440 protein-coding genes, 6 tRNA genes and 11 pseudogenes (2 of these 457 only partly in view) are annotated in these 446,560 nt (G+C 63.5%); 236 read left to right on the forward strand and 221 right to left on the reverse strand.

Annotation, left to right across the window (positions count from 1 at the left end):
* From IVB19_RS15660 to IVB19_RS15680, 5 genes are all read right to left on the reverse strand, one after another.
* Positions 1-246: the start of an SDR family NAD(P)-dependent oxidoreductase gene (locus IVB19_RS15660; RefSeq protein ID WP_018459136.1), read on the reverse strand. The gene continues 495 nt to the left of window position 1, outside the view; the window shows 246 of its 741 coding nt (coding positions 1-246); the start codon lies at positions 244-246; the stop codon falls past the left edge of the window.
* Between the two features lie 144 nt (positions 247-390).
* Positions 391-1,896, reverse strand: coding sequence for an amidophosphoribosyltransferase (gene purF / locus IVB19_RS15665; RefSeq protein ID WP_018459135.1), 1,506 nt, complete (start codon positions 1,894-1,896; stop codon positions 391-393).
* A 28-nt stretch (positions 1,897-1,924) separates the two neighbouring features.
* Positions 1,925-2,554: a CvpA family protein gene (locus IVB19_RS15670; RefSeq protein WP_007592055.1), complete on the reverse strand. Its 630-nt coding sequence runs from the start codon at positions 2,552-2,554 to the stop codon at positions 1,925-1,927.
* A 165-nt stretch (positions 2,555-2,719) separates the two neighbouring features.
* Positions 2,720-4,165 (reverse strand): DNA repair protein RadA, encoded by a 1,446-nt coding sequence (radA, locus tag IVB19_RS15675; protein ID WP_018459134.1) that lies wholly within the window; start codon positions 4,163-4,165, stop codon positions 2,720-2,722.
* Between the two features lie 102 nt (positions 4,166-4,267).
* Positions 4,268-4,993, reverse strand: coding sequence for a sulfite exporter TauE/SafE family protein (locus tag IVB19_RS15680; RefSeq protein WP_247821568.1), 726 nt, complete (start codon positions 4,991-4,993; stop codon positions 4,268-4,270).
* A gap of 194 nt (positions 4,994-5,187) precedes the next feature.
* Between IVB19_RS15680 and IVB19_RS15685 the strand changes: the two genes are divergently transcribed.
* From IVB19_RS15685 to IVB19_RS15695, 3 genes are all read left to right on the forward strand, one after another.
* The gene (locus IVB19_RS15685) at positions 5,188-6,054 is read left to right on the forward strand and encodes a L,D-transpeptidase (RefSeq protein ID WP_247821686.1); all 867 of its coding nucleotides are present in this window, start codon (positions 5,188-5,190) and stop codon (positions 6,052-6,054) included.
* Positions 6,055-6,683: 629 nt separating this feature from the next.
* Positions 6,684-7,094, forward strand: coding sequence for a GFA family protein (locus IVB19_RS15690; protein ID WP_247821569.1), 411 nt, complete (start codon positions 6,684-6,686; stop codon positions 7,092-7,094).
* Between the two features lie 56 nt (positions 7,095-7,150).
* Positions 7,151-7,966, forward strand: coding sequence for an SGNH/GDSL hydrolase family protein (locus IVB19_RS15695; RefSeq protein ID WP_018459130.1), 816 nt, complete (start codon positions 7,151-7,153; stop codon positions 7,964-7,966).
* Position 7,967: 1 nt separating this feature from the next.
* Here the strand turns inward: IVB19_RS15695 and IVB19_RS15700 are convergent, their stop codons facing one another.
* Positions 7,968-8,738, reverse strand: coding sequence for an exodeoxyribonuclease III (locus tag IVB19_RS15700; RefSeq protein ID WP_018459129.1), 771 nt, complete (start codon positions 8,736-8,738; stop codon positions 7,968-7,970).
* 40 nt (positions 8,739-8,778) lie between these two features.
* Between IVB19_RS15700 and IVB19_RS15705 the strand changes: the two genes are divergently transcribed.
* Positions 8,779-8,997 carry a hypothetical protein gene (locus tag IVB19_RS15705; protein ID WP_018459128.1) on the forward strand — a complete coding sequence of 73 codons (219 nt, stop codon included), beginning with the start codon at positions 8,779-8,781 and terminating at the stop codon, positions 8,995-8,997.
* A gap of 12 nt (positions 8,998-9,009) precedes the next feature.
* On the opposite strand, the gene alr is transcribed toward IVB19_RS15705, so the two are convergent.
* The 3 genes from alr to IVB19_RS15720 form a co-directional block, all read right to left on the reverse strand.
* Entirely contained in the window at positions 9,010-10,290 is a 1,281-nt protein-coding gene (gene alr, locus IVB19_RS15710) for an alanine racemase (protein ID WP_018459127.1), read from the reverse strand.
* Between the two features lie 51 nt (positions 10,291-10,341).
* Entirely contained in the window at positions 10,342-11,850 is a 1,509-nt protein-coding gene (locus IVB19_RS15715) for a replicative DNA helicase (protein ID WP_018459126.1), read from the reverse strand.
* A 755-nt stretch (positions 11,851-12,605) separates the two neighbouring features.
* Positions 12,606-13,856, reverse strand: a complete 1,251-nt coding sequence (locus IVB19_RS15720; RefSeq protein ID WP_247821570.1) for a cyclopropane fatty acid synthase — start codon at positions 13,854-13,856, stop codon at positions 12,606-12,608.
* A gap of 281 nt (positions 13,857-14,137) precedes the next feature.
* Here IVB19_RS15720 and IVB19_RS15725 point away from each other — a divergent pair, with 281 nt between their 5' ends.
* Both IVB19_RS15725 and IVB19_RS15730 read left to right on the forward strand, forming a co-directional pair.
* A complete protein-coding gene (locus IVB19_RS15725) occupies positions 14,138-15,181 on the forward strand; it encodes a hypothetical protein (RefSeq protein WP_026233740.1) in 1,044 nt (347 codons plus the stop codon).
* 51 nt (positions 15,182-15,232) lie between these two features.
* Positions 15,233-15,438: pseudogene (locus IVB19_RS15730) on the forward strand (PaaI family thioesterase); the annotation flags it as partial.
* Positions 15,439-15,475: 37 nt separating this feature from the next.
* Here IVB19_RS15730 and rplI read toward each other — a convergent pair.
* The 4 genes from rplI to rpsF all read right to left on the reverse strand — a co-directional run bounded on the left by rplI (position 15,476) and on the right by rpsF (position 18,006).
* Positions 15,476-16,081 carry a 50S ribosomal protein L9 gene (gene rplI, locus IVB19_RS15735; protein WP_007609316.1) on the reverse strand — a complete coding sequence of 202 codons (606 nt, stop codon included), beginning with the start codon at positions 16,079-16,081 and terminating at the stop codon, positions 15,476-15,478.
* Between the two features lie 63 nt (positions 16,082-16,144).
* The gene (locus tag IVB19_RS15740) at positions 16,145-17,122 is read right to left on the reverse strand and encodes a hypothetical protein (protein ID WP_204510986.1); all 978 of its coding nucleotides are present in this window, start codon (positions 17,120-17,122) and stop codon (positions 16,145-16,147) included.
* A 129-nt stretch (positions 17,123-17,251) separates the two neighbouring features.
* The gene (rpsR, locus tag IVB19_RS15745) at positions 17,252-17,491 is read right to left on the reverse strand and encodes a 30S ribosomal protein S18 (protein ID WP_007592020.1); all 240 of its coding nucleotides are present in this window, start codon (positions 17,489-17,491) and stop codon (positions 17,252-17,254) included.
* A gap of 5 nt (positions 17,492-17,496) precedes the next feature.
* On the reverse strand, positions 17,497-18,006 hold the full coding sequence (rpsF, locus tag IVB19_RS15750) for a 30S ribosomal protein S6 (RefSeq protein WP_247821571.1): 510 nt from the start codon (positions 18,004-18,006) through the stop codon (positions 17,497-17,499).
* 343 nt (positions 18,007-18,349) lie between these two features.
* Between rpsF and IVB19_RS15755 the strand changes: the two genes are divergently transcribed.
* The 9 genes from IVB19_RS15755 (at position 18,350) to gmk (ending at position 27,060) form a co-directional block, all read left to right on the forward strand.
* Complete coding sequence (locus IVB19_RS15755; RefSeq protein ID WP_018459120.1) at positions 18,350-19,054, forward strand: TetR/AcrR family transcriptional regulator C-terminal domain-containing protein; 705 nt, start codon at positions 18,350-18,352, stop codon at positions 19,052-19,054.
* 3 nt (positions 19,055-19,057) lie between these two features.
* The gene (locus tag IVB19_RS15760) at positions 19,058-20,083 is read left to right on the forward strand and encodes a fatty acid desaturase family protein (RefSeq protein ID WP_018459119.1); all 1,026 of its coding nucleotides are present in this window, start codon (positions 19,058-19,060) and stop codon (positions 20,081-20,083) included.
* A 187-nt stretch (positions 20,084-20,270) separates the two neighbouring features.
* A complete protein-coding gene (fabD, locus tag IVB19_RS15765) occupies positions 20,271-21,230 on the forward strand; it encodes an ACP S-malonyltransferase (RefSeq protein ID WP_026233738.1) in 960 nt (319 codons plus the stop codon).
* A 102-nt stretch (positions 21,231-21,332) separates the two neighbouring features.
* Complete coding sequence (gene fabG, locus IVB19_RS15770) at positions 21,333-22,070, forward strand: 3-oxoacyl-[acyl-carrier-protein] reductase (RefSeq protein WP_026233737.1); 738 nt, start codon at positions 21,333-21,335, stop codon at positions 22,068-22,070.
* 307 nt (positions 22,071-22,377) lie between these two features.
* A complete protein-coding gene (locus IVB19_RS15775; RefSeq protein WP_006020277.1) occupies positions 22,378-22,617 on the forward strand; it encodes an acyl carrier protein in 240 nt (79 codons plus the stop codon).
* A gap of 108 nt (positions 22,618-22,725) precedes the next feature.
* Positions 22,726-23,991, forward strand: coding sequence for a beta-ketoacyl-ACP synthase II (fabF, locus tag IVB19_RS15780; protein ID WP_026233736.1), 1,266 nt, complete (start codon positions 22,726-22,728; stop codon positions 23,989-23,991).
* A 125-nt stretch (positions 23,992-24,116) separates the two neighbouring features.
* Complete coding sequence (mltG, locus tag IVB19_RS15785; protein ID WP_018459115.1) at positions 24,117-25,391, forward strand: endolytic transglycosylase MltG; 1,275 nt, start codon at positions 24,117-24,119, stop codon at positions 25,389-25,391.
* A 118-nt stretch (positions 25,392-25,509) separates the two neighbouring features.
* Entirely contained in the window at positions 25,510-26,397 is an 888-nt protein-coding gene (locus IVB19_RS15790) for a YicC/YloC family endoribonuclease (protein ID WP_018459114.1), read from the forward strand.
* Between the two features lie 3 nt (positions 26,398-26,400).
* Positions 26,401-27,060: a guanylate kinase gene (gmk, locus tag IVB19_RS15795; RefSeq protein ID WP_018459113.1), complete on the forward strand. Its 660-nt coding sequence runs from the start codon at positions 26,401-26,403 to the stop codon at positions 27,058-27,060.
* On the opposite strand, the gene IVB19_RS15800 is transcribed toward gmk, so the two are convergent.
* From IVB19_RS15800 to IVB19_RS15820, 5 genes are all read right to left on the reverse strand, one after another.
* Positions 26,993-28,204 (reverse strand): hypothetical protein, encoded by a 1,212-nt coding sequence (locus tag IVB19_RS15800; RefSeq protein ID WP_247821572.1) that lies wholly within the window; start codon positions 28,202-28,204, stop codon positions 26,993-26,995. The genes gmk and IVB19_RS15800 overlap by 68 nt on opposite strands.
* A 150-nt stretch (positions 28,205-28,354) precedes the next feature.
* Entirely contained in the window at positions 28,355-28,843 is a 489-nt protein-coding gene (locus tag IVB19_RS15805) for a hypothetical protein (protein WP_018459111.1), read from the reverse strand.
* Between the two features lie 28 nt (positions 28,844-28,871).
* Positions 28,872-30,218 (reverse strand): caspase family protein, encoded by a 1,347-nt coding sequence (locus IVB19_RS15810; RefSeq protein ID WP_247297476.1) that lies wholly within the window; start codon positions 30,216-30,218, stop codon positions 28,872-28,874.
* Between the two features lie 791 nt (positions 30,219-31,009).
* Positions 31,010-31,621 carry a dioxygenase family protein gene (locus IVB19_RS15815; protein WP_026233735.1) on the reverse strand — a complete coding sequence of 204 codons (612 nt, stop codon included), beginning with the start codon at positions 31,619-31,621 and terminating at the stop codon, positions 31,010-31,012.
* Positions 31,621-32,601 (reverse strand): Bug family tripartite tricarboxylate transporter substrate binding protein, encoded by a 981-nt coding sequence (locus IVB19_RS15820; protein ID WP_018459108.1) that lies wholly within the window; start codon positions 32,599-32,601, stop codon positions 31,621-31,623. The genes IVB19_RS15815 and IVB19_RS15820 overlap by 1 nt, the downstream gene beginning before the upstream one ends.
* A gap of 113 nt (positions 32,602-32,714) precedes the next feature.
* On the opposite strand from IVB19_RS15820, the gene IVB19_RS15825 reads away from it, so the two are divergent.
* Together IVB19_RS15825 and IVB19_RS15830 are read left to right on the forward strand one after the other, a co-directional pair.
* A complete protein-coding gene (locus IVB19_RS15825; protein WP_018459107.1) occupies positions 32,715-33,707 on the forward strand; it encodes a LysR family transcriptional regulator in 993 nt (330 codons plus the stop codon).
* Between the two features lie 166 nt (positions 33,708-33,873).
* Entirely contained in the window at positions 33,874-34,488 is a 615-nt protein-coding gene (locus IVB19_RS15830) for a hypothetical protein (RefSeq protein WP_018459106.1), read from the forward strand.
* A 63-nt stretch (positions 34,489-34,551) separates the two neighbouring features.
* Here the strand turns inward: IVB19_RS15830 and IVB19_RS15835 are convergent, their stop codons facing one another.
* Positions 34,552-35,253 carry a Crp/Fnr family transcriptional regulator gene (locus IVB19_RS15835; RefSeq protein WP_018459105.1) on the reverse strand — a complete coding sequence of 234 codons (702 nt, stop codon included), beginning with the start codon at positions 35,251-35,253 and terminating at the stop codon, positions 34,552-34,554.
* A 17-nt stretch (positions 35,254-35,270) separates the two neighbouring features.
* Positions 35,271-35,510, reverse strand: coding sequence for a hypothetical protein (locus IVB19_RS15840; protein WP_018459104.1), 240 nt, complete (start codon positions 35,508-35,510; stop codon positions 35,271-35,273).
* A gap of 158 nt (positions 35,511-35,668) precedes the next feature.
* On the opposite strand from IVB19_RS15840, the gene IVB19_RS15845 reads away from it, so the two are divergent.
* Positions 35,669-36,406: a Crp/Fnr family transcriptional regulator gene (locus IVB19_RS15845; protein WP_018459103.1), complete on the forward strand. Its 738-nt coding sequence runs from the start codon at positions 35,669-35,671 to the stop codon at positions 36,404-36,406.
* Positions 36,407-36,415: 9 nt separating this feature from the next.
* Here IVB19_RS15845 and IVB19_RS15850 read toward each other — a convergent pair whose 3' ends face one another.
* The 10 genes from IVB19_RS15850 to lptF all read right to left on the reverse strand — a co-directional run bounded on the left by IVB19_RS15850 (position 36,416) and on the right by lptF (position 46,750).
* Positions 36,416-37,132: a Crp/Fnr family transcriptional regulator gene (locus IVB19_RS15850; protein ID WP_018459102.1), complete on the reverse strand. Its 717-nt coding sequence runs from the start codon at positions 37,130-37,132 to the stop codon at positions 36,416-36,418.
* Between the two features lie 361 nt (positions 37,133-37,493).
* The gene (locus IVB19_RS15855; RefSeq protein ID WP_018459101.1) at positions 37,494-37,730 is read right to left on the reverse strand and encodes a hypothetical protein; all 237 of its coding nucleotides are present in this window, start codon (positions 37,728-37,730) and stop codon (positions 37,494-37,496) included.
* 71 nt (positions 37,731-37,801) lie between these two features.
* Positions 37,802-37,963, reverse strand: a complete 162-nt coding sequence (locus IVB19_RS15860; protein WP_018459100.1) for a Flp family type IVb pilin — start codon at positions 37,961-37,963, stop codon at positions 37,802-37,804.
* 90 nt (positions 37,964-38,053) lie between these two features.
* Entirely contained in the window at positions 38,054-39,112 is a 1,059-nt protein-coding gene (locus IVB19_RS15865; RefSeq protein WP_018459099.1) for an alcohol dehydrogenase, read from the reverse strand.
* A 16-nt stretch (positions 39,113-39,128) separates the two neighbouring features.
* Entirely contained in the window at positions 39,129-39,989 is an 861-nt protein-coding gene (gene rsmA, locus IVB19_RS15870; protein WP_018459098.1) for a 16S rRNA (adenine(1518)-N(6)/adenine(1519)-N(6))-dimethyltransferase RsmA, read from the reverse strand.
* Positions 39,986-41,002 carry a 4-hydroxythreonine-4-phosphate dehydrogenase PdxA gene (gene pdxA, locus IVB19_RS15875; RefSeq protein WP_247821573.1) on the reverse strand — a complete coding sequence of 339 codons (1,017 nt, stop codon included), beginning with the start codon at positions 41,000-41,002 and terminating at the stop codon, positions 39,986-39,988. Before pdxA ends, rsmA begins: the two co-directional genes overlap by 4 nt.
* Positions 41,002-41,928, reverse strand: coding sequence for a peptidylprolyl isomerase family protein (locus IVB19_RS15880; protein WP_026233734.1), 927 nt, complete (start codon positions 41,926-41,928; stop codon positions 41,002-41,004). The genes pdxA and IVB19_RS15880 overlap by 1 nt, the downstream gene beginning before the upstream one ends.
* Positions 41,929-41,997: 69 nt before the next feature.
* Positions 41,998-44,487, reverse strand: coding sequence for an LPS-assembly protein LptD (gene lptD / locus IVB19_RS15885; RefSeq protein ID WP_247821574.1), 2,490 nt, complete (start codon positions 44,485-44,487; stop codon positions 41,998-42,000).
* Positions 44,487-45,584 (reverse strand): LPS export ABC transporter permease LptG, encoded by a 1,098-nt coding sequence (lptG, locus tag IVB19_RS15890; protein WP_018459094.1) that lies wholly within the window; start codon positions 45,582-45,584, stop codon positions 44,487-44,489. Before lptG ends, lptD begins: the two co-directional genes overlap by 1 nt.
* On the reverse strand, positions 45,581-46,750 hold the full coding sequence (lptF, locus tag IVB19_RS15895; protein WP_018459093.1) for an LPS export ABC transporter permease LptF: 1,170 nt from the start codon (positions 46,748-46,750) through the stop codon (positions 45,581-45,583). The genes lptG and lptF overlap by 4 nt, the downstream gene beginning before the upstream one ends.
* A 339-nt stretch (positions 46,751-47,089) precedes the next feature.
* Between lptF and IVB19_RS15900 the strand changes: the two genes are divergently transcribed.
* The 7 genes from IVB19_RS15900 (at position 47,090) to IVB19_RS15930 (ending at position 57,980) form a co-directional block, all read left to right on the forward strand.
* Positions 47,090-48,589 carry a leucyl aminopeptidase gene (locus IVB19_RS15900; RefSeq protein ID WP_018459092.1) on the forward strand — a complete coding sequence of 500 codons (1,500 nt, stop codon included), beginning with the start codon at positions 47,090-47,092 and terminating at the stop codon, positions 48,587-48,589.
* 6 nt (positions 48,590-48,595) lie between these two features.
* Entirely contained in the window at positions 48,596-49,048 is a 453-nt protein-coding gene (locus IVB19_RS15905; protein ID WP_018459091.1) for a DNA polymerase III subunit chi, read from the forward strand.
* A 166-nt stretch (positions 49,049-49,214) separates the two neighbouring features.
* Positions 49,215-49,706 carry a hypothetical protein gene (locus IVB19_RS15910; protein ID WP_247821575.1) on the forward strand — a complete coding sequence of 164 codons (492 nt, stop codon included), beginning with the start codon at positions 49,215-49,217 and terminating at the stop codon, positions 49,704-49,706.
* 440 nt (positions 49,707-50,146) lie between these two features.
* Complete coding sequence (locus tag IVB19_RS15915; protein ID WP_247297469.1) at positions 50,147-52,993, forward strand: beta strand repeat-containing protein; 2,847 nt, start codon at positions 50,147-50,149, stop codon at positions 52,991-52,993.
* A 281-nt stretch (positions 52,994-53,274) separates the two neighbouring features.
* On the forward strand, positions 53,275-55,407 hold the full coding sequence (locus IVB19_RS15920; protein ID WP_018459087.1) for a type I secretion system permease/ATPase: 2,133 nt from the start codon (positions 53,275-53,277) through the stop codon (positions 55,405-55,407).
* A complete protein-coding gene (locus tag IVB19_RS15925; protein WP_026233732.1) occupies positions 55,394-56,848 on the forward strand; it encodes an HlyD family type I secretion periplasmic adaptor subunit in 1,455 nt (484 codons plus the stop codon). Before IVB19_RS15920 ends, IVB19_RS15925 begins: the two co-directional genes overlap by 14 nt.
* 166 nt (positions 56,849-57,014) lie before the next feature.
* Positions 57,015-57,980, forward strand: a complete 966-nt coding sequence (locus tag IVB19_RS15930; protein WP_018459085.1) for a tripartite tricarboxylate transporter substrate-binding protein — start codon at positions 57,015-57,017, stop codon at positions 57,978-57,980.
* A gap of 159 nt (positions 57,981-58,139) precedes the next feature.
* Here IVB19_RS15930 and IVB19_RS15935 read toward each other — a convergent pair whose 3' ends face one another.
* From IVB19_RS15935 to IVB19_RS15945, 3 genes are all read right to left on the reverse strand, one after another.
* Positions 58,140-60,002, reverse strand: coding sequence for an ABC-F family ATP-binding cassette domain-containing protein (locus IVB19_RS15935; protein WP_018459084.1), 1,863 nt, complete (start codon positions 60,000-60,002; stop codon positions 58,140-58,142).
* A 71-nt stretch (positions 60,003-60,073) separates the two neighbouring features.
* Positions 60,074-60,247: a hypothetical protein gene (locus IVB19_RS15940; protein WP_007609361.1), complete on the reverse strand. Its 174-nt coding sequence runs from the start codon at positions 60,245-60,247 to the stop codon at positions 60,074-60,076.
* A gap of 217 nt (positions 60,248-60,464) precedes the next feature.
* Complete coding sequence (locus IVB19_RS15945; RefSeq protein WP_018459083.1) at positions 60,465-60,719, reverse strand: hypothetical protein; 255 nt, start codon at positions 60,717-60,719, stop codon at positions 60,465-60,467.
* 335 nt (positions 60,720-61,054) lie between these two features.
* Between IVB19_RS15945 and IVB19_RS15950 the strand changes: the two genes are divergently transcribed.
* The 3 genes from IVB19_RS15950 to IVB19_RS15960 all read left to right on the forward strand — a co-directional run bounded on the left by IVB19_RS15950 (position 61,055) and on the right by IVB19_RS15960 (position 63,264).
* A complete protein-coding gene (locus tag IVB19_RS15950; protein ID WP_018459082.1) occupies positions 61,055-61,681 on the forward strand; it encodes a glutathione S-transferase family protein in 627 nt (208 codons plus the stop codon).
* A gap of 255 nt (positions 61,682-61,936) precedes the next feature.
* Complete coding sequence (ndk, locus tag IVB19_RS15955; protein WP_018456271.1) at positions 61,937-62,359, forward strand: nucleoside-diphosphate kinase; 423 nt, start codon at positions 61,937-61,939, stop codon at positions 62,357-62,359.
* Positions 62,360-62,403: 44 nt separating this feature from the next.
* Positions 62,404-63,264 carry a TerC family protein gene (locus IVB19_RS15960; protein ID WP_018456272.1) on the forward strand — a complete coding sequence of 287 codons (861 nt, stop codon included), beginning with the start codon at positions 62,404-62,406 and terminating at the stop codon, positions 63,262-63,264.
* Positions 63,265-63,299: 35 nt separating this feature from the next.
* Here IVB19_RS15960 and ppx read toward each other — a convergent pair whose 3' ends face one another.
* The 4 genes from ppx to IVB19_RS15980 form a co-directional block, all read right to left on the reverse strand.
* Positions 63,300-64,802 (reverse strand): exopolyphosphatase, encoded by a 1,503-nt coding sequence (ppx, locus tag IVB19_RS15965; RefSeq protein WP_018456273.1) that lies wholly within the window; start codon positions 64,800-64,802, stop codon positions 63,300-63,302.
* A gap of 15 nt (positions 64,803-64,817) precedes the next feature.
* Entirely contained in the window at positions 64,818-67,010 is a 2,193-nt protein-coding gene (locus IVB19_RS15970) for an RNA degradosome polyphosphate kinase (protein ID WP_026233127.1), read from the reverse strand.
* Between the two features lie 128 nt (positions 67,011-67,138).
* A complete protein-coding gene (locus tag IVB19_RS15975; RefSeq protein WP_026233128.1) occupies positions 67,139-67,816 on the reverse strand; it encodes a P-loop NTPase family protein in 678 nt (225 codons plus the stop codon).
* Positions 67,817-67,908: 92 nt separating this feature from the next.
* Positions 67,909-68,451, reverse strand: a complete 543-nt coding sequence (locus IVB19_RS15980) for a CDP-alcohol phosphatidyltransferase family protein (RefSeq protein ID WP_026233129.1) — start codon at positions 68,449-68,451, stop codon at positions 67,909-67,911.
* A gap of 155 nt (positions 68,452-68,606) precedes the next feature.
* Here IVB19_RS15980 and purM point away from each other — a divergent pair, with 155 nt between their 5' ends.
* Both purM and purN read left to right on the forward strand, forming a co-directional pair.
* Positions 68,607-69,680: a phosphoribosylformylglycinamidine cyclo-ligase gene (purM, locus tag IVB19_RS15985; RefSeq protein ID WP_018456277.1), complete on the forward strand. Its 1,074-nt coding sequence runs from the start codon at positions 68,607-68,609 to the stop codon at positions 69,678-69,680.
* 14 nt (positions 69,681-69,694) lie between these two features.
* On the forward strand, positions 69,695-70,348 hold the full coding sequence (purN, locus tag IVB19_RS15990) for a phosphoribosylglycinamide formyltransferase (protein ID WP_204511004.1): 654 nt from the start codon (positions 69,695-69,697) through the stop codon (positions 70,346-70,348).
* Positions 70,349-70,444: 96 nt separating this feature from the next.
* On the opposite strand, the gene IVB19_RS15995 is transcribed toward purN, so the two are convergent.
* Entirely contained in the window at positions 70,445-70,651 is a 207-nt protein-coding gene (locus IVB19_RS15995) for a cold-shock protein (protein WP_007591938.1), read from the reverse strand.
* Between the two features lie 378 nt (positions 70,652-71,029).
* Here IVB19_RS15995 and IVB19_RS16000 point away from each other — a divergent pair, with 378 nt between their 5' ends.
* The gene (locus IVB19_RS16000) at positions 71,030-72,190 is read left to right on the forward strand and encodes an autotransporter outer membrane beta-barrel domain-containing protein (RefSeq protein ID WP_026233131.1); all 1,161 of its coding nucleotides are present in this window, start codon (positions 71,030-71,032) and stop codon (positions 72,188-72,190) included.
* 78 nt (positions 72,191-72,268) lie between these two features.
* Here IVB19_RS16000 and IVB19_RS16005 read toward each other — a convergent pair whose 3' ends face one another.
* A complete protein-coding gene (locus IVB19_RS16005) occupies positions 72,269-73,309 on the reverse strand; it encodes a LysR family transcriptional regulator (protein WP_018456281.1) in 1,041 nt (346 codons plus the stop codon).
* A 71-nt stretch (positions 73,310-73,380) separates the two neighbouring features.
* Here IVB19_RS16005 and IVB19_RS16010 point away from each other — a divergent pair, with 71 nt between their 5' ends.
* The 5 genes from IVB19_RS16010 to IVB19_RS16030 all read left to right on the forward strand — a co-directional run bounded on the left by IVB19_RS16010 (position 73,381) and on the right by IVB19_RS16030 (position 76,936).
* Positions 73,381-73,998 (forward strand): hypothetical protein, encoded by a 618-nt coding sequence (locus tag IVB19_RS16010; RefSeq protein WP_026233132.1) that lies wholly within the window; start codon positions 73,381-73,383, stop codon positions 73,996-73,998.
* The gene (locus IVB19_RS16015) at positions 73,985-74,605 is read left to right on the forward strand and encodes a GNAT family N-acetyltransferase (protein WP_018456283.1); all 621 of its coding nucleotides are present in this window, start codon (positions 73,985-73,987) and stop codon (positions 74,603-74,605) included. Before IVB19_RS16010 ends, IVB19_RS16015 begins: the two co-directional genes overlap by 14 nt.
* A gap of 25 nt (positions 74,606-74,630) precedes the next feature.
* A complete protein-coding gene (locus IVB19_RS16020; protein ID WP_018456284.1) occupies positions 74,631-75,194 on the forward strand; it encodes an isochorismatase family protein in 564 nt (187 codons plus the stop codon).
* A gap of 30 nt (positions 75,195-75,224) precedes the next feature.
* Complete coding sequence (locus IVB19_RS16025) at positions 75,225-75,395, forward strand: hypothetical protein (RefSeq protein WP_007609402.1); 171 nt, start codon at positions 75,225-75,227, stop codon at positions 75,393-75,395.
* A gap of 158 nt (positions 75,396-75,553) precedes the next feature.
* Positions 75,554-76,936: an aspartate aminotransferase family protein gene (locus IVB19_RS16030; protein ID WP_018456285.1), complete on the forward strand. Its 1,383-nt coding sequence runs from the start codon at positions 75,554-75,556 to the stop codon at positions 76,934-76,936.
* 107 nt (positions 76,937-77,043) lie between these two features.
* Here the strand turns inward: IVB19_RS16030 and rnd are convergent, their stop codons facing one another.
* Positions 77,044-78,195: a ribonuclease D gene (gene rnd, locus IVB19_RS16035; RefSeq protein WP_018456286.1), complete on the reverse strand. Its 1,152-nt coding sequence runs from the start codon at positions 78,193-78,195 to the stop codon at positions 77,044-77,046.
* Positions 78,196-78,569: 374 nt separating this feature from the next.
* Positions 78,570-79,469 (reverse strand): LysR family transcriptional regulator, encoded by a 900-nt coding sequence (locus IVB19_RS16040; RefSeq protein ID WP_247821576.1) that lies wholly within the window; start codon positions 79,467-79,469, stop codon positions 78,570-78,572.
* A gap of 103 nt (positions 79,470-79,572) precedes the next feature.
* On the opposite strand from IVB19_RS16040, the gene IVB19_RS16045 reads away from it, so the two are divergent.
* Positions 79,573-80,562, forward strand: coding sequence for a zinc-dependent alcohol dehydrogenase family protein (locus tag IVB19_RS16045; protein WP_018456289.1), 990 nt, complete (start codon positions 79,573-79,575; stop codon positions 80,560-80,562).
* An 87-nt stretch (positions 80,563-80,649) separates the two neighbouring features.
* On the opposite strand, the gene IVB19_RS16050 is transcribed toward IVB19_RS16045, so the two are convergent.
* Entirely contained in the window at positions 80,650-82,125 is a 1,476-nt protein-coding gene (locus IVB19_RS16050) for a protein adenylyltransferase SelO (RefSeq protein WP_026233133.1), read from the reverse strand.
* 194 nt (positions 82,126-82,319) lie between these two features.
* Here IVB19_RS16050 and aspS point away from each other — a divergent pair, with 194 nt between their 5' ends.
* The gene (gene aspS, locus IVB19_RS16055) at positions 82,320-84,092 is read left to right on the forward strand and encodes an aspartate--tRNA ligase (RefSeq protein ID WP_018456291.1); all 1,773 of its coding nucleotides are present in this window, start codon (positions 82,320-82,322) and stop codon (positions 84,090-84,092) included.
* 145 nt (positions 84,093-84,237) lie between these two features.
* On the opposite strand, the gene IVB19_RS40430 is transcribed toward aspS, so the two are convergent.
* Both IVB19_RS40430 and IVB19_RS16060 read right to left on the reverse strand, forming a co-directional pair.
* On the reverse strand, positions 84,238-84,648 hold the full coding sequence (locus tag IVB19_RS40430) for an aq_1923 C-terminal domain (RefSeq protein WP_345946456.1): 411 nt from the start codon (positions 84,646-84,648) through the stop codon (positions 84,238-84,240).
* A gap of 128 nt (positions 84,649-84,776) precedes the next feature.
* The gene (locus tag IVB19_RS16060) at positions 84,777-86,171 is read right to left on the reverse strand and encodes a hypothetical protein (protein WP_345946455.1); all 1,395 of its coding nucleotides are present in this window, start codon (positions 86,169-86,171) and stop codon (positions 84,777-84,779) included.
* Positions 86,172-86,446: 275 nt separating this feature from the next.
* On the opposite strand from IVB19_RS16060, the gene IVB19_RS16065 reads away from it, so the two are divergent.
* A complete protein-coding gene (locus IVB19_RS16065) occupies positions 86,447-88,756 on the forward strand; it encodes an NADP-dependent malic enzyme (protein ID WP_018456292.1) in 2,310 nt (769 codons plus the stop codon).
* A 291-nt stretch (positions 88,757-89,047) separates the two neighbouring features.
* Positions 89,048-89,500: a DoxX family protein gene (locus IVB19_RS16070; RefSeq protein WP_018456294.1), complete on the forward strand. Its 453-nt coding sequence runs from the start codon at positions 89,048-89,050 to the stop codon at positions 89,498-89,500.
* Between the two features lie 11 nt (positions 89,501-89,511).
* On the opposite strand, the gene IVB19_RS16075 is transcribed toward IVB19_RS16070, so the two are convergent.
* The 4 genes from IVB19_RS16075 to IVB19_RS16090 all read right to left on the reverse strand — a co-directional run bounded on the left by IVB19_RS16075 (position 89,512) and on the right by IVB19_RS16090 (position 93,508).
* Positions 89,512-90,063 (reverse strand): dihydrofolate reductase family protein, encoded by a 552-nt coding sequence (locus IVB19_RS16075; protein ID WP_018456295.1) that lies wholly within the window; start codon positions 90,061-90,063, stop codon positions 89,512-89,514.
* Between the two features lie 8 nt (positions 90,064-90,071).
* Positions 90,072-91,097: a polysaccharide deacetylase family protein gene (locus tag IVB19_RS16080; RefSeq protein ID WP_018456296.1), complete on the reverse strand. Its 1,026-nt coding sequence runs from the start codon at positions 91,095-91,097 to the stop codon at positions 90,072-90,074.
* Between the two features lie 165 nt (positions 91,098-91,262).
* Complete coding sequence (locus IVB19_RS16085) at positions 91,263-91,832, reverse strand: glutathione peroxidase (protein ID WP_085352959.1); 570 nt, start codon at positions 91,830-91,832, stop codon at positions 91,263-91,265.
* Between the two features lie 92 nt (positions 91,833-91,924).
* Positions 91,925-93,508 carry a L,D-transpeptidase family protein gene (locus IVB19_RS16090; RefSeq protein ID WP_247821577.1) on the reverse strand — a complete coding sequence of 528 codons (1,584 nt, stop codon included), beginning with the start codon at positions 93,506-93,508 and terminating at the stop codon, positions 91,925-91,927.
* A 208-nt stretch (positions 93,509-93,716) separates the two neighbouring features.
* Here IVB19_RS16090 and IVB19_RS16095 point away from each other — a divergent pair, with 208 nt between their 5' ends.
* Positions 93,717-94,265 (forward strand): CreA family protein, encoded by a 549-nt coding sequence (locus IVB19_RS16095; RefSeq protein ID WP_026233134.1) that lies wholly within the window; start codon positions 93,717-93,719, stop codon positions 94,263-94,265.
* A gap of 55 nt (positions 94,266-94,320) precedes the next feature.
* Here the strand turns inward: IVB19_RS16095 and IVB19_RS16100 are convergent, their stop codons facing one another.
* On the reverse strand, positions 94,321-94,524 hold the full coding sequence (locus IVB19_RS16100) for a hypothetical protein (protein ID WP_026233135.1): 204 nt from the start codon (positions 94,522-94,524) through the stop codon (positions 94,321-94,323).
* Positions 94,525-94,941: 417 nt separating this feature from the next.
* Here IVB19_RS16100 and IVB19_RS16105 point away from each other — a divergent pair, with 417 nt between their 5' ends.
* Together IVB19_RS16105 and IVB19_RS16110 are read left to right on the forward strand one after the other, a co-directional pair.
* Positions 94,942-95,106 (forward strand): hypothetical protein, encoded by a 165-nt coding sequence (locus IVB19_RS16105; protein WP_018456302.1) that lies wholly within the window; start codon positions 94,942-94,944, stop codon positions 95,104-95,106.
* Between the two features lie 35 nt (positions 95,107-95,141).
* Positions 95,142-95,504: a hypothetical protein gene (locus IVB19_RS16110; RefSeq protein WP_026233136.1), complete on the forward strand. Its 363-nt coding sequence runs from the start codon at positions 95,142-95,144 to the stop codon at positions 95,502-95,504.
* 3 nt (positions 95,505-95,507) lie between these two features.
* Here IVB19_RS16110 and IVB19_RS16115 read toward each other — a convergent pair whose 3' ends face one another.
* Both IVB19_RS16115 and pdxR read right to left on the reverse strand, forming a co-directional pair.
* The gene (locus tag IVB19_RS16115) at positions 95,508-95,756 is read right to left on the reverse strand and encodes a DUF6719 family protein (RefSeq protein WP_018456304.1); all 249 of its coding nucleotides are present in this window, start codon (positions 95,754-95,756) and stop codon (positions 95,508-95,510) included.
* Between the two features lie 67 nt (positions 95,757-95,823).
* Positions 95,824-97,296, reverse strand: a complete 1,473-nt coding sequence (gene pdxR / locus IVB19_RS16120; protein WP_247297464.1) for a MocR-like pyridoxine biosynthesis transcription factor PdxR — start codon at positions 97,294-97,296, stop codon at positions 95,824-95,826.
* Positions 97,297-97,370: 74 nt separating this feature from the next.
* Between pdxR and IVB19_RS16125 the strand changes: the two genes are divergently transcribed.
* The 7 genes from IVB19_RS16125 to IVB19_RS16155 all read left to right on the forward strand — a co-directional run bounded on the left by IVB19_RS16125 (position 97,371) and on the right by IVB19_RS16155 (position 103,903).
* A complete protein-coding gene (locus IVB19_RS16125; RefSeq protein WP_247297463.1) occupies positions 97,371-98,096 on the forward strand; it encodes a pyridoxamine 5'-phosphate oxidase family protein in 726 nt (241 codons plus the stop codon).
* Between the two features lie 53 nt (positions 98,097-98,149).
* Positions 98,150-99,427, forward strand: a complete 1,278-nt coding sequence (locus tag IVB19_RS16130; RefSeq protein WP_018456309.1) for an ArgE/DapE family deacylase — start codon at positions 98,150-98,152, stop codon at positions 99,425-99,427.
* 228 nt (positions 99,428-99,655) lie between these two features.
* On the forward strand, positions 99,656-100,465 hold the full coding sequence (locus IVB19_RS16135; protein ID WP_018456310.1) for a hormone-sensitive lipase: 810 nt from the start codon (positions 99,656-99,658) through the stop codon (positions 100,463-100,465).
* A gap of 33 nt (positions 100,466-100,498) precedes the next feature.
* The gene (kynA, locus tag IVB19_RS16140) at positions 100,499-101,338 is read left to right on the forward strand and encodes a tryptophan 2,3-dioxygenase (RefSeq protein WP_247403097.1); all 840 of its coding nucleotides are present in this window, start codon (positions 100,499-100,501) and stop codon (positions 101,336-101,338) included.
* A gap of 8 nt (positions 101,339-101,346) precedes the next feature.
* Positions 101,347-102,549 (forward strand): kynureninase, encoded by a 1,203-nt coding sequence (gene kynU, locus IVB19_RS16145; protein WP_018456312.1) that lies wholly within the window; start codon positions 101,347-101,349, stop codon positions 102,547-102,549.
* A gap of 171 nt (positions 102,550-102,720) precedes the next feature.
* The gene (locus IVB19_RS16150; protein WP_026233137.1) at positions 102,721-103,122 is read left to right on the forward strand and encodes a PaaI family thioesterase; all 402 of its coding nucleotides are present in this window, start codon (positions 102,721-102,723) and stop codon (positions 103,120-103,122) included.
* A gap of 151 nt (positions 103,123-103,273) precedes the next feature.
* A complete protein-coding gene (locus IVB19_RS16155) occupies positions 103,274-103,903 on the forward strand; it encodes a GNAT family N-acetyltransferase (RefSeq protein ID WP_026233138.1) in 630 nt (209 codons plus the stop codon).
* Positions 103,904-103,982: 79 nt separating this feature from the next.
* Here the strand turns inward: IVB19_RS16155 and IVB19_RS16160 are convergent, their stop codons facing one another.
* A complete protein-coding gene (locus IVB19_RS16160; RefSeq protein WP_018456315.1) occupies positions 103,983-104,288 on the reverse strand; it encodes a hypothetical protein in 306 nt (101 codons plus the stop codon).
* A 95-nt stretch (positions 104,289-104,383) separates the two neighbouring features.
* Positions 104,384-105,070 (reverse strand): DUF2161 domain-containing phosphodiesterase, encoded by a 687-nt coding sequence (locus IVB19_RS16165; RefSeq protein WP_018456316.1) that lies wholly within the window; start codon positions 105,068-105,070, stop codon positions 104,384-104,386.
* A gap of 143 nt (positions 105,071-105,213) precedes the next feature.
* Here IVB19_RS16165 and IVB19_RS16170 point away from each other — a divergent pair, with 143 nt between their 5' ends.
* Positions 105,214-105,561, forward strand: coding sequence for a GrlR family regulatory protein (locus IVB19_RS16170; protein WP_018456317.1), 348 nt, complete (start codon positions 105,214-105,216; stop codon positions 105,559-105,561).
* Here the strand turns inward: IVB19_RS16170 and IVB19_RS16175 are convergent, their stop codons facing one another.
* From IVB19_RS16175 to IVB19_RS16185, 3 genes are all read right to left on the reverse strand, one after another.
* Entirely contained in the window at positions 105,562-106,242 is a 681-nt protein-coding gene (locus IVB19_RS16175) for an SDR family oxidoreductase (protein ID WP_247821578.1), read from the reverse strand.
* Positions 106,243-106,282: 40 nt separating this feature from the next.
* The gene (locus tag IVB19_RS16180) at positions 106,283-107,026 is read right to left on the reverse strand and encodes a tyrosine-protein phosphatase (RefSeq protein WP_247297460.1); all 744 of its coding nucleotides are present in this window, start codon (positions 107,024-107,026) and stop codon (positions 106,283-106,285) included.
* A 168-nt stretch (positions 107,027-107,194) separates the two neighbouring features.
* Positions 107,195-107,476: a DUF2735 domain-containing protein gene (locus IVB19_RS16185; protein ID WP_371258539.1), complete on the reverse strand. Its 282-nt coding sequence runs from the start codon at positions 107,474-107,476 to the stop codon at positions 107,195-107,197.
* A 460-nt stretch (positions 107,477-107,936) separates the two neighbouring features.
* Here IVB19_RS16185 and IVB19_RS16190 point away from each other — a divergent pair, with 460 nt between their 5' ends.
* The 5 genes from IVB19_RS16190 to IVB19_RS16210 all read left to right on the forward strand — a co-directional run bounded on the left by IVB19_RS16190 (position 107,937) and on the right by IVB19_RS16210 (position 112,526).
* On the forward strand, positions 107,937-108,971 hold the full coding sequence (locus IVB19_RS16190) for a glutamine synthetase beta-grasp domain-containing protein (RefSeq protein WP_018456321.1): 1,035 nt from the start codon (positions 107,937-107,939) through the stop codon (positions 108,969-108,971).
* Positions 108,972-109,165: 194 nt separating this feature from the next.
* Complete coding sequence (locus IVB19_RS16195) at positions 109,166-109,867, forward strand: GrlR family regulatory protein (RefSeq protein WP_018456322.1); 702 nt, start codon at positions 109,166-109,168, stop codon at positions 109,865-109,867.
* An 18-nt stretch (positions 109,868-109,885) separates the two neighbouring features.
* A complete protein-coding gene (locus IVB19_RS16200) occupies positions 109,886-110,569 on the forward strand; it encodes a substrate-binding domain-containing protein (RefSeq protein ID WP_026233140.1) in 684 nt (227 codons plus the stop codon).
* 32 nt (positions 110,570-110,601) lie between these two features.
* A complete protein-coding gene (locus IVB19_RS16205; RefSeq protein ID WP_018456324.1) occupies positions 110,602-111,423 on the forward strand; it encodes a tetratricopeptide repeat protein in 822 nt (273 codons plus the stop codon).
* Between the two features lie 398 nt (positions 111,424-111,821).
* Positions 111,822-112,526 (forward strand): GrlR family regulatory protein, encoded by a 705-nt coding sequence (locus tag IVB19_RS16210; protein ID WP_018456325.1) that lies wholly within the window; start codon positions 111,822-111,824, stop codon positions 112,524-112,526.
* 149 nt (positions 112,527-112,675) lie between these two features.
* On the opposite strand, the gene IVB19_RS16215 is transcribed toward IVB19_RS16210, so the two are convergent.
* Positions 112,676-113,896, reverse strand: coding sequence for a hypothetical protein (locus IVB19_RS16215; protein WP_247821579.1), 1,221 nt, complete (start codon positions 113,894-113,896; stop codon positions 112,676-112,678).
* A 738-nt stretch (positions 113,897-114,634) separates the two neighbouring features.
* Between IVB19_RS16215 and IVB19_RS16220 the strand changes: the two genes are divergently transcribed.
* The gene (locus tag IVB19_RS16220) at positions 114,635-115,291 is read left to right on the forward strand and encodes a methyltransferase domain-containing protein (RefSeq protein ID WP_247821580.1); all 657 of its coding nucleotides are present in this window, start codon (positions 114,635-114,637) and stop codon (positions 115,289-115,291) included.
* A gap of 369 nt (positions 115,292-115,660) precedes the next feature.
* Here the strand turns inward: IVB19_RS16220 and IVB19_RS16225 are convergent, their stop codons facing one another.
* Positions 115,661-116,698, reverse strand: coding sequence for a DUF418 domain-containing protein (locus IVB19_RS16225; protein WP_247821687.1), 1,038 nt, complete (start codon positions 116,696-116,698; stop codon positions 115,661-115,663).
* A 315-nt stretch (positions 116,699-117,013) separates the two neighbouring features.
* Between IVB19_RS16225 and IVB19_RS16230 the strand changes: the two genes are divergently transcribed.
* The 5 genes from IVB19_RS16230 (at position 117,014) to IVB19_RS16250 (ending at position 120,260) form a co-directional block, all read left to right on the forward strand.
* Positions 117,014-117,352 (forward strand): DUF8220 family protein, encoded by a 339-nt coding sequence (locus IVB19_RS16230; protein ID WP_085352988.1) that lies wholly within the window; start codon positions 117,014-117,016, stop codon positions 117,350-117,352.
* Between the two features lie 550 nt (positions 117,353-117,902).
* Positions 117,903-118,658, forward strand: coding sequence for an alpha/beta hydrolase family protein (locus IVB19_RS16235; RefSeq protein WP_247821688.1), 756 nt, complete (start codon positions 117,903-117,905; stop codon positions 118,656-118,658).
* A gap of 343 nt (positions 118,659-119,001) precedes the next feature.
* Positions 119,002-119,319, forward strand: coding sequence for an ArsR/SmtB family transcription factor (locus tag IVB19_RS16240; protein ID WP_018456332.1), 318 nt, complete (start codon positions 119,002-119,004; stop codon positions 119,317-119,319).
* Entirely contained in the window at positions 119,316-119,801 is a 486-nt protein-coding gene (locus IVB19_RS16245) for an SRPBCC family protein (protein ID WP_247821581.1), read from the forward strand. Before IVB19_RS16240 ends, IVB19_RS16245 begins: the two co-directional genes overlap by 4 nt.
* Before the next feature lie 45 nt (positions 119,802-119,846).
* Positions 119,847-120,260: an MAPEG family protein gene (locus IVB19_RS16250; protein ID WP_247368676.1), complete on the forward strand. Its 414-nt coding sequence runs from the start codon at positions 119,847-119,849 to the stop codon at positions 120,258-120,260.
* A gap of 104 nt (positions 120,261-120,364) precedes the next feature.
* Here IVB19_RS16250 and IVB19_RS16255 read toward each other — a convergent pair whose 3' ends face one another.
* The gene (locus IVB19_RS16255; protein WP_018456335.1) at positions 120,365-120,988 is read right to left on the reverse strand and encodes a class I SAM-dependent methyltransferase; all 624 of its coding nucleotides are present in this window, start codon (positions 120,986-120,988) and stop codon (positions 120,365-120,367) included.
* A 1,225-nt stretch (positions 120,989-122,213) separates the two neighbouring features.
* Positions 122,214-123,011 carry a helix-turn-helix transcriptional regulator gene (locus IVB19_RS16265; protein WP_247368673.1) on the reverse strand — a complete coding sequence of 266 codons (798 nt, stop codon included), beginning with the start codon at positions 123,009-123,011 and terminating at the stop codon, positions 122,214-122,216.
* Between the two features lie 424 nt (positions 123,012-123,435).
* Between IVB19_RS16265 and IVB19_RS16270 the strand changes: the two genes are divergently transcribed.
* Complete coding sequence (locus tag IVB19_RS16270) at positions 123,436-123,618, forward strand: hypothetical protein (protein ID WP_247368670.1); 183 nt, start codon at positions 123,436-123,438, stop codon at positions 123,616-123,618.
* 946 nt (positions 123,619-124,564) lie between these two features.
* Here IVB19_RS16270 and IVB19_RS16275 read toward each other — a convergent pair.
* Positions 124,565-125,179 carry a hypothetical protein gene (locus IVB19_RS16275; RefSeq protein ID WP_247821582.1) on the reverse strand — a complete coding sequence of 205 codons (615 nt, stop codon included), beginning with the start codon at positions 125,177-125,179 and terminating at the stop codon, positions 124,565-124,567.
* On the opposite strand from IVB19_RS16275, the gene IVB19_RS16280 reads away from it, so the two are divergent.
* Complete coding sequence (locus tag IVB19_RS16280; RefSeq protein WP_524536755.1) at positions 125,109-127,313, forward strand: autotransporter outer membrane beta-barrel domain-containing protein; 2,205 nt, start codon at positions 125,109-125,111, stop codon at positions 127,311-127,313. The genes IVB19_RS16275 and IVB19_RS16280 overlap by 71 nt on opposite strands.
* 119 nt (positions 127,314-127,432) lie before the next feature.
* Here the strand turns inward: IVB19_RS16280 and IVB19_RS16285 are convergent, their stop codons facing one another.
* Genes IVB19_RS16285 through IVB19_RS16295 form a run of 3 tightly spaced genes read right to left on the reverse strand, consistent with a single transcriptional unit; the run spans position 127,433 to position 131,351 of the window.
* The gene (locus IVB19_RS16285; protein WP_247338114.1) at positions 127,433-128,050 is read right to left on the reverse strand and encodes an Isoquinoline 1-oxidoreductase subunit; all 618 of its coding nucleotides are present in this window, start codon (positions 128,048-128,050) and stop codon (positions 127,433-127,435) included.
* An 8-nt stretch (positions 128,051-128,058) separates the two neighbouring features.
* The gene (locus tag IVB19_RS16290) at positions 128,059-128,583 is read right to left on the reverse strand and encodes a (2Fe-2S)-binding protein (protein ID WP_247368667.1); all 525 of its coding nucleotides are present in this window, start codon (positions 128,581-128,583) and stop codon (positions 128,059-128,061) included.
* The gene (locus tag IVB19_RS16295; protein WP_247394936.1) at positions 128,580-131,351 is read right to left on the reverse strand and encodes a xanthine dehydrogenase family protein molybdopterin-binding subunit; all 2,772 of its coding nucleotides are present in this window, start codon (positions 131,349-131,351) and stop codon (positions 128,580-128,582) included. The genes IVB19_RS16290 and IVB19_RS16295 overlap by 4 nt, the downstream gene beginning before the upstream one ends.
* A gap of 232 nt (positions 131,352-131,583) precedes the next feature.
* Here IVB19_RS16295 and IVB19_RS16300 point away from each other — a divergent pair, with 232 nt between their 5' ends.
* Positions 131,584-133,191, forward strand: a complete 1,608-nt coding sequence (locus IVB19_RS16300; protein ID WP_247395260.1) for a multicopper oxidase family protein — start codon at positions 131,584-131,586, stop codon at positions 133,189-133,191.
* A gap of 19 nt (positions 133,192-133,210) precedes the next feature.
* Here the strand turns inward: IVB19_RS16300 and IVB19_RS16305 are convergent, their stop codons facing one another.
* Together IVB19_RS16305 and IVB19_RS16310 are read right to left on the reverse strand one after the other, a co-directional pair.
* On the reverse strand, positions 133,211-135,481 hold the full coding sequence (locus IVB19_RS16305; protein WP_247821584.1) for an autotransporter family protein: 2,271 nt from the start codon (positions 135,479-135,481) through the stop codon (positions 133,211-133,213).
* Positions 135,478-136,071, reverse strand: a complete 594-nt coding sequence (locus IVB19_RS16310) for a hypothetical protein (protein WP_247821585.1) — start codon at positions 136,069-136,071, stop codon at positions 135,478-135,480. The genes IVB19_RS16305 and IVB19_RS16310 overlap by 4 nt, the downstream gene beginning before the upstream one ends.
* A gap of 317 nt (positions 136,072-136,388) precedes the next feature.
* Here IVB19_RS16310 and IVB19_RS16315 point away from each other — a divergent pair, with 317 nt between their 5' ends.
* On the forward strand, positions 136,389-138,011 hold the full coding sequence (locus tag IVB19_RS16315) for an ABC-F family ATP-binding cassette domain-containing protein (protein ID WP_204511036.1): 1,623 nt from the start codon (positions 136,389-136,391) through the stop codon (positions 138,009-138,011).
* A gap of 41 nt (positions 138,012-138,052) precedes the next feature.
* On the opposite strand, the gene IVB19_RS16320 is transcribed toward IVB19_RS16315, so the two are convergent.
* Positions 138,053-138,586: an REP-associated tyrosine transposase gene (locus IVB19_RS16320; RefSeq protein WP_026233149.1), complete on the reverse strand. Its 534-nt coding sequence runs from the start codon at positions 138,584-138,586 to the stop codon at positions 138,053-138,055.
* Positions 138,587-138,719: 133 nt separating this feature from the next.
* Here IVB19_RS16320 and IVB19_RS16325 point away from each other — a divergent pair, with 133 nt between their 5' ends.
* Positions 138,720-139,595, forward strand: a complete 876-nt coding sequence (locus IVB19_RS16325; RefSeq protein ID WP_247368659.1) for an MBL fold metallo-hydrolase — start codon at positions 138,720-138,722, stop codon at positions 139,593-139,595.
* A gap of 129 nt (positions 139,596-139,724) precedes the next feature.
* Here the strand turns inward: IVB19_RS16325 and IVB19_RS16330 are convergent, their stop codons facing one another.
* Positions 139,725-140,816, reverse strand: a complete 1,092-nt coding sequence (locus IVB19_RS16330; RefSeq protein ID WP_275974687.1) for a type II asparaginase — start codon at positions 140,814-140,816, stop codon at positions 139,725-139,727.
* A 223-nt stretch (positions 140,817-141,039) separates the two neighbouring features.
* Entirely contained in the window at positions 141,040-141,288 is a 249-nt protein-coding gene (locus tag IVB19_RS16335) for a hypothetical protein (protein WP_007591786.1), read from the reverse strand.
* Between the two features lie 204 nt (positions 141,289-141,492).
* Here IVB19_RS16335 and IVB19_RS16340 point away from each other — a divergent pair, with 204 nt between their 5' ends.
* On the forward strand, positions 141,493-141,963 hold the full coding sequence (locus IVB19_RS16340; RefSeq protein ID WP_247370909.1) for a cupin domain-containing protein: 471 nt from the start codon (positions 141,493-141,495) through the stop codon (positions 141,961-141,963).
* A gap of 15 nt (positions 141,964-141,978) precedes the next feature.
* Here IVB19_RS16340 and IVB19_RS16345 read toward each other — a convergent pair whose 3' ends face one another.
* Positions 141,979-142,542 (reverse strand): TetR/AcrR family transcriptional regulator, encoded by a 564-nt coding sequence (locus IVB19_RS16345; protein ID WP_247368655.1) that lies wholly within the window; start codon positions 142,540-142,542, stop codon positions 141,979-141,981.
* A 103-nt stretch (positions 142,543-142,645) separates the two neighbouring features.
* Here IVB19_RS16345 and IVB19_RS16350 point away from each other — a divergent pair, with 103 nt between their 5' ends.
* Entirely contained in the window at positions 142,646-143,017 is a 372-nt protein-coding gene (locus IVB19_RS16350) for a nuclear transport factor 2 family protein (RefSeq protein WP_018456353.1), read from the forward strand.
* Between the two features lie 46 nt (positions 143,018-143,063).
* Here the strand turns inward: IVB19_RS16350 and IVB19_RS16355 are convergent, their stop codons facing one another.
* Positions 143,064-144,026 (reverse strand): alpha/beta hydrolase, encoded by a 963-nt coding sequence (locus IVB19_RS16355; RefSeq protein WP_247371178.1) that lies wholly within the window; start codon positions 144,024-144,026, stop codon positions 143,064-143,066.
* Between the two features lie 128 nt (positions 144,027-144,154).
* Between IVB19_RS16355 and IVB19_RS16360 the strand changes: the two genes are divergently transcribed.
* The gene (locus IVB19_RS16360) at positions 144,155-144,832 is read left to right on the forward strand and encodes a nitroreductase (RefSeq protein ID WP_247370913.1); all 678 of its coding nucleotides are present in this window, start codon (positions 144,155-144,157) and stop codon (positions 144,830-144,832) included.
* 131 nt (positions 144,833-144,963) lie between these two features.
* Positions 144,964-145,167 carry a hypothetical protein gene (locus IVB19_RS16365; RefSeq protein ID WP_018456356.1) on the forward strand — a complete coding sequence of 68 codons (204 nt, stop codon included), beginning with the start codon at positions 144,964-144,966 and terminating at the stop codon, positions 145,165-145,167.
* A gap of 26 nt (positions 145,168-145,193) precedes the next feature.
* Here IVB19_RS16365 and IVB19_RS16370 read toward each other — a convergent pair whose 3' ends face one another.
* From IVB19_RS16370 to IVB19_RS16380, 3 genes are read right to left on the reverse strand one after another with little or no spacing between them, the layout of a single operon-like run.
* A complete protein-coding gene (locus IVB19_RS16370) occupies positions 145,194-146,315 on the reverse strand; it encodes an HD-GYP domain-containing protein (protein ID WP_085353014.1) in 1,122 nt (373 codons plus the stop codon).
* Positions 146,316-146,365: 50 nt separating this feature from the next.
* Positions 146,366-146,686 carry a PilZ domain-containing protein gene (locus IVB19_RS16375; protein ID WP_085353016.1) on the reverse strand — a complete coding sequence of 107 codons (321 nt, stop codon included), beginning with the start codon at positions 146,684-146,686 and terminating at the stop codon, positions 146,366-146,368.
* The gene (locus IVB19_RS16380; protein ID WP_085353018.1) at positions 146,683-147,780 is read right to left on the reverse strand and encodes a DUF2336 domain-containing protein; all 1,098 of its coding nucleotides are present in this window, start codon (positions 147,778-147,780) and stop codon (positions 146,683-146,685) included. Before IVB19_RS16380 ends, IVB19_RS16375 begins: the two co-directional genes overlap by 4 nt.
* Before the next feature lie 546 nt (positions 147,781-148,326).
* On the opposite strand from IVB19_RS16380, the gene IVB19_RS16385 reads away from it, so the two are divergent.
* Positions 148,327-149,022 carry an AraC family transcriptional regulator gene (locus IVB19_RS16385; RefSeq protein WP_247821586.1) on the forward strand — a complete coding sequence of 232 codons (696 nt, stop codon included), beginning with the start codon at positions 148,327-148,329 and terminating at the stop codon, positions 149,020-149,022.
* A 51-nt stretch (positions 149,023-149,073) separates the two neighbouring features.
* A complete protein-coding gene (locus IVB19_RS16390; RefSeq protein ID WP_085353019.1) occupies positions 149,074-149,664 on the forward strand; it encodes an NADPH-dependent FMN reductase in 591 nt (196 codons plus the stop codon).
* Between the two features lie 4 nt (positions 149,665-149,668).
* On the opposite strand, the gene IVB19_RS16395 is transcribed toward IVB19_RS16390, so the two are convergent.
* Entirely contained in the window at positions 149,669-151,750 is a 2,082-nt protein-coding gene (locus IVB19_RS16395; protein ID WP_247821587.1) for a methyl-accepting chemotaxis protein, read from the reverse strand.
* Positions 151,751-151,837: 87 nt separating this feature from the next.
* The gene (locus IVB19_RS16400; protein WP_247821588.1) at positions 151,838-152,278 is read right to left on the reverse strand and encodes a DUF1810 domain-containing protein; all 441 of its coding nucleotides are present in this window, start codon (positions 152,276-152,278) and stop codon (positions 151,838-151,840) included.
* A gap of 212 nt (positions 152,279-152,490) precedes the next feature.
* Between IVB19_RS16400 and IVB19_RS16405 the strand changes: the two genes are divergently transcribed.
* The 3 genes from IVB19_RS16405 (at position 152,491) to IVB19_RS16415 (ending at position 155,024) form a co-directional block, all read left to right on the forward strand.
* Positions 152,491-153,441: a DUF2778 domain-containing protein gene (locus tag IVB19_RS16405; protein ID WP_085354381.1), complete on the forward strand. Its 951-nt coding sequence runs from the start codon at positions 152,491-152,493 to the stop codon at positions 153,439-153,441.
* Between the two features lie 79 nt (positions 153,442-153,520).
* On the forward strand, positions 153,521-153,778 hold the full coding sequence (locus IVB19_RS16410) for a hypothetical protein (RefSeq protein ID WP_007609546.1): 258 nt from the start codon (positions 153,521-153,523) through the stop codon (positions 153,776-153,778).
* A gap of 154 nt (positions 153,779-153,932) precedes the next feature.
* The gene (locus IVB19_RS16415; protein WP_247370926.1) at positions 153,933-155,024 is read left to right on the forward strand and encodes a TRAP transporter substrate-binding protein; all 1,092 of its coding nucleotides are present in this window, start codon (positions 153,933-153,935) and stop codon (positions 155,022-155,024) included.
* A 155-nt stretch (positions 155,025-155,179) separates the two neighbouring features.
* Here the strand turns inward: IVB19_RS16415 and IVB19_RS16420 are convergent, their stop codons facing one another.
* From IVB19_RS16420 to IVB19_RS16445, 6 genes are all read right to left on the reverse strand, one after another.
* Positions 155,180-155,962, reverse strand: coding sequence for an ABC transporter ATP-binding protein (locus IVB19_RS16420; RefSeq protein WP_027517626.1), 783 nt, complete (start codon positions 155,960-155,962; stop codon positions 155,180-155,182).
* Positions 155,950-157,005: a dihydrodipicolinate synthase family protein gene (locus IVB19_RS16425; protein ID WP_247370929.1), complete on the reverse strand. Its 1,056-nt coding sequence runs from the start codon at positions 157,003-157,005 to the stop codon at positions 155,950-155,952. The genes IVB19_RS16420 and IVB19_RS16425 overlap by 13 nt, the downstream gene beginning before the upstream one ends.
* A 6-nt stretch (positions 157,006-157,011) precedes the next feature.
* Positions 157,012-157,833, reverse strand: coding sequence for a GNAT family N-acetyltransferase (locus IVB19_RS16430; RefSeq protein WP_085353566.1), 822 nt, complete (start codon positions 157,831-157,833; stop codon positions 157,012-157,014).
* Positions 157,820-158,857 carry an NAD-dependent epimerase/dehydratase family protein gene (locus tag IVB19_RS16435; RefSeq protein ID WP_247370932.1) on the reverse strand — a complete coding sequence of 346 codons (1,038 nt, stop codon included), beginning with the start codon at positions 158,855-158,857 and terminating at the stop codon, positions 157,820-157,822. Before IVB19_RS16435 ends, IVB19_RS16430 begins: the two co-directional genes overlap by 14 nt.
* 18 nt (positions 158,858-158,875) lie before the next feature.
* A complete protein-coding gene (locus IVB19_RS16440) occupies positions 158,876-159,646 on the reverse strand; it encodes an ABC transporter permease (RefSeq protein WP_026232760.1) in 771 nt (256 codons plus the stop codon).
* Positions 159,647-159,731: 85 nt separating this feature from the next.
* Entirely contained in the window at positions 159,732-160,379 is a 648-nt protein-coding gene (locus IVB19_RS16445) for a TetR/AcrR family transcriptional regulator (RefSeq protein WP_018454547.1), read from the reverse strand.
* Between the two features lie 100 nt (positions 160,380-160,479).
* Between IVB19_RS16445 and IVB19_RS16450 the strand changes: the two genes are divergently transcribed.
* From IVB19_RS16450 to IVB19_RS16470, 5 genes are all read left to right on the forward strand, one after another.
* Complete coding sequence (locus tag IVB19_RS16450) at positions 160,480-161,496, forward strand: ABC transporter substrate-binding protein (RefSeq protein WP_247368631.1); 1,017 nt, start codon at positions 160,480-160,482, stop codon at positions 161,494-161,496.
* 272 nt (positions 161,497-161,768) lie between these two features.
* On the forward strand, positions 161,769-162,467 hold the full coding sequence (gene minC / locus IVB19_RS16455; protein ID WP_247395243.1) for a septum site-determining protein MinC: 699 nt from the start codon (positions 161,769-161,771) through the stop codon (positions 162,465-162,467).
* Between the two features lie 19 nt (positions 162,468-162,486).
* Positions 162,487-163,302: a septum site-determining protein MinD gene (minD, locus tag IVB19_RS16460; protein ID WP_007591740.1), complete on the forward strand. Its 816-nt coding sequence runs from the start codon at positions 162,487-162,489 to the stop codon at positions 163,300-163,302.
* Positions 163,299-163,580 carry a cell division topological specificity factor MinE gene (gene minE, locus IVB19_RS16465; protein WP_007591739.1) on the forward strand — a complete coding sequence of 94 codons (282 nt, stop codon included), beginning with the start codon at positions 163,299-163,301 and terminating at the stop codon, positions 163,578-163,580. Before minD ends, minE begins: the two co-directional genes overlap by 4 nt.
* Before the next feature lie 176 nt (positions 163,581-163,756).
* Positions 163,757-163,942: a hypothetical protein gene (locus IVB19_RS16470; RefSeq protein WP_018454544.1), complete on the forward strand. Its 186-nt coding sequence runs from the start codon at positions 163,757-163,759 to the stop codon at positions 163,940-163,942.
* A 13-nt stretch (positions 163,943-163,955) separates the two neighbouring features.
* Here the strand turns inward: IVB19_RS16470 and IVB19_RS16475 are convergent.
* From IVB19_RS16475 to IVB19_RS16490, 4 genes and pseudogenes are all read right to left on the reverse strand, one after another.
* Positions 163,956-164,206, reverse strand: a pseudogene (locus IVB19_RS16475) (hypothetical protein).
* Between the two features lie 109 nt (positions 164,207-164,315).
* Positions 164,316-164,705, reverse strand: coding sequence for a hypothetical protein (locus IVB19_RS16480; protein ID WP_247370936.1), 390 nt, complete (start codon positions 164,703-164,705; stop codon positions 164,316-164,318).
* Positions 164,706-164,798: 93 nt separating this feature from the next.
* The gene (locus IVB19_RS16485; RefSeq protein ID WP_007591727.1) at positions 164,799-165,029 is read right to left on the reverse strand and encodes a DUF6894 family protein; all 231 of its coding nucleotides are present in this window, start codon (positions 165,027-165,029) and stop codon (positions 164,799-164,801) included.
* 372 nt (positions 165,030-165,401) lie between these two features.
* The gene (locus tag IVB19_RS16490) at positions 165,402-166,424 is read right to left on the reverse strand and encodes a hypothetical protein (protein ID WP_247370939.1); all 1,023 of its coding nucleotides are present in this window, start codon (positions 166,422-166,424) and stop codon (positions 165,402-165,404) included.
* Between the two features lie 366 nt (positions 166,425-166,790).
* Between IVB19_RS16490 and IVB19_RS16495 the strand changes: the two genes are divergently transcribed.
* Entirely contained in the window at positions 166,791-167,408 is a 618-nt protein-coding gene (locus IVB19_RS16495; RefSeq protein ID WP_018454540.1) for a L,D-transpeptidase, read from the forward strand.
* Positions 167,409-167,455: 47 nt separating this feature from the next.
* On the opposite strand, the gene IVB19_RS16500 is transcribed toward IVB19_RS16495, so the two are convergent.
* The 4 genes and pseudogenes from IVB19_RS16500 to IVB19_RS16520 form a co-directional block, all read right to left on the reverse strand.
* Entirely contained in the window at positions 167,456-168,805 is a 1,350-nt protein-coding gene (locus tag IVB19_RS16500; protein WP_247363696.1) for an IS701 family transposase, read from the reverse strand.
* Positions 168,806-168,879: 74 nt separating this feature from the next.
* Positions 168,880-169,640, reverse strand: a pseudogene (locus IVB19_RS16505) (IS5 family transposase).
* Between the two features lie 65 nt (positions 169,641-169,705).
* The gene (locus IVB19_RS16515; protein WP_018454539.1) at positions 169,706-170,134 is read right to left on the reverse strand and encodes a COG4315 family predicted lipoprotein; all 429 of its coding nucleotides are present in this window, start codon (positions 170,132-170,134) and stop codon (positions 169,706-169,708) included.
* A 179-nt stretch (positions 170,135-170,313) separates the two neighbouring features.
* Complete coding sequence (locus IVB19_RS16520) at positions 170,314-170,778, reverse strand: MarR family winged helix-turn-helix transcriptional regulator (RefSeq protein WP_247370942.1); 465 nt, start codon at positions 170,776-170,778, stop codon at positions 170,314-170,316.
* A 103-nt stretch (positions 170,779-170,881) separates the two neighbouring features.
* Between IVB19_RS16520 and IVB19_RS16525 the strand changes: the two genes are divergently transcribed.
* The 3 genes from IVB19_RS16525 (at position 170,882) to IVB19_RS16535 (ending at position 174,412) form a co-directional block, all read left to right on the forward strand.
* On the forward strand, positions 170,882-172,804 hold the full coding sequence (locus IVB19_RS16525; RefSeq protein ID WP_247821589.1) for an FAD-binding monooxygenase: 1,923 nt from the start codon (positions 170,882-170,884) through the stop codon (positions 172,802-172,804).
* Positions 172,805-172,972: 168 nt separating this feature from the next.
* Entirely contained in the window at positions 172,973-173,959 is a 987-nt protein-coding gene (locus IVB19_RS16530) for an SH3 domain-containing protein (RefSeq protein WP_247821590.1), read from the forward strand.
* A gap of 174 nt (positions 173,960-174,133) precedes the next feature.
* On the forward strand, positions 174,134-174,412 hold the full coding sequence (locus tag IVB19_RS16535) for a hypothetical protein (protein ID WP_247370951.1): 279 nt from the start codon (positions 174,134-174,136) through the stop codon (positions 174,410-174,412).
* Between the two features lie 54 nt (positions 174,413-174,466).
* Here the strand turns inward: IVB19_RS16535 and IVB19_RS16540 are convergent, their stop codons facing one another.
* Positions 174,467-174,709, reverse strand: coding sequence for a DUF3551 domain-containing protein (locus IVB19_RS16540; RefSeq protein ID WP_247370954.1), 243 nt, complete (start codon positions 174,707-174,709; stop codon positions 174,467-174,469).
* Between the two features lie 111 nt (positions 174,710-174,820).
* Here IVB19_RS16540 and IVB19_RS16545 point away from each other — a divergent pair, with 111 nt between their 5' ends.
* Positions 174,821-175,027 carry a hypothetical protein gene (locus tag IVB19_RS16545; RefSeq protein WP_346283655.1) on the forward strand — a complete coding sequence of 69 codons (207 nt, stop codon included), beginning with the start codon at positions 174,821-174,823 and terminating at the stop codon, positions 175,025-175,027.
* Positions 175,028-175,110: 83 nt separating this feature from the next.
* Complete coding sequence (locus IVB19_RS16550) at positions 175,111-175,425, forward strand: hypothetical protein (RefSeq protein ID WP_085353560.1); 315 nt, start codon at positions 175,111-175,113, stop codon at positions 175,423-175,425.
* 254 nt (positions 175,426-175,679) lie between these two features.
* Here IVB19_RS16550 and IVB19_RS16555 read toward each other — a convergent pair whose 3' ends face one another.
* Positions 175,680-176,345 (reverse strand): O-methyltransferase, encoded by a 666-nt coding sequence (locus tag IVB19_RS16555; RefSeq protein ID WP_247370957.1) that lies wholly within the window; start codon positions 176,343-176,345, stop codon positions 175,680-175,682.
* A 97-nt stretch (positions 176,346-176,442) separates the two neighbouring features.
* Between IVB19_RS16555 and IVB19_RS16560 the strand changes: the two genes are divergently transcribed.
* From IVB19_RS16560 to pdxY, 3 genes are all read left to right on the forward strand, one after another.
* A complete protein-coding gene (locus IVB19_RS16560) occupies positions 176,443-177,087 on the forward strand; it encodes a TetR/AcrR family transcriptional regulator (RefSeq protein ID WP_026232754.1) in 645 nt (214 codons plus the stop codon).
* Positions 177,088-177,179: 92 nt separating this feature from the next.
* Positions 177,180-177,821, forward strand: a complete 642-nt coding sequence (locus IVB19_RS16565; RefSeq protein WP_247370960.1) for an FMN-binding negative transcriptional regulator — start codon at positions 177,180-177,182, stop codon at positions 177,819-177,821.
* 49 nt (positions 177,822-177,870) lie between these two features.
* Positions 177,871-178,683: a pyridoxal kinase gene (gene pdxY / locus IVB19_RS16570; RefSeq protein ID WP_247370962.1), complete on the forward strand. Its 813-nt coding sequence runs from the start codon at positions 177,871-177,873 to the stop codon at positions 178,681-178,683.
* A gap of 10 nt (positions 178,684-178,693) precedes the next feature.
* Here pdxY and IVB19_RS16575 read toward each other — a convergent pair whose 3' ends face one another.
* Positions 178,694-180,004, reverse strand: a complete 1,311-nt coding sequence (locus IVB19_RS16575) for a M15 family metallopeptidase domain-containing protein (protein WP_204511047.1) — start codon at positions 180,002-180,004, stop codon at positions 178,694-178,696.
* A gap of 329 nt (positions 180,005-180,333) precedes the next feature.
* On the opposite strand from IVB19_RS16575, the gene IVB19_RS16580 reads away from it, so the two are divergent.
* The 4 genes from IVB19_RS16580 (at position 180,334) to IVB19_RS16595 (ending at position 182,372) form a co-directional block, all read left to right on the forward strand.
* Positions 180,334-180,537 (forward strand): hypothetical protein, encoded by a 204-nt coding sequence (locus tag IVB19_RS16580; RefSeq protein WP_247297420.1) that lies wholly within the window; start codon positions 180,334-180,336, stop codon positions 180,535-180,537.
* A 174-nt stretch (positions 180,538-180,711) separates the two neighbouring features.
* Positions 180,712-180,966, forward strand: a complete 255-nt coding sequence (locus IVB19_RS16585; RefSeq protein ID WP_018454524.1) for a hypothetical protein — start codon at positions 180,712-180,714, stop codon at positions 180,964-180,966.
* Positions 180,967-181,214: 248 nt separating this feature from the next.
* Positions 181,215-181,361, forward strand: a complete 147-nt coding sequence (locus IVB19_RS16590) for a hypothetical protein (protein WP_247370967.1) — start codon at positions 181,215-181,217, stop codon at positions 181,359-181,361.
* Between the two features lie 90 nt (positions 181,362-181,451).
* The gene (locus IVB19_RS16595; protein ID WP_346283656.1) at positions 181,452-182,372 is read left to right on the forward strand and encodes a DMT family transporter; all 921 of its coding nucleotides are present in this window, start codon (positions 181,452-181,454) and stop codon (positions 182,370-182,372) included.
* Positions 182,373-182,495: 123 nt separating this feature from the next.
* On the opposite strand, the gene IVB19_RS16600 is transcribed toward IVB19_RS16595, so the two are convergent.
* Positions 182,496-182,846: a zinc ribbon domain-containing protein YjdM gene (locus IVB19_RS16600; protein WP_018454521.1), complete on the reverse strand. Its 351-nt coding sequence runs from the start codon at positions 182,844-182,846 to the stop codon at positions 182,496-182,498.
* Positions 182,847-183,037: 191 nt separating this feature from the next.
* On the opposite strand from IVB19_RS16600, the gene IVB19_RS16605 reads away from it, so the two are divergent.
* The 3 genes from IVB19_RS16605 to IVB19_RS16615 all read left to right on the forward strand — a co-directional run bounded on the left by IVB19_RS16605 (position 183,038) and on the right by IVB19_RS16615 (position 184,877).
* A complete protein-coding gene (locus tag IVB19_RS16605; protein ID WP_085353553.1) occupies positions 183,038-183,574 on the forward strand; it encodes a helix-turn-helix domain-containing protein in 537 nt (178 codons plus the stop codon).
* A 221-nt stretch (positions 183,575-183,795) separates the two neighbouring features.
* On the forward strand, positions 183,796-184,455 hold the full coding sequence (locus tag IVB19_RS16610; RefSeq protein ID WP_247370972.1) for a cell envelope biogenesis protein TolA: 660 nt from the start codon (positions 183,796-183,798) through the stop codon (positions 184,453-184,455).
* Between the two features lie 146 nt (positions 184,456-184,601).
* Entirely contained in the window at positions 184,602-184,877 is a 276-nt protein-coding gene (locus IVB19_RS16615; protein ID WP_027517656.1) for a hypothetical protein, read from the forward strand.
* Positions 184,878-184,996: 119 nt separating this feature from the next.
* Here the strand turns inward: IVB19_RS16615 and IVB19_RS16620 are convergent, their stop codons facing one another.
* Positions 184,997-185,794, reverse strand: coding sequence for a transglycosylase SLT domain-containing protein (locus IVB19_RS16620; RefSeq protein ID WP_247370978.1), 798 nt, complete (start codon positions 185,792-185,794; stop codon positions 184,997-184,999).
* A gap of 205 nt (positions 185,795-185,999) precedes the next feature.
* Between IVB19_RS16620 and IVB19_RS16625 the strand changes: the two genes are divergently transcribed.
* Together IVB19_RS16625 and IVB19_RS16630 are read left to right on the forward strand one after the other, a co-directional pair.
* Positions 186,000-187,007, forward strand: a complete 1,008-nt coding sequence (locus IVB19_RS16625) for an acyl-CoA desaturase (protein ID WP_018454517.1) — start codon at positions 186,000-186,002, stop codon at positions 187,005-187,007.
* Positions 187,008-187,130: 123 nt separating this feature from the next.
* Positions 187,131-187,601: an SMI1/KNR4 family protein gene (locus IVB19_RS16630; RefSeq protein ID WP_018454516.1), complete on the forward strand. Its 471-nt coding sequence runs from the start codon at positions 187,131-187,133 to the stop codon at positions 187,599-187,601.
* Positions 187,602-187,726: 125 nt separating this feature from the next.
* Here the strand turns inward: IVB19_RS16630 and IVB19_RS16635 are convergent, their stop codons facing one another.
* On the reverse strand, positions 187,727-188,461 hold the full coding sequence (locus tag IVB19_RS16635) for a DUF1236 domain-containing protein (RefSeq protein ID WP_247368612.1): 735 nt from the start codon (positions 188,459-188,461) through the stop codon (positions 187,727-187,729).
* 373 nt (positions 188,462-188,834) lie between these two features.
* Between IVB19_RS16635 and IVB19_RS16640 the strand changes: the two genes are divergently transcribed.
* The 3 genes from IVB19_RS16640 to IVB19_RS16650 all read left to right on the forward strand — a co-directional run bounded on the left by IVB19_RS16640 (position 188,835) and on the right by IVB19_RS16650 (position 189,635).
* Positions 188,835-189,032 carry a hypothetical protein gene (locus tag IVB19_RS16640; protein WP_085353549.1) on the forward strand — a complete coding sequence of 66 codons (198 nt, stop codon included), beginning with the start codon at positions 188,835-188,837 and terminating at the stop codon, positions 189,030-189,032.
* Positions 189,029-189,334 (forward strand): GlsB/YeaQ/YmgE family stress response membrane protein, encoded by a 306-nt coding sequence (locus IVB19_RS16645; protein WP_085353548.1) that lies wholly within the window; start codon positions 189,029-189,031, stop codon positions 189,332-189,334. The genes IVB19_RS16640 and IVB19_RS16645 overlap by 4 nt, the downstream gene beginning before the upstream one ends.
* Positions 189,335-189,416: 82 nt before the next feature.
* On the forward strand, positions 189,417-189,635 hold the full coding sequence (locus IVB19_RS16650; RefSeq protein ID WP_007609614.1) for a hypothetical protein: 219 nt from the start codon (positions 189,417-189,419) through the stop codon (positions 189,633-189,635).
* 432 nt (positions 189,636-190,067) lie between these two features.
* Here IVB19_RS16650 and IVB19_RS16655 read toward each other — a convergent pair whose 3' ends face one another.
* Positions 190,068-191,111, reverse strand: a complete 1,044-nt coding sequence (locus tag IVB19_RS16655; protein ID WP_085384035.1) for a hypothetical protein — start codon at positions 191,109-191,111, stop codon at positions 190,068-190,070.
* A gap of 219 nt (positions 191,112-191,330) precedes the next feature.
* Between IVB19_RS16655 and IVB19_RS16660 the strand changes: the two genes are divergently transcribed.
* From IVB19_RS16660 to IVB19_RS16670, 3 genes are all read left to right on the forward strand, one after another.
* Complete coding sequence (locus tag IVB19_RS16660) at positions 191,331-191,627, forward strand: HdeA/HdeB family chaperone (RefSeq protein ID WP_240543383.1); 297 nt, start codon at positions 191,331-191,333, stop codon at positions 191,625-191,627.
* 335 nt (positions 191,628-191,962) lie between these two features.
* The gene (locus IVB19_RS16665) at positions 191,963-192,253 is read left to right on the forward strand and encodes a hypothetical protein (RefSeq protein WP_247821592.1); all 291 of its coding nucleotides are present in this window, start codon (positions 191,963-191,965) and stop codon (positions 192,251-192,253) included.
* Positions 192,254-192,618: 365 nt separating this feature from the next.
* Positions 192,619-193,125 carry a hypothetical protein gene (locus tag IVB19_RS16670; RefSeq protein ID WP_026232748.1) on the forward strand — a complete coding sequence of 169 codons (507 nt, stop codon included), beginning with the start codon at positions 192,619-192,621 and terminating at the stop codon, positions 193,123-193,125.
* Positions 193,126-193,267: 142 nt separating this feature from the next.
* Here IVB19_RS16670 and IVB19_RS16675 read toward each other — a convergent pair whose 3' ends face one another.
* From IVB19_RS16675 to IVB19_RS16690, 4 genes are all read right to left on the reverse strand, one after another.
* Positions 193,268-193,783, reverse strand: coding sequence for a ParB N-terminal domain-containing protein (locus IVB19_RS16675; RefSeq protein ID WP_247821593.1), 516 nt, complete (start codon positions 193,781-193,783; stop codon positions 193,268-193,270).
* 228 nt (positions 193,784-194,011) lie between these two features.
* Positions 194,012-194,794 carry an NYN domain-containing protein gene (locus tag IVB19_RS16680; protein ID WP_247370994.1) on the reverse strand — a complete coding sequence of 261 codons (783 nt, stop codon included), beginning with the start codon at positions 194,792-194,794 and terminating at the stop codon, positions 194,012-194,014.
* Between the two features lie 194 nt (positions 194,795-194,988).
* Complete coding sequence (locus tag IVB19_RS16685; RefSeq protein ID WP_247370997.1) at positions 194,989-198,753, reverse strand: vitamin B12-dependent ribonucleotide reductase; 3,765 nt, start codon at positions 198,751-198,753, stop codon at positions 194,989-194,991.
* A gap of 61 nt (positions 198,754-198,814) precedes the next feature.
* Positions 198,815-199,003 carry a hypothetical protein gene (locus IVB19_RS16690; protein WP_247413139.1) on the reverse strand — a complete coding sequence of 63 codons (189 nt, stop codon included), beginning with the start codon at positions 199,001-199,003 and terminating at the stop codon, positions 198,815-198,817.
* Between the two features lie 510 nt (positions 199,004-199,513).
* Between IVB19_RS16690 and IVB19_RS16695 the strand changes: the two genes are divergently transcribed.
* A complete protein-coding gene (locus IVB19_RS16695) occupies positions 199,514-200,410 on the forward strand; it encodes a DMT family transporter (protein WP_247371003.1) in 897 nt (298 codons plus the stop codon).
* Between the two features lie 1,321 nt (positions 200,411-201,731).
* Here IVB19_RS16695 and IVB19_RS16700 read toward each other — a convergent pair.
* The gene (locus IVB19_RS16700) at positions 201,732-202,301 is read right to left on the reverse strand and encodes a bifunctional transcriptional activator/DNA repair enzyme AdaA (protein WP_085353539.1); all 570 of its coding nucleotides are present in this window, start codon (positions 202,299-202,301) and stop codon (positions 201,732-201,734) included.
* 130 nt (positions 202,302-202,431) lie between these two features.
* On the opposite strand from IVB19_RS16700, the gene IVB19_RS16705 reads away from it, so the two are divergent.
* Complete coding sequence (locus tag IVB19_RS16705; RefSeq protein ID WP_085353538.1) at positions 202,432-202,851, forward strand: nuclear transport factor 2 family protein; 420 nt, start codon at positions 202,432-202,434, stop codon at positions 202,849-202,851.
* A 172-nt stretch (positions 202,852-203,023) separates the two neighbouring features.
* Here the strand turns inward: IVB19_RS16705 and IVB19_RS16710 are convergent, their stop codons facing one another.
* The gene (locus IVB19_RS16710; RefSeq protein ID WP_247371011.1) at positions 203,024-204,487 is read right to left on the reverse strand and encodes an adenylate/guanylate cyclase domain-containing protein; all 1,464 of its coding nucleotides are present in this window, start codon (positions 204,485-204,487) and stop codon (positions 203,024-203,026) included.
* A gap of 358 nt (positions 204,488-204,845) precedes the next feature.
* Here IVB19_RS16710 and IVB19_RS16715 point away from each other — a divergent pair, with 358 nt between their 5' ends.
* Positions 204,846-205,397 carry a GrpB family protein gene (locus IVB19_RS16715; protein ID WP_247371014.1) on the forward strand — a complete coding sequence of 184 codons (552 nt, stop codon included), beginning with the start codon at positions 204,846-204,848 and terminating at the stop codon, positions 205,395-205,397.
* A gap of 91 nt (positions 205,398-205,488) precedes the next feature.
* Here IVB19_RS16715 and IVB19_RS16720 read toward each other — a convergent pair whose 3' ends face one another.
* Both IVB19_RS16720 and IVB19_RS16725 read right to left on the reverse strand, forming a co-directional pair.
* A complete protein-coding gene (locus IVB19_RS16720; protein WP_240543135.1) occupies positions 205,489-205,806 on the reverse strand; it encodes a hypothetical protein in 318 nt (105 codons plus the stop codon).
* 314 nt (positions 205,807-206,120) lie between these two features.
* A complete protein-coding gene (locus IVB19_RS16725; protein WP_085353535.1) occupies positions 206,121-206,348 on the reverse strand; it encodes a hypothetical protein in 228 nt (75 codons plus the stop codon).
* A gap of 333 nt (positions 206,349-206,681) precedes the next feature.
* Between IVB19_RS16725 and IVB19_RS16730 the strand changes: the two genes are divergently transcribed.
* Positions 206,682-207,605 carry an arginase family protein gene (locus IVB19_RS16730; protein WP_247368601.1) on the forward strand — a complete coding sequence of 308 codons (924 nt, stop codon included), beginning with the start codon at positions 206,682-206,684 and terminating at the stop codon, positions 207,603-207,605.
* On the opposite strand, the gene IVB19_RS16735 is transcribed toward IVB19_RS16730, so the two are convergent.
* The 3 genes and pseudogenes from IVB19_RS16735 to IVB19_RS16745 all read right to left on the reverse strand — a co-directional run bounded on the left by IVB19_RS16735 (position 207,602) and on the right by IVB19_RS16745 (position 211,193).
* Positions 207,602-209,854, reverse strand: a complete 2,253-nt coding sequence (locus IVB19_RS16735; RefSeq protein WP_247371018.1) for a CHASE3 domain-containing protein — start codon at positions 209,852-209,854, stop codon at positions 207,602-207,604. The genes IVB19_RS16730 and IVB19_RS16735 overlap by 4 nt on opposite strands.
* Positions 209,851-210,269 (reverse strand): annotated as a pseudogene (locus IVB19_RS16740) (response regulator). The gene IVB19_RS16735 and the pseudogene IVB19_RS16740 overlap by 4 nt, the downstream one beginning before the upstream one ends.
* 240 nt (positions 210,270-210,509) lie before the next feature.
* Positions 210,510-211,193, reverse strand: coding sequence for a BA14K family protein (locus IVB19_RS16745; RefSeq protein WP_247371021.1), 684 nt, complete (start codon positions 211,191-211,193; stop codon positions 210,510-210,512).
* Positions 211,194-211,439: 246 nt separating this feature from the next.
* Here IVB19_RS16745 and IVB19_RS16750 point away from each other — a divergent pair, with 246 nt between their 5' ends.
* The gene (locus IVB19_RS16750) at positions 211,440-211,847 is read left to right on the forward strand and encodes an NADH:ubiquinone oxidoreductase subunit NDUFA12 (RefSeq protein ID WP_026232746.1); all 408 of its coding nucleotides are present in this window, start codon (positions 211,440-211,442) and stop codon (positions 211,845-211,847) included.
* A gap of 421 nt (positions 211,848-212,268) precedes the next feature.
* Here the strand turns inward: IVB19_RS16750 and IVB19_RS16755 are convergent, their stop codons facing one another.
* Entirely contained in the window at positions 212,269-212,955 is a 687-nt protein-coding gene (locus IVB19_RS16755; protein WP_085353530.1) for a DJ-1/PfpI family protein, read from the reverse strand.
* 91 nt (positions 212,956-213,046) lie between these two features.
* On the opposite strand from IVB19_RS16755, the gene IVB19_RS16760 reads away from it, so the two are divergent.
* Together IVB19_RS16760 and IVB19_RS16765 are read left to right on the forward strand one after the other, a co-directional pair.
* Complete coding sequence (locus tag IVB19_RS16760; protein ID WP_026232745.1) at positions 213,047-213,988, forward strand: GlxA family transcriptional regulator; 942 nt, start codon at positions 213,047-213,049, stop codon at positions 213,986-213,988.
* Between the two features lie 182 nt (positions 213,989-214,170).
* Positions 214,171-214,347, forward strand: a complete 177-nt coding sequence (locus IVB19_RS16765) for a hypothetical protein (protein ID WP_018454491.1) — start codon at positions 214,171-214,173, stop codon at positions 214,345-214,347.
* 79 nt (positions 214,348-214,426) lie between these two features.
* On the opposite strand, the gene IVB19_RS16770 is transcribed toward IVB19_RS16765, so the two are convergent.
* Both IVB19_RS16770 and lipP1 read right to left on the reverse strand, forming a co-directional pair.
* Entirely contained in the window at positions 214,427-215,443 is a 1,017-nt protein-coding gene (locus IVB19_RS16770) for a bile acid:sodium symporter family protein (RefSeq protein WP_247371024.1), read from the reverse strand.
* A gap of 12 nt (positions 215,444-215,455) precedes the next feature.
* Positions 215,456-216,403: a LipP1 family hormone-sensitive lipase gene (gene lipP1, locus IVB19_RS16775; protein WP_247371027.1), complete on the reverse strand. Its 948-nt coding sequence runs from the start codon at positions 216,401-216,403 to the stop codon at positions 215,456-215,458.
* Between the two features lie 204 nt (positions 216,404-216,607).
* Between lipP1 and IVB19_RS16780 the strand changes: the two are divergent.
* Positions 216,608-217,647, forward strand: a pseudogene (locus tag IVB19_RS16780) (DUF2155 domain-containing protein).
* 7 nt (positions 217,648-217,654) lie between these two features.
* Here the strand turns inward: IVB19_RS16780 and aat are convergent.
* The 10 genes from aat to IVB19_RS16830 all read right to left on the reverse strand — a co-directional run bounded on the left by aat (position 217,655) and on the right by IVB19_RS16830 (position 227,616).
* Positions 217,655-218,335 carry a leucyl/phenylalanyl-tRNA--protein transferase gene (gene aat, locus IVB19_RS16785; protein ID WP_026232743.1) on the reverse strand — a complete coding sequence of 227 codons (681 nt, stop codon included), beginning with the start codon at positions 218,333-218,335 and terminating at the stop codon, positions 217,655-217,657.
* A gap of 50 nt (positions 218,336-218,385) precedes the next feature.
* On the reverse strand, positions 218,386-219,489 hold the full coding sequence (locus IVB19_RS16790) for a sensor histidine kinase (RefSeq protein WP_018454486.1): 1,104 nt from the start codon (positions 219,487-219,489) through the stop codon (positions 218,386-218,388).
* Complete coding sequence (locus IVB19_RS16795; protein ID WP_018454485.1) at positions 219,486-219,926, reverse strand: response regulator; 441 nt, start codon at positions 219,924-219,926, stop codon at positions 219,486-219,488. The genes IVB19_RS16790 and IVB19_RS16795 overlap by 4 nt, the downstream gene beginning before the upstream one ends.
* A complete protein-coding gene (locus IVB19_RS16800; protein ID WP_085353526.1) occupies positions 219,923-221,440 on the reverse strand; it encodes a sensor histidine kinase in 1,518 nt (505 codons plus the stop codon). The genes IVB19_RS16795 and IVB19_RS16800 overlap by 4 nt, the downstream gene beginning before the upstream one ends.
* A gap of 106 nt (positions 221,441-221,546) precedes the next feature.
* Positions 221,547-222,905, reverse strand: a complete 1,359-nt coding sequence (accC, locus tag IVB19_RS16805) for an acetyl-CoA carboxylase biotin carboxylase subunit (RefSeq protein WP_018454483.1) — start codon at positions 222,903-222,905, stop codon at positions 221,547-221,549.
* Between the two features lie 60 nt (positions 222,906-222,965).
* Positions 222,966-223,454 carry an acetyl-CoA carboxylase biotin carboxyl carrier protein gene (gene accB, locus IVB19_RS16810; protein WP_247371037.1) on the reverse strand — a complete coding sequence of 163 codons (489 nt, stop codon included), beginning with the start codon at positions 223,452-223,454 and terminating at the stop codon, positions 222,966-222,968.
* A gap of 36 nt (positions 223,455-223,490) precedes the next feature.
* Positions 223,491-223,958, reverse strand: coding sequence for a type II 3-dehydroquinate dehydratase (gene aroQ / locus IVB19_RS16815; RefSeq protein ID WP_247297418.1), 468 nt, complete (start codon positions 223,956-223,958; stop codon positions 223,491-223,493).
* A 228-nt stretch (positions 223,959-224,186) separates the two neighbouring features.
* Positions 224,187-225,086, reverse strand: coding sequence for a DUF1236 domain-containing protein (locus tag IVB19_RS16820; RefSeq protein ID WP_085353522.1), 900 nt, complete (start codon positions 225,084-225,086; stop codon positions 224,187-224,189).
* A 232-nt stretch (positions 225,087-225,318) separates the two neighbouring features.
* On the reverse strand, positions 225,319-226,086 hold the full coding sequence (locus IVB19_RS16825; protein WP_018454480.1) for a DsbA family protein: 768 nt from the start codon (positions 226,084-226,086) through the stop codon (positions 225,319-225,321).
* 126 nt (positions 226,087-226,212) lie between these two features.
* Positions 226,213-227,616 (reverse strand): M48 family metalloprotease, encoded by a 1,404-nt coding sequence (locus IVB19_RS16830; RefSeq protein ID WP_018454479.1) that lies wholly within the window; start codon positions 227,614-227,616, stop codon positions 226,213-226,215.
* A 234-nt stretch (positions 227,617-227,850) separates the two neighbouring features.
* Between IVB19_RS16830 and IVB19_RS16835 the strand changes: the two genes are divergently transcribed.
* The 3 genes from IVB19_RS16835 to IVB19_RS16845 all read left to right on the forward strand — a co-directional run bounded on the left by IVB19_RS16835 (position 227,851) and on the right by IVB19_RS16845 (position 231,099).
* The gene (locus IVB19_RS16835) at positions 227,851-229,038 is read left to right on the forward strand and encodes a pyridoxal phosphate-dependent aminotransferase (protein WP_018454478.1); all 1,188 of its coding nucleotides are present in this window, start codon (positions 227,851-227,853) and stop codon (positions 229,036-229,038) included.
* An 87-nt stretch (positions 229,039-229,125) separates the two neighbouring features.
* Positions 229,126-229,680, forward strand: coding sequence for a biotin transporter BioY (locus IVB19_RS16840; protein ID WP_247821689.1), 555 nt, complete (start codon positions 229,126-229,128; stop codon positions 229,678-229,680).
* An 84-nt stretch (positions 229,681-229,764) separates the two neighbouring features.
* Entirely contained in the window at positions 229,765-231,099 is a 1,335-nt protein-coding gene (locus IVB19_RS16845) for a dicarboxylate/amino acid:cation symporter (protein WP_018454476.1), read from the forward strand.
* Between the two features lie 92 nt (positions 231,100-231,191).
* Here the strand turns inward: IVB19_RS16845 and IVB19_RS16850 are convergent, their stop codons facing one another.
* Entirely contained in the window at positions 231,192-232,424 is a 1,233-nt protein-coding gene (locus tag IVB19_RS16850; protein WP_247297415.1) for an NAD(P)/FAD-dependent oxidoreductase, read from the reverse strand.
* Between the two features lie 64 nt (positions 232,425-232,488).
* Positions 232,489-234,966, reverse strand: a complete 2,478-nt coding sequence (locus IVB19_RS16855) for an Rne/Rng family ribonuclease (RefSeq protein ID WP_346283657.1) — start codon at positions 234,964-234,966, stop codon at positions 232,489-232,491.
* Here IVB19_RS16855 and IVB19_RS40440 point away from each other — a divergent pair.
* From IVB19_RS40440 to IVB19_RS16890, 8 genes are all read left to right on the forward strand, one after another.
* A complete protein-coding gene (locus IVB19_RS40440; protein ID WP_346283658.1) occupies positions 234,907-235,650 on the forward strand; it encodes a hypothetical protein in 744 nt (247 codons plus the stop codon). The two genes, IVB19_RS16855 and IVB19_RS40440, sit on opposite strands and share 60 nt — an antisense overlap.
* Before the next feature lie 616 nt (positions 235,651-236,266).
* The gene (locus IVB19_RS16860) at positions 236,267-237,559 is read left to right on the forward strand and encodes an N-acetylmuramoyl-L-alanine amidase (RefSeq protein WP_247297412.1); all 1,293 of its coding nucleotides are present in this window, start codon (positions 236,267-236,269) and stop codon (positions 237,557-237,559) included.
* A 272-nt stretch (positions 237,560-237,831) separates the two neighbouring features.
* Positions 237,832-240,339, forward strand: coding sequence for a penicillin-binding protein 1A (locus tag IVB19_RS16865; RefSeq protein ID WP_085353514.1), 2,508 nt, complete (start codon positions 237,832-237,834; stop codon positions 240,337-240,339).
* A gap of 111 nt (positions 240,340-240,450) precedes the next feature.
* A protein-coding gene (gene prfB / locus IVB19_RS16870; protein ID WP_143273426.1) for a peptide chain release factor 2 occupies positions 240,451-241,582 on the forward strand; the annotation gives its coding sequence in 2 pieces (ribosomal slippage) (positions 240,451-240,519 and positions 240,521-241,582; 1,131 coding nt in all).
* The gene (locus IVB19_RS16875; protein WP_085353511.1) at positions 241,582-242,463 is read left to right on the forward strand and encodes an NAD(P)-dependent oxidoreductase; all 882 of its coding nucleotides are present in this window, start codon (positions 241,582-241,584) and stop codon (positions 242,461-242,463) included. The genes prfB and IVB19_RS16875 overlap by 1 nt, the downstream gene beginning before the upstream one ends.
* 13 nt (positions 242,464-242,476) lie before the next feature.
* Positions 242,477-243,352, forward strand: a complete 876-nt coding sequence (locus IVB19_RS16880) for a DMT family transporter (protein WP_085353510.1) — start codon at positions 242,477-242,479, stop codon at positions 243,350-243,352.
* A gap of 79 nt (positions 243,353-243,431) precedes the next feature.
* Entirely contained in the window at positions 243,432-244,343 is a 912-nt protein-coding gene (locus tag IVB19_RS16885; protein WP_247821594.1) for a DMT family transporter, read from the forward strand.
* A gap of 106 nt (positions 244,344-244,449) precedes the next feature.
* Positions 244,450-245,685: an ABC transporter substrate-binding protein gene (locus IVB19_RS16890; protein ID WP_247821595.1), complete on the forward strand. Its 1,236-nt coding sequence runs from the start codon at positions 244,450-244,452 to the stop codon at positions 245,683-245,685.
* 117 nt (positions 245,686-245,802) lie between these two features.
* Here IVB19_RS16890 and IVB19_RS16895 read toward each other — a convergent pair whose 3' ends face one another.
* The 3 genes from IVB19_RS16895 to IVB19_RS16905 all read right to left on the reverse strand — a co-directional run bounded on the left by IVB19_RS16895 (position 245,803) and on the right by IVB19_RS16905 (position 248,549).
* The gene (locus IVB19_RS16895; RefSeq protein WP_026232740.1) at positions 245,803-246,288 is read right to left on the reverse strand and encodes a low affinity iron permease family protein; all 486 of its coding nucleotides are present in this window, start codon (positions 246,286-246,288) and stop codon (positions 245,803-245,805) included.
* A gap of 99 nt (positions 246,289-246,387) precedes the next feature.
* Positions 246,388-247,746: a M23 family metallopeptidase gene (locus tag IVB19_RS16900; RefSeq protein WP_198957644.1), complete on the reverse strand. Its 1,359-nt coding sequence runs from the start codon at positions 247,744-247,746 to the stop codon at positions 246,388-246,390.
* A 110-nt stretch (positions 247,747-247,856) separates the two neighbouring features.
* The gene (locus IVB19_RS16905; protein WP_083926366.1) at positions 247,857-248,549 is read right to left on the reverse strand and encodes a peroxiredoxin; all 693 of its coding nucleotides are present in this window, start codon (positions 248,547-248,549) and stop codon (positions 247,857-247,859) included.
* A gap of 204 nt (positions 248,550-248,753) precedes the next feature.
* Here IVB19_RS16905 and IVB19_RS16910 point away from each other — a divergent pair, with 204 nt between their 5' ends.
* Positions 248,754-252,551 carry a YhdP family protein gene (locus IVB19_RS16910; protein WP_051112968.1) on the forward strand — a complete coding sequence of 1,266 codons (3,798 nt, stop codon included), beginning with the start codon at positions 248,754-248,756 and terminating at the stop codon, positions 252,549-252,551.
* A gap of 32 nt (positions 252,552-252,583) precedes the next feature.
* Here IVB19_RS16910 and IVB19_RS16915 read toward each other — a convergent pair whose 3' ends face one another.
* From IVB19_RS16915 to tyrS, 4 genes are all read right to left on the reverse strand, one after another.
* The gene (locus tag IVB19_RS16915; protein WP_018454462.1) at positions 252,584-254,278 is read right to left on the reverse strand and encodes a methyl-accepting chemotaxis protein; all 1,695 of its coding nucleotides are present in this window, start codon (positions 254,276-254,278) and stop codon (positions 252,584-252,586) included.
* A gap of 383 nt (positions 254,279-254,661) precedes the next feature.
* A complete protein-coding gene (locus IVB19_RS16920; RefSeq protein WP_018454461.1) occupies positions 254,662-255,066 on the reverse strand; it encodes a DoxX family protein in 405 nt (134 codons plus the stop codon).
* 219 nt (positions 255,067-255,285) lie between these two features.
* Entirely contained in the window at positions 255,286-256,557 is a 1,272-nt protein-coding gene (locus IVB19_RS16925) for an MFS transporter (protein ID WP_085353503.1), read from the reverse strand.
* 57 nt (positions 256,558-256,614) lie between these two features.
* On the reverse strand, positions 256,615-257,868 hold the full coding sequence (tyrS, locus tag IVB19_RS16930) for a tyrosine--tRNA ligase (RefSeq protein ID WP_018454459.1): 1,254 nt from the start codon (positions 257,866-257,868) through the stop codon (positions 256,615-256,617).
* A 164-nt stretch (positions 257,869-258,032) separates the two neighbouring features.
* On the opposite strand from tyrS, the gene IVB19_RS16935 reads away from it, so the two are divergent.
* From IVB19_RS16935 to IVB19_RS16945, 3 genes are all read left to right on the forward strand, one after another.
* On the forward strand, positions 258,033-259,136 hold the full coding sequence (locus IVB19_RS16935) for an anhydro-N-acetylmuramic acid kinase (RefSeq protein ID WP_018454458.1): 1,104 nt from the start codon (positions 258,033-258,035) through the stop codon (positions 259,134-259,136).
* Positions 259,137-259,234: 98 nt separating this feature from the next.
* Positions 259,235-259,912, forward strand: a complete 678-nt coding sequence (locus tag IVB19_RS16940; RefSeq protein ID WP_018454457.1) for a glutathione S-transferase family protein — start codon at positions 259,235-259,237, stop codon at positions 259,910-259,912.
* Between the two features lie 10 nt (positions 259,913-259,922).
* On the forward strand, positions 259,923-260,246 hold the full coding sequence (locus IVB19_RS16945; RefSeq protein WP_039799056.1) for a DMT family transporter: 324 nt from the start codon (positions 259,923-259,925) through the stop codon (positions 260,244-260,246).
* On the opposite strand, the pseudogene IVB19_RS16950 reads toward IVB19_RS16945, so the two are convergent.
* Positions 260,243-260,753: pseudogene (locus tag IVB19_RS16950) on the reverse strand (DUF1697 domain-containing protein). The gene IVB19_RS16945 and the pseudogene IVB19_RS16950 overlap by 4 nt on opposite strands.
* A gap of 7 nt (positions 260,754-260,760) precedes the next feature.
* The gene (locus tag IVB19_RS16955) at positions 260,761-261,408 is read right to left on the reverse strand and encodes an alpha/beta hydrolase (RefSeq protein ID WP_007591562.1); all 648 of its coding nucleotides are present in this window, start codon (positions 261,406-261,408) and stop codon (positions 260,761-260,763) included.
* Positions 261,409-261,752: 344 nt separating this feature from the next.
* Between IVB19_RS16955 and IVB19_RS16960 the strand changes: the two genes are divergently transcribed.
* From IVB19_RS16960 to IVB19_RS16995, 8 genes are all read left to right on the forward strand, one after another.
* On the forward strand, positions 261,753-262,892 hold the full coding sequence (locus IVB19_RS16960; RefSeq protein WP_018454455.1) for a cysteine desulfurase family protein: 1,140 nt from the start codon (positions 261,753-261,755) through the stop codon (positions 262,890-262,892).
* A gap of 116 nt (positions 262,893-263,008) precedes the next feature.
* Positions 263,009-264,505 (forward strand): Fe-S cluster assembly protein SufB, encoded by a 1,497-nt coding sequence (gene sufB / locus IVB19_RS16965; protein WP_007609805.1) that lies wholly within the window; start codon positions 263,009-263,011, stop codon positions 264,503-264,505.
* A 62-nt stretch (positions 264,506-264,567) separates the two neighbouring features.
* Positions 264,568-265,320: a Fe-S cluster assembly ATPase SufC gene (sufC, locus tag IVB19_RS16970; RefSeq protein WP_007609807.1), complete on the forward strand. Its 753-nt coding sequence runs from the start codon at positions 264,568-264,570 to the stop codon at positions 265,318-265,320.
* 11 nt (positions 265,321-265,331) lie between these two features.
* On the forward strand, positions 265,332-266,636 hold the full coding sequence (gene sufD, locus IVB19_RS16975) for a Fe-S cluster assembly protein SufD (protein ID WP_018454452.1): 1,305 nt from the start codon (positions 265,332-265,334) through the stop codon (positions 266,634-266,636).
* Complete coding sequence (locus IVB19_RS16980; RefSeq protein ID WP_018454451.1) at positions 266,633-267,880, forward strand: cysteine desulfurase; 1,248 nt, start codon at positions 266,633-266,635, stop codon at positions 267,878-267,880. Before sufD ends, IVB19_RS16980 begins: the two co-directional genes overlap by 4 nt.
* Positions 267,877-268,248, forward strand: coding sequence for an SUF system Fe-S cluster assembly protein (locus IVB19_RS16985; protein WP_007591551.1), 372 nt, complete (start codon positions 267,877-267,879; stop codon positions 268,246-268,248). The genes IVB19_RS16980 and IVB19_RS16985 overlap by 4 nt, the downstream gene beginning before the upstream one ends.
* Before the next feature lie 74 nt (positions 268,249-268,322).
* Positions 268,323-268,733: a HesB/IscA family protein gene (locus IVB19_RS16990; protein ID WP_083926365.1), complete on the forward strand. Its 411-nt coding sequence runs from the start codon at positions 268,323-268,325 to the stop codon at positions 268,731-268,733.
* Positions 268,734-268,914: 181 nt separating this feature from the next.
* On the forward strand, positions 268,915-269,355 hold the full coding sequence (locus IVB19_RS16995; protein WP_018454449.1) for a TfoX/Sxy family protein: 441 nt from the start codon (positions 268,915-268,917) through the stop codon (positions 269,353-269,355).
* 60 nt (positions 269,356-269,415) lie between these two features.
* Here IVB19_RS16995 and fabA read toward each other — a convergent pair whose 3' ends face one another.
* The 4 genes from fabA to IVB19_RS17015 form a co-directional block, all read right to left on the reverse strand.
* Complete coding sequence (gene fabA, locus IVB19_RS17000; RefSeq protein ID WP_018454448.1) at positions 269,416-269,946, reverse strand: bifunctional 3-hydroxydecanoyl-ACP dehydratase/trans-2-decenoyl-ACP isomerase; 531 nt, start codon at positions 269,944-269,946, stop codon at positions 269,416-269,418.
* Between the two features lie 108 nt (positions 269,947-270,054).
* Positions 270,055-271,122 carry a GGDEF domain-containing protein gene (locus tag IVB19_RS17005; protein ID WP_247338032.1) on the reverse strand — a complete coding sequence of 356 codons (1,068 nt, stop codon included), beginning with the start codon at positions 271,120-271,122 and terminating at the stop codon, positions 270,055-270,057.
* A gap of 166 nt (positions 271,123-271,288) precedes the next feature.
* On the reverse strand, positions 271,289-272,839 hold the full coding sequence (locus IVB19_RS17010) for a DEAD/DEAH box helicase (RefSeq protein ID WP_247338031.1): 1,551 nt from the start codon (positions 272,837-272,839) through the stop codon (positions 271,289-271,291).
* Between the two features lie 272 nt (positions 272,840-273,111).
* Positions 273,112-273,864, reverse strand: a complete 753-nt coding sequence (locus IVB19_RS17015; RefSeq protein WP_247821596.1) for a helix-turn-helix transcriptional regulator — start codon at positions 273,862-273,864, stop codon at positions 273,112-273,114.
* A 210-nt stretch (positions 273,865-274,074) separates the two neighbouring features.
* Here IVB19_RS17015 and IVB19_RS17020 point away from each other — a divergent pair, with 210 nt between their 5' ends.
* Positions 274,075-275,589 (forward strand): caspase family protein, encoded by a 1,515-nt coding sequence (locus IVB19_RS17020; RefSeq protein WP_247821597.1) that lies wholly within the window; start codon positions 274,075-274,077, stop codon positions 275,587-275,589.
* A gap of 135 nt (positions 275,590-275,724) precedes the next feature.
* Here the strand turns inward: IVB19_RS17020 and IVB19_RS40230 are convergent, their stop codons facing one another.
* Positions 275,725-275,859 carry a hypothetical protein gene (locus tag IVB19_RS40230; protein WP_007591544.1) on the reverse strand — a complete coding sequence of 45 codons (135 nt, stop codon included), beginning with the start codon at positions 275,857-275,859 and terminating at the stop codon, positions 275,725-275,727.
* 119 nt (positions 275,860-275,978) lie between these two features.
* On the opposite strand from IVB19_RS40230, the gene IVB19_RS17025 reads away from it, so the two are divergent.
* Together IVB19_RS17025 and IVB19_RS17030 are read left to right on the forward strand one after the other, a co-directional pair.
* Positions 275,979-277,235 carry an FAD-dependent oxidoreductase gene (locus tag IVB19_RS17025; protein ID WP_247338029.1) on the forward strand — a complete coding sequence of 419 codons (1,257 nt, stop codon included), beginning with the start codon at positions 275,979-275,981 and terminating at the stop codon, positions 277,233-277,235.
* Positions 277,236-277,414: 179 nt separating this feature from the next.
* Positions 277,415-278,185, forward strand: coding sequence for an outer membrane protein (locus tag IVB19_RS17030; protein WP_204511099.1), 771 nt, complete (start codon positions 277,415-277,417; stop codon positions 278,183-278,185).
* A 107-nt stretch (positions 278,186-278,292) separates the two neighbouring features.
* On the opposite strand, the gene IVB19_RS17035 is transcribed toward IVB19_RS17030, so the two are convergent.
* The 4 genes from IVB19_RS17035 to parE form a co-directional block, all read right to left on the reverse strand.
* On the reverse strand, positions 278,293-279,063 hold the full coding sequence (locus IVB19_RS17035; RefSeq protein ID WP_018454440.1) for an SDR family NAD(P)-dependent oxidoreductase: 771 nt from the start codon (positions 279,061-279,063) through the stop codon (positions 278,293-278,295).
* A gap of 20 nt (positions 279,064-279,083) precedes the next feature.
* Positions 279,084-279,269, reverse strand: a complete 186-nt coding sequence (locus IVB19_RS17040; RefSeq protein WP_018454439.1) for a hypothetical protein — start codon at positions 279,267-279,269, stop codon at positions 279,084-279,086.
* Positions 279,270-279,490: 221 nt separating this feature from the next.
* On the reverse strand, positions 279,491-280,273 hold the full coding sequence (locus IVB19_RS17045) for an outer membrane protein (protein WP_018454438.1): 783 nt from the start codon (positions 280,271-280,273) through the stop codon (positions 279,491-279,493).
* A 456-nt stretch (positions 280,274-280,729) separates the two neighbouring features.
* Positions 280,730-282,772, reverse strand: coding sequence for a DNA topoisomerase IV subunit B (gene parE / locus IVB19_RS17050; RefSeq protein WP_018454437.1), 2,043 nt, complete (start codon positions 282,770-282,772; stop codon positions 280,730-280,732).
* A gap of 273 nt (positions 282,773-283,045) precedes the next feature.
* Between parE and IVB19_RS17055 the strand changes: the two genes are divergently transcribed.
* The 3 genes from IVB19_RS17055 to argC all read left to right on the forward strand — a co-directional run bounded on the left by IVB19_RS17055 (position 283,046) and on the right by argC (position 285,448).
* A complete protein-coding gene (locus IVB19_RS17055) occupies positions 283,046-283,576 on the forward strand; it encodes a DedA family protein (protein ID WP_018454436.1) in 531 nt (176 codons plus the stop codon).
* Between the two features lie 223 nt (positions 283,577-283,799).
* On the forward strand, positions 283,800-284,468 hold the full coding sequence (locus tag IVB19_RS17060; RefSeq protein ID WP_085353489.1) for an FMN-binding negative transcriptional regulator: 669 nt from the start codon (positions 283,800-283,802) through the stop codon (positions 284,466-284,468).
* Positions 284,465-285,448, forward strand: coding sequence for an N-acetyl-gamma-glutamyl-phosphate reductase (argC, locus tag IVB19_RS17065; protein ID WP_204511101.1), 984 nt, complete (start codon positions 284,465-284,467; stop codon positions 285,446-285,448). Before IVB19_RS17060 ends, argC begins: the two co-directional genes overlap by 4 nt.
* 65 nt (positions 285,449-285,513) lie before the next feature.
* On the opposite strand, the gene IVB19_RS17070 is transcribed toward argC, so the two are convergent.
* From IVB19_RS17070 to IVB19_RS17080, 3 genes are all read right to left on the reverse strand, one after another.
* On the reverse strand, positions 285,514-286,281 hold the full coding sequence (locus IVB19_RS17070; protein ID WP_247297400.1) for an outer membrane protein: 768 nt from the start codon (positions 286,279-286,281) through the stop codon (positions 285,514-285,516).
* A 182-nt stretch (positions 286,282-286,463) separates the two neighbouring features.
* On the reverse strand, positions 286,464-286,862 hold the full coding sequence (locus IVB19_RS17075) for an MAPEG family protein (RefSeq protein WP_018454432.1): 399 nt from the start codon (positions 286,860-286,862) through the stop codon (positions 286,464-286,466).
* A 65-nt stretch (positions 286,863-286,927) separates the two neighbouring features.
* A complete protein-coding gene (locus IVB19_RS17080) occupies positions 286,928-288,736 on the reverse strand; it encodes a PHA/PHB synthase family protein (RefSeq protein WP_247368529.1) in 1,809 nt (602 codons plus the stop codon).
* Positions 288,737-288,990: 254 nt separating this feature from the next.
* On the opposite strand from IVB19_RS17080, the gene IVB19_RS17085 reads away from it, so the two are divergent.
* The 5 genes from IVB19_RS17085 (at position 288,991) to IVB19_RS17105 (ending at position 293,973) form a co-directional block, all read left to right on the forward strand.
* Positions 288,991-289,266, forward strand: coding sequence for a hypothetical protein (locus IVB19_RS17085; protein ID WP_026232732.1), 276 nt, complete (start codon positions 288,991-288,993; stop codon positions 289,264-289,266).
* Positions 289,267-289,479: 213 nt separating this feature from the next.
* Positions 289,480-290,700, forward strand: a complete 1,221-nt coding sequence (locus tag IVB19_RS17090) for an LL-diaminopimelate aminotransferase (protein WP_018454429.1) — start codon at positions 289,480-289,482, stop codon at positions 290,698-290,700.
* Positions 290,701-290,729: 29 nt separating this feature from the next.
* Positions 290,730-292,046, forward strand: a complete 1,317-nt coding sequence (locus IVB19_RS17095) for a homoserine dehydrogenase (RefSeq protein ID WP_018454428.1) — start codon at positions 290,730-290,732, stop codon at positions 292,044-292,046.
* An 80-nt stretch (positions 292,047-292,126) separates the two neighbouring features.
* Positions 292,127-293,128, forward strand: coding sequence for a class II fructose-bisphosphatase (gene glpX, locus IVB19_RS17100; protein ID WP_018454427.1), 1,002 nt, complete (start codon positions 292,127-292,129; stop codon positions 293,126-293,128).
* Between the two features lie 125 nt (positions 293,129-293,253).
* On the forward strand, positions 293,254-293,973 hold the full coding sequence (locus IVB19_RS17105) for a haloacid dehalogenase type II (protein ID WP_018454426.1): 720 nt from the start codon (positions 293,254-293,256) through the stop codon (positions 293,971-293,973).
* Between the two features lie 60 nt (positions 293,974-294,033).
* Here IVB19_RS17105 and IVB19_RS17110 read toward each other — a convergent pair whose 3' ends face one another.
* The 3 genes from IVB19_RS17110 to IVB19_RS17120 form a co-directional block, all read right to left on the reverse strand.
* Positions 294,034-295,854: a peroxidase family protein gene (locus tag IVB19_RS17110; RefSeq protein ID WP_018454425.1), complete on the reverse strand. Its 1,821-nt coding sequence runs from the start codon at positions 295,852-295,854 to the stop codon at positions 294,034-294,036.
* A 174-nt stretch (positions 295,855-296,028) separates the two neighbouring features.
* Positions 296,029-297,000: an MBL fold metallo-hydrolase gene (locus IVB19_RS17115; RefSeq protein ID WP_026232731.1), complete on the reverse strand. Its 972-nt coding sequence runs from the start codon at positions 296,998-297,000 to the stop codon at positions 296,029-296,031.
* Positions 297,001-297,309: 309 nt separating this feature from the next.
* A complete protein-coding gene (locus IVB19_RS17120; RefSeq protein WP_018454423.1) occupies positions 297,310-297,975 on the reverse strand; it encodes a GntR family transcriptional regulator in 666 nt (221 codons plus the stop codon).
* Positions 297,976-298,093: 118 nt separating this feature from the next.
* On the opposite strand from IVB19_RS17120, the gene IVB19_RS17125 reads away from it, so the two are divergent.
* The 9 genes from IVB19_RS17125 (at position 298,094) to IVB19_RS17165 (ending at position 306,932) form a co-directional block, all read left to right on the forward strand.
* The gene (locus tag IVB19_RS17125; RefSeq protein WP_018454422.1) at positions 298,094-298,888 is read left to right on the forward strand and encodes an enoyl-CoA hydratase/isomerase family protein; all 795 of its coding nucleotides are present in this window, start codon (positions 298,094-298,096) and stop codon (positions 298,886-298,888) included.
* Between the two features lie 9 nt (positions 298,889-298,897).
* Positions 298,898-300,157 carry a CaiB/BaiF CoA transferase family protein gene (locus IVB19_RS17130; RefSeq protein WP_204511108.1) on the forward strand — a complete coding sequence of 420 codons (1,260 nt, stop codon included), beginning with the start codon at positions 298,898-298,900 and terminating at the stop codon, positions 300,155-300,157.
* A 52-nt stretch (positions 300,158-300,209) separates the two neighbouring features.
* On the forward strand, positions 300,210-301,202 hold the full coding sequence (locus tag IVB19_RS17135) for a Bug family tripartite tricarboxylate transporter substrate binding protein (RefSeq protein WP_026232729.1): 993 nt from the start codon (positions 300,210-300,212) through the stop codon (positions 301,200-301,202).
* Between the two features lie 101 nt (positions 301,203-301,303).
* Complete coding sequence (locus IVB19_RS17140; protein WP_018454419.1) at positions 301,304-301,786, forward strand: tripartite tricarboxylate transporter TctB family protein; 483 nt, start codon at positions 301,304-301,306, stop codon at positions 301,784-301,786.
* Between the two features lie 11 nt (positions 301,787-301,797).
* Positions 301,798-303,384: a tripartite tricarboxylate transporter permease gene (locus IVB19_RS17145; RefSeq protein ID WP_247821598.1), complete on the forward strand. Its 1,587-nt coding sequence runs from the start codon at positions 301,798-301,800 to the stop codon at positions 303,382-303,384.
* Positions 303,381-304,385, forward strand: coding sequence for a 4-hydroxythreonine-4-phosphate dehydrogenase PdxA (locus IVB19_RS17150; RefSeq protein ID WP_018454417.1), 1,005 nt, complete (start codon positions 303,381-303,383; stop codon positions 304,383-304,385). Before IVB19_RS17145 ends, IVB19_RS17150 begins: the two co-directional genes overlap by 4 nt.
* A 130-nt stretch (positions 304,386-304,515) precedes the next feature.
* Positions 304,516-304,725 (forward strand): hypothetical protein, encoded by a 210-nt coding sequence (locus IVB19_RS17155; protein WP_083926364.1) that lies wholly within the window; start codon positions 304,516-304,518, stop codon positions 304,723-304,725.
* 134 nt (positions 304,726-304,859) lie between these two features.
* Positions 304,860-305,921 carry a glycosyltransferase family 4 protein gene (locus tag IVB19_RS17160; protein ID WP_018454415.1) on the forward strand — a complete coding sequence of 354 codons (1,062 nt, stop codon included), beginning with the start codon at positions 304,860-304,862 and terminating at the stop codon, positions 305,919-305,921.
* 12 nt (positions 305,922-305,933) lie between these two features.
* Complete coding sequence (locus IVB19_RS17165) at positions 305,934-306,932, forward strand: L,D-transpeptidase family protein (RefSeq protein ID WP_018454414.1); 999 nt, start codon at positions 305,934-305,936, stop codon at positions 306,930-306,932.
* Between the two features lie 41 nt (positions 306,933-306,973).
* Here the strand turns inward: IVB19_RS17165 and IVB19_RS17170 are convergent, their stop codons facing one another.
* From IVB19_RS17170 to IVB19_RS17180, 3 genes and pseudogenes are all read right to left on the reverse strand, one after another.
* A complete protein-coding gene (locus IVB19_RS17170) occupies positions 306,974-307,390 on the reverse strand; it encodes a cupin domain-containing protein (RefSeq protein WP_018454413.1) in 417 nt (138 codons plus the stop codon).
* A 10-nt stretch (positions 307,391-307,400) separates the two neighbouring features.
* A complete protein-coding gene (locus tag IVB19_RS17175; protein ID WP_247821599.1) occupies positions 307,401-308,144 on the reverse strand; it encodes an SDR family oxidoreductase in 744 nt (247 codons plus the stop codon).
* A 234-nt stretch (positions 308,145-308,378) separates the two neighbouring features.
* Positions 308,379-309,391, reverse strand: a pseudogene (locus IVB19_RS17180) (formylglycine-generating enzyme family protein).
* A gap of 359 nt (positions 309,392-309,750) precedes the next feature.
* On the opposite strand from IVB19_RS17180, the gene IVB19_RS17185 reads away from it, so the two are divergent.
* Positions 309,751-310,770: a helix-turn-helix domain-containing protein gene (locus tag IVB19_RS17185; RefSeq protein ID WP_018454411.1), complete on the forward strand. Its 1,020-nt coding sequence runs from the start codon at positions 309,751-309,753 to the stop codon at positions 310,768-310,770.
* A gap of 126 nt (positions 310,771-310,896) precedes the next feature.
* Here IVB19_RS17185 and IVB19_RS17190 read toward each other — a convergent pair whose 3' ends face one another.
* Entirely contained in the window at positions 310,897-311,973 is a 1,077-nt protein-coding gene (locus IVB19_RS17190; protein ID WP_018454410.1) for a methyl-accepting chemotaxis protein, read from the reverse strand.
* A 277-nt stretch (positions 311,974-312,250) separates the two neighbouring features.
* Here IVB19_RS17190 and recJ point away from each other — a divergent pair, with 277 nt between their 5' ends.
* From recJ to IVB19_RS17205, 3 genes are all read left to right on the forward strand, one after another.
* Entirely contained in the window at positions 312,251-314,092 is a 1,842-nt protein-coding gene (gene recJ, locus IVB19_RS17195; protein WP_247821600.1) for a single-stranded-DNA-specific exonuclease RecJ, read from the forward strand.
* 45 nt (positions 314,093-314,137) lie between these two features.
* Positions 314,138-314,947, forward strand: coding sequence for an SDR family NAD(P)-dependent oxidoreductase (locus tag IVB19_RS17200; RefSeq protein WP_026232728.1), 810 nt, complete (start codon positions 314,138-314,140; stop codon positions 314,945-314,947).
* A 109-nt stretch (positions 314,948-315,056) separates the two neighbouring features.
* A complete protein-coding gene (locus tag IVB19_RS17205) occupies positions 315,057-315,854 on the forward strand; it encodes an aldolase (protein WP_018454407.1) in 798 nt (265 codons plus the stop codon).
* A gap of 6 nt (positions 315,855-315,860) precedes the next feature.
* Here the strand turns inward: IVB19_RS17205 and IVB19_RS17210 are convergent, their stop codons facing one another.
* Entirely contained in the window at positions 315,861-317,081 is a 1,221-nt protein-coding gene (locus IVB19_RS17210; protein WP_018454406.1) for a lytic murein transglycosylase, read from the reverse strand.
* Between the two features lie 135 nt (positions 317,082-317,216).
* Here IVB19_RS17210 and IVB19_RS17215 point away from each other — a divergent pair, with 135 nt between their 5' ends.
* The 3 genes from IVB19_RS17215 (at position 317,217) to IVB19_RS17225 (ending at position 318,043) form a co-directional block, all read left to right on the forward strand.
* Positions 317,217-317,477, forward strand: a complete 261-nt coding sequence (locus IVB19_RS17215; protein WP_007591459.1) for a hypothetical protein — start codon at positions 317,217-317,219, stop codon at positions 317,475-317,477.
* Between the two features lie 58 nt (positions 317,478-317,535).
* Positions 317,536-317,787 carry a hypothetical protein gene (locus IVB19_RS17220; protein ID WP_018454404.1) on the forward strand — a complete coding sequence of 84 codons (252 nt, stop codon included), beginning with the start codon at positions 317,536-317,538 and terminating at the stop codon, positions 317,785-317,787.
* Between the two features lie 85 nt (positions 317,788-317,872).
* Positions 317,873-318,043, forward strand: coding sequence for a hypothetical protein (locus IVB19_RS17225; protein WP_018454403.1), 171 nt, complete (start codon positions 317,873-317,875; stop codon positions 318,041-318,043).
* Positions 318,044-318,070: 27 nt separating this feature from the next.
* Here IVB19_RS17225 and IVB19_RS17230 read toward each other — a convergent pair whose 3' ends face one another.
* Positions 318,071-318,592 carry a MarR family winged helix-turn-helix transcriptional regulator gene (locus tag IVB19_RS17230; RefSeq protein WP_018454402.1) on the reverse strand — a complete coding sequence of 174 codons (522 nt, stop codon included), beginning with the start codon at positions 318,590-318,592 and terminating at the stop codon, positions 318,071-318,073.
* Between the two features lie 54 nt (positions 318,593-318,646).
* Between IVB19_RS17230 and IVB19_RS17235 the strand changes: the two genes are divergently transcribed.
* The gene (locus tag IVB19_RS17235; RefSeq protein ID WP_018454401.1) at positions 318,647-319,126 is read left to right on the forward strand and encodes a carboxymuconolactone decarboxylase family protein; all 480 of its coding nucleotides are present in this window, start codon (positions 318,647-318,649) and stop codon (positions 319,124-319,126) included.
* 65 nt (positions 319,127-319,191) lie between these two features.
* The gene (locus IVB19_RS17240; protein ID WP_018454400.1) at positions 319,192-319,644 is read left to right on the forward strand and encodes a cupin domain-containing protein; all 453 of its coding nucleotides are present in this window, start codon (positions 319,192-319,194) and stop codon (positions 319,642-319,644) included.
* Between the two features lie 30 nt (positions 319,645-319,674).
* Here the strand turns inward: IVB19_RS17240 and IVB19_RS17245 are convergent, their stop codons facing one another.
* From IVB19_RS17245 to efp, 3 genes are all read right to left on the reverse strand, one after another.
* Positions 319,675-320,661: a DUF808 domain-containing protein gene (locus tag IVB19_RS17245; RefSeq protein ID WP_018454399.1), complete on the reverse strand. Its 987-nt coding sequence runs from the start codon at positions 320,659-320,661 to the stop codon at positions 319,675-319,677.
* Between the two features lie 83 nt (positions 320,662-320,744).
* Entirely contained in the window at positions 320,745-322,367 is a 1,623-nt protein-coding gene (locus IVB19_RS17250) for a M23 family metallopeptidase (protein ID WP_085353465.1), read from the reverse strand.
* Between the two features lie 23 nt (positions 322,368-322,390).
* Positions 322,391-322,957, reverse strand: a complete 567-nt coding sequence (efp, locus tag IVB19_RS17255) for an elongation factor P (RefSeq protein ID WP_026232726.1) — start codon at positions 322,955-322,957, stop codon at positions 322,391-322,393.
* Positions 322,958-323,119: 162 nt separating this feature from the next.
* On the opposite strand from efp, the gene epmA reads away from it, so the two are divergent.
* From epmA to IVB19_RS17270, 3 genes are read left to right on the forward strand one after another with little or no spacing between them, the layout of a single operon-like run.
* Positions 323,120-324,184, forward strand: a complete 1,065-nt coding sequence (gene epmA, locus IVB19_RS17260; protein WP_018454396.1) for an EF-P lysine aminoacylase EpmA — start codon at positions 323,120-323,122, stop codon at positions 324,182-324,184.
* On the forward strand, positions 324,181-325,275 hold the full coding sequence (locus tag IVB19_RS17265) for a lysine-2,3-aminomutase-like protein (RefSeq protein ID WP_026232725.1): 1,095 nt from the start codon (positions 324,181-324,183) through the stop codon (positions 325,273-325,275). The genes epmA and IVB19_RS17265 overlap by 4 nt, the downstream gene beginning before the upstream one ends.
* 43 nt (positions 325,276-325,318) lie before the next feature.
* On the forward strand, positions 325,319-325,570 hold the full coding sequence (locus IVB19_RS17270) for a hypothetical protein (RefSeq protein WP_018454394.1): 252 nt from the start codon (positions 325,319-325,321) through the stop codon (positions 325,568-325,570).
* Between the two features lie 54 nt (positions 325,571-325,624).
* Here the strand turns inward: IVB19_RS17270 and IVB19_RS17275 are convergent, their stop codons facing one another.
* The 7 genes from IVB19_RS17275 to IVB19_RS17305 all read right to left on the reverse strand — a co-directional run bounded on the left by IVB19_RS17275 (position 325,625) and on the right by IVB19_RS17305 (position 331,200).
* Positions 325,625-326,710, reverse strand: a complete 1,086-nt coding sequence (locus IVB19_RS17275; RefSeq protein WP_018454393.1) for a 3-deoxy-7-phosphoheptulonate synthase — start codon at positions 326,708-326,710, stop codon at positions 325,625-325,627.
* Positions 326,711-326,945: 235 nt separating this feature from the next.
* A complete protein-coding gene (locus IVB19_RS17280) occupies positions 326,946-327,524 on the reverse strand; it encodes an HdeD family acid-resistance protein (protein WP_026232724.1) in 579 nt (192 codons plus the stop codon).
* Positions 327,525-327,598: 74 nt separating this feature from the next.
* Entirely contained in the window at positions 327,599-328,639 is a 1,041-nt protein-coding gene (locus IVB19_RS17285; protein WP_018454391.1) for a PrsW family glutamic-type intramembrane protease, read from the reverse strand.
* 570 nt (positions 328,640-329,209) lie between these two features.
* On the reverse strand, positions 329,210-329,482 hold the full coding sequence (locus IVB19_RS17290; protein WP_018454389.1) for a hypothetical protein: 273 nt from the start codon (positions 329,480-329,482) through the stop codon (positions 329,210-329,212).
* 104 nt (positions 329,483-329,586) lie between these two features.
* The gene (locus tag IVB19_RS17295; RefSeq protein ID WP_018454388.1) at positions 329,587-330,213 is read right to left on the reverse strand and encodes a pilus assembly protein PilZ; all 627 of its coding nucleotides are present in this window, start codon (positions 330,211-330,213) and stop codon (positions 329,587-329,589) included.
* Between the two features lie 165 nt (positions 330,214-330,378).
* A complete protein-coding gene (locus tag IVB19_RS17300; RefSeq protein WP_018454387.1) occupies positions 330,379-331,026 on the reverse strand; it encodes a hypothetical protein in 648 nt (215 codons plus the stop codon).
* A 99-nt stretch (positions 331,027-331,125) separates the two neighbouring features.
* Positions 331,126-331,200, reverse strand: a tRNA-Glu gene (locus IVB19_RS17305).
* 224 nt (positions 331,201-331,424) lie between these two features.
* On the opposite strand from IVB19_RS17305, the gene IVB19_RS17310 reads away from it, so the two are divergent.
* From IVB19_RS17310 to IVB19_RS17320, 3 genes are read left to right on the forward strand one after another with little or no spacing between them, the layout of a single operon-like run.
* A complete protein-coding gene (locus IVB19_RS17310; protein WP_007591415.1) occupies positions 331,425-331,679 on the forward strand; it encodes a PilZ domain-containing protein in 255 nt (84 codons plus the stop codon).
* Between the two features lie 58 nt (positions 331,680-331,737).
* A complete protein-coding gene (locus IVB19_RS17315) occupies positions 331,738-331,983 on the forward strand; it encodes a hypothetical protein (RefSeq protein ID WP_018454386.1) in 246 nt (81 codons plus the stop codon).
* 6 nt (positions 331,984-331,989) lie between these two features.
* On the forward strand, positions 331,990-332,157 hold the full coding sequence (locus IVB19_RS17320; RefSeq protein ID WP_018454385.1) for a hypothetical protein: 168 nt from the start codon (positions 331,990-331,992) through the stop codon (positions 332,155-332,157).
* Positions 332,158-332,266: 109 nt separating this feature from the next.
* Here IVB19_RS17320 and IVB19_RS17325 read toward each other — a convergent pair whose 3' ends face one another.
* From IVB19_RS17325 to IVB19_RS17335, 3 genes are all read right to left on the reverse strand, one after another.
* The gene (locus IVB19_RS17325) at positions 332,267-332,905 is read right to left on the reverse strand and encodes a glutathione S-transferase family protein (protein WP_247338025.1); all 639 of its coding nucleotides are present in this window, start codon (positions 332,903-332,905) and stop codon (positions 332,267-332,269) included.
* Between the two features lie 293 nt (positions 332,906-333,198).
* A complete protein-coding gene (locus tag IVB19_RS17330) occupies positions 333,199-333,651 on the reverse strand; it encodes a VOC family protein (protein ID WP_247338024.1) in 453 nt (150 codons plus the stop codon).
* A 228-nt stretch (positions 333,652-333,879) separates the two neighbouring features.
* Positions 333,880-334,278: a VOC family protein gene (locus IVB19_RS17335; protein WP_018454382.1), complete on the reverse strand. Its 399-nt coding sequence runs from the start codon at positions 334,276-334,278 to the stop codon at positions 333,880-333,882.
* Between the two features lie 246 nt (positions 334,279-334,524).
* Here IVB19_RS17335 and IVB19_RS17340 point away from each other — a divergent pair, with 246 nt between their 5' ends.
* Both IVB19_RS17340 and IVB19_RS17345 read left to right on the forward strand, forming a co-directional pair.
* On the forward strand, positions 334,525-334,767 hold the full coding sequence (locus tag IVB19_RS17340; RefSeq protein WP_247821601.1) for a hypothetical protein: 243 nt from the start codon (positions 334,525-334,527) through the stop codon (positions 334,765-334,767).
* Between the two features lie 5 nt (positions 334,768-334,772).
* Positions 334,773-335,042, forward strand: coding sequence for a hypothetical protein (locus IVB19_RS17345; protein ID WP_018454380.1), 270 nt, complete (start codon positions 334,773-334,775; stop codon positions 335,040-335,042).
* 628 nt (positions 335,043-335,670) lie between these two features.
* Here the strand turns inward: IVB19_RS17345 and IVB19_RS17350 are convergent.
* The gene (locus tag IVB19_RS17350) at positions 335,671-335,886 is read right to left on the reverse strand and encodes a DUF3072 domain-containing protein (RefSeq protein ID WP_026232720.1); all 216 of its coding nucleotides are present in this window, start codon (positions 335,884-335,886) and stop codon (positions 335,671-335,673) included.
* Positions 335,887-336,046: 160 nt separating this feature from the next.
* Here IVB19_RS17350 and IVB19_RS17355 point away from each other — a divergent pair, with 160 nt between their 5' ends.
* Positions 336,047-336,262: a hypothetical protein gene (locus IVB19_RS17355; RefSeq protein WP_018454377.1), complete on the forward strand. Its 216-nt coding sequence runs from the start codon at positions 336,047-336,049 to the stop codon at positions 336,260-336,262.
* Between the two features lie 168 nt (positions 336,263-336,430).
* Positions 336,431-336,811 carry a hypothetical protein gene (locus IVB19_RS17360; RefSeq protein WP_018454376.1) on the forward strand — a complete coding sequence of 127 codons (381 nt, stop codon included), beginning with the start codon at positions 336,431-336,433 and terminating at the stop codon, positions 336,809-336,811.
* A gap of 22 nt (positions 336,812-336,833) precedes the next feature.
* Here IVB19_RS17360 and IVB19_RS17365 read toward each other — a convergent pair whose 3' ends face one another.
* From IVB19_RS17365 to IVB19_RS17385, 5 genes are all read right to left on the reverse strand, one after another.
* Positions 336,834-337,343 carry a hypothetical protein gene (locus tag IVB19_RS17365; protein WP_018454375.1) on the reverse strand — a complete coding sequence of 170 codons (510 nt, stop codon included), beginning with the start codon at positions 337,341-337,343 and terminating at the stop codon, positions 336,834-336,836.
* Between the two features lie 220 nt (positions 337,344-337,563).
* Complete coding sequence (locus IVB19_RS17370) at positions 337,564-337,740, reverse strand: hypothetical protein (RefSeq protein WP_007610124.1); 177 nt, start codon at positions 337,738-337,740, stop codon at positions 337,564-337,566.
* Positions 337,741-337,909: 169 nt separating this feature from the next.
* On the reverse strand, positions 337,910-338,182 hold the full coding sequence (locus tag IVB19_RS17375) for a hypothetical protein (protein ID WP_247338023.1): 273 nt from the start codon (positions 338,180-338,182) through the stop codon (positions 337,910-337,912).
* Between the two features lie 175 nt (positions 338,183-338,357).
* Complete coding sequence (locus IVB19_RS17380; RefSeq protein ID WP_018454373.1) at positions 338,358-338,660, reverse strand: hypothetical protein; 303 nt, start codon at positions 338,658-338,660, stop codon at positions 338,358-338,360.
* A gap of 245 nt (positions 338,661-338,905) precedes the next feature.
* Positions 338,906-339,091: a hypothetical protein gene (locus IVB19_RS17385; protein WP_007591378.1), complete on the reverse strand. Its 186-nt coding sequence runs from the start codon at positions 339,089-339,091 to the stop codon at positions 338,906-338,908.
* A 408-nt stretch (positions 339,092-339,499) separates the two neighbouring features.
* On the opposite strand from IVB19_RS17385, the gene IVB19_RS17390 reads away from it, so the two are divergent.
* A complete protein-coding gene (locus IVB19_RS17390; RefSeq protein ID WP_007591377.1) occupies positions 339,500-339,796 on the forward strand; it encodes an HU family DNA-binding protein in 297 nt (98 codons plus the stop codon).
* 136 nt (positions 339,797-339,932) lie between these two features.
* Entirely contained in the window at positions 339,933-340,109 is a 177-nt protein-coding gene (locus IVB19_RS17395; protein ID WP_247821602.1) for a DUF2934 domain-containing protein, read from the forward strand.
* A gap of 252 nt (positions 340,110-340,361) precedes the next feature.
* On the opposite strand, the gene IVB19_RS17400 is transcribed toward IVB19_RS17395, so the two are convergent.
* Positions 340,362-340,589, reverse strand: coding sequence for a hypothetical protein (locus IVB19_RS17400; protein ID WP_018454371.1), 228 nt, complete (start codon positions 340,587-340,589; stop codon positions 340,362-340,364).
* A gap of 287 nt (positions 340,590-340,876) precedes the next feature.
* On the opposite strand from IVB19_RS17400, the gene IVB19_RS17405 reads away from it, so the two are divergent.
* From IVB19_RS17405 to IVB19_RS17415, 4 genes are all read left to right on the forward strand, one after another.
* On the forward strand, positions 340,877-341,026 hold the full coding sequence (locus IVB19_RS17405) for a hypothetical protein (RefSeq protein ID WP_018454370.1): 150 nt from the start codon (positions 340,877-340,879) through the stop codon (positions 341,024-341,026).
* Between the two features lie 250 nt (positions 341,027-341,276).
* Positions 341,277-341,405 (forward strand): hypothetical protein, encoded by a 129-nt coding sequence (locus IVB19_RS40235; RefSeq protein ID WP_018454369.1) that lies wholly within the window; start codon positions 341,277-341,279, stop codon positions 341,403-341,405.
* A 211-nt stretch (positions 341,406-341,616) separates the two neighbouring features.
* Positions 341,617-341,997 (forward strand): hypothetical protein, encoded by a 381-nt coding sequence (locus tag IVB19_RS17410; RefSeq protein WP_018454367.1) that lies wholly within the window; start codon positions 341,617-341,619, stop codon positions 341,995-341,997.
* 195 nt (positions 341,998-342,192) lie between these two features.
* On the forward strand, positions 342,193-342,390 hold the full coding sequence (locus IVB19_RS17415; RefSeq protein WP_247405207.1) for a hypothetical protein: 198 nt from the start codon (positions 342,193-342,195) through the stop codon (positions 342,388-342,390).
* Here IVB19_RS17415 and IVB19_RS40240 read toward each other — a convergent pair.
* On the reverse strand, positions 342,387-342,512 hold the full coding sequence (locus IVB19_RS40240; RefSeq protein WP_256464728.1) for a hypothetical protein: 126 nt from the start codon (positions 342,510-342,512) through the stop codon (positions 342,387-342,389). The genes IVB19_RS17415 and IVB19_RS40240 overlap by 4 nt on opposite strands.
* A 78-nt stretch (positions 342,513-342,590) precedes the next feature.
* Positions 342,591-342,821, reverse strand: coding sequence for a hypothetical protein (locus IVB19_RS17420; protein ID WP_026233438.1), 231 nt, complete (start codon positions 342,819-342,821; stop codon positions 342,591-342,593).
* 278 nt (positions 342,822-343,099) lie between these two features.
* Between IVB19_RS17420 and IVB19_RS17425 the strand changes: the two genes are divergently transcribed.
* A complete protein-coding gene (locus IVB19_RS17425) occupies positions 343,100-343,393 on the forward strand; it encodes a hypothetical protein (RefSeq protein ID WP_026233439.1) in 294 nt (97 codons plus the stop codon).
* Positions 343,394-343,460: 67 nt separating this feature from the next.
* Here IVB19_RS17425 and IVB19_RS17430 read toward each other — a convergent pair whose 3' ends face one another.
* Positions 343,461-343,625 (reverse strand): hypothetical protein, encoded by a 165-nt coding sequence (locus tag IVB19_RS17430; protein ID WP_018457755.1) that lies wholly within the window; start codon positions 343,623-343,625, stop codon positions 343,461-343,463.
* Between the two features lie 274 nt (positions 343,626-343,899).
* Here IVB19_RS17430 and IVB19_RS17435 point away from each other — a divergent pair, with 274 nt between their 5' ends.
* The 4 genes from IVB19_RS17435 to IVB19_RS17450 all read left to right on the forward strand — a co-directional run bounded on the left by IVB19_RS17435 (position 343,900) and on the right by IVB19_RS17450 (position 346,277).
* Complete coding sequence (locus IVB19_RS17435) at positions 343,900-344,661, forward strand: SIR2 family NAD-dependent protein deacylase (protein WP_018457756.1); 762 nt, start codon at positions 343,900-343,902, stop codon at positions 344,659-344,661.
* 198 nt (positions 344,662-344,859) lie between these two features.
* On the forward strand, positions 344,860-345,492 hold the full coding sequence (locus IVB19_RS17440; protein ID WP_018457757.1) for a cold-shock protein: 633 nt from the start codon (positions 344,860-344,862) through the stop codon (positions 345,490-345,492).
* A 111-nt stretch (positions 345,493-345,603) separates the two neighbouring features.
* Complete coding sequence (locus IVB19_RS17445; RefSeq protein WP_018457758.1) at positions 345,604-346,089, forward strand: DUF192 domain-containing protein; 486 nt, start codon at positions 345,604-345,606, stop codon at positions 346,087-346,089.
* A gap of 111 nt (positions 346,090-346,200) precedes the next feature.
* Positions 346,201-346,277 (forward strand) — tRNA-Pro (locus tag IVB19_RS17450).
* Between the two features lie 142 nt (positions 346,278-346,419).
* On the opposite strand, the gene IVB19_RS17455 is transcribed toward IVB19_RS17450, so the two are convergent.
* The 3 genes and pseudogenes from IVB19_RS17455 to IVB19_RS17465 form a co-directional block, all read right to left on the reverse strand.
* Positions 346,420-346,716, reverse strand: coding sequence for a hypothetical protein (locus tag IVB19_RS17455; protein WP_247821603.1), 297 nt, complete (start codon positions 346,714-346,716; stop codon positions 346,420-346,422).
* A 1,639-nt stretch (positions 346,717-348,355) separates the two neighbouring features.
* Entirely contained in the window at positions 348,356-349,327 is a 972-nt protein-coding gene (locus IVB19_RS17460) for a hypothetical protein (protein WP_247821604.1), read from the reverse strand.
* Positions 349,328-349,483: 156 nt separating this feature from the next.
* A pseudogene (locus tag IVB19_RS17465) lies at positions 349,484-350,849 on the reverse strand (IS1182 family transposase).
* A gap of 1,045 nt (positions 350,850-351,894) precedes the next feature.
* On the opposite strand from IVB19_RS17465, the gene IVB19_RS17470 reads away from it, so the two are divergent.
* The 3 genes and pseudogenes from IVB19_RS17470 (at position 351,895) to IVB19_RS40675 (ending at position 353,246) form a co-directional block, all read left to right on the forward strand.
* A complete protein-coding gene (locus IVB19_RS17470) occupies positions 351,895-352,443 on the forward strand; it encodes a hypothetical protein (protein WP_247821605.1) in 549 nt (182 codons plus the stop codon).
* A gap of 115 nt (positions 352,444-352,558) precedes the next feature.
* A pseudogene (locus tag IVB19_RS40670) lies at positions 352,559-352,774 on the forward strand (DUF1236 domain-containing protein); the annotation flags it as partial.
* Complete coding sequence (locus IVB19_RS40675; protein WP_524536756.1) at positions 352,701-353,246, forward strand: hypothetical protein; 546 nt, start codon at positions 352,701-352,703, stop codon at positions 353,244-353,246. The pseudogene IVB19_RS40670 and the gene IVB19_RS40675, both read left to right, overlap by 74 nt.
* A 2,186-nt stretch (positions 353,247-355,432) precedes the next feature.
* Here IVB19_RS40675 and istB read toward each other — a convergent pair.
* Together istB and istA are read right to left on the reverse strand one after the other, a co-directional pair.
* A complete protein-coding gene (gene istB, locus IVB19_RS17480; RefSeq protein WP_166107168.1) occupies positions 355,433-356,296 on the reverse strand; it encodes an IS21-like element helper ATPase IstB in 864 nt (287 codons plus the stop codon).
* Positions 356,297-356,304: 8 nt separating this feature from the next.
* Positions 356,305-357,795, reverse strand: a pseudogene (gene istA / locus IVB19_RS17485) (IS21 family transposase); the annotation flags it as partial.
* Positions 357,796-357,856: 61 nt separating this feature from the next.
* Here istA and IVB19_RS17490 point away from each other — a divergent pair.
* The 3 genes from IVB19_RS17490 (at position 357,857) to IVB19_RS40680 (ending at position 359,406) form a co-directional block, all read left to right on the forward strand.
* A complete protein-coding gene (locus IVB19_RS17490; protein ID WP_247821607.1) occupies positions 357,857-358,735 on the forward strand; it encodes a hypothetical protein in 879 nt (292 codons plus the stop codon).
* Between the two features lie 9 nt (positions 358,736-358,744).
* Positions 358,745-359,206, forward strand: a complete 462-nt coding sequence (locus tag IVB19_RS17495) for a hypothetical protein (protein WP_247821608.1) — start codon at positions 358,745-358,747, stop codon at positions 359,204-359,206.
* Between the two features lie 104 nt (positions 359,207-359,310).
* Positions 359,311-359,406 (forward strand): DUF2934 domain-containing protein, encoded by a 96-nt coding sequence (locus IVB19_RS40680; protein WP_456649726.1) that lies wholly within the window; start codon positions 359,311-359,313, stop codon positions 359,404-359,406.
* A 290-nt stretch (positions 359,407-359,696) separates the two neighbouring features.
* Here the strand turns inward: IVB19_RS40680 and IVB19_RS17500 are convergent, their stop codons facing one another.
* The 4 genes from IVB19_RS17500 to ligD are packed head-to-tail and all read right to left on the reverse strand — an operon-like array spanning position 359,697 to position 362,633.
* Entirely contained in the window at positions 359,697-359,906 is a 210-nt protein-coding gene (locus IVB19_RS17500) for a hypothetical protein (RefSeq protein ID WP_247821609.1), read from the reverse strand.
* Positions 359,903-360,307, reverse strand: coding sequence for a type II toxin-antitoxin system VapC family toxin (locus IVB19_RS17505; protein WP_247821610.1), 405 nt, complete (start codon positions 360,305-360,307; stop codon positions 359,903-359,905). Before IVB19_RS17505 ends, IVB19_RS17500 begins: the two co-directional genes overlap by 4 nt.
* Positions 360,308-360,312: 5 nt before the next feature.
* The gene (locus IVB19_RS17510) at positions 360,313-360,786 is read right to left on the reverse strand and encodes a hypothetical protein (RefSeq protein WP_247821611.1); all 474 of its coding nucleotides are present in this window, start codon (positions 360,784-360,786) and stop codon (positions 360,313-360,315) included.
* Between the two features lie 29 nt (positions 360,787-360,815).
* Complete coding sequence (ligD, locus tag IVB19_RS17515) at positions 360,816-362,633, reverse strand: DNA ligase D (RefSeq protein ID WP_247821612.1); 1,818 nt, start codon at positions 362,631-362,633, stop codon at positions 360,816-360,818.
* Between the two features lie 489 nt (positions 362,634-363,122).
* On the opposite strand from ligD, the gene IVB19_RS17520 reads away from it, so the two are divergent.
* Positions 363,123-363,587 (forward strand): hypothetical protein, encoded by a 465-nt coding sequence (locus tag IVB19_RS17520; protein ID WP_247821613.1) that lies wholly within the window; start codon positions 363,123-363,125, stop codon positions 363,585-363,587.
* Positions 363,588-363,629: 42 nt separating this feature from the next.
* Here IVB19_RS17520 and IVB19_RS17525 read toward each other — a convergent pair.
* Positions 363,630-363,879: pseudogene (locus IVB19_RS17525) on the reverse strand (hypothetical protein).
* Positions 363,880-364,121: 242 nt separating this feature from the next.
* Here IVB19_RS17525 and IVB19_RS17530 point away from each other — a divergent pair.
* Positions 364,122-364,475, forward strand: coding sequence for a nuclear transport factor 2-like protein (locus IVB19_RS17530; RefSeq protein WP_247821614.1), 354 nt, complete (start codon positions 364,122-364,124; stop codon positions 364,473-364,475).
* A gap of 21 nt (positions 364,476-364,496) precedes the next feature.
* Here the strand turns inward: IVB19_RS17530 and IVB19_RS17535 are convergent, their stop codons facing one another.
* The 3 genes from IVB19_RS17535 to IVB19_RS17545 all read right to left on the reverse strand — a co-directional run bounded on the left by IVB19_RS17535 (position 364,497) and on the right by IVB19_RS17545 (position 367,209).
* A complete protein-coding gene (locus IVB19_RS17535; RefSeq protein WP_247821615.1) occupies positions 364,497-365,135 on the reverse strand; it encodes a hypothetical protein in 639 nt (212 codons plus the stop codon).
* Positions 365,136-365,610: 475 nt separating this feature from the next.
* Complete coding sequence (locus IVB19_RS17540) at positions 365,611-366,546, reverse strand: DUF5996 family protein (protein ID WP_247821616.1); 936 nt, start codon at positions 366,544-366,546, stop codon at positions 365,611-365,613.
* A gap of 93 nt (positions 366,547-366,639) precedes the next feature.
* Complete coding sequence (locus IVB19_RS17545; RefSeq protein WP_247821617.1) at positions 366,640-367,209, reverse strand: NADPH-dependent FMN reductase; 570 nt, start codon at positions 367,207-367,209, stop codon at positions 366,640-366,642.
* A gap of 80 nt (positions 367,210-367,289) precedes the next feature.
* Between IVB19_RS17545 and IVB19_RS17550 the strand changes: the two genes are divergently transcribed.
* Entirely contained in the window at positions 367,290-368,609 is a 1,320-nt protein-coding gene (locus IVB19_RS17550; RefSeq protein ID WP_247821618.1) for an IS110 family RNA-guided transposase, read from the forward strand.
* Positions 368,610-369,287: 678 nt separating this feature from the next.
* Positions 369,288-369,797, forward strand: coding sequence for a lipocalin-like domain-containing protein (locus tag IVB19_RS17555; RefSeq protein WP_247821619.1), 510 nt, complete (start codon positions 369,288-369,290; stop codon positions 369,795-369,797).
* Positions 369,798-370,028: 231 nt separating this feature from the next.
* On the opposite strand, the gene IVB19_RS17560 is transcribed toward IVB19_RS17555, so the two are convergent.
* The 3 genes from IVB19_RS17560 to IVB19_RS17570 all read right to left on the reverse strand — a co-directional run bounded on the left by IVB19_RS17560 (position 370,029) and on the right by IVB19_RS17570 (position 374,768).
* Positions 370,029-372,152, reverse strand: a complete 2,124-nt coding sequence (locus IVB19_RS17560) for a hybrid sensor histidine kinase/response regulator (RefSeq protein ID WP_247821620.1) — start codon at positions 372,150-372,152, stop codon at positions 370,029-370,031.
* 148 nt (positions 372,153-372,300) lie between these two features.
* Positions 372,301-373,626 carry an adenylate/guanylate cyclase domain-containing protein gene (locus IVB19_RS17565; protein WP_247821621.1) on the reverse strand — a complete coding sequence of 442 codons (1,326 nt, stop codon included), beginning with the start codon at positions 373,624-373,626 and terminating at the stop codon, positions 372,301-372,303.
* A gap of 170 nt (positions 373,627-373,796) precedes the next feature.
* Positions 373,797-374,768 (reverse strand): AraC-like ligand-binding domain-containing protein, encoded by a 972-nt coding sequence (locus IVB19_RS17570; protein ID WP_247821622.1) that lies wholly within the window; start codon positions 374,766-374,768, stop codon positions 373,797-373,799.
* A gap of 108 nt (positions 374,769-374,876) precedes the next feature.
* Between IVB19_RS17570 and IVB19_RS40685 the strand changes: the two genes are divergently transcribed.
* The 3 genes from IVB19_RS40685 to IVB19_RS40695 all read left to right on the forward strand — a co-directional run bounded on the left by IVB19_RS40685 (position 374,877) and on the right by IVB19_RS40695 (position 375,670).
* Positions 374,877-375,089, forward strand: coding sequence for a DUF6894 family protein (locus IVB19_RS40685; protein ID WP_524536757.1), 213 nt, complete (start codon positions 374,877-374,879; stop codon positions 375,087-375,089).
* A 116-nt stretch (positions 375,090-375,205) separates the two neighbouring features.
* The gene (locus IVB19_RS40690) at positions 375,206-375,385 is read left to right on the forward strand and encodes a hypothetical protein (RefSeq protein WP_524536758.1); all 180 of its coding nucleotides are present in this window, start codon (positions 375,206-375,208) and stop codon (positions 375,383-375,385) included.
* A gap of 18 nt (positions 375,386-375,403) precedes the next feature.
* Positions 375,404-375,670 (forward strand): NYN domain-containing protein, encoded by a 267-nt coding sequence (locus IVB19_RS40695; RefSeq protein WP_524536759.1) that lies wholly within the window; start codon positions 375,404-375,406, stop codon positions 375,668-375,670.
* Here the strand turns inward: IVB19_RS40695 and IVB19_RS17580 are convergent.
* Positions 375,643-376,068: a cupin domain-containing protein gene (locus IVB19_RS17580; RefSeq protein WP_247821623.1), complete on the reverse strand. Its 426-nt coding sequence runs from the start codon at positions 376,066-376,068 to the stop codon at positions 375,643-375,645. The two genes, IVB19_RS40695 and IVB19_RS17580, sit on opposite strands and share 28 nt — an antisense overlap.
* A gap of 268 nt (positions 376,069-376,336) precedes the next feature.
* Between IVB19_RS17580 and IVB19_RS17585 the strand changes: the two genes are divergently transcribed.
* A complete protein-coding gene (locus tag IVB19_RS17585) occupies positions 376,337-376,639 on the forward strand; it encodes a hypothetical protein (protein ID WP_247821624.1) in 303 nt (100 codons plus the stop codon).
* A gap of 666 nt (positions 376,640-377,305) precedes the next feature.
* Here the strand turns inward: IVB19_RS17585 and IVB19_RS17590 are convergent.
* Entirely contained in the window at positions 377,306-378,085 is a 780-nt protein-coding gene (locus tag IVB19_RS17590) for a Crp/Fnr family transcriptional regulator (protein WP_247821625.1), read from the reverse strand.
* A gap of 932 nt (positions 378,086-379,017) precedes the next feature.
* On the opposite strand from IVB19_RS17590, the gene IVB19_RS17595 reads away from it, so the two are divergent.
* The 3 genes from IVB19_RS17595 (at position 379,018) to IVB19_RS17605 (ending at position 379,499) form a co-directional block, all read left to right on the forward strand.
* Positions 379,018-379,091 (forward strand) — tRNA-Asn (locus IVB19_RS17595).
* 52 nt (positions 379,092-379,143) lie between these two features.
* Positions 379,144-379,215, forward strand: a tRNA-Glu gene (locus IVB19_RS17600).
* Positions 379,216-379,422: 207 nt separating this feature from the next.
* A tRNA-Arg gene (locus IVB19_RS17605) sits at positions 379,423-379,499 on the forward strand.
* Positions 379,500-379,595: 96 nt separating this feature from the next.
* On the opposite strand, the gene IVB19_RS17610 is transcribed toward IVB19_RS17605, so the two are convergent.
* The gene (locus IVB19_RS17610) at positions 379,596-379,856 is read right to left on the reverse strand and encodes a hypothetical protein (protein ID WP_247821626.1); all 261 of its coding nucleotides are present in this window, start codon (positions 379,854-379,856) and stop codon (positions 379,596-379,598) included.
* Between the two features lie 192 nt (positions 379,857-380,048).
* Here IVB19_RS17610 and IVB19_RS17615 point away from each other — a divergent pair, with 192 nt between their 5' ends.
* Positions 380,049-380,483 carry a hypothetical protein gene (locus tag IVB19_RS17615; protein WP_247821627.1) on the forward strand — a complete coding sequence of 145 codons (435 nt, stop codon included), beginning with the start codon at positions 380,049-380,051 and terminating at the stop codon, positions 380,481-380,483.
* Between the two features lie 171 nt (positions 380,484-380,654).
* On the opposite strand, the gene IVB19_RS17620 is transcribed toward IVB19_RS17615, so the two are convergent.
* Positions 380,655-380,852 carry a DUF3606 domain-containing protein gene (locus IVB19_RS17620; RefSeq protein ID WP_247821628.1) on the reverse strand — a complete coding sequence of 66 codons (198 nt, stop codon included), beginning with the start codon at positions 380,850-380,852 and terminating at the stop codon, positions 380,655-380,657.
* Between the two features lie 81 nt (positions 380,853-380,933).
* Here IVB19_RS17620 and IVB19_RS17625 point away from each other — a divergent pair, with 81 nt between their 5' ends.
* Entirely contained in the window at positions 380,934-381,164 is a 231-nt protein-coding gene (locus IVB19_RS17625; protein WP_247821629.1) for a hypothetical protein, read from the forward strand.
* Between the two features lie 583 nt (positions 381,165-381,747).
* Here the strand turns inward: IVB19_RS17625 and IVB19_RS17630 are convergent.
* The 12 genes from IVB19_RS17630 to IVB19_RS40245 all read right to left on the reverse strand — a co-directional run bounded on the left by IVB19_RS17630 (position 381,748) and on the right by IVB19_RS40245 (position 393,132).
* Positions 381,748-381,963 (reverse strand): hypothetical protein, encoded by a 216-nt coding sequence (locus tag IVB19_RS17630; RefSeq protein ID WP_247821630.1) that lies wholly within the window; start codon positions 381,961-381,963, stop codon positions 381,748-381,750.
* A 523-nt stretch (positions 381,964-382,486) separates the two neighbouring features.
* A complete protein-coding gene (locus IVB19_RS17635; RefSeq protein WP_247821631.1) occupies positions 382,487-383,662 on the reverse strand; it encodes a hypothetical protein in 1,176 nt (391 codons plus the stop codon).
* Positions 383,659-383,937, reverse strand: coding sequence for a hypothetical protein (locus IVB19_RS17640; protein ID WP_247821632.1), 279 nt, complete (start codon positions 383,935-383,937; stop codon positions 383,659-383,661). The genes IVB19_RS17635 and IVB19_RS17640 overlap by 4 nt, the downstream gene beginning before the upstream one ends.
* A 620-nt stretch (positions 383,938-384,557) precedes the next feature.
* Positions 384,558-385,565, reverse strand: coding sequence for a COG3904 family protein (locus tag IVB19_RS17645; RefSeq protein WP_247821633.1), 1,008 nt, complete (start codon positions 385,563-385,565; stop codon positions 384,558-384,560).
* A gap of 83 nt (positions 385,566-385,648) precedes the next feature.
* Positions 385,649-385,894 (reverse strand): hypothetical protein, encoded by a 246-nt coding sequence (locus tag IVB19_RS17650; RefSeq protein WP_247452942.1) that lies wholly within the window; start codon positions 385,892-385,894, stop codon positions 385,649-385,651.
* A gap of 156 nt (positions 385,895-386,050) precedes the next feature.
* Positions 386,051-386,521 carry a hypothetical protein gene (locus tag IVB19_RS17655; protein WP_247821634.1) on the reverse strand — a complete coding sequence of 157 codons (471 nt, stop codon included), beginning with the start codon at positions 386,519-386,521 and terminating at the stop codon, positions 386,051-386,053.
* A gap of 410 nt (positions 386,522-386,931) precedes the next feature.
* The gene (locus IVB19_RS17660; protein WP_247821635.1) at positions 386,932-387,387 is read right to left on the reverse strand and encodes a hypothetical protein; all 456 of its coding nucleotides are present in this window, start codon (positions 387,385-387,387) and stop codon (positions 386,932-386,934) included.
* 60 nt (positions 387,388-387,447) lie between these two features.
* Positions 387,448-387,831, reverse strand: coding sequence for a hypothetical protein (locus tag IVB19_RS17665; protein ID WP_247821636.1), 384 nt, complete (start codon positions 387,829-387,831; stop codon positions 387,448-387,450).
* A 367-nt stretch (positions 387,832-388,198) separates the two neighbouring features.
* Positions 388,199-390,601 carry a DUF3987 domain-containing protein gene (locus IVB19_RS17670; RefSeq protein WP_247821637.1) on the reverse strand — a complete coding sequence of 801 codons (2,403 nt, stop codon included), beginning with the start codon at positions 390,599-390,601 and terminating at the stop codon, positions 388,199-388,201.
* A 148-nt stretch (positions 390,602-390,749) separates the two neighbouring features.
* Complete coding sequence (locus tag IVB19_RS17675; RefSeq protein ID WP_247821638.1) at positions 390,750-390,950, reverse strand: helix-turn-helix domain-containing protein; 201 nt, start codon at positions 390,948-390,950, stop codon at positions 390,750-390,752.
* A gap of 137 nt (positions 390,951-391,087) precedes the next feature.
* A complete protein-coding gene (locus IVB19_RS17680) occupies positions 391,088-392,473 on the reverse strand; it encodes a tyrosine-type recombinase/integrase (RefSeq protein ID WP_247821639.1) in 1,386 nt (461 codons plus the stop codon).
* 527 nt (positions 392,474-393,000) lie between these two features.
* On the reverse strand, positions 393,001-393,132 hold the full coding sequence (locus IVB19_RS40245) for a hypothetical protein (protein WP_256374433.1): 132 nt from the start codon (positions 393,130-393,132) through the stop codon (positions 393,001-393,003).
* Between the two features lie 335 nt (positions 393,133-393,467).
* Here IVB19_RS40245 and IVB19_RS17685 point away from each other — a divergent pair, with 335 nt between their 5' ends.
* Complete coding sequence (locus IVB19_RS17685) at positions 393,468-393,662, forward strand: hypothetical protein (RefSeq protein WP_018457760.1); 195 nt, start codon at positions 393,468-393,470, stop codon at positions 393,660-393,662.
* A gap of 40 nt (positions 393,663-393,702) precedes the next feature.
* On the opposite strand, the gene IVB19_RS17690 is transcribed toward IVB19_RS17685, so the two are convergent.
* Positions 393,703-394,872: an OpgC domain-containing protein gene (locus IVB19_RS17690; RefSeq protein WP_018457761.1), complete on the reverse strand. Its 1,170-nt coding sequence runs from the start codon at positions 394,870-394,872 to the stop codon at positions 393,703-393,705.
* A 260-nt stretch (positions 394,873-395,132) separates the two neighbouring features.
* Here IVB19_RS17690 and IVB19_RS17695 point away from each other — a divergent pair, with 260 nt between their 5' ends.
* The 3 genes from IVB19_RS17695 to IVB19_RS17705 all read left to right on the forward strand — a co-directional run bounded on the left by IVB19_RS17695 (position 395,133) and on the right by IVB19_RS17705 (position 396,690).
* Entirely contained in the window at positions 395,133-395,438 is a 306-nt protein-coding gene (locus IVB19_RS17695; protein ID WP_007591346.1) for an ETC complex I subunit, read from the forward strand.
* A gap of 193 nt (positions 395,439-395,631) precedes the next feature.
* Entirely contained in the window at positions 395,632-396,117 is a 486-nt protein-coding gene (locus tag IVB19_RS17700; RefSeq protein ID WP_007591345.1) for an Lrp/AsnC family transcriptional regulator, read from the forward strand.
* Between the two features lie 273 nt (positions 396,118-396,390).
* Complete coding sequence (locus IVB19_RS17705; RefSeq protein WP_018457763.1) at positions 396,391-396,690, forward strand: DUF3551 domain-containing protein; 300 nt, start codon at positions 396,391-396,393, stop codon at positions 396,688-396,690.
* A gap of 72 nt (positions 396,691-396,762) precedes the next feature.
* Here the strand turns inward: IVB19_RS17705 and IVB19_RS17710 are convergent, their stop codons facing one another.
* Positions 396,763-397,791, reverse strand: a complete 1,029-nt coding sequence (locus IVB19_RS17710; RefSeq protein WP_018457764.1) for an AraC family transcriptional regulator — start codon at positions 397,789-397,791, stop codon at positions 396,763-396,765.
* A 158-nt stretch (positions 397,792-397,949) separates the two neighbouring features.
* Between IVB19_RS17710 and IVB19_RS17715 the strand changes: the two genes are divergently transcribed.
* Genes IVB19_RS17715 through IVB19_RS17730 form a run of 4 tightly spaced genes read left to right on the forward strand, consistent with a single transcriptional unit; the run spans position 397,950 to position 403,672 of the window.
* The gene (locus IVB19_RS17715) at positions 397,950-399,077 is read left to right on the forward strand and encodes an isovaleryl-CoA dehydrogenase (protein WP_276017736.1); all 1,128 of its coding nucleotides are present in this window, start codon (positions 397,950-397,952) and stop codon (positions 399,075-399,077) included.
* Between the two features lie 24 nt (positions 399,078-399,101).
* Positions 399,102-400,706 (forward strand): carboxyl transferase domain-containing protein, encoded by a 1,605-nt coding sequence (locus tag IVB19_RS17720; RefSeq protein WP_247821641.1) that lies wholly within the window; start codon positions 399,102-399,104, stop codon positions 400,704-400,706.
* A 4-nt stretch (positions 400,707-400,710) separates the two neighbouring features.
* Positions 400,711-402,726, forward strand: a complete 2,016-nt coding sequence (locus tag IVB19_RS17725; RefSeq protein WP_247821642.1) for an acetyl/propionyl/methylcrotonyl-CoA carboxylase subunit alpha — start codon at positions 400,711-400,713, stop codon at positions 402,724-402,726.
* Position 402,727: 1 nt separating this feature from the next.
* Positions 402,728-403,672, forward strand: a complete 945-nt coding sequence (locus tag IVB19_RS17730) for a hydroxymethylglutaryl-CoA lyase (RefSeq protein WP_247821643.1) — start codon at positions 402,728-402,730, stop codon at positions 403,670-403,672.
* A 12-nt stretch (positions 403,673-403,684) separates the two neighbouring features.
* On the opposite strand, the gene IVB19_RS17735 is transcribed toward IVB19_RS17730, so the two are convergent.
* Genes IVB19_RS17735 through IVB19_RS17745 form a run of 3 tightly spaced genes read right to left on the reverse strand, consistent with a single transcriptional unit; the run spans position 403,685 to position 406,613 of the window.
* Positions 403,685-405,043, reverse strand: coding sequence for a TRAP transporter large permease (locus IVB19_RS17735; RefSeq protein ID WP_007591317.1), 1,359 nt, complete (start codon positions 405,041-405,043; stop codon positions 403,685-403,687).
* Positions 405,040-405,594 (reverse strand): TRAP transporter small permease, encoded by a 555-nt coding sequence (locus IVB19_RS17740; RefSeq protein WP_247296812.1) that lies wholly within the window; start codon positions 405,592-405,594, stop codon positions 405,040-405,042. Before IVB19_RS17740 ends, IVB19_RS17735 begins: the two co-directional genes overlap by 4 nt.
* Positions 405,591-406,613, reverse strand: coding sequence for a TRAP transporter substrate-binding protein (locus IVB19_RS17745; RefSeq protein ID WP_247338018.1), 1,023 nt, complete (start codon positions 406,611-406,613; stop codon positions 405,591-405,593). Before IVB19_RS17745 ends, IVB19_RS17740 begins: the two co-directional genes overlap by 4 nt.
* Positions 406,614-406,932: 319 nt before the next feature.
* Between IVB19_RS17745 and IVB19_RS17750 the strand changes: the two genes are divergently transcribed.
* Complete coding sequence (locus IVB19_RS17750; protein WP_007591301.1) at positions 406,933-407,175, forward strand: pentapeptide MXKDX repeat protein; 243 nt, start codon at positions 406,933-406,935, stop codon at positions 407,173-407,175.
* 139 nt (positions 407,176-407,314) lie between these two features.
* Here the strand turns inward: IVB19_RS17750 and IVB19_RS17755 are convergent, their stop codons facing one another.
* Positions 407,315-407,662, reverse strand: coding sequence for a DUF6481 family protein (locus IVB19_RS17755; protein ID WP_018457771.1), 348 nt, complete (start codon positions 407,660-407,662; stop codon positions 407,315-407,317).
* A 267-nt stretch (positions 407,663-407,929) separates the two neighbouring features.
* On the opposite strand from IVB19_RS17755, the gene IVB19_RS17760 reads away from it, so the two are divergent.
* The 3 genes from IVB19_RS17760 to IVB19_RS17770 all read left to right on the forward strand — a co-directional run bounded on the left by IVB19_RS17760 (position 407,930) and on the right by IVB19_RS17770 (position 409,482).
* Positions 407,930-408,166 carry a hypothetical protein gene (locus IVB19_RS17760; RefSeq protein WP_018457772.1) on the forward strand — a complete coding sequence of 79 codons (237 nt, stop codon included), beginning with the start codon at positions 407,930-407,932 and terminating at the stop codon, positions 408,164-408,166.
* A gap of 76 nt (positions 408,167-408,242) precedes the next feature.
* A complete protein-coding gene (locus IVB19_RS17765; protein WP_247821644.1) occupies positions 408,243-408,491 on the forward strand; it encodes a hypothetical protein in 249 nt (82 codons plus the stop codon).
* A gap of 184 nt (positions 408,492-408,675) precedes the next feature.
* Entirely contained in the window at positions 408,676-409,482 is an 807-nt protein-coding gene (locus tag IVB19_RS17770) for a hypothetical protein (RefSeq protein WP_247338017.1), read from the forward strand.
* 109 nt (positions 409,483-409,591) lie between these two features.
* Here IVB19_RS17770 and IVB19_RS17775 read toward each other — a convergent pair whose 3' ends face one another.
* Positions 409,592-409,753 (reverse strand): hypothetical protein, encoded by a 162-nt coding sequence (locus IVB19_RS17775; RefSeq protein ID WP_018457775.1) that lies wholly within the window; start codon positions 409,751-409,753, stop codon positions 409,592-409,594.
* Positions 409,754-410,482: 729 nt separating this feature from the next.
* Positions 410,483-410,710, reverse strand: coding sequence for a DUF2171 domain-containing protein (locus tag IVB19_RS17780; RefSeq protein ID WP_247296806.1), 228 nt, complete (start codon positions 410,708-410,710; stop codon positions 410,483-410,485).
* 148 nt (positions 410,711-410,858) lie between these two features.
* On the opposite strand from IVB19_RS17780, the gene IVB19_RS17785 reads away from it, so the two are divergent.
* Positions 410,859-412,142 (forward strand): hypothetical protein, encoded by a 1,284-nt coding sequence (locus IVB19_RS17785; protein ID WP_026233440.1) that lies wholly within the window; start codon positions 410,859-410,861, stop codon positions 412,140-412,142.
* Between the two features lie 15 nt (positions 412,143-412,157).
* A complete protein-coding gene (locus IVB19_RS17790; RefSeq protein WP_247338016.1) occupies positions 412,158-412,523 on the forward strand; it encodes a hypothetical protein in 366 nt (121 codons plus the stop codon).
* A 63-nt stretch (positions 412,524-412,586) separates the two neighbouring features.
* Here IVB19_RS17790 and IVB19_RS17795 read toward each other — a convergent pair whose 3' ends face one another.
* Entirely contained in the window at positions 412,587-412,829 is a 243-nt protein-coding gene (locus tag IVB19_RS17795) for a hypothetical protein (RefSeq protein WP_026233441.1), read from the reverse strand.
* Positions 412,830-412,984: 155 nt separating this feature from the next.
* Positions 412,985-413,061 (reverse strand) — tRNA-Arg (locus tag IVB19_RS17800).
* Positions 413,062-413,463: 402 nt separating this feature from the next.
* Between IVB19_RS17800 and IVB19_RS17805 the strand changes: the two genes are divergently transcribed.
* The 6 genes from IVB19_RS17805 (at position 413,464) to IVB19_RS17830 (ending at position 424,657) form a co-directional block, all read left to right on the forward strand.
* Positions 413,464-418,668, forward strand: coding sequence for an alpha-2-macroglobulin family protein (locus IVB19_RS17805; RefSeq protein ID WP_247405220.1), 5,205 nt, complete (start codon positions 413,464-413,466; stop codon positions 418,666-418,668).
* Positions 418,669-418,763: 95 nt separating this feature from the next.
* Positions 418,764-420,872, forward strand: coding sequence for a penicillin-binding protein 1C (gene pbpC / locus IVB19_RS17810; RefSeq protein WP_018457782.1), 2,109 nt, complete (start codon positions 418,764-418,766; stop codon positions 420,870-420,872).
* Between the two features lie 50 nt (positions 420,873-420,922).
* On the forward strand, positions 420,923-422,665 hold the full coding sequence (locus tag IVB19_RS17815; protein WP_026233442.1) for an ArnT family glycosyltransferase: 1,743 nt from the start codon (positions 420,923-420,925) through the stop codon (positions 422,663-422,665).
* Position 422,666: 1 nt separating this feature from the next.
* On the forward strand, positions 422,667-423,512 hold the full coding sequence (locus IVB19_RS17820) for a phosphatase PAP2 family protein (protein WP_085385250.1): 846 nt from the start codon (positions 422,667-422,669) through the stop codon (positions 423,510-423,512).
* Between the two features lie 63 nt (positions 423,513-423,575).
* Positions 423,576-424,322 (forward strand): glycosyltransferase family 2 protein, encoded by a 747-nt coding sequence (locus IVB19_RS17825; RefSeq protein ID WP_018457785.1) that lies wholly within the window; start codon positions 423,576-423,578, stop codon positions 424,320-424,322.
* Positions 424,319-424,657, forward strand: a complete 339-nt coding sequence (locus IVB19_RS17830) for a lipid-A-disaccharide synthase N-terminal domain-containing protein (RefSeq protein ID WP_007591223.1) — start codon at positions 424,319-424,321, stop codon at positions 424,655-424,657. Before IVB19_RS17825 ends, IVB19_RS17830 begins: the two co-directional genes overlap by 4 nt.
* Positions 424,658-424,663: 6 nt before the next feature.
* On the opposite strand, the gene IVB19_RS17835 is transcribed toward IVB19_RS17830, so the two are convergent.
* Both IVB19_RS17835 and metC read right to left on the reverse strand, forming a co-directional pair.
* Positions 424,664-426,355, reverse strand: a complete 1,692-nt coding sequence (locus tag IVB19_RS17835; RefSeq protein WP_018457786.1) for a Na/Pi cotransporter family protein — start codon at positions 426,353-426,355, stop codon at positions 424,664-424,666.
* Between the two features lie 133 nt (positions 426,356-426,488).
* Entirely contained in the window at positions 426,489-427,673 is a 1,185-nt protein-coding gene (metC, locus tag IVB19_RS17840; protein ID WP_018457787.1) for a cystathionine beta-lyase, read from the reverse strand.
* A gap of 395 nt (positions 427,674-428,068) precedes the next feature.
* On the opposite strand from metC, the gene IVB19_RS17845 reads away from it, so the two are divergent.
* The 8 genes from IVB19_RS17845 (at position 428,069) to IVB19_RS17880 (ending at position 440,306) form a co-directional block, all read left to right on the forward strand.
* Positions 428,069-429,079, forward strand: a complete 1,011-nt coding sequence (locus tag IVB19_RS17845) for an amino acid ABC transporter substrate-binding protein (protein WP_247821645.1) — start codon at positions 428,069-428,071, stop codon at positions 429,077-429,079.
* A 25-nt stretch (positions 429,080-429,104) separates the two neighbouring features.
* Positions 429,105-430,310, forward strand: coding sequence for an amino acid ABC transporter permease (locus tag IVB19_RS17850; RefSeq protein ID WP_018457789.1), 1,206 nt, complete (start codon positions 429,105-429,107; stop codon positions 430,308-430,310).
* Positions 430,307-431,827, forward strand: coding sequence for an amino acid ABC transporter permease (locus tag IVB19_RS17855; protein ID WP_018457790.1), 1,521 nt, complete (start codon positions 430,307-430,309; stop codon positions 431,825-431,827). The genes IVB19_RS17850 and IVB19_RS17855 overlap by 4 nt, the downstream gene beginning before the upstream one ends.
* 11 nt (positions 431,828-431,838) lie before the next feature.
* The gene (locus tag IVB19_RS17860; protein ID WP_018457791.1) at positions 431,839-432,576 is read left to right on the forward strand and encodes an amino acid ABC transporter ATP-binding protein; all 738 of its coding nucleotides are present in this window, start codon (positions 431,839-431,841) and stop codon (positions 432,574-432,576) included.
* A gap of 100 nt (positions 432,577-432,676) precedes the next feature.
* Positions 432,677-434,917, forward strand: a complete 2,241-nt coding sequence (locus IVB19_RS17865) for a tetratricopeptide repeat protein (protein WP_018457792.1) — start codon at positions 432,677-432,679, stop codon at positions 434,915-434,917.
* Positions 434,918-435,042: 125 nt separating this feature from the next.
* A complete protein-coding gene (locus tag IVB19_RS17870) occupies positions 435,043-437,283 on the forward strand; it encodes an O-linked N-acetylglucosamine transferase, SPINDLY family protein (protein WP_247338013.1) in 2,241 nt (746 codons plus the stop codon).
* A 113-nt stretch (positions 437,284-437,396) separates the two neighbouring features.
* The gene (locus tag IVB19_RS17875) at positions 437,397-439,637 is read left to right on the forward strand and encodes an O-linked N-acetylglucosamine transferase, SPINDLY family protein (protein ID WP_018457794.1); all 2,241 of its coding nucleotides are present in this window, start codon (positions 437,397-437,399) and stop codon (positions 439,635-439,637) included.
* 135 nt (positions 439,638-439,772) lie between these two features.
* Positions 439,773-440,306, forward strand: a complete 534-nt coding sequence (locus IVB19_RS17880) for a DUF805 domain-containing protein (RefSeq protein WP_018457795.1) — start codon at positions 439,773-439,775, stop codon at positions 440,304-440,306.
* Between the two features lie 21 nt (positions 440,307-440,327).
* Here IVB19_RS17880 and IVB19_RS17885 read toward each other — a convergent pair whose 3' ends face one another.
* Complete coding sequence (locus IVB19_RS17885; RefSeq protein ID WP_204511168.1) at positions 440,328-441,362, reverse strand: cysteine synthase A; 1,035 nt, start codon at positions 441,360-441,362, stop codon at positions 440,328-440,330.
* A 724-nt stretch (positions 441,363-442,086) separates the two neighbouring features.
* On the opposite strand from IVB19_RS17885, the gene IVB19_RS17890 reads away from it, so the two are divergent.
* The 3 genes in view from IVB19_RS17890 to IVB19_RS17900 are tightly spaced (at most 36 nt apart) and all read left to right on the forward strand, a layout consistent with a single transcriptional unit that may run on beyond the window.
* Entirely contained in the window at positions 442,087-443,571 is a 1,485-nt protein-coding gene (locus IVB19_RS17890) for an efflux transporter outer membrane subunit (protein ID WP_026233443.1), read from the forward strand.
* Positions 443,561-444,970, forward strand: coding sequence for an efflux RND transporter periplasmic adaptor subunit (locus tag IVB19_RS17895; protein ID WP_247338011.1), 1,410 nt, complete (start codon positions 443,561-443,563; stop codon positions 444,968-444,970). The genes IVB19_RS17890 and IVB19_RS17895 overlap by 11 nt, the downstream gene beginning before the upstream one ends.
* A 36-nt stretch (positions 444,971-445,006) precedes the next feature.
* On the forward strand, positions 445,007-446,560 hold the 5' end (the start) of the coding sequence (locus tag IVB19_RS17900) for an efflux RND transporter permease subunit (protein WP_018457799.1). 1,596 nt of this gene lie beyond the right edge of the window; the window shows 1,554 of its 3,150 coding nt (coding positions 1-1,554); the start codon lies at positions 445,007-445,009; the stop codon falls past the right edge of the window.

Below are 446,560 nucleotides of genomic sequence, written 5' to 3' on the forward strand. Positions count from 1 at the left end.
GTAGCGTTCGTGCAGGCCGGCGCCGAGCCGCGCGATGCCGTCGGAATCGGTGAGGTTGAGCGGCACCAGCGTGGCGCTGCCGCCGTCCTTGCGGATCTCGTCGTCGAGCTCTTCCAGCCCGCCCTGCGTGCGCGCGACCGCAACGATATGCGCGCCGGCCCTGGCCAGCGCTTTTGCCGTGGCGAAGCCGATGCCGCGCGAGGCGCCGGTGACGAGAGCGATGCGGTTGGCGAGGGGATTTGTCATTGAAAGGTTCTATCCAGCGTCGTCCTGGCGAAAGCCAGGACCCATACGCCGTGACGTTTATGGCTAGGGAAGATGATTGTCACACCTTCTTCGAACCAGAAAGGCCTGTGGTAATGGGTCCTGGCTTTCGCCACGACGACGAGCCTAGCTCGCCTCCGCCAGCAACGACAATTGCCGCGGCTGCTGCTCGGTCTGGGTCTGGTCGGTGAGGTGGGTCGGATAAGCCCCGGTGAAGCAATGATCCGAGAATTTCGGATTGGCGGGGTCACGGCCGGGCTCGCCCATGGCGCGGTACATGCCGTCGATCGACAGGAAGGCGAGCGAGTCGGCGCCGATGATCTCGCGCATCTCTTCCAGCGAATGTGTCGCCGCAAGAAGACCACCACGGTCCGGCAGATCGATACCGTAATAGTCGGGATAGAGGATCGGCGGCGAGGCGAGGCGGAAATGCACTTCCTTGGCGCCGGCATCGCGCATCATGCGGACGATCTTCTTCGAGGTGGTGCCGCGTACCAGCGAATCGTCGATCAGGATGATGCGCTTGCCTTCGATCGCGGCGCGGTTGGCCGAATGCTTCATGCGCACACCGGATTCGCGGATCGCCTGCGTCGGCTGGATGAAGGTGCGGCCGACATAGTGGTTGCGGATGATGCCGAGTTCGAACGGGATGCCGGAATGCTGGCTGTAGCCAACCGCCGCGGGCACGCCGGAATCCGGCACCGGCACCACGACGTCGACCGGCACGTGGCTCTCGCGCGCAAGCTGGGCACCAAAGGCCTTGCGCACCTCGTAGACCGAGCGGCCGTGGACGATGGAATCCGGACGGGAGAAGTAGATGTACTCGAAGATGCAGGGACGCGGCGCGATCGGCGGGAACGGCTTGTGGATGTCCTGCCCGTTCTCGTCGAACACGATGACCTCGCCGGGCTCGATGTCGCGGACGAAGCGTGCGCCGATGATGTCGAGTGCGCAGGTCTCGGAGGTCAGGATCGGACAACCATCGAGTTCGCCGAGCACCAGCGGACGGATGCCGCGCGGATCGCGCGCGCCGACCAGCTTCTTGTTGGTCAGCGACACCAGCGCATAGGCGCCCTCGATCTCGCGCAGCGCGTCGATATAGCGTTCGATGAAGCGGCTGCGCCTGGAGCGCGCGACCAGGTGCAGGATCACCTCGGTGTCGGTGGTCGACTGCATCATCGCGCCGTTCCTCACGAGCTCGCGGCGCAGCGTCAGGCCGTTGGTGAGATTGCCGTTGTGGGCGACCGCAAGGCCGCCGGCATTCAGTTCGGCGAACAGCGGTTGCACGTTGCGCAGGATCGTCGCGCCGGTGGTGGAATAGCGGACATGGCCGACTGCCATTGTGCCGGGCAGGCGATCGATCACCTCGCGGCGGGAGAAGGTGTCGCCGACGAGGCCGAGGCGGCGTTCGGAATGAAAGCGGCCGCCGTCATAGGAGACGATGCCGGCGGCTTCCTGGCCGCGGTGCTGAAGGGCATGCAGGCCGAGCGCCGTGATGGCGGCGGCATCGGGGTGGCCGTAGATGCCGAAGACGCCGCATTCCTCGCGCAGCGTATCCCCCTCCAGATCGTCTTGAAGTTCCAGCGCGGCCGGGCCGAGATCAAGTAGGGCGTCCTGGTCAGGATTTCGCATCTCGTCCGAGCCTCTCGTTAGGGCTTAATCAACGCGCCGCGGGTTTCTCGATCAGCTTTTTAAGGCTGTCACGAGCCGGTTTGCTGTATCCGTCGCCACTGCCCGAAGGCTGCTGCTCGGAATCAGTTTGCTCTTCATCTGGTTTGTTTTTCTTGAATCTCTTCAAGATGGTGTTCTCGGGGTCGTCAGGCAAGAGGGCCATCAGCCAATCCCCGGTTCCCTGCAGCACCACGCGGGATTTGGCCCCCGTGACCCAATCCGGGCGCTGCTTGTCCGGCACGAGCCAGGTGAAGAACAGGAAGGCGACCACGACGATCAAAAGTCCGCGCGCCAGCCCGAACAGAAAGCCGAGGGTGCGGTCCAGTGCGCCGATGCGCGAATCCAGGATCATGTCGGAGATCCGGACCGTGATCACGGAGACCACGACCAAAGTGCCCACGAACACGCCGGCAACCACGACCACGCTCGCGACGGTATCGTTGTTGAAATAGGTCTTTGCGGTCGGCAGCAGCTTCGAGAATGAATAAAGCGTGACAATCGCCGCCGTGCCCCAGGCCGCGATCGACAGGATCTCGCGCATGAAGCCGCGAACCATGGCGAGCAGGCCCGAAATCAGCATCACACCGAGCAGGATCAGGTCGAGGATGGTTACTGGCATCGGCTGGTCTGGTCCGCTCGTACTTCAAGGTGCTCAGCGAATCGGTGCTTGGCCGCCGCCCTAAGTGAGGGCCAGACGACGTTCCCGGCAAGGCCGCAACCACGCAATCCCATGCTGCTTTTGTGACGGCTGTATAGCGGCGAGGGCGGGGGACGTCACCACCGGCTAACCCTCTCCACGGCGGAATCTTGCTGGTGTGGCATTTTTCTCTGCCGGTGCGCTCGAGTCGCCCCGCCGGGAGCCGCGTGCGGCGATCTCGGCGACCAATGTCGTCAGGCTGTTGATCGCGTTCAGCGACAAGCCGGCATCGCCGCCGGCTTCGCCCCGGGCCGATTCGGGCAGAACGGCACGCTGGAAGCCGAGTTTTGCCGCTTCTTTCAGCCGGGCCGGGGTCTGCGCTACCGGGCGCACCACGCCGGACAGCGAGATCTCGCCGAAATAGACCGCATCGGAGGGCAACTGCGCATTAACCAGCGAGGACACCAGCGCCGCCGCGGCGGCCAGATCAGCCGCGGGCTCGTGGATGCGCAGGCCGCCCGCGACGTTCAGATAGACGTCGTGGCCGGACAGCTTCACCCCGCAATGGGCTTCCAGCACCGCCAGCACCATCGATAGCCGGCTCGGATCCCAGCCCACCACGGCCCGGCGCGGGGTGCCGAGCGAGGTCGGCGCCACCAGTGCCTGCAATTCGACCAGAACGGGTCTTGTACCCTCGATACCCGCGAAGACTGCGGTGCCGGGCGTGCCGAGATCGCGCTCCGACAAAAACAGCTCGGAAGGATTGGTGACTTCGCGCAGGCCAAGCCCGGTCATCTCGAACACGCCGATCTCGTCGGTCGGCCCGAAACGATTCTTCACGGCGCGCAGGATGCGGAATTGCTGCGAGCCTTCGCCCTCGAACGACAGCACCGCATCGACCATGTGCTCGACCACGCGAGGGCCGGCGATCTGTCCGTCCTTGGTTACATGGCCGACCAGGATGATGGCCGCGCCGGTCCTTTTGGCAAAACGGATCAGGGCCTGCGCCGAGGCGCGCACCTGCGTCACCGTGCCGGGTGCCGATTCCACCGTGTCGGTCCACATGGTCTGGATCGAATCGATCACGATCAGCCGCGGCACCGCGCCCTCAGACAGCGTCGAGACAATGTCCTCGACCGACGTTTCGGCGGCGAGCTGCACCGGCGCATCCGACAGCCCGAGCCGTTCGGCGCGCAACCGCACCTGCGCGACCGCCTCTTCGCCGGAGATGTAGACGACGCGGTGTCCGGCGCGCGCGAGCAGGCTTGTGGCCTGCGTCAGCAGCGTCGACTTGCCGATGCCGGGATCGCCGCCGACCAGCAGCACCGAGCCGCGGACAAAGCCGCCGCCGGTCACGCGATCGAGCTCCGTCATGCCGGAGGACAGGCGCGGGGCGTCCTGGGTTTTTCCGGACAGGCTCTCGAGCGCGAAGGTCCGCCCCTTGCGCTTGGAGCGGATCGACACCGGCACGCTGCCGGTCGTGTCCTCCTCCGCGAGCGTATTCCACTCGCCACAGGACTCGCACTTGCCCTGCCAGCGGTTATAGGCCGCGCCGCAGTTCTGGCAGACGAAGGAAAGTGTGTTCTTGGCCATGGGGACAGCGAGTCCGGGGACAGCGAGTCGGGGGTTTCAGGTTTGCTGATAGCACGGAATGACGGGTCGAGAGAGTGAGTCCGGGCGCTCCCCGAAGCCCGGCTACGGCTGCGCCGCGTTCCAGAGCATGGAGAGGCAGGCCGCGATCATGATTGCGTCCATCACCAAGCGGAACATCTCCGGCTTCAAGCGCAGCACGAAGCGTTTGGCGATGAAGGCGCCGGCCATCAACGACGATCCTGCGACCAGGCCTTTGACGAACACATCGCCAGTCAGCGCGCCGAAACGTTCGAAAGTCACGGATTTCGCAACATAGAGCCCGAGCGAAGATGCCGCTTCGGTGGCGAGGAAAGCGCCGCGGGACAAGCCGTAGAACAGGAATAGCGGCACGCTGAGCGGGCCGGTGGAGACGACGATGCCGGTGAGATAGCCGATGACGGCCCCGCCGATCGCCAGATGCCAGAGATTGGCCTTGAGATCGTGCCGCGCCAACCAGTGCCGAACCGGCACCATCGCGATCAGGAAGACGCCGATGGCGAGATCGACGGCGTGCGAGGGCAGGGCCAGCAGCGTCCGCGCGCCGAGCACGGCGGCTGGAATGCCTGTCACCGAATAAGCCGTGCAGGCCCGCCAGTCGACCTCGCGCCACCAGGCCAGGATTCGTGACAAGTTGGCCATGACGGCGGCCAATGCCATGATCGGCACCGCCTCCTTTGGCCCATAGGCATAGACCAGCACCGGCATCAGCATGATCGACGAGCCCGTGCCGACGATGCCGGAAATGGTGCCTGCGACGAGGCCGACGATCAGGACGAACAAGAAAGCCAAACCAGTCTCCACGAATCGGGAGAGTTTAGCCGCGGCCAGCGGCGCGGGCGATCCGCGAGGCGAGAGAACCTTATCTTGCCGAGAGCCCGGCGTTAACCATCGCCGACGGTTCCAGTCTGAGCGAAATCGCTTCGAAGTTTCTTAAATCTTACTGGGTACCTCTCTTGGGCATAGTGACCTGGGGGAAGAAGAGTATGGGTAAGCGAGCCAAACGCGGAAAGGCGCAGACGTTCGCAATCCCGATGGCCGCGAGAGTTGCAGTTGGCGCCGTCGCCGTCGCAGCGTTGGGGTACGGCTTGCTGTCCCGATCGGCGAACGTGCAACCGGCACGAAAGCCGTCCGCGCACGAAGCCCAAGCGTCATCAACTCCGGTTTACGTCTCAACGCCTGTTCATGCATCAGCTCCGACGCCGGCTTCGGCTCCGCTTACGGCCCCGGCGCCTCTGGTCGAACCGCCCAAAGCGGCTGACGTTCCCGGAGCATTCGTGCGGCAGGTGGTTGACTACGCCAGCCGCCAGACGCCGGGCACCGTGATCATCGATACCAAGAACACATTCCTCTATCTCGTTCTGAACGACGCGCAGGCACTGCGCTATGGCATCGGTGTTGGCCGCGAAGGTTTCACATGGTCCGGTGAGCAGACTGTGGCTCGTAAGGCAGAATGGCCGGATTGGCATCCGCCTGCGGAGATGGTCTCGCGTCAGCCTTATCTGCCGCGGTTCATGGCCGGAGGTCCTGGCAACCCGCTCGGCGCTCGGGCGATGTATCTGGGCGAGACCGAATATCGAATTCACGGCACCAACAAGCCCGATACGATCGGGAAGCGGGTCTCGTCCGGCTGTATCCGACTGACCAATGAGGACGTCGTTGACCTCTATGATCGCGTGAAAGTCGGCGCGAAAGTGATCGTGCTTCCGACGACCGTTGCCCGCCGAGCACCCCAGGGAGCGCCAGCCGACGCCGCTTTCCGATTACCGGACCCGGCATCACCGCCGAACCGGCCCTCGGCAACTCACGCGCAGATGCCGTCATCTGGAGCGAAGATCGCCGAGGCGCAGTAATTCGTCCTCCGTCCTCATCCTGCAACGGAGGACAAGGAGGCAATTCAAGTCGCCTACGAGGTCATCCGGTCGGAAGCTTGTGACAGGCACAAACAATTTATGGCTTGTAGGGCGGAGGACAGACCACCACCTCGCCCGAAGAACTTCTCCGGCACGGCTCAGTCACCCCGATTGCGGTATGAGTATAAGCGTAGCTCAGAGCTGCGCCGGTTAGAGCAGCACCAAGGATTGCAATTTGCCATCGCAATTTCATGCCGTCGACGTCCCCGAAGAGGGGCGTCGACGGGCTGCCCCTTCATATCGAAGCCCGAGCTGTCTCCCGTAGGCCCTTCGCATCGCATGACGCGCTGCTGCGATGAAGTCCACGCTCCACCGTGTCGACGACCGCTTCTGAAAACATCCCGCCAGTGTTTGCCCGACGCGTCAAATCAGTGTTTCGGAGCATGCGTAACCCATTGATTTGCCAGCCATCGGCTACTGTGCATGGGGTTGTTTTTCATGTTTTTGTTGAGTTGGCGCGGCAAGTCGGTGCTCGCAGCACATGGGGCAAGTCCGGCTGCGCGCTGCTGACAGCATGTTGGCAGCAGGGTCCGGCTACGACCATCTCCTGACAAAACAAAGAGTGGGTCATGCGGGTCGAGGGAAGCTGTCATTGCGGTGAGACGGTGTTCGAGGTGACGGAGGCGCCCGCGAGCGTCACCCGTTGCACCTGTTCGCTCTGCGCCAAGCGCGGCGCGTTGTGGGCCTATTACACGCCGGCGCAGTTTCGGCTGCTGTCGCCCGCGGAGAACCTCGCGACCTATCTCTGGGGCAGCCGAACGGTCAAACACCATTTCTGCGCAAGCTGCGGCTGCGGTACCTATTCGGAGTCGCCGGACTGGTCGACCGGCAAGCCCGATTTCGACAATCCGAGGGTCGCCGTCAACGCGCGCCTGTTCGACGAGTTCGATCTCGAGACCGTGCCGGTGACCATGATCGATGGCAAGAATTATGGTGAGCATGCGCTCTCGCGCATGTCTGCTGCTCGTCCGTGCTCTTGAGGCCCTCTTGAAAAGCTGATCTGTTTCCGGCCCGACAGAAAAAGGGGAGGAAGCCGATGATGCGTCTTTTCGCGCGAGTGATGCTCGCGATGTGTCTGGCCGTTGTAGCCGGCTTCAATGCGCAGGCGCAGACCAGGCCCAAGGTCACGACATCAGGACCGGATTTCCCCAAGGCCGCGCTGTTCGTCGGCAACAGCTTCTTCTATTACAACAACGGCATGCCCGGGCATCTCTCCTTCATGGAGCGGGCTGCGGACCCTGAAAACAAGACGGCCTATCGCAACACCATGGCGACGATCGGCGGTTCCGGCCTCGATTGGCATGACATGGACAACCTGCTGCGGCCGGGTGGCCTCGGCGCCTATTCGTTCGACGAGCAGAACAACGTCGTCTTCAACAAGCCGGGCAGGCAGTACGACGCCGTCGTGATGATGGATTGCAGCCAGTGCCCCATCCATCCGCAATTGAAGGACGCGTTCACGACCTTCGTAAAGAAGGACAGCGAGATCGTCCGCGCCAACGGCATGCGGCCGGTCTTGTTCATGTCCTGGGCTTACGCCGACAAGCCTGAGATGACGGAAGCGTTGGCCGAGGCCTACACAATCGCAGGCAATGCCAATGATGCGCTGGTGATCCCCGCAGGTTTTGCCTTCGCGCGCGTGCGCAAGCTGCAGCCCGAGCTCAATCTGTATGCGCCGGACAAGCGGCACCCGAGCCCCGCAGGCACATATCTGGCGACCTGCGTGACGTTCGCCGCGCTGACCGGCCGCTCGCCGGTCGGCAATTCCTACACGATGGGACTGGACGGCCCGACGGTGGAGCTGCTGCAGAAAGCAGCGTGGGACACGGTGCAGGAGTATTACGGGCGTTGACCTAGCGCAGCACGACCCACGCCGGTGCGTGGTCGCTCGCGCCTTCTTCGCCGCGAACCTTCTTGTCCACGCCGGCTTTTGCCAGGCGTGAGACGAGGGCAGGGCTGAGCAGGACATGGTCGAGCCGCAGGCCCGCATCTCGCGGCCAGCGGTTTCGCTTGTAATCCCAGAAGGTGTAGATGCGCTGCTCGGGGTGCAGTTCGCGGATCGCGTCACACCAGCCTTGTGCCAGCAGCGAGGCAAAGGCCGCACGGCTCTTCGGTTGGATCAAGGCATCCTTGTCCCACGAGCGCGTCGGATAGATGTCGAGCTCATCAGGTGCAACGTTGTAGTCGCCGGCGAGCACCACGGGCAGCTCCTGCTTGAGCAAGGTTCTGGCATGGCGCTTGAGCCGCGCGAACCAGTCGAGCTTGTAGTCGAATTTCGGTCCCGGCTGCGGATTGCCGTTCGGCAGGTAGATGCTGGTGACGATGACACCGCGTACCGCGGCCTCGATGTAGCGGGCTTCGTGATCGGCAGGTTTTCCCGGCAAGCGATCGCGGGTGAGAATGGGCTCGGCATTGCGGGCCAGGATGGCGACGCCGTTCCAGGTCTTCTGTCCACACCACACTGCGCCGTAACCGGCCTTTTCGATCGCGGTCGCCGGAAATTCGCCATCACTTGCCTTCAACTCCTGAAGTGCGACGACATCTGGCTTCGCCGTTCGCATCCATGCCAACAGATTGGGCAGGCGGCGATTGATGTTGTTGATGTTGAATGTCGCGATCTTCATGTAGAGCTACCGGCTCCTGCCTTCCGTTACCGGAGAAACAATGTCCAAGTTGAGCTTTGCCGTCATCGCCGTCGCCGTTGCGTTCTCCGGGGTTGCCTCGGCACAATCATCCGATCCGCGCGGCGCGTGCAAGGCCGACTACGACAAATTCTGCGCCGGCATTGCGCCGGGCGGCGGCATCGTCGCCTGCCTCAACGCCAAGCGCGACAAGCTCAGCGCAACCTGCAAGACGGCGCTGGACAGCAGGAAAAAGAAGTAGGCGGCAAGTCGCTCAGCCCGGCAGCGGCGGCGCGCTTGCGGGCTGTTCGATCGATGGCGGAGCGGGCGTCTGCTGCTCGACCGCCTGCGCGGAAGCCGGCTTGGCCAGCGGCTCCACCACATTTCCGCCCTTGTAGATGCGGGCGTAGCGGCGGCCGAGGCTGGTCAGCACCTCGTAGCCGATCGTTCCGAAATGATGCGCGAGCTCGTCGACGGTGATGCCCTCGCCGAGCAGCGTGACCATGTGGCCGCGCCGCGCCGCATTCGGCGGCAGATCGGTGATATCGATCGCGATCAGGTCCATCGAAACGCGGCCGGCGACCGGACAGCGCTTGCCGGCGACGATGACCTCGGCGCCGCGGGTGCCGTCATTGGAGCTTGCGGCGCGGAAATAGCCGTCGGCATAACCGACCGCGATGATCGCGAGTTTCGTCGGTCGCCGTGCCGTCCAGGTGCCGCCATAGCCGACGCTCTCGCCGCGCTCGACATTGCGGATCTGCACAATGCGGGCCTTGAGATCGACCACCGGCTGCATCGGATTGTCAGCCTCCGGCGTCGGGTTGACGCCGTAAAGCGCGGCGCCCGGCCGCACCATGTCGAACTGGAAGGGCGCGCCGAGGAAGACGCCGGACGAATTGGCGAGCGCCGCCGGCACGCCGGAGAATTCGCTGGCGATGCCGCGGAAGGCCGCGAGTTGCTTGGCATTCACCGGGTTGTTGAGCTGCTCGGCCGAAACCAGATGGCTCATCACCAGCGTAATGCCGTGATCGCCGGCGTTGATGCGGGGGATAATGGCCTGCGCTTCCGCGAGCGTCAGGCCGAGCCGATTCATGCCGGTGTCGATGTGGATGGCGGCGCCACCGGTCCAGCCGGTGCGGCGGCAGAACACGTCCCATTCGGCGAGCTCGTTGAGATCGCCGATCACGGGGCGGCAGTTGATCTGGGCGTAGTGCTCGCCGGTGTTCTGGAAATAGCCGCCGAGCACGTAGATCGCAGGCTCCGGCACCGCCGCGCGCACCTTGCGCGCTTCCCCGATGGTGGCGACGAAGAAGGTCTTGCAGCCGGCCTTGTTCAGGGCACGCGCGACTTGCTCGGCGCCGCAGCCATAGGCGTCTGCCTTGATCACCGCCGAGCATTCGGCCGGCACCGCCGTCTTCTCGAGCTTGCGCCAATTGGCGATGATGGCATCGAGATCGACGGTGAGCACGCCGCCGAAGGTCGCGAGCGCGGCAGCCTGATTGGCCTCCGCGGAGAGAAGGCCGGATTGCGGGATCATTTTCGGGTCGGACGCCATTGTCATGGCGCCGTTTTACGCAAGAGGCCGGTCAGGTTCAACCCAGGGAACTCAGTAGTCGCCGCCGCCGCGGTCCGGCACCTGGCTGTCCGGCGCAAGGTCGCCGAACCGGGTGACCGACGCTTCGAAGGCCAGATCGACGGTGCCGGTCGGGCCGTGGCGCTGCTTGCCGATGATGACTTCGGCCTTGCCGTGCGCAAGATCCATGTCCAGGCGCCATTTTTCGTGCTCGGGTGTGCCCGGGCGCGGCTCCTTGTTTCCGAGGTAATATTCCTCGCGATAGACGAACAGCACGACGTCGGCGTCCTGCTCGATCGAGCCGGATTCGCGCAAATCCGAGAGCTGTGGCCGCTTGTCGTCGCGCGATTCGACCTGGCGCGAGAGCTGCGAAAGCGCAATCACGGGCACGCTGAGTTCCTTGGCGAGCGCCTTCAGACTGGTCGTGATCTCGGTGATTTCCTGCACGCGGTTTTCGCTGCGCTTGCCCGAACCCGACAAGAGCTGGATGTAGTCGATGACGATGAGGTCGAGGCCCTTCTGCCGCTTCAGCCGGCGGGCGCGCGCCATGAGCTGCGCAATCGAGAGACCGCCGGTCTCGTCGACATAGAAGGGCAGCGACTGCAGCTCGATCGAGACCTCGCGGATCTTCTCGAAATCGGCCTCCGAGATGCCGCCGCGGCGGATCGAGGAGGAAGGGATGCCGGTGCGCTCGGCCACAATACGCGTGGCGAGCTGGTCGGCCGACATTTCGCAGGAGAAGAAGCCGATGACGCCGCCATGGGCAGCCTTCATGGTGCCGTCGGCCTGGAGTTCTGGAACATAGGCCCGGGCGACGTTGTAGGCGATGTTGGTCGCTAGCGACGTCTTGCCCATGCCGGGGCGGCCGGCGACGATGATGAGGTCGGAGTGCTGCAACCCGCCCATTTTGGTGTCGAGGTCGCGCAGGCCCGTCGAGATGCCCGACAGCTTTCCGTCGCGCTGGAACGCTTTCGCGGCCAGATCGACCGCAAGCGTCAGCGCCTGCGAGAATTTCTGGAAGCCTCCGTCATAGCGGCCGGATTCGGCGAGTTCGTAGAGGCGGCGCTCGGCGTCCTCGATCTGCGCCCGCGGCGCGAAGTCGACCGGGGCGTCATAGGCGACATTGACCATGTCCTCGCCGATGCCGATCAGGTCGCGTCGCAATGCCAGATCGTAGATGGTGCGCCCATAATCCTGCGCATTGATGATGGTCGTCGCTTCGGCGGCGAGGCGCGCCAGATATTGCCCGATGGTCATGCCGCCGATGTCGGTGTCGGCGGGCAGGAAGGTCTTCAGGGTGACGGGCGTCGCGATCTTGCCCATCCGGATCAGGCTGCTGGCGGTCTCGAAGATGGTCTGGTGCAGCGGCTCGAAATAATGCTTCGGCTCCAGAAAATCGGAGACGCGGTAAAACGCGTCGTTGTTGACCAGGATCGCGCCCAGAAGGCTCTGTTCCGCCTCGATGTTATGCGGCGCGCTCCGATAGGCCGGGGTTCCGGCTTCGGGCGCGAGTTTGAGAACGTTCGAATCAGTCAGGGCCATGGTCGAGCGATAGCAATTTTCTGGGGCGGATGCGGGGCCGGGATAAAGCGCCGCCTCAGCCCAAAGCGGAAGCAAAAGCTCGCCGCTATCAACCGATCATTAAAATGGTGGATGATTGACCGCCGCAGCACGCGCCGCGCTTGACGGATTTCGTGGAACCAGGTCGCGGCCTAGATGCGGTCGTTACGCACCCCGGAAAACGCCGGATGAAGTGAACCTGATGGGGTGCCGGGCAGACACATCGAGACGCGCGGGAATGACCCACGGCCAGGCGCTTTTGGCTCGGTTCAGACCAGCAGGAGGTAGACCAGTGCAACCAGGGCCGCCCCGACGCCGGTAGCGATCAGGGCGTAATCGGTGCGGAGGTCGTCCTGCACGTCGAATGAGGTTTTGGTCTCGTTGCTCATGGCGACGGTCTAAGCCAGGGCTGACGAGACTTATGTGAAGCAGATCACATCTCCCCGGATTCTTTCGGGGGTACAGCCGGAACAGGTTAGCGGGCGGGGGGTTGTCTCCTGATCTGCCACCAGGGAACGAGGCAAGCGATGCGGCCAGAACGGCAGCCCCGGAATTGGCGAAGCGAAGCAGGCAGCCGACTTTGGCTGTCGGGGCTGATCGCGGCCATGGAGCACGCTGAGCGGCCGGAAGTGCGTCGGGAACCGGTCGCCCCTGAAATCCTGAAAGCGCTGCGGATGCAATTGGCCTTAACGGCCTCTTCCCCGTCCGCTCCGGTTTCGACCCTGCGCCACTAGGACTCATTCACCAGCCAGCTTCAGCCTCGGCGTGGCGCCGGCTTCGACGGCCCGCAGTCGGGCTTCTTCACGCGCGATGTAGTTGCGCGTCATCGGCACGACGCCCTGACGGCGGGTGAGTTGAATCTGGAAGTTCATCATATGCTGCTTGCGGAACGTCATCTCGCTGGCTGCTAGATAAAATTCCCACATCAGCGCGAAGCGCTCGTCATACAGCTGCACGGCTTCTTCGCGTCGCGCCATGAAGCGCTCGCGCCATGCCTTCAGGGTTTCGGCGTAATGAAGGCGCAAAATCTCGATGTCGCAGACCAGCAAGCCCGCCCGCTCGATCGCCGGCAGCACCTCCGAGAGGGCGGGGATGTAGCCGCCGGGAAAGATGTATTTGGCGATCCAGGGATTGGTGGAGTCCGGGCCCTGCGAACGGCCGATCGAGTGCAGCAACATGACGCCGTCCTTATCCAGCAGCTCGGCGCAGCGCCGGAAGTAGGTGTTGTAGAAGCGGGCGCCGACATGCTCCAGCATGCCGACTGAGACGATGCGGTCGAACGGACCGGCGATGTCGCGATAGTCCTGAAGCAGGAATTTGGCCGATCCGGTCAGGCCCTTTTCGGCTGCGCGCGCATTGGCGATCTGCAACTGCTCGGTCGACAACGTTATGCCGGTGACGTCAGCACCTGCGATCTCGGCGAGATAGAGCCCAAGTCCGCCCCAGCCCGAACCGATGTCGAGGACGCGCTGGCCGCTCTTGACGAGCAGCTTTGCGGCGACGTGCCGTTTCTTGGCAAGCTGTGCATCGTCGAGCGTGCTCTCCGGCGTCTCGAAATAGGCGCAGCTATATTGCTTGTCGGCGTCGAGGAAGAGCGAATAGAGCCTCGCATCGAGATCGTAATGATGTGCGACGTTGCGGCGGGATCGCGGGCGCGGATTGAACTGCTTCAGGTGCCGCACCAGATAGCGCAGGTGCCACCAGGGTTTTGCCCAGTGCGGCAACAGGTCGGGTTGACCGAGCAGGATCGCGAGAGCATCAGCTATGGTGCCATGCTCGACAATGAACTCGCCGTCCATATAGGCCTCGCCAAGCCCGAGCTCGGGATTGACGAGGATCTTCCGCTCTGCGTCCGCGGTGACGAAGCGGACTGCGACCGGTTCGCCCGAGCCGTCGCCGACGGTGAACTTCGAGCCCTTCGCCGTGGTCACCGTCATCGACCCGCGGCGGATGAATTGAGACAGGAATTGACGCAACAATCGGTCCATCGGCACCCATCCTCTCGAGCGAACCCGAAGAGATGCGACTAACCCGGCCTTTCACACCCTACGCCCGGGCATCTCAGCGGTTCCTATGCGCTTGCATCTAGATCTAGGGAGGTGTCCCGGGCCCGCTATTGCGCTGTGCTCAAAGCGGATATTCCAAAACCGCTTAATCACATCCTTGCGCGCGGTGCCTGCTTCCATTCGCGGCTCAATCGGATAAAAGGTGACCCGCCGCGGCGCCGCCTGCCGGCTGCACCTCTCGGAATTCAATGGAGATGATGGGAATGTCGAGCCGAGCGCTCAGCCTCGCGACGATCTTGCTTCTGATCGGCTTCGGCGCGACCGATACCGTTTTCGCGCAGGCGACGAACCTCGAGGCCGGCAAGGCCCCATCCCAGCTTTTCGCGCAGACCTGTAATGCATGTCACAAGAGCCCGCGCGGCCTTTTGAAAACAGTGGCGCCGGGCTCCTTGCCGGGCTTCCTGCGCCAGCATTACACGACCAGCCCCGACATGGCCGGCGTGCTTGCCTCCTACCTCGTCTCCAACGGGGCCACCGACACCCGCTTCCAGGCGAAGGACGGCCATAAGGACGGCAAGGACAAGAAGGACGGCGCCAAGGATAAGGACAAGGAAGCCAATACCAATCCCGCGCAGTCTCCTGAACATCAGGGCCGCCGGCAACGTTCCCAGGAGTCCGCCAAGCCGGAAGGCGAGGGTGCCGCTCCCGCGGCCGAGGGCGCGCGTCAGAAGCGCGCCGCGCGGCCGGCCGAAGAAGGAACGAAGGAAGGTGCGAAGCCCGAGGGCCAGGCTGTCCCCGAAGGGCGCAAGGCCAAGCGTCTCGGCAAGCGCGGCAAGCCGGGAAGTGATGAGGCGCCGAAGGTCGATGCCGCGGCGCCGACGGCAGACGACAAGAAGAGCGAGCCGAAGGTCGAGTCCAAGCCTGAGACAAAGCCCGAGACTGCGAAGGTGGATTCCGGCGAAGCTAAATCCGAAGGCAGCAAACCCGAAGGCAGCAAACCCGAAGGCAGCAAGCCGTCCGACAAGCCCGCCGAGGCCAAGCCGGAAAGCGCCAAGGTGGAGCCGCGCGGCAGCGAAGCTCCGGCGTTGCGGCCCGATCCGGTGCCGCAGGTGACGCCGGCCGCACCGTCCGCCGCGAAGCCCCCCGAGCCAGCTGCGCCCAAGGCGGCGGAAGAGGCTGCTCCCAAGCCCGCCGCGAGCGCCGAACCGCCAGCGAAGTCGCAGGAACCGGCGCCGCCCGCGACCGCTGCGACTCCACCGGCGCCAGCCGAATCGTCCGGTCCGCCGACGCCGCCGATTTCGCGATAGGCGACCACATTTTTAGACATGCGAAGGCCGCGCTCTCGCGCGGCCTTCGGCTACAAGCTCAATCTGCTGTCGCCCGCGGTCGGCGAGAAGCGGATCTGCCGGGCGAGGGTGATCAAGTCGGGCCGTCAGGTCTCCGTCGCCGCAGCCGGCGTTTTCTGCGTCAGCGCCGGGGTCGAGACCATACGGCGACGGCGCTCGCGTCGATCGCGATGCTGAGCGAGGATTGTGCCGCCACAACGAAAAACCCGGCCGCCTGAGGCGACCGGGCTTCGAAAGCCTGCGCGAACGCGAGGCTTACTTCTCGGTCTCTTCCGCGGCCGGCGCCGGCTCGGCGTCGTCCTGCAGGGCTTCCGGGTCGAAGAACTCGCCGGCGGCTGCGATCGCTTCGGCCGCAGCATCCCGGTCTTCGTTCCGGCTCGAGATGTCCTCGCCGCGGTTGATGCGCTCGGCCTCGTCCTGGCTGCGCGCCACGGTGACACTGATCTCGACCTCGACCTCGGGGTGGATGGCGACCGTGATGGTGTGCTTGCCGATGGTCTTGATCGGCGCATCGAGCTGAACCTGCGGGCGGGACAGCGAAACGCCGTCGGCTTCGAACGCCACGACGATGTCGCGCACGTTGACCGAGCCGAACAGTTGACCGGCTTCCGAAGCTTGACGGATCACGATGATGTTCTTGCCCTGGATCTTCTCGGCGACCTTGGACGCCTCGCCCTTGGACTCAAGGTTGCGAGCCTCGAGCTCGGCCTTCATGCCGTCGTACTTGGCACGGTTGTCGGCGGTGGCGCGCAGCGCCTTGCCGCGCTTGAGCAGGAAATTGCGGGCATAGCCGTCGCGAACCTTCACGACTTCGCCCATGTGACCGAGCTTGTTGACGCGTTCCAGCAAAATGACTTCCATATTCGTTCTCCTTTGATGTGTTGAGTGAGGTGGAATTTCGAACTTGAACTTTCGGACTTGAACTCAAGAGGTCGGCAGCGGCGGTGGCTGGCGCGTGCGAAGGAAGCGTTCGCGGAGGCCGAACACGGCATCGGCGAGGCCGAGGATCACCATCGCGATGACGGGCCATCCGAACACGACGACGACGGCGTAGGTCGAGCCGAGCCAGAAGGTGCGGCTCTTCAGCGCCAGCGTCAGCGTATGCAGCACGGCAAAGCCGGTCAGCGCGTACCCCATCATCAGCGCAGCCGTCGCGATTTGCGCCGCGATCGCAAGCAGTCCGCCGGTGAAGCAGAAGGCGAGCGCGACGCAGAGCGCCACGAGCGTCATCGGCGGCAGCTCCGCGGTCATCAGGTCCGGCCAGGGGCGCCGCAACCGGCCCGACGTCGCCGTCACCTTGGTGCTGAGCCAGAGGTTGAGGGTCAGCGTCATCATCGCAACGATGGTGGCACCCGCCGGCAAGATACGCACCAGTGCGCCGACGAATTGGTCGGTCTCGCCGGAGCTCTGCGGGTCGGCGGCGCGGAGGAGGCGCATCAAGCCGCGGCGCAGCGTGCCGGTGATGGTCTCCGCGTCGGTGCCGATCGTGAGCAGCGCGGCGATCGTGGTCAGTGTGGCGAAGCCCGCGATCCACAGCAGGATACGGCCGACCGGATACCACTCCAGCGCAGGCTCGGTGGGCGGCTCGGCGGCGGGCTCCGGCGCGGCGGCTCCGACCGGCCGGCTGAGCAGGACGAGATGGCCGAGCCACCAGGCCGGCAATGCGACGGTGAGGGCGAAGGCGATGCAATAGGGCAGGCCGAACAGGGCGCCGAGGCCAAGCGCGGCGGCGATGCCGCCCAGGCTCGCGCAAAGCGGTCCCCAGCCGATCGAAGCGACCATCAGCGGCAGCGGTGCGAGATAGAACAGGACGAGAGAGATCAGCGCGCCCGAAATGATCGAGGCGAACATCAGGGCCGACGCAGCGCCGGCGATCAGGGCTATCAGTCCAAAGGCCATCATCAGCTGTCCCGCTCCCTTCGAGCGGTTAGAGGCATCTCGCCCCAACCATCGGCGACCGGACGACCCGGAAGCCTTATGAGAAACTAGGTCGTACGGCCGGCGGCGATGTCGCCGCCGGCCGAATTCGTCTTAGCGAATGACGTAGGGCAACAGGCCCAGGAACCGCGCGCGCTTGATGGCGCGGGCAAGCTCACGCTGCTTCTTCGCGGAAACCGCGGTGATGCGGCTCGGCACGATCTTGCCGCGCTCGGAGACGTAACGCATCAGCAGTTTGGAGTCCTTGTAGTCGATCTTCGGAGCATTCGCGCCCGTGAACGGGCAGCTCTTGCGGCGACGGAAAAACGGGCGGCGTGCACCAGCTTCAGCCATTGTTCTTACTCCCCATCCGTCGTGGTGGTGGTTTCAGCGTCTTCACGCGGACGGCGCGGACCGCGGTCACCGCGGAAGCCGCCGCCTTCACGATCGCCACCACGGAAACCACCCTCGCGGTCGCCACGGAAGCCACCGCCTTCGCGATCGCCACGGAAGCCGCCGCCACGGTCGTCACGCTCGCGGTCACGGTCGGCCTTGCGCATCATCGCGGACGGGCCTTCCTCGAGCTCCTCGACGCGGACGCTGAGATAGCGGATCACGTCTTCGCTGATGCCCTCCTGGCGCTCGATCTCGGCGATCGCCGCGGACGGCGCGTCGATGTTGAGCAGCACGAAATGCGCCTTGCGGTTCTTGTTCATGCGGTAGGTGAGGGAGCGTACGCCCCAATTCTCGGTCTTGGTGACCTTGCCGCCGAGACCTTCGACGATGCCGGTCATCTGCGCAGTCAGCTCTTCGACCTGCTGCGTGCTCGCGTCTTGGCGCGCGAGAAAAACATGCTCATAGAGAGCCATGGAAGTCCTTTCCTCATGTTGGCGCATCGCCCGGCGTCAAGCCCTTAAGAGGCCTTCGGAAAGGACTCTGGGATTAAGCTCAGAAGGCGGAAACACGGGACGACGGGCCGACTGGCCCTGCCACACCAAAATCACAAATGATTTGCTGAGACCGTCCGTTCAGCTCCCGGCCGGGGTCTGCGGATGGGCGCCTTATACGGATTTCGGCTGACTTGGCAAGGTTGCAGGCGCCGTTTCGGCGCGGGGATCGCAATGCGGGCGGCCGGATCCGCCGCCGACCATCATACCGGCTTGATTTGTTTGTTTGTATATTATACAAATAAATCAACCGGAGCGAACTCCAATGGCAGAAAAGCCGGCCCACGAGCCCCTCAAGGAGGCAGGCGATCCCAAACACGCCGCCCGCGCCACGCGGTCGGCCGGCCGCAAAATGCGCTCGCTGCTGCTTGATGCCGCGAGCCCGCTGTTTCGGGAGCGGGGGCTGTCGGGTACGGCGATCACCGACATCGCGGCCGCTGCGAACGCGTTCCCGAGCCAGATCACCTATTATTTCCGTACCAAGGAGGCGCTGTTCGTCGAATGCGCCTGCCGCGAGCTGCTGTATCTGGCGCGGGCGACCGAGCAGGCGGCGCTGAAGGCGCGCGCGCCGCGGGATTATACCCACGCGCTGGCCGAGACCGTGACGACGTGCGATTCGGTGGCCTTCTTCGCCGAGGCGCTGACGCTGACGCGGCGGCGCCAGGATCTCGCGCCGCTGGTCGAGCGCACCATCGAGCGCCTGCACAGTGAAGGTGCGCGGGCCTATGCGAGCCAGGTCGCGCGGCACGGCTGGCGCTCCCTGCGCGCGCCCGACGAGAGTTCGCGGCGGTTCTGGGCCGTCGCCATCGGCGTCATCCTTGAGGGCTACGCCATGGGCCGTTCGCCCGAGGCGCTGTGCGCCGAGATGCTGCGCGTGCTGGGCGAACAGGCGAAATCCTCTGATGACACTGCGCGGCTGCGCCTCGTCGACGCGCGCGACGCATCGAGCAATTCGAATGAGGAGGATTAGGCCATGACTGCGCTTCGCATGCGTGCCCGCGATTTCCTGACCGACGAGCAACTTGCCGACGTGCGCCGGCGCGTGACCTGGAAAGGCGTCGCGCTGATCGCGCACGCCTGGGCGCTCATCATCGCGGCAATCGCCTTGGTCGCGTGGTGGCCCAATCCGATCACTTATGTGCTCGCCGTTGCCATCATCGGCTCGCGCCAGCTCGGGCTCGCGATCCTCATGCATGACGGCGCGCATGGCTGCCTGTCCCCCGACGAGAAGACCAATCTGACCCTAAGCCAGTGGTTCTGCGCCTATCCTCTGTTTGCGGAGACGCGCAGCTATCGGCGCTATCACCTTCAGCACCATGCGCGCACCCAGCAGGAGGACGATCCCGATCTCGTGCTATCGGCGCCGTTTCCGATCACGAAGCTGAGCTATCGCCGCAAGTTCATTCGCGACCTCACCGGGCAGACCGGCTACCAGCAGCGCAAGGCGCAATTGCTCAACGCGCTCGGGCCGAAGGACTGGCCATCGCGGCAGCGCGCGGCGCATTTGTGGGAGAAGCTTGGCCCGCAATGTCTGGTCAATGGCGCGATGTTCGCAGCGCTCACGGCGGCCGGCGTGTGGTGGGCCTATCCGCTGCTATGGCTGGTGCCGCTCCTGACCTGGATGATGGTCATCACCCGCATCCGCAACATCGCAGAGCACGCGGTCGTACCTGACAGCAGCGATCCCCTGCGCAATACCCGCACCACCTATGCCAATTTCCTCGAGCGCTTGTTCATCGCGCCGTACTACGTGAACTACCACCTCGAACATCATCTCTTGTTCTACGTGCCCTGCTACAATCTGCCGAAGGTGCACCGCTTGCTGAGTGAGAGCCGGCATGCGGGCCGGATGGAGGTGCAACCGAGTTACGCCGCCGTGCTGCGGCTTGCGACCGCGAAGCCGAACCGCGATGACCGGCCGGGGCAATTGGTCAACAGCGCGCGCCGCGCGCAGGCGGGGTCCGAGGTCGATGCCAACCAGACGGCTGGCGGATTCTAGGAACCCGTCACTCCGGTTGAAGGCTGCCAGTCGAAGGCTGATCGAAGTTCCCATCTTGGCTTGACATTCCGGCCCCGGACAGTGTCTACGGCCCCCTTTGGAGCTTGATCCGGAACCATGGCCTAAGGCCGCGCGTCATCGGCTGCCGGTTCTCGCAGAGATCACGCCCGACAAGCAGGGAGCGCCGATGACGGCAGCATTCACATTTCCGGGGCAGGGTTCCCAGGCGGTCGGCATGGGCAAGGCCCTGGCCGATGCCTTTCCGGTGGCGCGCGCCGTGTTCGACGAGGTCGATGCCGCGCTGGGGGAGAAGCTGACGGCGACCATCTGGGATGGTCCGGCTGAAACCCTCCAGCTCACCCAAAACGCCCAGCCGGCCCTGATGGCGGTGTCTATCGCCACCCTGCGGGTGCTGGAGGCCGAAGCCGGGTTTTCCGTGCGGCGGGATGCGGCCTTCGTCGCCGGCCACTCGCTCGGCGAATATTCGGCGCTGGCCGCGGCCGACAGCCTGACGATTTCCGACACGGCGCGGCTGCTTCGCATCCGCGGTCTCGCAATGCAAAAAGCTGTGCCGGTCGGCGTCGGTGCGATGGCCGCTCTGCTCGGCCTCGACTACGAGGCCGCCGTGGCGGTGGCGGAGGAGGCCGCTCAGGGAGAGGTCTGCCAAGCCGCCAACGACAATGGCGGCGGGCAAGTGGTCGTCTCCGGCGACAAGGCTGCGGTCGATCGCGCCGTCGAGATCGCCAAAACCAAGGGCGCTAAGCGAGCAATGCTGCTGCCGGTGTCCGCACCGTTCCATTGCAAACTGATGCAGCCGGCTGCCGACGCAATGGCGGAGGCGCTGGCCGGGGTCACGATCAAGGCGCCGGCCGCCCCGCTGGTGTCGAATGTGCTGGCGAGCGCGATCACCGATCCCGACGAGATCCGCCGGCGCCTGGTCGAGCAGGTCACCGGCACTGTGCGGTGGCGCGAGTCGGTTGCCTATATGGCGGGGCAGGGCGTCACCCGTTTCTTTGAGATCGGTGCCGGCAAGGTGCTGACGGGCCTGGTCAAGCGTATCGCAGACGGTGCCGTCGGCGTTGCGGTCGGCGGTCCCAACGACATTGCTGCTGCCAAAGATGCATTGGCTGCTGCCAAGCAGGCCTGAAGCGCGATAATTCGTCGTCGCGCGCGAGTTCTACAGTTGACGCACGACCCTTTCGGAAAACCGCTGCGCGCGTTTCCGGATCGTGCCTTGGAGGAGTTATCGATGTTCGATCTGACTGGCAAAAAGGCGCTCGTCACCGGCGCAACCGGCGGCATCGGCGGCGCGATCGCGCAGGCGCTGCACGCGCAGGGCGCCACCGTCGCGATATCGGGGACGCGCAAGGAAGTGCTGGATGAGCTTGCAGGCAAGCTCGGCGAGCGCACCCATGTGCTGCCCTGCAATCTCTCCAAAGTCGAGGAGGTCGAAGCGCTGGTGCCCGGTGCGGAGGCGGCGATGGGACAGGTCGACATCCTCGTCGCCAATGCCGGCATCACGCGCGACAATCTCTTCGTGCAGCTCCGTGACGAAGACTGGGAGGAGGTCATCAACATCAATTTGACCTCGACCTTCCGGCTTGCCCGCGCCGCAACCAAATTGATGATGCGCAAGCGCTTCGGCCGCATCATCGCCATCACTTCGGTGGTCGGCGTCACCGGCAACCCGGGGCAGGGCAATTATACTGCGTCGAAGGCAGGCCTGATCGGGATGATCAAGACGCTGGGTGCCGAATACGCCAAGCGCGGCGTCACCGCGAACTGCATCGCTCCCGGCTTCATCAAGACCCCGATGACCGATGCGCTCAACGACAAGCAGCGCGAAACGATTCTGACCAAGGTTCCGGCCAATCGCCTGGGGACGCCAGAGGACATCGCGGCGGCCGCCGTCTACCTGAGTTCGAACGAAGCGGCCTATGTCACCGGCCAAACCATCCACGTCAACGGCGGCATGGCCATGATCTGACGCCTCATGCCGCACCGCCCCTTGGGCAGCCGAATGCGGCAAACGGCCGTTTCCGGAGCGAAATGAGGCTTGTAGTCAACGCAATTGAAGTATGATAACCGGACCTTCAACGGATGGGCAAAGAACGCCATTGCAGGTTTTTGAAACCCTGTATATTGGCGATGCGGAGCCTTGGCCGTCATTCGCCGGGCCTGCATCGGTTAGGATGGGGCCAGATCAAAGTTCGTAAGCGAAGGCAGTCAACGACCACGACGGCTCGTATCGTCCCGGGGGGTCGGGTCTACAGGGAACAACACGAGGTTATGCAATGAGTGAGATTGGCGAGCGGGTTAAGAAGATCGTGGTCGAACACCTTGGTGTTGAACCCGAGAAGGTTGTCGACGCTGCGAGCTTCATCGACGACCTCGGCGCCGACAGTCTGGACACCGTCGAGCTGGTGATGGCGTTCGAAGAGGAATTCGGTTGCGAGATTCCGGACGATGCCGCGGAAACGATTCTCACCGTCGGCGACGCCACCAAGTTTCTCGAGAAGAACGCGAAGAGCTAACGCTCTTCATTTTCGCGGGGACAACATTGAAACCGGACGGACCGCCCAACAGCGGTCAGCCGGTTTCTTGTTATTGGCCGTGAATCTTTCGATGCGGAGTTTTCGGACATGAGGCGGGTTGTCGTTACGGGTCTTGGCATGGTTTCGCCACTCGGCTGCGGAGTCGAGCCGACCTGGAAGCGCATCCTCGACGGCGAAAGCGGCGCACGCAAAATCGAGAGCTTCGATGTCTCCGATCTTCAGACCAAGATCGGCTGCACGGTCGTGCGCGGCGACGGCACCAACGACACTTTCAATCCCGACATCTGGATGGAGCCGAAGGACCAGCGCAAGGTCGACGACTTCATCATCTTCGGCATGGCCGCAGCCGGCCAGGCGCTCGACGATGCCAACTGGCATCCCGAGACCGAAGAGGATAAATGCGCCACCGGCACCATGATTGGATCCGGCATCGGCGGCCTCAACGGTATCGCCGAGACTGCGGTCCTGCTGAAGGAACGCGGGCCGCGCCGGGTCTCGCCGTTCTTCATTCCGGGCCGCCTGATCAATCTCGCCTCCGGTTATGTCTCGATCAAGCATGGGCTGAAGGGGCCGAACCATTCGGTGGTCACGGCCTGCTCGACCGGCGCTCACGCGGTCGGCGATGCCGCCCGCCTGATCGCGCTCGGCGATGCCGACGTCATGGTTGCGGGCGGCGCGGAATCGCCGATCGGCCGCATCGGCATTGCCGGCTTCAACGCCGCGCGTGCGCTCTCGACAGCCTTCAACGAAACGCCTGAGAAGGCCTCGCGTCCCTACGACAAGGACCGGGACGGCTTCGTGATGGGCGAGGGCGCCGGCGTTCTGGTCCTGGAAGAGCTCGAACACGCCGAGCGCCGCGGCGCGAAGATCTATGCCGAGGTGATCGGCTACGGTCTCTCGGGCGATGCCTACCACATCACCTCGCCGTCACCCGACGGCGACGGTGGCTTCCGCAGCATGGCGGCAGCGCTCAAGCGCGCCGGCCTCACCGCGTCCGATCTCGACTACATCAATGCGCACGGCACCTCGACACCGCTCGGTGACGAGATCGAGCTCGGTGCGGTCGAGCGTCTGCTCGGCAATGCCGCTTCCAAGGTCGCGATGTCCTCGACCAAATCGTCGACCGGTCACCTTCTGGGTGCGGCTGGCGCGATCGAGGCGATCTTCGCCATTCTCGCGATTCGCGATAATGTCGTGCCACCGACCATCAACTTGGACAATCCATCGGTCGAGACTGCGATCGATCTCGTGCCGCACAAGGCGAAGAAGCGCGAGGTCAACGTCGCGTTGTCGAATTCTTTCGGTTTTGGCGGTACCAACGCATCGGTGATCTTCCGGCGTCCGGTCCAATAGTTTGTGTTTGCGACGAATCCACCATTTTGCCGTATTCGGCGATAGTCATACAAGTGGGCGCGTGTACTTGGCCAGACAAGCGATTGTCGGGTCGCATTTGAACCGGCAGGATTCAGGTTGCTTCGATGAGTGAAAGGCCGCCCATTTCGCCCCGGAGCCCGCGGGCAGCGCTCGAGCCCGAGCAGGTCCCGCCGCCGCCGAAGCGATCGGACCGCGCGCGCAATCCGTTCGTGATCGTCGGCAACGCCATCATCACCCTGCTGCTGATTGCAATGATCGGTGCGGGCGGCGTGTACTATTACGGCCGGCAGGTGCTCGAGGCGCCGGGACCGCTGAAGGAAGACAAGATCGTCAACATCCCGCAGCGCGCCGGCAAGCGCGACATCGCCGAGACGCTGAACCGGGAAGGCGTGACCGACGTCAATCCGTGGGCGTTCATTGCCAGCGTCGCTGCGTTGAAGGCGAGCTCGGACCTCAAGCCCGGTGAATACTCGTTCCAGAAGAACGCGTCCTTGCGCGACGTCATTGCCACAATCGTCGAGGGCAAGGTGGTGCAGCATGCCGTGACGATTCCGGAGGGCCTCACCTCCGAGCAGATCGTGGCGCGCCTGTCCGACAACGACATCTTCACCGGCAGCGTGCGTGAGCTGCCGCGCGAAGGCACGCTGCTGCCCGAGACCTACAAGTTCCCGCGCGGCACCCCGCGCGATCAGGTGATCCAGCGCATGCAGCAGGCGCACAAGCGCGTGCTGACCGAGATCTGGGAGCGCCGCAATCAGGACATTCCGGTCAAGAGTCCGGAGCAACTGGTGACGCTGGCCTCGATCGTCGAGAAAGAGACCGGCAAGCCTGACGAGCGCAGCCGTGTCGCCGCGGTGTTCGTCAATCGCCTGAAGCAGAGGATCAAGCTGCAGTCCGATCCCACGATCATCTATGGCCTCGTCGGGGGCAAGGGCACGCTCGGCCGTCCGATCAAGCGCAGCGAGATCACGCAGCCTTCGCCCTACAACACCTATGTCATCGAGGGCCTGCCGCCGGGCCCGATCTCCAACCCCGGCCGCGCCTCGCTCGAGGCTGCCGCCAACCCGGCCCGTACCCGCGACCTCTATTTCGTCGCGGATGGTACCGGCGGGCATTCCTTTACCGAGACCTACGACGCGCACCAGAAGAACGTCGCCAAGCTGCGCGCCATGGAAAAGCAGATCCAGAACGACACGGTCGAGCCGGCCGAGGACGCGCAGCCGCCGGCCGCCGCCGCGCCCGGCGCCGCCGATACGCCGACGGCGACGACGCCGGCACGCCCCAACCAGCAGAAGAAGCCGCCGGCCGCTCGCCCCCCGGGTCCGCCGCCGGCCCGACAAGGCGCGGTGCAGGCCTCGCCCCCGGTGGTGCAGCGCTAGGCCTGCGCGTAGACCTGCCCCGCGGGACTTTGCGGATTACATTTTCCTGCAAAATAGTCTTAAGATTCGCGTGGCTTGATGGCCGCGCGAATCCCGTGCTTCTGGAGAAATTGACCTGATGGCGTTGTCGTCCATGACCGGCTTTGCCCGAAGCCACGGCGCGAGTGGGCCGTATACGTTCGAATGGGAATTGAAGTCGGTCAATGCCAAGGGCTTTGACTTGCGGGTGCGGCTGCCGCAGGGGTTCGACGAGCTGGAGGCTCATGCCAAGAAGCGCGCCGCCGAGCTGCTCTCACGAGGCACCGTCTACGCCAATCTGACCGTCAAGCGGGCCAATGCAGCCACCAGCGTCCGCGTCAACGAGGACGTGCTCAACGCCGTCCTCAAGGCCGCCGCCGTGATCGCCGGCAAGGTCGATGCGGTCGCGCCGAGCGTCGACGGGCTTTTGGCCATCAAGGGGGTCATTGAGGTCGCCGAGCCCGAGGGCGACGAGGAGGAGGACAAGGCCGCGCGCGCCGCCGCCGCGGATGCCTTCGACAAGGCGCTCGCCGAACTCGTCGAGATGCGCAAGCGTGAGGGGACCTCGCTCGGGCAGATCCTGATCCAGCGCGTCGACGAGGTCGAGCAGCTGGCGAAGAAGGCGGAGGCCGCGCCCGGTCGCAAGCCCGAGGCGGTCAAGGCCAGGCTCGCCGAGCAGATCGCGAGCCTCCTCGACACCTCCGACCGTTTTGATTCCGACCGCCTGATGCAGGAAGCGATCCTGATTGCGACCAGGGCCGACATCCGCGAGGAGCTCGATCGGATCGCCTCGCACATCGCGCAGGCGCGCGAGCTGATCGGCAAGGGCGGCCCGGTCGGGCGCAAGCTCGACTTCCTGGCGCAGGAGTTTCACCGCGAAGTCAACACCTGCTGCTCGAAGTCGAACGACATCGAGCTGACCAATACGGGGCTCGCCATGAAGAACGTGGTCGAGCAGTTCCGCGAGCAGGTCCAGAATCTGGAGTGATCGATGACGATTGGCGGTCACGGAACTGATGGTGTCGAGCGGCGCGGATTGATGTTCGTGCTGTCCTCGCCGTCGGGCGCGGGCAAGACGACGCTGTCGCGCATGTTGATCGACCGTATGCCCGGCCTTCGAATGTCGGTGTCGGCGACCACGCGGGCGATGCGGCCGGGCGAGGTCGACGGCAGGGATTATTCGTTCGTCGACAAGGCTACCTTCGGCGCGATGGTGAAAGCCGACCAGCTGCTGGAATGGGCGACCGTGTTCGACAACAGTTACGGCACGCCGCGTGCGCCGGTCGAGGCGGCGCTGTCAGCCGGGCAGGACGTGCTGTTCGACATCGACTGGCAGGGCACGCAGCAGCTCCGAGAGAAGGCGCGCGCCGACGTCGTCAGCGTGTTCATCCTGCCGCCCTCGGCTGCCGATCTCGAGAAGCGGCTGCATTCGCGCGCGCAGGATTCCGACGAGGTGATCCGCAAGCGCATGAGCCGCGCCAGCCACGAGATGAGCCACTGGGCCGAGTACGACTACATCGTCATCAACCACGACGTTGACGAGGCCTTCGCCGAGGTGCAGTCGATCCTGAAGGCCGAACGCCTCAAGCGCGAGCGGCAGACCGGCCTCGTGGGCTTCGTGCGAGGTCTGCAAGGTCAACTTCAAGGCTAGTAGGCTGCGTCAGCCGCGGCCCGTCCTTCGCCAACCGTTCCAGCATCGTCGTGATCACGTCGATGTCGATGGCGTTCTCGACTCCCGCGTCGTCATGGCCGGCCGGCTCTCCGTCATTCACGTCGTTGGCCGCGAGCTGCGGTGCGGCCTCGATCTGGAATTCTCCGTTGAAGATATCGGCCTCGTCGAGCTCTGCGGCCTCGACGTGGACTTGGTCTTGCGCTTGCGGGGCGAGCTCGTCGATCACATCGATCTCGCGATCGATCGCGGCGAGCTGCGCGGTCTTGAGCTGGGTTGACTGCGGACGCAGGGCATCGAAATCCACCGGGCGGGGCTGCCGAGCGTGCGGCGCGCCGGCGGGCGCAGCGTTGAGCCAGGGTGCACGGCCATCGTCGTGATCGTGCGGCTCAAAATTGTCCCAGTTGACGCGGCGCTGGTCGGCGGCCTGGACGCGCATGCGTCCACCGGCGAAGCGGTAGATGACGCTGGCGAGGATGCCGGCAAGCGCCAGCGCGCCGCCGATCACGAGCAGCAGCATCTGGAGCGAGCCGGTCTGCTTGTCGGCGGTGCTGTCTGCCGCGGCCAGAGCCATCGGAGCAGGGGACTTCGCCGGCTTCGCGGTCGGCTGCGCGGCGGCCGCGACAGGTGCAGGCGACGGCTGCTCTGTGGGCGCGGCGGACGCCGTGGAGGCGTCGGGCCAGCGCCCGGCGACGGCGGGCTGCTGTGCGTTGGCGTCAGCGGAGGGGTTCGCAGCTTGCTGCGTCGGCGCCGGTCCCGCCTGTGCAGGCGTCTTCACGGCGGCGATGCTCTGCGGCGTCAGATATTCGGCGCGCGCGTCCTCGACCGAGTGCTGCTGCGGCACGGCTGAATCCGCTGCAGGCGTATCGGGCGCAGTCTGTGCGGTTTGGGTGGCCTTGCCGCCTTCGGCGCGCAGATACCAGCACTGCCGCTTGGTCGCGCGCTCGAGGCGATAATGCCAATGCTGGCCCTGCGGCGCGGCGCCCTTTGGCGAGCCAAGGCAGTCGCTCGCGGCATTTGCCGTGCTCGGTGGCGTCGATGCATTCTGCGACACGGCGGCAAGTGGCGCGCCGGCAATGATGCTGCCTACGAGGGCAGATAAGAATTTTGCGGTGCGGTTGCCCATCCTGGTCTCCCGATTACGCATGACGCAACTCGTTACCTTCCCTTTGTCGTCAAAGACTTGGGTGGCAATGAGCCGCAAATCCGGAGAGGATGTGGCCTGAATCGGGCTTGCGCGGCGTTCGTTCCCCCGCGAAACCAGACTTTTTCGCTGCTATTGCTTGGTCGAAGTCCAGGTTCCGCCGCAGCCGTCCGAGCGGCGGAAGGAACCGGAGCCGCTGCGGGCAGCGAGGCGGCCCGAGCCGGTAAAGGTCACGCCATCGCCTTGACCGAACGTGCTGACCGCGCCGCTCGCGCTGACGGTACCCGTGACGCCTTGGCCTATGACCTTGCCCGAGGAGACCACGACCGCGCCGGACGTGGTGCCGCCGCAGCCGACGCTGACGACCATCCAGGCGCCGTCGAAACTCACGCCACCGCCTCCACCACCGCGTCGCGAGGAGCTGCGCGGCTCCTCGGCGGGCTTGCTGCGGCGCGCCGAGGGCGCCGGCTCGGCGGAACGATCCGACCGCGAGCCGGACAGCGATTTCTCGTCATTGCCGATCGAGCCGCCGGCGCTGCCGGACTGCGCAACGGCGGACGGTGGAGCGCCGACGGCGGACAGGAAGACGGTCAGGGCAATCGCAGGGATGATGGCGCGCATGAGTAAAAATCCAGAATGAAAAATCGTATCAGCGGCCGGAGCCGTCGGCACAGACGGAACCGATAATGCGGCAAGCTTTGCCAGCCTTGCCGCATTCGTCAAGCGCGGCATCTTTCGCGCGCTGCACGCTGTCGCGCTGGACCAGCGACCAGGATTTGTCGGAGATCGCGAACGCGCCGCAGCGGTTGCCATAGAAAGACAGCTCGATCGGACATTTGGCGCCGGCGCAATTGCCGCGCGCATCCGCCACCGCCGCGCGCCGCGAGGCGTGGTTCCAGGAGATGCCCCATTTGCTGCCGTCGGGGCCGTAGACGATCGAGCCCCATGGCTTCAGGTCCTCCATCTTGCGCATCCGCAACAGCAGGCCTTCGGTGGCTTCGCCCGTCGGCGCCATGGAAATCCGCTGCTGGAGTTTCGTGATCGCGCGGGTCAGTCCATCAGGGCTGTCAGGATCGAAATTGAGCTCGTAGAGCCGCTCGCTGAGTTCGCTCAGCAGGGCGGCATCGCGCAAGGGGACGCGGTCCGGATCGGCGCGCAGCCGATCCGCCGGCGGCGGATCGGGCTGCATCGCTGCGACCTGCGGCGGCGCGGTTTGCGTGGGGGCGACGAAATAGAAGGTGCCGTCGAGCGGCGAGGACGACACCCAGGGCTGCTGCGCGCCGGACGTGGCGCGCTTCACCGCGAGGCCGACCTGGTTGAAGGTCTGGAACACGTCGAGGCCCGCGGTCCGGACCGTCGCGGCCAAGGCCTTGGTGTAGGGGCTGTGGCCGTCGCTGCCGTCCTGGGCGACGTTGCCGGGTTGGGTTGCGTAGGAGATCAGCGTGCCCTCGGGCGCGCGCATCTGCGCGAGGCCGCCATCGGAGGCGCGCAGGCCGCGTGAGCCGAAGGGGTTGTTGCGGCAGGCGTCCAGGATCACGAGGTTGAGGCGCGTGCCCGATCCCTGCATCTGGCGCAGCACGAGGTTGACATCGGTCATCTGGAAGTCGACGTCGGCCTCGCGGGTCGGATTGGCGCCGACCGGCACGAGATAGTTGGCGCCCGAGACCTGCACGCCGTGGCCGGCATAATAGAACAGCGCGACGTCGGCGCCCTGCACCTGCCGGCCAAAGCTCTGCACCGCCAGATCCATCGCGCCCTTGTCAAGATCGAGCTGGGCGCGGCCTCCGACCAGCGTAAAGCCGAGCAGGCCAAGCGTGTCCGCCATCAGGCTCGCGTCCTTGGATGGATTGTCGAGCGGCGTGATGTTCTTGTAGGCGGAGTTGCCGACCACGAGCGCGATGCGCTTCTCGGCCGATGCCGGGTGCGTTGCGACGACGAGCAGGGCTGCGACCAGCATCGCCAGCCCCGGGACGCGATTGAAAATCCTCGCGCGCATCAAAATTCCCCAAACAATATCGCCATTCTACCAGCTCGAGGCGCGGGCGAAAAGCGGTGCGACAGTGTGTACAGCGTTGGCCGGTCGCGCCGGGGAGGGCGCACGCTTGCGCGTTCCCGCGGCAGATTCTGCCCGAACCTTGCTGCCGTTCATCGCCCAACTGGAGGCCAAAGGGCGCAGGGAAGGCCGGGCGCCGGCGGCACCCGTTGGTCCGTGCGCTACAGGAATGCACACGGGGTGGACCGATAGGGTGGCCGATCGCCCGGCCTTCCCTGCGCGGATGGTTTTAACGGTGTCCTTCGTGCTCTCCCCGGGGAGCGATGCACTATTGCCCCCGTCGCCTGGCCGATCGATGATGCGCGCGCCCGGTCGGGCCGCCACATCACCGCGAGGCTTGACGCACAGACCCCGGGCGTCAGGACCACACGACTTCTCCATCCGCGGACGGTCCGGCCGAAATCATCGAGGGCTTGCGTGTGCTCACCCCCGATGACCGACAAGCCCGCTCTCCAGCGCCGTGTCGTACGCGTCGCGCGAGGACTCACGGTTGCCCGCCCTGTCGTCACGCCGCCCGCGCCGTCGCTGCCGCGTCCACCGCCACCCGGCCCGCATGTCGTGACGGTCGCGAACGCCCCTTTGGCAGGGCCAGGATGACGGGCGTATGCCACAAATCCGAAATTCGGAAAAGCGAAATATTTTTGCGCGGAGGCCTTGACGGGGGTGTTTTGCCCGACGCGTCAGCGCCGGTGGCGAACGACCCAAATCGGGCTTGGAGCCACCTGAAACGCTTGTCATCCGCTGGCAAGAACAATGTCGAAATGCGCGATCAACGCATGCCTCTCAAGGCGTGATGGCGAATTTTGCAGAGTAACGATTAACCTTTCCGGATGCGGGGCCGCATTGAGCCAGCGGTCGGTCACGTTTTCTTCTTCGCCAGCGAAATACAACTGGGTCACCAGGCAATCGAACCGCCCCTCAACGGTGAGATGAATGTGCGGCGGCCTGACCTCGCCCTCTGCTGTCGGATAGCGGCCCGGTTTGACGGTACGAAAGCTGTAGTGCCCGGCCGCATCCGTTGTGAGACGCGCGAAGCCTTTGAAATTGGGATCGAGCGGCGCCGGATTGATATCACTCGGATGACGATATTTCCCCGCCGCGTTGGCTTGCCAGATGTCAATGCGTGCATGCGGCACCGGCGCTCCCGAACGCGTGAGCACGCGTCCGCTGAGATGGATGAGCTGGCCCAGCGCCTCAGCGGTGCTGCCGCTTGGACGCGCCAGATCGGTTGCCAGATCGGGGTGCTCCGAGACCGGGTAGAACGGGCCGACAATCTGCGGCGGCGTGATCGCCAATGCTGCTGCATCGCGGCCACTCGTCTGGGCTTTGGATGGGGTCTGGCTCATCAAGGCAGCTTGATATCCGCATCCTTGACGACCTTGGCCCAGTGGGCGATGTCACTCCGGATTCCCTCACCAAATTCTGCGGCGGTGCCACCCACGGCTACGGCTCCTATCTTGTCGAGGGAAGCACGGATCTTCGGCTCGAGAAGTACCTTGTTAATTGCCTTGTTGAGCTGCGACGTTACTTCCGCAGCCGTTCCACGCTTCGCTGCAAAGCCGATCCAATCGGCTGTCACCAGATCGGGAAAGCCTGCCTCGATCACAGTGGGAATGTCTCCCAGGGCAGCAATCCTGGTGGGGGCGGTGACGGCAAGCGCTCGCAACTTGCCGGTCGCAATGAGGTCAATAACCGGAAGCGTGGTGACAAACATGTATTGGACGTTGCCGCTGATCAGATCGGTGATTGCTTGGGAAAACTGCTGGTAGGGCACGTGGGTGGCGCGCACGCCCGCCTGCAATGCAAACATTTCGCCGATCAGGTGCGAGGGGGTGCCGAAGCCCGCGGAAGAGAAGTTGAGCTTCCCTGGCTTGCTCTTGAGCAACGCCACCAGACCGGCTAACGAGTCGACCGGCAAGGAAGGCGTTGTAACGAGCACGGTGTAGGATTTCGATATCTTGATCACCGGATCGAAATCCACATCCGCCCGTGTCTCCGCCTTCGGAAGCAGGGCCGGGGTGACCGTCATCGGAAGGCTCATGGTCAGCAGTGTATAGCCGTCCGCCGGACGACCGCTCACGTCGTTCATGGCAATGGTCTGCAGCGCACCGGGGCGATCTTCCACCACAAGTCGCCAGCCTTCATTGGCGGCGAGCTCGTCGGCGATCATGCGGCTGATGATGTCGGGCGGTGTCCCCGCGCCGGCAGGGACTACAACACGTATGAGATTGGACGGATAAGGTTGCGCGGCGACCTGGCCGGGCAGCAACAATCCCGCGAGGCTTCCGAACAGGAAGGTGCGACGGGGTACATGAATGTTCGACATGGCTGCTCCAAACCTTGGCGGTGGAGGGTAACGCGAATTGCAGCTTGTCCCGCGGATCTATATAAGAAAAGTTCTATTTCTCGATAGTTCTATTCCATTTCGGAAAGGGTCGCATGCTCGATGCATCCCAGATCAGCCGTCGGATCAAGCTGCGGCAACTGAACGTGTTTATCGCCGTCGTGGAATACGGGAGCATGGCGAAGGCGGCCGAGCACCTAGCCATTTCTCAGCCTGTCATATCCAAGATGATCGCAAGCCTGGAGCAAACGATCGGCCTTCCGCTTCTGGAGCGCAGCCGGCTCGGCGTTGAGCCCACGCTTTACGGCAAGGCCTTGCTCAAGCGCAGCATTGCTTTGTGCAACGATTTGCGGAGTGGCGTCGACGAGCTGCAATCGCTCGCTGATCCCGCGGTGGGTGAATTGCGCATTGGCAGCACCGAGCCCGTGATGGCCGGACTACTGCCGGCCATCATTGACCGGCTATCCCGGCAATATCCGAGGCTCGCGCTTCACATCATCGAGGGCGAACCGCCGGAGCTTCAGGATCGTCATCTGCGCAATCACGACATCGACCTCATGATAGGGCGCCTGCCGAGCCCGACACCCGCTGCCGATACCGACGTCGAAGTGCTGTTGCACGAAAGCGGTGTCGTTGTCGCAGGCTTGCACAGTCCGTGGGTGGGGCGGCGCAAGATCCGCCTCGACGAGCTGGTCAACGAGCGTTGGTGCCTGCCGCCGCGCGAAAGCTTTCCGGGCGGCTGGATTGCCAACGCATTTCACGCCTCCGGGCTGGAGGTGCCACGTGCCAGCGTAACCGTGTATTCGATCCTTATGCAGTCGGCGTTGCTCTCGTCGGAACGATTCCTGAGTTTCCTTCCGGCATCGATGTTGCACTTCAGCGCGAAGCGGCTGTCGATGAAGGTTTTACCGGTGGAAATGCCTATTCAGATGTGGCCGATCGGGATCATTGCGATGAAGGGCAGAACGCCAAACCCTGCTCAGCGGCTGCTCGTCGAGTGCGCCCGGGAGGTCGCAAAGCCGCTCGCAGGTAAGCGAAACGCGCGTCGTTCCGCTCCTGCGCGGCCATCGTCGGCTACCCCGGGGTAAGGCGGTGGCCGGGCGAGCGCAGCGAGCATTCCGGAGTGCTGCCGCGGAACGATTTCTGGAATGCTTGTCTTCGCCGGAAATGACGCCGAGGAGATGGCGGTCCAACCGGATCACCTCGGGAAACTTATGCTTCCGGCCGTCGTTTAATTGCGGCTGAGGAGACGCCATGCCGATCAAGGACCAGATCAAAAATCTCGCCAAGAAGTTCGTTGAGGATCACCCCGACGCGGCAACGCTGCGGGCGCTCGTGCGGGCTCGGAAGCCGACAGCCATCCGTTTCCAGGACGATGGCATCGTGCCGAATAACCCGCATTTTCCCGTCTTGCTCTATCGCGGCGCGGTGAACCTGAAGACCCGGCGTTTTGCTCCAGAGGTCATCATCGACACGCTGTTCGATCGTCACGGCTGGGGCCGCTCTTGGCGCGATACGGTTTATGACTTTGTCCACTATCATTCGCAGATCCACGAAGTGATGGGCGTGGCACGCGGCACGGCCAGGATCGAGTGCGGCGGGATCAAGGGGCGAATCCTGAGCGTGAAGGCCGGAGATGTTCTGGTCCTTCCCGCAGGGACCGGACACCGACTGATCGAGTCCAGCCGGGACTTCCTGGTCGTCGGAGCGTATCCGCAGGAGGGGACGTATGACGAGTGCACCGACACGCGAGAGCGTCCTGACGCCAGCAAACGCGTCGCCAAGGTCCGCAAGCCGAAGACCGATCCCGTGCTGGGTGCCGGCGGCCCGTTGCTCAAATCATGGCGGATAAAGCCATCGCGATCGTGAGGCGGGGGATCGCTTTTGCTGTGCCGGTTCGAATGTCGTTCGTTGGGACGCCGCCCGTCTTTGTCAGGTCAGATAATCCGGCGTGAAATCCGCGAGCGCGCGGAGCTCGTCGGGTTGCAACAGCTCGATCTCGCTTCCCTCCCAGGCAATCAATCGGCGCCCTCTCAGCTCCTGGATGGTGCGATTGACGTGGACGATCGACAGTCCGCAGGCATCGGCGACGTGCCGCTGCGTCATCGGCATCTGGAAGCGGCCGTTCTTGACGAGGCCCACGACCTCCAGCCTTGCGGCGAGCTCGCAGATCAGATGGGCCACCTTCGGCAGTGCCGCCTGTGCGCCGAGGCGCGCGATCCATTGTCGCGAGATCGCCGCATCGATCAGCGTCTCGCGCCAGAACGCGCGGGTCAGGTGAATGGAGCCGTCGAGCAGCTGCTTGAGTTGGCTGTGTGCGACGTAGCCGACGAGGGAAGGGCCAAGACCGACGAGGTCCGCATCCATCGGCGAGACCAGCAGCGTGTGGAGGCACGGCATGTCGCCGGGAACGTGGAAGGCGAGGATCTGGCTGCGATCGCCGACGATGCGCGCCTGATAGAGGAAGCCGCTGACGACGAAAACGCAGCGAGAGGTATCTTCACCCTGGCGCAGCAGGGTCTCGCCGTCGGAGACCTGGCGCAGCGTGGACGGCAGAGCCGCGATCTGGCGGCGTTCGTCGTCGGAGAGGCCTTCAATCGCCTGGAGATGTGCGATGAACTTGGGGTGCGGCATGGAGAGGAGGAGGTGTTTCAGTCGTCACCCGGCATCGCCGGCTCGAGCAGGCATCGTGAGAGTTTCGCGATGGTCCAATCGGACACGGGAACCGCCTGGAACTCGCGGATGGCGCGCGCAAGCTCCTGATCCGACATCGGCCGCGCCGGCTCCTTCAGCGTGCCTCGCTGGAAGGCAGCGCTGATACTGTCCAGGTGCTCGCCCGACTCCGATGCGAACAGGTGGCGAATGCGCTTCAGGATCGTCGTAGAGCTCATGCGAATGGCGAGCGCAGTCAGCGATCGAGGGACGGTGGGCTGCGACCAAGTAATGTCGCAGACCGGTAGCAACCTGTGCTTCCGACCCGCGTTCTAGTCCGCTGGATACGGGCCAGATGTATCATTTGATCGAACCGGCAGGATTTTTGGCGGGACCTATGGAAAAAGCGCATGACGTGCTGATCCGGAACTTGGGCGAGCACACCGCACTCGCCCAGGAGGATGTCGCCGAAATTCGCGGGCTGACCTTTGTGCAGCGCGAGTTCGCGCCGAACGAGGATTTCATCCGTCAGGGCGACGAACCCGAGCATTCGGCGCTGGTCGTCTCCGGCATGATCGCGCGCTACCATTTGCTCGACAGCGGCCGGCGGCAATACCTCGCGTTCCATCTGTCCGGCGACCTGCCGGACTCCCAGGGCTTGTTCATCGACCAGATGGACCATGGCCTCTGCGCCCTCGGGCCTGCCTCGGTGGCCTTCATCCCGCATCGCGAATTGTTCATTGCCTTCCGGCGACGGCCGACCTTCGCACTGTCGGTTTGGCGCGAGACCCTGCTCGATGCCGCGATCTTTCGCGAGGCCATCACCAACAACAGCGCCCGGCCGATGCACGCGCGCATGGCACACCTGTTCTGCGAGCTGTTCTACCGCGCCCGCGCAGCGCAGCTCGTCCGCGGCAATCGCTGCCGCCTGCCGCTCAGCCTGGCGCAGCTCGGCGAGACCTTGGGTATGGCGATCGCGACGGTGAACCGGACGCTCGCCGACCTCAGGCGGAGCGGGACCATGGACATGCACGACGGCGAGCTCATCGTCATGAAATGGCGCGAATTGCAGCGGCTCGGAGGCTTCAGTCCGACCTATCTGCACTTGAAGCGCCAATCGCCGCCGCATGCGTGAGACCTAAAGCTAACCGTCCGCGGCCGTGCGTCCCATCACCTCGTCAAAGTGCTTCTTCACCCAGTCGTTGCAGGAGCAGGCTCTGGCTTCGAGCGCCGGCGCATCTAGGATCAGGATGGCGCCGCGGCGTGTCGCGAGGATCCGCCTGGCCTTGAACATCTGGATGACGCGGCTGGCATAGCTGCGGGACACGCCGAGCATGCCGGCCAGCTGCTCATGGGTGAGGGGGATCTCGGGGCCGCCGACGTGCTCCTGCGCGGAGATGATCCACTTGGCGGCGCGCTGCTCGATCGAATGCGCGGCATTGCAGGCCGCGGTCTGGAGCAGCTGCGCGAACTGGCAGTCGGCGTAGCGAGAGAAGATTTGCAGAAGCGTGGCCGACCTCTGCTGGGCCTGCTCGAGCACGCGCGGCGGCAGCCGCAGCAGGGTGCCGCCCAGCTTCACGACGATGCGCGAATAGGCCAGCGAGGCGCTGCGGCCGGCGGCAATGCCCACCGCGCCCTCGCGCCCGACCAGCAGGCTTTCGACCTCGCGATCGTCCTCGACCGGCACGGCGAACGACACGAGCGTGGAGCGGCAGGGAAAATGGACCGCCGCCACCTCGTCGCCGGCATGATAAAGGATGTGGCCCGCCTCGAGTTCGACCGGCTGGAGGTGCGGCGCGAGCAGTTCGAAATCCGGGCGGCTGAGCTGCTGGAGAAGATCGTTCTGGGGCCGACCGGTCACATGTCTTGCTCTGGCCGGGAATCGGCACCGGCCAGAACCCTACGTTTCCGTGACGGAGCCGACGGTTCCAAAGTGCACACAAGGCGTTTTTCAGCCGTTGAAAAATGGCCTCCGGCTTGCGGAATTCCAGAAAGTTTTGGCGAGGCATGGGACGAGGCAATGGCGCAGCCGAACCCAGCGGCCTTCAACATTGCGAGCTCTGTGCAGGAGTGCACACAGCAGGGGCGCGGCTCCAGCGTAGCGCGCTCGTCGCGGAGCGCCGCAGCCCGTGCGCTCTGCCCGACGGACCGCCGGCCTATACCTCAACGCCGCCGGGCCGGCGGGCCCGAGGGCGGCCGGGATGTTCATCACCCGAAGTTCGTCACCCGAAGCGTGCTTCGCAATCGTGCGCGGGCCGGCCTTTTTCCGCGTGGGCGCGATAGGCATCGATCGCCCTGTTGGCGAGCATCAGTTGCCGGCGCTCGCCGGTCCTGAGCTGGGCCTCAATGGCGTCGAGCAGGACGTTCGCCGTCTCGTCCGGGGAGCCGAGCTCTCCGCTCTGCTCCAGGAAACTCCAGGCGATGAAGAATGCGTTCTCGACGGTGCAGCGAATGGACATGGCTGCCAACGCGGCGCGGCCGTTGCCGTTCCGCGGGACAGACGAATGCTTTGAATTGGCGCGCGTGCCCGCTACTTCAGCGAGCTGCCGATCGAGGTGAACTTCTTGTTCAGCGTCGCGCCGAGATTGTTGACGACGGCGATGATCGCAAGCGCAATGCCAGCGGCGATCAGGCCGTACTCGATCGCTGTGGCGCCGGACTCGTCGGCGAGGAAGCGGCGGATCGTCTGCATGGTTGCCAGAAATCCAAAAAGAGAGCTGGCGAGGACCGTATTCTGCAGAGAGCGGGTTCCCCAATTTGGAACACGGGTCTGCGTCAGTTTCTAGTTCTTGAGCACGATGCGGCCGACGACCTTGCCGGCGCGAAGCTCGTCGATCCATGTTTGGACGTCGGCCATCGGCTCCTCGCGCATCGGCGTCGGCTTGATCTTGCCGGCGCGGGCGAGCGCCATCAGCTCGTGAGCCTCGGTGAGTGTGCCGACCATGAAGCCCTCGATGGTCATGCGCTTGTAGACCCATTGCACCATCGGCAACGTGAACTGGCCCCCCATCAGGCCGGAGACCACGATCTTGCCGCCGCGCGCGGCGACGGCGACCGCGAAAGCCATGGACTTCTCGTTGCCCGCGAAGTCGACGATCTCGTCGAAGCCGCCATCGGTTTCCTTGAGGATGCGCTTGACCACGTCGGGCTCGGCCGGATCGTAGGCCACCGCCGCGCCGTTCTTCAGCGCGGTTTCGCGCGCGGCACCGCTGAGGTCGGCGACCGTGATCGGCTGCTTGAACATGGCCGCCGCGAAGGAAAGGCCCATCATGCCGACACCGCCGAGGCCGATCAGCAGGAGGTTGCGCTGGCGCGGCCGGTCGACCAGGCGCTTGAGCGCGCCGTAGGCGGTGACGCCGGAGCACATCAGCGTCGCGGCCTGGTTGACGGGCAGGGGATCGTAGTCGAGCAGATATTTCGCGTCGGGCACCAGCACGTGGGTGGCGAAGCCGCCGTCGATGGAGACGCCGAGAAAGCGCTGTCTGGCGCAGAGATTCTCGTCGCCATTGGCGCAGTCGCGACACTGGCCGCAACCGATCCACGGAAACACCGCCTTCTTGCTGCCGACGAGACCGGCGAATACCTCGGGGCCGACTTCGTCGACCACGCCCGCGATCTCGTGGCCGAGCGTGAAGGGCAGCGTCATGCCGCGCGTGGTGTCGAGCTTCTTGCCGCCGCCGAGATCGGCGTAGCCGTCCTGGATGTGCAGATCGGAGTGGCAGAGGCCGCAACGCTCGATCCGCACCAGCACCTCTCGACCTTGCGGCTTCGGCGTCTCGACGATGGTCTCGCACAGCGGCGCATCGAACTTGACGAGGGACTGCCGACGCATCAACGCCATATTTCTTCCTCCGAAATTATCTCTCTGTTTCGCTGCGTATATTGGCCAATTCACGGGCCATGGCAACAAAGCCGGAAATCGGAACGGTCTCCGCGCGCCGCGTCGCATCGACGCCGGCAGCTGCGGCGAGCCGCGCGGGATCGGCGCCGAGCGCCTTCAGGCTTTGCCGCAGCATCTTGCGGCGCTGGCCGAAGGCGGCGGCCGCGACCTGTTCGAGCAGCTTGCGATCGCAGGCGAGAGGCGTTTCGCGCGGGATCAGTCGCACAACGGAAGACGTAACCTTCGGCGGCGGCACGAAGGCGGACGGCGCGATGTCGAACAGGATCTTGGTCTCGCAGCGCCAATTGGCGAGCACGCCGAGTCGGCCGAAGGCCTCTTCGTCCTCGCGCGCCACGATGCGCTCGCCGACCTCGCGCTGGAACATCAGGACCATCATTTCGTACCAGGGCGGCCAGGGTTCGGTGGTGAGCCAGCCGACGAGGAGGTGGGTCGCGATGTTGTAGGGCAGGTTGGCGACGATTTTTGCTCTTTCGCCTGATAGCAGCGGGCGCGGGTCGAAGGTCATGGCGTCGCCATGGACGATCTCGAGTCGGCCGGGATAGCGCGCAGCAATATCCTGCAAGGCAGGGATCGCGCGCTCGTCATGCTCGATGGCGATGACGCGTCTGGCGCCGAGCGCGAGCAGGGCGCGCGTCAGCCCGCCCGGGCCGGGGCCGATCTCGATGATGGTGGAATCCTCGAGTGGAGCCGCCGCACGCGCGATGCGCGCGGTGAGATTGAGGTCGAGGAGGAAGTTCTGGCCGAGCGATTTGCGCGCCGACAAGGCGTGCTGGCGAATGACCTCGCGAAGCGGCGGGAGGTCATCGATCGTGCTCATCGGGTTTTCGCAGCCGCCATCCGGCTCGCAAGCCTCAACGCAGCGATCAGGCTTGCCGGATTGGCCTTGCCGGTGCCGGCGATGTCGAAGGCGGTGCCGTGGTCGGGCGAGGTGCGGATGAAGGGCAGTCCGAGCGTGACGTTGACCGCGTCATCGAAGGCCACAGTCTTGATCGGGATCAGCGCCTGGTCGTGGTACATGCAGACGGCGCAGTCATAGCTGTTTCGCGCGGCTTCGTGGAACATGGTGTCGGCGGGGAGCGGTCCCTTCGCCTCGATACCGTCGCCCCGCAACGTCTTGATCGCCGGCGCGATCACGGTCTGCTCCTCGTGGCCGAGCGAGCCGTCCTCGCCCGCGTGCGGATTGAGGCCGGAAATCGCGATGCGCGGATTCGCGATGCCGAAGCGGGATTTGAGTTCGGTCGCGACGATGCGCACGGTCGAGACGATCAGCTCGCTGGTGAGCTGGGCCAGTGCATCGCGCAAGGAGACGTGGATGGTCACGGGCACTACGGCGAGCCGCGGCGACCACAGCATCATCACCGGCTGCGGCGTGGGGCCGTCTTCCGCGGCGAGTTCTGCGAGGAATTCGGTATGGCCGAGATGGCGGAAGCCGGCACGATAGAGCACGCTCTTGGCAATCGGATTGGTGACAACGGCGCCGGCGCGGCCCTCGCGGACATCCGTGACCGCCTGGCGGATCGAGGCGAGCGCGGCCGGCGCGCTCGATGCGTCGGGCTTGCCGGGCGCGGCGCTCGCGGGCTCGCCGGACGCAACCACGGGCAGGGCCTGGGGGAAGGCGGCCTCGGCCTCGCCGGTGGTCACCGAAGCGATCCTGACGGCAGCGCCGAGCGCCTTGGCGCGGCGGGCGATCAGCGCCTCGTCGCCGAGCAGATAGAAGGCGGGCAGGTCCAGTTCGCGGCGCTTGAGCCAGGCTGCGATGGTGATGTCGGGGCCGATGCCGGCAGGCTCTCCCAGCGTCAGGGCGAGGGGCTTGGCAGGCTGCTTGGCCATCAGCGGTTGCGATACTCGATCATCGCCGCCTTGCGGAGCTCCTCGAGATAGGTCTTCTGGGTCTTCTCGTACTTCTCCTGATACATCTTCTCGCGGACCTCGCGCTTCTTCGGCGTGTCGATCATGGTCGGCTTGCGCGAGCACAGCACCACCATCTCGATGCCTGCCTTGGTCGTCTCGGGCGCGGTCAGGTGGCCGATCGGCGTGTCGTCGAGCACCTTACGCAGCGCCTCGGGTAATTCAGCGGTGGTCTTGGTGACGACGTCGCGGATGGTGGCGTTCGGCGTGGAGCGGAACAGCGAATTGGCTTCTTCGCAGCTTCCGACGCGCGAGCGATACTGCTCGGCTTCCTTATGCCGTGTCTCCAGGAACGCCGGCGACGAGCCCCGTGGCACGATCAGCACGATCGGCTGCATCTTGTATTCGGTGCCCTCGATCTGCAGCTTGTCGCCGGTCTGGGCCTGCACGGCCTGCGCGACGTCCTTCTCGCCGACCAGCAGCTTCTCCTTGAAGCGGCCGCGCACGAGGCTGGTCCAGACCATCTCGGCCTTCATGCGGCTCTTCAGGGTTTCGGGGCGGACGCCCTTGACCTCGAGCGACTTGGTGAGCTGGTCCGGCGAGATGCGCATGCGCTGCGCCATGCCCTCGTAGGACTGGTTGATGTCGGAGACGCCGGGGTCGACACCATATTTCTTGCCTTCCTTCATCTTCACCCGGTCGTCGATCAGCTCGTTGATGACGTCCTGGCGGGCCGGTGTCTTCTGCGTCGTCAGCTGGTCGAGCTTGGAGCGCTGCTCGATGTCGAAGTCGGTGATGGGATCGCCGTTGACCATCAAGACGATGTTCTGCGCACGCAACGGCGCGCCGGCCAGCAGCAGGGCGGCGAGGATGAGGAAGAGGCGGAAGACAGGCAATGGGATCGTCATATTTGTCGCTCGCATGTCAGCCGAGGTGAACCTGCGATCGGGAACACGCGGCCGGCACCTTCAAACCGTTCACTGGAGTCCGCCGCCGGAACTGCTGGTGGTCGCTGTGTTCGCCAGCGTGCGCAGGCCGATCTGGAACATGATCGCGTGGTTCAGCACGGGCGGGGTCGAGCCTGCGGAATAGCTATACGCAGTTACATAGTTCAAGCCGAGCACAAAACAATCGTCGACGTAGCCGGCACCGAGCACATACTGGTTGATCTTGTTGGCCTCAAGGTCCCAGCGCGCCGAGCCCGTGACCACCCAATTGGCCGCGAGCTTGATCGAGCCTGACGTCAGGATGCCCTCGCGGCGGGTTAGATAGCCGAGTTCCGGCTGCGCCGCGTAATTGCCGTACAGCATGCTGACTGACCAGCGGTTGAAGTTGGCGCGGCCTTCCGCCTCGAAGCGCTGCACGTTCCAGGTCTGCTCGTCCATGCGCGAGCGAACGCTGAACGTATAGGTGCTGTTGGGCGAATAGGCGGCGCTCGCCACATAGTCGGAGCGCGGCCTTTGCAGGCCGGAATCCACGCCGGTATTGATGGAGTCCTGGACCGCGAAGGAGTTTATGCCGAACAGCTGGTAGGACTGGCCGAACAGCGTCTTGATGGCTCCGCCCCTGTCGAACTGCGTGGTGGACTGCACGCCGACATTGGCGCGGCCGCCGCCCTCGACACGGTCGTAGCCGGAGAACTTGTCGACGCTGAACAGGTTCGAGGCGTCGAACACCATGCTCTGCGCGTCCTCGTTGGGGAGCTTGCCGGCATAGGTCTCGTTCGGCCGGATGATGATCTGCGCGATCGGCTCGATGGTGGTCGAACCCCAGGGCTGAACGTTGATGAAGGGGTAGCGGTATTCGAGGCCCACGGTCGGCATCAGGCGGAGCGCCTGGGTATCGCCGACGGGCAAATAGTTCGACACGCCCGGCTGGTTGGAGACCGAGGAGTTGATCGCGTCGGCGCGGAGAATGGCGAACGGCGTCCAGATTTCACCGAACGGATCGGTGAAGGACTTGCGCCACTGCGCTTCCGCCGTCAGGCGGGTGTAGGTACCCGGGAAGCCGCGCAGCAGGCACTGCGACGGCGTACGCGCGAGCGGATCGGCCGACACCGTCGTGCACAGGCTGTTGGTGTTGGCGAGCGTCGTGATCGGATCGAACACCGCGGTGTCACGCGACAGGTTCACGAAATTGGTCTTGTAGCTGAACTCGCCGCCGAAGACTGGATAGTTCAGCACGTTCGAGTAGTCGATCACGGGGTAGACGACCGGCACCTGGTTCTGGTTGCCCGAGTAACTCAGCCAGTACATCGTGCGCGCGTCGAAGAAGCTGCGATTGCCGACACCGGTCAGGTAAAGCTGCGAGAGTGCATCCGTCGGCAGATACAGGAACGAGCCCAGCGGATCGCGATATTGCGACAACCGATAGTCCGAGAAGAAATAATAGTCGGACATCAGGACACCGTCCCAACCCCAGACCCATTTGTCGTTCAGCGCGAACTGACCCTTGGTGTCGACGGCGCCGCGGAACTGCTTGTCGCCGGGCTGGCCAGCGAGCGCGCTCCGATCGAGCTGGTCGATGCCGTAGACGCGGATCTGATAGGCGCCGTCCATCAGGCGCTGGCGAAATTCGGCCTGGAACAGCACGCCCTGCCTGGACGTGATGCGCGGGTTGAAGGTGGCGTCCATGTCGGGCGCGATCGCCCAGTAGAACGGAACCTCGACGCCGTAGCCGAACGGCGTATTCGACGTGAAGCCCGGCATCAGGAAGCCGGTCTTGCGCTTCACGGTCGGGTCGGGCGTCGAGAAATAGGGCATATAGGCGATCGGCACGCCGAAGAATTCGAGCTGCGCCGTCTCGAAATACAGCATCTTCTCCTGCTGGTCGTGGATGATGCGCGCACCCTTGACCTGCCAGAGCGGCGGCTTCTTCGGATCGTCCTTGCACGGCGCGCAGGCCGTGTAGACGCCGTTCTCGAACACCGTGTAGTTGCCGCTGGAGCGATCGGAGCGGCTCGCCGCCATGCGGGTCTGGTCGGCCGTATCAACGCGCAGCGAATCGACGAAGCCGTCACGGTAGTCGTCGGACAGGTCCAGGATCTCGGCATAGGTGATCTTGCCGTCGGCATCCGTCATACGGATGTTGCCTTCGGCATGGAGCCGCTTGGTCTTCTGGTCGTAGATGACCTTGTCGGCCTCGACGCTGGTGCCGTTGTAGAACAGCTGGACGTTACCGACCGCGGAGACGCGCGAATTGTTGTAGTCGTAATCGACCTCGGTCGCCTGAACCAGCATCTGGTTGTCGTTGACGGCCTTCGGCGGCTTCGCACGCGGCGGCAGCGGATTGTAGGTGAAGCTCTGGGCGGATGCCGGCGTCACGGCGGCAACGTCCATCACGCCACCGAGCGATGCCACGGCGGCGACAGCAAGCAGGAATCTGCGAATGGACAAGCCACACCCGTTCGCGCGCACCAATGTGCGCCGCGTCAAACGAGACACGGGCCCTCGGTGGACGGCCGTCACTATCCGTCCTCCTGATACAGCAAGGCCAAAAAGCCGGTGAGGCCGCCCACCACCACGGGCAACCACGCCGCAGCGATCGGATGCATCAACTCAGCCTTGCTCAAATCTTCAGTCACTTTCGACAGAACGTAGAGCAGAAAGCCTGCGCCCACGCCACTCAAAACCATCTTCTGCACGCCGCCCATCCGGAAGAAGCGCAACGACACGGAGGCCGCGAGCATCACCATGGCTGCAAGCAAAAACGGCTGTGCCAGAAGCTTCTGATACTGGAGTCGGTATCCGGCTGTCGCGAAGCCCGAGCTTTCGGATGAGCGGATGTAGCTCGGTAGTTGCCAAAAGGACACAGTCTCGGGTGTGGAAAAGCTGTTGCGGACCTGGGCCTCGGTCAGCGTGGTCGGAATCTCCAGGCTGGCCTGATCGACCGGCGGCGAATCCAGCGAGAAGCGGCGGACGCCCTTGAACAGCCAACGGCCGGCCTCGAGCGTCGCCTCGCGCGCCTCGACCCGTTCCTTGAAGTGCTGCTCTGTGTCAAACCGGAACAGCGTGAGTCCGGTGAGCCGGATACCCTGCTGCTCGCTGCGCGCCGCATTGATGATCGTCTCGCCGTCGCTGGTCTTCTGGTTGAGCCAGAAGCCGGAGGCGTCCTGAATGCCGCCGCCGGGCGCCGAGCCGAACAGCTCGGCTTCCATGCGCTTGGACAGCTCGCGCAGATTGGCCGACATCGGATTGTAGGCGACGGTGGCGATCACGCCGATCAGGAGCGCGCTGCCGAGCGCCGGCGAGATGAATTGCCATGCGGAGACGCCGGCGGCGCGCGCGACGACGAGCTCGAGCCGGCGGGAGAGGGCGAGATAGCAGGTCATGGCGCCGATCAGCATGCAGAACGGCGTCAGCTTCTCCAAAAGCTGCGGCACGCGGAACAGCGAGGTCTCGGCCACCATGACTGCGGAGGCGGATGCGAGCCCTGAGGTCTTGCGCACCATCTCGATGTAATCGACCAGCACCAGCAGCAGGAAAATGCCGGCGAACACGCCGAGCGCCGCGACCACGAAACGGCCGGCGAAATAGCGCCCGAGTGTGTTGGTGAGCATGCTCATGCGGTGGCCGGCCGTCCGAACAGCCGCGCAATGCGCGCGTTCGACCTGTTGATGGCCTCCATGAGGCGCGGCGGCGGTTCGACCACAAGGCCGCCAATGATGATCGCCAGCCCGACGCCGATGGCACCAATGACCATGGCATATTGGACCAGCACCGCGCCCGGCGATTTCACCGCCATCACCGAGCAGGCGAAGCCGGCCATGCGCAGGCCGAACACGGCGAGGATCGAGGAGCCGATCGAGAAATTGCGGCTCTGGCGCGTGGTGCGAGGCGCACCCAGAAACGCGAAGGTCAGCACGGCAAAGGCGAAGGGATAGATCGGCGCCAGCAGGCTGTCATGCAGGGCCGAGCGGAACTGGCCGGGAATCTGCTTGTAGACGGGATCGTCCTCGGACGGCGAGAGCAACTCCCAGAGATAACGCTCGCGGATGCCGAGGGTGACGTCGCGGCCCTGGCCCGAGAACTTGGACATGTCGAAGCCGTAGCGGCCGAACGCCACCAGCGCGGGATCGCGCTTGCCGGCCTCGAAGCGTTGGAGATTGCCGGTCTCCAGCACCAGGAACGATCCGGTCTCGTTCTTCACGACTTCGCCGTGCTCGGCGACGATCGAGACCCGCTCGTTCGGATCGCGGCGGTCGTCGATGAAGATGCCGGCGAGGATGCCGCCGGGCTGGCGTTCGCGAATCCGGATCGTCAGGTTCTTGTCGAGCTGGGCGAAGCGGCCGGGCTGCAGGATGTTGGTGAGCACGTCTGCGGTGATCTCGGCGTCCCACTGCTTGATCCGCCGCATGCCGTCGGGAGCGAGATAGGCCGCGATGAAGGCGACCAGCAGCGCCACCACGCAGGTGGCGTAGAAGAACGGATAGAACAGCCGGAATGGCGAGAAGCCGGCGGCATTCATCACGATGATCTCGGAATCGGTCGCGAGCTTGTTCAGCGTATGCGAGATCGCGATCATCAGCGCGATCGGCGAGATGATCAGGACCAGCGCGGGCACGACGAGGCTGGTGATCCCGAGGAAGGTCAGGATGGTCTGACCCTGGCTCGTCATCAGGTCGATGCCGCGCAACGCTTGCGTAATCCAGATCACGCCCGTGAGGCTGACCAGGACCAGCGCAAACGACGCGAGCGTCGTGCGGAAGATATACCTATCGATTGACCCCATGCGCTACCGCACGAATCCCACCAAGTCCCCAATGCCGGCCGGAATTCCGCCTGTCCAACCAATCCCCGCAAGAGGATCCCCAAGGTCGGCCAACCATCTCATCCGCCGGCTTACTCTCTCAGTACCATCCCTTTGATCCGTCAACAAAATGGCTGCCCCGTGGCACCCTCAATATATGGTTAATATTTCCCTCGTTGTGGCCCCTCGGCCACGGGGGGTGCTTGGCATCTGCCGGGCCGGTGGCCCATAGTGCGGCACGCTCAGTGAATCGCCGTTCAGCTCCGGCCCGTGGCCGGGACCGCCGATCGGTAAAAAGCGCAATGTTTTAAGGAGTTACTCATGTCCGATGCCATCAAGGTCGGCTTCGTTCCATTGTCTGCCGCCGCCCGTGGCATCATGGTCGTGTTCTGCGACGACAGCCTGAAGCTCGGCCCGGCGACCGCCAAGGCGCTCGGCGGGGCCACCGAACTCGTGAAGCGGGCGGCCACCGCCGCCGCCTTCAAGGGCAAAAGCGGCGCTGCGCTCGACATCCTTGCGCCCGAAGGCGTGAAGGCCACCCGCCTGATCGTGATCGGTGCCGGCAAGGCGGCCGGCCTGAAGGCGAACGACTTCCTCAAATTCGGCGGCGTGGCGGCGAGCAAGCTTCCGGCCGGGGCGGCGGCCATGACCATCATGGCGGAACTTCCAGGCGGCGCCATGACCAGCGAGCAGGCGGTCGCGATCGCCTCGGGCCTGCGGCTGCGCACCTACAAGTTCGACCGCTACAAGACCAGGAAGAAGGATGGCGAGGAGGGCGGCACGCGCGCCGACGTCTCGTTTGCGGTCGGCGACGTGGTCGCCGCGAAGAAGGCGTTTACATCGGCGGCTGCGATCGTGGACGGCGTGATCATTGCGCGCGACCTCGTCAACGAGCCGCCGAACGTGCTTTTTCCCGAGGAGTTCGCGCGCCGCGCAGGCCTGCTCCGCAAGCTCGGCGTCAAGATCGAGGTCCTCGACGTCAAGGCCATGGACAAGCTCGGCATGGGCGCTCTGCTCGGCGTCGGCCAGGGCTCGGCGCGGCCGAGCCGCACCGTGATCATGCGTTGGGACGGCGGCAAGAAAGGTGAGGCGCCGGTTGCCTTCGTCGGCAAGGGCGTCTGCTTCGACACCGGCGGCATTTCGATCAAGCCGGCCGGCAGCATGGAGGACATGAAGGGCGACATGGGAGGGGCTGCCTGCGTCGTCGGCCTGATGCATGCGCTCGCGGCACGCAAGGCCAAGGTCAACGTCGTCGGCGCCATCGGCCTCGTCGAGAACATGCCGGACGGCAACGCGCAGCGCCCAGGCGACATCGTCACCTCGATGTCGGGCCAGACCATCGAGATCATCAACACCGACGCGGAAGGCCGCCTGGTGCTTGCCGATGTGCTCTGGTACGTCGCCAAGAAAACCAAGCCGAAATTCATGGTGGATCTCGCGACGTTGACCGGCGCCATCGTGGTCGCGCTCGGCACCGAGCATGCCGGCATGTTCTCCAACAATGACGAGCTTGCCGAGCGGCTGCTGGCGGCCGGCATCGAGAGCGGCGAGAAGGTCTGGCGCCTGCCGCTTGGCCCCGAATACGACAAGCTGATCGATTCCCAGTTCGCCGACATGAAGAACACCGGCGGCCGCCATGGCGGCTCGATCACCGCGGCACAGTTCCTCCAGCGCTTCGTGGACGGCACGCCCTGGGCGCATCTAGACATCGCTGGGACCGCCATGGGCGCGCCGAAGACCGACATCAATCAGAGCTGGGGAAGCGGTTACGGAGTTCGCTTGCTCGACCGTCTGGTCGCCGACCATTACGAGCGCAAATGACCCGAGATGACTGAAGTCCTTTTCTACCATCTGCAAAACATGACGGTGGAGAACGTGTTGCCGCCGCTTCTCGAGAAATCGCTCGAGCGCGGCTGGCGCGTCGTGGTGCAGTCGAATTCGCCGGAGCGCGCCGATGCGCTCGACGCTCATTTGTGGACCTATCGCGACGATTCCTTCCTGCCGCACGCGACATGGCGGGTGAGCGACGCCGCCGATCAGCCGATCGTGCTGGCGGTCGAGGAGGACAATCCGAACGGTGCCAATGTCCGCTTCCTCGTCGACAACGCCGCGGTGCCGCAGGACGCGCAGGCCTATGAGCGCATGGTGCTGCTGTTCGACGGCGACGATCCGGACGCGCTTGCGTTCGCCCGCAGCGCCTGGACGGATTGCAAGGCGCGGGGATTTGATGTCACTTATTGGCAGGCTGACGAGCGGGGCCGGTGGCAGAAGCGGAATTAGCGGTCGCTCGCAATTAATGATAATTTGCACTTTTCGGGTGATGATGGCTTTTGTCACCTTCGTGCCGCAAAGTGATGTTGCTACAATTGCTTAGGGCCGATCCTTCACTCGGGGATTTTAGTTTATCGTGCGACATCAAAAGCTTCCCAGCTCGCTCATAATTGCGTTGGCGGCCGTAGCCCCGCTGGTTGCGGGCTGTTCGGGCGGGACCGATCTGTTGTCCAGGGATGCCCAGTGGTTCAACACGCCCAGCCGCCTGTTCATCAAAAGCATCTCGATTGAGTCGCCGCCGCTGACCCCCGACAAGCCGGTTGGGGCCGAGGATCTGGTCAGCGCCGACGGGGCTTGTGCCGGCATGGCGCCGCCGCCCGGGCCGGCTGATGCGAATGCGTCGACGACCGCGCCGGCTCCCATGGGCGGCACCGTCGCGCTCGGCCACACCGAATGCGATGTGGTGCGCGGCATCGGCGCGCCCTCGAGCGTCAGCCTCTCCGGTGATGCCGCCGGCAGGCGCGTTGCGGTCGTGACCTGGACGACCGGTCCGCGCGCTGGCATCTATACCTTCACGGCCGGTCGCCTGTCCTCGATCGAGGGCACGCCGGAGGCGCCGGTCATGCCGAAGGCGACCAAGCCGAAGCCGAAGAAGAAGTCGGCGTAACACGGGTCGACCTTTTGGCCTGAAGCTGGTTGCGGCTGTCGATGCGATCAGCCGCGCACTCCTATCCCCATCATCAAGCGGCTTTGCATTCCTTGATCGCGGTGGCCGAGGCGTGAACCGTGATCTCTCCCGTTCGCGCTCGCCGGCGATCTTGTTCGCGAGTTTCGACATCGCGGATGCCGACCTTCGCCCAAAGTGCCTTCATTGCCTCGAGCTGCGTTCTTCCGCGCGCGTTGAAAATCACGGGGGCGTTACGCGTGATCCGTGATCAGGCGGTTCGTGATGAGCAAGCCTTCGCATCCGCTGTCGGAAACTGCCCCGAAGCAAAACTGGAGGAAATCTCCAGAATAATCACGCGCGTCTCAAGCAACGGTTCAAGAATGTCATGTGCGCGAATGCTACGCGTCGAAGGGAGGGGCTAGGTCGGAAGGATCATTTGGATGTCCATTACCTCTGTGTTTTCCCCGGTTACGGGGCAACTCATCATTTTCGGCGACAGCGCGAATAACGGCCTCGTGATAAGTCGCGACAAGTCCGGCCGCATCCTGGTTGATAACGGGCACGTGAAAACGGTTGGTGGCGAACCCACGGTCGACAACACCACCGCGATCGACATCTTCGGTCAAGGCGGTGACGACACGATCACCGTCGACGAATGCCACGGACCGATGCCGGCGGTGCACATCTTCGGCGGCGACGGCAATGACAGGATCACGGGCGGCTCGGGAGCCGACCTCCTGTTTGGTCAGGCCGGCAACGATTTGATCAAGGGCGGCGGCGGCAACGATCTGCTGTTCGGCGGAGCGGGTAACGACGTCCTGGACGGCGGCAGCGGCGACAACCAGCTGTTCGGCGAGGCCGGCGACGACGTCATGATCTGGAATCCCGGCGGCGGCACCAACCTGTTCGAAGGTGGTGAGGGCAACGATACGGCTCAGGTCAACGGAAACAACGCCGCCGAGACGTTCACGATCACGGCGAACGGCACCCGCGTGCGGCTCGACGGGACGGGCGCGGCGCCGTTTTCGCTCGACATCGGCACGACTGAAAATCTCGTCTTGCACAGCGGCGGCGGCGACGATGTCATCACCGCGGGCAATGGGCTCGGCAGCCTGATCTCGCTGACGCTCGATGGCGGCGCCGGCAACGACCGGATCATCGGCGGCGACGGCAACGACCTCATCATCGGCGGCAGCGGCGACGACATCGTCAATGGCGGACGCGGCAACGACGTCGCCCAGCTCGGGAGTGGCGACGACACTTTCATCTGGAATCCCGGTGACGGCAGCGACACGGTCGAGGGCGGCTCGGGCAGCGACAAGCTGCTTTTCAATGGCGCCAACATCAACGAGACCATCAACATCTCGGCCAATGGCGGCCGGGTGCGCTTCACCCGCGATGTCGCCAACATCACGATGGATCTCAACAGCGTCGAGCAGATCGAATTCGATGCGCGTGGCGGCGCCGACAACATCACCGTCGGCGACCTCACCCGGACCGGCGTCAAGCAGGTGCTGGTTGATCTCGGAGCCGTTCCGGGAGGGACGCAAGGCGACGGCGCTGCTGATACGGTGACCGTCAACGGCAGCAACGGCAATCAGCACATCGAGGTCACAGCCGCGGGCACAACGGTCACGGTCACGGGGCTGCCGGAGGTCGTGACGATCGCAAATGCAGAGGCCGGCAACGACCGGCTGGTCGTGCAGGCGCTCGGCGGCAACGACGTGATCGATGCATCCACGCTCGGCGCGGCGATCGGGCTGACCATCGACGGCGGTGCGGGCAACGACACCATCACCGGCAGCCAGGGAGCCGACACCCTGATCGGCGGCGACGGCAACGACAAGGTCATCGGCGGCCGCGGCAATGACGTCGCGCTTCTCGGCGCAGGCGACGACATCTTCACGTGGAATCCCGGTGACGGCAGCGACACTGTCGAAGGCGGCACGGGAACCGATACGCTGGTGTTCAACGGCGCCAATGTGGCCGAGACCATGTCGATCTCGGCGAACGGAAGCCGTGCGCTACTCACCCGTGACGTCGGTGCTATCGTCATGGACCTCGTTGGCGTCGAGCACGTGCAGATCGCGGCGGCAGGCGGCGCCGACAACATCACCGTCAACGATCTGACCGGGACAGGAATCACGCAGGTTGCCATCGACCTCAGTGCCGGCCCCGGCGGCCAGAGCGGCGATGGCGCTGCGGACCGCGTGACCGTGAACGGCACGATCGGTGACGACAACATATCGGTCGTGACCTCCGGCGGATCGATCGTGGTCAACGGCCTCGCTGCGCAGGTGATGGTTGCGCACGCGGACACCGGTGACGTGCTCGGCATCAACGGCGGACAAGGCAATGACGTCATCAACGCCTCTACCATCAAGGCGGGACAGTCGTTCAGCCTCAACATCAACGGCGGCGACGGCAATGACACCATCACCGGCAGCGCCGGCAATGACATCGTGAACGGCGGACGCGGCAACGATTTCGCCAATCTCGGCGCGGGCGACGACACCTTCGTCTGGAATCCCGGCGACGGCAGCGACACCGTCGAAGGCGGGAAGGGCTCCGACACGCTGGCATTCAACGGCGCCAATATCAGCGAGACCATCAACATCTCGGCCAATGGCGGTCGGGTGCTGTTCACGCGGGATGTCGCCGCCATTGCGATGGACCTGAACGGGGTCGAACATGTCGACTTCAATGCTCTCGGCGGTGCCGACAACATTACCGTCGGTGACCTCTCCGGCACCGGCGTCAGCCAGGTCGACCTCGATCTCGGCGCCAATGACGGCGCCGCTGATACCGTGACCATCAACGCAACCGGCGGCAACGACGTCATCACGGTGACCGAGCACGACGGCATCATCACGGTGTCGGGGCTTGGCCAGGACATCAACATCACCGATGCCGGCGCGGGCGACAGGATCGTCATCAACGGTCTCGATGGCGACGACGTCATCACGGCTTCCGGCTTGCACGGCGGCATCCAGCTCGTTGCCAATGGCGGCAACGGCGACGACGTGCTGATCGGCAGCCCCGCCAACGACACGCTGGCAGGTGGTGCCGGTGATGACGTGCTGATCGGCGGCGGGGGCCTCGACATTCTGGACGGCGGCACCGGCAACAACGTCGTCATCCAGGGCGGAGCGTTCGCGGCCGCGATGCTGCTCAACCAGGCCATGGCGGCCAGCTTCGTCCCGGCAGGTGAGGGGAACGGCGAGATGCCGCTGCCCGATCCGCACGCGACGCAGAGCCAGGTGCTCGCACCGCCGCAGCACGCCTGACAGTAAGGCCTGATGGGAAGAGCCTCACTAGCGCTCCGACGGAGGTGCGTTCCCTCCCCCCCTTGCGGGGGAGGGTTAGGGAGAGGGGTAGCCCAGGAAAAGGTGCCGATGGTTGAAGATGCAGTGTTAGCGGCCGAACGTCGGAAAGAATCCCCGTGGGGCACCGCCCTCCCGGTCCCTCCTCCACAAGGGGGGAGGGACCGGATAGAGCGCGGCTGCTGGCCAAGCTCGATTCGACTTCACGCCATTGCGTTCTCGCTGAATCGGCCCGGAGAACGCGCATGATGACGAATGCGGTCTCCACCGACACGGGGCTCGATGCGTTGCTCACGCTGCTGCATCTGCAGGGTGTTGCGGCCGATCGCGAGCAGCTCAGGCACCGGCTGGGCGCGGCAAGCTTCGGCGTAGCGGATATCGTCCGCTGCGCCAGGTCTCTCGGACTTAAAGCGCGAACCTATCGAACGCAGTGGAGCCGGCTGTCGGACACCCCGCTGCCTGCGATCGCAATGCTGCGGGACGGCGGCTTCATGGTCATCGCAAAGGCCTCCGCCGACAAGGTGCTGGTGCAGTCCCCGGAGGCACAGCGCCCGGTGCTGATGGATCGCGACGAGCTGAGCGCGATCTGGGACGGCGGCTTGATCCTGATGGTCCGGCGCGCCGGCCTGTCCGACCTCGGGCGGCACTTCGATATCACCTGGTTCATCGGCGCGATCGGCAAATACCGGCGGCTGCTGGGCGAGGTGCTGGCGGCTTCGTTCTTCCTCCAGCTTTTTGCGCTGGTCTCGCCGCTGTTCTTCCAGGTCGTCATCGACAAGGTGCTGGTGCACCGCTCACTGTCCACGCTCGACGTTCTCGTCATCGGCCTCGTCGTCGTCTCCCTGTTCGACACCGTGCTTGGGATCCTACGCAATTACTTGTTTGCGCACACGACCAACCGCATCGATGTCGAGCTCGGGGCACGGCTGTTCCATCATCTGCTGGCGCTGCCGATGGCCTGGTTTCAGGCCAGGCGCGTCGGAGATTCCGTGGCCCGGGTCCGCGAGCTCGAGAACATCCGCAATTTCATCACCAGCTCGTCACTGACGCTTCTCATCGACCTGGTCTTCACCTCGGTGTTCCTGGCCGTGATGTTCGCCTATTCGGCGCAGATGAGCTTCATCGTGCTGGCATCGTTCCCGTTCTACATCGCGATCTCGGCCGTGGCGACGCCGCTGTTTCGCCGCAGGCTGGACGAGAAATTCCGCCGCGGCGCGGAGAACCAGGCCTTCCTGGTCGAGAGCGTCAGCGGCATCGAAACGCTGAAGGCGATGGCGGTCGAGCCGCAGATGCAGCGCCGCTGGGAAGAGCAGCTCGCCGGCTATGTCTCCGCGAGCTTCGGTGTCACCAGCCTCGGCAACACGGCAAGCCAGCTCGTGCAGCTCGTCAGCAAGGTCGTCACTGCCGCCATTCTCTATGTCGGCGCCAGGCTGGTGATCGGTGACGCATTGACGGTCGGCGAGCTCGTGGCCTTCAACATCTTCGCGGGGCGGGTGTCGGCCCCGGTGCTGCGGCTCGCGCAAGTCTGGCAGGATTTTCATCAGGCGCGGCTGTCGATCGCGCGGCTCGGCGACATCCTCAACAGCGCGGCGGAGCCGGCTTACTCCGCCGCCCGCGCGGGGCTGCCGCCGATCCGGGGCAACATCCGCTTCGAGCACGTGTCTTTCCGCTACCGGCCCGATGGGCCGGAGATCCTGCACGATGTCTCGTTCGATATTCCAGCCGGACAAACCGTCGGCATCGTCGGATCGTCCGGCTCGGGCAAAAGCACCTTCGCCAAGCTGGTGCAGCGGCTCTACGTTCCGCAAGGCGGCCGCGTGCTGGTCGACGGAATGGATCTGATGACGACCGACCCGGCCGGGCTCCGTCGGCAGATCGGAATCGTGCTCCAGGACAACATGCTGTTCAATCGGTCGGTGCGCGACAACGTCGCCCTGGCCGATCCGAGCCTGCCGGTGGACCGCATCATCGATGCGGCGAAGCTGGCGGGCGCGCATGACTTCATTCTGGAGCTCCCCGAGGGCTACGATACGGTGGTCGGCGAGCGCGGCTCGACGCTCTCGGGCGGGCAGCGCCAGCGCATTGCGATTGCCCGCGCACTGGTGGGCAATCCCCGGATCCTGATCTTCGACGAAGCCACCAGCGCGCTCGACTATGAAAGCGAGCGGATCATCCATGACAACATGAAGGAGATCGCGAAAGGCCGTACCGTCCTGATCATCGCGCACCGTCTGTCCACCGTCCGCGGCGCCGATCGCATCTTCACCCTGGAACGCGGCCGTCTGGTCGAGGACGGCACGCATGATGCGCTGATCAAGACCGGCGGCCGCTACGCCGCCCTGCATCGTCTCCAGGGAGGCATTTATGAGGTCGGCTAGCACTGTGCCGGCGGCTCGGCCGGAGCAGACCGTGATCCCGTTCCGGAATGGAAAGGGCCGGCGCGCCGAGGAAGTCGCCTTCCTGCCGGCGGCGCTGGAAATCACGGAGACACCGCCATCGCCGATCGGCCGCGCCATCGCCCTGGCCCTGATGCTGCTTGTCTGCGCGGCGCTGGCCTGGTCGGCCTGGGGCACGATCGACATCGTGGCCTCCGCAACCGGCAAGGTCGTGTCGAGCGGGCGAAGCAAGGTTGTCCAGCCGTTCGAGACCGGCGTAGTGCGCGCCATTCACGTGCAGGACGGGCAATCGGTCAAATCGGGCGACCTGCTGATCGAGCTCGATCCGACGGTGAACGCCGCAGAGCGCGATCGTCTGCACGACGATCTCATGGCCGAACGGCTCAACGTCGCGCGCCTCCGCGCCGCATTGGCGGGCGGCGAAGGGGTATCCGCTGATCTCGTCGTACCAGAGGATGCCGATCCCATGCTGGTTGCGACGCAACGGCAGCTCCTCGCCAATCAGGTCAGCGAGAACAGGGCCAAGCTCGCGGCGCTGGCACGTCAGGAAGCGCAGAAGGAGGCCGAACATCAGACGATTGCGGCGACGATTCACAAGCTTGATGCGTTGCTGCCGATCACCCAGCAGCGTGTCGAGATCCGCAAGACGCTGATGGAGAAGGAGATCGGCTCGAAGCTGACCTACTATGAGACCCTCCAGCTCCAGATCGAGCAGCAGGAGGAGCTTCGCGTCCAGAGCAGCCGCTTGAAGGAGGCCGAGGCGGCCGTCGCCGCGATCCGGGAGACCCGCATCCAAGCCCTGGCCGAGTACAGGAAGAGTCTCTCCGACGAGCTGGCTAAGAGCGAACAGAAAGCCAATGGCGTCGCACGCGATCTGATCAAGGCGCAGCAGAGGACGAGGCTTCAGCAACTGACGTCGCCGGTCGACGGCGTCGTGCAGCAGCTTGCGGTCCACACCGTGGGCGGCGTGGTCACGCCCGCGCAGTCGCTGCTGGTAATCGTGCCGACCGATACGCGGCTCGAGATCGAGGCGATGATCTCCAATCGCGATATCGGATTTGTCGAGGCCGGGCAGGGTGCTGCCATCAAAATCGACACTTTCAATTTCACCCGCTACGGGCTTCTCGCAGGCCAGGTCGTGAGCGTCTCGCAGGACGCCATCATCCGCGACCGGCCGCAGGAGCGCGGGAGCGACCGTCCGCTCGCGACACAACGCGACAGCAGCGAGCCCAGCGGGCAGGAGTTGAGCTACAGCGCCCGCATCTCGCTCGATCGCACCCAGATGCAGGTGGACGACCGCCTCGTCAGCCTGTCGCCGGGAATGGCGGTGACCGTCGAGATCAGGACCGGTTCGCGCACCATCCTGAGCTACCTGCTATCGCCGCTGCAGCGCTACCGGCACGAGATCATGCGCGAGCGCTAGTTCCCGCATGATGCCGACGAAGCTTCGCGAGACGCGCTGAGAACCAATCGGGCTTTTCGGCAGCTACACCATGCCGCGGGCGCGCCACTCCTGATGAAGTCATTTTGGTGTGGCCCCGCAGCCCGGAATGCGTACATAGGAGCAAGCAAAAAATTTGGAGGAAAGCATGCGGCTCATTGCCCTCGTATCGGCTCTGGTCCTGCCGTTTGGCGCGGCGCTCGCCCAGGACTATCCGATCAGGCCCGTCACCATGCTGGTGCCGTTCGCCGCCGGCGGACCTACGGACACGATTGCTCGCCTGACCGCGGCCGGCATGGCGAAATCGCTTGGCCAACAGATCGTCGTCGAGAACGCGCCTGGCGCCGGTGGTACCATCGCCACGACCCGCGCATCGCGAGCCCAGCCCGACGGATACACGCTGCTGATCCATCATGTCGGCCTCTCGACGGCCGCCACACTGTACCGCAACCTCAGCTATGACACGAAGACGGCCTTTGCGCCGATCGGGCTTGTGACCAATGCGCCGATGACCATCATCGCGCGTCCGGATTTTCCGGCCGACACGCTGAAGGAATTGGTCGCCTACGCCCAACAGCAGGGCGACAAGTTGACCTATGCCAATGCCGGACTCGGCGCGGCGTCGCATCTCTGCGGCATGCTGTTCATGACAGCGATCCAGAAGCAGCTCACCGCGGTGCCCTACAAGGGCAACGGCCCCATCATGAACGACCTTCTCGGCCGGCAGATCGATCTTACCTGCGACCAGGCGACGAATACCACCGGCCCGATCATGTCGAAGCAGGTCAAGGCCTATGCGATCACCACCAAGGAGCGGCTGAAGAGCCTGCCCGATCTGCCGACGGCCGACGAGGCCGGTCTCAAAGGGTTCGAACTTGGCGTCTGGCACGGCATCTATGCCCCCAAGGGCACACCGCCGGCGGTCGTTCAGAAGCTGACCGCGGCGCTCCAGTCCGCCCTTAGGGATTCCACGCTGATCGCCCGGTTCAACGACATCAATACCGAGCCGGTCCCGCAGGAGAAGGCGACGCCGGAGGCGCTGGCCGCGATGCTAGCGAGCGAAGTCGACCGATGGGCTCCGATGATCAAGGCAGCCGGCCAATTCGCGGACTGAGCCATTCCTGCTCAATTCGTCCCGACATCGCTGCGTGAGCGGGCTAAGTCACCACGGTAAAGAACAGTCCATTCAATAGCCAATCACCGGGTAGCAAAATACCGGTACTGTGCATGGGGTTGTTTTTGCGATTTTGATGTCGGGCCGGTCGCGGAGGCGTCAGCCCGCCGCCTCGTCGAACTGCGTGCTCGCCTCTAGCCACTGCTCCTCGGCGCGCGCCAGCGCGTCGGCCGCATTGGCACGTGCCTTCGACAGTTGCGCGGCTTGCTTGGGGTCGCGGGTGAAGATGTCGGGCAGGGCCAGCGCAGTGTCGATCTTGCTGATGATCGCGCTGACGCGGGCGATCTCGGTCTCAGCTTCCGCGATACGTTTCTTCAGCGAGCCGCGATTGTCCGATCTCGGACGCTGCGGCTTCTCGCTCGGCGCGTTGCGCTCTCGCGGGGCGGGCTCGCCATTGCGCGCGGACAGCACCAGGCGGCGATATTCGTCGAGGTCTCCGTCGTAATTAGTCACGGTGCGGTCGGCGACGATCCAGAGTTGATCGGCGCAGGACTCGATCAGATAGCGATCATGCGAAACCATGATGACGGCGCCGGGGAATTCGTTGATGGCTTCCGCAAGCGCGGCGCGGCTGTCGATGTCGAGATGGTTGGTCGGCTCGTCCAGGATGATCATGTTGGGGCCGAAGAAGGTCGCCAGTCCCAGCAGGAGCCGCGCCTTCTCGCCGCCCGACAATTTTCCGACCTTGGTATCGGCCGCCTTGCCGGAAAAGCCGATCGCACCAGCGCGGGCGCGTACTTTGGCTTCCGGCGCCTCGCCCATCAGCTTGCGGACGTGGTCGTAGGTCGAGGCATCCTCGTTCAATTCGTCGAGCTGGTGCTGGGCGAAATAGGCAATCGAGAGCTTGTCGGCGCGGGTCACCTTGCCCGAGAACGGCGCGAGGCGGCCGGCGAGCAGCTTCACGAGAGTCGACTTGCCGTTGCCATTTGAGCCGAGCAGCGCGATGCGGTCGTCATTATCGACGCGCAAGGTGACGCGGTTCAGCACGGGCGTGGTCGGATCGTAGCCGACCACGACGTTGTCGGCGGCGATGATCGGCGGCGACAGGATTTTCTCGGGCGCGGGAAAGCTGATCTCGCGTACGTCCTGGGTGACCAGCGCCGTGATCGGCTTCAGCCGCTCCAGCATTTTCACACGGGACTGCGCCTGGCGGGCTTTCGAGGCCTTGGCCTTGAAACGGTCGACGAAGGCTTGCAGGCGGGCGCGTTCGGCTTCCTGGCGCTTGACCGCTTTGGCATCGAGCATCTCGCGCATGGCGCGCTGCTCCTCGAAGGAGGAGTAGGTGCCCTTGTAAAGGGTGAGCTTGCTGCGATCCAGATGCAGGATCTGGTCGACCGAGCTTTCCAGCAGATCGCGATCATGGCTGATCACGATAACGGTGCGCGGATAATGCGCGAGGTGATCCTCGAGCCACAGCGTGCCTTCGAGGTCGAGATAGTTGGTGGGCTCGTCGAGCAGCAACAGGTCGGGAGCCGCAAACAGCGTTGCGGCGAGCGCAACGCGCATGCGCCAGCCGCCGGAGAATTCGGCGCAGGGGCGGAGCTGGTCGGCGGCGGAGAAGCCGAGACCGGAAAGGATGGCTGCGGCGCGGCTCGGCGCCGAATGCGCGTCGATGTCGACCAGCCGGGTCTGGATCTCGGCGATCTGGTGCGGGTCGGTCGCGCTCTCGGCCTCGGTGAGCAGTGCGTCGCGTTCCAGGTCGGCCTTGAGCACGACCGAGATCAGGCTCTCGGGGCCGTTCGGCGCTTCCTGCGCCAGGCTGCCGACGCGCCAGCGGGGCGGCAGGCTCACCGTGCCGTGCTCGGCGGCGAGCTCGCCGCGGATCACCTTGAACAGGGTCGATTTGCCGGTGCCGTTGCGACCGACCATGCCCACGCGGGATCCGGGCGTGATCTGCACGGAACTCTGGTCAATCAGAAGGCGTCCGGCGAGGCGGATGGAGAGGTCGGTGATGGAGAGCATGCGGCCTTGTCACCGCACCCGCGATCAAACGCAACCCGTTTTTCTGTGTTTGCAAGCCGGTGCTTGTCAACTCAGTGCGAATCGCGCTCGCGCTGCTTCAGCTCATTGAGGAGTTGCTCGAGGTGCGTCGGCAGCCTGGCTTCGGGCCGCAGGCTCTGCTGGAGCCGTTCGCCCACCGCATCGCGGATCGAGCGGCTGGTGCGCCGGTCGATTTGCTCGCTATCGTCGGCGAAAAGGCTAACCATCGCAGAGTTCCGTGTTCTCAAAGAAGCGACACAGTACCAAGTCCTTGGCCCCCAAATGGTTTCGCCACTCGCGGCGATTGCGCGGCATTCTAGCAAAAATTGTGTGAAGCCGCGCAATATCCTCTCCGAATACAAAGCCCCGGCGCCGGGGGACGCCGGGGCTTCGCCTGGAAGGTACCTTGGGGGCTCAGGTATCTTTGGAAAGGTGCTGTCGGGCTCAGAAGCAGCGGTTGATCATCCGCCAGCGGGGTCCCCAGGGGGTCGGGACCAGCCGGCGCACATAGCAGCCGCCATAGCCGTAGGAGACGGGAGCATAGAAGCGCGGTCCACCCCAGCCGTGGCCGTTGTGCCAGCCACCGCCGCCGTGCCAGCCGCCGCCGCCACCATGCCAGTGCGCGGAGGCGGAGGTCGGCGCCAGCGCGGCACCAAGCGCAACCGCGGCGACGGCGGCGAGGGAAAGTTTCCTCAACATGGTGATCTCCTCAAATCTGTTGGCGCGGGGCTATCGCGTCGATGGAAAGGCCGCCGAAACGGTCTGCCTCTGAAAGAGGCTTTGGTTTCGATGGACCCGAGGTTATCCGAGCGAGGCTGAACCAAACCCTGACGTGGCCTTCAGAATGGGTTCATCTGGGTGAAATCATTGTAATCCACGTTGGACTTCCAACCCTGAAAGGGGGACCCACCACGCGTCCGCAATGGATGGGAAGGAGACCACGCTGAAGCTAAGCTTCGCGTCTGCCTTGAGTGCTACGGTCATATAGAGTCTGCCATGGTCGATCCTCAGTCACACCAGGAAGGGGCCTTCGCGTGATCACCGTTTGGGGCGGACAGACCTCGCGATCGATCCGGGTCGTATGGGTGCTGGAGGAGATGGGCCTTCCCTACCGCGTGCGGCAGGTGGACATGCTGGCCGCCAAGCAGGACCCCGAGTTCCTGGCGGTCAACCCCGCTGACTACATCCCCGCGATCCAGGACGGCGACGTCGTCATGGTCGAGTCGATCGCGATCATGGAGTACCTGATGGCCCGCTACGGGCCGACGCCGCTGGCGCCCGCGCCGCAGGATCCCACGTTCCCCGCCTACCAGCAATTTCTGCATCTGGGCGAAGCCGGTCTCGCGACCCTGATGATGCCCGTCGTCGTCAGCCGCTTCATCGCGCCCGACGCCGAACGGGAGAACTGGGGCGCGACCTGGTGCCTGCAGTCGTTCCAGAAGCGGCTAAAGCTTGTCAGCCAACGGCTTGCCGACTCGTCCTACCTTGCCGGCGAGGCTTTCACAGCAGCCGACATCTCGGTGACCTACGCCCTGAACCTGGGCCAACGGAACTGCGGGATCACCCTCGGCGACGCCGAACAGGCCTATTTCGCCCGCACCACCGGCCGCGACGCCTACAAGCGTGCCATGGAGCGTTCGCACGAAGGGGTGAACACCTGATTCCCGTTTCGTCCGCGAATCGAGACACGAGAGGTCAGCACTCAACGTCATGGGGTCGAAAGCGGCCCTAAGCCCGACGCCGACCTTCGGACGCCCAGATCGCCGCCATCTACAAGTATCGGTTCAGGTGAACACTCGCCCTCGGCCTGCGGCGAAGCCCCCGCGAGCCCGTTTGGGCGGTCGCTTGCCGTATCGCGAAGGCGCCGATATAAGCCCGGCAACTCCGAACCACTGTTTCTCTTCAAGGACAACATCATGGCCATCGAACGCACCTTCTCGATCATCAAGCCCGACGCCACCGCGCGCAATCTCACCGGTGCGGTTAACGCCGTGATCGAGAAGGCGGGCCTGCGCATCGTCGCGCAGAAGCGTATCCGCATGACCAAGGAACAGGCCGAGACCTTCTATGCGGTCCACAAGGCGCGCCCCTTCTTCGGTGAGCTCGTGGAGTTCATGACGTCGGGCCCCGTGGTCGTCCAGGTGCTGGAAGGCGAGGGTGCCGTCGCCAAGTATCGCGACGTGATGGGCGCGACCGATCCGTCCAAGGCGGCTGACGGCACCATCCGCAAGCTCTACGCAAAGTCGATCGGCGAGAACTCCGCGCACGGCTCGGATGCGCCGGAGACCGCCGCGATCGAGATCGCGCAGTTCTTCTCGGGCAACGAGATCGTCGGCTGATCCGTCAGCCGATAAGGTAACGAGACGCGGCGAAAGGACGTAGTGTGAACTGGCTCTGGCAGATCTTCGATCCCGCTACGATCGGGGCATTCTTCACCCAGTTCCGCGTTGAGATGGCCGAACCGACCTTTTGGGTCGCGGTCGGCAAGATCATCTGGATCAACATCCTCTTGTCCGGCGACAATGCGCTGGTGATCGCGCTTGCCTGTCGCGGCCTCAAGCCGCGGCATCGGCTGTGGGGCATGATCCTCGGTGCGGGCGCCGCGGTGCTGCTGCGGATCATCTTCACGGGCATCGTCGCGAGCCTGATGGAGTTGCCGTACCTCAAGCTGGTGGGCGGCCTCGCGCTGATCGTGATTGCGGCCAAGCTGCTGGTGCCGGAGCAAGAGGACGAGGACGGCGTCGAGTCGGCGTCGCATCTGTGGCAGGCCGTGCAGATCGTCGTCGTTGCCGACATCGTCATGAGCCTGGACAACGTCATTGCGGTGGCCGCGGCCGCCAATGGCAGCGTGCCCTTGCTGGTGCTCGGTCTTGCCATCAGCGTGCCCTTGATCGTCGCCGGCGCGGCGCTGATCATGGCGCTGCTCGCAAAGCTGCCGGTTCTGGTGTGGGCCGGCGCGGCGCTGCTCGGCTGGATCGCGGGCGAAGTGATCGCGACCGATCCCGGCATCGCGCCGAGGCTGCATGCGCTGTTCGACGGTCCGTTCGGCGCTTCGCTCGACAACATGCTCGGCGCCTTGCGCATCCCGCCGCAATTCGCCCATGGCGGCGGAGGCGGCGACTATCTCTGCGCAGCTCTCGGCGTCGTTGTCGTGCTGGTCGTCGGCTCCATCTGGCGCCGCCGCAGCATGAGCGCGGCCGCGCTCGAGTCCTCCGAACGCCACGTCAAGGCCTCGGCGGAGTAGATCTATCTTTTGAGCATGATCTCTTGGGAAAAGCGCTAGCGTCGGACGATCGAGCCGGCGCGGTTGATCAGGCGGGCGAGCGCGCGGAAGCGGCTGCCGACTCGATCCGCGACGAGATCGCCGAGGCGGTGCTCGAACACCAGCAACAGCTTGCGGCCCATGCTGCGGAAATGCGTCGCGGGCAAGACGCCCGGACGCGCCGCCGAGATCAGATGTGCGACGCGGAAGGCCGCGCCCAGCAGGCGGGCGCGTTCGAGCTGCGCCGGCGTCAGCAGCTCCTGCATGGCGACCGGCGGCTGGTTCTCCTCGCTGAGGCCCGCATAGCGATAGAACACGGACAACCCGACGAAGGCGCGCTCGGTGTGGGTGATCGCGCCGAAATTACCGTTGACGACGAGGCTCAGCGTCTGCTCGCCGCGATGGTCGGGATGCACGCGCCACCCGATGTCGGACAGCAGGCACGCGGCGTGGCGCAGGCGGCGGTCTTCTTCGGTCTCGCGCAGCTTCACCACGCGCGCGAGGCGGTCGGTCCAGGCGATCAGCTCGCGGGCGTGCTTTGCCGAACGCGACAGCAGCTGGTTCAGCTCCTCGGCCGCGCAGATCAGTCCGTCCTTGTTGCGCTCGGACTCCGGCAGCTTCTCGTGCAGCAGGCCCTCGCGCACGCCGAAGGTCGAGAACACGATGGTCTTCGGCTTCGCCACCCGGATGATGTGCTCGAGCACCAGCGCCGCATAGGTGAGGAGCGGACGCCGGGCATCGGCGACGATCTCGATGTCGGCGAGCATGCCGGCGGCCGCAAGCCGGCGGAGACGACGCGAGAAATCGAGCGCCTCGGCCGCCGAAATCGAATAGCCGTGCATCACCTGCAGCGGATAGCCGCTCTGGATGATGTGGATGCGCGCAAGCGCGCGCCAGGTGCCGCCGACCGCGTAGAAGCTGCGGCTGCTCCCCGCCTTGAGCTGCGGCACCCCATCGAGCGCTTCGCGCACGATGCGGTCGGCGCGTTTCAGGGATTTATGCGCGAGGTCCTGCAGCGCGAGGCCGCCGAGCGGCAGCGTCACGCCGCTGCGCACGGTGTTTTTGCGCACGTCGATCAGTTCGAGCGAGCCGCCGCCGAGGTCGCCGACGATGCCGTCAGGATGATGGATGCCGGAGATCACGCCAAGCGCCGACAGCCGCGCCTCGCGCGGGCCCGACAGGATCTCGATCTTCACCGCGCAGATGCGCTCGGCTTTCGCGATGAAGTCGGCGCCGTTGGAGGCATCACGGCAGGCGGCGGTCGCAATCGCAAACACCCGCCCGACCTGCATGACCCGGCACAGCGCATGGAAGCGCTTGAGCGAGGTCAGCGCCTTGTCGACGGCGTCGGGCGCAAGCAGTCCCGTGCTCTGCACTTCGCGCCCGAGGCCGCACAGCGTCTTCTCGTTGAAGATGGGAATGAGGCTCCGCGTCAGTCCCTCGTAGACGACGAGACGGACCGAGTTGGAGCCGATGTCGATGACCGCGACGCTCGAGCCGCGCTTGCGCGGCCGCTTCACGTCGACGATCCCGGATCAGGATTGATGACGTTCATTACGGCGCGTGAGGCGGCGCGGCGAGGATTCCTTGAGCGACTTACCACGGCCAGACAGACTCGGATTTGTCATGAAGTAGTTGTGGACGTTGAAAGGCTCCTCGCCCTTCGCGGTCTTCATACGCGTTGAGGACCCGTCCGGCAACAATTGCCAGCTCTGTTCATTGTCCTTGAGATTCGCGACCATGATCTGTTCGAGAACCTGCTGATGCACCGTGGGATTCTGCAGCGGACACAGCACCTCGACGCGGCGGTCGAGGTTGCGCGGCATCATGTCGGCTGAGGAGATATACACAGCCGCTTTCGCGCTCGGCAGGCCCTGGCCCATGCCGAAGCAGTAAATTCGGCCGTGTTCGAGGAATCGTCCGATGATCGACTTGACGCGGATGTTCTCCGACAAGCCGGGAATGCCGGGACGCAGGCAGCAGATACCGCGCACCACGAGTTCGACCTGCACGCCGGCCTGTGAGGCCTCGTAGAGCGCGTCGATGATGTCGGGGTCGACCAGCGCGTTCATTTTCATCCAGATCGCAGCAGGCCGGCCGTGCCGCGCATGCGCGGTCTCGCCCTGGATGTGCTCGATGATGCGCTTGCGCAAGGTCAGCGGAGACACCGCCATCTTTTCCAGATCGCTCGGCGCAGCGTAGCCGGTGATGAAGTTGAACACGCGCGCGGCGTCGCGGCCGATGGTCGGCTCCGAGGTGAAGTAGGAGAGGTCGGTGTAGATGCGCGCGGTCACCGGGTGGTAATTGCCGGTGCCGGTGTGGACGTAGGTCGTGAGGCTGCCGCCCTCGCGCCGCACCACCATCGAGAGTTTCGCGTGGGTCTTCAGTTCGAGGAAGCCGTAGACGACCTGCACGCCGGCGCGTTCGAGGTCGCGCGCCCAGCGGATGTTGGCCTCCTCGTCGAAGCGGGCCTTCAGCTCGATCAGCGCGGTGACGGATTTGCCGGCTTCGGCGGCTTCCACGAGCGCGCGCACGATCGGCGAGTTGCTGGAGGTGCGGTAGAGCGTCTGCTTGATGGCGACGACGTCGGGGTCGCGCGTCGCCTGCTGGAGAAACTGCACCACGACGTCGAAGGATTCGTAGGGGTGATGGACGACGAGGTCCTTCTGCCGGATCGCAGCGAAGATGTCGCCGCCTTGCTCGCGCACGCGCTCGGGATGGCGCGGCACGTAAGGGGTGAATTCGAGATCGGGCCGGTCAAGGCGGGTGAGCTGCGAGAGCTCGTTCATGGCGAGCACGCCATCGACCAGGAACACCTCGTCGTCGGCGGTCGACAGCGCGTGCTGCACGAAACTGCGCAGCTGCTCCGGCATCTTGGCGTCGATCTCGAGTCGGATCACCGAACCGCGGCGGCGGCGCTTCAGCGCGGTCTCGAACAGGCGGACGAGATCCTCGGCCTCTTCCTCGATTTCGAGTTCGGAGTCGCGGAGGACGCGGAAGGCGCCCTGGCCGTGAAGATTGTAGCCGGGGAACAGGCGGTTGATGAACAGCGCGGTGGCCTGCTCCAGCGAGATCAGCCGGACGACCTTGCCGTCAGCCGGCAGACGGATGAAGCGGTCGATCTTGCCGGGCATGCGGATCAGCGCGTTCATCTGCTTGCCGTCGGCGGCGCGCGTGAGCTGGAGCGCGATGGTGAAGCCGAGGCTCGGAATGAACGGGAAGGGGTGGGCCGGGTCGATCGCGAGCGGCGTCAGCAGCGGGAACACGTTGCTGAGGAAGTAGTCCTCGACCCAGGTTCGTTCCGCCTTGGTGACCTCCTTGCCCTCGACCAGCACGATACCCTCGTCGGCGAGCGTGCCGCGCAGGTCGCGCCAGATTGCCTGCTGGTCGGAGGCAAGCTGCGAGACGGTCCGGTTGATGAGCGCGAGCTGCTCGGACGGGGTCAGACCGTCGGGGCTGCGCTCAGCAATACCCTCGCGCACCTGGGCCTTGATGCCGGCGACGCGGACCATGAAGAACTCGTCGAGGTTATTCGCTGAAATCGACAGGAATCGCACCCTCTCCAGCATGGGGTGGCTGGGATTGACCGATTCCTCCAGGACGCGGCGGTTGAAGTGCAGCCAGGAAAGCTCGCGATTGATGAACCGCTCGGGGCTCGATGCGATCGCCGGCGGGCCTTCGGCTTCCGGGGCTTTTTCTTTAACTTCAACAGCTTGCGCAGAATCCATCAGAAGTCGGTCCATCCAGTTCGCCCCAATTTGCGACTTACGCGCAAAACCCGCGGGAGCATGTGTTAGAGCGATGACGTTTCGATGACATTGATGTTCCGCCGCCCGGCCGCGTCAACCCGCCTTGGTCAGACATCCCGGAGCAGCTCGGCCGCCAGGGCCCGGGTGACGGGGCGGCCGAGGCGCAAGGCCTCGCTGTCCAGCAGGTCCACAGCCCGTCGGGCGGCGGCCGAGGACCGCTCCAGGCGAGTGGCGAGGTAGCTGACCACGCTCTCGTCCACCGCGAGCTGGCGGTCGGCGCAGAACTTGACGATCAGGCCGCGGAAGAGCTGGTCGTCGGGCGGCAGCAGCGAGACAACGGGGACGGCGCGGAGCCGCGAGCGCAGGTCGGCGAGCTCGATCTCGAGAGACGCGGGCACCTCGCGTCCGGTGAAGAGGACGTAGGCGCCGTCCTCGCGGGCCAGATTCATCAGATGGAACAGGGCGCGCTCGTCGAATTCCCTGGCTTTGGGATCCTCGACCACCAGCGCGCCGGTGGCGAGCGCAGCCGGGACGGCCTCGGCGGTCAGCCCATTGGCCGTGGTCGAGCGGGCGCCTGAAGCCTCGGCCCAGATCGCGGCGAGATGGCTCTTGCCGCTTCCTTCCGGGCCGGCCAGCCACATGATTCGGTTCGGCCATTCCGGCCAGGCGTCGATGAGGGCAAGACCGGCGGCGTTGACGGGGCCTTCGAGGAAATTGTCCCGGCTCAGGCTCTCCGCATGCGGAAGCGAAAACGCCAACTGTCGGGGATGAACGCGGCTTGGCACGCTTGCTTTGCTCCGTGCCGGCGTGCCGGCTTCGTTTGACGAGATGCGACCTAATCGAGCGGGAGTTGGCCTTTTACGGGGCCGCTCCCAACTCACTTGGCCTCGATCGTGCTCATGTGCCGCAACCATTCGACAAGATAGAGCGACACGGAGGAGAGCGTGAAGACCGTGACGAGGCCCATCAGGATTATATCATAAGGACCGGGTTTGAAGCCGAAGGCGAGGGCGGCCAGCACCAGCGCCGCGAACGCCACTTGGGCCACAGTGTTGAGCTTGGATACCTTTGAGGGCTTCATCTCCACAGGTCGGTCGAACAGCCACGATATGATCACGGCGGCGACGATCATGATGTCGCGCGAGACCACCAGGATGACGATCCAGCGCGGAATCGCGCCCCAGATGCCGAGCGCCATGTAGATCGAGACCAGCAGCGCCTTGTCGGCGAGCGGGTCGAGCAAGGCGCCGAGCTCGCTCGTCATGTTGAAGCGCTTGGCAAGGAAGCCGTCGACCGCGTCGCTGATACCGGCGATCAGGAATACGGCGAACGCCACCTCCATTTGGCTCGACACGATGGCCCAGACGATGATCGGGACCAGCATGATGCGGCCCAAAGTAATGATGTTCGGTATACTCACACGGCGCTTCCCGGCACCCGGCCTGACCTCGAATTCGGCCCTTTGGAGGCTGAACCGGTTGATATCTCTACATAGTATACGGCGGCGCGCCATGCGAGCCATTGCGCGTCCCCGGAATTCGACGTAACCAGCCGCAAACCCACTGGAAATCGGGCATGACCGACCGCAAAAACGGCCTCACTTACGCCGATTCAGGCGTCGATATCGATGCGGGCAACCGCTTGGTCGACCTGATCAAGCCGATGGTGCGCGCCACCGCACGGCCCGGCGCCGACGCCGAAATCGGCGGATTCGGCGGCCTGTTCGATCTCAAGGCGGCCGGTTTCAAGGATCCCATCCTGGTGGCCGCGACCGATGGCGTCGGCACCAAGGTCAAGATCGCGATCGAGACCGGCCTGCATGGCGGGATCGGCATCGACCTCGTCGCCATGAGTGTCAACGACCTCGTGGTGCAGGGCGCCGAGCCGCTGTTCTTCCTCGACTATTTTGCCTGCGGGAAGCTCGATCCGGAGGCGACCGCGTCGATCGTCGCCGGTGTCGCCGAAGGCTGCCGCGAATCCGGCTGCGCCCTGATCGGTGGCGAGACGGCCGAGATGCCCGGCCTCTACAAAGACGGCGACTACGACCTCGGCGGCTTTGCCGTCGGCGCCGCGGAGCGGGGCACGCTCTTGCCGCGCAAGGACATCGCCGCCGGCGATGCCGTGATCGGGCTCGCTTCGTCGGGCGTGCACTCCAACGGTTTCTCGCTGGTGCGCAAGATCGTGGAACAATCCGGCCTCGGCTTCGGGGCGCAGGCGCCGTTTGCGCCCGTCATGACGCTGGGCGGCGCGTTGCTGACGCCGACGCGTCTCTACGTCAAATCCTGCCTGCGCGCGATCCGCGAGACCGGCGCGGTGAAGGGGCTTGCCCACATCACCGGCGGCGGCTTTACCGACAACATTCCGCGCGTGCTGCCGAAGCATCTCGGCGTCGGTATCGATCTGGCGCGCCTGCCAGTGCTGCCGGTGTTCAAATGGCTGGCCGCGCAGGCCGGCATCGCCGAGCTCGAAATGCTGCGGACCTTCAATTGTGGGATCGGCATGATCGCGATTGTCGAGCCGGACAAGGTCGAAGAGGTCGTGGAGATCTTCACTGACGCCGGTGAGACCGTGGCACAGCTCGGTAGCGTGATCCTGGCCGAGGGCGAGCACCGCGTCGTCTATAACGGCCATCTCGACCTGGCGCTGTAATGACCGGCGCTGTAATGAAACGCCGCGTCGCCATCCTGATTTCCGGCCGTGGCTCCAACATGGCTGCGCTGATCAAGGGCGCGGCCGCGCCGGATTTTCCGGCGGAGATTTCGCTCGTCATCTCGAACAAGGCCGATGCGCTGGGGCTGGAAAGGGCCAAAGCGAGCGGCGTGAAGACGCTGGTGATCGAAAGCAAGCCGTTCGGCAAGGACCGCGCCGGCTTCGAGAAGGTGCTGCAAGCAGCACTCGATCAGCACGGCATCGAGCTGATTTGCCTCGGCGGCTTCATGCGCCTGTTCACGGCCGAATTCACCAAGGCGTGGTACGGGCGGATGCTCAACATTCATCCCTCGCTGCTGCCGTCCTTCCCCGGTCTCGACCCGCACGGCCAGGCCTTGCGCGCCGGCGTCAAGCTGTCCGGCGCGACGGTGCACTTCGTGATCCCCGAGACCGACGCCGGCCCAATCGTGATGCAGGGCGCGGTTCCCGTCAGCGACCACGACACGGCGGACACGCTGTCGGAGCGTATCCTTGAAGTCGAGCACCGCATCTATCCCGCAGCACTGAGCCTGCTCGCGACCGGCAAGGTCCAGATCGAGGGCGATGTGTGCAAGACCGCGGGCAGCGGGCCGTCGGAGAATTTTCTGGTTTCGCCGTTGGTGCGGTGAAGCGCCGTCGCACTCGGAATACTTCTCATTCCAAACAAAAACCCCCGGCAGAGCCGGGGGCAACGTCATGATCTCTTGCGCAGACCGCGAGAGAAATCAGGAAACCTTGAGGTTCTCCGCGGATGCCTTGCCGCGGTTCTCCACGAGATCGTATTCAACCACCTGATTTTCATTGAGGGTCGAGAGTCCGGCGCGCTCGACGGCGGAGATGTGGACGAAGACGTCCTTGTCACTGCCGTTCGGCTTGATGAACCCATAGCCCTTGGTCGGGTTGAACCATTTGACGGTGCCCTTTTGCGGCATCCTCAGTCTCCTCCGCTAGATACAAAAACGACGCGGCCGCTTTTCGCGTGCCACGCCACAAACGGGCTTCCGGTAGTCTGTTCGAGTCTTGAGTCTCAATGTCGCGAAACGCACAGTCGAGCGGCCAATTCCGATTGTGTCCGATATTGCAACATGAAAATCGCCCGTTAGCAAGCCGCGCGCGAATTTCAAGACTTCGACCCGAGTGCCCGTCCGCAATTTGCGACCTGTGGCCGCGGAACCACAATCGGAAGCAATGCCTTTGCCGGGACGCGCCAGCCGGTTGACCCTCAGTAACAGTTCGGAACAAATCGCGGCACGCGTGCGCCGCTCCTGTTGCTTTTTTGCGCGCCGCCCTTTGCTTCAGGACTTGTCGCCATGTGCTGCATTTCGCAGCCCTCAGAGACACGGCAGGCGATCAGGCTGAACCGCGTCCGCTGGATCGCGGCTGCCGTGGCGTTTGCTCTCATCATGGTACTGTCGACGACATCAGGCTTTGCGCAGAGTCCCACGCCCACGCCGACCCCGACACCCACGCCGTCACCGACGCCGATTCCGATGCCAATTCCGATGCCGACCGCGACCAATTACGACCAGTCGGCCGGCAACAGCTCGCTCAATCTCGGCTCGAATTTCCTGGAGCGGCTCGGAAACCAGGCATCTGGCGGCGTCAACCGGGCGTTTCGGACCAATCCCGGCGGCGGCGGCGCGTCGGCGAGCACGGAAGACCCGCGCTACCGCACCTGGTTCGAGGGTTATGGCATCTCGGTCCGGACGGATGCGCAAGGAGACTTTGTCGGCGACAAGCGCAAGACGTTTGGCGGTGTCGCAGGCTTTGGCGCGCGGCTCGCGCCGGGTGTCAATCTCGGCTTCTCCGTCGACCAGAGCCACACCGATATCGACGTGCCGCTCGCACTTCAGTCCGCCACGCTGGATCTGACGCAACTCGGCTTCAGCGGCTCGGTCGACAAGGGCCCCTGGACCTGGGCCTTCGCGGTGGTGCACGGCTTTGGCAAGGTCCGCTCCAGCCGGGATACTGGCCTGGGACTTGCGACCGCGGGTTATCGCGCCGCAATCGACGGCGCGCTGACCGAGATCAGCTATTACTGGACCAAGGACCAGATGCGCATCGTGCCCAAGGGCGCACTGGAATATGTCCGCGCCACCAGCGTCGCGTTCCAGGAGGTTGGCGGCCTCGATCCACTCAATGTCGGCTCGACGGCGCTCTCGCGCGCGCGCGTCATGATCGGAGCCGAGATCGGGCGCTACTTCATCTTCGACCAGAAGATCCTGGACCTGTCCGCCTACGGCAAGTTCGTCGACAATTTCTATCAGAACCTGGGATCGGTGCAGGTCAGCCTCGGGACCCAGAGCATCGTCGTGCCCGGCATCGGCGAGAGCCGCTACGGTACGGATGCAGGCGCCTCGGCCTCGCTCAGCCTGACCAACACGGCGCGGCTCTACGTCAACTACGACGGCAAGTTCCGCAACGAGCTGACGTCGCACCAGGGCACGGTCGGCTTCGAATATCGGTGGTGAAGCGAAGCCTGCCCGCGTCGGCCAGAGGAGGATCCGGAAAACTGCGAAGCGGTTTTACGAAAGCATCATGCTCGAGCTTTAAGTCGGCATTGCCGCGACATAACCCGTCAATCCAAAGGCCGCGCGCGCGGCCGTCATCATCGGCGCCAGCGCGTTCGGGTGGATGAACTCGTCGCGGAAACAGGGATGGATCTTGGGATCGAAGATTTTCTTCAGCCAATCGACCACGATCTTGTGGCGCTCGGAGGCGCGGAACTCCTTATGATAGGTGAGCCAGAGATCGGCGTGGTGGCTGACGCCGAGATCGACGGCAACCAGCGGGGCGCCGAGCGCGATCGAAACCGTCGGCAGGAATCCGATGCCGGCGCCGCGCTCCACCGCATAGAGCACGCCGACCGAGGAGTTGGTCTTGATCCCGACGATGCCCTCGAGCGACTTCAGTCCGAGCACGCGGGCGTAGGCGCCGTCGTCGACCTGCGGAGCGCTCTGCTTGATGATGCGGTGGTTCTTCAGCTCGGCCAGGGTCGCGGGCACGCCGTAGAGGTTTTCGTACTCCTTGGAGACGAAGGGATAGATGTGCAGGCGGCCGAGCTTGGCGACGATCAGATCGGGATTGGTCGGCGGCTCGAGCTGGATCGCGATATCGGATTCGAGCCGCGCGACGTCGGCCTGTTCCATCGCGCAGCGCAGGTCGACGGTGATCTTGCGATAGGTTTTCTGGAAATCGATCAGTCGCGGCAGAATCCAGAAATTTCCGGGGCCTTCCGTCACCGCGACGCGCACGGTGCCTGACATATCGTTCGACGATCGCGAAGCACGCCGGAACACATTGAAGGCATGACGCTCCATGTGCGCGACGTCGGCGATCATCGCGCTGCCTTCGTCGCTGAGCGTGAGCCCGCTCTGGTCGCGCAGGAACAGCTTGCAGTCGATGCTCTCTTCGAGCCGGTCGATCCTGCGCATCAGGGTGGTGGAGGTGAGCCCGAGCTCCTCGGCGGCGTTGCGGAAGCTTTTATATTTTGCGCAAGCTAAAAACAGTTTCAAATCGTCCCAGGACATGTCCAGGGTTTCTTCACGGTGCTGCATCACCGCAGCACCCCGGTGCAATAACTGCTGCATACGCCTGATCCCCAGCCGCTAAGCTCATCGCCATAGCGGGGCACGAAAGCCGCGAACGATAGAGGGGCGACATGAGTATGGAAAGGGGCTCGTTTGCCGCAAGGCATGATTTCGACGCGCTGCCGCTCAGTCCGGATGTCGACGTCCGTCGCGCCAAATTTTCCGAAATCGCCGCGCTTTCGCAGTTGGCGCACCGGCTGGTGCCGGGCGTTCGGATCGGGGCGACTGAGCTTGCAAAATATTTCGCCTTCGATCCCGAGAGCATCCTGACTTTCAGCCGGAAGGGCAACCTTGTCGGCGGCATGGCCTTCCTGTTTCTCAACGATCGCGGGCATGATGCGTTGCTGCTCGACGAGATCTGCCTCACCGCGCCGGAGACGCGCTATCTCGCGTCCGCGAAGGAAGACGTTTCCGCTATCTACATCTGGGCGATCGCGGCGACGGGGCGCGGCGTCGCCGGTCTCGGCAAGGCCGCGGCTCATCTTAGACAGCTAAGGTTTCGCAACGCGGATTGCTATGCGCAGCCGTCAACCGTGGCCGGCCGCGACATCATGAAAGCGACAGGCTTCGAGCCTGTTCCAAGCTTCCAACCCGACCTCTGGTGCTACGAGCGGCCCTGGCATCGGCAGCCGATGCGCATGCCGAGCGCGATCATCCAAGCAAGGAGTTTTGCAGATGCACGGTACTAGGATTCCTCTCGCCAAGCCCGATTCCCGCGCCATCACCATTCGCCTCGCGCGCGATCTCACCGATCTCATGCTGGTCACCTCGATCCGCTCAGCCGTCTATCTCGCCGAGCAGGATTGCCCGTTCGATGAAGAGTTCGACGGCAACGACATGGTTGCCGCGCATTTCATCGGCTATGTCGGCAACGAGCCTGCGGGCTGTCTGCGGGTGCGGTTCTTCGGCGATTTCGCCAAGGTGGAACGGCTTGCGGTGCGGCACCAATACCGGCGGTCGCGCGTCTCGTTCAAGCTGGTACAAGCGAGCGTCGACTATGTGAAGCGCAAGGGCTTTCGCAAGATCTACGGCCAGGCGCAGGACCGGCTGGTCGATTTCTGGGCCCATTTCGGCGCCAAGCCGCTTGGTCACAATCGCAAGATCACATTTTCCGACTTCTCCTACACAGAAATGCTGCTGGAGATCGAACCGGGTCCGGATGCCATTACGCTGGACAGCGATCCTTACGTGATCATCCGCCCCGAGGGCGATTGGGACCGGCCGGGCGTGCTCGACGCCTCGGCAGGACGGGCTGTGACGTCGCCGCTGCGGGACGTCGCGCTCGCTGGCCGTTGAAACTGGTGCAGCTGCGCGCAAAACCATGCTGGTTTCCATCACAGACGATCCGCCGATCCTGGTCTGCGCGGATCTCCAGGTCGAATATCTGACCCCCGGACGTCGCCACGTCATCCTCGACGGCGATGCCGCAACGGCGCGCTGCGTGGAACTGCTGACGTTCTGGCGCGACAATCTCTGGCCGGTGATGCATCTGAAGCGCATCGCGCAGGCGGCCTGGTTCAATCCGGCATCCAAGCTGACCGATTGGATCGCGAAGGCGAAGCCGCGGCCGGGAGAAATGACCTTCGAGCACCCGCTGCCGTCGGCCTACAGTTCGGCGCGGTTTGTGGACTACATGTCCAATATCCGCAATGTCCGTTGCGTGCTCGCGGGCTTTTCCCTGGACGAAACCGTCCTGGCCACCGCTATTGACGGGTTTCACCGCAGTCATCGCTTCCAGGTGGTGGCCGACGCGGTGGCCTGCCGGCAGCCGGGGACTGGCGATGCTGCCGCCTACAAGCATGCGGTAGTGAATGTGATCGGGAATTTTGCTACAATCCAGTCCAGCGCCGAACTGATCAGAACCAGCGGCGCCGTTGCGGTGTAGGCGGCCGCGATCGACGGATGGAGTGGGACATTGTCACGGGGAGATCAGCTCGAGGAGCTGGCAAGCGACCTGTCGCGTGCCGCCGAGGCGGCACGCCGTCTTGGTCTGCCAACGACGGTGTATCTGCTCTCGATGGCGCTGGTGGAGGTGCGGGAGGCCGCTGCCGCCGATAGCGATGGGAATGACGACGGTGCGGCGTGACAGCTGCCCGATGTGCGGCTTTGTGCAACGCAGCTGAGCGCTTCCTGCCGACGAATTGACGTTGCAAGTTTTGCGCGGTGGCAATAGCCAAGGAGCTGGATCATCGAGTGATGACGCTGGCCGCGCCGGCGACGTGACGCTTTCAAGGATTCCTGCAAATGTCCATGCTGCCCAATTCGCAAGAGGCCCGGGATGTGGCCTACCAGCTCCATCCCTACACCAACGCGCGCGCCCATCAGCAGGCCGGTCCCCTGGTGATCGAACGCGGCGAGGGGCCTTACGTGTTCGATGCGTCAGGCAAGCGCTATTTCGAGGCGATGGCAGGCCTGTGGAGCGTCGGACTCGGCTTCAACGAGAAGCGGCTGGTCGACGCCGCGCACAAGCAGATGCTGGCGCTGCCGTTCTATCACACGTTCTCCGCCAAATCGCACGGGCCCTCGATCGATCTCGCCGAGAAGCTGGTCGCGCTCGCGCCTGTTACGATGAGCAAGGTGTTCTTCACCAATTCCGGCTCGGAGGCCAACGACACTGTTCTGAAGTTGATTGCCTATCGTTCCAATGCGCTCGGCCAGCCACAGCGCAAGAAGGTGATCAGCCGGATGCGCGCCTATCACGGCGTCACCATCGCGTCCGCCAGCCTCACCGGGCTGCCGAACAACCACCGCTCTTTCGACTTGCCGCTCCCGAACATCCTGCACACGGGCTCGCCGCATTTCTACAAGGATGGCGCGCCCGGGGAGAGCGAGGAAGCGTTCGCGACGCGGCGGGCCGAGGAACTCGATGCGCTGATCCAGAAGGAAGGCCCGGACACGATCGCTGCGTTCTTCGGCGAGCCGGTGATGGGCGCGGGCGGCGTCATCGTGCCGCCGGCGACCTATTGGGACAAGATCCAGAAGGTGCTGAACAAGTACGACATCCTGTTGGTCGCCGACGAGGTCATCTGCGGCTTCGGCCGCACCGGCAAGATGTTCGGCTGCGAAACCTACGGCATCAAGCCCGACGCCATCGTGGTCTCCAAGCAGATCACCTCGAGCTATTTCCCGCTGTCGGCCATCATGATGAACGATCGCATGTTCGAACCGATCGCCGACGAGAGCAACAAGATCGGCGTGCTCGGCCACGGCTTCACCGCGGGCGGCCATCCGGTCGGCTCGGCGATTGCGCTCGAGAATTTGAAGATCATCGAGGAGCGGGGCCTGGTTGCGCACGCCGCCGAGCTCGGTGGCTACATGCAAGGCAAGCTGCGTGAACTCACCAGCCATCCACTGGTGGGCGAGGTCCGCGGTGTCGGCATGATCGCTGCGATCGAACTGGTGCTGGACAAGGCGCGCAAGACCGCAGCGGCAACGCCGGGCGCCGTCGGCGGCATGGCCAGCCGCATGCTGCAGGAGCGCGGCGTTATCTCGCGCAACATGCTCGATGCCATTGCCATCTGCCCGCCGCTGATCGTCACCAAGACTCAGATCGACGAGCTGGTCGCGGCGATTTCAGGTGTGCTGGACGACATGAAGCCGGAAGTGGCGAAGCTGACGCCGGCGTAGGGACGGCGCTTCACGCGTGAGCGTAGCGCTCTATCACACCCCCGGTGTCGTCCTGGCCTAGTGCGCAATTGCGCACTAGGCCAGGACGACATCGGGAGGCATCGGGGCTATTCCGCTCGCTGAACCCCGATCACGCGGCCTTTCTCGACCGCCAGCGCCAGCTCGCCGCGCTTCAGTTTCAGGGCGGCCTCGCCGAACAGCTCGCGGCGCCAGCCGCGTAGCGCCGGCACGTCGGCCTCGTCGTCGGCCGCAATCTCCTCGAGATCGTCGACGGTCGCAATCACCTTGCTGGCGACCGCATGGCGCTCCGCGGTCATGCGCAGCAACACCTTCAACAGTTCGACGATCGCGGCGCCATTGTTATTGTTGCGCGGCTTTTCCAGCTTCGGCAGCGTGGCGTGATCGCGCGCCAGCCCGCGCTCGACAGCGGCGACGATGTCGGCGCCCCATTTGGATTTCTCAAAACCCTTCGGCACGGAGCGCAGGTTTGCGAGCTTCTCGATCGTGTTCGGCGCATGGGTCGCGATGTCGCTGACGGCCTCGTCGCGCAGCACGCGGCCTCGCGGCACGTCGCGGCTCTGCGCCTCCTGCTCGCGCCAGGCGGCGACCTCCATTAGGACCGCAAGGTCCTTGGGCTTGCGCACCCGCGTCTTGAGCCGTTCCCAGGCGCGCTCGGGATGGAAGTCGTAGGTCTTGGGCGAGGTCAGGACTTCCATCTCGATCGAGACCCATTCGCTGCGCCGGCGCTTTTTAAGGTCGGCATCGAGCGCTGCGAACACGTCGCGCAGATGCGTGACGTCGGACACGGCGTAGTGCATCTGCTCCTTGGTCAGCGGCCGGCGCGACCAGTCGGTGAAGCGGTGGGTCTTGTCCGGGCGGTGTCCGGTGACCTTCTCGACCAGGGCGTCGTAGGCGATGCTGTCGCCGTAGCCGAGCACCATGGCCGCGACCTGGGTATCGAACACCGGGTGCGGGATGATACCCGCCTGGTGCCAGATGATCTCGATGTCCTGGCGGGCGGCGTGGAACACCTTCAACACGCCCTCGTTGCCCATCAGCTCGAAGAACGGCTTGAGGTCGATGCCCTCGGCCAGGGTGTCGATGACGATTGCTTCCTCGGCGCTGGCCATCTGCACCACGCACAGCAGCGGGTAATAGGTGGTCTCGCGCAGGAACTCGGTATCGACGGTAATGACGGGGTGCTTGGCCAGCCGGCTGCAGGCAGCCGCAAGGTCAGCGGTGGTGGTAATCAAATCCATGAACGGCCCATGACAAGTCCATCAGCCGTTCTGCCGAAAGCGCTGTGATGTCAAGGGGCTCGAAGCGAATTCGAGCCTTGCATTTGGACCGGAATCGCATTTTCCGACGAAAATTCTATTCGTAGCGGACCCGCCGGGAGGGTTTGCGCGCGCAGGGCAGTGCCACCACGACCACGCACATGGCGACCAGCGCCAGCCCCAGGAACTCGAAAACCAACAGATCCACGGCAAAATCCCCCAGCAACATTGCTAAACTTGTCGGGGGCGAATTGAGGGTCTGTTAATTCTCGTGGTTACCGGCGGCGGGTCGGGCCGGATGGTGGACGGGGGGTTAACGGCCGCGGCATGCTATGCAGGCGTCACGGCATCCGGCGTCAGGTCATGAGCTTCGGCAGGGCGGTCGCCAAGGCGTCCACGGCGGCGCGAACTTTCGGCGGCATCCGGGACGAGCGTGGCCAGAGCGCGTGACAGTCGTAGAGAAATCCCGGCTGACCGCTCAACAGAGTGACGAGTCTACCGGCGCGCAGGCGTTCGCGGACTAGCCAGTATGGCAGCCAGGCCAGTCCCATCCCCTGTGACGCGGCGTCCGCGATCGCGTCGAGATCGTCGAGCCTGAGCCTTCCCGCCGGCACGATTTCGCTCGGAGGCTGGCCCTCGCGGGGAAACAGCCACGGCCGGACGCGTCCGGAGCGGCGATAGATGATCGCCTGATGCTGGGCAAGATCGTCGAGCGATTTCGGCTTGCCGTTGGCGCGCAAGTACGAGCGCGTGCCGCACACCACCATGCGCTGGCTTGCGATGCGCCGCGTCATCAGGCCGGATTGATCGTGTAGATCGCCGGTCCGGATCGCAAGATCATAGCGGCCCTCGATGATGTCAGCGATCGGGTCGCCGAACGAGAGATCGAGCTCCAGATGGGGATATCGTCGCGCGAGCTTCATCAGCAAGGAGGCGATGCAGTGCCGGCCCAGCAGGGCGGGCATGGTCACGCGGAGCCGGCCACGCGGCTCGGACAATTCATCGGAAGCGACGGCGTCGGCGGCCACGGCTTCAGCGAGCACAGTGCGGCAGCGCTCGTAGTAGGCTTGGCCAGTCTCGGTCAGGCTCTGGCGCCGTGTGGTGCGGTTGAGGAGGCGGACGCCCAGGCGCTCCTCGAGGAAACGAACGTGCTTGCCGACCATTGGCCCCGACATTTCGAGCGCATCGGCGGCAGCGGCGAACGAGCCCACATCCACCGCCTTGACGAAGACGGCCATGCTGGTCAGGCGGTCCATGATTGCAAACTCCTGGTTTCGACTGTTCACCTCTCCGCACGCTTTATCCGGCGCCGCCCGGTTGGCATAGGTCCATTGAATTCAATTATTTTGGAGTGTGTTCATGGCGCGCGTCGTTCGCTTCCGCAGACATGGTGGCCCCGAGGTGCTGCGCATCGAGACCGTCGACGTCGCGCCGCCAGGGAGGCGCGAGGTGCAGATCAGGGTCAAGGCCCTCGGGCTCAATCGCGCGGAAGCGCTCTTGCGGAAGGGGACCTATATCGAGACCGCGACCTTTCCGTCCGGCCTCGGTCTCGAGGCCGCCGGCATCGTCGAGGCGATCGGCGAAGGCGTGAGCGGCTTCTCGCCGGGCGAGGTCGTCAGCATCGTGCCGCCCGTGTCGATGGTGCGATGGCCGGCTTATGGCGAGCTCGTCACGTTTCCGGCGGAGTTCGTCGTTAAGCACCCGCCCGAGCTCGGCTTCGACGCCGCGGCCGCGGTATGGATGCAATATCTGACGGCGTTCGGCGCTCTGGTCGATATTGCTGGGCTGGAGCGAGGGGAGTCCGTAGTCATCACCGCGGCGTCGAGTAGCGTCGGGCTTGCAGCGATTCAGATCGCGAACCGGATCGGTGCGATCCCGATTGCAGTGACGCGAACCTCGATCAAGCGGCAGGCCCTGCGCGATGCTGGCGCCGCCGACGTTATCGCCTCCGTGGAAGAGGACATCCGGTCACGGCTGCAGGACATTGTCGGCTCAAACGGCGTTCGCGTGGTGTTCGACGCGGTCGGCGGTCCCATATTTGGGCCGCTCACCGCCGCGATGTCGCCGGGTGGCGTTCTCATCGAATATGGCGGCCTGAGCCCAGAGCCAACGCCGTTTCCGCTGGTCAACGTCCTGACCAAGAGCCTGACGCTGCGCGGCTATCTCGTGCACGAGATCATCCGCGACCCCGCGCGGCTTGCTAACGCGAAGACCTTCATCCTCGACGGGCTGCGGGACGGTGCATTGCAACCGATCATCGCCAAAACGTTTCAGTTTGAGGAGATCGTCGAAGCGCATCGCTTTCTGGAGTCAAACGAGCAGTTCGGCAAGATCGTGGTAACGATCTGAGCGAATGATCGTCTTGAACAAACGGTTTCGGCACCCCGGCATCTGGATTATGCCTTCGGCTCGTCCACCGTGCGCACCGAGCTTGCCTCACGTCCCGCAGAACGTCTGCAGCACCCGCTGCTCCGGCAGCGGCGGATCGGCGTAGGCTGCATAGCCCGGCTGGCCCTCGAACGGTTTAGCCAGCACCTTCACGAATTCCTCGAACGGCGTGTAGTCGTCATCGTTGACCGCGGCCTGGATCACGGCCTCGACGCGGTGGTTGCGCGGGATGAACATCGGGTTGACGGCGTGCATGGCGGCTTGCCGTTCGGCTGCGGTTTGCGGCTCCAGCGCCGTGCGCTCGTGCCAGCGCCTGGCCCACTCGTCGAACGCCGCGGGGTCCATGAATTGCGCGCGTGCATCGTCAGCAGCCGGATCGCCAGCGGCGTCGCCGAGTTTGCGGAAGGTGAGGGTGAAGTCGGCCTGGTTCTTGGCCATGGCGTCCAGCAGGTCCTGGATCAGCGCGTCGTCGCCGTCGCGCTCCGTGAACAGGCCGATTTTCTTGCGCAGGCCCGCCTGATAGGCGTCGCTGAACGTGTCGGAGAAGGCGCCAAGAATGTCCTGGGCCTCGGCGACCGCCTTTTCCTGATCGTCGGAAAACAGCGGCAGCAGGCATTCGGCAAGCCGGGTCAGATTCCACAGCGCGATGCGCGGCTGGTTGGCATAGGCGTAGCGGCCCATCTCGTCGATCGAGGAAAACACTTGCGACGGATTGTAGGCGTCCATGAAGGCGCACGGACCGTAATCGATGGTCTCGCCTGATATCGATGAGTTGTCGGTGTTCATCACGCCGTGGATGAAGCCGACTAGCAGCCAGCGTGCGACCAGATCGGCCTGGCGTGCGACGACGCCACCGAGCAGCGCGTGATAGGGCCGCTCGGCGCCGAGCACCTCCGGATAGTGCCTGGCGATGACGTGGTCGGCGAGCCGGCGAATGGCATCGGTGTCGCGGCGGACGGCGAAGAACTGGAAGGTGCCGACGCGGATATGGCTCGAGGCGACGCGGGTCAGCACCGCGCCGGGCAGCGCGGTCTCGCGGATGACGTGCTCGCCGGTGACGACGGCAGCGAGTGAGCGCGTGGTGGGGATGCCCAATGCGAACATCGCCTCGCTGACGATGTATTCGCGCAGCACCGGCCCGAGCGCGGCACGGCCGTCGCCGCGGCGGGAGAATGGGGTGGGACCGGAGCCCTTGAGCTGGATGTCGCGGCGGATGCCGTCCTTGTCGATGACCTCGCCGAGCAGGACCGCCCGTCCGTCGCCCAGCTGCGGAACGAATTGCCCGAACTGGTGGCCGGCATAGGCCATGGCGATCGGATCGGCGCCGGCGGGAACCGTCTTGCCGGCCAGGATTTCGGCGCCCTCAGGGGTTTCCAGCACATCAGGATCCAGCCCGAGCTGGACCGCCAGCGGCCGGTTCAGCTTGATCAGCCGGGGCGCTGCCACCGGCGTCGGTGCGACCCGGGCGAAAAAGCTGTCCGGCAGCGCCGAATAGGAGTTCTGGAACGGGAAATGGACTGTCATGGCCTCAAGATAGGCGTGGAACGCCTGATGGCAAAGGCTTGAGCCGAGATTGGGCAAAAATGGCCACTTCCAGCCGAAAACGGGCCGTTCCCTTGGTTGCCGCCCCCGTCCTGCCGAGGTAAACCCTGCCGCAACTTTGAACCTGCCGTTTCGGCGGTTCGATTCGATCCTCCGACATTGAATTTGGGACGACCATGCATCGCTACCGGTCACATACATGCGGCGCGCTCCGCGAGAGCAACATCGGCGAGACGGTCCGCCTTTCAGGCTGGGTCCATCGCGTTCGCGACCATGGCGGCGTGCTGTTCATCGACCTGCGCGACCATTACGGCCTGACCCAGTGCGTGGTCGATCCGGACTCGCCGGCGTTCTCGCAGGCCGAAAAGCTGCGTTCGGAATTCGTGGTGCGGATGGACGGTAAGGCCCGTCGCCGCCCCGAAGGCACCGACAATGACGATCTGCCGACTGGCAAGATCGAGATCTATGTCAGCGAGATCGAGGTGCTGGGCCCGGCCGGCGACCTGCCGCTGCCGGTGTTCGGCGACCAGGAATATCCTGAAGACGTCCGTCTGAAGTACCGCTTCCTCGATCTGCGTCGCGAGAAGCTGCACCAGAACATCATGACGCGCGTCGAAATCATCAAGTCGATGCGTCGGCGCATGGAGGGGCAGGGCTTCTTCGAGTTCAACACGCCGATCCTGACCGCGTCCTCGCCGGAGGGCGCGCGCGACTTCCTGGTGCCGTCGCGCATTCATCCCGGCAAGTTCTATGCCCTGCCGCAGGCGCCGCAGCAGTACAAGCAGCTCTTGATGATGTCGGGCTTCGATCGCTACTTCCAGATCGCGCCCTGCTTCCGCGACGAGGATCCACGCGCGGATCGTCTGCCGGGCGAGTTCTACCAGCTCGACGTCGAGATGAGCTTTGTCACGCAGGACGATGTCTTCGCCGCGATGGAGCCTGTCATCACGGGTGTGTTCGAGGAGTTTGCCAAGGGCAAGCCGGTGACCAAGGGCTGGCGCCGGATTCCGTTCGCGGAAGCCTTGCGCAAATACGGCAGCGACAAGCCGGACCTGCGCAACCCGATCGAGATGCAGGACGTCTCCGAACACTTCCGCGGCTCCGGCTTCAAGGTGTTCGCGCGCATGTTGGAGGACCCCAAGAACCAGGTCTGGGCGATCCCGGCGCCGGGTGGCGGCTCGCGCGCCTTCTGCGACCGCATGAACTCCTGGGCGCAGGGCGAAGGTCAGCCCGGCCTCGGCTACATCATGTGGCGCGAGGGCGGCGAAGGTGCCGGTCCGCTTGCCAACAACATCGGTGCTGAGCGCACCGCCGCGATCCGCGCGCAGATCGGCGTGAAGGAAGGCGACGCCGCCTTCTTCGTCGCCGGCGATCCCGACAAGTTCTGGAAATTTTCAGGGTTGGCCCGCAACAAGGTCGGCGAGGAGTTGAACCTCACCGACAAGGAGCGGTTCGAGCTGGCCTGGATCGTCGACTTCCCGATGTACGAGTACAACGACGAGGACAAGAAGGTCGACTTCTCGCACAACCCGTTCTCGATGCCGCAGGGCGGTCTCGATACCTTGAAGGGCCAGGACCCGCTGACCATCAAGGCGTTCCAGTACGACATCACCTGCAACGGCTACGAGATCGCCTCGGGTGGCATCCGCAACCACGTGCCGGAAGCGATGGTGAAGGCGTTCGAGATCGCGGGCTATGGCGAGCAGGAAGTCGTCGATCGCTTCGGCGGCATGTACCGCGCCTTTCAGTACGGCGCCCCGCCGCATGGCGGCATGGCCGCCGGTGTCGACCGCATCGTCATGCTCTTGTGCGGCACCAACAATCTGCGCGAGGTCTCGCTGTTCCCGATGAACCAGCAGGCCATGGACCTCCTGATGGGCGCACCGTCGGAGCCCAGCCCCAAGCAGCTCCGCGAGCTGCACGTGAAGGTGAGCCTGCCGCAGAAGTGAGGCTGTCTCCACAGCGTCATTGCGAGCGAAGCGAAGCAATCCAGAATCTTTCCGCGGAGTGACTCTGGATTGCTTCGCTTCGCTCGCAATGACGGGGAGGGATTTTCGCCGGTCCAACTGCCATCCCCGCGCGCAGCGTCGTTCCCTACAGCCCCGTCGACGCCTCGATCCTGAACTGCGCAAGCGCGCTCTGTGGGTCGGTTTGCAAGAGCTGCATCAATTGCATCAGCGGTGCCTTGGCGCGCGGGGACAGCTTGATGGAAAGCGTCTGGCCCGGCGTCTCGACGAAGCGGGCGATCGCGTCCACGGCCGCGTTCGCATCCGGATTGGCGGAAGCAACTTGCTCGCGTTTAGCCTTGATGCTCTCGACGAGCGCCTGGCGTGCGGTATCACGGCTGACATTCTGCATGCGCGCGAACTGCGCCGCGACGAGATCGATGACGCCGCTGTCGCGCAATGAGAATTCGAGCGTGCCCGCCTCGATCCGGGCCGCCTGGCCCATGAGCTGGGCCGGATCGGCCGAAAACACCTCGCGTGGTACGTTGCCGAGCGCCATACGCAGTTGCGCTCTTGCGATGCCTCCGATGTCGAGGGTCGCGGGCGTCAGAGCGAAGCTGTTGGACTGTTCGGTCCAGGCAGCGCCGAGATCGAGGTCGATAGCGAGCTTGTCGATCCCGCTGGCAATCAATGGAAGCTGTTTTGGACCGGATGGATCGGCTGGCGTGACAAATTTGGCAACCACATGCGCCTTGCTCGGGATCGAGCCGACCAGCTGCCCCAGTCCAGGCTCAGTGTGTCGATCATGACCAGCTTATTGGTGGTCTTGAACGGCGCCGTCACGCCCTTGATCTCCGCGCCTGCGAGCACGCCGAACAGCCCGAGCATCTGATCCGGCGAGGGCGCCCGCCCGGCAGTGGTGAGGCTTGCTGCCCAGCGCATCAAACTCGCCGTGCTGAAGGACTTCAGCGCAAAGCGCTCCATCTTGAACTGTCCCTGCGGAGACGGCGCGTCGACGCCTTCGACCGCGAACTCGCCGTCGCGAAATCGGATGGCACCAACCGTGGCCGTTCCTTGCGGCGTGCCGACCGACATCTTGCCGATTTCGGCCTTACCGATGCGAAGACCCTCATAAACTCCGGCGAGCTTCTCCAGCAGCTCGCGTGCCTGCGCCGGAGTCGGCGGGGCCGATTGATCCCGTGGCAGCGCGGCAAATATCTCGGCCAGCCGGAATTTCGACGGCTGGACGGCGATGTCTTCCATGGTGAACCCGTCGACATCCACTCGCATCCCCTGTGCCGATTTGAGCGCATAGGGGCCCGTCGAGACCTGCCGATAGACCCGGCGATAGCTGTCGTCGCTGGCCGTCTGCGGATCGAGCGCGGCGATGATCGCGGTCGCGTCGAAATCGTTGACGATGATGTTCGACGATTCACCCGTCAGCTTGTCCGTCTTGCCGGGTTGCTTCACGTCGACCGAGATCACGGCGCGGTCCGACTTCATCCCGTCGATCTTGCCGTGCTTTAGGTTCTGGATCGCCAGTTCGGAATAGGTGACCTCGCCGCTGCCGGCGGCGCGGGAATCGAAGCTGATCGTGAGGGTCGGAGCCGTGAGCGACGATGCAGCGACACTCGCATATTGGCCGAGCACGTAGCGGTACATATCGACCAGCGAGCTGTCCGCCGGCACCTGACCCGCCTGAACAGGACCGGCATAGTCGCGCATGACCAGGTGCGGGATCTTGTACGCGACCTTCAGCTTGGCAGCGCCGATCTGGTCCAGCGTAACCTCGAGCCCGGTGATGTCGACGGCGTCGGCCGAGATCCTTGTTTCGTCGATCTGGCGAACGCCCGTGCCCTTGATGGCGGCGATCCTGATCTGCGCCTGCGGTGCCTTGCCCGGCGTAACCGCGATGTCCTCGATCGTGAGGGTGCGCGTGGGCAGATCGAAGGCGATCTTGCCGTAGCTAGCCTTGCCGCCTTGCTTGCGGATTTGCTCGAACGCGGTCTCCACCTCGGCGGTGACGCGATGTTTTGCGTAGAAGCTGAAGCCCAACCATCCGCCCGCGCCCACCACGGCCACGACGATGAAGCCGATCAGGATTCACTTCATTCCCAGCTCCAGTTGCTCGCGTTGCAGCACGCAACCTGCCATATTCGCAAAGCAACGCGCGGTCCAGGGAAAGCGAGCGCTATCAGATATTTGACCGCGCGCCCTGTTGATGGGGCCGCAATCGGATGTTGCCACCGGGCCGCCCGACGTGCTTCATCCCGTTTCCATGACCCGGAAATACCACCCGAAGGCGGGCCGGTCAGGACAACGTAGTTTGAGGCCGGTAACGCGAGGCAAGACACCGCATGTCGTCCTATTCTGATGATCTCCACCAGGCGGCGCTGGCCTATCATCGGCTGCCGCGCCCCGGAAAGCTCGAGATCCAGGCGAGCAAGCCGCTCGCCAACCAGCGCGACCTCGCGCTGGCCTATTCCCCCGGCGTCGCCGCCGCCTGCATGGAGATCGCCAAGAACCCCGCGGAAGCGGCGACGCTGACGATACGCTCCAACCTGGTTGCCGTGGTTTCGAACGGCACCGCCGTGCTCGGCCTCGGCAATATCGGCCCGCTGGCCTCGAAGCCGGTGATGGAGGGCAAGGCGGTCCTGTTCAAGAAATTCGCCGGCATTGACGTGTTCGACATCGAGATCGCGGCCGACACCATCGAACGCGTGGTCGAGACCGTGGCCGCGCTCGAGCCGACCTTCGGCGGCATCAATCTCGAGGACATCCGCGGACCGGAATGCTTCGAGATCGAGGCGCAGCTCAAGGAGCGCATGAAGATCCCGGTCTTTCACGACGACCAGCACGGCACCGCGATCATCGTCGCCGCCGCGATCACCAACGGTCTGCGCCTGAACGGCAAGAACCTGTCGGACGTCAAGATCGTGGCATCGGGGGCAGGGGCCGCAGCGCTTGCGACACTGAACCTGCTGGTGTCGATGGGGGCGCAGCGCAAGAACATCTGGGTCTGCGACATCGACGGCCTTGTTCACGAAGGCCGCAACACCACGATGGACCGCTGGAAGGCGGTCTATGCGCAGAAGACCGACAAGCGCACGCTCGCCGACGTCATCGGCGGCGCCGACATCTTTATCGGCCTCTCCGCACCGGGCGTGCTCAAGCCCGAGATGGCCAAGGCGATGGGCGACAAGCCGCTCATCATGGCGCTCGCGAATCCGACGCCGGAGATCATGCCGGAGGAGGCGCGCAAAGCCCGTCCCGACGCCATGATCTGCACTGGCCGCTCCGACTATCCGAACCAGGTCAACAACGTCCTGTGCTTTCCCTTCATCTTCCGTGGCGCGCTCGATGTCGGCGCCACCGCGATCAACGAGGAGATGAAGCACGCCGCCGTCGAGGCCATCGCGCAGCTCGCGCGCGAGGCGCCGTCCGATGCGGTCGCGCAAGGCTTCGATACCGGCGAGACGCAAGGGTTTGGCCCGGGCTCGCTGATCCCGAGTCCCTTTGATCCGAGATTGATCCTGCGCATCGCGCCGGCGGTGGCGAAGGCCGCGATGGAATCGGGCGTTGCGACCCGGCCCATCACCAATTTCGACGAGTACACCGCGTTGCTCGAGCGCTTCGCCTTCCGCTCCGGCCTCGTCATGAAGCCGATGTTCGCCAAGGCCAAGACCCAACCGGTGCGCGTGATCTACGCCGAAGGCGAGGATGAGCGCGTGCTGCGCGCCACCCAGGTGGTGCTGGAAGAGAAGCTGGCGATGCCGATCCTGGTCGGACGTCCGTCGGTGGTCGAGGCCCGCATCGAGCGCTTCGGCCTGTCTATCAAGGCCGGCAGGGACTTCGACCTGGTCAATCCCGAGGACGATCCGCGCTACCGCTCCTACGTGCAGTCCTATGGCGAGGTCGCCGGCCGCCGCGGCGTGACGCCGGATGCGGCGCGCACGGTGGTGCGCACCAACAACACCGTCATCGCGGCGCTCGCGGTGGTGCGCGGAGAGGCGGACGCCATGCTCTGCGGCGTCGAGGGCCGCTACATGAGCCATCTGCGCCATGTTCGCGAGATCGTCGGGTTCACCCCGGGAATCAGCGACTATGCGGCGCTGGCGCTGCTGATCACGAGCAAGGGCGCCTTCTTCATCGCCGACACCCAGGTGCGGCCCAATCCGAGCGCCGAAGAGCTCGCCGAGATCGCCTCGCTCGCGGCGGTCCACGTCCAACGCTTCAACATCAAGCCGAAGATCGCCTTCGTCTCGCATTCGGATTTCGGCAGCTACGACACGGAATCCTCGCGCAAGATGCGCCGGGCAACCCAGCTCCTGAAGGAGAAGCATCCGGAACTCGAGGCCGACGGCGAGATGCAAGGCGACACCGCGCTCTCGGCCGCCGCGCGCAAGATGGTGCTGCCGCACTCCAAGCTCGAGGGCGAAGCCAACATCATGATCATGCCAAGCCTCGACACCGCCAACGTCGCCTATCAGATGATCAAGTCGCTGGCGGACGCGCTCCCCGTCGGGCCGATCCTGATCGGCCCGGCGCGCCCGGCTCACATCCTCACCCCGTCGGTAACGGCGCGCGGCATCCTCAACATGACCGCAGTGGCTGTGGTGGAAGCGCAGGAGCGCGCGTCGCGGCAGCAGCCGACGTTGTTTACGTAGGGCGTGCGTGGCCTTCCCCTCTCCCCTTGTGAGAGAGGGTGGCTCGCCGCGGAGCGGCGAGACGGGTGAGGGGTTGCTTCCGCGCGCACATTTCTCACGGTTGAATTTGCAGAGCGAGACCCCTCATCCGGCACTGCACCTTCTCCCACAAGGTAAGAAGGTGCAGTGCCGGGCCACCAACTTTGAATTGCTCGCAGTTAGCCATTTCCCCGTTTGTAAACCGGCGAATGTATCTTCATAATCGCGAAGTGCTTTCGCGAGAATTCAAAAGCCTGAGCAAAGAGGCCGATCATGCCAGCGTTCGTAACTTTCGGGCGGATCCTGTTCGCCGTGCTGTTCATCTACACGGGTGCGGCAAGACTGTTTGCCATGCAGGCGACCGTTGATTTCATCGCCGCCAAGGTCGTGATGCCCGACATGATCGCGCCTTACGCCAAGCAGATCGAGACGGCGACGGCCATGACCACGCCGCAACTGCTGGCGATCGCAGTCGGCGTGCTCGAGATCATCGCAGGCGTGATGATCGCGCTGAATTTCGGCGCGCGCTTCTTCGCGATGCTGATGATTATCTATGTCGCGGTCGCGACCTTCCTGTTCTACGACTTCTGGAACCAGGTGCCGCCTGACAACGGCAAGATGCTGGTCGACGCGCTCAAGAACCTGTCGATCATCGGCGCCCTGTTCATGATCATGGGCTACGGGCGCGCCACGCGTCCGGCCGAAGCGGCCTACGGGGACGTATAAAGGTTAAGCCACTACGTCCTGCGCCATGGCGTCACCGTCACGTCATGCGCGGCGTCGAGCAGATACGGCGCGCCCGGCTTCATCCCGTGTGAGGCCAGCACCTCCTGAGGCGTGCGCCCCGGTACTTCGACAAAACAGCCCTCGCCGCGGGGCAGCCGAAGGTGCGGGGCTTCCGACAGCCAGAACGTATCGTAGCGATCCATGAACATGTCGAACACGACGGGGCCGCCGATGATTGCGACGGTGCCGGAAGCGACATCGGCGAACGCACAGGCGTCCTCAAAGCTGGTGTGAGCCGGATTCCACAAGGTCGCGTTCGGCATCTCGGGATCGACGGTCAGAGTCTGGATCTTGCGGGTCAGGATCAGGCGCTTGCGCTTGGGTGAATTCGGCTGCTGCTCATGCGAGTGACGGCCGTGCACGATCAGCGCGGCGCGATCGAGCGCCTGCTCGAAGAACAGCTTGTCGCCTTCGAACTTCAGGCTGTCGGGCATGACATGGTCGGCGTCCGCGAGCATGCCGTCCGCGGAGACGATGACGTAGCCTTCGATCCGAAAGGACAAGGGCGCGGCTATTCGGAAACCGTTGTCACGACGCTGTTGACCGGCCGGGTGCTCACCGTCGGCAGCTTGACGTCCTTGAGCAGTTCCTGGTCGTATTCCGGCAGCGTCGAGGCCGGGAACTTGGCGCGCATCGCCACCACCTTGTAACCGCCGGCCTTCAGGCGCTTGAGCAATTCGGGCAGGGCTTCCGCAGTGTGCTTCTGGAAGTCGTGCATCAGGATGATGCCCTTGCCCTTGCTGTCGAGCTTCTTCATGACGGTCTCGATCACCTTCTCGGGCTTCGAGGCCTTGAAGTCGAAGGAGTCGATGTCGCAGGAGAAGATCGCTGTGTTGCGGTTGCCGAGATAGGTGACCATCTCCGGCGGATGCTGGAGCGCCGGGAAGCGGAAGAAAGGCGAGGGCGAAATGCCGCCGAGCGCCCATTTCACCGCGGAAAGACCCTTCTCGATCTCTTCCTTGCGCTGCGCTTCCGTGAGCTTCTTGTTGTTGAGGTTGGCGTGCGACCAGGTGTGGGTGCCCACGGTATGGCCGGCCGCGTAGACCTGCTTCAGGATCTCCGGCTCGTAGGTCGCGTGCTTGCCGATCGAGAAGAAGATGCCGGTGGTGCACTCGTCGGCGAGCGCCTTCAGCACCGCGGGCGTGTTCTTGGGCCAGGGGCCGTCGTCGAAGGTCAGCACCACTTCGTGGTCGCGCAGGAAATCGAGCTCCTTGAAATGCTCGAAGCCGAAGCCAGGACCGCCCGTGGTGTCGATCTCGACGGTGCGGGCGACCCCAAGCGCGCCCGGCGTGTTGCAGGCTGCGCGGGCGGGCTGGGGCGCCTGCTTAGGCGGCGGAGGATTGACGAAGCCCGCCGGCGCGGCGGCTGCTGCAGGAGCGGGTGCGGGAGCTGCAGCGGGCGCAGCCGCAGCCGGTGTTGCCGCCGGTGCGGCCTGCGTCGCGGCGGCGGGCTTTGCAGCCGGGGTCTGCGACCATGCCGCGCCCGTCATCGCCAGAGACATCGCGCTTGCCAATATCAGTCCTGCCGCCACACGCATGGTGTTGTCCTCGAGATTGATCCCGTTGTTCCGCCGCGGCTTTTCGCCTTCGGCAAAACCATCCTGCCCATAACAATCCTAGCCTAGATGGTGGGCCCTCGCCATTGCAACGGCTGTTTGGCGCGCCAGCCCAATTGTGCCCAACCGGGTTGGGGACGCGTGGCGTCAAGTGTCGGCCAGCGCCTTGGCGATCGCCGTCTTGATCCGCGTGTCTGTCGGTTCGACCGCGGATGCAAAGACATCGGCGATATAGCCGTCCCGGCCGATCAGATATTTGTGGAAGTTCCAGCGCGGAACTTCTCGCGGGCGCGCCTCTGCCGCCCATTTGTAGAATGGATGCGCCTTTGCACCGACCACGATGGCCTTGGCCGCGATGGGGAAGGTAACGCCGTATTGGTGGTGGGCGGTTTCCGAGATCTCACTGGTGCCGCCGGGCTCCTGTCCGCCGAAATCGTTGGAGGGCACGCCAATGACGGTGAGGCCGCGTTCGCGAAACTCGCTCCAGATGTCTTGCAGGCCGGCATATTGCGGCGTGTAACCGCAGAGCGAAGCGGTGTTCACCACCAGCAGCGGCCTGCCAGTGAAGGCCGCAAGGCGGATGTCGTCGCCTGACAATGCCGGGAAAGAGAAGGCGTAGGCGGAAATTCGGCTCATGCCGCCATCCGCCAGTGCACGCGTCGCCGGCGCCAGCGTGCCTGCAAAGGCGGCGATGAGTATGGTCCTGCGGTTCATCATAACGGCGTCCCCCGAAATGATCCGGGGCGCATGTTACCCCGTCGGTGCGAGCGGCGTCGTCAACACGGCGTTATCTGCCGCGATGAGGCGCGTTAGTACAGGCGGACGATGAAATCGGTGCCTTCGCCAGTCTCGCCCTGGTTGATGCCCTGGTCGGAGACGATGATCGAGCCGCCCGATGTCAGCATTTCGTTGATCCTCGCGATCGTGTCGGCCGGGATCGAGACGCGGTCCAGGGCCTCGGCTGGACTGTCCGGCGGGACCACAGGCTTTACGGCGACGGGAATCACCGCCGCGCCACGTTGGCGGCCTGTCACGCGGCCGTCATCTTCGCGCGCGGCAGAACGGACCGACACTGGCAAGGACACCACCGACCATTGCAGCGCATTGGAATCGGCCTTGTCGATTTCGGCGGTAAAGACATGCGTGCCGAGCGGCCGATCACTCGCGGCGATTGTGACAGGCACCTCGAACAGCGGCGCAAAGTTCTGCCGCACGTAGAGCTTGGAATCCTTGCGGCTGATGAAGACCGCGATCTGGCCCGCTCGCTTGGGCGCTTCAGGTTTTGCCACGGGCGCCGGATCGGCAACGCGGGTTTCGTCCTTCTTGACGTCGGTCGTGGCCGCCTGCGCTGGCGCCGCGGCCGGTGCATCGGATGTCTTCGCGAGTTCGGACTTCGGCGTCTCCGCGGCGTCGACAGGCTTCGCTTCAGTGTTCGCGGGCTGCGCGGCATCTCCGGCCTCTGGCTTGGCCGCGTCCGCCGCCTCAGCGGGCTTGGTCTCGGGCTTTGCCGTTGTCTCGGTGTTGTCGGCCGATGCCGGGGCCTCCTCGCGGGCTGGGGCATATCCGGTGGTCACGTCCGACATCACGGTGTGGCCGACCGACGAGCGCAGCTCGGGCACGCCGTCGGCGCTGGCGGTTTTCGTTTCAACCGGCTTTGCTTCGGTGGCCGCGGTATTGGCTGTGCCCTTGTCGGCCTTGTCGCCGGCATTGGTCTGCGGCTCGAGGCTGGCCGCGGGTTGCGGTGGCACGCGCAGCGAGGCAAGCAGCGGATGTGAGAACTTCTGCGGCGACATCTGACCGGGCGAAACGATCACGCGCGCGCCCATCCTGGTCCAGTTCCACATCTTCACCGCGAACGCCATCGGCATGCGGATGCAGCCGTGCGAGGCTGGATAGCCCGGCAGCACGCCGGCATGCATGGCAACGCCCGACCAGGTGATCCGCTGCATGTACGGCATCGGCGCGCCGCTATAGATGTTGGAGTGGTGGAATTTGTGCTTCTGGATGACGCTGAACACACCCATCGGCGTCGAATGGCCCTTCATGCCCGTCGAAACCGGGGATTCCGCGAACACGCCTTTGCTGTCGTAGACCGTGACCTTCTGCCGGTCGATCGAGACGACGATGACGAGAGGACCTTGCGGTTTGGTGCCGGCTTCTTTTTCGGCAACAAGGTCTTTTTTGCCGACCGCACCGCGCTTCTGCGGTTTCTGGCGCGGGACGTCGAGATGGCGCTCCTGGCGCCCGTAGGACCCGTCGGAATAGTCCGTCCAGTAATAAAACGCTGCGTCCGCCTGGCTTGCCGTGCCGATCGCACCCGCCGCCGCCAAAATGGCGACCTGCCAAAGCCGCGTCGGCTTGGCAGAAAAACCGGCCCCGTTCACGCTGTTCATCCTCGAATCCATAATCCAAATCAGATGTTAGTCTCTCAGAGGGGATACGCGTTCACCAGCATGGCGGTTCTGCCATCAGCTACATTTGTCCAAAGCGTAGCAAAAAAGCCTCACGGAGCGGTAAACGGCGGCCGTGTCGGCTTGCCGGTCGTCTTCCTGATCGGTCGCCTCATCCCTACATTGCTGGAAGTTGTTACCGGAGAGGTTCATGTCATCTCGTTTCCGCAGTCTTTCCAGCATCCGCTTGAAAGGCCTCGCTTTATTCCTCATGGCGTTGACCGTGCCGGCAGCGTCCGCCTTCGCCGCCGACGAGCCGGATCTGATCTTTCGCCGCTCGACCGTGTTCAAATGGATGAGCCCGAACGACAAGCTTGCGACCTACGGCCTCGACGATCCTGAAGTCGAGGGCGTGGCCTGTCATTTTACGGTGCCGGAGAAGGGCGGCTTCAAGGGCTGGCTGGGCCTTGCCGAGGAAGTCTCGGACATTTCGCTCGCCTGCCGTCAGGTCGGCCCGATCAAGTTCAAGAACAAGATGGAGCAGGGCGACGACATGTTCCGCCAGCGCCGCTCGCTGTTCTTCAAGAAGATGCAGATCGTGCGCGGCTGTGACGCGAAGCGCAACGTGCTGGTCTACATGGTCTATTCGGACAGGCTGATCGAGGGTTCGCCGAAGAACTCGACCTCGACCGTGCCGGTCATGCCGTGGGGACCGGCGGACGCCAACGTCCAGAAGTGCGGAGAGTTCTTCACTCAGTGACGCTCTTGCGTTCACTCAGTGACGCTCTCGCGTGCACTCAGTGAGGGGTTTGCGTTCACTCGATGATGTCAGCGCGGATGGCGCGCGGTTTTGCAAGATGCGAGCCGGTCAGCCGCACGAATGACTGCGGCGTGGCCTCAAAGCCCCGGCTCGATTGTAGCGCCATTTCGCCAGGCGAATGGCTGTGAACAGGTCGTTGCTCCCGGCGGTCCGTTCGTTGGTCCGCATCGCGCGTCGTTGCGCGATTCTGCGCGGTCATGATGGCTGTTCCTCACATGAACACGCTCGGCGATGCTCGGGCGTCCTCGGTCTCGATAGCTTGGGTCGCAGTCGAAGCGCCCCCGGTTCGACAGGACCCAGCCTTCGTTCGGCTTCTCTTCAGCAGAAAAACGTAAAACGCATGTGAAGGGTGTGAGGCGGGATCATGACGGCGCCGGCGTTCCGCGGCGCATCCGAGCTCGCCGGAACCTGCCAAGCTACATTGGGTGACCGCACGACCCCTCTGAAAAGATTGAGATTTTCCATGGAATATGTCGTCGCCTCGAGCGGGACGAAACAATTCTCACGGAGACGAAACCATTTTCCGGCTTTGGCGCATCACGCGCGAAACCGCCCATGGTTATCAACCTCACGACGACGACGGCGCACGCCGGCCACCGAATTCGGAGAGAACTTCATGCGCACGCTCAGCCTCATCCTTGCTTTCGGTTTCGTGCTCGCCGGCTCCTCGTTCGCAGGCTCGCCGGACGGCAATGTCCCGGGTATCGGTACTTTCCAGTACAGCGGCTCGCCGATCATGATCCCGGCACCGCAGCCGATCGTGGTTGCCGCGCGCTTCTGATCGCCAACAAGAAAAATCAGCCAATAAAGGCCATCATGCTTGTTCGTTCCTGCGCTGCGGCGTTCATATCCCTTCTGACGATCAGTGCCGTTCAGGCGCAGGTGCGCTCTCCATCCAGATTACCCGATCCCCGTACCGAGTTCGTGAGGCAATGCGCGCCGCGCATGCTCGGACGGTGGGAGCATCCGGAAGAGGTCTGCGGCTGCCTGCATGATCATGCTGCCGCCGTCGTCGAGGATCGCGATCTTCGCGAGGCCCTGCTGCGCGGCATCAGCGAGACCGGGGTGCCGACGATCGAGACCGACTGGGTGCCGGCCGCAAAGCAGACCGAAATCGGCCCGACCTTCACCAAGATCGCCAAGCCGACCCTGCAATGCATGTTCGATCCGGCGAAGTAGCGCTCATCGCTTTGATTTTGGACCAAACCGCGACACACAGATGCTCGTCCGTGCGACGCCCTTGTCGGTCATTTTGGCGCCTCGCACTTCCTTGACCTGTCCGGCGGGACAGGTTCCGTCGTCCACTTGAACGCGCTGGCCGAGCTTGAGGTCGACGATGTCCTGCTCGCGTCCGACGGTACCTGCGCGCGCTGTCGCAGCGAGTGCGATGAAGATCAGGAGCGAGAGGCAAGTCGCGCGGCGTAGCAGCATGGTGAGAGCTCCCAGCATCGATGTCGCAATGTAGGGAGCGGCAGCCGATTCTCATAGTGAACGTTCGTCATGCCCGCCCGGCCGGCTTGCTCCTCGCGCGCAAGGCCGCTCGCGATTCCCGCGCGAGTCGTTCGGCGGAGGCCACGAGCTTCGAAACCGCGTGGCCGGAAAATCCCAGCACGAAACCGGGCTGTGGGCGCGCGCGTGAATAGGTGTCGGCCAACAGCCAGCCTTCGGCGCCCGCGGCCTGCTTGGCTTTCGCCGCCACAGACAGATCGACCGAGGGATCGAACCGGGCGACTAGATGCAGACCCTGTGATGGGACCGGCACCGACAGCACGCCATCGGATGCGGCTTCGAGCCTCCCGGCCAGCGCGTCGCGCGCCTCGCGGTAAAGCTTGCGCACGCGCTTCAGGTTCGCCGCGAACGCGCCGGAATTGAGCATGTCGGCCACCGCACCCTCGATCAGCGTGCCGGGAAAGCGGTCGAGCGCAGCCCGCGCCGCGGTCACATCCGCAATCAAGCGCTCGGGCAGGGCGCAATAGCCGATGCGCAGGCCCGGAAACAACGTCTTGGCGAACGTGCCCATGTAAATCACGCGCTGGAGGTGATCGATGCCGGCCAGCGACATCAGCGGCGCGCCGTCGTAACGGAATTCGCTGTCGTAATCGTCTTCCAGCACGAAGGCGCCGGCCTGCCTGGCCCAGTCCAGCAGCTCGAGCCGCCGCGGCATCGACATCTGCACACCCAGCGGAAACTGGTGCGACGGCGTCACATAGGCTGCGCGCGCGGACGGCGCCGCTGCGCGGCCTTTGGCGACACGCATGCCGTGCGCGTCGACGGGAACGGAGACGGCACGATAGCCGCAATGCGCGATGGTTTTTCGCGCGGCGGGGTAACCTGGGTCCTCGCACCAGACCTGATCTTCGGGCTTCAGGATTGCGCTCAGCAAGATGCGCAGCGCGTGCAGCGTGCCTGACGTCAGCATGATCTGATCGGGATCGCAGCGCAGGCCCCGCGCCGACAACAGATGATCGGCGATCGCCGCACGCAGTTCGCGGCTGCCACGGGGATCGCCATAGTGCAGATGCTCCGCGCCGAAGGCGCGCATGCGACGGCCGACAAAGGCCCGGAAATGCTGCACGGCACGCGCGTCGATATGGGTGCAGCCGAGTGAAAACGCGCCTTGCCCCGGCGTTTCGACGCTGATCTTGGGCCGCTTCGGCTCGGCCGCGCGCGCGGGGATGCGCGCGGCGACGAAGGTGCCGGAGCCGACGGTTGCGTCGGCAAAGCCGTCGGCGATCAGCCGCTCATAGGCGGTGACGACGGCATTGCGCCGAAAGCCGGTCTGTTTGGCCAGCGTGCGCGACGGCGGCAGCGGCTCGCCGGGTTTCACCAGACCGCCGACGATCATCTCGCACAGTGCCTGATACAGCCGGTGCGCCGACGAGGCGCCAGCCGTGATGTGCGGGCCTGCGAGGTCGAGCGGCAGCTCGGCTTTGGCCGGCGAGGGGACAGAATTGGTCGGAATTTTTCGCATGGAATTGGCACTATCGCAGACCAAATCCACGGATACAACTGCTCTGGAATTGTTCAAATCCGACAGGAGCGGCCGTGAGCCAGACCGAGAACCAGAATTCCTATCCGACATCCGCGCGCAATCAGGTGAAGCGCCGTCACGACCGCGGCTTCTACGATCACGACACCGTTCATCGCATCCTGGATTCCTCGATGCTCTGCCACGTCTCCTACGCCATCGACGGCCAGCCCTATTGCACGCCGACTTTCTTCTGGCGCGAAGGGACGAAACTGTACTGGCACGGCTCGAGCGCCAGCCGCATGCTGCGCAACCAGACCCTGGGCGAGCGCGTGTGCCTGACGGTCGCCCATCTCGACAGCCTGGTGCTGGCGCGCTGCGGGTTCAATCACTCGGCCGATTACCGCGCCGTGATGGCATTCGGCACCGCCTATCTCGTCACCGATCCCGAGGAGAAAGAACGCGCGGTGATCGCGATGGTCGACCGCTTCTTCCCGGATCGCACCGCCAGCCTGCGGGCGAGCAACACGCAGGAGATCAAGGCGACCTCCTTTATCGCGATGGAGATCGAGGAAGCCTCCGCGAAAATCCGGGCCAAGGGTGTCGCCGACGACGACGAGGACTATGAATTGCCGATCTATGCCGAGCGCATCCCGGTGCGCACCGTGCTCGGTGCGCCGGAACCTTGCCCGCGGCTGCTCGACGGCGTGAGCCGGCCGGCGACACTGAATGGCTATTCGGAGGGCCGGCTGCTCGAAGACGCATTGCGGGATGCCTATTTTGCAGAGTACCCGAACGGCTGAAATCGGTTAGCTTACGCTCCATCGATGATCTCAATGCCGATTGGAGTTGCCTGATGAATGCCGAAACGCAGCAGAGGATTCTTGACGCCGTTGATGCCGGCTTCGAAGCCCAGCTCGCGACCACACGCGATTTCGTCGCGATCCCCTCGACGCGCGGTGCGGAGGGGCCATGCCAGGACATGATGGGCGACCTCCTGCGCGCGCGCGGCTACGAGGTCGACGACTGGCACATCAATGTCGACGACCTCAAGGATCTGCGCGGCTTCGGGCCCATCGAGCACGATTTTTCGAAGGCGCGCACTGTGGTCGGCACGTACCGGCCCAAAACCGAGGCGGGCAAATCGCTGATCCTCCAGGGCCATTGCGACGTGGTGCCCGCGGGGCCGCTGGAATTGTGGGACACCCCGCCGTTCTCGCCCGTCATCAAGGACGGCAAGATGTTCGGTCGCGGTGCCTGCGACATGAAGTCGGGCACCATCGCAGCGCTCTCCGCGCTCGATGCGATCAGGGCCGCGGGCCTGAGGCCGACGGCGCGGATTCACTTCCAGTCTGTGATCGAGGAGGAGAGCACCGGCGTCGGGGCGCTCTCGACGCTTCAACGAGGCTATCGTGCGGATGCCTGCTTCATTCCTGAGCCGACCGGCGGCAAGATGGTGCGCTCGCAGGTGGGCGTGATCTGGTTCCGCCTGCGCGTGAAGGGCCATCCGACCCATGTCGCCTTCGCCGGCTCCGGCGCGAATGCAATCATGGCGGCCTATCATTTGATCCAGGCGCTGCAAAAACTCGAGATCGAGTGGAACGAGCGCGCGAAAGCCGATCGTCACTTCAAGACGCTGAACCATCCCATCAACTTCAACCCCGGCATCATCAAGGGCGGCGACTGGGCCTCCAGCGTGCCGGCCTGGTGCGACGTCGATTGCCGGATTGCCGTGTTGCCCGGCTGGTCGATCGCCGAGCACCAGAAGGAGATTCTTGCGTGTGTCGCCGCCGCCGCACGCAACCACCGCTTCCTCGCCAACAATCCGCCGGAGATCGAATGGTCGGGCTTTTTGTCGGAAGGCTATGAGCTGACCAATGCCACCGCGCCTGAGGCGGCGTTCGGCAAGGCCTTCAGCACCGTCTATGGCGGCCAAATCGAAGACCTCGTCTTCACCGCGCTTACCGACACCCGCTTCTACGGCCTCAATCACGGCATCCCGAGCCTGTGCTTCGGCGCGAGTGGCGGCGAGATGCACGGCTTCAATGAATATGTCGATCTGGACTCGCTGAAAAAGACGACCAAGGCAATGGCGCTGTTCATCGCGGATTGGTGCGGGGTGGAGCAGGGGTAGCCCTCGTGTCCCGGACAGAGCCAGGACCCACGTCACCGCACATTTGGACCGCGGTTCAGCAGCGCATCGTTTCACGCTGCGCTGCGCCCTGGGGAACGAACCATCTTCCGGCTGCCCAATCCACCGGCGCCCAAATCCTTTAAGCTTAAAGAAAGACTAGGATGCCGCCCGCGCTGGTGGCAGACTGGCGCCTGGTCCACAAGGCCTTGAGTCCGTCGAGGAAGCACGATGCGCGATTGGGATGACGCCTACGCCAATTCGGCCCATATCCCGGGCTCGGACAAGATACCGGCGCTGTGGGCGGAGCGGGCGGCGGCTTATCGCGCCGGGCTGAAGGAGTTTCGCGCTGACATCGCCTATGGCCCCGGTGAGCGCCAGCGCCTCGATCTGATCTTGCCCGACGGCGACAGCAAGGGCCTCGTCGTGTTCGTCCACGGCGGCTACTGGATGCGCTTCGACAAGTCGACATGGACTGATCTCGCCGAAGGCGCGCGCCATCACGGCTGGACGGTGGCACTGCCAAGCTACACGCTGACGCCGGCCGCGCGCATCTCCGACATTACGGCGGAAATCACCACAGCGATTGCCAAGGCGGCCTCGCTGGTCGCGGGCCCGATCCGGCTCGCCGGCCATTCCGCCGGCGGGCATCTCGTTACGCGTATGCTGTGCGACGACAGCCGGCTGGAGCCCGCCGTCTACAACCGCGTCGCCGGCACGCTGTCCATCAGCGGCCTGCATGATCTGCGTCCGCTGCTCAAGACCAGGATGAACGACACCCTGCGCATGACGATGGAGGAGGCGACGCTGGAAAGCGCGGCGCTGCATCTGCCGCGCGGGCCTTCGCCGGTGACCGCCTGGGTCGGTGGCAACGAGCGGCCCGAATTCATCCGCCAGTCCGATCTGATGGCCAACGTCTGGACTGGTTTCGATGTGCCGACGCGTCTTGTCGTCGATCCCGGGCTGAACCATTTCACCGTGATCGACGCCCTCAAGGACCCGTCGTCGCCCACCACCGCGCGCCTGATCGGCCTCGACTGACGAGGCCTTGAAGATCGATCGAAAGGGCCTGCCATGACGTCCAGCCAATACGATCCCGCAAGCGAAGGCGCTGAGACCGATTTCGCCCGGCGCATGTCCTATGGACACTATCTGGCGCTGGACGCGATCCTCGGCGCGCAGCATCCCCTGTCGGAAGCCCATGACGAGATGCTGTTCATCATCCAGCATCAGACCACCGAGCTGTGGATGCGGCTCGCCATCCACGAGCTCAGCGCCGCACGCCGTTCGATCGCGAAGGATGAGGTGCAGCCTGCAATGAAGATACTGGCACGGATGTCGCGCATCTTCGAGCAGCTCAACGGCGCCTGGGACGTGCTGCGCACCATGACGCCCAGCGAGTATACGCGCTTCCGCTCGCAGCTTGGCCAGTCCTCAGGCTTCCAGTCGCGGCAATACCGGCAGATCGAATTCCTGCTCGGCAACCGCAACCACGCCATGCTCAAGCCGCACGCGCACGATCTGGAAACAACGCAGCTGCTCGAAGCCGAGCTCGCAACGCCAAGCCTCTATGACGAGGTGCTGCGGCTCGCCGACCGCAACGGGCTCAAGATGCCTGCGGCCGTGCTGGCGCGCGATGTTCGCGAGACTCATAGCTTCAATGAAGGTGTGCTGCAGGCTTGGCGTATCGTCTACGAGGCGCCGGAAACGCACTGGATGCTCTACGAGCTCGCCGAGAAGCTGGTCGATTTCGAGGACTATTTCCGGCGCTGGCGCTTCAACCATGTGACGACGGTCGAGCGCGTCATCGGCTTCAAGCGCGGCACCGGTGGCACCGGCGGCGTCAGCTACCTCAAGCGCATGCTGGAGGTCGAGCTGTTTCCGGAACTCTGGCGCGTGCGCACGATCCTGTAGAGAATTCCATGACCAAGCTTCGCGTCTACGACGACACCAAAGCGCTGTTCCATATGCCGGACGGTGTGATCTATCTCGACGGCAATTCGCTCGGCGCGTTGCCGCTTGGCGTTGCCGAGCGCGTCAGCCGCGTCATCACCGCCGAGTGGGGCGATGACTTGATCCGCGCCTGGAATACGGCTGGCTGGTATGCCCAGCCGCGCCATGTCGGCGATCGCATCGCGCGCCTGATCGGTGCGGAAGCCGGCTCCGTCATGGTCGGAGATACGCTGTCGCTCAAGGTCTATCAGGCGCTCGCCGCCGCGCTCGACATGAACGCGTCGCGCAAGGTCGTTCTATCGGACACCGGCAACTTTCCGACCGACCTCTACATGGCCGAAGGCCTGATCGCGACCCTTGGCCGTGGCCATCAATTGCGCCTGGTGGCGCCGGAGGAGATCGAGGCTTCGTTGTCGGAGGAGATCGCGGTGCTCTACATCACCGAGGTCGATTACCGCACCGGACGGCGCCACGACATGGCGAAGCTGACTGCAAGAGCGCATGCGCTCGGCATCGTCACGGTCTGGGACCTCGCGCATTCGGCCGGCGCGCTGCCGGTTGACCTTGCAGGCACCGGCGCGGATTTCGCCGCTGGATGCACCTACAAATACATCAACGCCGGCCCCGGCGCGCCGGCCTTCCTCTACGTTGCGCCGCGCCACGCCGACAGCGTGCGCGCCGCTTTGTCGGGTTGGATGGGGCATGCAAAGCCGTTCGCGTTCGAGCTTGCCTATGCGGCCGCAGGTGGCGTTGAGCGCATGCGCGTGGGAACGCCGCCGGTGCTGGCAATGGCGGCATTGGAAGCTTCGCTCGACATCTGGGATCGCGTCGATATTGCCGAGGTCCGGGCCCGCTCGCTGGCCCTCGGCGATCTCCTGATTGCCGAGGTCGAACGCCGCTGTCCGTCCTTGAAGCTTGTTACGCCGCGCACGCATGAGCGTCGCGGCTCTCAGGTCTCCTTCGCCTACGGCGGCGGCTATGCCGCGATGCAAGCTCTCATCGCCCGCGGCGTCATCGGCGATTTCCGCGCGCCTGACATCATGAGATTTGCCATCACGCCGCTGTATATCGGTGAGGGCGAGATCGTGCGGGCAGCCGAGTTCATCGAAGAAGTGATCGCGGGCGAAATTTGGCGGCGGCCGGAGTATCAGGTGGTGAATGCGGTGACGTGAGGTACGAACGCTGTCTCCCCGTCATTGCGAGCGCAGCGAAGCAATCCAGAAATGTATCCGCAGAAAAATTCTGGATTGCTTCGCTGCGCTCGCAATGACGACCTCGGACGTCATTGCTTTGCCGCGAAGAGCAATTCACCCTGTGAGCAGAATGATTTGGGAGGAGATCCGATGACGCCGCTCGATAAACTTAAAGCAATGAAGATGCCGTTTGCCGAACTCAAGGGCGTCGAGTTCGTCGAGGCCGAGAGGGATCGCGTGGTGGCGCGGATGACGGTCAGGCCCGATCTCTGCACGCTTCATCATACCATTCACGGCGGCGCGGTGATGGCGCTGGCCGATTCCGTCGGCGCGGCGGCCACCGTGATCAATCTGCCGGAGGACGCCAAGGGCACGACCACGCTCGAGAGCAAGACCAACTTCATCGGCGGGGCCAAGGAGGGAACCACGGTAATCGCGACCGCCACCCCAATCCACAGAGGCCGGCGGACCCAGGTCTGGACCACCCGGCTGGAGACCGAGGACGGCAAGCTGGTTGCCGTTGTGACGCAGACCCAGCTGGTCCTCGTGTGAATACGGGGGGCTTGATTTTATTAAAGAATTAGTCGCTTCCGATGCCCGAAACTTGGGCAGGTTCCCGTCTTGAAAAGTTTGTTGCGATGCACAATATTGGAGGCCTAGGGATTCGAACGCCTCCTCGAGGGACACCAAGAGGAGTTTTGACTTGTCACTCGCAGCAGATTTTGGACTTGAAATAACCAACCGCCCGAAGTCCGTTCAGGGCTACGTGCGGACCTTGAGCCAGCAGGAAGAATTGCCGCTTTTGCGCGATCACCTGCTGAGGCTCGATGCCGAAAGCCGGCACGACCGCTTCAACGGTTTTCTCGACGACAGTTTTATCGAGCGTTACGCCGCCCGCTGTGCCGAGGACGGCACCGTTATTGTCGCCTATATCGTCGATGGCGTGGTCCGCGGTGCGGCCGAGCTGCATCCGCCCGAGGGCGATTCGCTGCCCGAGGTCGCCTTCAGCGTGGAAGCTTCGGCGCGGCGCCAGAACGTCGGCACCGTGCTGTTCAGCCGCCTGATCGCGGAAGCGCGCTGGAAAGGCTACAAGCGCCTGCGCATCACCACCGGCGCCGAGAATCACCCGATGCGCGCGCTCGCCAGGAAGTTCGGGGCGCATCTGCAATTCCGTCATGGCGAATCGACCGGCACGATCGATCTCGCCAAGGCGCCTGAGGACGAACTCGCTGATCTCGCGGCCTCGCCATTCAGGGCCGGCCGCGCTCTTATCAGCTTCAACTCGACCTGCTGGAAGATCATCTCCAGCATCTACGGCAATCGCGCCGCCTGACCTGAAAAATCCGATTGGAATCAAAAAAGCGGACCGGCAAAACCGGTCCGCTTTTGTATTGTATGTAGGGACTAGGCCGTCAGGTGCCGGTGCGCTTGTCGTTGCCGAAGCGGCGCACGACACGGCGTTCGACCACCACCGAGCGCTGCGCACCCTGTTCGCCGGCGATCACGCGGGTCGAGGTGATGCGGCTGTTGGTGCGAACCTGCTTCTTGACCTCGGCCTGGACGACATCGAGCGGCATGCCCATCAAGGCTGCGGCGATCTCGGCCTGCTGCTCCTGATCATCGGTGATGCCGACGGCGGCGAAGATCGCCTCGTCTAAGGTCGGGGGATCGTGGCGCACGCGCCGCGTGCCATATTTGGTATTCCAGTTTGCGTTCATAACGGCCTCGTTTCGATGCCGGGATACCTAGTGCCGTCTATGTTGCATTGCAATATGAAATCGGTGTGGCATCTCAGCTATGCACCGGTTGGGTGTCAGGGTAGTGACGGGAGACCGGCAACATCCGCAACCCGCTGTTGTGGCCAGCGTTTCAGCGCCGCCTGGCCAGCTTCCGTCAGCCCGTAGATTCCCCGCTCGGTGCGTTCGAACCAGCCATACACATTGTTAAGCATGATCTTGCCGGCATCGGGACAGCGCCGGCGCAATTCGCTCACCCGCCGCGGGCCTGCCGCGAGCTCCGAGGCGCAGGCCAGTGCCTGCTGCCGATAGGCCGTCATGATCGGCGCGCGCGTGCTGCCGCCCAGCGCCGGATCGCCCTGGCGGCGCTGATGCTCTGCGACCAGGCGCGAACGGACCTTCGGCTCCCGGCGTGGGGCTGCCGTCGGCGGCTTCACCAGCACCTCGACCTGACCGCGGTCGGTCACCCCGAGCATGCCGAAGCCGAGGCGGCGACAGAGATTGCGATACCGTGCGTCGGTCTCGCGTCCCTTGCCGCGCGCTGACATCTTTGCCGCAATCCAGACCTCGTCGCCGGCCGGTGCACGATCGACCGCCTGAAGGATCAGCTCGAGATTGAAGGTCAGCTTGAGCTCGCCGATCACCACCACCGGAGGATCGCCGGCGCTGAGGCCCACGAGATCGCAGCCGCCGATCTCGCCCTTGACCGTGAAGCCGAGCTCTTCGAGGAAGCGTTTGACAGGCAGATAGAGCGTGGTTTCCAAAGGAAGCTTCCGAATGTCACGTTCGATCGGAGAATCAGTCTGCGGCAGTTTAGCCCCGGAGTGGACTTAGAGCTCTGCGCCATTTGATCGGGAACAGATGATCCGGCTATCCTGCGGGTGGGACAATCGGGCGCTTCACGAAGATGACCATCAGGAATGGGCTCTATCATATCCGCATCGAAATGCTGGATGCCGTTCAGGGCGGCAACCAAGGCGTCATGGTGATGCGCGACGGCACCATGCGGGGCGGGGACTCATTCTTCTTCGCCTACGGCAGCTACACCTCGGCCAACGGCAAGTGGAAGGGCGAGCTGACCAACGAGGAGCATTCCCCCTCGTTCGACGAGCGCCCGGTGTGGGGCCGCAAGGTCGTGACCATCGGCTTCAGTGGCACTTACAATGGCGAGACCGCGTACGGCGAGGGCATCGCGCTCGCCGGCAAGCAGAGCATCCGTTTCAGAGGCAATCTCCGGCTCTTGGTGCCGGATTGATTACACCCGCCCGCCAACCGGGATCAGCGCGCCGGTGACGCCGCTGGCGGCATCGCTGGCGAGGAACAGAATGACTTCGGCGAGTTCCTGCGGTGTCACCCATTTGGCGAAGTGGGCCTTCGGCATGTCGGCGCGGTTGGCCTTGGTGTCGATGATCGAGGGCAGCACCGCGTTCACGGTCACCTTGCCTTTCCACTCGCTCGCCAGCGCCTCGGTGAGCCGGTGGACGCCGGCTTTCGACGCCGCATAGGGGCCCATGCCGGAGCCGGCCTGAAGCGCGCCCATGGCCCCGATATTGACGATGCGGCCGGCCTTGGACGCGGCCAGATGCGGCAGGGCCGCCTGCGAGGCGTTGAGTGCCGTCAGCACGTTGAGCGCATGCATGCGCTGCCATGTCTTGACGTCGCCGTCGCCGACGGTCTCGAAGGCGAAGCCACCGGCGATGTTAACCAACACGTCGAGCCCGCCAAAGTGTCTCGCCGCTGCCTCGACCGCCGTCTTTGCTTGTGCTGCGTCGGACAGATCGACGCCGCCGATCTCGATGCGCTCAGGCATCGCGGAGATTTGCGATGGCGCATGGTCGATGCCGGCCACGCGCGCGCCGCGTGCCAGCGCGGTCTCGGCGACCACCTTGCCGAGCGCGCCGAGTGCGCCGGTCACGATCAGAACCTTGCCTTGCATCATTGTTCTCCCGGCACGGCCGCTTAAGATTTACGGCCGCCTACGATTGCAGATAGCGCGCCTTCAGTGCGATCCGCTCCGGTGTGCCGAGCTCGAGACCGTCGCGCAAGTAGGTTTCGAGATCGCCATACTCGCTACCGACGGCCTCGAAAGCAGCCGCAAGATACGAGGCCTCGACGTTGCCGATCGCGTCGAGAACATCGGCGGGAAGATCGGAGACGTTTGATGCGTCGCGCTTGTAGTGCTGGTTGGTCAGCAGATAATCCTCGGCAATGACGTCATCAGATACGCCGAGCGCATGCAGGATCAGCGCGCTGGCAAAGCCGGTGCGGTCCTTGCCGGCGGTGCAGTGGATCACGAGCGGCGCGCGGTCCTCCAGGAGATGCCCGAACAGGTTGCGGAAACTGGCCGTGTTGTGGCGTACATAGTTGCGATAGGATTCACGCATGAGTTCGAGCGCGACCGGCGCGGTCAACCTGCCCCTGCCGAGCTCGGCGCGCAGCGCAGCCACGACTGTCGGCTCGATCGGCAGCGAATGCACGGCGATCTCGTTGACCACGCAGACACCCGCCGCGCGTTCCTCGACGCCGCGAAAATCGAAGGCGCTGCGCACGCCCAACGCGCGGACGATCTCGATATCGGCAGCAGTGAGCTGGCCGAGATGGTTGGAGCGGAAGATCTGCCGCCATCGCGTGATTCGGCCATCTGCGGTCGGATAGCCGCCGAGGTCGCGAAAATTGCTGGCGCCTTGCAGGGCGAGATGGCGGGCAGGGAAGTCTTTCATGGAGGTGTCTTGTCAGGCATTTGAAACGGTCTGTGATCACCTGCGCGACCATATAATCCCGCAATCAAGTCCGGAATGGAAAAGGGCCGAAACACCGTTGTTTCGACCCTTTTTCGAACTGACGCCGGGCATCGAGAGACCGCGGCGGTATTGAACCGAACGCAGGCATCAGCGATCCCATTTCGGCTTGGCTTCATCGACTGCTTCCTGATGGTACCAGCTGCCGCTGCAAATCGTCTCGTTCACGGGAAGCGAGGCGTGGTTGGCGGGAAGGCGGGTCTCACCGTTGCGGCGCCCCCCGAGAGCCGAGCGGCCCCCGACAGGGAATTGGTAGATCTGTGCAGATCCGTGACTCAGTCCATTGTTCATCATTGCATTATCTCCCGAGATCGCAGCGCTGGCCTCCATGGTGCGCCCGACTCGTTGGCTTGTGGTTACTGGAATCCCCATATCGGCCGTGCATTCCGAAATGCAAAGTGCTGAAAAGGAAATCAGCGTTGGCCTATTTTGTAGGCAGACTGCATTCTGCTTCCTCTAAGGCAGCGCTCGGGTGGCTAACGCGTGGGCCGTTGCGAAGGTTGCGGGCGACGGTCGCAGTCTTGGCGAATATTGCCCGACGTTGATGCGCGTTTAGCCGGCAACCTTAGACCCGGGCCGGCCTGCTTCAAAATCGGGCGATTTCCGCGGGATTTTTGCGATGCAGCTTCACGCAAAGGTGCGCCGCTATGACGCGCGGCGCACTGGCCGATCCGCCGGGAGGGAAGAGGGGGCCGGCGGCGGTGGAAAACCTCCCGCGCTGCGGCCTTTTGGCACGTTAAATGCTTGGAAAGGGTCGGCCGATGTTGGCCGGGTAAACAATCGTGCGGGGGCCTGCGGCCCCCACCTTTCGCATCATCTACAGAGAGGCTCAATGACCAAGTATAAGCTCGAGTACATCTGGCTCGACGGATATACGCCGACTCCGAACTTGCGCGGCAAAACTCAGATCAAGGAATTCGCGTCGTTCCCGACGCTCGAGCAGCTTCCGCTCTGGGGCTTCGATGGCTCCTCCACCCAGCAGGCTGAAGGCCACAGCTCCGATTGCGTGCTGAAGCCGGTCGCGGTGTTCCCGGATGGCGCCCGCACCAACGGCGTGCTCGTGATGTGCGAAGTCATGATGCCCGACGGCAAGACCCCGCACCCGACCAACAAGCGCGCCACCATCCTTGACGATTCCGGCGCCTGGTTCGGTTTCGAGCAGGAATACTTCTTCTATAAGGACGGCCGTCCGCTCGGCTTCCCGGCCTCGGGGTATCCGGCGCCCCAAGGTCCGTACTACACCGGCGTCGGCTTCTCGAACGTCGGCGACGTCGCCCGTAAGATCGTCGAAGAGCATCTCGACCTCTGCCTGGCTGCCGGCATCAACCATGAAGGCATCAACGCGGAAGTCGCGAAGGGCCAGTGGGAATTCCAGATCTTCGGCAAGGGCTCCAAGAAGGCCGCTGACGAAATGTGGATGGCCCGCTACCTGATGCTGCGCCTGACCGAGAAGTACGGCATCGACATCGAGTTCCACTGCAAGCCGCTCGGCGACACCGACTGGAACGGCTCCGGCATGCACGCCAACTTCTCGACCGAGTACATGCGTACGGTCGGCGGCAAGGAGTACTTCGAGGCGCTGATGGCGGCCTTCGACAAGAACCTGATGGACCACATCGCCGTCTACGGCCCGGACAACGACAAGCGTCTGACCGGCAAGCACGAGACCGCGCCCTGGAACAAGTTCAGCTACGGCATTGCCGATCGCGGTGCTTCGATCCGCGTGCCGCACTCCTTCGTCAACAATGGTTACAAGGGCTATCTGGAAGACCGTCGTCCGAATTCGCAGGGCGACCCATACCAGATCGCTTCGCAGATCCTGAAGACGATCGCCTCCGTGCCGGCCGACAAGAAGGCCGCCGCCTAAGATCCTCCCGGCCCGGGCTGGGGGGCTGGCCCCGGTTGGACTTCGATCCGCCGAAGCCGAAAGGCTTCGGCGGATTTTTCATTTTGCTGACAGCCGTTGCGGAGACTCATCGGACCTCATGGCCGGAAACTTGTCCATCGCCGCCGAAAGCGGGATAGACTGCGTCTGGGTGCGCGCAGGGCCGGGGACGGCTGGTGTTTGAAGGCTTCTACAAGGTGAGATTTCAGCTCGGCGACCGGGTCGGCCGGAGCGTGATGCATGCCGGCAACGGCAAGATGCTCGGCGGCAATTCGGCCTTCGCCCATATCGGCACCTACGTGAAGACCGAAGCCGGCGTCGACGTCGTGATCAACACCGTCCGCCACAACCCCGATCCGAACTATCGCGCCATGGCGGGCACGGACGATGCGACGTTGCTTGCCAAGGGCTGGGCCGACGGCGATCTCTATCGCTTCAAGGGCGAGCTCAAGGAGCTGCCCGGCGTACCCTTTCAGTCGTTGATGACACCGATCACCGAAGACGAGATGCCGATCGCCGGCGGTGTCGGCGAGGCCGGTATCGCCGACGGGCTCTACTCGGTGCATCTGCGCATGCTCGATGGCGTCGACGGCGGTCTCACCGGCGTGATGCTGCTCAACAAGGGCCGCATCCTCGGCGGCGATGCATCGTTCTATTATCTCGGCAGCTACACCGCCGCCAACGGGCGCTGGAAGGGCCAGATCCTCAATCAGGAGCACACGCCGGCCAAGGACGATCCGATCTTCGGCGGCCACGAGGTCGGCATCGGCTTCTCCGGCACCTATGATGCCGAAGAGGCGGTGCTGGAGGCAACGGCGCTCGCCGGCAAGCGCAGCCTGCGCCTGACCGCCGCGCTCAAGCTGATGCACCGCGCCTGATCGTCACGGGAATCGCTGATGGAAACAATTCGCATGCTCTCGACGCTCGGCCTGATGGGCGCGATGCGCAGCCTCTCCTCCGCGTACGAGACCGCGACCGGCGTCCACATCGATGCCGATTTCGCGCCGACGCTGGCGCTGCTCAAACGGTTGCGCGACGGCGAGGCCGCCGATCTCGTCATCCTCACCCGCGAAGGGCTCGACGAGATGATCGGCGAGGGCCGTGTGATCGCCGAGAGCGCTGCCGATCTCGCGCGCTCCTTCGTCGGCATCGCGGTGCGGGCAGAGCAGGCACATCCCGACATCGCCACGGCATCCGCACTGCGCAACACGCTGCTCGCGGCGCGGTCGGTGGCCTATTCGCGACTGGGGGCGAGCGGGGTCTATTTCGCCCGGTTGATCGCGCAGATGGGGATCGCGGAAGAGATCAACGCCAAGGCCACCATCGTCGAGCAGGGCTTTACCGCGGAGCGGCTCGTGAGCGGCGAGGCCGACCTCGCGGTGCAGCAGATCAGCGAGCTGAAGCAGGTCGAAGGCATCGAGGTGGTCGGCCCGATCCCGCACGATCTGCAAACGCCGGCCGTGTTCTCCGCCGGTCGGATGACAAACGCCGAGAACGCCGACGCCGCTGACCGGCTGCTGCGCTATCTGGCATCGCCCGAGGTGGTCCCCGTGCTGCGCCAATCGGGACTCGAGCCTTGAATTTGCCGAGACTGCGACGCAACCTGGCGTCCATGCGGACTTTCCTCGTTGCCATCCTTCTCACGCTTGCGGTGCCGTTGTCGGGGCATGGGCAATCGGCCGACCTCGTGCTGTGCGACCGGGTCGCGGCCGATCCCAGCGATCCCGACAAGCCGGCCGACGTCAGGGGCGCGACCGAGATTGCGGCCTCCGACGTTGCGACCGCCATCAAGTTCTGCAAGCAGGCCGCGCCGTCGTCGCGGCGCGCGATGTTCGCGCTCGGCCGCGCCTATGCGGCCAACCGGCAACCGGCGGACGCGATGGCAGCCTGGCGCAAAGCTGCCGACAAGGGATCGAGTGCGGCGATGGTCGAGCTCGGCGTGGCCTACGGTACCGGCTCCGGCGTCGCCAGGGACGAAGCGCAGGCGCGGAAATTGTTCGAGAAGGCGGCGCAGGCCGGCAATCCCCGCGGCATCAGCAATCTCGCCGCGCTTGGCGGCAGCGGCGGTGCCGCGCCGGCCGATCCGGCACAGGCGCGCGCATTGCTGGGCAAGGCCGCCGAGACCAACGCGGAGGCGCAGTACCAGCTCGGCATGATGCTCTCCGAAGGCACGGGCGGGGCGAAGGACGACGCCGCGGCGCGCGCGCTGTTCGAAAAGGCTGCCGCGCAAAACCATCCCGGCGCGCTGGAGCGGATGGGCGCCTTCGCGCAGGAGGGCCGCGGCGGGCCAAAGGACAAGGACGCCGCGAAATCCTACTACGAGCGCGCCGCAGCGCTCGGCGACGAGGATGCCAAGCAGGCGCTGGAGCGGCTGCGCTGTCCCTATGCGATCAAGGACAAGCAGGGCAAGCTCGTCACCACGCTGTGCTTCTAAAGCCCGATGAACGCGCTGTAGATTTATTTGTGAGCATGATCTTTTCGGGAAACCGCTGCGCATTTTTCCGGATCATGCCGTAGCGCCTCGGCCGGCGGGTTCGAAGCCGGCTTTGGTGAGTGCGCAAGGCCGTTCGCGACCGGCCAAACAAAAAAACTCGAAAAACAACCCCATGCACAGTAGCCAAGTGGTTGAAATCACAGGCCTGCAAATGGTGTGAAATCGCCATATGCGGAATTGCCGAAATTGCTTGCGCCGTCGGGCAAAACAGGCGCATGATGGCATCATGGCAGGGCGTGGCTTCGCGAATGGCCCTGCGCGAAAAAGCCCGATGGTCTTGATGCGATGGCAGTGCTAGGTAGCGCGTGCTTTCCTTATGATTTTGCGGGTCACTTGCGTTGCTGGACGGGCTCTACAAGGTTGAATACGGCGTCAACGATGCCTTCGGCCGCAGCATCATGTGCATGCATGATGGCAAGCTGCTGGGCGGAAATTCGGCCTTCGCGCATCTCGGAAGCTATTTCGAGCGCGACGGCGAGATCATCGCCGAAGTCATCACCGAACGGCACAACGACGATCCCAACTACAAGCCGCTGATGGGGGCTGATGTCGCCGCGATCGGCGCGCGCGGCCGACTCGTCGGCAACCAGATCCGTCTCGCGGGCAGCGCGGACACGATGCCGGGCGCCGGTTTCTGGGCCAATCTCACGCGGCTCGATGACGAGGGGTTGCCGCCGCAGGGGACGATCGGTCCAGGCGGGGTGGTGAACGGGCTCTATGCGATCCATCTGCGCGCGCTCGACGGCGTCGATGCCGGGCTCTCCGGCGTCATGCTGCTGATGGACGGCCGCATCCTCGGCGGAGATGCGTTCTTCTACTATCTCGGCTCCTATTCCTCGGCTGACGGCCGCTGGAAGGGCGAGATCCTCAACCAGGAGCATACGCCGGCAAAAGGCGAGAACCCCGTGTTCGGCGGCTATGAGGTCGGGATCGGCTTCTCCGGAACCTGCACGGCGGACAGCGGCGAACTCGAAGGCATCGCGCTCGCCGGCAAGCGCAGCCTGCGGCTCGCGGCCTCGCTCAAGCTGATGCGGCGGGCGTAGGGCGGTTACTCAAAGATTTGGGATCTCCGCTCGAGAGGCTGAACAGGCCTGACGTCCGAGCCGCGGCAATGTCGGCAAGTGACCCCCAAGCGGACATATCGAAATCAGGACAGATCGAAACGGCCGAGACGAGAAGCACTGCGGCTCAGCTAGGGAAGTCCTTTTGTCATCGTAAAGGGATTGAACCCACGTTCCGCAAGGGCAGCCCACGAAGCTGCGCCAAGATGTGACAATCGGAAATAGTTTCGCGGCTTGGTCGGGTCGGTGTCCAACACGAACCCCGTCGGTAACGCGCAGACAGTCGTGGCATAGAACCCACCATCGGGCGACCTCTGGGATTCGATGACAGCGATCAGCGATTCTGCCCTCTTCGTCTTGCCGAGCAATTTCATCAAGAGAGCCATTTGGCTCGTACCTTCGGTCCACACACCGTCTCGGTCTTCACCGTAAGAAAAGCCTCCGCCGACACTCATTCGCTGTTCGGCGGTCGTCATTGCCGATGCAAATTTCCCGGCCGCTCCGTGAAGCGCTGTTAAAGGCCAGATCTGGGCATCCAGAGCCAAAATCGGATTATGCGTGACACCGTCTTCAGCGGTTCCTGCGGCGAAACAGACGCACCCCGGATCCCACATCGTATTTACAAAGTACTCGGCAACCGTTGCCTTATCGCGCCAGCGCGAATCGCCTGTGCGGATCGCAAGAAGGCCAAACGCGGCGGCGAGGTCAGTATTATGTTCAGTCGATTTCCACGTCCGCACTTCCGGCGTCGGTTCGTGCCCAAACGTACCTCCCGTGAAACCGCCAGTACCGCGCGTATCGGCCCATTGCGCGACCCAAGCGCCAAGCCGCGCTGCACCATCGCGAAACGGGGAGCCGGTGTTCACATCATCAATCGACAGCAACGCCAACATGGCCCATGCCATGTTACCAACATCGCTTCCCACCTGATATCGATCCTCTAACCATTCGTTCCGATTATTGTCCCACCAACCCGGAAGTTTGGCGGAGCCATTCGCCACCACACCCGCGGCGTAAGCGTTTCGGAGCCGTCCATCATGCCAGGTCCGGTCATTATCGACGGCCCAGAGGATCGCCGCGCCCATCCGACTTGCTTTGTCTCGCTCACCGCAACCGACCAACGCGATGACGGCCACCGCATTGTCATAGAGGTATGCGGCGCCATGGAGAGGCCCCGATTCCACGGTCGGATAGCTGGGCAAAAACAACGGCCCTGGCTGCGCCTTATCAATTTGACTAGCGAGGTACCCGCATGCAGACGCTTCCGGTGTTGCCAAAGCCCGTAGTGGAGCGGTGGCTAAAATGATTATGAAGGTCGTTACGATCCATACGAAGGTTTCTATTCGGGCCACTTGGCCGTTCTCCAGGGTGGACGATGATTCTATATACCCATCGGCGAAGTCTGGAAGTGGCCCCATCGCAATCGCGCTTGCGGTGCCCGCTCATGTCCGAAGTTGAGGGTAGACCGCCCGCCCTGACTGCCCACGGCTATTGACCCACCGCGGAGTCCGACGCATCGAGCTCCCCCCGAGGGAGTGGACGGTCGGGTTCCGATACTCGGAACTCATCGGGATCGCAACGGGATTCACATGCCTTAATGAAGCCGCGCACGCTGCTTTAATTCGCGGTCCGGTAGCGAATTTGAGTAATGGGGGCGATCATGCAGGACTTTCAAGCTGAGCTGGCCTCTCGGCTCAACGACCTCTATTGCCGGCTCTCAGAACTGGAAAATCTTCGACTTCAGATCGAAGATGCGGAGCGATGCCATCGGGCTGTGATTGCACCGCCGCCCCTCGCAACTATTTCGCCGTCAAGCTCGAAAAGAGCCTGCACTTCGCTGAGGGAGCGGACGCGCTTTTGACCACCCGTGGCGGACATCGCTGTGTTGAGCTATAAGCGCAGGAGCGAACGTCCTTTTGGCATCATCTGATGGAGCAGCAAGGTCAGTGGCAGGTCGCTGGTAGTGCGCCCGAAGTGTACGAACGGGAGTTGGTCCCGGCTGTGTTTGGCCCATGGGCCCCCGTCCTGATAGACCTCGCTCGGCCGAAGCTGGGCGAACGCGTAGTCGATATTGCTTGCGGCACTGAATAGTGGCGCGCCTCGCGGCGGTGAAGGTGGGCCCTACCGGGATCGTGACGGGCATCGATCTCAATCCTGGCATGTTGAACGTGGCACGATCGCTCGGGATGGCCGATGACGCTGCCTCGGTTCAATGGCAGGAGGCCAGTGCAGACAAACTGCCGTCCGCTGACAGCGCGTTTGATATTGCGTACTGCCAACTCGGCCTCCAGTTCTTCGCCGACAGACCAGCTGCTTTGCGCGAAATGCGCAGAGTTCTATCTTCAAGGGGAAGGCTCGCCCTCATGGTGTGGTGCGGCATCGATCAAAGTCCCGGGTTTGAATCTTTAGCCAAAATACTGGAGCGCCACATCGGTCCAGCGGCGGCCACAATCATGCGAGCTCCATTTGGACTCGCCGATGCCGATGAGCTGAGCCGACTTGTCGCTGCTGCGAACTTTCAGGATATCACGGTTCAACGGAGGGTCGGTGCCATCGAGTTTCCATCCGTCGAACGATTTGTACCTAGCTATGTTGCGGGTTCGCCACTGGCCAGTCATGTATCGCAAGCAAGCGAGGTGGCTCGCGAACACCTGGCCGAAGATACCAAGTTGGAGTTGGGAAAATACGTGGGTAGTAGCGGGTTATCGTTCCCGATAGCGGCTCACCTACTCACCGCAACTGCTTGATACGTCCGCTGACGGCATGGCCCTTAGCGGACCGCTGGCCTAGCCGCGCGGCCCCCGAGGGAGTGGATGATCCGCCGGTTTGCACGGGACTTTTGAGCACTTTTGCACTTATCAGTCCTGCCGCGATGGTCGCGCTAATCAAGCGCTCCATCGAACTCCTCCAAGCATCAGCTCCTAAAGTTCAAAGCCGAATGCCATCCGGTCGTCGACCTCCGAGCGATGCACCGTCCTGAGGGGAGTGAACTTCATCCATCCTTGCACGATGAGGCTTGAGCGGGGGGCTCATTTGGCGATGCCCGCTTCTGGCCCGTGGCTGACCTCAGCCCAGAGCGCGGCGATGTCCGCTTCGTGCAAGTGACCCGACCAAGGTTATGCTGGCTGAAGAGGGCAGCCTTTGACCCCCTGGCAGACCTCGGCTGGGCGCTTGCTCGAGCTGGTCAGACGATCATGAGACATCGGCTGCAGTATGCCGTACATCAATGTCCGCCATAACCATTCGACCGGGCCGTACCTGTACCGGTCTAACCACCAACCGCTGACAAATACCTGGCAGACGTAGACGAAAAGCCCGATAGCAGTGCTTCGGCCGCCCCGAGCTGCCCAAATAGCCCGAGGCCGTATCCGTAGAAAATCCAGCCAAAGATCATGGACTGAGCGAGGTAATTCGTGAATGCCATGCGCCCTAGCAGCCCAGCCCAGCAATCGCTTGCCGTTCGCCAGATCGGCGACGGCGATGATCATTGCACCGTAGCCGAAAGCCAGCAGGATCGTGCCGGTGGGAGTGGCCAGTGCGCGGAGACCGACGCCCGCTACGACGCCGCTTACTCTTAGGAGGATCAAGACTGCGCCTAGCCCAGTACAGCTGATTGCTGTCAAGAACAGGAGTGGACGATCTCGCTTCCTCAAGGCATTGCTGCGCCAGACGAGGGCACCAATCGAAAATAGCCCTATCGTCCGCGGGAATACGTAGATGTGGAGAGGAACGATCACGGGGATTTCGCTGACCCGGAACGCCAGCACCTGCCCGAAGCTGCCCCCTGCATAGACCTGATTGGCTTCAAGCACATGGCGTTGCAACGAAGCCAAGCTGGGAAACAATCCAGGAGGGGACCACACCTGCATGGCCAAATACAGCGCCAGGAATGTCGCCGCGCCGCATGAAAGCAGCCAGCGGGGGCCAAACAGGAATGGTAGGACGACTAACCCTGCGATCGCATATTCGGTAAGAATGTCACCATTCCAGATCAGGAAAAGGTGAATCAGTCCAAACGTCAGCAAGGCGATCAGACGGCGAAACAACAGAAGCGCGCGATGCGGGTTCGTCGAGAGGTGCTCATATTGAATGGCAAGTCCAACTCCGAATAACAGTGAGTACAGGGCAAATGCCTTCATATCGACCGCGAGCATCAAGACTGTCTCGACCGCGCGGTCAAACGGAGGTGCCGGTCGCCCGGCGGGTAAGAACTGCTCGAAGATTGAGACGCGGAATTCAGTGACGACGTTAATAGCAAGGACGCCGAGCAACGCCAGGCCGCGAAGCACATCGATAGTTTCGATTGGGTTTACAGGGCCGGAGCGGCTCTCACAGCTTATGGCGACCATTGCACGAGCACTATAGGTTGGGGCAGGAGATTGGGCCAGTTCAGTTCTGGTATTGGCCTGCAGCGGACTTCGGTGCATCGGTACTAGAGAGCCTATGGTCGTGGATTCCGGGAGGAGAGCTTGAAGAACATTCAGATTATAGATCGCGCGGTCAACGCGACGTTCAGCTTGTTTCAAGCGACCGATGATGAGTTCGCTGCTATCTTTCCCGGCCCGGGCCAAGACATGGAGTTGATTGAGGACTTTACCGAACGCGCTGGGGAAGAGCAGGCTTTGCGAATATTGTCGCCCGTATGGGAGCGCCCCATTTTGAAGCGCGATGCGCAAGGTGTCCACGGGACGCTGTACTTCGAGTATGCCGACCGGAGGCAATCTCTTCCGGAATCTAAGAGAGAGGTCGATTGGCCCGATTCTTACGTTAATCTTGCGCAGCGCAAGCTGTTTGCCAGCAAACGTTAGGGCCTGTATCTGGCCCTGCGACTCGCGGCGATGTCGGCTTGTAACCCGTTGCAGACGTTCGGACGACCAGCCAGATTATAATTGTGAACAACGTCACAGAGCCGAAGCTTGCCTTTTGGCAAGCTCTACCTACGCTGCGCACATGTTGTTCGGGGCTGCGATGGGCGCGTTTCCCTGCGTTTTATTGGTCTTTTCATCTTGCTTGCTTGCGGCTCAGCGGGAGGCGGACCGACGTGCAAGCTGCGCGAGGCTGGTAGCGGCAGTCAATGCGGCACAGTTCGGCCAAGTTTGATCCGAGAGTTCGCTGGCGAATGGGGGCACTGATGGCCAAACTGTATTGGATCTGTGCTGCCGTACTCGGCTGCTTGATGTCGCCTGTGCAAGCTGCCGGTGTTCAGCTTCTGGATACCGATCCAATCTGGCTGGCGCTATATGGTACCCTTGCGCAGCAGCGGCGCAACGAGTGCCCCTCGGCAAACTCACTGTCCAATTCATTGAATCGATTGAAGGTACGAAGGACTGTCCCGTCACAGGAACGAACTTGCCACTCGTGATCGTCTCGCACGGACGCGGTGGTTGGTTCGGACAACACGATGACACGGTGCAGGCCCTGGCAAACGCTGGATTTGTCGTCGCCTCGATCAACCTTCCGGGTGACAATGGAAACGATTCCTCGCAACGAGACAGCCTTTCCATTCTGGCAACCCGGCCCGCCAGCATTATCCGATTGCTTGATTTCATCTTGAATGACTGGAAAGACCGGGCTGCGATTGATTCCTCCAGGATCGGCTTCTTTGGGTTTTCGCTCGGCGCCTATACCGGATTGGTGTTGGCGGGCGGCAATCCCGATCTCCGGAGATTTGCGCTCTACTGCTCGGACGCGAACCGAACGCGGGCATGCGAGCAACTCCGTAGCGGCGACATACCAAGCAGCTTGCCTCACGAACCTCGTATCCGAGCCGCAGTGCTCGCCGATACGGCAATTAACTTTGCCTTTCCCGCCGACCGCTTGGCAGACATCACAATCCCGCTGCTGATCTGGCGATCAGAGTTTGGCGGCGCAGGCGTAGACCCGAAAAACTCAGCGCTCGTTGCTCAGTCGCTGCCCGGCAAAAAGGAAGTGCGCGTGGTGCCTGCCGGTCATTTTGCTTTCCTGTCGCCATGCACAGCAGAGTTCGCGGAGAAGCTTCCTCGCTTCTGTACTGACCCGCCGGGTTTCGACAGGACGGCATTCCATCGCGAGTTCAACGCCAGCATCATCAATTTCTTTCGAGAGACTCTCGTTCGCCAGGGCGAGAGCCGTTAGCAGCCGATCTATGCGCGATGGACGGCCGCATCCTGGGCGGCGATGCGTTCTTCTACTATCTCGCGGCGAGCTCGAAGGCATCGCACTCGCTGGGAAGCGCAGCCTGCGATTGGCGGCATCGCTCAAGCTGATGAGGCGGGCCCAGAACGGTTACTCAGAGATCTCGGATGTCTGCCGAGAGGGTAACGCAGGCCTGACGTGCGACCGCGGCGAGGTCGGCAAGTGAGCCCAAGCTGACGTCTGGCCCAATATCATCACGTTTGACGAGATCATTAGTTTATGCTTATCATTAGTTATGGCTAATGATAGATCCGCTACCGTAACGGCAACCCTTCGGCGAAGCATGGCGAAAGACAGCGTGCAACTGGCCGCTCTGGGCGATTCGACCCGCAGACGAATATTCGCATTGCTGGGCGCGCGGCCGCGCACTGTCGTTGAACTCACCCGTGAACTGACTGTCTCCCAGTCAGCCGTCTCTCAGCATCTGAAGGTGCTGCGCGAATCTCATTTGGTTCGTGCCGAGCCGAAGGGAGCCAGCAACATTTATCACATCGATCCAGCGGGGCTCAGCCAGATGCGCGCCTGGCTTGACCGGTTCTGGAGCAGCACACTGGCTGCGTACAAAGTGGCCGTAGAAAAATCAGTGGAGGACCAGAAATGAGCATCCGTGTATCGGCGGCACCCATCAAACAATCGATCGTGGTTGAGGCGCCTATCGAGCGCGCGTTTAAGGTCTTTACGGAAGACTTCGGCAGCTTCAAACCACGCGAGCACAATCTGCTCTCCGTGCCCATCGCAGAGACCGTGTTCGAGCCCCGGGTCGGCGGTCACATCTATGATCGAGGTGCCGACGGCAGCGAATGCCGCTGGGCGCGTGTGTTGGCTTTTGAGCCGCCGAATCGCGTGCTTCTAAGCTGGGACATCAGCCCGCGCTGGCAAATCGAAACCGATCCAGACAAGACCAGTGAATGGGAGGTGCGGTTCATTGCCGAGACGCCAAGCCGGACTCGATTGGAACTTGAGCACCGTCACCTCGAACGTCATGGCCGAGGTTGGGAAGGCGTGAGCGAAGGCGTTGAAGGCGATCAGGGTTGGCCGCTCTACCTGAAACGGTTCGCCGAGCGGATAGCCCGCGAGACATGATATCCGCGTAACCTATGCGACGTGATCGCATTTGCGGAGGTCCTTATGACAGCCTACTGGCTTAGCATTGTCGGGGTGCTTGCCCTTTGCCTCCTGTCAATTTTGCTGGCGGTCTATTCAGGATTCTCCAAAGGCAGGGCCGGGGCACTCTCCGGACCTGTCTTGCCGTTGGATGACGATAACCTGCTGTACCGGATCGATCGCGTCCACATGAACGCAGTGGAGGCGCTGCCGCCTTTTGTCGTCCCGACAGTCCTGGCTACGTTGGTAGGGGTAAGACCCGTCACGCTTGCAACGCTTGTATGGGTCTATGTCGCAATTCGTCTGATCCACGTTGCGGTCTATTTGCGCGGCGGTAACGCGGCCAAAGGCGGCAGCGTCAGAACCATTCTCTATGTTTCAGGTGCCCTCGTAACGGTCATCCTCATTGTCGTAACCGCCCTGGCAGCCATCCACTAGGGTATCAACGCTGGCCGCCTGACGACAGCGGCTTTTGGCCCGAAGCGAGTGATCTGTGCAATTCGCAAGTTGTGGCCCTGCAGACGTGGGCTGCAGCGTGAAATTCAGCATGATCTGATGAAGCTGCTGAACTGGAAATTCTGTACCGATTGCCACGGCGTCGCGTGCTTATGACGCCGATGATCCGTCAATGTGAAGCCGGCGCCGAGCAGTGCGGTGATGCTGTCAGCGGTGTGACGTGTCACGGGCAAGCCGCTGCATTTCTCCGGACCATCGATTGCGAATGTGCCGATGATGACATGACCGCCAATTTTTACGGTTCTTCGGACGCACGCGACATAAGCCGCTTGTTCTTCCGGCGCGGTGAGAAAATGGAACGCTGCACGGTCGTGCCAGATGTCATGATGGCGCGCTGGCTGCCATGTCGTCACATCGGCGACGATCCAATGCACGGCGTCGCCAGCGGCACCGAGCCGTGCACGCGAGGCCGCGAGCGCCGCGTCGGACAGATCAAGGACGGTCAGATCTGCATATCCAGCCGCCAGCAGCGCATCGACCAGCCGAGCCGCCCCACCGCCGATGTCAACAATCGGTGAGGTAAGCTCTGCGGCGGCCAGTGCGATCAATTCGAGCGAAGGCGACGGGCTCTCCTGGAACCAGCTTAACTCGCGTTCGCCCTTGCTCTCGTATACGTTCTCCCAATGGGCCGCCCGGCCTGAAATCGTCATGAAACCCGATCCCTTCCATGCTGACCCCGCCAATACTCGACCGCAAGCATTACTCCATCCCTTCAGTGTTCTCGCCCTCGGCGCTCCTGCGTGAAGCGCGGCGACAGCGCGGCCTGCCACGGCAGGATGTCCGGAGGTCTGCATTCTAGACCCGGACGGCGATCTCGTCAGGTGACCCAAGGCGGACCATGACCTGCAAATTCCGAGCTGGCGATCACTTCTAAGATTGCTTCGTTGAGCCGGTTTCCCACGCTACCGGCCCAAGTTGATTAAGAAGTGGCCCAAATTCGTTCCTGTATCTGGAACTGAGTATCTGGTTTAGAGTCTCGTGATCGCCGCCCGGTCCTTGGCTTTTATCGGTGACAGAGAGTCCTGCACGCTCCCGCCTTTGACAATCGCGGTGAGCTATGTGTGAGAAATGTGACGAGATCGACCAGCGCATTGCGCGGTACAAGTACATAGCATCACGTATCACCGACCGAATTACGCTCGATGGCATAACCGAATTAATCGAAGCTGCGCCTGCCAAGAAGGCCGCTTTCCATTGCAAACCCGAGCAACAGTGAGGCCGCGTTGAACCTAAACGCCGGCGGTCCGACCAATGTCTACTGGAGGATTGCGGTTTCCAGTTCCAACGTGGCGCCACTGAGCATTATTGGGCTTGGTGGCGTTTTCGTTTAGGGGGAATTTCGAAACTCAGAGCGGCCTATTTCGACCTCGATAGGGGCGCTGGCCTGTTTCCCACCTCAGTGGCCCGGTTTGATTTTAGCCCCGTCCTGCCTTTCTTTGTCGCAATCGCTCAGCTTGTCCAAGGCATCAGTGGCTTAACCCACATATAGGGCGTAGACTCAGCCGATCACCGCCCCGCCATCGGCATCTATCGGTGACTGAGAGTATCGCGCTCCCGCCTCCTACCCGGAGAGCACTATGCGCACCAAAGCCGTACAACCCACATTGTCGTTGCAGAATAGGCTTATGCTCGAGGCTAACCGCCTCGAAGGCGATGCAAACAGGCTGCCCCCATGGCCCCCTTCGGGAAGCCATGATCCGCGCAGCGGGACTAACCGAAAGTGCGCATCGAATCGAGAATTGGCTGTCCTCGGCAACGTTTACGAGCGCCAACGTGACCAACGATCGCTGTCGTATTCATCTTCCTGCATCTCAGCGAGGTCCGAGACGAGCCAGAAAGGGAAGGGCATCCAGGGCGGCTCCGCGGCTTCAGCCGTTATCGCAGCCTGCCGAGCCACAGCGCGGCGAGGGACTGGCGACTGCGCACGGCGAACTTGGCGTAGATCGACTTGACGTGGAAATGCGTGGTGTTCGGACTTTGCTCGAGCTTCTGCGCGATCTGCCTTTCCGTGTCCCCGGCGAGCAGTCCGAGCAACACGCGGCGTTCAGCGGGTGTGAGGGGCGCGTTGGCGATGAGCAGTCCGTGGCTGAGCAATTGTTGACGGTGAAACCACCTCAAGGCGCGCATCACGAAGCCCAGACGCTGGCCGTCCTGTGCCGTAAAGCGGGGTTGCTGCGCATCACGAAATACGAACAGGCGAATCCTCAAATCGTCATTGAGCGCAATGCGCACGGAGATGCTGTCGGCGAAGCCGACGTCCAGATAGTGGCGCCGATAGTGCTTGCCCTTGAACCATTCCGGCGGCAGCGTTTCGAACAGCAGGCGGACGCGGAACGGCTCGTCGCCCAACATTGACAAGATCTGGGACAGGTCGACGTCGTCGGACCAGAGCGTATCGTACTGCTTCTGCACGGATGCCGCCACCGCCGGTATCGGGTCCAGCACCCTGACGAGACGCGGACGCCAGCCGAGCAGGGGATCGGTCCGCTTCGGCGAAGGCAATCGCACGACCACGCCCCACAGCACATTGCGTGCCGACAACATGGTGCGCAGTGCGGACAGCAGGTGGGTCAGCGCGGCGTCACTGTCGGCGACCGAGAAGTCGGCCAGCTGATCCCAGAGCGCATAGACGTCTTGATTTAGCGGATCGATGGGATCCGTGGAGAGATGCATGTCATTTCCAGATTGTGCCGGTCGCCGAGCTCAGAGGCGACCCCAGAGGCCTTCGACCTCCGCGAGCATACATAAAGTACAGCGAACCACCTTTCCAGGTAGTTCTCAGATGCACCAAATGGCGCGATATCGGCACGGTTACCGGGAATACAGATTCTCTCAGCGTAACGACATTGGGAGATCGACGATGCGTACGACGACGGGCGCGCGCCGGCCTCAAAGGCCTGGCGAAGGCCGGACGGAGAGGCGATGGCGGCGCGGTTTTTTCCTCGCCCTGTCATCCGCGGTGCTGATTACACTCTCAGCCTTTGCGCAGCAGCCACCGGCAAGGGTGTCGATCCGCCCCGGGCGTTAGCGTTCCCTGATCAAGCCGCTTTTGCACGCGTTTCCGTCGCTCTCGGAAGTTGATTGGCATGGAAATCTCATGATCCGGCCAGCCTGCCGGGTTTCTGATCGGCTCGTCGAGCCAGAAGAGCACGGCATCGTCGCTTTCATCATCTCGGCACTGCATGCGTCGCGGCGCCGCCTGGCGAGCCGCGTCATACGCCAATGTGAGCATTTGCTCGGAAACGAAGCCCAAAAAACGTCCGGAGAACAAGAATGGTGACGAGCAGAGTGACGCAAACAAGATTGGCGGCCCGATCCCATGCCCACAATGAAACGGGCTGGCTGCTGGCAGTCGCCGCCGCATTCCTCATCGTGCACGCCGCCGCCTGGATCATCTGCGGACATGTTTCGAGCAACGAGGGCGCGCATTCCCAACCTGAGCCGATATGCCTGTCGTGCGATTGACGGCGCTGCTGGATTGCAAACCGATCCGCGGAGTCGATGCGCCGGCGCTCATAAATCGCAGCGAACCACCTTTCTAGGTAGTTCTCAGACCCCTCGTGTGACGCGATATTCGGCGCGGTGACTGGGAAGACGGATTCTCTCTGCGTAACGACATAGTTGAGCGGGCCTCCGCAGAACTTAAGCGCGTGCAGAACACGTTGCCGATATACCACCCCGCCTCGCAATCGTCGCGCCGTGACGATTGTTTGCCGTTTTCAAGGATCCAGCCATGCAACGCTTTTCTGTTTCGTGCTCCGGTCGCGAGACATTCCCGGTCGTCGACACGGCAAACAAGAGCGTTTCTGGAGTTACGTCATGAAGGTCAAGCTCGGTTCGACGACGCGGCTGCAAAACAGCAGCAGCATTCACAACAAGATGTCAGGTGGGGCAATGTCGGGCTTTGGACGGTTTTCGAACGGACGGGCCGCGCTGCTGGCTTTGGCATCAACCGGATTGGTCGGGATCGCGGTCCCGGCGTTGGGACAGGATGCGACCTGGCTGGCCAACCCTGGCACTGCCGACTACAACACCGCCGCAAACTGGGCCCCGGCGACGGTGCCAGTCGGCACCGCATTGTTTGGCAGCTCGAACACGACCGCGCTGACGCTCTCGGCCGACACCACGGTCGGCGGTTGGACCTTCAGTCCAGGCGCCTCGAACTATGTTCTCGACAACCACAACTTCCTTCAAACTCTCACTTTCAGCGGTGCCGGCATTAGCGTTCAGGGCGGCAGCGCCACGATCACCAACAGCGGCTTCCGGAGCTCCATCGCTTTCAACGGCAGCAGCTCGGCGGGCGGCGCCACCATCACTAACACTGCAAACGGCATCACGATCGGTTTCAACGACAGCAGCACGGCCGGCAGCGCCACCATCACCAACAGCTTCAGCAGCACCATCAGTTTCGCTAACAGCAGCACGGCCGGCAGCGCCACGATCATCAACCGCAATGGCTCGCTCGTTTTCAGCGACGGCAGGTCGGCAGGCAGCGCCGCCATCACCAGCATCGTCGGCGGCTCCGTTGCCTTCAACGGCACCAGCTCGGCGGGCAGCGCCACCATCAACGGGGCAGCCGGTAGCGTCGTCATTTTCCGCAACAGCAGCACGGCCGGCAGCGCAGCCATCAGCGCTAGCGGGGTACTGCAATTCCGCGACAGCAGCACGGCCGGCAGCGCCGGCATCACCAATAGCAATCTACTGCAATTCCGCGACACCAGCACCGCCGGCAGCGCCATCATCGCCAGCAGCAACGGCCTTACATTTGCCATGAGCAGCACGGCGGGCAACGCAACTATCGCTATCAGTGCCGGGTCGTTGGTGTTCTCGAACACCAGCACGGCCGGCAGCGCCGCCATTACCAACGGTGGCGGGTTCGACTTCCTGGACGCCAGCACCGCCGGCAGCGCCACCATCATCAACAACAACGGGCTGCAATTCGCTGACACCAGCACAGGCGGCAGCGCCACCATCATCAACAACGGCAGCCTGGAATTCGCTAACTTCGCGACGGGCGGCAACGCCGCCATCACCAACGGCGCTTCGAGCGTTACGGATTTCAGCGACTCGACAGGGCCCAACAATGATCACAAGCTCAGCGCCGGCTCGATCAATGGCGCCGGGCTCTTCAGCCTTGGTCAGAACGAATTGACGGTCGGCGGCAACAACCTCTCCACCAACGTCACCGGTGTCATTGCCGACGGTGGCGCTGTCGGCGGCACCGGCGCCTCACTCGTCAAGGTTGGTACCGGCACGATGACGCTGTCCGCTATCAACACATACACCGGCGCGACCACCGTGAACGGCGGCACGCTGGCGGTCAACGGCGATATCACCTCGGCAAGCGGCGTCACCGTGAATCCCGGCGGCACGCTCGGCGGCAGCGGCATCGTCGGCAACACCAACGTCAACGGCGGCACGCTGGCGCCGGGCAATTCGATCGGCACGCTGACGGTGAGCGGCAGCCTGACATTGACGGCGGCATCGACCTATCTGGTGCAGATATCGGGCGCATCGAGCGACATGACGGTTGTGACCGGCACCGCCAACCTTGCGGGCAAGGTCACGGTCGATCCGCTGGCGCGCATCAGCGCAACCACCACCTACACCATCATGATCGCGGGCACCGTCAACGGCACCTTCGACACGGCGGGCGTTCTCGCCGGCAACAGTTTCGCCCGCAATGCGCGGGTGAGTTATGTCGGCAACGAGGTATTACTGACGGTCGATCCCGGCCTGCTGTCGCCGAACCTGCCCGCCAATGCCAATATCAACCAGAAGAACGTCGCGGCCGGAATCGACAATGCGCTCCTGGCCGGCGCCAACATGCCGGCGGGCTTCAACGCGCTGTTCGCTCTGACCGGCTCCGGTCTCGCCACCGCCCTGACGCAGGTCTCCGGCGAAACCGCGACCGGGTCGCAGCAGTCCACCTTCAATGCGATGAACCAGTTCATGGGGGTGATGACCGATCCGTTCGTCGCCGGACGCGGTGACGGTGCAACCGCCGGCGGCAACGCAACCGGTTACGCCGACGAGCAAGCGCTCGCCTATGCCGCGAGGAAGCGCAGCCCGAACGACGCGCTGGCGGCGATCTATACCAAGGCACCAGCTGCGGTGCCGTTCCAGCAGCGCTGGAGCGTGTGGGCGGCGGGCTTCGGCGGCTCGCAGAAGACCGACGGCAACTCGATCGCCGGCTCGAACAACACCAGCAGCAGCCTCTATGGCACCGCTGTCGGCGCCGACTATCGCATCTCGCGCGACACGCTGGTCGGCTTTGCACTTGCCGGCGGCGGCACCAATTTCAGCGTCGTCAACGGCGGCGGCGGACGCTCCGACCTGTTCCAGGCCGGCGCCTTCGTGCGTCACACTATCGGCGCCGCTTATGTCTCCGGCGCGCTCGCCTATGGCTGGCAGGACGTCACCACCGATCGCACCGTGACGATTGCCGGCATCGATCGCCTGCGCGCGCAGTTCAATGCCAATGCCTGGTCCGGCCGTGTCGAGAGCGGCTACCGCTTCGTGGTGCCCGTGATCGGCGGGATTGGCTTCACGCCGTATGCGGCAGGCCAGTTCACCACCTTCGACCTGCCGGCCTATGCGGAAGGTGTCGTCTCGGGCGCCAACACCTTTGCACTCGCTTATAATGCGAAGAGCGTGACCGACACCCGCAGCGAACTCGGTCTGCGCGCCGACAAATCCTTTGCCATGCAGAGCGCGATGCTGACGCTGCGCGGCCGCGTGGCCTGGGCGCATGATTTCAATCCCGAGCGCGGCATTGGTGCGACGTTCCAGACGCTGCCGGGCGCCAGCTTCTTCGTCAACGGCGCGGCGCAGGCTTCCGAGTCCGCGCTGGTCACGGCATCCGCCGAAACCAGATGGATGAACGGCTGGTCGACCGCCGCGACATTCGAAGGCGAGTTCTCCAGCGTGACGCGCAGCTACGCCGGCAAGGGCGTGGTGCGATATGCGTGGTGAACCCCTCGGGGGCAGCGGTGCCGTCGGAGATGGTCAAGCAGCGCCATGACATGATGACGCTCGGCATGAACTACAAATTCGACTGAACTCCGTTCGCGGAACGGACCGCTTCGACGTCGTCACCGCGCCGGACACGCCGCTCCGGTCTTCACCCAGGCCTCCACCAGCGCGCCGGCCTGCTGTTGCGTGCCCGGCACGGGCGAGCGGCCGAAGCCGGGCTTCCAGGCCCAGCCGACGAGGGTGTCCTTGCCGATATGGTCGATCAGGTCTTCCACCTTGCGCCCGCCATTGCGCGCCGGATCCCTGATCTGCTCGCAGATCTCGCCGACGGTCTTGCCCTCCCAGGCCATCTCGCGCGGGGCGAGATGCCATTCGGGATGGCCGGGCATGCGGCCAGGCTCGAAATTGGCCTTCTGGTGGCAGGTGTTGCAGCGCATCCCCTCGAGCCCATGGCCGTCTGCGCCGCGCGTCACCGGCGGCTGATGCAAGCGGACATTGTCGCCCTGGTGCGGCCTGTCGCCGGCCGGATGGCAATTGGTGCAACGCGGATGCGTCAGCACCTTGCCGAGCTCGGTGAGGATTGCGGCCGAGCGCTTCTCTGTGTCGCCGATCGAGGCAAAGCTCTCGGGCGAGGCGAGGGCGTGACCTGCCGTCTCCGACGCCGCGTAGCCCGCACCGAAACTGCCGGCGAGGGCGGCGACCACGGCAATCATCTTGAACCGCACGTCGGAGATCATGATGCGCGTCACTTGGTGGCCATGAGGTAGCGCTTCGAGTCGGCGAGGATCACGTCGCGCACCGCCTCGTGATATTTGACGTAGCCGGTGCAGCGACAGAGATGACCGTCGAGCGCATCCGCGATGGTCTGCTCCAGCGCCTCGCGCGCGACCGGTGTCCGCGACAGGCGCTCCAGCAGGACCTGGCTCTCATTGAGGAAGCCGGCGGTGCAATAGCCGCACTGAAAGGCGAAATGCTCGATGAAGGCCTTTTGCAGGGTCGAGAGCTCGCCGTCCCGCGCGTGCCCCTCGACGGTGCGGATCGACTTGCCGTCGAAATTCACGGCCGGCGCGACGCAGGTCGGGCTGGTGGTGCTGGTGCCGTCGGGCGCATCGATGATGACGGCGCAGCTCAGGCATTGCGCGGCGCCGCAGCCGAACTTGGTGCCGGTCATGCCCAGCATCTCGCGCAGAAAATCGTTCATCGAGAGATCGTCGCGGACGTCCATCGGGCCGTGCTTCTGGCCGTTGATGGTGAGGCTGAGGGTCGTCACGCGAGCACTCCCTTCAATAGGCTTGCGGTGACCGGCAGCGCACGGAAGCGATGGCCGGTGGCGTCGTGGATGGCGTTGATCAGCGCCGGCACGATCGGGATCATCACGACCTCCGCCATGCCCTTCGGCGCTTCGTCTGGTACTAGCGGCTTCAGCATCTCGATCTCGAGATCGCGGAGCGGCAGGTCGGAGCCGCGTGCGACCAGATAGCGCCCGAGATTCCATTCGCCGTTGCCGGGGCCGCCCTCGAACGGTGGGAGGGTTTCGAGCAGCGCGTAGCCGACGCCCATGGCGAAGCCGCCCTGGGCCTGGCCCATCACGACCTCGGGCACGAGCGCGGTGCCGCATTCGAACACACTGTAGGCCTTGGCGATGCGCAAGCTCCCGGTTGCGCGCTCGATCTCGACGCGGACGACCGTGCCGCACATCGAGGTGTAGGCGGTGCCAATCCGGTTGTTGTCGGTCGGCGGAAACTTGACGCTGGTGCGGTTGATCCGCTCGAACTTGCCGTTGCCTTTGCGGATCGCCAGCGCATCGATCTCGGCGCGGTATTGCTCGCCGGACACCGGGAAGCGTGCCCGCGACCACGCCCAGCGCGAGAAGCTGTGCGCAACCGCACCGGTGACGAAGCCGCGCGCGTGAGCTGTTGCGGCCAGTACCGGCAGCGCCAGCGGTTCGAGGCCGGGCATGGTGAGCTGGCCGTTCTGCCAGCTTGCGGCGTCCCATTGCCCCGCGCGCCGATCGGTCTTTGCGACGCGCCACAGCTCAAGCGCCGCGGGCCACAGGCCGAAGCGGAAAATCACGCGGGCGGCTTCCGCGGCCGAATGCGTGCCGACATGCGCGCCGATCGAGGAGCTCGTCGGCGAGCTGATCGCGGGCACCCAGCGCGGATTTTTCTCCGCGGCGTCCTGGGTCTTCTGGTCCATGGTGGAGGGATCGCCTGATGTGACCAGCCCGAGCATGTCATAGCTGTCGACGCGAGCGACCGAGACCTCGTCGGCGATGGCGCCGAGATGGCCGGCGACCCGGTTGGCCAGCGCCGTCCCGATGCCGTTGCCCATCTCGACGTGATCGCAATAGATGACGATCCTGCCGTCGGGGGCGAGCTCAACGCGTCCGAGCGAGCCGTCCGCACCGGAGCCATAGTCTTTCGTCACGCAGGCAACGCCGGTGCCGACCAGCCGATCCGACGAGGTCTGCTTGAACTGTGCCCGCTGCTGCCAGATCGGGTGCTTCTCGAGCTTGTCGAGGATTTCGGGCGTGCGCACCGAGACGATGTAGGGATTGCCCGTCATGGTCCGACCGTTCTGCGGCAGCGCGTTACGCCGCCGGAATTCGATCGGGTCGCGCTTGAGCTCGGAGGCGGCTTCGTCGATCAGGACCTCCAGCGCCGTCATGGCTTGCAGGATGCCGTAGCCCCGCATCGAGCCTGCGCTCACGCCGCGCGAGTGCACCGCGACGGTCCTGACGTCGACCTTCGGAATGTCGTAGATGCCGATCGCGCCGGTGGCTGCGACGACGGCGACGCTGGCCGAGAAATGGGCGAGCCCGCCGCCGTCGAGCACGTGATCGGCAGCGAACCCCTTGATCTTGCCGGTCGCGCGATCGATGCCGATGCGCGAGCGCATCTTGATCGCGTGGCGTTTGATGCCGGCCTGAAACTGCTGGTAACGGTCATGCGCCAGCCGCACCGGCTTGCCGGGAAAGCAGACCGCCGCGAGCGCCACATACAGAATGAAAGGCGTGTGATCGCGGCCACCAAAGCCGCCGCCGACATGGGCGAACTGCGCGTTGATGTGTGCCGGCTTGTAGGGCGCGCGGGCCTTGCCGAAGAGATGCGCGATCGACTCCGCCGCTTCGTAGGGCGACTGGACGCCGAGCAGCAGTTCGAGATTGCCGCCCTTGCCGTCGTACCAGGCGAGCCCGCATTCCGGCTCCAGGAACATCGGGTCGACCGATTGCGTCTCGAACTCGCGGTCGAGCACCAGCATGGATGGGTCATCCGCTGCAAGCTCGGCGCGGATCTGCTCGCCATATTTCGCCGCCTTGGCGTAATCCGCCGGCGTGTCCTTCGCGAGCGGCGACCACACCGGCAGCGCCGCGCTCTGCACCTTCTTGGGCGAGACCCAGCCGGCCTGGAGCGGCGAATAGACGTCCGGTTGGTCAGGCGAGGGACCTGCCACGCGGGTGAAGCGGAAGGCCCCGTAATCGGGCACCACGACAGGCCCGGTCTCCTCGCCGAATTGGACGAACGTGCCGTCGCGGAGCGCGAGACGCGCCTGGTCGAAGGCATCGAACTTTTCGAAGATCAAAAGCGCGACCGGCTGCCCGAGATAAAGCGGCGTCTTGCCGATCGGACAGAACAGGTCGCCCGCATAGAATTCCGGCACCTGCGTCCCGATCCGATCGAGATCGGCGGCTGTCACTACCACCGACGGCTTGAGCGCGCCGCCGAGGCGGCCGAGGTCCAGCCCGGTATAGACATGCGTGGCGTCATTGGCGCGGACCAGGATGGCGTGCGAGGTGGCTTGCGGCCAGCCCGGCAGGTCGTTGGCGCGGAAGTCGGACGCGTAAAGCTTCGCACCGGTGACCTTGGCGACGCCGTCGACACGGCCGGCGCCCGTTGTCGCGGGATTGAACTTGCCGCGTCCAGGCAGCGTTTCGTGCGCTGCGAAGGGAACGCCCGCCGCGGACGCCAGATGTGACAGGCTGACCGAGATGCCTCCCGCCGATAACCACTTCACGAACTCACGTCGCGAAGGCGTCATGATCAGATCCTTGGACAGAGTTTCGAGAACATCGGGATGCTGGCAGCATTCGATGTACGCAGGCCACGGACCAGCGCGAGCGCCGAATCCGTTACGATTCATTGACGATAGAACGGGCGAGGAGGTTTACAACCAATGAATGTGATACGCTTACGGCTCGAATTGCGGTTTCGAGCTTGCTTTAAAATCGAATCGAACGGAAGACCGTCAGGCAACAGGGGGCGAAACGCAAATGCAGCACGATTCGAACGGTGCAGCTTCAGTCACCAGCGTGACAGGGACTAGGACATTGTCGCGCCGCCAGTTGCTCGATTGCGGTCTCAAAGCCGGCGCGTTGTCGCTGTTCGCAGGTGCCGCGAACGCCCAGCACGCCGTGCACGACCATGCTGGCATGTCCCACACCGCGGACATGTCGCCGACCATGGGGATGGTCGCTGAAACGCCCGTTCCTGCCATGGACCAGGCGCTGGTCGAGCCCGAGGTGCGGCGGTCCGTCAATGGCGTGCTGAGCACGACGTTGCGGGTCGGCTACGCCTATCGCCAGATCGGCGGCGTCCGGCTCTATGTCAGATCCTATGACGGCGGCAGCCCCGGCCCGACCTTGCGCATGAAGCCCGGCGAAACCCTGCGCATCAAGATGATCAACGATCTGCCGCCGAACCGCGACGGATTGCCGGCCGACATCAGCCATCCGCACCAGTTCAACAACACCAATTTCCATTTCCACGGCGCGCATACCAGCCCGAGCGGGATTTCCGACAACGTCATGCGCTCGATGGCGCCGGGCCGCAGCTACAACATCGAAATCGCCCTGCCGGCCGACCACACCAGGGGCACCTACTGGTATCACCCGCATCACCACGGCAGCGCCGACATCCAGATGTCCTCCGGCATGGTCGGCGCCATCGTCATCGAGGGCGATTTCGCCGACGTCCCCGAGATCGCGACAGCCCGCGAACGCCTCATGGTGCTGACCCAAGTGGTCTACGATGCCAACGGCATGGTCGAAAATTTCGAGACGCTGTTTCCCGAGACTGCGACGCGCTTTCTCGCCATCAACGGCCAGCGCCGGCCAATGATCGAGATGCGGCCCGGCGAGGTGCAGCGTTGGCGCATCCTCAACGCGGCCTATCAGGACGACATGCTGCTCGACCTCGAAAAGCACGATCTGCATGCGATCGCCTATGACGGCATCCAGCTCGGTGCCATGCAGCCGCTCAAGCAGGTCCTGATCGCGCCGGGGCAGCGCGCCGATATTCTGGTGAAAGCAGGCAGCCCCGGCACCTACGCCTTCAACGCGGCGCCCTACGACCAGGGGCATCCTTCGCCGGTGGGGCCTCTGGCGCGGGTCGTGGTGTCAGGCGCGCCGATGGACATGCAACTGCCGCGCGCCCTGCCACCAGCGCCGCTCGCGACCATCAAGGACTCCGAGATCACCAACCGCCGCAAGGTGGTGCTGTCGGCCACCGCGCCGGAGGCCGATGCCGCCGGCCATTGGCAGGAATTCGAGTTCTTCGTCGACGGCAAGAAGTTCGACCCCGGCCGCATCGATCAGCGGGTCAAGCTGGGCGCGGTCGAGGAGTGGACCATCGTCAATACGCATGAGCATGACGACCACGTCTTCCACATCCACACCAACCCGTTCCAGGTGATCTCGGCCAACGGCAAGGCGCTGGCGGTGCCGGAATGGCGGGATTCCGTGATCGTGGAGCGCAAGGGCGGCGTGGTCGTGTTCCGCTCGCGCTTTATCGATTTCACCGGTGTCTACATGCTCCACTGCCACATGATGAACCACGAGGAGATGGGCATGATGCAGACGGTCGAGGTCTATAAGCCGTAAGCTTCTGGGAGGACGCCTCTCACCAGGCGTATCTGACCACGCCCTTGCCGGCATAGGAGCGCGTGACGTCGGAGAACTCGCCCTCGAAGGTGCCGGCCGCAGACCAGCCGTTCATCCATTTCATTTGGAGGGACGCCGTCGTCAGCGCGGACTCGCTGGCCTGTCTTGCGCCGTTGACGGTGAAGCTGGCGCCGGGCAGCGCCTGGAAGGCGGAGTTGATGGCGTGATCCGGGTTGAAGTCGTGCGCCCAGGCCGCACGGCCGCGCAAGGTGAGGATCGCGTTCGGCATCGCCCAGGATTTGTCGGCGCGGATGCCGAGTTCGCTCCTGCTGTCCGTGACGCTCTTGGAGCCATAGGCTAGCGCAAAGGTGTTGGTGCCGGAGACGACGGACTCGGCATAGGCAGGCAGGTCGAACGTTGTGAACTGCCCGGCCGCATAGGGCGTGAGGCCGATGCCGCCGATCCACGGCGTCACGATGCGATAGCCGCCTTCGAGGCGACCGGAATAGGCGTTCGCATTGAACTGCGCGCGCAAGCGATCGACCCCGGCAATCGTCACGGTGCGGTCGGTGGTGACGTCCTGCCAGCCATAGGCCAGCGCGCCCGAGACATAGGCCGCGCCGATGGTGTGACGCACGAAGGCGCCGGCCTGGAATAGGTCGGAGCGACCGCTGCCGCCATTGACGACGCTGAAACTGGTGCCGCCACCAGCGAGCGCAAAGCCTGCGACGGTGTTGGGTGAAAGGATATAGTCGGCACCGGCCGCCATGCCGAAGATGCGGCTGGTGCTGGTGTTGGAGCCTGCCGCGAGGTTGCCATCGGTGGTTTGCGCGCCGCCGAAGCCGGCCGCCCACACGCTCCAGCGCGGATCGTAATTGCTCCGCAGCGGCGCCTTGCTGTAGATCGCAGCATAAGCGTCGCGCTCGTTCTTGCTGCGCGGCTTGCCTGACGAGGCGTAGGCGTTGGCGGCAACATTATCCTCGGCATAGGCCGGCGCATGGACGCCGTCGCCGCGTCCGGGCGTGAACGGATCGGTCATGATGCTCATGAACTGGGTCATGGCGTTGAAAGTGGTCTGCTGCGACCCCGTCGCGGTCTCGCCCGAGGCCTGGGTCAGGCCGGCCGGTGTCAGCCCGCTATAGACCAGCGGAATGCCGCCATTGGTGTTGAAGTAGCCGACGATGGCATTGCCGACCCCGTTCTGGTTGCCAGTCAAACTGCCGCCTGGCGGGACGAAGTTCAGGACCAGGTTCAGATAGGCGTGGGTGGGATCATAGCTCAGCGTCGTATGGAAGTTCGTCGGCAGGTTGGTCTCGACCACCGATCCGAAGGTGCCGCTGACGCTGCCTGCTGTGAGGATCGTGTACTGCTTGGCGACGTAGCTGCCATTCGCGTAGGTCGCGTTCACCGTGGCGCCGCCGAGCGTGGCCGAACCCGTCACGCCGATGAAGCTCGAAGTCGTCGGATTGATCTGCACCATGTAGATGGCGCCGGACTGAAGGGCGAGACTGCCGGTTACGTTCAGCGACGTGCCTGCGGCGCCGTTGCCCGCCGCCAGGGTGCCGCCGGTGTTGATAACCGTATTGCCGACGGTGCCGACGCCCGACAGCGTGGCGCCGCTGCTGACGGCGGTCGGCACCGACGATGCGATCGAGCCGTTCACCACAAGCTCGCCTGCGTTGACAGTCGTGCCGCCGGTGTAGGTGTTGGTGCCCGACAGTGTCAGCGTGCCGGTGCCCTGCTTGGAGACCAATCCGCTGCCGCCGATGGCGCTGCCAAAGGTGACCGCATCCGAGCGGTTGAAAATTAGCGCCGCGTTGTTGGTGATGTTGCCGAGGACCGAGCCGGTGGTGCCGCCATCGCCGATCTGCAAGGTTCCTGCGGAAATCGTGGTGCCGCCAGCGTAGGTGTTTGTGCCCGACAGCGTCAGCATGCCGGTGCCGGTCTTGACCAGCGCACCGCCGATTCCTTCGATCGTACCAGCAACTGTGGTCGACTGGTTGTTGCCGCCAACCGTGATCGTTTTCGTGCCAAAGTTGAACGTGCCCGTGCCACTGATCGAGCCGGCAGTCGTCCCCGCGGATGTTAGGGTCGAGAAATCAACGACACCGCCCGCAAAAGTCCTCAGAGTTGCATTGCCGCCACTGCTCGTGTCGAAAAACTGGACCAATTGCAGGGTGACATCGGCGCTGCTGGCTGTGCTGTTATTGAAGAATTGCAGAACGCCACTGCCGTTGAATGCGGCGCTGCCGGCGCTGCTCGCGTTGCTGAACGTGGCGGTGCTGTTCACCAAGATCCTTGCAGTGCCGGCTGAGCTGGTGTCCTTGAACACCACAGCGGGGCTGCCGCTGAAGGCGTTGATTTGCGCGTTCCCGGCCGTGCTAGGGGAACCCCCCCCCGGGGGGGGTGGTTGAAATAGATCCTGTTGGCAGCGCCACCGCCGCCTAAGCTAATGCGGGAATTACCGGCCGTGCTGGTGTCGTAAAAGTTGACGCTGCCGCCGTTCTGGATGTCAAATTGAGTTGCAGGAGCAACTCCTGCGCCGGCCGTGCTGCTGTTGTAGAAATTCAGAGCATTTGTGTCGTTGCGTATAAGGGCTTGGCCGCCCTGGGCATTGATACCAGCGTCGATGAAGGAAAGAGACCGGCTATTGGTGAAGTGGTAAGTCGACGCGCCGCTGTTGAAGGTCCAGCCGCCGAAGCTGGCGTCGGCCGAGAATGAAACTGCCGTCGTGCTGGAGGTGCCAAAGAACGCGGTGCCAGTTGGCACCACGGCCGGGCTCCAATTGGCGGCGGTGTTGAAGTCGCCCGTGCCTGGGCTGGTCGACCAGGTCGAATCTGCGGCCTGCGCCGCCGCCGTACCGGCCAGCGTCGCCGCCAAGGCAGTCGAAGCCAGCCACGCTGCCCGCTTGGTTGAAATCCGCCGAAATCCCGACACTTGCCCACCTGACGTCTTGTTGACTGCCAGGCCATTGGCGGCACGACATGGCGACGCTATCGGAGTGGAACCCCTGGAACAATGAACCGTTGTTCGCAGCCGAGGCCATTGCTGGCGGCGTGCGTCATTTCAGCCACAGGCAGCAACTTCGGCGTGCGGCCAAGGTCTCTCCGAGCAGACAACACGGGCTCGGCCGGGCTTCCCCTGGCGGCCTGCATGGCCTATGACGCTGCAACGCAACAATCCCCCAAAAAGACCTCATGATCCGCCTCGACAACGTCAGCAAGCAAGCCGGCCACCAGATCCTGTTCATCGAAGCGTCCGCCGCCCTCAACAAGGGCGAGAAGATCGGGCTCGTCGGCCCGAACGGCGCGGGCAAGACCACGCTGTTCCGGATGATCGCCGGCGAGGAACTGCCCGATGAGGGGCAGGTCTCGACCGATCGCGGCATCACCATCGGCTATTTCAACCAGGATGTCGGCGAGATGGCCGGCCGCAGCGCCGTGGCCGAGGTCATGGACGGGGCGGGACCGGTGAGTGCGGTGGCCGCCGAGCTGCGCGAGCTCGAGACCGCGATGGCCGATCCCGACAAGGCCGACCAGATGGACGAGATCATCGCGCGGTACGGCGAGGTGCAGCACGCGTTCGAGGAGCTCGACGGCTACGCGCTCGACGGCCGTGCGCGCGAGGCGCTATCCGGCCTCGGCTTCAGCCAGGAGATGATGGACGGCGACGTCGGAAAACTCTCCGGCGGCTGGAAGATGCGCGTGGCGCTGGCGCGTATTCTCTTGATGCGTCCCGACGTCATGCTGCTCGACGAACCCAGCAACCATCTCGATCTAGAAAGCCTGATCTGGCTGGAGAAGTTCTTGCACGATTACGAAGGCACCCTGCTGATGACCTCGCACGATCGCGAGTTCATCAACCGCGTGATCTCGAAAGTGGTCGAGATCGATTCCGGCTCGCTTACGACCTACGCCGGCAATTACGAATTCTACGAGCAGCAGCGGGCGTTGAGCGAGAAGCAGCAACAGGCGCAGTTCGAGCGCCAGCAGGCCATGCTCGCCAAGGAGATCAAATTCATCGAGCGGTTCAAGGCGCGCGCATCTCATGCGGCGCAGGTTCAGAGCCGGGTGAAGAAGCTCGACAAGATCGAGCGGGTGGAGCCGCCGCGCCGCCGCCAGACGGTGGCGTTCGACTTCCCACCGGCGCCGCGCTCGGGCGAGGACGTCGTTGCGCTCAAAAAGGTCTTCAAGGGCTACGGCAGCAAGCGGATCTATGACGGGCTCGATTTCATGATCCGCCGCAGGGAGCGCTGGTGCGTGATGGGCGTCAACGGCGCCGGCAAATCGACGCTACTCAAGCTCGTCGCCGGTGCGAGCGAGCCGGACGAGGGCACCGTTGCAGTCGGCGGCAGCGTCAAAATGGGCTATTTCGCGCAGCACGCGATGGATTTGCTCGACGGCGAGCAGACGGTGTTCGAGTCACTCGAATATGCGTTTCCGACCGCGGGGCAGGGCTCCCTGCGCGCGCTCGCCGGCTGCTTCGGCTTCTCCGGCGACGACGTCGAGAAGCGCTGCCGCGTGCTCTCGGGCGGCGAGAAGGCGCGCCTGGTGATGGCCAAGATGCTGTTCGATCCCCCGAACTTCCTGGTGCTGGACGAGCCGACCAACCATCTCGACCTCGCCACCAAGGAGATGCTGATTACGGCGCTGTCGGATTTCGAGGGCACCATGCTGTTCGTCTCGCATGACCGGCATTTTCTCAGCGTCCTGTCGAACCGCGTGCTGGAGCTGACGCCCGAAGGCATCCACCAGTTCGGCGGCGGCTACACCGAATATGTCGCGCGCACGGGGCAGGAAGCGCCGGGGTTGCGGTCGTAGTGATCGGCGGTAGCCCGGATGGAGCGTAAGCGTAATCCGGGTCAGTCTTCGCGTTCGCCGAAGCTACCAACTATCTCTCCAGCTCCTCCCCAATCGGGCGGAAGCACGCCTTCGCGGACATAGCGGTGAAGCGATGAATGCGGCCAGTCTGCCGGCGAAGAGACATACCCGTGCTTGGCCGGGTTAAAGTGGATGTAGTCGGCGCAGCGTTCGAAATCGGCGTCGTCACGAATCGTGTGCTCCCAAAACCGCCTTTGCCACAGAGAGAACTCCCCACGACGATTGCGGGAGATGGGGGCACCTGAAACAGCCAGTTGATGCGTGAAGGAGCTCTTGATCCGCCGCCATCGGCCGGAAAAATCAGCGTCATTGTCCGGCAGCGTCATGATGACGTGCAGATGATCAGGGAGGACCACGATTGCTTCGATCGTGAATGGCCTTTCAGCGCGCGCCACCCGGAATGCGTGGCGCAGCTTGTCCACATGATCGACCAACACGGATGATCTTCGATCATCCAGCGTCACGGTGAAAAAGAAGGTCCCACCAGGGAGAAGATTGCGCCGATAGCGAACCACGCGAGCACCTTCCCGGATTACGCTTCGCTCCATCCGGGCTACAACCAGATCGAGAGATTTGCAATCCATTCGCTTGCTTGCACGTTTCAGGGGCTCTCGCTACGCTGTTTCAAAAAAGCGGAGCGAAATAGCCATGAAGCAACTCCGGATCGGCGACATCACCATCGATGCGGTGATCGAGCGGGAGGGGCCGTGGCGGCGGCCGCAGGATTTTTTCCCGGCTTATGACGAGGGTGTGTTCAGGCACCATCTGCCGACCATGGAGCCGGAGGTGTTCGATGCCGCGCGCGGCATGATGGTCATCACCTATCAGACCTTCGTGGTGCGCACGCCGCGCTATACCATCCTGGTCGACACCTGCACCGGCGAGGACAAGGGCCATCCGCCGCCGTTCGATTTTCCCGGCAAGGAACGCTGGCGCAACGAGCTGTTCGCGCTCGGCATCGGCTTCGAGCAGATCGACTACGTGTTCTGCACGCATCTTCATATCGACCACACCGGCTGGAACACGACCTTGCGCGATGGCCGTTGGGTGCCGACGTTTCCGAATGCGAAATACGTCTTCCACAAGGGTGAATATGCGGCCTGGGAGGCCGAGCATGCCAAGGGCCGCAACCCGCCCGGCACCGTGTTTCGCGACAATTGCCTGCCGATCGTCGAGGCAGGCCAAGCGCTGCTGGTCGATGACGATTACGCGCTCGACGACACCGTCACGCTAACGCCGACGCCGGGGCATTCGCCCTGCCATTGCTGCGTGAACATCTTTTCGAAGGGGCGCCGCGCGGTGGTCGCCGGCGACCTCATGCATCATCAGATCCAGTGCCGCGAGCCGGACTGGTCGGCCAAGCCGGATTGGGATGCGAAGCAGTCCGCGGTGTCGCGGCGAAAGTTTTTTGCTTCCGTCGCCGACACCGACACGCTGATCCTGCCGATTCATTTCCCGGCGCCGACGGTCGGGCTGATCAAGCCGTTCGGCGCCGCCTTTGATTATCGTTTCAAGCGGGATTGACCACTGGGTCGCCGTCATGGCCGGGCTTGTCCCGGCCATCCACGACCATGGCTGCACGAAACAAGAACGTGGATGCCCGGGACAAGCCCGGGCATGACGAGTTCGTGGAGCGACCGCGCGTCGAATGCTCTAGTACGTATAGAACATCCGCTGGATTTCCTTGGTGTCGGTCGTCTTGGTCAGCGCCAGCATCAGCAGAATACGCGCCTTTTGAGGATTGAGCGTATCCGAGACGACGAAGTCATGCTCGTCGTCCTTGGCCTCGCCGTTGCGCGCGACGATGCCGTTGCCGACCCGGCTGCTGCGCACGATCACGACACCCTTCTTGCGGGCCTCGTCGAGGGCTGGCTCGACCGCGGGGCGAGCCAGGCTGCCGTCACCGACGCCGGCATGCACGATCCCCTTGGCCCCGGCGGCGACAAACGCGTCGATCGCGACCCGGTTCATGTTGGCGTAGCCGTACACGATGTCGACTTGCGGCAGGACATCGAGGCTGGAGACGTCGAATTCGGAGTCCGCCGTGTGCCGGCGCGTCGATTGACGATAGAAGTACGGCTTGTTGCCCTGCATGTAGCCGAGAAAGCCGAGTTCCGGGGTACGGAAGGTGTCCGCCGTCGAGGTGTTGTTCTTGGTGACATCGCGAGCCGCGTTGATCTGATCGTTGAGAGCAACGAGCACGCCCTTGCCGACGGCCTCGTCACTGCCTGCGAGGATCACCGCATTGAAGAGGTTGATCGGCCCATCCGCGCTGATCGCCGTCGACGGCCGCATCGCGCCGACGACGACGACAGGTTTCTTGCTCTTGACGACGAGGTCCAGAAAATAACTGGTTTCTTCGATCGTATCGGTCCCGTGCGTGATCACAATGCCATCGACGTCGTCCTGCGCGAGCAGCGTGTTGACGCGCTTGGCAAGCTTGAGCCAGTAGTCATTGTTCATGTTCTCGCTGGCGATCTGGAAAACCTGCTCGCCCTTGACGTTAGCCACCGTTTTCAGTTCGGGGACGGCATTCAGGAGCGTCTCAATGCCCACCGTGGCGGCGGTGTAGCCGACCACGGTGGTGCTGCTCGCCCCGCTGCCGGCGATCGTGCCGCCGGTTGCGAGCACCATGACGTTGGGCAGTCCCGGGCCCCGCGCGTTCGCGGCTTCAAGTCCGATGAGCAGCGCGAAGAGCAAGCTCATTGCCGCGATGAAGTGATGACGCACTCGAGGTTGCCACATCTTGACGTTCCCTTTGCTAGAAAGCCTTGTCGATGCGCCCCGTTTCGCTCGGCACCGCATGATCGGTCAGTCGAGAGCTCCTGTCTAGGGCGACGCAGCTTTCGGATGATTTGGTCTGGAAGCCGGTACACGGAAACACACACGCGAATGGCCGGGACAAGCCCGGCCATGTGGCAGTTCGTCTGGCGATTGCTCGCTAAAGCAGCAGCGAATTTGCGGCGCCTTACGCGCCCATCTCGCACTTCTTCATAAAGCTGTTCTTGGCGGCGCCGGCGAGCGGCTTGCCCTCGGCGCTGACGGCCTTGGGCGCGCAGGCTTCGGCTTTGCACTTCTTCATGAACGAGGTCTTGGCGGCGCCAGCCAGGGCCTTGCCGTCCTTGCCGACCGCCTTGCTTTCGCAGGTGTCCTCCGCGAAGGCCGAACCCGCTGCGAACGTGGCAACGATCGCAGCCAGGAAAATCCGCTTCATCATGATTGTCTCCCTAAACCAGAAATGGCACGCGGATTGGAGCCGGAAATCGTGGCGCAATCAAGCTGGATGAGCGCCTGCCGCCCGGTCTTGCTGGCGATTTTCCGACCGCGGGTACGAAAGGGCCGACGCCTGCTGCACTGCTCGCTGACCGGGACGGGCGATCCTGCTAGCTTCAGGCGAGTTTAGCCGAAAGGGAGCATCGTAATGGAGACCCTGATTGCGAACATGCCGGATGCCGCTTCTGACCGGCATTCTCACCTGGTTCGGCCGCAAGAGATGGAATGGCAGAAGACGCGCTTTCCCGGCTGCGAGGCCAAGACGCTGCTGTTCGATCGCAGCAGCGGTCTGATGACGGCCTTGATGCGCTTTGCGCCGGGATCGGTGCTGCCCGATCACGAGCATGTCGGCGTCGAGCAGAGTTATGTCATCGAGGGCGCTCTCGTCGACAACGAGGGACCGGCCAAGGGGGTTACCTGCAAGGCCGGCGAATTCATCTGGCGCGAGGCGGGCAGCCGGCATGCCGCCTGGTGCCCGGAGGGCGCCCTGATCCTGGCGATCTTCCAGGTGCCGAACAAGTTCTTCGAAGCCGACGGCCGCGTCGTCGATGCCGCCGGTCAGGATTGGGACCAAACGTGGGGGCACACCGACGCGCAGCGGGCGGGGAAGGCGCGGTAGGCGGCTCTTCGAAGCTCAAGTGCCGTCATTGATGCTTCTGACGAGCGTGGTGACCTGAACGGCGATCAGCCGCCGCATCTCCTTGCCGTTCCTGGCGGTTTCGCGCAGTCCCCGCATGCCGAACACCAGGCATCGCGCCAGCACCTCCGGCTCGACCGCTATCCCGGCGGCCTTCACCTGATCGCGGATGAGGTCGGCGACCAAATACTGGAAGTTGTCGTAGACCTTCCGAACTGCGGGGAAACGGAGGTCGAACAGATCTGCCGAATCGGGATGCGCCTCGATCAGGTCGAAGCCATGCGATCCCCAGGATTTACAGGCGTGGAGCAGCCTGGCGTGAAGGCCGTCGAGGCGCGCGATTGCGGCCCTGATCTCCCGATGCTTCTGCTCGTCCATTCGCTGGATCACCGCCGCGAACACGGCGTCCTTGTCGGGGAAGAGCAAATACAGCGCCGGCCGCGACATTCCCGCCCTGGCGGCGATGTCGCCCATCGTCGTGCGGGCATGGCCGTAGCGGGAGAAGACCTCCGTCGCAGCCTCGACGGCGAGCTCTTCTTTCGAAATGCTGGAACGAGCCATGAGCCTCACAAGCGCCGGAACTGAACGTCGGGTCATATTGACAAAATATCAATAATTGTCAATGTGACCGAAAGCGGCATGAGGCCACGAGAGGTTCTGCGAGATGAACGATGAAGCGCGACTGAAGACCTGGAACACCTATCAGGCGGCGTGGGGACCCATCGATGAGGACGAGCGGCGTCGGCTGCTCGAGCAAAGCGTGGTCGCGGACTGCGTGTATACCGATCCGGGCTCGCAGGTTGAGGGACGCGACGCCTTGATGGCGCGCATCGGTCAAACCCAGCTCAAGTTTCCTGGCGCGCATTTCAGGAATGACAGCTTCCTCGAGCACCATGATCAAGGGCTTTTTCGCTGGACGATGTATGACGGCGCCGGTCGCGTGTTCGTCACGGGCGAGAGCTTCGGCCGTTTCGGCGACGATGGCCGCCTCGTTCAGGCGACGGGCTTCTTCGAGGTGCCCGCTGCCAAGTCCTGAACGCCGCCCGGCGCGGCGGTCGATCCTGCCGCTCCGGATATCGCCCTCAGGCGCCGCGCGCGAGAAGCGCCTTGAAGTCCGCGCGTGCGCGCTGCGCTTCGGCACGCGCCACCTCGGAGGCGTCGCCGAGGCCGAAATAGCCGTGGATCAGGCCGGGGCCTTCATGATGCTTCACCGGCACACCGGCTGCCTCCAGCGCCCGTGCGTAGGCTGCACCTTCGTCGCGCAGGGGATCGAACCAGGCGGTGGTGACGATCGCGGGCGCGACGCCGGCGAGCGAAGCCGCGCGTAGCGGTGAAACGCGCCAGTCGGTCGCATGAGAGGGATCGGCGAGATAATGACCGCAAAACCACTCCATCACGGCGCGCGAGAGGAAGTAGCCTTCGGCATTCTCGGCGCGCGAGGGGAAGCGTGCGTTCTCGCGCGCGTCCGCATAACTCCCGAGGACGTCGGTCACGGGGTAGACCAGGAGTTGCGCCGCGAGCTTGATGCCGGCGTCGCGGCAGGCGATCGCGGTGGTGGCGGCGAGATTGCCGCCGGCGCTGTCGCCGGCAACGCTGAAGCGTTTTGCATCGCCGCCAAATTCCGCGACGCGGCCAAACACGTCGCTGACCGCGGCAAAGGCGTCCTCGAACGCGCCGGGAAAACGCGTTTCGGGCGGACGGCGATAATCGACGGAGACGACGACCGCGCCCGTCTCGATCGCAAGGTTGCGTGCCTGCCGGTCGTGGGTCTCGAGGTCGCCCGCGACCCAGCCGCCACCATGGAAGAACACCACGGTCGGCGCCGGCGTGGTGCCGACGCGGTAGACCCGTGCATCCAGCGGACCGGCGCCGCCTTTCACCTTGATATCCGCGATGATGTCGACCGGTGGTGGCGCTATGGCCGCGCGTGAGGCAGCCAGTGCACGCAAGGAATCGCGGGCGCTCTGTGGCGTCATCGTCGTGGCATCGCGCATCGGCAGCAGCGGAATGATCTGGGCGATGACGGGATCGAGCGGTGCAGCCATGTTGGCTTTCATGGGATCCTCACAGGGTTCTTGGTCTTGCTTGCGGGTTAGCATAGATATTGCGCGCCGCATCGGCAACCGCTCGCGTGTTGGCGCGCCAGGGGATGAACGGGCAGGGAGGTCTTGAGGTGGAATTCGAAACGCTGGTCCAGTCGCGCCGCAGCGTGCGCGGCTTCAGGAACGAGCCGGTGCCGCGCGCGGTGATCGAAGCGATCATCGACAGCGCCAAGCGTGCGCCCTCGTCGATGAACACCCAGCCCTGGCACGTCCACGTGCTCACGGGCGGTCCGCTGGAACAGCTGCGCCGACGCAACATGGAGGAGATGGTTGGCGGCGCCAAGGTGAAGCGCGACATCGTCAGTCACGGCGAGTATCAGGGCGTGCACCGGGCCCGGCAAGTCGACGTCGCCAAGAAACTGTTCGGCGCGATGGGGATCGCGCGCGACGACAAGCCGATGCGGCAGGACTGGGTGCTGCGCGGCTTCCGCCAGTTCGATGCGCCGGTGTCGCTGGTCTTGACCTATGACCGCGTGCTCGATCCCGGCGCGGTCTGCCATTTCGACCTGGGCGCGCTCTGCTACGGCATCGTGCTCGCGGCCTGGGACCGCGGTCTCGGTTCGGTTATCAACGGGCAGGGCATCATGCGCTCTGACATCGTGCGCGAGGTCGCAAACATTCCGGAGGACGAGGTGATCATGACCTGCGTCGCGATGGGCTATCCTGACGACAACTTTGCCGCGAACGCGGTGCGCTCCGATCGCGAGGGCAACGACGATTTCGTGCGCTACGTCGGATTCGCCGAGTAGTGCGGGCAGAGGAGATTATTCTCTCGCCGAAATTTTTGGTGCGGACCGCTTGGCGGCCTCTTGCAATCTCGATCGTGCAGGAGGAACAATGTGCGGACTGAAAGGTTTGATGCTGGCGCGAGGGAATTGACATGCGGCGGCTCGCTAGCCTGGTTCGACGGTTCTTCGGCCCGCGAGTGCGGCGTCCGATCGATGATGATCCAAGTCTTCCTTTCACACCCGAAGAGTTCGGCCGGCTGATCCGCAGCGGCCGGCACGAGGACATGAAGCTGCTGGCCGAAGGGCTCGCCTGCCGGACCGTTCCGCGCCGCACCAGACATCGCGCCGCGCACTAGACTGGGGTCGAGACGGGTTGCTGCGCTTACCTCGTGAGAGCGACCTGCCTGAACGCGGTCAGCAGCGCCTTCTCCAACTTTCCGCTCATCCCGCATAGGATGTCATAGGCTTCGCTGCGTGGCAGCGTCGGCTTGTAGTGCCGATACTCGATCAGGGCCGCGAAGATGTCCGAGATCGTGAGAATCCGCACGATGTCGCCAATACTCTCGGCCCCGAGTGCATCCGGATAGCCGCTGCCGTCAAGAAATTCGTGATGATGCCGCACGGCATCGAGGATCTCCGGTGAGATATTGTCGTGGTCTTTCAGGAAATCGTAACCCGCAATCGGGTGAGTCTCGATCATGGCACGTTCGGCCGGATCGAGACGGCCGGGCTTGTCGAGGATGGCAAGCGGGATCCGGGCCTTGCCGAGGTCGTGGAACATGGCCGCCGAATACAGCCGCTCGAGATCGGCGCGGCCCACACCGAGACTCAGTCCGAAGTCGATCGCAACGCCGGTCACGAGCAGGCAGTGCTGGTAGGTTCCCTCGTGGTGGCGCCGCACAGTGGTGAGCCACTCGGACAAGCCATGCTGGGTGATGCGATCAGCGATCTTGCGGCCGGCTTCCTTCGTGCCGTCGACATCGATGGGCTCGCCGAGCGCGACGGCAGTGAACATCGACGCGATCGCCGTCGCCGCGGCCTCGACGGCATTGTCCTGCTGCGGCGCCTGACCTGAGGAAGCAGACGCCTCTTCGGCGGAATCAGCCAGCGCTGCCAGCAGCTTGATCTTGTCGATCGTCCCGGGAAGGACGAGCGTGGCCCCGAGCGCGTAGGCCTGCGAGATACTCATGTGAGAGGGGTGCTCGACCAGGAAGATGCGCTTCGTTGCCTTTGCGAACTTTATGGCTCGTTTCTTGATGGCCGCGATGGTGTGGACGTCACGCAATTCCGCACGGATGACGATCGCGAACGGCATCTGGGACAGCTTGGCTTCTGCGTCGAGCCGTTCGCCTGCGACGGCAAACCGTTGCTCGAGAATCGAACAGACGCTCGACAATTTTTCCGAGGAGTCAGCCAGCACATGCACGAATGGGCGTGCCGCTTCCTTCTCTCGGATGCCGCCGTCGCCTTTGACGGGGCGGGATATAGTTCGCGCGTTCTGCAAGGTTGACCTGAATCATGCTGGAGTTGGATCGGGCTGATGAATCCTTGGGCCTATTTGCTCTGAGCGGCAGCCTGCACAGCGGCTGCCGGTTTCTTCTTGCCGTCTGCGGTGACGAAGTGCACGCCGGCCGTGGTGCCGTCGATCCAGACCAGTTCGCAGCGCCGGTAGGCGAGCCCCGTCGAGGACAGCAGCAGGAAGAATTCCTTGGCCTGGAGCACGTCGAGCGTGCCCTCGACCTCGATCTTTGCACCGCTTTGCGATATGTCGAGCAAAACGCAACTGCGCCGCCAAGTGCCGTCCGAGCCCATTAGATTGACAGGCTGCTTGTGATCCATTTTTACGCGCATCGCTTTGCGACCGTCGAACTTCATCGGCTAACCCCCATCTTCGGGCTGCGATTTCCCGGGTCGCCTGTGCTGGCGTTTGCTACTATTTGCCCCCATCGCACTGTCCATTGGCTGGTGGACAGAAGCAGCGTCTCGAAGATCCGTTGCGCGCGCTCGCGCTCGGAATAGGAGAGCCTTTTTCCGCTGCGGTTGCTCAGGATGGTAAGGGTGGTCTGCCAGTTTAGCCGCGACGCCCGACACGCCATGACCAGCCCCTCGCAATCGTCATCGCTCGCGACATGCTCGATAATTTCGAGCGGCGCCCCTGAAAGCACCGACAGCGCCGTGAATAAATTGGCCGTCTCGCCGCGGATCGCAAAGCGGTTCACCGTGGAATCGTTGAGCTTGCCGATGCGGTTGAGGGCGACGATCTCGGGCCTCGCGCCCGCGTAGTCGGCCCGGCAAGGCCGCTTTGGCGGAGCCGGCTCCGCTTCCGGCACCGGCGCTGCGGCGGACGGGGCGGGTGCCTTCCGGGCTGGTGGGGCGGAGAGCAGCTTGCGCACGACCAGATCGGGCGTGCCGGGCCGGAGCACCAGCGCCTTCGCGATCTCGCCGTCCTGGTCGGCCTTGGCAATTAGCGCTGCATAGGCTGCGTCGGAGAATTTCGTTCCCTGGTTCTTGATCAGGTCAAGGCAGATCGGGCCGCCGTGCTTGATCAGCGCCTCAGTCACCGTCGGCGCGATGTCGCTGCGCGCGGCGATCGCGCGTCGATGCCACTCGCCACGGGAGTCAATGACAGCCTCGAGATCGGCTGCGGAAAGTGCACGCGACTTGAGCAACACAGGACATGCCACGTCCGGACTATCGTGCGAGGCGAGACGCCACAATGTTTCGGGAGGCGCGATGTCAAGTTCCGCGAGCGCCGTGCTGAGCTGAACCAGTGCGCTGGCCTCGACCCGTTCCGTCAATCGCAGCAGAACACCGTCGACCACGTTGACGAGCAATTCCCGGCACTGGCCGCGGCTGCCAGTGAGCAACTGCACCATGCCGGCGAGAATGCGTGCGCAACGGTGCGGTGGGTAGGTTGCGACCACCTCTTCCAATTCAGCAAGAATATCAGCAGGCGAATTTGCCATCATGGCAGGGGCCTGACCTAAAATTAATTTGGACTATCGAACTGCACCTATTCCGCCCGACAGACGTTAATTTGAAGTTTGGATTTTGCTCGTCTAGGTATATCTGCACCGCTGGCCACACGGAAAACGCTATCGAAAATTGGCGAGATTTGATGCGCCGCCTTGTCCTTGGACTTCGACGCTCGCCAACTGGTCGGCATAGTTCGAAGTGATTCTTTCAGACTTAAGGCACACGGAGCGCAGAAGCGGGCCGGCATCGTCGCCGGACGCGTGTGTTGCGACGCGAAGTTCATATTGCCATGAATAGAAGTGATGATCCGCCGACGCTGGCGCCAAAGGTATTTCGCTTCCGACGTCGATGAATTTCGAAACGCCATACGAGGGCTCGACTTCGAGTTCACGCCTTTTGTACGGAGGATTTCGGCCGAGCAGAGTATTCTGTCGCTACCCGGCTGCGACGTGAATTTGACGCGGGCATTTCCGCGGGTCGTCGACGCACAGCTCGTCGAGAATTGTACCGCGATCGGATTCACGATGGACGATTTGGACGTGACCGTTCGATTCAACGGCGCGCGGCGTATACGACCCGTTATCGTCATCGGCAGCGGCGGCGCGGCTTACACCATCATCGAGGAGGTGCAGCGGCAAATCGCCTCGGTGGTGTTCAGGCCGGAGGTGACGGATCGCGGCTGGCCACAAGCAACCCTCTGCTTCAACATCTTCGAAACGACCGCTGCGGGCTTGAGCCGGCTTCGCGGTGTGGTCCGGGAAGTCTTGGAAGCCGCGTCGGAGCCCGTCGCCTCGCCCGACTTGCCGCTGAAGGCGGCCGGCATGAAGGAGACCCTGCTCGGCGCTGCGGACGCAATTTTCGAAAGTATCGTTCCCGCGCGATGGACCCTGCGCCCCAATGACGAGCGCAACTTCAAAGTCTTTCAGGACATCCGCGCGCTGCTTTCCGACGACCTCTCGCTGCCCATCTACAGCGACGAGATCGCGCGCAAACTCGGCTTGTCCGTTCGCACCATGCACGACGTCGCCCGCCGCTATCGTGGAATGAGCCTGCACCGCTACTTGCGCCTGCGGCGGCTGTGGCTGGTGCGTCAGCGGCTGCTCGCGGGTGCCGATAGTGTCAAGGCCGTCGCGCTGGCGTTCGGCTTCTGGCATCTCGGCGACTTCTCCAGAAGCTATCGCGACCAGTTCGGCGAGACACCTTCGCAAACGCTTGAATCCGGACGGCGAACTTAGCGCGTCAAAACGTTGAGGGCCGGCCTGATGATCCGTGCTATACTGCTGCCCATGAGCAATCGCATTCTCGTCCTCTACGGTTCCTACCGTTCCGACCGCATGGGCATACGCCTAGCGAATTTCGTCATCGATCGCCTGCGCGCCCGCGGCGACGACGTCGTGTTTATCGACGCCAAGGCGATCGGCCTGCCGATGCTCGATCGCATGTACAAGGAATACCCCAAGGGCTCCGCACCCGAGGCGCTGGAGAAGCTCGCCGGAGAGATCCGCGGCGCAGATGGTTTCGTCTTCGTCACCGGCGAATACAATTGGGGCATCCAGCCGGGCCTGAAGAATCTCACCGACCACTTCCTCGAGGAGTGGTTCTGGCGCCCAGCCGCGATCGTGAGCTACTCGGCCGGCCGCCTGTCCGGCGCGCGTGCCTCGACCGCCTGGCATGGCACGTTGTCGGAGATGGGCATGGTGGTGGTGTCGAGCACCATCGGCGTCGGCCCGATCGCACAGACGCTGTCGGAAGCGGGTGAACCGATCGGCGAGGGCGGCAAAGCGCTGGAACGCTCGTTCCCGCGCTTCGCCGACGATCTCGCATGGTGGATCGAGGCGGCCAAGGCGCAGCGGGCGCGCAAGGCGCCGCCGTACTAAGCCCTTACGCCGACCTGACCTCACCGAGGAAGCGGTCGAACTGTCCGGCGAGATCGCGTGACTGGGACGAGAGCTGCTCGGCTGCGCCCAGCACCTCCCGCGCGGCCGTACCGGTGTCGTCGGCGGCGCGCTGCACGCCTGAAATGTTGGTGTTGACCTCCTGGGTGCCGCGCGCGGCTTCCTGGACGCTGCGGGCGATCTCCTTGGTCGCCGAGCCCTGTTCCTCGATCGCGGCCGCGATCGCGGTGCCGATCTGGTCGATCTCGCCGATGACGTCGGCGACGTTGCGGATCGCGGTGACGGTCTCGTCGCTCGCGGCCTGGATCGCCGAAATCTGCTCGGAGATTTCGGTGGTGGCCTTGGCGGTCTGGCCCGCCAGCGATTTCACCTCGGCAGCAACTACCGCGAAGCCGCGGCCGGCGTCGCCGGCGCGGGCGGCCTCGATGGTCGCGTTCAACGCCAGCAAATTGGTCTGCTCGGCGATGCTCTGGATCAGCGTGACGACGTCGCCGATCTTCTGCGCGCCCTCGGCCAGCGCACGGGCGGTGTCGCCGGTGCGGCGGGCGTTGTCGACGGCGCGGGCCGCGATCTCGGTGGACTGGGCCACTTGACGGCCGATCTCCGAAATCGAAGAGGTCAGCTCCTCGGTGGCGCTCGCGACCGTCTGCACGTTGCTCGATGTCTGCTGTGAGGCGGCGGCGACGACGGCGGCCTGGCTGTTGGTCTGGGCAGCCGTCGAGGTCATCGACTGCGCCGTGCTTTCCATGGTGGCTGAAGCGCGGGACAAGCCGCCGACGAGCTCGGTGACCTTGGCTTCGAACGCGCGGGTGATCCCGTCGAGCGCCTGTGCGCGGCGCATCTTGCCGTCGTTCTCGGCTTGCTTCTCGGCCGCGAGGCTGTCGGCCCTGATCATGTTGTCCTTGAAGACCCGGACCGCCGCGGCCATGGCACCGATTTCATCGGAGCGCTCGGCGCCGGGAATCTCTTCCGTGACCTCGCCTTCGGCAAGCCGCGACATCCGCGTCGTCAGGTTGACGATCGGGGCGCAGACGCGGCGGCGGACCGTTACGATGAGGCCGGCGCTGGCGATCAGCACGGCGAGGAGTCCCGCGAGTGCGATGGTGAAGCTGGTGTGGGCCGCGGTGGATGCACCGGCGAGAATCTGCTCGGCGTTGTCGTAGAAGGCGTCCCGGACCTCGATGATAGTGCTGAGGCCACGCTGCGTGGCGGTGTAATAGGTGTCCATGTCGTGTTCGTACTTGCCGGTGACCGCACCCTCCTTCACCAGCTTGAGCTCGCGGCCGAACTCTTCGATGTAGATCGCGTTGAATTTCTCCAGCGCGGCGGCGACGTTCGCCGGCGTTGCGGGATTGCCGCGCAACTCCAGCAGCGACATCACGATCTGATCGTTGCGGCCCTGCGAGCGGCTGATCTCGGCCTTCTCGGTGTCGGTCGCCGGCTTTTTGCCTCCGACGAGGTTCTTGTGCAGGCTGGAGTTGAAGCCGCCCACGTCGCGCAATGTCATCGCGATGTTGGCGTAGCTGGCCTGCCGGTAGGCATCGCCGTTGAGGATCGCCATGCGCCGGACCTGCTCGTTGAGTAGCGCCGTCACGCCGGCGTTGAGCACGGCGTTGTCGGCGACGATCTTCTTGGCGGCGTCCTTGCGCGCCTCCGCCGGGCCCGACATCGCCTTGTCGATGGCCTCGCGCAGCGCCGTGAACTTCGAATTGATGGCGTCGATGTTGCCGCCGGTGGTGTTGCCGTCATCGAACGGGCCGGGCAGGTCCTTGCGCAGCGCGTTCATCCTGTCGCGGGCGGCATCGGTCTGCTTGCGCAGCTTGTCCTGCTCGGCAAGCAGCGCCGGGTCGACCGCGGGAGGGCCGTAGAGGATGTTGGTGGAAAAGCCGCGCTCGGGATTGAGGTAGCGCGGGATGTCGCTGACGGCCCGGACGATCGCCAGCCGCCCCTGCGCTTCGGTGATCCGTTCCATCGTCTGGTATTTCGTCACGGCGACGTAGACGGCGAGGCCGCCGCCCACTGTCGAGAGCGAGACGATGGCGGTGGTCAGGAGCGTACCGATTTTCATGATTCTGTCCGGCAACTGGCGCGGGAAATTATTTGCACGGACAATAGGCAGGCGATGTTAATCCCGGGTTTACGCTGGTGGCTGCGGTCACTTGGGCTGTCGCTCAAGGGCCGCGAGGATATCGAGCGTTGCCTGATCGCGCTTGCCCGAAAAATACCGGGCGAGCGCCTCGTCGAAAACGCGCTCGTCGGACACCGCGTCGAACAGCGTCATCGACGAGCGGAATTTGGCATCATCGGGCGCGCCGAGGATGGCGCTGATGGTCCGGCCCTCGACGGCGAGCACGAGCCGCGTGCATTCGATCAGGCGCGGACCGAGGATGGGGTGGGCGAGATAGGCCTGGGCCTCGGCGCGGGAGGTGATGGCGTAGCGCTGGGACATGGCGCTGAAGCCGAGACCGGCGACCTGCGGGAAGACGAACCACATCCAGTGGCTCTGCTTTCGGCCCCGGGTCAGCTCCCCCTGGACGTCGCCATAGACCGGGTCCTGGGCCCGGACAAAGCGCTCTAGATCGAACGGATCGGTCATAAGATACCTTGGGATACCCTGGAATGGCTTGCCGGGGCCCTTGCCGGCCGCGATTATGCCTAACTTTTGGCTCCCAATGTGGTAGCTGGTAGAGAATCTCCGGGTGGGGGTGGGTCCCCTCGGGGGTCGATTTTGGGGATCTGATGGTTTCCGACCGGGCACGAGCCGAGGGGCTATTGTCGCGCCGCCGTATTGGGCGAGCCGAGACCATATTGCTGTCTCTGGCCGCCGTCGCGCTGGCACTGGGCGCTGCCGCCTGGGTCGCGGATATCGGCGGTTCGGCCTCGCTGGTCACCGCCGCACTGCCGCCGGCCAATGCGCCTTCGTTCGATGATCGATTCGCTTCGGCTTCCAGCAGTCCGCCCGCCCGCGAGCTCGGCCTGCGAACGCTGGAGCGCTCCGCGGTCAATGCAGTCCAGCTCAAATTGCGCGATGCCAAGGCGATGCTCGCCCAGAAGCTCCAGGGCGACGACTGGCGCTCGACCCTGACCGATGACGACCGGCATATGTCCGAGGAGACGAGACAATCGCAGCGTGCTGACGCCATCCCGATGCCGCGCTCGCGCCCGCCCCAGGCGGACATCTCCGCCCAGATTGCCTCGAGCCAGGCTTATGCCGAGACCAACCCCCGGGTCGACAACCGCAATTTCTTCGAAAAATTCACCGACAAGATCAGGCTGGCCTCGCTGACGCCCGACAGCGGCCTGTTCGGCAAGGCGCCGGATCTCGCCGCGCTTGGCTACGATTCGCGCACCGCGGTCTACGACATCTCGGCCAAGGCGCTTTACCTGCCGAGCGGCATCGCGCTGGAAGCGCATTCCGGCATGGGCGCGCTGATGGACGACCCGGAGCACGTCGACCAGCGCATGGTTGGCGCGACCCCGCCTGCGACCTACGACCTGAAGCCGCGCGAAAAACTGTTTCACGGCGTCCGCGCACTGCGCTTGACGCCCGCCGAGGGCACCAGCGCGCTCGGCCGCGTCGGCCTGCTCACCCACAATTACATGCTCGGGCCTCGTGGCGACTCCAACGGCTGCGTTTCGATCAAGGACTATGATCGATTCATGAAAGCCTACGACAACGGTGAGTTCAACCGTCTGGTCGTGGTGCCGAGGCTGACCCCATCGGCGACCGCCTCGCAGCGCGCGAGCACCGAGTCCTGATATCTGCTCCGGATATTCGCCTGCTACGGCGGGGCTGCCGTTTTCCTTTCGTTAAGCCGTCATCGTCCAGAAGCAGCCCATGAGTGATCCGCAAAGTTCCGAGACCCCGCTGCGCACGACGTTCAAGATCAAGCTGAACGGCGACACGCTGGCGATCGCGACCGTCGGCCAGGCCTATCAATTCCTCACCAATTTCAAATCGGTCGAGTGGATGGAATTCCGCTCGCTGCATGAAGACGCGGTCGCGGCGCTCGAAGGTGCCGCCGAGAACGCCATGCTCGTGGTGCAGGCGACCAACGCCGTGCGCGCGCTGTTTGTGAGCGCCAAGCTGCTCTGAGAGCGACACGGGAAATTTGGGAAGATTCCCGGATTGCGCTGCGCTCCATCCGGGCTACCGCTCACTAGTTGAACTCCGCTATAGCAACAGGCCATGGTCTGCGAAGATCGCGCTCAAGCCGATACGTTGAAACATAGTTCAGGGAGAGACCATCATGAAACGCCGTACATTCCTCAAGGGCGGCGCGGTTGCCGGCGCGACGACGCTGGTTGCCGCACCTGCGATCGCGCAAAGCGCGCCCGAGATCAAATGGCGCCTGACCTCGAGCTTCCCGAAGTCGCTGGACACTATCTACGGCACCGCTCAGACTTTTGCGAAATATGTTGCCGAGGCCACCGACAACAAATTCCAGATCCAGACCTTCGCGGCCGGCGAGCTCGTTCCCGGCCTGCAGGCGCTCGATGCGGTCAGCACCGCTTCTGTCGACATGGCGCAGACCCCGCTCTATTTCTACATCGGCAAGGAGCCGGCGCTGGCCTATGCCACCGGCGCGCCGTTCGGCATGAACCATCGCCATCAGGAATCCTGGTGGCATTTCGGCGGCGGCGCCGACCTCACCAACGAGGCGCTGAAGCCGTTCAAGGCGCACGCCATCCTCTGCGGCAATTCCGGCACCCAGATGGGCGGCTGGTTCCGCAAGGAGATCAAGACCGTCGACGATCTCAAGGGCCTGAAATTCCGCATCGCCGGCATGGGTGGTCATGTGCTGGCGCGGCTCGGCGTGGTCCCGCAGCAGATCGCGGGCGGCGACATCTATCCGGCGCTGGAGAAGGGCACGATCGACGCAGTCGAATTCGTCGGCCCCTATGACGACGAGAAGCTCGGCTTCCAGAAGGTCGCCAAATATTACTACTTCCCCGGCTGGTGGGAAGGCGGCGCCATGCTGCACATGATCGTCAACGACGAGAAGTGGGCTTCGCTGCCGAAGCAGTACCAGGCGATCGTCAACCAGGCCGCGTCGGCCGCGGGCGCCTGGATGCTCGAGAAATACGACAGCGTGAATCCGGCGGCGCTGAAGCGGCTGATCGCCAATGGCGCGGAGCTGAAGGCGTTTCCGCAGCCGGTGCTGGAGGCTTGCTACACCGCGACCCAGGACCATCTGAACGAGCTCGCCACCAAAAGCGACCTGTTCAAGCGCACCAAGGAAAGCCACGACGCCTATATGAAGGAGCTGCTGTTCTACACGCAGATCGCGGAGAATTTTTACGACAATTATCTGCTCGGCAAGATGCGCAACAAGGCTTGATCGCGCAAACTCCCGTAGGGTGGGCAAAGGCGCACTTGCGCCGTGCCCACCACTGCTTGCTTGACTCGCCATGGTGGGCACGCTTCCGCCTTCGCTCTTCGAGCTACGGCGGACAAGTCGCTTTGCCCACCCTATGGCATCTATCGTGCGCTGAATTAAGCCGCCCCCAGCCCCAGCTTCTCGTAGATCCGGCGCGCATAGGCGCCGAACGCGTCCGTCGTCTTCAGCGGCAGAGCCCGTGGGAAGGGCAGGTCGATGGGGAAATAATCGGCCATCTTCGCAGGTCCCGCCGTCAGCACGGCGCAGTGCGAGGACAGGAACACGGCCTCCTGGATCGAGTGCGTGATGAAGATGATGGTCTTGCCGCTCTCGCGCCAGATCCGCAGCATCTCTAGATTCATCTGCTCGCGCGTCAGCGCGTCCAGCGCGCCGAACGGCTCGTCCATCAGGATCAGTTTCGGGTCGTGAATGAAGGCGCGCGCGATGGCGGTGCGCTGCTGCATGCCGCCGGACAACTCTCGCGGATATTTCTGCTCGTAGCCGGCAAGACCCACCAGATTGAGCAGATCGCGCGCCCGCTCGCGCGCGGCCTTCATCGGAAGACCGACGATCTCTGCCGGCAGCAGCACGTTGTCCAGGATCGTCCGCCATTTCAGCAGCAACGCCTGCTGGAACACCATGCCAATGTCGCGGGTCGGATCGAACGGGCTTTTGGCGTTGCCGATCTTCACCGTGCCGCCGTCGGCGTCGTGCAAGCCGGCCAAAATCTTCATCACGGTGGTCTTGCCGCAGCCGGACGGGCCGACCAGCGAGACCAGCTCACCCTCCTGCACGTCCATGGTGACGTCGGACACCGCCAGGAATTCGGCGCCGCCGCTGCGATAGACCTTGCGGACGCCTTGCAGGCTGATAAAGGGGCTTGAGCTCATGCCAGCCATTTATCCAAGTTTGCGGCCACGAACGCGTCGTCGCTGAGGTCGGAATGCTCGCGGTACACGCGCTCGATCTCGTCCTTCTGGCCGGGGCTCAGGCCCTCGTTCGGATCGAGGCACCACAGGCCCTGCATCAGGCCCTGCCGTCGCAGCACCTCATGGCAGCCGGCGATGCAGCCGTGAAAATCGTTGGCGACGTCGAAGAATGCGCTGTTGCAATCGGTGACGCGGGCATCGAGCGCGAGCAAATCGGCCGGCACGCTGTCCTTGTGCCGTGCCGCTTTGCAGCGCTCGAACTGTTTGATCGCGCTCGCCGTCCACACCGACCAGTGGCCGAGCAGGCCGCCTTTGAAATAAGTGCGCGTGGTGATTCCGTTATCGCGGAGGTCGAACGGCAGCATCAGGTCGAGCAGGATGTGGTCGTCATTGCCGGTATAGAGCGCAACGCGGTCGAGCGCGCCGGCTGCCGCGACGCCGCGCAAAACATCAAGGGTCCGGTAGCGGTTGAACGGCGCGATCTTGATCGCGATGACATTGTCGATCGAGGCAAAGCGCTGCCAGAACCGGCTCGACAGGACCACGCCGCCGACCGTCGGCTGAAGATAGAAGCCGACCAGCGGAATTTCGGCTGCGACCGCTGCGCAATGCGCGATGATCTCGTCCTCCGACGCCCTCTTCATCGCAGCGAGACTGAGGAGCCCTGCGTGATAGCCGATGTCGCGCGCGGTGCGGGCTTCAGCGGTGGCCTGCCTAGTCGGACCGGCGAGGCCCGCGACCAGCGCCAGCGGACGCTTGGTCCAGTTCGCCGCCGTCTCGGCGGCGAGCTCCAGCACGGGACGATAGAGGCCGACGTCACGGATCGCGAACTGCGTGGTGTGCACGCCGACCGCAAGGCCGCCGGAGCCGGCTTCGATGTAATAGCGCGTCAGCGCGCGCTGATGCTTTTTGTCGAGCTGGCGTTCGGCGGTGAGCGCGAGGGGATGCGCCGGCAGCACGGTGCCGTCGGCGATCAGCTTGCGGATCTCGCTGTTGATCTGGCTGTGGTGCATGATGTCCTATCCGAATTCAGGGCCGGCGACGGCGAATGGCATGTCTTCACCCGCGGTCTTAGCGGGGCCGAACCGCATGCGCTGGAACGGGCGCTCGATGATCCAGCCGGATGCGGTCAATCCTTCAGGGAACGCGGCTTGCGACGCGACGGCATCGAGCAGCAGCGGTCCGGTCTCCGATCGCGCGATGGCATCGACCAGGGTCAGCGCGGCTGCCGCGTCGTCGGCAAGCAGCGGGCCGATATGGCGGGCGGTACGTCCGTCGCGAACCAGCGCGATGGCGCCGTTCGCGGAGACGATGCGCGAGCCGGAACGCTGCGCGAAGTTGGAGAGCAGGGCGGTTCGATCGAGGCCCGTGGCGCGCCGGTCGCGCGCGCGGAGCGCGTCGAGTGTCGCGGACGAAGGTGCCTGCCCGGACGCGGATGCCGATTTCACCAGCTTGAGCCGGCGCAATTGCAGGGTCGGCGTGAACCCGAGCGGCCCATAGACGGCAGCACCGTCCGGGGTTGCGTCGAGCCAGCTCGTCAGGCCGCGTTCGCGCGCCATCGCCAGGCAGGCGTCGACGAGCCGCGTGGCGAGACCGCGTCGGCGATGGCTTGCCGTCACCAGCACCATGCTGATCCAGGCGTTGTCGCCGGGGTAGGGCAGGAGTGCTGCGGTCGCGACCAGTTGCGCGCCATCACGGATGCCGAACGCGACGCCGTCGCTTAGGAAAAACCGCCAGTCGTCTTCATTCTGGTTCCAGTGCGCCTCTGTCGAGAGCGCGAGGCCCGCCGCAGCATCCTCGACGCCAAGCCGGATGATGCGCGGATCGTCAGTAGCGTCCATCGCGCACCTCGTATTTGGTGGGCTTGCCGAGGCTCGGCATGGCGCGCGACACCCAATCCGCCGTCCAGGCGATCAGCTGCTCGGTGTCGACGACCGGCAGGCCGAAAAGCTCGACTGCCTTGGACGTGTCGGTCAGCCACGCGGTCGGCTCTTCGTTTCCTGTCAGCACCGGCATACGGCCGAACCTGGCGCCGAATCTTGCTGCGAGGTCGCGCACCGCCAAAATCTCGTGGCCGCTGACATTGATCGGCGAGGTCGGCGCTGTGCAATGCGCGAGGCAGCGCAGCGCCTGCGATGAGGCATCGCCCTGCCAGATGAAATTGACATGACCGATGCTGAGGTCGATCGGCGTGCCCGTGAGCACTTTCAAGGCGATGTCGTGCAGCACGCCATAGCGCATGTCGATCGCGTAGTTGAGGCGGAATAGCCGCCCGGGCGTTCCGAACTTGCGCGAAAAATACTCGAACATGCGCTCGCGGCCCACGCAGGACTGGGCGTACTCGCCGGGCGGGTTCGGCGCCATGTCCTCGCCCGATCCTTTGCCGTCGACGGGGACGAACGGATAGATGCAGCCGGTCGAGAACGCCACGATCCGCGACGAGGGGAAGGCCTGCGCGATCAGTGCCGGCACGTGCGCATTCATCGCCCAGGTCAGCGAGAGATCGCCCTCAGCGCCGAATTTGCGGCCGGCCATGAAGACAATGTTGGGCGCCTTCGGCAGCGCCTGGATCGCGGTCTCGTCCATTAGGTCGCAATTGATAGTCTCGACGCCACGCGCGTGCAGCCAGTCCTTGACGCCGGCGTCGCTGAAGCGGGCGACGCCGATGACACGGCGATCGGGCGCTGCGGCCTTGGCAAGCCCCGCCAGCGTCGGCCCCATCTTGCCGGCGACGCCGAGGATCATGATGTCGCCGTCGACCCGGGCGAGGTCGTCGATCAATGCCTGGGTCGGCCGGCACAGGAGATCGTCGAGCGCAGCGATATCAGGGATGGTCTTCGGCAGGTTCTGGCGGGTGAGGAGCATGGTTGTGGTCCTTGATCTTCAAGTTTGTCTTGCGTCGCCGACGACGAAGATGCGTTCGAGGACGAGCACGAAGCCGTAAAGCGCGACGCCGAGCAGGGTGAGCAGCACGACGGCCATCACCATCGCGGGCGTGTCGAGCGACGACTGCACCTGGATCATGAGGTAGCCGAGCCCGCGCTCGGAGGCGATGAACTCGCCGACTATGGCGCCGGCGACCGCGAGGATGGCGCCGACCTTCATCCCGGAGAAGATGTAAGGCAGCGATCCCGGCAGCTGGATCTTGCGGAACAGCGTCCAGCGCGAGCCGCGCAGCGATTTGACGAGGTCGAGCAGATCCGGCTCGACCTCGCGCAAGCCCCGCGCGGTGGTGAGCAGGATCGGGAAGAAGCAGATGCTGAAGGCGATCAGGATGTTCGGCACGATGCCGTAGGAGAACCAGACGATGAGGAGCGGACCGAGCGCGACCTTCGGGATCATGTTCAGCGTCACGAACAGCGGCAGCAGCACGAGGCTGATCAGCGGCGCCCAGCTGAAGATGACGGCCAGCGTCACGCCGACGAAGGCGCCGAGCGCAAAGCCGCCGAGGATCTCGATCGCCGTCACCAGCGTGTTGGCGCCCCAGGCGTAGCTCGCGGTTCCTAGCGTCTGGATTGTCGCGAGCGGCGACGGCAGGATGAACTTCGGGACGTGGAAGGCATCGACCAGCACCTGCCAGAGCACCAGCACGGCGAAGTGCACGATTAGGACGATCGCAAAGCTGCGCGTATTGCGGGCGCCGTCTCCTGTCACCGGTTACTCCCTGTTGTCAGCGGCCACCTTGCCGCTGGTCGCAAGCCTAGCCGTCCCGGAGGGGAAGTTTCAACCAGTTGGTTGATTATGGCCGGAGCGAATGCAGCACGAGATCGGCGACGTGCCGGCGGCGGGCGCGGCGCGCGGCCCGGCTCGACAGGTCCTTGCCGAAGATCGCCGACAGCGTCGGCGTGTTGGAGAGATAGAAATAGCTGAGGCCCGCGATGGAGATATAGAGCTGGATCGGGTCGATCCCCTTGCGGAACATGCCGGCGCGGACGCCTTCGTGAAGGATGTGGGACACGCTCTTCACCAGCGGCGAATGCATCGCCTCCAGCCGCGTCGAGCCGCGGACGTGGCGGGCACCGCCGCGGTTCTCGTCGTTCAGAAGCACGATGAAATCGGGGTTCGTCGCGAGGTAATCGAACGAGGCCTCGATCAGTTTCCGGATCGCCTTTCCCGGCGGCAGGCCTTCGAGATTGAGCTGACGTTCCTGCTCGCGGATATCGGCGTAAACCCATTCGAGCACGGCGAGATAGAGCGCGTCCTTGTCGCCGAAATAATGGTAGACGAGCTGCTTGTTGACACCGGCGCGCTCTGCGATCTCGTCGACGCGGGCGCCGGCAAAGCCGTGCCGGGCGAACTCCTCGCGCGCCGCGGTGAGCAGCTTCTTGCGTGTGGCGACCGGGTCGCGCCGCTGCGGCACGGTGTCGCCTGAACGTTTTGCGGGCATTTCCAACCAAACAGTTGACAAGTTGAGGGCGGCCTTGTTGCATTGGTATCCTCACGGGGGGAGAGCGACAAGCCGGTCGCGGGCAACGAGGAGAGATGCGATGAAGCGTTTGCAGGCGGCGGGCTCGGCCCTGGCTGTGGCCCTGATGCTCGGATCACCAGTCGTGCCCGCGAACGCGGGCGAGGCGGTCAATCTGATCCTGAACTGGGCGCCGACGGCCGATCACTCGCCCTATTATTACGCCAAGGCGCAAGGCTGGTACGAGAAAGCGGGCATCGATCTGACCATCGAGGTCGGCAAGGGCTCCGGCGTCTCCGCCGCCAAGGTCGGCTCCGGCGGCTCGCCCTTCGGCGTCGCCGATCTCGCCACCATGCTGGTGGCGAAGAGCAAGGGGGCTGACGCTGTTGCCGTGATGAGCGTCTACGCCAACACCGGCCAGACCTTCTACTGGTTGAAGAGCTACGGCGTGAACGGGGTGAAGGATTTTGCCGGCCACAAGATCGGCAATCCGCCCGGGGACGCCTCGCGTGTGATGTGGCCGGCCTTCGCCAAGGCTGCAGGGCTTGCGCCCGACTCCGTCGGCTTCGTCAATGTCGGGCCGACGGCGAAGATCGCCGCGCTCAAGAGCCATACGGTCGACATCATCAGCGACTTCTACAACGAGCACGATTTGAAGGTGATCGAGTTCGGAAGCGATCTCGGCTACGTCAATTGGAAGGACATCGGGCTCAATCCTTACGGCAATTCGCTGATCGTCAACGGTGGCTATTTGCAGAAGAACCCGAAGCTGGTCGAGGAGTTCGTGCGGGTCACGCAAAAGGCCTTCGCGACTTGCGTCGCCGACGCCGCGCCCTGCCTGAAGGCGCTGCTCGATCAGGTCTCCGGTCTCGACAAGGAGAACCAGGAGCGCCAGTGGGAGCGCATCAAGTTCCTGATGACGGACGAATTCACGACGACGAAGGCACTCGGCTGGATCGACGGCGAGCGGATGAAGAAGGACTACGATCTGGTCCAGACCTATCTCGGCATGGAGAAGCCGTTCGACGTCACGACGGCGTTCACGACCAAGATGCTGGACCCCGCCATCAAGATGGATGCGAGCAAGGTGAAGAAGTAGGGGGCTGGTCGCCGCGCCGGCCCCACATTCCGCTCTCATGCCCCGGCTTGACCGGGGCATCCAGTACGCCGCAGCCTTTCGGCTGACCCGCAACCGTCTCGGAGTACTGGATCGCCCGCCTTCGCGGGCGATGACCGTTGTGCGGGGCGAGAGCGCCTGCTCAACGCCCTTGGTGCGCTTCCATGCCACGTAACCCACGGAGAAATTAACCGGCCATTAACCATATCGGCGGCATCGTTAACCATTCAATAACAGGGAACGAGTCGGCCGCTATGGAGGCTGCAGTAAAACCTCAACGCCAAATGGTTCGCCTGCGCGGGCGCTCCTATGTGGCCTTCGTCTTCGTGCCGACGGTTCCCATCCAGGACTGGCTGCAGGAGATCGACACCACCATCGCGCGCTCGCCGGGCTTCTTCGCCGGCCGCCCCGTGGTGATCGACCTGTCCTCGGTCGATCTCAGCCAGTCCGGCATCGGCCATCTGCTCACCAGCCTTCAGGACCGCAACATCCGCGTGCTCGGGATCGAGGGCGTGGAGGAGGGCCGGTTGACCCCCATGATGCCGCCGCTGCTTTCGGGCGGGCGCAGCTGCGTGGTCGAGCCGAGTGCGCCCAAGAAGGTCGAGGCAAAGGTCGAGACCAGGCCGACCTCGCTGCTGCTCGAGACCCCCGTGCGGTCGGGCCAGACCGTGATCTTCCCCGAAGGCGACGTCACCATTTTGGGTTCGGTCGGCTCCGGCGCCGAGGTCGTCGCCGGCGGCTCCATTCACATCTACGGCGCGCTGCGCGGCCGCGCCATGGCGGGCGTGAACGGTCACACGAGCGCGCGCATCTATTGTCAGAAGATCGAGGCCGAACTGCTTGCAATCGATGGTTTTTACCAGACCGCCGACGATATCGACGCGGCCCTGCGCGGCAAGCCGGCCCAGGCCTGGCTGCAGGGCAACACCATGCGAATTACTGCGCTGAACTGACCAGAAGGAGATTTGAGAGATGGCCAAGGTACTGGTCGTGACGTCAGGCAAGGGGGGCGTCGGAAAGACCACGACGACCGCCGCACTGGGGGCTGCGCTCGCGCAGCGCGGCGAAAAGGTCGTCGTCGTCGATTTCGACGTCGGCTTGCGCAACCTCGACCTCGTGATGGGCGCCGAACGTCGCGTCGTGTTCGACCTCATCAACGTGGTGCAGGGCGTCGCAAAGCTGCCGCAGGCCCTGATCAAGGACAAGCGGCTGGAGAACCTCTGGCTGCTGCCGGCCTCGCAAACCCGCGACAAGGACGCGCTGACCGAAGAGGGCGTGGGCAAGGTCATCGACGATCTGCGCAGCCGTTTCGACTGGGTGATCTGCGACAGTCCGGCCGGCATCGAGCGCGGCGCCTCCATGGCGATGCGCTTTGCCGACGAAGCCGTGATCGTCACCAATCCCGAAGTCTCCTCGGTGCGCGATTCCGATCGCATCATCGGCATGCTCGATTCCAAGACGGTGCGGGCCGAGAAGGGCGAGCGGGTCGAGAAGCACATTCTCATCACCCGCTATGATCCCTCGCGCGCCGCGCGCGGCGAGATGCTGACCATCGAGGACATCCTCGAAATTCTTGCAACACCTTTGCTCGGCATCATCCCGGAGAGCCAGGACGTGCTGCGCGCCTCCAACGTCGGCACGCCCGTGACGCTGTCGAACGCGGAAGGCGCCCCGGCGCGGGCCTATATCGATGCGGCGCGGCGGCTGTGCGGCGACACCGTGCCCATGCAGGTGCCGACCGAGCGCAAGGGCTTCATGGACCGCCTGCTGCGACGGAGGGCCGCATGAGCATGGGTCTGCTTCGGCTTCTCCGCGGCAACAAGGCCTCTGCACCCGTCGCGCGCGAACGGTTGCAGATCCTGCTTGCCCATGAACGCGGACTGCGCGGCCAGCCCGATCTGCTCGGTGTGCTGCGTGAGGAAATTCTCGCGGTCGTCTCCAGGCACGTCACGCTGGACCCGACCAAGGTCATTGTCCGGCTCGATCGCGGCGACGAGGTCTCGACCCTCGAGGTCGATATCGAGGTGCCCAACGATTTCGAGCGCAAGCGCGCGGCGGCCGGCTAGGGACCTCGGCCGCGACGCTTCAAATTTGGGGTGGGTGAAAAGGCGGTCCGCTGGGCATAGCGGGCCGCCTTTTGCTTGCTGACGTGAACGCTACGGAACGAGGTCCGGGGCTCAATCGTTGTGAACAACCCGCGGCGGCGCGATGCACCGCGGTTTCGTCAAACGGGAGAACGCCCATGATGACCGAGGTCCAGGTCCACACCGTCGCGCGCCAGATGCTGGAACAGCATGGTTTTGCTGCGATCGCGAAGGCCGCCGAACAGGCCAGGGCTTGTGAGGGCCGCGGCGAGGCCGACGAGGCCAAAGAGTGGCGTCACATCGCGGACGCGATGAAGATCATCCGCGGTCCGCACCAGAGCTGACACTCCCCCGCGTTCAACGCTCCCCGCGGTCAGCGCCCTGCGGCGAGGTCGATTCTGTGTCTGCGGCTGGGAGCGCTCGCCCGTCTCCTTGCAGGGGAGCGGCTCCCACGAGCCATCCGGCGCCTGCTGATAAGCGCTACACGACGAAGACGAGGTCGATTTGTCCTCGCCCTTCTGGGCATTGGAATTCTTCGCCAGCACGGGCGCAGTCAGCATCGGTGCGACGGCAAACGCGACCGCGAGAAGGACATGGTTGATCCGCATGGGGCTCCCCTGTTCGAGTTCGAAAAGAGCCGCATGCTGGCGAGAAATGTGACGATTATTGGCCGAAGCAAAAATTCCGGCGCGGCGTGCTTAACGCCGCGCGATCACGCTAGCCGCCCTTGCTGCGGATCAGGCCGGCGAGGTTGGTCTTCTGGGCCTCGCACCAGCCGTGCATGCCGAGGCGGCGTTGGTTGAGGTCGGTCGCCTGGGTGGCCACCGCGACCTCGGCCATCAGATCGTCGTCCTGCTTCTCGCCCATCTTGCCACCCGTGTGCATCCAGGCGATCGCCTTGCGGACCTTCTCGGTGGTGCCTTCGGGCAACTGCATCTGCTCCGCCTTCTGCACCAGATCCTGGTAGGCGATATCGGTGCCCGGACATTCGACCTTGGCGGCGAAGGCCTGCAAGACCAACGTGACATAGGTCGAACGTGGATGGTCGGCCGCTTGGGCGGGCGCGGCCAGCAGCAACAGGGCCGTCATCAGAAAACCAGTGCGCATCCTTGGTACCTCCCCGAATTTTCGGGAAGGCTAGCGGCTGCCGCGCCGCTCCGCAATGGGGATCAGCGTGCGCCCGCGAAGCCGGCCGGCGGGTTAGCGCCGCCAGGCCGGCACCGGATCGAGCGGCGTGCGATAGACCTCTTTGTGATCGCGGTCGGTGACGCGCACAGCGCAACCCTTGCTTTGCAGCTCGGGCTTCACCTGCGACAGCTCGGTGGCCAGTTGAACGGCGCGATCGGAGGCGACCTCGATGTCTTCGAGGATGATACCGCCCTGGTTCTTGAACTCTTCACCAACCACGAGATCGAAGGAATAGTAGGGCATCCGAATTCCCCGGTGTGACGAATTGAGCTTCGGGTGGACGTTTCAACACATGACCGATGGTACCACTGAGTCGATGTTTATCGAATGAACGGCGCGCGCAATCTCTGTGCTTATGGCGCAGAAATGATGTGCAGCATTCAAGCGTGTTAAGATTTTATTAAATATGTCGGCGTGATCATGAGGCATGGAATTGCAGCAGAACCGGGCTCCGGGAACCGGCAGCTGCAAGAGAAGGCCGCCGGCATAGATCCCGACGGCCTTTTCTCTTGATGGAAAACGATCGAAGCTCGCTTCCCGTAGTCATCCGGATTCTACGCATCACATCGACTCTGACAGCATCGCTGGTGCGACGCGTCGTCGCGTGACGATGGTTCAGCGCAGCGGCATTGGCGGGCGTACGACAGGTCCGTCGTCGTCGGCAACGGCTTGCGTCGTCATGGCAGCGGGCGGTGGGGCTGCGGCAGCCTGCGAGGCCGGCGGCGGCGGAGCGAGCGGCGCCGGCGAATAAGCCGGCATGTAGGTGTGCGACACGACCGGCTTCGGTTTGCGAACCGGCGGCGCCGCGGGCCGCGGCGGTAGCGCGGACATTTGCGGGCGCGGATCGACGCGCGGCTTCGTATCGGCCACCGGCTTCGGCGCGGGCGGCTTCGCCATCTCGCGTGCCATCTGCTCCTGCCCGGCCTTCAACTCGGCGATGTTGGCCTTGAGCTGCTCGATCTGTTGCGCCATCGCGGTGAGATCGCGCGTCATCGACTGCACCGATTGTACAGGATCGGGTTGTGTTGCCGGGGGCACTGCTGCTGCAACCTGGGTTGCAGGCGGAGCCGCAGATTGATCGGCCGCTTGATCCGTTGTGGCTTGATCCGTTGCGGCCTGGTCCGCAGGCGGCGCAGCCTGTGCGGCGGCGAGCGGTGCGGTCTGCGAGGTCGAAGGCAGCAGCGACGCCAATGCCGGGGTCCATTCGGCGAGCATCTGTCTTGCGGTGTCGCCATGTTTCTCCCAGGCGACAGTGGCGGCCGCGCTTCCGCCCGCAAACAGCATCGTGACGAACGCGCCGCGCAGCCATTTGCCAGCGGAGGAGCGCTTCTGCCGGCTGAGACCATCACCGGCCGCAACGCGCACGGCGGTGTCGACCGAGGGCGCTGCCGTCTGCGGCTCCGCGACGGGACTGAACTTCGGCTCCGGATTCATTCTGGACTTCAGCGTGAACGCCGGATCTATTTTGGGTTCGGGACGGGCGGTGATCTCAGGCGCAAGCGCGGGCGCGACGCCGAGGGGGCGCGAGGCCAGCACAATGTCAGGCGAAATCTGCACCGCGTCGTGCGGGTCGTTGTTCGTGACCGTGTCCTTCACGATCTCATCGACGATTTGCCGAGAGTTCAGCGTCGCGAGCATCGCAGCTCCTTTGAAGCCTGGGTGTTTTGAAGCCCCAGGTGTTGAGTATTGAGGTATCGGTCGTTCGCATTGGCGCGAGCAGATCCGTTGAGGTGGGCCCATCCAAATCCCCAAATCCGATGAGGCCCAAGCACCATGACCCACGAGTCCAGCCGGGTTTGACCAAAGCAAGGCGAGGGGATGGAGACTGTGCGACGCTCTTGCGCCGTTTGTGGTGATGGAACCCGCCTCAGAAAACACGCGTAATTGTTCCACAATGCCTTGTTTTCAGCACGATTTTGGCAGCATCTGGTGTTGCTGGGGGCGCTGCTATCGCTATCGGGGCCGGCGGTGCCAAGATCCTTATTCGTTCTACTCGTCCTTGCCATGCTTCCGTTGGGCGGCTGCATGCAGACGACGCTTTCGCCATCGACGGACGCGAGCATGACGACCCGCGACCGGCAGTTGCTGGCGCATACGCCTTACGCGCAAGCAAACGTGCCCGAGCAATATCTCCGTCATATCGTCGATTATCCGCGCAAGGAGCAGCCGGGCACGATCCTGGTCGATACCGATGCGCGCTATCTCTATTTCGTGCTGCCCGAAGGCAAGGCGATCCGCTACGGCGTCGCGGTCGGCGAGGAAGCCATGGCGTTCTCCGGAGTCGCGCGGGTCGGTCGTCTAGCGGAATGGCCGGATTGGGTTCCGACGGCGGACATCCAGGCGCGGCTCGGGCCCTATCCGGCGCGGGTGCCCGGAGGCCCCGCCAATCCGCTGGGCGCGCGGGGCATCTATCTCTATGCCGGCAACAAGGACACGCTCTACCGCATCCACGGCACCAACCAGCCGGAATATATCGGGCAGGCGATCTCGTCCGGATGCATCCGGATGCGCAACGAGGACGTGATCGATCTCTATGACCGGGTGAAGCTCAACTCAATGGTCGTGGTGCTGCCGCCCGGACAGAACGCGCAAGTCGAGGCGCGGCCCAGCTGGCGCGGGTGAGGTCGCCCTAGCACTACTTTGGCAGAATGTGTTTTCGCCGCTGTTTTTCAAGGATTTGCTTTCGGCAATGTGGGCACTGCTGGGGCGGCGGCCGAAGGATGAGATCGACGATGGCGTGACGTACGGCGGGCATAGTCGGTTGAGGCGGAGGCCCGTTGATTCTTTTTTTTTCGCCCCGCGTTTGCGAGGCGACGATGTTGCAGGAAGGCGTAGGCAATCATTGTCATAAGGGCGTGGCGATGAAGACCTTGCCATGATCGCCCTTCGAAGTGATCAAGTCCAAGTTCCTCCTTCAACTGTTGATGCGCCTGCTCACAAATCCACCGTGCCTTGATGGTGGCGGCCAGCGTGCGCAGATCCGTCGTCGCCGGAAGATTGGCGAGATAGTATTTCTTCTCCCCGGAGGCACGTTGCTCGCCAATGAGCCAGGCTTCGTCGCCTGGGAGATGCTGCTGACCTTTATCCCATATCCGCTGCGGAGGGCCGTCGGCGGTGCGGACACGGAGAGCAGCAAATCGGGCTTTGAGCCGACCTTTCGTCCCGCTGCGCCAACTCACGGTTTTCCATTTGGCGCTGGCCAGCATTTGTTCTGCCGCAATCGATAAGATATCGGGCACGTGGTGCTTTCGTGGTTTGCCACGGGCTTTGGTGATCGGCCAAATGAGCTTCACATCGACCGGATACACTTTCTGGTGCCGAGGGATACCGACCGCCCAGGCCAGCCCGCGCTCTGTTAGCCCTTGTCGAAACGGCGCGCTGAGGCCGTATCCTGCATCCGCCAGCACACATCCAAAGCGTATGTTGGCTGCCATCGCGCGGTCAATCTCGGCCAAAGCGATCTCCGGCTTGGACCGCGGCGTTCGGTGTTCGACTGGCACGCGAGCGCGCTTCAAGCGAGGCATGTCGCTTGTCCAGCTGTCAGGCAGAAAGAGACGTAACGCGACCATCACGGGCACTTCCCCGCGCGCAAGCGTTAAAGACACCAGCGTTTGGCAATTTGCAGTTTTACCGAGAGCCGACGCGTATTGAGCCGCAACACCGACCGATCGCTCACCCTTTTTCGGCAGTGAGGTGTCATCAATAACCAGCACCGCATCCCTGCCGCCGACAAGTCGGTCCGCCTGGTTGAGCAGCTCTGTCTCTAGCGGCGTCGCGTTCCAGACGCCGTCCGCAATGAAATGGTGCAACTGGTCGTAGTTGCTCGTGGCAAGGCGTTCCGCCATCGGCTGAACGCTCTTGCGATCGCCAGGACCGATCAATCCCGCAACATATAGAGGACACATCCGCTGTCGGGTCTTATGACCCAGCCGGTCCAAGAACGGCATCAGCCAGCGTTCGAGTTCGTCTTCCCATCCCGGCATGGTCAGCCCTCCAAGAGCCGACCACCCATGAATCATTGAACAATTGATTCGGGAATCCTATAAATCGCGGCAAAATCAACAATCTGCCAAAGTAGTGCTAGGGTTCAGACTCAATTGATCCAATAAGCGACGAGAGCGGCGAGGTGGACGGCGGCCAAGAAGTTTCTGGCAAGTTTGTCGTAGCGAGTAGCAACACGCCTGAAATCCTTGAGCCGGCAGAAACAGCGCTCGATAACATTGCGCCCTTTATAGAGGCGCTTGCTGAAGCTGTGGAGGGTTACCCGGTTGGATTTGTTTGGAATGACGGGTTTCGCGCCGCGATTGACGATTTCGGCGCGAAAGCCGTCGCCATCGTAGCCTTTGTCCCCAATGAGGGAAGACATGGGCGGCGCGAGCTTCAAAAGGGCCGGCCCTGCGGCAATGTCTGCGGCTTGTCCCGGAGTGAGATGAAATGCGCAAGGTTTGCAATCAGGGTCGCTCAGCGCGTGGATTTTCGTGGTCCGCCCACCGCGCGAGCGGCCGATCGCCTGTTCACACTCCCCCCTTTTCCGCCGCTCGCCGAGCGATGCGCTTTGATCGAGGTGGAGTCGATCGACAAAGCCACTCGGTCCTTGCCGCAGCGGGCGAGCGCTTCAAAGATCGCCTGCCAATGTCCGCGCTTAGCCCAGCGATTGAACCGATTGTAGATCGTCGTGTAAGGGCCATAGTCGGACGGGCAATCGCGCCAGCGTGCGCCGCACTGGAGCATGTGAATGATACCGCTGATAATGCGTCGATCGTCTTCGCGCGCCGGGCCGGTCTGGTTTGTTGGCAGATGCGGCTCTATCTGAGCCCACTGCTTGTCGTTGAGCCAGAACAGTCCTTTCCGCATCGAAGTCCCCCGTGCCGAATCAACTTGGCACCAGGGAATCAGAACTCGCTAATTAGGTACAGACCCTAGTTCTCGGGACGGGCGACGCGCCATTGCAGCGTCGTGGCATTGCCATTGGCCTCGCCCGGCGCCTTGTCGGCCGGCGAGGTGTAGAGCGGACGATAGCGATAGGCCCACATCTTGCTGCCGTCGTTACGGTTGATCACGGTGAAGTCGCCGACCGCTTTGGCATCGGCCGTTGCGGGCAGCGGCACCCAGCTCTCGACGCATTTCCCGTTGCAGTTCGACGTCTTGCCGGTGGTATCGCGCTCGTAATAGTAGAGCGTCATGCCGTTGAGGTCCACGAGTGTGGGGCCCTGCTTGGTCAGGATGACTTTCGCCGGTGAGGTCGCGGGCTTCGGCGGCGGAGGGGCATCGCCGCCGCCATGGCCATTCGCGAGCGCCGGAGCGGTCGAGAGCGCGATCGCCGCCGCCGCAATGAGGAACCTGAACATCCGAAACTCCAGACCGGCAAAGTTAATCGCGCGTTAAACGCCGAATGCCGTCGACCGTAACAGCCGAAGGTTAGTTCCTGGTTTCGCGATACTGCGACAATGAGGGGTAGAATTACGGGGCTTTCTGTCTTGGCACGTTTTCTTGACGCGAAGCGGTATCCACCTCGCTCGAAAACGCTCTATGCCTGCACTCCGCGCAGCGGGGCGCGGCTGAGTTCGTTGCCGGCGGCGATGGCCTTGTGCAGGAGGCGCATCAGATCCTCACCTTCCTTCGCGCTGAGGCCACGCAGCATGATGCGTTGCGCGGATTCGACGGCCGGCGTGATCTTGCGCAGGGTGCGCCGGCCTTCGTCGGTGATCTCGAGCTCGCGGGCACGGCGGTCGCGGCGCGAGGCGCGGCGCTCCGCGAGCCCCTTCTGCACGAGCCGGTCGATCACGCCGGTGATGGTGGTGCGGTCGTAGGCGATCAATCCCGCGAGCGTCACCTGGTCGAGCCCCGGATTGGCCTTGATGGTCGCGAGCGCGGCGTATTGCACCGGCGTGAGGTCGAAGCCGGCATCCCCGACCTCGGCCAAAAACACCGCGACCGCGATCTGCTGGAATCGGCGCGCCAGATGTCCGGGCATGTCGTTGTTGTCTTTCACCGAATTTCTCCGTTGGGGCGGGACGGCCGGGATCGTTGACAAGTATACTGATAGTCAGCATACTGATCAATATCCAAACGGAACATCGGCGGGAGAGGTGCTCATGCAATTCCATCTCAATGGATTTCAGCCGGGCGACCCCGAAATCGCCGATCCCGCCGCGCGCATTCAGCCTTCTGGCGCAACGGGGGGCGTGCCCGAAGAGGTCGATGTCCTCATCGTCGGCTGTGGCCCTGCGGGCCTGACGCTTGCGGCCCAGCTTGCGCAGTTTGCCGACATCAAGACCTGCATCGTCGAGCAGAAGCCGGGCCGCTTGCTGGTCGGGCAGGCCGACGGCATCGCATGCCGCACCATGGAGATGTTCCACGCCTTCGGATTCAGCGAGCGCGTCCTGAAGGAAGCCTGTTGGGTGAACGAGACGACATTCTGGAAGCCGGACGAGCGGGTGCCGGAACATATCGTCCGCAGCGGCCGGGTGCAGGACGTCGAGGACGGTTTGTCGGAATTCCCGCACGTTATTCTCAACCAGGCGCGCATCCATGACGGCTTTCTCGACGTCATGCGCAAGGCGCCGGGCAGGCTCGAGCCCCATTACAGTCGGCGCCTGCTCGACCTTCAGGTCGATCCGGCCGCGGGTCCCGCCGACCATGCCGTGACGGCGCGGCTCGAACGGGTCGATGCCGAGAACGAGGGCAAGGTCGAGACGATCAAGGCGCGCTATGTCGTCGGCTGCGACGGCGCCCGCAGCACGGTGCGCAAATCGATCGGTCGCGAGTTGCTCGGCGATTCCGCCAATCATGCCTGGGGCGTGATGGACGTGCTGGCGGTGACCGATTTTCCCGACATCCGCTTCAAGGCCCTGATTCAGTCGGCGAAGGACGGTAGCCTGCTGATCATTCCGCGCGAGGGCGGCTACATGGTCCGCCTCTATGTCGAGCTCGCCAAGCTCGACATCGGCGAGCGCGTCGCCAATCGCAATATCACCGCCGACGACGTGATCGCGAAAGCGCAGCGGATCCTGAAGCCGCATACGCTCGATGTGAAGGAGATCGCGTGGTGGTCGGTCTACGAGATCGGCCAGCGCCTGACCGACAAGTTCGACGACGTGCCGGAGACCGAGACGGCTACGCGTCTGCCGCGGATATTCATCGCCGGCGATGCCTGCCACACCCACAGCCCGAAGGCGGGGCAGGGCATGAACGTCTCGATGCAGGACGCTTTCAATCTCGGCTGGAAGCTCGCTGCCGTTTTGCGGAAGCAGTCTGCGCCGAGCCTGCTGCATTCCTATTCGGCCGAGCGCCAGGCGGTTGCCAAAGAGCTGATCGATTTCGACCGGGAATGGGCGGGGATTCTTGCGTCCGCCGCCAAGGCCGGCGGCGCCGACGCCGCCAGGACGCAGGACTATTTCGTGAGGCACGGTCGCTACACCGCGGGCACGGCGACGCATTACCGCCCGTCGGTTCTGACGGGAGCGACGTCCCACCAGCATCTCGCGCAAGGCCTCGTCATCGGCACGCGATTTCATTCCGCACCGGTGATCCGGCTTGCGGATGCCAAGCCGGTGCATCTCGGTCACGCTGCGCAGGCGGATGGCCGCTTCCGCATCTACGCTTTCTCCGGCGCTGAGGATCCCGCAGCAACCGGATCGGCCGTTCGCGCCTTGTGCAATTTTCTCTCCGATGCGCGGGAGTCGCCGGTCCGGCGTTACACCCCCGCGGTCGCCGACATCGATAGCGTGATCGACCTGCGGGCGGTCTTCCAGCAGGATCATCGCGAGCTCGCTCTCGAGGCGATGCCTGCGCTGCTGCTGCCGCGCAAGGGCCGCTACGGCCTGATCGACTACGAGAAGATGTTCTGTCCGGACCTCAAGAATGGTCAGGACGTTTTCACCATGCGCGGCATTGACCGCAAGGCGGGCTGCATGGTCGTGGTGCGGCCGGATCAGTATGTCGCGACCGTGCTGCCGCTCGATGATTTTGCTGCGCTTGCTGCGTGCTTCGACGGCTTCATGCTGCAAGTGAACTGACGGGCCGGCGGCGCACACGTAGGCTCTCTCTGCGCGCGGTGTCGATGAACGGCGAATGAATATTGAACCGCGCGCGGCATCCGTCTCGATGTTTTGGCGGATGAGACCTTCGTACGCGGAACGCCCGTTCCGCTTGCGCGTTCCGACTCGAAAGAGGAGGACTACGCCATGAAATTCCGAAGCGTGTTGTTAGCCGCATTGCTGCTCGCCCCGACGGCCGCGCTGGCCGCACCGGGCATGGTCACCGTCTCGACCGGCCTGCGCGCCGGGCCGGGTTCGGGCTTTCCCCTGGTCGATCGCATCCCCGAGGGCGCCCGCGTCGACATCCATGGTTGCCTGCGCGGCAACGCCTGGTGCGACGTGAGCTTCTCGGATGACCGTGGCTGGGTGTCGTCGCAATATCTCGAATATCTCTATCGCAATCACTACGTCTATCTCCCTGACTATGTCGACGAGGTCGACGTGCCGATCGTCCCCTTCGTGCTGACCTCGTACTGGTCGAGCTATTATCAGGGGCGGCCCTGGTATCGGCGGCATGCTCACTGGAATAGCTACTGGACTTCGCATCAGCGCGACGCGACGCGGATGACGATCGATCCACGCGCGGCTCGCATCGGCCGCGCGGCAACGCGCGATGCGGCGGTCGCACTCGGGCGCAACGGCGCGAATGCCAAGGAAAGTGCCAAGGGCGCGGCCGCGGTCTCCGGCCGTGATGCCGCAACTTCACGGCACGACGCCGCCATCGCCAGGCACGAGACTCCGGTGACGACGGACCGGAGCCGTGCGGGACGAGCTGACCGCATCGCGCATGAGCGGACCAATCTGCAGAGCCGCAATCCGCGGGACGATCAGGCCCGCATCATGCACGAGCAGGCCGCACACCGCGCGGCTCTGCGTGCGCAGCCGATGGCGCGCCCACATGAGGCGCCGCGCGTATCAGCCGCTCCCGCAAGCCGGCCCGCGATGCCGCATGTGGCTCAGCCGAACGTCGGCCACGGTTCGCCGATGAACGCTCATGCCCAAATGCCGGCGCCGCGCGCGGCTGCGCCTGCGATGCCTCATGGCAGTGGCGGCGGCGCTCCTCACATCAACGCCGCGCCGCACGGCGGCGGTGCCCCGGCCGGCGGTCCCGGTGGCGGGCACCAAAAGCACTAAAGTTGCCAACGAAAGCCCGGCCCTCGCGCCGGGCTTTCTGTTTGGGCCGGAACGGGTTCCCTGCCCATACAATTTAAGAAGCTTCTTCGCGGGCAGATTTCATCGATCGTAATATGTCTACTCAAAGCTGTAAGCATTCCACTCGGGGCAGCGGGGCACGGGAGGATGACGACGATGAGCCAGAACCAGGCGGAGACGCGCCGCCACAATGTCGCCAAGCGGTCGATGACCAAGGAAGCCAAGCAGCTGTCCGGCCTGATTGCCGGATTGCGCCAATCTCTCGAGGTGATTCAAAAGGAGCGATCGAGCACCAAACTCTCCGGCGCCGAGATGGGCCTTCTCGACGAACGCCGCAACAATTTGTTGCTGACCATCGCAGCTCTCGACGACCGCCTCTCGGCGGTGCAGGGGCTGATCGATCTTGGCCGTCCCCATATCATTCGCGTCCACTGATCGGAGCGCTGACCTGATGCTATCGGCTTCGTCGCGGCGGCGACGGAACCGGGCTCAGCTGTCTGCTCCGCGTGGCATAGGATTGGCGTAGCACTGGGCGGACTGCCCGGAGGCGGTCGCGGCGCACTGCGCGATCGTCGCAAAACTGCAGTCGATGCTGCGGCCGTCGATCGTGTAGATCTCGATGCAGACGGGATGGCGCGGATCGTAGGTCTGCGCCGCTGTAGGCGCTGCGCCGGGCAGGCCCGCACCAAACAAGCCCGCGAGAGGCAGGATCGCATTGATGATGCGGCGCACGATCGATCTCCTTCGCTCAGCCGGAACAAAGCACAATGCTGCCGCGGATGGCACCAAATTGCCACGCTCCCGGCGAATTGCCGCCAAAGCTCGCTGCCACGACGAGACCGGGTGCACGGCAACGCAAGGGGATGCGCATTGGCCTACAAGATGATCGCAGAACGCGACAACGAGAAGTGCAGTTTTGCCCGCGAGAGCCGTTTGCTCATCGTGGCGAAGGCGAAGGTTTGGGCAAGCGAGGGGTGGAAGGTCGTCATCACCGACCAGGACGGCAAGGCCTACGCGCCGCCCGACTTCGATCAGCTATTGGCGGCCTGACCGCAAGACTGGGCAGGACGACATTGATCTCGTACTTTCGACCGTGGCGCGATCTGATCGCGCCCCTGATGACTCTTCCAACGATGACTCTTGCAGCCGCGGCCGTCCTGACGGCGACATTTGCCGCCGCGCAAAATCTCGATGCCGGCAAGTCGCCGCAAAAGCTCTTCGCCGATGGTTGCACGACGTGCCATCGCAGCCCCCGCGGCCTTGCCAAAGGGCGCTTCAACCTGACGCTGTCCTGGTTCCTGAAGGACCATTACGCAACCAGTTCGGATACAGCCAAGGCACTTGCCGCCTATCTGGAATCGGTCGATGCGGCGCCGCCGCGAGTTGCGGCCAAGCCTGGCGCGAAGCGATCCAGGCCGCATCCTCCCAAGCCGTCGCAAAGCCAATAGCGTGAGCCGGCTGCGAGACGGCGTCGCGAAGCTGAAGGCCTTGCCGGCATCAATGCACCGTGGCCGCCGAGAACAGGTTGATGACCACCACTCAGGACACGATCAGCGCGATGCCGACGAAGGCGGCAGCGACATTGCCGGGTCCAACTATCACGCGTCAGTGACGAACCTGCGACACGGCGGAGCGCAGCACGAAACCGCCGCGCGATGGTTCGCGCGGCGGCTCATTGGTGTCGCGCCGGTTCGACGTGGCGTTAGTTGATCCGCACGGAGAGTTCGACGTCCTCGGCAAAGGCCGTGGACATGTAGCCGCTTCCGGGGCTGCGCATGCGCGCCAGATAGTCGGGGCTGTCGTCGGCGTTGTCGGCGACGATGATCGCGCCCGGCCGGAGATGGCCTTCGACCAGATCCAGGATATCGGGGTAGAGCGCCTTGGCGCCGTCGAGCAGCACGAGATCGATCGTGTCGGGCAGGTCGACTTGAAGCATCTTCAGCGCGTCGCCTTCGCGGATTTCGACGAGGTCCAGCAGCCCGCCGGCCGCGAGGTTCTCGCGCGCCCGGGCCACCTTGGACGGTTCGAATTCGCTGGTGATGAGGCGGCCGCCACCATTGTCGCGTAAGCCCGCGGCAAGGTGCAGGGTCGAGATGCCGAACGAGGTGCCGAACTCGACGATCGCTTTGGCGCGGGAGCTGCGTGCGAGCATGTAAAGCAGTTGACCGGTCTCGCGGGAGACCGCGAGCGGTGCGTCCTTCAGCCGCCCGTAGAGGTCGCTGTAAGCGGTCTTGCTCCGCATCATCCGTGCGCGGTCGGCGTCGGTCACATCGGCGAAGGCGGCTCGCATCGCGCCGCGCGCCGCTTCGTCCTGGTCGAACAGACGATCGAGCAGTGGCGCAAGTGATGTGATGGTCGGGGTGGTCATGTGTAGTCTCCAGATGTCGCCGTGCGGCGAGTGCTTGCGTGAGAATTGAAATACGACTAATTCGTCGCATTCGCTATTCGCATTGCCCGAGGGTGCCATGGCAGATCGCCGAAGCCATTCAGTTTCCTCACGAAAACAGCCACAGCAGGCCCGCTCGAACGAGCTGGTGGCGGCCATTCTGGACGCGGCTGTTCAGGTCTTGGCCAAGGAGGGGGCGCAGCGTTTCACGACGGCGCGAGTGGCCGAGCGGGCCGGGGTGAGCGTCGGGTCGCTCTATCAATATTTTCCGAACAAGGCGTCGATCCTGTTCCGCCTCCAGAGCGACGAGTGGCGGCGCACGAGCGAGCTCCTGCGCGGCATCCTGGCGGACCGGGCGAAACCGCCACTGGTACGGCTGCGCGCGCTCGTCCACGCCTTCATTCGTTCCGAGTGCGAGGAGGCTGCGATCCGCACGGCGCTCAGCGACGCCGCGCCGCTCTATCGCGATGCGCCCGAAGCACACGACGCGCGGGCCGCCGGTAAGGGCATCGTCGCGGCCTTCATGCGGGAGGCCCTGCCCAGGGCGCCGGATGCGACGCGGGCGCTTGCCGGCGAGTTGATCAAGACGACGCTGAGCGAGGTTGGCAAGCAGTTCTCGGAGACACCGCGCAACGAGGCGGAGATCGCGCGTCACGCCGACGCAATGGCCGACATGTTCTGCGCCTATATCGATGAGCTGGCACGACTCCGCGATCATTCCTGACATCCGCGTTTGCGGGCCAATACCCCTTCTGACTTGACTGGATCATGAGTTAGCCTCGGTTTGTCCTTCAGCCAGTCAACGAGCGCCCCGCCATGCATGTCCTCCGCCCCCAATTCCGCATCGAGGAGCAGCAAGCGCTGGAATTCGCAAGCCAGCGCGGCTTCGGCACGATCGTCGCGGCGGATGAGCGCGGTCCACGTGCCTCGCATGTGCCCTTCGTGCTGGAGCAGCGCGACGGGCACACTATCGTTCAGATCCATCTCACCGCCAGGAATCCGCTCGTTCCGCTCGCGGACAGCACACGGCGCTTCCTGCTGATCGTTGCCGGCGACGACGCCTACATCTCCAATGACTGGTATTCTTCGCGCGACAACGTCTCGACCTGGCTTTACGAGGCCGTGCACCTGTCGGGCGTGGCGCATCTGCGCGGGCTCGACGAGAACCGCGGGCACGGCGATGCACTACTCGCGGTCTCGGAAGCGCGCTTGCCAAAAGCACCTTGGGATCTCGCACAGATGGAGCCCGGCAAGCGCGAGAGCATGCTGGCTGCGATCCGTGTCGTCGATCTCGTGGTGGATACCGTCGAAGGGCAGGCCAAGCTCAACCAGCACAAAAGCGATGTGGATCATGTCGCGGTCGTGGACCGGCTGGCGCGGTCGGAGGAGAGCGGGCATCGGCGGCTGGCGCGGAAGATGCAAGCGCTGCGGCCGAGACTTGGATATGATTTTTCGTGATCCGGGCGACCCTTCTCTCGCTAGACAATTACTCCTACGGACCTCCCTCATGCTCGTCATCTCCATTCAAAGCCAGGTGGTCCACGGCCATGTCGGCAACAGCGCCGCCGCCTATGCGATGCAGGCGGAAGGGGTGAATGTCGCGGCGGTGCCGACAACGCTGCTGTCGAACCATCCGCGCTATCCGACCTTGCGCGGGCGGGTGCTGGAGACAGAGCTCGTTTCAGATCTGCTGAGAGGCGTCGAAGAGCGCGATCTCGTCGACGAGGCTGCGGTCCTCGTTACCGGTTATCTCGGTTCGCCGGGCAATGCCGCTGTCATCGCCGATTTCGTCGAGCGGGCGCTGACCCGCAATTCGCAGCTGGTCTATCTCTGCGACCCTGTGATCGGCGATGACGGCCGGGCCTATGTCGCTGACGGCATCCTGGACGTGGTCCGGCACCGGCTGCTGCCGGCCGCCAATCTGACCACGCCGAACCAGTTCGAACTCGGGCTGCTCGCAGGCCTCGACATCGCGGATGCGCAGGGCCTGCGCGCGGCGTGCGCGGCGCTGGCCGGGACTGGGCGCATCGACGTGGTCGCCACCGGTTGCACGCTCACTGATACGGCGGAAGGGCAGGTGGAAACGATTCTGTGCGCCGGCGGTCAGTTGTCGCGCTTTGCGACGCCGCGCCTTTCGATCCGCCCCTCAGGCACCGGCGATCTTCTCACCGGCCTGATCGCGGCGCATCTGGCCAAGGGCACAGCGACCGAGGCGGCGGTGCGGCTCGCAGTCGAAACCATCTATGCGGTGCTGGTGCGCACGCAGGAAGCAGGCACCGCGGAGATGCGGCTTGTGCCGTTGCCGACGCCGCGACGATAAGCCGTCAAACTCAGGTCGCGCGCTTCGTGGCTGATTGCGCTGATTTCTGCGGCTTCGCGGGGACCTTCTGCTCGCGCGTCGCCTGTGCCTTTGCCTTCGGCGGCTTTGCGCTTGCCACGGCCCGCGCTTTTCTCGGCTTGGCGTTGGCTTCCTTGCGGTCCGACGTGCCTCGGCGCGAGACGTATTCCGTACCATCGACCGGGCCGACATGCGGGGGATCGCGGCCGAGATAGGGGCGGCCGATGCCGAGCGCCTTGCCATTGGCGTCGACCCACTTCCACAGCACCTCGGTCGAGACCCAGCGCTGCGCGCGGTTGTCGCCCTTGGTGCTGACGATGTCGGCCGCCATGCCGTGCCCGTAGCCGCCGCGCGTGCTGCCGCCGTGATAGGAACGGTCGGAGGCGGCCTTCAGGCCACTCGCGATCGACTGGCGATAGTCGTCGCGGAACGCGCTGGTGATGCCCGGCGAAAGCCCGGCAGCCTCAGCCGCGAGCAGTGTGCGAAACAGCTTTTTCTTGAAACTCTTGTCCATGCCGCCGATGACGTAGTCCATCATCGACATGCCGGCGCGGTCGGCCGCCTTCGGATCCTTCCAGCCAAAGTCCTCGTCAACCAGCTTCGTGAAGCTGCGCATCACTGTGACCATCTTGCCCTTGCGCTTGACGGTGACGGCCCGGCGATCTGTGACCTTGATCGAGTCTTCCTTGGCCGTGCGCTGGTAGAGCGCCCAGAGATAGCGGTCGATGCAGGCTTCCATCACGTAGCATTCGTCGAGGACCGCGGTCGTGTCCGCAGACGGCGAGGCCTTGCTCGCCACGGGCGCGGGGCCGGTCGCGATTGTCGCGGGCGACAGCGCCTCCGTCGTCACGATCTCAGTGGGATCGGCGGATGCGAGCTTTACCAAGGGCTCCGGCGCCGGAGCCGGAGCAACCTCGCTGGCGACTGGTGTCGGGTCAGGCGACATCTGCGGCGCGAGCGGCGCTTCGGTCGGCAAGATCAGCACTGGGTCGGCCGAGGCGAGCTTGATGGCCGGAGCTGGCGCCTCGGGCGCTGCCGCTTCAGCATTGACCAATTCTGGTGTCGCAGCGATAGCGGCCGCGATATCGGAGGTCAGGGCGACGCCGTCCTCGATGGCCGCAGCGTGTGGGATGTCGGCGAGGTCAAGTCGGCTGAGATCCTTCGCGCGCGAGACGGCGGAAGCATTGGCGCCGCTGTTCTCGATGAGGGCCGGGGCATAGGCGGACAGAGAGAGCGCCAGCCAGCCGGCGAGAACCGCCGAGGGGCAGGAGACCGCCACCAGAAGAGACCGCCGATCATTCATGATCCCTGCCTCCAAACGGTTCTGTTGAACCTCGTCTTCTCCGAATAGTCTGACCAGACAGTCTTGGCCAAACAGTCTTGCACGAAAAGGCACGCCGCGCGTCGATTGTTCTGGGGAGGGTGTGGCGGCGCAATGGCGCAATTCGGCGAAAGCGGGCTTTTCGAGCAGGTGTTGCGCGGCGGCAACGCGGGTTCCATTGCGGTTCCACGGGCGCTTGCTCGCCAGCGTTGTGCAAAAATTCGATAAGGCGAATATTTTGGCGCGGGCCGCGTGGCGGTGTTTCGCAGGCACGTTGGGCAACCTTGTAACGGCTAGCGCGTTAGGCGCGCATGACGCATTCCTCGCTTCGTCCGATGGACGCCTTCGATCCCACCGAGCCCGCCATCCTGCACGACCAACTCTCCGATACGATCATCACCTGGACTGCTGAGCAGGCCGACGATTTCAGGCGTGCCAGCCGGCCGGGCCAAGACGGAACCGTGATCTGGAAAGCCTACGTTTTCGACGGCTGGGGCCACGTGCTCGGCGGCTGACCGCCGCTCATTAGAGTGTCATTTCGCGCCGGGGCGGTGATTTTGCCAAGACATTGCGCGCATTAAACATATTGCCATGCACCCGGCGCGTTGTTGCGTTGCAGCAGCGCATGTCGCAATGCAGCAAAATGCGCTTAAATGTGCTCCGAATCTTCCACTGAAGGAGCATCACCCATGAACAAGAAGACTCTGTCGATCGCCGCCGCCATCCTGACGATCGCGGGCAGCACCGCGGCTTTCGCCGCCGAACTGCCGACTTATGAGGCGAACGGCTTTCCGGTCTCCCCGATGCAGGTGCGCGTGCTCGGTGCCGCGCATGTCGAGCAGCAGGCCTCGGCGCCCACCAACGTTGCTTCGGTCCACCAGGCCCGCGTTCTGTCGCCGCGCAAGGTGAAGACCGCTGATGTCACGACGGGTAGCGCCCGCTGATCTGGGGGCGCCACAAGCCAACGTCAAGCCAATGTGATGCAGGCTCGCTTTCTCCGAGTCTGCCCGGACCGCGTTCCCTTTCGGGGAGCGCGGTCTTTTTTTGGCGCAGTGAGTCACGATCACGCGCCGGTTGTGTACGGCCGTTCAAAGCGAGTGTGATCTCTTTAATAGTTGCTTTCCAGATCGCGGCGCTTGATGCGGGCGCCGCATATTGAGCAGCCAAGAATCATTTTCATAATGGAGTAGTCATGCCCGTTGCACAGAAAGCCGTTGTTGCAAGCGTCTCGCCGCGCACGTTCATTCTCAAGCATCTCGCCTTGTTCGCAGCCGCCGCGCTGTTCGTGTTCGTGCTCAGCCTGACGTATGGGCTCGATCTCAGCCCCGGTTTTTTCTGAGCGATGGCGCGCTGGCGTCTCTCGCTTGCGTGCCAGCCTTGCAGGCACATGGGTTGAGCGACGGCCTCTGTCGGCGTACCGCTTTGTCCCATGGATCAGCGGACGAGCGGCGCTGACGCTCGCATTCGGAAGAACGATCAAGTGCCGGCGCTTGTCGGCGTGCTCTGCGGCCTCGCCGCGGCGCTGTTCTGGGCACTCGGCTTTGCCGGCACGCGGCATGGCCTCAAGCTCGGCTTCACGCCGGTCGATCTGCTCGTGCATCGCTATGTCTGGTCCGGCATCGCGTTCCTGCCGCTGGTGATACGCGGCGGAATCTCCGATCTCTGCGGCATCGGCTGGGGCAGGGGCCTTGCGCTGATGGTGCTCGGCGGCCCGGTGATGTCGCTGATCTCCTACACTGGATTCCTGTTCGTGCCGCTCGGCCATGGCAGCGTGATCCAGCCGTCCTGCGCGACGCTCGGCGGCCTGCTGCTAGCGGCCCTGTTCCTGAAGGAACATGTCTCCGCGTCGCGCATCGCCGGCGCCTTTGTCATCGTCGGCGGACTTGGCGTAATCGGCGCGGAATCGATCGGCCATATCGGGGCCGACGGCGTGCTGGGCGATCTGACCTTCGTGCTGACCGGATTGATGTTCGCAGGTTTCGGCGCGCTGGTGCGCCACTGGCGTGTCTCAGCCCTATCGGCTGCGCTCGTCATCAATGTGCTGTCGCTGTTGCTGCTGCCGATCTACCTCATGACCGGCGGACTCGCGCGGATCGCGTCGATCGGGTTCAGTGAGAACGCTATCCAGGCGCTGGCACAGGGCGTGCTCGCCGGCCCGGCTGCGCTTTATCTGTTCGCCGTCTCGGTCCAACGCCTCGGCGTCGCCCGCGCCGCCGTTGTCCCCGCCTGCGTGCCCGCGCTGACGGTGCTCACCGGCTGGCTCCTGCTCGGCGAGCCGCCGACACTATTGCAGACGGCGGGATTGGTGACCGTGCTGTGCGGATTCTATCTGGCGCAGAGACAGCGATAGATCGCAGCCTCCAGACGGCGCTTACCATTCGATGGTGGTAAACTTGACGCCGCGGCAGGTCAGCTCCCGCCCCAGCCGTTCGGCGCGCTCGCTGGCGGATTTGCCGCGAGTCCGGGGCCTCGGCTACGCCTTCCTCACGAACTCCGATTTCAGGTTCATCGCGCCGATGCCGTCGATCTTGCAGGCGATGTTGTGGCCGTCGGTGGCGTCCTGCAGGCGGATGTTGCGGACCTTGGTGCCACCCTTGACCACGGAGGAGGAGCCCTTGACCTTGAGATCCTTCATCACGATGACGCTGTCGCCGTCGGCGAGCGCATTGCCGTTGGCATCGCGCACGCCGGCCTCTTGCGCGGCGTCCGCGACGGCCTCTGCCGTGCCGCTCCATTCATGGCCGCATTCCGGGCAGACCCAGAGGCCGCGATCCTGATAGGCGTGCTCGGAGTTGCAGGTCGGGCATTTCATCGCGTCGGTCATTATTCGCCTCGTCGCCCGTCACGGGCGCGCCGCACGCTGTCCGTCGGATAAAGATGGATTGGGAGCAAATCCTTTACCATGGCTTTCAGTCCTGGTCGAACCCTTGGAAATTTAGGAGTTCAGGAAAAACTCTGCGGTATCGAGGTCCGGAATTTGCGGCTGCGACGTCGCCGCGCAAGGAGCGTCCCGTCATGAGCGAGCACCGCGCCGCCGTCAGACATCACATTTTGCGGACCGGCATTGTCGAATTCGACAACGGCACCGGCAAGGTCATCAGCGCGCCCTGCACGATCCGCGATGTCTCCGGCACCGGCGCGCGCCTCGGCCTCAACGCCTCGCTCTGGGTCGCCGAGCAGTTCACGCTGGTCTTCAGCAGCGGACTGCGCAAGGACTGCCGGGTCGCCTGGCGCAAGGGGAGGCTGATCGGCAGCGCGTTCGCGGACGGCTATGCCAGCGCGGACGAGCAGGCCGTGATGATGACCGCGGACGAGCAGTCCCGGCACCGGCTCGGGATCGGTGCGCGCGTGAGAAGCGCGCGCGAGAGGCGCGGCTACACGCAAACGCAGCTCGCAGAGCTGATCGGCGCCACGCCGGTCTTCGTGTCGCTGGCCGAGCAGGGTGAGGCGGACATTCCGCTCTACCAGCTCATGCACATCGCCGATCTCCTGATGGTCGGCCTCGACGGGCTCGTCGCGGGGGCGGCGCCTGAGGATGTCGACGCAGCGTAGGTGGCGAGCCGTCAAAACAAAAACGTCGAAAACAACCCCATGCACAGTAGAAATCTCGAGGGATTTCAGTGTGTTGGAAATCCGAAAACGTTGGTATTGGGCCTCCGCGCCCGGTATCGACTTCGGCGATACCGAATCGAATTTGACTCGTCGGGCAAAACAGGGGCAGTATGGCATAATGGCGCCGCAGGAAGCTGGTGGCTTGCCAGCTGCGGAGCGACATGCCGAAAAAAGCAAAACCAAAAAGAAAACTCAAGACCTACCAGACCTCGCTCGGCTTCTACGACCAGGCGATCGCCGCGCCCTCGATGAAGGCGGCACTGGACGCCTGGGGCGCCAGGTCCAATCTGTTCCATCAGGGCGCCGCGAAGGAGACCGACGACCCCGACATCGTCGCGGCAACGATGGAGAAGCCGGGCGTGGTGCTCCGGCGCCCGGTCGGATCGGACGGCCCGTTCACCGAGCATTCCGAGTTGCCAACCGATCTCGCTGACGACGAGGCCAGGCCGAACCGCAAAGCCAAGCCCAAAGCGAAGTCCAAGCCGAGAAAGCTTCCGGCGAAGGCTGCAAAGCAACCATCCCGCAAGGTCGACGATCAACAGGCGCGCAAGGCCGCCGCGGCGTTCGAGAAGGAAGAGCGGCAGCGGGAAGCCGAGCGCCGCAAGGAGGAGGCCGCTCGCGCCAAGGAGCGCGCGCGCCGCGACAGGGCGGTCGCGAACGCGCAGGCGGCGCTGGACGACGCGAGGCGGCAGCACGAATCGCGGGCGGAGGCGATCGAAGCTGAGCGCGCGGCGCTCGAGGAGCGTGCCGAGACGGAGCAGAGCCGGTGGGACAAGCAGAGGATGAAGCTGACGGAGGCGGTGCGGCGCGCGCGGGAGTAGGGGCCGCGGTCGACAGTCTGGATTGCTCCGCTCCGCTCGCAATGACGGCGGGGCGGCCGGCATCGGTCATTCCGGCAAAGCTTGATCGCAAATTCGCTTGCCTTGCTTGACGTCCTTTTGCACTCTTGGGGGAAGGAGACCAACGCATGAAGATCATGACTGTCGCGTGTGCGCTCGGAACCGCCCTGGTGCTGTGCAATCTCGGGATATCGGATGCCGAAGCCCGGGCGCGGAAGGCGCGAGTGGTGGATGAACAACGGCTGAGGGTGGATGTCCCCGTGCTCCGGCCGACGCCGTGGGATTACAATATCGTTCCACGCTATCGTTATCGCCCGGAAGACGACCGGGTCGATCCCTACGGCCCGCCCTTGGTATCGTCATATGTCCGCTACGAGGGATGGCGCTGGCCGTACTGGTGGTGAAGGCCACCGACGGACGCGGAATTGATTGGCTCCTGTAGCCCGGATGAGCGAAGCGATATCCGGGACGTTGCCGCAGCATTCCCGGATGTCGCTTCGCTCATCCGGGCTACGCCCCTTTGCTAGTCGCCGTCCTCCGCGGCGAGCCGCACAAACTGCCGCTTCATCGCGTTGACCCTGGCGACATAGCTCGCGACGAGGTGATCGCCGCAGCGTTCGTCGGCGGCCATTTGAAACTTGCGGCGTGCGAAGGCCGTTGCGGGGCCTGCGCCGCAGAGATGGATGAAGGCGGCGAGATCCTGCCTCTCGCGTGCACTCGCCTTCACATCGCCCGCGCGGGCGAGAACATCGGCGAGATTGCGGTCGAGATACACCGATGCCAGCTCGATGGCGTGGCTCGGAATCGCGCGGCTATAGAGGAAGGTCGAGCCGCAGCCGGCCTCCGTGACCGCGTTGCCACGAACGCAGAACCGCGCGGCGTCAGCATAGGCTGCGTCCAGCATCTGGAAGAGGCCGACGGCGCTCGATGCGGGCCGATAGATCGCGAGCGGATTGAAGCTCCATCGCCAGCGCCAGTAGGTGCGCGCGAGCGGATTGCCCGATGTCTCGACCTGCGCCAGCGCGGCCAGCAATTCCGGCGTGATCGTCGCGGTGGAATGCTTGCGGAACAGCGGCCCGTATTGCCGCCACGTGTCCGATGGCTCCTTGTCGAGCGCATGGCCGACTAGGACGAACAGCTCGGTCGGCTTGCGCACCGTTTGATAGGCGATGTTCACGAGGACGAGGACCGCAAGCAGCATCGCCGCGCCGCCCGCGATCCGAACCATCCGCGGTGCGCGCGCGAAGGTCTTTCGCACCGATCGCGCGCTACGCCGGAGCTTGCGAAGGCGAGGGAGGGGGCGCTTGCTTTGTCCTGGCATCGGTCTTCTGGGAGTGCATTGCGGAGGCTTTGTACCTGGTTAACGCTGTCACCAGGCCTTGAAATCCGGCTTCTTTTTCCTCTGGTCGCCTGTTTTCAAGTCGCCGCTCCGTACTCCCACGGCAGCTCGAATCCTTGATGGAAATAACCCGAGGTTGTACTGTGCGCCGCAGCAGGGTTAATTTTGTGTGAATGGATCGGCTGGAATGACCGTAATCGAAAGCGTGGTGCCGGCGGAAGCTGCGGAGCGGAAAATGCCGCCGGGCGTACTGGTCGAAGGTCCCGTGGTCGACGCCAAGTTTCGCGATTCCTACATCTCCTTCGTCATCATGATCGGTGGGTCGATCGCGGCGCTGGTCTGGGCCTTCTGGCAAGGCATCGGCTGGGTGGAGGTTTCGGTCTTCGCCGGCACGTTCGCGCTTTCCACGGTCGGCATCGGCTTCATGCACCGCTACTTCGTGCACCGCAGCTTCCGCTGCGGTCCGGTGATGCGGACGCTGTTCGCGGCCATCGCCACCATGGCGGTGCAGGGCTCGATCCTGAAATGGGTGAGCAATCATCGCCGGCATCATCTTCACTCCGACAAGCCCGGCGACGTCCACAGCCCTTACTATGACGGCGACGGCAACCCCTATGTCACCTTCGCCAAGGGGATGATGCATGCGCAAGGCGGCTGGGTGTGGGACCAGGCCACCACGGATGCCGAATACTACGCCAAGGATATCCTGGCCGATCCGATCGCCATGTTCTTCACCAGGACGCGCTGGTACTGGTACGCGCTCTCGGCAGTGATTATTCCGGGCGCGATCGGCTACGCGTTTGGCGGCGTGCACACGATGACCGGCTGCATCCTGTTCTCCGGCCTGTTCCGCAGTTACCTCATGACCATGGCGACATCACTGGTCAACTCGGTCTGCCACAGCGACGGCCGCTACGGCTACCGCCGCTTCGATCTCGACGACGGCACCACCAACGAGTTCGTGACCACGATCCTCACTTTCGGTGAAGGCCTGCACAACAACCATCACCGGTTTCCGCGCGACGCCTACATTTCGCACGCCTGGTACGAGATCGACATCAACGGCCTGATCATTTTGGGACTCGGCAAGCTCGGGTTGGTGCAGGACATTTTCTCTGCCGGAAGCCGGACGCTTCGCTCGGGAGATCCGGACGGCGGAAAACGTCCAGTGGCAGATACCGAAGCGATGGTCTGAAGCATACGGGCTCGGTGTTCCACTACGCCAAGGGATTCGGCCACACCAATCTGGTTGTGTGGTGAGGCGGTTGGCTCACTGGCGCGGGCGCTTTGATGACCCACGGGGCACAAAGTTAGGCCGATGAACTATCTGGATCTCATGGACGACCGACGGCCACCGGCGCCCTCCAACGCCATCCGTGCGCTGGAGCAACACATCGGTGCGCCGTTGCCCGCGCCCTACAAGGAGCTACTGGCGCAATCGGACGGCGGCGGCTTCGACCGCTGCGGCGTCGAGCTGCCTTGGCGCAACGACCGCACCGTTTTGGACGTGCTGTTCACGACGCATCCGACCGACAGCTACGGCGTCATCGACAATTACGATGTGTATCGGGGCATGAATCGAATTCCCCGACTGAGCTGCCCCTTCGCTCCCGATCCCGGCGGCGACCTGTTCCTGCTGAGTCTGGAGGAGGACAGTTATGGCCAGGTCTTCTACTGGGATCACGAGCATGAACCGGTGGACGGTGGCGACATGTTCGCCGATTTCCCGAACACAAACGAACTCGCGCCCGATCTTGAAACCTTCATTCTCGGCTTGGGAGAGGGGTGAATGGATATGCAGCCGTTCGGGCGGATTGAGCCCTTGCGAAACCCATCATGATCGCGTGGGGCCGAACGACAAAAGGGCGGCCATAAGCCGCCCTTTCGGTTTGCGCGTCATCCGTCGGATTTCGCTTAGCCCTCGATGATATAGACGATCTCGTGGGTGTGCGGACGAAGAATGACGTACCTGCCGTGCACCAGAATGAACTCGTATCCGCGCCACTCCGGATAGATTTCGACGATGCGGCTCGGGATCGCATGATAACGAACGCCTGCCGGGACGGTGGTGCCGATCGAGATGTTGAAGTTCACGTTGGTGACTTCCTCGACCTTCTCCTGCTTGATGGCCGAAGTGATCTGGGTACGCTTTTCGGCGGGAGGCGCCGCGACCGCCGTGGTAGCGGCATTGCCGGTCGTCTTGCCCTCGGGCGCCGAAGGCTTGCTCTCGGCGGTCGGGGTCTTCACGTCCTTCGACGTGGTGGCCGAATCGGGCGCCTTGGTCATCCCATTCGCCTTCATCTCGCCGGGCGTCTTGCTGTCGGCAGTCGGCTTCGAACTGGTGGCCGGGGCCATTGTTTCCGTGGTCTTCGCCTTGCCATCGGCCTTGACGTCGCCGGAGTGCTTTGCGTCAGGCGCGCCCTGTGCGTGCTGCGGCGTTGCCGCTGCCGGCGAGCCGTGCGGTGCCGCGGTGGGGGCGTCCTTTGCTGTGGGCGCATTCATCGGTGCCGCGGTTTCGGCTTTCGGCGAAACGGCAGCGGGGGACTCCGCACCCTTGGCGCCGCCCTGATTGACGCCTTGAGCCATTGCAGTGCCGGTCGCAGCGAACAACGCCACAACGGCGACGGAAGCCAGCAAAGTATGTTTCATCTGATCTCTTTCAATTCATTTGAATATGATGCCGACGAACGTCAGCCATGGGAACGAACGGTCTCGACGGGCTGCAGTTCCGATTCTATTTCTGGTTTAACGACGATTGATGCCTCGATATCCGAAAAAGCTGCAAATAGATGAGTCGGCGATAACAAGAGCTTTGCATCCCGCGTTGGCTTGTACGCGACCGATGAATTTCAAACATAAGTTGTAATCGGAAGGAACTCTTGCTCGATGGGGCTGTTGTGTCAGTGATCCCCGAGCGTTGCGAGATCGAACCTCCGATCCTCGCCTGAGTTAAAGACCGCAGTCGCGTTGTGAGTGCGACTCGGCGCGAAGCGTCCTCCGTGCGTATCAACCGGAAACCTTCATGAACAACCCCCATGTTCGCAATGCCATTCAGATCGACCGCGGCTCCAGCCTGGCGATCTCTCATGAAATAGCAGACCGCCTTCGGATCAGGCTTCGGGGTGAGCACGACCCATTACCGCGACATCTGACGGCCCTGGTCGACCGGATTGCGCAGATCAGCAGCCATTTCAACCAAGTGATCGAGGTCACAAAATGAGAATGTCCGGCGAAAGCCTTTTGGTGATCTTGTTTGTCGGTCTCGTCGCCGGCTGGCTGGCGGGCCAGATCGTCCGCGGGACCGGCTTTGGGATCATCGGCGATATCATCATCGGAATCCTGGGCGCGTTTGTCGGCAGCTGGTTGTTGCCTCAGCTCGGCGTGCATCTCGGCAGCGGCATGATCAGCGCGATCGTCAACGCGACCGTAGGCGCGGTCCTGCTGCTCCTCGTCGTCCGGCTGGTGCGCGGTGGTGGTGGATGGGGAAGCAGCTGGCGCGGCAGCTGGGGCCGGCGTTGGTGACCCTTGCTCACGCAGCCGCATCAGGCGCCGGTGAGACGCCCGCGGCAAAGACGCTCGTGATGACCTCCGGATCGGATCCAGCATGTTAGACTTTTCGAATGCATCTTTTACGCCTGAAACCATCGGCATCATGAAAACTGCGCTGGACACGGCGGTGGCGTCACTGCCGGCCCCGGTCAGCTCCGCGCATGTCCGGTCGATCGCGGAAACAATCCTTCGCACAGCGAAGGAGGGCGAGCGAGACCCCGCTGTCCTGGAGCGCATGGCGTTGATGGAGCTTCAGATCTCGCCGCGTGATTGATGCCGGTCCGCGAGCGTGCGTGCCGGCGAAGGGCTCGCGTTCATTGCCGTTCCCTGATGTTTCGATGGAACTCTGGGGCGGCGGAAGCATTCATCTCTGCCGCTATCACGCGGCTCCTGGAGAATCCCCAACATGATACGTCATTTGTTGATCGGCGTTGCCGCGTGCGCAATCGCGGCAATGTCGACATTTTCCGCTTCTGCCATGCCCCGCGTTGCGGCTGAGACGTTGGTCGCTGGCTCCGACAGTCCGGTGATTCTCGCGCGCGGAGGCCATGGACATGGCCACGGTCACATGGGACGTGGCGGCCGCGGTCATCACTACGGCTGGAGCAGGGGCCGTCATCGCGGTTGGCGCTAGCCGCACCAACGCAACATCCGGGGCCGCCTTCGATTGGCGGCTCCGTAACGTCAGCTCATCCGCCCCGCGGGCTCACCAATCCGGATCCCCATAGTAGGGATCGACCATATAGGGCGGGGGCATCCAGGGCCCTCGCGACGGCCGGGGTCGCCGAGGTGCGGCCGCTTGCACGTGCGGCCGTGCGGGCGCAGCGGTCTCGTTGGTGATCACGCTACGCGCGGCGGGTTTCGCGGACGCAGGTGCGGATGACGATGCGGATGACGTCGTCAGCTCCTTTTGCAGCGCCTGGACCTGTGCGGCAAGGCGCGCATTGGCCGCCGCATCCTTCTCCTGCGCCGCCTTGAGCTGCTGAATGGTGTCGGCCTGCTCGCGCAGCGTCTGCTCGTTGCGGCTTTTCAGTTGCTCGAGCTTTCCGTTGATGTTCGCAAGCTCGCTGGTGATGGTCTTGAGCGATTGCGCGAGATCGGACGACGAGGGGTCGGGCGTCGTGGCGCCCGTTGTTGGAGCGTCGGGTCTTGAAGCAGCTGGTCTTGAAGCGTCAAACCCTGCATTGCTCTCCGTGTCCTTGCCGGCCGGCGGCGCGGGCACCGTGCCGGGCTCATCCGCGGCAGCCAGTTGCACCGCCGGCGGTTGCGCCGGAGTTTCAACCGCGGACGCTTGGCGAGGCTCAGTCCCGGCCGGCGGAGCCCATCGCGCCATGATCGATTTGGTCATAGACCTGGCCCGATCGCTGTATTGCGAAGCGAAGGCGGCGCCGAGAATGCCGATCGCCAGCACGAGGCCGACCAAAGCGCGCAGCATGGGCCGATCTCCCCTCAGGCCTTGACTGCGAACCCTGCTATCCGGCGCCGGCGCCGTGCTCTTGAGAGTCTTGGCCTCGGGAGCCTTGTCCTTGGGAGTCTCGACAGCCTCCGCACCGGCGCTTGCTCGCGAGGCCGCTGGGATTTCGCTGCCGCGTTCCATTCCGGAAACCAGCCGGTCCAGCCGCGCAAGGTCTTGCTCCGCGCTCTTGATCCGATCGTAGGCCCGCGCCAGCCCGCCATCGGCGCGCCCCTCGTCCGGCTTGGGGGCGTCTGGCTTGTGGTCGTCAGGTTTGGGGTCGTTCGTCTCGGGCACCGATGCGCTCTCGCTTCCGTCGGGCGTCAATGGAAGTGTGGCAGTCCGATCGGAACGATAGGTCTCGCCGCTGTCCAACACAACGCGCGTGCGAAGGAGAAATTATGGCGAGGCCTCGGGGTGGGGCGGTCGCGGGGTATGCAACGGGCGCCCTTGATCTGGATCAAGCCTACAGCGCCCGACCGTCGCCACCGTGCAGACATTCATCGGAAGGAACACATGGTTCAGACAAGAGCGATCGTCCTTGGTGCCTTCGCGGCCCTGCTGCTGGCCGTGCCGGCCAAGGCCCAGGTGCTGGTCGACGTTTCCAAGATCAGCTGCGACCAGTACATCACCCAGCGCATCACCCACATGCAGACCGTGAACGTCTGGCTCGCCGGGTTCTACGCCGGCCGCCGCAACAATCCCGTCGTGGATACGCAAGCGCTGAACAAGAACGGCAACAAGCTCTCGCGCTTCTGCGAGTCGCATCGCGAGATGCCGCTGCTGGAGGCGGTCGAGGCCGATACGAAGTAGGGGCGGGGCCGCCCAGCCTCGGAGTGCGGCAGTCCTATCGCCGGAAGGAGAGGTTGCGCCGCTGTCCCCCCAACGCGCGTGCGAACGAGAAATTATCGCGGGCACGGGGGTGGGGCGTGGCATTGCCGAACCGGCATGCGTCGCGAGCGTCAGGTACATGACCGAAAGCGGTGTGGCTCCCGCTGATGCCCTATGTAGGTAAAGCGTGACACTTTCGCTGTCTCGTTATGAACCCGGCCGCCAGATCGCAAGGGCCCGCATTGTTCTAAATCAACAAACCCGCTCATTAGCGAATTGCGCTGACGCACCGTCCCAATCCAGGAAGGAGAGTGGACATGTCGCGCCGAACCATCGTTTCACTTACCGCATCCGCATTCATTGGCATCGCCTGCATCGTGACTGTTTCGACTGACGCCTTCGCCTATCGAAGAGGCGTCGGGGTTGGTCGGGTTGGTGTTCATCACGGCGGTGTCTATCGCGGTGGCGTCTATCGTGGTGCAGCCGTGCGCCGCGGAGTTGCCGTGGGCGTCGGAGCTGCTGCGGTTGGTGCGGCAGCTTACGGGGCTTACGGAGCCTACGGCGGCTATCGCCGCTGCGGCTACGAACCTTACCCGCCTTGCTACTAGCCGGTCTTTGCGCAGCGGCCAGAGCACCGTCGGTCGGCTGTGCGCGGAGCACCTCTCTCCGAGTGGGGAGAGGTGATCCGAGTTCCGGGCCCGCACACACGCGATCCGAGCTGTGCTCGCTTCACCGTGCGTATTGGCGCGTCTGTTGCTCGACAGGTCGACTTCTAGCGAGGCGCACGTGCCATCTTCGCCGGCCGCGACCAGGAGAGGTTGAACGCCGATAAATCTATCCATGCGTGCAATTGGGCAATCGGGAAAAAGCGGCAAAACTGCGGCTGTCAAGGATACATCAGAGTAGAACGGAGCTTATCCCCGTAATAAACCCGATGCTGTTAAGGGTTCGGGGTGCGTATGGGAGATCAATAATGGCAAATGTCGAACAATTGCGCAGGCGGGACGGAGTAAACTTGGTCCAGCTCGAGGAGGACATTGCATCGATACGCTCGGGAAGCTCTCTTGCTTCCATTGCTCTGCCTGATTACGTCGAGCACACCGCGGGCGTGACGCGCGTCGGCGCGCTCAGTGCAGAGGCGGTCGTTCGGGACTATGAGTCCGCTGCAAAAGAGATCGAGGCCATGGGCACCGAGTTGATCGACGCCGCGCAAAAATGCGAGGCGCTGACTGCCCAGGTCCATGATGCGATCGCCTTCATGCGAGAAACGGCGGCGGAGTATCGTGAAGAGGGTCGGAAGATCTTCAAGCGCATCGAAGAATGCGCGCTGTTCACCGAAGACGTCCGCAAGACATGCGAACAGGTCAAGCGCAGGATGGTCGACGTCTCGCTAGGCTCATCGTCCAACGAGGAGTTCGCACCGCAACAGCCCGAGTTGAGCGGGATCGCCGCCAAGGTGTCGATGAGCGAGATACGGTGAGGCGGGCGTAGATAGCGCGTAGGCTGGGTTGAGCTCTAGGTCGTAGGATGGGTTGAGCCCTTACGAAACCCTTCATCTCTCGCCGATCGAGCGGTGATGGGTATCGCTTCGCTCCACCCATCCTACGAGCTGGAGCCAACAATCAATAGCGACCGCCGTGGCCCTTTTGCTGCGTGATCCAGTCCGACAATGTTTTCGGTGTCGATTTCGCAGTCCGGCCCGGTGATGCCTTCGGATTGTCGCGAACGCCTTTCGCCGGACGGGTGCGCGGCGCTTCCGTTCCGTTGACGCCCTTCCGGCCAGCGATCGATGCCTCCGCGGCTTCCTTCTCCAGGCGCAACTGTTTCAATCGCGCCATCTTGAGGCGCTCTGCCTCGACTTCGGGCCGTTCGGCAAGCTGCGGCTTGTGTTGAGCGACCTCCGCCGGGACGATGACACCGATAATGGTTGTCTCGCCGAGCGCCTTGCAGGCTTCGAGCCGATGCAGTCCCTCGACCAGAACGAGGCGGTCTCCGTCGAGCCGGACGGAAATGGGTTCCTGTTGTCCGATGTCCAGCATACTTTCAGCGATCTCCCCGACGATCTCGGGCTTGATGGCTTTCTTCTGCTTCGTGGGAACGAAGATCTTCTCGATCGGGAAGCTTTCCGGTTTGGGCATAATCTGACTCCGCTTCTACCGGGCCCGCCGGAACCGATGCCGGTGAGGACGAGAGTTTAGGAGGGAAGGGCTCGACCGCAAAGGCAATTCGGCGGCAGGGTGTTGATGAGCTCGTAGGATGGGTTGAGCCCTTACGAAACCCATCCCTTCTGTCGATCTGGCGGCGATGGGTATCGCTTCGCTCCACCCATCCTACGGGCTGCACTCCAGCCATCCTGCGAGCTACAGTTAGCGGTTCAATTGATCCAGGTGGACACGCTTGCCGACGCGGGCCTCAAAGGCGTCGACAATATGCTCCCATCGGTTAGAGCGCATCAGGCTCGAAGGATTATACGCCATGGCGCGACCAACGAACGGCATGTCGTCGTCCTGGTAAATATAGAAGTCTAGCCCTTCGTAATTGCCGATCATGCATAGCTTCTGAGGATTCACGTCGCCCAAAGCGATGTTCCACTCGACGTAGCTATCCTTCGATTGGTGGTGCATCCACTGCAATATCTTGAATGGATTGACTGGCACCACGACATCAGCCAACGCCATTAATTCACTGGAAGTCTCGGCCGGATAGCAGTGCAAATGCACTGCTACAGGGGTGTCCCGCAATGCTTCAAAAAGTGGAAAGAAGTCTAGGTCCTTCGTCGTGATGTGGGCTTCGGACATGTGGCCAGACGTTGCATGTTTGAAAACGTCGATTGCGAGTAAGATGTCGACGCCTTTTTGACGCAGCGTCTTGTTTTGTCCCCGCGTCAGCCCCTCTCGAACGTGCATAAAAGGCGTGCGATTAACCAGTTCGAATTGTTCTCGCTTGCGTTTCACTCGTCGTTCGTATTCCTCGCCAGATTCATTGTCCTTTTGGGCGGGCAAAGCATCGTAGTAAAAGGTTCTTTGATGCCCGCCAGCGATTGCCCGGTAATCGATTTTGTTACGACTGAGGTCGATCGCGAAATATTCGGATGTCTTCCGCACCATTGCGTCGATAAAGCCACCATCAACAAATGCATATTTTGTCACGGCTGCTGTATCCCTCGATCTGCCGCCTCCGCGGGCTCCAAGTGTCCCAAAGCTCATTTCAACCAGGTTCAGAAGTAGTTATCGATAGAAAACCATAAGTTGCAAGGCGACAATGAAAAAAGGGCGGCCTTCTGGCCGCCCTTCGCAGATGCTCGAGGCAAATCCGGGCTCAGCAATCCTAGCTGTCTAGCCCCTCACGAACACCCCGTCGTGCTTCCACACGTATCGCACTTCATACAAGTACCATTCCGCACCAGCGTGAAGTTGCCGCACTCGCTGCACATCTCGCCCTCATAGCCCTTGGCTTTGGCTTCCGCGCGGCGCTCGGCCTTGCTGGGCACCGCGACTTGCGCGCTGCCGGCCTTGCTCCACTGCAGGGCTTCGAGCTTCTCGGTGGGCGAGAGGTCGTGGGTCACTTCCTGCTTCAGCGCGACCGCGCCTTCCAGGACGTCGCCGGCACGGCCTGCGCCGTGGGAGGCGAGCGAGGTGACCTTGCTTCCGCCGGCCGGTGCGCTGTCGTTGCCTTGGGCGACCGCGGTCGAGCCGCCGCGCATCACCACGAGGTTGTCGGTGCGGGAGCGGGTGAGGCCGCGCGACACCAGCTTGGAGGCGCGCTGGCCGTGATCATCAGGCTCCTTGCCCTCCTCGACGCCCTTGCCGAGCACGTCGAACCCGGTCTCGCTGGGATCGACATGGGCGAGGTCGAAGCGGCTGAGATAGCTCACCGCCAGCTCGCGGAAGACGTAGTCGAGGATCGAGGTCGCGTATTTGATGCTGTCGTTGCCCTGCACCGGGCCCGCCGGCTCGAAGCGGGTGAAGGTGAAGGCATCGACATATTCGTCGAGCGGCACGCCGTACTGGAGGCCCAGCGACACTGCGATCGCGAAGTTGTTGATGAAGGAGCGGAGTGCCGCGCCTTCCTTGTGCATGTCGATGAAGATCTCGCCGATGCGGCCGTCGTCATACTCGCCGGTGCGCAAATAGACCTTGTGGCCGCCGACGACCGCCTTCTGGGTGTAGCCCTTGCGGCGATCCGGCATCTTCTCGCGCTCGCGCATCACGATGATGCGCTCGACCAGCTTCTCGACGATCTTTTCCGAGACCTGGGCGGTGCGTGCCGCCATCGGCTTGTCGTAGAGGCTCTCGACCGCATCGTCCTCGTCCTCATCGTCGGCGATGAGCTGCGAGTTGAGCGGCTGGCTGAGCTTGGAGCCGTCGCGATAGAGCGCGTTGGCCTTGAGCGCCAGCTTCCACGACAGCATGTAGGCGGACTTGCAGTCCTCTACCGTCGCGTCGTTCGGCATGTTGATGGTCTTGGAGATCGCACCCGAGATGAAGGGCTGCGCCGCCGACATCATGCGGATGTGGCTCTCGACCGAGAGATAGCGCTTGCCGACCTTGCCGCAAGGGTTGGCGCAGTCGAACACCGGATAGTGCTCGGCCTTGAGGTGCGGAGCACCTTCCACCGTCATCGCGCCGCAGATGTGGACGTTGGCCGCCTCGATCTCGCGTTTGGTGAAGCCGACGGCCTGGAGCAGGTCGAAGCCGGGGGCCGCGATCGCCTCGGCACCAATGCCGAGCTGGTCGCGGATGAAGTCTTCGCCAAAGGTCCATTTGTTGAAGGCGAACTTGATGTCGAAGGCGGTCGGCAGCGCCTTCTCGACCTTGGCGATGGCCTCATCCGTGAAGCCCTTGGCCTTCAGCGTCGAGGCGTTGATGCCGGGCGCGTTGGAGAGCGAGCCGTGGCCGACGGCATAGGCCTCGATCTCCGCGATCTCGCTCTCGCGATAACCGAGCGCACGCAACGCGGCGGGGACCGCGCGGTTGATGATCTTGAAGTAGCCGCCGCCGGCCAGCTTCTTGAACTTCACCAGCGCGAAGTCGGGCTCGATACCGGTGGTGTCGCAATCCATGACGAGGCCGATCGTGCCGGTCGGCGCGATCACCGTGGTCTGGGCGTTGCGATAGCCGTGCTTCTCGCCGAGCTCGAGCGCCGCATCCCAGGCGGCTTGCGCATGGGTGACGAGGTCTCCTTGCGGGCACGACACCAGGTCCATCGGCACCGGGTTGACGCTGAGCCCCTCGTAGCCGTTGGACTGGCCATGGGCGGCGCGGCGGTGGTTGCGGATCACGCGCAGCATGTGCGCGGCGTTCTTCTTGTAGCCGGGAAAGGTGCCGAGCTCGGCCGCCATCTCGGCCGAGGTCTTGTAGGTGATGCCGGTCATGATCGCGGTCAGCGCGCCGGCGATGGCGCGGCCTTCCTTGCTGTCATAGGACAGGCCCATGGTCATCAAGAGGCCGCCGATATTGGCGTAGCCGAGGCCGAGCGTGCGGAACTCGTAGGAGAGCTCGGCGATCGACTTCGACGGGAACTGCGCCATCATCACCGAGATTTCGAGCACGATGGTCCAGAGCCGGCAGAGATGCTCGTAGCCTTCGACGTCGAAACGCTTGGAGGGGATGTCGTAGAACGTCAGCAGATTGGCGGAGGCGAGGTTGCACGCCGTGTCGTCCAGGAACATGTATTCCGAGCACGGATTGGAGGCGCGGATGTCGCCGGACGCCTTGCAGGTGTGCCAGTCATTCATGGTGGTGTTGAAGTGCAGGCCCGGGTCGGCCGACGCCCAGGCGGCGTAGCCGATTTTTTCCCAGAGGTCGCGCGCCTTCAGGGTCTTGGTGATCTTCTTGGTGGTGCGTCCGACGAGATTCCAGTCGCCGTCGGTCTCGACCGCGCGCAGGAAGTCGTCCTTCAGCGACACCGAATTGTTGGAGTTCTGCCCCGAAACCGTGAGATAGGCTTCCGAATCCCAGTCGGTGTCATAGACGTCGAACTGGATGTCCTTGTAGCCCTGTTTTGCAAATTGGATGACCCGCTTGATGTAGTTGTCGGGTACGAGGCTGCGGCGCGCCAGCTTGATCTCGCGGCGCAGCGCCGGGTTCTTCTCGGGATCGAAGCAATCGTCGCCCGAGCCTTCGCAATTGACGCAGGCCTTGAGCACCGCCTTGAGGTGCTTCTGGTTGATCTTGGATCCGGTGACGAGAGCGGCGACCTTCTGCTCCTCCTTCACCTTCCAGTCGATATAGGTCTCGATGTCGGGGTGGTCGACGTCGACGACGACCATCTTGGCGGCGCGGCGCGTGGTGCCGCCCGACTTGATCGCGCCCGCGGCGCGGTCGCCGATCTTGAGGAAGCTCATCAGGCCGGACGAGCGGCCGCCGCCGGAAAGGCGTTCGCCTTCGCCGCGCAGGCGCGAGAAGTTGGAGCCGGTGCCGGAGCCGTATTTGAACAGGCGGGCTTCGCGGACCCAGAGGTCCATGATGCCGCCCTCGTTGACGAGGTCGTCACCGACGCCCTGGATGAAGCAGGCGTGCGGCTGCGGATGCTCGTAGGAGGATTTCGACCGGGTCAGCTTGCCGGTGAAGGGGTCGACGTAATAATGGCCCTGGCCGGGACCGTCGATGCCGTAGGCCCAGTGCAGACCGGTGTTGAACCATTGCGGCGAGTTCGGCGCGACCATCTGCATGGTCAGCATGTAGCGGAGCTCGTCGTAGAAGGTCTGGGCGTCCTCGTCGGAGGAGAAGTACTTGCCCTTCCAGCCCCAATAGGTCCAGCAGCCGGCGAGACGGTCGAACACCTGCTTGGCCGAGAGCTCGCTGACATAGCGCTCTTTCTCGGGCAGGAGGGCGAGCGCCTCGGTGTCGGGCACGGAGCGCCACAGGAAGGAGGGGACGGACTCTTCCTCGACCTTCTTCAGGCGCGCGGCAACGCCGGCCTTGCGGAAGTACTTCTGGGCGAGGACGTCGGAGGCGACCTGCGACCACGCGGTCGGCACCTCGACATTGTCGAGCTTGAACACGACCGAGCCGTCGGGATTCCTGATCTCCGACGTGGTCAGCCGGAAATCGATGCCGGCGTAAGGTGACTGTCCCGAAGTGGTGTGGCGCCGCTCAATCCGCATGGTCTTGCCCCGTCCTATCTTTGACCGGACCGCCTCCGTTCAGGCGTGCCGGGTCATCATTTCATTTCGCGGTGCTCGAGGCCGCCTGGCCCTTGGCATCGCAGCTCAGCCGGTAGACCCGGCCCGTTTTCTCCCGACGCGATTGCTCGATGCGCGCACCGATCATCCGCCGGCACGTCCAGGCCCATCCGCCCCAAAGGGATGAGCCCGACATGCGTTCAACGCCCCACAACGTCACGTCTTCAACCATTGCCATCCGGGCCTGTTTCCAGCCCGTTCAGGCGCCCGAAAAGTCCGCTCTCGCCGGGCAGACAAGCCCGTATCCCGCTGCCCTTGTCTGGCTTGGCGGAGTGCTGTTTTGCAGACCCTTTGGGGGAGTGCCGGCGGGACGCAAACACACTCGCGCCGAACGGATCGAAAACTAGGACTCTCCGTTACGCCCGTCAAGAACTAGTGCGAGTTCCTGAATCAAATACTAAATATGGTGGATTGTGGGGGATAACAGGGGGCAGGGCCGCGCCTGTTGTTGAGCCAAGTATCAGTGAGTCCTCAGGGATTCCCAACCGAAAAAATTTGCATCTTGGGGGGCCGCTGAGGCTTCACCCCGCTGTTCACAGGGCAGGTATATTTTTGAATCGCGGGCTTGCCTCGGGGGGACTCACGTAGGGCTACGGAAGGTGAGGGCAGGCATGCCCGCCGGGGTGGTGGTGGGAGGCGCGAATCCGCGCCAAGCTGCCCTCGATTTTGCCGGACTACCCACATGCTTGATTCGACCCGCCGGGATGCGCGAGCGCGCATCGCCCCGGCCGGCCTGATATTCCTCGCCATCACCTCGGTGGGCTGGGGTTTCAATTGGCCGGTGACGAAATTCCTGCTCTCCGAGCTGCCGCCGCTGACCTTGCGCGGGGCGACGGGCGTGCTCGGCGCGGTGCTGCTGGCGGCGCTGGCGCTGATCCGCGCCGACAGCCTCAGCGTCCCGCGCGAGATCTGGCCGCGCCTCGTGACCGCCGCGATCCTCAACGTCACCGGCTGGATGGTGCTGATGGGTCTGGCACTGCTGTGGCTGCCGGCGAGCGAAGCGGCGCTGATCGCCTACACCATGCCGGTCTGGGCCTCGCTGATCGCCTGGCCGGTGCTCGGCGAGCGGCCGACCTTGTTGCGCACCATCGCGCTGGTGATGGCCTTTGCCGGCCTTGCCTCGATCATGGGCGGCAACGGCTTTGCCGCCACCGCGGACAAGCTGCCGGGCATCATCATGGCGCTGTGCGGCGCGCTCGGCTTCGCTCTCGGCACGGTGTTTTCGAAGAAGTACCCGATCCGACTGCCGCCGATCACGGCCGCGGCCTGGCAGATCGGGATCGGCTGCCTGCCGATCACGATCATCGGCTTCGCCATCGAGACCACGCATCTGGAGCTGGTGACGCCGGTCGGCTGGTGGCTCCTGGTCTATTCGACCGTGGTGCAGTTCTGCATCGCCTATGTCAGCTGGTTCGCTGCCCTTGCGCGCCTGCCGGCCTCCGTCGCCGCGATCGGCACCATGGCGGTGCCTGTCATCGGCGTCGTGGCGTCCGCGATCGCGCTCCACGAGCCGCTGGGGGCAGGGCAGATCGCGGCGCTGGTGTTCACGCTGGCGGCCGTGGTGCTGGCGACGCGGTAGGGCGCATATTCATGAGCGGCTGGCCGCCTGGACTTCCGGTTCATCGTCAACATCGGCCGGAGAGCGGAAGGTCTCCGAGCTCGCAGATGCGCCAAGAGCCGACCTGCCTTGCGGGGATTGTCTCTACCCAAATCGGTTGGCGAACTCTACGACCGCTGCTGCAACATCTTTACGCTTGGCGTCCGTGCGTGTGAATCCCAGCGGTCCCGTGAACCTGATAACCACCTTTTCAGGATTGGATTTCGGCCGAGCATCGGTCGTCCAAGATAGCTCTCCGGCCCGGACCTTGACAACATCGCGACTGGTGCACGCGGACTCGATCGATGAGAATATCTGCTTTGCTTCATCGACCGAAAGCTTCATCGATTGACACTCACCAGCGCCGACCGACACAAGGGTCAAACCAGACCGTTCGACGCGAAAGTACAGCCCATTGGTCAGCGTGACTTTTTCCTCAGGTCCCAACTCGGCGCTAATACGGGCCAGCGCTTGAGACCCAACTCGCGACAGGAGCCGTCCAACACCTCAAAAAAGACTTTGATCTTTCGGTGATCATTCATGGGTCGGGCGCCATCGTACGTGGTCCGATGGGGGGACCAAAGCACCTCGCCATTGGCAAACAGTACAACATCCGCTTCGGGTCAGCATACGAAGAACTCAACTGAGCAAATCTGGTCCGCCATGCTTCGGGGAGCGACCTCCTGGAGGGCTGCCGCCATCTGCAAACCTTCTCAGAAATACTACGTCTTTTCTTTCTACCCCGGGAGCGAGGTTTCGGAGAGCGTTCGTAGCGAGATATATCTCAAGCCCGACCAGAAGCGGTATTCCCGCGCCCCAAATGTAGATCAGGCCACGCATTGTTGCCTCCGTCAGGATAATTTTGAGCCGCTGCTTCGGGCAGTCTTCCAGGCCAAGGAAGCGGCCACGACAAACGACACGAAACAGAACGCGATCACCCCCAAAGCGCGGACATCGCGGCGCGGCTCGTTGAGCCACACGAGAGCCGCCAGGCAAAGGAGCGCCGGGACCGCGCAGGCTTGTGTTGCGATATACCGACGCCTCAGCGCCAACGGCGCGCGGTCCCCCCAGATAAACGCCTCAACCTGAAACTTGCGAGAAATTGCGTCCGTCCGGGGGAGGCACGACCTATCTAGCTCTGCCACGATGGATTGAAATCCCCATCCGGCAATGCCCAGCAGTGAAAGTCCAAAAAAGAGTAAGAACAGCGACACTTCACGTGTCTAGCAGCTTCAACACAACCGCGCGAGACCAGTTAGTCCGCAATGGGTCCAACAGCGGACCAACGTTGGGATGCCCGACCTCAGGCGAATACTCTGCGGCGGTGGCGAATGCTGGAGGGCGAGCGCCCATAGAGTTCGCGAAAGACGGCGTTGAACCGGCGCACGCTGCCAAAGCCAGCTCGGTAGGCGATCTGGGCCAGTGGTTCAGTCGTCTCGTCAAGTAGGCGCTTCGCCCTCTGTACACGCCTGGTCTTCGCGACCTGTTGGGGGCTGGCCCCGACGTACCGTTCGAACAGACGCGCAAGGTGGCGCGAGCTTACCCCGAGCCGATCGGCCAGTGCGGCAACCGAAGCGTCATCCAAGGCGCCACCATCGATCAATTTCAAGGCCCGCGCGACTGTCGAACGCGTGCCATTCCAGGCAGCACAGAAGGGCGCGGTCTCCGGACGGCAACGCAGGCAAGGTCGGTACCCCGCGGCCTCGGCGGCCGCTGCAGTTTGATAGTAGGTCACGTTACGGGTCAACGGCTGCTTCACCGGGCAAACCGGGCGGCAGTAGATTCCCGTGGTCTTCACTGCCGTGTAGAAACGGCCGTCATAGCGGGGATCGCGCTGCAAGCGCGCGGTGTTGCATACCTCAAAACTGAGCATGACTCATTTTACCGCAGGCCGCAGCCAGAAGAATAGCCCTGAGATGATCAGGTCCGATTCCGGCCAGCGATATCGGTGCGCCCTTCTTATAGAGAAGGTCCAACTTCGCTGAGCACTTGGAGAAGCAAAAATGAACAGCACGAATCCTAAAGAGATCGTCATCAATGCCTGGAAGACTTTTAAAACCCGTGATGCGCAGTTGATCGCGGAGTTGTTTACTCCCGATGCCGAATGGATCGCACCGGCTGGAAATGCCACGGCGGTCGCTCTCAAGCACACCGACCACATGATTGGACCGGACCAAATCGCACAGTTTATTGCCTCGGAAATGCATCATCTGTTCTCGAACGTCGACATCTCGTTTCGGGGCATTCATGCCGATGGCGATACTGTGATCGTCGAGGAGCGAATGCGAGCCACTCTTCCTGGAGGCAAGCCCTACGAGAATGACTATTGCTTCGCTTTTGTCCTTTCCGGCGAGCGGATCAAGCTGGTTCGCGAATACATGGACACCCGAAAGGGCTGGCAGATGATTTTCGAGCCGCTTTAAAGGCTGCTTTGGGTCACAAGCGGTCCTCGACCGGCTGCGCAGGCAGGTCAGCTCTGGGCCACGAACAGACTCCTTTGCTCTTGCCGTGTCCAAGAAAAGCCGCCTCGCGGCGGCCAGATGTCGGAAATACATTTCGATCACTACGCTAGTGCGGACTGCCGCAGAGCCTAGGCTACAATCGGCCGGTGACCCGGTAGACTCGCGCCTCGCCTTCGACGCCGCGCAGCGGCGCCTCGAACTCCTCGACATGGTGGCCCGCCAGCAGCTGGCGAACAGCGGGCGCGGTGTAGAGTGCTTCAGTGAGACAGATTTCGCCGGCGTCGGCGAATGATTGCACCCGCGCGGCAATATTCACGGTCTGGCCGAAATAGTCGAGATTCTCGTTGAGGGTCACGGCGATGGAAGGACCGCAATGTGCCCCCATTTTGAGAACGACGGCGGGCTGGCCGTGCTTGGCGTTGAACTCTCCGATGTCCCGCAGAATGTGCAGCGCTGCCTCCACGGCATCCACCGGCCGGAAAAACGCAGCCATGACGGCGTCGCCGATGGTCTTCACGATGGCACCGGCATGCCGATGGGCAATTGCGTCGAGGAGAGCGAAATGTTCGCGGACGAGAGCATAGGCATTAAGATCCCCGAGGCGCTCGTAGAGCGCGGTCGAACCCTTCAGGTCCGTGAACAGGAACGTCACCTGCCGAACGCCGAGGCCCTCCTCCTCATCTACGCGCTCTGAGCGGAAGAGCTTGCGGAACGTCTGACGCGTCAGCAGCATCCCGCCCGAGACGTAGGGATCGAATTCGAGGGTCGGCTTCTCTGGCATTTCCAAGATTTCAGGTGGCCAGTTGATCAGGAGCAGCGAACCGCGCTTAGGGCCGGTGTTGCTGATCTCGAAGATCACAGGCCCCGACGGCACGGCCGAAACGGCGGGCGTGAACCGCTGCCCGTCATAGGTGGCACGAACGATCGTCGGAGTATTCGGCATCTGCACGGCAGTGGGATCGAGCGCGACCGGGAGCGTAAAGCCCGCCTGGGTCTGGACGTTGACGCCTGAGACCGCGCCCGGCCCAATATCGGTCTGCAGCGTCGTTGTCAGACCGGACGGCAGATAAGTCATTCCGCGAACGAAACCGCGCAAGACATCGACAAATCGAGTCTGTCCGCCGGGCAGCCGTCCGCTGTTGGCGAACTTGAGCTTCCAGTGCAGATCTTCGATCGAGAGATTGTCGACGTCATACAAGGCGAGGTGCCGAATTTGCGGCGAGACGGAGAAGGACACTTCGATGAAGTCGTCGAGTTCGGTGTGACCCTCGATATCGCAAAGCCCGCAGACGAAATGGCTCCGGAGCGCACGGAGCCTCCCGAAGCTTTCCAGCACCAGACCCGAGTGGGGGCAGAGAATGTCCCAATGCATGTCGACCAGCCCGGCGCGAGCGGCATGGAGAAACAGATCGATCGACTCCGGCTCAGCCACACTGCGATCACGGGCGAACGCCAGCGGATTGGCGCGGTACAGGCTGACCTCGTCACCACTGCGAATCAGCGTTTCGAACTTGGAGATTACGCGCGGGCTCCAAGTGCGGGCCTGCTCGATCTGCGTCATCTTGCTTTCGAGAAGACGCTCGTCAATGGATGTCATCGATCAGCTCCTGACGATGGCAATCTATCAGCTTCGCCCGGTCCTCGCGAGCCATCCGATGCCGCACGGCCTATTGCACTGCAAGGATTTTCAAGCCACCCATGTCGCTTATGGGTCAAAGTGCGAAGAACTCAACCTGAGCAAATCTACTCCGCCATGCCTCGCTGGATGGACCTCAATATGGTGCGCCCACGACGTCGCTGAAGCCCCAAAAGCTGACCCGTATATCGGGAGATGCCGCGCATTGCAGTGAGTCCGATCACATGCAGGAACGGTGGTCTGCTCCAACAGGGCCGTTTGAGAAGGGTAGCTTCCAGCGAGGGGACAGAATGGAGAAGTATGGAGGGGCGCCATCGAGGTGCGTGACTATGACCCCGACTGGCCGGTTCGTTTCCAGCAGGAGTGCCGTCGCTTGCGATTTATGATCGGTCCGGCGCTCAAGATCGAACACATGGGCAGTACGTCTGTGTCCGGCCTCTCGGCCAAACCGATTATCGACATCTTGGTCGGCCTCCCGAACTTGTTGCGCGCGAAGTCCACGTTTGTGAGGCCATTCGCGCAACTCAGATACACCTACATCCCCGAGTACGAAGCATGGTTACCTGGTGAACTGTTTTTTCGGAAGAGGATGCCTGGACCCTGGACACACCATCTTCACATCATGGAGCAATGCAATCCACGCTGGAGAGATTTCCTGCTGTTTCGCGACTACTTGCGCTTACACCCGGAAATCGCTGCCGCGTACGGAAGCCAAAGAAATCGCTCGCGGATGAATTTGGCAAGAACATCGAGGGCTTTCGCAAAACAAAACATCGGTTGTGAGGGAGATAACCGACAAGGCGCTATCAGCATTCGGGAAGTATTGTTTTGCGCTGCCACAGCGACGAGATATGCCGTGCGGCGCTGCTAAGATGTCCGCTTCGGGTCCACAAGCGGGAATGCCAACGAGCAGCTCCTTGCTCGAGCCTCACAGCGCAAGGCACGGGTGGAGTTCTCTCCCTTCAGGCGCTTGGCAGGGACCGAGTAAGGAGCTGCCGGCGAGCCTTCTTCAGATCGGTCGCCAGTTTTATTTTCTCTCTCAAAACGAGGATTTCGGAATATTCCTTTTGGATCTCTGGGCGGGTGCGAAGTGCTTCAAGCTGCTGGGCGGTCAGTTTCAGTATCGCGGCAATATGCGTACTCTGGATGTGGTGCATGGCAATCAAATCCGCTGTTGGAAAAAACGGAACGGCACGATACAGCGAACTGCGGTGCGGCGTCGCTGGAAATAAACAGCCAGCCTTACTGTCGTTTTTTTTGCAGCGCGTCACTGCCCTCATCAGGTAGGGGGCTGCCGTCTGCTCATAATGAATTTCTTGACCGCATGAATCGTGCGAGCAAGCTGTCGCGGCCGGCGACTACGCGGCGGCGTGACTAGCACAACGAAGAGCAGGTTCAGCAGCAGCCAGCAGCCGACCGCGATGAAAATGTACTTCATAACTCCTCAAGGGTGCCCTCGGAAGAGCACTGCAAGAAGAGCGGCAGCAACAATCGCGAGCCAGATCATCGAAACAACGAAGCTGGCGAAATGCCAATCTACGTCGCGGCGCCTGGTCTGCATTGTGTCTCCTTCCGGAGGCCGTGTGTCGTCGTCTCAGCGGCCTCTATCGTCCTTGCCGTTGGGGCTGCCGTCTCCGCCGCCGTTGCCCCAGCCGTTGTTGCCGTGATGGTGATGGTCGTCGTGGACCGCGCCTGCGCCCGACTTCGCGATCGCATCCGATGTAAGGGATGTCGACAGGAGTAGGGTGATGGCTGGAGGTGTCACCGCCGCGAACTTTCCGCAGGTTCTTAAGAACTCGCGACGGTCGTCCTGATCTGGCATGCGTTTCTCCGTCCAGAGATAAGCCCAAATTAAATCACAATAACTGGATTAAATCAATTTAATTTCGTTCCAGAAGAAAGCGGCCCGCCCACTCGTCCACTCCCTCAGGGGAAGCTCGACGCGCTGGAGTCCGCTGTGGTCACAAGCCGCCGACCACGCCGAAGGTGGGAGCTTCCGCTTTGCCTTGGTAAGCCGACGTTTATGAGGTCACGTCCTCCGCGAGAGCGGCTTCGACCGCTCGGCTCGGCGGCAGGCCAAGAGCAGGTCAGGAACTCGCGGAGGCGTTGCGGATTGGCTCTGTCGGCCGGACTGAGTGCCTCCAGCGAGACGGCTATGGCGAGCGACCGCAACACATTCCTCGGCGTCGCGGCGTGCGACCTTGCCCTGCCTCTTGGCGAAGCCGACGTCGTCATCTTCGGAGCTGCCGACGCCACGCCGCATTTGAAGGGCAGGACCAGCCATGCCGCGAATGGCCCAGCGGCCATTCGCAATGCTTTGCGCGTTTATCAGACCGACCTTGCCAGGTGGGATTTCGACCAAGACGGAATCCTGCTCGACCCGGAGCAAATCCGGGTCGTCGATGGCGGCGATCTTGCCACGTCACCCGAGGCCCCCGAGCAAAACCGGAATGCAATCAGGTCCGCCACCAGGAAGATCCTGAAGTCCGGCGCGGTACCCATGCTGCTCGGCGGAGATGATTCTGTCCCCATACCGTTCTTCGAGGCGTTCGAAGACATGGGCAAGCTGACGATCCTGCAGATCGACGCGCATCTGGATTGGAAGGACCAGCGCGACGGCTCAGCACATACGTTTTCCAGCACGATGCGGCGCGCCAGCGAGTTGCCTTGGGTCGAACGCATTGTGCAGGTCGGTTTACGGGGTATCGGCGGCTCGGGCCTGCAGGAGCTCAGTTGCGCGCGGAATTGGGGCTCCAGGATTATTACGGCACGAGAGCTCAAAAGCCGGGGCGTTCAAGCCGTCCTGAGTGCAATCGAGGACAGCGCGAATTGCCTGATCACGATCGACTGCGACGGCCTGGATCCGTCCGTCATTCCCGGCGTGCTGCTGCCGCAACCTGGCGGCTTGTCCTATTTCGACGTCATAGACCTGATCGCGGGCGTCGCCTCGAAGGCCAGAATTGTCGGTCTTGATCTGGTCGAATTGGTGCCGGAGCGTGATCTGCAAAATATTGGGGCGATCTGCGCAGCGCGGATCATCTGCAACGCCATTGGACATATCGCCAAGCAGAAACGCTAGCCGGTGGGCATGTGTCCGAGCGCCTTGCGGATCATCGCGGCGAGCTGGTTGCGGCGGTAGGGTTTTGTCAGCAGCATGACGCCGTCGTCGAGCTTGCCGTGGTGGACGATGGCGTTGTCGGTATAGCCGGAAGTGTAGAGCACCTTCACGCCGGGGCGGATCGTCGCAACCTTGTCGGCGAGGTCGCGTCCGCTCATGCCGCCGGGGATGACGACGTCGGTGAACAGTAGATCGAACGGCTGGCCGGCCCGGATCAACTCCAGCGCGGCCTTGCCGTCGGGCGCGGCGACGGTCTGGTAGCCGAGGCTCTGGAGCTGCACGGTGACGAAGTTGCGCACCAGCGGATCATCCTCGACCACAAAAATGGTCTCGGCGCCACCCTCGGCCGGCGGTGCGGCAGAGGTGACTGGCTCGGTCATGCCTTCGCCCGGCGGCAGATAGAGCTTGATCGTGGTGCCGTGGCCTTCCTCGCTGTAGATCTTGATGTGGCCGCCGGATTGCTTGACGAAGCCGTAGACCATGGAAAGGCCGAGGCCGCTTCCCTTGCCGACCTCCTTGGTGGTGAAGAACGGCTCGAACGCCTGCTGTTGCACCTCGGCCGGCATGCCGGTGCCGGTGTCGCTGACGGCGAGCATCACGTAAGGGCCGGGCCGCACGTCGGGATTGCTTTGCGCATAGGCCTGGTCGAGCACGACGCGGTGGGCCTCGAGCAGCAGCTTGCCGCCGTTCGGCATGGCGTCGCGGGCGTTGATGGCCATGTTGAGCAGGGCATTGGTGAGGCGGGACGGATCGATGTGCGCGGTCATCTGCCCCTGTTCGAGCACGGTCTCGATCTCGATCTGCTCGCCGAGGGTGGGGCGCAGGAGTTTCGCGATGTCCGCGACCGCGGCGTTGATCTCGACGTTGCGCGGCTGCAGCGGCTGCCTGCGCGCGAAGGCGAGCAGATGCTGAATCAGCTCGGCGCAGCGCTCGGCGGCCTCGTCGATCAGGCGTGCCACGCGCTGGAGCTCGGGCTGCTGCTTCAGGCTCGCCACCAGCGTCTCGGTATTGCCGGAGATCACGGTCAGCATGTTGTTGAAGTCGTGCGCGACGCCGCCGGTGAGCTTGCCGATGGCATCCAGCTTCTGCGACTGGTACAATTGCCGCTCGGTCTCGCGCGAGGTGGTCGCGTCGTGATAGACCAGCACCGCGCCGGAGACGTTGCCTTTCCCGTCCAGCATCGGCCGGCCGCTGATCATGAGATGACGGGGAGCATTGCCGCTGTGCGGGCGGACGATCATCTCCATGTTCTCGAACGGCTCGCCACGCAGCACGCGTGCCGACGGTAACTCGTCGGCCTTGAGCGGGGTGACGCCGTCGCCGTGAAGCACGATGGACATCGCGCGCAGATTGCGCAGGTTCATGCCGGTCCGGTGCAGCAGCATGCGCTCGGCGGCGGGATTGGACAGAAGGACATTGCCCTCGGCATCGATGACCAGCACCGCCTCCGCCATGCTGTGAAAGGTGCTCTGGAGCACGTTGACCGAGAGGCGCAGCTCGTCATGCGCGGTGACCAGATGCTCGGTGCGCTCGGCCACCGCGGCCTCGAGCTGCTGCTTGGCGGCCGTGGTCTCCATTAGCGTGCTCTTGAGTGCGCCCTCACTGCGCCGGCTCTCGCGCATCATCATCACGACCAGCAGCAGGATCACCAACGCGCCGGCGACGTCGATGCCGAGCAGCACGATGCCGGTGCGGCGCGAATCCTGGGAGCGCGCCGCGAGCAATCGTTCTTCCTCTGCGCTCAAATGATCGAAATTGCCCATCACCGTGTCCATGAGGCCACGGCCCTCGCCCTTGCCCTGGACTGCGGCAATGCCGGCCTGATCGTTTCCGGCGCGCAGGCGCATCACTTCGGCGGCGATCTCGATCCGGCGCAGCGCCAGCGGCTCGGTGCCCTCGAGCAGCGCGACATGTTCGGGAGTGTCGCGCACGCTGCGCTTGAGGTCGGCGAGTGCGGGTGCGATACGGGCGTGCACCGCCTGGAATTCTTCGCTGAAGCTCGGGTTGCGATAGATCTCGTAGCCACGTGCGGCGCTCTCGGCACTGCGCATCAGCACGCGCAGGTCGGAGATCTTCTTCAGCACCCCGACGGTGTGATTGACCCAGGCCGCATCGGACCGCGACTTGACGTCGAGGCCGATCGAGGCTGCGGTGATGATCAGGAGGATGGCAAGTCCAGCACCGAGAATGACGCGCTGCGTTGGGATCAAGGGACTTCTTTCTTGTCCTTCGGCTGCGAGCCATCGCCCGGCAGATGCATTCCCGGATCGTGGTCAGCAGCGTGTCCGGCGTGAACGGCTTGCGCAGGCAGCGGGTCGCGCCAAGCTCCAGCGCCATCCGGAGGAAGTCGGGAGAGGGCGAGGCGGATGATGCGAAGGCGTAGCCGGACATCGCGATTAGCGGAACCGCCGGCGCGCGCTCGTGAAAGATGCGAATGGACTCGAAGCCGCGCATATGCGGCATGAAGATGTCAACCAGCATCACGTCGAAATTCTGTGTTTCGAGCGCAGCCAAACCCGTTTCTCCGCCGTCAGTCAACGTGACGTCGAAGCCCTGACGTTGGAGGAGGACCTCGATGGTCGCGCCGACCATCGGATCGTCATCAACCACGAGAATGCGCGGCATGACACTTCCCAGTCATCGAAGTCCCCACAGCCAAGTTGATACAGGTGAATCGCGCGTCGGGTCAATTTGGGATTGGATAAGGGTAGATATGCACGGTGCGGTGAATAAAGGTCCGCTCGCAGCGATTGTACGCGACACTTGCCGATGTCGAATACGAGGCGAGCGAAACAGGTGAGGCGCCTGAATGAAAAAGGCGCCGCATCGCTGCGACGCCTTCTTCTTCAAGTGTTTCAGGTCGTGTTACGGGCAGGGATGACGCTGGCCGTCATAGCCCAGATAGGTGCCGGACGCGGGATCGTAGGACTTGTAGCGCTGCGCGCAGTAGGCCGCGGAGTCGCCGCCGCCATCGGGGACCACGGCCACTGTCGGTTCATCATAGTAGCTGTCGCCGTAATAGTAGGGGTCGTCGTAATACCCGCCGCCGTAATAGGCGTACGAGCCGAGGCCGCCGATCGCAGCGCCGGCCGCGAACCCGGGCCAAAAGCCGCCGCCGTGACGATGATGCCAGTGACGACCACTCCAATTGCCGCTACCACCCTGCCAGTTGCCCGCAGTCGCGACGCTGCGTGTACCGCTGTAGGACGGCGAGAAGGCCTGTCGGCTCACCGTGCCGGCTGCGAAGCTGCCACCGCCCGGACGTACTGCTGCGCCGGCCGCGAAATTGCCGCCGCCGCCGCCGATCCGCGCGCCGCCGAAGTTGCCGCCGCCCATGCGGGCGCCGCCGCCACCGAAATGTGCCCCGCCGCCGCCGCCACCGAAGTGTGCTCCGCCGCCGCCACCGAAGTGTGCTCCGCCGCCGCCGCCACCAAAGTGTGCTCCGCCGCCGCCGACCGCTGCGGCCCGACTTTGGGCAAAGCTCGGCGTCGCCAACGGGATAACCAATGCCACTGCCGCAGCCGTGCTCAAGACTTTCAGACTTTTCATGATCAAAACTCCTTTTCCCGGAAGCAAACCCCATGAAAGGGCCGGAGTTCCTGGGATCACGGGGGTTTGCGTGCGACGAAAAGTTCTCATGGCGACGCTGTATCCGGCATGAACGGATCGCGTCCGATTTGCGGCAGCGTTCCGTGCCGGGGACTGCATCTGCAGCGCGGCATTGCCGCCCGCGCCGAACTGGACATTTCGCCGTCCGGATGGCATCAGGACCCGACGAAGCAGGGCCCTTGCCGCATGAAACAATTCTTCCTCAAGTTTTTCACCTGGTGGAATGGCCAGACGTTTGGCACCCAACTCTGGACCAAGCGCTACGGCGAGCTGGTCGGCCAGGACGAGCAGGGCAACCTCTATTATCGCACCCGCGGCGGGGCGATCGACCCGGTGCTCGGCTTCGAGCGCCGCTGGGTGGTCTATAACGGCTACGCCGAGGCCAGCCGTATCCCGCCGTCCTGGCACGGCTGGATGCATCACACCGTCGACGTGCCGCCGACGCAGGACAACTACCAGCCGCGCGAATGGGAAAAGCCGCACCAGCCCAATCTCACCGGCACGGCCAACGCCTACCGTCCCGCGGGCTCGACGCTCGCCAGCGGCAAGCGGCCGAAGGCGACCGGCGACTATCAGCCCTGGACGCCGAGCTAGCCTTCCGATTCCCGTCTCAACCCTTGTCGTGGGGGTGGATGCACCCGCATCCGCCTCGCTTTGCTGTGGACAACGGGAACAGCGGGGATGAGTGCTGCGCGGGCATTGCAGCCACGCGGGCGATGCGGCTCAATGGTCGCATCTTACGGAGATGGGAGACCATCGCGTTCGGTTCGGGCAACAGTTCGCGACTGTCCCGAAATGCAGCGGCCGCCGACCAGGACTCGATCGGGAGATAGGCCCCCGGTCTGGAAGCTCCGAAATCGCCCGATGAAATGTGCAGCCGCCGTAAGACAGGAAAGGCCGCTCGGGAAACCGGGCGGCCTTTTTCTTTGATAGAGGGACGACTGGATTTCGCGTGCCCCGGACGCTGCGCGGCACCGCTACGCGATGCATCGCGTCCGGGACACGAGAGTGGAGACTAGGTCATCCGCTCGGCCGCACGCTTCACCGCCTCTAGCCGGCGCGCCTGACCCTGCGCGCCGCGCTCTTTTAGTAATGCCAGCACCTCCGCCGGCGCGGTATCCGGCGAGCCTGCATTGAACGGCGGGGCCGGATTGTATTCGAGCTGAAGCTGGATCGCCTCCGCGGTGGTGCGATCGACCATGATCGACACCAGGGTCAGAGCGAAATCGATTCCCGCGGTGACGCCGCCGCCGGTGATGCGGTTGCGGTCGACGCAGACGCGCGTCTTGGTCGGCGTCGCGCCGAACTGAGCGAGCATCTCCATCGCGCTCCAATGCGTGGCGGCGCGATAGCCCTTCAAGAGGCCGGCGGCGCCGAGAGCCAGCGATCCCGTGCAGACCGAGGTGACGTATTTGGCACCCTCGGCCTGCCGGCGCAGGAAACCGAGCACCTCCTCGTCATTGAGCAGATCGTTGGTGCCGCCGCCGCCGGGCACGCAGATCACGTCGAGCTGCGGGCAGTCGGCGAATGTCGTGGTCGGCGTCAGCGTCAGCACGGAATCGCTCGGCACCGGCTCGACCCGTTTCCAGATCAAATGCAGTTTTGCGCCGGGCACGGAGGAGAACACCTGCAAGGGGCCCGTGAAATCGAGCTGGGTGACGCGCGGAAACACCAAGAGACCGATCTGGAGCGGGGACGACATGAGAGCCTCCAATTATGAGCTTGACGGAAGCAGCCTCTCATGATGCCTTTCCGTCCAGAATGGCGTATTTCCCTCGCTTTCGGACATGACCATGATCGGCATCCTGATCTTCCCGGACTTCCAGTTGCTCGATGCGGCCGGCCCGATCTCCGTGTTCGAGATCGCGGCGCGCTGCACGGGCAAGACGACGACCGGGATCCGCGTGCTGGCGGTGAGCGCGGGGCCGGTGCGCAGCTCGTCGGGCGTGGAGATGATGGCGCGCGACTTCAAGTCGGCCAATGCGATCACGACGCTGGTCGTGGCGGGAGGCGCGGGCGTGACGGATGCCGCGCGCTGCGAGGTCACGCGCGCCTTCGTGCAGCGGCTGGCGCGGCGCGGCGTGCGGGTCGCGAGCGTCTGCTCGGGCGCCTATGTGCTCGCCGAAGCAGGCCTGCTCGACGGCCGCCGCGCCACCACGCATTGGGGACGCACGCGGGATTTCGTCGCGCGCTATCCCAAGGTGAAGTTCGAGCCGGACCAGATTTTCACCCGCGACGGCAATGTGTGGACGTCGGCCGGCATCACGGCCGGCATCGACCTTGCGCTCGCGATGGTGACGGAGGATCACGGTGAGCAGATCGCGCAGGACACGGCGCGGCAGCTCGTGCTGTATCATCGCCGCAGCGGCGGCCAGTCGCAATTCTCGTCACTTCTGGAATTGAAGACGCCGAACGGCCGCTTCGGCGCGCTGCTGTCCTGGGCGCGCGAGAACCTCGACGCTCGCTTGACTGTCGAAGATCTCGCCGACCGCGCCGGCATGAGCGCGCGGCATTTTGCCCGCGCCTTTGCCGCCGAGACCGGCACGACGCCTTCAAAGGCCATCGAGCGCTTGCGCATCGAGGTCGCGCGCGAGCGCGTGCAGTCCTCGCGCGAGGCGATCGAACTCGTCGCGGAGACGACCGGTTTCCGCGATCCCGAGCGCATGCGGCGCGCCTTCATTCGCGCCTTCGGCCAGCCGCCGCAAGCGCTGCGGCGCGCGGCAAGGGCCGGGTAGGGAGAATTGATCGAGTTGGAGAGCCCGCTTGAGCGGGTGAGCACACTTGGATATTTGAGCAGACTTGCATATTGCGCGGCATTTCGCCCTTTGGACCCGGAACGGACCTCGTCAAGCGAATGCACCCGTTGTAGACGATGTGTACAACACGTACCGTCGCCGATCCGATGCAAGGAACCCCAATGACCGATCGAGAAAAGATTCTGATTGCCCTTCGCGAAAAACCTCTGAAGACCTTCGAAGTCATGAAGCGCGTGAACATCAAGAATCAGGACGACTGCCAATCGCTCCTGTTGAAGATGCGTGACGAAGGCGCCGTGAAGTTCGACATTCACAAGGGACATTGGCGCGCTGCGTGACGACATTCGCCTGGTCACCAGCGGCCTCGCGATGGCAGAGCGGACATGACTTGCGTGTTGGCAAGGCTTGCGAATTGGTTCAGCCCGATGCGGCCTTGCCGCCGGTCGCCGCGGCGCCCGAGGCCTGTGCGCGCGCCGTCAAGCGCCGCGCGATCGGCATCAGCATGTAGGGCGCCAGGTGAATGGGAAACTGCGTCATCGCGAAATAGAGCCAGGTGGTGGGCGGCAGCGCGCCGGCGGTCGCGGCGAGCATCAGGCCCAGATTGCGCTGTGACACCATCAGCCCGAGCGCCAGCGCGCGCTCATAGCCGATGCGGCGGAACAGCAGCGTGGTCACGGCGAGCAGCGTGAAATAGATCGCGAAGGCGAGAGCCGCGAAGCCGATGGTGGAGACCGGCCGGGCGACGAGATCGCTCGCGACGTCGCCCATGATCGCGGTCGCGAAGACCAGCAGGATGACGATGTTGAAGCCGTCGATCGGCTGCCTGTGGCGCTGGATCGCGGCCGCGCCGAAGACTTGCCGGATCACGGTCGCGGCCAGCAGCGATGCTGCGAGGATGCCGAGCAGCTTCAGCCCCAGCGCAGGCGGCGAGATACTGAGCATGTCGCCGAGGAAGAGACTTGCGAACAGCGATGCCGTGAACGGTACCAGCGCCGTCGCGCTCACCAGCGTGACCAGCACCAGCGTTGCGTCGAGGCCCATCAGCGCCGCCAGCGCCGGTGCGGCCATCATCGGCGAGGCCATGCTCTGCAGCATCAACGCCAGGGCAAGGTCGGGCGCGCGCGCCGTGAGCCCGGTGACATGGACGATCAGCCCGATGATCACAGGCACGCCGATCATGGTCCAGACGGTCGCGGTCGCGACCAGCGCCGGCCGGCGCAGATGGCCGGTGAGCGCGGCGAGATCGACCCGCATGAAGGAGATGCAAAGCAGAACGAAGATCGCCTCGGTGACGTAGGGGCGCAACAACGCCCCGAGCGGCGGTACCGCGAGCGCGATGAACACGACGGCGGCCACCGCGCGGGTGCCCTGGCCGCCAAGCCATGTCAGACCGCGCAGCGGGAGGGCGAATATGCTTTGAAGAACAGGCGGCATCGGGAATGGCGTTCAGGCCAATCCTTTCAGCCACGCGCCGATCTCGCTCACGGCGACATTGGCCTCTCGCAGCAATTTCCCCATCGTGAGGAAGCCGTGGAACTGGCCGGGATAGTGCTTGTAGGCCACGGGCACGCCGGCCCGCTTCAGCCGCTCGGCATATTCGCCGCCTTCGTCGCGCAGGGGATCGGCACCGGCGGTCAGCACATAGGCCGGCGGCAGGCCGGCCAGGTTTGTCGCCCGTGCCGGCGAGGCGCGCCAGTCGTGGATATCGGCGGCGCCGTTGAGATAATGGTCGCGGAACCAGCGGATCACCGAATGCGTCAGCAGCACGCTCGTCTCGGGTTCGCGGTGAGAGCCGTGCGTCATGGCGAAATCGGTTGCCGGGTAGATCAGCAACTGGCCCGCGATGGCCGGACCGTCGCCGTCGCGCGCGGCGAGCGCGACGACTGCGGCAAGATTGCCGCCGGCGCTGTCGCCACCGATCGAAAGCCGGGAGGCGTCGATGCCGAGTTCGCGCGCGTTGGCGGCGACCCATTTGGTCGCGGCGATCGCGTCATCGATGGCGGCGGGAAATTTGTGCTCGGGCGCGAGGCGGTAGTCCACCGAGATCACGATCAGCGCGCCGGCGTCGGCGAGCTGGCCGCAGACGACGTCATGGGAGTCGAGATCGCCGATCACCCAGCCGCCGCCGTGGAAGAACACCAGCGCCGGGGACAAGCCATCATACCGCCGCGGCTCTTTCGGAACATAGAGGCGCGCGGGAATGGCGCCGTGCGGTGCCGGGATCGACAGCGGCGTGACGCGCGCGAGGTCAGGTGGCTCGGGATTGGTCGCAAAGCGCGCCTGCGCGTAATAGGCCCGCGCTTCCGGTGCGGTCAGGGTCTCATAGGCGGGCCGGCCGGCCTCCTGAAAGGCCTTGTAGACGGCGGCGGCATCGGGATCGAGCACGACGGGCATGGGAAGCGACCTCTGGGTTTCTGATTGTTCGTTGGACGTCGTTTTCGGGGCGATGCCCGCCTGACCCCTGGGAGGAGTGCTCGACTATTCCATCCGGGGGCCGATCTGGCCAGACCGGGCCGGGAAGGGCAGGGATGCCGCCCTTCCCCCGCCGTATTCGCCGTGTTAACCGGATGGCCTGCGAGCGGCGGTATCCCCTGTAGAATGTCCTCCAGCAAGCCCGATTCGCTGTTGAAGCCGCGCGAGATATGTTTCGAACATTTACCCTGACAGGTCTTGCGGCGCTTCTGGCCGCCACCGCACTGACGGCTGCGACGCCGGCGCAGGCGCAGATCGGCACGATCTTCTCCGATCCGCCGCCGCTGCGGCCGCCCGGCACCATTCCGCGTGGCCAGCCCCAGCCGCAGCCGCAGATCCCCGATGACGACGAAGAGGTGCCGGAGCTGCCGCCGCAGGGCCGTGTGCTGCCGTCGCGTCCGATGGCGCCACCGCCAGGCCGGCAGGGCAATGTGATGCCGGGGCCGGTCGAGACCCAACCTCTGGCGCCGCCGCCCGGTTCTAGCGCCGCTCCGCCAAACCAGCCGCCGCCCGTCGCGGTCGCTCCGCCCAATCCGCAAGGCGCCCCGGGTGCGCCCGGTCAGCGTCAGCCACAGCAGAAGGGCGGACCGGGCGGCGCTGTCCCGCAGACGCCGGCGAGCCTTCAGCCGGGCGACGAAGTCGTCACCGAGCCGCCGGCCCAGAAGATCGTGAACAAGAAAGCGACCTTCTCCGGCCTCGACAAGATCACCGGGCGCATCATCAACTTCGACGAGGAGATCGGCGAGACCGTGCAGTTCGGGGCGCTGCGCGTCAAAACCGACGCCTGCTACACGCGGCCGGCGACCGAGGCCGCCAACACCGACGCCTTCGTCGAGGTCGACGAGATCACCTTGCAGGGTGAGGTGAAGCGCATCTTCTCGGGCTGGATGTACGCGGCAAGTCCGGGCCTGCACGGCGTCGAGCACCCGATCTACGATATCTGGCTCACCGACTGCAAAGAGCCGCAGCAAACGATTGCGACCGCGGCACCGGATCCCGGCACCAAGCCGGCACCGCCGCCGCCCGCGCAGAAGAAGGCCGCGCCCAAGCAGGTGCAGCAGCGTCCGCCGCAGCCGTTACCGCCGATCCAGCAGCAGCAGCCGGCACCGCCGCCACCACCCGAGCAGCGGCCGGGTCTGTTCGGTTTCCCCGGGTTTGGCCGGTAATTGCTGATTATTGCCGCGCAGCGATGATCTCGAGCGCGCGCGCGCCCGGGATCGCTTCGCCGGCCGAGAGCCTCAGGAAATCGCCAGGCTCGCCCGCGAGCGCCTTGTCGAGCAGCGCGGTGTAGCGCCGCCGCGAAATCTCGGCCGCGCCAAAACTCTTCAGGTGTTCGGTGACATATTGGGTGTCGAGCAGCTCGAAGCCGCCATGGATGAGCCGCGCGACCAGATGCACCAATGCGACCTTGGAGGCATCGCGTGCGGTGTGGAACATGCTTTCGCCGAAAAAAGCCCGGCCCAGGCTGACGCCGTAAAGGCCGCCGACGAGGTCCTCGCCCTGCCAGGCCTCGACGCTGTGGCAATGGCCGAGCTCGTACAGCCCGCCATAGAGGTCGCGGATGCGCTTGTTGATCCAGGTGTCCTCGCGCCCGGCTTGGGGTGCGGCGCAGCCGGCGATCGTGGCCTTGAAGGCGGTATTAACGGTGACGCGGAATGAATCCGAACGCACGGTGCGCGCGAGCCGCGAGGCCACGCGAAATCCGTCGAGCGGGATGACCCCGCGCAACTCCGGCTCGACCCAGAACAGGGTCGGATCATCGGCGCTTTCAGCCATCGGAAAGATGCCGCAGGCATAGGCGCGCAGCAGCACGGCTGGCGTGATTTCAGACGGGGCAGAGTCGCGCGAAGTCATGGCGCGCCATAATAGCAGGATCGCAAGGCGGGTGCGATGGGCGGTGCGGATCAGTTCGCTGCGGCAGCAGCCGGCTTGCCGGCGGCAGCCGGGACACGGCGGAACATCAACATGACGCGGGTTCCTGAATGGTTGGGGTCGCGCTCGACCGAAGCGTCGAGCTTGCTGGCCATAGCTGCGACGATACGCTGGCCCATGCCGGTGGAGCGCGGATCGGCCTTGACGTTGTCGCCGACGCCATCGTCGCTGATCGAGAGCAGGAGATCGTCGCCCTGCGAGGTCAGCTCCACATGGATCGGGCCGGCGCCGTCAGGGTAGGCGTATTTTACCGCGTTCATCACCAGCTCGTTGACGATGATGCCGACGGCGACTGCACGGTCCGGATCGATCTCGATCGGTTCGGCCTTCAGCGTCAGGCGCGACATCCGGTTGCCCTCGGCCGAGCGGCGCAGATCCTCGAGCAGCGAGTCCAGATACTGGTTCAGGACCACGCTCTTCAGGTCTTGCGAGGTGTAGAGGCGGCGGTGCACTTGCGCGACTGCGGCCACGCGGCCCATCGCATTGGTCAACGCAGCCTTGACCTCGTCCTGCGCGGCGGAGCTGGCCTGCAGGTGCAGGAGGGAGGCGATGATCTGCAGCGAGTTGCCGACGCGGTGGTTGACCTCGCGCAATAGCAGCTCGCGTTCGGCTGCAAGAGCAGCGTAGCGGTCGCGCGAGGCATGGATCTCGGCTTCGGCTTCCTCGCGCGCCTTCTGCAATTCGGCTTGGCGCAGCGCGCCATCGGCCGCGACGTGAAGCAGGGGAATGAAGTCGCCCTTGACGTCCTTGACGAGATAATCGGCCGCGCCCGCCTTCAGCGCCGTCACCGCGATGCTGGAATCCTGCGAGGCCGTGACGAAGACCACCGGCGGCGCGCCCGGGATCGCCATGATCTGCTCCAGCGTTTCCAGTCCGTCGAGGCCGGGCATGTATTGGTCGAGCGCCACCACGTCGATACCGCCGGTCGTGGCCGCGCGGCGGATGTGCTCGAGGCCTTCCTCGCCGCTTGCGGCGTGAACGACCTTGTAGCCGCGCCGTGTCAGGCCGCGATCGACCAAGCGCGCCAGCGCCCCGTCATCGTCGATGTAGAGCAGTGTGGGCGTACGTTGATTCATGGGGCGGCGGGCGGGACCTGGATGACCGAGAAGAACAAGCCGAGCTGCCGGATGGCATTGGCGAAATTCTCGTAGTTCACGGGCTTGGTGATGTAGACGTTGCAGCCGAGCTCGTAGCAGCGTTTGATTTCCTGGGAATCGTCGGTGGTGGTCAGCACCACCACGGGCGAGGCCTTCAGGTATTTGTTCTCCTTGATCTGCTTCAAAATGTCGATCCCGGTCATGTCGGGGAGGTTGAGATCGAGCAGGATCAGGAGCGCATTGCCTTTTTGCACGAGCCCGCTGCCGTCGGGCCCGAACAGGTGCTTCATCGCCTCAGTGCCGTTGGCAAAGGAGATGATCTCGTTGTTGACGCCGGACCTCCGGATGTTCCGCTCGATCAGCCGCGCGTGGCCCTCGTCGTCCTCGATCATGATGATGGTGACGGGTTGAGTCATTGATCCGCGTTCCGGTTGCTGGCGTTCCAGGTGATGGGCAGCGTGATGGTGAACGTGCTGCCCGTATTCAGTTCCGATGATACCGACATGGTGCCGCCGAGGCGACGCACAAGTGCACGCACATGCGCAAGACCGATGCCCTGACCGGGCTTGTCCTGGGTTCCGGCGCGGCGAAACAGGTCGAAGATCCGCTGGTGGTCCTTGGCGTCGATGCCGCGGCCGTTATCGCTGATCTCGAAGATAGCGTAGCCGAGCTTGGTGCGCCCGCGGATTCTGATCTCGCCGGGGACGCCGGGCTTGAGATATTTGATGGCGTTGTCGATCAGATTGGAGAAGATCTGCTCCAGCGCCAGGCGGTCGCTGACGAGATCCGGCAGCGGGGCGATGTGGATCTCGGCCTGCGCTTCGGCGGCCTGATGCGCCAGCGTCGACACGATGGCTTCGATCAGCTCGCGCGTGTCGATCTTTTCCGGCTGGAACTCGCGCCGGCCCTCGCGGGTGAGATTGAGGATCGCCGAGATCAGGCGGTCCATCTTGGCGATCGACGACTTGATGAAGCCCAGCGCTTCGGAAAAATCGTCTGACAGCTGCTTGTCCGGACCTTCGAGTGCGATCTCGCCGTCCGGCAACGGCGGCCCGTCGGCCGGGACATGGGTGAGGCTGCCGATACGGCGGAAAATGTCGCCGCCGAGCTCTTCGAGCTCACTGGTGAAGCCCATGATGTTAACGAGTGGCGAGCGCAGATCGTGGCTGACGATATAGGCAAAGCGCTGGATCTCGTTGTTGGCTTCGCGCAGATCGGCCGTGCGTTCGTCGACCACGCCCTCCAGATTGACATTGGCATCGCGCAGGCGCGCCTCGGCATCGTCGCGGGCAAGGGCCGAGCGCCGCACCAGCCAGATCGAGATCAGGGCCAGCAGCACGACGAGGCCGGAGCCGATGCCGGTCATCGACGCGGCCAGGGTCTGGCTGCGGTCCGAATTGACCGTTCGCAGCCGGAATAGCCGTTCCTCCTCCTGAATCATCCCGGTCGCGACATTGGCGATCGCGGCCGTGGTGTCCGTGGAGGCGATCTCGCGGACCAGCGCTGCGGCCTTCTCCGGCTCGCCGCGCCGGATGAAGTCCATCTCCTGCACGAACTGGCCGAGCCTAGTCTCGATCGCCGCGCTCAGCTTCTCGATGCTTTGGCGTTGCTCCGGATTGTCGCCGATCAGGCGCGTGAGCCTGTCGAGAGCCGGGACGATGGCCGCCACGGCCTTGTCATGGTCGACCTTGAAATCCTCGCCTTGTGTCAGAAGGTAACCCCGGGCGGTGCTCTCGGCGCGGCGGATTTCCAGCAGGAGGGCGTTGATCTGGTTCTCCGCCTCGATGGTGTGAATCACCCATTTGCTGTCGTCTCTCGCCTTGTTGACGAGGTAGACGGAGCCGGCGCTGATCACGGTCAGCACCAGGAGACCGGCCGCGAACAGCAGGATCTGCCAGAATCTACGCCGCCGCTGCGCGTCAGCGATCACGACGGTCTCGCTCGATCAGGCTTGCCGGACTTCAAAACGCCCCCTCGGAACTGTCCCCATCGTGCCAAACGCGATTAGGGCCAAAGGGTTCCACGGGAAAGGACGGCTACTTCGGGGCGGGTTCCGCCTTGTTGGCGAGATATTGTTCCAGCCAGTGGATGTGATAGTCGCCGTTGATGATGTCGTCTTCGCGCACCAGAGCGCGGAACAGCGGCAGGGTCGTCTCGATGCCCTCGACCACCATCTCGTCCAGCGCCCGGCGCAGCCGCATCAGGCACTCGCCGCGGGTCTTGCCGTGCACGATCAGCTTGCCGACCAGCGAGTCGTAATAAGGCGGGATCGTATAGCCCTGATAGACTGCGGAATCGATCCGCACGCCGAGCCCCCCGGGCGGGTGATATTGCGTGATGCGGCCGGGCGAAGGACGAAAGGTCTGCGGATTCTCGGCGTTGATGCGGCACTCGATCGCGTGGCCGATGACCTGGACCTCGTCCTGCCTCGCCGGCAGGTCGCCGCCGGCGGCGATGCGGATCTGCTCCAGCACGAGGTCGATGTCGGTGATGCTCTCGGTGACGGGATGCTCGACCTGGATGCGGGTGTTCATCTCGATGAAGTAGAACTCGCCGTCCTCGAACAGGAACTCGATCGTGCCGACGCCGAGATATTTCATCTCGCGCATCGCCTTGGCGCAGGTCTCGCCGATCTTGGCGCGCGCAGCCGCGGTCAGCACGGGCGAGGGGCCTTCCTCCCACACCTTCTGGTGGCGTCGCTGCAGCGAGCAGTCGCGTTCGCCAAGATGAATCGCGCCGCCGCGGCCGTCGCCGAGGATCTGGATCTCGATGTGACGCGGCTTCTGCAGATATTTCTCGAGGTAGACGGAAGCATCGCCGAAGGCGGATTTGGCCTCGTTGGCGGCCGTCGACAGCGCGACCTGAAGATCGGCCTCGCTCTCGGCCACCTTCATGCCGCGGCCGCCGCCGCCCGCCGCGGCTTTGACCAGCACGGGGAAGCCGATCTTCCTGGCGATCGCCATCGCGTCGTCGTTGGGGCCGACCCCTCCGTCGGAGCCGGGCACCACGGGAATGCCGAGCTTCTTGGCGGTCCTCTTGGCCTCGATTTTGTCGCCCATCAGGCGGATGTGCTCGGCCTTCGGGCCGATGAAATGCAGATTATGCTCAGCGAGGATTTCGGCGAAGCGCGCGTTCTCCGACAGGAAGCCGTAGCCGGGATGCACGGCATCGGCCCCGGTGATCTCGCAGGCCGCGAGCAGCGCGGGCACGTTGAGATAGCTGTCCTTGGAGGCCGGCGGCCCGATGCACACGCTCTCGTCCGACAGGCGCACATGCATGGCGTCGGCGTCGGCGGTTGAATGCACGGCGACGGTCGCGATCCCGAGCTCCTTGCAGGCCCTGAGGATGCGAAGGGCGATCTCGCCGCGATTGGCTATGAGGATCTTGTCGAACATGGTGTCCTTATTGGACTGACGCGCGGAAAGCGGCGAGGGCGATGAGACCGCCCTCGAACGTCACTCAATGATCACGAGCGGCTCGCCGTACTCGACCGGCTGGCCGTCCTCGATCACGATCTGCGTCACCGTGCCGGCGCGCGGCGAGGGGATCTGGTTCATGGTCTTCATGGCTTCGATGATCAGCAGCGTCTGGCCGACCGAGACCTTGCTGCCGACCTCGATGAACGGCTTGGCGCCGGGCTCCGGCGCCCAATAGGCGGTGCCGACCATCGGCGAGGTCACGGCGCCGGGATGCTTCGACAGGTCGGCAGCGGCAGGCGCGGCGGCAGCTGCGGCCGCCGGGAGCGCGGCGGGGGCAGCTGGCATCTGCATCGGCATGGTCGCGGCGACGCTGATATTGCGGGCGACGCGCAGGCGCAGGCCGGCACGCTCGATCTCGATTTCGGTGAGGCTGGTCTCATCGAGCAGCAAGGCGAGCTCGCGGACGAGGGCAGAATCCTCGCTGGAAAACTTTGCGGCTGCTTTGTCGTCTGGCTGGCGCGCCATGTTGTTTGATCCGAATGTTCTGTGTGAAGGGGAGCGTCAGGCTTTGGGCTTGAGGCCGAGCTTGGCGGCAAGGCCCTGGATGGCGAGGCGATAGCCCTCGACGCCGAAACCGCAGAGGGAGGCGAAGGCCGCGCGCGCGGTGTAGGAGTGATGACGGAAATTCTCGCGGGCGTGGATGTTGGTGACGTGCACTTCGACCGTCGGGATCTGCACCGCGAGCAGCGCGTCGTGCAGCGCGATCGACGTGTGCGAATAGCCGCCGGCATTGATGATGATGCCCTTCATCTTGCGGGCGTGTGCCTCGTGGATGAAGTCGATCAGCTCGCCTTCGCGGTTGGACTGCCGGCAGTCGGCCTTGAGGCCGAACGTCGCCGCCGTCTCCCGGCACAGCGCCTCGACGTCGGCCAGCGACGCATGCCCGTACTTCTCGGGCTCGCGCGTCCCCAACATGTTGAGGTTCGGCCCGTTCAGGACAAGGATCGTGTCGGTTGCTGGTTCGGCCATTCCAATCCCGCAAGAGCTGCTTCAGCGTGGCGGGGGTTATAGGTAACAAAGCGCGTGAGGGGAAGCCTTGAAGGACCTTCGAGGTGGCTTCAGATACCTCATCCGGGGTGCAAAAATCTGTGTGGAAGCTACGGAAATTGCTTGTTAACCAGTCCGAAGCATGGCTGCCGGCCGAACGGCAAAGGGGCGGGCATTGCTGCCCGCCCCCGATGGTTGCCGGGTATCGTCTTACGTGTTCAGGACAGCCACGATCTCATAGGTGTCCGGATTCACGATCACGATCTCATCCTTGACCAGGACGTAGCGATAGGTCCGCCATTCCGGATAGATCGTCACGACGCGGGACGGCAGGGTGTGCAGCTCAATACCCTCGCGCGGAATGCGGGTGCCGACCGAGATCGAGAAGTTCACGTTGGTCACCGGACGCACGTGCTCCTCGCGGATCACCGAGGTGATCTGCGTGCGTTGCTCGGTCGAGAGCTTGGCGCCCGCGCCGGCCTGACCGACCGTCGTGTTGGTGCTGCTCTGACCCTGCGCGTTCTGGTTGGAGCTGGTGCCGGTCTGACCCTGCGCGTTCTGGTTGGTGCTGGTGCCGGTCTGGCCCTGAGCGTTCTGGTTGGTGCGCGTCTCGGTACCCTTCTGGTTCTCGGCATTGTTGGTGCTGCTGGTGCCGCTCTTGGCGCCCTCAGCCTTCATGTCCTTCTGGTCCTTGGCGCCGGACTTGCTCGTGTCCTGACTCATGCTCTTGGACTTGTCCTGCTGACCCTGCGCGCGTTCGTCGGTGTGCTGGCCCTTGGTGGCGCCGGACTTGTCCTCAGCCGCGTTCTTGTTCATCTCGCGGCCCGAGTGCTCGTCCTTTGTTGCGCCGGAGGATTTGTCCTCGGCGGACGTGCCGGACTTCATGCTGCTGGAGCCGCCGGCCTGGCCGACGGTGCCCTTCTCATGGGCGGATTCCTTACCCATCGAGCCGCCGCGTTCGGCGGCGCCGCCGGAGGGCTGCGAATGCTGCGTCTGCGCACCACCGGCGCCGCCACCGCTGTCGCGGTTCATGGTGCCCTGTGCGTTCGCCAGACCGGTGCCCGCGACGAGCGCGAGTGTGGCAACCGAGATCATAAAGCGGTTAGACATGGAATTCTCCTCACGTGTTCATTTGCGTCATTGCCCGCGCCGACAACGAAAGGAGATTTGAGTTGTTCCGGAACTTCGGTGGTTCCGAGGCTTTTGTTTGTTGAATGCCAGATGAATGCGCGCGCCAGATTTCGGCGCAATGAAAAGGCCGGCTTTTCAGCCGGCCTTTTGCGTGCGTGAGTTGTAGAGCAGATCGCTGATCAGCAAGTCGCCTTGTTAGCAGGTCGCCTTTTTAACAGGTCGCCTTGCCGCAGCGGGCCACAGCGATCTTTTCCTTCAGGCTATCGACACCGACGGCGCCGACAACGATCTGCTTGCCGATCACGTAGCTCGGCGTGCCGTTCATGCCCATTGCTTCGGCGAGCTTGAAGTTCTCCTCAATGGTGCTGCGCACCTCGGCGCTGCCGATGTCCTTCTCGATTCGAGCGGTGTCGAGGCCAGCTTCCTTGGCCGCCTGAAGTGCGCGCGCCTTGTCGGCCGCGCCACGACCGCCGAGCAGCTTCTGGTGGAAGTCGAGGTACTTCTTGCCGGAGGGATCCTGCATGCGCACCGCGACGGCGACCTGGGCCGCTTCGACCGAGCCCTGGCTCAGTACCGGAAACTCCTTCAGCACCACCTTCAGCTTCGGATCGGCCTTCATGAGGGTGAGCATGTCGTCCATCGCGCGCTTGCAGTAGCCGCAATTGTAGTCGAAGAACTCGACGAAGGTGACGTCGCCGTCCTTGTTGCCGAGCACGACCTGGCGCGGAGAGTTGAAGATCGCATCGGAATTCTGAGCGACGCTGGCCTCGTGTTTCTGCGTCTCCGCCGCGGCCTGGCGCTTGGTGAGTTCGGTCATCGCTTCCTCGAGCACCTCGGGATGGGTGACGAGATAGTTCTTGATGATCGCCTCGATGTCCGTGCGCTGGGCATCGGAGAAGCTGTCGGCCGACGCGGGCGCGGCTGCGCCGAACATGGCGAGCGCAAACAGCGCGGGAGCAAGCAGGCGCAGCGAAGGCATAGGCAAATCCTCTTATCCAAAGCAGGTTTCGGAAAACGTCCCGGCGGACTTAAGCTCGGTGTCGTGACGTCGTTTCGTAAGGCGTCGTGGCGTAAGGCGTCGTCTTGTAAGATCGTCTTGGTCTTGTCAGTTGCGCGGCGGTTTCGACGCCACGATGTCGTCGGCCTTGACCCATCCGGGCGTGCCGACGGCGAAACGGGTTTTCGCGCGCGTCGCAAGCTCGCGGGCGGTCTTGTTGTCGCCGCGCAGATAGGCGGCCTGCGCCGACGCCAGATCCGCCTCGGCATAGTCGCCTTTCCGGCCATACGCCATCGCGAGCTGCATGTAGCCGAGCACGGCCTCCGGTTCCCGTGCGACCGCGGCCCGGAGAATCCGAACGGCGTCATCGGTGTAGGCCTTATTATCGGACCCAACCAGAGCCTGCCCAAGTAACATCTCGATGAGGGGCGCGTTGTTCGAAAGTGCGACAGCCTTGCGCAGGGCCGGGATCGCCTCCGCCGGCTTGCCGCCCTCCAGCAGCGCCTGGCCGCGCACCTCGTAAAAATACGCGTTGTTGGGCTGGACCTGGATCAGCGCGTCGATCTGGGTGAGCGCGCTGCGCAAATCCCCGTGCAGATAGGTGCTGATGGCGCGGGCATAGCGCGCCGGCATGCTGTCGTTGGTCAGGGGATAGCGGCGGTACACCGTTTCCGGCCGCTCCATGAAGGCGGAGATCTTGGCGCGCACCATGTCGTGGCGCAGCTGGAGCGCGGGATCGTCCTTTTTGTCCCAATAAGGGCTGGCGCTGGCGAACTCCTGCAGTGAAGCGACGCGCTCGGCGGGCATCGGGTGCGACTGGAGATAGGGATCGGCGCCGCGAGCCGCGAACAGGCTCTCGCTGGTGAAGCGCTTGAAGGTCTCGTACATGCCCTTCGGCGACTGCTGGGTCGCAGTCAGGAATTTCACGCCGGCGCGGTCGGCGTTCTCCTCCTGCTGGCGCTGATAGGACAGCAAGGTCCGGCGGATCATCTCCTGCGGGCCGGCAAGGGCGGCGGCTCCTGCATTGGCAAGGCCATTGTTGCCGGCGCTGCCGCTGCCGCGGGTGCTGCCGACCGCCATCGCGCCAGCACCGAGCAGCATGGCGATGATCATCTGGGTCTGGGCGTTGGCGAGCTGCTCGCGCAGCTTGGACAAATGGCCGCCGGCCAGATGCCCGGTCTCGTGCGCGAGCACGCCGATGATCTGGTTTGGCGTTTCCGACTGGAGGATCGCGCCGTAATTGACGAAGATGCGGCGGCCATCGGCGACGAACGCGTTGAACGAGCCCTCGTTGACGATCACCATCTGGATGTTCTGCTTCTCCAGGCCGGCGACCCGCAGGATCGGGCGGGTGTATTCGCGCAGCAGCTGCTCGGTTTCGGTGTCGCGCAGGACCGGCGGCCCCTTGGCCTGCGCATGCGCGGCCGAGAACGGCGTCAGCGCGATCGCAGCCGCCGCGAGGAGGGAGATGAGGGCGGTGGCCTTCTTGCGCAATGCGATCTGGAACAACATCAAGCGGTCTGGGTCAAACGGTCTTATCAGCAGGCTGGTCAAGCATTCTTGGTCGAGCAGTCTTGGTCGAGCAGTTTCGTGATTGGTTTTGGCGATTGGCGGCGGACCGGATACGCGATATGCCCTTTTGAGCCGTTCCCCTTATGAGCCGTACAATGCGGCCAGTCTGGGGCGCAAGCACCCCGTTTTTCCCGGGTCGGACGGATCGGCCCCGCCAGCGAATAGCAGAAATCGATGCACGATGCGACCTTGAGGAACCGGTTGGGGCAGTGGCTCGCGGCCTCCCGCCGCAGCGATGTTCCCCCGTTCATGGTGATGGACGTGATGGCCGCGGCGGCCCGAATCGAGGCGGCCGGGGGCCATGTCATCCACATGGAGGTTGGCCAGCCCGCCGCCGGCGCGCCTAAGACCGCGATTGCAGCCGCCCATGTGGCGCTCGAGGCCGGGCGGATCGACTATACCTCAGCGCTCGGCATCCCCTCCTTGCGCGAGCGCATCGCGCGGCATTATCGCGATGCCTATGGCTGTGACGTCAGCCCCGAGCGGGTCGTAGTGACCACCGGCTCCTCCGGCGGGTTCATTCTGGCTTTCCTGGCGATGTTTGAGCCGGGCGACCGCGTTGCCGTGACGGTGCCGGGTTATCCGCCGTACCGTCATATCCTTACCGCGCTCGGCTGCGAGCCGGTGCTGATCGAGACCACGAACGAGACCCGCCATGCGCTGACGGGCGAGGCGCTGCTGGCCGCCCATCGCAAGGCGCCGCTGAAGGGCGTGCTGGTCGGCAGTCCCGCCAATCCGACCGGGACGATGATGTCCCGCGAGGCGCTCGCCGGCCTGATCGCTGCGGCGGAAGACGCCGGCATCCGTTTCATCTCGGACGAGATCTATCATGGGCTCGACTACGCGTTTCCCGCCGTGACGGCTGCGGCGCTGTCGGACCACGCGCTCGTGATCAACTCGTTCTCGAAGTATTTCTGCATGACGGGCTGGCGCGTCGGCTGGATGGTCGTGCCCGAGATTCTGGTGCGGCCGATCGAGCGGCTGCAGCAGAACCTGTCGATCTCGGTGCCGTCGCTGTCGCAGATCGCGGCCGAAGCGGCCTTCGACGGCGCGGCCGAGATGGAGGAGATCAAGCACGGCTATCAGGAAAACCGGCGCATCCTGATCGAGGGATTGCCCAAGGCCGGCCTGACCAGATTTCTGCCGGCCGACGGCGCGTTCTATCTCTATGCGGACGTCTCGGATTTCACCTCCGACAGTTTCGAGTTCGCCAAGCAGATGCTCGAACAGGCCCATGTCGCGGTCACGCCGGGCCTCGACTTCGATCCCATCCATGGTCGTTCATTCATACGGCTCTCTTATGCGCGTTCGGCTGCGGAGATGCGGGAAGCAGTTGACCGGATCGCTCACTGGCTTAAATAGCCGCCAGTTTTCGCCAGCCTTCTGGAGTGCAACTTGTCTGACCGTTCCGTCCCCTCTACCGCCACGCATTCTCCTCTCGCCGCATTGATGTGGCCGATCCGGGCGGGTGAAACCGTCGGCGCCTTGCGCGCTGTCGTGCTGATTGCGCTCGGCACCGCCTTAATGGCGCTGTCAGCCAAGGTGAACCTGCCGCTGCCTTACGTGCCCATGACATTGCAGACGCTGGTCGTGTTGATGATCGGCGCCGCCTATGGCTGGCGGCTTGGCAGCGCAACCATGATCGCCTACCTCGCCGAGGGTGCAATGGGCCTGCCGGTGTTCGCCGGCCCTGTCGGTGGAATTGCACCGCTGGTGGGCCCGACCGCGGGCTATCTGTTCGGCTTCATTGGCGCCGCCTTCGTCACCGGCTGGCTCGCCGAGCGCGGCTGGGATCGCAGCGTAACGCTGCTGTTTGCGGCCATGGCGGCCGGCCACATCCTCATTCTGGCCGCGGGCTTTGGCTGGCTGGCCTTCGGTCTCGGCCTGGGTGCCGCAAAGGCGTGGCAGGTCGGCCTGATGCCGTTCGTTGCGGCGTCGCTGGTCAAGAACGCGCTGGGCGCGACGTTGATGCCGGCGATACGCCGGGTAGTCGATCGCGGGTAAAGCGCGCAATATCGAGCAGTTCCGATTGACAGGGCCGGCCAAGTTGATCTTGGCTGGCCTGGCGTTTTGAGGGGGAGTGAAACAATGACGACGACAACGATGGTGGGGGCGCCGGTCGCGCCGCCCGCCGCCAAGCCGTGGTACAAGGTACTTTATATCCAGGTGCTGATCGCGATCGTGCTCGGCGCCATCGTCGGCTGGCTCTGGCCGTCGGTCGCCACCAATGAGTGGATCAAGGCACTCGGCGACGGCTTCATCAAGCTGATCAAGATGGTGATCGCGCCGATCATCTTCTGCACCGTTGTCTCGGGCATCGCCCATATCCAGGACGCCAAGAAGGTCGGCCGCATCGGCGTCAAGGCGCTGGTCTATTTCGAGATCGTCTCGACCTTCGCACTGGTGATCGGCCTAGTCATCGGCAATCTGGTGAAGCCGGGTGCGGGCTTCGGCGGTGCCGCCGCCAATGCGCAGGCCGTCGCCAACTACGCCAAGCAGGCCGAAGGCCAGAAGTCGGTCGACTTCGTGCTGCACATAATTCCGGACACCGTCGTCGGCGCCTTCGCGCAAGGCGAGATCCTGCAGGTGCTGCTGTTTTCGGTGCTGTTCGGCTTCGCCATCATGGGGCTCGGTGAACGCGGCCACACCATCCGCTCGTTCATCGACGACGCCGCGCATGCGGTGTTCGGCGTCATCTCCATCGTGATGCGCGCAGCCCCGATCGGTGCCTTCGGCGCGATGGCCTACACCATCGGCAAGTTCGGCACCGGGGCGATCCTCAACCTGGTCGGCCTGATCGCGACGTTCTACCTGACCGCGGCGCTGTTCGTATTCGTCGTGCTCGGAATCATCGCGCGCTTCGCCGGCTTCTCCATCTTTAAGTTCCTCGCCTACATCAAGGACGAGCTGCTGATTGTGCTCGGCACCTCGTCCTCGGAAAGCGCGTTGCCGTCCTTGATGGAAAAGCTCGAGCGCCTCGGCTGCTCCAAGTCGGTGGTCGGCCTCGTGGTGCCCACGGGCTATTCGTTCAATCTTGACGGCACCAACATCTACATGACGCTGGCGACGCTGTTCATCGCGCAGGCGCTGGGCTTCGATCTCACCTTCGGCCAGCAGCTCACCATCCTGGTGGTGGCGATGCTGACCTCGAAGGGCGCCTCCGGCATCACGGGCGCGGGCTTCATCACGCTGGCGGCGACGCTCGCCGTGGTCGATCCGCGCCTCGTGCCGGGCATGGCGATCGTGCTCGGCATCGACAAGTTCATGAGCGAGTGCCGCGCGCTGACCAATCTGTGCGGCAATGGCGTTGCCTGCGTGATCGTCGCCTGGTGGGAGGGCGAGCTCGATCGCGACAAGCTCAACGCCAACCTCGCCCGGCAGATCGATCCGACCGACATGGAAACGGCGGTCACGACGGATTGATCTGCATGTGACGGTGCCGAGCGCCGTCAGATGTTGAAATAATAGGGCTGGTCGAGATCCTCGATCAGCCCTTTTTCTTTCGCTGCGAGGGCTTAGAACCGCTCCGGCCGGTACGGCGTGGGATCGATCGCGGGCGTTTTGCCGCTCATCATCTCCGCGAGCAGGCGGCCGGTCGCGGGTCCAAGCGTAAAGCCCTGGTGGCCGTGGCCGAAGTTCATCCAGAGGCCGGCATGGCGTGGGGCAGGGCCGAGCACCGGCAGCATGTCGGGCGTGCAGGGGCGGGTGCCGAACCATGGGTCGGGCTCGACCCGCTTGCCGAGGTCGATCAGCTCGCGCGCGGAAGCTTCCGCGCTGGCGAGCTGCACGGGCGTTGCGAGCGCGTCCAGGCCGGTCAGCTCCGCGCCGGTGGTGATGCGGATACCCTTCGCCATCGGACCCATGGCGTAGCCACCGGCCTTGTCGACCAGCGGCAGATCGAGCGAGGCGCCGCCGCTGTAATGCATGTGGTAGCCGCGCTTGCGCACCAGCGGGATGCGATAGCCGAATTTGAGCAGGAGATCGGGCGACCACGGCCCGAGCGTCACGACGGCGTGGGCGGCGTCGACGCGCCCATGGTCTGTCTTGACCGACCAGCCGGTGGCGGTCTGATGAAGGCTTTGGGCATCACCGAGCACGATGGTGCCGCCGAGGCGCTCGAACAGATCGGCATAGGCCGTGACCAGCGCGCCGGGATCGGACACGGTCCAGGTGTCGAGCCAATGGATCGCGCCGGGCAGGTCGTCGCGCAGGACAGGTTCGGCCTTGGCGAGCTCGGCGCCCGAGAGCGCACGAAACCTCACGCCGAATTCGCGCTGGTCTTCTTCCGCCGCCTTGACGGCGAGATCGAACGAAGCTGCGTCGCGATGCAGGTGCCGGTATCCCGCGCGGCGGATCAGATTGTCGGCGTGGGCTTCGCGAATGAGGATGTCGTGCTCCGCCGTCGCGTAGGCGATCAGCCGCGCCCAGGCGTCGATCGCCTCACGATGCCGCTTCGGCGCCGAATGCCACCAATAGCGAAGCAGGGGCTCGATATGGAGATGAAGCGAAGACAGGCTGTAACGCACGTCGTTGGTGCGGCCGGTCGCGATCTTCAGGAGCGTGGCGAGGTCGCGCGGCATCGGGTAGGGGCGCACCGCTTCCGCCTGGATCATGCCGGCATTGCCGTAGCTGGTCTCTCGGCCCGGCTCTCTGCGGTCGATCAGCGTGACGGACCAGCCACGCTGCTGCAGGTGCAGCGCCGCGCTGACGCCGATCATGCCGCCGCCGAGGACGATCGCGCTTTGCATTGAACTGACCTCGCCAAATCAAAACCGCCCGGTTTGGCCGGGCGGTTTCAACTATCTTGTTGCTCTATTCGCCGCCGCCGAAGCGGCGGGACCACCAGCCGGCACGACGCGGTGCGGGCGAGGTTTCGCTTGCCGCTGCGGGCGCGGGCTCCGGAGCGGGTGTGGGCGGGGCAACCGGCTCGGCCGCCTGTGCAACCGGTGCCGGTTCACTCTGGCTGCTCGACAGGAAGCTCACCTTTTCCCGAACCGTCGAACGGCGTCGTGCAGCCTTGTCGTCCGCGTGCTCCTCGTCCGCGGCCGAAGGAGCCGGCTCAGGCTGGGCCGTTGCTTCAATCCGTGCTTCGGCCCGCGGCTCAGGCTGGGTGACCTGAGGTTCTGACGTGTGCTCGGCCTGCGCGATCGAGGGCGCTGCCTCGCCGCCAAAACCGTCGAAATCGGCGACTGCGTTGGTGGCTTCCGACGGCGCATTGGCACTAAGCTCGTCGCTGATGGAGCCGGCGAGACCTTCCTCGCCAGGACCGCGACGGCGGCGGCCACCACGGCGACCACGCCGGCGACGGCGATCGGCGCTGCCCTGCTGCTCGCCACGGGCTGCCTGTTCCTCGCCTTCCTCGCCTTCCGGTTCGGCCTCGGCATCCTCTTCGCCTTCGCCGGCCGCCATGGCCGTCTCGGCAATAGCGGGCGCGCCATCCTCGCGCGTCTCCTCGTCCCGCGGACCACCGCGACCGCGGCGGCGACGGCGACGCTTGCGGCGCTGGCTGTCCTGCTCGGTAGCGGCGTCGCCTGCGGTCTGCTCCTCGATGAGACCTTCGGTCTCCTCGGTCTCGACCTCGGATTCGCTCTCCGGATCGAACTCCTCGTCGTCATAGGCCTCTTCGACCAGGGGCGGCGGGCTTGCGGCCGCCTGGGCCGCCAGCAGAGCCTTGGCGGCTTCCAGCGTATGCACCTGCTCGCCGCGGTCGATGACATAGGCCTGCGGTCCGCTGACGCTCGGGTCGGCGATGACCGACAACGTGACCTTGAAGCCGTTCTCAAGGTCGCGCAGATGGCCGCGCTTGTGGTTCAGCACATAGAGCGCGACGTCGGTGCGGGTGCGGACCACGAGGTTGTGGGTTGCGCCCTTCATCAGGATCTCTTCGAGGCCGCGCAGCAATTGGAGCGCAACCGAGGACACCGAGCGGACATGGCCGGTGCCGCCGCAATGCGTGCAGGGATCGGTTGAGGATTCCAGCACGCTAGCGCGGATGCGCTGGCGTGACATCTCGAGCAGGCCGAAATGCGAGATGCGTCCGACCTGGATCCGCGCGCGGTCCTGCCGGAGGCAATCGGACAGCTTGCGTTCGACCGCGCGGTTGTTGCGCTTCTCGTCCATGTCGATGAAGTCGATGACGATCAGGCCGGCGAGGTCGCGCAACCGAAGCTGACGCGCAACCTCCTCGGAGGCCTCGAGATTGGTCTTGAGCGCGGTATCTTCGATATGATGCTCGCGCGTCGAACGGCCGGAGTTGACGTCGATCGAGACCAGCGCTTCGGTCTGGTTGATCACGATGTAGCCGCCGGAGCGCAACTGTACGGTCGGCGAGAACATCGCATCCAGCTGGCTTTCGACGCCCATCCGCGAGAACAGCGGCTGGCCGTCGCGATACTGCCTCACCGCGCTCACATTGGCGGGCATCAACATCTTCATGAAGTCGCGCGCTTCGCGATAGCCGGCATCGCCCGCCACCTGGATCTCGTCGATCTCCTTATTGTAGAGGTCGCGCAGCGAGCGCTTGATCAGCGAGCCTTCCTCGTAGACGAGGGTCGGGGCCTGCGACTTCAGCGTCATGTCGCGCACCGTCTCCCACATGCGGATCAGGTACTCGAAATCGCGCTTGATCTCGGGCTTGGTGCGGGCGGCACCCGCCGTGCGCAGAATGATCCCCATGCCCTCGGGCACGTCGAGATCCTGCACCACTTCCTTCAGGCGCGAACGGTCCTGCGCGCTCGTGATCTTGCGGCTGATGCCGCCGCCGCGCGCGGTGTTCGGCATCAAGACGGCATAACGGCCGGCGAGTGAGAGGTAGGTCGTCAGCGCCGCGCCCTTGTTGCCGCGCTCTTCCTTGACGACCTGCACCAGCATCACCTGGCGACGCTTGATGACTTCCTGGATCTTGTACTGGCGGCGGGGACGGAAGGTGCGCTCCGGCACTTCCTCCAGCACATCGTCGCCGCCGACGGATTCAACGACGTCCTCTTCGGCTTCCTCGTCGTCCTCGTCTTCGTCGTCATCCTCGGCCGTCGCTTCGGAGTCGTGATGCGGAGCCTGCGCACTCTCGCCCGCGGCGTACACGGCGTCGGCAGGCTCAGCAGCCGATGTCACGGCCTCGGCAAGATCGTCGGCGTGTGCGTCGGAGGCAAACTCCTGCGGCTCGGCAACGGCCTCGGTGGCGACCGCAGGCTCGGCGCCGATCGCTGCGACAGGCGCCGGTGTCTCGTCGGCATGATCATGGTCGTGATGATCGTGCTCGCCATCATGATCGTGGTCGTGATGTTCGTGCACGTGATGATCGTCACCATGGGCATGATGATGGTCGTCGTGGTCATGCCCCTCGTGGTCATGTGCTTCGTGGCCGTGATGATCGTGGCCTTCGTGCTCGCCGTGATGCTCTGCGTCGGCGTGCAGGTGCTCGCCCTCGTGCGAAGCGCCCTCAGGCAGGGCCTCGCCCTGGACCTGCCGGGCCGCGGGATCGCCTTCGACGACCTCGCTGCGGACGCGCTCGCCATGGCTACGGCGGCGGGAATTGCGGTGGCGGGAGCGGCGGCGGCCCTGGGAGCGGTTCTCGCTCTCTTCCTCGGCCTCGCGATGGGCCTGCTCCTCGGCTTCGATCAGCGCCTGCCGGTCGGCAACCGGGATCTGGTAGTAGTCGGGATGGATTTCGCTGAAGGCGAGGAAGCCGTGGCGGTTGCCGCCATATTCGACGAAAGCGGCCTGGAGCGAGGGTTCGACCCTTGTGACCTTGGCGAGGTAGATATTCCCGCGCAGTTGCTTGCGTTGCGCGGTCTCGAAATCAAACTCTTCGACGCGATTGCCGCGGACCACGACGACCCGGGTCTCTTCCGGGTGGGTGGCATCGATCAACATCTTGTTGGGCATGTCTTAACTCTTGGCGGCGGCGGGCGCGATTCACCGTGGGCGCCATCAGCGCTGCCGGGTGACGCGACGGTCCACCTGATTCGGGGGTGAGGGGAAGGCCGAAACACCGTCTCTCGCGCCTTGCCGAACCGAAAGCCGGAGGACCGAAGCGGCGCGCGGAATTGTCACTCCGCAGCGTCGCGAATGGTCCTTCAGAATTGGTCGGCACAGTCTGGCGCATCAAGCGTCGGCCCGTATGAAACATTGGGCGGCGGGGCCGCCCCTCAATCAGTTGCTGTTGGCCAGGCATGGCGCGAGCGCGCTCGCCTTGGGGTATTACGAACCGCTCCCTTGGGATTAAGGGACCGGGTAACGGGTTGCGCCGCTGTCAGAACCGTCCCGGAAACGTGTTGGTAACCGAGGACCGTTCCGCCGCCGGGGCTTGCCCCGCTCCACCTTGCTGCCGCGCACCGCGCTGGACTTAGAGGGGAACGGAAAAACGCTGGAATTCCCAAACCTTGAGAGTTCCGGCGCTGCACCGGGAGGCTGAATGCGACACAACCGGAAATATCGGCCGTCAGCATTCCGTACATACGTGGATTGGGCCATCCGTGCAAGGAGCGTCGCACGGCGGTCACAGTCAGCGAGTTTCGCGTGTCCGTCATTAAGGATCGTTTAACCCTGTGGTTCTATTGCGTTAAAGAGGCTGCTCGGAGGCACGGAATCGGTGGCGAGCCGCGCAAATCAAAGGATCCTGCTGGGATGCGTGCTGCTCTGCGCGGCGGCATTGCCGTGTGCTGATTCCTCGCGCCTGAAGGCCGCGGAAAGTCAGCCTCAACTCCCTGTTGCATCAGCGAATTTCCCAACGGCCTGGGCCGCCCGACTGGCCGGGGACGGCAGGCAGACTCGCTTTGTCCTCGACATCGATCAGACCGTTAGCTTCCGCGCAGTCACTCTGGCCGACCCGTATCGGGTGGTGGTTGACGTTCCCCAGGTCAATTTTCAACTTCCCGCCGGGACCGGGTCCGGCGGACGCGGACTGGTCAAGGCCTTCCGCTATGGGCTTGTGATGCCCGGCGGCTCCCGAATCGTGTTCGACCTGACGGGCCCGGCCAAGATCGCCAATTCCTACGTGGTGGAGGCTGCCAACGGCCAGCCGGCGCGGCTGGTGCTCGAAATGGAGGAGGTCGAGCGCACCGCCTTCGTGCCGTCGCTGGCTCCGGAAAACCGTCCTGAGCTGCGGCCGGCCATTGCCGATCCGCCGCCCGCGACGGTTCCCGCATCTGCCCACCCTGAAGCCGGGCAGAAGGCCGATGGCCGCGCGGTCGTCGTCATCGATCCCGGCCATGGCGGCATCGACAACGGCACGCAGTCGAGCGGCGAGAGCGAGAAGAATCTGGTGCTGGCCTTTGGCCTGGCGCTGCGCGAACGGCTGGAAAAGACCGGCAAATATCGCGTGGTGATGACCCGAGACGACGACACCTTCATCCCGCTCAACGACCGGGTCAAAGTCGCCCGCAGCCTCAAGGCGGCGTTGTTCGTCTCGATCCATGCCGACGCGCTGCCGCGCGCCGAGGGCGATGCGCAGGGCGCGACCATCTACACGTTGTCCGACAAGGCCTCCGACGCCGAGGCGCAGCGGCTGGCGGATGCGGAAAACCGGGCGGACGCCATCGCCGGCTTCAACCTCGCGGAGGAGCCGACCGATGTCGCCGACATCCTGATCGATCTCACCCAGCGGGAAACCCGTACCTTTTCAAGCCGTTTTGCTCGCCTGTTGATGGGCGAAATGAAGTCGACGGTGCGGATGCACAAGCATCCCCTGAAGTCAGCCGGCTTCCGGGTGCTGAAGGCGCCCGACGTGCCGTCGGTCCTGGTCGAGATCGGCTATGTCTCCAACAAGGGCGACCTCGAGCATCTGGTCTCCGAGGGATGGCGGTCGCGTGCCGTGGGCTCGATGGCGCAGGCGATCGACGGGTTTTTGGCCAAACGGATGGCCACGGCCGGATCGTCGAATTGACGACCGGGCGATCGTCCAGTTGACGACCCGGGGATCGTTGAATTGAGAGTGATTTTCCGTCCCGCCGCAAAAGCCCTAGTTTGGCCACAGCGGGCGCTTTATAAAAACGCCGCAGGGGGTTCCGGAATCGGCGAGAATCCCGCTCGGCAAGCGCCTTGAGTCCGGCACTAATAGTATTGAGTAAAGCCGGTGAATTCGCGATGGTTTGGTGCCTGTTTCTGGTGCCAGGGCTGATCTTGGGCTGATCCAGAGTTTGAACGGATAAACAGATAATGCGCTTGCTGGTGCGGTTCATGGGCTTCCTGTTCGCCGCGGGAACGGTGTTGTTCCTTGTCGGGGTGGGTGCCGTCGCAGGCCTGATCTGGCATTTCTCCAAGGACTTGCCTGACTACTCTCAGCTTCAGGATTACGAGCCGCCGGTGATGACCCGCGTGCACGCGACCGACGGCTCGCTGCTCGGCGAATACGCCAAGGAGCGGCGGCTGTACCTGCCGATCCAGGCGGTGCCGAAACTCGTGATCAACGCCTTCCTCGCGGCCGAGGACAAGAATTTCTACGAGCATGGTGGCATCGACTACACCGGCATGGCGCGCGCCGGCGTGGTCTACATCCAGAACTACGGCTCCAACCGCCGTCCGCAGGGCGCTTCCACGATCACCCAGCAGGTCGCCAAGAACTTCCTTCTGACCAACGAGGTCTCCTTCGCGCGCAAGATCAAGGAAGCCTTGCTGGCGATGCGGATCGAGAAGACCTACTCGAAGGACAAGATCCTCGAGCTGTATCTGAATGAAATCTATCTGGGCTTAGGTGCCTACGGAATCGCGGCTGCGTCGCTGGTTTATTTCGACAAGTCGGTGAATGAGCTGACCGTCGCGGAAGCGTCCTATCTCGCGGCGCTGCCGAAGATGCCCGCGACGCTGCATCCTGTCCGCAACCGCGACCGCGCCATCGAGCGCCGCAACTACGTGATCGATCGTCTGGTTGAGAACGGCTGGGTCAAGCAGGCCGACGCCGACAAGGCGCGCAAGGAGCCGCTGGCCGTTACCAGCCGTTCCAACGGCGCCCACACCTTCGCCGGCGAATATTTCGCCGAGGAAGTGCGCCGCGACATCTTCGAGCGCTATGGCGAGAAGAAGCTGTATGAGGGCGGCCTTTCGGTCCGCACCACGCTCGATCCCAAGATTCAGGTCATGGCGCGCAAGACCATGGTCGCCGGTCTCGTCAACTATGACGAGCAGCAGGGCTATCGCGGCGCAATCAGCAAGCTCGACATTTCGGGCGACTGGGGCGTGAAGCTCGCCGAAATCAAGTCTCTGTCCGATATCTCGCCGTGGCGCATGGCGGTGGTGCTGGAGACCAGCGACCAGTCGGCGCGCATCGGCTTCCAGCCGAGCCGCGAACTCGGCGGCGCCGTGAGCAAGCAGCGCGAGACCGGCCTCATCACGCTCGACGGTATCAAATGGGCAAGAGCGGCCTCGGGGGCTGCGAAGGGCAGGGCGGCGAGTGCGGTGTCGCAGGTGCTCCAGCCCGGCGACGTGATCTACGCCGATCCGCTGTACAAGGACGCCCAGCCTGTCGAAGGGCAGTACCGGCTGCGCCAGATCCCGGAAGTGTCCGGCGCGATGGTGGTGATGGACCCCTGGACCGGTCGCGTGCTGGCGATGGTCGGCGGCTTCTCGTTCGACCAGAGCCAGTTCAACCGCGCCACGCAGGCCTATCGGCAGCCCGGTTCGTCGTTCAAGCCGATCGTCTATTCGGCTGCGCTCGACAACGGCTATACGCCTTCGACTGTCGTGCTCGACGCCCCGATCGAAATCGATCAAGGCCAGGGCGCGGGCGTGTGGCGGCCTGAAAACTTCTCCTCGGGCAAATTCCAGGGGCCGGTGACGCTGCGCAACGCATTGCGGCAGTCGCTCAACACGGTGACGGTGCGCCTCGCCCAGGACATCGGCATGCCCTTGATCGGCGAATATGCCCGCCGCTTCGGTGTCTATGACGAACTGCCGAACTATCTGTCCTACGCGCTCGGCGCCGGCGAGACCACGGCGATGCGCATGGTCACGGCCTATTCGATGCTCGCCAATGGCGGCCGCCGGGTGAAGCCGACCCTGATCGACCGCATCCAGGATCGCTACGGCCACACCATCTTCAAGCACGACCAGCGCGAATGCCGTGGCTGTGACGCGCCCGGCGGCTGGAAGAACCAGAACGAGCCGCAGCTGATCGACCGCCGCGAGCAGGTGCTGGATTCCATGACCGCCTATCAGATCACCGAGCTGATGGAAGGCGTGGTCCAGGCCGGTACCGCGACCGTGGTCAAGCAGGTCGGCAAGCCGATCGCCGGCAAGACCGGCACCACCAACGAGGCCAAGGACGCCTGGTTCGTCGGCTTCTCGCCCGACGTCGCCGTTGCCATCTATATGGGCTATGACAAACCGCGTCCGCTCGGCAAGGGCAACGCCGCGACCGGCGGCCATCTCGCAGCTCCCATCGCACGCGACTTCCTCCAGCTCGCGCTCGCCGACAAGCCCGCGGTCCCGTTCAAGGTGCCGGCCGGCATCAAGCTGGTGCGGGTCGTCGCCAAGTCCGGCATGCGCGCCGGTCCGGGCGAGACCGGCGGAACCATTCTCGAAGCCTTCAAGCCGGGCACGGCGCCGCCGGATAACTACTCCGTCATCGGCGTTGCCGATGCCGATGGGCGAGGCGGCGTGCCGGCGTCGCAGCAGCAGCAGCCGGATTCCGGTTTCTTCATGCGGCCGGGCACCGGCGGGCTGTACTAAGGCTTAGGACAAGACAGACGTTCGTCGCCGCGGCGGTTGCGCTTTGCAGCCGCCGCCGCTACATCCCGTTGTCATTAGACGCGGAAAAATTCCGCGAGACCAGAGAACCACATGCGCGCCGAAATCGAACGGTTGGTAGAAGAGATCAAGCAGTCTGTCGGGCTGCTGAGGAGGCATCTTTGACGTCGAGAAATCGACGGCGCGCCTCGCTGAGCTGAACAAGCTCGCAGAAGATCCCAATCTCTGGAACGATCCCCAGAAAGCCCAGAAATTGATGCAGGAGCGCACCTCGCTTGAGGATGCGCTCTCCGGCATCGGCAAGGTCGAGCAGGAGCTCGAAGACGACATCGGCATGATCGAGCTCGGCGAAGCCGAGGGCGATGAGGGCGTTGTCAAGGAAGCCGAAGCCGCGCTCAAGACCCTCAAGAAGGAAGTCGCCCGGCGCGAGCTCGAGGCGTTGCTGTCGGGCGAGGCGGATAGTTTCGATTCCTATCTCGAAGTGCATGCCGGCGCCGGTGGCACCGAAAGCCAGGACTGGGCCCAGATGCTGCTTCGCATGTACTCGCGCTGGGCCGAAACCCACGGCTTCAAGGTCGAGGTGCTGGAAGAGTCCGAGGGCGAAGAGGCCGGCATCAAGTCCGCGACCATCCAGGTCTCCGGCCACAATGCCTATGGCTGGCTGAAGACCGAGGCGGGCGTGCACCGCCTGGTGCGGATCTCGCCGTTCGATTCCAACGCGCGGCGGCACACCTCGTTCTCGTCCGTTGCTGTGTTTCCGGTGATCGACGACACCATCAAGATCGACATCAAGGAATCCGACGTCCGCGTCGACACCATGCGCTCCGGTGGTGCCGGCGGCCAGCACGTCAACAAGACCGAGTCCGCGGTGCGGCTGACGCATATCCCGACCGGTGTCGCCGTGGTCTGCCAGGCCGGCCGCTCGCAGCACAAGAACAAGGCGCAGGCCTGGGACATGCTGCGCGCGCGGCTTTACCAGATCGAGCTGAAGCGGCGCGAAGAGAAGGCCGCCGCCGACCAGGCCGCCAAAACCGACATCGGCTGGGGCCACCAGATCCGCTCTTACGTGCTCCAGCCCTACCAGATGGTGAAGGACCTGCGCACGGGTGTGCAGACCTCCGACACATCAGGCGTGCTCGGTGGCGATCTCGACGACTTCATGGCCGCGACCCTGGCGCAGCGCGCCTTCGGCACTCCCGGCGCCGACATCGAGGACGTCGACTGATGCCCCGGATCGCCTTCATCGGGCTTGGGCGGATGGGCCATGGCATGGCCGGCCGCTATCTCGATGCTGGCTTCACGGTGACGCTGTGGAATCGCAGTAAAACAAAAGCGGAAGACCTGATCGCGCGCGGCGCGCTCTGGGCGACCTCGCCTGAGGACGCGGCGATCGACGCCGACGCCGTCGTGACCATGGTCGCCGATGATGAGGCCTCGCGTGCGGTCTGGCTCGGGCCCGAGGGCGCAGCCAAGACCGCGAAGGCCGGCACCATTGCGATCGAATGCTCCACCGTCTCCTATGACCATGCGCGCGAGATGGGCCGCGAGATGAACGCTCGCGGGCTGATCTATATCGATTGCCCCGTGACGGGATTGCCGGATGCGGCCGCGAGCGGAAAGCTGACGTTGCTCGTTGGTGCCGATGCCGCCGATCTCGAACGCGCGCGGCCTTATCTGACGCCGATCGGCTCGACCATCCGCCATTTCGGCGCGGTCGGCTCCGGCACGGTCTACAAGCTGATCAACAATCTGATGGGCGCGATCCAGATCGCCGGCCTCGCCGAGGGGCTTGCCATTGCCGAGCAGGCCGGGCTCGACATGAACCTCGTGCTGGAGTCGATTCAGGCGGGCGTGGCCGCGAGCCCGCAGGTGCAGCGTCATTCCAAGCGCATGGTCTCCCGCGATTTCTCCGGCGCGACATTCACGGCAGCGCTGCGGCACAAGGATGCCGCCTACGCGGTGAAGCTCGCCGAGAGCCTGCTGGCTGACAAGCCGCTGGTCGCGCGCGCCGCGGTGGAAGCCTACGCGCAAGCGAAGGCCGCGATGCCTGACGACGACGAAGGCAAGATGATCGAACTGGTGTCGCGGCCGAAGAAACCGTCCTAGCGGCCGCATCGACATGGGGCAGCCTCGTTCGGAACGCGGTCTCGGCATTGCCCTCGTCATATCAGCTGCGATTGCCTGGAGCACGGCGCCGTTCTTCACACGTCTGTTGCCGTTCGATCCCTGGACCATTCTGTTCTGGCGCGGCGTGTTCGGCGGCAGTCTGATCTCGGTGTTTCTCGTCGTGATGCAGGGACGCGGCGCGCTGCGGCAATTGGTGGCGCCGGGACGCGGCGGCTTGCTCGTCGCCTCATTGTCCACGCTCGGCATGGTTTCCTTCATCCCCGCGCTCCAGATGACCAAGGTGATGAATGTGGCTGTGCTGATCTCCACGCAGCCTTTCGTGGCCGCGGCGCTGGCGTGGCTGTGGCTTGGCGAAGCCGTAACATGGCGTACCCTGATCGCGAGCCTCGTTGCCTTTGGCGGCGTCGCCATCACGGTCGGAGGCATCGAAGCCGGGGCTGATGTTGGAGGCGTGGCGCTGAGCTGCCTCATGGTACTCGCCATCTCGGCGATGACGGTTGTGATCCGACGCTACCAGGAGACATCGATGGTGGCAGCGGCGGCGTTGTCGAATTTCCTGGGAAGCCTCGTCAGCCTTCCGTTTGCGCACGACCTCGTCCATATCGACAGCGCCAACCTCGCGATCCTCGCGATGTTCGGCTGCTTTCAGGTGGCGCTGGGGCTGACATTCTACATGCTCGGCTCGCGCCTCCTGCCGTCGAGCCAGGCTTCCCTGATTGCGACGCTGGAAACGCCGCTGATGCCGTTCTGGATCTGGATTACCTTTCGGGAGGTACCTGCCGTCCACGCCCTTGTTGGCGGTGTTCTGGTCGTTGGGGCGGTGGTTGCGGATATCGCGGTTGACGCGCGAAGTCGCGATCGATCCTGAATCTCGCCCTTTACCCGGAAATCGGGTGGCAATTTTGGTCGCGCAGTCCTAGCAGGTCGGACCATCGCTGTGAGACGCCATGTCCCCGATCGACAACCGTATCGACGCGCGCGACTGGTCGCTGCTCGCTGTGCTCTCGGCGCTCTGGGGCGGCTCGTTCTTCTTCAACGGCGCGGCGCTGCGGGAATTGCCGCCGCTCACGCTGGTGCTTTTGCGCGTTGCACTTGGCGCCGCCATTCTGCTACCGCTGCTCCGTATCCAGGGTATTGGCTTTCCCAAGGGCATCGCCGGCTGGAAGCCGTTCGTCGCGATTGGGCTCCTCAACAACGTCATTCCGTTCTCGCTGATCGTGGTCGGCCAGACCTTCATTCCGAGCGGGCTGGCGTCGGTCCTGAATGCCACCACGCCGCTGTTCACGGTCATCGTGATGGCCGCGGCGGGCGAAGAGGCCTTGCGGCTCCGCCGCGTCGCCGGCGTGGCACTGGGCCTCGCCGGCGTGATCATCCTGCACGGATGGGGTGTCGAGACACGGGCGGGGCAGGGGCTGGGCATCCTGCTCTGCCTCGGCGGCGCCTTCAGCTATGGCTTCGCCGCGCCGGCGGCGCGCCGGTTGTTGAAGGACTCCCCGCCGCTGGGGACGGCCGCGTTTCAACTGATGGCTTCCACGGTGATGATGGCGATCGTGGCCGGCGCAGCGGAGCAGCCGTGGCGTCTCCCGCTGCCGGGCGTGACGATTTGGCTCGCGGTGCTCGGCCTTGCCGGGTTGTCGACGGCGCTCGCCTATATCGTCTTCTTCCAGATCCTGCGGCGGTCGGGCGCGACCAATGTGATGCTGGTGACACTGCTCATTCCCGTCACCGCCATTCTTCTGGGATGGCTTGTGCTGGGCGAGCCGATCTGGATGCGAGAGATCGCGCGCGCGATCGTGATCGGCAGCGCATTGCTGGTGATCGACGGGCGCGTTCTGGAGCTGCTGCGGCGCGGCACATAGTTCTGGAGCGCTCGTTTCATCTCACGGAAAATCGCGGCGCTTGCCAGCCGTAAGCGAGCTTGCGACACTCTCGGCAAAACAAGACTACAAAACAGGGGAGAGAACGATGCTGGGTCGTCGCAATAACCTTGCTGCCCTCGCCATTCTTGCTGCCGGCGTGCTCGTCACGACGCCGGCCCTGGCGCAGAAGAAATACGATCCCGGCGCCACCGACACCGAAATCAAGCTCGGCAACATCATGCCCTATAGCGGGCCGGCGTCGTCCTATGGCGTGATCGGCAAGACCGAGGCCGCGTTCTTCAAGATGATCAACGACCAGGGCGGCATCAACGGTCGCAAGATCAATTTCATCAGCTATGACGACGCCTATTCGCCGCCAAAGGCGATCGAGCAGGCGCGCAAGCTGGTCGAGAGCGACGAGGTGTTGCTGATCTTCCAGCCGCTCGGCACGCCTTCGAACTCCGCCATCATGAAATACATGAACGCCAAGAAGGTGCCGCAGCTCTTCGTCGCCTCCGGCGGCACCAAATTCGGCGACCCCAAGAATTTCCCTTGGACCATGGGCTTCCAGCCGAACTACCAGAGCGAGGGGCGGATCTACGCGAAGTATATCCGCGACAACTTCCCCAACAGCAAGATCGCAGTTCTTTGGCAAAACGACGATGCTGGCAAGGACCAGTTCAAGGGCCTGAAGGACGGACTCGGTGACAAGGCCGATATGATCATCGCCGACAAATCCTATGAGGTCAGCGATCCCTCGATCGACTCGCAGATCGTTGCGCTTCACGATTCCGACGCCGACATCTTCTTCTCATGGGCCGCGCCGAAAGGCTCGGCACAGGCGATCCGGAAGGTCGGCGAGCTCGGCTGGAAGCCAAAATTCTTCCTCGCCAATACGGCTACCTCGATCGCCTCGGTGCTCAAGCCCGCCGGGCTCGACTATGCCAAGGATATCATCTCGACAGCATATTTGAAGGATCCGACCGACCCGACCTGGGACAAGGATCCGGCGGTCGTCGCGTGGCGCACCTTCATGGATAAGTACTATCCCGAAGGGGACAAGACCAACGCCAACAACCTTTATGGCTACGTCCAGGCGGAGGCGATGGCGCAGGTGCTGAGGCAGTGCGGCGACAATCTCACCCGTGACAACGTGATGAAGCAGGCCACCAGCCTGAAGGATTTTCACACCGACCTGATGCTGCCCGGGATCATGGTCAACACTTCGGCCGACGATTATTTTCCGATCGAGCAGATGCAGCTGATGCGCTTCAACGGCCAGGCTTGGGAGTTGTTCGGCGACGTCATCACCGGTGAGGTCGGCCACGAGCGCGGCCAATAGTCAGGGCTGGCTCCGCGGCGGGCCAGTTGCCTGGTGTGATGAAGACGGGGCGAGCCTGCCGAAGCGTTGCGATTGCGAACGAAGCTGCGCACCTCGTCGTTCCCGGCATCCGTCCGCTTATTCGGTGACGAGATCGGCGGCGCGTTTCGCCTTCTTGCCGGTATTCTTGACTGTCTCGTCTCCGACCTTTTCGGCCTTGGCGCGAAGCTCACATTTGGTGCGGATCTCGTCGAGCTCGTCGTCGGTCAAATGCTCAATTCCCACGAAGGAATTTTGCACCGCGCTCACCCGGATCAGTTCGTCGAGCTTCACCTGAATGGCCGCGCTATCGCGATTCTGGGAATTCTGAATCAGGAAGACCATCAGGAATGTCACGATGGTGGTGCCGGTGTTGATCACCAACTGCCATGTGTCGGAGTAATGGAAGATGGGACCGGTGACCGCCCAAACCAGGATGATGCCGGCTGCAATCATGAATGTCAGCGCTCGCCCGGCCGCTTGAGATGTTCGGTTAGCAATATCGCTGAAGAGTTGAGCCGCGTTGTTACGTGGCTGGTCCGCTTTGCCCTTGGCCGGACGAGCTTTCGTATGGATCTGTTGCATCAGAAGATCGCGCCATTGAGGACCTGCGACCTAACGCGAAGGGAACTCCGAAGTTCCGCCATGTAAACCTGGGACGAGACGAGCGCGCTCTCAACGAGCCTAGCCCGCGCTGAGTCGCACGCCGGCGCGCAAGAACTTCTGCGGATCGACCGCTTCGCCGTCGATCCGGGTTTCATAGTGCAGATGCGGCCCGGTGGAACGGCCGGTCGACCCGACGAGACCAACGACCTGGCCGATTCTCACGATCTCGCCGACCCGGACATTGATCTCGGAGAGATGGCCATAGCGCGTCGCAAGGCCATTGCCGTGATCGACCTCGATCATGCGGCCGTAGCCGCCGGACCAGCCGGCCGAGACGACCTTGCCGTTGGCGGTGACGCGAACGGGATCGCCGCTCGCGGCGCGGAAGTCGAGCCCGGTATGCATCGCAGGCCGGCCGAGGAACGGATCGCTGCGCACGCCGAAGCCGGAGGTGAACTCGACCTCGCCGATGACGGGCTTGCGATAGGGCACGAGCGCGAGCGTGCGATTGAGCCGGTCCATCTCGGCTCGGGTGTTGTTGATGCGATAGAGCTGCTTCTCGAACGGCCCCGAACTGGCGGTGATTTTAACAGGCACGAACGGCCCGCCCATCGCGGTGCGCGGCACGGCGGCTTCGAGATTTGCGAGGTTCAGGCCGAGATCGCTGACGACGCCGCGCATCCGGCGCATGCGCGAATCCATGCCTTCCTCGACGGCGTTGAGCGCCGCCATCTGGCGACGCTCGACCTGGTCCAGCGAGGTCGTGAGCCGAACGACGACGTTGTCGAACCCCTGGTTCTTGGCGAATTGATTGACGGGCGGAGCTGCGAGGGTCGGCGCGCGCGATTCGAGCCGCGCTTCGCGATCCGGCGGCGCCACGAAGATCACGGTGTCGCTGATCGGCGAGGGCTTTGGCGTGCCCTGCGTCGTCTGGCTGGCATCGCCACGCTGCGGGGTGGAACGTGGAATCGATCCGGTCACGTCCGGCATGGACCCGAGCGCCGTGGCACGGGACTCCAGCGCCGTCTGGCGCTTCATGATCTGGTCGAGCTTCTGGTCGAACTGCTCCTGGTCGAGCAGCTGCCGGCTGGTGGTGCGGTCGACCTTGGCGCGGAGCTCGGCGATGCGGTCCTCATAGGCGTATTGCATCTCGGCCTGCCGGGCGATCAGCCGGGTGAGGACGTCGTCGCGGAAGGCGAAATAGGTCGCGGTTGCGGCCGACCAGAGCCCGAGCAACACGACAGTGCCGACCACGATCCAGAACACCACAGGTCCCAGGCGAACCTGCTTGCCGTGATGCACGATGGTGTAGGCGTCGTCGGTGTCGGGAAGGGGAAGCGCGGTTGCCACTGCGGCGGCACGGCGATGAAAGGCCCGTCCATGGTCGTGCGGGTGATGTTGGGGGTACTGCGAGAGTTGGGCAGAACTTTTCGACATCGGCACTCCCGCGCCGATCGGATGAGTCCGTGCGGCCTAATTGCCGCGGCAATCTGGGCCGGTCATGGTTAATTTTCCGGAAACGGAACCCCTTGAATTTAAATGATTGGTTAAAGGCTCCTTGCGGCTTCCAGCACCTCGTCGGCGTGGCCGTCGACCCGGACATTGCGCCAGATCCGGGCGATCTTGCCGTCGGCGCCAAGCAGCATCGTGGTGCGAAGAATTCCCAGGAAGCTCTTGCCATACATGGACTTTTCGCCCCAGGCGCCGTAGGCCTCCAGCATCTCGTGCGTCTCATCCGAGACGAGGGGCACGCCGAGACCGTGCTTGTCCCGGAACTTGTCCTGAGCCTTGACCGGATCGGCGGAAATGCCGAGCGCGGCGGTGCCAGCCTTGGCGAAGGCGCCGGTGAGCCGGGTGAAATCGATGGCCTCCCTGGTGCAGCCTGGCGTGTCGGCGCGGGGATAGAAGAACAGGACCAGCTTCTGGCCGGCATAATCCGACAGCGCGACGACGCCGCCGCCGTCGCGGGGCAGGCGGAAGGCGGGAGCCTTCTGCCCCTCAGCCAAGCCGGCCTTCGCCGCCGTTTCAGGCGCGGATGCCGATTTGGAAGAATTTAACCGTTTCGATGCGGCCTTATGCGATGTTGTCTTTGCTATGGTCCCAGTTGATTTGCTCGCCGGTGTCCGCTGTGTTTTCGCGAGCTTGGTTTGAGTCGCAGCCCGCGCTTTCACGGGCGTCTTTTTAGCCGTCGGAGTGACGGAGGGCGTTTTGGACGATTTCTTTCGGGATTTCTTGGACATACGCCTTCCTTTCGTCGCTTTCGGCGGGTCAACCAAAGCGGTATTGCAGCCCTTTTCCGCTATGCCGGAATCGTGCCCTCGGCGGGGCGAGTCTGACGACGCCGGAGTCTGGTTACAAGGAATTCCACGCACCACCCCACTGCTCGTTGAACGCGCTCCCGGGGCGACATGACGAACAGAAGGAATATTCGAGGTATGGCGGCAATGCCGGCGCGGGAAGCTTCGCTTCCCGTCGACGGCTGCGGCCCCGGCGGCGCTCAATCCCACGACGGGCGCCTGTATCGAGAGGCAATGGCAAGGAATACGTCGCCCCAGGATTACAATCGGGATTTGGATCGGCGCGGCAGCCAACCAGAGCAGCAGCAATGGGACGACGCCGACTGGGATCCGGATCAGGAAGCGGCGGCGGGCCATCGGGCGCGCCGGCTGTTGTCGCGTTCCAATTCGGGCTTCCATCGCTTCGCTGACGGGTTTGGGCCGTTGCGCCGCTGGTTGGGCGGCGGTCGCTGGCTGAAGCGCGTGACCGTGGTCGTCGGTGTCCTGGTCGTCATCTTCGTCGGCTGTTTCGGCGCGCTGTGGTGGCGGCTCGGCGCCGGTCCCATCAATCTCGACATTGCGACGCCGTGGCTCGCGGCCGCGATCGAGGACAATATCGGTCACGGCAACACCGTGGAGGTCGGCGGCACGCAGATCGAGCGGGCCGGGCGGATCCGCATCGCCGTGCGCATCCGTGATATCGTCGTGCGCGACCACGATCACGTCATTGTCGCCACCGCGCCGAAGGCCGAGGTGAAGCTGTCGGGTGCGGGCCTGCTGATGGGGCATCTGCGCGCCGAAAGCCTCAACCTTGTCGATGCCGAGCTCGCAATCCGGATCGCGCCTGACGGCACCGTCACGGTATCGGCCGGCGACACCGCAAAGCCGCTCGCAACCGGCGTCGCCTCCAAAAGGGACGCGGGACTGCCGCCGACTTTCCCGCGCAACGGTGTGCCACCGCCGCCATTCGCCACCGAGCCTGCGACCTCCGACGCACCGCAAGCCGCGCCCCAGGCCACGTCCCCGACTGGCATTCTTCAGGGCCTCGACTGGCTCGACAGTCTGAGCATGACCGGCCTCGACGGCCAGAATCTCAACGAGATCGGCCTGAAGAACGGCAATCTGATCGTCGACGACCAGCAGCGCGGCAGCAAATGGACGTTTGAGAACATCACGCTCAGCCTGCGCCGACCGAGCCGTGGCGGCGTCGCGCTCAGCCTCGGTGAAGAGGGCGCACGTCCGTGGTCGTTGCGTGCCACGATCGGCCCCACCGAGAACGGCGTGCGCTCGGTCGATATCCGCGCCGACAAGGTTTCGACCGCCAACATCCTGCTGGCGCTGCGGGTGAAGGATCTCACCTACACCGCCGACCTGCCGCTGACCGGCGAGCTCAAGGGCGAGCTCGGCCGCGACGGCGTGCCGACCTTCTTTCGCGGCAAGATCACGGTCGGTGCGGGCAACATCATCGACACCGATACGCCCGATTATCCGATGGCGATCGACTCGGCCGAGATCAATGTCGAGTGGGACGCCAATCGGCGGGTGCTGGTTGCTCCGTTCAAGGTCCTCTCGGGCGCGAACCGCCTGACGCTTTTGGCTCATGTCGAGCCGCCCAACGGCACCGTCAATGACTGGCAGCTCGGTTTCAGCGGCGGTTCGATCCTGCTCGGCGGCATCGACAACGAGCCGCCGCTGGTCTTCAACCGCATTGCGATCGGCTTCCGCTTCGATACCGACCACAAGAGGCTGCTGTTGACCCAGGCCGATATCTCCAACGGAGAGATCGGCGTCGCCGGCACCGGTGCCATCGACTATTCGGGCGAGCCGCGGCTGACATTGGGTTTTGCGGGAACGCCGATGTCGGCCTCCGCGCTCAAGCGGATGTGGCCGACGCTTGTCGTTCCCGAGTTGCGCGAATGGGTGATCGAGCGGATCGAGCGTGGAACGCTCCAGCGCATCGAGATCGGCGTTAATTCGCCGACGAAGAATCTTCCGCGCAAGGGCCCACCCATTCCCGACGACGGCTTGTCGGTCAATATCGTGGCGAGCGGTGTCACGGTTCGCCCCGTCGATGGCCTGCCCGTGGTGCACGATGCCGATTTGAAGGCGCGCGTGACCGGCCGCACCGCGACGGTGAATATCGGGCAGGGCATTGCCGATACGCCGGCGGGGCGCAAGGTCACGATTTCCGACTTTGTTTTCGAGGTGCCCGATATGGCGCCCAAGCCGTCGCCGTCGCGGACGAGGTTTCGTGTCGAAGGTCCGGTGCCTGCGGCCGCCGAAATGCTTTCCAACGATCGCTTGAGCGATCTGTCGTCGACCGTCATCGATCCCAATACCAGCAAGGGGACGTTCTCGGCGAACGTCCAGCTTGGGCTGCCGGTCAAGGGCGAGCTGACCAAAGCCGACACCACCTACAGCGTTACGGCCGATCTCAACGGTTTTGGTGCCGACAAGCTGGTGATGAACCAAAAGCTGGAGGCCAACAACCTCAAGATCGTCGCGAGCAACCAGGGCTATCAGGTCAAGGGCGACGTCAAGATCAACGGGCAGGCGGCCTCGCTCGATTACCGCAAGCCGGCCGAGGGCGATGCGGACGTCAAACTGCAGACCACGCTGGACGATGCGAGCCGCGCGCGCCTCGGATTCGATCTGGGTCCCGCCGTCAGCGGATCGGTGCCGATCAAACTGTCGGGCAAGATCGCCGGGGGACCCGACCAGACGACGAAGCTCGGCATCGAGGCCGACCTGACCTCGGTCAAGCTCGACAACATCCTGCCCGGCTGGGTCAAGCTGCCGGGAAGAGCGGGCAAGGCCAGCTTCAAGGTGGTGCCGACGGCGCAATCGACGCGTCTGGAGGACATCGTCATCGAAGGCGGCGGCGCCTCGATCAAGGGGTCGCTCGAGGTCGATGCCAACGGCGAGCTCATGAACGCGAACTTCCCGACCTACGCGCCATCCGACGGCGACAAGGCCTCACTGAAAGTGGAGCGCAGCCAGGACGGCGTGCTCAAGGGTACGATGCGCGGCGACGTATTCGACGGCCGCGGCTTCCTGAAGTCGGCGATCTCAGGCAATTCCAAGGACGATGCCAAGAGCAAGACGAAGAACCTCGATTTCGACATCGACGTGAAGCTCGGCGCCGTCATGGGTTTCAACGGCGAGGCGATGCGCAGCGTCGACGCCAAGATGTCGCGGCGCAATGGTGCGGTCAAAGCCTTCACGCTGAGCGGCAGGATCGGAAAAGACACGCCCGTGGCAGCCGACCTGCGCGGCGGCCGCGCCCAGGGCAACCGCGAGGTCATCTATCTCCAGACCAGCGATGCCGGCAACTTCCTGCGCTTCACAGACACCACCAACAAGGTCTTCGGCGGCCAGATGGTGGTGGCGATGGAGCCGCCGACGTCCGAGCCTACGACACGGGAAGGACTGATCAATGTGCGTGACTTCTCGGTCAAGGGAATGGAGCAACTCGATCGCGTCGCGGCGGGGGCTCCCAACGGCGCCCAGAACGGCGTAGCCTTCACGGCGATGCGCGCGGAGTTCACGCGGCAGAACGGCGCGCTCACGATCCGCGACGGCGTGGTCAAGGGGCCGATGATCGGCGCCACCATCGAGGGCTCAATCGACTTTCCCGGCAACCAGGTTTGTATGAGCGGCACCTTCGTCCCGATGTACGGCGTCAACAACATCTTCGGCCAGATCCCGTTGTTCGGCATCTTCCTCGGCGGCGGCAACAATGAAGGATTGATCGGCGTGACCTACGAGGTCGTCGGCACGCCGGCAGCGCCCGTAATGCGCGTCAACCCGATTTCGGCGATGGCCCCCGGTCTGTTCCGCAAGATCTTCGAATTCAACACCGGCAAACAGAACTCGCCGTTCGAGGAATTCCCGTCGCAGTCGAACGATGGCTCGACCGGATCGACGCGCCAGCTATCGAGCGGCTGCACCCTCGCGCGACGTTAGTGGCGAGGCTACACCTTGGTTTCCGCGCCGCCTTACGCCGCGCGCACGCCCGCCAGGAAAGTCCCGACTTCGCCAGAGAGCTGCTCGGCCTGCTTGGAGAGGTTTGAGGCTGCTGCGAGCACCATGCCTGCGGCATTGCCGGTCTCGTTCGCTGCCGTACTGACGCCCCCGATATTGGTGGTGACTTCCTGGGTTGCCTCGGCCGTCTGGGAGACGCTGCGGGCGATCTCGGCCGTGGCGGCGCCTTGCTCCTCGATCGCGGCGCCGATCGAGGTCGCGATCCGGCTGACCTCCTCGATGGTGGCGGTGATGCCGCCGATGGCGTCCACCGCTTCCTTGGTCGCGCCCTGGATCTGGGCGATCTTGTCGCCGATCTCGCGGGTGGCTTCTGCAGTCTGGCTCGCCAGCGACTTCACCTCCGAAGCGACGACAGCAAAGCCGCGGCCGGCTTCACCGGCGCGTGCGGCCTCGATGGTGGCATTGAGCGCGAGCAGATTGGTCTGCGCCGCGATGCTGGAAATCAGCTCGGCGACGTGCTCGATCTGCTGGGCGCCGTCCGAGAGGGCGCGCACGATGGTGTCGGTGCGGCGGGCGCTGTCCACGGCGCGGCCGGTGACCACGGCGGACTGCGCGACCTGACGGCTGATCTCGGTGATGGAGGAGGAGAGCTCCTCGGCCGCGGCCGCGACCGTCTGGACGCGCTGGCTGGCTTCGGTGGCGGCCGAGCCGACGACGGCGGCGCGGCGGTTGGTGCCTTCCGCGGTCGACGACATCGACTTGGCGGTGACCTCCAGCTCGCCGGAGCCCGAGGCCATCAGGCCGACGAGCTGGCCGACGGAGGCATCGAACCGGTCGGCAAGCGAGATCAGCGCGTCGCGCTTCTCCTGTTCGCTGCGGGTCTTGGTGGCGACCTGCTCCGCCTCCAGCTTGCGGGCCGTCAGCGCGGTCTGCCTGAGCACTTCGAGGGTCTCGGCCATGCGGCCGATCTCGTCGCCGCGACCGGTCTCCTCGACCGCCGTGTCGATGGCGCCTTCGGAAATGGCCTGCATGCGGTTCTTCTGGCGATCGAGCGCGCCGAGCACGTCGCGGGCGATCAGCCAGGACAGTGTCGCCATCAGCAGCATCAAGCCGATGCCAATCGCCCCCAGCTCCAGCGTCAAGGCTCGCACGTCGGCGTCGATGTCGTCGACATAGAGGCCGTAGCTGATCGTCGCGTTCCAGGGCGCGAATTTGCGCGCGAAAACGGTCTTGCGGACGGGCTCCGTCTGGCCGGGGCGGGGGTAGAGATATGAGGTTACGCCGCCCTGAGCAGCCTGGTTGCCGGCCGTTACGATCGCATCTGCGATGAGGACACCGTTGGAGTCCTTGGCGCCCGTGATCTTGCCTTCGAGCTGCTGGTTCGCGCCATTGATCAGGATCGAGGTATCGGCGTTATAGACCACCGGATAGCCTTGGCCGCCATTGAAGCTCATGCGGCGGCCGCGCAGATGGAACTGGATTTTCGCTTCGGCCTGCGTCAGCTTGCCGGCGCCGACCTCCTCTTCGAGTGATTGGGCGAGGTTGTGGAGCATGTCGACCGCGGTCCGCATCTGCTGAACGCGATCCTCCAGCATGCGGCTCTTGCTGAGCACGGACGACACCCCGATGATGGCCGTGACCGTGAGTGCCGAAAGACAGACCATGCTGGCGAGCTTGGTGCGGATCTTGAGGTGACTCAGCAGCTTCATCACGGCCTCGACGGAATGGTTATTGTTGCTCGCGTCGGTAGCATGAAATTCTTACCAATCATGAATGGACGCGTGCGACGGCTGCTGCGCAAGCTGCGTGCGCAGCCGCGTGCGCAAACATGCAGGTCGTCATGCGCTTCTCGGGCGCATGGCGCGTCAACTCGGAGAAAAATCGTGTGGGTCTTTAGTCGCGACCTAATCCGTTGGGAGCGGCAATGAACCGATTCGTTCACCGCCTCATCATGTCGATGCTGCTGGTCGCGGTCCTCGTCCTGGTCTGGAACGTGCTGGGCTCGCGCTGAGATGGCACCCGTGAACATACGGATGCCATCTCTTCATTCGCGAATCAATCGCTGACGCCTCAGCGCCGCGCGAACGCGCCGCTAGTCCTTGCCCATCGCCGCATCGGCGCTGACCGAGCCGCCGCCGGCTGCCGAGAGGTAGAGGCAGGCGAAGCAGAACAGGATCGCCGCGGTGCCACCATTGAGCAGCGGCAGGAACACCGGCGTTTCGCCCTTGAACATGTGCCCCATGAAATAGGCGAAGGCCATCTCACCCGAGAGGATGAATGCCGCGAGGCGGGTAAACAGGCCGATCATCAGCAACGCGCCAAGCACGAGCTCAAGCGTACCGGCTGCGTAGATGATCGGCGGGATGTTTGCGAAGTAGGGAAGCACCGGAAACTTGAACAGCTTGGCGACACCGTACTGGAACAGCAGCAGGCCGGTGATGAAGCGAAACAGGCTCAAGAGAACCGGTTGAAAGCGAACGAGATAGGGAAAGTTCATTGGTTTGTGCCCTCCATCCAATGCTGCGACTAGGACCGCATTCAGTTCCGCCCTGCAAGCCGCCCAAGGGCAATTTGCGCTGACATTTTTGTCATGTCGGACAAAACACCGCAGGAAGGACTTTCAGCCGCGTGCGATCCACATCTTCGTAGCTGTTCGCGTCGTGCCCATCCGTAATTTCCCGGTGACGCGAATGCGCTCAAGTTACCTTCAGGAGACCTACCGCCGCAAGGCGGGCACGACCAGGAACGGGATCATCCCGAGCACCACGCTCGCGAGTGCGAAGGCGAGCAGCGCGTTGTAGCCATGGGTCGCGTCATGGATCAGGCCGCCGCTCCAGGAGCCGAAAGCCGAGCCGAGCCCGCTGCCGATCGAGATGGTGCCGTAGATGGTGCCGACGCGCTTGCCCCCAAAGATCTTCATCGCGGTCGCCGTGATCAGCGGTCCACGTGAGCCCATCATGCTGCCGAAGCAGACCACGAATCCGGTGAGCAGGAGGAAATTGGCGGAGTATTGCAACAGCCACAGCAGGAAGATGCCGAGGATCGAGATCGCGTAGCTGAGCAGCACCGACGGCCGGCGACCGATCAGGCCGTCGAGCGCGGACACGCCTAGCATGCCAAACACCAGCACGATGCCGGAGAAGCCCCAGGCCGTGGCGGCCTGCAGCGGTGGAAAGCCGGCATCGATCAAATAGGCCACGATCTGGGCGGCGATCGCATACATGCCGACCGCGGTGAAGAAGAATGTCGAGAACAGCGCCCAGAAGGCGTGATGGCGCATCGCGCTCGGAAGGGTCCAGCCGTGATCGACGAAATCCGGATCGGTCTTCTTCGCGATCTGCGGCGAGCCCGAGGCGAACAGCCGCCATGGCAGCAGCATGAGCGGCACCAGCAGGCCGAGCGCGGCGAAGCCGAACAGCTGGTAGGTTTCGCGCCACCCCAGATGATCGATCAAAAGCTGCGAGGCCGGCAGCAGCGCCAGCACGCCGCCACCCATGGCCGAGTAGACCACCGCCATCGCGGTCGGGAGTTTTGGGCCGAACCAGCGGCCCAGCAGGATCGAGTTCGGCACATTGCCGATGAAGGCGACGCCAATGCCGACGCAGAGTCCGATCGAGAGCTGGAACTGCCAGAGTGACTGCGCGTGGCTTGCGATCAGGAAGGCCGAGCCGAGCAGCAAAAGGCCCAGTGCATAGACGATGCGCGGTCCGGAATGATCGAACAGGCGCCCGACCAACGGCGCCGTCAGTCCGCTGACGAGCCACGTCAGCGAATAGATCGAGACCACTTGGGCGCGATCCCAGCCAAAGTTTTCCGAGATCGGCTTCAGGAAGACGGTGAAGCTTTCGCTGAGGCCGCGGCCGAGCACGGCGAGTGTGAAGCAGAGCGCGAGCACCACCAGCGCGGTGCGCACGACGCCCTGCGGCGTCGCCGTGACGCGTTCCCTGGTCGCTTGCTTGGACTGTTCCTCTAGCGTGTTCTGGTCCATTGCCGATCAGGGAGCGCGCTTCAGCGCGCCCTGACAAGCAGCGAAAAGCTCATACGCCTATGCAGGCCTCAGGAGGATGTGCTTCTTCTTGCCGAACGACAGCTTGACCACGCCTTCCGGCGTCAGGTCGGCCGCCGACAACGCCATCTTCTCGTCGGTGACGGGCTCGTCATTGACGCGCAGGCCGCCGCCCTTGATCTGGCGCCGTGCTTCGCCGTTGGAGGCAACGAGGCCCGCCTTGACGAAGGCGTTGAGCACGCCGAGGCCGGCGTCGAACTCGCCGCGCGGAATTTCCACGGTCGGCAGGCTCTCGGCCAGCGCGCCTTCCTCGAAGGTGCGGCGCGCGGTCTCGGCCGCCTCGTTCGCTGCGTCGCGGCCATGCAGGAGCGCGGTCGCCTCGGTGGCGAGCACCTTCTTGGCCTCGTTGATCTCGGAGCCTCCGAGCGCCTCGAGCTTCCTGATCTCGGTCATTGGCAGCGTCGTGAACAGCTTGAGGAACTTGCCGACGTCGGCGTCTTCGGTGTTGCGCCAGTACTGCCAGAAATCATACGGCGAGAACTGGTCGGCGTTGAGCCAGACCGCGCCCTGAGCGGTCTTGCCCATCTTGGCCCCCGACGCCGTCGTCAGCAGCGGCGTCGTCAGGGCGAACAGCTGATGCGTGCCCATGCGGCGGCCGAGATCGACGCCCATGATGATGTTGCCCCACTGGTCGGAGCCGCCCATCTGCAAGTTGCAGCCGGTCCGCCTGGCGAGCTCGACGAAGTCGTAGGCCTGGCAGATCATGTAGTTGAACTCGATGAAGCTCATCTCCTGCTCGCGCTCGAGGCGCAGGCGCACGGAGTCCATCGTCAGCATGCGGTTGACCGAGAAATGCCGCCCGACGTCGCGCAGCATCTCGATGTAGTTGAGCTTTGTCAGCCACTCGGCATTGTCGAGCATGATGGCGTCGCTCTTGCCCCCGCCATAGCGCAGCACCTTTGCGAACACGCCGCGGATCGATTCCTTGTTGGCCTCGATCTCGGCGACGGTGCGGATCGCGCGCGTCTCGTCCTTTCCGGAGGGATCGCCGACCATGGTTGTGCCGCCGCCCATCAGCGTGATCGGCTTGTTGCCGGACTGCTGCAGCCAGTGCAGCATCATCATGGTCAGGTAGTTGCCGATGTGCAGCGAGCGGGCGGTGCAATCGTAACCGACATAAGCCGTCGCCTCGCCCTTGGCGGCGAGGGCGTCCAGCCCCTCGAAATCGGAGCATTGGTGGATGAATCCACGTTCCTGCAGCGTATTGAGGAAATCCGATTTGAATGCAGTCATTTGTCGGCGCGCCTGACAATTCTTGGTTTACTGTTTTGGGAGCAATTTAAGGGTCATCCGTGGGAACTCGGTTGCTGCCCGCTACTTTGGCCTGTGGCATTATAAGATGTGTCCCTCTGGCACAAGATCGGCATGCCGGAAGGGTCTCTTGAGGACGCTGATCCATGATGTTGACGGCACTCGGTTTGATGAGCGGCACCTCGCTGGACGGGGTGGATGTTGCGCTGATCGAAACCGACGGAAAGCAGGTGAAGGCATTCGGGCCGTCCGGCTACCGGCCGTATAGCCCGGCGGAGCGCAACCTGCTGCGTCAGGCGCTGAGCGAGGCCGTGCACCTGGCGCAACGCGATGCTAGGCCGGGAGTTCTGGCCGAGGCCGAACGCGCAGTGACGCTCGCGCATGCCGAGGCGGTGGCCGCCTTCGTCGCCCAGAACCGGATGAAGCCGGAAGACATCGACATCGTCGGCTTCCACGGCCAGACCGTGCTGCACCGCCCCGAGAAGCGGCTGACGGTGCAGATCGGCGACGCGCCGGCGCTGGCCAGGGCGATCCATATCCCCGTGATGCATGATTTTCGCGCCGCCGACGTCGAGGCCGGCGGGCAGGGCGCGCCATTTGTGCCGGTTTATCACCGCGCGCTCGCCCATTCGCTGGAGCGCGAAGGGCCGATCATCGTGGTCAATATCGGCGGCGTCTCCAACATCACCTATATCGACGGCAACGACACGCTGATTGCCTGCGACACCGGACCCGGCAACGCGCTGCTCGACGATTTCATGTACCGCACCATGAACCAGGCGTTCGACGCGGACGGAAAGCTCGCAGCCCTCGGCAAGGCGGACGAAGCCTGGATCGCGCGGGCGCTGGAGCTGCCGTTCTTCGTAAGCCCGCCGCCGAAATCGCTCGACCGCAACGATTTTGCCGCACTAAAGCTCGGCGATGTCCTGCCGGCCGACGGCGCCGCGACCCTGACCGCCTTCACCGCGGCGGCCATCGCCCGCATCATCCCGCTGCTGCCACGCAGGCCGCGGAGCTGGATCGTCTGCGGCGGCGGCGCCCGCAACCGGACCATGCTCCAGATGCTGCGGGAGCGCGTTGGGTCCGCCACTGTCGAGGCCGCGGAGGCAGTCGGCTGGGCCTCCGACGCCATCGAGGCGCAGGCCTTCGGCTTCCTCGCCGCGCGCGGCCTGAAGGGCCTGCCGCTGTCGTATCCCGGGACCACGGGCGTGCCGATGCCGATGACGGGCGGGGTGATCGCGCGGCCTTGAGATGATAGGCGGGATGATGCAGATGCATTGATCTTGACAGGTAGATGCACATGCATCTATCTTTGATGCAGTTGCATCTAACCGTCGGGATTCTCGCCATGACCGCTTCACTGAAACTGATCAGCCACAAGCTTTGCCCCTATGTGCAGCGCGCGGTGATCGCGCTCAACGAGAAGGGCGTGCCGTTCGAGCGGGTCGACATCGATCTCGCCAATAAGCCCGACTGGTTTCTCAAACTGTCGCCGCTCGGCAAGGTGCCGGTGCTGGTCGTGACGAGCGAGAAGGGCGAGGTCGCGCTGTTCGAGAGCAACGTGATCTGCGAGTACATCGAGGAGACGCAAGGCGGCGTGAGACTGCATCCGGCGGATGCCTTGGAGCGTGCCGAGCACCGGGCGTGGATGGAGTTCGGTTCAGCAGTGCTCGCCGATCTCTGGGGCCTAGAGACCACGACCGATGCGGCGACGTTCGAGAGCAAGCGCCAGGCGCTGATGGTGAAGTTCGCCCGGGTCGAAGCGGCGCTCGGTGCCGGTCCTTATTTTGCTGGCGAAGCGTTCAGTCTCGTCGACGCCGTATTCGCCCCCGTCTTCCGCTACTTCGATCTGTTCGACGAGCTGACCGACCACGGCATTTTCCGCGATGTGCCGAAGGTCCGCGCATGGCGCGCCGAACTGGCGAAGCGTCCGAGCGTCCGTACTGCGGTGGGCGCGGACTATCCGCAATTGCTGCGCGCCTTCCTCGTGCGCCACGACGCGCATCTGCTCAAGCTTGCGGCCTGAGCCCACGCCGATGTCGCAATCCATGGCCTGGCTGATGCTGGTGATCGCAGGCGCACTCGATGTTGGCTGGGCGATCTCGATGAAATATGCGGAAGGCTACACGCGCGCTGGCTGGAGCGTCGTTTCGCTCGTGCTGCTCGTAGCCTTCGTTGTCCTGCTCGGGCGTGCTTTGAAGGTGCTCGAGGTCGGCGTCGCCTATTCGGTCTGGACCGGCATCGGCGCCGCCGGCACCGTCGTCATGGGTGTGGTGCTGTTCGGCGAGGCGCTGAGCGCGATGAAGATCGCGGGGATCCTGCTGGTGCTGACGGGGATCGCGGCGCTCAAGCTGGCCTAGAGCTCTGCGGCCATTTTCGCGAGCGTCGCGATCGTTTTCATGTTGCGCGCGGTGCCGGTTGGCGGCGGGGATGACCAGCTTCGACGTGCCCATGCCGTCGCCGTAATGCACGTAGATCTCGCGGCGGCCGAGGCGGATCTCCTCCTTGTTCTGGCCGCGAATGCCGGCGAGCGCATCCGCCGGCGGCGCCTTGTCGAGGAAGATCGCGACGGTACGGTTGGGGGCGGCCTTTGGAAACGGATTATCGGCCAAGACCTGCGCCATCTCGGTGGCGCTGCGCACGAGCACGCCGACCGGCGCGCCGGCATAGGCGTGCAATCGCTTTTCGAGTGCGGTCTTGATCGCAGATTGCGACTTGCGGCTTGTGAAGACGACGTTGCCGCTTGCAATATAGGTGCGCACGGCGGCGTAGCCGAGCTCCTCGCACATGGCCTTGAGTTCGCTCATCGGCAATTTGCCGGTGCCGCCGACATTCACGGCACGCAGCAATGCGATGAACGCACCCACGGAAAGCTCAGCGCACGTTGGCGAGGCGCATGTCGAGATAGGCGGTGATGGTTTCCATCAGCGGCTCGAGCTTGGCGTCGAAGAAGTGGTTGGCGCCCGGGATGACCTGCTGGTCGATCACGATGCCCTTCTGGGTCTTCAGCTTCTCGACCAGCGTGTTGACGTCCTTGGGCGGCACCACCGCGTCCTTCTCGCCATGCACGATCAGCCCCGAGGACGGGCAGGGTGCGAGGAACGAGAAGTCGTAGAGGTTGGCGGGCGGCGCGATCGAGATGAAGCCCTCGACCTCGGGGCGGCGCATCAGCAGCTGCATGCCGATCCAGGCGCCGAAGGAGAAGCCGGCAACCCAGCAGGCGCGCGCTTCGGGATTGATGGTCTGCGCCCAGTCGAGCGCCGCGGCCGCGTCCGACAATTCGCCGGTGCCGTGGTCGAACGAGCCCTGGCTGCGGCCGACGCCACGGAAATTGAAACGCAGCACCGAGAAGCCGCGATGCGCGAACGCATAGTAGCACTGGTAGATGATCTGATGATTCATCGTGCCGTGGAACTGCGGATGCGGATGCAGGACCATCGCGATTGGCGCGTTCTTCTGCTTGGCCGGATGGTAGCGGCCTTCGAGGCGGCCGGCGGGGCCGGTGAAAATAACTTCAGGCATGATGATCTCTTGATTGATCCCTTGAAGACGCTCTTCAACAATCAACCGATTGTGCGGATTTCATCGGCTGCTGGGCCGATCAAGCCGCGAATGGAAGGGTGGAGCGGCGCCCTCGGATGATGCGCGAGCGGCGCGCGGCGAACTGACGCGCGCGTTCTAACATGAGGCGAGGGTCAAAAAGCAAGCATCTTGAACATCCCGCAATCGGCTCAAGACGTTAGCGTGTCATGGCCGTCATCGCGCGAAGGCGATTGGGAATCGAGATTGCCAAGCGCTGCCCGGGGGCCCATGTCGGGTACCAGTGCGGGCGAAGCAGCCTGGTCCGAATGGTAACATAATACGTCATGCCGAGCCGTGTTTATCTCGACTGGAACGCGACCACGCCGCTTCGCTCCGAGGCGCGAGGCGCAATGCTCGCAGCCTACGAGCTGATCGGCAATCCGTCCTCTGTTCACGCCGAGGGGCGCGAGGCGCGACGGCTTGTCGAGGGGGCGCGGGCCATCCTTGCGACCGCAGTAGGCGCGCTGCCGCGGAACGTCGTCTTCACCTCCACGGGAACCGAAGCCAACGCGCTGGCGCTTTCACCGGGGCTTCGGGGGCAGTCTGGGGGGCCTGTCGAGCGGCTTCTGGTCTCGGCCGTCGAGCATGCTTCGGTACTGGCAGGCGGCCGGTTCCCGGCAGATGAGATCGGTCAGATCAGGGTCACACGCTCCGGCGTGATCGACCTCGATCATTTGAAGGCGCTGCTCAGAGAGGGCCCGCCGGCGCTGGTCTCTATCATGGCGGCCAACAACGAGACGGGCGCGCTGCAGCCTATCGCCGAGGCCGCGGGAATCGTTCACGGGGCCGGCGGCCTCCTGCACGTCGACGCAATCCAGGCGCTTGGGAAAATCCCCTTCGATATCAAGGTGATCGGTGCGGACCTTGCGACCTTTTCTGCGCACAAGATCGGCGGCCCCAAGGGGGTCGGCGCGCTGGTCGTGGCCGAGGGCGTGGCCGGACTTGAGCCGGTGCTGCGGGGCGGCGGGCAGGAGCTGAACCGGCGTGCCGGAACCGAGAATGTCGCCGGCATTGCCGGCTTCGGGGCATCCGTGCGGGCTGCCCTTCAGGCTTTGCCGGAGGATGCGGAACGGATGGCAACCCTCAGAGATCGCTTGGAAAATGGCATTCGCTCCATGGCCGGCGCAACGGTCTTCTCAGATGACGCCAGGCGGTTGCCAAATACCGTTCTTTTCACGGCTCCCGGCTTGAAAGCCGAGACCGCGGTGATCGGTTTCGACCTCGAAGGTGTCGCGGTGTCCTCGGGCTCTGCCTGTTCCTCGGGCAAGGTACAGCCGTCCCACGTGCTGTCGGCGATGGGGTATGATCCCACCGTCGCCCAAGGAGCGGTGCGTCTCAGTCTGGGCTGGTCCACGGAGCCGGATGACATCAACAGGGCGTTAGAGGCTTGGCGAAAGCTCGGTAATACCCTACTTAAGGGATAAGCGATGAAACACGGCTTGAACGGTTCTAAGCGCGTGCGTCCCGCCAAGAAACATCGTAATAGTCGTCCGAATTTGATGATCCACCGCGGTCCTTGAAACCGCGAGCGGAGGATAGAATGCCAGCCGTGCAAGAGACGGTCGAGCGCGTGAAGCGCATCGACGTCGATCAGTATCGTTATGGGTTTGAGACCCTGATCGAGTCCGACAAGGCCCCAAAGGGGCTGTCGGAAGAAACCGTCAAGTTCATCTCCGAGAAGAAGAACGAACCCGCCTGGATGCTCCAGTGGCGGCTCGAGGCCTATCGGCGCTGGCTGACCATGACCGAGCCGACCTGGGCCCGCGTCGACTATCCCAAGATCGACTTTCAGGACCTCTATTATTATTCGGCTCCCAAGCCGAAGAAGACGATCACCTCGCTCGACGAGATCGATCCCGAGATTCTGAAGACCTACGAGAAGCTCGGCATTCCCTTGCGGGAAGTCGCCATGCTCGAAGGCGTCGAGCCGAAGCCCGGCGAGGAAGACCCCAACAGGCGCAAGATCGCGGTCGACGCGGTGTTCGATTCGGTCTCGGTTGCGACCACCTTCAAGGCCGAGCTGAAGAAGGCCGGCGTGATCTTCATGCCGATCTCGGAGGCGATCCGCGAGCATCCCGAGCTGGTGCAGAAATATCTGGGATCCGTGGTGCCGACGTCGGACAATTTCTACGCAACGCTGAACTCGGCGGTGTTCTCGGACGGCTCGTTCGTTTACGTGCCGCCGGGCGTGCGCTGCCCGATGGAACTGTCCACCTACTTCCGCATCAACGAGCGCAACACTGGCCAGTTCGAGCGCACGCTGATCATTGCCGACAAGGGCTCCTACGTCTCTTATCTCGAGGGCTGCACCGCGCCGCAGCGCGACGAGAACCAGCTGCACGCGGCCGTGGTCGAACTCGTCACGCACGACGACGCCGAGATCAAATATTCGACGGTGCAGAACTGGTATCCCGGCAATTCGGAAGGCAAAGGCGGCATCTACAATTTCGTCACCAAGCGTGGTGACTGCCGCGGCAACAATTCCAAGATCTCCTGGACCCAGGTCGAGACAGGTTCGGCGATCACCTGGAAGTATCCGAGCTGCATCCTGCGGGGCGACAATTCGCGTGGTGAATTCTATTCGATCGCGATCTCGAATGGCTATCAGCAGGTCGACAGCGGCACCAAGATGATCCATCTCGGCAAGAACACGTCGAGCCGTATCATCTCCAAGGGCATCGCCGCCGGCAGATCGCAGAACACCTATCGCGGCCTCGTGACGGCGCATCGCAAGGCGACCGGCGCGCGCAACTTCACCGCCTGCGATTCGCTGTTGATCGGCGACAAATGCGGCGCGCACACCGTGCCCTACATCGAAGCCAAGAACTCGTCGGCGACGTTCGAGCACGAGGCCACCACGTCCAAGATCTCCGAGGACGTGCTGTTCTACTGCATCCAGCGCGGCCTCACGCAGGAGGAGGCGGTCGGCCTCGTCGTCAACGGCTTCGTCAAGGACGTGCTGCAGCAACTGCCGATGGAATTCGCGGTGGAAGCGCAGAAGCTGATCTCGATCTCGCTTGAAGGATCGGTCGGCTAGCGCCGGCCCTCGCGGCGCGCGTCGCGCGCCCTATGCATCATTTGAATAAACTGGACACCAAGATGGCTTTGCTTGAAGTGAAAGACCTCAAGGTTCGTGTCGAGGAGCGTGAGATCCTCCATGGGTTGACGCTGACCGTGAACGAGGGCGAGATCCACGCGATCATGGGGCCGAACGGCTCCGGCAAATCGACGCTGTCCCACGTCATCGCCGGCAAGCCTGGTTACGAGGTCACCGACGGCGAGATCCTGTTCAAGGGCGAAGACCTGCTCGCGATGGCGCCCAACGAACGGGCCGCCAAGGGCGTGTTCCTGGCGTTCCAGTATCCGGTCGAGATCCCCGGCGTCTCCACCATGAATTTCCTGCGCACCGCGCTGAACGCGCAGCGCAAGGCGCGCGGCGAGGGCGAATATTCGACGCCCGACTTTTTGAAGAAAGTCCGCGAAGTCTCGAAGTCGCTGAACATCCCGCAGGACATGCTCAAGCGCGGTGTCAATGTCGGCTTCTCCGGCGGCGAGAAGAAGCGCAATGAGGTGCTGCAGATGGCGCTGTTCGAGCCGAGCCTGTGCATCCTCGACGAGATGGATTCCGGCCTCGACATCGACGCGCTGCGCATTGCAGCCGACGGCGTCAACGCGCTGCATTCGCCCAAGCGCGCGATGGTCGTCATCACCCATTATCAGCGGCTGCTGAACTATATCGTGCCTGACGTCGTGCACGTGATGTCAAAAGGCCGTGTCGTGAAGAGCGGTGGCAAGGAACTGGCGCTGGAGCTGGAAGCGTCCGGCTACGCCCAGTTCGAGGACGCCGCGTAAGGAATTTTGAGATGAACGTTGCTGTGGCAAAGACCGGAAACGGCCGCGCGGTGAGCGATCTCTTCGCCAGCGCCGAAAGCCGGCTGCCGGGTTCGCCTTCCGTGATCGCGGTACGCCGCGAGGCGTTCGAGACCTATGAGCGTCTCGGCCTGCCGCACCGCCGGATCGAGGAGTGGAAGTACACCGATCTGCGCGCGCTGGTCGGCGAGGTACTGCCGCTCGCGGCTGCGCCCGATGCGACTGCGTTGAAGCGCGCCGCGGACGCGGTGAAAGCACATGCGATCGCCGGCGCCCGCAAGCTGGTGCTGGTCGACGGTGTGTTCGCTCCCGATCTCTCCGACGTCAAGGCGCTCGCCTCCGAGGCGAGCTTTAAGACGTTGCGGGAGACGCTGGAGAAGGATTCCGGTCTGTTAAGGACCGCGGCCATCGATGCGGTGATCGCGCTGAACGCGGCGATGGCGACCGACGGTGTCGTGCTTGATATCGCCGACGGCACGCAGCTGTCCGCGCCGATCCAGATCATCCACATCGCGGTTGCATCTTCCGCGTCGGCTTTCACCCGCTCGCAGGTTGCGGTCGGGAAGGGCGCTCGTGCCACCATCATCGAGAGCTTTGTCGCGGCCGGCGCCAAGGCTTACCAGGTCAACGATGCCGTCATCCTCTCGGTTGGCGATAATGCCGACATCGCGCATATCCGTCTGATGGACGATTCGCCGGATGCGGTGAACATCACCTCGCAGTTCGTCACGGTCGGTGCGAATACAAAGCTCAACTTCTTCAACATGACGACCGGCGCGGCAGTCAGCCGCCTGCAAGGCTTCATCACGCTGGCAGGCGAGGGCAGCGAGCTCTCGGTCAACGGCGTGAACCTGTTGCAGAAGACCGAACACGGCGACACCACGCTGGTGGTCGACCATGCCGTGCCGAACTGCGTCAGCCGAGAAGTTTTCCGCGCCGTGATCGACGATCGCGCCCATTCGGTGTTCCAGGGCCGCATCATCGTTCGTCCCGATGCGCAGAAGACCGACGGCAAGATGATGATCCGCGCGCTGCTGCTCTCGGATGAGGCGGAAGCCGACAACAAGCCCGAGCTCGAGATCTTTGCGGACGACGTCTCCTGCGGTCACGGCGCCACCGCCGGTGCGCTGGACGACAGTCTGCTGTTCTATCTGAAGGCGCGCGGCCTGCCGGAGAAGCAGGCCCAGGCGCTGCTGATCCAGGCCTTCGTCGGCGAGGCGATCGAGCAGATCGCCGACGATGATCTGCGCGAGCACGTGATCGGCATTGCCGAGCGCTGGCTGGAGCGGCGCCAATGAGCACGCATCCGGCAGTCAAGAACGGCTCTTACGACGTTGCGCGCGTGCGCCAGGATTTTCCGGCGCTGGCCATGCAGATCTACGGCAAGCCGCTGGTCTATCTCGACAACGCCGCATCTGCGCAGAAGCCGAGCGCCGTGCTCGATCGCATGACGCAGGCCTACACCTCCGAATATGCCAACGTGCACCGCGGCCTGCATTATCTCGCCAACGCCGCGACCGAAGCCTATGAGGGCGGCCGCACCAAGGTGGCGCAGTTCATCAACGCGCCGCGGACCGAGGAAGTGATCTTCACCCGCAACGCGACCGAGGCGATCAACCTCGTCGCCTCGTCCTGGGGCGAGCCGAACATCAAAGCAGGCGACGAGATCGTCATTTCGATCATGGAGCACCACTCCAACATCGTGCCCTGGCATTTCCTCAGGGAACGCCATGGTGCCGTGATCAAATGGGCGCCGGTCGACGACGAGGGCAATTTCCTCATCGACGAATTCGAAAAGCTGCTGACGTCGAAGACCAAGCTGGTCGCGATCACGCAGATGTCGAACGCGCTTGGCACCATCGTCCCGGTCAAGGACGTTGTGAAGATCGCCCACGCCCGCGGCATTCCCGTGCTGGTCGACGGCAGCCAGGGCGCGGTGCATATCCCAGTCGACGTCCAGGACCTCGGCTGCGACTTCTATGTCTTCACCGGCCACAAGGTCTACGGGCCGACCGGCATCGGCGTGCTCTGGGCCAAGTACGACCACCTGGTCGCGATGCGCCCCTATAACGGCGGCGGCGAAATGATCCGCGAGGTCTCGCGCGACATCGTCACCTACGGCGATCCCCCGCACAAATTCGAGGCCGGCACGCCGGCGATCGTCGAGGCCGTCGGGCTCGGCGCCGCGATCGACTACGTCAATTCGATCGGCAAGGAGCGCATCGCCGCGCACGAGCACGATCTCGTCACCTACGCCCAGGATAAGCTGCGCGAGATCAACTCGCTGCGGCTGATCGGCACGGCGCGGGGCAAGGGCCCGGTGATCTCCTTCGAACTCAAGGGCGCGCACGCCCACGACGTCGCCACCGTGATCGACCGCCAGGGCATCGCGGTGCGCGCCGGCACCCATTGCGTGATGCCGCTTTTAGAGCGGTTCAACGTCACAGCCACGTGCCGGGCGTCGTTCGGCATGTATAATACGCGGGAAGAAGTCGATCATCTGGCACAGGCGCTGTTGAAGGCGCGGGATTTGTTCGCATGAGTGACACGGCCGAAATCAAAGCCAATCCGATGGAAACCCAGTCGGCGCTGCCGCCTGAGGAGACCGAGCGTCTCACCACCGAGATCATCGCCGGGCTCAAGACCGTGTTCGACCCGGAAATCCCGGCTGATATCTACGAGCTCGGCCTGATCTACAAGGTCGAGATCAAGGACGATCGTTCCGTCGATGTGCAAATGACGCTGACGACACCGAATTGCCCGGCCGCCGGCGAGCTGCCGACCATGGTCGAGAACGCGGTCGCCAGCGTCCCCGGCGTCGGCGTGGTCGACGTCAAGGTGGTCTGGGAGCCGGCCTGGACGCCGGAACGCATGAGCGACGAGGCCCGCCTCGTGCTCAACATGTGGTGACGCGTAACCTCGGCTTTAGATCCTTGTTAGATCCTTGGCATTGAATTCGCTCGGCAACGGACCACATCATTGACATGACACAGATATCGTCGGGCTCGACACCAGCATCCACTCCAAAGCCGAGGCGGCCCCGCCCGCAGGTCATGCGGCTGACGGACGCTGCCGCCCAGCGCATCAGCGAGCTGACCCAGCGGGCCGATTCCGAGATCGTTGGCCTGCGCGTCGGCGTCAAGAACGGCGGCTGTGCCGGACAGTCCTACACCGTCGAATACGCCCATGATGTCCGGCCGACCGACGAGGTCGTCGAGGACAAGGGCGTCAAGATCCTGGTCGATCCCAAGGCCGTGCTGTTCCTGCTCGGCACCGAGATGGACTACAAGGCCGACAAGATGCAGGCCCAGTTCGTCTTCAACAACCCCAACCAAGTCTCCGCCTGCGGCTGTGGCGAGTCGGTCGAGCTGCGTCCGGCGCAGATCGACGGGTAGTCCGTTTCTCGCAAATCACTCCGCTGTCGTCCTGGCGAAGGCCAGGATCCATACCGCGTGATCTCGCGGTGATCGTCGGTGCCAATACCGACGCTGGCACGACTGGCAGTCTTCGCTAAACTCCCTCCCGTGGAATGGGTCCTGGCTTTCGCCAGGACGACCGTGCGGAAATAGTTCAGCCATGGACCGCGAATTTCTGATCGACCTGTTCGCCGATTTCGGCCCCGTCGCCATCCGGAAAATGTTCTCCGGCTACGGCATCTCCGCCGACGGCGTCAACTTCGCGCTGGCCTTGCGCGCCGGCCTGTTCTTCCGCGCTGACGAGATGACCATCCCGGATTTTGAGGCGGAAGGCTCGAAGCCGTTCCAATACTCGACCCGCGCCAAGACCGTGGTGGTGAACTCCTATTGGGAGCTGCCGGCCCGCCTGTTCGACGATTCCGCGGAACTCGCGCAATGGGCGAGGGCCGCGCTTGCTGCTGCCCAGCGCGCCAAGGTGAAGAAGCCGCCCAAGGTGAAGAAGGCGGCGAAGAAGGTTGCGAAGAAGCCCGTTGCAACGAAGCGGCCGACCAAGAAGAAAACAGTGCGCAGGGCGGGCAAAGCGAAGCGTGCCCTCCGCTGACGTGCTGGTGTGGGAGATGATGGGCATGGCGCTGAGCGCCTTTGCCCACCCGATGGGACTTCACTCCACGGCCTTGGTCAGACCAACCCGCATGTCCCTGGCGGTGAAGACGCAGACGCCGTCGGCCAGCACGCGACCGTCGGCAATTCCGAGCACCAGCTTGCCGCGCCGGACCATCCTCACGGAGACCTCGTAGCGCACGCGTTGCGCGTTCGGTGTGACCTCGCCCGTGCACGCGACTTCGCCGACGCCGATGGCGCGGCCCTTGCCCGGCGAGCCCGACCATCCCAGCCAGTAGCCGACCATCTGCCACATGGCATCCAAACCCAGAGACGCTGGCATCGTGGCATCGCCGTGATAGTGGCAATCGAAGAACCAATGGCCCGGCGCGATGTCGAGTTCGCCGACGATATGGCCCTTGCCGAACTCGCCGCCATCCAGGCTGATCTCCGTGATGCGATCCATCATCAGCATCGGCGGCGCTGGCAATTGCGCATTGCCCGGGCCGAAATAGCCGCCCTCGCTCGATCTCAGCAGCTCGTCCCTGGTGTAGGACGGTTGCGGTGAGTGAAAATCATGCGGGTTTGGCAAGGCGAAAAGTCCTCCGGATGCTCGCAGTCGGACGCCTTGAGACGGCGAGGGAGATGTCGTTCGTCGGGTCAGAATGTCAAGCGCGGCTGTCGGTGCGCAGCTTCGGATTCACGCCACCCGGTTATGCGTCTCGACCGCGAATTCCGGATCGGCCTCGCAGATCACGCGGTTGCGGCCGTTGCGTTTGGCGGCGTACAGGCAGGCATCCGCGCGTTCGATCAGCGCATCGGTGTCGTCGCCCTGCTTGAGCATGGAGACGCCGACGGAGATGGTGACCCGGCCAAGGATTTCGCCGGTGGACTTCTTCTTTAGTTCCTTCGCCATCACCGCGCGGCGGATGTGATCGGCCACCGTCAGGGCCTGGCGCAGCGCGGTGTTGGGCAGCACGACCGCGAATTCCTCGCCGCCATAGCGGGCGGTGATGTCCTGGCCCTTGATGGTCTGCTTCAGCGACAGGCCGACCAGCCGCAGCACCTGGTCGCCGGTGAGATGGCCGTAGGAATCGTTGAACGACTTGAAATGATCGATGTCGACCAGCAGCAGCGACAGCGGCTCGCCGGAGGCGAGCGCGCCTTGCACGGCCATGTCGATCATGCGATCGAAATATTTGCGGTTGCCGAGCCCCGTCAGCGGATCGGTCAGGCTCTCGGCGCGGATCGCCTCCAGGCTCTGCTGGAGGTTGCTGATCTCGCTCCTCGAGAGCGTCAGCCGGTCTTCCAGCGCCTTGTTGGTCTCGCGCATCTCGCTGGTCGAATGCAGCAGCGTCTCGATGATCGACTTGATCTGCTCGCGGCTTTCGGCCGATGACAGCTTTTTGGTCGCGTCTGACAGGCTCGCATCGTAGGAGCCGGTCATCGCGAGCGCGTCGCCGAGAACCTTTATGACGTCGTCGATCTCGCCGATGACGCGCGCGCCGACCTTGTCGATGCGCTCAGTGGTCTTGATGTGGGAGAGGTAGGTCTCGTAGATCTGATCGAGATCGGCTTCGGTCAGCTTGCCGCTTCGCGCCAGCGTCTCGTTGATGATCTTGTTGAGCGGGGCGTTGTAGCCGGTGGCGTAGACGTACCAGATCTCGTAATTGCGGGGAATTGCCGTCTGCCGTAGCGATCGGATCTGACCGAGCGCTATCTGGGCGAACGCCATCGTGCGTTCGTGTTCGTCGAGCACCTTGACCACGGAACATACCCCACAGCGACCGGCGTGCCGACGACCGCAGCAATACTTAAATTATGTTCGTAGGCTAACGGACGATCGTGAACGCCCCGTAAATATACGTCCACGATTGCATCCGAAAAAGTGCGCGCCGGCTTGGTTTCAACCAAAGCCTGGCGCGCATCGTGCTTCAGGCGCCGGCGGGGGAGCGAACTGGACGCAGCAGAAATGCCGGCAGATGCGAGTGGTCACCCGGCTCGCTGTCGGCTTCGCGTTGGCGGCGCGGCTCGGGACGGCCGATCGACGGCACATGCGACGGATTGGCCTGCTGGCGCGCACCGTCACGCGGCTCGGATGATGGCTTGGCTTCGCGCGGCGGCCTGGCTTCACGCGAAGGTCTTGCTTCACGCGGAGGCCTTGCCTCGCGCGCGGGCCTTGCTTCGGAAGCGGGCCTTGCTTCGGTCGAAGGCTGTGCCTCGCCACGCGGTTCGCGCGGCTCGTGGCTGCGCTCACGATCGCGGCCGCGCTGCGGCTTTCCGCGTCCGCCGCGTGACCGTTCACGGCCGCGCTGCTCGCGCGGACGCTCGCTCGCGTCGGAAGCATCGGTGCGGACTTCGAAATCGCCCTCCGCGCGTGGAATGCTCTGGCCGATCAGCTTCTCGATCGCCACCATCGATTTCTGGTCGAGCGGCGTGACGAGCGAGATCGCCATGCCGGACCGGCCTGCGCGACCGGTGCGGCCGACGCGGTGGACATAATCGTCGGGATGGTGGGGAACGTCGAAATTGAAGACGTGGCTGACCTCGGGGATGTCGAGGCCGCGGGCGGCGACGTCGGATGCGACCAGCAGGGGCAGCTCGCCCTTGCGGAACTGCTCGAGTGCCGCCGTGCGGGCCGACTGGTCCATGTCGCCGTGCAGCGCGCCGACGCTGAAGCCGTGCTTTTGCAGCGATTTGTGAACGACGGCGACCTCGCGCTTGCGATTGCAGAAGATGATCGCGTTCTGGAGATCCTTGGCCTCGCGCAGCAATCGGCGAAGCAGCTCGCGCTTCTCGTGCGCCTCGCGCCCGGCCGGGACCTGACACTGCGTAACGGTGACAGCGGTGGTGGCGGGCTTCGATACCTCGATCTTCTGCGGATTGTGCAGGAAGGTTTCGGTGATGCGCCGGATCTCCGGCGGCATGGTCGCGGTGAAGAACAGGGTCTGCCGCGTGAACGGGACGAGCTTGCAGACGCGCTCGATGTCGGGAATGAAGCCCATGTCCAGCATGCGGTCGGCTTCGTCGATGACGAGCAGCTCGACGCCGGTGAGCAGCAGGCCGCCGCGCTCCGTGTGGTCGAGCAGGCGGCCGGGAGTGGCGATCAGCACGTCGACGCCGCGCGTCAGCTTGGCATCCTGGTCGCCGAAGGAAACGCCGCCGATCAGGAGGGCGACGTTGAGTTTCTGGCCCGCGCCGTAGCGGTCGAAGTTTTCCTTCACCTGCGCCGCGAGTTCGCGGGTCGGCTCAAGGATCAGGGTGCGCGGCATGCGCGCCCGGGCGCGACCCTTTTCGAGGATGGTGAGCATCGGCAGCACGAAGGCCGCGGTCTTGCCGGTGCCAGTCTGGGCGATGCCGAGCACGTCCTTGCGAGCGAGGACGTGAGGGATCGCCTGTTCCTGAATGGGGGTGGGGGTGGTGTAACCGGTGGCCGCCACTGCAGCGAGGACTTTTTCGGATAGTCCGAGATGGGTAAAAGACATTGAGCCTCTGGTCGAAACCGCCGTTCGGAATCGAGGGTAATAAGGCTGTCGCGTTCCACCCCAAAACGGCGCGCTCTCAAAGAAGCTGGGGGTGCTGACTCACGCGAACAAAGCGCCAAGCTCAGGAATCGCTCTTCGATCTGAGCCGCGTCGCCACGGAACATAGGGGGGAATCGGCCAAAGTCAATGGAGCGGGCGCGGGAAGGCCCTAAAAAACCTGAGGTTTTCGCCCAAATAGTGGGAGCGGCTGCGGTTTTCCGCCCAAACGTCGGCTAGCGCCCCTCCGGCCCCTGCGCGCGGAAGTCGCCGGGCGCGATCCCGTAGGCGGCGTTGAAGACCCGGTAATAGGTCGCGACGCTCTCGAAGCCGCAGGAGGTCGCGATGTCGGCAATCAACCGGTCCGGGGCTTCGCGCATCAAGCGGCGGCTCTGGTTCAGGCGTTCGTCCGTCACGGTTTGCGAGAAACTCCTGGCCGCGCTCTCGAACAACGTATGCAGGTGACGCACGGAGACGCCGAGCAGGTCGGCCACCATGGTCGGCGCCAGATTTGGGTCTTGCAGGTGCCGCGCGATCAGACGCCGTGCGTACGAGAGCCGGGCGGTCCGCAGTGCGGCCTGCCCGAGGCGGCTGCCGGGCCGCAGGATGCCGCGCTCGATCAGCGCCAGATGAGCTAAAGCCTCGACGAGGGAAGCGGCATCGGCCGCGCCGTCATCACCCGCGGCAACCTCGCCGAGATCCGCAAAGCAGGCGCCGAGTAGAGGCTTCAAGCCGGGATCGTCGAACGTCCGGGGCGCAAGCTCGCGCATGCGCTTGTCCTGCGTGGAGAGGCCGCTCAGCGAGACTTTCAGGATCCGCAGGTGGAAGCCTCCCGTGCCCAGCGGCGCGGCGCGATAGGGCTGGAAGAAGTTCGCGCGGCGTTCGGGCTCGAGTTCGACGGTGACGCCGAACAGGCCCTTGGCGCGCACCTCGCGCCAAAAGTCGAAGCGGTCGTGCGGCTCGACCTCGTCGGTGCACCAGCGATACACGGCGGCCCCTCGCTTCCAGCGGAATTGCCCACAAGAATTGACCGAGAAAAAGCAAATTCCGGTGGCATCTACCATAGGCTAGACAACAGACCTGAGTCCTCAGGGCGGTTGAACCAGCGATGTGGCTGGGCCGACTATCACATCAACGGCGCGGTTCCCATGAACCGCTGTTCGAGGGAACCGGCGTGGGCCGTTCTTGAGGGATTTTCGATGACGCGTCGGCTTCTCAGAGTACTGGCAGCGCTTGGCCTTGCGGCCGGCCTCAGCGGTTTCGCGCTTCCCGCCTGTGCCGAGAAGCGCGTTGCGCTCGTCGTCGGCAACAACGACTACAGGAACGTTCCGAAGCTGCTCAAGGCGGTCAACGACGCCCGCACCATGGGCGATACGCTGAAGCAGCTCGGATTCTCCGTAATGCTCGCCGAAAACCAGAGCCGGCAGCAATTTTCGGAGACGCTGCTCGCGTTCGATCGGACGATCGAGCCCGGCGACACCGCGTTCTTCTTCTATGCCGGCCACGGCTTCGAGATCGCGGGCCAGAACTATCTGCTGCCGACGGACGTGCCCGCGGCGACGGAAGGGCAGGAAGAACTGGTGCGTGACGCCTCCATCCTGGCCGATCGCATCGTCGAGCGCCTCCAGAACAAGAAGGCGCGGACCTCGATCCTGGTGTTCGACGCCTGCCGCAACAACCCGTTCGAGCGCAAGGGTACCCGCGCCGTCTCCGGTGGCGGCGGGCTTGCCCCGATGGTGCAGCTGCCCGAAGGCGTGTTCTCGGTCTTCTCGGCGGGCCCGCGCCAGACCGCGCTCGACCGCCTCTCCAATGACGACGCCAATCCCAATTCGGTATTCACGCGCACCTTCGCCAAGGAACTGCTCCAGCCCGGCGAGAACCTGGTGCAAGTGGCGCAGCGTACGCGCCGTCTCGTGAGCGAGATGGCCGACACTGTCAAGCACAGGCAGGTGCCGGTCTATTTCGATCAGATGGTCGATGACGTCTTCCTCAGCGGCATCGCCAAGGATGCCGCCGCGCGCCCGGCCGATCCGCCGGCGCAGAAGCTCGCGGCGCTGCCACCGGTGTCGGTGCCGCGCGTGCCGAAGGAGGAGACCACCAACGCGCCGATCGCGAGCTTCTCGCGTCACAATGGCGGCTGGAGCGTGGTGTTCTCCTTTGCCGATCCGACCCTCGGCGTTTCCTGGCGCGTGGCCGGCAACGGCGACTTCCGCGAAACCGGCTTCATCGATACGCTCGACCCGCGCACGCGCAAGAGGATGCCGAACCCGTCGATCGAATTGCCGCCGGACGCGCAGGCCGGCACCATCGAGGTTCGCTATGTCGACCAATCCGGTGACATGCAGGGGCCGTTCCCGATCAGGTTCGATCCCGAAGCCGCGCTGATCCGTGACCAGCGCAAGATCCTGGACATGACCGCGACGAGCTGGCTGTCATTCCGCGAGTTCAACGGGCTGCTGGTCTACTACACGCACCTCGTGTCCTACCGCTGCGCCATCCGCGAGGTGCGCATCGGCATCGATACCGCCGTTCCGAACCAGGTGTTGAAGATGCCGGGCTGCGACATGCGCGATCCCAGTGCGATCAGCGCCGGCATGCCGCTCTCCATGAAGCTCGCGCCGGCAACGCAGTTCATCTCGGTGGAGCTGACCTATCGCGACGGCAGCGTGTCGGAGATCAAGAGCTTCCGCAGCGCGAACCGCAGCAACAACTGAGGTGTCGAGCAGGCCGCGTAGCTATTCGCGGCGCTTCCGGATGAAGCGTTTGAGGGCCTCGATCAAGGACGGGGTCAGCGGGAAGAAAGCGCGCATCGCGATCGAGATGATGACTTGGCGCGGCAGGAGCTTGACCTACTCCTCGTACGGATAACCGTTCTGTTCGATGCGCACCGGCGCAAGCGGCGGCCTGCGCGGTGCGATCATGATCAAGACGAAAAGCACGTTGATCAGGATCCAGACGCCGAGCAGTATGAGGATTGTCTGCACTGCAATTTCCCGAATGAGTCGGAATTGGAGGCAAGGCTAACGGCCATTCACAACCGCAGCAAATGAATCTTGCTTGCTGCACTGCACAGAATGCTTGGCTCGTGAAGGAGGACCCGACCGTGAAACCCGATACGTTGCAGCGTCCCCAGGGCTCCCCGCTGAAGGTGCGGTGTTGCATCGTCGGCGGCGGACCGGCGGGCATGATGCTCGGCTATCTCCTCGGGCGCGCCGGCATCGATGTCGTGGTGCTGGAGAAGCATGCGGATTTCTTCCGCGACTTCCGCGGCGACACCGTGCATCCTTCGACGCTCCAGGTGATGGACGAGCTCGGCCTGATCGACGGATTCCTGAAGCTGCCGCATCAGCGCTTGCAAAAGCTGGACGGCCTGTTCGGCAGTACCCCCGTTCGCATCGCCGATCTCAGCCGCCTCCGCACCAAGTACCCCTTCATCGCCTTCATGCCGCAATGGGATTTCCTGAATTTCCTGCGCGAGGCCGGCCAGCGCTTCGCCTCGCTGCAGGTGATGATGAACACGGAGGCCGTCGATCTGATCCGCCGCGGCGAGACCATCGCCGGCGTGCGGGCGAATACGCCTGACGGTATCGTGGACATCGAAGCTGATCTCACCATCGCATGTGACGGCCGGCATTCGACCGTGCGCCAGCATTCCGGCCTCGAGGTCGAGGAGATCGGCGCGCCAATGGACGTGCTGTGGTTCCGCGTCGGACGCAAGGCGAACGAGACCGAGAACCTGTTCGCGCGCGTCGAGCCCGGCAAGATGATGATCACCTTCGACCGCGGCGACTATTGGCAGTGCGCCTATGTCATCGCCAAGGGACAATACGACGCGGTGAAGGCGAGGGGATTGCAGGCGCTGCTCGACGACGTCGTTCGCATGGCGCCGATCCTGAAGAGCGGCATTGCCGAGGTGAAGAACTTCGACGATGTCAAGCTGCTCACCGTCGCGATCAACCGCCTGCCGCGCTGGACGCGGCCGGGCCTGCTTCTGATCGGCGACGCCGCACATGCGATGTCGCCGGTCGGCGGTGTCGGCGTCAATCTCGCCGTCCAGGATGCGGTCGCGACCGCAAACCTGCTGGCGGACGAGCTGCAGCGCGGCTGCCCGTCGGAGGACGAACTCGATGCCGTGCGCCGTCGCCGCGAATTCCCGGTGAAGATGACGCAGCGGATGCAGATGATCGTGCAGAACAACATCATCAGCGGCGCCTTGCAGGGCGGCGACCGGCCGCTGAAAGTGCCGCTGGTCCTGCGCCTCATCACCGCGCTGCCGTGGCTCCAGGGCATTCCGGCGCGCCTGCTCGCGCTTGGCGTCCGGCCCGAGCACGTGCAGTCGAAGGCTACGCCGGCACGGTAGCGCAAGGGCCCGGTAGGGATAACGCGGCGTTAAATCGCGCTCGACGCGTTGCCTGCGTGCAACAGCGCAAACGGATTGAAGGCGCGCTGCTTGCCAATCCGACGTCTTAACTGTCTTGATTCAAATTTGAGTAAGACCTGCGTGTGAGCGTGCACCCATCAAAGGACACGGGGTGTACCATGCGTAACAAGTTGATTGCCGCCTTCGCCTGCACGACCGCTCTGATTTCGACCGGCGCCGCTTCCGCCGCCGATCTCGGTGCTCGGCCCTACACAAAGGCGCCGGCCTATATGGAGTCGATGTTCAACTGGACCGGCTTCTATGTCGGCGGCCACATCGGCGGTGCATGGACCAACGAGCAGTTCATCAACAACGGGACCGGGGCACCGTTTGGCGATCTGACCCCGGGGCAGGGCTACCGTCAGCGCAACTCCGGCATCCTGGGCGGCGCCCAGATCGGCTACAATTGGCAGGCCAACAACTACGTGTTCGGTATGGAAGGCACGATCTCGGGCCTCGACAACAAGGGCTCGTTCTTGAACACCGCGTTCGGCGCGGGTGACGACGTGTTCTCCTGGCGCACCAATGTGCTTGCCACCGTCGTCGGTCGCGCGGGCTTCGCCGTGCAGAACAACCTGTTCTACATCAAGGGCGGCTATGCCGGCGTGAACAACCGTCTGTCGGTCACCGATACGGTCGGTCCGGCCACCGGTTCCGGCGGTCAGACCCATTGGGCCAACGGCTGGACCGTCGGTGCCGGCTGGGAATACGGCATCACCCGCAACTGGATCGTCGGCCTCGAGTACAACTACGCAGCCTTCGCCAGCCAGACCTATCAACTCGGCGGCACCTCCGGCAATTACAGCTTCGATGCCAAGCCGCGCGACCTGCAGTGGGCCGTCGTGCGCGCCAGCTACAAGTTCGACGCGCCGGTCATCGCCCGCTACTAAGTGGGTCAACGAACGACCAAGCAGCCATAAAGACGATCACTGCCCAAATTCAAAAGCCCCGGCATTGTCCGGGGCTTCTTTTTTGTGTGCAGATTTATTGGTGCGGCCTACGCCATCACCGAGAACCCGCCATCGACGGGGATCGCGGTGCCGGTGACGAAGTTGGAGGCGGATGAGGCGAGGAACACGGTGATGCCGGCGAAGTCGTCGATGTCGCCCCACCGCCCCGCAGGCGTGCGTGCCAGCACCCGCTCGTGCAATCCCGATACCTGCTGCCGCGCACCGCGGGTCAGGTCGGTGTCGATCCAGCCCGGCAGGATGGCATTGACCTGGATGTTGTCGGGCGCCCACGCATTGGCGCAGGCGCGCGTGTACTGAACGATGCCGCCCTTGCTCGCCGCATAGGCCGTCGCGAAGCTCGCGCCGAAGATCGACATCATCGAGCCGATGTTGATCACCTTGCCGTTGCCGGACGCCTTCAGCGCCGGATAAGCCAGCTTCGAGCACAGGAAGGCGCTGGTGAGATTGGTGTTGATCACCGTGTTCCACTCGTCGAGCTCGAGCTCGTGCGGCGGCTTGCGGATGCTCATGCCGGCATTGTTGATGAGGATGTCGATGCGGCCGAAATCCCTGACGACGCGATCGATCATCGCGGCGATGGCCGCCTTGTCGGTGACGTCGGTGGCAACACTGATCGCCTTCACGCCGCGCTGGCTGAGATCAGCGACGGCGGCGGCGGATTTGGTTTCGTTGCGCCCGACCACGGCGATGTTGGCGCCGGCATCGGCGAGGCCACGGGCCATTCCGAGCCCGATGCCGCCATTGCCTCCCGTGACAATCGCGACCTTGCCGCGGAGATCGAACCGACTGGTTGTCATGCTGCTATTCCCTGGTTCTTCTATTGGTTGCTCTGCCAGATCAGCACCAGCCCGAAGCCGGCCAAGGCTGCGCCATAGCCGGCCCATTGCAGCTGGTTGACCATGAAGCTCGATCGCGGCCACGCGACGGTGCCCGTACCCTGTCCGATCCAGAGCAGCCCGACGGCAAGGGCAAACAGGCCTGCTATCAGCAGAAATCTGCGCATGCATTCCTCCCCGGCGGTTTGCTTCTGTCGTGACGCGACATGACGATTGCCGCGGCCCGAAAACTTGCCGGGAGACTAGCCGTAGCCGTGGTCGGGATACAATGGCCGCTGATGCAGGCCGCAGGGCGGATGCATGTCCATACGCAAGGTCCGCTGAAGCACCGTACAACGAAAAAGCCCCGGACGATGCCGGGGCTTTGACGTCTGAACTTGCGTTCGGATCAGTACTTCGCGACGACCGGACCGGTCCAGTTGAAGCGGTAAACCAGCGAAGTCGAGATCGTCTGGTTCCAGCTGTTGGCGCGAATGCTCTGACCGACCGGGAGGTTACCGGCATCGAACAGGATGTCCTGGGTCTTGGCATTGTAGAAGGCCGAACGGTACTCGGTCTTCATGAACCAGCCGGGCGACTGGATGCCGAAGATGTTCAGGTTGTTCTCAACGCCGCCGCCGATGAACCAGCCATTGCGGTTGTAGCCGTTGAGGTGAACGCCGGCCGGAGCGCCAGCCAAGGTCATGAAGTTGGTGCTGCCGAAGTGGGCGCCGGAGTAACCGCCGTTGACGTAGGAGAGAACGTTCGGAGCGACCAGCCAGCCGAGGCGCACACCAGCGGCCCAGGAGTCTTCCAGCTTCTGGTTGCCGGTGATGCCGAGCAGGGGATCTTGAATGGTAGCACGGATGCTGCCGAACTGACCGTCAGCGAACACGCCGGCGACCCAGGTGCCACTGAACTGCCAGTCGTAGCCGAGACCGACGGTGCCGAACCAGCCCGAGCCACCCTGGCGCTGATCGATCGTCAGGGGAACTGCGCCAACCGTGGTCTGGACGCGCTGGTCAGAGGCCGAGAGGCCGCCGCCGGCGCCGCCGAAGATGTAGAAGCCGGTCCAGTTGGCGACGGGAGCCGCCATCGGGGCCTTCGCGTAGGGACGGGCGCCAAGGTCAGCGGCCGAAGCCGAAGCGGTCATGGCAGCAACCGCGGTCAGTGCGAGCAAAATCTTCTTCATCTTAAAAATCCCCAAGCTTTGGTCTGTCTGGCAGGCGCGAGCGCACTGAAGTCCGTGTGATCTGATGTCCTGGACTATACCTGCTTCTCTCCGAAATGCTGTTGCAGAGCAGGCACAGTCGCCGGGAAACGCCGCACGGCAGGGATTCTGGGTGCCGTCGTGGAAATGTGAAATAAGTACGCATTATCAATGCAGTACGTCGAATTTTGCGATTTGCGTTTTGGTAGCTTCTCGTTAGCGAATCCGGCTTTGTCCGAAATGGAGGCAGTCCTGCATCAGTCATGGCTCGGTGAGTCGTTGGCCGAGTCGCGGCGCGATGAGGCCGGGAATCAACGAAATCGAGGCGGACGTTGGCGGGATTGGCGGGAAAGAGCGGTTGTCATCTCCCAAAAAACAAAAGAGCCCCGGGCATCATGCCGGGGCTCTGGATGGATACGACCGGGCAGCGCCTGCGGATCAGACGTCCAGCAGGTCGTCATTGGCGAATTCGGCCTTGTCCGAGATGAAGGCGAAGCGGGCTTCGGCCTTGGTGCCCATCAGGCGTTCCACCGAATCCGCCGTGGTGTCGCGGTCGTCGGCGAGCAGAACCACCTTCAGCATGGTCCGCTTGGCCGGATCCATGGTGGTTTCCTTGAGCTGCGCCGGCATCATTTCGCCGAGGCCTTTGAAGCGATTGACCTCGACCTTGGCGTTGGCGTTGAACTCGCTCTTGATCAGCGCTGCCTTGTGCGCGTCATCGCGGGCGTAGACCGACTTCGTGCCGTTGGTCAGCTTGTAGAGCGGCGGCACGGCGAGGAAGAGATGGCCTTCATCGATCAGCCGCGGCATCTGCCGGTAGAAGAAGGTGATCAGCAGCGACGCGATGTGGGCACCGTCGACATCGGCGTCGGTCATGATGATGATGCGCTGGTAGCGCAGATCCTCTTCGCGATACTGCGCGAGCATGCCGCAGCCGATCGCCTGCACGAGGTCGGCGAGCTGCGTGTTCGCCGTCAGCTTGTCCTTGCCGGCGGACGCGACGTTGAGGATCTTGCCGCGCAGCGGCAACACGGCCTGGGTCTTGCGGTCGCGCGCCTGCTTGGCGCTGCCGCCGGCCGAGTCACCCTCGACGATGAAGAGTTCTGAGCCTTCCAACCCTGCATCGCTGCAATCGGCGAGCTTGCCGGGGAGGCGCAGCTTCTTGCCGGCGGTCTTGCGCGCGGTCTCCTTCTCCTGGCGGCGGCGCAGCCGCTCCTCGGCGCGGTCGACCACGAAGTCGAGCAGCCTGTTGGCCTGGTTCGGATTGCCCGACAGCCAATGGTCGAACGGATCCTTCATCGCCTGTTCGACGATGCGCTGCGCTTCGGCGGTGGCGAGACGGTCCTTGGTCTGGCCCTGGAATTCAGGCTCGCGCACGAACACCGAGAGCATCACGGCTGCACCCACCATCACGTCTTCTGACGTAATGGACGACGCGCGCTTGCCCTGGCCGACGCGTTCGGCGTGGTCCTTGAGGCCGCGCAGCAGCGCGCTGCGCAGCCCGGATTCGTGCGTGCCGCCGTCGGGCGTCGGCACAGTGTTGGTGTAGGAAGACAGGAAGCCGTCGGCATCCGCGGTCCAGGCCACCGCCCATTCGCAGGCGCCATGGGCGCCGTTGCGGCCCGACTTGCCGGAGAAGATGTCGGGATGCACCAGCGTGTCGGCATGGATCGCGGCGGCCAGATAGTCCTTGAGGCCACCGGGGAAGTGGAACGTCGCTTCCGCCGGCACGTCGTCGACGCCCTTAAGCAGTTCGGGCGCGCAATTCCAGCGGATCTCGACGCCGCCGAACAGATACGCCTTCGAACGCGTCATCTTGAACAGGCGCTGCGGCTTGAACGCGGCCTTGGCACCGAAGATGTCGGTGTCCGGCTTGAAGCGCACGCGGGTTCCGCGGCGGTTGTTGATCTTGCCGAGATCCTCGAGCTTGCCCTTCGGGTGGCCGCGCTCGAACGTCATGCGATAGAGTTTCTGGCTGCGCGCGACCTCGACCTCGAGCAGCGAGGAGAGGGCGTTCACCACGGAGATGCCGACGCCGTGCAGGCCGCCCGAGGTCTCGTAGACCTTGGAGTCGAACTTGCCGCCCGAGTGCAGCGTGCACATGATGACTTCGAGCGCCGACTTCTTCGGGAATTTTGGATGCGGATCGACCGGGATGCCGCGGCCGTTGTCCGTGACGGTCAAAAAGCCGTCCGCGCTCAATTCGACTCCGATGAAGGTCGCATGCCCCGCGAGCGCCTCGTCCATCGAGTTGTCGATGACTTCGGCGAAGAGGTGATGCAGCGCCTTCTCGTCGGTGCCGCCGATATACATGCCGGGCCGGCGGCGCACCGGTTCCAGACCTTCGAGGACCTCGATGTCGGCTGCGGTGTAGTCGGCCTCGGCACCGCCCGCGCGCGGGGCGGCCTTGGCGGCGCGGGGCTTGGGCTCATCGCCGCCGAAAAAATCGTCTTTTGCTTTGGGCTTCAACTGCTTGGACATATATCTTTATGCGTTTTGAGGGCCGCATGAGCGGCGAATCGGTTGGGCCGACTATGCCACTTCTGACTTGGAAAGGTTATCGCGGGGCGGGCCGGGCGGTGTGGTTGGGAGCCAATCCCGGCGATTTTACGCCGCATCCCCATCAATTCCCGGCAATGTGACGGTCCGGTCCGGCTGGACCTGGCTTTGTGACTTGATGTCACACAAGTCATTGGCTTACCAGTCCTTTTCATCGAGCAGCACCTTCGGGCAGGACGGAAAGGCTATTTTTGAATGGAGCAGTTTGCGCACGGGCTCGCCGATTTCGTGCGCGCTCACCAGACGTGGGCAGCTCCCATCGTGTTCGTGCTCGCCTTCGGGGAGTCGCTCGCCTTCATCTCGCTGCTGATCCCGGCCTGGGGCGCGTTGGTCGCTATCGGCGCGCTGATCGGCGCGAGTGGCATCAGCTTCTATCCGGTCTGGATCGCCGGTGGCATCGGGGCGGCGCTGGGCGACTGGGTCTCTTACTGGTTCGGCTATCGCTACAAGGAGCAGGTCGCGCAGATGTGGCCGCTCTCGCGTTATCCGGAACTCCTGCCCAGAGGCGAGGCCTTCGTGCGCAGCTGGGGCGTGCCGAGCATCTTCATCGGCCGCTTCTTCGGCCCCTTGCGTGCCTCCGTGCCGCTTGCAGCCGGCATTTTCGAGATGCCCTATTGGAGCTTCCAGGCCGCCAATTTCGTCTCGGCACTGATCTGGTCGGCGGCGCTGCTGCTGTTCGGAGATGTGATCGCCAAGATCATGGAATGGATCTGGGGCGTGGTGTGACGTCGGAACCTTGACGGCGACCGCAACTGGCCTTATAGCACCGCGCCATGATCAACGCCGCGACCATCCTGTTCGCCCGTCGCCGCCGCCGCTCTTTAGCGGTTTGGGCGGTCGATCGCGTTTGAGATCATCGTCTTTGCCGCTGGATCCGATCCGCGGCATTCTCTCTCCTGTCAGTGCGATCTGATCCGGCGGCCACCAAGGAGGCCAGCAGGAGACTACGATGTATACGCCACCCTTTTTCAAGCAGGACCGCGCCGCGAGCCTGAAATTCGCCGACACGCGCGGCTTCGGCACCATGTGCGCCTTCGACGGCCACAAGCCGATCGCCTCGCCGCTGCCGTTCTATTTGACCTATGCCGCGGACGGCACGCCGCAGGCCGCGTTTCATGTCGCCCGTCACAATCCGCTGCTAAAGCTTGCGGATGGGACGACCTCCTGGCTCCTCGCGGTCAACGGCCCCGATGCCTACGTGTCGCCGGATTGGTACGTCTCGCCGGATCAGGTGCCGACCTGGCTGTACCAGTCGGTCCATCTGACCGGGCCGGTGCGGTTGTTGTCGGATGGTGAACTGGCCGTGCAAATCGATACGCTCAGCAACAAGTTCGAGAACTGGCTGTTGCCGAAGAAGCCGTGGACGTCGGGCAAGATGACGGCCGGGCGGCTCGAGGCGATGAAGAAGGCGATCGTGGGTCTGGTCATGACGGTTGAGGAGGTCGAAGCCAGCTTCAAGCTCAACCAGCACAAGTCCGACGCCGATTATATGGCGATCGCCAATGCGCTTGGCGCGCAAGCCCATGCCGACGCCAGGGAGATCGCGCAACTGATGCAGGACGTAAGGCCGGAGGCCTTCGCATCCGAAACCAACATGCTCGAAAGGAGCGCGCCATGAGCCTCACTGAAACGACGAAAGCACCGACCACTGGCGCTGCGACAAAGCCGGCCACCGTCTTCGTCGACGGCGGCTCCGGCACCACCGGGCTTGGCATCAACGAGCGGCTGAAGCTGCAGAGCGACGTGGTCGTGAAGACGATTGCCGACGACAAGCGCAAGGATCCCGCGGCCAAGAAGGCGCTGATGGAGAAGGTTGATCTGGTCATCCTCTGTCTGCCCGACGATGCTGCCAGGGAAACGGTTGCGCTCATCGACAGCATGGGGCCGTCGGGCCCGAAGGTGCTGGATGCCTCGACCGCGTACCGGGTCGCGCCCGACTGGGCCTATGGCTTTCCGGAACTGACGCCGGATCAGGCTGGCAAGATCAATGCTGCGAAGAAGGTGTCCAATCCCGGCTGCTATCCGACCGGCGCGATCGCGCTGCTGCGACCGATCGTCGATGCCGGCCTGCTGCCGCGCGACTATCCCGTCACCATCAATGCGGTGAGCGGCTATTCCGGCGGCGGCAAGTCGATGATCGCGAGTTTCGAGGACGGCAGCGCGCCGTCCTTCGAACTCTACGGCCTCGGCTTCGAGCACAAGCATCTGCCGGAGATGCAGCTCTATTCGAACCTGACGCGGCGGCCGATCTTCATCCCGTCGGTCGGCAACTACCGGCAGGGCATGCTGGTGTCGGTGCCGCTCCAGCTCGACACGCTGCCCGGCAAGCCCAGCGGCGCCGATCTCCAGGCCGCGCTGGCAAAGCGTTACGCCGGCTCGAAATACGTCTCGGTGATGCCGCTGCAGAACGAGACGACCAAGGGTGGCAAGCTCGAGCCGGAAGGGCTCAACGAGACCAACACGCTCGAACTCTACGTCTTCGCCAGCGACAAGTACCATCAGGCGGTGCTGGTCGCGCGGCTCGACAATCTCGGCAAGGGCGCGTCCGGCGCGGCCGTGCAGAACATGCGACTAATGCTGGGATTGCCGGAGGCGTAGGAGCAACATTCGCTGCTCGTCATGACCGGGCTGGTCCCGGGCATGACGGCCGCGAGGGGCGCTTCTCAGTACTTCGCGATGATCGGGCCGCCGAACCTGTAGTTGATGCGGGCCGTGATCAAGTCGACGTCCTGGCCAATGCGGTCGGTACGTGAGAACGTGCCGACGGGTGCCAGCACGCCGTTTGCCGTGAGGGTAACGTCGCGCCGGCCCATGAACAGATGGTCGTATTCGAGGCCGACCGACCAGTTCGGCGCAAAGCCGTATTCGATGCCGACGCCGACCGTGCCGCCCCAGCGGGTGTCGTCGGCACCGTCGAACTCGGCTCCGGCCAGACCGCCGGTTCCGATGCCGCGGTAGCGATTGCGGGTGACGGCGGCGCCGCCCTTTGCGTAAAGCAGTGCGCTGTTCCAGGCGTAGCCGATCTGGCCGGTGAACAGGCCGAAAGCATCGACACGGGTGCGGTTCGCGACGCCGAGCACGGTGCTGGCGTTCCGGCCGGAGAGGTCCGCCCAGTCGCCCTGCGCTTCGAGGCCGAATACGAAGGCGCTGCTCTGCCAGCGATAACCGATCTGGCCGCCGGCGACGCCGCCCGTCGCGTCATGGCAGCCTTCCGCAACGCCGGCCGCGAAACCAACCGTCTGGTCCCAGCAATTGCGTGACGAGCCATAGCCGCCGTTGGCGCCGATGTAGAAGCCGCTCCAATCATAGATCGCGGCGATCATCGGCGGCGCCTTGGTGTAAGGACGGGCGGCGAGATCTGCGGCGTTAGCCTGGGTCGCGACGGCGGCGAGCGAGAGGCCGGCGAGCGCGGATGCAATCTTCCAATTCATGTCTGCCCCGAATCAATCAATTGCGATGGGCGAATATACCTCTGGATGTGCGATCCATCGCGTCAGCCCAAGAGGGCATTGCTGCTTTTTTACGCACTGTCGTCATTCGGCAACACCGGCAGCCGCGATAGGCCTTTGAGATTTCACCCGTTCGTTGCGGGCGCCAACCCATCCGGGGCCGATCAGAGTACCTTGAAGATCGCTAGCGCCAGCACGGCTTGGGCGAGAAAGCCGACGGTGAAGGCGAGGGTGCGGAAGACGGGAATACCCATCGCATAGACGATCAGATGCGCAACGCGCGACCAGAAATAGACGGCGCAGGCAAGCACCGTCCACTTCGAGGAGTAGTCGATCGCGTTCAGGATCAGCACCAGCGGCGCGAACAGCACGAGGTTCTCGACGGCGTTGTCATGCGCGAACATCAGGCGGTTCGCCCATTCCGACTGCGGCTTGTCGGTGCGCGAGGGATTGGCCATCGCGCCACCAAGACCGCGAATCTGGCAGCGGTTGATGGTGTAGGGAATCCAGAGGATTCCGGTCAGGACCACCGTCAGTGTCAGCCAGAACAATTCACGCGTCATAACCCGGTCCCCTCATCAATTTCTGCTGCAGGCATGGAGCTTATACGAAAGCGCGGAAGATTCTGCTATGCGCGAACCCTGACATAGCTGCCGGGCGCGTCCTCGATCGGGGGAAACGCCTCGCTGCCGACCGTGCGGGCCCGGACTTCCTCGGGATCGAGTGCGCCCAGCCATTGCCGCCAGTCCGGCCACCACGAGCCCTTGTGCTCGACCGCGCCCTTCATCCACTCGGCGACGTTGGCGGACTTCACGTTGTCGTTGGTCCAGTACTGGTATTTGTTCGAGGCGGGCGGATTGACCACGCCGGCGATGTGGCCCGAGCCGGACAGCACGTATTTCACCGGGCCGCCGAAGAACTGGGAGCCGTACAGCACCGATTCAGCCGGCGCGATATGGTCCTCGCGGGTTGCGAGATTGTAGATCGGCACCATGACCTTGGAGAGATCGAGCAAGGTGTTGTCCAGCACCAACGTGCCGGTCGAGAGCCGGTTCTCAAGGTAGCAATTGCGCAGGTAGTACGAATGGTTCGACGCGGTCATGCGGGTCGCGTCCGAATTCCAGTGCAGCAGGTCGAACGCGCTCGGCTGCTGGCCTTTGAGGTAATTGCTGACGACATAGGACCAGATCAAATCGTTGGAGCGCAGCATGTTGAAGGCCATCGCCATCTTCGAGCCTTCGAGCACGCCCGCCGCCTTCATGTCCTGCTCGAGGGATGCGATCTGCTCCTCGTCGACGAACACGAGCAAATCACCGGCATGGGTGAAGTCGACCTGTGCCGCGAAGAACGTCGCGGACGCCACGCGCTGGCGGCGCTTCTCGGCGAGCCAGGCCAGCGTGGTCGCGAGCATGGTGCCGCCGACGCAATAGCCGGCGGTGTGCACCTTCATCTCGCCGGTGACCTTCTCGATCACGTCCATCGCCGTGAGCGGGCCTTCCTTCATGTAGTCTTCCCAGCTCTTGGCTCCGAGGCGTTTGTCGGGATTGACCCATGAGATCACGAACACGGTGATGCCCTGATCGACGCACCATTTGATGTAGGATTTCTCCGGCTTGAGATCGAGGATGTAGAATTTGTTGATCCAGGGCGGGATGATCAGGAGCGGCGTGCGCAGCACCTTCTCCGTCGCCGGCGCATACTGGATCAGCTGCATCATCTCGTTCTGGTAGATCACCTTGCCCGGCGTCGTCGCCATGTTCACGCCGACGACGAGATTGTCCGGATCGGACTGACGGATCTTCAGCGTGCCCTTGCCGGCGGCGATGTCCTCGGCCAGCATCTTCAGGCCGCGCGCGAGATTTTCGCCGCTGCTGGCCACCGTCGCGCGCAGCACTTCCGGATTGGTCAGCACGAAGTTGGAGGGCGATATCGCGTTGGTGACTTGCTGGACGTAGAACTCGGCCTTGCGGCGGGTCTGCGGATCGAGGCCCTCGGCTTCGCGCACAAGCTCCTGCGCAAATTTGGTCGTGAGCAGATAGAGCTGCATCATGAAATCGAAGAACTGGTTCGACTTCCATTCCGGATCGGCAAAGCGCTTGTCGCGCGGCGAGGGTGCGATCGCGGGCGGTGCGTCCTGACCGGCCATGCGGCGCGCCGCCGAGCCCCAGAGGTCAAGATAGTCCTTGGCGAGCTTGGTCTGGAGTGCGGAGGCCCGCGACGTATCCGACAGCCAGTATTCGGCGACGGCGGTGAAGGTCTTGATGACCTCGGTAAGCTCCGCCGGCGGACGATCCTGCACCTCGCCGCTCTCGCGCGGCTTCAGGTACGCGGCAAGCGCCTTGCCGCCGCTTTCCATCGCCCGCGCGACATTCATCGCGAAGGCTTCCGCATCGAACTTCGTCTCGGGTTTGGGCGTATCGGTGGTGGCCATACTCATGAGGAGAACAGTAACGATTCATTCCGTATTCGTCACCGCGAAGCTCGCATGTTTGGCGTTAAACACTCTCGAAGATGTGTTGCAGTGCGACAAAATTTTCTTGGTTCCGTCACAATCGAGCCGCACCGCTCGGCTTGATGGACTGGGGCTATTTTCTCGCTCGCACCATTTGGGCAGCAATGGTTTGAGCTTGGGCGCGGACTTGGGTAAGGTTGCCCGGGGCCGTGCTTTGGGACGAAGTGGGGATTTCCCTAGTGTTGGCGTTGTGGGACCTGCAAAAGTCGCGGCGGATCTGTGGCGCGCTGCTGATGGCGACGCTCGCCCTGGGCGGCTGCTCGAGCCAGCTCGCGGATATGACGCCTTCCGATGCTCAAGCGCATCCCAGAGAGGCCGGTAGCTATCTGCCGGTGCACGATCTGCCGCCGGATCGCGATCAGGCCGTCATGCCGCCGGACCAACGCGCCAAGATCGAGGCCGAACTTGCTGCCGCGCGCGACCGTCAGGCGGTTGCCACCAAGGACGCGAAATAGGGCGCCGCAAGGTAATCGCTGGCGCCTCCGCCTCGCCGTGCTAAAAGACCTTAGTTCAGCCGAGAGTCAGGGCGAACGACTTCAGTCAACGTCGTCGATGATTGCTCTAAGTATTTGATCTTGAGTAATTTTCGCGAGAGATGCGGGCGCCTTCCGCCTGGTCTTTATGGCCTGTCGATTCTGTCCTGACCGGTTGCCGGAGCCGAGAGAGCCATGGAAGAATTTTACCGCATCCGCCGCCTTCCGCCTTACGTGTTCGAACAGGTCAACCGGGCCAAGGCAGCCGCGCGGAACGCCGGCGCCGACATCATCGACCTCGGCATGGGCAATCCGGACCTGCCGGCGCCTGCGCACGTGCTGGAGAAGCTGAAGGAGACGCTGGGCAAGCCGCGCACCGACCGCTACTCGGCCTCCCGCGGCATCCCCGGGCTGCGCCGGGCCCAGGCCGGCTACTACGCCCGCCGCTTCGGCGTGAAGCTCAATCCCGACACCCAGGTGGTGGCGACGCTTGGCTCCAAGGAGGGCTTTGCCAACGTGGCGCAGGCGATCACCGCGCCCGGCGACGTCATCCTTTGTCCCAATCCGAGCTACCCGATTCACGCCTTCGGCTTCTTGATGGCGGGCGGCGTGATCCGTTCGGTGCCCTCGGAGCCGACGCCGCAATTCTTCGAGGCTGTCGAGCGGGCGATCGTGCATTCGATCCCGAAGCCGCTGGCGCTCGTGGTCTGCTATCCTTCGAACCCGACCGCCTATGTCGCGAGCCTCGACTTCTACAAGGACCTGGTCGCGTTCGCGAAGAAGCACGAGATCCTGATCCTGTCGGATCTCGCTTATGCCGAGGTTTATTTCGACGAAAGCAACCCGCCGCCCTCGGTGCTCCAGGTGCCGGGCGCGATGGACGTTGCCGTCGAGTTCACCTCGATGTCGAAGACCTATTCGATGGCTGGCTGGCGCATGGGCTTCGCGGTCGGCAACGAGCGCGTGATTGCGGCACTCGGCCGCGTCAAATCATATCTCGACTACGGTGCGTTCACGCCGATCCAGGTCGCAGCGACCGCCGCACTGAACGGACCGGACGATTGCATCAAGGAGATGCGCGACACCTACCGCAAGCGGCGCGACGCGCTGGTGGAATCGTTCGGCCGTGCCGGCTGGGAGATCCCGCCGCCGGAAGCATCGATGTTCGCCTGGGTGCCGCTGCCGGAAGCCTTCCGCAGCGTCGGCAGCATGCAGTTCGCGACCCTGATGGTGGAGAAATCCGGTGTCGCGGTCTCGCCCGGCGTCGGCTTCGGCGAGCATGGCGAAGGATATGTCCGCATCGCCATGGTGGAAAACGAGCAACGGATCAGGCAGGCCGCGCGTGGCGTGCGCCGCTTCCTTGAAAGCGGCATCGAAACGTTGCACAACGTCGTTCCGCTCGCCACTCGGCGTTAAGTTCTCTTCCGCAGGTTTTCCAAGGCATCATGGTTGCACCCCTGAAAGTGGGCATAGCGGGGCTCGGCACCGTGGGCGCCGAAGTTGTCCGTCTGATCGAAACGCAGGCGCGGGTGCTTGCCGGCCGCAGCGGCCGTGGCATCCGTGTCGTCGCCGTCACCGCACGCTCGAAGGCGAAGAAGCGCGGCGTCGATCTGCGCGGCATCGAATGGGTCAAGGATCCGCTTGCCCTCGCCACGCATCCGGGCATCGACTGCTTCGTCGAGCTGATGGGCGGCGCGGGCGATCCCGCGCTGGCGGCGGTCGAGGCCGCGCTCGCCGCCGGCAAGTCCGTCGTCACCGCCAACAAGGCGTTGCTGGCAAAGCACGGCCTCAAGCTGGCAAAGGCCGCCGAAAAGCACGGCGGCGCGCTGAATTTCGAAGCAGCCGTCGGCGCTGCGATCCCTGTCATCAAGACGTTACGCGAAGGTCTTGCCGGAACCGGCATCAACCGGGTCTACGGCATCCTCAACGGCACCTGCAATTACATCCTGACCCGGATGGAGCAGGAGGGCCTGTCCTTCGCCGAATGCCTGAAGGACGCGCAACGGCTCGGCTATGCCGAGGCCGATCCGTCATTCGACGTCGACGGCCACGATACCGCGCAAAAGCTCGCCATTCTCGCCAGCCTCGCTTTCGGCACGAAAGTTGCTCAAAGCGCGGTGTATGTCGAAGGTATCTCCTCCATCGCGCCGGAAGATCTCCGTGCCGCTGACGATCTCGGTTACCGGCTCAAGCTGCTCGGCGTCGCGGTTCGCACCGCCACGGGCATCGAGCAGCGCGTGCATCCGACCATGGTTCCGAAATCCTCCTCGATAGCGCAGGTGATGGGTGTCACCAACGCGGTCACGATCGATGGCGAGGGCATCCCGCCGATCACGCTGGTCGGCCCCGGTGCCGGCGGCGCCGCGACCGCATCCGCCGTCGTCGCCGACATCGCCGACGTTGCGCGCGGCATTCGCGCCAATCCGTTCGGCCGGCCGATTTCGCAGCTGCGCGACACCAAGAAGGCGCCGATGGAGCGCCACGAGGGCGGCTACTACATCCGCCTTCTGGCACGCGATTTCCCGGGCACCGCGGCTGCGATCGCGACCCGGCTCGCCGAGCAGAAGATTTCAATCGAGTCGATCGTGCAGCGCCATCCCAATGGCGGCCCTGCGCCGGCAGACGGCAAGGCGGTCCCGGTGCCTGTCATTCTCATCACCTATGCCACGCATGAGGACGCCGTGCGCCGTGCGCTCGCGGCCGTGCAGAAGGACAAGGTGATCAGCGGACGGCCACAGGTTATCAGGATCGAGAAGAACTGACACGGTTCGAACGAACTGTGGGTGTTACGAGTTGATGCGGCGGAGATGTCCGTCCAAAACTGTTTCGAAGGAGTGAGCCGATGTCGACCCATATTTCAGTCCCGCCGCAAGCATTGCTCGAGCGCATTCTCACGCTGGAGATCGTGCGTGTGACGGAGCGGGCGGCGGTGTCTTCGGCGCGTCTGCGCGGGCACGGCAACGAGAAGGCGGCCGACCAGGCCGCGGTGGACGCGATGCGGCGCGAGCTCAACAAGCTGCCGATCGAGGGCACCATCGTCATCGGCGAGGGCGAGCGCGACGAGGCGCCGATGCTCTTCATCGGCGAGAAGGTCGGCATGAACGCCGGCCCGCAGGTCGACATCGCCGTCGATCCGCTTGAAGGCACCACGCTGTGCGCCAAGAACATGCCGGGCTCGATTGCCACCATGGCGATGGCCGACGGCGGCACGCTGCTGCACGCCCCCGACGTCTATATGCAGAAGCTCGCGATCGGTCCCGGTTACGACAAGGGCGTCGTCGAGCTCGATGCGACACCGGCCGAAAACGTCCGCCGGCTCGCCAAGGCCAAGGGCGTCAAGCCCGACGGCATCACCGTTCTCGTGCTCGACCGGCCACGCCATGCCAGCATCATCGAGAGCGTGCGATCGACTGGCGCCGCCGTGCGCCTGATCACCGACGGCGACGTCGCCGGCGTGATCCACTGCGCCGACCCCGACAATACCGGCGTCGACATGTATCTCGGCACCGGCGGCGCGCCGGAAGGCGTGCTCGCGGCCGTGGCGCTGCGCTGCATTGGCGGCCAGATGCAGTGCCGTCTCATCCTCGACTCCGACGAGAAGCGCGAGCGCGCCGCCAAGATGGGCGTCAGCGATCCCAAGATGATCTACGGCATCGAGGACATGGCGCGCGGCGACTGCCTGTTCGCAGCCACCGGCGTCACCACGGGCTCGCTGCTGTCGGGCGTCAAATTCCGCAAGGACGGCGTGATCGAGACCGAGACGGTGGTGATGCGCTCCGTCACCGGCACCGTGCGCTACATCAAGGCCGAGCACCGCGAGCTGGCGAAATTCCACCTCGACTGACGACTGCCGTCATTCAGGACGGCGCGACAGCGTCGAGGCCGGAATCTCGTGCCAATAACCTCTGGATTCCGGGGCCGCTCTGACGAGAGTCCCCGAATGACGAACAACAAAAAGAGGAAGCGCACATGTCCGACCTCTCCGCCGTCAAAGCCCTGGTCTTCGACGTGTTCGGCACCGTCGTCGACTGGCGCACCAGCCTGATCACCGACTTCATGTGGTGGGCGAAGGGCCGCGGCATCAGCGCCGACTGGACCGCCTTGGTCGACGGCTGGCGCGGCATGTACATGGCTTCGATGGATGACGTGCGCAAACATCCCGAGCGCGGCTACGTCATGCTCGATGATCTGCATCGCCGCTCGCTCGAAAAACTGGTCGCGCAATTTTCGATTCCAAAGCTGACCGAGGCCGATCTCGATCACCTCACCAAGGGGTGGCACCGCTTGCACCCGTGGCCCGACAGCGTCGCCGGCCTGACCCGACTGAAGACGAAATTCGTGATCTCGCCGCTGTCGAACGGCAATGTCGCGCTGCTCACCAACATGGCGAAGTTCGCAGGGCTTCCCTGGGACCTCATCATGTCGGCCGAGCTGTTCGAGCACTACAAGCCCGATCCCGAAACCTATCTCGGCGCCGCGCGCCTGCTCGGCCTCAAGCCGGAGCAGGTGATGATGGTCGCGGCCCACAACGGCGATCTCGCCGCCGCGCAGAAGAACGGGCTGAAGACGGCCTTCGTGGCGCGGCCGACCGAATACGGTCCGCTTCAGAAGGTCGATTTCGAGGCCACCGGCAATTGGGACATCGTCGCCAAGGATTTTGGTGGGATCGCCGACAAGCTCGGGTGCTAGGGCGGCTGACGCTCATCCGAGGCGGACGAGGCCCGGAATGCTGAACATATGGGCCAAGGCTCAGCCTCGCAGGACGTTCCACGGGGCGAAGGCATTGTTGACGCCCTCGAGCGCCGGTCCGAGTTGCGGCATATGCCGCAGCAGCACCGATTTCATTCCGTTGTTGTGGATCCAGTCCAGACCGAAGTTGGTGTAGACTTCCGCGCGGTAGTCATCGGTGAAGAACCGGTCGCTCTTCAGACGCCGCGATGCCATCAGGATGAAAATGCGGAAGGCGGTATCGCTGAAGCCGAAACCCTCCGGCAGGTCCTCGGCCAATAATCCGACCATCAGATCAACGCGATCGACGTTGCCCTTGTAGATCGCGCGCATCTTCCTGGCGGCACCGGGGATGCTGGTGATTTCTTCGAATGTGTTGACCCGCTTCTTGCCGACCAGCTCGCGAAACCGGTTGTAGCGCGGCACGCCGCGCTCGCGATCACGCATGATGTCGATCGCGGCCACGTCGAGCAGCGGCTGGCCGTCTTTCGTGAACCGGCGCAGGAAGTTGGGAAAATTGTGGAGGCGAATGGCGCCGGGATGAGCGGTGCCGAACGAGTACAGCAGGTTCGCGAAGCCGTGAGTCTGCATGAACTTGCGGGAGGCGGGGCCCTGCATTTTGACCAAGTCGCTAGCGGTAATCTCTGTGCTATCGAGCCGCCGTACATCAAGGTTTTCCGGGATCAACGGGTGCAGGCGGTACACGGCGGTGAATTCCTCGGTCATCGCGTAGGGCGCGCTGTGCTGATCCGTCGGAGAGCCGATGATGCCAAAGGCGGCTTCGCTGTTCTTGCCGAGCACGGCGCGCAGCACCCGGCACGGGATCCCCGACCAGTTGGCGTGCATGCTGAAGTCCAGTGCGGGATGGCCGAGGATGCCTGGCGTCCATTCGACGGTGTGGATCTTGGCGATCAGGGCCGCGTTGATCAGGCGCGCATGCTGGAATAGCTCCTCGTCCTTCCAGGTCGGATACCGCGCCTTCAAGCCGTCGCAGATGACATTGTGCTCGCGTGCAAAGAGATTGTGCAGCAGGCTGAGCCCCACCCACCAATTGTCGTTGAAGCCGGTGAGATCGGCGCCGGGATGCACCGGATCGGCTGGAAGCATCCCATCATCGCCGACCGCGATCTTCCCATCTGCCCCGGAACGGATCTGCATCTGCCTTGCGCGGTCGCTGCCGTAGATTTGTCCGGCGTCCCACCAGTGCGAGTTGAGGTTGCGGAACGTGGGGGTCGCGCCGAGCCATGGTTCACGTGGCGTCTCGTCGCAAACGGTCCGACGGATCTTCATGCAGTCGTCGATCCGCTCATCCGCAGGCCATTCGTCGTTTGGCGTCAGCGGAATTTTGAACTCGTTTCCCGACTTAGGGGCCCCATGGCTGAACCAATTATGCGTTTCGAACTGGATCCAGGCGGCGGCCAGCAGATTGAGGCTGGTCGCCGGAATAAATTCGTGGCGCGCCAGCAATTCCTCTGAGATCACGCGCGGACTGGGTTCGAGCAGGTCGTCCAGGCTGTCCGGTACGCATTCGGACAGCGCGAAGTTACGTCCGAACCGGGCGCCAGCCATCCCCATGCGCGGATGGTCGAGGCTGTTGAACGAGCCGTCGGCGGAACGCCACCGGTCATTGCCCGTGTTCCAGCGAGGCGATGTCGTGCCGTAGCCGGTATGGTGCAGATTGCGCTCCCGCAGCCGGTCGCGGAACGCCGAGAGATTGACGGCTCCGAGCAGGGTCGGCAGTTTGTCCCATGTGACAAAGAAGTTGACGGCCCGATAGATAACATCCGGGACCCATTGGAGCAGGTCGCGATGGAAGACAAAACCATCGTTCTCGCGGGACATTGACGCTCCCAAACGCAATTGAGCGAAATGAACTTAACTTGCAACTAGGAAGTAATGTTCGCCAACGCCGCCGGAGGCATCACGCAATTTGAAGTTCTTTACCGGCCAGTCGGACGGCGGTGATCGTTCGGATGGTCCGGGCGGCGCGTGCGTCGCCCGGACCAGATCCGGCGATTACAAAGTCATCTGCATCGGTTCGGGATAATAGTGGAATCCTTCACCCGCCTTGGCGACATGGCCATAGCCCGGCCAGGCGAAGTGATAGGACATCACGGGCGTCTTGTTCGCAGCAAGCATGGTCAGCAGTTTTACGCGTGACTCGGCCGCCTGCTTCGGGTCGGTGTCGTAGGAGAATTCCATCCGCGGCCGCTCGAGCAGCAGGACGGGATGATGCGACAGGTCACCAAGGAAGGCGAAGGACTTGCCGGCCGACGAGACCATGAAGATGGTGTGGCCGACGGTATGACCGGGCGCTGCGATTGCCTGCACGCCAGGCAGAAATTCCTGGCCGTCCTTGAAGAACACGATGCGGTCGCGGACCGGCAGCAGGTTCTTGCGGGCGTGAACGACGAAATCCTTGGCCGCGCTGCCGAGCTTGCCTTCGTCGGTCCAGAAGTCGAAATCGGTCTGCGAGATGTAGATCTGCGCGTTGGGAAACAGCGGCTTTCCGCCGTCGTCCACGATGCCGCCGATGTGGTCGATATGGGCATGCGAGCAAACCACGGCGTCGATGTCGCCGGGCTTAATGCCGGCCTCGGTCATGCTCTTCTGCTGCCGACCGGTGGTGACGCCGAACATCTTGGATGAGCCCATGCCGGTATCGAACAGGATGAGCTTGTCGCCGGTGTTGACGATCGGCGAGTTCTGCTCGAGCACGACATTGTCCGGCGACAGGAAATTGTCGACGAGCATCTTCTTCACCTCTTCCTTGGAAACACCGGTGAAGGTGCCCGAGGGATCGCCCAGGGGAAGCGGTCCGTCGGACACGACGGTGACTTCGGCGTCGCCGAGAACGAAGCGGTGCCAGTAGGGCGTCTGGGTGCCGAGCTTGGGAGCGCGCGCCAAGGCGCTGCCGCCGAGCATTGCGCTGGCACCAAGGCCAGCCCCGAGGGTCAACAAGGACCGACGTGAGACATCGATTGTCATGCGTTTCCTCCGCTTTTGTCTTTTGTTTTGCGCAATTGCTTGCGCGTTACATTCGGCCCGCGCCGATGGTCGAATGCTGCGCCGGTTCAGGCAGGCGAGCAAGTGGAATTGATTTGGCGATGATCTCGGTTTGTCGAAGTTGGATGCGCAATTCCGGCGCGCGACAAAAGACGTCCGTTGCCGACGAGCCTCGTCAGCACGATCCGTGCCAGTACGGCCAAAAGCAATCAATGATTGTGTCGTGATTGTGTCTGCTGGCCGCCCGATACGGCGTGACCGCAAGATTCTTTGTACGCCGCGACCTATGGCTCACGCAATTCTCGGCGCGAGCTCGCTCCCTTCCGTTTCGGCAAAGCCCGCCTGCAAAACCTCTTCGCGCTTGTGGCGCAAATGCGCTCGCAGGATATGGGCGAGGCCGACGCCGTCGCGCCTCTGCAGTGCGTTCAGGATGGCATCGTGCTCCTTCACGGCGACCGCCCAGCGTTCGGGCGTCATCGGCGTGACATAGCGCGCGCGGCGGATGCGCGCGGTCACGGACGTATACAGCCCCGCGAGCACCGGGTTTCCGGCCGCAACGACGATGGCTTCGTGAATGGCGCGGTTGCCGCGATAGTACTGGATCAGATCGCGTTCGCGATAATGCCGCACCATGTCCGCGTGCGCGGCAGCGATCGCGTCGATCTCGGCATCGGTGATGCGTTCGCAGGCGAGTTCGCCGGCGAGCGCCTCGAGGCCCTGGCAGACCTCGAACAGGTCGCGCATATCCTTGTCGGTCAGTTTTGCCGCACGCGAGCCGCGATGCGGCAGGAGTTGCACGAGACCTTCGGCGGCGAGCACCTTGAGCGCCTCGCGGAGCGGCGTGCGCGATATCTGCAGCCGCTCGCACAGTTCGCGCTCGGGAATCCGCGCGCCCGGCGGGATCTCGCCGTCGAGCAGGATGGCCCGGATGCGGCCGACGACTTCCTCATGAAGCATGGGTCTGAAGTCCATTTGAATGCAAAAATGGAGCTATATACGCATTAATGCAAGTTCCGGCTTGTAAATCGATCATTTTGCATTCAAAAATGTAGAAAAGCAGAAGGACATCGAGGAAATGGACCAGCAGGTGAAGGCGGAAGACCTCGTTTTCGAGCGCCAGGACGGGATCGGGCGGATCACCTTCAACCGCCCGCAGGCGCGCAACGCCTTCACTTTCGCGATGTATGAGCGGCTCGCCGCGATCTGCGAGGAGATCAACGACGATCACGCGATCAAGGTACTGGTGCTGCGCGGGGCCGGCGACAAGGCGTTTGCCGCGGGCACCGACATCAATCAGTTCCGCGATTTCAAGTCGCCGCAGGACGCGATCGACTACGAGAACCGCATCGATCGAGTGTTGACCACGCTCGAGCAGTGCCGCGTGCCGACGATCGCGGCGATCAACGGGTTCTGCACCGGCGGCGGCGCGGGCATTGCCGCGGCATGTGACCTCCGCATCGGCACCCAAAGCGCGAAAATCGGCTTTCCCATTGCCCGCACGCTCGGCAACTGCCTGTCGATGTCCAATGTCAGTCGTCTCACCGCGCTGATCGGCGCCGCCCGCGTCAAGGATCTGATCTTCACGGCGCGGCTCGTCGACGCGACCGAGGCTGCCAGTGTCGGGCTGCTCGGCGAGGTCGTCGAGGATATCGCCGCGCTCGAAAGGCGCGCGGACGAGGTTGCCAAATTGCTCGCCAGCCACGCGCCGCTGACGCTGAATGCGACCAAGCAGGCCGTGGCGCGCCTGCAAAGGCGCCTGACGCCCGACGAGGGCGAAGACCTCATCCTGATGTGCTACACGAGCCAGGATTTTCGCGAAGGGCTCGATGCTTTCCTCACCAAGCGCGCGCCGCAATGGCGCGGCCAATAGGACGCCCCGATGCAAAGCGATCGCTCGCAATCAACCTCCGGCCGTTCGGGGCCGCTTGCCGGCCTCAAGGTGATCGATCTCACCCATGTCATGGCAGGGCCGACCTGCACCTTGATGCTGGCCGATATGGGCGCCGACGTCATCAAGATCGAGAAATCGCCGAACGGTGACGACACCCGCCATTCGGTGCCGCCGAAGATCGGCGACGAGGCGGCCTCCTTCCTGATGATGAACCGCAACAAGCGCGGCATCGTGCTGGATCTGAAGACCGATGGCGGCAAGCAGGTGTTGCGGCGGCTGATCGCGGGCGCCGACGTGCTGGTCGAGAATTTTGCGCCGGGCGCCATGGAGCGCCTCGGCTTCGGCTATGACGACCTGCACAAGCAGCATCCAACGCTGATCTATTGCTCGCTGTCTGGCTTCGGCCGCACCGGACCCTACAAGCATCGCCGCGGCTTCGATCTGGTCGCCCAGGCCATGAGCGGAATCATGAGCTTTACCGGCGAACGTCCCGATGGTCCGCCCGTGAAATGCGGCCCGCCGCTGTCCGACATCACCGCCGGCCTGCTGGCGAGCATGGGCATCCTCGCGGCCTACACGCACCGTCTCAAGACCGGCGAAGGGCAGTGGGTCGAGACCTCGCTCTATGAGGCCGCGCTGGTGCAGACCTACTGGCAGTCGACCATCGCGCTGGCCGCGGGGACCGCGCCGCGGGCCATGGGTTCGGCGCATCCGCTCAACGCGCCATATCAGGCGTTCGAGGCCTCGGACGGCTGGTTGGTGGTCGGCGGCGCCAACAAGAAGCATTGGCTGTTGATGCTGGAGGCGCTCGGCGCAAGCGAGCTCGCAGCCGATCCACGCTTCGTCACCGGCGCCGACCGCATGGCCAATTTGAAGGAGCTCGAAGCTGTTCTGAGCGAGCGCTTCCGCACCCGCACGCGCGCGCACTGGCTGGCGGCACTGGACGAGAAGGGCGTGCCGTGCGGGCCCGTGCACGACATGCTGGAGGCGCTCAGCGATCCGCAGACGCTGGCGCGCGAGATGGTTGTCGAGGTCGAGCATTCCACGCTCGGGCCCGTGAAGACGATCGGCTTGCCGGTCAAGTTTTCGGAGACCCCAGGCAAAGTGCGCACGGGCGCGCCGGTCTACGGTGAGCATACAAGCGAGGTGCTGGCCGAGCATGGGTTCGACCGGAAGCAGATCGACGCGCTCGAACAAGAAGGCGCAATCGTGTTGGCATCGGGAAGAGGCGAGGAACGGGTCGCCTGACCGGACGTCGAAAACAACAAGAACAAGAGACAAAAATAAGCTGGAGGACATCATGGGTCAGACATCAAAACTTCTGCTCTCCGCAGCCGTAATTGTGCTCGCCGGCACGACGCCGGCGCTCTCGGCGTGGCAGCCGCAAAAGCCGATCGAGTTCGTGGCGACCGCCGGGCCCGGCGGCGGCACGGACAATCTCGCGCGCGCCGTGCAGAACATCATCACCAAGCACAAGCTGGTGGAGCAGCCGATCGTCGTCGTCAACAAGGGCGGCGGCAGCGGCGCGGAAGGCTATGTCTACGGCAAGGCGTCCGCCGGCGATCCCTACAAGGTGATCTTCGGCACGTCGAATGCCTGGCAGCAGCCGCTCGTCTCCAAGGTCGCTTTCAACTACACCGATCTCACCCCGATCGCGGCGATGGCGCAGGACGAGTTCCTGCTCTGGGTCAAGCAGGACGCGCCCTACAAGACGGCGGGCGATTATCTGAAGGCGGCCGCATCAGGCGAGTTCAAGATGGGCGGCGCGCAGTCAAAGGATACCGACGAGGTGCTGACCCGCATGATCGAGAAGGCCGGCCACATCAAGCTGACCTATATTCCCTTCAAGAGCGGCGCCGAGACGGCCGTGCAACTCGCCGGCGGACACCTGGACTCTCACGTCAACAATCCCAGCGAGAGTCTCGGGCAATGGCGTGGCGCCACCCAGCGCCCGCTTTGCGTCTTCAGCCCGAAGCGGCTGCCGCAGGGCGCCAAGGTCACCGCGACCGAAGGCTGGGGCGATGTTCCGACCTGCGTCGAGCAGGGCCTCGACATCAAGCAGTATGAGCAGCCGCGCACAGTGTGGCTCCCCGGCAAGGTCACGCCGGACCAGGCCGCGTTCTATGTTGACCTGATGAAGAAGGTGCAGGCGACGCCGGACTGGAAGGACTACATCGAGAAAACCTCCCAGGTCGACACGTTCCTGACCGGTGCCGAGTTCGACAAGTTCATCAAGGAGGATCTCGAGCGCGTCAGGCTGGTTGCGAGCGAGCAGGGTTGGTTGGTCAAGTGAGGCTGCGCACGCCTCAAACCCCTCCGCCGGAACGACAGCGAACGCTGGGAAAACACGTGCGCCATAATCGGACACTGTACGTGGCCTGACCGGAGCCCTCGATGATATCGCGCCGCGCTCTCGAACTTGCGACAGCCGTTCTCACCGGCAGCTTCGGTGTGGCGGTCGTCATTTCCAGCCTCGATAACGGCATCGGCTGGTCGAGCGCGGGCGTGGACGCCGGGACGTTTCCGTTCCTGACCGGGATCATCATCGTGCTCGGGAGCCTCTACAACCTGTTTCGAGGTGTCATGCCGGCCGCGACGCTCGCCAGCGTCCCAATTGCCATCACATCGATCGAGCTGCGCCGGCTTGCCGGCCTGTTCGTGCCGGCCGCGATTTTCGTGGCTGCGATCCCGTTGGCCGGGGTGTACGTCGCCTCGGCCCTGTACATCTTCGCGGTACTGGCGATCCCCCGACAACAATCCGTGCCGCGCGCGCTTGGCATGGCGGCGGCGACAGCGCTTGCGCTCTACATCGTGTTCGAGCGCATGTTCCAGGTGAGCTTGCCGCACGGCGCGCTCGCCGCGGCGTTCGGCTTCTGACGGAGAGGCCGATGGACAATCTCGGGGAACTCCTTCACGGCTTCAGTATCGCGATCACGCTGCCGCATCTGGCGCTGATGGTGATCGGCGTGCTGCTCGGCATTCTCGTCGGCGTGCTGCCCGGGCTGGGTGCTCCGAACGGGGTGTCGCTGCTGCTGCCGCTGACTTTCGGCATGCAGCCGGTCTCTGCCATCATCCTGCTCTCCAGCATGTATTGGGGCGCGTTGTTCGGGGGATCCGTGACCTCGATCCTGTTCAACATCCCGGGCGAGCCGTCGTCTGTCGCCACCACCTTCGACGGCTACCCGATGGCGCGCGATGGACGGCCGACGACGGCGCTCGCCACCGCCTTCGGCTCGGCGGCATTCGGCGCGCTGATCGGCGTCATCCTGATCACCTTCCTCGCATCATGGGTGGCGCAAGTCGCACTCGCCTTCGGGCCGGCGGAATATTTTGCGGTCTATTTTCTTGCCTTCGCCAGCTTCGTCGGCATGGGCGGGGCTGCTCCGATCAAGACTGTCGTCGCGCTGGCGATCGGCTTTGCCATCGCCGCCATCGGCATCGACACCGTCTCCGGCAGCGTGCGCCTCACCATGGGCGTCGACGAGCTGGTCAAGGGCGTCAACTTCGTCGTCGCGGTGATGGGCCTGTTCGGCATCGGCGAGCTGCTCGTGGCCGTCGAAGAGGAGTTTCATGCCCGCGCGGTCTCGTCGAAGATAGAGTGGCGCGAGGTGTTTCGCGCGATCGGTCGCCTGCCGCGGCATAGCGTTGCGCTGTTGCGCAGCGCGGCGATCGGATGCTGGATGGGGATCACGCCCGGTGGCCCGACTGCGGCATCGTTCATGAGCTACGGCATCGCCCGGCGCTTCTCGCGCGGTGGCAGATATTTCGGCACCGGGGAGCTTGAAGGCATCATCTCGCCGGAGACGGCCGATCATGCGGCTGGCACCAGCGCGCTTCTGCCCATGCTCTCGCTCGGCATTCCCGGCTCGGCCACTGCGGCCGTCATGATGGGCGGGCTGATGATCTGGGGCCTCAATCCCGGGCCGATGCTGTTCGTCGACCAGAAGGACTTTGTCTGGGGCCTGATTGCCTCGATGTATGTCGGCAACATCGTCGCCGTCGCACTCGTGCTGCTGACCGTTCCGGTCTTCGCGGCCCTGATGCGGATTCCCTTCGTGATCATCGCGCCGCTGATCGTGATCATCTGCGTCGTCGGCGCCTATTCGGTATCGAACTCCTATCTCGATGTCGTCATGATGCTCGGCTTCGGCATCGTCGGCTATCTCTTCAAGAAGCTGTTCTATCCGCTGGCGCCGCTCGTGCTCGCGATCGTCATCGGGGACAAGGCCGAGGACGCGTTCCGGCAGTCGATGCTGATGTCCAAGGGATCGCTCGGGATCTTCTTCGCCAACAAGCTGGTGACATGCCTGATCGTGGCCGGCATCGCACTTTTGCTGCTTCCGCTCGTGCTGCAGCTTGCGCGCCTGCTGCGCAAGCCTGCGCCGTCCACCGACGAGACGACAGCCCAAGAGAGAACGCAAGAGAGAGCTCAAGAGACCGCTCAAGAGACCGCTCGGGAGAAAGTGATCATATGACCGCAAAGCCGCTCATTGCATTGGCAATGGGAGATCCCGCCGGCATCAGCCCGGAATTGACCGCAAAGCTCGTGGTGCAGGACGATATCCGCGCCCGCAGCCAGATTGTCGTGATCGGCGACCGCCGCATCTTCGACGCGGGCGCGCGCGTTGCCGGCGTCGAGCCGGAGCTGACAACAGTGGAGCAGGGGGCCGATCTGCGCGCGGCGGAGGGCGAGACTCTGTTCGTCGACCTCGGCCATCTCGATCCCGGCGACATCCAGCAGGGGATCGCGAGCCTTGCCGGCGGCAGGTTCGCGCTTGCCAACTACAAGCACGCGCTCGAGCTCGGCCGCGACGGCCGGGTCGATGCCGTCTGCTTCACGCCGTTCAACAAGCAGGCGATGCGGCTGGCCCGCGCCGAGTATGACGACGAGATCGCATTCTCCGCCGAAGTGGTCGGACTCAAAACCCCCGCAAGCGAGTTCAATGTGCTGGACCGGCTGTGGAACGCCCGCGTGACGTCCCACATCCCGCTCAAGGACGTCGCCGCGCGACTGTCCGGCGAACGCATCCATAGCGCGCTGAAGCTGACCGATGCCTGCATGCGCAACGCCGGCTTCGCACGGCCGCGCATCGCGGTCGCCGGTCTCAATCCGCATGCCGGTGACGGCGGCAATTTCGGCCGCGAAGAGATCGACATCATTGCGCCCGTGGTCGCCGCCGGCCAGCGCGATGGTATTGCCGCGGAAGGGCCATTTCCCGCTGACACCGTATTCCTGCGCGCCAAGGGCGGCGCCTTCGATGCGGTGCTGACGATGTATCACGACCAGGGCCAGATCGCGATGAAGCTGATGGGTTTTGATCGTGGCGTGACTTTGCTTGGCGGCTTCCCGTTCCCGATCTGCACGCCCGCGCACGGCACCGCGTACGACATTGCCGGGCAGGGCATTGCATCAATCGGGGCCAGCCGCGCCGCGCTGGTGCTAGCCGGAGAGATGGCGGCTCGTCGCGTCGCCTGATTTCTCCGAGGGCGCCTGCTTGTGCCCGCGGTGGCCGTGCGCAGCTTCGGGCCCCACCGGGAAAAAGTGGAAACTTCCGCCGTCGTAACGAGTTGCTGTCCCATGAACGTCTCCATCTCGGAGTTGGAACATGGTAGACGACGACCCGCTGCGAACGGCGGTGGATATTGCTTGGTCCGTTTACCGCGCCCGGCATCGCCACGTCGATGCCGCAGATTGCCGTCGCTGCCTGCTCGAGCGTCATCTGCAAGGGAGATGGGAAGCGCGCGGGAGCGATGCCGAAGAACTCACGGGATTCGGGATTGCCTACCTCGATCGGCTTCCCGAGGACGAATGTTAAGGCTCGTGGAAGGGCTCGTCTGCCGGGTCGCGGCCGCAAGTGCCAGGCCGAATTGGACGCTGCTCGCGATTTCGAACCTTCTGTCCGCCGCGATCGTGCTGATCGTGCGTGCGGCGGCTTGACGGTAGCCTGCCATGCGCATCGCTCAGCTTGCTCCCCTGGCCGAAAGCGTCCCTCCGAAGCTCTACGGGGGCACCGAGCGGGTGGTGGCCTGGCTGGTGGATGGGCTGGTCGAGCTCGGCCACGAAGTCACGCTGTTTGCGAGCGGCGATTCCAGGACGAATGGTGCGCTTCATCCGGTCTGGCCCCGCGCGCTGCGGCTCGGACAGAAGGGGGCGGACCCGACCGCCGCAAGCGCGATGCTGATGGAGGCAATCGCAAGGCGTGCGAAAGAATTCGACGTAATCCACGCGCATGTCGACTGGCTGTCCCTGCCGTTGCTCAGTCGTCTCGGCGTGCCGTTCCTCACGACCATGCACGGTCGCCTCGACTTGCCTGGGCTACCCGACGTCGTCAGGCACTTCCCTGAAGCATGCTTCGTGTCGATTTCCGATCATCAGCGGCTGCCGCTTCCGGATGCGAAATGGATCGGAACCATCCAGCACGGGCTGCCGCCCGATCTGTTTCGGCCGTCCTACGAACCGGGGTCCTATTTGGCGTTTCTCGGGCGGCTCACCGCAGACAAGGGTCCGCAGGACGCCATCCGTATCGCGCGCGCAGTCCAGATGCCCCTCCATATCGCCGCGAAGGTCCCGCGCGCCGAGACGGCCTACTTCAGGAACCACATCGAGCCGAACGTCGACGGCAAGGATATCCGGCTTGTTGGGGAAGTCGATGACGCGAAGAAACAGCCCTTCCTTGCCGAAGCCGCTGCTCTGCTGTTTCCGATCGATTGGCCGGAGCCGTTTGGGCTGGTCATGATCGAAGCGATGGCATGCGGAACGCCCGTGATCGCCTATCGCTCCGGCTCCGTCCCCGAAGTCATCGAACATGGATTGACCGGCTTCATCGTCGAGAACGAGGAGCAGGCCGTCAAGGCGATCGGCGAACTGGGAAAACTGGATCGAAGGAAGGTGCGCGCCCGCTTCGAGGAGCGCTTCTCTGCGAGCCGAATGGCGAGGCAGTACGAACACCAATACCGCAGGCTCGCTGGCGCCGCGGCTCGGGAGTTGATCACTGAACCGTCGGAAACGTGAAAGGAGCAGCCGATGTCGCTCGGAAAAGCGGGGCAGATTTGCATCTTTCTGGTCTTCGCTCTGGCTGCGCCGCCGGCGTTCGCCGCGGAGATCGACGCCGCTGCCATCAACGTCGCCGAGCCGTCGAAGAAAACCCTGTCGAACGATAAGCCGACCGCGGCGGGGGTCCGGTTGCAGGTCCTGCTGGACCGCGCGCACTTCTCGCCCGGCGAGATCGACGGCAGATTCGGCGAGAACGCCAAAAAGGCGTTGCGGGCCTATGCCGAAGCACGGCAGCTGCCGGTTTCGGACGCCGTGACGGACGATGTCTGGACCGCGTTACGGGCGGACGACCGGCCGGTGACGATGACCTATGCCATCACCGAGCAGGACGTGGCGGGTCCTTTCCTGAAAAAGCTGCCGTCGAGGATGGAGGACATGAAGGAGCTTACAAAGCTCGGCTTCACCAGTGCGCGCGAGGCCCTGGCCGAGAAATTTCACATGAGCGAGCAGCTCCTGGTCGCGCTCAACTCCGGGCGTCATTTCGATCGCGCCGGCGACACCATCGTCGTGGTGGACACATCAGGCGCAGGCGAGGGCATCCCCACCAAGGCCGAGAGGATCGAGGTCGACAAGATCAGGCAGACCGTAAAACTGTTCGACAAAACGAATGCGCTGATCGGATTTTATCCCGCGACCGTCGGCAGCGAAGAGAAGCCGTCGCCCTCAGGTACGCTCAAGGTCACGGAAGTCAGCCGAAATCCGTACTATCGCTACAATCCCGCTTATCGCTTCAAGGGCGTCCATTCCCGCAAGCCCTTCACCATCAAGCCCGGCCCGAACAATCCGGTCGGCACGGTCTGGATCAACCTGTCTGCCGAGGGCTACGGCATTCACGGCACGCCTTCGCCGGAGAAGATTTCCAAGGCGGAATCTCACGGCTGCGTGCGTCTGACCAATTGGGATGCCGAGCGCGTCGCCGGGCGTGTCTCGAAGGGCACGCCGGTGGCATTCGTGGGCAGCCCCGGATGAACAAACGCCTCGAGGTGGCAACGCCGCTCGCCGATTGTGCGCTATTTCGGGATCGGCATCGTCAGCTCCTTGTCGGCCGTATCCACCACGAAGACGGCCAGCAATTTTGCGGGTTCGGTCTCGCTGGCATTGGCGCTGACGGCATGGCGGTCGCCGGGCTTTTCGGAGAAGTTCTCGCCCTTGTGAAAGACCTTGGCCGGGCCGTCATTGACCTGACTGCGTATCGCTCCTTCCAGGACGGTGGCGTAGATGAAAGCCGAGGGCGCGTGGATGTGGGCCGGCGAGGAGCCTCCGGGACCATACTCGACCAGTACGCCCTTCATGCTCTTGCCCGGGACATTGGGCAGCGCCTGGTCGAACACGACCGTCACCTTGGCCGTGGGCGTCGCCGTCTCGGCGGCATGGGCTGTCAGGAATGATGCGGCATAAACAGCGGTTGCGATGAGCAATCTGCGCATGGGGGTCTCCTCAAAGTCTCGCGAGCCATGTTGCGAGCGGCGTTTTGCCAAGCCGCGCCTCGCCGAGAGGGTTCAGCGATGTGTCGTCGATGGGAGCGCCGTAGTACGGCGCCTTTGGGTCTCCCACCACCGGTCGGGGGTCGCCGGACGCCTTCAGGCGGCGTGCGATGAATTCATCAAAGGGCGCCTTCTCAGGTCCTGCGATATCGATCGTGCCGTTGAGCGGCGGGCTCATCGCGACTTCTGCGAGGCGATCGGCCACGTCCTTGGCCGCGATGGGCTGAAACAATGCCGAGGGAACAACGATCCCACCCTCGGCCGCACCCATCTCGGCAATGGCGCTGAGGAATTCGAAGAACTGGGTGGCGCGGACGATCGAGTAGGGGACCGGCGAAGACTTGATGATAGTCTCCTGCGCCAGCTTGGCGCGAAAATAGGAGTTATCGGGCGAGCGCTCGGTTCCGACGATCGAGAGCGCCACATGATGCTTCACGGCCGCTGCGGCCTCAGTCGCAGCGAGGTTTTTGCTCGAACGCTCGAAGAATTCCAGCACGGCCGCGGGCTCCCAGGACGGCGCGTTGGCAACGTCGACGACGACATTGGTGCCCGCCAGCACTGCTGCGAGACCTTCCCCGGTCACCGCGTTCACGCCCGACTTCGGCGAAGCCGCGACCGCGTCGTGGCCTTGCTGCTTGAGCTTCGCCACCAGCTTGGATCCGATCAATCCGGTCCCGCCGATCACGACGATCTTCATGGCCTATCTCCTCGGCACGTTGCGGGCGCGAGCGTTTCAGGGTCGACGGCGCGCGCGTCGCGATGCGATGAGGCGACTCTTACCGGGGAAATGGGGCAGGCTCTTGCCTGTAACCGGCCTGCCTTGTCCAAAAATGATGAAGATGTTTATCGATCGCCGATAGATAAGTTGCATATCGAAATAGCCCGACGCGCGGAGCGCACCGCTGGCGCCAGCCACCACCAGCGGCGCGCGCTAGATTGCAGCACGTCCTTCGTGTCGGCGTTCGGTTACAGACGGCAATCGCACTACGCAGCGGAACCCGACATGGCTGGTCGAGGTATCGACCGGCTCGGCGTGCCGCGCGGCCGGGCGGTATCGGCGGCAATAGTTCGGCGCGCAGAGGTGCGAGCCGCCCTTGAGGACCGTGAGCGGAATCTGGATGTCGGGGAGGCGAGGGTCGTAGCTTGTGTGCTCACCGCCGCCGCGGGGATTTTTGGGGATGCAGCAGGGTTTTGCGGCGTCGGCGGCGTGTTTTGACGACCACCAGTCGGAGGTCCACTCCCAGACATTGCCGATCATGTCGTAGAGGCCGTAGCCGTTCGGCGGGAAGGCCATGACCGGCGAGGTACGCTCGTACCCATCCTCGCCGAGATTCTGGACGGGGAAGTTGCCCTGCCAGATATTGGCCATGTGTTTGCCGCCCGGCATCAGCGCATCGCCCCAGGCGTATTCCTCCGCCTCGAGGCCGCCACGCGCCGCAAATTCCCATTCCGCCTCCGTCGGCAGGCCCTTGCCGGCCCAGTGGGCATAGGCTGCCGCATCGCTAAAGGAGACGTGGACGACGGGATGATCGTCGAGATCCTCGATGTGCTGCCAGGACCATAGGGATGACGCCAGTTGGCGCCGCGCAGGAATGTCCACCACTGGCTCCAGTCGGTGAGATCGGTGATGCGCGGCAGCGGTGAGAACACCCGCGATCCCGCGTAGAGCATCTCTGCCAGCGCGCCCGGATAGTCCTTCGGATCGGGAACGATCTGCGCCTCGGTGACATGGCCGGTTGCGTCGACGAACTGCTTGAACTGCCGGTTGGTCACGGGCGTGCGGTCTATCCAGAAGCCGTCGACAGCAACGCGATGGCTCGGCGCTTCCTCGGGATAATGATGGTCGGATCCCATGCGAAAGGTTCCGCCGGGAATGAAGACCATCTCGCCGGTCTTCAAATCATCCGGCAACCACTCGCAGTGATCCAGATCTGCTCGCAACATGGTGGAAGCTCCGATGCTCGTAGTCCACCTGATGCTACTGCGCCAACCTGGCAGACTTCGACGATAGCTCTCTGCCCGGCCCATTAGACGCATTGTCTAGCCCCGTTTTTTTGGCACTCGGGGAGAGGAGGACGCTGCGTCAACATCTCTTTCTTTTGCACGCACGTTTTCGACCACGCGGCAAATCCATGCCGCGTGCGCTCTGCCATCCCCAAAGCGCGTCCGCTCAATATCGCTAAGGTTGCAAACGGTACCCGAAGATTGGACGGCTGTGATGTGCAGTTTGTGCCAGTCTGCGGGGGAGTTGGTGAGGCCTCGCGTGCCGCAGAATTGTCGCGCTTCAGTAACACGGTACAGCCATGGGGCAAGTCCTCCTGGTTGATTCGCGCAAGCTGGACGGTTTCGAAGGACTTCAGCAGGCCGTCCACGGCTCGCATGTCGATGTGATGCAACTCGGCCGCGGTCGGTTGCGCGGAACGTTGTCCCATGTCGGCATCGGCGACTTCTCGCTCAGCATTGGTGCGTTCAACGTCGGCATGCGCACGCAGCGGGTTTCCAGCGACGACAAGCTGATCATCGGGATGCTGCTCGCGGCCGAAGAGCGCGTCGCCCACTGGTCGTTCGACATGCAGCTCAACGATGTGCTCGTCATTCCGCCGCTGCTCGAACATGACGGTGTTTTTCACGGCGGCTCCGCTTACGCCGCCATGCGGTTCGACCTCAACGAGGTCGCGACGCTGTTCGCCGGAAAAGCACGGCTGAGTGATCCTGACACCTGGCGCAGCCGCGGTCATTTCCGCGCGGACATCGAGAGCGGCGCGATCGCCTCGCGCCGCCTGGTCCGGATCATGTCGCACCTGCGCGACAACAAATACGGACTGACGCCATCAACAGCCGATTTCTGGAAACGATCGATCGCCGAATGCATGGCTGCCAACGTCGCGTCGTCGCTGCCACCCGACGGCAATGGCTGGCTCCCTTCCGCGCGACGGCTGATCCGCAAGGTCGAGGAGTTTCTCGACGACGCCGGCACCCGTCCGGTGCACGTGTCGGAAATTTGCGCGGCGCTCGGCGTATCGCGGCGCACCCTTCACCGCGCGTTTCAGGAGGTATTCGGTCTCGGCCCGGTCAGCTTCCTCAGGCACAAGCGTCTTTGCGCTGTTCATTCGATCCTGCACCAGAGCGCACCCGGCTCGACCACCGTGACAGCGGTCGCCATGCAGCAGGGCTTTTACGAACTCGGCCGGTTCTCGCAATACTACCTGGCAATGTTCGGAGAGCGTCCGTCGCAAACGCTCGGAATCGCGGCGGTGCAGGCCGCCGAAGACGAGATCGCCAGAGCCTCGCGCTTTGAGCCTGGACCGCGAACGACGCCATGATGGCATGCATGCCAGTGTTTTGCAGGCGTCAAACGGCGAAAAAACTGTCATGAAAACAACCGGATGGCTACCGTGTATGGGGTTGTTTTCACGGTTTTGAGTTGGATAGGCGAGCCGCCTCCAGCTTCAGGCCCCGCAGACGATCACGCCGTACCAGCCCAGGCCGCGATAGGTCTCGTAGCCGGGCGTCGCATGGAACGCGACCAGCGTGCCCGAGCCGTCCTGGTAGAAGCCGGAACGCTGGCCGTTGAGCGACAGCGAGATGCGTTCGCTGAGAATGCCTTGTCCGTCGGAAGCGGCGATCACGCGAAGATTGGAGTCGACCAGCAGCACGCGCGCCTTGTCGCTGTCGCCAACGCGCACGCCTTGCACGATGGCGCGGGCCTGCGCCTCCCAGTCGAAATGGATGGCGAGCACCCCGATCGGCGCGCCGTTGGCCTGGCCGCCGGCGCGGACGCTGGCGCAATAGGTCGCGACCTGGGCATTGCCGAGCAGCGGCTGGTTCTCGACGTCGCCGGCGACATAGTCGTCGCCGGAGCGCAGGGTCTTGGCCTCGCGAAACCATTTGGTGTGGGCGACGTTCTGGCCGACAGCGCGAAAGCGGTCGGCGCGGCCGTTGGCGATGACGTTGCCGTCGAGATCGCAGAGCCAGAGGTCGAGATAGACGGTATAGGCTCCTAGGATCACACCGAGACGCTGCGAGGCATGGGACACGGCCGCGGCGTCGGGCGAGGCCGCGCAACCGACCAGCGCGGAATCGGTCGCCCACCAGCGCACGTCGCAGGTCCGTTCATAGAGGTTGCGGTCGATCAGCTCGATGGCGTTGAGCGAGAGGTCGACCATGCGCTCGCCGCGCGAGCGCTGGCTCATGCGGTCGATCGAGGCGACGAGGTCGCCGGTGCGCTTGGTCAGCTGGCTTTCGAGTTCGCGGGCGATAGTCTCGACCTGCTGGCCGACGCCGCGGACCTCCTGCGCCACCACGGCGAAGCCCGCGCCCTGCGCGCCGGCGCGCGAGCTTTCGATCAACGCGTTCAGCGCCAGCATCTTCATCTGGTTGGTGATCTGCTGGATCGCCTTGGTCTTGTCGACCGCGATCTGGTTGACCTCCGCCGTGAGGCGGTTGATCAGCGCGGAGATGTCGGAATCATCATCAGCGGGTTCATTTGCGATCGGCTTGGCTTTGAGACCCAGCGCAGCAGACATCGGGGGCTTCCCTTGGCAATGAGGTCTGATCTGCAACGAACCCGGAACAATCACTGACAGATCGAATACGATTCTTTTTCGAAGATTCCGCCTAACGCCTGCTTAATTTGCTGTTTTGCGGAATGCTCAAATGATAGTCAGTCCGGGTAGCAAAGCGGCAATCCACCGCTTTGTGCCGCGCAGACGTTGCAAATCCCGAGGGATTGCGGGCCAATCGTCCGTCGGCCGGACGATGCAATCCCTCCGGCTCCCAGGTTCCTCAAACCGACAGCTGTTCATGACGCCGCCCGCTACCGCCTTGCCCGTCGAAGCGCCCCAGGCGTTCCTGGGAGTGGCGCGCTCGCTCACCGACAAGCTTTGGCGCGACCGGCTGGATGCCCGCGGGGCGGCGAAAGCGCTTGCCATCGTGCAGCGCCACCAACTGCCCGAGCTCCTGGCGCGGGTGCTGGCAGGCCGCGGCGTCGACAGCGACGCCGTCGCAGATTTCCTCGATCCCACCATCCGCAAGCTTCTGCCGGACCCGTTCACGGTGACGGAGATGGAGGCCGCCGCGAAGCGGATCGCGGATGCCGCAGCGAACGGCGAGAAGGTCGCGATCTTCGGCGACTACGATGTCGACGGCGCGACCTCGGCGGCGCTGCTGACCTGGCATCTGCGGCATTGCGGGCTCGATCCGCTGATCCACATTCCCGACCGCATCTTCGAGGGCTACGGGCCCAACACGGAAGCCGTGCGCGCGCTGGCCGAAAAGGGCGCCACGCTGCTCGTCACCGTCGATTGCGGCACCACCAGCATCGAGCCGCTCGCCGAAGCAAAACGTATCGGCATGTCCGTCGTCGTGATCGACCATCATCAGGCCGGCACGGAGCTGCCGGAGGTCGACGCGCTGGTCAATCCGAACCGGCTCGACGATCTCTCCGGCCTCGGCCATCTCGCCGCCGTCGGCCTCGTGCTGGTGACGCTGGTCGCGGTCAATCGTGAATTACGCCAGCGCGGCTTCTGGAATGCGGAGATGCCCGAGCCGGATCTGCTCGGCATGCTGCATCACGTCGCGCTCGGCACGGTTGCTGATGTCGCGCCGCTGATCGGTCTCAACCGCGCGTTCGTCGCCAAGGGCCTGATCGCGATGCGGCGGCGCGACCATGTCGGCCACACAGCGCTGATGGACGTGGCGCGGCTCAACGGCCCGCCGGAGGCCTGGCATCTCGGCTTCATGCTGGGGCCGCGCATCAATGCCGGCGGTCGCATCGGCCGCGCCGATCTCGGCGTGCGCCTGCTTTTGGAGGGTGACAGCGTCGAGGCCGCGCGGATCGCCGCCGAACTCGACCGCCTCAACAGCGAGCGCCGGGTCATCGAGCAGCCGGCCGAAGCGCAGGCCGAAGCCGAGGCGCTCGCCTCGATCGGGCTCGAGGACAAGATCGGCGTGATCGTCACGGCCTCCGAAGGCTGGCATCCCGGCGTGGTCGGTCTCGTTGCGTCCCGGTTGAAGGAGAAGTTCTCGCGGCCCGCCTTTGCGATCGCGCTGGAGCCCGGGGGCATCGGCACCGGCTCCGGCCGTTCGATTGCCGGCGTCGATATCGGCAAGGCCGTGCGGCAGGCGGTCGCCGATGGCATTCTGCTGAAGGGGGGCGGCCACGCGATGGCTGCGGGGGTCACGCTGCGGAAGGAAAAACTCGCCGAGTTTCGCGCCTACCTCGAGAATGCGTTGGGGCGCGACGTTGCCGAGGCGCGCCACGTCAACGAGCTCTACATCGACGGCGCGGTCTCCGCGCGCGCGGTGACGACCGAGCTTGCAGCGACGCTCAACCGCGCGGGTCCCTTCGGCAGCGGCAATCCGGAAGCCGTGTTGGCGCTGCCGGCGCACCAGCTCGTCTATGCCGACGAGGTGGGACAGGCACATTTGAGGCTACGCTTCAAGTCGGGCGACGGCGCCATCGTCAACGGCATCGCGTTCCGTTCGATCGGACAGAAGCTCGGCAACGCGCTCGTTGCCAATCGCGGCCAGCAATTGCATGTCGCGGGATCATTGTCGGTCGATCGCTATCAGGGCGCCGAGCGTGTGCAATTTCGCGTCATCGACGTCGCGCTACCCGATCAGGGACCATCCATGATTAGATAGGCCCGGCAAACAACAAAAAAGCTAACAGCAAAACTGGGAGTGAACATGGCAGGGCAGGTTGAGGGTAAAGTGGCGCTGGTGACGGGCGGCGCCTCCGGCATCGGCGAAGCCGTCGTCGAGCTATTCGCGCGCGAGGGCGCCACCGTCATTGCCACCGACATCGACGAGCTGCGCGGCCCCGAGCTCGCCAATCGCATCACCAAGGCCGACGGCAAGGCGATTTTCCTGGAGCAGGACGTCACCAGCGAAGAGCGCTGGATCGAGATCACAGCCGAGATCGCGAAGCGCTTTGGCCGGCTTGATATTCTCGTCTCCAACGCCGGCATCGGCATCGCCGTGCCCTCGATCGTCGACATGACGCTCAGCGACTGGCGCAAGCAGAACGCGATCAACCTCGACGGCGTCTTCCTCTCGGTCAAGCATTGCCTGCCCTTGATGCGCAAGACCGGCGGCGGCTCGATCGTCATGATGTCCTCGCTCGCGGGCCTGCGCGGCGCGCCTGGGCTGTCGGCCTATTCGGCGACCAAGGGCGGCGTGCGGCTGTTCGCGAAGTCAATCGCGATGGAGTGCGCGGCCGCCGGCGACGGCATCCGCGTCAACTCCGTCCATCCCGGCATCATCGACACCCCGATCTGGGGCAAGATCCCGACCGGCGCGACCGGCAACCAGGGCAATGCACCGATCGATCCCGAGGAGCGTGCGCGCCTCGTCACGCCGCTCGGCCGCGCCGGCCATGCTTCTGAGATTGCCTCCGGCGTGCTGTATCTGGCCTCCGATGCCTCGTGCTACGTCACCGGCAGCGAGCTCGTCATCGACGGCGGCATGAATGCCGGCGGCGTGCCGCGGCGGCAATAGACCGCCTCGCGGGCTGCGAAGGGCAGGGTGGCGCCCGCGGGGGCTGACGCGCAGGCGTCGGACCTGTACAACGCGGGCGTCTTCCGATCGACAGAGGTGTCCTTCCGCCATGGCGCACAGCCTTCACTCATCGTCCTCCACGCCAGCAACGTTCCGCTCGAACCGTCCGGACCTCGTCACCGACGCGATCCGCAGCGCGCGCGAGGATCTTGCCGCCTGCTTTCGGATGGCTGCGCGCAACGGCTTTGAGGAGGGCATCTGCAACCACTTCTCGGCCGTGGTGCCGGGCCATGACGATCTCTTCCTGGTCAACCCTTACGGCTACGCCTTCCGCGAGCTGACCGCGTCAAAGCTGCTGATCTGCGATTTCCACGGCAGCGTGCTCGACGGCGAGGGCGTACCCGAGGCGACCGCGTTCTACATCCATGCCGAGATGCACAAGCGCCTGCCGCGCGCCAAGGTCGCCTTCCACACCCACATGCCCTACGCCACGGCGCTGTCGATGACCGAGGGCGATCCGCTGATCTGGGCCGGCCAGACCGCGCTCAAGTTCTACGGTCGCACCGCCGTGGACCGCGACTACAACGGCCTCGCGCTCGACAACCGCGAAGGCGCGCGCATCGCATCCGCCGTTGGGGATGCCGATATCATCTTCATGAAGCATCACGGCGTGATGGTGTTGGCACCGACCATCGCGGAAGCCTGGGACGATCTCTACTATCTCGAACGCGCCGCCGAGGTGCAGGTGCTGGCGATGTCGACCGGGCGACAGATGCTGCCGGTCGATCCCGCGATTGCAGCCGAGACCTACAGGCAGATGCGCGAGGGCGATTCCGAATCTGCACGGCTGCATCTTGCGGCGATCCGGCGGCAGCTCGATGCGGAGGAGCCGCAATACCGGCATTGAGCCGGCCTAAGACCCCTGGCGTAGCTTCGCCAGCACCTTCAGCCCGCCATAGCCGTCCGCAGGCACGATACCGGCCCTCTGCTGAAAATCCTTGATTGCCTTCATCGTGTCGTTGCCGACGCGGCCGTCGGTGCCGCCGGTGTCGAAGCCCGCCTTGGTCAGGCGCGTCTGCATCTCCTGCACCTCGGCGAGTGTCAGCGCGCGCTCGGAGCCGGGGAACGGCTGGATGAAAGGCGGGGCGCCGAGGCAGCGGTCGCCGAGATGGCAGATCGCCAGGGCATAGTTCATCGAGGGATTGTAGCTCTTCACCGCGTTGAAATTCGGTCCCAGCAGAAACGTCGGCCCGCCCGCAACCGGCGTCCACATCTGCGCGGATGCGGAGGCTTGCGGGAATGGCTGGCCGTCGGCGCGGGTGACGCCGGCCGCCTGCCAAGCCGCATAGGTCCGGCTGCCGCTCATCTCACCGGGCGTGCGCACCTCGTAGCCCCAATGCTCGCCGCGGTGCCACTTGCCGCGATTGACGAGATATTTTGCCGTCGAGCCCAGCGCGTCGTCGGGCTTGCCGAACGGCGACACCTTGCCGTCGCCATCATAGTCGATGCCGACATTGAGCCAGACTTCCGGCATCCATTGCGAATGCCCCATCGCGCCGGCCCAGGATCCCTGCATCTGCTCCGGCGTGCTCCAGCCCTTGTCGACGATGCGTAGCGCGTTGATCAGCTCGGTTTCCCAATAGGCCTTGCGTCGCGGTTCGTTCCAGGCGAGGGCGGCGAGCGAGGGAAACACCGGCGTCATGTGGTTCTGCTGCACCAGCGGATCGCCATAGGCGGACTCGACGCCCCACAGCGCCAGCAGCGTGCCGCGCTCGACGCCGAAATCGCGCTCGATGCGCGCGAGCAGCGCCTCGTTGTTCTTCAGCGCGATCTTGCCGTTGATGATGCGCCAGTCGGAGACGCGACGGTTGATGTATTGCCAGACCTGCTCATGAAATTCGGGCTGGTTCCGCATCTGCTTGAACACGCTCATGTCGGGCTCGACCCGCGCCATCGCACGCTGCCATGTCGCAGCCGAGATGCCCTTGGCCATGGCACGAGCGCGAAAACCCTCACGCCATTCGTCGAAGCCTGGAGGTGCGGCGAAGACATGCGTCGGGAAAGCGAGCAGGGTGGCGGCGCCGATCGTGAAGGCGCGGCGGGTATGATGGATCGAGGAATCAGCGTGTTTCATCGACTTATTGTAGCGGGAAATGCGGCTCCTGTGAGTCGGTTCCTGGAGGGTCGGGAACGGGACGTCCGTCCTGTTCCTTCCGGAACAAATTGTCGCACTCACGCATTCCCTCCGCATGCAATCGAGGAGGACGAGATGAGGAAATATCTGTTTGCGGCCGCCATGGTCACCGCTATCGCAGCCCCCGCATTCGCCGACGAAGTCGGTGTTCATGTTGGTCCGGTCGGCGCCGGCGTGACCGTCGGACAGTCCCCGGAATATCGAGAGCGTGACCGCGATCGTGATCGCACCACCGTGATCAAGGAGCGCGAGCCTGCCGACCGCACCACCGTCATCAAGAAGGAAGATGAATTCGGTAACCGCGAAAAGACCGTGATTCATCACGACAACGACTAACGGAGCGGGGCCCCGGCCGATGGTCGGGGCCCGCCTTCCGTCGAGAATTCGGGGTCGAATGAAGATACGCGCGCATGCAGAGAGCCACGTCGTCGAGCTCGACGACGGATCACAATGGCAGATTTTCCCTGGCGATCTCGCCACCACACTGAGCTGGAAGCCCGAAACCGATCTGCACCTGGAGCGAAGCGGCGAGCGGGTGAGTTCGCATGAGCTGGTGAACGACGCCGATCAAAGCCGCGTGCGGGTGATCGCAGCGGGCGAGACCTGGCCCGATGGCGAGGTTAAGAAAGTGTTGAAGGGCGGGTAGGGCGCGCCTGCAACGGGTCGGATATCCCCAATTTTGAGCCTGTCACTTTACGGTCGATTCGCTTCCGTCTGCGCACAATGCGTGAATGCAGGAGCTGTTCGACATCATCCGCGCCAATCCCTGGCCGTTCGGCGCCGGGTTGTTCGTCGTCGTCCTGATGATCCTCGCGGAGAACTTTGGGCGCGGTATTCAAGGCCACGGCGCCGTCAGTGACTTCCCGGATTCGGACGGTGGCGACGGCGGAGGCGGCGACTAGGTCCCGCCAGCGGCAAGCGCGCTTCGCCTAGTCCTCCTGCAAATCGGCCGCGATGCCTGCGAGCCAGCGGCGAATGCTTGCCTCGGCCTTGACATCGAGCCCGGCGGCCAGCCGCTTCTCCAACGCAATCACCCTTTCCCGGCACGCTTTCAAAAGCGCCGTGCCGCGCGGAGTCAGCGTCCATTGCTGGATGCGGCCGTGGACGGGATGCGGCGTCATCACAATCGCGCCGTCACGCTCGAGATTGCGGATGATGACGCCGACGGTCTGGGGCGTCAGAAAGGTGAGGCGGGCAACGTCGGCGCCCGAGAGGCCCGGATAGGCGTTGAGCATGGTCAGCACCGCGAATTGCGGTGAGGTGACACCGAGATCGGCGAGCGACCGCTCCATCGTCAGACGGACTGCGGCGTGGGCCTGGCGCAAGAGATAGCCGAGATAGCCTTGCTCGCCGCGCTTGCCTTCCCCTGGGGCTGGCACGCGCACGGCGTCAGGCTTGGCAGTCTTGCGCCGGGATTTCGATCTCGTGATACTGGGCGACTTGCGCAACATGTAAGTGCTCTTATAAGATGTAAGCGGTCTTACAATACCACGAGGTGAACGGCAATGTCACACGCCCGCAGCGAATACGAGGATTTCAAGAAGATCGCGCCGGATGCGTATGAGCTGGTGCTGGCGCTCGGCCAGGTGGCGGCCAAGGCCGGTCTCGACAAGCAGCTTCTCGAACTGGTCAAGCTCCGGGCATCGCAGATCAACGGCTGCGCCTTCTGCGTGCAGCATCACATCCTGCTTTCGGAGCGGATCGGCGTGCCCGTCGACAAGCTCAATTTGGTCGTGGTCTGGCGCGAGGCGCCGATCTTTTCCGCGCGCGAACGTGCCGCGCTGGCCTGGACCGAGGCGCTGACCTGCCTGCCCGACGGAGTCGGCGAGGGCGTGTATGCCGAGGCGAGCCGTGAATTCTCCGAGACCGAACTGACGTACCTGACCTCTGCGGTTGCCTCGATCAACGTCTGGAATCGTTTCGGTGCGGCGTTTCGCTGGACACCGGCGAAGCGACCGGTCGCAGCGAATGCGGCGGCATCCTGATTGCAACGAAGGGAGATCGTGATGACGTAGTAAGTTTGCCCACCACATTGGCGCCATCGCGTTCGATGGCGATCGCCGTCGTCGGCGGGCTTGCGTGCGCGCTTGCGATCGGCAAGGCGTTGCCGGTGACGATGGACACCATTTCCGGCGCACTCGCGCCGCTCTGCGCCACCGCCGCCGAAAGCTCGCCGCTGGACAAGGTCGAGCCGATCGACTCCTACGCGCTGCCGAACGTGCCGGGCAAGCGCGTCACCATCGTGCGCGTGTTCTACGGCCCTGGCGGGTTCTCGCGGCCGCATCGTCACGCAGGATCCGTCACCGCCTACATAACCAAGGGCAAGATCCGCTCCCAGCTCGGCGGCGGCCCGGTCGAGACGTTCGGCCTCGGCCAGTCCTTCTTCGAGCCGCCCGGCTCGACGCATCTGGTCTCGGCCAATGCCAGCACCACGGAGCCGGCGGAATTGATTGCCGTGTTCGTGGCGGACGAGGGCGCGCAACTCACGACGTTGCTGGAGTAGCCGGCACCCGCAATCTGCAGCCGCTTTTGTTCAGGTCGGCTGCGATCGCTTCAGACGTTTCCATAGCGGTGAAAGACCGTATGTGACGGCCGGTATCGCAACTGCGCCGACAAGGAGCCCAATAACGCCTGAAATGGCTGCCTCGACCGCCCATCCGACGGTGCCGGCAATGGAGGGAAGGCGGTGCGCGGCAGCCTCGGTCGCGGCATGAACCGTATGGCCGACTACCGGTGGGCCGTATTGTTCGATGCCGTGCAGGATGATGCCGCCACCGACCCAGATCATCGCGGCGGTGCCGATGGTGCTCAGCACCGCCAGGAAGACAGGCATGCCGCGGACCAGCGCACGTCCAAGCAATCGGATTGCGCCGCCAACAAGCGAGGCGCCGTCATACCGCGCAAGGGCCAGGCCGACATCGTCCGCCTTCACGATCAAGGCGACCACGCCGTAGACTCCAACAGTGATGAAAATGGCGACGAGTGCGAGCACGAGCGCCTGGGTCCAGATGCTGCCCGCCGGGACGGCCGCCAGCGTGATCGCCATGATCTCCGCCGACAGGATGAAATCCGTTTTGATGGCGCTTGCGACTTTCTTGTCCTCGACCGACCGCGCGTTCAATGCAATTGGCTGGGGCTGGGCTTCGTGGTGGCGCGCATCATGCGGCATCGCGGCTTCGAGCACCTTCTCGGTGCCCTCATAGCACAGAAAGGCGCCGCCCAGCATGAGCAGCGGCGTGACCGCGGCGGGAAGGAAATAACCAAGCAACAGGGCAATGGGCAGCAGGATCAGCAATTTATTGCGCAGCGACCCAACCGCAATCTTGCCTACGATCGGCAGTTCGCGTTTCGAGGCAAAGCCGATCACGTAGTTCGGCGTGACGGCTGCGTCATCGATGACCACGCCAGCCGCCTTTGCTCCCGCCTTGGCCGTTTGGCCCGCGACATCGTCGAGCGAGGCTGCCGCCACCTTTGCGATCGCTGCGATATCGTCGAGAAGACCAATCAGTCCGACACTCATCAACCCAGTTCCTTCGGCCTTCCATCGGGCGGTGTGTGCGACAACACGCTTTTGCACTGCCTGGCAATGGAAGGAGCAAGCCGTTAGTTCTCGTCGCCGCCCGATCCCTCGCGCAGGTCCGGCTTGAGCACGTCCTCCGGCAGCGCATGCGCCACAGGCTGTGGCGTGCCGGCGATCTCCGGGCCGACCTCGCGGCCGCGGGCGTGGATCAGGCGCTCATAGGCGGAGACCAGCGTGACGTAAGGACTGACCCAGATCCAGCCGTCGCGGGTGAACACTTGCACGTCGAAATGCAGGTGCATCGAGGTGCCGGCGGGATGGTCGAGATAGTTCGAGACCACGCCGATCTTCTCGCCCTCCGATACGATGCGGCCATTGAGCAGGCCATCGGCGTTCAGCGCCTGCGGGTTCATATGCATGTAGCGGAAGCGAATGTGCTCGCTCCGGCTGTTGATTTGCAGCGTCACAGCCTGGTCCTTGGAAGCGCGTATAACCCTCGCATCCCGCACGGCGACGACGGCGCGCTGCTTGGGATCACAGGCTTGGCGGCCTTCACCAGGCGGTGGGCACTCGGCCGCGCGGATGTCCTCGCCCTGATGGCCATAGCCGCCGCCGCATTGCCAGACCTCGAAACTCCGGGATTCGCAGAAATTGTCGCGCCAGGGATAGGCGGTCGTGCTCTCGATCTTGTCGCGCTTGGCATAGGATTGCGAGTGCACGAACGCGGGCGCCTTCTCGAGAGGAAACCGGATCTGTGCGTAGGCCATCACGTCGGGATGGCCGCCCTGCTTGCGATAGCCGGTGTTCGGGATGATGTCGCCGCTCGGCCTGTAGGTGAAGTCCGGGGAGCGTACCGTGGGACGATCGAGAATGTTGGAAGCGATGTCCGTGAGCGGCCGCATGCGCTGGCCGCCCGCCACGCGCAGCGCCTTCAGGAAGCGCTCGGCGATCGGATAGGCCTCCTTGCAGGCAAGCCGCCGCGGCTTGGCAACGCTGTCGAGGCATTGGATCGACACCACATAGGCGACGCCGAAACGGGTGAAAGCGTAGCGCATATAGCCTTCCCGGATGAACTTGCGCAGGTCCGGGTAGAGCGCCGCGAGCGGTTTGACCGGCTCGCCCTTGCCGCCCGAGGGATCGGCAATGTCATAGACCAGCGCCGAGCCCGTGATCTGCACCTCGACCGGCCTTGCGAAGACCCGGCTCGGCATGCCGTCTCCGGTACCAGGCTCGAACGAAAAGGTCGCGCTGTAGCCGGCGGGACCTGCATCGAACAGGTCGACGGAATTGAAGTCAGCCTGGTAGCGCGACAGCGCGACGGTCGCCGGCGCGCCATTGCGCCGAGCTTCGAGATACGCGGCAGCGTCGAACGGCAGCAGCACGGGCACGGAGCTGCGGGCGATGCCGGTGAAGAATTGCGAGGAGATCGCGTTGAGCTGCACCAGCGCCGGCATCGCGCGCGGATCGTAGCGCGGCACCGAACGACGGGGTGCGAAGATGAAGTCTTCCGCGGCCCGGGGATGGACGTTGATTTCGGTGCGGAGCTGGTCAAGCGCCGCGCGCCAATCGACGCGCAGCGCCGTGAGTGAGGGGCTGCGGAACTCATCCGCAGCAAGTGGAGAGGCAATGAGGAGCGAAAGCGACGCCAGAAGTTGCGAGACGAAGCGGAAACTTTTCCCAACCACTGTCTCGCCCCCCGGCGGCACCTGTTGCGCTCGCTTTGGTCCCGTCAGTCCTTGGCACGCTCGGAGTAGGAGCCGTCTTCGGTCATCACGACGATTCGGGTGCCGACGGCGATGTGCGGCGGCACCGTGGTGCGAACGCCATTCGAGAGCACGGCGGGCTTGTAGGACGAGGAGGCGGTCTGCCCCTTGGTCACGGGCTCGGTCTCGATCACTTCCAGCGTCACGCGCTGCGGCAGGGCGATCGATACCGGGTTGGAACCGTGCAGCGATAGCTTGACCGTCATGCTCTCCTGAAGATAGGCCGCCGCATCGCCGATCACATCCTTGGACACCTGGACCTGGTCATAGGTCTCCGGGTTCATGAAGTGATAGCCGTCACCATCTTCATACAGGAAGGTGTAGTTGCGCTCTTCGATTGTGGCCTTCTCGACCTGATCGGTGGTCTTGTAGCGCTCGGAGATCTTTACCCCGTCCGAGATTCGGCGCATTTCGATCTGGCTGACCGGGGTGCCCTTGCCGGGATGGATGTTCTCGGCGGTCACGACGACATATAGCTTGCCGTCTTGCTCGATCACGTTGCCCTTGCGAATAGAACTGGCGATGACTCTCAAAGCTGTATTTCCTGCTTGCTTGGCCCGGCTCGGGCCAGGACGTGGTCAAATTGATGGGGGACCTGGGGCCCCAAATCAGACCGCGGCACCCGTTTCGGGCCGCAACATACTGGTTTTGCCGTTGGATGCCAGCATTTTGCTGGCTTGCGGGACAGCCGGTTAATGGCTGGGGACAAGCCGATGTCGCCGTTCTGGTCCCCCTCGCGGCATCTCGACCGCCGGCCCTTCTTGCAGGCCAGGGGAGCCATCACTGGGGCTCTACGGGGATTTTTCGTCGAGCAGGGCTTCGTCGAGGTCGAAACCTCCGTTCTCCAGGTCTCCCCGGGCAACGAGACCCACCTGCACGCCCCCCGGACCGAGATCATGCGGCCCGACGGCAGCCGTGTGAGCCGATATTTGCGGACCTCGCCGGAATTCGCCTGCAAGAAGCTGCTGGCGGCCGGGGAGACCCGGATTTTCGAGTTCGCCCGGGTGTTCCGGGACCGTGAGCGCGGCGACCTGCATTTGCCCGAATTCACCATGCTGGAATGGTACCGGGCAGGCGCGCCCTATGACGCCATCATGGCCGACTGCGTCGTCCTCATCGCCCGCGCGGCCCAGGCGACCGGTATCGGCGCCTTCACCTTCCGCGGCCGGACCGCAGATCCTTTCGCCGAGCCGGAGCTTGTGACGGTTGCCAGCGCCTTCGAGCAGTTTGCGGGAATCGACCTGCTTGCGACCATTTCCGGCGGCGAGGGCGACCGCGCCGCGCTCGCGCGGTCAGTTGCCGGCAAGGTCCGCGTGGCCGAGGATGACACCTGGTCCGACATCTTCAGCAAGGTTCTGGTCGAGCATGTCGAGCCGCATCTGGGGCAGGGCCGTTTGACCATTCTGTTCGAATACCCATCTCCAGAGGCGGCACTGGCGCGCGTGAAGGCGGGCGATCCCCGAGTCGCCGAGCGGTTCGAGGTCTATGCCTGCGGTGTCGAGCTCGCCAACGGTTTTGGCGAACTGACCGACGCCGAGGAGCAGCGCAAGCGCTTCACGCAATCCATGGCAGAGAAGCAACGCCGCTACTGCGAAGCCTATCCGCTGGACGAGGACTTTCTGGCCGCGGTCGCGGCGATGCCGGAGGCGAGCGGCGTCGCGCTCGGATTCGACCGCCTGGTAATGCTGGCGAGCGGCGCATCGCGAATTGATCAGGTGGTGTGGACGCCGCCTGCAAATGAAACGTTGAGCGAGACATGATGAAGAGCAATCTTGCGCGCACATTGCGCGAGCCGGCCGAACTTGTGGCCGAGCAGCTGGTGTCAGCCACAGCGCTGCCGGTGCTCGATCGCATTGCCGCACGCTATGCGGTTGCGATCACGCCGGCGCTGGTCGATCTGATCGACAGGTCCGATCCCGACGATCCCATTGCGCGCCAATTCGTTCCGACTGCCGCAGAGCTGGAGATGCAGCCGGGCGAGAATGCAGATCCGATCGGCGATCATTCGCACTCGCCGGTTCCCGGGATCGTGCATCGTTATCCCGACCGCGTGCTGTTCAAGCTCGTTCACGTCTGCGCGGTCTATTGCCGCTTCTGCTTCCGCCGCGAGATGGTCGGACCCGGCAAGGAGAACGCGCTCTCGGACGCCGCCTATCGCGCGGCGATCGACTACATCCGCGCGCACAGCGAGATCTGGGAGGTGATCCTGACCGGGGGGGATCCCCTGATGTTGTCGCCTCGGCGGATGGGCGAGATCATGGCCGATCTGGCCGGAATCGATCACGTCAAGATCATCCGCCTTCACACCCGCGTGCCGGCGGCCGATCCCGCGCGCATCAGCGACGAGATGGTGGCGGCGCTCAAGGCCGAAGGCGCCACCACCTGGGTGGCGCTGCATGCCAACCATGCGCGCGAACTGACGGGGCCCGCGCGTGCCGCCTGCGCGCGGCTGGTCGATGCCGGAATTCCCATGGTAAGCCAGTCCGTGCTTTTGCGCGGCGTCAATGACAACGCAATCGCTCTTTCGGATTTGATGCGAGCTTTCGTCGAATGCCGGATCAAGCCCTATTATCTGCATCACGGTGATCTCGCGCCCGGCACGGCGCATCTGCGAACGACACTCGCCGAGGGGCAGCATTTGATGCGGCAGCTGCGCGGACGGGTGTCAGGACTGTGTCAGCCCGACTATGTCATCGACATCCCCGGCGGTGCCGGCAAGTCGCCGGTGGGGCCGAATTACGTGTTGCCGATGCAAAATACCGCACCTGATGCGGGTGATGCGGCATCGGAAACGCGCTATCGTATCGTGGATTATTGCGGCGACGTTCACCTCTATCCGCCCGAGACCTGATTGGTCGTGATGGAGATGCTGGCCCGAGGAATGGAGAAGCAAAATGAGAAGCATCATCCTAGCACTGTCGCTTCTGACGGTGTTCGGCAGCGCCGGCTTCGCGCAAACGGGAAGCAAGGGATCGACGACCTCGGGACAATCGGCGGGTTCTTTGCCGCCTGCGCCCGTCGGTCATCGGCAGCCGCGCGCTGGCGACGTGCCAAGTGAGAAGAACCTGAGCGACCCGAACGATCCCCTCAGCAAGGAAAATCAGGCGCTCGACAAGAAGATCAAGAGCATCTGCCGCGGCTGCTAGGCGCCGGGAAAGCGGGCAGGGTGCGACAGCCTCACCCCGCCCGCAATCGTTTGGTCAGGCGGAGCGCTCGTGCAGCCCTGCGCGCTTGATGTTGCGCCGGATCTCGACCGCGTTAGCGAGCTGCTTGAGCACGGTTGCCGTGGTCGCCCAGTCGATGCAGCCGTCCGTGATGCTCTGGCCATAGGTGAGCGGCTTGCCCGGCACCACGTCCTGGCGTCCGGCGACGAGATTGCTCTCGACCATCACCCCCATGATGCGGTTCTCGCCGCCAGAAATTTGCCCGGCGATGTCGGCCGTCACGAGCGGCTGGTTTTCCGGCTTCTTGCTCGAATTAGCGTGGCTCACATCGACCATCACGAGCGGTGCGACGCTTGCTTTCGCCAGATCGTTGCAGGCCGCCGCGACGCTTGCCGCATCGTAGTTCGGCGTGCTGCCGCCGCGCAGGATGATGTGACAATCCTCGTTGCCCGCGGTTGAGGCGATCGCCGAGCGGCCGAGCTTGGTCACCGCCATGAAATGATGCGGATTCGAGGCCGACTTCACAGCGTCCGCCGCAATTTGCACATTGCCGTCGGTGCCGTTCTTGAACCCGACCGGGCAGGACAGCCCCGAGGCCAACTCGCGATGGATCTGGCTTTCGGTCGTGCGCGCGCCGATTGCGGCCCAGGACACGAGGTCCGCAATGTATTGCGGCGTCGTCATGTCGAGGAATTCGGTGCCGGCGGGCAGGCCGACATTATTTACCGCCGAGAGCACGTTGCGCGCCAGCCGCAGGCCCTTGTTGATGTCGAAGCTGCCGTCCAGATCAGGATCGTTGATCAGGCCCTTCCAGCCGACCGTGGTGCGCGGCTTCTCGAAATAGACCCGCATCACGATCTCGAGTTGGTCGGCAAGCTCTTCGCGCAAGCTCGCGAGGCGCTCGGCGTATTCGAGCGCGGCCCTGGGATCATGCACCGAGCAGGGGCCGACCACGACCAGAAGCCGGTCGTCCTGGCCATTGAGAATCGCATGGATGGCGTTGCGTGCGGCCATCACCACGCGCGTCGCGGTGAGCGTGCGCGGGACTTCCCGCATCACCTCTTCGGGCGTGCTCAGCTCTTTCAGTTCGCGGATACGAAGATCGTCGGTCGTGCTCAGCACGGCGGGCTCCTGTCATTTTGAGACCCTGCCGGCCAATAAAAAAGCCGCCAGGGTCTGGCGGCTTGTTCGGACGTTTGCTGCAATGTTTCAGATTGAGCGCGATCCTCCTGCCGCCAGCGAGCTGTCGTAGCTAAAGTACCAAATATAGCTGGTGACGAGGGTGATCATCGCCCGTCATATAGCGTGCGATCGGCGGCTTGTCACCCCCCAATAGACGTGACGGCCACGCGGCGCCTCAACTGTTGCTTTTGCGTGCCGCCAGCGCCATGCCGATCAGGGTGGCGCCGCCGAACAGCAGGTTGATGCCGACGAGGATACCGATCGCCCATTCCGCCGAGCTCGGCAGTCCCGTGATCACCATGAACGAGATCGCGATGTCGACGAGGCCCGAGATCAGGAGCCACGACCAGCGGCCGCCCGGCTCGCGGCGATGCTCCAGCGCGTACATGATGGTGGCGACGCCCTCGGCGAGGAAATAGGCGCCGAGCACGATGGTCAGCGTCAGCACGGCCTGGATCGGCCGCGCCAGCAGCAGCATGCCTGCAAGCACGGCCAGCGCGGCCGAGATCAGCGACCACCAGAAGCCCGGCGTGCTGCGCGCCCAATAGGTGGCGATCAATCCGCCGATGCCGCTGATCAGGAACATCCAGCCGAGGAAGATCGCAATCGCAAGGCTTGCGAGCGGCGGCAGGATCAGCGCGGCGACGCCAAGCACCGCAAGCAGGATGCCTTCGAACAGAAAGGCCTTCCAATGTGCCTTGACCGTCCCGCTCATGGCGGATTGCAGCCGGGAAAAATCCTCAGGCGATGTCATGGGCAGGCTCCGGATCGAGAGGTGTGTCCTCAATCTAGTCTAGTACGTGCACACCGCGCTTGCCATCCCGCGGCTCAGCCGCCGCCGTGCGCCGACGAAAAACCTTCGCCGCTGGTGCGGATGCGGTTGCGGCCGAGAACATAGATCGCGGTCGTGACGATCAGAAGTGCGAGGCCGAGCAGGATCGAGACCAGGCCGATCGGGATCAGGGCCAGCGTCAGATTGCGCTCGGGATTGATGAGCCAGTGATGGATCGAGGTCAGCACGAAGGCGAGCCCGAGAAAGCCGACGCCGCCACCGGCAAGCAGCAGCGCCCACATCCGGCGGAGCTGGCTGAGGCGCTCGCGCGCGACGTCGGTTCGGGGCGCGTGATGGCGCGCGACGCGCCGTACCAGGCGGATAGCGAAGGCGATCGAGCTGAAGCCGATCAGCAGGCTCGCGCCGCCCAACCACATCCGCAGCGCCGGATCGAGATCCGGCATGCGCTGAAGCGTGAGCAGGGGGAAGTCGAAGGCCGAATGCAGGGCGAGCGGACCTGCGAAGATCAGCAGCCGGCTGGAGAGACGAGCCCAGTCGCGATGATGGCGGTTGGCACCCAGCGCCGTGCCGGCGCGCGCGATGGTCAGATAGGCGCCGGCGATGATGCCGAGCGCGCCGTGGAACGGCACGGTCAGCACGCTGCGCAAGGCGGCCAGCGAGCGCCACATCTCGGCGTGCTGGACGAGATAGGCGAGGTTCTCGTAGGCGGCGAAGCCCAGGCCAACCGCGGCGCCATAGACCACGGTGTCCATCGGATTGGCGAAGGTCCGCCGCTTGGTCGAGGCGACCAGCACGATCGCGATCACCTTGACCGCTTCCTCCGGCAGCGCGACGCCGAAGATCGAATGCATGGCCAGTGCCGCCCACGGGTTGTCCGGGGCCGCAACCATCTTGGCGAAAGGGGCGCGGGCCAGGCCCAGCAGCGAAATGCTGGCCGCGCCGAGCAGGAAAGCGGTCCAGACCTGGGCCGGCGGTCCGGGGCGTTCCTCGGCGGCAATGACGAGCCACAGCATCAGCAGCGCCGGGGCAATGGCGGCCGTTCCGATGACGGTGGGTAACGCTTCAATCAGGTACATCGGCGCCGAAAATAGGTTCCCTTGATCCGCTTATCTACATTCCCTGATGCGACCTTGTGTCATGCGCTTGCTGTCGCGTCTCTTAACAAGCGTGACAGCCTGCGTTCATCAGGACAGTCGCCGAGGTGCAGAATAACGAGCGCAATCAATTGCATGACAGAACCACCTCGTCATCCCATGACAACGGTCGCGCGCCCGTCATCGGATCGCGATTGGTAAGTCAGATCAAGGCAATGTGCAGGTTTCTTCGATTGACGATGCACGTGTCGCCGCGGCAAGTCCAGAGCCGGGATTGCCCCGTCCGGGCTACGCACGGCCGGCCGAGCCGGTCTAGTCACGCTTGATCGCGCGGGATGGGGACGCGGTGCGGCGGCCCCGGAGTTGCTCCACCTCCCAGAAGGCGCGGATAAGGCACGTACCAAGGCAGAGCACGATGAGCAACAGCAGAAAGGCCTGATCGAAGGCGGGGATGTGAGTCATGGCAATGATAAAGCAACGGGCGTGCCACGCGTTCCCGCCACGCGCCCTGCCGCGGCGGCTGGCTGCCGATCGTAGCCCGCTTTGACTGTCTCAATGCGTGGTGAGCGGCGGCGGCGCGTCGGGCGCGACGTCGAAGGCGCCGAGATGGAACTCCTCGCCGGTGGACGCGTCCGGCTCGGAATGCTGCGCCATCAGCGTGAACGCGGCCTGCGGGTATTGCTTCCAGATATCGAGATCGTCGGCGGTGATGGTGAGCCAGCCGAACGTGTACATGTAGCGTCCGGGCTCGGTGACCCGGCCGACCCTGTCCCAGGTGATCTTGTCGACTCTGACCTTATCGACTGTAATTTTCTCGACTGCCATTCGGTCCCCCGATCGCAAGTCTGCAAATGACGTCCGGAACGAGGCGCGGACCTTCAAAAGCTTATCTCGAAATAGGGCTGCGATAGGGCAGCGCGGCCGGAGGATCAGGCCGATTGCAGCATGGCCGTGCGGACGATCAGCCGGACGACGTCGTCCCGCGACTGCTTTTCGGCGAATTTGACAGCAAAGCCGTTTTCGAATTTGCGGATCACGCGCCCGACGCAAGCGCCGACCGCAAGCGGGGTTCCCACTGGCGGATCGTATTCGCAGGATATCGCGACACCGGCCGTGGAGACGTCGATGATGAAGCAGGCATGGGTGCTGCCGTCGGCGAGCGTCAGGAAGGTGTGCGCGACCTGCGGAACGAAGCGCGCGTCATTCCGCAGCTCCTGGACGCTGGCGTCCTTTTGCTTCTTCTCGAGCCAGGTCAGCTTTTCCGACATCCAGGCGCGCCGGGCCCGCGTCATGTCGAGCTCCATCAGGAAGCCCGATTTCAGCGTCGCGCTGATGGTGCATTGGAATTCGCCAAAATCCTGGAAGTAGGAGGTCACGCGCTCGCCGACCTTTCCGACTACGGGAACGTCGACCATCATGCGGAACGGTGAAACGCGGCTGGTGCGGCAGGCGAAGGTACGGAGCTTGCCCTCGCAATCGTACCAACGCGGCAGCGAGTAGCTGCCACTCACGGTGACATGCACGGCACGCTGTCTGAGGAACTCTGCGACGGACATGGGCGCCAATCGTGTTTCGGAGGTTTTCCGTAATTCCACGATAGCAATCAAATTCTAAGCAAATGATACCGGCGCTCACGAGCAGGGGTAAATTTCCGGTAAATGCGCAGATCGGGGCGGGCGGCATAGCGCCGCGATTGTCAGGCCCGTGACCTCACGATCGCGTCATCCGAGCAGCACCAGCAGAGCCAGCACGCCAAGGGCCATAGCGAGCTTGATCGTCGCGCAGGCCAGGCCGCTCGGTCGCCTCTCAAATCCGAACCACGGCAATGCATGCTGCATCGCGCGCGTTGCGAATGCTTCGACGATGGCGAACAAAAGAGCGATTCCGGCGAGCAAGGACCACGATGTGTCTGGAAGCATCCATGTCGCGAGCCAGGCGGGGACGGACGCTTTCAGCGATGCCAGCAGCGCGAACCATCCGAACAGGGATACGAAGCCCTTGATGATGTCGGGCCCGATCGTACCAAGCTCGAGACGGATGCCGATCTTTGCAAGAGCGAGTTCGATGCGCTCGCCATCGGTGAAGAAGAGAAACGCGCCGAGGTAGAGAGGAACGCGCGACTGAAACAGCAGCGCGATGATGCCGAACAGGACGGCGTAGCCGCAGGCGTCAGCGAGAATGGTCGTGCCTGCCGTATGCGACGGCTCCGACGCAGTCGTTGCCCGAGGCCGCGATCTGGCGCGCGCCATGTGCTCCAGCATTCTGGCGCGCCGCTCCGGCACGTAGGCTGCCGTGCGGTGGATCCATGGCGGAGGCGTCGGCGAGGCAATCCCGGCCTGGTCGTCCGAGGGAGATTTGTGCTGCGCCATCGGCCTGCATCCAGTTCCATCTGGACCTTGGTCGGAGGCGAGGGGCGGGGAGGTTCATGCGGGGCGGCAGATTTCGCCCTGTCATCCAACGGCGGATGATGGCGCTCCCTAGCGGAATCGAACCGCTCTCTCCACCGTGAAAGGGTGGCGTCCTAACCGATAGACGAAGGGAGCAAACCCAGGGCCCCGCCGCTTTTCGCGGCACGGCCGCTGGCCGCCCGAGTCATGCCCGGCGGCTGCAGCGGGCGAACCTATAATGGCCTTTGGCGCCCTGGGCAAGCCGTTCGGGAACGGTCTTTTGGCACCGGTGGATAGCATCCCACCCAAGGATCGGTCGGCCGAATTCAACGGTTTCTTAGGTTCCCTGAGCTAGCGCTGGACTGGGAGAATTTAAGCCGATGCCACCGCCCAAGAAGCGCGCAGCCCGCAAGTCGCTGTCGCAGCATGCCTGGATCACGCTCGACGGCGGATTCGCAGCGCGGCAATGCCTGGTCCAGGACATCTCCGCCACGGGCGCCAAGATCACGCTGGACGAGGATGCGAGCCAGCTCCCGGGCGTGATCCGGATGGCGTTCGCGCGCGATGCGCGGACCGGGCGGAGCTGCCAGGTGGTGTGGCGCCGCGGCAAATCGGCCGGCATCAAGTTCATCTGATCCCCGGGCAAAGCGACCCCGATGGCGCGCGACGCCGGTCCGGGCTAGAACGGCCTGCATGCGTGCGCCGCTCCTCATCCTGATCTCGTTGCTGACGACGGCCGCGGCCGCGGCGGAAGCCTTGCGTCTGCCGCCTCCGGAGCGCCCACAGGCCGGCAAGGCCTTGCCGCTGAACGGTGCCGGCGGGAGCGCGAAAGCGGGCTCCTGCGCCGCCTATGGCCGCGGCTTCCATCTGGTCGAGAGCACCGGCACCTGCGTCAAGATCGGCGGCTCGATCAGCGTCGAGACCACGGTCAGGCGCTGAGCCCCCATGCCGCCGGACATCATGCGGCCCGAGATCATCGTCCCGTTCGTGATGTATTGCGCGCTGCTGTGGTGGGTCGGCCGCGGCCTGAGCTGGACTGCGCGGCTGGGCACCGCGGCGGTCACGCTCGTGCTGATTTTCTGCGTGCTGCTGTTCGAGCGCGGCTGGCCCTAAACAAAAAAACGCGAAAACAACCCCATGCACAGTAGCCGCCATCTCCCGGCGCCGCGCGGCAAAATGCCGATTCATCGTGCTCGTAACGGACTTTAAGCCGCGCCACCGCTCACGACATCGGCGGTGCCACAAATTGCGCAAAACCGGGCCGTTTGCCGAGTTCGGCGAGCCAGCGCGTCAGATGCGGCTGCGCGGGCCGGGTGATGCCCTCGACGCCGAGCCAGCGCCGCGCATAGGCGCCAACCGCGATGTCGGCGAGCGTGAACGCATCGCCGTCCATGAACGGACGCGTGGAGAGCAGGCGGTCCGCGATGGCCCAGACCTCGGCGGCGGCATCGGCATCCTTTTGCACCTGGATCATCTCGCGCTCGGCGGGCGGCGTGCGCACGATGCCCCAGAACACCGGGCGGTCGACCGGCTGCACCATCGACAGCGTCCAGTCGAGCCAGCGGTCGACGCTGGCGCGCAGCCTCGGCGCCTCGGGATAGATCGGCGTGCCGCGCCCATGCGCGAGGCAGAAATAGCGCATGATCGAATTGGATTCCCACAGCGTGAAGTCGCCCTCAACCAGCGTCGGGATCCGCGCATTGGGGTTCATCGCGAGATAGTCGGCCTCGCGGGTCTTGCCGAACGCCATGCCGGCGTCGATGCGCTCGTAAGCCAGGCCGAGCTCGGCGAGGCACCACAGCACCTTCTGCACGTTGACCGAATTGGCGCGGCCCCAGATCGTCAGCTTTTGGTCCGGCACGTCATCCTCCCCAGGCGTTTCTTTCGGCGCAGGTGATAGCGGAATCCACTGCGGCGGGCGACGCGCGATTGCGCCGATCCTCGCATGCAAAAAGCTCCGCCCGAGGCGGAGCTTTCATTGCAAGGCAAAGCCTGGTCAGGCGATCAGCGGCCGAAGAACAGCCACAGCAAGATGATCACCGGGATCGGCACGCCCAGCATCCACAACAAAATTCCGCGTCCCATCGCGTCCTCCTCCAATTGCATTGTCGAAGAGAGAACGCTTAGGAGAGGGGCTGGTTCCGGCAAAAAGGCCTACCAATGGCCGATGTTGGGCATCGACGACCACGGCTCCTGCGGCGGCTTCGGATCGCCCTTCTGCAACAGCTCGATCGAGTGCAAATCCGGCGAGCGGACGAAGGCCATGTTGCCGTCGCGCGGCGGACGGTTGATGGTGACGTCGGCCTTCATCAGCTTCTCGCAGGTCGCGTAGATGTCGTCGACTTCATAGGCGAGATGGCCGAAGAAGCGATCCTCGCCGTATTTTTCCTCGTCCCAATTCCAGGTGAGCTCGACCAGCGGCGCGCCGCGCGTCTGCGGCTGCTTCTTCAGCGCCTCGAGATCGTCCGACGAGCACAGGAACACCAGCGTGAAACGCCCCTTGTCGTTCTCGATCCGCCGAACCTCCTTCAGCCCCAGCGCATCCTGGTAAAACTTCAGCGCGACATCGAGATTGCGCACGCGCAGCATGGTGTGGAGGTATCGCATGGTTGTTGCTCCCTGGGTGGATGGAGGGTTTTTGGTTCGGCCGAGCCGAAGGGAGTAGGAGATAGCAGGAAAATCCGGGGAGGGGCAGGGGGCGGGTGCACATGTGCATGAGGGTGAAGCCGGCTGATGAAGTAAATCAGCCGGCGAAATTTCAATGCACTCTCACCGAAAATCCAGTGCCGCACACGCGCCATTGGCTGTGTGTGCGGGGCGGTCTGCTGCCGCGACCTATTGCGCCGCGAGGCGGTGTCCGGCCTGCTCGATCGGCGGCATGAAGAGCGATACCGCCGTGCCTTCGGGGTCGCGAAACTGGAACGTCCTGTTGCCCCATGGCATCGTTTTCAACTCGTGCACCAGCGTAACCTTGTCTTTCAGGCGCTGATAATCCGCATCGATGTCTTCAACCTGAAACTCGATCACGGCGGTGCGGTTCGCGCCGGGCTCGGCACTGTTTTCTTTCCAGAGCGTGACCGTCTCGGCTGCGCCGATTGCGAGGTTGGCGCCCGGCGTCACGATCTTGGCGAACACCGGCGCGAGCCATTCGGCGGAACATCCGGTCACCATTTCGTAGAACGAAACCATGATTTTGATGTCAGTAGCGATCAGGCGAGTGGAGGCGAACTTCATGGCATGTCCTTTGGTTGACCGCAGATTTGAGCGGCATCGCGGGGCTCGTCGCACACCGCTGCTGCCACCCTGATGTCAGCAGTCACGATGCCGCGCCGAGCGCGCCGTGAATGGCGATGGCATTGCTCAAGCGCTAGAAAACGAGCCCTTCACGAAGCCCCACAGCGCTAACCGGGTCCTCAGAACGTGACGCAAATCGCAGAACTGGGCCACCTCACTCACGGGGGACACGGGGTTGTTTAGCCGTTGGCAGATGAACTCCCCGCGAAACTGACGCGACTAACCGCTATGGCCAATATTCTAGGCGAGCTTCTGTTTGCACTTATCCGCTCGATTGTTGCCGGATGGGCGTATGCGCTCTGGGTCAAACTGGCGACATGGCTCGAGCCGAAAATTCAACGGCGTTGGGTGAAGATTGCCGTAGGAGGCCTCCTCGGCCTGGCAGCCTTTTTTATGATTCCGATCGTGATGGCGCTGTTGGGCCTTTGAAGACAATGAAATCCGTTCTCACCGTCGCACTGGCAATCGGGGCCCTCGTCTCGACGGTGCTGCTCGTCATGGAGCAGCTAACCGACTACTCCACCCCTGTGATGGCATGGGAGATGCCGGGTATATCCGCAGCTTACCTTTTCTGGGGAGCTGTCGGCAGTTCCGTTTTCTTGGGCGTCGCCATCACTTGGGCCGTGAACGCCATCGTTTACGGGGCGCCCGCTTTCGTTGTCCTTACAGTCATCAAGCTGGCAATCCGCGATCTGCCGAAGTGACAGAACTGAGCTCGGCGCGGAGCCGATGCTCAGCGCGCTCAAGAAAATGAGCGGCAGCAGGTCATGCAAGGCGCCTGACGCGCCTTGCATGATCGTCTGAAATTTCGCCTGCCGGCGAGCGGCCGGACGGCCGACATCATGAACCACGACGGAGTTCGAGGCGACGAATGCCCGTAAACGAAGGTCTCTCGTCGTGAAATGGTTTAGACGATACGCAGTTGGCTGCCTGATCGCGGTGCTCCTGTTCTCGGGCCGAGACAGTTACAAACGGCCCGGCGAAGACATGCGCTACGGGGCCATCCTTATGGTAGCCGCCGGTTGGCCTGTTGTTGCCGCGATTGTCGTGGGAAGCACCATCGGTGACATCGTACATGACGTGAAGCAAGGCAAAGCAGGATGAGTGCCCGGCTCGCAAAGCGACAGGCCGCGATCCCGGCATTGAAGTTGTGGAATCGACATTGCGGGATCGTGCGCTCAATCGACGCTGTCTGTGCCCGACGAAATGCAGCGCGCTCAACGTTTGTGAATGCAGCGTTGGCCGAACGCCTGCAACCTTCCCGCGACACTTCTGATCATCGGTGAGTCATGTTCTTCCGTCTCGCAGGGACGGGGCGTACATGCCCGCTGTCTACTTCTCGAGCCCGGCCTTTTGCCGCATCGTGTCGATCAGCTCTGACGCCTCTGCCTTGGTCAGATCCTTCTTGGGGAGGGGCTTGTGCGCCTGCTCGGCGAGGGTCTTGAGGTAGGATTCCTGGGCGCCGGTCATCGGGTCGTCGCCGGAAACCCAATCCTTCGGATCCTTTTGTGTGTTGTCCCCGGTGTTGTCAGCTGTCTTGTCAGCCATCGCGATCTCTCCTTTTCCACCTAACGTCGGCGCGCGCTTGTCGTTCCTCATTTGTTCGTCAGTCGAAAACGTGCGGAAATTGAACGTCTCGAGATCTGCCATGAAGAACCGACCTACTGGCCAGCGCGGAACAAGCGCTCCCGCCAAGCGTAGGTTCTGCATGAGCGAGAACCTGTCCCATCTCATCGAACATTCCGTGCAGATCGCCTGGGATTATCTGGAGCGCACCGGACAAGTCAGCGACGCGCCGTTCACCAGCCGCTTTCTCTCGGCCGCCGTCGAAGAGATGGTCCGCAAGGGCGAGCACAGACGCCTCATGCTGGCCAACCGGGCCATCACGGCGTTCGAGCGGCTTTCCAATAGGCAAGCTGCATAGATCGGTCCCCGGCCTTCGGTCGTCACTGCGCGGCGGTCCTGCAGTTCTCCGAGTGCAATTTGTTGAACCCCGGCGAAGCCCGGCGCGACCAACCGCCATGCTGCAAAGCCTGCTCGGCATCGGAATTGGCTTCGCGGCCTATGTGCTGAGACACCAAAGAGGAAAGTCGTGAAGGCGATCACACTGCTCGCGGTGGCGGCCATGCTGCTGGTGGAAATCTTCGGGTCGAAGGCGAGCGTCGGCGGCTCGATGAGCTTCATGCTGGTCTTTGTGCTCGTGATGCTGGCTGTCGCGATCTACGAGGCTTGGTCGAACGAGCGCGGCGCGATCGGATGGATCGTCAACCTGTTCGCTTCGGCGGTTGGCGGGCTGGTTGCGGTTGCCCTGATCGGGATGGCCGTGGAGGCGATGCTGCCATACCTTCACCTCGAAGGTTCGCTCGCGTCCTCGCAACATCCCCTGAAATACGTCCTAGTCGCAGCCATTGCGATCTGCATGGTGCTGGGATCATGGCTGCCGCTGTTGGCCGTCAACCGGTTTCGTCACTGAAGGGCACCCGGCGTCGCGCTCCCTAGCGCTTTGCTTCCTGCTTGCCACGCCTGATTTCCTCAGCCTCGTCCACCAGCTTCAAGGCGGCGCCGTCGTAGCTCAGCTTGAGCCCACGGCCGACAGTCCATATCCATCCGTCCCGGGAGTCCCTGGTTGGCTGGGCGTTGAACTGGTCGGAGATCGATTTGACGGCAGCGTCTTGGGGACCCGGATTGTTCAACTCCGCAATGACGCGCCAGATGCGATGTTTGGGATCAGGATTCCCAGGGTCAACGTCGTCGGCAAAGATCGTGACCTTGGCGCCGTCGACTGCGCACTCCAGGACGTAGGAATCGCGAATCTGACGGCAGCGGTAGCGACGTTGCGTGACGAGCTTGTTGGTTTCGTCGAATGTCATCCCTGGCGAAAAGCCGAGGATGTCGGACTTCTTCACGAGTGCCATAGACGCAGGCTTTAGAAAGCCGGGCTGTACCGCCACGAGAACGGCGGCAACAACAACGATCAAGCCGGCGACAACAATGGCAATCTTCATCAGCCCCTCACAAGAAACGTTCGACCATACAACAGCCGGAGCGTTCTACCAGCCATCGCCCTGCATGCTTCGAGCCTCCGGCTATTTTTGTAGGACTGCACCTTCGGAGGATCACAGCTTCGGAAGATCGCATGGGCACGTATCGGCTGGTCATGAACGTGAAAAACCGCCCCTGACATGACCAGGGGCGGCTTTCACCAAACGGGGTTTCGAACGCGATCTAGTGACCGGTGCCCGGCTTCGTCGTCTTCGGCGGCTTGCCGTCTTCGATCCGGCCTTCGTTGCGCAAGTCGCGACCTTCCTGGGCCTTCTTCTGGCTCTCGGGGGACTTGCCGTGTTCGTTCATCTCTTCTTTGATGAATCCGGCGCCTTCCTTCACTTTACCTTCAACGCTCATGACGATCTCCTTGCTGGAGATGGGGCAACTCGCGGCAAGACCTGACCGTTCCGGTGCGCGCACGATTGTGAGGAGTGCATTCGACAGGTTCCAAAGACCCTTCTCATGAAATGGCCGCGCCGCTTGTGGAAGCGACGCGGCCGGGAAGCGAGCCGTACAGGAAACCGGCTTACTTCTTGTTGCTGCGGGTCTTGGTACCGCCCTGGTCGCTGCCCGGGCCGGAGCCGCCCTGGCCGGAGGCGTCGGGCCTCACCATTTCGCCCTTGCTCATGCCGTCATGGCTCACGCCGGTCGTGCCGCTGCTCATCGTGCCCTTGTCCGTGTTGGTCATGCCGGGCTTCTGCATGTTGTCGGACTGCGCGGCGGGGCCGGTCTGGGTCTGGGCCAAGGCAGAGCCGCACATGAGGCCGAGGGCGGCGGTCGCAATGACGAGCTTCTTCATCTCAAACTCCTGGTTGGTTGTGTGGGCCAACGGGAGCGCAGAAACCGTGTTCCTAAAACAAGGCGTTCTGGAGTGCAAAAATTCTCGTCTGCAACGAGGCGTTGTCGGTTCTGCTTGAATCAGAACTGCTCCAGATTGTTGTGACGCGTTTTCGTCCCGCGAATTTGAAAACGCTCTAAGCCGCAAGCCGCTGATCGGCCGGGCCCGTCAGGTGCTTGAGCACTTCCGCGTGCTCCAGGTCGGGAACCGCAATGGCTGTGTGGCTGTAGCTCGTATTGGTTCGTGAGTTTGCAATCCTGTCCAGGATCTCGCCGCCCTTGATGACGTGGAGACCCATGCCCTCTCCCGACGGGAAGATCGCGAGCACCACGTCATAGGCTGTGATGACGGCGCGAAGCGCTTCGGCCTTGTCTTCGGCAATGTCGACGAACACGCGAACATCGGCCGCGAGTTCACGCAGCTCGTTAAAATCCAGCACTGTGGGGTACTCCAACGCAACGATACTAAGAGGAGCTTGGAGGCGTTAGGTTACCGAAGTCTCAACGGCGCATGCCCAGCCAAAGGTTTATCGACCAGGCGCTCCCGTCCAGCCGATAGGACGCGCGGGCGTTGCCGCTTGCTCGGCAAGGCGCCGGCACGGAAAGAACCTATGGAGCGGGAGGGACGGAGCGCGCCTCATACCCATACGGGCGTCACGCGATACGCGCGTGACTCATGTGCGGTTTACTTGGCGTATCCCTGGGAGCGGAGCCACGCGATCTTGCGGTCGCCATTGATCCAGTCGTCGGCGTCTGCCTTGCTGGTGAAGCCCTTGATTTCGCGCTGTTCGCTGTCCGGGTAATCCGCCAGGATTTTCCAGTCGTTGTCTGCAATGCGGACGGTTTTGAAGGTCACTTTTGTTTTTGCCATGCCGCATTATGCAGGAGATGGCCGAAAAAGAGAACCTGCCTTGTGACGGTCACCGGGGTGGCCGGGCGCAGACCTCGGGGGCCAGCCTGATCGGCAGTGCGGGGCCGGGTCCAGGCAAAGACGAAAGCCCCGCCTGGGGGAAGCGGGGCTCTCTGATGGGGGGTGAAGCTTGGGGACTTCAAAGAGTTAGACGCCTCGGGGAGAAAATGGTTCAACGCGAAAACGGCGGAAGCTGCGGCATCTTTGCCGGGGCGTCCGGCCCTCCGCAGAACCCCTGCTTGCGTTTTGGGCGTCGATGGGTTCTAAGCCCCGTCACTTCATGAAAGTTGGCATGAAACAGAAGCGCGTTGCGCGGTCGGACCGCGTCCTGAGCAAAGCCTGCTCGCGCGCACAGAAGGAAATTCAGACATGGCGAAGATGACGAAGACTCAGTTGATCGATGCAATTGCCGAGGGCACGCAGCTGTCGAAGAACGACGTGAAGTCGGTCATCGAGTACATGGCGACGGTCGGCTACAAGGAGCTCAACGAGTCCGGCGAGTTCGTCATTCCCGGCTTCGTGAAGATGTCGGTGGTGAACAAGCCGGCGACCGAAGCCCGCATGGGCGTCAATCCCTTCACCAAGGAGCCGATGCAGTTCGCCGCGAAGCCGGCGAGCAAGTCGGTGAAGGCCTCGCCGCTGAAGGTGGCCAAAGACTCCGTCTAAGGGCTCGCGTTTTCGTTGCGGAGGCTTCTTTTCGCGGAGCGCTGCAATGATTGCTTGCTTGTGCTGAACCAATGAGGAACTCTCTTAAGGAACTCTAGGGCGTCGTCAGGCTTTGCTTCCGAAAGGGAGAAATCACATGACTGGTCTCAGCGAAGAAGAGATTCGAAATCGGGCCTATCACCTCTGGAAGGAGGCTGGCGAGCCCGCAGGCACGATGGACACCTTCTGGTATGAGGCCGAAAAGGAGCTTCTCGCCGAGCGGACCAAGCAAGGCGAAGTCCCAGCCGGCATGACCGACAATTTGTCGGTCTGACTTTGCTGGTCTAACAGGCGGACAGGGGCGAGCGTCGACAGTTCTCAAAGCAGCCACCCGGCATAACACCCGGGTGGCTGCTTTGCTGTTCGGGCCCTCGTTCGAATCGAGTCGCCTCCGTGCGGCCGCCTCAAAGAAAAGCCCCGGTCTTGGGGACCGGGGCTCTTCAAGCTGGTCGGCCGCGTTGCGACATGCCGCCAGCACCACCGAATTCGACCTGACAACGCGGGCCGGGAAAACTCGTTCCGGCCGCTAGTCCGGCGATACGGACACGTCGATGATCGCCGGCGTATCGACCTGGCGCTCGCGCCAGACGATGAGATCGCATTTGGGATTGAGCCACTGATATTCGGAGCCGCGCGCCTTCAGGTGCGCGAGCGCTGCATCATGTGCGGCGGTCTGATCCGGCGCTTCGACCATGATCTCCACGGTCTCTTCGATCTGACGCACCACTTCGACGGCGTAGTATTTTCTGGTCACGATCCCTCGCTCCGGAATGACTAACGGGGAGGGCGGTGGCGCGTTCCCCAAAAGAAAAACCCCGCGCTTTCGCACGGGGCCTTCTTGGCTGGCGGGGAAGGGATTTCAGCGCCTAGCCGCCGCGCCGTGGCTCGAACTTAAGGTTGAAAACCTAAAAAGCAACCGTCGGCGCGCGGAAGGCTCAAGGCGATGTGCCCGGCGAATTTCACGGGAGGGGCTGGACTTGTTGTTCCCATTTTGTTCTAGTGAGGCATCTCTTTTGGCAGCGACATTCTTTGGAGGTGCCCATGACTGTCGAGAAACAACGCGAAGTGATCAGGCTCTGGAATCAGCTCAGGAAGCTTGATGGTCCGGCCGCGGAAGAACTCCGCATCCAGATCCTCGAATGCTTTTCGGAGAAGGCTCTATCGAAGGATACGGCGAAGCGAGCGGCGTGATGAGCATCGCACTATCTCGATGACAACAGGCAATCGCGCGCGCCTTCACCGATCGTTAGGGATCGTTTTGCGCTGGTTTTTCGACTCTGATTCGTTCCTTACGAACGAAATGGAGTCGGATGCAGAACAAGTCGTGGCTTCTGTGTCGATGCGGGACACGCCTTTCCTGACCAAGCCGGCGTGATGCTTCGCACAGTCCCGTTCGCCTGTCCTCGCTACGAGTGAGGCGAGGGAGACGCGACATGGATGCGTGCTGTTGCTCGAGATGTTCGCCGAGATCGCAAAAGTGTTTTGGTACGACCGGCACCCGCGCTTGCGCAACGACAGGCCCTCGGTGCCGCAGGTGCCACCGCGGTCGAAGTCCGAAGACGCCATGTGAGCGCGCGATCGTTGGCGACGGCGCTCGTTTGCATGCGAACAATATATTAAGACTTGCTTCCTGCCGGTTTCTGCGATTCCGATTCGTTCTCCGAGAACGAAAGGCAGGCGAAGCTGGAACAAAGCCGGACGACGGATCACCACAAGCTTCGCTTCACCGTCTCGACGCTCTCCGTCGCCGGCGCTATCGTTGCTCCAGCGGCGGACGCAACATGAAGAACGGGCTTTATTCCATCCACATCCACATGCTCGACGGCGTGAAGGGCCGCGACAGCGGCGTGCTGATCCTGCGTGACGGCGTTCTGCTCGGCGGCGGGCCGTATTTCTGGTCGCGCGGCGCCTACACGATCCGGAACGGCAATTCGGACAACGGCCCTTCGGAGCACGGGACCTGGAAGGGCGAGCTTGTCACCAACCAGCATACGCCGTTTGCGGATGGCTTCGCCCGGCCGCTGTTCGGCGGAGTGGAGGCAACGAGCGGCTTCTCCGGGACGTTCAGCGACGACACGGCCGAGGTGTTCGGCACCGTGCTGGTCGCAGGCCATCGCAGCCTCGGTTTTCGCGCGAGCCTGAAGCGGCTCGCCGAGTTCTGAAGACGCTTGTTCTGAAGAGGCTTGGCGAACTCCTAACGGAAGCTTGCCGCGAAGCCGATAACCCTATTCGGTTAGGTTAAAAGCGCAATCGCGTTGCACTTGCCGCCACTTGCGATAGGTGTCTGGCGAAGACGCGATCCGACTTTGGCCAACAAGCGACTTTGGCCAACAAGCAATTTTGCCAAGAACGAATTCATGACACCTTTTTCAGAACCGTCCTTTTATCAGGGCGACCCCCACACCTACCGGCGCATCGCCATCGTCGGCACGCTCTTTTGTCTGGCTTTCGTGGTGATCAGCGTCTCGCTGCGGCCACAGCTCGAGGACACGCGTGTCGCGGTCAAAGCCGACAGGCTGATGCGTACGGCGGGCCAGCTACCGCACACGAATTAACGGTCGTCGGTGGAGGTCTGATGGTCGGCGCAATTGCTTGGGCACGCGGTGCCGTGTGAGGCGAGCGCCACGAAGCCGGCATAGCCGGACAGGTTGAGCAGGATTTCGAGCCAAACGGGCATGTCGGCCTCCTTTCTCCTTGAAGGCTACGCCAACGTGCGCGCGAAGCGCATGTTCCCGGACAAAGGCGGACCGGCGCCTCAAAGTGGGGTGGTGGGGTCGAGCCGCCGGCCGAGGGCGCCTACGGACTCGCTCGACGGCTGTTCCTTAAGGAACTCGGCAATCGCCCGCGCCAGTTCGCCGTCGCTCATCGGGGTCGGCGGCGGGCGCAGCGTACCGACACCGAAACTGCGGACGATCTCGTCGTAATGCTGATCTCCGGATCTGGGAACGAGCCTGCGGATACGGGCCAGCAACGTGGATATCGGCACTTTATCCTCCTCGGCTCCCCGCTGGCAGCAATTGTGGCGCATTGCCAATGCTGTGCGTGGAACTGAAAACCCCGCCAGCATCGGTGATGCTGACGGGGTCTTCGTGCTGTTGCCTCAACCGGACGGCGGAGGCTTCCGCACTTGAGCAAACAATTCGCGGAACGCGTGCCCGTTCCATGCGTGGCCGGATTTATTCCGAACTCGGTTCCACAGGCTTGCGCGCAACCATAGCAACGCGCCGGCGTTGTCTGCGCGAGATACGAAGGAGGAGATTCATGATGAGGAAGACACTGGCAGTTCTGGCTACCGTCGCGGCCGTTGGCGTGACCGCGGTCGCGGCGCCTTCGCCTGCCGAGGCGCGCGGCCGCGGCATCGGTCCGGGCCTCGCGTTCGGTCTTGCCGCCGGCGCCATCACCGCGGGCGCCGTCGCCGCGTCGCATCCTTACGGCTATGGCTACGGCCCGCGGTATGGCTACTATGGCGGCCCCGCTTATGCCTACGGCCCTGGTCCCTACGCTTATTACGGTGATGGACCATACTACCGCCGCCACCATTATTACCGTCACTGGTAACGGCTGAACAAACGAAAAGCCCGGAGCAATGCTCCGGGCTTTTTTCATGCTCGGTGATCCGGTGTCGTTACGGCCAGAGCGAGGGCCGTTCCGCCTTGCGCGCGTTGTCGAGCGTCGACACGAAATACTCTTCACGTTCGCGCTTGAATTTTTCCTGGGTGGCACGGAAGGCGGCGACACGGGCGGCGATCTCTTCGCGTTCGCGGATTTTGCGTTGTTCGTCCTCGGTCATGTTAAATCCCCTCTGCACGTGAGTATGTGTCCTACTGAACCCAAGCACTGCCGCCGCAATCACGTTGAGTCGCGTCAACACATGCATTGGCGCTTCTGATTGGGGCGTCAATGGGGAGGAGGCATTGCAGGATTGTGATAAGCGAGGGTCGGAAAAAATTGCCGACCATGTCTTGCGTGGCGGTGGAGAACAGCGTCAATAATCTTGTCGCTTGCGCATGTTGCAGCTAGCGCAAAAACAAATCAGTAAAACAAAAGCAAAACGGGAGGCGGCGTTGATTGCATCGGATCTTCGCAGCGGCGTCGAGCGTCTTGGCGACATGATCGCCGAAGCCAAACGGATCGTGCCGTTCACCGGCGCCGGCATCTCGACCGAATGCGGCATCCCCGACTTTCGCTCGCCGGGCGGAATTTGGACGCGCAACCGCCCGATCCCGTTCGACGAGTTCGTCGCCAGCCAGGAGGCGCGCGACGAATCTTGGCGCCGGCGCTTCGCCATGAAGGAGGTCTTTGCGGCGGCCAAGCCCGGCCGCGGCCATCGCGCGCTCGCCTCACTCTACCGCGCCGGCAAGGTTCCCGCGATCATCACCCAGAACATCGACAATCTGCATCAGGCCTCCGGCGTCGCAAGCGATCACGTGATCGAACTTCACGGCAACACCACGTATGCGCGCTGCATTGGATGCGGGCAGGCCTATCCGCTTGATTGGGTGAAGCGCCGCTTCGACGAGGAGGGCGCCGCGCCCAACTGTACCGTGTGCGACGAGCCGGTGAAGACCGCCACGATCTCCTTCGGCCAGACAATGCCCGAGGACGAGATGCAGCGCGCGACGGCGCTGTCGCAAGCCTGCGATCTCTTCATCGCGATCGGTTCCTCGCTGGTGGTATGGCCGGCCGCGGGCTTTCCGATGATGGCGAAGGAATCAGGTGCACGCCTGGTGATCGTCAATCGCGAGCCAACCGAGCAGGACGACATCGCCGACCTTGTGATCCGCCACGACATCGGCGAAACGCTGGGGCCCTTTGTCGGTAATTGAGGCAGCAATTTGATTCGCGGCTGTGCAAGCTGTTCATAGGTTCCGCCGAATCTCTTTTTTGTCTATGCGTCGCAACCGGGAGTGTTATCTTTTGAGTCGAAAGATTCGCGTCGCGTCGAGTTGAGAAGATTCTCTAAAGACGCGTGATTCGGCGCCGCCATTCAGGCGGGTTGCATGGCATGTGTGGGGTCCGGGGTTATGGGGTCGTCGGACGGATTTGAGTCCAAGAAGGTCGGAGTTCCCGCGGTGGGCGAACACGGCGGTGGCGGTCGCGACAGTGCACTCAGTCCGTTCACCGGACTTGGTGAGAGCAGCGCCAACCTCGTCGAGGTTCACGGCGTCATCAAATGGTTCGACGCCTCAAAAGGCTACGGCTTCATCGTTCCCGACAATGGCTGGCCCGACGTGCTCCTGCACGTCACCGTGCTTAGGCGCGACGGCTTCCAGACCGCCTACGAGGGCGCCCGCATCGTCGTCGAGTGCATCCAGCGCGCCAAGGGCTACCAGGCGTTCCGCGTGGTCTCGATGGACGAGTCGACTGCGATCCATCCGGCGCAGATGCTGCCGCCGCGCACCCATGTCACGGTGACGGCGACCAGCGGGCTGGAGCGGGCTCAGGTCAAATGGTTCAACCGGCTGCGCGGTTTCGGTTTCCTGACCTGCGGCGAGGGCACCCCCGACATCTTCGTGCACATGGAGACGCTGCGCCGCTTCGGCATGACCGAGTTGCGGCCCGGCCAGTATGTCCTGGTCCGGTTCGGGCCCGGCTCCAAGGGCATGATGGCGGCCGAGATCCATCCCGAGACGGGATCGCCGGTTTCGTCCCACTAATTCCATTCCCGCGATCGTGAGCAGAGGCGCGCTGGCTGGCCGGCGCGCCTCTGGCTTTTCCGGTGACCGCCACGTAAGGACTGGTCCAGTCCCACGCCTCGAGAGCCATCCATGAATTTCGATCGAAAGGCCGTCTTCGCCCTTGCGAAGGGCTGGCTTGCCGCCATCCTTGTCATCGCCGGCTGTGCCGTCGCGAGCGCACCCGTGCGCGCCGCCAGCTTCCAGCCCCTCGAGATCGTCACCAGGAACGGCGTGCAGGTGTTCTCGGTCGAGGTCGCGACGACGGAGGAAGAGAAGCAGACTGGCCTGATGTACCGTAAGGAACTGGCGGACGGCAAAGGCATGCTGTTCGACTTTAATCCCGAGCAGGAGGTGTCGATGTGGATGAAGAACACCTACGTCTCGCTCGACATGATCTTCATTCGCGCCGACGGCCGAATTCTGCGCATCGCCGAAAATACCGAGCCGATGTCGACAAAGATCATCTCATCCAGGGGGCCCGCGCGGGCTGTTCTGGAGGTGGTGGCAGGCACGGCGCAGAAATATGGCATCCGCGCCGGCGACCGCGTGGGCCACCCGCTGTTCGGCAGCAAGTAGGCGGGAGGGCTTATTGCCCCGTCCTGGCGGTCTTTTGGGAAGCTTGCTCGCGCCTTTGGAAGGCTTGCTGGCGCTTTGGGAAGCGTGTATCGACGGGGCTCGCCGGACATTCGGGGTATAGCGCAGCCTGGTAGCGCGGCAGTTTTGGGTACTGCAGGTCGTTGGTTCGAATCCAGCTGCCCCGACCAACTAACCCGCTGAAACTGCGGCGACATTTCTTCTCCTTTTTGCGTTCATTGCGCCCGCGCTACCCCCGGGGAAGCACCGGGGAAGCACGAGCGCGATTTCTAAGCCTTTCGGGCGGCTTTCAAACCGCCCCGAGACCGCTCTTCAGTTCAAGTGCTGTCGGCATTCGGCGGCGGCCTTTGCCTCCAACATTTTCATCGCAGCAGCCAAGGTCACGGCGGCGTCGATTTCGACCAGGTTACCGGGTAGAGGGCGGAATTGACCGGCGGCGTTTCCCTTGAGTGGCGCCAGCATCGCCGCGGCGGTTGCCGAGCTCACCTGACAGCGGACTAAGGCGTTTCCGTCCTCGATGGCCAGGATCACGGCGGTCCCGCGGCGAGCGAGCAGGGCGCCGAGGTCATTCGAGTTTGTCGAGGTGCGGAGGGCGATTGAGCTGCGCATAGTGTTTTGCCTTTCGAGCAAGATGCGAGTCCAGGGGCGAAATGACCGACACTAGGCGGCCCCGCGCACCTTTGGGCGTGCGCCTTGGACATACGCGCGCGGCCCCTGGACAAGAAATGTGATTTGCCGCTCACCGGATTGGCTATCGGCTAGTGTGTTGGGCTTTCGACCCGCGACTAGGATGGGCGCTGTGAAAAAATCGGCAACAAATATTTTGTCTGGAAAAGTCTAATACGTAAAACCAGACGGCTTAGCGCTTGATCCGATTAGCGCATTTAGCGACTTCAGCGCTTTTGTCGGGTTTTGAAATCGCGCATTACCCGACAGGATATGCTGGTCCTGTACGAGGCGTCGCGCGCAAACATTGGAACGATGTCAGAAACTTAGCGCGCATGCACGTAAGCGAGTCGACCGCAAAAGAACCCCACTATTATCGTGCCGGGTGGGCCGCTCGCCTGACATCCGACGCCAGAGCGCAGCCGACAGCGTTGCAACGGATTGCTGCGAACTGGGCGACGGCTACCCTGAGGGCGCCCGACACCCACCCCTCGGGGGGAGGTGGCGCGTTGCAGTCCCCAGGCTGCAAAGCCGCTTCGCTAATTTTGTGAATCTCGAAAGTTCAGGTCATCCTGCTGGTGCCGCGCTGCCGTCATCGACAGGGTCGGCAGTGCAGCACCTTCAAGACGGCGGACCGTCCCTGCGCCGAGCGTGATCGATAGCTTTGACCGCCGCGTCTTCAGCCTCTCTACGAGTGGGAGAATTGCCGGTCCGATACCTGTGCTCGCTCAGTTTCGCGGTCCAGCGCCACCGGCCCGAGCCATCCGGATGCCGTGCGATCGTGAAGGTGATGCCGCGGTACTCCATTTTGCTTTCATGGTGAGCAGCAGTGGGAAGCGTGGGCCGGGGTATTCGTCCTTCCTGCAGGGCGATGGTCACCACCTGGTGTGCGCGTCTTGGACGTTCTGAGCCTTGATCCGGTTCAGGAAGGTTACAACTGCTCCGCAATGCTCCAGAAACACGAGCCGGGCAACCTCTTTTGGGAAGGGCCGGTTACGTGGCGCATGACCAGGTACCACGGTGAACACCCGGTCCATAAGTGTAAGGCTTTCGCAAATTTTCGTATTTCTTTGGTGCCAAAATCAATGGTCTGAGACCAGTGCGCAAAGCGATTGCGAACAGTCGCGAGTTGTCTCATGTCGTCCCGCGATTGCTTGCCATACATCTTCAACAGGAAACCGATTCTATTCTGACTCCAAACCCCCCAAGGGGCCGGATGGCTTGAAAAGCTTGCTCGTCGTATTCTCGTCGTCCAAGAGCTTGGATTTGATCGCAGCGGTCAAATAGTCATCGACCCAAGATGTTGCTAAGATGGCCGCGCCTCGGTCGGATGCTTCGTTTACTTCCTTCGCGACCGGGACATCAATGGAACCCGTGATTTGCATGGTGCACCTCGCATGAGCAAAGACTCTGAGCAGTACAATGACAGGAAAGCTCAAGAGCGTTTCGAGGCTGCGCTACGCGACGCGCTCAAAAACGCTTCATCACCTTGTCGCCGTCCCAGCGGACATCGGCCTTCAAACCGTTGACTCCAGACGGGGAGAAAGGCGTCCGCGAAGCCGCAACCCCCAACGTCGCGGAATCATGAACGCAGTTCCGATCTAGCTTTATTGACCAATTCTTGCCTTTGGGACAACCACTCAACAAAGCCGTTCTTCGCTTTGCTAAAGGAGCCCAAGGAAGCTGTGACCATCTCTCGAAAACTTCGGCTCGTTTCGTCATCAGCGATATTGCTTCCAACCTTCATCCAAACCGTGATGCTATTTCGATATGCCTTTGCTGCGGCGACGAAGTCATTGAGCGGATCCCTTGGAAAGAGGAGTTCGTTGATTTCTTCGCGATAATCGCGCTCGTTTTGGAGCATGTCGCCGTACAGTGAGAAGTCCATCTTCTGAGCAGCGGTCTCGACCTGGTCCAGTTTTTCGATATTGTCGCGGGCTTCCCCGGCAGGCCTCGCCAAAAATCGCGGGAGTAGCGCTAGCTCGGCCCGCTTCAGTGCCTCTGTATCGACTTTGTTGATCGCCTCTGAAATCCTGTCGAGGCGCGCCGCCAGCTCTTCCTTGTTTTTTGCGGAGTAATATCTGTTTTTCTTTAGAATTGAGTTCGTCCGAGTGGATGCGATCTCCGGAGCACTGGAACTTCCTTTTCTGTCTCCAGTTGCTGTTGCTTCGTCTCTTGAGCCTACGTTTAAGAGAAGTCCTACGCCTGCCAAAAGGAGAACTCCTCCGAGAGTTGCCAGCGACAATCCGAGCAATTTGCGTCTCCTATTGGGGTAGTCCAAGTCGGGTTCTTTGATGAGGTGATATGCCCAAATGGCAGCGATCGCGAGCGCCGGCGGCACGCACCAGTCCCACAGAAACGAGATCACCGCCGGTGCGGTTAAGCCGAGGTGCTTCGCGATCTCGTCGTCAATGGATCCCACGACTGCGTTCTCGCCCAGGAGGTAGGAGAACCTTCCAAGTCGACGAAAGCACCAGCCGATAAAAAGGGTGAGAAAGCTTCCGAACAAGATGTCGGAGACCCTCCTCATTGCCCACCCGAAAACTCCGCGCATAGTGCCTACTTCTTCTAATCGGTCAGCCGGCTGGAGTCCGTTAAGGGCTGATTTTGTTGCAAAAGTTGGCTGCAATGGATTTGGCCGCTGGGCCTTTTGTTGAGCCGCGCTTTGAAGCGCTGGCCCTGACGCATTTTACGCAACTTTGACGCTACGCTACGCGATGCGCAGAACCTGAGCCGGCGGCGGTCGTGCGACCAGCGATGCAAACCGCCTCAGATTCTGAGCGATGGCGGCTAGAACAAACTCATCCTGGGCACCTTGCGGGCCTCGCAATCGGAGCCGACCAAGCTTCAGGATGCGCTTCAAGTGTGCGAACCTCATCTCGATCTTCTTGCGCTGACGCCGAGAGAGCTCGAAGCCCTCGGTGCCAGCGAACGACCGGGCAACGTCTCGGGCATGCTCATGGATATCGCGCGGGATCTTGCGTGATGGTTCCTTTGGGCAGCACTGCGGTTTGAGCGGGCATACATCGCAGTCGAGCTTGCTGGCACGATACAGAAGGGTCTTGCCCTCGTGCACGGTACCGCTCGTCCCAAGCCGCTTACCACCCGGGCGGTGGTAAACGTCCCCGGTTGGGTCATATCGAAAGTCGCTCCGCGAGGTGCCATCATCCCGCTTCGACTTATCGAACACAGGGATATGCGGCGCGATGCCCTTCTCCTCGACCAGCCAGTTCAGCATCGGAGCCGCTCCGTAAGCGGTATCCCCGACAAGTCGCTCTGGCTTGAGACCAAAGCGCTCCTCGGTTCGTTCGATCATGGTTTTGCTGCACCGACCTCGGCCTGGCGAATGGCGCGGGAGGCCTCGACATCCACGATGACGCCGAACTTCACGTCGATGAGATAGTTGTCGGAGTACGCGAAGAATGCCGGCCCCTTGTGAGCGCCGGTCCACTGCGCTGCCGGATCGGATGGCGAGACAAACTTCGGGATGACATCGCTGGCGGCGCCCACGCCGGATCGTCGAGGGTTGCCAAATACTCCTTCACCGCGCGGCTGGACCTGGCCGGATCGCGATCCCTGCGCCAGTCCTGACCTGCGATCGAGCGCTGCTTGTTCGCGTCGGCCGCAATCAGGCTCGCATCGACTGCAAATCCTTCGCCACCAACCAGACCGGCGGCAATGCATGTCTCGACAATCCGTTCGAACACGCGGCGGAGAACATCTCCATCACGGAAGCGCTCGTTGCGGGCGCGCGAAAATGCCGAATGATCCGGGACAGCGTCCTCGATACCAAGCTTGCAGAACCAGCGATAGGCGAGGTTCACCTGCACTTCACGGCAGATCAGCCGTTCCGAGCGGATCGCAAAGACATACCCCACGACCAGCATCCGGATCATCAGTTCCGGATCAATCGACGGGCGCCCCATCGACGAATAGTGAGATGCTAGTTCACCGCGAAGCCAGGACAGATCGAGAGCAGCATCGATCTTCCGCACCAGATGATCTTCGGGTATCGCGTCGCCAAGACGAAACTCGTAGAACAGTTGACCTTGGTCACTCTTCAGACGGCCCATCATGGATCGACCTCGCCGAGATTCGCGTCAACACAACGGAATCACGGTTCGTGACTTGTCTCAACCGACTTTTGCAACAAAATCGGCCATTATCGGACTCCAGGACTGGGGGCAGGGCAGTTCAACGCTGGTTGGCGTCGATCCACTACCTCTTCGGCTTCTTGGTCGACTTTGACGGGCGGTGTTCAGTCTCTGTTGTGCGAGGATTGCGTTTGACTTGCTCTTTGCTGACGAATTTCCCGCTCTCAGAGCTGCGCCGGATGATCTTCGAACCACCTTTTGCCATTACAATTGCCTTCCTTTGAAATTGCTGGAGAAGAGGCGTGGGAGCTTCGAATCAGCAACCACAGGCTGAGTGTAGCTCGCGACGTCGTCGTCAAGTGCTCGCGCTGCTCGCAGTCCCCACATTCCACCGATGTGCCGGCGGGTCCTCCCCAGCCGCAAAGCGAAACCGGTGGCCCGGCCCCAAAAAGTCGCTAGCTGCGGGGGCAAATCTGATGCAACGATCGCCTGATGCAACGCCCTTGGCGCTGATTTCGATCAGCGAGGCGGCCCGGAAGATCGGGGTCAACAAGTCCACTTTGAGCCGCTAGGTCGAGAGCGGCGCAGTCCGGTCCCACGACGGAAAAGTCGCGCGGGCTAAAGTAGTTGCTGGAGCCAGCTCACGATAACCTAACAAGTGGCGGGCGAGCTCGCAGCTTTGAGGAGTAACCTTCCGCTTACTACTCCAGAGTCATAATACAGCTCACGGACGTCTACGCCGCTTCGCCGACGGCACCCACCGCGCAATCCCGCGCTCTTCCTCTCACCCCGCCGGCGGCAGATGTCTTACCCAACCAAATACACGCGCCAATACGACTACGTTTCGTACCAGAACGCCAACCCGTCCCGGCCGTTGCCAGCTACGTCGGTGCACGCAGATCTCAATCAGGTCGCGTTGTCGCATCAAGAGACGATCGACTTTCTGAAGAAGTCAATTCGGTCTGACGGCCAGATCACCAACGGCGCGATCGGAGCGGACCAGCTGTCGAACGCCGTCAAGGCCGGTATGGGCGACGCCACGGCGGTCCAGGAAATCCTCGACCAGATTGACGCGGTCGATGCCTCGGCGGTAGCCGCCGCGGCGTCGGCGACAAACGCGTTTTCCAGCGCGACTTCGGCGTCAACCTCCGCTACCAACGCCTCGAACAGCGCGAGCGCCGGGTCGGCCTCGGCGACCGGGGCCGCGACATCAGCCACGAACGCTGCGGCATCGGCAACTCAGGCACAATCTTTCAGCGGTATTCCGCAGGTCATCAAGTCGGCGGCGTACACCACGATCCTCACCGACGCGCAGAAGCACATTTTGCATCCTGCCGCCGACAACAACTCGCGGACGTTCACGATCGACAGCAACGCCAATGTCGCTTACCCGATCGGCAGCGCTTTGACGTTCGTCAACGAGATCAACACCGTCACTATCGCGATCACGTCGGACACGCTGGTGCAGGCCGGCTCGGGGTCGACCGGCAGCCGAACGCTCGCCGCGAACGGCATGGCAACTGCGGTGAAGATCACGGCGACGAAGTGGATGATTTCGGGCTCGGGACTGACATGACGGCCCTGTTTCAGATTATGGCCGCCCGGCCAACCTTGCCGATTTCCTGGTTTCTGGTAGGCGGCGGCGGCGGTGGCGGCGGGAGCGCAGACAGTGGCGGCGGCGGCGGCGGGGTGTGCTTACCGGCGCTGACGTTCTCGTTCAAGGCAGCTATTCTGTCTCGGTCGGGGCCGCCGGCGTAGGCGCAACGACAGCCGCGGCGGGTGGCAACGGTGGAGATTCGACGTTCAACGCCCACACCGCTACCGGCGGCGGCGGTGGCGGGGCGACGGCTGGAAACGGCGTCACCGGGGCTCTGGCGGCGGCGGTGGGGGCGAAGGGACGGGCACGTCGGGCGGGTCCGGGACAGGGGGCAAGGGTCCGCAGGTGGCGCGGGCAGCGTATCAGCGCCGCGGCGATCCGGTGGTGGTGGCGGTGCCGGGGGTGCAGGCGCATCCGGTGCGACGTCAGGTAACGGTGGCAGTGGCGTTTCAAATTCGATCAGCGGCTCGGCCGTTACGTACGGTGGCGGTGGCGGTGGCGGTTGCGAGAGCTCGACCTCCGGCACGGGCGGAAGTGGCGGTGGCGGTTCGGCATCCGTAGGTGGCGGCAATGGCGGGACCGGTACGGACGGTCTAGGCGGGGGCGGTGCCGGTGCGAGCCGCGGCAGCGGCTCGAGCGGGACCTTCAACGGCGGCAACGGCGGCAAAGGTGTCGTCGTCATCAGTTACCCGGGCGCGCAGCGCGCGACCGGCGGCACCGTTACGAGTTCCGGCGGCAACACAATCCACACGTTCACCTCTAGCGGAACGTTTTCATTTTGATGAGCGGCCGGATCGAACCAAACGCCGAGGCTCTCAGGATCTGCGAGCCAAGCTCGCGGATAAAACCCGCGCGATGTGGGAGGAAGTAAAATGCCGCAGATCATCGATTTCGAAGGTCAGCAGCACGAATTCCCCGACGACTTCACGCCGGCGGACATTCAGCGCGCGCTCGCAAGCGTTCCGGCGCAACCCGCCGCAGCGCCGGCGGCTGCCCCCACGCCCGGCTTGGGCGCACAGAACGCCGCGCAGAGCGGCCGGCTCTACGTCTCCCCCGAAACGCCGCAGCGGATCGACCGGCCCGCCTCGCTGCTTCCGAGCAGCGTCGGCGGCGCGGTGCGCGATTTCACCGTCGGCGCCCAAGGCGTCGGCAAGGGCATCGGGGACATCGTCACTGGACCGTTCGACCTTGCGGCCGGCGCGCAGAACCTCGTTACCGGGGGCATTAACAAGCTGCTCGGTACGAGCATAGCGCCCGCGATCCCGGCGTCGAAGCTGCTCGAGAAGGCAACCTCCGTGCTCCCGGGTATCGACCCGGCGACCATGTCGACGGCCGAGAAGCTCGCCTACGACGTCAACCGGTTCGGCACCCAGGCCGTCGGCACTGGCGCTATGCTCGCGGCTCGAGCGCCGAGCGTCGCCGCTGCGACAACGCGCTCGGAGACGCCCGTCGGGCGTGTGCTCGATCACATGGCCAGGCCGTACACGGACGCGCCGGCGCGGACACTGGTTGGCGATACAATCGGCGGCATGGGCTCCGGCGTCGCGGTGAACGCGGCGGACAACTACGTCCCCGAGCACGCTGTCGTGGGGGATACATGGCCAAAGGCGATTGCCAACGCGCTTGCGCCCGTCGTCGGAGCCGTCGGTGCGAACAGCCTCCAAGGGACTGCGGAAGGGGTCGCCGGGTTAATCAAGAACATCGCCGCCAAATCATTCGGCTCCGCATCAGCGCCGATCCCGCTCAATCCTAACACCAAGGCGCCGTACAGCACAGCCGATGTCGATCGCGCTGCCGCCAAGATCCAAGGCTCTGCATCCGGAGCGCCGCGCGCGCTGGCGCAGGATATCAGTGAGCATGCGGCAGCTTTGTCGCGGCCGACAGAGGAAGGCGCCTCGCCGTTGCAAAGCTCGGCCATGCCCACCACAGGATTGCTCTCGCGCGATCCTGGTCTCATTGCAGCGGAGCAGGGCGCGCGCCTCAAGTCAGCGCCGGACTTCATCAAGCGCGACCAGAATGCGAAGACGGCCGCCGCCGAGCGCGTCGAAGCGATGCGAGATCCGGAGGCGGACCTTGGCGCCGTCATGCGCCGCGCCGCGCAGGCGCGTGAACAGCGAATGGGCGCAGCGGAAAGCGAGATCCTGCAAAGGGAGGATGCTAACCGGGCTGTTGATCGCATTCGTGCCGACCAAGGAGAGCCCTTCGGCGCGCTACCCAACAGTGAAGTTAAGGCGAACGCCTCCCGTCGCCTGGACGAGGCCCTTGTGGATCGGACCTACATCCCGGCGCGCGCCGAGAAGAACCGGCTGTTCGACAGCGCTCCCGGACGCGCGGATGAGCTTCCGGCGGACGACATCTTTGGCGCGATCGACCGGATCCGCGCGCGGGCAAATGATTTGGCCCCGGGCACTCTGCCGGCGGACTTCATGCGGCGTCTGGACGCTTTGCGGCCGCAGATGGTCGAGCATCCACCGGAAAGCGGGCAGATGGTCAATGTCGGCGGCCCCGGCACGGCCAACGGTGGCGATCTGGCGGACCTCCGCAAGTTCATTGGCCCGGCCCAGGACCGAGCGCAAGTCTCCGGCAACTACGACCTGGCGGACCATCTGGCGGCGCTCCGCCGTGCCGTGAATCGCACGATTGAGGACGCGCCCGGCTACTCCGAGGCCAACGCCAATTACGGCCAGTTCGCAAACCGTTTCCGCCCCGAGCGAAACGACGAGACGGCGCGATTCACCCGCGAGCTCGATCGTGGCGGTCAGAGCCCCGATGGCGAACTCAATCGCGGCGCTACGCCCCCGAGCGCTACGGCGGATCGCTTCTTGGCGAGTCCGGAGAAAGCGGCCAGTCTGACCCGCACGCTCGAGGGTTCACCGGCCGCGCCGGACGCCCACGCCGCGCTTCGCGATTATCTGCGCTCTGACTTCGCCAAGTCGGCCCTCAATGCCGACGGGACAGTCAACTCGTGTCAATCGGCGTTCGACTGGGACCCCCTATCGGCATCCAAAAGGGACCCCTTTGATCGGCGTGCTCTGCTGGTAGCGCTCGGGTCGTCGGAGCTGGTCGGGGTTGCGGAGACGGCGCGAGCGCGGGTTGTTTGAACATCGTCGCGGCTTTTGAATCGCCAGCTGTCGTTGCCGGTTTCGACGATGTCGCAGTGATGGGTCAATCGGTCGAGTAGCGCGGTGGTCATTTTGGCATCGCCGAACACGCTCGGCCATTCGCCGAACGCAAGATTGGTGGTGACAATGATGGAGGTGCGCTCGTACAGCCGGCTGATGAGATGGAACAGGAGCTGACCGCCGGATTGCGCGAACGGCAGATAGCCCAGCTCGTCGAGAACGATGAAGTCCATGCGGGTCAGATGCTCGGCGAGCCGTCCCTGCCGACCGTTGCGGGTCTCGGTCTCGAGCCGGTTGACGAGGTCGACGACGTTGTAGAAGCGTCCTCTGGCGCCATCGCGGATGCAACTTCTGGCGATGGCAATGGCGAGGTGTGTTTTGCCTGTACCGGTGCCGCCAACCAGCACGACGTTGCGTTGTTGGGCGATGAAGCCGCCGCCAGCGAGATCATTGACGAGAGTTTGATTGATCGGCGTGCCGTCGAACTGGAAGTCGGCGATGTCCTTGGCGAGCGGCAGCTTGGCAATGGTGAGCTGGTATTTGATCGACCTGGCTTGCTTCTCGTTGATCTCGGCGTTGAGCAGGTCTCCGACAATGCGCTGAGGTTCGTGCTGGCGCTTGACGGCAGTTGCCATGATCTCGTCGAAGGCGGCCTTCATGCCGTAGAGCTTGAGTTCGCCCATAAGATCGAAGATTTGGGTTCGTTCCATCAGATGGTCCTCCGGAGGTTGTCGTAGCGAGCACAATCGGCGATCGGTGCATGACGGAGCGTCAGTGCGGCCGGCGTCATGATGTTTGCCGGTGGGGCGGGTTCACGTTGACGGGCCAGGATATTGAGAACGACATCGGCGGAATGGACGCTGTGACTGAGCGCTTCGGCACAGGCCGCTTCCACCGCAGACAGACCGTCAGTCAGCACCGCGTTGAGGATGTCGACCATCTGCCGATTGCCATCGTCGGTGCTGGCCAACTTGCGCCGGATCCGCTCGATCGCGGCCGGCAGCACCCAGTCTTTGAAGGGAGCACCGTTGCGCAAGGCGCCGGGTTTGCGGGCGAGCACCGGCACATAATGCCAGGGGTCGTAGACGGTATCGCCGCGGCCAAAGGATCGCGGGTGCTCGGCAACGATACGTCCATCCTGACGGATCACGATGCGATCGGCATAGGCCTGGACCTCGACCGGTCGTCCGACTGCGCTGGCTGCGACCGAGTACTTGTTGTTGTCGAAGCGCACCAGGCAGGTCTTCGAGACCGATGCCGTCACCGCATGGAAGCCGTCGAAGCGGCCGGCATAGGGAACGAGTTTGGGGCGTTCGGCTTCGAACACGTCCCAGATCGTCTGATCGGCCAGCTCCGGATGGCGATGAGCCTTGGCGTAGGCGATGCACTTGTCGAGCAGCCAGGCGTTTAACTCGTCGAGGTTTTTGAACCGCAGCCGCGGCGTGAAGAAGCGTTCCCGGACCAGCCCGACCTGGTTCTCGACCTGCCCCTTCTCCCAGCCCGACGCTGGCGTACAGGCGACCGGATCGACCAGATAGTGGCTGCACATCTGCAGGAAGCGGCGATTGTAGAGACGGCCTTTACCGACGAAGATCGTCTCTACGGCGGTCTTCATGTTGTCGTAGATGCCGCGGGTGCAGGTGCCTTTGAACAGGGCGAACGCCCGGTCGTGGGCGTCGAACACCATCTCCTGCGTCTCCCTCGGATAGGCCCGCACGAACAGCATGCGGCTGTGACAGAGCCGGACATGAGCAGCCTTCACCATCACCGTGGTGCCGCTCAGCAGGACGACCTCGTGGCTCCAGTCGAACTGGTACGCTTCGCCTGGTGCAAAGCTCAGCGGGACATAAGCGGCTGCGGTCGATTGCCCGCGTTCCTTGCTCCACCGCCGTGCGTATCGACGAACCGCATCATAGCCGCCGGCATAACCCAGGCCGCGAAGCTCTTCGAATAGCCGGATCAGCGTCAGCCGTTCCCGTACTGCCTTGCTCTCATTCCCTGCCAGCAACCGGTCAAGCTCGGCACTCCAGGCACCGATCTTCGGGAGCGGCTGCGTCTCGCGCTCATACCGGAACTCCGTCGCTTGAGAACGAATGACCTTGCGAACCACCTTCCGCGATACGCCAAGTTCTCGGCAGATCGCCTTGATCGGACGACCATCAACAAAGTAGGCGCGACGGATCTTACCAATCGTCTCCACCACCAGCATCCCAACCTCGGCTTCCATGACTCGATGGAAGCCACTGTGGACCCTTATCCCGGGGTCCCGATTGGATGCCGATCACCCCGAAAACGGGGTCCTTATTCCATGCCGAAACACAAACTCGATCCGCGCGAACGCATGGGCGCGAAACAACGCTGACGTGTTGGCGCAATTCCCCGCGGTTCGGGTCGAGTTCGATGACATCGCCGCCGCCGCGCGTCGTGGAGAACAGATGTCCGTGCAAGCGAGGGCAGACCTCGACGCCGCCCGTACCGCCCGCAAGGCTACCGAAGCTGAGATCGATCGGTCGGCGGTCGGCACCCTGTTGCGCGAGGATCCGCGCGACGTTGCGCAGAAGCTCCTCGGCGGCAAATACGACGCTGGAGCCAAGCTGGACGACATCAACGCGCTCATCAAGAGCGATCCACAAGCGGTGCGCGGCTGGAAGGCGGCCGTGTCCGAGGTTCTCGCGGACAAGGTCCAGGGCACCCGTCAGGTAGGGGAAACGCTCGAGGTCCAGTTTGCTCGGCTGGCGCGGGAGTTCAAAGACAACGAAGCGCTGCTGGCGAAGACCTTTTCGCCAGAGGAGATGAACAACCTCCGTCAAGCGCACAAGATCCTGTCGTACTTCAAGGAGGCCGAGAAGCGAGCTACCGTTGGCAGCGACACGGCCGAAAAGCTCAACATTCCCGGCTGGGCTCAGTTGGCCGTTCGCCACTTTAAGGGCGATCTCGCCGGCGGCGGCCTCATCAAGCGGTTCAAGTTGCTCCTCGAGATGCTGCCGTCGAATAAGCAGAATGCGGATGAGATCATCCACATGGCTTGGTTCGAGCCGAACGTTGCGGCGTACCTCCTGGAGCGGCCCGTAAAGAATCCAAACGTGCCACAGTACAACATCGACTTGCGCCGTCTCATTGCGGCGGCCAACGCATCGCGCGAAAACTAAGGGGCTTAGATGCCGTCGATTGCAGCTTATGACCTCAGCGAACAGCAGCGGACATTGGTTCGCCTCATCGTCAATGAGGGGAAACGCCCGGAGGAGGCCGCCGAGCTCGCGGGCTATCACCCCAAGTCGGTATATAAGACCATGCGACTCCCAGCGGTTGCGGCCGCGATATCAGAATCGATCCAGCTCGATCTCGCTGTGGTCGGCGCTCCACTCGCCTATCGAGTGGCCAAATCGTTGTTGCAGGATGCGAGCGTCAGTGCTCGCGTCCGAGCAGACCTCTCGATCAAGGTCCTGGACCGGGCAGGGCACATCGCGCCCAGCCGCAAGGATACGTCGTCACAACAGAAGGCACTTTCCGAGATGTCTCGCGATGAGCTCGCAGCCTTCATCGAGCGCAACCAGGCCGAGATCGACAAGGTTGAAGGCGAACTAGCGTCGAGGGCCAAGGACGTGTCCTATTTGGGATGAGTGAGCGTGGCGAGTTCCATACGCCGGCTTAAAATCTCGTCAACCGTCTGCCGGCAGGATGCCGCTCCGCAATCAGAGGGAGCACGATATCTAATCTGGAACAAATCATTCGCGAACGCGCCTACCAGCTGTGGGTTGAAAGCGGCTGCGAGCACGGCAGAGCTCAGCCTAAAAAGCGAACCACGCCAATACCGCAATGATCGGGATGATTGCCACGCCGATAAGGACCAAGGGTGCAGGTTCATTGCCCGTCCGGTCGCTCAATGCTGATCTCCTCAAAGATGAAAGTCCCGCAGCAGCGTCGACGCCACCCGGCTTTCAGTGGCGGCAGAGATGCCGACAGCTCAGAGCGGCAATTCCGACCGAGCTGGACTTGTTCCTCATGTCGGCCCGCTGGGTGTCCGCGCTGTTTAGCTGCTCTCGGTACTCCCGGGCGGCCTTGAGAAGGGCTTCGCGAAGCTCATCGTCTGCCGTTTGAGCCGCGAGGGTTTCAGCCCGGTCGGCTTAGTTTTGAAGAGACTCTTTCGTCATAGCCCTTCTTCTTTTTGCCCTTCTTCTTTTTCTTCTTCAGAACTTTGGCCTGCGCTCTAAATCCTGAGGCCAGGGCCTTCATCTGCCGAGAAACGAATTCGTCGGCCGTCTCCTGAGCGGCCTTCTCGGCTACACGAGCTTGCTGTTTGAATGTTTTCGCCGGCTTCATGGGCCCACAACTTTCGCCAAAAAGTCAGGTTCCTCAAGAATCCGGCTTGAGTCTTCGTTCCCTTTTCGGTTGATCCCCATGCGCTCCGTCAGGGCAAAACTCGTCCGGTCGACGAAGGAAAAGCTCTCGTCCGCGAAGCGGGCCCCTTTCTCCGAAGCTGCATCCAGATCGGCGCGGGCGATGGGTTCGCTCCGAGCTCCGCTGTCGCGCAGCCGCTCCCAGAAGACTTTCGCCACGCCGCGGCCAAATTGGGCTTTTAAAAGCTGGCACGTCTCGACCAGCACCAAGTCCGTCGTGAGGTGTTGGTCGATGCTCTGAAGGATCGACTTGGCGCGCTCATTCTGAGCATCCCGCTTGGCGGCCGCAGCGAACCAGACGGAGGTGTCAACGAACGCACTCATGCGCGTCACTCCTGAACCGGGTACTGCCAAATGTCGCGCTTTGGCTTGTTGTCCTCAAGCCATTTCTGCGCGCACTCTTTCGAGACAAAGAGCTTGATCCAATCGGGCTCACCGATGGCTCTGGACGCCGGATCGGACAAGCAGAGCCACACCGATCCCTCGACTGGTCCGCCTTCCACTTCGTATTCCCATGCAACGCCTTCGGGGTCGTTGTCCTGGAGCCAGGCGTCGGCGGCACCGCCAGATGCAAATACCTTGACCCACACCGGATGCCTCGCCGTGCGCGCCTCGCCGTTCTCGTAGTCATCGAGGTAGAGCCATACGGTTCTGCCCTCGCGGCGAGCTTCATCATGGCTGCGTACCACCTCGTTGACCCTTTGCCGGTCCGAGCGATCGGCTTCAGGCAGCGACGTCACCGCGGCGTAGAGCTCGGCGGGAATGCTGCGCCTGTCGCCGGGAGGCTTGTGGCGCCATTCCATCCATTGATCGAATGCATCCGACATTTGGCTCACCTCCTCGGTTTGGCGCGGAAAGGACTGTCGATGGTGAAGGCGTCCGGCGCGATCCCGCTCTCGATACGCTTCCAGGTCACGGGAGCTGCAATCGGAAATCCCTCTCGGGCTCGCGGGGAATAGGTGCCGATCGCGGTGGTGCCCCGGCCATTGCGCAGATAATCGAGGAAGATGCGACCGCGACGCTTTGCCTGGGCAGACAGGAGGTAGCGGTCTGGGTGGCGCGCTGCGAGGGCGGAGACCAACTGATGCGCGACCCGATTCGCCTTGTCGTGCAGCACCGGCTGATCCAGTGGCGCCATCAGATGAATACCTTTGCCGCCGGTGAGCTTGGGCCAGGTCTCGAAACCCTGTCGTTTCATCAGCGTGCGCAGTTCGAGCGCGGTCTCCACGACGCCATCCCAGTCGACGCCCTCTCCGGGATCGAGGTCGATCACGATGCGATCGGCATGCTCGAAGTCCTCGACGGTCGCATTCCACGGGTGCAGCTCGACGGCGCCGATCTCGACGAGGCCAAGGAAACCATCCAGGCTGTCGACCCACAGGCGCGTTCCCTGGCCGCCCTCGCGCTTCTGGATAACGAGCTGGTGCACCGCAGCCGGAATGTCCTTCGGCAGCGGTCCCTTGTGATAGAAGGTCGTGCCGTGCACGTGACGAACGAGCTTCAGCGGACGATGGCCGAGGTGCGGCAGCGCCTTCTTCCAGACCCGCGTCCAATACTCTGTGAGTTCTTCTTTCGATGGAGCAACGGCTTCGGGCAGAAGCTGCAGGATGTTCGCTCGGGGGACGCCCAGCTTCGGCTGGCCGGCGACGGACGGCACCAGCCGTGGCGCCTTGACCTTGCGCACCGTAAGATCATCGCGAAAGCCCTTGAACACGGCTTCGCGCAGCAGGCCATCATCGGTCAGCGCGCCGTATTGCACCTCGATTGCAAGGGTCGGCTCCACCCAAGTCGCCTTCGGCTTTTTGACCGCCGCATCGAGCGGAGAAGTCTTGCGGATCAGCGGATCAAGCCGCTCGCGCAATTCGCGTGCGGTCGTCTCCGTGTAACCGGTACGCACCTTGCCGGCGTAGAGCAGCTTGCCGTTCTGGCGTCGGCCGACGTAGAGCGAGGCGACCTTGCGCGGGCGCGCCCCAAGCTTCTCCACGAAGGCGACGATTGGGAAGGTCTCGCTCTTCTTGCACTTGAGCTTGATCCAGCTCTCCTGCCGACCCGAGCGGTACGGCTGGCCCAGCCGCTTGGCGACCAGACCTTCGAGGCCCAGTTTGCACCCTTTGTCGAAGATCACGTGGCCGTCGGCCGCAAGCGCCTCGACGTAAATGAAGGCTTCCGGTGCGTCCTTCAGAAGCCGCTGCAGCAGGCGCTTGCGATCCTCATACACGACGCCACGCAAATCGTAGCCATCGAGGTACAGGAGATCAAAGGCGTGGTAGCGCACACGCTCGCTGCGCTGGGAGCCGAGCTCGCGCCTCAGCTGCTGGAAGTCCGGCAATCCGCCACCGCCGTACACAACGGCCTCACCGTCGATGATCGCGCTGTTTGCTTTGAGCTGGTGGGCAGCTGCGGCGATCGAGGAGAATTGTTCCGTCCAGTCCAGGCCGGCACGTGAATAGACCTTGGCATCCCCATCTCGGAGGTGCAGCTGCGCGCGGTAGCCGTCGGCCTTGATCTCGTAGACCCAGTCTTCGCCGCGCGGCGGCTTCTCGCGCAAGGTGGGATCACACGGCTCGATGTAACCAGGAATAGCAGCTTTGACGGCGCCGTGGACACGCGATACTCCCGAACGAGACTGACGCAACGCCACGGCACACATGGCGATTCAACGTCGTCACGGTGATTCGTTCCGCGTCTCGGCTCCGGATCGCCCGGAACGTGGCTTGCCTCCGGGCGTTGGCGAGCGGTGGTATAGGGGGAGGAGCGAGTGCGATGATGGAAACGGAGGCCCTACTCGAGAAATGTCCCCGATGCGGCGCATGGCCCATGGCGGCGAACATCTCAAAGTCCGCTTCCGTGCAACGCGAAATCCAGTTCAGGTGTCCGAGGTGCCAGGCGGAAGAGGTCGGCTGGCTCCGTCGTCCAACGTCCCCGCTGCGCGCTGCCTAACACCACGCGGCCGAAGAGGCCGGAGGAACTGTCGCCGTCGCGTTCTCTAAGGGCGGCAGATGCTTGTCCAGGTTCTAAGATGGCTGGATGCCGTCGAGGAAGGCGAGTAGCTCGCGTGCCTTCAATGGCCAGCGACTGGTGTCTTGGAACGTAGTTGACCTTGCCTGGTTTTTCTCTGTGATCGCCGGAGGAAAATGTGATGAAAACAACGTTGGCAGCTCTCGCGATGACACTCGCAGCCACGTTGGCGGTCTCGGCCCAGCCCGTTAGATGGACCAGATACAACATCTCCGAAAGCGGCACCTCCGTTGACTTCCCGTCCTCTATCTTTACCGAGGCAGCGGGCCGACCCGACGGTTACGGTCAACGGTTCCGCACCGCCGACGGACGCGCAGACCTCACGATCCAGGCCGCGTCCAATGTCGAGAACGATTCTCCCGCTGCTTTTCTGGCAAAGAAGCATCCGCCTCCTCGCATTCAGTACAAGCGAGTGACACCACGGTTCTTTGCGGTTTCCAGCTACAAGGGCGACAAGGTTTGGTACAACCGCTGTAACTTCTCCGGTCGGCTGGTCCATTGCGTCCTGATCAACTATCCCGCCGAAGAAGAGCGCGACTGGGACAAGATCGTCGCTCGCATCAGCTTATCGCTCAGCGGCAAATAGCTTCTCTACAGGCTCACGCTGACATCTTCGCAGTGCCGCCGTTCAAAGCGCGCTCAGGTCGTCCGGGACTTCGCCGAACTTGCGAATGACGGTGGCGTTTCCGAACTCGCCTGTCGCAGGATCTCCACTACGGCTGAACGCGACCGCGCCCAAGGATGCCGGGCTTGCGAGACAGCGCCTCGGCACGCATCACGGCGGCATTGGCCGAGAAGCACTGGGTCGCCTCGCCGGCGGCGGTGCCATCGTCGGCGGCAACGAAGGGCAATGCGACGTAATAGGTGACCTCGGCCATCTCAGTGGTACCAATCCTTCCGATCGCGCGGGACGTCGAGCCGGCGGCGCGAGTAGCCGGCGGAAACCGAGGCGCGTAGCTCCACGACCTGTGCCTCGGAACCGCGCAGAACGTAGAGAGCCCAAATCGTCTTAGGGATGCTCCGACGTGTGAACCTTCCCAGATCAGGACGGTTAACAGCGCAATCGCAGAAGTAGCCGGCAGCGCGAGGCGCCCCGGGCCGCCATTGGGAGGTGCGTCTCATGAGCCGAACAGCAACGGACGTGTTCTTGGATCACCTGGAATGCGCACAGCGAGGTGATATCGTTGCCGATATTGAGCGAAACTTTTCGCCTGCTTGTACGCTATTGACAAGCTACGGCGTCTTCCGAGGGCATGAAGGTGTCAAAGCAGCCGCCGCGCTGCTTGACCAGCAGATTGGAAAAACTGAGTATCACTATCGGACACAAATGATCGATGGCGAGCTCGCCTTTCTAGAATGGTCAGCCGAAAGCTCGCGCGCGCGTATCGACGACGGCGCTGATTCATATCTCATTCGCAATGGACGCATTGAGGCGATGACGATCCACTATACGGTGCAAAGTAAAACAGAGTAAGCCCACACGAACACCGCGGGCTTACTTTTCACTTCGGAAATGTACGACAAGGTTTTGTTCGGCTCTCGTCCAGGCCCGCACTTCGTATTGCCAACAAATAAGAACGCTCGCAATAAAGCTGATGACACCGCCTAGCGTGAGCGCCCATGGCGGCACACCGATCGCAGCTTTGATCGCCAAGCCTACGAACACGCCAGCAATGACGCTGCTGATAACGTTCACCATTCCAGCCGTGGTCATAAAAGATTGGAAGCCTGTCAGCCTGAGACCGAAGCTGTCGAGCGTGCCTCGGTAATCGTCATGAGGCGAGTGCATCAAATATGATCGCGCTCCCGGCGACCGTTCGACAAAGTAGCGTCGGATCCGAGCCATTCCGCGTGCGTGGACCATATCTTCGATCGCCACCTGAACTGAACGCACGAAGCTGACTATTCCGATAAAGTAGAGGGATGGCAGAATGATGAGGGCGAAGAAGAGGAAAGCTTCCCCCATTTGTGTGACCTGCGCGACAAATCCAAGAGCGACTGCAGTGCTTGAAACGGAAGCAATGAACAGGTTCGCCCGACCAATCGCCTCTTGGATCGTTCCGGTACGCGCCGTCTGAAGAACGAAGTGCTCGGTCGTCAGGAATTGCGCCTCTTGTTGCTTGTCTTCGTTCATGGGGAGCCTCCTTGAGAAATCATTCCTTGAGTCCTCCACTCGACAACAGGAACTCCGCGCACGCGCGTTGGTTCAAGTAAACGCGGACGAACGAGCGGAGAGACTATGCGAAGCGAATATGGAAGCGTTGTAGGAGGGATCGTAGGCGGGCCGGCGATCAACGTGGCTATGGAGGCTCGCAATGGATGGCTGCACAAGACATTAGCCGAATGCCGAGGACTGGCTGGATCGCACGCTCGAGACGCGGACTCACATCCGTCCGGGTGGAACGATAGCCCTGGAACAGACCTCGCTGGCATGGCGCCGGTACTCGGCATGACGGAAGGCGAGCACAATGCGCCAAACGCGGTCCGCATAGAGCGACTCGCTGTGCATATTCTTTACGGAGCGATTACAGGTCTCGTGGCCGATTTGGTTTCCAATCCTCGAAAGTAGACCTGACTGATTCCCACTTGGATCCAGAGGTGCTCTCCGCTCAGACTTGACGCGGATGTCGGGGAACGCCCACGGAACATTCGAGCGCAGCCCGATCCCAGCCGCCGAGGTCGGCTGCAACGCGATAGGTGCTATCCAAGAAATCCATGAGCGTTGTTTCCGGATCGGACGAGCGCCGGACAGCATCGTAGGGCAGCAAGAATTCGCCCAGCTTCTCGTCGAAGTACGCCGCCGCCGGCGACGGCTGCGCAGCCTCAAACCCTTCGGGTTTGGGATATGCGTATGAGTAGAATGCCGGAGAATCGACGCCATTCCCGCCCGGCCAAAAACCGGCCGAAGAGACCTCATGGCTATATGCCTCGCGCGTGACCGAGTCGGGCAAGGCCGGAACGCCACCGGGATGGCGCGGCGCGGCGCGACCTGAGAAGCGAGTCACTGCTAGGTCGAAGCTGCCCCAGAAAAGGTGCACCGGACTGTCCTTGCCAAGAAAGCTGGTGCGGAAGCGCTTGAACACGCGATCGACTGCTACAAGCGCCTGGAAGTAACGAGCCACCGCCTCGGCATCATAGGGCCGCTCCACATGATCCTCCGTGAACGGGATGGGATTGGGCACCTCATTCGGTTTGCCGAAGTCATCGGGGGCGGCGTCGAGCGATCGGAGCAGATCGACGAACCGCGTGTGGAAACTGGCCACCGACATACGTCCGAGAGCAAACTCCGCTCGACGCCCGTCCGTGGCAGCACCGGTTACCGTATGGCCGAGAAGGTCGAAGGTGATCTGCACGCCACCGGGGCCGTCGGGGATGAGTGACGTCGTTAGACCCCGCGCGTCGACGTAGAAGGTCGCGTGCCAGGAGTGGTTGACCCAGGGCGTCCGTGCGAGCCGATACTTGCCCACTATCTGCGTGTAGAGGTGCAGCGCGGAGCAAGTCTCGCGCCACGACTCATAAGGGATGTCGGGCCAGCCTGAGCTCACGATGGTTCTCCTGATTGAGGGATTGTGATTGTTTGCTCTCCAGCGGGCTTTCCATCCTGCACTGCCGCTTGGTTCGGCTCAAACGCTTCACAGTCAGATATTCGGATTGTTTGCGGTGGCAGTGACCCACGACGCATAGGCTTGCATAAAATTTTGAAGAAAGCGGCGGGTATCGGAGTTGGTCAGCTTCCCTTGCTGATCGAATAGCTTGTCAGCGTGACTGAGATACACTTCTGGCTGCTGCATGCAGGGAATATTAAGGAACACGAACGTCTGGCGCAAATGATGGTTAGCACCGAAGCCTCCGATCGCGCTGGGCGAAGCACTCACGATCGCCCCGGGCTTTTCGTTCCAGACGCTCTTCCCGTAAGGCCGAGAGCCGACGTCCAGAGCGTTTTTCAGGGCGGCGGGTATGGAGCGATTGTATTCTGGCGTTACGAAAAGGACAGCACTGACGCCCCTTATCCGTTCGCGGAAGTCGGTCCACTCCTGCGGCGGACGATCATCGATATCTTGGTTGTAAAGCTGCAATTGCCCGATCTCGACGATACCGAGCTTTATGTCCTCCGGCGCCAATTCGATAAGCGCTGCAGCAACCATGCGATTGATCGAACCCTTCCGAAGGCTGCCCACGATCACGGCGCTTTCACGACGAGAAGACATTGCAGCTGCCTCCTGCTCTTTAGAGCCCGTAAACATTGCTCCTTAGTTTTCGTTCCAAGGCGTCGGCCGGACGTCGGCTAATGGAATGGTCCGGCCGTGCTCCGGCCCTGCCAGCAGGACAAGCTGGCAAGGGGCGCCAAGACAAGGAGCACGCCATGTCTCAGAAACTCGACACTTCGCCCGCCGTCATCGGCATCGATATCGGCAAGAACTCGTTCCACATCATTGGTCAGAATCAGCGCGGCATCGGGCTGCGGCAGAAGTGGTCGCGCGGCCAGGTGGAAACGCGGCTCGCCAACCTGCCGCCGTGTTTGATCGGCATGGAGGCCTGCGTCGGCGCGCATCACCTCAGTCGCAAGCTGCAAATGCTTGGCCACGACGCCCGCTTGATGCCGGCGAAATACGTGCGCCCCTATTCGAAGGGACAGAAGAATGACTTCCGAGATGCGGAAGCCATCGCCGAGGCGGTCCAACGCCCGACCATGAAGTTCGTCGCAACCAAGACCGCCGACCAGCTCGACCTGCAGGCGCTGCACCGCGTGCGCGAACGATTAGTCGGTCAGCGCACCGGCGTCATCCATCAGATCCGTGCGTTCCTGCTGGAGCGGGGCATCGCGCTGCGGCAAGGCCTGCGCTCCGTGCGGTCCGAGTTGCCGGGTATCCTCGTGACGCGCACCGATGTGCTCTCGCCTCGCATGTTGCGCATCATCGAGGATCTGGCGGGCGACTGGCGCCGGCTGGATGAGCGTATCGAGGACCTCTCCAGCGAGATCGAAGCATTGGCTCGTCAAGACAAAGCCTGCGAGCGACTGATGACGGTGCCTGGCATTGGCCCGATCATCTCGAGCGCGATGGTGGCTGCGATCGGCACTGCAGACGTGTTCTCGAAAGGCCGCGACTTCGGCGCCTGGCTTGGACTGGTGGCGAAGCAGATATCGACCGGCGACCGCACGATCCTCGGCAAGATATCAAGGCGGCAATCGCTACCTGCGCGCGCTGTTTGTGCAGGCCGCGTGGGTTGTGCTGGTCAAGGTCAAGGGTTGGGAGCGCTATGGCCTCAAATCTTGGATCGAAGCCGCCAAGAAACGATTGCACCACAACGTGCTGGCCACAACGTGCTGGCGATTGCGCTCGCCAACAAGCTCGCCCGCATCGCCTGGGCGGTTCTCCCTTCGAGTGCGTCAACACGGAGGAGACGGCGTCCCGAGCTGCCTGATCCTCGCACCGTGCTCGGAGCCGTCAAGGCGCGGCCTGGCCGCGGTAGAGCAAGACGTCAGGACAGCACGACGGCCGGCCTTGACGGCCCTTGCGCGCGGCGCGTCGGCGCGCGCAGGCCGGGACGAAGGAACGGCCGCCAGGCACGAACAAAGGAACAGTGCGAAGTGAGGTGCGATCGATAACGTAACCGACATCCCTTACCCGCCGAGGTCTGCGAGAGGATGAGACAACGATGGAGGATCGGTCTTCCCGGGGCATGCGAACACTGGTGACCCGAATGGCCCGTTCGAGGCCTGTCCGCTAATTAGCTCGAATGCGCGCTGATATCCATGACTGATGGCCCGGAGCACAACACGCTCCAATCAGAGGCCGGATACATTGATGCAAGACCGCATCTGCCAGGTTGACGAAACCTCTTGCAACGCGCGGCCGGACCATACATTCGGGTCACAGCCTGACTTCCGCCCGACTTGAGCTGGGGACGGCTTATTTCCTGAAGGCAGACTAGCGGCTGTGTTGGCGGAGGTCGGCAACGGGCCAGAACCGGACCTTCGTTGCTGGCTTTCTCGCGGATCACAAGTAACGCACAGTATGCCGAACGCTCAAACGACCGCTGTTTCTTAGCATAGGCCCCGACGTTTTAGCTCGACGGCTTCCGCAGGATCGCGGACGTGATCATGGGCCGCACCGTTTGTACCGATGCTCAATCCCGTACTGGCCGTCGGTGCGGTATTGTGCGATGAATTTGCGCCACTGACCGCCGAGTGCGCCGTATAGTGGTTTCGACGCTCTGACTAAGCTGGGCGGCCAGCCCAAACCCCGTCACAGAGGGAAGGTTCCCGAAGACCGGAGGGAGCACCATGAAAGCACTACTGTCCATTCCCATAGCCGCAGCTCTTACGTGCGCTACGCTATCCGCGGGAGCCGGAGAGCCACTAAAACAGCAGCTTGTAGGCACTTGGAGCGTCGTTTCATTCGTAAACGTCAAGGAAAGGACCGGGAAAACGACCGAAGTATTTGGTTCCGATCCGAAAGGATATTTCATGTTCGATGCAGCAGATCACTTCTCAATCAATCTCCTGCGTCCGAGACGACCAAAATTTGCCCGCCGCGACTTTCCGAGTGCCGGGGAAAGCAAAGCCGCTCTGGAGGGGCTAATCGCGATGTTTGGCGACTACAAGGTCAATGAATCTGAACATTCAATGACCTTACATATTATCGGCGGTAGCTTTCCCGCGTGGGACAATTCGAATCAGAAGCGTTTCATCGCGATCAACGGCGATGAGCTCACGTATAAGAATCCTACGCCGGCATCCGGTGGGGGTACGGCTGTGGTGACACTGAAACGCGCGACAAGCGCAACCGAGTGATCTTTTGGTCGATCCGTCGCCGAGCCGCCGGTTTCATAACTCGACCCCGCGACCGGCAAGCCTCGTTATCCCAATGTGATCCAGTGAGTGGGTCCGCACACGATGTCCGCATGGGGTCAACATGCGAAGAACTCAACCTGAGGAAATCTAGTCCGCCATGCCTCACTAAGCGGACCTGAACGAGGTGCAACGCTAGTTCGGGAATGGGCCAACAACGGAAATAGGCCGGCGTCAATTCAATGCCGTCGTTATCGCTTCCAGTAACGCTTGGTCAGTATAAGGCTTTTGAAGGATTCGCGCTTCGACGAGATCGTGCAGAAGCTCACGATTGCTATAGCCAGTGACCAGGATCACCGGTAAGCTAGAGTGCTCGGTATGTATGGTTTTTGCGAGATCTAGGCCGGTCATTTCCGGCATGGCGAAATCCGCAAGAACGAGATCAACCCTCAGCCCGCTTGTTATTAGCTGAAGCGCTTCACTTCCGCTCGTGGCTGCAACCGTCATATACCCGAAGGCGTCCAGTAATCTGATGGTAGTCCTAAGGACTGCCTGTTCATCATCCACAACCAGGATAATCACCGCCGCCTTGGCCCGGGAACTCTTCCTTATATCGTTTGATCCCCGATCGGCATCGACCAGGGCCAGTTCGCCCCGAGGCAAGAAGACCTTTACAGAGGTGCCCTCGCGGACGTGCGAAACGATCTTCACGCCCCCGCCCGATTGCTTGGCAAAACCAAGCACTTGCGCCAACCCTAGACCCGAATGCTTTCCCGGTTGCTTAGTGGTGAAGAAGGGTTCGAAAACACGGGGGAGCACATCGTCCGGGATACCGGCGCCGGTATCATTGACGGCCAGACCAACATACTCCCCTGGAGCGGGTCCTCCCGCGCCGTTAGGCTGGCCATCGATAACTGCATTGAATGTTTCAAGAGTCAAAATGCCGCCCGACTGCATGGCGTCTTTGGCATTTAGGGCCAAGTTCAGGATGATCAATTCAATCTGGGTCGGATCGACCAGGGCGGGCCAAAGGTCTACTGCCATTTCCATTCGGAGCTGTACGGTCCCGCCAAGCGCAACACCAAGCAGATCGGTCATTCCTGCGATCTTGCTGTTAACGTCGACAACCTGAGCCTCGAGGCGCTGCTTGCGCGAGAAAGCGAGGAGCTGCTTGGTCAGGTTTGCGCCTCGCTCGGCAGCGTGGCGGATCAGTTCGAGACCTTCCTGATCGCCGGGCTCACGCAGATTGTGGGACAACAGACGTGTGTTTGTAAGAACAACACTGAGCAGGTTGTTAAAGTCGTGCGCTACGCCGGACGTGATCTGCCCGATTGCATCAAGTCGCTGCAATTGCTGAACGGCGGCTTCGGCCATCTCCCGTTGTGCGATCTGCGAGCGCAGCGCGTTATTGGTCTCTTCCAGCTCCCGAGTTCGTGCTACGACGCGGCGCTCGAGCGTTTTCTCAATACGTTTTCGATCGGTGACATCGATCACGACGCCATAAAACCAAACGGGCTTGTCATTCTCGAAATGCGTTTGGCCACGCGTCGCGATCCAACGCTCTCTGCCGTCGTTGCCGAGCACCCGATATTCGACGTCGTAAACACCGTCGCCCTGTGAGTCAGTACACCGTTGAATAGCAGCCTCGACAGCTCCCAAGTCGTCCGGATGCACCGCTGTGCGCCAGGTGTCGTAGTCCACAGTCGCGTCCGCCGGAAGGCCCCACATCGCGCGGCACTTTTCGTCCCAGTCCAGCTCATTAGTTTGAGGGTTCCAGGAATAGCGGCCCAATTTTACCAAGTCGACCGCAGCCTTTAGCCGCGCTTCGCTCTCGCGCAAGGCCCATTCGGCCCGGTCCCGCTCCGCCTTTTCCTTTACGGCGTTGGTGGTTTCGAAAGCAGTGGCGAGATTGGCGACGACCGCGCCCGTCTCATCGCGGATGGGCGTAAAATACGACGTGAAAAACGCTTCCTCAGGACCGCCGTTGCGCTGGAGCGTCCAGGAATGGTCTTCCAGCGTAACGGTCTCGCCCGCGAAAACACGGTGGTGGATCGCCTCGGCCGCCTCCCATACCTCGCCCCAGACTTCGCGCCCCGGTCGGCCGAAGGCACGAGGATGCATCGTCCCCATGAACGCCCGATGGACCTCATTGTAGATTAGGATGCGCTCGGGACCCCAGATCAGATTCATCGCGAGTTGCGATGCCATCATGAGGTCGATGGTGGTCTTGAGGCTCTGGGGCCAATTGGAAATCGGCCCAAGCGGAGTCTTCTCCCAATCGAACGCGCGAACGCGCGCGCCCATCTCGCCGCCGCTCGCGGGCCAAGCTGATGGTCCTGGCTGAAGGTCCTTGCCCACTGAGCCTCTCCCGTGCGCCGGGGAACAGGCCGCCGTTGCGCTGAAGTACGATAGATTAGCCCAAGCAATCAGCATCAAAAAGCACCTTCCTGCAGGTGGATTGGCTTGGTGTCCTTAAGTCCGCTCCGGGCCAAACTCAGACATCCGTTTAGATGCTCGCGGCGAATAGATCCCACCGGCCCGGAAGTCCCTTAAGTTCATGGGATCCGCGCCCGGCGAACGTCAGGCCTGCACCTGCGACGAGATCGGTGACGACCCGTGACACCAGAACTTCGTCTGGCTGCGACTGAGTCATGACGCGCGAAGCCGTATGCACAGCGACACCACCGATGTCGCGCCCCCTGAGCTCGATTTCGCCGGTGTGAAGACCGGCGCGAATCGGCAAGCCAATCTGTTTTGCAGCTGCTCCGAGCGCGAGAGCGCAACGGACGCCGCGGGCCGGCCCATCGAAAGTGGCTAGAATGCCGTCCCCGGTTGACTTGATCAAAATGCCACGATGCTTCTCGACGATCAGCGATGCCAACTCATCGTGGCTGTCGAGCAATTTGCGCCACACCCGGTCGCCGGTCTCGGCAGCACGACGCGTTGAATCGACGATATCCGTGAACAGGACAGTGGCAAGAACGCGATCTATGTCTTCGGGGGCGCTGTCGCGATGCCCGGTCATAAACTCTTCGATATCGCCAAGCAGCTCTTCGCGATCGCTGAAGCCGAAATAGGGGGAGTGGTCGTCTCCGGGATACTCGATGAAGCGCGCCCCCGGAATCCCAGCGGCTAAGTCGCGGCCATGTTCGACGGGCACCTGCACGTCCCCGCGCCGGTGCAGGACCAGTGTTGGAGCGCGGACGCTATCAAGCAGCGAACTCACGTCGATCGATGCATTGAGCAGTGCAAACTGCCCAATGGCGCCGGGACTCGCCGAAAGTCTTTCATACTTCGCGAATTGAGCCACGGCGGCGGGATCTGTCGCAAGGCTTGGGGCAATCCTGTTGATCATCGTGCCCGCACCCCATGACTTAATGAGTTGCATTGCCCCTTGCTCGACGTCTCCAGGCAAGTCGCGTCGCCGCCGATAGCCGCCAAAGAGGATGAGTTTCGATACGCGCTCGGGATAGGTGGCCGCAAACATCACACTCATCGCGCATCCCTCGGAAACCCCGAGCAGTGCGGTTTGGGCTGATCCGATGCTATCCATGATGGCGCGAACGTCATCCATCCGTTGTTCGAGCGAGGGGGCTCCAGCCACTCTATCTGAAAGCCCTTGGCCTCTCTTATCGAAGGCAACAACCCGGGTGAAGGTCGAAAGGCGGCGCATGAACGCGCTGTACCCCCGCAATTCGTGCAGGAACTCGACGTGCGAAATAATACCTGGAACCACGATGATATCGACGGGTCCGTCGCCCATCACCTGATAGGCAATATTGACGTCGCCGCTAATCGCGTAGCGTGTTTCCGGCAGGACGAACTCGGTCATCAGACGTGTACCTAAGAGTGCGCTGCCTATTGTTATCTGAGTGAAGAACCGAATCAAGCCGACCTAATGCGTTCCGAGTGTCCACTAGTTGTTCGAACCGTGTCGAACACAGAACAGGATCTGGTGATCCGTCTCCTTGCAACGAGCCTAATATTGCCTAGTCTGTGTTCTCAAGCGCCGAACATTCCCGGTCGCTTCGCAAGCGCTCGAGCCTCACGCGGCAGGATCTGGTAAGCCTGCTTGAAGCGCCGCCCAAAATGGGTCAGGTCTGAGAATCCCCAGCCGTAGGCTATTTCGCTGATAGTCCGGTTTGCTTGGGCGGGATCTTCGAGAGCACACCGACACCGCGCAAGCCGCCGCGCCAGGATCAAGCGCGCGAGTGATGTATTATGTTCCTCAAGAATCTGATTCGCATAGCGCACGCTGACGCCGACACTATCGGCTACGGTCTGTGGATCTAGACAACGGTCATTTAACCTAGCCTCGATGACTGCTCGTATATTCAAGAGCAAAAGTCCCCTCGAGCAGGCGACGCGAGGACGGGCACCTTCTACAGCCTTGGCCAGCGATACGGCGATCAGGTCGAGCACATGGTTGCCGACTAACTGATCGCTGATCGAGTTCATTTGGCTCGCAAGCGAAGGCAACATCCCCATCACCATTGACGTCAAGCGATCCTGCGCCCGCGCCGGCGGTATCAGGCGTGTAACCATGTTCCGGATTTTGCCCAAACGCGCTTCCAATTGGCGACGTGGAACCTTGACGACAAGCATCTTGGAGTCTTGCAAGAACTTGCCGCTGTAGGGCAGCAAAGGGTCCAAGAGCACCACACTGCCGGCGGCCAGCGTGATCTCGCGATACTCTTGGTCAAGTAGAACGCTGCCCGACAACTGACGGCACACAAACACGTGGTCGGACTTGGTGCGAGAAGCATGCGCTGCTGTATGTGAGATCTGCATCGGGGAATTGCTAAACAAAATGAGCTCTAACTTGCACAGCCTACCCAACTCGACCTCAGCATCAAAGCTGAGTCGCGCCTCCGGTCGAGAGTCGTGATCTACGATCTGTTTGCACGCGACGCTATGCCAGTGATCGAACTTATCGCGGCGATGAATTCGTCGGGTCGAGAAGATGGTTTCCACGCGGCAACCTCCTTACGCCCAGCCAGCCGAACAATTGTTCCTAAGTAGCCGATACCGGAAAAGGCATTATGAGCTAGTTTTCTGGGTCTCGTAACTGGAAATCTCGGGATGCGGTTCTTCTTCCACGTTTTGGGCAACGGAATAACGGTAGAGGACGGGTCAGGTACTGTCCTGCCAGGTCCTGAGGCTGCGAGGCTCTATGCCTCAGTTATCGCTGGTGAACTTGCCCAGGATGGGAACCAATACCGCGGCTGCGACGTCTGTGCCGTCGACGAAGTTGGCAATGAGATCGCCCGTCTGTCGGTCGTTGTTCCGAGCTAGAAAGGGCACTCGACCTGAGCGAGCCCTCTTTACAGCGGGCCAAAAAGGCCGACCCAGGCTTTTAACTGCCGCTTATCGCCCGCCATGACAGGCCAGCAATGAAAGATACCTCTGCAATGGCTGCGCTGTTCGTTGACGGCGCCAACCTTCACCTTACGGCGAAAGCGCTTGGCTTCGACACGACTACCGAAAGCTTCTTGCCGAATTTCAAAGCCGCGCAACCGTATTGCGGCCCCCCCTATACCGTGATCATCGAGGGGCAAGAGTACTCGAGCATCCAGCCTCTGCTGGGTTAGCTGAACTAGAACGGCTTCATGGTCATGTCGAAGCCAGTCAAAGAATCTGTCGACGCAAGGGGGCGCCGCAAAATCAGGCGCAGCATGGGGATCGAGATGGCGGTCGACGCTACGCGATTGGCGGCGCATGTGGACCAGACGATCCTATTTTCGGGAAATGGCGATTTGCGTCCGCTGATCAAAGCGGTTCAGCGCCAGGCCCAACAGCCGACATTCAGAAATAACGCGGCCCGCAAGCAGAGCGCGAATGCACCCCCTCAAGGTGGCGCAGGTATCAAGCCGTGACGTTTCATGATCTCGCCCATCCGAGCAGGATCAGGAGGCGCAGGGCCGCCGATGGCTGCCGCCATTTCGCGGAAGAATTCGGGCCCGAGAACCCCCGGTGTGAGAACGCAAAGCATTTTCGCAATCGCCTGTGTCTCGTTGACGAAACCGTGGACAACGCCTCGCGGGATGAAGAGATCGTCTCCTGGCTTGATCTCGATCCGTTTGCCAGCGACCGTCCAAGTGATGACGCCCTCAAGACCGTAGATCGTTTCCTCCCAGTCACGGTGATGGTGCGGGACCGGCACACGAGAGTTTGGCGGGAGCATCACCTCAAACATATCAAGTGCCCCGCTGGTGTCATACTTCGTGCGCAAAATTCGCAATTGCATTGCGCCTACCTTGATGAGTTCAGCCATGGTCGCACCTTCCGTTGGCTAGAGACAACATCGCGGGACGGCTGCAGCTCATCCGAACCGAACTATCGGCAGGAGCTTATGACCGGGCCTTGGGGATGTCTAATGAGGGAGATCACGTCCGAGAAGGGTCCACAAGCCGCCGATCACGGCTAAGATGGGAGACTTCCGCTTGGGGTTGGGTAAGCCGACGTTTATGACGTCCTAGCTAGCTTCACAGCTTGCGCCGCGGCCTTCCCGCCGGGCTCCTCACGAGGGGGCGCATGACCGCATGCTGGTGATGCTGCTGTCGAAACGTTTCGGCAGCAGCGGCTTCTCGTGCGGCGGGGCGTCGTTGCAGGCCGGGCAGGGCTCTCCGGCGACCCCGCAGCCGCAGGCGTTTGGTCCCTCCCAGGGGCGTTCGGGATGGTTCTCGCAAGCCAGCGGGGGCCGTCACAGCGGGCGCATGCAAACGTCCGGTCCTCCATCAGTGCGACGCGGGCTCCTCCTCGATCTCCTGCCCGTGCAGATGGTCGAGCACATCGCCGAGGTCGCGCATGTCCAGCATCTTCCGCAAATCGTGTGCAGCGGATGAAGTAGTCGCGCTCGCTTTGCGAGGCGAGGCCTTCCGGCTTGCCCTCCCGGAACATCACGCGCTCCTTGCAACGCTAGCGCGAGCGGTACATCAAAGCGCCTGGTCGCGTTGGCGCGGATGAAGCCCTGCACGGCGGCTGAGACGTCATCATCACTGTCGACCGCGCGCTGGGTCAGCGTGTTTGCGACGTCGGAGGTGGCGTCGCGCGACCATCTCGGTCGGGTTGAAGCACACGATCCGGACCGGATAGACGTACTGGCCGGAGAGAAGGCCTTGGCACGGTTTCGAGATCCGGCACGATCGAGGCGAGGATCGCATACCCAAACTCCACGGGACTACACGAACAATCGTCAGCGGGGTCCGATTCTTAGAGTTTGCACAGCGAAATCGCTCGGGGATTTTCTTCGGGGATTTGCCCCCGCACCGGCCCGCAAAGGCCGCCAATTCCCCGCAAACGTTCTAGTTAAACCGTGTAGTTTTTTATGTCGGGGACGGTTAAAGGTCTTTGATATCTCGGGATTTTTCCGGCGATCCCGGCAGGAATCGAACCTGCAGAGTAAGAAACATGCCGGATGCCGGCTGATTATCCGCTACTCAGCAAAGCCTTAGGGTGCGCCGTTGCGCAACTCCGGGGTTTTCTCCGGGGTTTCTTCGATCGCGCGGCATTCACCGCAGGGCTAGCCGATCATGCTCTGGCGCCCGCCGCGCGAGCTCTGCTGACTGATTCCTCCGCTTGGGTTTCAGCTCATGAAGATATTCAGGGCTGAACTCGGCGGCAGCTTGCAGTTCCTGTGCGCGGAGCAGAGTCACGATGTGGTTTTCCCATTCAATGAGGCCCAAACCCCTGAGTTCCTGGATCGTCCTGTTCACGTGCACTATTGAAAGCCCACATGCATCAGCAACATCTTGCTGCGTGAGCGGAATTCGGAAGCTGCCGTTGTCCGCCAGCCCAACGAATTCCATGCGAGTGGTAAGCTCGCAAAGTAGATGCGCGAGCCGACCTAAGGCTTGGCGCGCTCCGAGATTCTCAACCCATTCGCGATAGATGGCAGCCTGTATCAGCGTTTCGCGCCAAAAAGCGTGTGCAAGTCCGAGAGATTCGGTCATCATCTCTCTGAGAGATGAATGGGGCACAGCGGCTATCGTCGAATTGCCCACGCTGCAAAGATCACAATCCGCGATCGGCAAATGCAGGTTAGGCAAGTCGGGCATGTCCCCAGCCAGATAGAATGACGAGATCTGATTTCGATCATTCACCACTCTTTGCCGAGCTAGAAAGCCGTCGATCACAACAATGCAGCTGCTGGGCTTGTCTCCTTCGCGAACCACGTATTCCCCATCGGCCAGGGACTTCACCCTATATGGAATGCGCGTGAGCCTAAGCTGATCTTGTTCAGATAGACCGCCGACCACCCGTAGGCGCGCTATAAGCTTGTGATGCGGCATAATCCGCTCCCTTGCTTGTGCAGGCGGGAGCGAGACCTCTCTCAGCCGCCGACGCCTACGCACAAGGTTCGGCGGGTGATGCATACCAGGCCTTGACAGGTGCCAAGGGTTCCAGCTCTTTTTTCAGCACCAACACATCATTCGGCAGGACTTTAGGATCAACTGAGAACGACCTGAGCTTGGGCTTTATGGCGGTCTGCAAGCGCACGACACTGCGCTACCGTTAGATCGTTTTGGCGATCCTTATGCATGTAGACGGCCCCCCGAGGGTACGAGCGGACTAAATCATGTATATGACCGCCAGACGGCACAATTTCGCGTGGCCTGAGAAACCGGGGCCAGGGGGATGTAATGGAACAGGCCGCCCACTGAGCCGGCCTTACTCTTTCTCGCGGTGTGGGTCTTTCGCCCAGCGCGAGGGTAGCGGCTGATCCCTGATCTCAGCGTTGAGGGCTCGGAGGTAAGCACTCTCCTGAATGGCCCGGTCCGCGCGCTCCAGGAGCTTCCGGGTTTCAGGGCTGATACGGTCGGGGCCCATGCTTCGCTCCCTTAGTACAGGCGGGAGCGCGCGATCTCTCAGCCACCGGCGCCTTGAAATCGTGGCCGGTGATGGCAGCTAACGTATCACAGGGCCGGGCCGGTCCTAAATCAAATTAGGCCACTCCCAAAATCAATTAGGCCACCGAGGTCGGAAACAGGCCAGTACCAAAATTCGCGGACAAAAGATTACGGTAGTCGGCGAAGATGCCTGCCGGTGCAGAATCGGGCCTGTAGCTCAGCGGGAGAGCGACTGCTTTGCAAGTAGTTGGTCCCGAGTTTTCGAGTCTCGGCGCCTCCACCATCATCACCTGCATGACCTGCACATTTGCGGCCGACCTGCCGATCTGTGCCGGACCTGCCGACAGAACGACCGCAAAATATAACTGGAATTATTCCCGATCCGCTAACGGTAAGCGGCCCGATTGTTAATCGGTCCATCCTGGTTCGAATCCAGGTCGGGGAGCCATTCGACTTCCAAGGCCGTCGCCTGACTTCGGCCGCCGAAACGGAAGTCTGCAGCCATCGTCTAGCGGTAGGACCCTCGGTTCTCAGCCGGGAAAACGCCGGTTCGAATCCGGTTGAAGGCGCCATCGCATCAGCAGACGCAACGCTCTTTCAGCGCGCGACGTCAGTTCGGCATTCTGGCTCAGCAGTGCTTCGCGGTCGCCCTCGAGCATCTCGACATCGTCGCATTGGGCATGCTGCGACCGCGCTAGCTCCTCGCTCTCGATCGCCTGCTCCATGCGGCGCATGTATCCATCGCGCTGATCGGCCAGCCATTCGTATTTTTCGCACATGGTCGCGTAGCTCAACTGGACAGAGCGCTGGTTTCCTAAACCGTAGGTCGCATGTTCGAGTCATGCCGGGATCGCCAGACCTCAAGCGTTTAGCTAAAATCCCGGTCGGTCTAGCCATTTCCTACCCATCGATCTCAAAAGAAAAAGCCCCGTTTTGGACCGGGGCCTTTGTCTCAATCTCGTTCTTTGACGATAGTCTTGCTGCGGGTACCATCATCATCATGTTCTTTCTTGATGACGGTGGTGCGATCGGCAGGCTCGTGCTCTTTGACTACTGTTTCGCGTTCACGAATACGATCACGATCGCGGTCGGGGCTTTGACCAACAGTCACGCCAGCCCCAACTGGGCCGACGCCAACACCGACACCAACTTCATCCGCGAGTGCGGGCGTGGCGAGCGCGCCCAATGCAGCTAATACCAGTAGCGCTTTCATCGACATCTCCTCTTTCCATTACGGACAAGGAGCAATCCAGCTGTTTGCACGAAGTTCCGGAACCGTTGCAAATCTCTCCGGAACCCGATCGGACAGCAGGGCCAAGCGGTTAGTTAAGCCAGTGCGACGCGCGTTAACGTGGAGGCGAACGAATGTTTGGATGGAGCAAGAAGCCGCGCGCTGAAGTCCAGTATGCGCAAATATGACGGACTGGTGGCGCACAACGAGTTCGGCGATACCAACGCGCTCAGTCTAAAGATCCCTACGGCGCTGCATCATGCGTATCAGAACAAGATTCTGCTGCAGTGCGAGACGATATGCTTCGTCGCCCTGATGCAGGCTGCATATCCTGGCACACTGCTGCACTCCGCTATGCCGGTGTATGGGGATCTCGTCGTGGGCAAGGCGCTCGCACGAGGTCTCCAATTGAGCCGCGATCAACTTGCTGAGGCTTCTCTTGAGGACGTCCGAACCATGTTTGCCGAACCATATTTGTGGAGTCAGCGATGGCTCGCAGAATTTCGAAGCGACCCTGACGAGACTTTCATGGTGGCTTTGTTCGCTGACCACTGCCACAAGCTTTTTAGCGCATATGCGGCCGGCATCGAAAATACTATGCCGAAGTAGATGTCCCGGTACGTATGCAAAAACGATAGTTCTCGTTGTGGACCCAGTACTCTATATCAATGGACGGAGAGGCTGCCGCTTAAGAAGTAAGAAGGCCTCGTAGAATGACGGGAGACCGTTGTTAGGCCGGAGGCGCCAGCGCTCTCCGGCTTTCTTTTTGTTCGCGAGCTGTCAACGCCGTCCGCGCTTCAAGACCTTTACGACCTTCTTCCGACTGCTGCCGACTTTCTTGACCGCTTTCTTCACGGCCGACTTCGACGTGCGAGCCTTCTTTGCGGTGTAACGGACCTCGTAGTCCTGTCCGCCAGCAACTCGAGCGCGATCCTGTTTGCGACCGCGCGCGGTCTGCTTTTTGGCCTTCTTCGCCATTCTTCAAGCCTCCTAGTTCTATCCATTGGAACGCTCTACATAAGTTGAGAGTTCCACGCCGGGAAGCGTGAGGAGCTGAGTATGAGTTTGGTTGAGGCACTACAGGAGCTGTCCAAGGCGCGCCGGTACGTCGTTAAAGGCGAACGGTGCCTGTCGCATCAGCGCAAGATTGTAGAAAGACTAGAGCGGGAAGGTAACGATCCGCTCCCTGCCATCATGTTCCTCGAACACCTTGAGGATATGCAGGACACGTACGTGGCGCATCGTGACCAGATCGAGGCGCGCGTCCTGATGATTATCAAACCCGAATAACGATCAGGAACGGGTGGGCTCGCGTATGGGACCGATAATCAGGCGATACGTCGGTACCCAAGCGCTATTCCAGTGCTCCAACGTCTCGCCACACACGGCGCACTCGAAGCTGTTTACTTCGCGGCTGGGTGCCATGAATTCAGTGCGACGGTACACTGCGCCGCATCGGCAAGTGCGCTGGTGATCGTTCATCGGCACAATATAGACCCTCCGCAGCAATTCGGCCATTTAGGCCAAAGTCGAGGAAGAGCCCCTGACGTTATTTTTTATCGTCCAAGTACTTCAGGATCGCGGCCAGCAGAAGCGGCACATTCTCCTCGATCTGATCCATCTGCACTCCAAATCGCTCGGTGTACCGCCAACTATCGCGCCGGGGAACTGATCTCGGAAGCGCGCCACCCTGTCCGCCGAGAATTTGAAGATTGCGCTCCCGTAGACGGCGTCATAGGCGGCTCGAAGAGCTCGCGCCGGACGCGCCGGGTGAAGTGCACTTGGTCGCCGCGGGCACGGTGATGCGCGGCCAGCCGCATCAGCGCCAAGTTGGGCAGGGTCCCGTCGATCTGGGTGATCCGAACTTTCTGCATCAGAGCCCCAGCGCCTCCGGTGAATGGCCGAGCCGGATCCAGTCGCGCCGCCGATCGGCGACCGGCTGGACGAACGGGTGCGCTGCGCGGGGGGCGAGTTGCCGGCGCGTCCAGTCGAAGGCCTGGCCACGGGCCACCGCGACGGCGTGGAAGTAGAGGGGGTCCTTGGGCGGGTAGTCATCGACGCGATCAGGGAAATAGGGATGATCGCCCACGCGATTGACGCCATACGTTCCTGAAGCACAGGGCAGGGACGCGAGACCTCCGAGGTACGGCAGCGGTTCGCGCGAGAGTTCATTCGAGATGTGCCCGCTCTGTAGGTCTAGCGCTTAATCGCGGCCGCAAGCTGATTGCTGGGGCGCTCAATTCGTACCTTCGTGATTATTCCTTCCCATTCGCCGAACGGCCATCATGGCTCGCTGACCCACGCAGGATCGCGCCGCGCTGGCCATAAGGCTCACCGCCCGTCGAGATCGGAGAGCCTGCCTGTCGTCGGAGAGGCCGCAGCACCGCCGCAGGCGGCCGCGCGCCGGCTACCTGATCGACCTGTCTGATGTGCAAAGGGTGCCGGGACTGGTGATCGTGGTTCGCGAGCCTGCACCGCCGCCGGCGGCTGACCAGGCCGGCCTCGTGATTGACGTCACGCCGAACGCTAGCTCATGAAGCCGTGCACCATCGGCTCGGAGTCGATTCGGCTGATCGAGCATGCGCGCGCTCTGATCGGGCGAGGATTGATTCTTATTTTGCGGGAGCCGTTTGAAGTGGCTCCGTGAGCGTCAACGAGTCGCGTCGGGTCCGACGTTCAAGGTATCCGACGGCCCTTATGCGGTTGCCCAACTTCAACGAATCCTCTGCTTCCATAGCATTGAAGGAAGTTGCGTCCATCGTGAATGTAACTTCGGTTCCGCGGACTGATTGATAGACGACTGTATATCGCTTGTCGTTTGTCTGGATGATGCGGCCGTGGTCGGTGATGGGACGAGCCTCGATCAACTTCCGGGCTCGAATGATTTTATCGCCGGTTTCGTGGCTGACCACAACAAGCGATCGCTTTTCGTCTGTGTTGGACGTTATCGCCAGTTCCGAGAGCTTGTTTCTCTCGGTCGGAACAATGCTACGGATTTGCTCGAGCGAGCTGAAGCGCTCCTGCGCAATCGAAAGGCTAATCTCGCCTTTGTCGGCCGATTCAGATAGCTCGGAAATATTATCGACAAAGTCGCTGCCATTGATCTGTATTTCCGAGGCGAGCCGCTCTGGCGCATCCTCGCCCGGCATACGCTTTTGGATTACCTCCTTGCGAAACACGGGATTCTGGAGCGCCAGAACTAAGCTGCTAAACTTTGGAGGTGCGACATGGAAATCAATGGAGGCACTTTTCAAACTCAATAGATTCGGCGGCAAAAGAATACGCCGTGCAGCTTCATGCGTTTTGTTAACGAGCCCAGTGAGCAATCCCAGCGGCATGTGAGATCTGCCGAGCGATGCGCCTTGAAAGGTCAGCGCAAGCAACGCCCTCGCTTCGGCCAAAGAATCCCAGATGAGCTTGACCTGTGGCACCAAACCAATTCGTCGAGCTGGCAGAAAACGTTCGCTCCACAATCGAATTTCGTCTTGCCAAAAGCGTTTGACGTAGAGATCCTGAGTAAGCTCAACAATGAATATTTGATCGGACGTCAGGGCTCCACGCAGCGATAGCTCGCCCGCTTTGAGAGCAGCTAAGTGGTTCTCGTCGATCGGACCTGCGTGAAAGAAACTGGTGTCGTCGCCTTCATCGAACTTTACGAAGAGCGTTTTTGACAGTCCGACTTGAGCAACAAAAATGACGGGCCCGTCGAAAGAATAAAGAACTTCTTGAGCAAGGATCGGATCATTGCTCCATGGCGGAAACCCTTCTGTATCTGGTTGCCAAGTCATGCTTCTGGACCAAGAAGCAACGAAAAATCATCATCCGAGAATGCGACTTCGGCTTTCTTCCAATACGTATGGTGCCCAGGCTGTTCATTCGAAGGGGTGTGCAGCAACTCCCCATTATCCTCATCGACGGTAAACTTGACGATTGAGCAAGCCCGAAAGAAGGGCACTAACTTGCGGGCGTGACGTGCAGCTGTCTCGTCGACCCAAACGGAGAGACCCCAGCTTTTGCAATCCCGGGGATTCGTCTTCCGACCCTGCTCGATCACGGAGCGCATGTCCCGCTCGCTTGGAGGAAACTTCTTCGCGGCCCGGTAGAGGCTGCCTGCATACGGATTTGCGTCGTCCGGCGGGCAATGCCCCGGACAGTCCTGATGATACGGCTCAACCATTAATATACCACTTTTGAGCGGTCGTCCGACTCAAATTACGCATTTTGCGGTTAAAGCCTGCAATAGCCGCAACTGGAGGGCGAGCGCAAGACTTCAGTTGGTCGGCCTCGCTCGCCAGCCGTTTTCCTGATGCGGGATAGTTGCAGTGATGTCGACGTCTCTGCCCGCGGACTGGCGCCATGCCGCAACGCCGAAGCACAAGGTCAGCGTCAATGCAGTCCCCAGCAGAAGTACGGACAAAAACTGGCTCACGCGCACCCCCGCAACCAGGACATTGGCGCACAGCGAGCACGATCGGGCGAGTCGGAAAATGCAGGTTGGCTGACCTGGAGGCAGTTTTCCCCACGGTTGTAAAGCGGTGGATCATCACCTCGGCGTTGGACCCGCCGCGACTCAGGAGCCGCCTTCGCTGGCGCAAACTGCGCGTGTTCTCCGGCGCCCATTACTGTCGATGAACCCGAGGGCTATTTGGAAATGTCTTTCGAAAGGCGAGCGGGCGGTCCGGTCTATTGGTCCGCTACCTTGGACCAAACTCCCTTGCTGTCCTTCATGTCACGATGCGAAGTGCCGTCGTCCCAGTTGATGCAGGTTCGGACATCCTGGAAATCGTTCAAGGTGCATGCCTCACGTGCAATGACCTTGCCGTTCATGTCCTCGACTGTTTTTAAAAACGCGACTTTGCCCTGATTATCCAGGTAGCTTAGGCCGATGTTACACACCCTCAGTTCGGGCTGGCAGGAGCGGCTAAAAAGAGGCTTCCCGTTATTCTGGCTTGCTGATTTTTCCATCGCCCGGTTGACAATTTCTCCCCAACTAGGACTGGCATTGGGCGTTGTTCGTGCGGCGGAGAGCGTCGCTCCTGAGGGTGATAAGGACAAAGGTGAGTTCGGTGGGGTCTGTTGCAGACTGGCGACCGGCGGAGTGAGTTGAGAGGGACGGCCCATCATGGTGACGCCCATCGACTGAAGCTCCTGCGGGCTCAGCCAAACCATGTCTTGTGGAGACGTAACGACCATGCGGCCGATGATTGCGGAGGGCACGCCCAACTCTTTGGCGATTTTGGCCATAGAGACCGTCGCAGCGCCTGATGCCGCCGTTTCCTCTCCATTTTCTCCTGACGCTCCGTGGACGCCGACTTGAGCGCCATAGCCGGCGTTCTTGGTAGAGCCGGCAGCAAACATCAGAAAGCACGCCGAAGCGCAGACCGCTGTCTTGCCCACGTTCGTGGATGTTTTGCCGAACCTTATGGCGTCGGCAATCTTGACCCCCTCGAGCAAATTTCCGCCCGGAGAATCCAATCTAACGTTGGCGACAAATTTCCCGGAATCATTGGCTTGCCGAACTGACTGCGAAAACTTGTCGGCGTCACCAGGTACAATCTCCCCAGTGATCCAGATCGTTGCTTGTCCAGATTTCCCCACACCGACTTTGACTTCGGCAGAGTGGACAACGCGCGAAAACAGGGCGAGCGTAAGCAGCAATAGGACTGTAAATATTGGGCGCGACTTGGCCATCACCTTTCGCCTTTATCAAGAGAGACGTCCGACTTCGTTGTCGCAACGGGCGACAATTCATCGAACGTCTCCAATGGTTGCAATCAATAGCGCGGGGTCCGGTGACCGGTCTGACCGGTGGACGGATTATAGTTGCCGCTGGTGCCGAAGTTGTCGCGTTGCGTGCCATTCGGATTGGTCGCGACGTACGGCGCCACGTAAGTACCGGTGCTGCGGGTATATCCCGACGAGGTATGCGTACTCGGATTTGAACCGGTGCCGCTGAGATACTGCGCTTGTGCGGCGGTTGTGGCCAGCGCCAGTGCGGCAGCCAAAATGAGCTGTTTCATTCTGATCCCCCAAAAGGTTTTATCGAATGCCGTATGCAACCACGTTGCGGGCCGCCGGTCGAGTCCAACCATCGGATGAGCAGGAATCCTACCGGTACAGTCGGCCATCCCTTGAGACGCTCGAGGACCTCCTGTCCCTGGCAGAGAGGACAGCAGTCACGCGGTCGGCCCCCCAACGGCAACGCGCGTCCATCGGATCGGCCGGTTGGCGAAACTCGTTTTGAAGTAGCCCTTGGGCGGCGTCGGCACTTCATACAGTTTGCAGATGCGCATCAGCACGTGCTTTTTGAGCCCGAGGCGAGTTGCGACCGCCGCCATCGGCGCGTTCCAGACGCGCAGGCCGAGCTCACTTCGAGAGATACCGGTGTACTTCTCGACAGCGTCATTCTGAAGGGCGGCAAGGCGGTCGACCAGTTGCTGGCCGCGAGCCGCCGCGAGCATCGCTTGTTTGATCTCAGGCGAGGGCTCGTACGGTACGTTGTCGGCGACTGCAACCCTTCCATCCGGTGGTGCTGGGTGTGGAGGCTGGTCACTAGCGCCGACGTCCCCCGGCGGCGACCATGATTGGCCGTCGGGATTACGCGTGAATATCGCTGTGACTTCGAGGACGTCGTTTTCGTTGCGCATGCTTTGCTCTCCCATGAGCCCCGGGGCGTTTGGGATCACTGAAACCGATCTCGGTCAACGGTGAGGGTTTGTCGGCTTTGTCGACATTGCGCGAAGTCCTGAAGCCCGCGATCTCTCTCGCCTTCGTGTCTGTTTTTGTCTGGTCGACCCTTCTCCCTAAACTCGGCACGCGAAGGTACGTCACTCCGAATCGGTGTGGTGGGGCGCACTATCGATTTTGCGCGTTTTGGCGATTTTGATCACTCGACTTTTAAGCCTGAATGCCGTTGTCGCAACCCGTGTTCGGCTGTCCGGGCTACATCGCAAAAACGAAAGGTGAGAGGATTACTTTTCGCTCGGGAGCTCGCGGTTGCCTCCGCCGCGCGCTACCTGGCTTGCACAGCAGAAGACAATGCCGTCGGCGACTGCAATTACGTTGGCGGCCGGACGCCAGCGACTGCCGCGGCGTGGAGCATCTTCTCTCGTCCGAAGAGATTGAACGGCTGGCCCTCGCTCTTCTCGATCATGGCCTGCGCCTGCAGTCTCATGAACTCGTCGGCGTATTCGCGCCCCTGCGTTTGTTCGATCGCAGTGTATTGTTGGTTCAGCCTTGCAATCAGCCGATCGCCGGACCAGCGAACGATCGTTTGCTGGATGCGAACCATCCAATAGGCCACGAACAGAGGAGCACCGGCGACGATAAGCGAGAGGTAAAGCGGCGAGAGCCAATTCACCTGACCGTCGAAAGCCCGAGCGACCCACCAATACGGCTCATGCCAGAAGAGCAGAGCCAGGCCCGCGATGACCCCCAGCAAACGGATCGCCATGGCAAATCCCAAGGTGAAGACCGTGTAGAACTGACCGCGGGGCATCGTGAAGACCTCCATTCTGGGCTCAACGCCAGATTGTCGCAGCTGGAAGGCCCGTGCAAGCCCTGCAAGAGCCGCTCAGTCGAGGTAGGAGGGGCGCTGGACGCGCTGCATGGCGAGGATGGCCCGATTGACCGCCCGCTCTCTGCGATCTCTCAGCAGCGCCGCGGCCGTCGGCTTCTTCAAACGGACCTTCGGCCGCTTCTTCCTGACCTTCTTGACCGGGATAGGGACACCGGGTGCGTGGTGGAGCTCGCAGCGTTTGTTGAGCTGCCCTTTGCGGATCCTGCTCTTCGTCGTGAGAGCTGTGAAGGTGCGATTACAACTGGGTTCGGCACAAGCGGACTGATAGCGGATCATTTCGACGTAGCGGCCGTCTCGGGTCCAATGATCCTTCGTCCCGAGGATCTGGTACCGCCGGCCTCGAGACTTGAAGGAGCGGCCAGGTGCGAAGCGGTTCATTAGTGCCTCCCGTATTGCGGGCGCACGCCCACGACTTGGATGAGGGCGGATGTCGGGGCGGGCGCCTCGACTGGGGTGAAGCGGCCAACGAGGAAGGGTGTCAGCGGTGTCAGCGGATTCCGCCTAAACGGGCTCAGGGGAAAGTAGAGGTAAGAGGGGGTAAAAAGCCTTGGTGTATCCGCGCGCGCAAGTGACACCGCTGACACCTCGGCTGCTGGCGGGGCCTTCAAGGCCTCTTTCCCGTCAGCGCTGTCAGCGGTTGTCAGCGCATCGCGGCGGGCCCAGTCCACCGTGTCGGGCCGAAGACCGGAAGCCAATGGCGCTGACAGCGTTGACACCCGCTGACACCGCTGACGACCTCGCAATTTCATAGCGCAGCTCCCGTTGCGGCTCGCCGAACGCTTGCGGCCTCTGCGATCTCGCCGCGGACGGCATCCCGGCGTTCAGTTTCGGCCCGCCGAATGTCCTCGAAGCGCCCATCGTGAACTGCCGGATGAACCCGCCAGCTGGCAGGGTCGGAACTGGTCATTCGAACCCACCCGTCGGCCTCGAGGCGGCCCATCACCGCGAGCAACTGCTTCCGGTTTCGGCCCAGGCTGCGCGGCCGCGCTCTTCCGACCTCTGTGGCGGTTATTCGCTCCAGATCGCGTGTGAGAACGTAGCCAGCGATCCACCGGGCTTCGTGGTCGTGGCCGGCACCGTCGAGGACCGTCGTGTGGATGAACAGGGCGTGGGCGTAGAGAAACTCTTCCACGTACCGTCGAGCTCGCCTGGCGGTATCGGCTGAGATGAGTTCATCGGGTGGTGTTTCCAGCGCTTCCGCGATAATGGCCCACTCGATCAGATGGAAAGCCAACGCGTAGCGGCCAAATTCGGCGTCCGTCTTGGCTAACCAGGTCTTCAGACCCGAGGGGATATCGGGGCGGGCCATCTCACGAGATTTGAACGCCTTGATGGCCCACAGTTCCCCCGCGGCTTGCGCGTCGAAGCGGTAAGTAGCCTCCTCGAGACCCGCAAGCGCCAATGCCACGCGCGGAATAGCCGCCTCGATGGCAGGAACCTCGGCGTTGTCTTCGCCGAGTCCGAGCTGTCGAATGGCGATCAAGGCGAATCGTTGCAGCAGACCATCGGTCGCAAGATCGGGCGCGAGCCGGGCGATGAGGTCGTCCTGAATGCCTCCAATAATCGATACCGCTAGATTTGGCGCCTCGACAGAGCCGCGACCCTGTCGGTCCACCCGGTAGGGAGCACCTTCCTTCGCCTCGAGCCAAAGCGCCCGGTCTTTCGAGCCCTTGGACCGATAAGCGTCCATGCCGCCCAACCATCCCGACAGTTCGTCGGAATACTGGATCAAAGGTGCGACTTCCGGCGTCTCGGCGAGGCGAGTGACAATCGCCTCCGTGGTGCTGTCATTTGAGATTTTTGATCGGGCCTTGGGCAGCGATGGTTTCACGATGATGTCTGCAGGGTGCCGGTCTTCGTGGGACGGCTCTTCGGGCTTTTTCTTCGCTGATTTCTGAGTCGAAAAGGCAAGTTCCGCCCGATCGTACTCGGACAACTCCTTTGAAAACGCCGCCGACCAGCGTTTGTTGACCGGGTTGGCAAAAGCGAGCGCAGCCTTCACAGCGGCCGATTTGGCCGAGCCTGGGTCGCCGACAAGCGCGGTCCACAGCACGCAAAGCACCGACCAGGAGCTCCGGTTTTGATACATTTGCAGCCGATTGGTCGCCGGGATCAGCGAACCCACGACAGCGACGGCGGCGGCGGTGATCGCATCCGAGTTCACGCCCAGCGATCTAGCCCGGTCCCTTCCGAACGCGTTCAGAAAGGGCGGAACGATGCCCTCGAGCATGTCTTTTGGCGGCTTCTCTTCCTTCCAGAGGTCCGCCGGTTCATCCCACTCGCCGACCGGCTGGGGTCGCCCATCCACTTCAACAGCCTCGAACTCCACTTCTGCGCATGCGATGCCGGGAGGATCCTGAGCGTACGTGTAGGCGTTGGCCACGCGCGTTTCGATATGCTCGCAACTCTTGCCTTCGGCGCCTTCCCAACGGTCGACGATCAACTCAAGGCATCTTTCCTGGCTGATGCCGAAATCGCGGACGGAGCAGGCCACGACGTATGTGCCATGCGCGGGCGCGCCGGCGAGGTAAGATATCGCGCGTTCGATGTTGGCAGGTTGATCGAGGTCGACTAAGGGGCTGTCCCGATCAAGAGTAGATCGCTCACGGGGACGTCCGCATGCTGTGGCCCAAATCTCGGGCAGCTCGGCGATACCTTCTTGGTTGGTGAGGTCGTATTTTTTCCCGTCGATGGTGCTTCCACAGCCAACCACATAACCCCCGACACATTTCACATCGACGCCGGGCCCAAGCTTGGAATTGCTGTTCCCGAGCGGCCAGGGCGCTACAAAGTAGCGGTGCTCGCCTCCAGACGCCGTGCTGAAAGTAGTCGTCGCCGGCAGCTTGCCGAGCTGGTCCTCGAGCTCCGCGATCGACTGCAAACCCGGTTTGCCGTCCTTGATGTCGATATCGATGACGACCAGCACGCCATTCTGGAGCGGTAGACCGGTGCGAATGCCGATGTTGCAGGCGCGATAGCCGCCCGCCCACAGCTTCCGCACTTTACTTGGGTTACGAGTGGCTATGTCCTTCCAATTCCCCTCCAGCGCCGGCGTTTTTTGATTTGGAAGCAGAGGAAAAACATCGAACCCTAACTCGGCGAGGCCAAGCGCGGTTCGTTGATTGTCAACGATCGTTGTGTTATTCATATCTCACGTTTTCAGTTTCTGGCCCCGTTCGACCTGGCAGTCGGCGGGGCCATTCTTTTTGGCGCCCGCGGGGCGTGGCTTTTTGGCCCTCATATCTGGTGTTTGGGAATGCTTGGCCGGTGAAGACGCGCGCACGCGCGCCGGTCGTTTAAGCCGCTTCAATTTCCGAAGTTGAATGACGTCGGCGGCTCCACATCCAAGCGTCGAGATCGGTCACGTCGTACAGCACGCGGCTTGGAATAGGGGTGATGTAAGGGGGGCCGCCGCCTCGCACGCGCAAGCGCTCGAGCGTGGCAGTCGACAGCCGAACGTGTTTGGCGGCTTCTTTGGTGTCCAGAAATTGCTGCATTGATCGGTCTCCGCTCCGAGGCAAGCGAGCGGCGCCGGACTAAAGAGCCCCAAGCGCCCGCTAACTAGATCAGATGCTAGCAGCGACCATCAGAAACCGTCTCCCCTTGCATTTGTGGGTTTGTCGATTTTGGCGATTCACACAGCTAGAATTTTTCGCTCACCGTCGGCGATTGATACGACGTTGTCTCCGGCGAGCATCGGTTTCGAGATTGGCATGGGTCGATTTCCAACTATTTTGCGGAGCTCGGCTTCCAAGATCGCGGCAACCTTTCGCTTCTCCGGGAGCATGTCGTATTTATCGTATGTCGCTGTCACGTCGCCCTCGAGATGATCGAGCAGGGCTTTAACATCTTCGCGCTTTGCGCCTCCGCGGCGCGCGATCGTTGCGGCTGTGCGCCGGAGATCGTGCGGGGTGAAATGCGCCATGCCGAGATGCTCTCGAATGCCTTTCCGTGGGGGGCGCTTTCCCTTGGCCGGCCTGCCGTTGAGCGCGGCCGACAGAGCGTCTCGGGTGATCGGAGCTAGCTGGCGCGGCGCACGATGAGTCGAGTTTCCGTCAGCCGGCTGCGGTTCATGTGAACCCGGTCGCACCGTCCAGGAAGAAAAGACGGCCCCTTGATTGTCGGCGACGATGGCCTCGCGCGCCACTGACGTCGCCAATCCGTTCAGCGGCACAATCACTTCTCTTCGCTTCTTCACCCGATTTTTTGGAATGTGGTACTGCGGGTCATCCGACGTGAAGCCGACCAGCTCTTGGACGAGGAGGCCGGCGGACTGGCCAGGCCGGACCATTGTCGCCAAAATGAACCTCAAGGCGAGCGCGATCGGCCGGCCGGCGGGAAGATTCGCGTCGTCCAACCCCCACCAAAGCGCCTGGATCTCCTCGTCCGTAAGCACGCGCTCCCGCGGGCTTTCCTGGTAACGCCGGCGCATGTCCGCCACTGGATTGGCCCGAACGTGCTTGCGGCCCGGTTCCTTGGCCCAGGAAAAGAGGGTGTGCAGGATTGATTGTGTCCGATTCGCACCCACCGGTGCCGTGGCGCCGATCTCCTCGAGCAGTTCCGCGACATCATCGTCGGTAATCTCGGCCGCGATTCGGCGCTTCCACTTCGCCCGCGGCTTCTTGAGGTAGCCCTCATCGTTCTTCCAGGACGACTTTCTGACCTTGGCATATTGGTCCAAGTACAGTTGGGCGAGCTCATCGAAAGTCAGCCGATCACGTTTTGGACGATTCGCCCGCTTTTCTGCGGCCGGGTCGGCGCCGTTCGCCACGGTACCCAGTAGGATCTTTGCCTGCGTCCTGGCGGCTTCTGGGGCGATCTTGCCGACGGCAGCGAGGGTGAGCCGCCGTACGGGAGCGGTCCGGCCGGTGCCGGCGCGGTAGACGATGATAAATGACTTGGCGCCGGTTGGCCGGACCCGCACCCCAAAGCCGGGAAGCTTGGCGTCCCAGATCGTGTATTCGGCTGGCTGCTTCTCCAGGCCGTCCACCAGGGTCTTAGTGATTGTTTGACCGCTCATTTGTCCTCCGGGAAGCACGGGGGAAGCACCGCGGTGCCAATCACAGCAGGTGATGGATGGCACGAGGTGAAGGAGCGGGGGATTTCTCCGCGGCACTTAAGGTCGGTGAGGGTCTCCGAGGGTGGGTGAGGGACTAGCTGGTATGTTTTGGGTACTGCAGGTCGTTGGTTCGAATCCAGCTGCCCCGACCAGTCCGAGGTGGGCCAGACCCGCGCCTCAGAACAATAGCCAATCGGCGAGGCGCCAGGCGAGCGCAGCTCCAGCCGTGCATGGCGCGCGTTCGATGCCGATGCCCGCAGCCGCCAAAGCCTTCCTAACCCTCGGCGCTCATTCCCTGCGCAACGCGACTTTCCGCGCGACATTTCAAGGCATTGGGGCGGGTCGGGCGGCGCGGAATGCGTAAAACTTTGTCGAACCTTTAGGCGTCGTCCTAGACATATTGGTGTTGGGGATTTCAGCGCCCAATGCCTAGCGGACGCCGCCAAGCGATGATATTCCGCTTGCGCGGCGTTACGCTTTTCCAACCATCAGTTCGTCGCGTACCAGCCGAACGGAAACGGCAGGAATGGCCAGGCCAGCTGATTGTCGTTGGCGACCTTCCGCGGCTCCTGCTCCGGCGTCTTCGCGGGCAGAGCAGGCGGCGTCGAATGCAGCGCCAAGCGCAGACATGCACATTGCAAATTCATCGTGGTGGCCCCCGCCCATCAATCGTTTTCAAAAATTCGCGTCAGGCTGGAAATCAACGCGCGTCCTCAAAACGACGCGCTCATTCTCAAATCGCACACAGTCTAGGAAAATCGGCGGCCGCTTTCAACCGGTCTCGCCACGCGCTCACAGGAGGTAAGGTTGATCGGTTAGGTTAAGAGCGAGCGGTTGTTGCGGGCGCCTTCGCGACTGTTATCAGATCGGTTCGGCTTGCGACGGTCTGCCTGAAATTCGTGCTCACACGACATCACAGTTCGTCGCAGCGCTCGTATCCTGTGAGTTCTGTATCATGTCTCTCGATCGCAACGTCCGAACCGTCGGTCCGCAGGCGAGCTGGACCGAGATCTGGCACCTCTGGACCGTGTTCGTGCCGCGCCGCTCGATCAACGGGCAGCTCGTTTACGGCAAGGTCTGGCGCCGCCACGACGGCCGTGACTGGATCTACAAGAAGTTTACCGAGTACGACAGCGAAGCGGCGGCCTGAAGCGGCGGCGCTGTCGTCCGGCGGGATCGGAGCTGCCCGTTCAAGCGGCCTTTGCGGCCGCAGTCTTGGGCGGCGGCGGCTTCAGCGGCTTGTCCTGCTTCTTCGACCAGGAGATGTAATAGGCCACCGTCGTCATGATCGCGATCCCGGCGACGCTGACGAAGATCTGCGCGAACAGCGAGCCCGAGCTCATCGACAGCTCGAAATGACCGACGAAGGACAGGAACACGCCGACGCAGAACACGGCGAGCGACTGCTGGCCGCACACGATGATGGGGTCGAACCCTTTCCATTCCAGGCCCGGCCAGTCCTTGGGAACGAAGCGGATCACCAGGATCACGATCACGACGAAGTGGATAAAGCGGTAGGGCGCGAGGTTGGTCTTGTCGTTCGGGTTGAACGCCGAGAACAGCCATTCCGGGAACATGCCGCCGAGGGTCGGGAAGCGGCCGGCCATGGTCATGACCAGCGCAAACAGCATGTAACCAAGACAGAGCCACAGCGTGACCGGTGCGTTGATCAGCGTCATCGAGCGCCGCGCGCCGCCCATGGCGCACCAGGCGCCGAACACGAACAGCACCTGCCAGCAATACGGGTTGAAGTACCACTGTCCGGCCGGATAGGCGTTCAGGTTCAGGCCGAAATGGCGCGCGGTCAGCCACAGCACGATGGACAATGCCATCGTCAGGTCCGGCTTGCGCAGCATGAACCAGAGCACGGGCGGAAACAGCCCCATCAGCACGATGTAGAGCGGCAGCACGTCGAGATTGAGCGGCTTGAAGCGCAGGAACAGGCCCTGGCGCAGCGTCTCGGTGGCGTTGTCCACCAGGCCGGCGACGTTGAACTCGTTGATCATCTCGGAATCGCCGAAGCGCAGCGCCAGATAGCTGATCGAGGCGATGTAGATCACGAACAGGATGATGTGGGCGACGTAGAGCTGCCAGACCCGCTTGGTCAGCCTCGTAGCACCGACCAGGAAGCCGCGCTCGAGCATCATCCGCGCATAGACGAAGGAGGCGGTGTAGCCGGAGATGAAGACGAACAAATCCGCGGCGTCGGAAAAGCCGTAGTTGCGGGTGGTGATCCAGTTCACCACGTTGTCGGGGATATGGTCGAGGAAGATCGCCCAGTTCGCAATGCCGCGAAACAGGTCGAGCCTGAGGTCACGGCCCTTCTCGGGGAGCGTGGCGTTGATGTTCAGGAAGGACATGCGACGGGAGCTTTCGGAGGGGACGGACAGGTAGATGTCAACGAAGCAGGGCCACCGGGCGAGACCCCGGCGCGGAAGGCGGGTACGCAATTGTCACGATGCAGCATAATGATTATACCCATCGGCGAGCCATCCCGGGGGGCCGGAATCACCGATCAGTTCCCTAAAGGTGTCTCTATACTATGCCCGCGGTTTCCACCAACTGCTACCGTGACGCATCGAAATCGAACGAAAAGACGAACAAGAGGCCCGGACCGTCCATGACCGCACGCATTTTCAAGCCCGCCAAGAACGCGATGCAATCCGGCCGGTCGAAGACCAAGGAATGGCAGCTCGACTACGAGCCCGAGCAGCCGCGCGCGGTCGAGCCGCTGATGGGCTGGACCTCGTCCGGCGACATGAAGCAGCAGATCACGCTGCACTTCCACAGCAAGGAAGAGGCGGTCGCCTATTGCGAGCGCAAGGGCATCGCCTACCAGGTGATCGAGCCAAAGGAATCGGTGCGCCGTCCGGTCGCCTATGCGGACAATTTCTCGTTCCGCCGCGGCGAGCCGTGGACGCATTGAGGGCGGGCAACGAAACTCTGGTCATGCCCGGGCTTGTCCCGGGCATCCACGTTTTAGCGTCCACGTAAAAAGCCCGCGGTTGGCCGGGACAAGCTCGGCCAACCACGCCGGTTCTTCCCATCGTCCTGCCCTTGGCAGCCATTCCGCCCCGTGCTTCGCTGTCTCGCATGATGCGACCATGACGAGGTGGGCTATGGCGGGGCGTGACCAGCTCGACGGCGTCGATCTGAAAATACTCTCCGAGTTGCAGCAGGACGGGCGGGTTCGCAATAACGAGCTGGCGCTGCGCGTCGGGGTGTCCGGGCCCAACTGCGTGAGGCGGCTGAAATCGCTGTTCAGCCGCGGCGTGATCCGGGCGGTGCGCGCCGTTATCGACGAGCGGCTGCTCGGCTACGAGGTGGTGTCGTTCGTCTCGATCCAGCTCGGCAGCCAAGCCCAGCCGGTGCTGGCGGCATTCGAGAGCTCGATCGCCGCGATCCCGCGCATCCAGCAGTGCTGGCGGATTTCGGGAGACACCGACTATCTTCTCAAATGCGTGGCGCCGAGCGTCGAGAGCATGCGCCAGCAGCTCCTGCATTTCGCCGCGATGCCGAACGTGAAGAACGTCCGCAGCTTTCCGGTGCTGGGCGTGGCGAAGGACGTGCCGCTGCCATTGCAGGAGATCGCGGCGGCAGGATAGTTCGGCGGCGACGGGTCCCAAAACGTAGCTCGCGTAACGACGTCCAAACATCCGAAGGCGCGGGAGTGACTCCCTTACCGGGATACAGGTTCGGATAAGGCGGATATAAACATAAGTAACTCACCTAACTGTGACATGTGATTTGCGAAGTTCTGCAATGCGCCGAAGCGTGATTGCCGGTTCCTGGTGCTGGCCTACATGCGAGGTGTGAACCTCAGCCTGCGTCGCATGCCGAGGCCTCTTTTGTGGGACCCTGAAGCAGGAAAAGACAACATGACCTCGATCTCGAAGACGTTCGTCGCATCCGCTGCGACGCTGTTTGCATCTGCGTTTCTCATGATGACCGCGCCGGCTGCCCAGGCAGAAGACTACTGCATCACCAATGGTGCCCAGGCCGCGCATGGCTGCGGCTATCCGACGATGGAGGCCTGCCGGGCCGCGGCCGGCGGCATCGGCGGCTCGTGCTCACAGAGCGGCGGCGCGAAGACGTCGGCCGACGCGCTGGCCTTCCAGCCGAAGCAGACGCACTCGCGCACCAAGCTGCGCCCGGGCGGGCAGACCAACTCGAACTGAGCGAGACCGTTTGGAAATGTTGCGGCCTCCAAGTTGGATCTCGGAGGCCGCAACAGCATGACAACCCGCGCTTCAGCGATACCTGCCGCGAAACTCGCGCGGGGAGGCGCCGGCCCAGGTGCGGAAGGCGCGAGAAAAGCTCTTCTCGTTGCGGAAGCCGGCGATCTCCGCGATCCGCTTGATCGGGCTGCGACCGCGCATCAACTCCTGCTTGGCGAGCTCGAATTTTGCCTCTTCCTTGAGATCCCGCAGTGAGGTCGCTTCATCGCGCAGGCGCCGATGCATGGTGCGGGTGGAGAGTGCCAGCTCGCTTGCGACATCCTCGGCGCCGAGACTGCGTCCGCGCGCATTGCGGAGTACGCGGCGAACGCGCTCGACCAGCAGCCGGTCGCGCCGATAGGGCAGTACGGTCAGCCGCAGCGCGCCCTTGAGCATGTTGTCGAGGTCCGCCGCGCTCCGGGTGAGCGGCAGCGACAGGTAATGCTTGTCGAAGGTGATGGAAGCGCGGTCCGCACCGAAGCGGATGTTTCGGCAAAAGATGGTCGGATAGACCGAGACGTGGCCGGGCTCGGGGTACGGAAATTCCGCGGCGCGGAGCGCGATTTGCGAATCCACCGCCCAGCAGGAGAAGCCGAGAACATAGCGGAGCAGGGTGACCAGGCAGAATTCGCGTAGAGGTCCGAGGTCGGCCAGTTCGCGGATGGACACGACCGCGGTCTCCTCGCCGACGGCGAGATCGAGCAGCACGTCCTCGGTGAGCAGACGATGGTGCCGGCACCAGCGCTTGAGCGCGACCTCCAGCGTCGGGGCGGTGATCGAGGCGCGGCACAGCATGCCGTAGGTGCCAAAGGGCAGCCGCCGCGAGAACCAGCCGAGCGCCTCGTCATCGAGTTCGCGCATGGCATGGCCCGCCAGCGCCTCGAACTGGCCGGCCGTGACCCGCCCATCCGGAGAATTGACAAGGTCCGGCGTTACCTGACCCCGGCTCAGCGCCTCGGTCGGATCGCGGCCGTAGCGTTCGTAAGCGGCAACGACGCCGCGGACGAAGGCGGCAGGGGTCACGGCACGGCGCGGGATCGCGGTTGCGACTTGAAAAGGCATCGGAAAATCCTCTGGGAAAATCCTCGCCAAGTTTGGCGGAAAATGCAACCTTTTCGACCGCAGAAGGGCCCCGATGCCGCTAGGTTCGGTCCCCAAAATAGGGAGGAATCGCCTTGAATATCCCGAGCATCGATTTCGATCTGGGCGAAGACATCAGCATGCTGCGCGACACGCTGCGCGCCTTCGTGGAGGCGGAGATCGCCCCGCGTGCCGCCGATATCGAGAAGGCCAATCTATTCCCGGCGGACCTCTGGAAGCGCCTTGGCGACCTCGGCCTGCTCGGCATGACCGCGCCGGAGCAATATGGCGGCTCCAACATGGGCTATCTCGCCCATATCGTCGCGATGGAGGAGATTTCGCGCGGCTCGGCCGCGGTCGGCCTCTCCTATGGCGCCCACTCAAATCTCTGCGTCAACCAGATCCGCCGCAACGGCAATGATGCGCAGCGCGAGCGCTATCTGCCAAAGTTGATCTGCGGCGAGTATGTCGGCGCGCTCGCGATGTCCGAGCCCGGCGCCGGCTCAGACGTCGTCTCGATGAAACTGCGCGCCGACAAACGCGGCGACCGCTACGTGCTCAACGGCTCGAAGATGTGGATCACCAATGGCGGCGATGCCGACGTGCTGGTGGTCTATGCCAAGACCGATCCGGAAGCGGGCCCGCGCGGCATGACCGCCTTCCTGGTCGAGAAGGGGACGAAGGGCTTCAGCCACGGCCAGCATCTCGACAAGCTCGGCATGCGCGGCTCCAACACGTATCCGCTGTTCTTCGACGAATGCGAGGTGCCGGAGGAGAACGTGCTTGGCAAGGTCGGCGAGGGCGTCAAGGTGCTGATGTCCGGCCTCGACTATGAGCGTACGGTCCTCTCGGGTGGACCACTCGGGATCATGGCGGCCTGCATGGACGCGGTGGTGCCCTATATGCACGAGCGCAAGCAGTTCGGGCAGCCGATCGGCGACTTCCAGCTCATGCAGGGCAAGCTCGCCGACATGTACGCGACCTGGCAGGCCACGCGCGCCTATGTCTATGCGGTGGGGCGTGCCTGCGACCGCGCCGATCACGCGCGCAGCTTGCGCAAGGACGCCGCCGCTGCGATCCTCTATTCCGCCGAGAAAGCGACGTGGATGGCGGGTGAGGCGATCCAGGCGCTTGGCGGGGTCGGCTACACCTCCGAATTTCCGGTCGGACGCCTGTGGCGCGATGCAAAGCTCTACGAGATCGGCGCCGGCACCTCGGAGGTCCGGCGCATGCTGATCGGTCGCGAATTGATGGCTGAGACGGCTTAAAACCTTCACGCAATTGGAACCAACATGCCGCTCCATTCCAGCATCGATACGTCTTCTTCGGACTTTGCGCGCAATTCCGAGGCCATGCGCACCCTCGTCGCGGATCTGCGCGAAAAGCTGAGCCAGGTTGCGGGCGGCGGCGGCGAGGTCTCGCGCAACCGCCACACCTCGCGTGGCAAGATGCTGGCGCGCGAGCGCGTCGACCTGCTGGTCGATCCCGGCACCGCGTTCATGGAGCTGTCGCCGCTCGCGGCCTATGGCCTTTACGGCGGCGACGTGCATTCGGCGAGCGTCGTCACCGGGGTCGGGCGCATCGCGGGCCGCGAATGCGTGATCGTCGCCAACGACGCCACCATCAAAGGCGGCACCTATTATCCCATGACCGTGAAGAAGCATCTGCGCGCGCAGGACGTGGCGCGGCAGAACAATCTTCCCTGCGTCTATATGGTCGATTCCGGCGGCGCCTTCCTGCCGCTGCAGGACGAGATCTTTCCCGACGAGCGGCATTTCGGCCGCATCTTCTACAACCAGGCGCAGATGTCCTCGCAAGGAATCCCGCAGATTGCCATCGTGATGGGTTCCTGCACAGCCGGCGGCGCCTATGTCCCCGCGATGTCGGACGAGAGCATCATCGTGCGCAACCAGGGCACGATCTTCCTCGGCGGGCCGCCGCTGGTGAAGGCCGCGACAGGCGAGGTGGTGACCGCCGAGGAGCTCGGTGGCGCCGACGTGCATTCGCGACAATCAGGCGTGACCGATCATTACGCCCAGAACGACGCGCACGCGATCGGCATCGCCCGCCGCATCGTCGGCACGCTGAAGCCATCGGTACGGCCAAACCTCAACATGCATCCGCCGCGTGATCCCTTGTTTGCGGTGGAGGAGATCTACGGCGTGGTGCCCGTCGACGGGCGCAAGCCGTTCGACGTGCGCGACATCATTGCGCGCGTGGTTGATGGTTCCGAGTTCGACGAGTTCAAGAAGCTCTACGGCACGACGCTGGTGTGCGGCTTCGCCCACATCTGGGGTTTTCCGGTCGGCATCATTGCCAACAACGGCATCCTGTTCAGCGAGAGCTCGCTGAAGGGGGCGCATTTCATCGAGCTGTGCTGCCAGCGCGGCATTCCGCTGGTGTTCCTGCAGAACATCACCGGCTTCATGGTCGGCAAGAAATACGAAGCCGGCGGCATTGCGCGTGACGGCGCCAAGCTGGTGACGGCGGTCGCGACCGCGTCGGTGCCGAAATTCACCGTGGTGATCGGCGGGTCCTACGGCGCCGGCAATTACGGCATGTGCGGCCGCGCCTACTCCCCGCGCTTCCTGTGGATGTGGCCTAACGCGCGCATCTCGGTGATGGGCGGCGAGCAGGCCTCGATGGTGCTGAGCCAGGTCCGCCGCGACAATATCGAGGCCAAGGGCGACAGCTGGTCGAAAGAAGACGAAGATAAATTCCGCGAGCCGATCCGCGCGCAATATGAGAGCCAGGGGCACCCGTATTACGCGACCGCGCGGCTGTGGGACGACGGCGTGATCGACCCGGCCGACACAAGGCTGGTGCTCGGTCTCGGCCTCTCGGCGGCATCGAATGCGCCGATCGAACCGACGAAATTCGGCCTGTTCAGGATGTGATGCGATGGACCGCTCAAAGCTCTACCGCCGTTTTCGCACCCTCCTGATCGCCAACCGCGGCGAGATCGCCTGCCGCGTGATGCGCACCGCGCGCGCCATGGGCCTGCGCGCGGTCGCGGTCTATTCCGAGGCGGATCGCGACGCGATGCATGTCGCGCTCGCCGACGAGGCCGTGCTGCTCGGGCCCGCACGTGCCCGCGACAGCTATCTCAATCCCGAACGGCTGATCGAGGCCGCGCGCAAGACCGGCGCGGAGGCGATCCATCCCGGCTATGGCTTCCTGTCGGAGAATGCCGAATTCGCCCAGGCGTGTTTCGACGCCGGACTGGTCTTCGTCGGCCCGACAGCGGCAATGATGACTGCCATGGGCTCGAAGTCCGGCTCCAAGGCGCTTATGGAGAAGGCCGGCGTCCCGCTGGTGCCCGGCTATCACGGCGAGGCGCAGGACGATGCGACGTTGGCGAAGGCGGCCGAGAAGGTCGGTTTCCCGATTCTGGTGAAGGCGTCCGCTGGCGGCGGCGGCCGTGGTATGCGCATCGTTCGCTCCGCGGATGAACTTGCGCCTGCGATCGTCAGCGCGAAGCGCGAGGCCAAGGCCGCGTTCGGCGACGACCGCATGCTGATCGAAAAATATGTCGATAACCCCCGGCATATCGAGGTGCAGGTGATCGGCGACAGCCACGGCAATCTGCTGTCGCTGTTCGAGCGCGAATGTACCTTGCAGCGCCGGCACCAGAAGGTGATCGAGGAGGCGCCGTCGCCGACACTCAATCCCGCCCAACGCGAGACGGTCTGCGCCGCCGCGCGCAAAGCGGCCGGGGCCGTCAACTATGTCGGCGCCGGCACGATCGAGTTCGTCTCCGACGGCAAGGACGTGTTCTTCATCGAGATGAACACCCGTCTCCAGGTCGAACATCCCGTCACCGAGCTGATCACCGGGATCGACCTCGTCGAATGGCAGCTCCGCGTCGCCTTCGGCGAGGCGTTGCCTTTGAAGCAGGACGAGATCCGCCTCAACGGTCATGCGGTCGAGGCGCGGGTCTATGCGGAGAACCCGACCAAGAACTTCATGCCGTCGGTGGGCAAGATATCAACCTGGCGTCTGCCCGCTGAAACGGGGGGGCTGCGCATCGACTCCGGCTATCGGGAAGGCGATACGGTTTCGCCGTACTACGATGCGATGCTGGCAAAAATGATCGCCTGGGCGCCGACGCGGGATGTCGCGATCGAGCGGCTGAACCGCGGGCTGGAAGAGTCCGACGTCCGCGGCATCGTGACCAACATCCCGTTCCTGTCGGCGCTGATGACGCATCCGAAGGTGAGGGCGAACGCGATCGACACCGGCTTCATCGAGCGCGAACTGATGGTTCTGACGCAGGCCCCGGCGGCGCCGGGCGAGCTCGAGCTCTGCGCCGCGGTGGCCGCTGTGATCAACCACGAGCGGCAGGCTGCACAGGCGGACGCGAATTCGCCCTGGCAGACCTTTGGCTGGATGCCGGTCGGCCGCCGCCGGCGCAATTTTGCGTTTCGCGCGGGTCATGGTGTTGGTCATGGGTCCGAGCAGAAGATCACGCTGAACTATGGCAGCGGACCAGCGACGCTGGTGATCGGCGAACGCGAGCTGGCATTTGCGATCGCGCCCCGGGACGGCGGCTTCGACGTGACGCTTGACGGCGTCAAATCGTTCGTCGCGGCCGTGATCGACGGCCATGAGCTGTATTTGCGCACGCGCAACGGGCGATTCGACCTGCATTGGGTCGATCCGTTCGGCGGCGAGATGGAGGAGCAGGCCGGCGCGGACAAGATCGCAGCGCCCTTGCCGGGCACGGTCGTCGCCGTGCTGGCGGAGGAGGGCGCCAAGCTCGAGAAGGGGGCGCCGATCCTCACCCTGGAAGTGATGAAGATGGAGCAGACGCTGCGCGCCCCCTATGCCGGCGTGCTGAAATCCATCAAATGCAAGGTCGGCGACATCGTCCAGGAGGGCGTCGAGCTCGCCGTGGTCGAGCCTTCCGGAGAATGAGATGAGCGATAAGGTCCGCATCATCGAAATGGGGCCGCGTGACGGCCTCCAGAACGAGAAGACGGCGGTCAGTGTCGAGGCCCGGATCGCCTTCATCGAGGCGCTGGTCGCGGCCGGCCTCAATACAGTCGAGGTCGGCGCCTTCGTCTCGCCCAAGGCGATCCCGCAGATGGCGAGCTCGGACGCCGTGCTGCGCGGCGTTAGCCATTTGACCAGTGCCGAATTCCACGTGCTAGTGCCGAACGAGAAGGGCTATGACGCCGCGTGCGCGGCCGGCGCAAAGATGGTCTCGGTGTTCGCCGCGGCCTCCGAGGGCTTTTCGCGGGCCAACATCAATTGCACGGTCGCGGAGTCCATCGAACGGTTTAAGCCGGTGCTGGCGCGCGCCAGGGTCGATGGTGTCAAGGTCCGCGGCTATATCTCCTGCGTGCTGGGCTGTCCGTTCGACGGCGAGATCAAGCCGAAGGCGGTTGCCGATCTCGCCACCACGCTGTGGGAGCTCGGCTGCTACGAGATCTCGCTCGGCGACACGATCGGTGTCGGTACGCCTGCCAAAGCCAAAGAGATGCTGCGGGCGGTCAGCGCCAACATCCCTTCCGCCAATCTCGCGATGCATTTTCACGACACCTACGGCCAGGCGCTCGCCAATCTCTATGCGGGGCTGGAGGAAGGCGTCCGCGTCATCGACGCCGCCGCCGGCGGCCTCGGCGGCTGCCCCTACGCGCCGGGCGCGACCGGCAACGTCGCGACCGAGGACGTCGTCTATATGCTCGGGGGCATGGGGATTAGGACGGGTGTCGATATGGACCGGTTGCTGGCGGCAACCAACGAGATGAGCGGCGTGCTGGGCAAGCCGCCGGTGAGCCGCGTGGCGTCCGCGCTGAACGCGAAGAGGAAGCGCGCCAGCTCCTCGTTCTCCGTTATTGCGAGCGCAGCGAAGCAATGATGGTGGACGCGGCTACCTGCTCCCGTCCGGCCCCATCACCAGGTCCGGCAGCGCGGTCGAGATGCCCGGCACGAAGCACAGCAGCAGCACCGCGAGCATCATCAAGAGCACGAAAGGAAGCGTGCCCCAGATCACCTCGCGCAGGGGAATATCCGGCGCGACGTTGCGGATGACGAAGATGTTGAGGCCGACGGGTGGATGGATCAGTCCCATCTCCATCACGATGGTCATGACGACGCCGAACCAGATGATGTCGAAATTGGCGGCGCGGAGCGGCGGCAGGATGATCGGCGCGGTCATGAGAATAATCGAGACCGGCGGCAGGAAGAAACCGAGCACGACGACCATGACGAGGATCGCGAACAAGAGGCCCCAGCGCGGCAAATGCATCGCGACGACGGATTCGGCGGCCGATTGCGAGATGTGCAGATAGCTCATCACGTAGGAATAGAGCAGCGACATGCCGATGATCATCATCAGCATGGTCGATTCCCGGATCGTCGATTTCAGGATCGGGGCAAGGTCGCTCGGCCGCCACACGCTGTAGATCGCCGCGATCAATGCCAGCGCCAAGAGGCCGCCGAGGCCGGCGGTCTCCGACGGCGTGGCGTAGCCGCCATAGAGCGCGATCATGACGCCGGTGAGCAGCAGCACGAAGGGGATCACGCGCGGCAGCACGCTGAAGCGTTCCGCGAGCGTGTATTCGTCGCGGGCGAGGATCGCAGCTTCCGGGCCGCCGTTCTTGTAGATCGCTTCGGCCGCGGCGTATTCCTGGCGGAAGCGGATCACGGCGTAAACGCCGAACAGCGAGACCAGCAGCAGGCCGGGCCCGATACCGGCGAGGAACAGCCGTCCTAGCGATTTTTCGGCGGCGACCGCAAACAGGATCATGGTGATCGACGGCGGTAGCAGAATGCCGAGCGTGCCGCCGGCGGCGATGATCCCCGCGGCAAAGCCGCCGGAATAGCCGCGCTTGCGCATCTCGGGGATGCCGGCCGAGCCGATTGCCGAGCAGGTCGCGGGCGAGGAGCCCGCCATCGCCGCAAACAGCGCGCAGGCGAACACATTGGCGACGCCGAGCCCGCCGGGGACGCGGTGCAGCCAAGCGTGCAGGGCCGAGTAGAGATCCTGGCCGGCGCGCGACTTGCCGATCGCGGCGCCCTTCAGGATGAAGAGCGGGATCGACAGCAGCGTGATCGAGGCCATTTCCTCGTAGACATTCTGCGTCACCGTGTCGAGAGAGGCGGCGGGCATGTAGATGCCCATGAACACGACTGCGACCGCGCCGAGCGCGAACGCGATCGGCATGCCCGAAAACATCACGACAAGCGTCGCGATCCCGTAGGCGAGGCCGATACCGAAAACGCTCATGAACGCCTGGCTCCAGCGAAAGGCAGCGCAAGCTGCACGAGGATCTGGACGCAGAGCAGACTCATGCCGAACGCCATTAGCGAATAGGGGATGGCCAGCGGCGGCGACCACATCGAGTTCGAGACCTGGCCATCGACATAGGCTTCATGCGCCAGTGTCCAGGACTTCCAGGCGAAGAAAGCGCAGAACAGAAGCGTCACGGCATCGACCAGCCAGAGCCTGATCCGGTTCGCCAGTGGTGAGAGCAGGCCGACGAAGGCCTCGATGCCGATGTGACCGCGGTTCTGCTGCACGTAGGCGGCCGTCATGAAGGTCGCGCCGACCAGCAGGAACACCGCGGCCTCGTCCTGCCAGTAATTGGCAGCCTTGAACAAGGCGCGGCTGAGCACGCTGTAGCTCAGGATGGCGCAGGCGGCGATCAGCGCAATCGCGGCGAACACGACGATGATGTTGTTGAGGATGGCGAGACCGCGATCGATCGCTGCCGCAAGGCCGGTCCTTGCGGCAGCGTTTACCTGGCCGTCACGATCCGGAAGCGGACCGTGGCTCATGCGGCGACGTCGGTCGCGAGCTTGAGCAGGTTGGCAGATGTCGCGGTCTTGGCGCCGTAGTCCTTCCATGCGGTGTCGCGGGCGATGTCACGCCACTTGCCGACGGTCGCGGCATCGAGCGCCGAGACCTTGGCGCCGGCCTTCTCGTAGACCTTGGCGACCTCGACATCGTCGTCCTGCGCGCCCTTGCGGCCGAAGGCTTCGAGCTCGGTGCCGACCGCGAGCAGGATGTCCTGCTGGTTCTTCGGCAGCTTGTCGAAGATCGCCTTCGACATCATCAGCGGCTCGAGCATGAACCAATAGGACGCGCCTGCGCCCGAGGTCAGCGATTTCGCGACCTCCTCAAGCCGGAACGAGATCAGGCTGGTCGAGGAGGTGATGCCGGCATCACACGCCCCCGTCTGCATCGCTGCGTAGATTTCGTTCGAGGGCACCGACAGCACGGATGCGCCGGCAGTCTGCAGCACCATGTCCATCTCGCGCGAGCCGCCGCGCACCTTGAGACCCTTGGCATCTTCGGGGGCCACGATCGGCTTGGAGCGGCTGGCGACGCCGCCGGCCTGCCACACCCAGCTGAGCAGGATGATGCCCTTGTCGGCGAGGAAGTCGGTCAAGGCCTTGCCGACCGGCTCCTTCTTCCAGCGCATGCCCTGGTCGTAGGTGGTGACGAGGCCCGGCATCAGGCCGATATTGGTTTCCGGCAATTCGCCGCCGGCATAGGGCATCGGATAGAGGCTGATGTCGAGCGCGCCCTTGCGCATCGCGGAGAACTGCGCGTTGGTCTTGATCAGCGAGGAGTTCGGATAGATCTCGGCGGCGATGTCGCCGTTGCTGCGCTTGCTGACTTCGGCGGCGAACACGCGACAGAGCCGGTCGCGGAAATCGCCCTTGTCGACGGTGCCGCCCGGGAATTGATGCGAGATCTTCAGCGTGGTCGCGGCATGCGCGGTGCCGGTGCTGAAACGGAGAATGGCGGGTGCGGCGACGGCGGTCGCGATCAGGTGGCGGCGCGTGAACATGGCGTGATTCCCTTGGACGGTTCTTGGAAGGTTCTTGTTTGCTTTGCCGTGATTTTGGGCCGGTCTTGGAGACCGCGCTGAGGCCCATCCTAGCCGGTCTTTCAGACAATGTTCTCTAGTCTGATAGTTCGAGACCGAATGCCGCGGCAAGCGTCGGTGATGCTGCATTGCACACTCCCGATCTCCTACATCCGCAGAACCTAGGATGGGCTCGCGGAAATTTATCGGCGGCCGCGTAACAACGCCCCGTGGCAATCCGTCGAGATCAGATAGCGGCGTCCGTCGCTGACCAACATCCATCTCGAAGGGAAGACCAGTCATGACCATTCGTACCCGCATCGCGCTCGGCGTTTCGGCGGCCGTTCTCTCGCTCGGCCTCGCGCTGTCGCCTGCCGCCTTTGCCCAGGACAAGATGGGCAAGGATGACGGCATGATGAAAAAGGACACGATGTCCAAGGACGGCATGAAGAAGGACACCATGTCCAAGGACGACGGCATGAAGAAGGACACGATGTCGAAGGACGGGATGAAGAAAGACGACGGGATGATGAAGAAGCACTGATCTTCCAACGTCGAGGAGGCGCTTGCGACAGGCAGACGCGCGCCAAAAATCCGGGGGCGGTCACGTAGACCGCCCCCAGAGCATTTGTTTCAGTCCAAATTCAATTGAACGTGACTTGCGCGCGTTAGACTTGCAAACGTTACTTGCGCTTCGCCTTGCGGGCGGCGTAGCGGGCGTCCCGCTTGGCTTTTTGCTCGGCCTCGGCTTCGGCCGCCTTCGCGACGGCTTCTTCGGCCTCGCGGGCGATCCGCGCGGCCTCGAGCGCGGCAGCTTCTTCTTGAAGGCGCTTCTGCTCGGCCTTTTCCGTGTCGCGCGCAGCCTTTGCTTCGGCGCGCTTGGCCGCAAGGGCCTCGCGCTCCGCACGCTTCGCCACAACCGCGGGATCATCCGGCCCCGGCTGCGACTTGAATTTGTTCAAAAGGTTCTTGCGTGCTTCCTGTGCCGCCTTTTGCCGGTCGGAGAAGCCTGGTTCCCTAAATCCACTCATCGGCGAACCTTGTCATCCTCGCTTTCGATCCTACATCACTGCCTGTTGGTACGTCGGCTGGGCATAGCGGGCGCCGCGCGACGCAGATGCGTGTACATCGGCGCGCGCCGTGATGCCACCTATAATCGCAGCCGATCAGGTAGACGAAAATCGCCGCCCCCGACGATCTCTCGTAGCCCGGAAAAACTGCCGAATTGTGATGTCCCTCATAAGGGGGCACCAGGGCGGTGCCTAGCGTCCGCCTGGTATGAGACGCGGAGCACGGGTATGACGATCTCACGACTGAGCCTGAAGGCGCTCGCAATCGCGGTCGTGGTGGCAACCCTGGCCGGTGCCACGCTGCTGCTCGCCCGTCCGCAGCCGATCGAAAGTGCCGTCCTGGGCACAGATTGGGAATGCACCCAGACCGCGTTTGTGCTTACGACCTGCGCTCCGCGCGTCCAGCAGGCGATCCCGGCGGCCGAAACCTCCCGCAAGGAAGCGATCCGGCCGACCCGAGGCTAACCGGGAGAAGCTGGACGGGATGTGACGCCACGCCGCAGAAGTGATAAAGCCCGCTCGCCCCCGTGATCGGTCAGCCATGTCCAAGCCCGAAGCCAGTTCCGAAGCCAACTCCGAAGCTAAGCCCGAACCGGGCGCGAAGCCGAAATCCACTCCAAAACCTCAATCCGGTGACAACCGCCGCGGCGCCATCGCTGGCTTGATCATCGCGATCCTGATCCTCGGCGTCGGCTGGTGGCTCGCCCGCGATCTCACCTCCGCGAGCAAGATGCAGGACTGCCTGATGTCCGGGCGAAGCAACTGCAATGTGATCGAGCCGGCCCGCTAGAGGCATGCCAGAGCGACCCGCGCGGACGAAAAAATGTCGTGATCTTAATCATTTGTAACGGGACTTAGCCGACCAAAGCAGGTCAGTCATGTCAGCCGGCATCAGCTCAGCGCGAGCCGAATCGTCTATCGCGCCAGGCATCACGGCGGTTGACGGCAATCGAAAGAGTAGGGGGCAAGCACGCATGAGTGTGTCCAGTCGCATCAAGATCATCATTCCCTTGGTTTCGGCGATGTCATTGCTCGCCGTCCCGGCGCAGGCTCAGGACGCCAGACCGCCGAGAGACGCCGCCCAGCCATCGGCCGGGCCAGGCGCCGGCGCGCCGCCGCAGAACATGCGAAAGGGGCCGCCGCCGCAGCAGGCTGCCCGGCCGGCGCCACAGGCCGGCGTCCAGCCCTACGCCGGCGGTCTTGGTCATGCTGGTCCGGGTCCAAATCCTGCTCTCGCGAGTCCAGGTCCTGGCCCTCGCAATGCCGGCGGTCCGCCGCCCGGACGCAATTACGCCAGGGGTCCCGCACCGGCGCGCGACTGGGGCGGACACACCTATCGCGGCCATCTCGCCTGGGATGGCGGACGCTGGCGCCACGAAGTCCACAACGGCCGCTCTGGCTGGTGGTGGGATGTGGGCGGCGCGCGGTATTATTATCCGCAGCGGATGGACGGGCCTCCGGCCTATATCTCGGAGGATTATTACGACGACGTCCCCGTGGCCTATGCTCCGCCCGTCGCCTACGAACCGCCGCCGCCGCCGCCAGCGGCCGATCCCGGCGCGAGCGCGCTTGGCGGCGCTATCGTCGGCGGCGTGCTGGGCGGCCTGATCTCGGGCAACGCCTCGGGTGCGGCCGCAGGCGCTGTGATCGGCGGTGCCACCGGCGCGATCGCCGGCGCGACGGCTGCTTCGCGCCCCGGCTACTATCTGGCCCAAGGCAACTGCTACTACCGCTATCCGAGCGGCCAGTACGTGCAGGCTGATCCACGGGCTTGTTACTGAGCACGCCAGGCGAGGGCTGAAGCGAAGAGGCGGCGAAAAGCCGCCTCTTTTCGTTTTGGCGCTGGCCCTCAGCTGGCCGGGAATTGATTCAAGGGGATCGCCCCGCGCGTCAGGACACTACCCAGTTGAAGAACGCGATCGCGGCCCAGACCAGGCCTGCGATCCAGGCCAGCATCACGATGCCGATGGTCGCAAGATAAGCGATGCCGAGCGGGTCGGATCTTTCGCCTCGCGCCGGGACGGGAATTTCGGCTGCGGCTTCTTGCGTCATGACGGGAATATCTCCCAAGCCTTCTCGCTCTCTGGGAGCGCTGAGGACTGTTTAGCGGAGGCGCCGTGCGCCGGCTGTGACGCACTTCACAGATCGGTACGCATCAAGCCCCCAATCGGGGCGGGTCGTTCGACAGATGCGTGAATTGGATTGCGTCGCAAATCCGCGAGGACGGCATTACCCCGCAATCATACGGACGAAATTGCCACGCGCTTGTCCAGATCGTCCGGCTAGAATTGGCTTCATGTGTACCAAGTACGATCCACAGCATGAAGCCGAGACGGCGATGAAGCGCGCCGTGGCGGCCGAAGGTCCTGACCGGCAACGTCTCATCGAGCTGGCCCTGGCCTGGCATCAACTCGCCCGCGACCGGCGCGAAGAGCGGACGGACTGAGCTCTCTCTGTTACGAGAGAACTGGTATTCACAGAAAAACCCCGTGCTCGGGGGGACAAGCACGGGGTTCTCGAGAGCCGATCGGGGCTGGCAAATCGGCACCACTGGATTTCGAACGCGCCGATCGCAAGTTCGTTCCGCGCCCCCTTCAATTTTTTCGCGCGAGAACGCCGCCATCGGCGCCTATGCTCGTGACACTCGACGCCTGACGCGAGCCGCCGAAACGCTCCGTTAAGACTCGTTCGGACGACGATTTTCCGATCGCGATTCGTTTCGGGGAACGAAGCGGAGCAGGACCGTGAACAAACAAAAAGTCCCCGACGGGCTGCACTGTGTCAGGCAGCTTCCGACTTCGGCACCGCCTCGGCATTGACCGAAAGCTTGACGACATCGCCTTCGACGGCACCGACATATTTCGTGTCGATGTAATGATGATGGTCCTTGTGACCTTCCGGGTTGTCCTTCCGCGTCAGCTTGATACGGTTGCCCTCGACGCGGTCGACGGTGCCGACATGTGCGCCGTCCTTGCCGACGATCTTCATGTGCTCTCTGATCTCGCTCATGATGTTCTCCTTGTGCCGTGTCAACGGCGAGGACCGGTCTTCGTTGCAAGGATAGGCGGGCCCGGCTGTTGGAGCCAATGCGCTCGCCGGACGTTGAATGGCAGTCGCAATTGCCAAGATCCGCATCAAGACGCTCATCAAGATCCGCATGGAGACCTCCGAAGCCTATCTCGATCGAAAGCACAGGGAAATCGGGCTGCTGAACGATTGCCTGAGGAGCCCGCTGCATTTGGCTCGGCCGCAATCGGTCGACGAGGTTGTGGTCTCCAAGTTTCAGCTCGCCGCCGCACTACGCGCGGAACATGCGCTGCAGGACTGGAGAGCGACGGAGACGGCCTGGTCGCATGCGGCGTCTCCCAGCAGCGGTCCGTTCGTGTTCAGCTACGACTATCAGCGCGCGGACCTCAAGGTGAGTGGTCCCTCGTTCTATGAACTCGAGCGGGGCTGCAGGAGCGATGCGATCTATACCGCCTCCGGCATGGCCGCGATCTCCGCGCTGCTGCTCGCGTCCGCACGGATCATCGGCAAAGCAGACGTCGTGGTGCTGCCGGGCACTTACGGCGAGACACTGGAGCTGATCGAGAGCCTCGTCCCCCATTTGCGGCTTGTCATCGCCAGCCTCCCGCTGGGCGAAGCGTTCGCTGCGGCAGCCTTGCCACGCTTGCTCCTGCTCGATTCATGCGCCCCTGCCCGGGCGTTCGAGGCAGCTCTGCGTTGTGACGGTTCGGGGCTCGATCTGTTGATTTTCGACACGACATGTTTCGCCGGCAGATCGGCGCGCATCCGGCGTGTCTTGAGATGGGCCGCGCGATGGGACATTCCCGTCGTGTTGGTGCGAAGCCACAACAAGCTGGATTCGCTCGGGGTGGAATACGGCCGGCTCGGCTCTGCCGTGTTCGTGCATTGGAGCCGGAAGGACCTCAAGGCGGGCCAGCTGCTGTCCGAAAGCCTGGCGGCGGAAACCCGCAATGCCGTCCGGCTTCTCGGTGGCGCGGCGTTGCCGGCGCACTTCCCGCCATTCGTGGGCTCTGTGGCCTATTGGGCCCTGACGAAAACGCGCGTCGCTGCGATTCTGCGCAACGGTCGCCACGCGGCGCGATATTTCGCCGCCGAGCTCGCTTCGCTCTCGGCCGAGCTGCATTTCACCCACGGCCTCTATGTCACGCTTCGCGGCAGGCGCGCCCTCGATGAGGCGACCGCGCGGCAGGCCGCCGAGGACATGAGCCGCGACCTGAGCGGCAAAGGCTTCCCCATTCGCCACGCCGGCAGTTTTGGTTTCGATTTCGCGGCGACCGAGTGGTTTCACGACGCGACGACGGATCGGTACAGCGTCCGGGTGGCGGTGCCGGATTTGCCGACTGAGTTGTGGAAGGATCTAGCAGCGGCGATTGCCGGGTGGTGGGCGCGACATCAAGGCGACACTGAAGGGTGAGTGCGGTGCAAGGCCATGACAGAGCGACCGAAAGCGTTTCCTTACAGGGAATGCACGTGGCATGTTTCAGACGAACAGTCCCGGCAATGGCTTACGGTGCTTGAAAAGACGGGTGCAGCCAACGTCCGAGCGCGCCTTGCCCAGACCGTCGCGGCATCCGCAGGAGCGATCGCGATCGGAACCGCGCCCGTCATGACGATCGGGTTCGCCCAGGAATGGCTGAACTGGAAAGATAATCAAAAATCCGAGGCGGATATCGAACGGCACGAGCGGCAGATCTGGTGGACTCGGACCGCGGCAATCGCCGCATCGGTCGCCGCCTTGAGCGCACTGCTCGGCTGGATTTGGACGATCTTCATCCGGGGGAATAACGGCCTATAACAAACATGATTGTTACGTTGCGCATACATCCGCCAGACGAGAGGGGCGACAAACTGCGCTGTTTCAATCGATCGCCAGGCATTCTTCCACGGCCGGCTTCTGGTGGCCGCGACGCGCCCACGCTTGAACGGCGAAGGCGAGTTGGTGCTGACTCGCTGCCGCGTCCGCGATGGTGGCCCGGGCCGTCGCGATCGGCTTTGTGACCACACCGGAGTTCACGACTCCCGCGTCAACTGCCAAAAACGATATTGCTACAACCGCCACCGCCGACGCGATCGCCATTCTTGTCAAGTCGGATAGTGGCATCGAGGTCCTTATCGGGCGCACGTCGCCCGGCGAATAGATAGGGCTCGTTTGCCCGGATCAAAGGCCGGAGCGAGGCGGCCCACGCGTTCGTGAAGGACGGATTCTGCAGGTGCGCGCCGTAGATCTGGCTCACGATGAACGGATGAGACCGAAATTGGCGATCCCGGCAGGAATCGAACCTGCAACCCTCAGAGTAGAAATCTGATGCTCTATCCAGTTGAGCTACGGGACCGTCTTGAGCCGCCCTGGTTGGGGGCCGCTGTTCATCTACTATGCCATTATGAAAAATATCGTCTTTCGCCAAGCCTGAACCGAACCGTTTTCGTCGAAGCCGCGACAAAGCGGAACGGTGGGGTGTCAGGGTGCCGGGTTGAGCGGCAGCAGACTGGACGATGGATCACATCGCCGGGAACGCTGATCAGCTTCCGGGACACGGCCGCCGGACGACTGGTCGGATATTGCTGCGCCATCAGGACGGCGTGCGCGGCGGTAGCTTGATCGGTCTCCTCTGGGCGTGCCTTGTCATGGCGAATGCGACGGTTTGCACCTTTGGTTCCATCGCCTTGAGTCCGTCACCTTTCCGCGCATTTCATGCGACAAGCGGCGTTCGTCCGCGATTTCCGGGAGTCCATCCATGATCGGTCTTGTTCGCGCCGTCACACTCTGCGCCACGCTGGCGTTCGGCCTTAGCGTCGCGCAGGCCGCCGACAAAGCCTTCAAGCGGGACGACCTCGCCGATTCCGCGATCAAGCTGGAGGCGCAGATCAAGGGCGAGGCGGGGCCGGTCGCCAAGACCGGCGCGAGCTTGCGCACCGACGCCGATGTTGCCTTCCGGCGCAACGACTATCGCACCGGCCTGTCGGTGCTCGGCCAGATCGCGGCGACCACGCCGGAGGACGCCGGCAACTGGTTGCGGCTGGCAAAGGTCATCTTCCAGATATCGCCGAAGAGCTCGAGCGAGCAGACGTTCCTGCTGGAGCGCGCCTCGACCGCCGCCTACATCGCCTACCAGCGCGCCGGGAATGCGGGCGAGGAGGCCGACGCGCTCGCGGTGCTCGGCAAGTCTCTTTCCGAACGCAAGCTGTGGCGGCCGGCGCTGGATGCTCTGCGGCTGTCGCTCGACATGCGCGAGGTCGCCGACGTCCGCGGCCAATATGAGAAGATGCGCGACGAGCACGGTTTTCGGCTGCTCGACTACACCGTGGACTCGGACTCCGCCAGTCCGCGCGCCTGCTTCCAGTTCTCGGAGGAGTTGGCAAAACGCACCGATTTCGCGCCGTACCTCGCGCTGGCCGGCCAGGACAAGCCGGCCCTGTCGGCCGAGGCCAAGCAGCTCTGCGTCGACGGGCTGAAGCATGGCGAGCGCTACAACATCAATTTGCGCGCCGGCCTGCCGTCCACCGTGAAGGAAGGCCTTCCGAAATCGGCCGAGTTCAACGTCTATGTGCGCGACCGCAAGCCCTTCGTGCGCTTCACCAGCCGCGCCTATGTGCTGCCGAGGACGGGCCAGCGCGGCATTCCCGTCGTCAGCGTCAACACGCCAGCCGTCAACATCAACGTGTTCCGGATCGGCGACCGCAATTTGATCAACACGGTGGTCGACAGCGATTTCCAGAAGACCCTGTCGAAATACCAGCTCAGCGATCTCGGCGGCGAGCGCGGCGTGAAAGTCTGGACCGGCGAGCTTGCCACCGCGATGACGCTCAACCAGGACGTCACCACGGCATTCCCGGTCGACCAGGCGCTTGGTGAACTCCAGCCCGGCGTCTATGTGATGACGGCCGCGGCCAAGGGGCCGGGCTCGGACGACGACTATCAGCTCGCCACCCAATGGTTCATCGTCTCCGATCTCGGCGTCACGGCCTATTCCGGCAATGACGGCATCCATGTCTTCGTGAATTCGCTGGCCTCGACCGATCCGGTCGGCAAAGCCGAGGTGCGGCTGGTCGCGCGCAACAACGAGATCCTGGCCACCCGCAAGACCGATGAGAGCGGCCATGTGCTGTTCGAGGCGGGGCTTGCGCGCGGCGAGGGCGGCCTGTCGCCGGCGATGCTCACCGTGACCGGCGAGAAGGCCGACTATGCCTTCCTCAGCCTCAAGTCCTCCGCCTTCGACCTGTCGGACCGCGGCGTTTCGGGCAGGGCCGTGCCTGCGGGCGCCGACGCTTTCGTCTATGCCGAGCGCGGCGTCTACCGCTCCAGCGAGACCGTCTATCTCACCGCGCTGTTGCGCGACGGGCAGGGCAACGCCGTCACCGGCGGGCCGATGACCCTGGTGATCGAGCGTCCTGATGGCGTCGAATTCCGCCGCGCCGTGCTGTCCGACCAGGGCGCGGGCGGGCGCACCTTGTCGGTGCCGCTCAACTCGGCCGTCCCGACCGGGACCTGGCGGGTGCGCGCCTTCACCGATCCGAAGGGCTCTTCGGTCGGCGAGACCACTTTCATGGTCGAGGACTACGTCCCCGATCGGATCGAATTCGACTTGTCTGCCAAGGACAAGCTGATCAAAGCTAACGCTCCAGTGGAGCTTAAGGCGGACGGTCATTTCCTCTATGGCGCGCCGGCCTCGGGGCTAGCGCTCGAAGGCGACATGCTGGTCGCGCCCGCGTCCGAGCGGCCGGGCTTCGCCGGCTACCAGTTCGGCGTCGCCGACGAGGAGACCACCTCGAACGAGCGCACGCCGCTGGAGAACCTGCCGGAAGCCGACGCCAACGGCGTTGCGACCTTCCCGGTCACGCTCGACAAGCAGCCGGCCTCGACGCGGCCGCAGGAGGCGCAGATCTTCGTCCGCATGGTCGAGACCGGCGGCCGCGCCGTCGAGCGCAAGATCGTGCTGCCGGTCGCGCCTGCTGCCGCGATGATCGGCATCAAGCCGCTATTCGGCGACAAGAACGTCGCCGAGGGCGACAAGGCCGAGTTCGATGTTGTGTTCGTCTCGCCCGAGGGTGAGAGGCTTCGCCGCGACGGCCTGCGCTACGAGCTCCTGAAGATGGAGTCGCGCTACCAATGGTATCGCCAGAGCAATTACTGGGAGTACGAGCCGGTCAAATCGACCTCGCGCGTCTCCGACGGCGACGTGACAGTTGCCGCGGACAAGCCGTCGCGGATTTCGCTGACCCCACAGCCCGGCCGCTACCGGTTGGACGTGAAGTCGAACGACGCCGACGGGCCCGTGACCTCGGTACAGTTCGACGTCGGCTGGTATTCCGACGGCAGCGCCGACACGCCGGACCTCCTGGAGACCTCGATCGACAAGCCGCAATACGCCTCGGGCGACACGATGACCGTGTCGGTCAACGTCCGCAGCGCCGGCAAACTGACGGTCAACGTGCTCGGCGATCGCCTGCTGACGACGCAGACCATCGACGTCAAGGAAGGCACCGCCCAGGTGAAGCTCCCGGTCGGCAAGGACTGGGGCACCGGCGCTTATGTTGTGGCAACGCTGCGCCGTCCGCTCGATGCGGCCGCGCAACGCATGCCGGGCCGGGCGATCGGACTCAAATGGTTCGGTATCGACAAGCAGACCCGTACATTGCAGGTGAAGCTGACGCCGCCGGCTCTGATCCGGCCGAATGGGCTGCTGAAGATCCCCGTCAAGCTCGACGGGCTCAATCCGGGCGAGGACGCCAAGATCGTGATCGCCGCGGTCGACGTCGGCATCCTCAACCTCACTAATTACAAGCCGCCGGCGCCAGACGACTATTATCTCGGCCAGCGCCGCCTGAGCGCGGAGATCCGCGATCTCTATGGGCAACTCATCGACGGCATGTCGGGCACGCGCGGGCAGATCAAGTCCGGCGGCGACGCCGGTGCCGCCGAGCTCCAGGGCTCGCCGCCCGCGCAAAAGCCGCTCGCGCTCTATTCGGGCATCGTCACCGTTGCCGCCGACGGCACGGCCGAAGTGAGCTTCGACGTTCCGGAGTTCGCCGGCACCGCGCGCGTGATGGCGGTGGCGTGGACCGCGACCAAGCTCGGTCGCGCCAACACGGACGTGGTGATCCGCGACCCTGTCGTGCTGACCACGACCTTGCCGCGCTTCCTGCTCAACGGCGACCACGGCACGGTCAATCTCGAGATCGACAATGTCGAGGGGCAGGCCGGCGATTACGTCATCAACGTGAAGACCGGCGGGCCAGTGAGAATGACCGGCAATCCCGCGACGACGGTCAAGCTTGCCGCCAAGCAGCGGAATTCGTTCACGCTCGCCATCGACGCGACGGCGGCGGGGCAGGCGACACTCGACGTCGACATCAAGGGGCCGAATGGCCTGGCGCTGGCGCGCCATTATGCGCTCGACGTCAAGGCGGCGACGCAAGTGCTGGCGCGGCGCTCGATCCGGACGCTGGCGAAGGGTGAGAGCCTGACGTTGACCTCGGATATGTTCGCCGATCTCGTGCCGGGCACCGGTAGCGTCTCGGTCTCGGCCAGCCTGTCCACTGCGCTCGATGCGGCGACGATCCTCAAAGCACTTGACCGCTATCCCTATGGCTGCTCGGAGCAGATCACCAGCCGCGCCATGCCGTTGCTCTATGTCAACGAGCTCGCGGCCGGTGCGCACCTGGCCATGGACACCGAGGTCGACCAGCGCATCCGCGACGCCATCGAGCGGCTGCTGGCCCGCCAGGGCTCGAACGGCTCGTTCGGGCTGTGGTCGGCAGGCGGTGACGATTCCTGGCTGGACGCGTATGTGACGGACTTCCTGACTCGCGCCCGCGAAAAGGGCTTTGTGGTGCCGGATGTGCTGTTCAAGACCGCGCTCGACCGCATCCGCAACTCGGTCGTCAACGGCAACGAGCCGGAGAAGGACGGCGGCCGCGATCTCGCCTACGGCCTCTATGTGCTGGCGCGCAACGGCGCGGCGCCGATCGGCGACCTCCGCTATCTCGCCGACACCAAGCTGAGCAACCTCGCCACTCCCATCGCGAAATCGCAGCTCGCCGCGGCGCTCGCGCTGGTCGGTGACCGCAACCGCGCGGAGCGGGTCTATGGCGCAGCCCTCGACAGTCTCGCCCCAAAGCCGGTGCTGGAGTTCGGCCGCACCGACTACGGCTCGCAGCTCCGCGATGCCGCAGCGCTGGTGTCGCTTGCCAGTGAAGGCAACGCGCCGAAGGCAACGCTGACGCAGGCGGTGTCGCGGGTCGAGACTGCGCGCGGGCTGACGCCCTACACCTCCACGCAGGAAAATGCGTGGCTGGTGCTGGCGGCGCGCGCGCTCGCCAAGGAGAACCTGTCGATGGAGGTGGACGGCCAGCCGGTCAAGACCGCGCTGTACCGCAGCTACAAGGCCGCCACTCTGGAAGGCAAGCCGCTGAAGATCACCAACACCGGAGACGCGCCGGTGCAGGCGGTGGTCTCGGTGTCGGGGTCGCCGGTGACGCCTGAGCCCGCGGCATCGAACGGCTTCAAGATCGAGCGCAGTTTCTTCACGCTCGACGGCAAGCCCGCCGATATCAGCAAGGTCAAGCAGAACGACCGCTTCGCCGTGGTGCTGAAGATCACCGAGGCCAAGCCCGAATACGGCCACATCATGGTGTCCGACTATCTGCCGGCCGGCCTGGAAATCGACAATCCAAAACTGGTGTCGTCGGGCGACAGCGGCACGCTGGGCTGGATCGAGGATGGCGAAGAGCCCGAAGATACCGAGTTCCGCGACGATCGTTTCACGGCTGCCGTCGATCGGGCCTCGGATTCCAAGGCGGTCTTCACGGTGGCCTACGTCGTGCGTGTGGTCTCACCCGGCAAATACGTGCTGCCGCAGGCCTATGTCGAGGACATGTACAATCCCTCGCGCTACGGCCGTACCGGGACCGGCACGGTCGAGGTGCGGGCGGCGAAGTGAGTGGTGATGGGATGAGCGACAAGGAGCCACATGCTCCGCCGTCATGCCCGGGCTTGTCCCGGGCATCCACGGACTTTGGTGCGAGAGGCAAGAACGTGGATGGCCGGGACAAGCCCGGCCATGACGGAGCAAGGGGCAGGGGCCCGCGTGTCCTCTCCGCGCTGGCATTCTCGCTCATCCTCACCATCGTCGGCGTCGTCGCGTGGGTTTACTCCCTCGGTCCGCTGCCTTTCGACGACGCCCGCCAGGTTTCCACCACCATCGTCGATCGGAATGGCAAGCTGCTGCGCGCCTATGCGATGGCGGATGGACGCTGGCGACTGCCGGTCGAGACAAAAACGAACGTCGATCCGACCTATCTGAAGCTGCTGCTCGCCTACGAGGACCAGCGCTTTTACGCACATGACGGCATCGACCCGGTGGCGCTGGGGCGCGCTGCGTTTCAGCTTGCGACGCGCGGCCACATCGTCTCGGGCGGCTCGACCATCTCGATGCAGCTCGCGCGGCTGATGGAGCCTCGGCGGCAGCGCTCGCTCCATGCAAAGCTGCGGCAGATCGTGCGTGCGATCGAGATCGAGCGCAGCTTGAGCAAGGAGCAGATCCTCGACCTCTATCTGGCGCTCGCGCCTTACGGCGGCAATCTCGAGGGCATTCGCGCTGCCTCGATCGCCTATCTCGGCAAGGAGCCGAAGCGGTTGTCGCTGGCTGAAGCCGCGTTGCTGGTCGCGCTGCCTCAATCGCCGGAGACCCGCAGGCTCGATCGCTATCCCGATGCGGCGCGCAAAGCGCGTGACCGCGTGCTCGACCGCATGGTCGAGGAGCAACAGATCAGCCTCGACGATGCGAAGCAGGCGAAAGCCGTTCCTGTGCCGAAACTGCGCAAGCCGATGCCGATCCTGGCGCCGCACGCCTCCGATGCGGCGCTTGCGACGGTCAAGGACGCGCCAGTCATCAAGCTGACGCTCGATGCCACCCTCCAGAAGGTGCTGGAGCCGCTAGCGCGCGATCGTGCCATTGCGTTGGGGCCGAACATCTCGGTCGGCATCATCGTCGTCGACAATGAGAGCGGCGACGTGCTCGCGCGCGTCGGCTCGGCCGATTATTTCGACGAGCGCCGGGCAGGGCAGGTCGACATGACCCGCGCCATCCGCTCGCCGGGCTCGACGCTGAAACCCTTCATCTACGGGCTGGCCTTCGAGGACGGTTTTGTTCATCCGGACAGTCTGATCGACGATCGGCCCGTGCGCTTCGGCTCCTACGCGCCGGAAAATTTCGACATGACGTTTCAGGGCACGGTGCCGGTGAAGAAGGCGCTGCAGCTGTCGTTAAACGTGCCCGCGATCGTGCTGCTCGACCGCGTCGGCGCGAGCCGGCTGGCCTCGCGGCTGCGTCAGGCCGGTGGCAATCTGGTTCTGCCCAAAGACGAGGCGCCGGGACTTGCCATGGGCCTTGGCGGCGTCGGCGTGACGCTGCAGGACCTCGCCCAGCTCTATGCGGGCTTCGCCCGGCTCGGCACCACCAAGCCGCTGCGCGAGATCATGAGCGACGGGGACGAGCGCGAGCCGCTGCGGCTGCTCGATCAGGTCGCGGCCTGGCAAGTGGGCAATGTGCTGCTCGGTACCCCGCCGCCGGAGAACGCGGCTCATAACCGCATCGCTTTCAAGACCGGCACCTCCTACGGCTACCGCGATGCCTGGTCGATGGGCTTCGACGGGCGCATGACCATCGGGGTCTGGGTTGGCCGGCCCGATGGCGCGCCGGTTCCGGGCCTGATCGGTCGGGTTGCCGCCGCGCCGATCCTGTTCGACGCCTTCGCCCGCACCGGCAAGACGCTCCTGCCGTTGCCGAAGCCGCCGAAAGGAACTCTCGTGGCCAGCAACGCCAAGCTGCCATTGCCCTTGAGGCGGTTCCGCCCGGTCGGGGATCTGGTGCGGACCGGGGGCGAGCAGGCCCTGCACATCCAGTTTCCGCTGAACGGCTCGCGGATCGACGTCGATCGCTCAGGTGGCGAGGGCGGCGCAGCCATGCCGGTCAAGGTCGCCGGCGGCGTTCTGCCCATGACCGTCATGGTTAACGGAACGGCGCAGGGCGAGATCGACGGACGGCGCCAGCGGCTGATCGATCCGCCCGGTCCGGGCTTTGCGCGGCTGACCGTCATCGATGCCACGGGCGCCGCGGACACAGTTGTCATTCGAATTCAGTGACCCTGCCTCAAGCGGTTGTGGCGATGGCGGTTTCAGCGTAAGCGGAACCGATGGCCGAGACCTATCCAACACCCCGTTTTGGAGCTCCCCGCGAGCCGAAATCCCCGGTGAATCCGGGCAGCCGGCTCGTGTCCATGTTCGACATCGCCACGGCCAGCCACGTCCGCGCGGTCGCCTTCCTGCTGCTGTGCGCGCTGCTGCTATTCCTGCCGGGCTTCTTTACGATTCCGCCGGTTGATCGCGACGAGGCGCGCTTTGCGCAGGCCACCAAGCAGATGGTCGAGAGCGGCGATTATGTCGACATCCGCTTCCAGGAAGACGTCCGCTACAAGAAGCCCGTCGGCATCTACTGGCTGCAATCGGCCGCGGTCGAGACGGCATCGGCGCTCGGTCTGCCGCGGGCCGAATTGCGCATCTGGGTCTATCGGCTTCCCTCGCTGATCGGCGCGATAGGCGCCGTGCTCATGACCTATTGGACGGCGCTCGGCTTCGTCACGCGGCGCGCCGCGGTGCTTGCAGCACTTCTGATGTGCGCCTCCGTGCTGCTCGGCGTCGAGGCGCGGCTTGCGAAGACCGACGCCATGCTGCTGTTCTGCGTGGTCGCCGCGATGGGCGCGATGGCACGGGCGTATCTGTCGTGGCAGCGCGCCGAGGACGAGACCCATCCGCCCTGGAGCTGGCCCGCGATCTTCTGGACGGCTCTCGCTGTCGGCATCCTGATCAAGGGCCCGCTGATCCTGATGTTCGCAGGCCTGACCATCATCGCGCTCGCGATCCAGGACCGCGATGCCTCCTGGCTGTGGAAGCTGCGCCCGCTCTGGGGCCTGATGTGGATGCTGGTGCTGGTGCTGCCCTGGTTCGTCGCGATCTTCTGGCGCGCGGGCGATGCCTTCTTCGCCGATTCCGTCGGCGGCGACATGTTGAGCAAGTTGGGCGCGCAGGAATCCCACGGCGCGCCGCCCGGACTGTATCTGGTGCTGTTCTGGATCACGTTCTGGCCCGGCGCGCCGCTCGCGGCGATGGCCGCGCCCGCGGTCTGGCGCGCGCGGCGCGAGCCCGGCGCGCAATTCCTGCTGGCCTGGCTGGTCCCGTCCTGGATCGTGTTCGAGGTGGTGCTGACCAAGCTGCCCCATTACGTGCTGCCGCTGTATCCTGCGATCGCGATCCTCACCGCGGGCGCGCTCGAGCGGCGGGTGCTGTCGTGGTCCTGGCTGATGCGCGGCTCGGCATGGTGGTTCGCAATCCCCGTGGGCGGCTCGATCATCGCGGTCGTCGGCGCGGTGATGCTGACGCGGCAGCCTGCTTTCGTGGCATGGCCGTTCATCGCGGCCTCGCTGATCTTTGGCCTGTTCGCCTGGTGGCTTCACGACAACAATCACGCCGAGCGCTCGCTGCTCAACGCGCTGGTCGCAGCCCTGATGCTCGCGCTAACGGTCTACGGCATCGTGCTGCCGTCGCTGACGCCGCTGTTTCCGAGCATCGAGATCGCACGCGCCCTTCGCAACGTCACCTGCGTGGGCCCGAAGGCGGCCGCGGCCGGCTATCACGAGCCGAGCCTGGTCTTTCTGACGGGTACGCAGACGCTGCTCACCGACGGTTCGGGTGCGGCGGATTTCCTGCGGCAGGGGAGCTGCCGTTTCGCGCTGATCGAGCAGCGTTCGGAGCGCGGCTTCGTGCAGCGCGCCGAGGCGATCGGGCTGCGCTACAAGGTTGGCACCCGCATCGACGGCTACAATTTCTCGCAAGGGCGCGCGATCTCGATCTCGATCTTCCGCTCGGAAGGCACCGAGTAGGATGTCGGCACCAACCGACATCTCGCCGCGCGCGAGCTATCCCGCACAATTGCTCACGCTCTCGGGGCGCGCCCTGGCACAGCTCGTGCGCACGCCCTCGCATTCGCGCCGCGCCGAGGCCGCGCGAAAGCTGGCGCGGCATTCGCTTTGGCTGAGTGCTGCAGGTGCAGCCCTGGTCATCGCGCTGATGGTCGTGTTCGACCTGACCGAGATCCAGCTGATGCCGCCGCGTGGCACGCCAGGCCTGTGGCCGATCCGCATCCTCACCGATTTCGGCAAGGACGAGTATGTGCTCTCGGTGCTCGGGGGTGTGCTGGTGGTGCTGGTGCTGGTTGCGGCGGGATTGCACGGCACAAGCCGCGCATTGCTGCTCGGCCTCGGCACGCGGCTGCAGTTCGTGTTTCTGTCTGTTGCCGTGCCGATATTCGTCGCCGAGATCCTGAAATATCTCATCGGCCGCGGACGTCCGTTTGTCGGCGGCAAGGCCAATCCCTTCAACTTCATCCCGTTCGAGGGGACCGGGGCCTATGCCAGCTTGCCGTCGGGGCATGCAGTGACGGCGTTCGCCCTGGCGTTTGCGGTCTCGGCGCTGTGGCCGCGCCTGCGCGTGTTCATGTTCACTTACGCGATCGTGATCCTGCTGACGCGACTGGTGCTGCTTGCGCACCACCCGAGTGACGTGGTGGCCGGCGCCCTGGTCGGCATGGTCGGCGCGATGGCGGTGCGCTACTGGTTCGCGGCCCGCAGGCTCGGCTTTGCCATCCGTGCCGACGGGACCATTGTGCCTCTTGCGGGGGCAGTCTCAGGCCGCCTCAAAAGGGTTGCCCACGGGGCATCCGCCCCATAAAAGCGGCTGCCTGCCGGGACCGCCGGTTCCCGAGCCAAGCCAATTCCAACCACGAGCTTCGATTTGTCGTCCCAGCCTTCGGTTTTCCAGCCCTCGGTTTCCATCGTCGTTCCCGTGCGCAACGAAGCCGACAACATCGTGCCGCTGATCGAGGAGATCGGCGCGGCGCTCGACGGCCGCTGGGCCTATGAGATCATCTACGTCAATGACGGTTCGACGGACGCGACCGGCGAACGGCTTGGCGCGGTCATGAAGCAGCGGGACAATCTGCGCCAGCTGCGCCATGCCAGATCAGGCGGCCAATCCGCGGCCGTGCGCAGCGGGGTGCGTGCGGCACGCGGCGCGATCGTGGCGACGCTCGACGGCGACGGCCAGAACAATCCGGCCTTCCTGCCGGACCTGATTTCGGCTGTCGAGAACGGAAGCAAGGTCGGACTTGCGGCTGGACAACGCGTCGGCCGCAAGGATACCGGCTTCAAGAAATTCCAGTCACGTGTCGCCAACGGCGTCCGCAACGCGATCCTGAAGGACGGTACGCGCGACACCGGCTGCGGCCTGAAGGCGTTCCGGCGCGAGGTGTTCCTGATGATGCCCTATTTCGACGGGCTGCACCGCTTCCTGCCGGCGCTGGTGCGCCGCGAGGGTTACGAGATCGCCTATGTCGACGTGATCGACCGTCCGCGCCGCTCCGGCGTGTCAAACTACGGTTTCTTCGACCGGCTGTGGATCGGGATCATGGATCTCGTGGGCGTCTGGTGGCTGATCCGCCGCAAGAAGCCGACGCCGGATGTGACTGAGGTGACGGCATGATCATCCAATACGGTCAGGCGCTGAGCAATTATTTCTACGATGTCTTCGTGGCCAAGTTCGACTTCTGGCTCGCGTTCGGCCTCGTCGCGCAGCTGTTCTTCACGGCACGCTTCCTGGTGCAGTGGATCGCGAGCGAGCGCGCCGGCAACAGCGTGGTGCCGATGGCGTTCTGGTTCTGCTCGATGGGCGGCGGGCTGATGACGCTGGTCTATGGCGTCGTCAAGCGCGAGCCTGTCATCATCCTCGGCCAGGCGCTCGCGACCATCATCTATATCCGTAACATCATGTTGATTGTGAAGAACCGCGGCCGCGCGTCAAAGACGCTGGAGCGCTGATCCAGGCTAGCGCGGCAACGCGGACGCCGCGCCCGGCGCGGGCAGGGCGGCGGTCTCCGCTTCGTGCCTGCGATGGGGCTCCCCGGCCGCGTCGAGCACGGGATAGGCGACCGAGCAGATATGCGAGTGGATGCGGCGCAGGTCCCGCAGCACGTCGAGATGCAGCGACGTGGTTTCGATTGTCTCGGGGCGGCCCTCGCGCAGGCGGTCGAGGTGGCGCTCGACGGCGGCAAGCTCGGTATTGCGCAGCGCAGTCTTCTCCACCAGCAGCTTGCGCGCCTCGTTGGCGTCGCCCGACATGAAGACGCCGAAGGCGATGCGCAGCGAATCCATCGTGCGCTTGTGGAAGGCGGCGAGCTCCTCGGCGCCCTCGGGCGAGAACTGGAAGCGACGCTTGATCTTCTTGGTCGCGAGCTCGCTCAGGCTCTTGTCGATGATATCGCCGATATGTTCCAGATTGATGGCGAAGGAGATGATCTCCATCGCGCGCCGGCCCTCGCTCTCGTCGAGGCTGCCGCGCATGAGTTTAGTCACGTAGAGCTTGATGGCTTCGTCGAGGCCGTCGACGATGTTGTCCATCTTCGAGACCTGGTCGACCAGCGCACGGTCGCCGCTCATCATCGCCGCCATCACCTTGCGCAGCATGATCTCGACGAGATCGCCCATGCGCAGGGTTTCGCGGCCGGCATCGGCCAGCGCCAGCGACGGCGACTCCAGCGCGGTTTCGTCGAGATAGCGCGGCCGGGCCGGATCGGCCTCCTGAACACGATCGGGCAGGAGCCGGGTCAACAGGCGCGACACGGTATCGAGCAGGCCGATGAAGATGATGGCCGTGCCGACGTTGAAGGCGATATGAAACGCCGCCGTCATCCTGGCGAGATCGGGCTGCCAGGCGTGCATGTGCTCGGCGATCGGGCCCAGGAAGGGCAGGACCAAGGCGATCCCGATCACGCGGTTGACGAGATTGCCCACCGGCAGGCGATAACTGGCGGGATCGTCACGCTTGGCGCCTTCGAATACGGGATTGATGGCGCTGCCGAGATTGGCGCCAAGCACCAGTGCGAGCGCCGCGTAAGGCGAGATGAACTGCGAATAGGCGAGCGACATGATCAGCAGCACGCTGGCGACGCTCGAATGCACCGCCCAGGTGACGAGCGCCGCGATCACGATGCACAGAACGGGATCGCCCGTGATGGAGGACATCACGATGCGGACGCCCGGCGCGTTCTCGGCCGGCGCCAGCGTGTCGAGCAGGATGTGCAGCGACAGCAGCATCAGCCCGAGGCCGATCAAGACACGGCCAACGTCCTTGATCCGTGAGCGTGGACCCACGCGGAAGGCGACCAGTCCGAGCACGAACAGGACCGGCGCGACGGCGGCGATGTTGAACGACAGCACCTGCACGATCAACGTCGTGCCGACATTGGCGCCGAGCATGATGGCGAGCGCGGTGACCAGGCTGAGCAAGCCCTCGGCTGCGAACGAACTCGTGAGCAGCGCGGTCGCGGTGCTGCTCTGGAGCAGGGCAGTAAGGCCGAGACCGGCGGCGAACGCGTTGAAGCGGTTACCAAGCGCCTTGCCGAGGAGCCGTCGCAAGTCCGGGCCAAAGGCGCGCAGAATCCCGCTGTGGACCATGTGCAGGCCCCACAGCAACAGCGCCACGCCGCCCATCAGATCGAGCAGTACCAACGTTCCCATGCTCCGTGTCCGGATTGGAGTCGATTGGTGAGGCTAGCGCCAAATGCTTGAGGTTCAAACCATTCGTTGGCGCGTCGGCGTTAACGTTTGCGGCTTCTGCACGTTCCCACGGCGTGATGCCTTGTGAGCAGGCTCACATTGCTGCCTTGAGGGCAGCGAAGCCGCGATCGAGGTCGGCCTTGAGGTCGTCGACGCTTTCGAGCCCGATATGCAGACGCAGCGTCGGGCCGCCCGGCGACCATGTCGTGGCGGTGCGATAGGCGTCGCAATCGAAGGGAATCGCCAAGCTCTCGAAGCCGCCCCAGGAAAAGCCCATGCCGAACAGTTTGAGCGTATCGAGCATGGTGTCGACCGCCTTCTGCGGCGCCGGCTTCAAGACGATGCTGAACAGGCCCGAAGCGCCGGTGAAGTCGCGCTTCCAGATCGCATGACCCGGATCGGTCTCGAGCCCCGGATGCAGCACGCGCGCGACCTCGGGACGGCTCGCAAGCCAGCGCGCCATGTCGAGCCCGGAGCGATGATGCTGCGCCAGCCGCACCGACAGCGTACGCAGGCCGCGCAGTGCCAGGAAGACGTCATCGGGACCGGCACAGACGCCGAGCAGGCGGATGCCTTCGGCGATCTGCGGCCATGCCCTGGCATTGGCCGAGATGGTGCCGAACATGATGTCGGAATGACCGCCGATATATTTGGTGGCGGCCTGCATGCTGATGTCGACGCCCTGTTCGAGCGAGCGGTGATAGAGCGGCGTCGCCCAGGTGTTGTCGTCGATGACGATCGCGCCGCGGGCATGCGCGACCTCGGCGATGGCGCGGATGTCTGGCATCTCGAACGACTGCGAGCCTGGCGCCTCGACCAGCACAGCGCTTGTGTTGGGCCTGAACAGCTTGTCGATGCCGGCGCCGATCATCGGATCGAAATAGGTGGTCTCGACGCCGTAGCGGGTGAGCATGCCGTTGCAGAAATTGCGCGAGGGCCGATAGACGTTATCGCAGACCAGGATGTGGTCGCCGGCCTTCAGCACCGAGAGCAGGGTGGTCGAGATCGCCGACAAACCCGACGGCACGATGCCGACGCCGGCGCATTGCGGCCCCTCTAGCGTCATCAGCGTCTCCTGGAACGCCTTGGTGGTGGGGGAACCATGGCGGCCATAGGTGAACTCGCCGCGATGGGCGTGCAGGTCCTCGGCGGTCGGATAGAGCACGGTCGAGCCGTGGAACACCGGAGGATTGACAAACCCCTTCTGCGCCTTGGTGTCGCGGCCGGAGGTGACCAGCCGGGTCTCGGCGTGCTGTTCGGAGGGGGGTGAGGAATCCATGCGTCTGCTTTCAAAAGCGCGTTTCCACCAGGCACGCTGCGCCCGCGGGCTGGCCGAAAGGCCGCTGTCGTTAATAACAGAACACAGAAGAGTCCCGTCAACCCCTTGACCCGGCAGGCCAGTCGTTCTGTTATCGCAGGTGCTATTCAGTCGCCGCATGTTGAGGGGCCTGCCGCGACCTTCGATCCATCGCCTGACCGGACCAAGCGCCACAGCCGTAACGGCGGGCGCCTGTCGGCGGGGATTAAGGCAGGGCCTCCCGGGATCGGCGGGTGATCGGCAAGGATTTCCAGCATGACTCTTGCAGGGCTGGTCTTGAGACGGCTAGCCCTGGCAGAGGCGATCGCAAAGACAACGTTCCTGACCTTGAGACGACTTTGAAAGGCCCAAAGCCCATGAAACGCGTAACCCTGGCTCTCGCTCTCGCCGCCGGCCTGACTGCCCAAGCCGCCGATGCGCAAACGCTCAAGACCGTCAAGGACCGCGGCATGCTGTCCTGCGGTGTCAGCCAGGGCCTGCCCGGCTTCTCCTCGCCGGACGACAAGGGCAACTGGACCGGGCTTGATGTCGACGTCTGCCGCGCGATCGCCGGGGCGATCTTCAACGATCCGACCAAGGTCAAATACGTGCCGCTCTCCGCCAAGGACCGTTTCACGGCGCTGCAATCCGGCGAAGTCGACGTGCTGTCGCGCAACACCACCTGGACCATCTCGCGCGACACCTCGCTCGGCGCCAACTTCACCGGCGTGACCTATTATGACGGGCAGGGCTTCATGGTGAAGAAGTCGCTCAAGGTGAACTCGGCGCTCGAGCTCAACAGCGCGTCGGTCTGCGTCCAGACCGGCACCACGACCGAGCAGAATCTCGCCGACTACTTCAAGGCCAACAACATGAAGTACGAGGTGATCGCGTTCGGCACCAACGACGAAACGGTCAAGGCCTACGAGGCCGGGCGCTGCGACGTCTTCACCACCGACCAGTCGGGCCTGTACGCCAACCGCCTGAAGCTTGCCAATCCCGGCGATCACATGGTGCTCCCGGAAATCATCTCGAAGGAGCCGCTCGGTCCGATGGTGCGCCACGGCGACGACCAATGGTTCGACATCGTGAAATGGACGCTGTTTGCCATGATCACCGCCGAAGAGCTCGGCGTGACCGCGAAAAACGTCGACGAAAAGGCGAAAGGGGAAAATCCTGAACTGAAGCGCGTTCTGGGTACCGATGGCAATTTCGGTGAACAGCTCGGCATAAGCAAGGATTGGGTGGTGCGCATCGTGAAGGCCGTCGGCAATTACGGCGAAGTGTTCGACCGCAATGTCGGCGCAGGCTCGCCGCTCGGTATCAATCGGGGTCTCAACAATCTCTGGAACAAGGGCGGTCTCCAATACGCCCCGCCGATCCGCTGATCCGGCCTGACCCGCGCTCGCGGCGATGAGCATCGAGGCTCGCAAACCCCCGCCCCAGATCGCGCTGAAGATCAGGCGGGTGCTGGGGGGCAAGACAGGCTGGAACGGCATCGCCGTCCAGTTTGCCTTCGCTGCGATCCTGGGCTGGATTGCCTATGAAATCGTCTCCAACGCCCGCGCCAACCTCGAGAACCAGCATATTGCCGCCGGCTTCGGCTTCCTCGCGAACAACGCCGGTTTCGACGTCAATCAGACGCTGATCTCGTATACCGGCTCGGACACGTTCCTGCGCGTATTCCTGGTCGGGCTCCTCAACACGCTCGTGGTCTCGGTGGTGGGCGTTGTGTTCGCCACCTTGATCGGCTTCATCGTCGCGCTGTGCCGGCTGTCGCCCAACTGGCTGCTCGCGCGCATTGGCGAAATTTATGTCGAGATCATCCGCAACTTGCCGCTGCTATTCCAGATCCTGTTCTGGTACCTGGCGGTGCTCGCGGCCTTGCCCAATCCACGACAGAGCATTTCGCTGCTCGGCATAGCTTTCGTCAGCAATCGCGGTCTCGTCATTCCCCGCCCGATCGGCGAGAGCGGCTTCGAGGCGTTTCTGGCGGTGCTGGCCCTCGGCATTGTGGCTTCGGTGGCGTTGCGCATCCATGCGCGCCGGGCGCTGTTCGAGCGGGGTCAGGTGATCCGGATCTGGCCCTATCTGCTGGGCCTGCTGTTCGGACTGCCGCTCGTCACCATGCTGGTAGCGGGTCTGCCCTTCAGCTTCGAGCTGCCGCAGCTCAAGGGTTTCAATTTCGCCGGTGGCTCGCGGATCATCCCGGAGTTCGTGGCGCTCACGTTGGCCTTGTCGACCTATACGGCCGCCTTCATTGCCGAGATCGTGCGCGCGGGCATCCTCTCCGTCCACAGCGGACAGATGGAGGCGGGATCGTCGCTGGGCCTGAGCCGCGGCACCACGCTGCGCTTGGTCGTCGTGCCGCAGGCGATGCGCGTCATCGTTCCGCCGCTGACCAACCAGTACCTCAATCTCACCAAGAATTCGTCGCTGGCCGTCGCGATCGGCTATCCCGACCTCGTCTCCGTGTTCGCCGGCACGTCGCTGAGCCAGACCGGGCAGGCCATCGAGATCATCGCCATGACGATGGGCGTGTATCTCCTGATCTCGCTGATCACCAGCGCCGTCATGAGCGTCTACGGTTGGCGCGTCAGCCGGAGTCTCGGCGCATGAGCGATATCACCTCGTCCAGTTTCGTTCGCCGGGATCTTCTGGATGAGCGTCCCGCGCCGGTGAAGACCACGGGCTTCGTCGGCCTGGTGCGGACGCGCCTGTTCAACTCGCCGACCAACATCCTGCTCACGATCGTCGGCGCCTTGCTGCTCTGGTTCACCATCATTCCTTCCGTCAAATTCCTGATGGTCGATGCAGTCTGGACCGGCAAGGATCGCACGGCCTGCCTCGCCGAGAACGCCGGCTTTACGGTCGGCGCCTGCTGGCCCTACATCCAGGCCAAGCTGCCGCAACTGATCTACGGCTTCTACCCCGAAGCCGAACGCTGGCGGGTCAACCTCACGCTCGTGTTGTCAGTAGTCCTGTTGGTGCCGTTGCTCATTCCGCGACTGCCGTCGAAAGGATTGAACGCTGGCCTGTTCTTCCTTGCGTTTCCGGTGGTCGCATTCTTTCTGCTGCATGGCGGCGGCATCAAGGGATTTGGCCTGAGCTGGACCGCTGACCTGCTGCAATTGTTCGACGACAGCATCATCGGCGCTGGGCAGGCTCTGCTCGGTCTCGGCAAGACCTCCTCTGCCGCACCGCTGTTGTGGGTCGTCGGCAATGTCATCGTGCTCGTGGGTACCGCGATCTACTGGCTGATCTTTCCGCTGACCTGGCTGCGTGACCAGTTGCAGGGGACAGGCCAGTCGGTCTGGGCCGATTTCGCCATCACTGCCGCGATCGTCTCACTGATCGCCTTCGTTCTCGGCGGCGGCCTCCGCACCGGGGGGCGGGCCCTCACATCCAGCATCGTCACCTTCGCCGCCATCGCAATCGTGATCAAGCTGATGGGGCTCGATCACGGCGGACTGCCGATCGTGCAGACGAACCTGTGGGGCGGACTTCTGGTGACGCTGGTGGTCTCCGTCACCGGCATCGTCACCTCGCTGCCGATCGGCATTGCGCTGGCGCTTGGCCGCCGCTCGACCATTCCGCTGATCCGGATCTTCTCGATCGCCTTCATCGAGTTCTGGCGCGGCGTGCCGCTGATCACCGTGCTGTTCTTTGCCACCTACATGCTGCCGCTGTTTCTGCCGGGCAATTTCACGGTCGATGGTCTCGTGCGTGCGCTGATTGGAATCTCTCTGTTCACGGGCGCCTATCAGGCCGAGAACGTCCGCGGCGGGCTGGCTGCGATCCCGCGCGGGCAGGGCGAGGCGGCCGCGGCATTGGGGCTGTCCTGGTGGAAGACGACCTCGCTGATCGTGCTGCCGCAGGCGCTACGCCACGTCATTCCGAACCTCGTCAACAGCTTCATCTCGCTGTTCAAGGACACTTCGCTGGTCTCGATCGTGGCGCTGTTCGATCTCCTCGGCTCGCTGCGGGCGTCGTTCTCGGATCCGAAATGGTCGTCGCCATCGACCGCTTTCACAGGGTTCGCCTTCGCCGGGATCATCTACTTCATCTTCTGCTTTGGAATGTCACGCTACTCGCTCTTCGTTGAGCACCGCCTCAACGCTCACCGCCGCAACTGATCGAGGTCACCATGTCCGACCCCATCGTCAAGATTTCCGGCCTGAACAAATGGTACGGCGAGTTTCACGTGCTGCGCGACATCGACCTTACGGTCGAGAAGGGCGAGCGCATCGTGATCTGCGGCCCCTCCGGCTCGGGCAAGTCGACGCTGATCCGCTGTATCAACGCGCTCGAGGAGTTTCAGGAAGGCGAGATCGTCGTTGACGGCATCGAGCTCGGGCCGAACCTCAAGCACGTCGATGCGGTGCGGCGCGAAGTCGGCATGGTGTTCCAGAGCTTCAACCTGTTTCCGCACCTGTCCGTGCTGGACAATTGCACGCTGGCGCCGATCTGGGTGCGCAACATCCCCAAGAAGGACGCCGAGGCTGCGGCGATGAAGTTTCTGGAGCGGGTCAAGATCCCGCACCAGGCCAACAAGTTTCCGGGACAGATGTCCGGCGGTCAGCAGCAGCGCGTCGCGATCGCCCGCGCGCTGACGATGAACCCGAAGGTGATGCTGTTCGACGAGCCGACCTCGGCGCTCGACCCCGAAATGGTCAAGGAGGTGCTGGACACCATGGTCGACCTTGCCGAGGAGGGCATGACCATGCTGGTGGTCACCCACGAGATGGGCTTTGCCCGCGAGGTCGCCAACCGCGTGGTGTTCATGGACGCGGGCCAGATCATCGAAGCCAACACGCCCAACGAGTTCTTCGCGGCCCCACAGCACGCCCGAACAAAACTGTTCCTGAGCCAGATCCTGCGCTGAGCACCTGCAATCCGGTGGCGTCGCGGGTCTAACCGGCCCGCCAGCTTGGCACCATGCGAATCGGCCAAGCTCTTTTCGGGCCATCCTCCGGAGAGAGACTTTGCAGAGCAGCGCCGGCGCGCGCGCATTCCAGAACGCGCGATTGCAAAAGAAATTGAAGAAGCAGGCGGACGCACTCATGTCCGCCGCGGTTCAGGCACTCGGCCAAGGCAGATACGCGGAGGTCGAGACACTCTGCCGCCGGATTTTGACGGAGGTTCCGGATCATTTCGACGCCGCGCACTTGCTCGGTCTGCGCGCGTATGATGGCGGGCGGCTCGATGAGGCGCAACAACTGCTCGAGCGCGCGACCGTGCTCGATCCGCGTTCGCCCGATGCCCATGGTAATCTCGGGGCGGTGTATTTCACCCTCCAGAAGTTTCAGGAGGCTCGCGCATGCCAGGAGAAGGCCGTTGCGCTGAAGCCGAATTCTCCGATCGCCTTGACCAATCTCGGCAATACGCTGCTGCACATGGGCCTCGCCGAGCAGGCTATCGAGCTGCACGATCGCGCTATCAGGCTGAAGCCGGACTATGCCGATGCATTTTGCAATCGGGGCATGGCGGAGCTGATCGAAGGCCAGTCCCAGCGCGCCAAGGAGAGTTTCGATCGCGCCCTCGCGTTTCAACCGCGTCACGCGGAAGCGATCGCAGGCAGGGGCATGGTATGCATCGAGCTCCGGCACTACGAAGAGGCGGCCGCGGCGATCGCGGCAGGGCTCGCGATCAAGCCGGATTCGCCGAAGATTCTGGCGCAGCGCGGACGGCTCAATCTCGATCTGTTGCGGCTGGAGCAGGCGCTCGCGGACTTTGATGCGGCGCTGGCGCTTTCGCCGAGGCTCGAAGTGGCCTTGCAGGGAAAGGCGCAAGTCAACCTTGTCAAGGGCAACACGGCCGAGGCGATTGCGGCCGTCGAGACCTTGCTGGAGGAAAATCCGCGGTCCGACATCGGAATTGCGCTCCTGGCTTCCTGCTATGCGAGCCAGGGAGACATCGCGACGGCGCTCGAACATCTCGACGCCGGGCTGGCAATGGCGCCTGATTATGCGGACTTGATCGGGCGCAAGATATTCTTCCTGGACTATCTCCCGGAGGCCGATTTTTCGGTTCAGCAGGCTGCGCGAAAACAATGGTGGGACGCGATCGGCGCCAAATTGGCGCAAAGGGCGTTGGCGCCCCGCACGCTTGATCCGGACAAGCGGATTTTGATCGGATATGTCGCTTCCGAATTGAGGAACCACTCGGCAGCGTTCGCTCTGTTGCCGGTGCTGCGCCATCATGATCATGCCAGGTTCGAGATCGTCTGCTATTCGTGCTCGCCGGTAAGAGATGAGATGACCGCCGCATTCAGGTCCTCGGCGGACGTCTGGGTCGACGCCTGGCAGATGTCGGACGACGAACTGGCCGATCGCATTCAGGCCGACAAGGTCGATATCCTGATCGACGTATCCGGGCACACGACCGGCAACAGGCTCCATGTCTTCGCCCGCAAGCCGGCCCCGATCCAGGTCTCGGGGTTTGGTCACGCCACGGGCACGGGCCTTCAGACCATGGACTACGTGCTCGCGGATCCCGTCTTCATTCCGCAATCGGCGCGCCATCTGCTGGCTGAAAAGGTCTACGACCTGCCGTGCCTGATCACGATCGATCCCATTTTGGATCTACCTGCATCGGAGCCGCCCATGCTCCGCAACGGCCATGTCACCTTCGGCGTGTTCAACCGCATCTACAAGATCTCGGACGAGGCCATCCGGGTGTGGTCGAAATTGATGCGCGAAGTGACCGGTTCGAAGATCATCGTCAAACATACCCTGCTTGACGATCCCATGTTGCGCGACAATTTGGTCGCGCGGTTCGTGGCACAGGGCGTTGCCGAGGAGAATGTCACCTGCCTGGGCTCGTCGCCGCGCCCCGAGCACCTGCGGGCCTTTGCGAACGTCGACATATCGCTCGACACGTTCCCGCAAAATGGCGGCGTCAGCACCTGGGAATCGCTCTATGCCGGCGTTCCGGTCGTGGCCAAGCTCGGCAACGGCGCCTCGTCGCGTGCCGGTGGTTCGATCGTGGCTGCGGTCGGTCTCGACGACTGGATCGCGCAGGACGACGAGGGCTATGCCGCGATCGCCTGCAAATATGCGGCGCAGCCGGCGTATCTGGCGAGGTTGCGCAGCGGCTTGCCGGCCCGAATCGCAGCGTCCCCCGCCGGCAATGTCGAAATCTACACGCGCGAGGTCGAAGCGGGCTATCGCCAGTTCTGGCGCGACTACTGTGCCGCGGCTGTCGAAGGCAGCGAGGTTGCGTAGGGGACCGGCAGCGCCGGGCCGCTGAGCCCCGGGAAATCCCGGGGGTGTCACCGTGCCAGCTGACCGGCAGGTCGGGCTTGCGAATCAGTTAGACTCTGCCCCGGGCCATCTTCCGGAGAGACACCTTGCAGAGCAGCGGCGGCGCGCGCGCATTCCAGAACGCGCGATTGCAGAAGAAATTGATGAAGCAGGCGGACGCCGTCCTCTCCGCCGCGGCTACCGCCTATGGCCAGGGCCGATATGCTGAGACTGAAGCACTCTGCCGGGAGATCCTTAAAGCGCTGCCCGATCATGTCGACGCTCTGCACCTGCTCGGCATGTGCGCGCATGACGGCCGGCGCCTGGAGGAGGCGCAACAGCTGCTCAAGCGCGTGATTGTGCTCGATCCGCGCCTGCACGATGCCCATAACAACCTCGCGACCGTGCATTTCGATCTCGGCAATTACGAGGAGGCGCGGCGGTGCCAGGAGAGGGCCATCGCGCTAAAGCCGAATTTTGCGGTCGCGCTGACCAACCTCGGCAACACGCTGATGCATCTGGGGCAGTACGAACAGGCGCTCGAGCTGCATGAGCGCGCCATCAAGATCAAGCCGGATTATGCCGACGCGTTCTGCAATCGCGGTATGGTCGAGATTGTGCTTGGACAGATCATGCGCGCCAAGGAAAGCTTCGACCGCGCCCTGCTGTTTCAGCCCCGTCACGCCGAGGCTATCGTCGGCAGCGGCATGGTCAGCATGGAGCTGCGGCACCACGACGAGGCGGCCGCCAAATTTGCCATGGCGCTGGCGATCAAGCCCGGCTCGCCGAGGATCGTGGCCCAACGCGGGCGGCTCAGTTACGAGTTGCAGCGCCTGGAGCCCGCGCTTGCGGATTTCGAGGCGGCGCTTGCGATCTCGCCCAAGCTCGAGCTGGCGCTACGCGGCAAGGCCCAGGCCTGCCTCGTCATTGGAAAGACCGCGCAGGCGATGGCAGCCGCAACGGCCCTGATCGAGCAAAATCCGCGCTCCGAGGTGGGGCTGGCGCTGATGGGCTTCTCTTATTCGAACCAGGGGGACATGGACGCAGCGATCGAGTATCTCGATCGCGCGCTGGCAGTCCGGCCGGACTATGGGGATGCGATCAGAGGAAAGATCTTCCTGGAGGACTACCGCGCCGAGGCCGATTTCGTGGTCCAGCAGGCGGTGCGAAAATCCTGGTGGGACCAGATCGGCTCCAAGCAGCCGCGAAGGGAGTTGCCGAAGCGGCCGCTGGACCCGGAAAAGCGGATCGTGGTCGGCTATGTCGCTGCCGAATTCCGGCAGCACTCCGCGGGGCTCACGCTGCTGCCAGTGCTGCGCCATCATGATCACACTAAATTTGAAATCATCTGCTACTACTCATGGCCGGGCGCGGACGAGTACACCGCCATGTTCAAATCATTGGCCGACGTCTGGGTCGATGCCTGGGGGCTTTCGGACGACGAACTCGCCGATCGTATCCAAGCCGACAATGTCGACATCCTGATCGACGTTTCGGGCCACACGACCGGTAACAGGCTGCAGTGTTTTGCGCGTAAGCCGGCCCCGATCCAGGCCACTGGCTTCGGACACGCGACGGGCACAGGCATGCCGATTATGGACTACGTGCTCGCGGATCCCATTTTCATTCCGCCGTCGGTTCGGAATCTGTTTGCCGAGAAAATCTACGATCTGCCGTGTCTGATCACCATGGAGCCTGTCTCGGATCTGGCGCCTTCGGAGCTGCCGATGCTCCGCAACGGCTACGTCACCTTCGGCGTGTTCAACCGCATCTACAAAATATCGGATGATGCGATCCGTGTGTGGTCGCGCATCATGCGGGAGCTGCCGGGATCGAAGATCGTCCTCAAGCATGGTCTGCTCGATGATCCCCTGCTGCGCGCTAGCCTGGTCGCGCGCTTCCTGGCGCAGGGCGTTACCGAGGAGAACATCACCTGCCTCGGCACCACCTCGCGCGACGACCATCTGGTGGCTTTCGCCCAGGTCGATATGTCCCTCGACACGTTCCCGCAAAATGGCGGCATCAGCACCTGGGAATCTCTCTACAAGGGCGTTCCCGTCGTGGCCAAGCTCGGCATCGGGGCCTCCTCGCGTGCCGGCGCCTCTATCGTGACTGCCGTCGGCCTCGGCGACTGGGTGGCCGAGGATGACGATGGTTATGTCGAGATCGCTCGCAGGTTTGCGTCGCAGCCCGATTATCTGGCGAAATTGCGCGCGGATTTGCCCGCCCGGATCGCGGCTTCGCCCGCCGGAAATGTCGAGACCTACACGCGGGAGCTCGAGGCGGGTTACCGAAAGTTCTGGCGCGACTATTGTGCCGCCGCCGCGGATAACGCTGACGTTGCGTAGGCGAGGCCCGGGTTGGGCACCGGCATCTTCCGGGGGATTGCCGGGCCGCCTAAACCGGCGGCTCTGGCCGCGAATCAGCTAGAATCGTCTCGGACATCCTCCGGAGAGAATCCTTGCAGAGCAGCGGCGCCGGCGCGCGCGCGTTCCAGAACGCGCGATTGCAGAAGAAATTGAAGAAGCAGGCGGACGCGATCATTTCGACCGCGAATGCGGCCTATGGCCAGGGCCGGTATGCGGAGACCGAGGCGCTCTGCCGCCAGATCCTGAATGAACTTCCGGAGCATTTCGGCGCCTTGCACCTGCTTGGCTTGGGCGCGTTCGCGAGCCGACACTTCGAGGCAGCGAAACAGGCCCTCAAATATGCCGTGACGGTCGACCCACGCTCGGCACAGGCTTTTTCCGATTTGGGAGCCACGCATTTCGCACTTGGGGAATATGAGGACGCGCGTACGTCCCTGGAGAGAGCCATCGCGTTGAAGCCCAGCTTACCGATGGCCTTGGCCAATCTCGGAAATACCTTGTTGCATCTAAACCGTGTCGAGCAGGCTATCGAAATGTACGATCGCGCGATCGGGCTGAAGCCCGATCATGCCGATGCGCTTTGCAATCGCGGCCTGGCAGAGCTCGCGCTGCGCCAGCTTGATCGCGCCAAACAGAGCTTCGAGCGCGCACTGTTGTTTCAGCCGCGAAACGTCGAGGCGCTCGTCGGCAAAGGTTTGGTCAATATCGAGCTCAAAAACTTCGACGAGGCCAAAGGCGCGCTGGAGGCGGCGCTCGCGATCAGGCCAGGCTCGGCGAAAATCCTGGCGAACCGTGGACGGCTCAATCTTGAGACGTCGAGGTTGGAACAGGCGGCGGCGGATTTCGACGCGGCCCTTGCGCTTGCGCCCAAGCTCGAGGTGGCCTTGCAGGGGAAGGCACAAGTCGCGCTCGCCATGGGAAACACGGCGCAAGCGATTTTAGCCTGCACCATGTTGCTGGAGGAATATCCAAGCTCAGCGATCGCGATGGCGCTGCTGAGCGCTTGTTTTGCAAATCAGGGAGAGATCGCGTCGGCGATCGAGCTTCTCGATGCGGCGCTGGCCATTGTGCCGGATGCATCCTTGATCGGCCGGAAGATCTTCTTCCTCGACTATCTCTCCGAGGCCGATTTCGCGGTTCAGCAGGCCGCACGAAAGCAGTGGTGGGACGCGATCGGCTCGAAGTTGCCGCGAAGGACTCTTGCCCCCCGGCAGCTTGATCCCGACAGGCGGATCGTGGTCGGCTATGTTGCTGCCGAGTTTTGGCATCACTCGGCGGCGTTCGCTCTGTTGCCGGTGCTGCGCCATCATGATCACGCCAGGTTTGAGATCGTCTGCTATTCGTGCTCGCCGGTAAGAGATGAGATGACCGCCGCATTTAGGTCCTCGGCGGATGTCTGGGTCGACGCCTGGCAGATGTCGGATGACGAGTTGGCCGATCGCATCCAGGCCGACAAGGTCGATATCCTGATCGACGTATCCGGGCACACGACCGGCAACAGGCTCCATGTCTTCGCCCGCAAGCCGGCCCCGATCCAAGTCTCCGGGTTTGGTCACGCCACGGGCACGGGCCTTCAGACCATGGACTACGTGCTCGCGGATCCGGTCTTCATTCCGCAATCGGCGCGCCATCTGCTGGCTGAAAAGGTCTACGACCTGCCGTGCCTGATCACGATCGATCCCATTTTGGATCTACCTGCATCGGAGCCGCCCATGCTCCGCAACGGCCATGTCACCTTCGGCGTGTTCAACCGCATCTACAAGATCTCAGACGAGGCCATCGGGGTGTGGTCGAAAGTGATGCGCGAGGTGACGGGTTCGAAGATCATCATCAAGCATACTCTGCTTGACGATCCCATGTTGCGCGACAATCTGGTCGCGCGGTTCGTGGCACAGGGCGTTGCCGAGGAGAATGTCACCTGCCTGGGCTCGTCGCCGCGCCCCGAGCACCTGCGGGCGTTTGCGAACGTCGACATATCGCTCGACACATTCCCGCAAAACGGCGGCGTCAGCACCTGGGAATCGCTCTATGCGGGCGTTCCGGTCGTGGCCAAGCTTGGCAACGGCGCCTCGTCGCGTGCCGGTGGTTCGATCGTGGCTGCGGTCGGTCTCGACGACTGGGTCGCCGAGGACGACGAGGGCTATGCCGCGATCGCCTGCAAATATGCGGCGCAGCCGGCGTATCTGGCGAGGTTGCGCAGCGACTTGCCGGCCCGGATCGCAGCGTCTCCCGCCGGCAATGTCGAAATCTACACGCGCAAGGTCGAAGCGGGCTATCGCCAGTTCTGGCGCGACTATTGTGCCGCGGCTGTCGAAGGCAGCGGGGGCGCCTGACCCTGCCGGTTGGGGCGTAGCCTCGAATTGCGCCGGCCACCTTAGTCCTCCGGAAACCATGCGGCGCTGCGCGACCGTGCCGGTTCATGGCTCCGAAAGCTATCTCTGGGCATGTGGCGCCAAAAGGGTGCGCCAATGCTCGGTTTCGTCTTCGGCTTGAACGCCCGGCTCGGGCGATTGCATTTCTTCCTCGCGACGGTCGCGCTTGCGATCGTGATGACGGCGATCTGCTTTGCAATCGCAATGGCCGTGCTGAACAACACCTCGCCCGGCGCGATCCGACCCGAAGACCTCACCAAGAGCTGGGCGATGATCGCCGCGATCGTGTTCTTCGGAGTTGCGACCCTCACGCTGCAATCGATGCGCATCCGCGACATCGGCTGGGATCCGGTCTGCGTGGTGCCTGCCTGGTTCGCGCTCATGATCGTCGACCATGTCGTCGCGGGCCGGTTTCCGGCCTGGGCGATCGGGGAGGAGCACCAGGCAACGGCGGTCGGCGCGCTCGTCAACCTCGCGCTGATGCTCGCGCTCATGTTCTGGCCGAGCGGCGACAGCGAGGGCTCCTACGGCGCTCCCCTCCCGCCGCGCACACGCGCGAACAAGCCTTCGCTATCGAACGAGCGCCTCGCGCGGGTGTCGCAGGGATCGTCTCGCTCGAACTGGAGCTAGACGGCCGGCTTCCGGAACGTTCTAGACGAACGGCAGCTTGATGTTGCTGCGCTTCTCCAGCCATTCAGGCACAGGAAGGCTCTTGGCGCGCATGAAGTCCGCATTGAACAGCTTCGACTGGTAACGGCTGCCGGAATCGCAAAGCACGGTGACGATCGTCTTGCCGGGCCCGAGCTGTTTTGCGAGACGCATCGCGCCGGCAACGTTGATGCCGGTCGAGCCGCCGAGGCACAGGCCTTCGTGCTGGAGCAGTTCGTAGATCACCGTGACTGCTTCCGCATCGGGAATGAGATAGGCGTCATCGACCTTTGCGCTCTCGACGATTGCGGTCGCCCGGTTGAGGCCGATGCCCTCGGTGATCGAGCCGCCCGGCGTCGCCTTGGCATCGCCCGTTCTGAAATATTCATACATGCCGGCGCCGTGCGGGTCGGCGCAGGCGATCCTGACGTCCTTGCTCTTCTCTTTCAGGAAGCGGCTGGTGCCGGCCAGCGTGCCGCCGCTGCCGACGGAGCAGACGAAGCCGTCGATCTTGCCGCCGGTCTGCTCCCAGATCTCGGGACCTGTGGACTCGTAATGCGCCTTCGCATTGTCGAGGTTGTTCCACTGGTCGGCGAACAGCACGCCGTTCGGCTCCGTCTTGCGCAGCTCGTCGGCAAGACGGCGGCCGACATGCTGGTAATTGTTCGGATTGGAATAGGGCAGGGCCGGCGATTCCAGCAGCTCGGCGCCGCACAGCTTCAGAAAATCCTTCTTCTCCTGGCTCTGCGTCTCCGGGATCACGATCAGCGTGCGGTAGCCGCGGGCGCTGGCCACGACCGCAAGACCGATGCCGGTATTGCCGGCGGTCGATTCCACGACGAGACCGCCGGGCTTGAGCTGGCCGCGCTTCTCGGCCTCGAGGATCATCCATTTGCCGGCGCGATCCTTCACCGACTGGCCGGGATTCATGAATTCGGCCTTGCCCAGGATGGTGCAGCCGGTCAGTTCGGAAGCGCGCTTGAGCTTGATCAGCGGGGTGTTGCCGATGGCTTCGACAACGTCGTTTTTGATGGTCATGTCAGGGGAAATCACTGGCAAGGGGTTGATTAGGTTGGCCAGAACCTAGTGCTTGAAATGCCAAAGGGGAAGGCTTTTGCGCTGCGGCGAAACCCGCGAAAATCCCCGTAAGCAGTGAAAATTTGGAAGGAGAGATCGCCGCTGCTGCTGTGCTACGCCGCGGGATATCGGTAGGAGGATGTGGCCGGCTTCTGCCAAAACATGGAAGATAAGGGTCGTCGCCAGCGCACCCTCCATTGGATGTCAGCCGTCGCCGTCGAAGAGTGCGGATAGTACGCGGGAGGCGGTCAAGATATCGGCACGACGAACGCTTATTCGTTTTCCGATAATGGACAACCTCGCGAAAGTGGCCAGGCCCGGTTTCGCGGCCGGACTGAAGCCGCATCGCGAGCGGTGCAGGCGGATTGGAGGGGGTTGGCGTCGGTGTGGCGGCAGTATCACATGAAATCTTGGTAAGCTCGAACGCACTCAGGAACGGCCCTGAAATTCAAGAAACACCTGCAGGACAGCACCCTTTTGTATTTTCTCAGCTCTAAGATCGTCGCGCTTTGGGGGGCACATCGCAACTGCGGGACTGTCCCGCGGTTCCGCGTCCGGCTAGTATGAGGCGCACAATTTCGCCGAAAGCATCACTTGTGAACGAGTTGTCCAAAGCCCCCCGACGACCGCGCTGCGAATCGGCTAATCCGGCCGCGCGGCGGCGGTTCGATCTGCCCGGCGGGGGGTGGATGTGACACAACGTGTTCCGGCGATCGCCGTGCGGCGGTCACCAGGCGCGACGTCCCGGACGCGACGTGCGGCGCGCTGGCTTGCGGTCGCTTGCCTCGCCGCCGGTTCGGGCGCCTGCGTGCTGACGCAGGATCTTCCTGATCCCGCGCTCGACGTTCCCACGCAATACAAATATGCCGGGAAGGCCGATGCGCCGCCGTCGCTGGATTGGTGGCGCAGCTTCCGCTCCGCGGAGCTGACACAGCTGATGGAAGAGGCGCACACCGTCAACCTCGACATCGCCGCCGCCGTTTCGCGCATCGTCGAGGCCGACGCTCAGGCGCGGCAGGCGGGTGCGGCGCTGCTGCCGAGCCTGTCCGGCACCGGGCAGGAGGCCTATTCGCGCACCTCCGGTTCCTCCGCCTCGGGGCTAACCAATGGCGGCCGTGAGGTCGTCAACTACCAGGCTTCGCTGAGCGCGAGCTACCAGCTCGATTTCTGGGGCCAAAATCGCGACGCCCTGCAAACGGCGGAAGAGACGGCAAATGCCAACCGCTTCGATCGCGACGTCGTTGCGCTGACCACGCTTGCAGGCGTCGCTAACGCCTATTTCCAGGTGCTGGCCTCGCAGGATCGCATCAGGACCTCACAGCGCAACATCGCGAGCGCGCAACGCATCCTCGATGCCGTCAGGGAACGGCGCAAGGCCGGCACCGGCACCGACCTCGACGTCGCCCAGCAGGAGAGCGTGCTCGCAAACCAGAAGGCACTGGTGCCGCCGCTGCGCCAGACGCTCGACCAGAACGTCAATGCGCTTGCAGTCCTGGTGTCGCGGCCGCCGGAGAGCGTGCGCGTGCTCGGCGGCTCGCTGAACCGGATCGCGATTCCGCGCGTGACGCCGGGACTGCCGTCGGAGCTCCTGACGCAACGGCCCGACATCCGCAGGCAGGAGGCCCAGCTCGCCTCCGCGACAGCGAACGTCGGCAATGCCCGCGCGCAGTTCTTTCCGACCATCCAGCTCACCGGCAATGGCGGCTATCAAAGCTCGGCCCTGGTCTCGCTGTTCCAGCCGCATGCGGCGTTCTTCCAGCTCGTCGGCAGCGCGACGCAGCCGATCTTCGACGGTGGCAAGATCCTCGGCAATTTCGAATTTGCCAAGGCGCGGCAGGACGAATTGCTCCAGACTTACCGCAAGACCATCATCCAGTCCTTTGCCGATGTCGACAACGCGCTGTTTTCGATCAAGCAGACCACGATCAGGCTGCAATTGCAGCGTGACGTCCTCAACGCCTCCCGCCGCGCATTCGATCTCTCCGAGCAGCAGTTGCGCGCGGGCACGGCCGACATCGTCACCGTGCTCAATACGCAACTGACCCTGTTCCAGGCGGAAGACGCGCTGTCGCAGGCGCAACTTGCCCGCCTTCTTGCTATCGTCAGCCTGTATCAGGCGCTCGGCGGCGGCTGGGAGCCGAGGATGGAGAAACCGGTCAATGCTCTTTAAGCCGGATACCAAGCAAGGCGTGAAGGAGGGAACGGCGAAGAAGTCGCGCGGGCGCGGCTTCGTCATGACCCTGATCACGCTGGCGATCCTCGGCGGGCTCGGCTACTACGGCTGGACCACCTGGCACCAGCAGCCGCAGCAGGCGAACGGCCGCAATCAACGGCCGGATCTGCCGGTGCCGGTGCTGGCGGCGACGCCCCGCATCCAGGACGTTCCCGTCTATCTCGACGGCGTCGGTGCGATCCGCGCGCTCAACACCGTGACCGTCCGCTCGCAGGTCGACGGCAAGCTGATCGCGGTCAATTTCACCGAGGGACAGGACGTCAAGAAAGGCGACGTGGTCGGCGAGATCGACCCGGCGCTCTATCAGGCGACGTACGATCAGGCGGTCGCCAAGAAGGCGCAGGACCAGGCCCAGCTCGCCAACCAGCGTATCGACCTCACGCGCTACGAGCAGCTCGCCGCGTCCAACGCCGGATCCAAGCAGCAGGCCGACACCCAGCGCGCGCTGGTCGCGCAGACCGAGGCGCTGGTCAAGGCCGATCAGGCCGCGATCGACAATGCGGCGGCGACGCTGAGCTACACCAAGATCGTGGCGCCGATCTCGGGCCGCGCCGGCCTGCGCCAGGTCGATCAAGGCAACATCATCCACGCCTCCGACACCACCGGCCTCGTGGTGATCACGCAATTGCAGCCGATCGCGGTGTGGTTCAGCTTGCCCCAGCAGCAGATCATGCGGGTCAATGCCGCCGCGTCGAAGGGCGCGCTCGCGGTCGACGTGTTCGGCAATGATGGCCTCACAGTGATCGACACCGGAAAGCTCACCGGCATCGACAACCAGGTCGACCAGACCACCGGCACGCTCAGGCTCAAGGCCGAATTCCCCAACGCCAATTACCAGCTCTGGCCGGGCCAGTTCGTCAATGTCCGCCTCAAGGTCGAGACCCTGACCCAGGCACTGGTGGTGCCGACCTCGGCCGTGCAGCGCGGACCGATCGGCACCTTCAGCTATGTCATCGGCGAGGATAACATCGTCTCGGCCAAGCCGGTGACGGTGACGCAGCAGAACGAGCATGACGCCGTCATCGCCAGTGGCCTGTCGGCGACCGACAAGGTCGTCACGACGGGCTTTGCCAATCTGTCCGACGGCTCCAAGGTGGTCATCGGGCGCGACGATCAGACCCCGTCGGCCGATCTCGCGCCGCGCAAGCGCTCGCGCGGGCCGGATGGTCAAAAGAAGGACGGCGCAAAAGACGGCCAGAAGGACGGACAAGACAAGGACGGCGAGTTCCGCGCCAAGCGCAAGAGCAGCGAAGGCGACCAGAAGGGCCAGACCGGACCGGCACCAGGGCCTCCGTCAAGTCCGGGTGCATCGGGAAGTGGAGCTAAGCAGCCATGATCCCGACAACAGCCGCCTGAGCGGCAGGCGCATCCCATGGGCGTCTCCGAACCCTTCATCCGCCGTCCGATCGCGACCTCATTGCTCGGCATCGCGCTTCTGATTGGCGGGCTGCTCGGCTATTTCGCGCTGCCGGTGTCCGCGCTGCCGCAGGTCGATTTCCCGACCGTGCAGGTGACGACGCAATTGCCCGGCGCGAGCCCCGACGTGATCGCCTCGCTGATCACCGCGCCCTTGGAGCGGCAGCTCGGCCAGATCCCGTCGCTGTCGGCGATGAACTCGACGAGCTCGTTCGGCGTCAGCCAGATCTCGCTGCAGTTCGATCTCAACCGCGACATCGACGGTGCCACCCAGGACGTCCAGGCTGCGATCAACGCGGCGGCCGGCGTGCTGCCCAAGACGCTGCCTTATCCGCCGACCTACGCCAAGGTGAACCCGGCCGATGCGCCGGTGATGACGTTGGCGCTGCGCTCCGACACAATCTCATTGCGGGCGATGAGCGACATCGCCGATACGCTTCTGGCGCAGCGGCTGAGCCAGATTTCCGGCGTCGGGCGCGTCTCTGTGCTCGGCGGACTGAAGCCAGCCGTCCGCATCCAGGCGGATCTCGCGCGGCTCGCCGCCTATGGCATAGCCATGGAAGACCTGCGCACCGCGATCGCCAGTGCCAACGTCTCCGGGCCGAAAGGCTCGCTCGACGGCGCGCAGCAATCCTACATCATCGCCGCCAACGACCAGATCGCCGCCGCCGACGCCTACAAGCCTGTCATCATCGCCTACCGCAACGGCTCGCCGGTCACGATCGCCGACGTCGCCCAGATCGTCGATGGGCTCGAGAACGACCGCACCGGCGGCTGGTACCAGGGCTCGCCCGCCGTCATCATCGACATCCAGCGTCAGCCCGGCGCCAATGTGATCGACGTCGTCAGCCAGATCCGGGCGGAAATCCCAAAGGTCCAGCGCGCTATTCCGGCCGGCGTGAACCTCACCATCGTCTCCGACCGCACCGTCACCATCCGTGCCTCGGTGCGCGACGTGCAGTTCACGCTGATCCTCAGCGTCGTGCTGGTGACGCTGGTGGTGCTGCTGTTCCTGCGTTCGCTACGCGCCACGCTGATCGCCGGCGTGGCGCTGCCGCTGTCGCTGATCACGAGCTTCGGCATCATGTATTTTGCCGGCTTCAGCCTCGACAATCTGTCGCTGATGGCGCTCACCATCGGCACCGGCTTCGTCGTGGACGACGCCATCGTGATGATCGAGAACATCGTCCGCCACATGGAAAACGGCGACAGCGCGATGGAGGCTTCGCTGAAGGGCGCCAGCGAGATCGGCTTCACCGTGATTTCGCTGACGGTATCGCTGATTGCGGTGTTCATCCCGCTGTTGTTCATGTCGGGCCTTGTGGGCCGCATGTTCCGCGAATTCGCGCTGACCCTGACGATCGCGGTCGTGACCTCCGCCGTGGTGTCGCTGACGCTGACGCCGATGATGTGCTCGCGCCTGCTGAAGCATGCCCATGAAGAGCTGGCAGTGCCGGGTCTTGCCGCGGTCAGCCGCTTCATCGACCGCACCGTCGGGTTCTATCACCGC

Origin of the sequence: Bradyrhizobium sp. 187, assembly GCF_023101005.1 — a bacterium.
Lineage (GTDB): Bacteria > Pseudomonadota > Alphaproteobacteria > Rhizobiales > Xanthobacteraceae > Bradyrhizobium > Bradyrhizobium canariense_D.

Excerpts from the sequence above, each read along its gene's own strand:
- purF (WP_018459135.1), bottom strand. The coding sequence starts at position 1,896 with ATGCGAAATCCTGACCAGGACGCCCTACTTGATCTCGGCCCGGCCGCG.
- IVB19_RS15670 (WP_007592055.1), bottom strand. The coding sequence starts at position 2,554 with ATGCCAGTAACCATCCTCGACCTGATCCTGCTCGGTGTGATGCTGATT.
- radA (WP_018459134.1), bottom strand. The coding sequence starts at position 4,165 with ATGGCCAAGAACACACTTTCCTTCGTCTGCCAGAACTGCGGCGCGGCC.
- IVB19_RS15685 (WP_247821686.1), top strand. The coding sequence starts at position 5,188 with ATGGGTAAGCGAGCCAAACGCGGAAAGGCGCAGACGTTCGCAATCCCG.
- IVB19_RS15690 (WP_247821569.1), top strand. The coding sequence starts at position 6,684 with ATGCGGGTCGAGGGAAGCTGTCATTGCGGTGAGACGGTGTTCGAGGTG.
- IVB19_RS15695 (WP_018459130.1), top strand. The coding sequence starts at position 7,151 with ATGATGCGTCTTTTCGCGCGAGTGATGCTCGCGATGTGTCTGGCCGTT.
- IVB19_RS15700 (WP_018459129.1), bottom strand. The coding sequence starts at position 8,738 with ATGAAGATCGCGACATTCAACATCAACAACATCAATCGCCGCCTGCCC.
- IVB19_RS15705 (WP_018459128.1), top strand. The coding sequence starts at position 8,779 with ATGTCCAAGTTGAGCTTTGCCGTCATCGCCGTCGCCGTTGCGTTCTCC.
- alr (WP_018459127.1), bottom strand. The coding sequence starts at position 10,290 with ATGGCGTCCGACCCGAAAATGATCCCGCAATCCGGCCTTCTCTCCGCG.
- IVB19_RS15715 (WP_018459126.1), bottom strand. The coding sequence starts at position 11,850 with ATGGCCCTGACTGATTCGAACGTTCTCAAACTCGCGCCCGAAGCCGGA.
- IVB19_RS15720 (WP_247821570.1), bottom strand. The coding sequence starts at position 13,856 with ATGGACCGATTGTTGCGTCAATTCCTGTCTCAATTCATCCGCCGCGGG.
- IVB19_RS15725 (WP_026233740.1), top strand. The coding sequence starts at position 14,138 with ATGTCGAGCCGAGCGCTCAGCCTCGCGACGATCTTGCTTCTGATCGGC.
- rplI (WP_007609316.1), bottom strand. The coding sequence starts at position 16,081 with ATGGAAGTCATTTTGCTGGAACGCGTCAACAAGCTCGGTCACATGGGC.
- IVB19_RS15740 (WP_204510986.1), bottom strand. The coding sequence starts at position 17,122 with ATGATGGCCTTTGGACTGATAGCCCTGATCGCCGGCGCTGCGTCGGCC.
- rpsR (WP_007592020.1), bottom strand. The coding sequence starts at position 17,491 with ATGGCTGAAGCTGGTGCACGCCGCCCGTTTTTCCGTCGCCGCAAGAGC.
- rpsF (WP_247821571.1), bottom strand. The coding sequence starts at position 18,006 with ATGGCTCTCTATGAGCATGTTTTTCTCGCGCGCCAAGACGCGAGCACG.
- IVB19_RS15755 (WP_018459120.1), top strand. The coding sequence starts at position 18,350 with ATGGCAGAAAAGCCGGCCCACGAGCCCCTCAAGGAGGCAGGCGATCCC.
- IVB19_RS15760 (WP_018459119.1), top strand. The coding sequence starts at position 19,058 with ATGACTGCGCTTCGCATGCGTGCCCGCGATTTCCTGACCGACGAGCAA.
- fabD (WP_026233738.1), top strand. The coding sequence starts at position 20,271 with ATGACGGCAGCATTCACATTTCCGGGGCAGGGTTCCCAGGCGGTCGGC.
- fabG (WP_026233737.1), top strand. The coding sequence starts at position 21,333 with ATGTTCGATCTGACTGGCAAAAAGGCGCTCGTCACCGGCGCAACCGGC.
- IVB19_RS15775 (WP_006020277.1), top strand. The coding sequence starts at position 22,378 with ATGAGTGAGATTGGCGAGCGGGTTAAGAAGATCGTGGTCGAACACCTT.
- fabF (WP_026233736.1), top strand. The coding sequence starts at position 22,726 with ATGAGGCGGGTTGTCGTTACGGGTCTTGGCATGGTTTCGCCACTCGGC.
- mltG (WP_018459115.1), top strand. The coding sequence starts at position 24,117 with ATGAGTGAAAGGCCGCCCATTTCGCCCCGGAGCCCGCGGGCAGCGCTC.
- IVB19_RS15790 (WP_018459114.1), top strand. The coding sequence starts at position 25,510 with ATGGCGTTGTCGTCCATGACCGGCTTTGCCCGAAGCCACGGCGCGAGT.
- gmk (WP_018459113.1), top strand. The coding sequence starts at position 26,401 with ATGACGATTGGCGGTCACGGAACTGATGGTGTCGAGCGGCGCGGATTG.
- IVB19_RS15800 (WP_247821572.1), bottom strand. The coding sequence starts at position 28,204 with ATGGGCAACCGCACCGCAAAATTCTTATCTGCCCTCGTAGGCAGCATC.
- IVB19_RS15805 (WP_018459111.1), bottom strand. The coding sequence starts at position 28,843 with ATGCGCGCCATCATCCCTGCGATTGCCCTGACCGTCTTCCTGTCCGCC.
- IVB19_RS15810 (WP_247297476.1), bottom strand. The coding sequence starts at position 30,218 with ATGCGCGCGAGGATTTTCAATCGCGTCCCGGGGCTGGCGATGCTGGTC.
- IVB19_RS15815 (WP_026233735.1), bottom strand. The coding sequence starts at position 31,621 with ATGAGCCAGACCCCATCCAAAGCCCAGACGAGTGGCCGCGATGCAGCA.
- IVB19_RS15820 (WP_018459108.1), bottom strand. The coding sequence starts at position 32,601 with ATGTCGAACATTCATGTACCCCGTCGCACCTTCCTGTTCGGAAGCCTC.
- IVB19_RS15825 (WP_018459107.1), top strand. The coding sequence starts at position 32,715 with ATGCTCGATGCATCCCAGATCAGCCGTCGGATCAAGCTGCGGCAACTG.
- IVB19_RS15830 (WP_018459106.1), top strand. The coding sequence starts at position 33,874 with ATGCCGATCAAGGACCAGATCAAAAATCTCGCCAAGAAGTTCGTTGAG.
- IVB19_RS15835 (WP_018459105.1), bottom strand. The coding sequence starts at position 35,253 with ATGCCGCACCCCAAGTTCATCGCACATCTCCAGGCGATTGAAGGCCTC.
- IVB19_RS15840 (WP_018459104.1), bottom strand. The coding sequence starts at position 35,510 with ATGAGCTCTACGACGATCCTGAAGCGCATTCGCCACCTGTTCGCATCG.
- IVB19_RS15845 (WP_018459103.1), top strand. The coding sequence starts at position 35,669 with ATGGAAAAAGCGCATGACGTGCTGATCCGGAACTTGGGCGAGCACACC.
- IVB19_RS15855 (WP_018459101.1), bottom strand. The coding sequence starts at position 37,730 with ATGTCCATTCGCTGCACCGTCGAGAACGCATTCTTCATCGCCTGGAGT.
- IVB19_RS15860 (WP_018459100.1), bottom strand. The coding sequence starts at position 37,963 with ATGCAGACGATCCGCCGCTTCCTCGCCGACGAGTCCGGCGCCACAGCG.
- IVB19_RS15865 (WP_018459099.1), bottom strand. The coding sequence starts at position 39,112 with ATGGCGTTGATGCGTCGGCAGTCCCTCGTCAAGTTCGATGCGCCGCTG.
- rsmA (WP_018459098.1), bottom strand. The coding sequence starts at position 39,989 with ATGAGCACGATCGATGACCTCCCGCCGCTTCGCGAGGTCATTCGCCAG.
- pdxA (WP_247821573.1), bottom strand. The coding sequence starts at position 41,002 with ATGGCCAAGCAGCCTGCCAAGCCCCTCGCCCTGACGCTGGGAGAGCCT.
- IVB19_RS15880 (WP_026233734.1), bottom strand. The coding sequence starts at position 41,928 with ATGACGATCCCATTGCCTGTCTTCCGCCTCTTCCTCATCCTCGCCGCC.
- lptG (WP_018459094.1), bottom strand. The coding sequence starts at position 45,584 with ATGAGCATGCTCACCAACACACTCGGGCGCTATTTCGCCGGCCGTTTC.
- lptF (WP_018459093.1), bottom strand. The coding sequence starts at position 46,750 with ATGGGGTCAATCGATAGGTATATCTTCCGCACGACGCTCGCGTCGTTT.
- IVB19_RS15900 (WP_018459092.1), top strand. The coding sequence starts at position 47,090 with ATGTCCGATGCCATCAAGGTCGGCTTCGTTCCATTGTCTGCCGCCGCC.
- IVB19_RS15905 (WP_018459091.1), top strand. The coding sequence starts at position 48,596 with ATGACTGAAGTCCTTTTCTACCATCTGCAAAACATGACGGTGGAGAAC.
- IVB19_RS15915 (WP_247297469.1), top strand. The coding sequence starts at position 50,147 with ATGTCCATTACCTCTGTGTTTTCCCCGGTTACGGGGCAACTCATCATT.
- IVB19_RS15920 (WP_018459087.1), top strand. The coding sequence starts at position 53,275 with ATGATGACGAATGCGGTCTCCACCGACACGGGGCTCGATGCGTTGCTC.
- IVB19_RS15925 (WP_026233732.1), top strand. The coding sequence starts at position 55,394 with ATGAGGTCGGCTAGCACTGTGCCGGCGGCTCGGCCGGAGCAGACCGTG.
- IVB19_RS15930 (WP_018459085.1), top strand. The coding sequence starts at position 57,015 with ATGCGGCTCATTGCCCTCGTATCGGCTCTGGTCCTGCCGTTTGGCGCG.
- IVB19_RS15935 (WP_018459084.1), bottom strand. The coding sequence starts at position 60,002 with ATGCTCTCCATCACCGACCTCTCCATCCGCCTCGCCGGACGCCTTCTG.
- IVB19_RS15940 (WP_007609361.1), bottom strand. The coding sequence starts at position 60,247 with ATGGTTAGCCTTTTCGCCGACGATAGCGAGCAAATCGACCGGCGCACC.
- IVB19_RS15945 (WP_018459083.1), bottom strand. The coding sequence starts at position 60,719 with ATGTTGAGGAAACTTTCCCTCGCCGCCGTCGCCGCGGTTGCGCTTGGT.
- ndk (WP_018456271.1), top strand. The coding sequence starts at position 61,937 with ATGGCCATCGAACGCACCTTCTCGATCATCAAGCCCGACGCCACCGCG.
- IVB19_RS15970 (WP_026233127.1), bottom strand. The coding sequence starts at position 67,010 with ATGGATTCTGCGCAAGCTGTTGAAGTTAAAGAAAAAGCCCCGGAAGCC.
- purM (WP_018456277.1), top strand. The coding sequence starts at position 68,607 with ATGACCGACCGCAAAAACGGCCTCACTTACGCCGATTCAGGCGTCGAT.
- purN (WP_204511004.1), top strand. The coding sequence starts at position 69,695 with ATGAAACGCCGCGTCGCCATCCTGATTTCCGGCCGTGGCTCCAACATG.
- IVB19_RS15995 (WP_007591938.1), bottom strand. The coding sequence starts at position 70,651 with ATGCCGCAAAAGGGCACCGTCAAATGGTTCAACCCGACCAAGGGCTAT.
- IVB19_RS16000 (WP_026233131.1), top strand. The coding sequence starts at position 71,030 with ATGTGCTGCATTTCGCAGCCCTCAGAGACACGGCAGGCGATCAGGCTG.
- IVB19_RS16005 (WP_018456281.1), bottom strand. The coding sequence starts at position 73,309 with ATGCAGCAGTTATTGCACCGGGGTGCTGCGGTGATGCAGCACCGTGAA.
- IVB19_RS16010 (WP_026233132.1), top strand. The coding sequence starts at position 73,381 with ATGAGTATGGAAAGGGGCTCGTTTGCCGCAAGGCATGATTTCGACGCG.
- IVB19_RS16015 (WP_018456283.1), top strand. The coding sequence starts at position 73,985 with ATGCACGGTACTAGGATTCCTCTCGCCAAGCCCGATTCCCGCGCCATC.
- IVB19_RS16020 (WP_018456284.1), top strand. The coding sequence starts at position 74,631 with ATGCTGGTTTCCATCACAGACGATCCGCCGATCCTGGTCTGCGCGGAT.
- IVB19_RS16030 (WP_018456285.1), top strand. The coding sequence starts at position 75,554 with ATGTCCATGCTGCCCAATTCGCAAGAGGCCCGGGATGTGGCCTACCAG.
- rnd (WP_018456286.1), bottom strand. The coding sequence starts at position 78,195 with ATGGATTTGATTACCACCACCGCTGACCTTGCGGCTGCCTGCAGCCGG.
- IVB19_RS16040 (WP_247821576.1), bottom strand. The coding sequence starts at position 79,469 with ATGGACCGCCTGACCAGCATGGCCGTCTTCGTCAAGGCGGTGGATGTG.
- IVB19_RS16045 (WP_018456289.1), top strand. The coding sequence starts at position 79,573 with ATGGCGCGCGTCGTTCGCTTCCGCAGACATGGTGGCCCCGAGGTGCTG.
- IVB19_RS16050 (WP_026233133.1), bottom strand. The coding sequence starts at position 82,125 with ATGACAGTCCATTTCCCGTTCCAGAACTCCTATTCGGCGCTGCCGGAC.
- aspS (WP_018456291.1), top strand. The coding sequence starts at position 82,320 with ATGCATCGCTACCGGTCACATACATGCGGCGCGCTCCGCGAGAGCAAC.
- IVB19_RS40430 (WP_345946456.1), bottom strand. The coding sequence starts at position 84,648 with ATGGCGCTCGGCAACGTACCACGCGAGGTGTTTTCGGCCGATCCGGCC.
- IVB19_RS16065 (WP_018456292.1), top strand. The coding sequence starts at position 86,447 with ATGTCGTCCTATTCTGATGATCTCCACCAGGCGGCGCTGGCCTATCAT.
- IVB19_RS16070 (WP_018456294.1), top strand. The coding sequence starts at position 89,048 with ATGCCAGCGTTCGTAACTTTCGGGCGGATCCTGTTCGCCGTGCTGTTC.
- IVB19_RS16080 (WP_018456296.1), bottom strand. The coding sequence starts at position 91,097 with ATGCGTGTGGCGGCAGGACTGATATTGGCAAGCGCGATGTCTCTGGCG.
- IVB19_RS16085 (WP_085352959.1), bottom strand. The coding sequence starts at position 91,832 with ATGATGAACCGCAGGACCATACTCATCGCCGCCTTTGCAGGCACGCTG.
- IVB19_RS16090 (WP_247821577.1), bottom strand. The coding sequence starts at position 93,508 with ATGAACAGCGTGAACGGGGCCGGTTTTTCTGCCAAGCCGACGCGGCTT.
- IVB19_RS16095 (WP_026233134.1), top strand. The coding sequence starts at position 93,717 with ATGTCATCTCGTTTCCGCAGTCTTTCCAGCATCCGCTTGAAAGGCCTC.
- IVB19_RS16100 (WP_026233135.1), bottom strand. The coding sequence starts at position 94,524 with ATGACCGCGCAGAATCGCGCAACGACGCGCGATGCGGACCAACGAACG.
- IVB19_RS16105 (WP_018456302.1), top strand. The coding sequence starts at position 94,942 with ATGCGCACGCTCAGCCTCATCCTTGCTTTCGGTTTCGTGCTCGCCGGC.
- IVB19_RS16110 (WP_026233136.1), top strand. The coding sequence starts at position 95,142 with ATGCTTGTTCGTTCCTGCGCTGCGGCGTTCATATCCCTTCTGACGATC.
- IVB19_RS16115 (WP_018456304.1), bottom strand. The coding sequence starts at position 95,756 with ATGCTGCTACGCCGCGCGACTTGCCTCTCGCTCCTGATCTTCATCGCA.
- pdxR (WP_247297464.1), bottom strand. The coding sequence starts at position 97,296 with ATGCGAAAAATTCCGACCAATTCTGTCCCCTCGCCGGCCAAAGCCGAG.
- IVB19_RS16130 (WP_018456309.1), top strand. The coding sequence starts at position 98,150 with ATGAATGCCGAAACGCAGCAGAGGATTCTTGACGCCGTTGATGCCGGC.
- IVB19_RS16135 (WP_018456310.1), top strand. The coding sequence starts at position 99,656 with ATGCGCGATTGGGATGACGCCTACGCCAATTCGGCCCATATCCCGGGC.
- kynA (WP_247403097.1), top strand. The coding sequence starts at position 100,499 with ATGACGTCCAGCCAATACGATCCCGCAAGCGAAGGCGCTGAGACCGAT.
- kynU (WP_018456312.1), top strand. The coding sequence starts at position 101,347 with ATGACCAAGCTTCGCGTCTACGACGACACCAAAGCGCTGTTCCATATG.
- IVB19_RS16150 (WP_026233137.1), top strand. The coding sequence starts at position 102,721 with ATGACGCCGCTCGATAAACTTAAAGCAATGAAGATGCCGTTTGCCGAA.
- IVB19_RS16160 (WP_018456315.1), bottom strand. The coding sequence starts at position 104,288 with ATGAACGCAAACTGGAATACCAAATATGGCACGCGGCGCGTGCGCCAC.
- IVB19_RS16170 (WP_018456317.1), top strand. The coding sequence starts at position 105,214 with ATGACCATCAGGAATGGGCTCTATCATATCCGCATCGAAATGCTGGAT.
- IVB19_RS16175 (WP_247821578.1), bottom strand. The coding sequence starts at position 106,242 with ATGCAAGGCAAGGTTCTGATCGTGACCGGCGCACTCGGCGCGCTCGGC.
- IVB19_RS16180 (WP_247297460.1), bottom strand. The coding sequence starts at position 107,026 with ATGAAAGACTTCCCTGCCCGCCATCTCGCCCTGCAAGGCGCCAGCAAT.
- IVB19_RS16185 (WP_371258539.1), bottom strand. The coding sequence starts at position 107,476 with ATGGGGATTCCAGTAACCACAAGCCAACGAGTCGGGCGCACCATGGAG.
- IVB19_RS16190 (WP_018456321.1), top strand. The coding sequence starts at position 107,937 with ATGACCAAGTATAAGCTCGAGTACATCTGGCTCGACGGATATACGCCG.
- IVB19_RS16200 (WP_026233140.1), top strand. The coding sequence starts at position 109,886 with ATGGAAACAATTCGCATGCTCTCGACGCTCGGCCTGATGGGCGCGATG.
- IVB19_RS16205 (WP_018456324.1), top strand. The coding sequence starts at position 110,602 with ATGCGGACTTTCCTCGTTGCCATCCTTCTCACGCTTGCGGTGCCGTTG.
- IVB19_RS16225 (WP_247821687.1), bottom strand. The coding sequence starts at position 116,698 with ATGCTCGCGGTCGATATGAAGGCATTTGCCCTGTACTCACTGTTATTC.
- IVB19_RS16240 (WP_018456332.1), top strand. The coding sequence starts at position 119,002 with ATGGCGAAAGACAGCGTGCAACTGGCCGCTCTGGGCGATTCGACCCGC.
- IVB19_RS16245 (WP_247821581.1), top strand. The coding sequence starts at position 119,316 with ATGAGCATCCGTGTATCGGCGGCACCCATCAAACAATCGATCGTGGTT.
- IVB19_RS16250 (WP_247368676.1), top strand. The coding sequence starts at position 119,847 with ATGACAGCCTACTGGCTTAGCATTGTCGGGGTGCTTGCCCTTTGCCTC.
- IVB19_RS16255 (WP_018456335.1), bottom strand. The coding sequence starts at position 120,988 with ATGACGATTTCAGGCCGGGCGGCCCATTGGGAGAACGTATACGAGAGC.
- IVB19_RS16265 (WP_247368673.1), bottom strand. The coding sequence starts at position 123,011 with ATGCATCTCTCCACGGATCCCATCGATCCGCTAAATCAAGACGTCTAT.
- IVB19_RS16270 (WP_247368670.1), top strand. The coding sequence starts at position 123,436 with ATGATCCGGCCAGCCTGCCGGGTTTCTGATCGGCTCGTCGAGCCAGAA.
- IVB19_RS16280 (WP_524536755.1), top strand. The coding sequence starts at position 125,109 with ATGAGCAGCACGGCGGGCAACGCAACTATCGCTATCAGTGCCGGGTCG.
- IVB19_RS16285 (WP_247338114.1), bottom strand. The coding sequence starts at position 128,050 with ATGATCTCCGACGTGCGGTTCAAGATGATTGCCGTGGTCGCCGCCCTC.
- IVB19_RS16295 (WP_247394936.1), bottom strand. The coding sequence starts at position 131,351 with ATGACGCCTTCGCGACGTGAGTTCGTGAAGTGGTTATCGGCGGGAGGC.
- IVB19_RS16300 (WP_247395260.1), top strand. The coding sequence starts at position 131,584 with ATGCAGCACGATTCGAACGGTGCAGCTTCAGTCACCAGCGTGACAGGG.
- IVB19_RS16315 (WP_204511036.1), top strand. The coding sequence starts at position 136,389 with ATGATCCGCCTCGACAACGTCAGCAAGCAAGCCGGCCACCAGATCCTG.
- IVB19_RS16325 (WP_247368659.1), top strand. The coding sequence starts at position 138,720 with ATGAAGCAACTCCGGATCGGCGACATCACCATCGATGCGGTGATCGAG.
- IVB19_RS16330 (WP_275974687.1), bottom strand. The coding sequence starts at position 140,816 with ATGTGGCAACCTCGAGTGCGTCATCACTTCATCGCGGCAATGAGCTTG.
- IVB19_RS16335 (WP_007591786.1), bottom strand. The coding sequence starts at position 141,288 with ATGATGAAGCGGATTTTCCTGGCTGCGATCGTTGCCACGTTCGCAGCG.
- IVB19_RS16340 (WP_247370909.1), top strand. The coding sequence starts at position 141,493 with ATGGAGACCCTGATTGCGAACATGCCGGATGCCGCTTCTGACCGGCAT.
- IVB19_RS16345 (WP_247368655.1), bottom strand. The coding sequence starts at position 142,542 with ATGGCTCGTTCCAGCATTTCGAAAGAAGAGCTCGCCGTCGAGGCTGCG.
- IVB19_RS16350 (WP_018456353.1), top strand. The coding sequence starts at position 142,646 with ATGAACGATGAAGCGCGACTGAAGACCTGGAACACCTATCAGGCGGCG.
- IVB19_RS16355 (WP_247371178.1), bottom strand. The coding sequence starts at position 144,026 with ATGGCTGCACCGCTCGATCCCGTCATCGCCCAGATCATTCCGCTGCTG.
- IVB19_RS16365 (WP_018456356.1), top strand. The coding sequence starts at position 144,964 with ATGCGGCGGCTCGCTAGCCTGGTTCGACGGTTCTTCGGCCCGCGAGTG.
- IVB19_RS16375 (WP_085353016.1), bottom strand. The coding sequence starts at position 146,686 with ATGAAGTTCGACGGTCGCAAAGCGATGCGCGTAAAAATGGATCACAAG.
- IVB19_RS16380 (WP_085353018.1), bottom strand. The coding sequence starts at position 147,780 with ATGATGGCAAATTCGCCTGCTGATATTCTTGCTGAATTGGAAGAGGTG.
- IVB19_RS16390 (WP_085353019.1), top strand. The coding sequence starts at position 149,074 with ATGAGCAATCGCATTCTCGTCCTCTACGGTTCCTACCGTTCCGACCGC.
- IVB19_RS16395 (WP_247821587.1), bottom strand. The coding sequence starts at position 151,750 with ATGAAAATCGGTACGCTCCTGACCACCGCCATCGTCTCGCTCTCGACA.
- IVB19_RS16400 (WP_247821588.1), bottom strand. The coding sequence starts at position 152,278 with ATGACCGATCCGTTCGATCTAGAGCGCTTTGTCCGGGCCCAGGACCCG.
- IVB19_RS16410 (WP_007609546.1), top strand. The coding sequence starts at position 153,521 with ATGAGTGATCCGCAAAGTTCCGAGACCCCGCTGCGCACGACGTTCAAG.
- IVB19_RS16415 (WP_247370926.1), top strand. The coding sequence starts at position 153,933 with ATGAAACGCCGTACATTCCTCAAGGGCGGCGCGGTTGCCGGCGCGACG.
- IVB19_RS16420 (WP_027517626.1), bottom strand. The coding sequence starts at position 155,962 with ATGGCTGGCATGAGCTCAAGCCCCTTTATCAGCCTGCAAGGCGTCCGC.
- IVB19_RS16425 (WP_247370929.1), bottom strand. The coding sequence starts at position 157,005 with ATGCACCACAGCCAGATCAACAGCGAGATCCGCAAGCTGATCGCCGAC.
- IVB19_RS16430 (WP_085353566.1), bottom strand. The coding sequence starts at position 157,833 with ATGGACGCTACTGACGATCCGCGCATCATCCGGCTTGGCGTCGAGGAT.
- IVB19_RS16435 (WP_247370932.1), bottom strand. The coding sequence starts at position 158,857 with ATGCTCCTCACCCGCCAGAACCTGCCGAAGACCATCCCTGATATCGCT.
- IVB19_RS16445 (WP_018454547.1), bottom strand. The coding sequence starts at position 160,379 with ATGCCCGCAAAACGTTCAGGCGACACCGTGCCGCAGCGGCGCGACCCG.
- IVB19_RS16450 (WP_247368631.1), top strand. The coding sequence starts at position 160,480 with ATGAAGCGTTTGCAGGCGGCGGGCTCGGCCCTGGCTGTGGCCCTGATG.
- minC (WP_247395243.1), top strand. The coding sequence starts at position 161,769 with ATGGAGGCTGCAGTAAAACCTCAACGCCAAATGGTTCGCCTGCGCGGG.
- minD (WP_007591740.1), top strand. The coding sequence starts at position 162,487 with ATGGCCAAGGTACTGGTCGTGACGTCAGGCAAGGGGGGCGTCGGAAAG.
- minE (WP_007591739.1), top strand. The coding sequence starts at position 163,299 with ATGAGCATGGGTCTGCTTCGGCTTCTCCGCGGCAACAAGGCCTCTGCA.
- IVB19_RS16470 (WP_018454544.1), top strand. The coding sequence starts at position 163,757 with ATGATGACCGAGGTCCAGGTCCACACCGTCGCGCGCCAGATGCTGGAA.
- IVB19_RS16480 (WP_247370936.1), bottom strand. The coding sequence starts at position 164,705 with ATGCGCACTGGTTTTCTGATGACGGCCCTGTTGCTGCTGGCCGCGCCC.
- IVB19_RS16485 (WP_007591727.1), bottom strand. The coding sequence starts at position 165,029 with ATGCCCTACTATTCCTTCGATCTCGTGGTTGGTGAAGAGTTCAAGAAC.
- IVB19_RS16490 (WP_247370939.1), bottom strand. The coding sequence starts at position 166,424 with ATGCTCGCGACGCTGAACTCTCGGCAAATCGTCGATGAGATCGTGAAG.
- IVB19_RS16495 (WP_018454540.1), top strand. The coding sequence starts at position 166,791 with ATGCTTCCGTTGGGCGGCTGCATGCAGACGACGCTTTCGCCATCGACG.
- IVB19_RS16500 (WP_247363696.1), bottom strand. The coding sequence starts at position 168,805 with ATGATTCATGGGTGGTCGGCTCTTGGAGGGCTGACCATGCCGGGATGG.
- IVB19_RS16515 (WP_018454539.1), bottom strand. The coding sequence starts at position 170,134 with ATGTTCAGGTTCCTCATTGCGGCGGCGGCGATCGCGCTCTCGACCGCT.
- IVB19_RS16525 (WP_247821589.1), top strand. The coding sequence starts at position 170,882 with ATGCAATTCCATCTCAATGGATTTCAGCCGGGCGACCCCGAAATCGCC.
- IVB19_RS16530 (WP_247821590.1), top strand. The coding sequence starts at position 172,973 with ATGAAATTCCGAAGCGTGTTGTTAGCCGCATTGCTGCTCGCCCCGACG.
- IVB19_RS16535 (WP_247370951.1), top strand. The coding sequence starts at position 174,134 with ATGAGCCAGAACCAGGCGGAGACGCGCCGCCACAATGTCGCCAAGCGG.
- IVB19_RS16550 (WP_085353560.1), top strand. The coding sequence starts at position 175,111 with ATGACTCTTGCAGCCGCGGCCGTCCTGACGGCGACATTTGCCGCCGCG.
- IVB19_RS16555 (WP_247370957.1), bottom strand. The coding sequence starts at position 176,345 with ATGACCACCCCGACCATCACATCACTTGCGCCACTGCTCGATCGTCTG.
- IVB19_RS16560 (WP_026232754.1), top strand. The coding sequence starts at position 176,443 with ATGGCAGATCGCCGAAGCCATTCAGTTTCCTCACGAAAACAGCCACAG.
- IVB19_RS16565 (WP_247370960.1), top strand. The coding sequence starts at position 177,180 with ATGCATGTCCTCCGCCCCCAATTCCGCATCGAGGAGCAGCAAGCGCTG.
- pdxY (WP_247370962.1), top strand. The coding sequence starts at position 177,871 with ATGCTCGTCATCTCCATTCAAAGCCAGGTGGTCCACGGCCATGTCGGC.
- IVB19_RS16575 (WP_204511047.1), bottom strand. The coding sequence starts at position 180,004 with ATGAATGATCGGCGGTCTCTTCTGGTGGCGGTCTCCTGCCCCTCGGCG.
- IVB19_RS16580 (WP_247297420.1), top strand. The coding sequence starts at position 180,334 with ATGACGCATTCCTCGCTTCGTCCGATGGACGCCTTCGATCCCACCGAG.
- IVB19_RS16585 (WP_018454524.1), top strand. The coding sequence starts at position 180,712 with ATGAACAAGAAGACTCTGTCGATCGCCGCCGCCATCCTGACGATCGCG.
- IVB19_RS16590 (WP_247370967.1), top strand. The coding sequence starts at position 181,215 with ATGCCCGTTGCACAGAAAGCCGTTGTTGCAAGCGTCTCGCCGCGCACG.
- IVB19_RS16595 (WP_346283656.1), top strand. The coding sequence starts at position 181,452 with ATGGATCAGCGGACGAGCGGCGCTGACGCTCGCATTCGGAAGAACGAT.
- IVB19_RS16600 (WP_018454521.1), bottom strand. The coding sequence starts at position 182,846 with ATGACCGACGCGATGAAATGCCCGACCTGCAACTCCGAGCACGCCTAT.
- IVB19_RS16605 (WP_085353553.1), top strand. The coding sequence starts at position 183,038 with ATGAGCGAGCACCGCGCCGCCGTCAGACATCACATTTTGCGGACCGGC.
- IVB19_RS16610 (WP_247370972.1), top strand. The coding sequence starts at position 183,796 with ATGCCGAAAAAAGCAAAACCAAAAAGAAAACTCAAGACCTACCAGACC.
- IVB19_RS16615 (WP_027517656.1), top strand. The coding sequence starts at position 184,602 with ATGAAGATCATGACTGTCGCGTGTGCGCTCGGAACCGCCCTGGTGCTG.
- IVB19_RS16620 (WP_247370978.1), bottom strand. The coding sequence starts at position 185,794 with ATGCCAGGACAAAGCAAGCGCCCCCTCCCTCGCCTTCGCAAGCTCCGG.
- IVB19_RS16625 (WP_018454517.1), top strand. The coding sequence starts at position 186,000 with ATGACCGTAATCGAAAGCGTGGTGCCGGCGGAAGCTGCGGAGCGGAAA.
- IVB19_RS16630 (WP_018454516.1), top strand. The coding sequence starts at position 187,131 with ATGAACTATCTGGATCTCATGGACGACCGACGGCCACCGGCGCCCTCC.
- IVB19_RS16635 (WP_247368612.1), bottom strand. The coding sequence starts at position 188,461 with ATGAAACATACTTTGCTGGCTTCCGTCGCCGTTGTGGCGTTGTTCGCT.
- IVB19_RS16640 (WP_085353549.1), top strand. The coding sequence starts at position 188,835 with ATGAACAACCCCCATGTTCGCAATGCCATTCAGATCGACCGCGGCTCC.
- IVB19_RS16645 (WP_085353548.1), top strand. The coding sequence starts at position 189,029 with ATGAGAATGTCCGGCGAAAGCCTTTTGGTGATCTTGTTTGTCGGTCTC.
- IVB19_RS16650 (WP_007609614.1), top strand. The coding sequence starts at position 189,417 with ATGTTAGACTTTTCGAATGCATCTTTTACGCCTGAAACCATCGGCATC.
- IVB19_RS16660 (WP_240543383.1), top strand. The coding sequence starts at position 191,331 with ATGGTTCAGACAAGAGCGATCGTCCTTGGTGCCTTCGCGGCCCTGCTG.
- IVB19_RS16665 (WP_247821592.1), top strand. The coding sequence starts at position 191,963 with ATGTCGCGCCGAACCATCGTTTCACTTACCGCATCCGCATTCATTGGC.
- IVB19_RS16670 (WP_026232748.1), top strand. The coding sequence starts at position 192,619 with ATGGCAAATGTCGAACAATTGCGCAGGCGGGACGGAGTAAACTTGGTC.
- IVB19_RS16675 (WP_247821593.1), bottom strand. The coding sequence starts at position 193,783 with ATGCCCAAACCGGAAAGCTTCCCGATCGAGAAGATCTTCGTTCCCACG.
- IVB19_RS16685 (WP_247370997.1), bottom strand. The coding sequence starts at position 198,753 with ATGCGGATTGAGCGGCGCCACACCACTTCGGGACAGTCACCTTACGCC.
- IVB19_RS16690 (WP_247413139.1), bottom strand. The coding sequence starts at position 199,003 with ATGGTTGAAGACGTGACGTTGTGGGGCGTTGAACGCATGTCGGGCTCA.
- IVB19_RS16695 (WP_247371003.1), top strand. The coding sequence starts at position 199,514 with ATGCTTGATTCGACCCGCCGGGATGCGCGAGCGCGCATCGCCCCGGCC.
- IVB19_RS16700 (WP_085353539.1), bottom strand. The coding sequence starts at position 202,301 with ATGCTCAGTTTTGAGGTATGCAACACCGCGCGCTTGCAGCGCGATCCC.
- IVB19_RS16705 (WP_085353538.1), top strand. The coding sequence starts at position 202,432 with ATGAACAGCACGAATCCTAAAGAGATCGTCATCAATGCCTGGAAGACT.
- IVB19_RS16710 (WP_247371011.1), bottom strand. The coding sequence starts at position 204,487 with ATGACATCCATTGACGAGCGTCTTCTCGAAAGCAAGATGACGCAGATC.
- IVB19_RS16720 (WP_240543135.1), bottom strand. The coding sequence starts at position 205,806 with ATGAGGGCAGTGACGCGCTGCAAAAAAAACGACAGTAAGGCTGGCTGT.
- IVB19_RS16725 (WP_085353535.1), bottom strand. The coding sequence starts at position 206,348 with ATGCCAGATCAGGACGACCGTCGCGAGTTCTTAAGAACCTGCGGAAAG.
- IVB19_RS16730 (WP_247368601.1), top strand. The coding sequence starts at position 206,682 with ATGGCGAGCGACCGCAACACATTCCTCGGCGTCGCGGCGTGCGACCTT.
- IVB19_RS16745 (WP_247371021.1), bottom strand. The coding sequence starts at position 211,193 with ATGAAAAGTCTGAAAGTCTTGAGCACGGCTGCGGCAGTGGCATTGGTT.
- IVB19_RS16750 (WP_026232746.1), top strand. The coding sequence starts at position 211,440 with ATGAAACAATTCTTCCTCAAGTTTTTCACCTGGTGGAATGGCCAGACG.
- IVB19_RS16755 (WP_085353530.1), bottom strand. The coding sequence starts at position 212,955 with ATGTCGTCCCCGCTCCAGATCGGTCTCTTGGTGTTTCCGCGCGTCACC.
- IVB19_RS16760 (WP_026232745.1), top strand. The coding sequence starts at position 213,047 with ATGATCGGCATCCTGATCTTCCCGGACTTCCAGTTGCTCGATGCGGCC.
- IVB19_RS16765 (WP_018454491.1), top strand. The coding sequence starts at position 214,171 with ATGACCGATCGAGAAAAGATTCTGATTGCCCTTCGCGAAAAACCTCTG.
- IVB19_RS16770 (WP_247371024.1), bottom strand. The coding sequence starts at position 215,443 with ATGCCGCCTGTTCTTCAAAGCATATTCGCCCTCCCGCTGCGCGGTCTG.
- lipP1 (WP_247371027.1), bottom strand. The coding sequence starts at position 216,403 with ATGCCCGTCGTGCTCGATCCCGATGCCGCCGCCGTCTACAAGGCCTTT.
- aat (WP_026232743.1), bottom strand. The coding sequence starts at position 218,335 with ATGACTTCGCGCGACTCTGCCCCGTCTGAAATCACGCCAGCCGTGCTG.
- IVB19_RS16790 (WP_018454486.1), bottom strand. The coding sequence starts at position 219,489 with ATGAATCAACGTACGCCCACACTGCTCTACATCGACGATGACGGGGCG.
- IVB19_RS16795 (WP_018454485.1), bottom strand. The coding sequence starts at position 219,926 with ATGACTCAACCCGTCACCATCATCATGATCGAGGACGACGAGGGCCAC.
- accC (WP_018454483.1), bottom strand. The coding sequence starts at position 222,905 with ATGTTCGACAAGATCCTCATAGCCAATCGCGGCGAGATCGCCCTTCGC.
- accB (WP_247371037.1), bottom strand. The coding sequence starts at position 223,454 with ATGGCGCGCCAGCCAGACGACAAAGCAGCCGCAAAGTTTTCCAGCGAG.
- aroQ (WP_247297418.1), bottom strand. The coding sequence starts at position 223,958 with ATGGCCGAACCAGCAACCGACACGATCCTTGTCCTGAACGGGCCGAAC.
- IVB19_RS16820 (WP_085353522.1), bottom strand. The coding sequence starts at position 225,086 with ATGTCTAACCGCTTTATGATCTCGGTTGCCACACTCGCGCTCGTCGCG.
- IVB19_RS16825 (WP_018454480.1), bottom strand. The coding sequence starts at position 226,086 with ATGCCTTCGCTGCGCCTGCTTGCTCCCGCGCTGTTTGCGCTCGCCATG.
- IVB19_RS16830 (WP_018454479.1), bottom strand. The coding sequence starts at position 227,616 with ATGTTGTTCCAGATCGCATTGCGCAAGAAGGCCACCGCCCTCATCTCC.
- IVB19_RS16835 (WP_018454478.1), top strand. The coding sequence starts at position 227,851 with ATGCACGATGCGACCTTGAGGAACCGGTTGGGGCAGTGGCTCGCGGCC.
- IVB19_RS16840 (WP_247821689.1), top strand. The coding sequence starts at position 229,126 with ATGTGGCCGATCCGGGCGGGTGAAACCGTCGGCGCCTTGCGCGCTGTC.
- IVB19_RS16845 (WP_018454476.1), top strand. The coding sequence starts at position 229,765 with ATGACGACGACAACGATGGTGGGGGCGCCGGTCGCGCCGCCCGCCGCC.
- IVB19_RS16850 (WP_247297415.1), bottom strand. The coding sequence starts at position 232,424 with ATGCAAAGCGCGATCGTCCTCGGCGGCGGCATGATCGGCGTCAGCGCG.
- IVB19_RS40440 (WP_346283658.1), top strand. The coding sequence starts at position 234,907 with ATGATCATGGTCGTGATGATCGTGCTCGCCATCATGATCGTGGTCGTG.
- IVB19_RS16865 (WP_085353514.1), top strand. The coding sequence starts at position 237,832 with ATGCGCTTGCTGGTGCGGTTCATGGGCTTCCTGTTCGCCGCGGGAACG.
- IVB19_RS16875 (WP_085353511.1), top strand. The coding sequence starts at position 241,582 with ATGCCCCGGATCGCCTTCATCGGGCTTGGGCGGATGGGCCATGGCATG.
- IVB19_RS16880 (WP_085353510.1), top strand. The coding sequence starts at position 242,477 with ATGGGGCAGCCTCGTTCGGAACGCGGTCTCGGCATTGCCCTCGTCATA.
- IVB19_RS16885 (WP_247821594.1), top strand. The coding sequence starts at position 243,432 with ATGTCCCCGATCGACAACCGTATCGACGCGCGCGACTGGTCGCTGCTC.
- IVB19_RS16890 (WP_247821595.1), top strand. The coding sequence starts at position 244,450 with ATGCTGGGTCGTCGCAATAACCTTGCTGCCCTCGCCATTCTTGCTGCC.
- IVB19_RS16895 (WP_026232740.1), bottom strand. The coding sequence starts at position 246,288 with ATGCAACAGATCCATACGAAAGCTCGTCCGGCCAAGGGCAAAGCGGAC.
- IVB19_RS16900 (WP_198957644.1), bottom strand. The coding sequence starts at position 247,746 with ATGTCGAAAAGTTCTGCCCAACTCTCGCAGTACCCCCAACATCACCCG.
- IVB19_RS16905 (WP_083926366.1), bottom strand. The coding sequence starts at position 248,549 with ATGTCCAAGAAATCCCGAAAGAAATCGTCCAAAACGCCCTCCGTCACT.
- IVB19_RS16910 (WP_051112968.1), top strand. The coding sequence starts at position 248,754 with ATGCCGGCGCGGGAAGCTTCGCTTCCCGTCGACGGCTGCGGCCCCGGC.
- IVB19_RS16915 (WP_018454462.1), bottom strand. The coding sequence starts at position 254,278 with ATGAAGCTGCTGAGTCACCTCAAGATCCGCACCAAGCTCGCCAGCATG.
- IVB19_RS16920 (WP_018454461.1), bottom strand. The coding sequence starts at position 255,066 with ATGAACTTTCCCTATCTCGTTCGCTTTCAACCGGTTCTCTTGAGCCTG.
- IVB19_RS16925 (WP_085353503.1), bottom strand. The coding sequence starts at position 256,557 with ATGGACCAGAACACGCTAGAGGAACAGTCCAAGCAAGCGACCAGGGAA.
- tyrS (WP_018454459.1), bottom strand. The coding sequence starts at position 257,868 with ATGACTGCATTCAAATCGGATTTCCTCAATACGCTGCAGGAACGTGGA.
- IVB19_RS16935 (WP_018454458.1), top strand. The coding sequence starts at position 258,033 with ATGATGTTGACGGCACTCGGTTTGATGAGCGGCACCTCGCTGGACGGG.
- IVB19_RS16940 (WP_018454457.1), top strand. The coding sequence starts at position 259,235 with ATGACCGCTTCACTGAAACTGATCAGCCACAAGCTTTGCCCCTATGTG.
- IVB19_RS16945 (WP_039799056.1), top strand. The coding sequence starts at position 259,923 with ATGTCGCAATCCATGGCCTGGCTGATGCTGGTGATCGCAGGCGCACTC.
- IVB19_RS16955 (WP_007591562.1), bottom strand. The coding sequence starts at position 261,408 with ATGCCTGAAGTTATTTTCACCGGCCCCGCCGGCCGCCTCGAAGGCCGC.
- IVB19_RS16960 (WP_018454455.1), top strand. The coding sequence starts at position 261,753 with ATGCCGAGCCGTGTTTATCTCGACTGGAACGCGACCACGCCGCTTCGC.
- sufB (WP_007609805.1), top strand. The coding sequence starts at position 263,009 with ATGCCAGCCGTGCAAGAGACGGTCGAGCGCGTGAAGCGCATCGACGTC.
- sufC (WP_007609807.1), top strand. The coding sequence starts at position 264,568 with ATGGCTTTGCTTGAAGTGAAAGACCTCAAGGTTCGTGTCGAGGAGCGT.
- sufD (WP_018454452.1), top strand. The coding sequence starts at position 265,332 with ATGAACGTTGCTGTGGCAAAGACCGGAAACGGCCGCGCGGTGAGCGAT.
- IVB19_RS16980 (WP_018454451.1), top strand. The coding sequence starts at position 266,633 with ATGAGCACGCATCCGGCAGTCAAGAACGGCTCTTACGACGTTGCGCGC.
- IVB19_RS16985 (WP_007591551.1), top strand. The coding sequence starts at position 267,877 with ATGAGTGACACGGCCGAAATCAAAGCCAATCCGATGGAAACCCAGTCG.
- IVB19_RS16990 (WP_083926365.1), top strand. The coding sequence starts at position 268,323 with ATGACACAGATATCGTCGGGCTCGACACCAGCATCCACTCCAAAGCCG.
- IVB19_RS16995 (WP_018454449.1), top strand. The coding sequence starts at position 268,915 with ATGGACCGCGAATTTCTGATCGACCTGTTCGCCGATTTCGGCCCCGTC.
- IVB19_RS17010 (WP_247338031.1), bottom strand. The coding sequence starts at position 272,839 with ATGTCTTTTACCCATCTCGGACTATCCGAAAAAGTCCTCGCTGCAGTG.
- IVB19_RS17020 (WP_247821597.1), top strand. The coding sequence starts at position 274,075 with ATGACGCGTCGGCTTCTCAGAGTACTGGCAGCGCTTGGCCTTGCGGCC.
- IVB19_RS17030 (WP_204511099.1), top strand. The coding sequence starts at position 277,415 with ATGCGTAACAAGTTGATTGCCGCCTTCGCCTGCACGACCGCTCTGATT.
- IVB19_RS17035 (WP_018454440.1), bottom strand. The coding sequence starts at position 279,063 with ATGACAACCAGTCGGTTCGATCTCCGCGGCAAGGTCGCGATTGTCACG.
- IVB19_RS17040 (WP_018454439.1), bottom strand. The coding sequence starts at position 279,269 with ATGCGCAGATTTCTGCTGATAGCAGGCCTGTTTGCCCTTGCCGTCGGG.
- IVB19_RS17045 (WP_018454438.1), bottom strand. The coding sequence starts at position 280,273 with ATGAAGAAGATTTTGCTCGCACTGACCGCGGTTGCTGCCATGACCGCT.
- parE (WP_018454437.1), bottom strand. The coding sequence starts at position 282,772 with ATGTCCAAGCAGTTGAAGCCCAAAGCAAAAGACGATTTTTTCGGCGGC.
- IVB19_RS17055 (WP_018454436.1), top strand. The coding sequence starts at position 283,046 with ATGGAGCAGTTTGCGCACGGGCTCGCCGATTTCGTGCGCGCTCACCAG.
- IVB19_RS17060 (WP_085353489.1), top strand. The coding sequence starts at position 283,800 with ATGTATACGCCACCCTTTTTCAAGCAGGACCGCGCCGCGAGCCTGAAA.
- argC (WP_204511101.1), top strand. The coding sequence starts at position 284,465 with ATGAGCCTCACTGAAACGACGAAAGCACCGACCACTGGCGCTGCGACA.
- IVB19_RS17070 (WP_247297400.1), bottom strand. The coding sequence starts at position 286,281 with ATGAATTGGAAGATTGCATCCGCGCTCGCCGGCCTCTCGCTCGCCGCC.
- IVB19_RS17075 (WP_018454432.1), bottom strand. The coding sequence starts at position 286,862 with ATGACGCGTGAATTGTTCTGGCTGACACTGACGGTGGTCCTGACCGGA.
- IVB19_RS17080 (WP_247368529.1), bottom strand. The coding sequence starts at position 288,736 with ATGAGTATGGCCACCACCGATACGCCCAAACCCGAGACGAAGTTCGAT.
- IVB19_RS17090 (WP_018454429.1), top strand. The coding sequence starts at position 289,480 with ATGGAAGAATTTTACCGCATCCGCCGCCTTCCGCCTTACGTGTTCGAA.
- IVB19_RS17095 (WP_018454428.1), top strand. The coding sequence starts at position 290,730 with ATGGTTGCACCCCTGAAAGTGGGCATAGCGGGGCTCGGCACCGTGGGC.
- glpX (WP_018454427.1), top strand. The coding sequence starts at position 292,127 with ATGTCGACCCATATTTCAGTCCCGCCGCAAGCATTGCTCGAGCGCATT.
- IVB19_RS17105 (WP_018454426.1), top strand. The coding sequence starts at position 293,254 with ATGTCCGACCTCTCCGCCGTCAAAGCCCTGGTCTTCGACGTGTTCGGC.
- IVB19_RS17110 (WP_018454425.1), bottom strand. The coding sequence starts at position 295,854 with ATGTCCCGCGAGAACGATGGTTTTGTCTTCCATCGCGACCTGCTCCAA.
- IVB19_RS17115 (WP_026232731.1), bottom strand. The coding sequence starts at position 297,000 with ATGACAATCGATGTCTCACGTCGGTCCTTGTTGACCCTCGGGGCTGGC.
- IVB19_RS17120 (WP_018454423.1), bottom strand. The coding sequence starts at position 297,975 with ATGCTTCATGAGGAAGTCGTCGGCCGCATCCGGGCCATCCTGCTCGAC.
- IVB19_RS17125 (WP_018454422.1), top strand. The coding sequence starts at position 298,094 with ATGGACCAGCAGGTGAAGGCGGAAGACCTCGTTTTCGAGCGCCAGGAC.
- IVB19_RS17130 (WP_204511108.1), top strand. The coding sequence starts at position 298,898 with ATGCAAAGCGATCGCTCGCAATCAACCTCCGGCCGTTCGGGGCCGCTT.
- IVB19_RS17135 (WP_026232729.1), top strand. The coding sequence starts at position 300,210 with ATGGGTCAGACATCAAAACTTCTGCTCTCCGCAGCCGTAATTGTGCTC.
- IVB19_RS17140 (WP_018454419.1), top strand. The coding sequence starts at position 301,304 with ATGATATCGCGCCGCGCTCTCGAACTTGCGACAGCCGTTCTCACCGGC.
- IVB19_RS17145 (WP_247821598.1), top strand. The coding sequence starts at position 301,798 with ATGGACAATCTCGGGGAACTCCTTCACGGCTTCAGTATCGCGATCACG.
- IVB19_RS17150 (WP_018454417.1), top strand. The coding sequence starts at position 303,381 with ATGACCGCAAAGCCGCTCATTGCATTGGCAATGGGAGATCCCGCCGGC.
- IVB19_RS17155 (WP_083926364.1), top strand. The coding sequence starts at position 304,516 with ATGGTAGACGACGACCCGCTGCGAACGGCGGTGGATATTGCTTGGTCC.
- IVB19_RS17160 (WP_018454415.1), top strand. The coding sequence starts at position 304,860 with ATGCGCATCGCTCAGCTTGCTCCCCTGGCCGAAAGCGTCCCTCCGAAG.
- IVB19_RS17165 (WP_018454414.1), top strand. The coding sequence starts at position 305,934 with ATGTCGCTCGGAAAAGCGGGGCAGATTTGCATCTTTCTGGTCTTCGCT.
- IVB19_RS17170 (WP_018454413.1), bottom strand. The coding sequence starts at position 307,390 with ATGCGCAGATTGCTCATCGCAACCGCTGTTTATGCCGCATCATTCCTG.
- IVB19_RS17175 (WP_247821599.1), bottom strand. The coding sequence starts at position 308,144 with ATGAAGATCGTCGTGATCGGCGGGACCGGATTGATCGGATCCAAGCTG.
- IVB19_RS17185 (WP_018454411.1), top strand. The coding sequence starts at position 309,751 with ATGGGGCAAGTCCTCCTGGTTGATTCGCGCAAGCTGGACGGTTTCGAA.
- IVB19_RS17190 (WP_018454410.1), bottom strand. The coding sequence starts at position 311,973 with ATGTCTGCTGCGCTGGGTCTCAAAGCCAAGCCGATCGCAAATGAACCC.
- recJ (WP_247821600.1), top strand. The coding sequence starts at position 312,251 with ATGACGCCGCCCGCTACCGCCTTGCCCGTCGAAGCGCCCCAGGCGTTC.
- IVB19_RS17200 (WP_026232728.1), top strand. The coding sequence starts at position 314,138 with ATGGCAGGGCAGGTTGAGGGTAAAGTGGCGCTGGTGACGGGCGGCGCC.
- IVB19_RS17205 (WP_018454407.1), top strand. The coding sequence starts at position 315,057 with ATGGCGCACAGCCTTCACTCATCGTCCTCCACGCCAGCAACGTTCCGC.
- IVB19_RS17210 (WP_018454406.1), bottom strand. The coding sequence starts at position 317,081 with ATGAAACACGCTGATTCCTCGATCCATCATACCCGCCGCGCCTTCACG.
- IVB19_RS17215 (WP_007591459.1), top strand. The coding sequence starts at position 317,217 with ATGAGGAAATATCTGTTTGCGGCCGCCATGGTCACCGCTATCGCAGCC.
- IVB19_RS17220 (WP_018454404.1), top strand. The coding sequence starts at position 317,536 with ATGAAGATACGCGCGCATGCAGAGAGCCACGTCGTCGAGCTCGACGAC.
- IVB19_RS17225 (WP_018454403.1), top strand. The coding sequence starts at position 317,873 with ATGCAGGAGCTGTTCGACATCATCCGCGCCAATCCCTGGCCGTTCGGC.
- IVB19_RS17230 (WP_018454402.1), bottom strand. The coding sequence starts at position 318,592 with ATGTTGCGCAAGTCGCCCAGTATCACGAGATCGAAATCCCGGCGCAAG.
- IVB19_RS17235 (WP_018454401.1), top strand. The coding sequence starts at position 318,647 with ATGTCACACGCCCGCAGCGAATACGAGGATTTCAAGAAGATCGCGCCG.
- IVB19_RS17240 (WP_018454400.1), top strand. The coding sequence starts at position 319,192 with ATGGCGATCGCCGTCGTCGGCGGGCTTGCGTGCGCGCTTGCGATCGGC.
- IVB19_RS17245 (WP_018454399.1), bottom strand. The coding sequence starts at position 320,661 with ATGAGTGTCGGACTGATTGGTCTTCTCGACGATATCGCAGCGATCGCA.
- epmA (WP_018454396.1), top strand. The coding sequence starts at position 323,120 with ATGGCTGGGGACAAGCCGATGTCGCCGTTCTGGTCCCCCTCGCGGCAT.
- IVB19_RS17265 (WP_026232725.1), top strand. The coding sequence starts at position 324,181 with ATGATGAAGAGCAATCTTGCGCGCACATTGCGCGAGCCGGCCGAACTT.
- IVB19_RS17270 (WP_018454394.1), top strand. The coding sequence starts at position 325,319 with ATGAGAAGCATCATCCTAGCACTGTCGCTTCTGACGGTGTTCGGCAGC.
- IVB19_RS17280 (WP_026232724.1), bottom strand. The coding sequence starts at position 327,524 with ATGACATCGCCTGAGGATTTTTCCCGGCTGCAATCCGCCATGAGCGGG.
- IVB19_RS17285 (WP_018454391.1), bottom strand. The coding sequence starts at position 328,639 with ATGTACCTGATTGAAGCGTTACCCACCGTCATCGGAACGGCCGCCATT.
- IVB19_RS17290 (WP_018454389.1), bottom strand. The coding sequence starts at position 329,482 with ATGGCAGTCGAGAAAATTACAGTCGATAAGGTCAGAGTCGACAAGATC.
- IVB19_RS17295 (WP_018454388.1), bottom strand. The coding sequence starts at position 330,213 with ATGTCCGTCGCAGAGTTCCTCAGACAGCGTGCCGTGCATGTCACCGTG.
- IVB19_RS17300 (WP_018454387.1), bottom strand. The coding sequence starts at position 331,026 with ATGGCGCAGCACAAATCTCCCTCGGACGACCAGGCCGGGATTGCCTCG.
- IVB19_RS17310 (WP_007591415.1), top strand. The coding sequence starts at position 331,425 with ATGCCACCGCCCAAGAAGCGCGCAGCCCGCAAGTCGCTGTCGCAGCAT.
- IVB19_RS17315 (WP_018454386.1), top strand. The coding sequence starts at position 331,738 with ATGCGTGCGCCGCTCCTCATCCTGATCTCGTTGCTGACGACGGCCGCG.
- IVB19_RS17320 (WP_018454385.1), top strand. The coding sequence starts at position 331,990 with ATGCCGCCGGACATCATGCGGCCCGAGATCATCGTCCCGTTCGTGATG.
- IVB19_RS17330 (WP_247338024.1), bottom strand. The coding sequence starts at position 333,651 with ATGCGATACCTCCACACCATGCTGCGCGTGCGCAATCTCGATGTCGCG.
- IVB19_RS17335 (WP_018454382.1), bottom strand. The coding sequence starts at position 334,278 with ATGAAGTTCGCCTCCACTCGCCTGATCGCTACTGACATCAAAATCATG.
- IVB19_RS17345 (WP_018454380.1), top strand. The coding sequence starts at position 334,773 with ATGAAATCCGTTCTCACCGTCGCACTGGCAATCGGGGCCCTCGTCTCG.
- IVB19_RS17350 (WP_026232720.1), bottom strand. The coding sequence starts at position 335,886 with ATGGCTGACAAGACAGCTGACAACACCGGGGACAACACACAAAAGGAT.
- IVB19_RS17355 (WP_018454377.1), top strand. The coding sequence starts at position 336,047 with ATGAGCGAGAACCTGTCCCATCTCATCGAACATTCCGTGCAGATCGCC.
- IVB19_RS17365 (WP_018454375.1), bottom strand. The coding sequence starts at position 337,343 with ATGAAGATTGCCATTGTTGTCGCCGGCTTGATCGTTGTTGTTGCCGCC.
- IVB19_RS17370 (WP_007610124.1), bottom strand. The coding sequence starts at position 337,740 with ATGAGCGTTGAAGGTAAAGTGAAGGAAGGCGCCGGATTCATCAAAGAA.
- IVB19_RS17375 (WP_247338023.1), bottom strand. The coding sequence starts at position 338,182 with ATGAAGAAGCTCGTCATTGCGACCGCCGCCCTCGGCCTCATGTGCGGC.
- IVB19_RS17385 (WP_007591378.1), bottom strand. The coding sequence starts at position 339,091 with ATGGCAAAAACAAAAGTGACCTTCAAAACCGTCCGCATTGCAGACAAC.
- IVB19_RS17390 (WP_007591377.1), top strand. The coding sequence starts at position 339,500 with ATGGCGAAGATGACGAAGACTCAGTTGATCGATGCAATTGCCGAGGGC.
- IVB19_RS17395 (WP_247821602.1), top strand. The coding sequence starts at position 339,933 with ATGACTGGTCTCAGCGAAGAAGAGATTCGAAATCGGGCCTATCACCTC.
- IVB19_RS17405 (WP_018454370.1), top strand. The coding sequence starts at position 340,877 with ATGACTGTCGAGAAACAACGCGAAGTGATCAGGCTCTGGAATCAGCTC.
- IVB19_RS17410 (WP_018454367.1), top strand. The coding sequence starts at position 341,617 with ATGAAGAACGGGCTTTATTCCATCCACATCCACATGCTCGACGGCGTG.
- IVB19_RS17415 (WP_247405207.1), top strand. The coding sequence starts at position 342,193 with ATGACACCTTTTTCAGAACCGTCCTTTTATCAGGGCGACCCCCACACC.
- IVB19_RS40240 (WP_256464728.1), bottom strand. The coding sequence starts at position 342,512 with ATGCCCGTTTGGCTCGAAATCCTGCTCAACCTGTCCGGCTATGCCGGC.
- IVB19_RS17425 (WP_026233439.1), top strand. The coding sequence starts at position 343,100 with ATGAGGAAGACACTGGCAGTTCTGGCTACCGTCGCGGCCGTTGGCGTG.
- IVB19_RS17430 (WP_018457755.1), bottom strand. The coding sequence starts at position 343,625 with ATGACCGAGGACGAACAACGCAAAATCCGCGAACGCGAAGAGATCGCC.
- IVB19_RS17440 (WP_018457757.1), top strand. The coding sequence starts at position 344,860 with ATGGGGTCGTCGGACGGATTTGAGTCCAAGAAGGTCGGAGTTCCCGCG.
- IVB19_RS17445 (WP_018457758.1), top strand. The coding sequence starts at position 345,604 with ATGAATTTCGATCGAAAGGCCGTCTTCGCCCTTGCGAAGGGCTGGCTT.
- IVB19_RS17455 (WP_247821603.1), bottom strand. The coding sequence starts at position 346,716 with ATGCGCAGCTCAATCGCCCTCCGCACCTCGACAAACTCGAATGACCTC.
- IVB19_RS17460 (WP_247821604.1), bottom strand. The coding sequence starts at position 349,327 with ATGCGCGGAGTTTTCGGGTGGGCAATGAGGAGGGTCTCCGACATCTTG.
- IVB19_RS17470 (WP_247821605.1), top strand. The coding sequence starts at position 351,895 with ATGGGCGACGCCACGGCGGTCCAGGAAATCCTCGACCAGATTGACGCG.
- istB (WP_166107168.1), bottom strand. The coding sequence starts at position 356,296 with ATGGAACGAACCCAAATCTTCGATCTTATGGGCGAACTCAAGCTCTAC.
- IVB19_RS17495 (WP_247821608.1), top strand. The coding sequence starts at position 358,745 with ATGCCGTCGATTGCAGCTTATGACCTCAGCGAACAGCAGCGGACATTG.
- IVB19_RS17500 (WP_247821609.1), bottom strand. The coding sequence starts at position 359,906 with ATGAAGCCGGCGAAAACATTCAAACAGCAAGCTCGTGTAGCCGAGAAG.
- IVB19_RS17505 (WP_247821610.1), bottom strand. The coding sequence starts at position 360,307 with ATGAGTGCGTTCGTTGACACCTCCGTCTGGTTCGCTGCGGCCGCCAAG.
- IVB19_RS17510 (WP_247821611.1), bottom strand. The coding sequence starts at position 360,786 with ATGGAATGGCGCCACAAGCCTCCCGGCGACAGGCGCAGCATTCCCGCC.
- ligD (WP_247821612.1), bottom strand. The coding sequence starts at position 362,633 with ATGTGTGCCGTGGCGTTGCGTCAGTCTCGTTCGGGAGTATCGCGTGTC.
- IVB19_RS17520 (WP_247821613.1), top strand. The coding sequence starts at position 363,123 with ATGAAAACAACGTTGGCAGCTCTCGCGATGACACTCGCAGCCACGTTG.
- IVB19_RS17530 (WP_247821614.1), top strand. The coding sequence starts at position 364,122 with ATGAGCCGAACAGCAACGGACGTGTTCTTGGATCACCTGGAATGCGCA.
- IVB19_RS17535 (WP_247821615.1), bottom strand. The coding sequence starts at position 365,135 with ATGAACGAAGACAAGCAACAAGAGGCGCAATTCCTGACGACCGAGCAC.
- IVB19_RS17545 (WP_247821617.1), bottom strand. The coding sequence starts at position 367,209 with ATGTCTTCTCGTCGTGAAAGCGCCGTGATCGTGGGCAGCCTTCGGAAG.
- IVB19_RS17550 (WP_247821618.1), top strand. The coding sequence starts at position 367,290 with ATGGAATGGTCCGGCCGTGCTCCGGCCCTGCCAGCAGGACAAGCTGGC.
- IVB19_RS17555 (WP_247821619.1), top strand. The coding sequence starts at position 369,288 with ATGAAAGCACTACTGTCCATTCCCATAGCCGCAGCTCTTACGTGCGCT.
- IVB19_RS17565 (WP_247821621.1), bottom strand. The coding sequence starts at position 373,626 with ATGACCGAGTTCGTCCTGCCGGAAACACGCTACGCGATTAGCGGCGAC.
- IVB19_RS40685 (WP_524536757.1), top strand. The coding sequence starts at position 374,877 with ATGCGGTTCTTCTTCCACGTTTTGGGCAACGGAATAACGGTAGAGGAC.
- IVB19_RS40690 (WP_524536758.1), top strand. The coding sequence starts at position 375,206 with ATGGCTGCGCTGTTCGTTGACGGCGCCAACCTTCACCTTACGGCGAAA.
- IVB19_RS40695 (WP_524536759.1), top strand. The coding sequence starts at position 375,404 with ATGGTCATGTCGAAGCCAGTCAAAGAATCTGTCGACGCAAGGGGGCGC.
- IVB19_RS17580 (WP_247821623.1), bottom strand. The coding sequence starts at position 376,068 with ATGGCTGAACTCATCAAGGTAGGCGCAATGCAATTGCGAATTTTGCGC.
- IVB19_RS17585 (WP_247821624.1), top strand. The coding sequence starts at position 376,337 with ATGCTGGTGATGCTGCTGTCGAAACGTTTCGGCAGCAGCGGCTTCTCG.
- IVB19_RS17590 (WP_247821625.1), bottom strand. The coding sequence starts at position 378,085 with ATGCCGCATCACAAGCTTATAGCGCGCCTACGGGTGGTCGGCGGTCTA.
- IVB19_RS17610 (WP_247821626.1), bottom strand. The coding sequence starts at position 379,856 with ATGAAAGCGCTACTGGTATTAGCTGCATTGGGCGCGCTCGCCACGCCC.
- IVB19_RS17615 (WP_247821627.1), top strand. The coding sequence starts at position 380,049 with ATGCGCAAATATGACGGACTGGTGGCGCACAACGAGTTCGGCGATACC.
- IVB19_RS17620 (WP_247821628.1), bottom strand. The coding sequence starts at position 380,852 with ATGGCGAAGAAGGCCAAAAAGCAGACCGCGCGCGGTCGCAAACAGGAT.
- IVB19_RS17625 (WP_247821629.1), top strand. The coding sequence starts at position 380,934 with ATGAGTTTGGTTGAGGCACTACAGGAGCTGTCCAAGGCGCGCCGGTAC.
- IVB19_RS17635 (WP_247821631.1), bottom strand. The coding sequence starts at position 383,662 with ATGACTTGGCAACCAGATACAGAAGGGTTTCCGCCATGGAGCAATGAT.
- IVB19_RS17640 (WP_247821632.1), bottom strand. The coding sequence starts at position 383,937 with ATGCGCTCCGTGATCGAGCAGGGTCGGAAGACGAATCCCCGGGATTGC.
- IVB19_RS17645 (WP_247821633.1), bottom strand. The coding sequence starts at position 385,565 with ATGGCCAAGTCGCGCCCAATATTTACAGTCCTATTGCTGCTTACGCTC.
- IVB19_RS17650 (WP_247452942.1), bottom strand. The coding sequence starts at position 385,894 with ATGAAACAGCTCATTTTGGCTGCCGCACTGGCGCTGGCCACAACCGCC.
- IVB19_RS17655 (WP_247821634.1), bottom strand. The coding sequence starts at position 386,521 with ATGCGCAACGAAAACGACGTCCTCGAAGTCACAGCGATATTCACGCGT.
- IVB19_RS17660 (WP_247821635.1), bottom strand. The coding sequence starts at position 387,387 with ATGGAGGTCTTCACGATGCCCCGCGGTCAGTTCTACACGGTCTTCACC.
- IVB19_RS17665 (WP_247821636.1), bottom strand. The coding sequence starts at position 387,831 with ATGAACCGCTTCGCACCTGGCCGCTCCTTCAAGTCTCGAGGCCGGCGG.
- IVB19_RS17670 (WP_247821637.1), bottom strand. The coding sequence starts at position 390,601 with ATGAATAACACAACGATCGTTGACAATCAACGAACCGCGCTTGGCCTC.
- IVB19_RS17675 (WP_247821638.1), bottom strand. The coding sequence starts at position 390,950 with ATGCAGCAATTTCTGGACACCAAAGAAGCCGCCAAACACGTTCGGCTG.
- IVB19_RS17680 (WP_247821639.1), bottom strand. The coding sequence starts at position 392,473 with ATGAGCGGTCAAACAATCACTAAGACCCTGGTGGACGGCCTGGAGAAG.
- IVB19_RS17685 (WP_018457760.1), top strand. The coding sequence starts at position 393,468 with ATGTCTCTCGATCGCAACGTCCGAACCGTCGGTCCGCAGGCGAGCTGG.
- IVB19_RS17690 (WP_018457761.1), bottom strand. The coding sequence starts at position 394,872 with ATGTCCTTCCTGAACATCAACGCCACGCTCCCCGAGAAGGGCCGTGAC.
- IVB19_RS17695 (WP_007591346.1), top strand. The coding sequence starts at position 395,133 with ATGACCGCACGCATTTTCAAGCCCGCCAAGAACGCGATGCAATCCGGC.
- IVB19_RS17700 (WP_007591345.1), top strand. The coding sequence starts at position 395,632 with ATGGCGGGGCGTGACCAGCTCGACGGCGTCGATCTGAAAATACTCTCC.
- IVB19_RS17705 (WP_018457763.1), top strand. The coding sequence starts at position 396,391 with ATGACCTCGATCTCGAAGACGTTCGTCGCATCCGCTGCGACGCTGTTT.
- IVB19_RS17710 (WP_018457764.1), bottom strand. The coding sequence starts at position 397,791 with ATGCCTTTTCAAGTCGCAACCGCGATCCCGCGCCGTGCCGTGACCCCT.
- IVB19_RS17715 (WP_276017736.1), top strand. The coding sequence starts at position 397,950 with ATGCTGCGCGACACGCTGCGCGCCTTCGTGGAGGCGGAGATCGCCCCG.
- IVB19_RS17720 (WP_247821641.1), top strand. The coding sequence starts at position 399,102 with ATGCCGCTCCATTCCAGCATCGATACGTCTTCTTCGGACTTTGCGCGC.
- IVB19_RS17725 (WP_247821642.1), top strand. The coding sequence starts at position 400,711 with ATGGACCGCTCAAAGCTCTACCGCCGTTTTCGCACCCTCCTGATCGCC.
- IVB19_RS17730 (WP_247821643.1), top strand. The coding sequence starts at position 402,728 with ATGAGCGATAAGGTCCGCATCATCGAAATGGGGCCGCGTGACGGCCTC.
- IVB19_RS17735 (WP_007591317.1), bottom strand. The coding sequence starts at position 405,043 with ATGAGCGTTTTCGGTATCGGCCTCGCCTACGGGATCGCGACGCTTGTC.
- IVB19_RS17740 (WP_247296812.1), bottom strand. The coding sequence starts at position 405,594 with ATGAGCCACGGTCCGCTTCCGGATCGTGACGGCCAGGTAAACGCTGCC.
- IVB19_RS17745 (WP_247338018.1), bottom strand. The coding sequence starts at position 406,613 with ATGTTCACGCGCCGCCACCTGATCGCGACCGCCGTCGCCGCACCCGCC.
- IVB19_RS17750 (WP_007591301.1), top strand. The coding sequence starts at position 406,933 with ATGACCATTCGTACCCGCATCGCGCTCGGCGTTTCGGCGGCCGTTCTC.
- IVB19_RS17755 (WP_018457771.1), bottom strand. The coding sequence starts at position 407,662 with ATGAGTGGATTTAGGGAACCAGGCTTCTCCGACCGGCAAAAGGCGGCA.
- IVB19_RS17760 (WP_018457772.1), top strand. The coding sequence starts at position 407,930 with ATGACGATCTCACGACTGAGCCTGAAGGCGCTCGCAATCGCGGTCGTG.
- IVB19_RS17765 (WP_247821644.1), top strand. The coding sequence starts at position 408,243 with ATGTCCAAGCCCGAAGCCAGTTCCGAAGCCAACTCCGAAGCTAAGCCC.
- IVB19_RS17770 (WP_247338017.1), top strand. The coding sequence starts at position 408,676 with ATGAGTGTGTCCAGTCGCATCAAGATCATCATTCCCTTGGTTTCGGCG.
- IVB19_RS17775 (WP_018457775.1), bottom strand. The coding sequence starts at position 409,753 with ATGACGCAAGAAGCCGCAGCCGAAATTCCCGTCCCGGCGCGAGGCGAA.
- IVB19_RS17780 (WP_247296806.1), bottom strand. The coding sequence starts at position 410,710 with ATGAGCGAGATCAGAGAGCACATGAAGATCGTCGGCAAGGACGGCGCA.
- IVB19_RS17785 (WP_026233440.1), top strand. The coding sequence starts at position 410,859 with ATGGAGACCTCCGAAGCCTATCTCGATCGAAAGCACAGGGAAATCGGG.
- IVB19_RS17790 (WP_247338016.1), top strand. The coding sequence starts at position 412,158 with ATGACAGAGCGACCGAAAGCGTTTCCTTACAGGGAATGCACGTGGCAT.
- IVB19_RS17795 (WP_026233441.1), bottom strand. The coding sequence starts at position 412,829 with ATGCCACTATCCGACTTGACAAGAATGGCGATCGCGTCGGCGGTGGCG.
- IVB19_RS17805 (WP_247405220.1), top strand. The coding sequence starts at position 413,464 with ATGATCGGTCTTGTTCGCGCCGTCACACTCTGCGCCACGCTGGCGTTC.
- IVB19_RS17815 (WP_026233442.1), top strand. The coding sequence starts at position 420,923 with ATGGCCGAGACCTATCCAACACCCCGTTTTGGAGCTCCCCGCGAGCCG.
- IVB19_RS17820 (WP_085385250.1), top strand. The coding sequence starts at position 422,667 with ATGTCGGCACCAACCGACATCTCGCCGCGCGCGAGCTATCCCGCACAA.
- IVB19_RS17830 (WP_007591223.1), top strand. The coding sequence starts at position 424,319 with ATGATCATCCAATACGGTCAGGCGCTGAGCAATTATTTCTACGATGTC.
- IVB19_RS17835 (WP_018457786.1), bottom strand. The coding sequence starts at position 426,355 with ATGGGAACGTTGGTACTGCTCGATCTGATGGGCGGCGTGGCGCTGTTG.
- metC (WP_018457787.1), bottom strand. The coding sequence starts at position 427,673 with ATGGATTCCTCACCCCCCTCCGAACAGCACGCCGAGACCCGGCTGGTC.
- IVB19_RS17845 (WP_247821645.1), top strand. The coding sequence starts at position 428,069 with ATGAAACGCGTAACCCTGGCTCTCGCTCTCGCCGCCGGCCTGACTGCC.
- IVB19_RS17850 (WP_018457789.1), top strand. The coding sequence starts at position 429,105 with ATGAGCATCGAGGCTCGCAAACCCCCGCCCCAGATCGCGCTGAAGATC.
- IVB19_RS17855 (WP_018457790.1), top strand. The coding sequence starts at position 430,307 with ATGAGCGATATCACCTCGTCCAGTTTCGTTCGCCGGGATCTTCTGGAT.
- IVB19_RS17860 (WP_018457791.1), top strand. The coding sequence starts at position 431,839 with ATGTCCGACCCCATCGTCAAGATTTCCGGCCTGAACAAATGGTACGGC.
- IVB19_RS17880 (WP_018457795.1), top strand. The coding sequence starts at position 439,773 with ATGCTCGGTTTCGTCTTCGGCTTGAACGCCCGGCTCGGGCGATTGCAT.
- IVB19_RS17885 (WP_204511168.1), bottom strand. The coding sequence starts at position 441,362 with ATGACCATCAAAAACGACGTTGTCGAAGCCATCGGCAACACCCCGCTG.
- IVB19_RS17895 (WP_247338011.1), top strand. The coding sequence starts at position 443,561 with ATGCTCTTTAAGCCGGATACCAAGCAAGGCGTGAAGGAGGGAACGGCG.